The 461,373-nt window shown below is 40.1% G+C and carries 414 protein-coding genes, 6 tRNA genes, 1 pseudogene and 1 riboswitch (2 of these 422 running past the window's edge); of the genes and pseudogenes, 150 read left to right on the top strand and 271 right to left on the bottom strand.

Features of this window, described 5'->3' with window-relative positions:
- Positions 1 to 763 carry the 5' portion of a flagellin N-terminal helical domain-containing protein gene (locus OM33_RS07210; RefSeq protein WP_038640417.1) on the bottom strand. Its footprint begins 23 nt before the window's first position, so 763 of the gene's 786 nt are visible here — the first part of the coding sequence; the start codon lies at positions 761 to 763; the stop codon falls past the left edge of the window.
- Between the two features lie 198 nt (positions 764 to 961).
- Between OM33_RS07210 and pseB the strand changes: the two genes are divergently transcribed.
- Genes pseB through OM33_RS07195 form a run of 3 tightly spaced genes read left to right on the top strand, consistent with a single transcriptional unit; the run spans position 962 to position 3,965 of the window.
- Entirely contained in the window at positions 962 to 1,963 is a 1,002-nt protein-coding gene (gene pseB, locus OM33_RS07205) for a UDP-N-acetylglucosamine 4,6-dehydratase (inverting) (RefSeq protein ID WP_038640415.1), read from the top strand.
- Positions 1,960 to 3,102, top strand: a complete 1,143-nt coding sequence (gene pseC / locus OM33_RS07200) for a UDP-4-amino-4,6-dideoxy-N-acetyl-beta-L-altrosamine transaminase (RefSeq protein WP_038640413.1) — start codon at positions 1,960 to 1,962, stop codon at positions 3,100 to 3,102. The genes pseB and pseC overlap by 4 nt, the downstream gene beginning before the upstream one ends.
- The gene (locus OM33_RS07195) at positions 3,099 to 3,965 is read left to right on the top strand and encodes an aldo/keto reductase (protein WP_038640411.1); all 867 of its coding nucleotides are present in this window, start codon (positions 3,099 to 3,101) and stop codon (positions 3,963 to 3,965) included. The genes pseC and OM33_RS07195 overlap by 4 nt, the downstream gene beginning before the upstream one ends.
- A 22-nt stretch (positions 3,966 to 3,987) precedes the next feature.
- Here the strand turns inward: OM33_RS07195 and OM33_RS07190 are convergent, their stop codons facing one another.
- From OM33_RS07190 to OM33_RS07150, 9 genes are read right to left on the bottom strand one after another with little or no spacing between them, the layout of a single operon-like run.
- Positions 3,988 to 4,719 (bottom strand): WbqC family protein, encoded by a 732-nt coding sequence (locus OM33_RS07190; protein WP_234402727.1) that lies wholly within the window; start codon positions 4,717 to 4,719, stop codon positions 3,988 to 3,990.
- Positions 4,720 to 4,730: 11 nt separating this feature from the next.
- A complete protein-coding gene (locus tag OM33_RS07185) occupies positions 4,731 to 5,363 on the bottom strand; it encodes a class I SAM-dependent methyltransferase (protein WP_199922522.1) in 633 nt (210 codons plus the stop codon).
- Entirely contained in the window at positions 5,360 to 6,295 is a 936-nt protein-coding gene (locus OM33_RS07180; RefSeq protein WP_038640409.1) for a DegT/DnrJ/EryC1/StrS family aminotransferase, read from the bottom strand. Before OM33_RS07180 ends, OM33_RS07185 begins: the two co-directional genes overlap by 4 nt.
- Entirely contained in the window at positions 6,286 to 6,954 is a 669-nt protein-coding gene (locus OM33_RS07175; RefSeq protein WP_038640408.1) for a class I SAM-dependent methyltransferase, read from the bottom strand. Before OM33_RS07175 ends, OM33_RS07180 begins: the two co-directional genes overlap by 10 nt.
- Entirely contained in the window at positions 6,947 to 7,906 is a 960-nt protein-coding gene (locus OM33_RS07170; RefSeq protein WP_038640406.1) for a glycosyltransferase, read from the bottom strand. The genes OM33_RS07175 and OM33_RS07170 overlap by 8 nt, the downstream gene beginning before the upstream one ends.
- Positions 7,896 to 9,269 (bottom strand): NAD(P)-binding protein, encoded by a 1,374-nt coding sequence (locus tag OM33_RS07165; RefSeq protein ID WP_038640403.1) that lies wholly within the window; start codon positions 9,267 to 9,269, stop codon positions 7,896 to 7,898. The genes OM33_RS07170 and OM33_RS07165 overlap by 11 nt, the downstream gene beginning before the upstream one ends.
- 1 nt (position 9,270) lies before the next feature.
- Positions 9,271 to 10,338, bottom strand: coding sequence for a pseudaminic acid synthase (gene pseI / locus OM33_RS07160; protein WP_038640401.1), 1,068 nt, complete (start codon positions 10,336 to 10,338; stop codon positions 9,271 to 9,273).
- The gene (locus tag OM33_RS07155; RefSeq protein ID WP_038640400.1) at positions 10,331 to 11,095 is read right to left on the bottom strand and encodes a cytidylyltransferase domain-containing protein; all 765 of its coding nucleotides are present in this window, start codon (positions 11,093 to 11,095) and stop codon (positions 10,331 to 10,333) included. Before OM33_RS07155 ends, pseI begins: the two co-directional genes overlap by 8 nt.
- A 1-nt stretch (position 11,096) precedes the next feature.
- A complete protein-coding gene (locus OM33_RS07150) occupies positions 11,097 to 12,422 on the bottom strand; it encodes an aminotransferase class III-fold pyridoxal phosphate-dependent enzyme (protein ID WP_038640398.1) in 1,326 nt (441 codons plus the stop codon).
- 83 nt (positions 12,423 to 12,505) lie between these two features.
- Between OM33_RS07150 and OM33_RS07145 the strand changes: the two genes are divergently transcribed.
- The gene (locus OM33_RS07145) at positions 12,506 to 13,504 is read left to right on the top strand and encodes a hypothetical protein (RefSeq protein WP_038640397.1); all 999 of its coding nucleotides are present in this window, start codon (positions 12,506 to 12,508) and stop codon (positions 13,502 to 13,504) included.
- Here the strand turns inward: OM33_RS07145 and OM33_RS07140 are convergent.
- The 22 genes from OM33_RS07140 to OM33_RS07035 all read right to left on the bottom strand — a co-directional run bounded on the left by OM33_RS07140 (position 13,501) and on the right by OM33_RS07035 (position 35,299).
- Positions 13,501 to 13,989, bottom strand: a complete 489-nt coding sequence (locus OM33_RS07140; RefSeq protein WP_038640395.1) for a GNAT family N-acetyltransferase — start codon at positions 13,987 to 13,989, stop codon at positions 13,501 to 13,503. The two genes, OM33_RS07145 and OM33_RS07140, sit on opposite strands and share 4 nt — an antisense overlap.
- On the bottom strand, positions 13,979 to 16,096 hold the full coding sequence (locus OM33_RS07135) for a motility associated factor glycosyltransferase family protein (protein WP_038640394.1): 2,118 nt from the start codon (positions 16,094 to 16,096) through the stop codon (positions 13,979 to 13,981). Before OM33_RS07135 ends, OM33_RS07140 begins: the two co-directional genes overlap by 11 nt.
- 9 nt (positions 16,097 to 16,105) lie before the next feature.
- Positions 16,106 to 16,390 (bottom strand): hypothetical protein, encoded by a 285-nt coding sequence (locus tag OM33_RS22500; RefSeq protein WP_038640392.1) that lies wholly within the window; start codon positions 16,388 to 16,390, stop codon positions 16,106 to 16,108.
- Entirely contained in the window at positions 16,380 to 16,805 is a 426-nt protein-coding gene (gene fliS, locus OM33_RS07125) for a flagellar export chaperone FliS (protein WP_038640390.1), read from the bottom strand. Before fliS ends, OM33_RS22500 begins: the two co-directional genes overlap by 11 nt.
- 11 nt (positions 16,806 to 16,816) lie before the next feature.
- Positions 16,817 to 18,211 carry a flagellar filament capping protein FliD gene (fliD, locus tag OM33_RS07120; protein WP_038640389.1) on the bottom strand — a complete coding sequence of 465 codons (1,395 nt, stop codon included), beginning with the start codon at positions 18,209 to 18,211 and terminating at the stop codon, positions 16,817 to 16,819.
- 34 nt (positions 18,212 to 18,245) lie between these two features.
- Positions 18,246 to 18,659 (bottom strand): flagellar protein FlaG, encoded by a 414-nt coding sequence (locus tag OM33_RS07115; RefSeq protein WP_052140930.1) that lies wholly within the window; start codon positions 18,657 to 18,659, stop codon positions 18,246 to 18,248.
- A gap of 82 nt (positions 18,660 to 18,741) precedes the next feature.
- Positions 18,742 to 19,710, bottom strand: a complete 969-nt coding sequence (locus tag OM33_RS07110) for a flagellin N-terminal helical domain-containing protein (RefSeq protein WP_038640387.1) — start codon at positions 19,708 to 19,710, stop codon at positions 18,742 to 18,744.
- Positions 19,711 to 19,907: 197 nt separating this feature from the next.
- A complete protein-coding gene (locus OM33_RS07105; RefSeq protein WP_038640385.1) occupies positions 19,908 to 20,879 on the bottom strand; it encodes a flagellin N-terminal helical domain-containing protein in 972 nt (323 codons plus the stop codon).
- A 450-nt stretch (positions 20,880 to 21,329) separates the two neighbouring features.
- Positions 21,330 to 22,298 (bottom strand): flagellin N-terminal helical domain-containing protein, encoded by a 969-nt coding sequence (locus OM33_RS07100; protein WP_038640382.1) that lies wholly within the window; start codon positions 22,296 to 22,298, stop codon positions 21,330 to 21,332.
- Between the two features lie 302 nt (positions 22,299 to 22,600).
- Entirely contained in the window at positions 22,601 to 23,827 is a 1,227-nt protein-coding gene (gene flgL, locus OM33_RS07095) for a flagellar hook-associated protein FlgL (protein ID WP_038640380.1), read from the bottom strand.
- Between the two features lie 5 nt (positions 23,828 to 23,832).
- Entirely contained in the window at positions 23,833 to 25,845 is a 2,013-nt protein-coding gene (locus OM33_RS07090; RefSeq protein ID WP_038640377.1) for a FlgK family flagellar hook-associated protein, read from the bottom strand.
- The gene (gene flgJ, locus OM33_RS07085) at positions 25,845 to 26,831 is read right to left on the bottom strand and encodes a flagellar assembly peptidoglycan hydrolase FlgJ (RefSeq protein ID WP_038640375.1); all 987 of its coding nucleotides are present in this window, start codon (positions 26,829 to 26,831) and stop codon (positions 25,845 to 25,847) included. Before flgJ ends, OM33_RS07090 begins: the two co-directional genes overlap by 1 nt.
- A 193-nt stretch (positions 26,832 to 27,024) precedes the next feature.
- Entirely contained in the window at positions 27,025 to 28,116 is a 1,092-nt protein-coding gene (locus OM33_RS07080; protein ID WP_038640373.1) for a flagellar basal body P-ring protein FlgI, read from the bottom strand.
- A gap of 8 nt (positions 28,117 to 28,124) precedes the next feature.
- Positions 28,125 to 28,808 carry a flagellar basal body L-ring protein FlgH gene (gene flgH / locus OM33_RS07075; RefSeq protein ID WP_038640371.1) on the bottom strand — a complete coding sequence of 228 codons (684 nt, stop codon included), beginning with the start codon at positions 28,806 to 28,808 and terminating at the stop codon, positions 28,125 to 28,127.
- A 12-nt stretch (positions 28,809 to 28,820) separates the two neighbouring features.
- Positions 28,821 to 29,609 carry a flagellar basal-body rod protein FlgG gene (gene flgG / locus OM33_RS07070; RefSeq protein WP_038640369.1) on the bottom strand — a complete coding sequence of 263 codons (789 nt, stop codon included), beginning with the start codon at positions 29,607 to 29,609 and terminating at the stop codon, positions 28,821 to 28,823.
- Between the two features lie 18 nt (positions 29,610 to 29,627).
- On the bottom strand, positions 29,628 to 30,374 hold the full coding sequence (locus OM33_RS07065; RefSeq protein WP_038640366.1) for a flagellar basal body rod protein FlgF: 747 nt from the start codon (positions 30,372 to 30,374) through the stop codon (positions 29,628 to 29,630).
- Positions 30,375 to 30,526: 152 nt separating this feature from the next.
- Positions 30,527 to 31,849 (bottom strand): flagellar hook protein FlgE, encoded by a 1,323-nt coding sequence (gene flgE, locus OM33_RS07060; protein WP_038640364.1) that lies wholly within the window; start codon positions 31,847 to 31,849, stop codon positions 30,527 to 30,529.
- Positions 31,850 to 31,930: 81 nt separating this feature from the next.
- Positions 31,931 to 32,617, bottom strand: a complete 687-nt coding sequence (locus OM33_RS07055; RefSeq protein WP_038640362.1) for a flagellar hook assembly protein FlgD — start codon at positions 32,615 to 32,617, stop codon at positions 31,931 to 31,933.
- Between the two features lie 12 nt (positions 32,618 to 32,629).
- Entirely contained in the window at positions 32,630 to 33,052 is a 423-nt protein-coding gene (gene flgC / locus OM33_RS07050; RefSeq protein WP_038640360.1) for a flagellar basal body rod protein FlgC, read from the bottom strand.
- A gap of 2 nt (positions 33,053 to 33,054) precedes the next feature.
- Complete coding sequence (gene flgB / locus OM33_RS07045) at positions 33,055 to 33,459, bottom strand: flagellar basal body rod protein FlgB (protein ID WP_038640358.1); 405 nt, start codon at positions 33,457 to 33,459, stop codon at positions 33,055 to 33,057.
- A 65-nt stretch (positions 33,460 to 33,524) separates the two neighbouring features.
- Positions 33,525 to 34,349, bottom strand: coding sequence for a CheR family methyltransferase (locus OM33_RS07040; RefSeq protein ID WP_407681046.1), 825 nt, complete (start codon positions 34,347 to 34,349; stop codon positions 33,525 to 33,527).
- A 17-nt stretch (positions 34,350 to 34,366) separates the two neighbouring features.
- Complete coding sequence (locus OM33_RS07035; RefSeq protein ID WP_038640353.1) at positions 34,367 to 35,299, bottom strand: chemotaxis protein CheV; 933 nt, start codon at positions 35,297 to 35,299, stop codon at positions 34,367 to 34,369.
- A gap of 141 nt (positions 35,300 to 35,440) precedes the next feature.
- Here OM33_RS07035 and flgA point away from each other — a divergent pair, with 141 nt between their 5' ends.
- The 3 genes from flgA to flgN all read left to right on the top strand — a co-directional run bounded on the left by flgA (position 35,441) and on the right by flgN (position 37,023).
- On the top strand, positions 35,441 to 36,157 hold the full coding sequence (gene flgA / locus OM33_RS07030; RefSeq protein WP_038640350.1) for a flagellar basal body P-ring formation chaperone FlgA: 717 nt from the start codon (positions 35,441 to 35,443) through the stop codon (positions 36,155 to 36,157).
- Between the two features lie 131 nt (positions 36,158 to 36,288).
- Complete coding sequence (flgM, locus tag OM33_RS07025; protein WP_038640348.1) at positions 36,289 to 36,606, top strand: flagellar biosynthesis anti-sigma factor FlgM; 318 nt, start codon at positions 36,289 to 36,291, stop codon at positions 36,604 to 36,606.
- A gap of 3 nt (positions 36,607 to 36,609) precedes the next feature.
- A complete protein-coding gene (flgN, locus tag OM33_RS07020; protein ID WP_038640346.1) occupies positions 36,610 to 37,023 on the top strand; it encodes a flagellar protein FlgN in 414 nt (137 codons plus the stop codon).
- Between the two features lie 23 nt (positions 37,024 to 37,046).
- On the opposite strand, the gene OM33_RS07015 is transcribed toward flgN, so the two are convergent.
- Entirely contained in the window at positions 37,047 to 37,511 is a 465-nt protein-coding gene (locus OM33_RS07015) for an LPP20 family lipoprotein (protein WP_081991025.1), read from the bottom strand.
- A 112-nt stretch (positions 37,512 to 37,623) separates the two neighbouring features.
- On the opposite strand from OM33_RS07015, the gene OM33_RS07010 reads away from it, so the two are divergent.
- Positions 37,624 to 38,769 (top strand): flagellar assembly protein T N-terminal domain-containing protein, encoded by a 1,146-nt coding sequence (locus tag OM33_RS07010; RefSeq protein WP_038640344.1) that lies wholly within the window; start codon positions 37,624 to 37,626, stop codon positions 38,767 to 38,769.
- A 255-nt stretch (positions 38,770 to 39,024) separates the two neighbouring features.
- Here OM33_RS07010 and OM33_RS07005 read toward each other — a convergent pair.
- From OM33_RS07005 to rppH, 10 genes are all read right to left on the bottom strand, one after another.
- A tRNA-Arg gene (locus OM33_RS07005) sits at positions 39,025 to 39,101 on the bottom strand.
- An 80-nt stretch (positions 39,102 to 39,181) separates the two neighbouring features.
- On the bottom strand, positions 39,182 to 39,748 hold the full coding sequence (locus OM33_RS07000) for a FlgO family outer membrane protein (protein WP_052140928.1): 567 nt from the start codon (positions 39,746 to 39,748) through the stop codon (positions 39,182 to 39,184).
- Between the two features lie 10 nt (positions 39,749 to 39,758).
- Positions 39,759 to 40,415: a FlgO family outer membrane protein gene (locus OM33_RS06995; protein WP_038640342.1), complete on the bottom strand. Its 657-nt coding sequence runs from the start codon at positions 40,413 to 40,415 to the stop codon at positions 39,759 to 39,761.
- A complete protein-coding gene (locus OM33_RS06990) occupies positions 40,415 to 41,014 on the bottom strand; it encodes a FlgO family outer membrane protein (protein WP_038640340.1) in 600 nt (199 codons plus the stop codon). The genes OM33_RS06995 and OM33_RS06990 overlap by 1 nt, the downstream gene beginning before the upstream one ends.
- Positions 41,015 to 41,105: 91 nt before the next feature.
- Positions 41,106 to 41,984, bottom strand: coding sequence for a UTP--glucose-1-phosphate uridylyltransferase GalU (gene galU / locus OM33_RS06985; protein WP_038640338.1), 879 nt, complete (start codon positions 41,982 to 41,984; stop codon positions 41,106 to 41,108).
- Positions 41,985 to 42,005: 21 nt separating this feature from the next.
- A complete protein-coding gene (locus OM33_RS06980; protein WP_038640336.1) occupies positions 42,006 to 42,857 on the bottom strand; it encodes a thymidylate synthase in 852 nt (283 codons plus the stop codon).
- Positions 42,854 to 43,645, bottom strand: a complete 792-nt coding sequence (gene lgt / locus OM33_RS06975) for a prolipoprotein diacylglyceryl transferase (protein ID WP_038640334.1) — start codon at positions 43,643 to 43,645, stop codon at positions 42,854 to 42,856. Before lgt ends, OM33_RS06980 begins: the two co-directional genes overlap by 4 nt.
- A gap of 18 nt (positions 43,646 to 43,663) precedes the next feature.
- The gene (locus OM33_RS06970) at positions 43,664 to 44,467 is read right to left on the bottom strand and encodes a sulfite exporter TauE/SafE family protein (RefSeq protein ID WP_038640324.1); all 804 of its coding nucleotides are present in this window, start codon (positions 44,465 to 44,467) and stop codon (positions 43,664 to 43,666) included.
- Positions 44,468 to 44,481: 14 nt separating this feature from the next.
- Complete coding sequence (gene ptsP, locus OM33_RS06965) at positions 44,482 to 46,758, bottom strand: phosphoenolpyruvate--protein phosphotransferase (protein WP_038640323.1); 2,277 nt, start codon at positions 46,756 to 46,758, stop codon at positions 44,482 to 44,484.
- A gap of 14 nt (positions 46,759 to 46,772) precedes the next feature.
- Positions 46,773 to 47,282 (bottom strand): RNA pyrophosphohydrolase, encoded by a 510-nt coding sequence (rppH, locus tag OM33_RS06960; RefSeq protein ID WP_038643126.1) that lies wholly within the window; start codon positions 47,280 to 47,282, stop codon positions 46,773 to 46,775.
- A 418-nt stretch (positions 47,283 to 47,700) separates the two neighbouring features.
- Here rppH and mutH point away from each other — a divergent pair, with 418 nt between their 5' ends.
- Positions 47,701 to 48,372, top strand: a complete 672-nt coding sequence (mutH, locus tag OM33_RS06955) for a DNA mismatch repair endonuclease MutH (protein ID WP_038640322.1) — start codon at positions 47,701 to 47,703, stop codon at positions 48,370 to 48,372.
- Between the two features lie 186 nt (positions 48,373 to 48,558).
- On the opposite strand, the gene OM33_RS06950 is transcribed toward mutH, so the two are convergent.
- From OM33_RS06950 to rlmD, 6 genes are all read right to left on the bottom strand, one after another.
- Positions 48,559 to 50,598 (bottom strand): hypothetical protein, encoded by a 2,040-nt coding sequence (locus tag OM33_RS06950; protein ID WP_038640321.1) that lies wholly within the window; start codon positions 50,596 to 50,598, stop codon positions 48,559 to 48,561.
- A 139-nt stretch (positions 50,599 to 50,737) separates the two neighbouring features.
- Positions 50,738 to 52,030: a phosphopyruvate hydratase gene (gene eno, locus OM33_RS06945; RefSeq protein ID WP_038640320.1), complete on the bottom strand. Its 1,293-nt coding sequence runs from the start codon at positions 52,028 to 52,030 to the stop codon at positions 50,738 to 50,740.
- 105 nt (positions 52,031 to 52,135) lie between these two features.
- A complete protein-coding gene (locus OM33_RS06940) occupies positions 52,136 to 53,770 on the bottom strand; it encodes a CTP synthase (protein WP_038640318.1) in 1,635 nt (544 codons plus the stop codon).
- Positions 53,771 to 53,875: 105 nt separating this feature from the next.
- The gene (mazG, locus tag OM33_RS06935) at positions 53,876 to 54,667 is read right to left on the bottom strand and encodes a nucleoside triphosphate pyrophosphohydrolase (RefSeq protein WP_038640316.1); all 792 of its coding nucleotides are present in this window, start codon (positions 54,665 to 54,667) and stop codon (positions 53,876 to 53,878) included.
- Positions 54,667 to 56,853: a GTP diphosphokinase gene (gene relA, locus OM33_RS06930; RefSeq protein WP_038640314.1), complete on the bottom strand. Its 2,187-nt coding sequence runs from the start codon at positions 56,851 to 56,853 to the stop codon at positions 54,667 to 54,669. The genes mazG and relA overlap by 1 nt, the downstream gene beginning before the upstream one ends.
- Before the next feature lie 5 nt (positions 56,854 to 56,858).
- Complete coding sequence (rlmD, locus tag OM33_RS06925; RefSeq protein WP_324607047.1) at positions 56,859 to 58,247, bottom strand: 23S rRNA (uracil(1939)-C(5))-methyltransferase RlmD; 1,389 nt, start codon at positions 58,245 to 58,247, stop codon at positions 56,859 to 56,861.
- 27 nt (positions 58,248 to 58,274) lie between these two features.
- On the opposite strand from rlmD, the gene barA reads away from it, so the two are divergent.
- Positions 58,275 to 61,046: a two-component sensor histidine kinase BarA gene (barA, locus tag OM33_RS06920; RefSeq protein ID WP_038640313.1), complete on the top strand. Its 2,772-nt coding sequence runs from the start codon at positions 58,275 to 58,277 to the stop codon at positions 61,044 to 61,046.
- Positions 61,047 to 61,199: 153 nt separating this feature from the next.
- Here barA and pdxJ read toward each other — a convergent pair whose 3' ends face one another.
- The 10 genes from pdxJ to rpoE form a co-directional block, all read right to left on the bottom strand.
- A complete protein-coding gene (gene pdxJ, locus OM33_RS06915) occupies positions 61,200 to 61,931 on the bottom strand; it encodes a pyridoxine 5'-phosphate synthase (RefSeq protein ID WP_038640310.1) in 732 nt (243 codons plus the stop codon).
- A 3-nt stretch (positions 61,932 to 61,934) separates the two neighbouring features.
- The gene (recO, locus tag OM33_RS06910) at positions 61,935 to 62,615 is read right to left on the bottom strand and encodes a DNA repair protein RecO (RefSeq protein ID WP_038640308.1); all 681 of its coding nucleotides are present in this window, start codon (positions 62,613 to 62,615) and stop codon (positions 61,935 to 61,937) included.
- A 10-nt stretch (positions 62,616 to 62,625) separates the two neighbouring features.
- Positions 62,626 to 63,552: a GTPase Era gene (gene era / locus OM33_RS06905; RefSeq protein ID WP_038640307.1), complete on the bottom strand. Its 927-nt coding sequence runs from the start codon at positions 63,550 to 63,552 to the stop codon at positions 62,626 to 62,628.
- Complete coding sequence (gene rnc / locus OM33_RS06900) at positions 63,542 to 64,219, bottom strand: ribonuclease III (protein WP_038640305.1); 678 nt, start codon at positions 64,217 to 64,219, stop codon at positions 63,542 to 63,544. Before rnc ends, era begins: the two co-directional genes overlap by 11 nt.
- Positions 64,220 to 64,236: 17 nt before the next feature.
- Positions 64,237 to 65,172, bottom strand: a complete 936-nt coding sequence (gene lepB, locus OM33_RS06895; RefSeq protein ID WP_038640303.1) for a signal peptidase I — start codon at positions 65,170 to 65,172, stop codon at positions 64,237 to 64,239.
- A gap of 12 nt (positions 65,173 to 65,184) precedes the next feature.
- Positions 65,185 to 66,975, bottom strand: a complete 1,791-nt coding sequence (gene lepA / locus OM33_RS06890; protein ID WP_038640301.1) for a translation elongation factor 4 — start codon at positions 66,973 to 66,975, stop codon at positions 65,185 to 65,187.
- A gap of 69 nt (positions 66,976 to 67,044) precedes the next feature.
- Positions 67,045 to 67,494, bottom strand: a complete 450-nt coding sequence (locus tag OM33_RS06885; RefSeq protein ID WP_038640299.1) for a SoxR reducing system RseC family protein — start codon at positions 67,492 to 67,494, stop codon at positions 67,045 to 67,047.
- Between the two features lie 52 nt (positions 67,495 to 67,546).
- Complete coding sequence (locus OM33_RS06880) at positions 67,547 to 68,491, bottom strand: MucB/RseB C-terminal domain-containing protein (protein ID WP_038640297.1); 945 nt, start codon at positions 68,489 to 68,491, stop codon at positions 67,547 to 67,549.
- Between the two features lie 3 nt (positions 68,492 to 68,494).
- Positions 68,495 to 69,085 (bottom strand): sigma-E factor negative regulatory protein, encoded by a 591-nt coding sequence (locus tag OM33_RS06875; protein ID WP_038640296.1) that lies wholly within the window; start codon positions 69,083 to 69,085, stop codon positions 68,495 to 68,497.
- A gap of 9 nt (positions 69,086 to 69,094) precedes the next feature.
- Positions 69,095 to 69,676: an RNA polymerase sigma factor RpoE gene (gene rpoE, locus OM33_RS06870; protein WP_038640294.1), complete on the bottom strand. Its 582-nt coding sequence runs from the start codon at positions 69,674 to 69,676 to the stop codon at positions 69,095 to 69,097.
- Positions 69,677 to 69,965: 289 nt separating this feature from the next.
- On the opposite strand from rpoE, the gene nadB reads away from it, so the two are divergent.
- Positions 69,966 to 71,567 carry an L-aspartate oxidase gene (gene nadB / locus OM33_RS06865; protein ID WP_038640292.1) on the top strand — a complete coding sequence of 534 codons (1,602 nt, stop codon included), beginning with the start codon at positions 69,966 to 69,968 and terminating at the stop codon, positions 71,565 to 71,567.
- Between the two features lie 4 nt (positions 71,568 to 71,571).
- Here nadB and OM33_RS06860 read toward each other — a convergent pair whose 3' ends face one another.
- Positions 71,572 to 71,799 (bottom strand): hypothetical protein, encoded by a 228-nt coding sequence (locus OM33_RS06860; protein WP_038640290.1) that lies wholly within the window; start codon positions 71,797 to 71,799, stop codon positions 71,572 to 71,574.
- A gap of 163 nt (positions 71,800 to 71,962) precedes the next feature.
- On the bottom strand, positions 71,963 to 72,214 hold the full coding sequence (locus tag OM33_RS06855) for an FAD assembly factor SdhE (RefSeq protein WP_038640288.1): 252 nt from the start codon (positions 72,212 to 72,214) through the stop codon (positions 71,963 to 71,965).
- Between the two features lie 107 nt (positions 72,215 to 72,321).
- Here OM33_RS06855 and ygfZ point away from each other — a divergent pair, with 107 nt between their 5' ends.
- Entirely contained in the window at positions 72,322 to 73,224 is a 903-nt protein-coding gene (ygfZ, locus tag OM33_RS06850; protein WP_052141057.1) for a tRNA-modifying protein YgfZ, read from the top strand.
- A 7-nt stretch (positions 73,225 to 73,231) separates the two neighbouring features.
- Complete coding sequence (locus OM33_RS06845; RefSeq protein ID WP_038640284.1) at positions 73,232 to 73,744, top strand: FKBP-type peptidyl-prolyl cis-trans isomerase; 513 nt, start codon at positions 73,232 to 73,234, stop codon at positions 73,742 to 73,744.
- Between the two features lie 25 nt (positions 73,745 to 73,769).
- Here OM33_RS06845 and OM33_RS06840 read toward each other — a convergent pair whose 3' ends face one another.
- From OM33_RS06840 to OM33_RS06820, 5 genes are all read right to left on the bottom strand, one after another.
- The gene (locus tag OM33_RS06840; RefSeq protein WP_038640282.1) at positions 73,770 to 74,204 is read right to left on the bottom strand and encodes a hypothetical protein; all 435 of its coding nucleotides are present in this window, start codon (positions 74,202 to 74,204) and stop codon (positions 73,770 to 73,772) included.
- A 15-nt stretch (positions 74,205 to 74,219) separates the two neighbouring features.
- Positions 74,220 to 75,011: a DUF481 domain-containing protein gene (locus tag OM33_RS06835; RefSeq protein WP_038640281.1), complete on the bottom strand. Its 792-nt coding sequence runs from the start codon at positions 75,009 to 75,011 to the stop codon at positions 74,220 to 74,222.
- A 121-nt stretch (positions 75,012 to 75,132) separates the two neighbouring features.
- Positions 75,133 to 75,447 carry an HI1450 family dsDNA-mimic protein gene (locus tag OM33_RS06830; protein ID WP_038640279.1) on the bottom strand — a complete coding sequence of 105 codons (315 nt, stop codon included), beginning with the start codon at positions 75,445 to 75,447 and terminating at the stop codon, positions 75,133 to 75,135.
- A 95-nt stretch (positions 75,448 to 75,542) separates the two neighbouring features.
- Positions 75,543 to 78,656 carry an efflux RND transporter permease subunit gene (locus tag OM33_RS06825; RefSeq protein WP_038640277.1) on the bottom strand — a complete coding sequence of 1,038 codons (3,114 nt, stop codon included), beginning with the start codon at positions 78,654 to 78,656 and terminating at the stop codon, positions 75,543 to 75,545.
- A 9-nt stretch (positions 78,657 to 78,665) separates the two neighbouring features.
- Positions 78,666 to 79,853, bottom strand: a complete 1,188-nt coding sequence (locus OM33_RS06820; RefSeq protein WP_038640274.1) for an efflux RND transporter periplasmic adaptor subunit — start codon at positions 79,851 to 79,853, stop codon at positions 78,666 to 78,668.
- A gap of 281 nt (positions 79,854 to 80,134) precedes the next feature.
- Between OM33_RS06820 and OM33_RS06815 the strand changes: the two genes are divergently transcribed.
- From OM33_RS06815 to OM33_RS06780, 8 genes are all read left to right on the top strand, one after another.
- Positions 80,135 to 80,935, top strand: a complete 801-nt coding sequence (locus tag OM33_RS06815; RefSeq protein ID WP_038640273.1) for a crotonase/enoyl-CoA hydratase family protein — start codon at positions 80,135 to 80,137, stop codon at positions 80,933 to 80,935.
- Positions 80,936 to 80,983: 48 nt separating this feature from the next.
- Complete coding sequence (locus tag OM33_RS06810) at positions 80,984 to 81,337, top strand: CidA/LrgA family protein (protein WP_052140927.1); 354 nt, start codon at positions 80,984 to 80,986, stop codon at positions 81,335 to 81,337.
- Between the two features lie 2 nt (positions 81,338 to 81,339).
- Positions 81,340 to 82,032 carry an LrgB family protein gene (locus tag OM33_RS06805; RefSeq protein WP_052140926.1) on the top strand — a complete coding sequence of 231 codons (693 nt, stop codon included), beginning with the start codon at positions 81,340 to 81,342 and terminating at the stop codon, positions 82,030 to 82,032.
- Between the two features lie 57 nt (positions 82,033 to 82,089).
- On the top strand, positions 82,090 to 83,568 hold the full coding sequence (locus OM33_RS06800) for a phospholipase D family protein (protein ID WP_052140925.1): 1,479 nt from the start codon (positions 82,090 to 82,092) through the stop codon (positions 83,566 to 83,568).
- 76 nt (positions 83,569 to 83,644) lie between these two features.
- The gene (locus tag OM33_RS22010; protein ID WP_010560788.1) at positions 83,645 to 84,229 is read left to right on the top strand and encodes a TetR/AcrR family transcriptional regulator; all 585 of its coding nucleotides are present in this window, start codon (positions 83,645 to 83,647) and stop codon (positions 84,227 to 84,229) included.
- 197 nt (positions 84,230 to 84,426) lie between these two features.
- Positions 84,427 to 85,551 carry an efflux RND transporter periplasmic adaptor subunit gene (locus tag OM33_RS06790; RefSeq protein ID WP_038640271.1) on the top strand — a complete coding sequence of 375 codons (1,125 nt, stop codon included), beginning with the start codon at positions 84,427 to 84,429 and terminating at the stop codon, positions 85,549 to 85,551.
- 7 nt (positions 85,552 to 85,558) lie between these two features.
- Positions 85,559 to 88,888 (top strand): efflux RND transporter permease subunit, encoded by a 3,330-nt coding sequence (locus OM33_RS06785; RefSeq protein WP_038640269.1) that lies wholly within the window; start codon positions 85,559 to 85,561, stop codon positions 88,886 to 88,888.
- Positions 88,889 to 89,028: 140 nt separating this feature from the next.
- A complete protein-coding gene (locus OM33_RS06780) occupies positions 89,029 to 89,877 on the top strand; it encodes an HDOD domain-containing protein (RefSeq protein ID WP_038640266.1) in 849 nt (282 codons plus the stop codon).
- An 82-nt stretch (positions 89,878 to 89,959) separates the two neighbouring features.
- Here the strand turns inward: OM33_RS06780 and lysS are convergent, their stop codons facing one another.
- The 5 genes from lysS to xerD form a co-directional block, all read right to left on the bottom strand.
- Positions 89,960 to 91,501, bottom strand: coding sequence for a lysine--tRNA ligase (lysS, locus tag OM33_RS06775; RefSeq protein WP_038640263.1), 1,542 nt, complete (start codon positions 91,499 to 91,501; stop codon positions 89,960 to 89,962).
- A 28-nt stretch (positions 91,502 to 91,529) separates the two neighbouring features.
- A protein-coding gene (gene prfB / locus OM33_RS06770; protein ID WP_199922521.1) for a peptide chain release factor 2 occupies positions 91,530 to 92,628 on the bottom strand; the annotation gives its coding sequence in 2 pieces (ribosomal slippage) (positions 91,530 to 92,552 and positions 92,554 to 92,628; 1,098 coding nt in all).
- Between the two features lie 120 nt (positions 92,629 to 92,748).
- Positions 92,749 to 94,473, bottom strand: a complete 1,725-nt coding sequence (gene recJ / locus OM33_RS06765) for a single-stranded-DNA-specific exonuclease RecJ (RefSeq protein ID WP_038640260.1) — start codon at positions 94,471 to 94,473, stop codon at positions 92,749 to 92,751.
- Between the two features lie 65 nt (positions 94,474 to 94,538).
- Positions 94,539 to 95,273: a bifunctional protein-disulfide isomerase/oxidoreductase DsbC gene (dsbC, locus tag OM33_RS06760; protein WP_038640258.1), complete on the bottom strand. Its 735-nt coding sequence runs from the start codon at positions 95,271 to 95,273 to the stop codon at positions 94,539 to 94,541.
- 78 nt (positions 95,274 to 95,351) lie between these two features.
- Positions 95,352 to 96,266, bottom strand: coding sequence for a site-specific tyrosine recombinase XerD (gene xerD, locus OM33_RS06755; RefSeq protein WP_407681049.1), 915 nt, complete (start codon positions 96,264 to 96,266; stop codon positions 95,352 to 95,354).
- A 64-nt stretch (positions 96,267 to 96,330) separates the two neighbouring features.
- Here xerD and fldB point away from each other — a divergent pair, with 64 nt between their 5' ends.
- Entirely contained in the window at positions 96,331 to 96,852 is a 522-nt protein-coding gene (gene fldB / locus OM33_RS06750) for a flavodoxin FldB (RefSeq protein WP_038640255.1), read from the top strand.
- Between the two features lie 9 nt (positions 96,853 to 96,861).
- Here fldB and OM33_RS06745 read toward each other — a convergent pair whose 3' ends face one another.
- Complete coding sequence (locus OM33_RS06745) at positions 96,862 to 97,566, bottom strand: tRNA1(Val) (adenine(37)-N6)-methyltransferase (RefSeq protein WP_038640253.1); 705 nt, start codon at positions 97,564 to 97,566, stop codon at positions 96,862 to 96,864.
- A gap of 76 nt (positions 97,567 to 97,642) precedes the next feature.
- Here OM33_RS06745 and srmB point away from each other — a divergent pair, with 76 nt between their 5' ends.
- Both srmB and OM33_RS22005 read left to right on the top strand, forming a co-directional pair.
- Entirely contained in the window at positions 97,643 to 98,872 is a 1,230-nt protein-coding gene (gene srmB / locus OM33_RS06740; protein WP_038640251.1) for an ATP-dependent RNA helicase SrmB, read from the top strand.
- Between the two features lie 53 nt (positions 98,873 to 98,925).
- On the top strand, positions 98,926 to 99,861 hold the full coding sequence (locus OM33_RS22005) for a tetratricopeptide repeat protein (protein WP_052140924.1): 936 nt from the start codon (positions 98,926 to 98,928) through the stop codon (positions 99,859 to 99,861).
- Positions 99,862 to 99,863: 2 nt separating this feature from the next.
- Here OM33_RS22005 and OM33_RS06730 read toward each other — a convergent pair whose 3' ends face one another.
- Complete coding sequence (locus tag OM33_RS06730) at positions 99,864 to 100,919, bottom strand: bifunctional transcriptional activator/DNA repair enzyme AdaA (RefSeq protein ID WP_038643113.1); 1,056 nt, start codon at positions 100,917 to 100,919, stop codon at positions 99,864 to 99,866.
- Positions 100,920 to 100,999: 80 nt separating this feature from the next.
- Entirely contained in the window at positions 101,000 to 103,393 is a 2,394-nt protein-coding gene (gene ygjK, locus OM33_RS06725; protein ID WP_052140923.1) for an alpha-glucosidase, read from the bottom strand.
- Positions 103,394 to 103,559: 166 nt separating this feature from the next.
- Here ygjK and OM33_RS06720 point away from each other — a divergent pair, with 166 nt between their 5' ends.
- Positions 103,560 to 104,489 (top strand): tetratricopeptide repeat protein, encoded by a 930-nt coding sequence (locus OM33_RS06720; protein WP_038640248.1) that lies wholly within the window; start codon positions 103,560 to 103,562, stop codon positions 104,487 to 104,489.
- A gap of 179 nt (positions 104,490 to 104,668) precedes the next feature.
- Complete coding sequence (locus OM33_RS06715; RefSeq protein ID WP_199922520.1) at positions 104,669 to 105,412, top strand: GGDEF domain-containing protein; 744 nt, start codon at positions 104,669 to 104,671, stop codon at positions 105,410 to 105,412.
- 34 nt (positions 105,413 to 105,446) lie between these two features.
- Here OM33_RS06715 and yaaA read toward each other — a convergent pair whose 3' ends face one another.
- The gene (gene yaaA, locus OM33_RS06710) at positions 105,447 to 106,226 is read right to left on the bottom strand and encodes a peroxide stress protein YaaA (RefSeq protein ID WP_038640246.1); all 780 of its coding nucleotides are present in this window, start codon (positions 106,224 to 106,226) and stop codon (positions 105,447 to 105,449) included.
- A 285-nt stretch (positions 106,227 to 106,511) separates the two neighbouring features.
- Between yaaA and tal the strand changes: the two genes are divergently transcribed.
- The 3 genes from tal (at position 106,512) to OM33_RS06695 (ending at position 109,434) form a co-directional block, all read left to right on the top strand.
- On the top strand, positions 106,512 to 107,462 hold the full coding sequence (tal, locus tag OM33_RS06705; protein WP_038640244.1) for a transaldolase: 951 nt from the start codon (positions 106,512 to 106,514) through the stop codon (positions 107,460 to 107,462).
- Between the two features lie 14 nt (positions 107,463 to 107,476).
- The gene (gene pgi / locus OM33_RS06700) at positions 107,477 to 109,090 is read left to right on the top strand and encodes a glucose-6-phosphate isomerase (RefSeq protein WP_038640242.1); all 1,614 of its coding nucleotides are present in this window, start codon (positions 107,477 to 107,479) and stop codon (positions 109,088 to 109,090) included.
- A 158-nt stretch (positions 109,091 to 109,248) separates the two neighbouring features.
- Positions 109,249 to 109,434 (top strand): DUF3545 family protein, encoded by a 186-nt coding sequence (locus OM33_RS06695; protein ID WP_010560807.1) that lies wholly within the window; start codon positions 109,249 to 109,251, stop codon positions 109,432 to 109,434.
- Positions 109,435 to 109,478: 44 nt separating this feature from the next.
- Here the strand turns inward: OM33_RS06695 and OM33_RS06690 are convergent, their stop codons facing one another.
- The 6 genes from OM33_RS06690 to OM33_RS06665 all read right to left on the bottom strand — a co-directional run bounded on the left by OM33_RS06690 (position 109,479) and on the right by OM33_RS06665 (position 116,558).
- Positions 109,479 to 110,546 carry a DUF481 domain-containing protein gene (locus OM33_RS06690; protein WP_052140921.1) on the bottom strand — a complete coding sequence of 356 codons (1,068 nt, stop codon included), beginning with the start codon at positions 110,544 to 110,546 and terminating at the stop codon, positions 109,479 to 109,481.
- A gap of 2 nt (positions 110,547 to 110,548) precedes the next feature.
- Positions 110,549 to 111,217, bottom strand: coding sequence for a uracil-DNA glycosylase (gene ung, locus OM33_RS06685; RefSeq protein WP_038640239.1), 669 nt, complete (start codon positions 111,215 to 111,217; stop codon positions 110,549 to 110,551).
- Positions 111,218 to 111,311: 94 nt separating this feature from the next.
- On the bottom strand, positions 111,312 to 112,595 hold the full coding sequence (gene thrC, locus OM33_RS06680) for a threonine synthase (RefSeq protein WP_038640237.1): 1,284 nt from the start codon (positions 112,593 to 112,595) through the stop codon (positions 111,312 to 111,314).
- Positions 112,582 to 113,541: a homoserine kinase gene (thrB, locus tag OM33_RS06675; RefSeq protein ID WP_038640235.1), complete on the bottom strand. Its 960-nt coding sequence runs from the start codon at positions 113,539 to 113,541 to the stop codon at positions 112,582 to 112,584. The genes thrC and thrB overlap by 14 nt, the downstream gene beginning before the upstream one ends.
- Before the next feature lie 9 nt (positions 113,542 to 113,550).
- Entirely contained in the window at positions 113,551 to 115,965 is a 2,415-nt protein-coding gene (thrA, locus tag OM33_RS06670) for a bifunctional aspartate kinase/homoserine dehydrogenase I (RefSeq protein WP_038640233.1), read from the bottom strand.
- Positions 115,966 to 116,186: 221 nt separating this feature from the next.
- Positions 116,187 to 116,558, bottom strand: coding sequence for a response regulator (locus OM33_RS06665; protein ID WP_038640231.1), 372 nt, complete (start codon positions 116,556 to 116,558; stop codon positions 116,187 to 116,189).
- Positions 116,559 to 116,818: 260 nt separating this feature from the next.
- Between OM33_RS06665 and OM33_RS06660 the strand changes: the two genes are divergently transcribed.
- Both OM33_RS06660 and rdgC read left to right on the top strand, forming a co-directional pair.
- Positions 116,819 to 118,585 carry an ATP-binding protein gene (locus tag OM33_RS06660; protein ID WP_038640229.1) on the top strand — a complete coding sequence of 589 codons (1,767 nt, stop codon included), beginning with the start codon at positions 116,819 to 116,821 and terminating at the stop codon, positions 118,583 to 118,585.
- Positions 118,586 to 118,702: 117 nt separating this feature from the next.
- Positions 118,703 to 119,614, top strand: a complete 912-nt coding sequence (gene rdgC / locus OM33_RS06655; protein ID WP_038640227.1) for a recombination-associated protein RdgC — start codon at positions 118,703 to 118,705, stop codon at positions 119,612 to 119,614.
- A gap of 74 nt (positions 119,615 to 119,688) precedes the next feature.
- Here the strand turns inward: rdgC and rpoH are convergent, their stop codons facing one another.
- The 4 genes from rpoH to ftsY form a co-directional block, all read right to left on the bottom strand.
- Positions 119,689 to 120,552, bottom strand: coding sequence for an RNA polymerase sigma factor RpoH (gene rpoH, locus OM33_RS06650; RefSeq protein ID WP_038640225.1), 864 nt, complete (start codon positions 120,550 to 120,552; stop codon positions 119,689 to 119,691).
- A 188-nt stretch (positions 120,553 to 120,740) separates the two neighbouring features.
- Positions 120,741 to 121,727 (bottom strand): permease-like cell division protein FtsX, encoded by a 987-nt coding sequence (gene ftsX, locus OM33_RS06645; protein WP_038640224.1) that lies wholly within the window; start codon positions 121,725 to 121,727, stop codon positions 120,741 to 120,743.
- Positions 121,724 to 122,401, bottom strand: coding sequence for a cell division ATP-binding protein FtsE (gene ftsE, locus OM33_RS06640; protein WP_038640221.1), 678 nt, complete (start codon positions 122,399 to 122,401; stop codon positions 121,724 to 121,726). The genes ftsX and ftsE overlap by 4 nt, the downstream gene beginning before the upstream one ends.
- Before the next feature lie 20 nt (positions 122,402 to 122,421).
- Positions 122,422 to 124,299, bottom strand: a complete 1,878-nt coding sequence (ftsY, locus tag OM33_RS06635) for a signal recognition particle-docking protein FtsY (protein ID WP_038640219.1) — start codon at positions 124,297 to 124,299, stop codon at positions 122,422 to 122,424.
- A gap of 121 nt (positions 124,300 to 124,420) precedes the next feature.
- Between ftsY and rsmD the strand changes: the two genes are divergently transcribed.
- Entirely contained in the window at positions 124,421 to 125,005 is a 585-nt protein-coding gene (gene rsmD, locus OM33_RS06630) for a 16S rRNA (guanine(966)-N(2))-methyltransferase RsmD (RefSeq protein ID WP_038640217.1), read from the top strand.
- Positions 125,006 to 125,019: 14 nt separating this feature from the next.
- On the opposite strand, the gene OM33_RS06625 is transcribed toward rsmD, so the two are convergent.
- Together OM33_RS06625 and OM33_RS06620 are read right to left on the bottom strand one after the other, a co-directional pair.
- A complete protein-coding gene (locus OM33_RS06625; protein WP_038640215.1) occupies positions 125,020 to 125,610 on the bottom strand; it encodes a YjaG family protein in 591 nt (196 codons plus the stop codon).
- 105 nt (positions 125,611 to 125,715) lie between these two features.
- Positions 125,716 to 127,107, bottom strand: coding sequence for a coiled-coil domain-containing protein (locus OM33_RS06620; RefSeq protein ID WP_038640213.1), 1,392 nt, complete (start codon positions 127,105 to 127,107; stop codon positions 125,716 to 125,718).
- Between the two features lie 266 nt (positions 127,108 to 127,373).
- On the opposite strand from OM33_RS06620, the gene OM33_RS06615 reads away from it, so the two are divergent.
- The 4 genes from OM33_RS06615 to OM33_RS06600 all read left to right on the top strand — a co-directional run bounded on the left by OM33_RS06615 (position 127,374) and on the right by OM33_RS06600 (position 131,157).
- On the top strand, positions 127,374 to 127,799 hold the full coding sequence (locus OM33_RS06615) for a DUF2721 domain-containing protein (protein WP_038640211.1): 426 nt from the start codon (positions 127,374 to 127,376) through the stop codon (positions 127,797 to 127,799).
- Positions 127,800 to 127,920: 121 nt separating this feature from the next.
- A complete protein-coding gene (locus tag OM33_RS06610) occupies positions 127,921 to 129,438 on the top strand; it encodes a DUF3369 domain-containing protein (RefSeq protein ID WP_038640210.1) in 1,518 nt (505 codons plus the stop codon).
- A gap of 123 nt (positions 129,439 to 129,561) precedes the next feature.
- Positions 129,562 to 130,473: a LysR family transcriptional regulator gene (locus OM33_RS06605; protein WP_052140920.1), complete on the top strand. Its 912-nt coding sequence runs from the start codon at positions 129,562 to 129,564 to the stop codon at positions 130,471 to 130,473.
- Positions 130,474 to 130,524: 51 nt separating this feature from the next.
- Complete coding sequence (locus OM33_RS06600; RefSeq protein WP_038640208.1) at positions 130,525 to 131,157, top strand: 2OG-Fe(II) oxygenase; 633 nt, start codon at positions 130,525 to 130,527, stop codon at positions 131,155 to 131,157.
- A gap of 145 nt (positions 131,158 to 131,302) precedes the next feature.
- Here the strand turns inward: OM33_RS06600 and ubiA are convergent, their stop codons facing one another.
- Together ubiA and OM33_RS06590 are read right to left on the bottom strand one after the other, a co-directional pair.
- Positions 131,303 to 132,175, bottom strand: coding sequence for a 4-hydroxybenzoate octaprenyltransferase (gene ubiA, locus OM33_RS06595; RefSeq protein WP_038640206.1), 873 nt, complete (start codon positions 132,173 to 132,175; stop codon positions 131,303 to 131,305).
- 1 nt (position 132,176) lies between these two features.
- Positions 132,177 to 132,710, bottom strand: coding sequence for a chorismate--pyruvate lyase family protein (locus OM33_RS06590; RefSeq protein ID WP_038640204.1), 534 nt, complete (start codon positions 132,708 to 132,710; stop codon positions 132,177 to 132,179).
- A 168-nt stretch (positions 132,711 to 132,878) separates the two neighbouring features.
- On the opposite strand from OM33_RS06590, the gene OM33_RS06585 reads away from it, so the two are divergent.
- Entirely contained in the window at positions 132,879 to 133,274 is a 396-nt protein-coding gene (locus OM33_RS06585; protein ID WP_038640202.1) for a flagellar basal body-associated protein FliL, read from the top strand.
- Between the two features lie 27 nt (positions 133,275 to 133,301).
- Here OM33_RS06585 and glpG read toward each other — a convergent pair whose 3' ends face one another.
- The 6 genes from glpG to OM33_RS06555 form a co-directional block, all read right to left on the bottom strand.
- Positions 133,302 to 134,129: a rhomboid family intramembrane serine protease GlpG gene (glpG, locus tag OM33_RS06580; RefSeq protein WP_038640200.1), complete on the bottom strand. Its 828-nt coding sequence runs from the start codon at positions 134,127 to 134,129 to the stop codon at positions 133,302 to 133,304.
- Between the two features lie 5 nt (positions 134,130 to 134,134).
- Complete coding sequence (glpE, locus tag OM33_RS06575) at positions 134,135 to 134,458, bottom strand: thiosulfate sulfurtransferase GlpE (RefSeq protein WP_038640198.1); 324 nt, start codon at positions 134,456 to 134,458, stop codon at positions 134,135 to 134,137.
- Between the two features lie 58 nt (positions 134,459 to 134,516).
- Complete coding sequence (gene tdh / locus OM33_RS06570) at positions 134,517 to 135,542, bottom strand: L-threonine 3-dehydrogenase (protein ID WP_038640196.1); 1,026 nt, start codon at positions 135,540 to 135,542, stop codon at positions 134,517 to 134,519.
- Positions 135,543 to 135,589: 47 nt separating this feature from the next.
- Entirely contained in the window at positions 135,590 to 136,786 is a 1,197-nt protein-coding gene (locus tag OM33_RS06565; RefSeq protein ID WP_038640195.1) for a glycine C-acetyltransferase, read from the bottom strand.
- Between the two features lie 234 nt (positions 136,787 to 137,020).
- On the bottom strand, positions 137,021 to 137,578 hold the full coding sequence (gmhB, locus tag OM33_RS06560) for a D-glycero-beta-D-manno-heptose 1,7-bisphosphate 7-phosphatase (protein WP_038640193.1): 558 nt from the start codon (positions 137,576 to 137,578) through the stop codon (positions 137,021 to 137,023).
- On the bottom strand, positions 137,578 to 138,630 hold the full coding sequence (locus OM33_RS06555; protein ID WP_038640191.1) for a glycosyltransferase family 9 protein: 1,053 nt from the start codon (positions 138,628 to 138,630) through the stop codon (positions 137,578 to 137,580). The genes gmhB and OM33_RS06555 overlap by 1 nt, the downstream gene beginning before the upstream one ends.
- A gap of 100 nt (positions 138,631 to 138,730) precedes the next feature.
- Here OM33_RS06555 and OM33_RS06550 point away from each other — a divergent pair, with 100 nt between their 5' ends.
- Complete coding sequence (locus OM33_RS06550; protein WP_038640190.1) at positions 138,731 to 139,453, top strand: 3-deoxy-D-manno-octulosonic acid kinase; 723 nt, start codon at positions 138,731 to 138,733, stop codon at positions 139,451 to 139,453.
- Between the two features lie 22 nt (positions 139,454 to 139,475).
- On the opposite strand, the gene hldE is transcribed toward OM33_RS06550, so the two are convergent.
- Positions 139,476 to 140,921 (bottom strand): bifunctional D-glycero-beta-D-manno-heptose-7-phosphate kinase/D-glycero-beta-D-manno-heptose 1-phosphate adenylyltransferase HldE, encoded by a 1,446-nt coding sequence (hldE, locus tag OM33_RS06545; protein ID WP_038640188.1) that lies wholly within the window; start codon positions 140,919 to 140,921, stop codon positions 139,476 to 139,478.
- Positions 140,922 to 140,930: 9 nt separating this feature from the next.
- The gene (locus OM33_RS06540) at positions 140,931 to 141,512 is read right to left on the bottom strand and encodes an SIS domain-containing protein (RefSeq protein WP_038640186.1); all 582 of its coding nucleotides are present in this window, start codon (positions 141,510 to 141,512) and stop codon (positions 140,931 to 140,933) included.
- Positions 141,513 to 141,696: 184 nt separating this feature from the next.
- Between OM33_RS06540 and OM33_RS06535 the strand changes: the two genes are divergently transcribed.
- Complete coding sequence (locus tag OM33_RS06535) at positions 141,697 to 142,827, top strand: glycosyltransferase family 9 protein (RefSeq protein ID WP_038640184.1); 1,131 nt, start codon at positions 141,697 to 141,699, stop codon at positions 142,825 to 142,827.
- A 13-nt stretch (positions 142,828 to 142,840) separates the two neighbouring features.
- Here OM33_RS06535 and OM33_RS06530 read toward each other — a convergent pair whose 3' ends face one another.
- Positions 142,841 to 144,253, bottom strand: a complete 1,413-nt coding sequence (locus OM33_RS06530) for a capsule assembly Wzi family protein (protein ID WP_038643103.1) — start codon at positions 144,251 to 144,253, stop codon at positions 142,841 to 142,843.
- 111 nt (positions 144,254 to 144,364) lie between these two features.
- Between OM33_RS06530 and waaA the strand changes: the two genes are divergently transcribed.
- Both waaA and OM33_RS06520 read left to right on the top strand, forming a co-directional pair.
- On the top strand, positions 144,365 to 145,633 hold the full coding sequence (waaA, locus tag OM33_RS06525; protein ID WP_038640183.1) for a lipid IV(A) 3-deoxy-D-manno-octulosonic acid transferase: 1,269 nt from the start codon (positions 144,365 to 144,367) through the stop codon (positions 145,631 to 145,633).
- The gene (locus tag OM33_RS06520; protein WP_038640180.1) at positions 145,614 to 146,165 is read left to right on the top strand and encodes a DUF1415 domain-containing protein; all 552 of its coding nucleotides are present in this window, start codon (positions 145,614 to 145,616) and stop codon (positions 146,163 to 146,165) included. The genes waaA and OM33_RS06520 overlap by 20 nt, the downstream gene beginning before the upstream one ends.
- Here the strand turns inward: OM33_RS06520 and OM33_RS06515 are convergent.
- A complete protein-coding gene (locus OM33_RS06515) occupies positions 146,162 to 146,818 on the bottom strand; it encodes a TetR/AcrR family transcriptional regulator (RefSeq protein WP_038640178.1) in 657 nt (218 codons plus the stop codon). The genes OM33_RS06520 and OM33_RS06515 overlap by 4 nt on opposite strands.
- A gap of 146 nt (positions 146,819 to 146,964) precedes the next feature.
- Here OM33_RS06515 and coaD point away from each other — a divergent pair, with 146 nt between their 5' ends.
- Both coaD and OM33_RS06505 read left to right on the top strand, forming a co-directional pair.
- Positions 146,965 to 147,447 carry a pantetheine-phosphate adenylyltransferase gene (gene coaD, locus OM33_RS06510; protein WP_038640177.1) on the top strand — a complete coding sequence of 161 codons (483 nt, stop codon included), beginning with the start codon at positions 146,965 to 146,967 and terminating at the stop codon, positions 147,445 to 147,447.
- Positions 147,444 to 148,874, top strand: a complete 1,431-nt coding sequence (locus tag OM33_RS06505; protein WP_038640175.1) for a capsule assembly Wzi family protein — start codon at positions 147,444 to 147,446, stop codon at positions 148,872 to 148,874. Before coaD ends, OM33_RS06505 begins: the two co-directional genes overlap by 4 nt.
- 44 nt (positions 148,875 to 148,918) lie before the next feature.
- Here the strand turns inward: OM33_RS06505 and OM33_RS06500 are convergent, their stop codons facing one another.
- From OM33_RS06500 to argC, 7 genes are all read right to left on the bottom strand, one after another.
- Entirely contained in the window at positions 148,919 to 149,503 is a 585-nt protein-coding gene (locus OM33_RS06500) for a hypothetical protein (protein WP_052140919.1), read from the bottom strand.
- Between the two features lie 17 nt (positions 149,504 to 149,520).
- A complete protein-coding gene (locus OM33_RS06495) occupies positions 149,521 to 149,721 on the bottom strand; it encodes a hypothetical protein (protein WP_038640173.1) in 201 nt (66 codons plus the stop codon).
- A 373-nt stretch (positions 149,722 to 150,094) separates the two neighbouring features.
- Entirely contained in the window at positions 150,095 to 151,960 is a 1,866-nt protein-coding gene (gene argH, locus OM33_RS06490) for an argininosuccinate lyase (protein WP_038640171.1), read from the bottom strand.
- 31 nt (positions 151,961 to 151,991) lie between these two features.
- Positions 151,992 to 153,194, bottom strand: coding sequence for an argininosuccinate synthase (locus tag OM33_RS06485; protein WP_038640169.1), 1,203 nt, complete (start codon positions 153,192 to 153,194; stop codon positions 151,992 to 151,994).
- A 12-nt stretch (positions 153,195 to 153,206) separates the two neighbouring features.
- Complete coding sequence (locus OM33_RS06480) at positions 153,207 to 154,127, bottom strand: ornithine carbamoyltransferase (RefSeq protein ID WP_038640167.1); 921 nt, start codon at positions 154,125 to 154,127, stop codon at positions 153,207 to 153,209.
- Positions 154,128 to 154,135: 8 nt separating this feature from the next.
- Positions 154,136 to 154,897: an acetylglutamate kinase gene (argB, locus tag OM33_RS06475; RefSeq protein ID WP_038640165.1), complete on the bottom strand. Its 762-nt coding sequence runs from the start codon at positions 154,895 to 154,897 to the stop codon at positions 154,136 to 154,138.
- Positions 154,890 to 155,906, bottom strand: coding sequence for an N-acetyl-gamma-glutamyl-phosphate reductase (argC, locus tag OM33_RS06470; RefSeq protein ID WP_038640163.1), 1,017 nt, complete (start codon positions 155,904 to 155,906; stop codon positions 154,890 to 154,892). The genes argB and argC overlap by 8 nt, the downstream gene beginning before the upstream one ends.
- A 195-nt stretch (positions 155,907 to 156,101) precedes the next feature.
- On the opposite strand from argC, the gene argE reads away from it, so the two are divergent.
- Positions 156,102 to 157,262: an acetylornithine deacetylase gene (gene argE, locus OM33_RS06465; protein ID WP_038640161.1), complete on the top strand. Its 1,161-nt coding sequence runs from the start codon at positions 156,102 to 156,104 to the stop codon at positions 157,260 to 157,262.
- A gap of 8 nt (positions 157,263 to 157,270) precedes the next feature.
- Here the strand turns inward: argE and OM33_RS06460 are convergent, their stop codons facing one another.
- Positions 157,271 to 158,209 carry a GAF domain-containing protein gene (locus tag OM33_RS06460; RefSeq protein ID WP_038640159.1) on the bottom strand — a complete coding sequence of 313 codons (939 nt, stop codon included), beginning with the start codon at positions 158,207 to 158,209 and terminating at the stop codon, positions 157,271 to 157,273.
- Between the two features lie 127 nt (positions 158,210 to 158,336).
- On the opposite strand from OM33_RS06460, the gene OM33_RS06455 reads away from it, so the two are divergent.
- Both OM33_RS06455 and OM33_RS06450 read left to right on the top strand, forming a co-directional pair.
- The gene (locus OM33_RS06455; protein WP_038640156.1) at positions 158,337 to 158,921 is read left to right on the top strand and encodes a TetR/AcrR family transcriptional regulator; all 585 of its coding nucleotides are present in this window, start codon (positions 158,337 to 158,339) and stop codon (positions 158,919 to 158,921) included.
- Positions 158,922 to 158,928: 7 nt separating this feature from the next.
- Positions 158,929 to 159,780 (top strand): alpha/beta fold hydrolase, encoded by an 852-nt coding sequence (locus OM33_RS06450; protein WP_038640155.1) that lies wholly within the window; start codon positions 158,929 to 158,931, stop codon positions 159,778 to 159,780.
- Here OM33_RS06450 and OM33_RS06445 read toward each other — a convergent pair.
- From OM33_RS06445 to ndk, 10 genes are all read right to left on the bottom strand, one after another.
- Positions 159,760 to 160,137, bottom strand: a complete 378-nt coding sequence (locus tag OM33_RS06445; protein ID WP_038640153.1) for a VOC family protein — start codon at positions 160,135 to 160,137, stop codon at positions 159,760 to 159,762. The genes OM33_RS06450 and OM33_RS06445 overlap by 21 nt on opposite strands.
- 129 nt (positions 160,138 to 160,266) lie before the next feature.
- Positions 160,267 to 161,745 carry a ribosome biogenesis GTPase Der gene (gene der / locus OM33_RS06440; protein WP_038640151.1) on the bottom strand — a complete coding sequence of 493 codons (1,479 nt, stop codon included), beginning with the start codon at positions 161,743 to 161,745 and terminating at the stop codon, positions 160,267 to 160,269.
- 92 nt (positions 161,746 to 161,837) lie between these two features.
- Positions 161,838 to 163,025, bottom strand: a complete 1,188-nt coding sequence (gene bamB, locus OM33_RS06435; protein WP_038640149.1) for an outer membrane protein assembly factor BamB — start codon at positions 163,023 to 163,025, stop codon at positions 161,838 to 161,840.
- A gap of 7 nt (positions 163,026 to 163,032) precedes the next feature.
- Positions 163,033 to 163,665 carry a YfgM family protein gene (locus OM33_RS06430; protein WP_038640147.1) on the bottom strand — a complete coding sequence of 211 codons (633 nt, stop codon included), beginning with the start codon at positions 163,663 to 163,665 and terminating at the stop codon, positions 163,033 to 163,035.
- 9 nt (positions 163,666 to 163,674) lie between these two features.
- Positions 163,675 to 164,949 (bottom strand): histidine--tRNA ligase, encoded by a 1,275-nt coding sequence (gene hisS / locus OM33_RS06425; RefSeq protein WP_038640146.1) that lies wholly within the window; start codon positions 164,947 to 164,949, stop codon positions 163,675 to 163,677.
- An 85-nt stretch (positions 164,950 to 165,034) separates the two neighbouring features.
- Positions 165,035 to 166,153, bottom strand: coding sequence for a flavodoxin-dependent (E)-4-hydroxy-3-methylbut-2-enyl-diphosphate synthase (ispG, locus tag OM33_RS06420; protein ID WP_038640144.1), 1,119 nt, complete (start codon positions 166,151 to 166,153; stop codon positions 165,035 to 165,037).
- Positions 166,154 to 166,157: 4 nt separating this feature from the next.
- Entirely contained in the window at positions 166,158 to 167,051 is an 894-nt protein-coding gene (locus OM33_RS06415; RefSeq protein WP_038640142.1) for a RodZ domain-containing protein, read from the bottom strand.
- The gene (gene pilW, locus OM33_RS06410; protein WP_038640140.1) at positions 167,048 to 168,457 is read right to left on the bottom strand and encodes a type IV pilus biogenesis/stability protein PilW; all 1,410 of its coding nucleotides are present in this window, start codon (positions 168,455 to 168,457) and stop codon (positions 167,048 to 167,050) included. The genes OM33_RS06415 and pilW overlap by 4 nt, the downstream gene beginning before the upstream one ends.
- Before the next feature lie 78 nt (positions 168,458 to 168,535).
- Positions 168,536 to 169,669, bottom strand: a complete 1,134-nt coding sequence (locus OM33_RS06405; protein WP_038640137.1) for a bifunctional tRNA (adenosine(37)-C2)-methyltransferase TrmG/ribosomal RNA large subunit methyltransferase RlmN — start codon at positions 169,667 to 169,669, stop codon at positions 168,536 to 168,538.
- A gap of 235 nt (positions 169,670 to 169,904) precedes the next feature.
- A complete protein-coding gene (gene ndk / locus OM33_RS06400; protein ID WP_010560883.1) occupies positions 169,905 to 170,336 on the bottom strand; it encodes a nucleoside-diphosphate kinase in 432 nt (143 codons plus the stop codon).
- Between the two features lie 271 nt (positions 170,337 to 170,607).
- On the opposite strand from ndk, the gene trhP reads away from it, so the two are divergent.
- Complete coding sequence (gene trhP, locus OM33_RS06395) at positions 170,608 to 171,975, top strand: prephenate-dependent tRNA uridine(34) hydroxylase TrhP (RefSeq protein ID WP_038640135.1); 1,368 nt, start codon at positions 170,608 to 170,610, stop codon at positions 171,973 to 171,975.
- Between the two features lie 4 nt (positions 171,976 to 171,979).
- Positions 171,980 to 172,228, top strand: a complete 249-nt coding sequence (locus OM33_RS06390; RefSeq protein ID WP_038640133.1) for a YfhL family 4Fe-4S dicluster ferredoxin — start codon at positions 171,980 to 171,982, stop codon at positions 172,226 to 172,228.
- Between the two features lie 67 nt (positions 172,229 to 172,295).
- On the opposite strand, the gene OM33_RS06385 is transcribed toward OM33_RS06390, so the two are convergent.
- The gene (locus OM33_RS06385; protein ID WP_038640131.1) at positions 172,296 to 172,946 is read right to left on the bottom strand and encodes a response regulator transcription factor; all 651 of its coding nucleotides are present in this window, start codon (positions 172,944 to 172,946) and stop codon (positions 172,296 to 172,298) included.
- 80 nt (positions 172,947 to 173,026) lie between these two features.
- Complete coding sequence (gene acs / locus OM33_RS06380) at positions 173,027 to 174,967, bottom strand: acetate--CoA ligase (protein ID WP_038640130.1); 1,941 nt, start codon at positions 174,965 to 174,967, stop codon at positions 173,027 to 173,029.
- A gap of 417 nt (positions 174,968 to 175,384) precedes the next feature.
- Between acs and OM33_RS06375 the strand changes: the two genes are divergently transcribed.
- Entirely contained in the window at positions 175,385 to 176,542 is a 1,158-nt protein-coding gene (locus OM33_RS06375) for a DcaP family trimeric outer membrane transporter (protein WP_038640129.1), read from the top strand.
- 90 nt (positions 176,543 to 176,632) lie between these two features.
- Here OM33_RS06375 and OM33_RS06370 read toward each other — a convergent pair whose 3' ends face one another.
- The 3 genes from OM33_RS06370 to OM33_RS06360 all read right to left on the bottom strand — a co-directional run bounded on the left by OM33_RS06370 (position 176,633) and on the right by OM33_RS06360 (position 179,781).
- Positions 176,633 to 178,024: a DUF3943 domain-containing protein gene (locus OM33_RS06370; protein WP_038640127.1), complete on the bottom strand. Its 1,392-nt coding sequence runs from the start codon at positions 178,022 to 178,024 to the stop codon at positions 176,633 to 176,635.
- A gap of 150 nt (positions 178,025 to 178,174) precedes the next feature.
- Positions 178,175 to 179,224, bottom strand: coding sequence for a recombinase RecA (gene recA, locus OM33_RS06365; protein ID WP_038640125.1), 1,050 nt, complete (start codon positions 179,222 to 179,224; stop codon positions 178,175 to 178,177).
- A 65-nt stretch (positions 179,225 to 179,289) separates the two neighbouring features.
- Entirely contained in the window at positions 179,290 to 179,781 is a 492-nt protein-coding gene (locus tag OM33_RS06360) for a CinA family protein (RefSeq protein WP_038640124.1), read from the bottom strand.
- A gap of 35 nt (positions 179,782 to 179,816) precedes the next feature.
- Between OM33_RS06360 and mutS the strand changes: the two genes are divergently transcribed.
- Positions 179,817 to 182,417 carry a DNA mismatch repair protein MutS gene (mutS, locus tag OM33_RS06355; protein WP_038640123.1) on the top strand — a complete coding sequence of 867 codons (2,601 nt, stop codon included), beginning with the start codon at positions 179,817 to 179,819 and terminating at the stop codon, positions 182,415 to 182,417.
- A gap of 84 nt (positions 182,418 to 182,501) precedes the next feature.
- Here mutS and OM33_RS06350 read toward each other — a convergent pair whose 3' ends face one another.
- From OM33_RS06350 to OM33_RS06340, 3 genes are all read right to left on the bottom strand, one after another.
- Positions 182,502 to 183,335, bottom strand: coding sequence for a DUF1835 domain-containing protein (locus tag OM33_RS06350; RefSeq protein WP_038640122.1), 834 nt, complete (start codon positions 183,333 to 183,335; stop codon positions 182,502 to 182,504).
- A 61-nt stretch (positions 183,336 to 183,396) separates the two neighbouring features.
- The gene (locus tag OM33_RS06345; protein ID WP_038640121.1) at positions 183,397 to 184,104 is read right to left on the bottom strand and encodes an SIMPL domain-containing protein; all 708 of its coding nucleotides are present in this window, start codon (positions 184,102 to 184,104) and stop codon (positions 183,397 to 183,399) included.
- Positions 184,097 to 184,480, bottom strand: coding sequence for a cupin domain-containing protein (locus OM33_RS06340; RefSeq protein WP_038640120.1), 384 nt, complete (start codon positions 184,478 to 184,480; stop codon positions 184,097 to 184,099). Before OM33_RS06340 ends, OM33_RS06345 begins: the two co-directional genes overlap by 8 nt.
- A 134-nt stretch (positions 184,481 to 184,614) precedes the next feature.
- On the opposite strand from OM33_RS06340, the gene OM33_RS06335 reads away from it, so the two are divergent.
- Both OM33_RS06335 and OM33_RS06330 read left to right on the top strand, forming a co-directional pair.
- A complete protein-coding gene (locus OM33_RS06335) occupies positions 184,615 to 187,284 on the top strand; it encodes a bifunctional acetate--CoA ligase family protein/GNAT family N-acetyltransferase (RefSeq protein WP_038640118.1) in 2,670 nt (889 codons plus the stop codon).
- A gap of 9 nt (positions 187,285 to 187,293) precedes the next feature.
- On the top strand, positions 187,294 to 188,241 hold the full coding sequence (locus OM33_RS06330) for an ion transporter (RefSeq protein ID WP_038640117.1): 948 nt from the start codon (positions 187,294 to 187,296) through the stop codon (positions 188,239 to 188,241).
- Between the two features lie 271 nt (positions 188,242 to 188,512).
- Here the strand turns inward: OM33_RS06330 and OM33_RS06325 are convergent, their stop codons facing one another.
- From OM33_RS06325 to OM33_RS06315, 3 genes are read right to left on the bottom strand one after another with little or no spacing between them, the layout of a single operon-like run.
- Entirely contained in the window at positions 188,513 to 191,701 is a 3,189-nt protein-coding gene (locus tag OM33_RS06325; protein ID WP_052140917.1) for a two-component regulator propeller domain-containing protein, read from the bottom strand.
- Between the two features lie 2 nt (positions 191,702 to 191,703).
- A complete protein-coding gene (locus OM33_RS06320; protein ID WP_052140916.1) occupies positions 191,704 to 192,123 on the bottom strand; it encodes a GNAT family N-acetyltransferase in 420 nt (139 codons plus the stop codon).
- The gene (locus OM33_RS06315; protein WP_038643095.1) at positions 192,120 to 192,320 is read right to left on the bottom strand and encodes a DUF3283 family protein; all 201 of its coding nucleotides are present in this window, start codon (positions 192,318 to 192,320) and stop codon (positions 192,120 to 192,122) included. The genes OM33_RS06320 and OM33_RS06315 overlap by 4 nt, the downstream gene beginning before the upstream one ends.
- 118 nt (positions 192,321 to 192,438) lie before the next feature.
- Between OM33_RS06315 and OM33_RS06310 the strand changes: the two genes are divergently transcribed.
- Complete coding sequence (locus OM33_RS06310) at positions 192,439 to 193,137, top strand: type 2 periplasmic-binding domain-containing protein (protein WP_199922519.1); 699 nt, start codon at positions 192,439 to 192,441, stop codon at positions 193,135 to 193,137.
- Positions 193,138 to 193,166: 29 nt separating this feature from the next.
- On the opposite strand, the gene OM33_RS06305 is transcribed toward OM33_RS06310, so the two are convergent.
- The 9 genes from OM33_RS06305 to zntR all read right to left on the bottom strand — a co-directional run bounded on the left by OM33_RS06305 (position 193,167) and on the right by zntR (position 203,386).
- Entirely contained in the window at positions 193,167 to 193,415 is a 249-nt protein-coding gene (locus OM33_RS06305; protein ID WP_038643093.1) for a DUF1289 domain-containing protein, read from the bottom strand.
- Between the two features lie 173 nt (positions 193,416 to 193,588).
- Positions 193,589 to 194,695 (bottom strand): 1-acyl-sn-glycerol-3-phosphate acyltransferase, encoded by a 1,107-nt coding sequence (locus OM33_RS06300; protein ID WP_038640114.1) that lies wholly within the window; start codon positions 194,693 to 194,695, stop codon positions 193,589 to 193,591.
- 81 nt (positions 194,696 to 194,776) lie between these two features.
- A complete protein-coding gene (locus OM33_RS06295) occupies positions 194,777 to 195,853 on the bottom strand; it encodes a DUF1513 domain-containing protein (RefSeq protein WP_199922518.1) in 1,077 nt (358 codons plus the stop codon).
- Between the two features lie 3 nt (positions 195,854 to 195,856).
- On the bottom strand, positions 195,857 to 196,999 hold the full coding sequence (locus OM33_RS06290) for an imelysin family protein (RefSeq protein WP_038640112.1): 1,143 nt from the start codon (positions 196,997 to 196,999) through the stop codon (positions 195,857 to 195,859).
- A gap of 10 nt (positions 197,000 to 197,009) precedes the next feature.
- Positions 197,010 to 198,416, bottom strand: a complete 1,407-nt coding sequence (locus tag OM33_RS06285; protein WP_038640111.1) for a di-heme oxidoreductase family protein — start codon at positions 198,414 to 198,416, stop codon at positions 197,010 to 197,012.
- Positions 198,413 to 200,068 (bottom strand): di-heme oxidoreductase family protein, encoded by a 1,656-nt coding sequence (locus OM33_RS06280; protein ID WP_038640110.1) that lies wholly within the window; start codon positions 200,066 to 200,068, stop codon positions 198,413 to 198,415. Before OM33_RS06280 ends, OM33_RS06285 begins: the two co-directional genes overlap by 4 nt.
- Positions 200,069 to 200,130: 62 nt before the next feature.
- Positions 200,131 to 201,549 (bottom strand): imelysin family protein, encoded by a 1,419-nt coding sequence (locus tag OM33_RS06275; protein WP_038640109.1) that lies wholly within the window; start codon positions 201,547 to 201,549, stop codon positions 200,131 to 200,133.
- A 198-nt stretch (positions 201,550 to 201,747) separates the two neighbouring features.
- Positions 201,748 to 202,986 (bottom strand): SO_0444 family Cu/Zn efflux transporter, encoded by a 1,239-nt coding sequence (locus tag OM33_RS06270; RefSeq protein ID WP_038640108.1) that lies wholly within the window; start codon positions 202,984 to 202,986, stop codon positions 201,748 to 201,750.
- Positions 202,973 to 203,386, bottom strand: coding sequence for a Zn(2+)-responsive transcriptional regulator (gene zntR, locus OM33_RS06265; RefSeq protein WP_038640107.1), 414 nt, complete (start codon positions 203,384 to 203,386; stop codon positions 202,973 to 202,975). The genes OM33_RS06270 and zntR overlap by 14 nt, the downstream gene beginning before the upstream one ends.
- 92 nt (positions 203,387 to 203,478) lie before the next feature.
- Between zntR and OM33_RS06260 the strand changes: the two genes are divergently transcribed.
- The 3 genes from OM33_RS06260 (at position 203,479) to OM33_RS06250 (ending at position 207,421) form a co-directional block, all read left to right on the top strand.
- On the top strand, positions 203,479 to 204,423 hold the full coding sequence (locus OM33_RS06260; RefSeq protein WP_038640106.1) for a D-2-hydroxyacid dehydrogenase: 945 nt from the start codon (positions 203,479 to 203,481) through the stop codon (positions 204,421 to 204,423).
- 106 nt (positions 204,424 to 204,529) lie between these two features.
- Positions 204,530 to 206,302: a DUF885 domain-containing protein gene (locus tag OM33_RS06255; protein WP_038640105.1), complete on the top strand. Its 1,773-nt coding sequence runs from the start codon at positions 204,530 to 204,532 to the stop codon at positions 206,300 to 206,302.
- Between the two features lie 165 nt (positions 206,303 to 206,467).
- Positions 206,468 to 207,421: a hypothetical protein gene (locus OM33_RS06250; RefSeq protein WP_038640104.1), complete on the top strand. Its 954-nt coding sequence runs from the start codon at positions 206,468 to 206,470 to the stop codon at positions 207,419 to 207,421.
- 77 nt (positions 207,422 to 207,498) lie between these two features.
- Here OM33_RS06250 and OM33_RS06245 read toward each other — a convergent pair whose 3' ends face one another.
- Positions 207,499 to 208,887 (bottom strand): PhoH family protein, encoded by a 1,389-nt coding sequence (locus tag OM33_RS06245; protein ID WP_038640102.1) that lies wholly within the window; start codon positions 208,885 to 208,887, stop codon positions 207,499 to 207,501.
- A gap of 207 nt (positions 208,888 to 209,094) precedes the next feature.
- Here OM33_RS06245 and rapA point away from each other — a divergent pair, with 207 nt between their 5' ends.
- Genes rapA through OM33_RS06230 form a run of 3 tightly spaced genes read left to right on the top strand, consistent with a single transcriptional unit; the run spans position 209,095 to position 213,607 of the window.
- On the top strand, positions 209,095 to 211,989 hold the full coding sequence (rapA, locus tag OM33_RS06240) for an RNA polymerase-associated protein RapA (protein ID WP_038640100.1): 2,895 nt from the start codon (positions 209,095 to 209,097) through the stop codon (positions 211,987 to 211,989).
- A 57-nt stretch (positions 211,990 to 212,046) separates the two neighbouring features.
- A complete protein-coding gene (rluA, locus tag OM33_RS06235; protein ID WP_038640098.1) occupies positions 212,047 to 212,700 on the top strand; it encodes a bifunctional tRNA pseudouridine(32) synthase/23S rRNA pseudouridine(746) synthase RluA in 654 nt (217 codons plus the stop codon).
- Between the two features lie 58 nt (positions 212,701 to 212,758).
- Entirely contained in the window at positions 212,759 to 213,607 is an 849-nt protein-coding gene (locus OM33_RS06230) for a DUF3530 family protein (protein ID WP_038640096.1), read from the top strand.
- A gap of 23 nt (positions 213,608 to 213,630) precedes the next feature.
- Here the strand turns inward: OM33_RS06230 and djlA are convergent, their stop codons facing one another.
- From djlA to OM33_RS06215, 3 genes are read right to left on the bottom strand one after another with little or no spacing between them, the layout of a single operon-like run.
- Positions 213,631 to 214,470: a co-chaperone DjlA gene (gene djlA, locus OM33_RS06225; protein ID WP_038640094.1), complete on the bottom strand. Its 840-nt coding sequence runs from the start codon at positions 214,468 to 214,470 to the stop codon at positions 213,631 to 213,633.
- Complete coding sequence (murU, locus tag OM33_RS06220; protein ID WP_038640092.1) at positions 214,471 to 215,145, bottom strand: N-acetylmuramate alpha-1-phosphate uridylyltransferase MurU; 675 nt, start codon at positions 215,143 to 215,145, stop codon at positions 214,471 to 214,473.
- Positions 215,142 to 216,149, bottom strand: a complete 1,008-nt coding sequence (locus OM33_RS06215) for an aminoglycoside phosphotransferase family protein (protein WP_234402726.1) — start codon at positions 216,147 to 216,149, stop codon at positions 215,142 to 215,144. The genes murU and OM33_RS06215 overlap by 4 nt, the downstream gene beginning before the upstream one ends.
- Before the next feature lie 319 nt (positions 216,150 to 216,468).
- Here OM33_RS06215 and lptD point away from each other — a divergent pair, with 319 nt between their 5' ends.
- From lptD to OM33_RS06180, 7 genes are all read left to right on the top strand, one after another.
- Positions 216,469 to 218,697 carry an LPS assembly protein LptD gene (gene lptD / locus OM33_RS06210; RefSeq protein WP_038640090.1) on the top strand — a complete coding sequence of 743 codons (2,229 nt, stop codon included), beginning with the start codon at positions 216,469 to 216,471 and terminating at the stop codon, positions 218,695 to 218,697.
- A 20-nt stretch (positions 218,698 to 218,717) separates the two neighbouring features.
- Positions 218,718 to 220,004 carry a peptidylprolyl isomerase SurA gene (surA, locus tag OM33_RS06205; RefSeq protein WP_038640088.1) on the top strand — a complete coding sequence of 429 codons (1,287 nt, stop codon included), beginning with the start codon at positions 218,718 to 218,720 and terminating at the stop codon, positions 220,002 to 220,004.
- A gap of 2 nt (positions 220,005 to 220,006) precedes the next feature.
- Complete coding sequence (gene pdxA / locus OM33_RS06200) at positions 220,007 to 220,993, top strand: 4-hydroxythreonine-4-phosphate dehydrogenase PdxA (RefSeq protein ID WP_038640082.1); 987 nt, start codon at positions 220,007 to 220,009, stop codon at positions 220,991 to 220,993.
- Positions 220,994 to 221,800: a 16S rRNA (adenine(1518)-N(6)/adenine(1519)-N(6))-dimethyltransferase RsmA gene (gene rsmA, locus OM33_RS06195; protein ID WP_038640075.1), complete on the top strand. Its 807-nt coding sequence runs from the start codon at positions 220,994 to 220,996 to the stop codon at positions 221,798 to 221,800.
- The gene (apaG, locus tag OM33_RS06190) at positions 221,784 to 222,167 is read left to right on the top strand and encodes a Co2+/Mg2+ efflux protein ApaG (protein WP_038640073.1); all 384 of its coding nucleotides are present in this window, start codon (positions 221,784 to 221,786) and stop codon (positions 222,165 to 222,167) included. The genes rsmA and apaG overlap by 17 nt, the downstream gene beginning before the upstream one ends.
- Positions 222,168 to 222,174: 7 nt before the next feature.
- A complete protein-coding gene (locus OM33_RS06185; protein WP_038640071.1) occupies positions 222,175 to 223,005 on the top strand; it encodes a symmetrical bis(5'-nucleosyl)-tetraphosphatase in 831 nt (276 codons plus the stop codon).
- A gap of 162 nt (positions 223,006 to 223,167) precedes the next feature.
- Entirely contained in the window at positions 223,168 to 225,183 is a 2,016-nt protein-coding gene (locus OM33_RS06180; RefSeq protein ID WP_038640070.1) for a methyl-accepting chemotaxis protein, read from the top strand.
- A 333-nt stretch (positions 225,184 to 225,516) separates the two neighbouring features.
- On the opposite strand, the gene OM33_RS06175 is transcribed toward OM33_RS06180, so the two are convergent.
- The 5 genes from OM33_RS06175 to rplU form a co-directional block, all read right to left on the bottom strand.
- Positions 225,517 to 225,891: a DUF3718 domain-containing protein gene (locus tag OM33_RS06175; protein ID WP_038640068.1), complete on the bottom strand. Its 375-nt coding sequence runs from the start codon at positions 225,889 to 225,891 to the stop codon at positions 225,517 to 225,519.
- Positions 225,892 to 225,962: 71 nt separating this feature from the next.
- Positions 225,963 to 226,463: a type 3 dihydrofolate reductase gene (gene folA, locus OM33_RS06170; protein WP_199922517.1), complete on the bottom strand. Its 501-nt coding sequence runs from the start codon at positions 226,461 to 226,463 to the stop codon at positions 225,963 to 225,965.
- A gap of 82 nt (positions 226,464 to 226,545) precedes the next feature.
- The gene (gene cgtA, locus OM33_RS06165) at positions 226,546 to 227,703 is read right to left on the bottom strand and encodes an Obg family GTPase CgtA (RefSeq protein ID WP_038640065.1); all 1,158 of its coding nucleotides are present in this window, start codon (positions 227,701 to 227,703) and stop codon (positions 226,546 to 226,548) included.
- A 115-nt stretch (positions 227,704 to 227,818) separates the two neighbouring features.
- A complete protein-coding gene (rpmA, locus tag OM33_RS06160; RefSeq protein WP_038640063.1) occupies positions 227,819 to 228,076 on the bottom strand; it encodes a 50S ribosomal protein L27 in 258 nt (85 codons plus the stop codon).
- Between the two features lie 17 nt (positions 228,077 to 228,093).
- Complete coding sequence (gene rplU, locus OM33_RS06155) at positions 228,094 to 228,405, bottom strand: 50S ribosomal protein L21 (protein ID WP_038640061.1); 312 nt, start codon at positions 228,403 to 228,405, stop codon at positions 228,094 to 228,096.
- A gap of 290 nt (positions 228,406 to 228,695) precedes the next feature.
- Between rplU and ispB the strand changes: the two genes are divergently transcribed.
- A complete protein-coding gene (gene ispB, locus OM33_RS06150) occupies positions 228,696 to 229,667 on the top strand; it encodes an octaprenyl diphosphate synthase (protein ID WP_038640058.1) in 972 nt (323 codons plus the stop codon).
- Positions 229,668 to 229,747: 80 nt separating this feature from the next.
- Here the strand turns inward: ispB and rpoS are convergent, their stop codons facing one another.
- The 10 genes from rpoS to OM33_RS06100 all read right to left on the bottom strand — a co-directional run bounded on the left by rpoS (position 229,748) and on the right by OM33_RS06100 (position 236,578).
- Positions 229,748 to 230,704: an RNA polymerase sigma factor RpoS gene (gene rpoS, locus OM33_RS06145; RefSeq protein ID WP_038640055.1), complete on the bottom strand. Its 957-nt coding sequence runs from the start codon at positions 230,702 to 230,704 to the stop codon at positions 229,748 to 229,750.
- Between the two features lie 63 nt (positions 230,705 to 230,767).
- Positions 230,768 to 231,592, bottom strand: coding sequence for a peptidoglycan DD-metalloendopeptidase family protein (locus OM33_RS06140; protein WP_038640052.1), 825 nt, complete (start codon positions 231,590 to 231,592; stop codon positions 230,768 to 230,770).
- Between the two features lie 10 nt (positions 231,593 to 231,602).
- The gene (locus tag OM33_RS06135; RefSeq protein ID WP_038640049.1) at positions 231,603 to 232,244 is read right to left on the bottom strand and encodes a protein-L-isoaspartate(D-aspartate) O-methyltransferase; all 642 of its coding nucleotides are present in this window, start codon (positions 232,242 to 232,244) and stop codon (positions 231,603 to 231,605) included.
- Positions 232,234 to 232,998 carry a 5'/3'-nucleotidase SurE gene (surE, locus tag OM33_RS06130; RefSeq protein WP_038640046.1) on the bottom strand — a complete coding sequence of 255 codons (765 nt, stop codon included), beginning with the start codon at positions 232,996 to 232,998 and terminating at the stop codon, positions 232,234 to 232,236. The genes OM33_RS06135 and surE overlap by 11 nt, the downstream gene beginning before the upstream one ends.
- Positions 232,976 to 234,016 (bottom strand): tRNA pseudouridine(13) synthase TruD, encoded by a 1,041-nt coding sequence (gene truD, locus OM33_RS06125; RefSeq protein ID WP_038640043.1) that lies wholly within the window; start codon positions 234,014 to 234,016, stop codon positions 232,976 to 232,978. Before truD ends, surE begins: the two co-directional genes overlap by 23 nt.
- Positions 234,009 to 234,482: a 2-C-methyl-D-erythritol 2,4-cyclodiphosphate synthase gene (ispF, locus tag OM33_RS06120; protein ID WP_038640040.1), complete on the bottom strand. Its 474-nt coding sequence runs from the start codon at positions 234,480 to 234,482 to the stop codon at positions 234,009 to 234,011. The genes truD and ispF overlap by 8 nt, the downstream gene beginning before the upstream one ends.
- Positions 234,473 to 235,183 (bottom strand): 2-C-methyl-D-erythritol 4-phosphate cytidylyltransferase, encoded by a 711-nt coding sequence (ispD, locus tag OM33_RS06115; RefSeq protein WP_038640037.1) that lies wholly within the window; start codon positions 235,181 to 235,183, stop codon positions 234,473 to 234,475. Before ispD ends, ispF begins: the two co-directional genes overlap by 10 nt.
- A complete protein-coding gene (gene ftsB, locus OM33_RS06110) occupies positions 235,170 to 235,454 on the bottom strand; it encodes a cell division protein FtsB (RefSeq protein WP_038640034.1) in 285 nt (94 codons plus the stop codon). Before ftsB ends, ispD begins: the two co-directional genes overlap by 14 nt.
- Before the next feature lie 8 nt (positions 235,455 to 235,462).
- Positions 235,463 to 236,095, bottom strand: a complete 633-nt coding sequence (locus OM33_RS06105) for a hypothetical protein (protein ID WP_038640031.1) — start codon at positions 236,093 to 236,095, stop codon at positions 235,463 to 235,465.
- A 117-nt stretch (positions 236,096 to 236,212) separates the two neighbouring features.
- The gene (locus OM33_RS06100; RefSeq protein WP_038640028.1) at positions 236,213 to 236,578 is read right to left on the bottom strand and encodes a GtrA family protein; all 366 of its coding nucleotides are present in this window, start codon (positions 236,576 to 236,578) and stop codon (positions 236,213 to 236,215) included.
- 121 nt (positions 236,579 to 236,699) lie between these two features.
- On the opposite strand from OM33_RS06100, the gene OM33_RS06095 reads away from it, so the two are divergent.
- The 4 genes from OM33_RS06095 to OM33_RS06080 are packed head-to-tail and all read left to right on the top strand — an operon-like array spanning position 236,700 to position 241,048.
- Complete coding sequence (locus OM33_RS06095; RefSeq protein WP_038640027.1) at positions 236,700 to 237,728, top strand: glycosyltransferase family 2 protein; 1,029 nt, start codon at positions 236,700 to 236,702, stop codon at positions 237,726 to 237,728.
- Positions 237,715 to 239,136, top strand: a complete 1,422-nt coding sequence (locus tag OM33_RS06090; protein WP_038640025.1) for an ArnT family glycosyltransferase — start codon at positions 237,715 to 237,717, stop codon at positions 239,134 to 239,136. The genes OM33_RS06095 and OM33_RS06090 overlap by 14 nt, the downstream gene beginning before the upstream one ends.
- Positions 239,137 to 239,814, top strand: a complete 678-nt coding sequence (locus tag OM33_RS06085; protein ID WP_038640023.1) for a response regulator transcription factor — start codon at positions 239,137 to 239,139, stop codon at positions 239,812 to 239,814.
- Entirely contained in the window at positions 239,804 to 241,048 is a 1,245-nt protein-coding gene (locus OM33_RS06080) for a sensor histidine kinase (RefSeq protein WP_038640021.1), read from the top strand. The genes OM33_RS06085 and OM33_RS06080 overlap by 11 nt, the downstream gene beginning before the upstream one ends.
- Before the next feature lie 51 nt (positions 241,049 to 241,099).
- Here the strand turns inward: OM33_RS06080 and OM33_RS06075 are convergent, their stop codons facing one another.
- Positions 241,100 to 241,573 carry a DUF2947 family protein gene (locus tag OM33_RS06075; protein WP_038640018.1) on the bottom strand — a complete coding sequence of 158 codons (474 nt, stop codon included), beginning with the start codon at positions 241,571 to 241,573 and terminating at the stop codon, positions 241,100 to 241,102.
- 71 nt (positions 241,574 to 241,644) lie between these two features.
- Positions 241,645 to 242,379 (bottom strand): substrate-binding periplasmic protein, encoded by a 735-nt coding sequence (locus tag OM33_RS22000; protein WP_199922516.1) that lies wholly within the window; start codon positions 242,377 to 242,379, stop codon positions 241,645 to 241,647.
- Positions 242,380 to 242,525: 146 nt separating this feature from the next.
- Here OM33_RS22000 and OM33_RS06065 point away from each other — a divergent pair, with 146 nt between their 5' ends.
- The 3 genes from OM33_RS06065 (at position 242,526) to OM33_RS06055 (ending at position 245,071) form a co-directional block, all read left to right on the top strand.
- On the top strand, positions 242,526 to 243,362 hold the full coding sequence (locus OM33_RS06065) for an AAA family ATPase (RefSeq protein WP_038640014.1): 837 nt from the start codon (positions 242,526 to 242,528) through the stop codon (positions 243,360 to 243,362).
- Between the two features lie 4 nt (positions 243,363 to 243,366).
- Positions 243,367 to 244,554, top strand: coding sequence for a vWA domain-containing protein (locus OM33_RS06060; protein WP_038640012.1), 1,188 nt, complete (start codon positions 243,367 to 243,369; stop codon positions 244,552 to 244,554).
- 124 nt (positions 244,555 to 244,678) lie between these two features.
- The gene (locus tag OM33_RS06055; RefSeq protein WP_038640009.1) at positions 244,679 to 245,071 is read left to right on the top strand and encodes an MmcQ/YjbR family DNA-binding protein; all 393 of its coding nucleotides are present in this window, start codon (positions 244,679 to 244,681) and stop codon (positions 245,069 to 245,071) included.
- 71 nt (positions 245,072 to 245,142) lie between these two features.
- On the opposite strand, the gene OM33_RS06050 is transcribed toward OM33_RS06055, so the two are convergent.
- The 6 genes from OM33_RS06050 to OM33_RS06025 form a co-directional block, all read right to left on the bottom strand.
- Positions 245,143 to 247,095 carry a DUF7305 domain-containing protein gene (locus tag OM33_RS06050; protein ID WP_038640002.1) on the bottom strand — a complete coding sequence of 651 codons (1,953 nt, stop codon included), beginning with the start codon at positions 247,093 to 247,095 and terminating at the stop codon, positions 245,143 to 245,145.
- Complete coding sequence (locus OM33_RS06045; protein ID WP_038639999.1) at positions 247,095 to 247,607, bottom strand: PilW family protein; 513 nt, start codon at positions 247,605 to 247,607, stop codon at positions 247,095 to 247,097. Before OM33_RS06045 ends, OM33_RS06050 begins: the two co-directional genes overlap by 1 nt.
- Positions 247,604 to 247,993, bottom strand: coding sequence for a type IV pilus modification PilV family protein (locus tag OM33_RS06040; protein ID WP_038639997.1), 390 nt, complete (start codon positions 247,991 to 247,993; stop codon positions 247,604 to 247,606). The genes OM33_RS06045 and OM33_RS06040 overlap by 4 nt, the downstream gene beginning before the upstream one ends.
- Positions 247,980 to 248,417: a GspH/FimT family pseudopilin gene (locus OM33_RS06035; RefSeq protein ID WP_038639994.1), complete on the bottom strand. Its 438-nt coding sequence runs from the start codon at positions 248,415 to 248,417 to the stop codon at positions 247,980 to 247,982. Before OM33_RS06035 ends, OM33_RS06040 begins: the two co-directional genes overlap by 14 nt.
- A gap of 8 nt (positions 248,418 to 248,425) precedes the next feature.
- Positions 248,426 to 248,800, bottom strand: coding sequence for a type IV pilin protein (locus OM33_RS06030; RefSeq protein WP_038639991.1), 375 nt, complete (start codon positions 248,798 to 248,800; stop codon positions 248,426 to 248,428).
- A 176-nt stretch (positions 248,801 to 248,976) separates the two neighbouring features.
- Positions 248,977 to 249,483, bottom strand: a complete 507-nt coding sequence (locus OM33_RS06025) for a DUF3087 domain-containing protein (RefSeq protein WP_038639988.1) — start codon at positions 249,481 to 249,483, stop codon at positions 248,977 to 248,979.
- Between the two features lie 142 nt (positions 249,484 to 249,625).
- Here OM33_RS06025 and azu point away from each other — a divergent pair, with 142 nt between their 5' ends.
- From azu to OM33_RS06005, 5 genes are all read left to right on the top strand, one after another.
- Positions 249,626 to 250,078, top strand: a complete 453-nt coding sequence (azu, locus tag OM33_RS06020) for an azurin (RefSeq protein ID WP_038643083.1) — start codon at positions 249,626 to 249,628, stop codon at positions 250,076 to 250,078.
- 239 nt (positions 250,079 to 250,317) lie between these two features.
- Positions 250,318 to 250,488 (top strand): hypothetical protein, encoded by a 171-nt coding sequence (locus tag OM33_RS22495; RefSeq protein ID WP_010560955.1) that lies wholly within the window; start codon positions 250,318 to 250,320, stop codon positions 250,486 to 250,488.
- A 284-nt stretch (positions 250,489 to 250,772) separates the two neighbouring features.
- The gene (locus OM33_RS06015) at positions 250,773 to 251,795 is read left to right on the top strand and encodes a phospholipase C/P1 nuclease family protein (protein WP_038639985.1); all 1,023 of its coding nucleotides are present in this window, start codon (positions 250,773 to 250,775) and stop codon (positions 251,793 to 251,795) included.
- Complete coding sequence (locus tag OM33_RS06010) at positions 251,796 to 252,893, top strand: peptidylprolyl isomerase (protein ID WP_038639984.1); 1,098 nt, start codon at positions 251,796 to 251,798, stop codon at positions 252,891 to 252,893.
- The gene (locus OM33_RS06005; RefSeq protein WP_038639981.1) at positions 252,890 to 253,402 is read left to right on the top strand and encodes a hypothetical protein; all 513 of its coding nucleotides are present in this window, start codon (positions 252,890 to 252,892) and stop codon (positions 253,400 to 253,402) included. Before OM33_RS06010 ends, OM33_RS06005 begins: the two co-directional genes overlap by 4 nt.
- Before the next feature lie 27 nt (positions 253,403 to 253,429).
- On the opposite strand, the gene OM33_RS06000 is transcribed toward OM33_RS06005, so the two are convergent.
- From OM33_RS06000 to OM33_RS05985, 4 genes are all read right to left on the bottom strand, one after another.
- A complete protein-coding gene (locus OM33_RS06000; protein WP_038639975.1) occupies positions 253,430 to 254,131 on the bottom strand; it encodes a DUF3581 family protein in 702 nt (233 codons plus the stop codon).
- Between the two features lie 88 nt (positions 254,132 to 254,219).
- Positions 254,220 to 254,861, bottom strand: a complete 642-nt coding sequence (locus OM33_RS05995) for an outer membrane protein (RefSeq protein WP_038639973.1) — start codon at positions 254,859 to 254,861, stop codon at positions 254,220 to 254,222.
- Positions 254,862 to 255,002: 141 nt separating this feature from the next.
- A complete protein-coding gene (gltX, locus tag OM33_RS05990; RefSeq protein WP_038639970.1) occupies positions 255,003 to 256,487 on the bottom strand; it encodes a glutamate--tRNA ligase in 1,485 nt (494 codons plus the stop codon).
- A 91-nt stretch (positions 256,488 to 256,578) separates the two neighbouring features.
- Positions 256,579 to 257,961: an aminotransferase-like domain-containing protein gene (locus tag OM33_RS05985; RefSeq protein ID WP_052140914.1), complete on the bottom strand. Its 1,383-nt coding sequence runs from the start codon at positions 257,959 to 257,961 to the stop codon at positions 256,579 to 256,581.
- A gap of 92 nt (positions 257,962 to 258,053) precedes the next feature.
- On the opposite strand from OM33_RS05985, the gene OM33_RS05980 reads away from it, so the two are divergent.
- Together OM33_RS05980 and OM33_RS05975 are read left to right on the top strand one after the other, a co-directional pair.
- The gene (locus tag OM33_RS05980; RefSeq protein ID WP_038639969.1) at positions 258,054 to 258,659 is read left to right on the top strand and encodes a LysE family translocator; all 606 of its coding nucleotides are present in this window, start codon (positions 258,054 to 258,056) and stop codon (positions 258,657 to 258,659) included.
- Positions 258,660 to 258,671: 12 nt separating this feature from the next.
- Positions 258,672 to 259,091, top strand: a complete 420-nt coding sequence (locus OM33_RS05975; protein WP_038639966.1) for a GNAT family N-acetyltransferase — start codon at positions 258,672 to 258,674, stop codon at positions 259,089 to 259,091.
- On the opposite strand, the gene OM33_RS05970 is transcribed toward OM33_RS05975, so the two are convergent.
- The gene (locus tag OM33_RS05970) at positions 259,088 to 259,960 is read right to left on the bottom strand and encodes a LysR family transcriptional regulator (protein WP_038639963.1); all 873 of its coding nucleotides are present in this window, start codon (positions 259,958 to 259,960) and stop codon (positions 259,088 to 259,090) included. The genes OM33_RS05975 and OM33_RS05970 overlap by 4 nt on opposite strands.
- Before the next feature lie 106 nt (positions 259,961 to 260,066).
- Here OM33_RS05970 and maoP point away from each other — a divergent pair, with 106 nt between their 5' ends.
- Positions 260,067 to 260,411, top strand: a complete 345-nt coding sequence (gene maoP / locus OM33_RS05965; RefSeq protein WP_052140913.1) for a DUF413 domain-containing protein — start codon at positions 260,067 to 260,069, stop codon at positions 260,409 to 260,411.
- On the top strand, positions 260,411 to 261,382 hold the full coding sequence (locus OM33_RS05960) for an ATP-grasp domain-containing protein (protein WP_038639960.1): 972 nt from the start codon (positions 260,411 to 260,413) through the stop codon (positions 261,380 to 261,382). Before maoP ends, OM33_RS05960 begins: the two co-directional genes overlap by 1 nt.
- Positions 261,383 to 261,407: 25 nt before the next feature.
- Here OM33_RS05960 and OM33_RS05955 read toward each other — a convergent pair whose 3' ends face one another.
- The 5 genes from OM33_RS05955 to proB form a co-directional block, all read right to left on the bottom strand.
- The gene (locus OM33_RS05955) at positions 261,408 to 261,779 is read right to left on the bottom strand and encodes a hypothetical protein (protein WP_038639957.1); all 372 of its coding nucleotides are present in this window, start codon (positions 261,777 to 261,779) and stop codon (positions 261,408 to 261,410) included.
- Between the two features lie 99 nt (positions 261,780 to 261,878).
- A complete protein-coding gene (locus OM33_RS05950; protein ID WP_038639954.1) occupies positions 261,879 to 262,247 on the bottom strand; it encodes a glutaredoxin family protein in 369 nt (122 codons plus the stop codon).
- Positions 262,248 to 262,327: 80 nt separating this feature from the next.
- On the bottom strand, positions 262,328 to 262,738 hold the full coding sequence (locus tag OM33_RS05945) for a methyltransferase family protein (protein WP_052141055.1): 411 nt from the start codon (positions 262,736 to 262,738) through the stop codon (positions 262,328 to 262,330).
- 43 nt (positions 262,739 to 262,781) lie between these two features.
- Positions 262,782 to 264,017: a glutamate-5-semialdehyde dehydrogenase gene (locus OM33_RS05940; protein WP_038639951.1), complete on the bottom strand. Its 1,236-nt coding sequence runs from the start codon at positions 264,015 to 264,017 to the stop codon at positions 262,782 to 262,784.
- Positions 264,014 to 265,135 (bottom strand): glutamate 5-kinase, encoded by a 1,122-nt coding sequence (proB, locus tag OM33_RS05935; RefSeq protein ID WP_038639948.1) that lies wholly within the window; start codon positions 265,133 to 265,135, stop codon positions 264,014 to 264,016. Before proB ends, OM33_RS05940 begins: the two co-directional genes overlap by 4 nt.
- Before the next feature lie 261 nt (positions 265,136 to 265,396).
- Here proB and OM33_RS05930 point away from each other — a divergent pair, with 261 nt between their 5' ends.
- Complete coding sequence (locus OM33_RS05930; RefSeq protein ID WP_038639945.1) at positions 265,397 to 266,314, top strand: DMT family transporter; 918 nt, start codon at positions 265,397 to 265,399, stop codon at positions 266,312 to 266,314.
- 441 nt (positions 266,315 to 266,755) lie between these two features.
- Here OM33_RS05930 and OM33_RS05925 read toward each other — a convergent pair whose 3' ends face one another.
- The 4 genes from OM33_RS05925 to pdsO all read right to left on the bottom strand — a co-directional run bounded on the left by OM33_RS05925 (position 266,756) and on the right by pdsO (position 271,601).
- Positions 266,756 to 267,763, bottom strand: coding sequence for an alpha/beta hydrolase family protein (locus OM33_RS05925; protein ID WP_038639942.1), 1,008 nt, complete (start codon positions 267,761 to 267,763; stop codon positions 266,756 to 266,758).
- 481 nt (positions 267,764 to 268,244) lie between these two features.
- Positions 268,245 to 268,805 carry a sortase domain-containing protein gene (locus OM33_RS05920; RefSeq protein ID WP_038639940.1) on the bottom strand — a complete coding sequence of 187 codons (561 nt, stop codon included), beginning with the start codon at positions 268,803 to 268,805 and terminating at the stop codon, positions 268,245 to 268,247.
- Positions 268,802 to 270,862, bottom strand: coding sequence for a VIT domain-containing protein (locus OM33_RS05915; protein WP_038639937.1), 2,061 nt, complete (start codon positions 270,860 to 270,862; stop codon positions 268,802 to 268,804). Before OM33_RS05915 ends, OM33_RS05920 begins: the two co-directional genes overlap by 4 nt.
- A gap of 13 nt (positions 270,863 to 270,875) precedes the next feature.
- Complete coding sequence (gene pdsO, locus OM33_RS05910; RefSeq protein ID WP_038639935.1) at positions 270,876 to 271,601, bottom strand: sortase-associated OmpA-like protein PdsO; 726 nt, start codon at positions 271,599 to 271,601, stop codon at positions 270,876 to 270,878.
- A gap of 229 nt (positions 271,602 to 271,830) precedes the next feature.
- On the opposite strand from pdsO, the gene pdsR reads away from it, so the two are divergent.
- The 4 genes from pdsR to OM33_RS05890 all read left to right on the top strand — a co-directional run bounded on the left by pdsR (position 271,831) and on the right by OM33_RS05890 (position 277,192).
- Positions 271,831 to 272,520 (top strand): proteobacterial dedicated sortase system response regulator, encoded by a 690-nt coding sequence (pdsR, locus tag OM33_RS05905; protein ID WP_038639932.1) that lies wholly within the window; start codon positions 271,831 to 271,833, stop codon positions 272,518 to 272,520.
- A 3-nt stretch (positions 272,521 to 272,523) separates the two neighbouring features.
- On the top strand, positions 272,524 to 274,635 hold the full coding sequence (gene pdsS / locus OM33_RS05900; RefSeq protein WP_038639929.1) for a proteobacterial dedicated sortase system histidine kinase: 2,112 nt from the start codon (positions 272,524 to 272,526) through the stop codon (positions 274,633 to 274,635).
- Between the two features lie 445 nt (positions 274,636 to 275,080).
- Positions 275,081 to 275,377 carry a hypothetical protein gene (locus tag OM33_RS05895; protein WP_038639928.1) on the top strand — a complete coding sequence of 99 codons (297 nt, stop codon included), beginning with the start codon at positions 275,081 to 275,083 and terminating at the stop codon, positions 275,375 to 275,377.
- 144 nt (positions 275,378 to 275,521) lie between these two features.
- Positions 275,522 to 277,192 carry an amidohydrolase gene (locus tag OM33_RS05890; protein ID WP_038639925.1) on the top strand — a complete coding sequence of 557 codons (1,671 nt, stop codon included), beginning with the start codon at positions 275,522 to 275,524 and terminating at the stop codon, positions 277,190 to 277,192.
- A 65-nt stretch (positions 277,193 to 277,257) separates the two neighbouring features.
- Here OM33_RS05890 and OM33_RS05885 read toward each other — a convergent pair whose 3' ends face one another.
- Positions 277,258 to 277,503, bottom strand: coding sequence for a YgjV family protein (locus tag OM33_RS05885; protein WP_038639923.1), 246 nt, complete (start codon positions 277,501 to 277,503; stop codon positions 277,258 to 277,260).
- A 119-nt stretch (positions 277,504 to 277,622) separates the two neighbouring features.
- Between OM33_RS05885 and OM33_RS05880 the strand changes: the two genes are divergently transcribed.
- A complete protein-coding gene (locus tag OM33_RS05880) occupies positions 277,623 to 278,279 on the top strand; it encodes a Crp/Fnr family transcriptional regulator (RefSeq protein ID WP_038639920.1) in 657 nt (218 codons plus the stop codon).
- A gap of 60 nt (positions 278,280 to 278,339) precedes the next feature.
- On the opposite strand, the gene OM33_RS05875 is transcribed toward OM33_RS05880, so the two are convergent.
- Complete coding sequence (locus OM33_RS05875; RefSeq protein ID WP_038639918.1) at positions 278,340 to 278,909, bottom strand: phosphoribosyltransferase; 570 nt, start codon at positions 278,907 to 278,909, stop codon at positions 278,340 to 278,342.
- A 405-nt stretch (positions 278,910 to 279,314) separates the two neighbouring features.
- Positions 279,315 to 280,610 carry an aminopeptidase PepB gene (gene pepB / locus OM33_RS05870; RefSeq protein WP_038643074.1) on the bottom strand — a complete coding sequence of 432 codons (1,296 nt, stop codon included), beginning with the start codon at positions 280,608 to 280,610 and terminating at the stop codon, positions 279,315 to 279,317.
- A gap of 83 nt (positions 280,611 to 280,693) precedes the next feature.
- On the opposite strand from pepB, the gene sfsA reads away from it, so the two are divergent.
- The 8 genes from sfsA to OM33_RS05830 all read left to right on the top strand — a co-directional run bounded on the left by sfsA (position 280,694) and on the right by OM33_RS05830 (position 286,953).
- A complete protein-coding gene (gene sfsA / locus OM33_RS05865; protein ID WP_038643072.1) occupies positions 280,694 to 281,404 on the top strand; it encodes a DNA/RNA nuclease SfsA in 711 nt (236 codons plus the stop codon).
- Between the two features lie 162 nt (positions 281,405 to 281,566).
- The gene (dksA, locus tag OM33_RS05860) at positions 281,567 to 282,007 is read left to right on the top strand and encodes an RNA polymerase-binding protein DksA (protein WP_010560988.1); all 441 of its coding nucleotides are present in this window, start codon (positions 281,567 to 281,569) and stop codon (positions 282,005 to 282,007) included.
- A 10-nt stretch (positions 282,008 to 282,017) separates the two neighbouring features.
- Positions 282,018 to 282,944 (top strand): tRNA glutamyl-Q(34) synthetase GluQRS, encoded by a 927-nt coding sequence (gluQRS, locus tag OM33_RS05855; protein ID WP_038639914.1) that lies wholly within the window; start codon positions 282,018 to 282,020, stop codon positions 282,942 to 282,944.
- Positions 282,945 to 283,108: 164 nt separating this feature from the next.
- Positions 283,109 to 284,479 (top strand): polynucleotide adenylyltransferase PcnB, encoded by a 1,371-nt coding sequence (gene pcnB / locus OM33_RS05850; RefSeq protein WP_267884431.1) that lies wholly within the window; start codon positions 283,109 to 283,111, stop codon positions 284,477 to 284,479.
- Positions 284,472 to 284,975, top strand: a complete 504-nt coding sequence (folK, locus tag OM33_RS05845) for a 2-amino-4-hydroxy-6-hydroxymethyldihydropteridine diphosphokinase (RefSeq protein ID WP_038639909.1) — start codon at positions 284,472 to 284,474, stop codon at positions 284,973 to 284,975. The genes pcnB and folK (OM33_RS05845) overlap by 8 nt, the downstream gene beginning before the upstream one ends.
- A gap of 24 nt (positions 284,976 to 284,999) precedes the next feature.
- Positions 285,000 to 285,794, top strand: coding sequence for a 3-methyl-2-oxobutanoate hydroxymethyltransferase (gene panB, locus OM33_RS05840; RefSeq protein WP_038639906.1), 795 nt, complete (start codon positions 285,000 to 285,002; stop codon positions 285,792 to 285,794).
- A 25-nt stretch (positions 285,795 to 285,819) separates the two neighbouring features.
- Positions 285,820 to 286,671, top strand: coding sequence for a pantoate--beta-alanine ligase (panC, locus tag OM33_RS05835; RefSeq protein ID WP_038639904.1), 852 nt, complete (start codon positions 285,820 to 285,822; stop codon positions 286,669 to 286,671).
- 42 nt (positions 286,672 to 286,713) lie between these two features.
- Positions 286,714 to 286,953, top strand: a complete 240-nt coding sequence (locus tag OM33_RS05830) for a hypothetical protein (protein WP_038639901.1) — start codon at positions 286,714 to 286,716, stop codon at positions 286,951 to 286,953.
- Positions 286,954 to 287,085: 132 nt separating this feature from the next.
- On the opposite strand, the gene OM33_RS05825 is transcribed toward OM33_RS05830, so the two are convergent.
- The 8 genes from OM33_RS05825 to epd form a co-directional block, all read right to left on the bottom strand.
- A complete protein-coding gene (locus OM33_RS05825) occupies positions 287,086 to 288,054 on the bottom strand; it encodes a PstS family phosphate ABC transporter substrate-binding protein (RefSeq protein WP_038639899.1) in 969 nt (322 codons plus the stop codon).
- A gap of 107 nt (positions 288,055 to 288,161) precedes the next feature.
- On the bottom strand, positions 288,162 to 289,481 hold the full coding sequence (phoR, locus tag OM33_RS05820; RefSeq protein ID WP_038639896.1) for a phosphate regulon sensor histidine kinase PhoR: 1,320 nt from the start codon (positions 289,479 to 289,481) through the stop codon (positions 288,162 to 288,164).
- Between the two features lie 16 nt (positions 289,482 to 289,497).
- A complete protein-coding gene (phoB, locus tag OM33_RS05815) occupies positions 289,498 to 290,187 on the bottom strand; it encodes a phosphate regulon transcriptional regulator PhoB (protein ID WP_010560997.1) in 690 nt (229 codons plus the stop codon).
- A 249-nt stretch (positions 290,188 to 290,436) separates the two neighbouring features.
- The gene (locus tag OM33_RS05810; protein WP_038639893.1) at positions 290,437 to 291,396 is read right to left on the bottom strand and encodes a porin; all 960 of its coding nucleotides are present in this window, start codon (positions 291,394 to 291,396) and stop codon (positions 290,437 to 290,439) included.
- Positions 291,397 to 291,761: 365 nt separating this feature from the next.
- A complete protein-coding gene (locus tag OM33_RS05805; protein ID WP_038639890.1) occupies positions 291,762 to 293,564 on the bottom strand; it encodes a choice-of-anchor I family protein in 1,803 nt (600 codons plus the stop codon).
- A gap of 162 nt (positions 293,565 to 293,726) precedes the next feature.
- Positions 293,727 to 294,791: a class II fructose-bisphosphate aldolase gene (gene fba, locus OM33_RS05800; protein ID WP_010560999.1), complete on the bottom strand. Its 1,065-nt coding sequence runs from the start codon at positions 294,789 to 294,791 to the stop codon at positions 293,727 to 293,729.
- Between the two features lie 163 nt (positions 294,792 to 294,954).
- Positions 294,955 to 296,130, bottom strand: coding sequence for a phosphoglycerate kinase (locus OM33_RS05795; protein ID WP_038639886.1), 1,176 nt, complete (start codon positions 296,128 to 296,130; stop codon positions 294,955 to 294,957).
- Between the two features lie 62 nt (positions 296,131 to 296,192).
- Positions 296,193 to 297,206: an erythrose-4-phosphate dehydrogenase gene (gene epd, locus OM33_RS05790; protein ID WP_038639883.1), complete on the bottom strand. Its 1,014-nt coding sequence runs from the start codon at positions 297,204 to 297,206 to the stop codon at positions 296,193 to 296,195.
- Between the two features lie 284 nt (positions 297,207 to 297,490).
- Between epd and OM33_RS05780 the strand changes: the two genes are divergently transcribed.
- Positions 297,491 to 298,570 carry a cytochrome-c peroxidase gene (locus OM33_RS05780; protein WP_038639878.1) on the top strand — a complete coding sequence of 360 codons (1,080 nt, stop codon included), beginning with the start codon at positions 297,491 to 297,493 and terminating at the stop codon, positions 298,568 to 298,570.
- A gap of 43 nt (positions 298,571 to 298,613) precedes the next feature.
- Here OM33_RS05780 and map read toward each other — a convergent pair whose 3' ends face one another.
- The 4 genes from map to tkt all read right to left on the bottom strand — a co-directional run bounded on the left by map (position 298,614) and on the right by tkt (position 302,503).
- The gene (gene map / locus OM33_RS05775; protein WP_038639875.1) at positions 298,614 to 299,390 is read right to left on the bottom strand and encodes a type I methionyl aminopeptidase; all 777 of its coding nucleotides are present in this window, start codon (positions 299,388 to 299,390) and stop codon (positions 298,614 to 298,616) included.
- Complete coding sequence (locus OM33_RS05770) at positions 299,383 to 299,586, bottom strand: ParD-like family protein (protein WP_038639872.1); 204 nt, start codon at positions 299,584 to 299,586, stop codon at positions 299,383 to 299,385. The genes map and OM33_RS05770 overlap by 8 nt, the downstream gene beginning before the upstream one ends.
- A 111-nt stretch (positions 299,587 to 299,697) precedes the next feature.
- A complete protein-coding gene (locus OM33_RS05765; RefSeq protein ID WP_038639868.1) occupies positions 299,698 to 300,330 on the bottom strand; it encodes a hypothetical protein in 633 nt (210 codons plus the stop codon).
- Positions 300,331 to 300,514: 184 nt separating this feature from the next.
- A complete protein-coding gene (tkt, locus tag OM33_RS05760) occupies positions 300,515 to 302,503 on the bottom strand; it encodes a transketolase (RefSeq protein ID WP_038639866.1) in 1,989 nt (662 codons plus the stop codon).
- A 338-nt stretch (positions 302,504 to 302,841) separates the two neighbouring features.
- Between tkt and metK the strand changes: the two genes are divergently transcribed.
- Positions 302,842 to 304,029 carry a methionine adenosyltransferase gene (metK, locus tag OM33_RS05755; RefSeq protein WP_038639862.1) on the top strand — a complete coding sequence of 396 codons (1,188 nt, stop codon included), beginning with the start codon at positions 302,842 to 302,844 and terminating at the stop codon, positions 304,027 to 304,029.
- A 101-nt stretch (positions 304,030 to 304,130) separates the two neighbouring features.
- Positions 304,131 to 305,075, top strand: coding sequence for a hypothetical protein (locus tag OM33_RS05750; RefSeq protein ID WP_038639860.1), 945 nt, complete (start codon positions 304,131 to 304,133; stop codon positions 305,073 to 305,075).
- Between the two features lie 68 nt (positions 305,076 to 305,143).
- On the opposite strand, the gene OM33_RS05745 is transcribed toward OM33_RS05750, so the two are convergent.
- Complete coding sequence (locus tag OM33_RS05745; RefSeq protein ID WP_038639857.1) at positions 305,144 to 305,740, bottom strand: START domain-containing protein; 597 nt, start codon at positions 305,738 to 305,740, stop codon at positions 305,144 to 305,146.
- 1 nt (position 305,741) lies between these two features.
- Positions 305,742 to 307,262, bottom strand: a complete 1,521-nt coding sequence (locus OM33_RS05740) for a CYTH and CHAD domain-containing protein (protein ID WP_038639854.1) — start codon at positions 307,260 to 307,262, stop codon at positions 305,742 to 305,744.
- Positions 307,263 to 307,478: 216 nt separating this feature from the next.
- Here OM33_RS05740 and OM33_RS05735 point away from each other — a divergent pair, with 216 nt between their 5' ends.
- Positions 307,479 to 308,123, top strand: coding sequence for a TIGR04211 family SH3 domain-containing protein (locus tag OM33_RS05735; protein WP_038639851.1), 645 nt, complete (start codon positions 307,479 to 307,481; stop codon positions 308,121 to 308,123).
- 40 nt (positions 308,124 to 308,163) lie between these two features.
- Here the strand turns inward: OM33_RS05735 and OM33_RS05730 are convergent, their stop codons facing one another.
- Positions 308,164 to 308,652, bottom strand: a complete 489-nt coding sequence (locus tag OM33_RS05730) for a winged helix-turn-helix transcriptional regulator (RefSeq protein ID WP_038639848.1) — start codon at positions 308,650 to 308,652, stop codon at positions 308,164 to 308,166.
- Positions 308,653 to 308,795: 143 nt separating this feature from the next.
- On the opposite strand from OM33_RS05730, the gene putA reads away from it, so the two are divergent.
- The 3 genes from putA (at position 308,796) to OM33_RS05715 (ending at position 315,115) form a co-directional block, all read left to right on the top strand.
- Positions 308,796 to 312,596, top strand: a complete 3,801-nt coding sequence (gene putA, locus OM33_RS05725) for a bifunctional proline dehydrogenase/L-glutamate gamma-semialdehyde dehydrogenase PutA (protein ID WP_038639845.1) — start codon at positions 308,796 to 308,798, stop codon at positions 312,594 to 312,596.
- 143 nt (positions 312,597 to 312,739) lie between these two features.
- Positions 312,740 to 313,939: an HD-GYP domain-containing protein gene (locus OM33_RS05720; protein ID WP_038639842.1), complete on the top strand. Its 1,200-nt coding sequence runs from the start codon at positions 312,740 to 312,742 to the stop codon at positions 313,937 to 313,939.
- 6 nt (positions 313,940 to 313,945) lie between these two features.
- On the top strand, positions 313,946 to 315,115 hold the full coding sequence (locus OM33_RS05715) for an HD-GYP domain-containing protein (protein WP_038639839.1): 1,170 nt from the start codon (positions 313,946 to 313,948) through the stop codon (positions 315,113 to 315,115).
- A 2-nt stretch (positions 315,116 to 315,117) separates the two neighbouring features.
- Here the strand turns inward: OM33_RS05715 and OM33_RS05710 are convergent, their stop codons facing one another.
- A complete protein-coding gene (locus tag OM33_RS05710; RefSeq protein ID WP_038639836.1) occupies positions 315,118 to 315,948 on the bottom strand; it encodes a general secretion pathway protein GspB in 831 nt (276 codons plus the stop codon).
- A 12-nt stretch (positions 315,949 to 315,960) separates the two neighbouring features.
- Positions 315,961 to 316,875, bottom strand: coding sequence for an ExeA family protein (locus tag OM33_RS05705; protein WP_038639833.1), 915 nt, complete (start codon positions 316,873 to 316,875; stop codon positions 315,961 to 315,963).
- 102 nt (positions 316,876 to 316,977) lie between these two features.
- Between OM33_RS05705 and OM33_RS05700 the strand changes: the two genes are divergently transcribed.
- The gene (locus OM33_RS05700; RefSeq protein ID WP_038639831.1) at positions 316,978 to 318,081 is read left to right on the top strand and encodes a tRNA nucleotidyltransferase; all 1,104 of its coding nucleotides are present in this window, start codon (positions 316,978 to 316,980) and stop codon (positions 318,079 to 318,081) included.
- Positions 318,082 to 318,116: 35 nt separating this feature from the next.
- Here OM33_RS05700 and OM33_RS05695 read toward each other — a convergent pair whose 3' ends face one another.
- The 4 genes from OM33_RS05695 to folB form a co-directional block, all read right to left on the bottom strand.
- Positions 318,117 to 321,374, bottom strand: a complete 3,258-nt coding sequence (locus tag OM33_RS05695; RefSeq protein WP_199922515.1) for a sensor histidine kinase — start codon at positions 321,372 to 321,374, stop codon at positions 318,117 to 318,119.
- 230 nt (positions 321,375 to 321,604) lie between these two features.
- Positions 321,605 to 322,420: an undecaprenyl-diphosphate phosphatase gene (locus tag OM33_RS05690; RefSeq protein ID WP_038639825.1), complete on the bottom strand. Its 816-nt coding sequence runs from the start codon at positions 322,418 to 322,420 to the stop codon at positions 321,605 to 321,607.
- Positions 322,421 to 322,425: 5 nt separating this feature from the next.
- Entirely contained in the window at positions 322,426 to 322,905 is a 480-nt protein-coding gene (gene folK, locus OM33_RS05685; RefSeq protein WP_038639822.1) for a 2-amino-4-hydroxy-6-hydroxymethyldihydropteridine diphosphokinase, read from the bottom strand.
- A complete protein-coding gene (gene folB / locus OM33_RS05680; RefSeq protein WP_038639819.1) occupies positions 322,905 to 323,264 on the bottom strand; it encodes a dihydroneopterin aldolase in 360 nt (119 codons plus the stop codon). Before folB ends, folK (OM33_RS05685) begins: the two co-directional genes overlap by 1 nt.
- Positions 323,265 to 323,399: 135 nt before the next feature.
- On the opposite strand from folB, the gene plsY reads away from it, so the two are divergent.
- On the top strand, positions 323,400 to 323,990 hold the full coding sequence (gene plsY / locus OM33_RS05675) for a glycerol-3-phosphate 1-O-acyltransferase PlsY (protein WP_038639816.1): 591 nt from the start codon (positions 323,400 to 323,402) through the stop codon (positions 323,988 to 323,990).
- Between the two features lie 29 nt (positions 323,991 to 324,019).
- On the opposite strand, the gene tsaD is transcribed toward plsY, so the two are convergent.
- A complete protein-coding gene (gene tsaD / locus OM33_RS05670; RefSeq protein WP_038639813.1) occupies positions 324,020 to 325,048 on the bottom strand; it encodes a tRNA (adenosine(37)-N6)-threonylcarbamoyltransferase complex transferase subunit TsaD in 1,029 nt (342 codons plus the stop codon).
- Between the two features lie 257 nt (positions 325,049 to 325,305).
- Here tsaD and rpsU point away from each other — a divergent pair, with 257 nt between their 5' ends.
- The 12 genes from rpsU to OM33_RS05610 all read left to right on the top strand — a co-directional run bounded on the left by rpsU (position 325,306) and on the right by OM33_RS05610 (position 339,932).
- Entirely contained in the window at positions 325,306 to 325,521 is a 216-nt protein-coding gene (rpsU, locus tag OM33_RS05665) for a 30S ribosomal protein S21 (protein ID WP_010362466.1), read from the top strand.
- 19 nt (positions 325,522 to 325,540) lie between these two features.
- The gene (locus OM33_RS05660) at positions 325,541 to 325,987 is read left to right on the top strand and encodes a GatB/YqeY domain-containing protein (protein WP_038639807.1); all 447 of its coding nucleotides are present in this window, start codon (positions 325,541 to 325,543) and stop codon (positions 325,985 to 325,987) included.
- A 178-nt stretch (positions 325,988 to 326,165) separates the two neighbouring features.
- Entirely contained in the window at positions 326,166 to 327,911 is a 1,746-nt protein-coding gene (gene dnaG / locus OM33_RS05655; RefSeq protein ID WP_038639803.1) for a DNA primase, read from the top strand.
- A 112-nt stretch (positions 327,912 to 328,023) separates the two neighbouring features.
- Positions 328,024 to 329,871 (top strand): RNA polymerase sigma factor RpoD, encoded by a 1,848-nt coding sequence (gene rpoD / locus OM33_RS05650; protein WP_038639800.1) that lies wholly within the window; start codon positions 328,024 to 328,026, stop codon positions 329,869 to 329,871.
- Between the two features lie 59 nt (positions 329,872 to 329,930).
- On the top strand, positions 329,931 to 330,809 hold the full coding sequence (prmA, locus tag OM33_RS05645; RefSeq protein WP_038639797.1) for a 50S ribosomal protein L11 methyltransferase: 879 nt from the start codon (positions 329,931 to 329,933) through the stop codon (positions 330,807 to 330,809).
- Positions 330,810 to 331,037: 228 nt separating this feature from the next.
- Complete coding sequence (gene dusB / locus OM33_RS05640) at positions 331,038 to 332,009, top strand: tRNA dihydrouridine synthase DusB (protein WP_038639795.1); 972 nt, start codon at positions 331,038 to 331,040, stop codon at positions 332,007 to 332,009.
- An 18-nt stretch (positions 332,010 to 332,027) separates the two neighbouring features.
- A complete protein-coding gene (gene fis / locus OM33_RS05635) occupies positions 332,028 to 332,318 on the top strand; it encodes a DNA-binding transcriptional regulator Fis (protein ID WP_010561030.1) in 291 nt (96 codons plus the stop codon).
- A gap of 250 nt (positions 332,319 to 332,568) precedes the next feature.
- Positions 332,569 to 334,155, top strand: a complete 1,587-nt coding sequence (gene purH / locus OM33_RS05630; protein WP_038643068.1) for a bifunctional phosphoribosylaminoimidazolecarboxamide formyltransferase/IMP cyclohydrolase — start codon at positions 332,569 to 332,571, stop codon at positions 334,153 to 334,155.
- A 100-nt stretch (positions 334,156 to 334,255) separates the two neighbouring features.
- Positions 334,256 to 335,074, top strand: a complete 819-nt coding sequence (locus tag OM33_RS05625; protein WP_038639790.1) for a class I SAM-dependent methyltransferase — start codon at positions 334,256 to 334,258, stop codon at positions 335,072 to 335,074.
- A gap of 14 nt (positions 335,075 to 335,088) precedes the next feature.
- Positions 335,089 to 336,378, top strand: coding sequence for a phosphoribosylamine--glycine ligase (gene purD, locus OM33_RS05620; RefSeq protein ID WP_038639787.1), 1,290 nt, complete (start codon positions 335,089 to 335,091; stop codon positions 336,376 to 336,378).
- A gap of 159 nt (positions 336,379 to 336,537) precedes the next feature.
- Positions 336,538 to 339,069, top strand: coding sequence for an EAL domain-containing protein (locus tag OM33_RS05615; protein WP_038639785.1), 2,532 nt, complete (start codon positions 336,538 to 336,540; stop codon positions 339,067 to 339,069).
- Positions 339,070 to 339,104: 35 nt separating this feature from the next.
- Positions 339,105 to 339,932, top strand: coding sequence for a DUF2797 domain-containing protein (locus OM33_RS05610; protein ID WP_038639781.1), 828 nt, complete (start codon positions 339,105 to 339,107; stop codon positions 339,930 to 339,932).
- On the opposite strand, the gene OM33_RS05605 is transcribed toward OM33_RS05610, so the two are convergent.
- The 6 genes from OM33_RS05605 to OM33_RS05580 all read right to left on the bottom strand — a co-directional run bounded on the left by OM33_RS05605 (position 339,922) and on the right by OM33_RS05580 (position 347,038).
- Positions 339,922 to 342,459 (bottom strand): EAL domain-containing protein, encoded by a 2,538-nt coding sequence (locus OM33_RS05605; RefSeq protein ID WP_038639779.1) that lies wholly within the window; start codon positions 342,457 to 342,459, stop codon positions 339,922 to 339,924. The genes OM33_RS05610 and OM33_RS05605 overlap by 11 nt on opposite strands.
- Positions 342,460 to 342,592: 133 nt before the next feature.
- Positions 342,593 to 343,510 (bottom strand): histone deacetylase family protein, encoded by a 918-nt coding sequence (locus tag OM33_RS05600; RefSeq protein ID WP_038639776.1) that lies wholly within the window; start codon positions 343,508 to 343,510, stop codon positions 342,593 to 342,595.
- A 73-nt stretch (positions 343,511 to 343,583) separates the two neighbouring features.
- Positions 343,584 to 345,143, bottom strand: a complete 1,560-nt coding sequence (locus OM33_RS05595; RefSeq protein ID WP_038639773.1) for a serine hydrolase — start codon at positions 345,141 to 345,143, stop codon at positions 343,584 to 343,586.
- 7 nt (positions 345,144 to 345,150) lie between these two features.
- Positions 345,151 to 345,642, bottom strand: coding sequence for a gamma-glutamylcyclotransferase family protein (locus tag OM33_RS05590; protein WP_038639770.1), 492 nt, complete (start codon positions 345,640 to 345,642; stop codon positions 345,151 to 345,153).
- Positions 345,639 to 346,262: a LysE family transporter gene (locus tag OM33_RS05585; RefSeq protein WP_038639767.1), complete on the bottom strand. Its 624-nt coding sequence runs from the start codon at positions 346,260 to 346,262 to the stop codon at positions 345,639 to 345,641. Before OM33_RS05585 ends, OM33_RS05590 begins: the two co-directional genes overlap by 4 nt.
- Complete coding sequence (locus OM33_RS05580; RefSeq protein ID WP_038643066.1) at positions 346,259 to 347,038, bottom strand: hypothetical protein; 780 nt, start codon at positions 347,036 to 347,038, stop codon at positions 346,259 to 346,261. Before OM33_RS05580 ends, OM33_RS05585 begins: the two co-directional genes overlap by 4 nt.
- 165 nt (positions 347,039 to 347,203) lie before the next feature.
- Between OM33_RS05580 and OM33_RS05575 the strand changes: the two genes are divergently transcribed.
- Positions 347,204 to 347,791: an outer membrane beta-barrel protein gene (locus tag OM33_RS05575; RefSeq protein ID WP_038639764.1), complete on the top strand. Its 588-nt coding sequence runs from the start codon at positions 347,204 to 347,206 to the stop codon at positions 347,789 to 347,791.
- 35 nt (positions 347,792 to 347,826) lie between these two features.
- Here OM33_RS05575 and OM33_RS05570 read toward each other — a convergent pair whose 3' ends face one another.
- Positions 347,827 to 349,884 (bottom strand): winged helix-turn-helix domain-containing protein, encoded by a 2,058-nt coding sequence (locus OM33_RS05570; RefSeq protein ID WP_052140912.1) that lies wholly within the window; start codon positions 349,882 to 349,884, stop codon positions 347,827 to 347,829.
- Positions 349,885 to 350,297: 413 nt separating this feature from the next.
- On the opposite strand from OM33_RS05570, the gene OM33_RS05560 reads away from it, so the two are divergent.
- The 3 genes from OM33_RS05560 to OM33_RS05550 all read left to right on the top strand — a co-directional run bounded on the left by OM33_RS05560 (position 350,298) and on the right by OM33_RS05550 (position 356,015).
- Positions 350,298 to 353,303, top strand: a complete 3,006-nt coding sequence (locus OM33_RS05560) for a TonB-dependent receptor domain-containing protein (RefSeq protein WP_038639758.1) — start codon at positions 350,298 to 350,300, stop codon at positions 353,301 to 353,303.
- Between the two features lie 124 nt (positions 353,304 to 353,427).
- The gene (gene rsuA, locus OM33_RS05555) at positions 353,428 to 354,135 is read left to right on the top strand and encodes a 16S rRNA pseudouridine(516) synthase RsuA (RefSeq protein WP_038643062.1); all 708 of its coding nucleotides are present in this window, start codon (positions 353,428 to 353,430) and stop codon (positions 354,133 to 354,135) included.
- Positions 354,136 to 354,386: 251 nt separating this feature from the next.
- Positions 354,387 to 356,015 carry a methyl-accepting chemotaxis protein gene (locus OM33_RS05550; protein WP_052140911.1) on the top strand — a complete coding sequence of 543 codons (1,629 nt, stop codon included), beginning with the start codon at positions 354,387 to 354,389 and terminating at the stop codon, positions 356,013 to 356,015.
- A 33-nt stretch (positions 356,016 to 356,048) separates the two neighbouring features.
- Here the strand turns inward: OM33_RS05550 and yjjG are convergent, their stop codons facing one another.
- Positions 356,049 to 356,741: a pyrimidine 5'-nucleotidase gene (gene yjjG / locus OM33_RS05545; protein WP_038639755.1), complete on the bottom strand. Its 693-nt coding sequence runs from the start codon at positions 356,739 to 356,741 to the stop codon at positions 356,049 to 356,051.
- Positions 356,742 to 356,744: 3 nt separating this feature from the next.
- Positions 356,745 to 357,296 carry an inosine/xanthosine triphosphatase gene (gene yjjX / locus OM33_RS05540; RefSeq protein WP_038639752.1) on the bottom strand — a complete coding sequence of 184 codons (552 nt, stop codon included), beginning with the start codon at positions 357,294 to 357,296 and terminating at the stop codon, positions 356,745 to 356,747.
- Positions 357,297 to 357,436: 140 nt separating this feature from the next.
- On the opposite strand from yjjX, the gene gmk reads away from it, so the two are divergent.
- From gmk to recG, 8 genes are all read left to right on the top strand, one after another.
- On the top strand, positions 357,437 to 358,060 hold the full coding sequence (gene gmk, locus OM33_RS05535; protein ID WP_038639750.1) for a guanylate kinase: 624 nt from the start codon (positions 357,437 to 357,439) through the stop codon (positions 358,058 to 358,060).
- A gap of 77 nt (positions 358,061 to 358,137) precedes the next feature.
- A complete protein-coding gene (gene rpoZ, locus OM33_RS05530) occupies positions 358,138 to 358,413 on the top strand; it encodes a DNA-directed RNA polymerase subunit omega (RefSeq protein WP_038639748.1) in 276 nt (91 codons plus the stop codon).
- A gap of 150 nt (positions 358,414 to 358,563) precedes the next feature.
- Positions 358,564 to 360,669, top strand: a complete 2,106-nt coding sequence (gene spoT / locus OM33_RS05525; RefSeq protein ID WP_038639746.1) for a bifunctional GTP diphosphokinase/guanosine-3',5'-bis pyrophosphate 3'-pyrophosphohydrolase — start codon at positions 358,564 to 358,566, stop codon at positions 360,667 to 360,669.
- A 15-nt stretch (positions 360,670 to 360,684) separates the two neighbouring features.
- Positions 360,685 to 361,077 carry a RidA family protein gene (locus OM33_RS05520; RefSeq protein ID WP_038639744.1) on the top strand — a complete coding sequence of 131 codons (393 nt, stop codon included), beginning with the start codon at positions 360,685 to 360,687 and terminating at the stop codon, positions 361,075 to 361,077.
- A 118-nt stretch (positions 361,078 to 361,195) separates the two neighbouring features.
- A complete protein-coding gene (locus OM33_RS05515; protein WP_038639742.1) occupies positions 361,196 to 362,803 on the top strand; it encodes a DUF342 domain-containing protein in 1,608 nt (535 codons plus the stop codon).
- A gap of 5 nt (positions 362,804 to 362,808) precedes the next feature.
- Positions 362,809 to 363,267 (top strand): transcriptional regulator AsnC, encoded by a 459-nt coding sequence (gene asnC, locus OM33_RS05510; protein ID WP_038639739.1) that lies wholly within the window; start codon positions 362,809 to 362,811, stop codon positions 363,265 to 363,267.
- 64 nt (positions 363,268 to 363,331) lie between these two features.
- Positions 363,332 to 364,030, top strand: coding sequence for a tRNA (guanosine(18)-2'-O)-methyltransferase TrmH (gene trmH / locus OM33_RS05505; RefSeq protein WP_038639736.1), 699 nt, complete (start codon positions 363,332 to 363,334; stop codon positions 364,028 to 364,030).
- Between the two features lie 84 nt (positions 364,031 to 364,114).
- Entirely contained in the window at positions 364,115 to 366,193 is a 2,079-nt protein-coding gene (recG, locus tag OM33_RS05500) for an ATP-dependent DNA helicase RecG (protein WP_038639733.1), read from the top strand.
- 1 nt (position 366,194) lies between these two features.
- Here the strand turns inward: recG and OM33_RS05495 are convergent, their stop codons facing one another.
- The 12 genes from OM33_RS05495 to OM33_RS05440 form a co-directional block, all read right to left on the bottom strand.
- Positions 366,195 to 366,827, bottom strand: coding sequence for a tetratricopeptide repeat protein (locus OM33_RS05495; RefSeq protein ID WP_038643058.1), 633 nt, complete (start codon positions 366,825 to 366,827; stop codon positions 366,195 to 366,197).
- 133 nt (positions 366,828 to 366,960) lie between these two features.
- Positions 366,961 to 368,277 carry an adenylosuccinate synthase gene (locus OM33_RS05490; RefSeq protein ID WP_038639730.1) on the bottom strand — a complete coding sequence of 439 codons (1,317 nt, stop codon included), beginning with the start codon at positions 368,275 to 368,277 and terminating at the stop codon, positions 366,961 to 366,963.
- 200 nt (positions 368,278 to 368,477) lie between these two features.
- Positions 368,478 to 368,669, bottom strand: a complete 192-nt coding sequence (locus tag OM33_RS05485; protein ID WP_038639728.1) for a DUF2065 domain-containing protein — start codon at positions 368,667 to 368,669, stop codon at positions 368,478 to 368,480.
- A gap of 61 nt (positions 368,670 to 368,730) precedes the next feature.
- Positions 368,731 to 369,606 (bottom strand): protease modulator HflC, encoded by an 876-nt coding sequence (gene hflC / locus OM33_RS05480; protein WP_038639725.1) that lies wholly within the window; start codon positions 369,604 to 369,606, stop codon positions 368,731 to 368,733.
- The gene (gene hflK, locus OM33_RS05475) at positions 369,603 to 370,775 is read right to left on the bottom strand and encodes an FtsH protease activity modulator HflK (protein ID WP_038639722.1); all 1,173 of its coding nucleotides are present in this window, start codon (positions 370,773 to 370,775) and stop codon (positions 369,603 to 369,605) included. Before hflK ends, hflC begins: the two co-directional genes overlap by 4 nt.
- Positions 370,776 to 370,873: 98 nt before the next feature.
- Positions 370,874 to 372,157, bottom strand: coding sequence for a ribosome rescue GTPase HflX (gene hflX / locus OM33_RS05470; RefSeq protein ID WP_038639719.1), 1,284 nt, complete (start codon positions 372,155 to 372,157; stop codon positions 370,874 to 370,876).
- Between the two features lie 18 nt (positions 372,158 to 372,175).
- Positions 372,176 to 372,427 (bottom strand): RNA chaperone Hfq, encoded by a 252-nt coding sequence (gene hfq, locus OM33_RS05465; RefSeq protein ID WP_038639716.1) that lies wholly within the window; start codon positions 372,425 to 372,427, stop codon positions 372,176 to 372,178.
- An 80-nt stretch (positions 372,428 to 372,507) separates the two neighbouring features.
- Positions 372,508 to 373,425 (bottom strand): tRNA (adenosine(37)-N6)-dimethylallyltransferase MiaA, encoded by a 918-nt coding sequence (gene miaA, locus OM33_RS05460; protein ID WP_081991015.1) that lies wholly within the window; start codon positions 373,423 to 373,425, stop codon positions 372,508 to 372,510.
- Between the two features lie 45 nt (positions 373,426 to 373,470).
- Positions 373,471 to 375,288 (bottom strand): DNA mismatch repair endonuclease MutL, encoded by a 1,818-nt coding sequence (gene mutL, locus OM33_RS05455; protein WP_038639709.1) that lies wholly within the window; start codon positions 375,286 to 375,288, stop codon positions 373,471 to 373,473.
- Positions 375,289 to 375,313: 25 nt separating this feature from the next.
- Positions 375,314 to 376,660 carry an N-acetylmuramoyl-L-alanine amidase gene (locus OM33_RS05450; protein ID WP_052140910.1) on the bottom strand — a complete coding sequence of 449 codons (1,347 nt, stop codon included), beginning with the start codon at positions 376,658 to 376,660 and terminating at the stop codon, positions 375,314 to 375,316.
- Positions 376,653 to 377,129 carry a tRNA (adenosine(37)-N6)-threonylcarbamoyltransferase complex ATPase subunit type 1 TsaE gene (tsaE, locus tag OM33_RS05445; protein ID WP_038639706.1) on the bottom strand — a complete coding sequence of 159 codons (477 nt, stop codon included), beginning with the start codon at positions 377,127 to 377,129 and terminating at the stop codon, positions 376,653 to 376,655. The genes OM33_RS05450 and tsaE overlap by 8 nt, the downstream gene beginning before the upstream one ends.
- Before the next feature lie 11 nt (positions 377,130 to 377,140).
- Entirely contained in the window at positions 377,141 to 378,619 is a 1,479-nt protein-coding gene (locus OM33_RS05440) for a bifunctional ADP-dependent NAD(P)H-hydrate dehydratase/NAD(P)H-hydrate epimerase (protein ID WP_038639703.1), read from the bottom strand.
- Positions 378,620 to 378,636: 17 nt separating this feature from the next.
- Here OM33_RS05440 and queG point away from each other — a divergent pair, with 17 nt between their 5' ends.
- A complete protein-coding gene (gene queG / locus OM33_RS05435; RefSeq protein WP_038643053.1) occupies positions 378,637 to 379,776 on the top strand; it encodes a tRNA epoxyqueuosine(34) reductase QueG in 1,140 nt (379 codons plus the stop codon).
- A gap of 22 nt (positions 379,777 to 379,798) precedes the next feature.
- Here the strand turns inward: queG and OM33_RS05430 are convergent, their stop codons facing one another.
- From OM33_RS05430 to OM33_RS05420, 3 genes are read right to left on the bottom strand one after another with little or no spacing between them, the layout of a single operon-like run.
- Positions 379,799 to 380,920, bottom strand: coding sequence for a response regulator (locus OM33_RS05430; RefSeq protein WP_038639700.1), 1,122 nt, complete (start codon positions 380,918 to 380,920; stop codon positions 379,799 to 379,801).
- 50 nt (positions 380,921 to 380,970) lie between these two features.
- On the bottom strand, positions 380,971 to 382,923 hold the full coding sequence (locus tag OM33_RS05425) for a hybrid sensor histidine kinase/response regulator (protein WP_038639697.1): 1,953 nt from the start codon (positions 382,921 to 382,923) through the stop codon (positions 380,971 to 380,973).
- A complete protein-coding gene (locus OM33_RS05420; RefSeq protein ID WP_038639695.1) occupies positions 382,895 to 383,098 on the bottom strand; it encodes a DUF1289 domain-containing protein in 204 nt (67 codons plus the stop codon). Before OM33_RS05420 ends, OM33_RS05425 begins: the two co-directional genes overlap by 29 nt.
- 92 nt (positions 383,099 to 383,190) lie before the next feature.
- Between OM33_RS05420 and OM33_RS05415 the strand changes: the two genes are divergently transcribed.
- A complete protein-coding gene (locus tag OM33_RS05415) occupies positions 383,191 to 383,697 on the top strand; it encodes a hypothetical protein (RefSeq protein ID WP_038639691.1) in 507 nt (168 codons plus the stop codon).
- A gap of 37 nt (positions 383,698 to 383,734) precedes the next feature.
- Here OM33_RS05415 and OM33_RS05410 read toward each other — a convergent pair whose 3' ends face one another.
- From OM33_RS05410 to OM33_RS05400, 3 genes are all read right to left on the bottom strand, one after another.
- A complete protein-coding gene (locus OM33_RS05410) occupies positions 383,735 to 386,344 on the bottom strand; it encodes a midas domain-containing protein (protein ID WP_199922514.1) in 2,610 nt (869 codons plus the stop codon).
- Positions 386,345 to 386,491: 147 nt separating this feature from the next.
- Positions 386,492 to 387,211, bottom strand: a complete 720-nt coding sequence (locus OM33_RS05405; RefSeq protein ID WP_199922513.1) for a substrate-binding periplasmic protein — start codon at positions 387,209 to 387,211, stop codon at positions 386,492 to 386,494.
- A 30-nt stretch (positions 387,212 to 387,241) separates the two neighbouring features.
- The gene (locus tag OM33_RS05400; RefSeq protein WP_038639683.1) at positions 387,242 to 389,062 is read right to left on the bottom strand and encodes a cation:proton antiporter; all 1,821 of its coding nucleotides are present in this window, start codon (positions 389,060 to 389,062) and stop codon (positions 387,242 to 387,244) included.
- A 196-nt stretch (positions 389,063 to 389,258) separates the two neighbouring features.
- Between OM33_RS05400 and OM33_RS05395 the strand changes: the two genes are divergently transcribed.
- Together OM33_RS05395 and OM33_RS05390 are read left to right on the top strand one after the other, a co-directional pair.
- Positions 389,259 to 389,765: a hypothetical protein gene (locus OM33_RS05395; protein ID WP_038639681.1), complete on the top strand. Its 507-nt coding sequence runs from the start codon at positions 389,259 to 389,261 to the stop codon at positions 389,763 to 389,765.
- A 68-nt stretch (positions 389,766 to 389,833) separates the two neighbouring features.
- Positions 389,834 to 390,685 (top strand): collagenase, encoded by an 852-nt coding sequence (locus tag OM33_RS05390; protein ID WP_038639677.1) that lies wholly within the window; start codon positions 389,834 to 389,836, stop codon positions 390,683 to 390,685.
- A gap of 59 nt (positions 390,686 to 390,744) precedes the next feature.
- Here OM33_RS05390 and OM33_RS05385 read toward each other — a convergent pair whose 3' ends face one another.
- Positions 390,745 to 391,239, bottom strand: a complete 495-nt coding sequence (locus OM33_RS05385; RefSeq protein ID WP_038639674.1) for a GNAT family N-acetyltransferase — start codon at positions 391,237 to 391,239, stop codon at positions 390,745 to 390,747.
- A 96-nt stretch (positions 391,240 to 391,335) separates the two neighbouring features.
- Here OM33_RS05385 and OM33_RS05380 point away from each other — a divergent pair, with 96 nt between their 5' ends.
- The 5 genes from OM33_RS05380 to OM33_RS05360 all read left to right on the top strand — a co-directional run bounded on the left by OM33_RS05380 (position 391,336) and on the right by OM33_RS05360 (position 395,261).
- Complete coding sequence (locus OM33_RS05380) at positions 391,336 to 391,914, top strand: glutathione S-transferase family protein (RefSeq protein WP_038639671.1); 579 nt, start codon at positions 391,336 to 391,338, stop codon at positions 391,912 to 391,914.
- 5 nt (positions 391,915 to 391,919) lie between these two features.
- Positions 391,920 to 392,255 carry a DUF2750 domain-containing protein gene (locus tag OM33_RS05375; RefSeq protein WP_052140909.1) on the top strand — a complete coding sequence of 112 codons (336 nt, stop codon included), beginning with the start codon at positions 391,920 to 391,922 and terminating at the stop codon, positions 392,253 to 392,255.
- Positions 392,255 to 392,812, top strand: coding sequence for a GNAT family N-acetyltransferase (locus tag OM33_RS05370; RefSeq protein ID WP_199922512.1), 558 nt, complete (start codon positions 392,255 to 392,257; stop codon positions 392,810 to 392,812). The genes OM33_RS05375 and OM33_RS05370 overlap by 1 nt, the downstream gene beginning before the upstream one ends.
- Positions 392,812 to 394,161, top strand: a complete 1,350-nt coding sequence (locus tag OM33_RS05365) for an NAD(P)/FAD-dependent oxidoreductase (RefSeq protein ID WP_038639668.1) — start codon at positions 392,812 to 392,814, stop codon at positions 394,159 to 394,161. The genes OM33_RS05370 and OM33_RS05365 overlap by 1 nt, the downstream gene beginning before the upstream one ends.
- Positions 394,162 to 394,586: 425 nt before the next feature.
- Positions 394,587 to 395,261, top strand: a complete 675-nt coding sequence (locus OM33_RS05360; RefSeq protein ID WP_038639665.1) for a site-specific integrase — start codon at positions 394,587 to 394,589, stop codon at positions 395,259 to 395,261.
- Positions 395,262 to 395,277: 16 nt separating this feature from the next.
- On the opposite strand, the gene OM33_RS05355 is transcribed toward OM33_RS05360, so the two are convergent.
- Entirely contained in the window at positions 395,278 to 396,159 is an 882-nt protein-coding gene (locus OM33_RS05355; RefSeq protein ID WP_038639663.1) for a hypothetical protein, read from the bottom strand.
- Positions 396,160 to 396,282: 123 nt separating this feature from the next.
- Between OM33_RS05355 and OM33_RS05350 the strand changes: the two genes are divergently transcribed.
- The gene (locus tag OM33_RS05350; RefSeq protein WP_038639659.1) at positions 396,283 to 397,182 is read left to right on the top strand and encodes a phosphoribulokinase; all 900 of its coding nucleotides are present in this window, start codon (positions 396,283 to 396,285) and stop codon (positions 397,180 to 397,182) included.
- Between the two features lie 229 nt (positions 397,183 to 397,411).
- Here OM33_RS05350 and OM33_RS05345 read toward each other — a convergent pair.
- From OM33_RS05345 to orn, 5 genes are all read right to left on the bottom strand, one after another.
- Positions 397,412 to 397,487, bottom strand: a tRNA-Gly gene (locus OM33_RS05345).
- Positions 397,488 to 397,538: 51 nt separating this feature from the next.
- Positions 397,539 to 397,614, bottom strand: a tRNA-Gly gene (locus OM33_RS05340).
- 25 nt (positions 397,615 to 397,639) lie between these two features.
- Positions 397,640 to 397,715: transfer RNA gene (locus OM33_RS05335), tRNA-Gly, on the bottom strand.
- A gap of 171 nt (positions 397,716 to 397,886) precedes the next feature.
- A tRNA-Gly gene (locus OM33_RS05330) sits at positions 397,887 to 397,962 on the bottom strand.
- A gap of 172 nt (positions 397,963 to 398,134) precedes the next feature.
- Complete coding sequence (gene orn, locus OM33_RS05325) at positions 398,135 to 398,680, bottom strand: oligoribonuclease (protein ID WP_038639657.1); 546 nt, start codon at positions 398,678 to 398,680, stop codon at positions 398,135 to 398,137.
- Between the two features lie 113 nt (positions 398,681 to 398,793).
- Here orn and rsgA point away from each other — a divergent pair, with 113 nt between their 5' ends.
- Entirely contained in the window at positions 398,794 to 399,849 is a 1,056-nt protein-coding gene (rsgA, locus tag OM33_RS05320; protein ID WP_038639655.1) for a small ribosomal subunit biogenesis GTPase RsgA, read from the top strand.
- Between the two features lie 54 nt (positions 399,850 to 399,903).
- Positions 399,904 to 400,812, top strand: coding sequence for an archaetidylserine decarboxylase (gene asd / locus OM33_RS05315; RefSeq protein WP_038639652.1), 909 nt, complete (start codon positions 399,904 to 399,906; stop codon positions 400,810 to 400,812).
- A gap of 41 nt (positions 400,813 to 400,853) precedes the next feature.
- Here the strand turns inward: asd and OM33_RS21995 are convergent, their stop codons facing one another.
- The 8 genes from OM33_RS21995 to OM33_RS05275 form a co-directional block, all read right to left on the bottom strand.
- On the bottom strand, positions 400,854 to 403,049 hold the full coding sequence (locus OM33_RS21995) for a M14 family zinc carboxypeptidase (RefSeq protein WP_052140908.1): 2,196 nt from the start codon (positions 403,047 to 403,049) through the stop codon (positions 400,854 to 400,856).
- Between the two features lie 270 nt (positions 403,050 to 403,319).
- A complete protein-coding gene (locus OM33_RS05305; protein ID WP_038639649.1) occupies positions 403,320 to 404,066 on the bottom strand; it encodes a HesA/MoeB/ThiF family protein in 747 nt (248 codons plus the stop codon).
- 2 nt (positions 404,067 to 404,068) lie between these two features.
- Positions 404,069 to 405,583 carry a thiamine phosphate synthase gene (gene thiE / locus OM33_RS05300; RefSeq protein WP_038639646.1) on the bottom strand — a complete coding sequence of 505 codons (1,515 nt, stop codon included), beginning with the start codon at positions 405,581 to 405,583 and terminating at the stop codon, positions 404,069 to 404,071.
- A gap of 36 nt (positions 405,584 to 405,619) precedes the next feature.
- On the bottom strand, positions 405,620 to 406,405 hold the full coding sequence (locus OM33_RS05295) for a thiazole synthase (RefSeq protein WP_038639643.1): 786 nt from the start codon (positions 406,403 to 406,405) through the stop codon (positions 405,620 to 405,622).
- The gene (gene thiS / locus OM33_RS05290) at positions 406,405 to 406,602 is read right to left on the bottom strand and encodes a sulfur carrier protein ThiS (protein WP_010561094.1); all 198 of its coding nucleotides are present in this window, start codon (positions 406,600 to 406,602) and stop codon (positions 406,405 to 406,407) included. The genes OM33_RS05295 and thiS overlap by 1 nt, the downstream gene beginning before the upstream one ends.
- A gap of 9 nt (positions 406,603 to 406,611) precedes the next feature.
- Positions 406,612 to 407,613, bottom strand: a complete 1,002-nt coding sequence (locus OM33_RS05285; RefSeq protein WP_010561095.1) for an FAD-dependent oxidoreductase — start codon at positions 407,611 to 407,613, stop codon at positions 406,612 to 406,614.
- Positions 407,614 to 407,688: 75 nt separating this feature from the next.
- A complete protein-coding gene (gene thiC, locus OM33_RS05280) occupies positions 407,689 to 409,647 on the bottom strand; it encodes a phosphomethylpyrimidine synthase ThiC (RefSeq protein ID WP_038639640.1) in 1,959 nt (652 codons plus the stop codon).
- A gap of 143 nt (positions 409,648 to 409,790) precedes the next feature.
- Positions 409,791 to 409,907, bottom strand: a riboswitch (TPP riboswitch).
- 91 nt (positions 409,908 to 409,998) lie between these two features.
- Positions 409,999 to 410,073 (bottom strand) — tRNA-Arg (locus tag OM33_RS05275).
- A gap of 437 nt (positions 410,074 to 410,510) precedes the next feature.
- Between OM33_RS05275 and OM33_RS05270 the strand changes: the two genes are divergently transcribed.
- Positions 410,511 to 410,693 carry a helix-turn-helix domain-containing protein gene (locus tag OM33_RS05270; RefSeq protein ID WP_010561097.1) on the top strand — a complete coding sequence of 61 codons (183 nt, stop codon included), beginning with the start codon at positions 410,511 to 410,513 and terminating at the stop codon, positions 410,691 to 410,693.
- On the opposite strand, the gene OM33_RS05265 is transcribed toward OM33_RS05270, so the two are convergent.
- The 4 genes from OM33_RS05265 to OM33_RS05250 form a co-directional block, all read right to left on the bottom strand.
- Entirely contained in the window at positions 410,690 to 411,496 is an 807-nt protein-coding gene (locus OM33_RS05265; protein ID WP_038639637.1) for a phosphotransferase, read from the bottom strand. The genes OM33_RS05270 and OM33_RS05265 overlap by 4 nt on opposite strands.
- Positions 411,465 to 412,079: a nicotinamide riboside transporter PnuC gene (pnuC, locus tag OM33_RS05260; protein WP_038639634.1), complete on the bottom strand. Its 615-nt coding sequence runs from the start codon at positions 412,077 to 412,079 to the stop codon at positions 411,465 to 411,467. Before pnuC ends, OM33_RS05265 begins: the two co-directional genes overlap by 32 nt.
- Positions 412,080 to 412,340 carry a hypothetical protein gene (locus tag OM33_RS05255; RefSeq protein WP_038639631.1) on the bottom strand — a complete coding sequence of 87 codons (261 nt, stop codon included), beginning with the start codon at positions 412,338 to 412,340 and terminating at the stop codon, positions 412,080 to 412,082. It lies immediately after the preceding gene.
- 76 nt (positions 412,341 to 412,416) lie between these two features.
- The gene (locus OM33_RS05250) at positions 412,417 to 414,528 is read right to left on the bottom strand and encodes a TonB-dependent receptor (RefSeq protein WP_038639626.1); all 2,112 of its coding nucleotides are present in this window, start codon (positions 414,526 to 414,528) and stop codon (positions 412,417 to 412,419) included.
- Positions 414,529 to 414,688: 160 nt separating this feature from the next.
- Here OM33_RS05250 and OM33_RS05245 point away from each other — a divergent pair, with 160 nt between their 5' ends.
- The gene (locus OM33_RS05245; protein WP_038639623.1) at positions 414,689 to 415,084 is read left to right on the top strand and encodes an acyl-CoA thioesterase; all 396 of its coding nucleotides are present in this window, start codon (positions 414,689 to 414,691) and stop codon (positions 415,082 to 415,084) included.
- Positions 415,085 to 415,153: 69 nt separating this feature from the next.
- Here the strand turns inward: OM33_RS05245 and galE are convergent, their stop codons facing one another.
- From galE to OM33_RS05215, 6 genes are all read right to left on the bottom strand, one after another.
- A complete protein-coding gene (gene galE, locus OM33_RS05240) occupies positions 415,154 to 416,173 on the bottom strand; it encodes a UDP-glucose 4-epimerase GalE (RefSeq protein WP_038639620.1) in 1,020 nt (339 codons plus the stop codon).
- Positions 416,174 to 416,188: 15 nt separating this feature from the next.
- Positions 416,189 to 417,145 carry a hypothetical protein gene (locus OM33_RS05235; protein WP_038639618.1) on the bottom strand — a complete coding sequence of 319 codons (957 nt, stop codon included), beginning with the start codon at positions 417,143 to 417,145 and terminating at the stop codon, positions 416,189 to 416,191.
- A 120-nt stretch (positions 417,146 to 417,265) separates the two neighbouring features.
- Complete coding sequence (locus tag OM33_RS05230) at positions 417,266 to 417,628, bottom strand: DUF2304 domain-containing protein (RefSeq protein WP_038639614.1); 363 nt, start codon at positions 417,626 to 417,628, stop codon at positions 417,266 to 417,268.
- Positions 417,629 to 418,327, bottom strand: a complete 699-nt coding sequence (locus tag OM33_RS05225) for a glycosyltransferase family 2 protein (protein WP_052140907.1) — start codon at positions 418,325 to 418,327, stop codon at positions 417,629 to 417,631.
- Positions 418,328 to 418,366: 39 nt separating this feature from the next.
- Positions 418,367 to 419,548 (bottom strand): glycosyltransferase, encoded by a 1,182-nt coding sequence (locus OM33_RS05220; protein ID WP_052140906.1) that lies wholly within the window; start codon positions 419,546 to 419,548, stop codon positions 418,367 to 418,369.
- 36 nt (positions 419,549 to 419,584) lie between these two features.
- Positions 419,585 to 427,333 carry an Ig-like domain-containing protein gene (locus tag OM33_RS05215; RefSeq protein WP_456107058.1) on the bottom strand — a complete coding sequence of 2,583 codons (7,749 nt, stop codon included), beginning with the start codon at positions 427,331 to 427,333 and terminating at the stop codon, positions 419,585 to 419,587.
- 40 nt (positions 427,334 to 427,373) lie between these two features.
- Between OM33_RS05215 and OM33_RS22490 the strand changes: the two genes are divergently transcribed.
- Together OM33_RS22490 and OM33_RS05210 are read left to right on the top strand one after the other, a co-directional pair.
- Positions 427,374 to 427,556 (top strand): hypothetical protein, encoded by a 183-nt coding sequence (locus OM33_RS22490; protein ID WP_199922510.1) that lies wholly within the window; start codon positions 427,374 to 427,376, stop codon positions 427,554 to 427,556.
- A 93-nt stretch (positions 427,557 to 427,649) separates the two neighbouring features.
- Entirely contained in the window at positions 427,650 to 428,594 is a 945-nt protein-coding gene (locus tag OM33_RS05210) for a hypothetical protein (RefSeq protein WP_199922509.1), read from the top strand.
- Positions 428,595 to 428,629: 35 nt separating this feature from the next.
- On the opposite strand, the gene OM33_RS05205 is transcribed toward OM33_RS05210, so the two are convergent.
- Both OM33_RS05205 and OM33_RS05200 read right to left on the bottom strand, forming a co-directional pair.
- The gene (locus OM33_RS05205; protein WP_038639606.1) at positions 428,630 to 430,861 is read right to left on the bottom strand and encodes a thioredoxin domain-containing protein; all 2,232 of its coding nucleotides are present in this window, start codon (positions 430,859 to 430,861) and stop codon (positions 428,630 to 428,632) included.
- Entirely contained in the window at positions 430,861 to 433,947 is a 3,087-nt protein-coding gene (locus OM33_RS05200; protein WP_052140905.1) for a CRTAC1 family protein, read from the bottom strand. Before OM33_RS05200 ends, OM33_RS05205 begins: the two co-directional genes overlap by 1 nt.
- 230 nt (positions 433,948 to 434,177) lie before the next feature.
- Between OM33_RS05200 and OM33_RS05195 the strand changes: the two genes are divergently transcribed.
- From OM33_RS05195 to OM33_RS05185, 3 genes are read left to right on the top strand one after another with little or no spacing between them, the layout of a single operon-like run.
- Positions 434,178 to 434,639 (top strand): hypothetical protein, encoded by a 462-nt coding sequence (locus tag OM33_RS05195; RefSeq protein WP_038639601.1) that lies wholly within the window; start codon positions 434,178 to 434,180, stop codon positions 434,637 to 434,639.
- 12 nt (positions 434,640 to 434,651) lie between these two features.
- Positions 434,652 to 435,845 (top strand): tail fiber domain-containing protein, encoded by a 1,194-nt coding sequence (locus tag OM33_RS21990; protein WP_052140904.1) that lies wholly within the window; start codon positions 434,652 to 434,654, stop codon positions 435,843 to 435,845.
- 54 nt (positions 435,846 to 435,899) lie between these two features.
- On the top strand, positions 435,900 to 437,204 hold the full coding sequence (locus OM33_RS05185; protein WP_038639599.1) for a radical SAM/SPASM domain-containing protein: 1,305 nt from the start codon (positions 435,900 to 435,902) through the stop codon (positions 437,202 to 437,204).
- A gap of 302 nt (positions 437,205 to 437,506) precedes the next feature.
- On the opposite strand, the pseudogene OM33_RS05180 reads toward OM33_RS05185, so the two are convergent.
- From OM33_RS05180 to OM33_RS05125, 12 genes and pseudogenes are all read right to left on the bottom strand, one after another.
- Positions 437,507 to 438,461, bottom strand: a pseudogene (locus tag OM33_RS05180) (helix-turn-helix domain-containing protein).
- A 487-nt stretch (positions 438,462 to 438,948) separates the two neighbouring features.
- Positions 438,949 to 440,718, bottom strand: a complete 1,770-nt coding sequence (locus OM33_RS05175) for a class I SAM-dependent methyltransferase (RefSeq protein WP_199922508.1) — start codon at positions 440,716 to 440,718, stop codon at positions 438,949 to 438,951.
- 90 nt (positions 440,719 to 440,808) lie between these two features.
- Positions 440,809 to 441,939 (bottom strand): glycosyltransferase family 4 protein, encoded by a 1,131-nt coding sequence (locus tag OM33_RS05170; RefSeq protein WP_038639596.1) that lies wholly within the window; start codon positions 441,937 to 441,939, stop codon positions 440,809 to 440,811.
- Complete coding sequence (locus OM33_RS05165; protein ID WP_038639594.1) at positions 441,939 to 442,823, bottom strand: GDP-mannose 4,6-dehydratase; 885 nt, start codon at positions 442,821 to 442,823, stop codon at positions 441,939 to 441,941. Before OM33_RS05165 ends, OM33_RS05170 begins: the two co-directional genes overlap by 1 nt.
- Positions 442,823 to 443,857 carry a GDP-mannose 4,6-dehydratase gene (gmd, locus tag OM33_RS05160; RefSeq protein WP_038639591.1) on the bottom strand — a complete coding sequence of 345 codons (1,035 nt, stop codon included), beginning with the start codon at positions 443,855 to 443,857 and terminating at the stop codon, positions 442,823 to 442,825. The genes OM33_RS05165 and gmd overlap by 1 nt, the downstream gene beginning before the upstream one ends.
- A gap of 233 nt (positions 443,858 to 444,090) precedes the next feature.
- On the bottom strand, positions 444,091 to 445,422 hold the full coding sequence (locus OM33_RS05155; RefSeq protein WP_038639589.1) for a glycosyltransferase family 4 protein: 1,332 nt from the start codon (positions 445,420 to 445,422) through the stop codon (positions 444,091 to 444,093).
- Positions 445,419 to 446,477 (bottom strand): glycosyltransferase family 4 protein, encoded by a 1,059-nt coding sequence (locus OM33_RS05150; protein ID WP_038639586.1) that lies wholly within the window; start codon positions 446,475 to 446,477, stop codon positions 445,419 to 445,421. Before OM33_RS05150 ends, OM33_RS05155 begins: the two co-directional genes overlap by 4 nt.
- Positions 446,474 to 448,204, bottom strand: a complete 1,731-nt coding sequence (locus OM33_RS21985; RefSeq protein WP_052140902.1) for a class I SAM-dependent methyltransferase — start codon at positions 448,202 to 448,204, stop codon at positions 446,474 to 446,476. Before OM33_RS21985 ends, OM33_RS05150 begins: the two co-directional genes overlap by 4 nt.
- 26 nt (positions 448,205 to 448,230) lie before the next feature.
- Positions 448,231 to 448,998, bottom strand: a complete 768-nt coding sequence (locus tag OM33_RS05140; RefSeq protein WP_038639583.1) for a sulfotransferase family 2 domain-containing protein — start codon at positions 448,996 to 448,998, stop codon at positions 448,231 to 448,233.
- Positions 448,995 to 449,660, bottom strand: coding sequence for an ABC transporter ATP-binding protein (locus OM33_RS05135; RefSeq protein WP_038639580.1), 666 nt, complete (start codon positions 449,658 to 449,660; stop codon positions 448,995 to 448,997). The genes OM33_RS05140 and OM33_RS05135 overlap by 4 nt, the downstream gene beginning before the upstream one ends.
- Positions 449,657 to 450,427, bottom strand: coding sequence for an ABC transporter permease (locus tag OM33_RS05130; protein WP_038639577.1), 771 nt, complete (start codon positions 450,425 to 450,427; stop codon positions 449,657 to 449,659). Before OM33_RS05130 ends, OM33_RS05135 begins: the two co-directional genes overlap by 4 nt.
- Positions 450,427 to 451,827, bottom strand: coding sequence for a mannose-1-phosphate guanylyltransferase/mannose-6-phosphate isomerase (locus OM33_RS05125; RefSeq protein ID WP_038639575.1), 1,401 nt, complete (start codon positions 451,825 to 451,827; stop codon positions 450,427 to 450,429). Before OM33_RS05125 ends, OM33_RS05130 begins: the two co-directional genes overlap by 1 nt.
- A 323-nt stretch (positions 451,828 to 452,150) precedes the next feature.
- On the opposite strand from OM33_RS05125, the gene OM33_RS05120 reads away from it, so the two are divergent.
- Positions 452,151 to 453,017 (top strand): glycosyltransferase family A protein, encoded by an 867-nt coding sequence (locus OM33_RS05120; protein ID WP_038639572.1) that lies wholly within the window; start codon positions 452,151 to 452,153, stop codon positions 453,015 to 453,017.
- 77 nt (positions 453,018 to 453,094) lie between these two features.
- Here the strand turns inward: OM33_RS05120 and OM33_RS21980 are convergent, their stop codons facing one another.
- Positions 453,095 to 456,952, bottom strand: a complete 3,858-nt coding sequence (locus OM33_RS21980) for a DUF4214 domain-containing protein (protein WP_081991011.1) — start codon at positions 456,950 to 456,952, stop codon at positions 453,095 to 453,097.
- Between the two features lie 315 nt (positions 456,953 to 457,267).
- Positions 457,268 to 461,373 carry the 3' portion of a DUF4214 domain-containing protein gene (locus OM33_RS21975; RefSeq protein ID WP_081991010.1) on the bottom strand. Its footprint extends 460 nt past the window's final position, so only the last 4,106 of its 4,566 coding nucleotides appear in the window; its start codon lies beyond the right edge, outside the window; the stop codon is at positions 457,268 to 457,270.

Genomic DNA, 461,373 nt, shown 5'->3' with positions numbered 1-461,373 from the left:
CTGCAGATTGATTAGCTTGCCCTCTAAGTGCGATTGAAGCCTGAGACAAAATATCATTAGCCGTTTTTTGAGACAAAATACTTGCAAAGTCAGCATCTTGTATCCGGCTTTGTGACGCTGCAACATTCACAGCATTATTCGTTAAACCCCGTATATTTTGTTCAAACGCGTTTTGACTGGCTCCTAAACTCGCACGATTAGAGTTAATATCATCACGTGCTTGTTGAGTTACACTAATTGCAGCCTGTGCACCAGCCTGAGTTGATACATCGATATTTAATACGTCATTAACAACACTGCTATCACCAGCACTTATGTTTTTCGTTTGATTTGCGTCAGCGCCAGTTTGAAAGCTGATATCATCACCCGTGAACACAGGCGAACCACCGAAAGTTGTATTTTCAAATGTATCTGTAATTCCTTCTTGCAATTGCGTTATCTCATCTTGAATTGCGCTCCTGTCAGCATCAGTTAACGCGCCATTTGCAGCCTGCAGCGATAATTCCTCAATGCGTGCAACCGACTCATTTACCCCACCAAGCGCGCCTTCTGCTACTTGCGCCAGCGAAATACCGTCATAACTATTACGAATTGCCTGGTTTTGACCGTTTTGTTGCGCTTGTAACCGGTCTATTATTTGCAGCGCTGCTGCGTCATCAGATGCTGAATTAACCCGCTTTCCGCTAGCTAATTGTTCAAGTAATGTTTTGCTTTTTTCTTCGGTGCGATTGAAAAAAGCAAAGTTCTGATTTTGGATCTTCATACCAGGTTGCCTCCTACCTGTATTTTACCCTGATTAATTCAAGATTTAATTAGTTTAATTATAGACCTAAAAGGTGCTTTTTCACCCGATATTAAAGGGTTTATTGACAAACTATTGGCATATTTAGTGCTTAATAAGCTAAAGTAATGAAAGAACTATCAATCTTTTTGTAATTCAGGTAAATCCTCGGGAAACACTATGTTCGACAACAAAACAATTTTAATAACAGGTGGAACAGGGTCTTTTGGCAAAAAATATGTCAAAACATTGTTATCACGCTACAGCCCAAAAAAGATTATTGTGTTTTCACGTGATGAATTAAAACAATTTGAGATGCAGCAGGATTTCAATCAAGACTGCATGCGTTATTTTATTGGTGATGTAAGGGACAAAGAAAGACTTAACCGTGCAATGAGAGGTGTAGATTATGTCATTCATGCTGCGGCTTTAAAACAGGTTCCAGCAGCTGAATACAACCCGATGGAATGCATTAAAACAAACATCAATGGCGCTGAAAATGTGATTGATGCAGCTCTCAACAATGACGTTGAAAAAGTCATTGCCCTATCAACCGATAAAGCCGCAAATCCTATTAACCTTTACGGTGCAACCAAACTAGCATCTGATAAATTATTTGTTGCTGCGAATAATATCGCAGGTGGTCATAAAACCACATTTTCTGTCGTGCGATACGGTAATGTTGTTTGTTCTCGAGGCTCAGTAGTACCTGTTTTCCAAAAGTTTATCGACGAAGGTAAAGATCATATTCCTATTACCCATGAAGATATGACGCGTTTTTGGATTAGCCTTCAACAGGGCGTTGACTTCGTGCTTAAGAACTTTGAACGTATGCTTGGCGGTGAAATTTTCGTGCCTAAAATTCCGTCAATCAAAATCACCGATTTAGCCAAAGCAATGGCCCCAAATTTACCACTTAAAATCATAGGCATTCGCCCAGGTGAAAAACTGCATGAAGTGATGTGCCCCGCCGATCTATGCTATGACACATTTGAATACGACGATCACTTCGTCATTGCGCCAGGCATCAAATTCAGCAGTAGAAGCAATGATTTTACAATTAATGCAATTGGTGAGAAAGGCAAGGAAGTTCAACCAGGCTTTGAATATAACTCTCTAGACAACCCTGATTATATGACGATTGAGCAAATTGCCAACTTTAATATTGAGGCGCTTAAGTGATTCCGTATGGCAAACAAGATATCAATCAAGACGATATCGATGCTGTTGTTAACGTTTTAAAATCGGATTACTTAACGCAAGGTCCGGCAATTGGTCAATTTGAACAAGCCGTTAGTGAATATTGTGGCGCTGAGTATGCAATTGCGGTTAATAGCGCAACGTCTGCATTACACATCGCCTGTTTAGCGCTCGGTGTCAGCAAAGGAGACATTGTTTGGACTTCACCAAACTCATTTGTAGCTAGTAGTAACTGCGCGATTTACTGTGATGCAACCGTCGACTTTGTTGATATTGATGTTGAAACGGGAAATATCTCGGTTGCTCTACTACGAGCGAAATTACAAGAAGCTAAAAAAAACAACACATTGCCAAAAGTCGTTATACCTGTGCATTTTGCGGGTCAATCATGTGATATGGCAGAAATTGCAAAACTAGCAAATGAATTTCACTTTAAAATTATTGAAGATGCATCTCATGCAATAGGTGCAAAATATCAAAACTCGCCAGTAGGAAATTGCCAGTTCAGCGATATTTGTGTGTTTAGTTTCCATCCTGTAAAAATCATCACGAGTGCCGAAGGCGGTATGCTAACAACCAAGTGCGGTAATATCGCAACTAAATTAAAAAGCTTGCGTAGTCATGGCATTACAAATCAGCCAAAAGATCTCGTGAAAGATGATCAAGGGCCTTGGTATTACGAGCAACAATCTCTTGGATTTAATTATCGCATCACAGATATTCAAGCAGCGCTTGGCCTTAGTCAAATGAAACGCTTGGATGAGTTTGTCACCAGACGTCACCAACTCACAGCGTTGTATACCAAGCATTTACCAATTAATCTAACGCACCTCATGCAATCACCCGATTGCTATTCTTCTTATCATTTATATGTGGTGCTTTTGGATAATGCCGCAAAGAGAAAAGAAATTGTAACCCAATTACGTGCCAGAGGTATATTTGCGCATGTTCACTATATTCCAATTCATTTACAGCCTTACTATCACAATTTAGGTTTTAGAAAAGGTGACTACCCAAATGCAGAAGAATATTATTCCAAAGCGATTACCTTGCCGCTTCACCCAAATTTAACTGAAAATGACATTATTTTTATTTCAGACACATTAAGAGAACTAATGTGAAGCTTGCAATTGGTACGGTACAGTTTGGCCTCGATTATGGAGTGAGCAATAACACTGGTCAAACATCACAAAATCAAGTAAAAGCTATTCTCAACTACGCACAACAACAAGGGATAACCCTGCTTGATACAGCCGCTGCCTACGGTGATGCTGAAAAAGTTTTAGGGTGCGCCAACGTTAAAGATTTTGAACTTGTGTCGAAACTGCCGCCAATTAAATCTGATAGTTCTAGCCGGGAAGCTCTCGCTTTTGCTGAAAACTCATTACAAGCCACGCTTAAGAATCTGCAATCAAATCATATTTATGGATACCTATACCATCATTGCGAAGATATACTTACCTATGGAAATGTCAGAAACTGGCTCACTAAGAAACAGCAACAAGGTGTAATAAATAAAATTGGCGTATCCGTCTATAGCCCAGAACAAGCCGCAATTATACTTGATCACTGCCATATCGATTTAATACAAATTCCATTGAATCTGTTTGATCAAAGGTTTATTCATTCAGGCATGCTTAAAAGGTTAAAAGAAAACGGGGTTGAAGTACATGTGCGCTCAGTCTTTTTACAAGGCCTGTTATTGATGGAGAAAGCAGTACGGCCTGACTATTTTTACAGCCTTAATAGTCATTTTGAGCAAATAGACAGATTATGTAAAGACTATGGAATGAGCAGAATCGCTATGGCACTCAACTTTGCCTTGCAACAGCCACAAGTCGATAAAGTCGTTGTAGGTGTTAATAATCAAGCACAACTCACAGCAATAGTACAATCAATTGGCGAAGAACTACCAACATATAACTGGCAGCAGTTAAGCTGTGATAATGAAGCGTTTATAAACCCTAGTTTATGGCAAATTTGACAAGGTAGTTATGTGATATCAACTAAAGCTTGCTGATCTCACGATAATGAATCGCAGGATTATGCCCTTGACGAATCAGTGTTAACGTTTGCTCGGGACCAACATTAAATAAACAATCAATCACTCCAAGGTGAGAAATAAATGGACCGAAAAGCTGCTGATAGTGCGGGTGCTCAAAGTTTTGATAAAAAACTTCGATACCGTTTTCAGCAAGCTGCCCACCGGGTTGTTGCTGCTCAATATAGGCTTTCGCGCCAAGTGGTGATAAATAGTTATTTGCCTTTAATTTTTGGCAAATACTGACCAGTCTATGATCTTTAGTCCCTGTTATGCCTGATAATTCTGATGCAGTAAAAAACTGACTCGAAATGGACAAGTAATCACATAAAAGCTTAATTAACCCAATATTAAATTGCCCAAGCAATTCATTGTGCGATGCTAGATAGTAGTTACTGAGTTTTAGAAATAATTCATCAAAAAACGGGGTTTTGCGATAACACGCTTCGATACTTTTTAAATGTTTTTTACGCCAAGGATGACCTTTTGCAAACACGGTGGAATTAATTTTTGCTTCCATACGTCCACTTGGCGTTGCTACAGGGCATGTTAACATCAATTCACCGTTTGCTCCTTTGACTCGATTGCGCACGTGCCAGTCACTCTTCTCTAATTTTACGTCGTCAAGAAAAACAAAAGCATCTGAGCTATCAATCAAGTCAAAATAACCTAGCCAAGGCAAGTAGGTAGGCTGCATTACACTCACTATCATAAATCTATTAGATCCGCTTGTTTGCTTAATTGCATGGTAAATTCATAGGGGAAACCACCTTGTTTTGTTACATAATCGTGTTTGAGTAATACATAAGGTGTTAGATGCAGCTTGCAGTGCTCAAAAACCATAAGCGGCGAAATATAATATAATTCAGGGTCTTGAAACTCTACAAAATCTGACAATGCATTAAAAATGACAGAGTGCCTACATGCACGAAAACTCATCGCAAGCGTATGGCGTAAAAAGGTAAAGTTATCTGCCATTTTATTATTGAAAATGCCGCTGATCAGAATATGTTCATAATCATTAGGAAGCGTGTCTTTAAAGATATCAAACTCAACAAATTCAGCATGTTTATCGTCACTATAAGCTTGTTTAGCATAATCGATAAATTCGGGTACAAAGTCACAACCTAAGTAGCGCCCTTTAAAACCTTTTTCTCTTAAATAACTGAGCATGTCACCTAGACCACAACCAAGGTCAATCACGCTATCACTGTTTTTTATCAAAGAATGAAATATGGCAAATCTAACCTGCTGAGATGTTTTAGATACGTGCTGTACTGCGTTATGGGTAGCGCCATGCTGTTGATATAATTTTTGATAATGCGTTTTTAAATCTGTCATCTTGCAACATACTCATTAATGCATTGCACCATAGCATCTAATTCTCTTTGTGGTGTTTGATGGCGAACAAATAAATTAATCATTTCATTACCAATACGTTCAGCATTGGGGCAACTCACCGAAGTTTGTAGTTCGCTTAAGCTTTTATAATGTGATGTAAACAATACATTTTTTTGTTCAGCATATGCTAAAAAGTGGGTTCTATTTTTCACTAAAAGTGGATAGCGCCAATAAACTAACTCATTGTTGAAGGGTATTTTTATAAAAGCGTTATGCGATATTTCACGTTCCAAAAAAGCAATATTTTCTTTACGTTTAGCCATGTAATTTGGCAAAAGTTCCAATTCGGAATTGAGTGTAGGCAAAATCGACATATCAGCGAAACGACTCATTTTATTATCAGCGATAAATTGATTCAGTGATAACTCAAATTGCGTACAATTAGCCAATACAGCGCCGCCATAACCTAAATTAATTGGTTTATCATAACCAAAGCTCAGTACAGAAAAATCTCCAAAGCTCCCCAGCGCTTTACCATTAGAATAACCACCATAAGCAAGACAGGCATCTTCAATTACAATCAAATTTTTGTTGTTCGCATACTCTACGATTGCTTCGATATCACAATAATGACCATAACCATGCACAGCAATAATTGCCGCAACCTCCTCGCTGTATACAGCATCAATATGCTCTACTTCCATAGAAAGTGAAGTCAGGGAAACATCCGCAATCACCACCTCAAAGCCAGCAAGCTGAATCGCAAACAGTACGATTGGGCAGCAACTTGCCGGAATTACAACCTTGCTATTTTGTTTTATGCCTGAGGCATTCAATGCAGCAATAATCGCCATACTGCCTGAACGTGTCAATATAGCATGTTGGCGCTGAAACATACTCGCTAGACGCTGTTGCGTATCAATTAGAGCCACAAGCGAATATCCTTACGATAACCAGAAAGCTCGAATTCACTCGGTTGAGTAAGTACTTCAAACTTATTTACTAAATGTGAGACAGCGTCTTGTAAATGCGCTAGGTCATAAAATCGCCACTGAGAGTAGCGGTGAATATAAGGAATCTTCTGTTCATACTCTAAATTGCTACCGGATTTAATCGCCATTTCAAAATCTGCATCCAGCACATCACCAATCAAGATTACACCACCAGGCTTGACCACCCGAGCCATTTCCTTGATCACATCAATTGCATAGTCTTGGCTTGGAAAGTAGTGAAAGATGCTATAACTCAACAATTTATCAAATGAATTTGAATCGAATTTGAGTGCTGCAGCTTCACCACAATAAAACGTTCCATTTGGGATTAATTGCTGAGCTTTATCAACCATTGCTTGTGCGTAATCGATACCCGCCACAGATGCACAGTGGTTAGCTAACTTAGATAATAACAACCCGCTGCCACAACCAACATCAAGCAGTGAATCTCCATCTATCAAATTCAGTTTATGTTTAACGTCTAATGCAAGCTGCTGCCAACTTGCATCGCTCTGAGGACGGCCAACCTGTGCTTTAAAATCATCTGATGAAGTTGCTTGCTGTTGCCATTCAGACTGCTTTTTAAGAAATTCACTCATCTCTTACCTCTAGTATTTTTTGTGCTAAATGGCGCGTAGAATCAATGTGAAATGCTGATTTTTGTTTTTCAAATTGATGTTTAAATTCGTCGCTTAAAAATAAACTCAAGCGATTTTCCAGCTCGGTTTGCTCTATTGCAGGAGCAAGGCCTAAATCATAGCATAGCTTAGACTCTGCCAGTATTTCTGTATCAAGTTGTTGCTCTTTAGTTTGTGAGATAGCAGCATTGGGCAATAAACAAAAACCCGCTTCGTATTTTGTTAGGCCACCACCTGAAATAACCATATCAGCTTGACGGTATAACTGAGCCATATCATCAACAAAACTAAGTTGCTTTAATTGGTTATTTTTACAATCAAACTTTAGCTGCTTACCAGCCACTAACACGATTTGTTTCGCGTTTACTAAGTTATCAAGTGCCTTCAGCAAACGTCTGGCAACTGCGTGTCTATCATGTGCGCCAATAAACAATAAAATAGTGTTAACTTTTTGACGTTTTTCAGAATTATTCAAATTCTGTGTTCGCACTGACTCCAAATCTGGGTGAAAAGGAAAGTAACTCAAGTCCAATAAGTGACGGTTCGTCGCATGACATAAAGTAGCCGCCTTATAACGAAAATTTACGATCCGTTTAATAAAATCAAAATTGTACTGATCGAAGTCGTCAATCGCGATGAGCTTTGCTCCAGCATCATGTAATAGTTTTAATTCTTTTTGTCTAAAATTATAATCATCGCAGAGAATCACCGGGTGGGAGGTAAATGAGTAATGCGAGGTAAGCACAAAACCTGACTGCGCAATTCGCGCTTTTGCAAATTCATCAAACTGACCATAAAAAGCTAAACTAGCACCCATGTCTTTTAATGCCAAAGCAATATTGAAACAGCGCGAGAAGTGCCCTAAACCGGTTTCTTTTGTGCCATGGCAATAAACAATAACATCATAATCCACAACAGAATTCCTGAATTTCTTGTTGCGCTAACTTCAGTACGTCACCTTGCAACCAACAACGGCCACTAAAGCGTCCTGACAAAATAAAGTTGTCAAATTGCTGAGTTAACTGCTGATAATGTGCTTCGGTAAGCTTTGCGAAATCATGCGTTGGTACTGGAAACGTATTATGAATCGTCTGTTTTATACTCGCTAATACCTGTGTATCCTCCGCAATAAGTCCCATCGCTTTTAAGTCCTTTAGTCCTTGCGCGAGACTAATCTTATGTGATTCTTCTTTACTGCTTAAAATTTCTGCGGTTAGTTGATAATGCTGATTCTTTCGAATGTTATGATATAAAGTGATTCTAAATATGGGTGAACATGTGTCCCAATTCCATAGATAATGTGCAATATCATTAAGGGGTTTCTTATCAAATGTATAATGTAATAAATTTGCCGTTCTAAAACTAATCGGTGCTGTTTCGATTTCTAACTGTGCCGCTTTTAACGCAAAAATGGGCGGCGCACTCCAGTATACCAATTGGCAATCTAACGATTTCCCATCGTTTAACTCGACACTAGTGATCTTCTTAGCGCTGCTATTTATACGAACCACTTGTTTCGAGGTCAGAATTTCAACGCCCGCTTTTTGTGCTTTGGCAGTCAGCTTGTCAATCCACACTACCGCACCACGTTTGCCTTTCGGGTAATAATACTCAGGTAATTCAGCCCCCTGCTCTTTTAATAGCGCGTCATACTCTGCAGCACTGTGAAAACCGAGTTTGTTATTAAAATTTGGGTGCATTTTTAACAACTGAGTTGTCATTTTATCAAGTGCTTTTATTCGGCCTGCACCAAAATAATTGACGCCAGTTCGCACTGCGAGATCTGCACAATTAACTTCACAGCCATACAATTTTTTTATTATGGGCTCAGCGAGATGATGATAAAAGGTTGGACCGAGTGTAGAGTTTAAATAGGCTTCAATGCTCGTGGAATCTGGTGCACCAACCAACTGCATAAACTCGCCAATACCTTGCTGATACAGAGGTGTAGGTAATTTTCGGGCATCAATGGTTTGTGTAGTATTATCCCAACTACCGGCGAAGTAATTTCCCGTTACTAAGGGTGATAATGCGTGCCAATTTTCGTTAAGATCATTTTCATCAAATAAAATATCATCGATTTCTTTGATACCTGTTTTCTCAGGGATGTGTGTGCCTTGGTCGTAGCAGTTACCTTGCTCGTCTGATACACTCGATAGCAAACCTCCAAGCTGATCACTTTGCTCAACTAAGTAGACATACTCAAAATTTTTTTTAAGCAAAATCGCGGCGGTTAAGCCACTGATCCCACCGCCTACAACAACACATGCTTTCATTTTACTTCTCCGTCAACCCGGTTACTGATTCAAAAGTAACACGGTCACCGTGAAAGACATCTCGGGCTACTTTTTTGCCTAAGATATCGTCATAATATTGCGTGTGTAATCCAAACCCTGGTCTGACTGACTGAATATCATTTTCCGTTATTGTCGTACCTGAGACTAGATCTCGGCAAAAATACAGTGAACGTCTGGCAAGAAGGTTTTTCTGCGCTGACTGAGTAATTGCATAAGTTACTTTGCCGAGAGCTTGTTCAGCGTCTCTCACTGCTGAAACCATTTGGGCAAATTCTTTTTCATCTAAGGAAAAAAACGCATCTACAGATTCATCTGATTTATCCAATATAAAGTGTTTTTCAATGATCTTGCCACCTAACGCTATGCTCGTAATTGGCGAGACCAACCCTAACGTATGATCTGATAAACCTGACACACAGTTAAATCGAGTCGCAATATCTGCGATAGTATTCAAATTACATTCGGAAAATGGCGTAGGGTATGCTGTTGTGCATTTCAATATCGCCAATTGTTCACAACCATGTTGTCGAAGTGTTCTCACTGCTAGTTCAATATCGCTTAATTCAGCAATGCCAGTCGATAGAATAATCGGTTTACCGGTACTTGCGACCTTCTTCAGAAGTGGTATATCGGTAATTTCTGGCGAAGCAATTTTATAAGCCGGTGCATTAAGTGATTCCAATAGATCTACTGCGCTGGCATCAAAGGGAGAAGAAAAAATATCTATACCGATTCTGTTAGCTTCTGAAAATAAGGTTTCATGCCATTGCCAAGGTGTAAAAGCTTTTTCATAAAGCGAGTACAAAGAAACATGTTCCTGCCAAGGATTATCTGAAGGCAAACAAAAATCAGGCTTAGTTGAATTGAGCGTTATAGTATCAGCACGATAAGTCTGCAATTTAACAGCGTCAGCACCTGCCGCCTTTGCCGCATGCAATATTTCTATCGCCTTGTCTAAGTGACCGCCATGATTTGCGGACATTTCAGCAATGATATAGCAAGGTTCGTCAACGCCTATATTTCTGCCATTGATGATGAATTTACTCATTTAAATTTCCGGTAAGTTCTTGCGCTAGTGATATGGCTAAGCCTTCATTTCGTACTACATGCTGGTTAATCACTTTAATCTCTGGATGTTGATCGAAGTACGTTTTAACCGCGGCATAATCCATATTGTTGATATTGCTATTTCTTTGATACACAGCTTCGACAACCTGCCAATCTTCTTGCGTGTCTAAGGTAAAGCGGTAATGACTATCATCTTGCGTATTTGGCAACTCAACACAATGAAATCGATTTTCCTTATTTTCGTAAAAATGCAAGGTTACATGTTCTTGCTCAGACGGGCGCAACTTAGCAAGATCGAGCTTTGCTAATAAGCTGGCCTTAACAACTTCACAGTCTACCCCTTCTGCAAATTGTTCGCTTAAATAAGCATAATCTGCCCCGTGCAAGTTAAAGTAATGAATTAATTGATCACAGATTTCAAAATCAAGTAACGGGCTGTCACCAGTTATTCGTAAAACAGTGTCACATTGATAGTGTTGTAATGCTGCTTGAAAGCGCGCCAGTACATTGTTTTCATCACCTTGAAAAACCGAGATACCCTCGGCAGTAAGGTAATCAACTAGCACTTTATTTTCTGGGTTCGTTGATGTAAGTACCACAATTTTATCGATGTACTTGCAAGATTCTAAGCGACTAACAATATGCCTGATCACCGGCTGCCCATTAAGTGGCTTCATCACTTTGCCAGGTAACCTTGAAGATCCCATTCGGGCCTGAATAAATGCCGTCGTCCCCATGCTAGTTAAGCCTCTGAAAACCACTATGACATACTTGATTTTCAAGCAATGTTTCAAGTGCGACACCGTTATCCATCGCTTGCTTAATAAATATAAACACCTCTTCTACTGCCACTAAATATTTATCTACCAATTCTGGTGTATGGGCAATGGATAAATAGATGACATTACTTGCTAAGAAACCTCGTTTAAGCATTTCTTGGGTGAAGAGGGTTTTGGTTGCCAGCGGGTTCTCTCCTGGGAAGATAAATATTGGCACACTGTCTATACCAATAATACTTAGTTCAAACCCAGTGTCATTAATGATGGCCTCAAGCCCTGTTTTTAGATATTGCCCTGTTTGATTAAGTTGCAGAGGAACTTTTTCTTTTTCAAATACTTCCAGCGTTTTGAGTGCAGCAACAAAACCAACACGTTCAGTCCAATATGAACTACTAATAAAAGACAATTGAGCCGCATCCATTACATCATGCTTACCAATAACCGCACCAATTGGATGACCATTACCCAAGGCTTTACCAAGTACACAAATATCTGGCTCGATATCCCATAATAGATGCGATGCGCCGGTGTTTAAACGAAAGCCAGAAGAGATTTCATCAAAAACTAAAACAATATTATGTTGATCACACAGTGCTCTAACTTCGCGAATAAATGCAAGGTCAGGTTGCCCATGACGGAACACTTCCATCATAACGACTCCTAAACGCTCACCATGTTTTTCAATAATTTGCTTAAACCCTTGAATATCACCCTCTTTAAAGGGAATAGCAGAGCCTCCAAGTTGCTGTGGCACACCTGCCGGCTGCAGACCTGGTAGCAGTTGTTCATCAAGGTTTTCATTATTGATTATATTGGTTGCTAAGTACCAATCATGCCAACCATGGTAGCCACAAAAAGCGACCATATCACGTTTAGCATAAGCCCTTGCGATACGAATCGCTAACGCACAAGATTCGCCACCGGTGCGAGTAAAGCGTGCTGCGCCTGCCCAAGTATGTATCGCTAGTAACTTTTCAGCTAATGCCACTTCTTCTGGACAGTTTAGACTTGCCATACTGCCATTATGAATCGCGTCAACCACTGCTTGCGTAACCGCTGAATGAGCATAGCCTAAAGAACTCGTTCCGATACCCATAATAGAGAAATCATAATAGTGGTTATTGTCTAAATCCCAAATTTCACACCCTTTTGCTTTGCTATAATATGCAGGCCAGGCCTCTGGCAAAAACATTTCTGCACGCTTTGACAACAACTGATTGCCACCTGGAATGATTTGTTTTGCACGCTGCCAAAGCTTAGCGCCTGAATTTTCTTTAAGAGACAAAGTAAAAGCTCCACAATACGTTGTTTTTCAAGAGAACATCTGCAATATTTACACCAGCTTGATATCATTTAAGTGTAATAATAATGACAGCAATTAAAAAGCGCTTATTTATATTCGTATGCGATATTGGTGCTGCGCAAATTATCAGAACTGTGTTTAATAAGTTATCGGCGAAATTTGCGATAAGTTTATGTGTCAGCCAAAGTGCTACAAACTATTTTCAAAATTTTGCGAATATTCCTCACAAAGTGACAAAAACAAGTGATGAGGCACTAGCACAACTCAATACATTTCAACCCGAACTTGTTTTGCTCGGCACTAGCAATCAAAATCAAATTGAGCCTAATATTATAAAAGCCGCTAGGCGACTCGATATTAAAACTGTTTCCTTTGTTGATCAGTGGCAAAATTATCAAACTCGTTTTAAACAATTTAATAAGTTTGTTCTACCAGACAAGGTAATTTTGCCTGACAACAAAGCCTTAATAGAATTTAAAAACGAAATACCTGAGTATGCTGAAATAGCCTGTGGTGGGCAACCCTATTTAAGATCACTGACATTACGGCCACCAATGAGAAAGGTCAAAACGCCATCCGGTAATACACTCTTTATTAGCGAGCCAATAAGTAACACGTTAAGCCGTCAACAAATTCAGCAAATTTACGGTTATAACGAGAAAACAACATTCTTTGCAACTTTGAAAGTTTTAAGGCAATTACGTGCTAAGCACAACCTAAGTGTCAAATTTCACCCGAAAGAAAATAAACTAAAACGTAAAATACCGGCCTATAATTGCCGCAATAAAGCGTTTAGCCATCAACAGCTCATGCAGTATGATTTAGTGATAGGAATGGCGTCCACTTTGCTTATAGAAGCCTATTTACTCGGGTTAAACGTCTGCATTTTTCAACCACAAGTTAACTCACAGCCCGATCATTGTATGCTAAGTCGTTATGGGTATTTAAGGCGATGCATATCGAGTAGAGACTTACTGTTAGCAATAGGCCACAGAACTAAAAAACACAGACGATTGGATTTCTTAACAATTCACGATGATACGTTTATCTCGTTAATAAGCTAATTAACGCTGTTGAGTTCAAGGCTCATATATAGCCCATCAGGCGTTACTTTATATTTTACAAAGCCAAGCTTATTATACGCTTGCACCGCTGCACTATTCTCCTGCTCAACTCCTAGTAATATACGGTTGATGCCATAATGCTCGCGTAAGTAAATTGACGACGCCATAATCACTTCACCGGCAACCCCTTTGCCTCGCCAATCCTTCTCCCCAATTAAAATCCCCATAGTAGCTTGAGCTTTCGAGATATCAATCGGCTCATACTTAATATTTCCGATGTGAATACCTTGATAGAAAACCCCTAAAAACAGACAATTTTTATCTGTTTTTTTTTCGAGAATATATTCCTTTAATTGTGAAATTGTTTCTGCCTTTTTAGCAATAAACTGTTGAGTTGTTGTATCTTGAAACCAACTTAAATATCGCTCACTGGCATCAGAATCAGAAAGCTCTCTTAGATGAAATCTTTCAGTATCAATTTTCAATATTTTCAACCGAGGGTTTGCTGTAATCAAAACTATAATCACTCAACTGATTCCAGCGTTCGCGATAATAAGTAGGTGCTTGCTTCAAAAAATCAATCCAAAGTACAAGTGCGTCTGAATAGTAAGGCAATGCTTCTTCTGAGGTTCCGAAATTATAAAGTGCGCTTAGAAGTATTGAACTTGTGTACAAACATTCACCTTCTAAAATCAAGTATAAATGGGCGTATCGTGCTTCCTGTTTGAAAGAATACAAGAAACGAAGGCTAGCCAGTAAATTTTCCAACGCTTGCTCACGAGAGTTCATTGGTTGCTCTAAAATTTCAACCATACTGCTGCAGATACTCTCAAAAATATCAAAATCTAAATACTCTTTTGCATCTATACTTTTATCAAACGGCTTATAACATTCTTGTTTAATAAACTGAATTACATGTTGTTTTGTTGTTGGCTGTTGGTCGAGTAGTATATCCGAAGAGTGAAGAGGTAATGCTCCCTCAATTTTAGTACCATCACTACAATTATAACAATTTAAATGCGTTCCTTTGAATGACTCAAGCAGGCGCTCCATTTGCTCTTTGCCTGTATACATAAAGTGGTCTGTGATTACTTTTTTACCAAAGTTTCCTTCAACAACCATTTCATTACCCATCTTAAGAGGGTTATGAATAGTGGAACCTTTGTCATTGTAGTAATAACTAGCTTTAGAATGATGGTGATTTGGGTCTACATACCCATTATCAACACCAAATAAATAAATTTCTTTGAACTTTTTACTCGCGAAGAAACTTAGAGCTGTATTCCCCACCAACGGATTGCAATACCCCACAGTGGTCGTAATTTTCTGCGTTTTTATATACTCAGCAATGTGGTAAATGCTTGTTCCAGGTTCATTCCCTTTAAAACCAACTCCACACCATCCAAACAACTCAGGTACTTCAGGATACATAACATTAACTGTGATCAAACCTATTTTTTTGCGCTGCTCAGGTGTTATAAATGCTGTAAGAAAGTCCGCAGTTGCTTTTGTTCTCTCTAATGCAACATGGAAATCCGGTATGATACCTTGTTTGAGTAAAGCTGTAGTGGCAGAGTTACAAGATACCAAAACCACTTCATCCTTCATTGCTCGAATTACTTCGATATCCTTATCCAGTGATGGCCCATTTGCTACAATAAAGATAGGGAACTTTTCAATTTCAGTAGGCAGTTTGTCATGCTGAACCAACAAGTTAATATCTTTCTGTGTGTTTTCCAAAGTATGAGCAATGCTCATTAACGCATCATCAAAAAACCCCCAGCCCATAAAAAACTGATGAAAATTAATTTTAATTTTTTCAATTAACTCATTTACTTCTTGAGAGGGGTAATGTTGATAAAAGAATGAATTAGAAATGCTAAAAGCTCCCAAATATTGAGCTCTTCGGTATAACTCTTCATATAACTCTTCTTCCGGCACACCAATACCGATATAAAGCGCACTTCCTTGGTCGTCAATTCTCTTTAAATAATTAGCCCAGTCGAAACAAAATAAACTACCAAAGAAATAATCCTCATTGGGCTCAAATATATTAATATATGACGCTTTTACTTGTTCATTTAAATAGCTCAAGTGATACCCAAGGCCTACCCCAAAAATAATCACACTTGGAATTACATCATCAAGTTTGTTATTTGGAGGTAGCTCACTTTTAGCTTTGTTGTAAACAACACCAATACTTTTCAGAAGGTCTACATGAACAAAGTTAGTTTCGTTAGATAAATGTTCAATGACAGACTGATCTACTCTGCAAACCTCAGGAAGTGCAATCGCATCATCAACCTGCTTTTGACTTTGCAAAATTGGATCTTCGGAATAAAAAGGGACATTTAATTTAGTGTCAGTAATATTACCAGAGCCGTTATTGTTGACGAATAAATTGAATTTGTCAGTTGGCTGATAACTTACAAATCTTTCATATATATCAGGGAAATAATGTTTGAATGCCAATAAATTTGCTTCAAACTGCTTATTTGCTTGTTCTACGAACTTAGATTCACGTTCAATTTGAGATTTTGCATTATCAATAGAGGAAGCTAGTTGATTTATTTCCTGATCAATTGAAGACATATTCGCCTGCTACTTATGTTGAATGTACTTATTTATTTTAGTGTTATTTCGCTTGAACTGAGCTATTTCTTTGCTTAAAGATTTTTTATTTTCAGATATTTTAGTAACCAATTGCTCAAATAATCCAAATTGAGAAAGTAACGCTTTTTGTTCAATATCAGTCAAGTCTTGCCGATTAATTTCAAATTCAAACTTTTTCTTGAATTCACTAAGCCTATCGATTGCTGTCTCATAGCTACTTTTTTCTATATCTGAAGTAAGCTGACTTAATATTTTTTCAACGTTATCCGACACTTGCGTTAGCTTCCCCATTCAGGGTTTGCTCTCTAACATCCACTGGAATAGCATCCCACCCAAGCTTTATTTCTTTAATTAAATTAGAAACTTCTTCTACTATTTCTGGATCATTTTTAATACTTGCATCAATTAATCGGTCAAGCATGTAACTGTAAAGAGCATATAAGTTTTCTGTAACATCACCACCCACTTCAAAGTCAATACAACCTCTAAGTGCCTCAATAATTGCGCTTGCTTTAGAAAGGTGCTCTGCTTTAGCTTCTAAGTTCTGTCTTTCTATCGATACTTTAGCCATGACTAATTTTTCAATTACACCAGCCATTAACATTTGTATCAATTCATAACGGTCAGCACCAGCAACTTGGGTTTTTAGTGCTTCTTTTTGGTAGTTTTTTACTTTGGCATTATACATTATCTTTTACCCTACTTTTTAGCTGAAGTGAAACCAGGCAAACTTGCAAGTTGCGCACTCAAATAAGACTGCGTTGATTGCATTTCCGCGAGTAGTACATCCAATGAAGAATATTGCTTTCTGAGTCGAATCTCGAGTTGCTCCATTCTATATTCATGATTTAATATATCTTCTTCCATATCATCTAGTTGCTGATTTAAAGAAGAAGAACGTTCCTTGATGATCCCTTTTGAATCAATATAATTATCAATCAAGCCTTGAAACTGTTTTGCTATGCCATTATCACCGGCAAATGCTTCACCAACCTTGTCATAATAATTATCTAATGAATCATTAACACTTCTGACGAGTGTGGATTTCTCAAGGTAACCATCTTTGTCGATACCTAAACCAATATCAAATATCGTGCCAAAAGGCTCAAGGCCAGTTAAATTTGTACCAAGAATGCTTGTCAACTGATTGTCTAATGAGCGCATTGAAGCATCACCATTTAACGGATTCCCAATGCGTGTTTGAAATCCGATATTGCCAATCAAGTTATTGTAGTTTGCTATAAATTCATCTATGAGAGTGTTAACTGAAGCTTTATCGTAATCAACATTAATACGAGCTGTTTCGTTATTTTCACTTACTTTTTTTGCTGTGATAGTCATGTCTTGGACAGCATCAGTAAATGTATTAGAATCATTGGTTACTGTTATGCCATCAACTTTGATGATTGCATCGGTCGCTTGGTCCGAAGCGGCAATTGCTAGCCCACCGGCACCACCACCATTTGCCACAGTGGAAACGGCATCTAACTCGGCTGTATTATTACTTACGACCAAGTCATTTCCTGTACCCGTTTTGTTTGAGGTTAAAACCAGTTTTGATTCAGAACCGGTGTTGATAATGTTAGCAATAACGCCAAAGTTGGAATTTTCATCATTAATAGCATTACGAACATCTTCAAGCGTTGCCCCAGCGTCTAAGACAACATCAAAACTTGAGCTGCCAGCAGAAAAGGTTAATGTTCCACCTGTCGCAGTGACAACATCGGTACTTGCAGTAAACCCAGTATTAGAAACTGCACGACTACCTTGAGCCAATTGCACGACCTCAATATTAAAATTTCCAGCGGTTGAATTTTTGGTTGTAGTTACACCAATGATATCCCCGGATGAAGGTTGAGTAATAGAGGCGGTACGTTTATTAAAGTTATCAATATCACTTAACTTTTTGACAGTGGATTCAAGTTGGGAAATTGCCGAACTGATAGTATCAATAGAGCTTAACTCTTTTTGAAGTGACTCTTCTTTTGTGGCGAAAGCTTGAAGTTTAGGAATATTCTCAGCATCGAGAGAAGCTTTAATTATGCTTTCCAAATCTAAACCAGAGCCGACTCCTGCTGATGTAATACTTGCCATGATTCAACCTCTTTAAAATTCACTTCAGTTCACTCTATACAGAATCGTTAAATAAGATCCCTGTTTGAGTATTTAATTTATCGGCCAAATTTTCAAAAGCTTTAGCAACCTCCCGTATTTCCTGTGGAGGAATTTCGCGTATCACTTCATCATTTGACTTATCAATCACTTTCACCACAGGTGGCTCACCAAGTTCATCAAACTCAAAAACTAAGTTTGTCGAACTAACAGGTATAAAGTCATTAATTTTCTTTAAGTTTTCTTTAATTTCTTCAAAGAAATTTTGTTCTTGCTCACCGACTGAGCTAGTTTCAGGTCGCACAATTACTTGTGCAGGACTTTTCTCATCATTAGCACGATCCGTACCAATAACTGGTGTCGCTTCTTGTTTTATAGGTGCGTTATTAGTGTCGAATACACTCGTCAGTGGTTCTTGAATAGTATTCATAACAATATCCTCTTTTCACAAGTATAGCTTAAGCTGATTGCAAAGCGTTTAAATGCCTGTGTAATCAGCTTAAGCGAGTCGTTTAGCCAAGTAAAGAAAGGGCCACTTGTGGTCTTTGATTCGCCTGGCTTAAGATTGACGTACTTGCCTGCTGTAAGATCTGATTACGAGTTAACGCAGCAGTTTCCGCAGCGAAATCTGTGTCACGAATACGTGAGCGAGCAGCGCTCAAGTTTTCAGAAACATTCGCTTGATTTCGAATTGACGATTGGAAACGGTTTTGAACAGCACCTAATTCTGCACGTTTTTTATCAACAACGGCTATCAAAGAGTCCATACCAGCAAGCGTTACTTGAGCGTTTACTTGGCTTGAAACACTAATTGCAGTTGCGATAAAAGACGCTGCAAAAGTATCTGTTGTCAGCGCAGCACCACCAATATCTGATGCACCTTCTGCTAGAGTTGATAAACGCTGACCAGTTACCGCACTTGCAACACCAGCGATACCTGATAATGTAAAGCCACCATTTGCACTAATACTGTTTATTGCAGCAGTACCACCAACATTCTGCATAGAGAATCCAATGGTCTGTACAGCATCAGCACCAACTTGGAAGTTTGCATCATAACTACCGTCTAGAAGATTTTGGCCACCAAATGTCGTATCTTCAGCAACACGATTCACTTCAGACGAAAGCTGGCGAATCTCTTCTTGCAGTGCTAAACGGTCTTCATCAGTGTTTGAACCATTTGATGCTTGTTGTGCCAATGTACGCATACGTTGAAACATACCCGTAATTTCATCCATCGCACCTTCAGCTGTTTGCGCTAATGAAATACCGTCATTGGCATTTCGAATACCTTGGTTTAAGCCATTAATCTGGCCAGTAAGCCGGTTTGAAATCTGCATACCAGCAGCATCATCTTTTGCACCATTAATGCGTAAACCTGATGACAATCGCTGGAACGAAGTATCAAGGTTTGTACCTGACTGACTTAATTGTCTTTGAGCGTTTAAAGAGCTCACATTTGTATTTACATATAAAGCCATAATTGCCTCCGCTTTATTAACTAAAGTGCAATTTAAATAAGTACCCCTACTTATTTAAAATGCCCAAATTAGAATCCTAAATTAGGTGTTCTAGTCGGCTTATCGACATCTTTAGAATTTGCTTTAGCAATTTTTTTAATTTTTTTTACTGGCATAAAAAAAGCCCCTGAAAAGGAGCTTCTTAATAAGAAATAATATTAGCCTTGAAGCAAACTTAATGCAGCTTGAGGCCTTTGGTTTGCCTGGCCAAGAATTGTTTGGCTAGCCTGTTGTAATATCTGTGCTCGCGTTAATTGCGCAGTTTCCATTGCAAAGTCAGCATCTTTAATTCGTGATTTTGCTGCACTTAAATTTTCTGCAATATTCGCTTGGTTACGAATGGTCGATTGGAAACGGTTTTGCACCGCACCTAGTTCTGAGCGCTTTTTGTCGACCACGGCAATTAATGAGTCAACACCAGCCATCACAATTTGAGCATTTGTTTGCGTTGATACACTAATTGCAGTAGCAATAAACGCAGCAGCAAAAGTATCTGTAGTCAGAGCTGCACCAGCTATATCCGATGCGCCTTCTGCAAGAGTTGATAAACGCTGCCCTGTAACTGCACTCGCAATACCTGCTATTCCCGACAGGGTAAAGCCGCCATTAGCACTTAAACTGTTAATCGCTGCTGTACCACCTACGTTTTGCATACTAAAACCAACTGTTTGAACAGCATCTGCACCTATTTGGAAACTAGCTGCATAACTGCCATCAAGAAGATTTCGTCCACCAAATGTCGTATCTGTTGCCACCCGGTTGATTTCTTCAGAAAGTTGACGTATTTCTTCTTGAAGTGCCAATCGGTCTTCGTCGGTATTTGAACCATTTGCTGACTGCTGAGAAAGTACGCGCATACGCTGCAACATGGTTGTCATTTCATCCATCGCACCTTCGGCAGTTTGCGCAAGTGAAATACCGTCGTTCGCGTTTCGATTACCCTGATTCAAGCCCAGAATTTGCGATTGAAGACGGTCAGAAATCTGAAGACCAGCCGCATCATCAGCTGCACTATTAATTCTTAAACCAGAAGACAAACGTTTAAAGGCCGTATCTAAATCACCGCCTGATTTATCTAGTTGGCGCTGGGCATTTAGCGAGCTTACATTTGTATTTACATATAAAGCCATAATCTTACTCTCTCTATCTCTTTTTTTATGGTTAGATATGAGTAACCCGGTAAACGCAGTACAATCGCACCACTTGCAACAATGCCATTAGGGTCTAGGAAAATATTTGCCTACTTTCATACAAAAGCGGCAATTAACCACCTAACTTTTCCTACATATCTTGTTCAAGTTAATAACAATCAATATCCATGCCAAAACAAGAAATAAAAAAGGAGCCTTATAAATAAGGCTCCTTTTTAATGAAAAGAGATCGAAAGTAAGTGGCAAACATAGCGGTGTCAAAAAACTTGTTTTATACTTGGTACTATATTTGCTTAATCATTTCAGTACGAGAGACCGACTGGTTTCTTATACTTACTTGTTTGGATATTTTCTGCAGTTGCCTCCGCTTTAAATATCCCTTTTAATGCCCTTATCTATTACCCCATCTGATAAGGGCATTTCTCTTAATTATCCTAATAGACTTAATGCAGCCTGTGGACGCTGGTTAGCCTGACTTAAAATAGTTTGGCTCGCCTGTTGAAGAATCTGATTACGTGTTAACGCCGCTGTTTCTGCAGCGAAGTCTGCATCTTTAATTCGTGATTTAGCTGCACTCAAGTTTTCAGCAATATTAGATTGGTTTCGAATTGTCGATTGGAAACGGTTTTGCACTGCACCCAATTCAGCACGCTTTTTATCAACAACAGCAATCAATGAGTCAACACCAGCAAGCGTTACTTGCGCATTAACTTGGCTAGAAACACTTATTGCAGTGGCAATAAAAGATGCTGCAAATGTATCTGTTGTCAGTGCTGCCCCGCCAATATCAGAAGCACCTTCAGCTAGTGTAGATAAACGTTGACCAGTTACGGCACTTGCAACACCAGCGATGCCTGACAATGTAAAACCGCCGTTAGCACTCAAACTGTTAATTGCTGCTGTACCGCCAACATTTTGCATTGAAAAGCCAATGGTTTGAACGGCATCAGCACCAACTTGAAAACTTGCTTCGTAGGTACCATCTAACAAATTTTGACCACCAAAGGTAGTATCAGTAGCTACACGGTTTACTTCAGAAGAAAGTTGACGAATTTCTTCTTGAATAGCTAAGCGGTCTTCATCAGTATTTGAACCATTTGATGCTTGTTGTGCCAGTGTACGAATACGCTGGAACATACCTGTAATTTCATCCATTGCACCTTCAGCTGTTTGTGCAAGTGAAATACCATCATTAGCATTACGGTTACCTTGGTTCAGGCCGTTGATTTGCGATTGAAGACGATCAGAAATTTGTAGACCTGCTGCATCGTCAGCTGCGCTGTTGATACGAAGACCTGAAGATAAACGCTGGAAAGATTGATCTAGAGCGTTACCTGAATTCATTAACTGACGTTGAGCATTTAATGAACTTACGTTTGTATTTACATAAAGTGCCATGGTTCTTTCTCCCGAAGTAAATATTACTTACTTTCAATTTCTCTTTTAAAGAGAGTTACGATGTATTCAGTATCTCTCTAAGTTAATTCTGTTATCGGGAGGAAAAAAAATTCCTTTAGATTATTTTTTATATTTTTTATTAATTTTCAATAGCTTAATTTAAATTAAATTTCTGGCTAACTAATGTATCGGCCAAAAAATAATATACTTTATGTGTTTTATCTAAATTTTAGGGACAAATTGATAAATAGGCATAAAAAAAGCGGGAAGTCCCCGCTTTAAATCATTTGAAAGTTTATTCTTTAACGAATGTAATCAAACAAGGAAAGCTGTGTTAAGCGGCCAAAAGTTGCCTGCGAAGCTTGCAAAGCTGTTTCCTCTTTCGTTAATTCTGTAATGGCTTCTGCCATATCAAGTTCAACTAGCTTCGCTTTTGATTCTTTATGGTTAATATTGATATCAGCCGTTGAACCAAGTAAACGCTCTGCAACATTAATCCGCCCGCCTAAATTCGCCTGAGTAATGGAAACTTGATTTTGGGCATTCGTAATTCCAACCATACCATCTGCCAGATACTCTTGATATGCATCATTTGACAATCCAGGGTTCGTAAGACCAGTAATTAGTTCCTCTAAAGTATTTAGCATATTTTTCTTTTCTGGTGGTGCTAATGAGAAATCTGCGGTACCTGGCGCAACACCCGCTAAGTTAATTTCCATGCCTTGAAACTTAATTGTATCATTTGTAAAGTTGCCGCCCCCTACAGGCGTACCTCCTAACGTTATTGCATAAGTATCAGGTATTCCAGCAGTAACTGTAACTTGAAGGTTATTATTCGCAGGCACTAACGGGTCATAATTAGCTTTATGAAAGGAATCAAATTGTGCTTGTTCCTTAACATATACTGACCCACCTGTAATGCCACCGCCAACGGTTGGGGTATTGGTATTAACATTTAGTCGCTCATCAACATTCTCAAATGCATCGATGCCATTATCACTTGAACGAAGAGTTACACCTACTGCAAGTTGCATCTCATGGTTACCTTGGTCACCTTGATAGTCATAAGTACCAGTAGCCCCATTAAATACATAAGTTTGATTACTATCTTGAAAACCTGAAAAGATAAATTTGCCATCTTCAGATTTTGAATTCATTAAATCATATAAAGTCGCCTGAATTGACTTCATTTCCTCAGCTATGGTTTCTCTATCTTGTTCAGATAATGCGCCATTACCTGCCTGCACCGTTAATTGATAACCTCGCTGCAGTGATGTTTTAATATTTTGCAGTACACTTTCTTCAGTCTGTAGCTTACTCGTTAAATAGCTGTTATTTTTTTGAAATTGATTATTTATATCAATTCGTTCACTTAATAACAGAGCTTGCGCAGAAGCGGCTGGATCATCAGAAGGTGTCAATATACGTGTTTGGGTTGACACTTTTTCTTGCGCAACAGCAACCTTCTGCTGATTTTCTAAAATTTTATCAAGGTTGTTTTGATACATTATGTTGTTTGATAAACGCATTCAATTTACCTCGCTGCATTCAATATGGTGTCAAAAACAGTTCTTGCTGTTGTTAAGATTTGCGCTGCGGCAGAGTATGACTGCTGAAACCTTAAAAGATTTGCAGCTTCTTCATCCAAATTAACGCCAGAAATTGACTCATACCATGCGTTTGATTGATTGGCTAGAGCTTCAAATGCAACTTGATTTGTTTTGGCTGACGAAGTTCTAATACCCACATCAGTAATTAGATTGCCATAAGCTTCATTAAGTTTTGTTAAATTATCACCCCCTGGAGATGCATCAACATTTGCTCGAACAAGCTCTTTATCTTGCAGCCCCGCAAGCATTAAGCCATTGCGATTATCATCAAAACCATTGGTATTAAATTCAATGGTAAATGTGTCGCCTGCATTCGGAGCACCTTCAAGACTAAAATCAAAGCCGTAAGCATTGTAAGGAGCTCCGGACTGATTCAACACATTGTCATAGGGCGGCGTCAGAACGACCGTAGTGGTCACTGGAGGCGTACCATCTGTGATATTAAATTCATTCGGGTTAGCGGTTTTGGTAACAGTGATTGGCCCATTAGTTAAAGAAGGGGGCGGGCCTGCTGTAAAGCCAGCAGCACTTGTGTCTGTGACCGTACTAGAAGAAATACTGCCTGTACCTTGGTTATTAATATTATTACTGGTGCGAATTGGTGAAGCGAGTGCCAAATCCTCAGGTCGATTAGTAGCTAACTTGATATTTGTAGAGGCATCCGAGTTCAATTTTAATTCAAATTGGTCACCAACATTAGCACCCGCAGTCAAATTAATTTGTAAACCAAACAACTCTCCGCCAACTGCGGTGGTTGAATCGGCTTGACCCGCTACCACATTCGCAACAATCGGCGTCCCAGTTGGGTTGCCATACTTATCAAGTGCTGAAACCGTAATTTGGTTTGCGGCTGTATATTCAATTAGAAAATCGGTTGCCGGAATTTCGCTGCCTTTGCCAGCTTCTACTGTACCTGTTACTTGAGCTGTACCAGTATTTGCAGCATACGCATAAGCACCCGCTGTTGGAATGGTGAAAAGGTCGCCACCTAACTCACCATCGGCATCTAAACCCAATCTATTTTGCTGATTAAACGCGTCAGCCATTGCAAGGCTAAGCTGACCAAGTTTATTCTGTGATGGAATTAGAATATCTTCTCGATAAGCTAAAAGACCACCAATTTTTCCTTTCAGTAAACTAGTATTTACTTCAAGAGGAATTGCTTTACCTGAATCCACATCGAGTTTTAAGTCTTTAAAATTTGGATCAGGGTCACCTGATAAAGAAAATAGATTGAATGCACCATTTTCCATCACCACGGCTTCACCTGTGCCCATAAAAACTAGCTTTTCACCATTTGGGCCATCAAGTGTTTCAATATCGATGTATTCTGCCAGTTCTTTAATTGCTAAATCGCGCTGATTAATCGTGCTATTAAGCGCACTGCCATCAGGTCCTGAAGAGCCCGATGCAATAGCAAGGTTAAGTTCGCTGATTTTATTAATAAGTCCATTTGCTTCATCGGTATAGATTTCAAGCTGATCATTAACAATGGTTTTTTGGTCAAATACAATGCCAGAAAGTCGACCTAATTGATCAATATAGCCTTGTGCATCATTAAAAAAGAGTGAGCGACTTACCATGGATGAAGGTTGATTTAAACTCTCTTGCAGTGAATTAAACAAAGAATTCATGCTAGTTGATAAACTATTAGACTCTTCAGCAAACAAACTATCGACTCGCGCAGATTCATCAACAAACTGATTGAAAAAAGCAAGATTAGATACATCACGATTCAATTGTTGCTGTGCAAAGTCATTCACCAAGCGAAAGGTCTGACCCAAACCGACTTGATTATCAAAGAGTGTTCTGTGCTCTGTACGTTCACGAACATAACCTTCAGTATTTACATTGGTGATATTTTTACTGGTCGTTTGCAGTAACTCAGAGCTAGCGCGAACTCCTGAGTTTGCAATATTAAGTAGATTAAAAGACATTAGTCACTGCCTCCTAAACCTGTTATCGAACTTTTCATCATATCCTTTACATTGATTCCTGAAGCGACTGATTTAATCGCATCATTAAATTCACTTCTGCTGAGTACATTTATTATTTTTTGTGCGTAATTAGGGTCAGTTGCATAACCAGCCTTTTGCAGCTCGTTAAGATATTCAGTTGGGTTTGCTGTTGTTTTTAATGCTGATTTATAACGAGGGTTTTGCTGTAAAAAGTTTACAAAATCATCAAAGCTTTCAGCAATGTTGTTGTAAGCTCTGAAGTTAGATTGCTTTTTCACTGCCACGCCATCTTCAAATTCGAGCGATGCTTTGGCTGCTTTGTCACCTTGCCAAGATTTATCCGCTTTGATGTTAAAGAAGTTGTTGGAACTTTGCCCATCGCTCTTGGTTATCACATATTTGCCCCACCCTGTTTCTAACGCCGATTGCGCAAGCATAACAGCAGGACTTAAACCAATTTTTTCGGCAGCTTGTTTTGCATGTTGCCAAAGTTCAGAAACAAATGATTGCTCACTTTCAATTACTTTTACATCATTTGAAGCTGTCACAGTTTCTTTGATTTCCTCTACCGGCTCAGTTGGTTTAGAAACCATAGGTGCAATTTGACTTGGTGAAAATAAACTTGCAGGAGTGTACTTGCCAGGTGTTGGCGATAACTGCTCAACAATAATGTCAGCAAGCCCTAGTGCACCACTTTGCGATAATTCCATCGATAACTGCTGATCATGCATATCGCGATAAAATTTCACACTACTGGCATTAAAAGGGCTGTCTTCATCTTCAAATGCCTCATTCGCTTTACGCATACTTTTGAACAGCATTTGCGTAAAAATAGATTCAAATTGTGCTGCAACCTGCTTTAGTGCTTTTTTATCAGGATCGCCTTGCAATGCCTCTTCTCTCAAAGAGTTTAAATTGCTTAAATCAAAGAAGCTTTGTTGATGATTTATGTTGTTGCCATCCATAAGTCAGCTCTCATTCAAAAAATTGGCTACGAAACACTCTAATATTTCAATGCAAAAATTGATCCAAACCTTTAGTCATTAATGCTAAATAAAAAAGGCCTGCTTCGAGAAAATTTCGAAATCAGGCCTTCAATAACAGATTAAATATGTCTTTTATTAAGAGACAGCATAGTGCTATCCCGTAACGATTGCGTTAGATTACAATTAACTGCCCACTAATAGCACCGGCTTCTTTAAGCGCTTCTAAAATTGCCATTAGGTCACCTGGAGCTGCACCAACCTCATTAATGGCTCGCACTAAATCATCTAAACTTGCTCCGGGATCAAATACAAAGGCACGAGTATCGTCACGAGCAACATCAATGATACTTTGCTCGGTTACAACCGTTTGACCACCAGCAAGCGGATTTGGTTGATTTACATTTTGTTGCTCTGCAATCGTTACCGTTAAACCTCCATGAGTTATCGCGGCAGGTTCTAAGGTAACGTTTTTACCAATCACAATGGTGCCAGTTCGTGAATTAACAATAATTTTCGCGCTATTATCTGCCGGTTCAAATTCGAGATTTTCTAAGGTCGCAAGATAGGCAACACGTTGCGCTGGATCACGTGGCGCGAGTACTTTTACAGAAGCTGCATCCATTGCCGTTGCCGTATTAGGACCCACAAGATCGTTAATTGTATCTGATAACGCTTTTGCGGTAGAAAAGTCTGGACGGTGTAGGTTAAATGTAATGTGATCGCCCTGATTAAAAGGAGATGCAACAGAACGCTCTACTATCGCGCCATTAGGGACCCGCCCTACAGTTGGTGTATTTACTAACACTTTACTGCCATCGGCTCCCTCTGCACCTAATCCACTTACCACCAAACTTCCCTGAGCAATCGCATACACGTTGCCGTCAACGCCTTTCAAAAAAGTTTGAATTAGCGTACCACCACGAAGGCTCAATGCACTACCAATTGACGAAACCGTTACATCAATAGTTTGTCCTGGCTTTATAAAGGGCGGTAAATCGGCATGCACAGCCACGGCTGCAACATTCTTTATTTTTGGCTTTAAATTCGCCGGTAGCGTAATACCGAAGCTGCTTAACATCGCTTTAAAGCTTTGTTCGGTAAAACTACTTTTTTCGCCTGTACCTGGTAAACCAACAACTAAGCCATAACCTACCAACTGGTTATTTCTCACGCCTTCAACGGCTGTGACATCTTTAATGCGTTCAGCTGATGCCGGAAAATGAATTGCACCAAGTAATACTATAATAAATGCAAAATATCGCATGCTGCCTCCTAAAAAGGATTTAATGGGCTTAGGAAAAATTGTGAAAGCCAACCCGCTTCCTGCGCATCTGCGAGTGCGCCTTTGCCTGAGTATTGAATACGCGCATTAGCAATGCGATTTGACATCACCATGTTATCGGCGCTGACATCTTTCGGACGCACAATGCCTTCTAAGCGAATAAATTCCTCACCCGTATTAAGCGTTAACCATTTTTCACCACGGATAACTAAATTACCATTCGGTAAAACACGCATTACATTGACCGAAATATTACCGTTTAAGCTATTGGATTGGTCCGATTTAGCATCCCCTTTGTAGGAGCCTTCAGAACCGACACCGTACTGCAGTGCATCACCATTAATGGTAATAGCATTTCCACCTAATCCAGTAACAGGAGATAATGAAAAATCGGTTTCACGATCGGTTTCCGTTTTTGCCGTTTTAGAGGCTTGTGTCGATTCACTCAACACAACGGTAATAATGTCACCTTGGCGCAATGCCTTTTGGTCAGAGTAGAGGTCATTTGAGTAGTGAGTATTAAATAGCGACCCAGTGTTTACTTGCGAAACATTGGTGTCTTCTGGATACAGTGGCGCATAATAAGGGTCATCACGTTCGACAAAACGATTCGCGGTGGTGACACACCCACTCAATAACACCCCTGAAACAATTGCTAAAACTAACTTACCCATGGCAATCACCTACTAAAGTTGCTGGTTAATGTAACTTAACATCTCATCAACAGATGAAATGACTTTCGAGTTCATTTCATATACTCGCTGCGTTTCGATTAAGTTAACTAACTCTTCTGTTACATTTACGTTTGAGGTCTCAAGTGAGCCTTGAACAATTACTCCCAAACCATCAATACTTGGATTACCTTGCACTGGTGCCCCACTGACTGCGGTTTCCGTATATAAATTTTGACCCATAGGTTCTAAACCAGACGGATTGATAAAATCCGATATGGTTAACTGACCAATTACAGCATTATCAGCTTGCCCTGCAATACGTACAGACACTTCACCATCTTGAGAAACGATAATCTGCTGCGCATCATCAGGCACATTCATTTCTGGTTGTAACGGGTAACCTGCACCTGATGTAACAATTCGCCCTTCTTCATCTGTAGTAAATTGACCATTGCGCGTATAAGCGAGGCTACCATCCGGCATAGCAACTTCAAAAAAACCTTGTCCTTGAATCATCCAATCCATTGAATTGTCGGTAGTTAACATATTCCCTTGCGAGAAGTTCTTTTGTGTTGCAACCACTTTCGAACCCGCACCAAGCATTAAGCCTGATGGCAACTGAGTATCTTGTGATGAGCGGCCACCCGGTTGGTTAATATTCTGATAGAGCAAATCTTCAAAAATTGCACGACTCTTTTTATAGCCAACTGTACTTGCGTTCGCTAAGTTATTTGAGATCACAGATGTATCGGTTTGCTGCGCATCGATACCTGTTTTACTAATCCACAATGCAGGATGCATACTAACCTCCAAAAACCATTAATAAATTCGCATTAGAGAAGATTGGCTTTCGTCAATTTTCTCAGCTGTTTTCATCATTTTGACTTGTAACTCAAATTGTCGTTGGTGTGAGATCATGCCGACCATCTCATCAACCGGGTTAACATTAGACATCTCTAACGCACCGCTCGTTACAGTCATATTAGGGTCAGTATCAAGCACTTCCCCTTCTTTATTTCTAAATAAGCCATCGAGCCCTTTTTCAAGTGGCTGCACACCATAGGCACTAACTAACTTGAGCCTATCAATATCTTCAATAAAGTTTGCAGGTGCCCCTTGTGGTCTCACTTGGATCATGCCATCTTTCGAAATCTGCACTTTCTCTATTGGCAACGGCAAAATAACCGGACCAGCTTCACCAATTACCGGTAAGCCATTAGCAGTAAAAAGCTGGCCTGTTTCGCTCATCTTTAAATTGCCTGAACGCGTGTAGGCTTCTTCACCATTAGCATCTTGCACAGCTAACCAACCATTTTCGCCAATCGCAATATCGAGTTCTCGACCTGTCATTGACATCGCGCCTGCACTTAAACGCGAACCAGGTCTTTCTTCCATGGCAAAAACACGTGTTGGTAAACCTTCGCCAAATGCTTGCATTGAACGTGCTTGTTCTAAGTCAGCCTTAAAGCCCGTTGTTTTCGCATTCGCGAGGTTATTCGCTTTAACTGCGATACCCAGCATGTTTTGTTTTGCACCTGAGGTGGCGATGTAAAGTAGTTTATCCATCAGCACAGCCCTTTAGTTATCTCTAATAGTTAACTAGAGCAAAAATAGTGCCAATAACGAGGGGTAGAAAATTGACGCTTAAAGAGGAGCATTGAGGGAATAAAAAGGGCTGATAGATCAGCCCATTGAAGAAGTGAATTAGATATTTTAGATTATCGGATCTGTAAAATATTTTGTTGTAGTGTTGAGTTAACTTCTAATGCTCGCGAGTTTGCTTGGAAGTTACGCTGAGCTGAAATCAAATCAACCAATTCGTTGGTTAGGTTAACATTTGACTGCTCAAGGGCACTTGAGTTGATTGTTCCAAGGGTGCCAGAACCTGGTTCACCTGCAATTGGCTCACCTGACGTTAAACTCTCTTTCCAAGCTGTATTACCTACTTGTGATAAACCCTGAGAGTTCGCAAAGCGTACCATAGATACTTGACTGATATAGGTAGAATCACCATTACTGTAAGAAGCAACTATTTTACCATCGGTGCCTATATCAATACCTGTTAAACGTCCTACAGTAGCACCATCTTGTTCAAGCGCTTTTACTTCAAAACGACTTGCATACTGAGTAGGTTGCTTATTTGCAGTACCGGCTTCATCACGCCAATTAATATTAACGTCATTTGGGAAAGTAGCACCATTTGATAAAAGGGCTGATAAATTTCCGGCTGTAAGAGATACTGGATCAAATGTTGTATTTGGTGCCGTTACAGGTGCATTAGGTAAACCACTTGAATCAAATGTAAATGTTGATACAGGAGCTGCAGCCGGGTTAGTACCCGTATTATCAAACTCCTGTCCATCTAAAGTTGCACGAACTTCCCATTGATTATTTGTAGCTGTCTTTAAAAAGAAAAACTGCATAATATGCGGCTCACCCAGCGAATCATAAACGGTTGTTGATGTTGAAGCATTAAATGTAGCAGAATCCGTTGGGTTAAACGGAGCTACGGTTGGTTGGCTTGCGCCCGCATCTAAGTTAAATGATGTATAAACATTATTTGTTGCACGTGGTGCGCCTGATGCATCTGGTATCTGAATCGGAGTTGCAGTACTCAAACTTACCGAAGTCGTATCACCATTTGAAGGGTCAACTGGGAAGCCACGTAAAAAGTTACCTTGTGCATCAACAACAAAGTTATCTTTATTTAGCTTAAATGCACCAGCACGCGTATAGGTATAATCTTGTGATGATAAAGAATCAGTCATTGCAAAATAGCCTTCGCCTGTAATGGCTAAATCAAGGGCATTTTGCGTAAACTGCAATGATCCTTGATTAAATTGTTGTGCAACTACAGTGGTCTGCACACCATCGCCATTTTTTGTCTTGCCTGAACTAAACACTGATGCTGCATAAACATCTGCAAACTCAGCACGTGATTCTTTAAAACCGGTTGTGTTTACGTTTGCAATATTATTTGCTGTTACATCGAGATCTTTTTGTGCTGCTGCCAATCCCGTTAATGCAATATTAAAACTCATAATTCACCTCTAAAATGTGCAGTTTAAAAATAGGTAATTAACTGCTTTACACTAAATTAATATTCAAATTTAATGCCAAGATTAGCCTTGAGCGATTTCTACAACGTCACTCAAATTAACCGAGCCCGCACCAGTATTTAGAACTAGGCCATGTGTACCTTTCAAACTAACGCTTGAAATATTTAAAAATGCACCTGTTGGAAAACTTGTGTACTCACCATCAGCAACTCTTCCTTCTGCAGTCATTGCATAATTGCCAGGTGGCAATGGATTTCCGCTTTGGTCTTTACCATCCCATTCAAACTTTGTAGCACCAGCAGCTTTAGAACCGATATCAATTGTACGAACTACTTCACCCGCATCGTTTTTAATCTTCACTGTTACATCATGTGCAGCCTGATCCAGTGCTACACTTCCTTTCGATGGTTTTCCATCAGTTAGTTCCAATACTGAAGAAGGTACAAGTGCATCTTTGCCTACTAAAGTAGATGCTTGCAGCGCTGAGTTTGATGTCATTGATGATGCAAAGCTTTCAAAATTGCTATTCAGTTGACTGATACCATCAGCCATCGAAAAGCTCGTCATCTGTGCAATCATTTGATCATTATCTGCAGGTTTTGTAGGGTCCTGATAAGAAAGCTGCTGTGTTAACAATGCAAAAAAGTCTGATTGTGTGAGTTGATCATTGTTATTCGCATCTGGCACGCCAGTAGGTTGCTGCCACTTCAATGAGTCGATATAACTATCATTTGATACATTAGTTGTCATAACCTGCTCCTATTAGTTTTGACCCATTCTCAATGTGCGAGATAACATTTGTTTTGCAGCATCAGCTACTTGCACATTAGTCTGATAATTACGAGATGCTGAAATCATATTGGCCATTTCTTCAACCACATTGACATTTGGCTTATAAATAAAGCCATCTTTGTCTGCTAACGGATGCTCTGGATTAAACTCTCGTTTAAGTGGTTTATCACTTTCTACAATACCGAGCACTTTTACACCCACAGCTTCTCCCTGTTGCGAGTTAAGGGCCTTGCTCAACTCGGCTGAGAATACAGGGTGTCTTGCTCGATATGTTTCATCGGCGCTGGAACTCACTGAGTTTGCGTTCGATAAATTACTAGCCGTAGTATTCAATCGAACCGATTGCGCACTCATGCCTGTCCCGGAAATATTAAATACGTTGTACAAACTCATAATTATGCTCCCTGACCGCCAAGTGCTTTTTTCAAGCCCTTAAATTTGCCGCCGAGAAAGTTAATACTCGCTTGATACTCCATAGCATTTTGAACATATTTACCTCGTTCAAGCTGCATATCTACAGTATTGCCATCACCTGTATCAGGCTGGTTTGGGATCCGGTAAAGCGTATTACTTTCTAAGCTATTAATTGATAGATCGAAGTGTTTTTCGTGAGTGGTTGCAAGGCGCTTTGACTGACTTGATTTTGCCTGTTCTAAGGCTTTAGAAAAATCGATATCGCGCGCTTTGTAGTTAGGCGTATCTGCATTAGCAATGTTAGTTGCTAACACCTCTGCTCTTTGTGAACGAGCCAATGTTGCTTGCGGATGTATACCTAATGCTCTGTCAAAACTGATAGCCATAACTTCTCCAAAAAAGTGACTTTGGAGAAGTTATGCAATTTGAGAGCCAAAACTAATATGTGAAGTTATTTTTTTTGATAAATAATACCAGGGTTACAGCGGATCATTTCAAAATCATCACTCAGACCGGTCATGGATTCAGACGCACCTAAAAATAAATACCCTTTTGGATTAAGCGCTTGGTGGAATTGTTTAATAATTTTCGCTTTAACTTCAGGCGAAAAGTAAATAAGGACATTACGGCAGAAAATGATTTCAAATTTGCCCATGAGTGCATATGAATCGAGCAAGTTGAGATGACGGAAACTCACCATACGTTTAATATCGTCATTTACCCTTGCCATACCGTGACCAGAATCTGTAAAAAACTTGCGGCGACGTTCTGGTGACAAGCCCCTAGCTAACGCCAAAGAATCATATTCTGCATTTTTACAGATATCTAACATAGTATTTGAAATATCCGTACCAACAATATTAACACCCGCAAGTCCACCTGGCTTTGATTGTTTATACTCTGCTGCACTCATTGCAATAGAATATGGTTCTTGACCAGATGAGCTAGCAGCTGACCAAATTTTGATAGGGCGACGTAACTCGGAAAGTTCTGGAAAAAGCTTATTCTTTAATAGCTCAAACGGATAAGTATCCCTAAACCACAAAGTTTCATTTGTTGTCATTGCATCAACAACAGCAGCTCGAAGTTGACGTTCACGAGGACTTAATGTCTTTGTGACTAATTCAGATAAAGATGCAACTTCAAAACGCGCCATTAAAGGTGCCAAACGACTTTTAACCAAGTACTGTTTGTTATCGCCTAAAACAATACCGCATTGTTGCTCTAAAAAGCTTCTAAACTGCTGGTATTCTTTATCATCTAGATTTTTGTTCAAATTTATTACTCGCTGCTCTACGCTTCATGAACCCATTTCTTAACCGCAGTTGCTAACTCATCTGGGTTAAACTTAGCGATAAAATCATCGGCACCTACCTTCTCAACCATGGCTTGGTTAAATACACCACTGAGAGATGTGTGTAAAATAATGTGCAAAGGTGCCATTCGCGGATCTGCTTTTAATTCAGCAGTCAAGGTGTAGCCATCCATCTCAGGCATTTCTACGTCAGAAATTAATAATGCAACTCGTTCAGTAATAACGTTTTGACAATCTTGATCGGCAATTTCTTTCAGTCTGATAAGTGCTTCACGGCCATTTTTTGCAACTTCCGTTTGCACACCTAATGGTTCCAATGCCCTTTTCACTTGATTACGCGCAACGGTCGAATCATCAGCAATAAAGACAATTCGCTCACCGAGATCTTTTTGCATTTCGCCGTCAGAAAGAAGGTCAGCACTTACTTCTGTATTTACAGGACAAATTTCATTAAGGATTTTTTCAACGTCGAGAATTTCAACCAATTCTTTTTCGATTTCGGTCACTGCGGTTAAATAAGAATAGCGGCCAGAACCAGAAGGCGGTGGCATAATCGATTCCCAGTTGATATTGACAATACGCTCAACCGAGTCAACTAAGAAACCCTGCACTGAACGGTTATATTCAGTGATAATGATAAAGCAATCTTTGGTGTTTTGAATGCCTGGACCACCGATAGCCAAAGATAAGTCGATAACTGAAATAGTTTGCCCACGAATATGTGCAACGCCTTTAACAAAATGATTAGATTTAGGCATTGCAGTTAAGTTAGGACACTGTAAAACCTCTCGTACTTTAAACACGTTTATACCAAAGCGCTGTCTGCCTTTTAATTTAAACAGTAATAGCTCTAATCTGTTTTGGCCTACGAGCTGCGTTCGTTGGTTAACCGAATCTAAAATGCCTGCCATTTCAATCTCCTAACTTGAAGCAATGAAAAGGTATGCTTCTTGCTTCTTTGTTATTGTACTACCGTATAACGACCTCTGTGCCATAATTTTGACACTACTTAGTTATACCTTGTTTTACCCATAAAGCATAGTCGAAACATTATGAGTTTGTTTAAAAAAAACCTGTATTTATTCATTTTAATACAAATTACATCTCTTGCTATGACTTCACTCAAAGCTAAAGAGTATAATAAATTAGAGTTGCAGCAACTTGCGATTGACTTTGTCTCTCAACAAAGAGACAAAATGAATGCTCAACAAACTAATTCAGAGCTTTCAATCACAGCCTTACCGCTAGATTCACGCATTAAATCACGTTCTTGCAAAACGCCATTACAACTTAGCGCTGCAAATCCACTTAATAATAATCGGCAATCTACTATAAAAATTAAGTGTTTAGATCAAAATAGTTGGCAAGTTTTCGTGCATACACGCCAACAAGAGTTAATTGAAGTAATTACTGCAGCTAAAGGAATTAGCAAAGGTCAAAAAATTACAGCCAAACATTTAACAACTAAAAAGGTTGCCAAACACCTTACTCGCTCAAATCAATTTAAATCCAAAGAGTTTTTGATTGGTGGCCGCTCAAAGCGTAATGTTCGCGCGGGTCAATCTATCAACTACAATTACATTTGTAACGTGTGCAAAGGTGATAAAGTGACGATTCTTGCAAGTTTTAAGGGCATGACAATAAAAACACAAGGAGAGGCACTCGAAGATGGCAGAGTTGGTGACAATATTGCCATCCGAAATGTTAAATCTGGAAAAAAGATTCAGGCCCAAGTAACCAATGCACTTCAAGTTGAAGTAAACATTTAACGCTGTACTAAAAGATGAAATTCAGGTTAAATAACAAGTTAGAAATTTTTAAAAATTATCTACTTTTTTACTAAAGGTTGTACCTTAAATGCCGATAACTAGGATGAGAAATCTTAGTAGAGAGAATTGTCATGGTTAATCAAATAAATCAGGGTTCAAACAGCCAGGCTAATGTCAGGCTTGAGAATACCAAACAGCAAGCAACTGACTCAGCAAAACAAGTGCAAGTAAATACTGCGACAGCTAAAGCAACAAGTGATTCTGTAAGCATTACACCTCAGGCTCAACAGCTTAAAAAGCTAAATGAAAAAGCTGAGCAATCTTCTGGTATTGACCACAAGAAAGTGAATGAGCTTAAAAAAGCCATTGCAAATGGTGAATACAAAATTGATGCTGAAAAGCTTGCTGAAAACATCAACAAATTAGAATTTAAACTTTTTGGTCGATAAACAATGAGCTTAGAACAGATATTATCGCAACAACTCGATGAGCTAAATAACATGTCTCAGCTTTTAGAAAAAGAGCTAGATGCTATTGTCTCACGCGATCATGAAAATCTAATATCTGTTGTAGAAAGCAAAGTTGAATCACTTCGTTCAATTCAACAGCGCGATCAACATATCGCTAAGCTTTTTGACCAAGGAGACACTGATATCTCATCTTTTAAAGATGAAATCAGTCAAATTAATCAGCTACTTGCTGATTGTAAAAAGCAAAACGATGTAAACCAGGTGGCAGCAAACCAAAGTCAACTAGCGTCACAAAAATTAAAAGACATTTTATTTGGCAAGAATCAATCTGGATACGATAAAACGGGTAAATCAATCTCTCTACCTAACCCGATCGCCAGAGGGTTGAAGGCGTAATAGTTTTGAAAAAGTGACTCATGCTAAAAGTAAGTCACTTTTTTTACGCTTCTCGGTCTAGTTTGACCTACATACAGATCGTGCACCAGCTTCATATCCAGCTCAACTTCTGTAGCATAAGTATCACCAACCGCATAACTTTTAACAACCTTAGCCCCTCTTACAACCCCTTGAACTCGTACCTTTAACGAGTCGTTGTTTGCAACCATGCCTTGTACACTTGTTTGCGCGTCAACTTTTTGTCCATACACTTGTTCAGCCAGTTCGCGATATGCCTCTAACTTAGATGCTTTCATCGCCATAATCGCCTTCTGCTGTTCGGTACTGCCGGGCTGCAAACTAATTGGAGCATAGCCAACTGCATATAATACCGGGAAATTTTCTGGCGTTTGATACTCATACTCAACATGTTTATCAAACATTTGGCTACAACCACCCAATAATATACACCCTGCAATAACGGTTGTTTGAAAAAAAGAATGTGACATATCACTCACCATAGAAAAATAATCTATGTTATTAAAAGCAATTTTTGAGCCAGTCTAAGCTTGGTATAGAAATTGAATAAACAAGGTATCATTAAAATGAGAGAGTAAAACCATGCGCTTAATCGCACTGATGATGTTTGCAAGCTTTTCAAGTCAAGCAGTTTGGTACGAATCAACTGGTGAAGCCAAAATAAGAAACGGCAACATTGAACAAGCAAGATTAATGGCCACTGAAGATGCAATCCAACAAGCATTACTCTTCTCTGGTGCGCAAGTTTCAAGTTTACAACAAGTGGTAAACGGTATTTGGCAAGCACCAACAACACAAATTTACTCACATGGCGCGATTAATCAAATTGAAGTAATTGATGAACTGCAATCTTCTGACACATTATCTATTTCAGTGAGAATTGATATTCTTGATGACAGTGAAACTTGTCAAAACTCATCATTAAAGAAAAATATTGCTATTACACGCGCTGGTTTTAAGTTTCCAGAACAAGCAACTTATGGACAAATATTTGAACTTCCAAAAGCTTACAGTGACAAATTGATAACCCATTTATCTCAATTCAATCATTTATTTAATACAAAATCTGATATTAATCGCAAGCTAAATACAAAGTCATTATTCACCGCACACCATGATGCGAATACCAGTAAATTAATTCAACAAATTGCCGACCAAAATAACAGTCAATTTGTGTGGGTGTCTCAGATTGATGATGTTTCATTAGGTGAGCAACAAAACTCATCGTTATCTTTTTGGCAAAATAAAGCATTTGAGCGCTTCTTTACCTTAAACACAGCCTTGTATAACGGACTGACTGGCGAGTTAATAACGCAAAAGCACTATGACACTTTTGCAACGTGGCAAACAAAAAAGTCAGCTCGAATCGATGTGAATAGCGAAAGATTTTGGACCATGCCTTATGGCCAAGCTATTACAGACATCAACTTAAAGTTAGGACAAGATTTAGCAAGTGATTTAGCGTGTACCCCCGCACAAGCACGAATTTTAAGCATCGACCATGACACAATCATCATTAGTCTTGGCTCTGAAAACAACTTGGTTAAAGGTCAAAAGTTACATGTCGCATTGCGCAAAGGGTTTAATCAGAAGCAATTGATCATAAATACTGATTATCAGCTTCGAGTTACACAAGTTAATCAAAATACTGCGATTGCCAAAGTCATTGGTGATAAATTACTAGCAAATGTGCAATTGGGTGATTTGGTTACACTCGCTAGTTTTTAACGCGTGTATGAAGAATCATCTTACTCAGTGGATGCAAAACTACCAACAACGTAAACAGTTATATTAACGGTATCAAACTGAGTTTAAATGCACTCACTTTAAGAGCCATTAAATAGTAATTGAACATTTGATCAACCTACCCGGCTTTAAAGTAATTACCTACTTTTTTGCACACTAATATCCAGTAGTAACTACCAATAAAAGTAAAATGATGAAAGTAAACCATAGCGTTTAAGGTTTTTTAGAGTTGAGTCTTGGCGTTCCCGGCAGGAGTTGAACCTGCGACCCTTCGCTTAGGAGGCGAATGCTCTATCCAACTGAGCTACGGGAACTTTAAAGATTAAAAATTGGACGCCCGGAATGAAAGTTACGTTTAAGTTCTGAATTAGCTCAAACAAGTTCTTTTTATTATTTAGTTATCAAATGCAACACTGTATGGAATAACGTATTTTGCGCTCGCTAGGATACTCTGGTTTTCTAAACTAGTAATCCTCGAGTTTATAACAACGCCATTTTCTTTATACAATAATGTCCCACTTAAAACAGCATTAATATGCCCTTTGGTATTTAATTGTAAAACATCCCTTGAATAACTGTAATCTCCGCCACTATCAATGCGCATCATGGGCATAACTTTATGATCAACAACATTCAGACCAAACGCTTGTATTTCCGTAAGCATCGATTCTGCTAACTGATTACCAAGTCGACTTGCGGTTTGCAATGAACCGTCTAAGTCAACAAATGAAGACACCGCTAACCTAACTGCATCTGGCTCAGCATTTAGATTCTCTATTAGCTTCATAGCCAACTGTTCAACATATTCATCTAATAAATAATCATTAATTGGATAAATACGATAAGAAGGGTGATAAATTTCGACTTCGCTCACCACAGGTGCTTCTACAGGGGGAGTTTGTTGAGTATTACTGATGCAGCCGGAAAGAAAAGCTGCAGTCAAAATGCACAAATATTTCATAGCGGCCTCATTACCCTTTTCGAAGCGGGATACCATCATTACTTTTTGTATTCTGCAATGACTTAATTGCGTAATCAGGAACAAGCCCTTGAGCTGAAGCAACTACAGCCTTTGACTTTATACCAATTATTCTGGCGTTAACCAGATACCCTTTTTGATGCTTTGTTAAGGTACCCGATAAAACGTAATCAATTGGGAGATCTGCTCTAAGTTCCATATAATCTCGGCTAAAAATAAAATCACCCTCTTCGCTTATTCTGAAAAAATCTGTGGTTTTATAATCTAAGACTGGCAATCCAAATTTATGAATTTCGTGCACAAAACTCTCTGCTATTTGATTCCCCACTAACGTTGTTTTTTGCAGGTCGCTATCCAATAAAACGAAGCTCATTACTGCTATAGGTGTCTTTTGGTTAACGTATTTAATATTATCTGCCAGTTGATGCATCAAACCACGAACATAGTGATTAATATTTTTTATTTCTTTCACCGAGCCTTTATTAGCCATGAAGGATTCAGCACTATAAGCTTGAAATCGGCTATCAATTTGCATTGCCGTTTTGTCCGTCGCTGCAACGGTTTCCTTAGGAGCGTCAAAAATTGAACAACCAACAACTAAAGAAGCCATTGATACGAGGCTAACTGTTTTTAAAAATGAAACTTTCATTAATAGGTGCTCCTATAAAGCTTTCCATTTCTGAGTAATACTTTATTTTTTTGCCAATTAAGGTTCGCTGGAAATATCTCAGTTGCAGCTGAAACAACACGTTTATCAGCTAAATCGATCAACCGTGCATTCACAATAAATCCATTCTCAACTTGACTGATTGTTCCTGTTAAAAAATAATTGATGGCTAATTTATTTGCTAAATCACTCTGCTTTCGAGAAAGCATAATATCTTGGTTATCGGCAATATTAATGTGTTCTGAAGCTTTAAATTCAATAACACTCGCACCGACTTGAGTGTAGAGTGTTTGCAAACTTGATTGAACTTGATTACCGAGTGTGACTAATTGATAATTTTGCTGATCGATTAAATCACCTTCCGGTAAAAAAGATCCTACAGCAATTCGATTATCAGCGTTTAGCTTTGGCATTGTGTCAAACATCGAGACAGCGAGTTGTTTCGCAAAGCTATGAAGATTTCGCTCTGATACGGTCGTTTTATTGAAAACCTTCGCCTCTGATGATTGGGTATACATGGGCTCTCCCGCGCAACCAGCAAGCAACACTGTTAATAAAACGATAAATACTGGCTGTTTCATTTCATCCGCCTCAAATATGCTTTAATGCTAAAAACCAAGCAAAAAAAATGCCACTTTGAAGTGGCATTTTCTTTTTATTCAATAACGTTAACTAAAGCAGCGTTTTGATATGGGCTTTTAGTTCGCCCTTTAAATCATCTCTGCGTAGCGCGTATTCTATATTAGCTTTCATATAGCCTGATTTCGAGCCGCAATCATGGCTTTTGCCTTTCATATAATAGGCATCAACTTGTTGCTCTTTCATTAACATAGCGATTGCATCAGTCAGCTGAATTTCATTGCCTGCACCTAGCGGTGTTTGTTTCAATAAAGGCCAAATTGACTTATCCAGTACATAACGCCCTACAACCGCTAAATTAGAAGGAGCATCTTCACGGTTTGGCTTTTCCACAATATTTTTGATTGCTGTACTACCGCCGGGTAAAAGATCATTGCCATTGATATTCACAATACCGAACTTATCGACATCCTCATCTGCCACTTTTTCAACCATAATTTGGCTATTTCCGGTTTCATTAAAACGCGACAGCATATCCGCCAAATTATCTTTGCTTAGATTACAGCTGGCATTGTCCAAAATTACATCAGGTAATACTACAGCAAAAGGCGCATCTCCCACGATAGGTCTTGCACATTCAACAGCATGACCCAACCCTTTAGCTTCACCCTGACGAACATGAATAATGGTGACATCTTTCGGACAGATTGCTTGTACTTCTTCAAGTAGTTGACGTTTTACACGACGCTCTAACGTTGCTTCAAGTTCAAAACTGGTATCAAAATGGTTTTCTATTGAATTTTTACTTGAATGGGTAACTAATACAATTTCTTTAATACCAGCAGCCGCAACTTCTTCAACAATATATTGAATCAATGGCCTATCAACAATCGGCAGCATTTCTTTCGGTATTGCTTTTGTTGCTGGCAACATACGGGTTCCTAAGCCAGCTACAGGAATAACAGCTTTCATGGTTTAATTTTCCTTATTATATTACACGGCAAATGGATACTTTATTGCCTCATGATATTGATAACCTTCCACTTTAAAATCATCGGTCGTTACCCAAGTTTCAATATCTTCCAATGTTTTAATCTCAGGGTTAATGATAAGTTTAGGTGACTCAAAAGGCTCACGCTTTAACTGTACATCGCGCATTAATTCGAGTTGATTTTCATAAATGTGTGCGTTCACAATTTTATGATATGCCTTCCCCGGTTTTAGGCCGCAAATTTGCGCCATTAATGCAAGCAATACAAAACACTGAATTTGGTTAAAGTTAAGGCCAAGCGGCACATCGCAGCTACGCTGGTAAGATGTTAAATAAAGCGTATCGCCCAAAAGTGAAAAGGTATGCGTATGCATACACGGACGTAAACACCCCATTTCAAACTCGCCAGGGTTATAAAAAGTGAGGATTTCGGCGCGATCATCGATGCCTTGTTTGAGGTTTTCAACAATCTTTTTAAGTTGATCAAGCGTCGTACCATCTGGCTTTTGCCATGAGCGCCCTTGTACCCCATAAACACGCCCCATATCATCCTCACCTTTACGATGAGGATTATTTAACCAAGCCGTATTTTCATTAGCATTGGCATTCCAGGTATTACAACCAATCGCTCTAAATTGCGCAGCATTATCATAACCACGTAAGTAACCCAGTAACTCTGCAATAGCAGCTTTGTAAAAACTTTTACGGGTGGTAATTAATGGAAACTTATTATTTGCCACATCATATTCTAAATCAGCATTCACAACAGTTAAGCAGCGAATTCCTGTGCGCTTATTTTCAACCCAGTGACCTTCATCAACAATGCGTTGACATAACTCTAAATACTGTTTCATGCATTACACTCTTTTTGTTGGCGCTTTGAAGCCCATAACATTAAACCAAGGCCGGCTAAAATCATTGGAAGTGATAGAATTTGTCCCTGCGAGATGATACCGCCATACAGACCAATATGCGCATCTGGCTCACGGAAGTATTCAACGATAAATCTGAAGAAACCATAACCAAATAAGAATAAGCCACCAATAACCCCTTCTGGGCGCGGTTTTCTATTTACAAACTGAATTATCGCAAAGAGTACAAGCCCTTCTAAAATTGCTTCATAAAGTTGCGATGGGTGACGCGCCACAGGGCCCCCTGTTGGAAATACCATAGCCCATGGCACATCAGACACCCTACCCCAGAGTTCGCCATTTATAAAGTTGCCTATACGACCAAAGAACAATCCTAAAGGCACCAGCGGTGCGACAAAATCTCCCACACCCAATAATGTTTTATTTTGTTTTTTGGCAAACCAAGCGATTGCTGAGACAACACCAATTACACCGCCATGGAAAGACATGCCACCTTCCCAAATTTTAAATAAATACAATGGATTTTCTAAAAAGTAGCTAAATTGGTAAAACAAGACGTAGCCAAAGCGTCCGCCTAAAATCACACCTAACATGCCATAAAATAACAAGTCACTGGTTTGCTCTTTTGTCCAGCCACTGTTAGGTTTACTGGCAGCACGCGATGCTAAATACGATGCAGTTACAAAAGCAATCAAATACATCATGCCGTACCAGTGTACTTTTATTGGTCCTAACTCAATAAATACTGGATCAATATTTGGAAAATCCACTTATTTCCACCTTTCCTTTTAACTACTTAACATTCTAATTGCAACAATTACTAATAGTGCCGCAAAAATTCGTTTTATTATTTTAACAGGTAAATATTGCACAGCTTTTGCGCCTAACTGAGCAAAAAGCGCTGACGTTAGCACTATGCCAATCAATGCAGGCAAATAAACATAGCCAATAAACCCTTCATTAATATCGTGGTATTGTAAGCCCAAACTAATGTAACCTACCACCCCAAACGTTGCGATTAAAATACCACTCAACGCGGCGCAGCCAATTGCTTTGCGCATGTCTAATTTAAAATAAGTTAAAAACGGCACCAATAATGCGCCGCCACCGATCCCAACCATACCAGAAATGGCGCCAATTACACTGGTGCCCAGTGTCAAAATACTGCCATGGGGCAATGCTGATTGTTCTTTTGGTTGGTGAGGCAAAATCATGCGAATTGCAATAAAGATGACACAGCTCGCAAAAATTAACTGTAAGGTATCATTGCTAATACCGGTCGCAATGACACCACTTAAAAGTGCGCCAACAGAAACGCCTACTAAAACCCAAGGCGCAATATGCCAAGGAATATTTTGATTGCGATGATGGGCAAAAGCAGAGCTAGAAGAAGTAAAGATAATGGACGCTAAGGAGGTTGCAATTGCCACTAGCATAGCTTGTTCATTTGGCACTAAATCAAGTGCTAATAATAAGTAACTGAGCACTGGTACAATTATTAACCCGCCTCCAATGCCGAGTAATCCAGCTAAAAAGCCAACTAGACAACCGAGTGCTAAACAGCTAAAAAAAACAATCGAAATATCAGACATGAATAACCTAAGTGTTAGTGGACTGAGCTAGTATACAAAATTTGGCTTAACTTGTGGTGAATAATGAATTCCCGTAATAGCCTGTGTACTTGTTTGGCATTTCTAGCCGCTAAACAGGTTTTTAGTAAGGCTTCCATATCACTTACATGTAAACGCCTTAAGACATATTTTACTTTATTAATTGCACTTGGGCTCATACTTAAATTACGATAGCCCATTGCTACTAATAATAATGCTCCTTCAGGGTCCGCTGCTAATTCGCCACACAAACTAAAAGGCAGTTCATAATCAAGACACTGAATGGCGATATCATTCAACACACGTAAAATTGCGGGATGATAACTGTCAAATAAATTAGCAACACGGGAGTTTGTTCTATCAACGGCAAGCATGTATTGTGTTAAGTCGTTGCTACCTACCGAACAAAAATCAACACTATTAGCCCACTCAGGCAGTAAATACACACTAGAAGGCACCTCAAGCATTATTCCTATTTCTGGCATATCGAGCGTACCGTGTGCTGGCACCCATTCTTCTTGTAATTCAAAAAATGCTTGTTGAATAAGCCGTTTTGCCGACTCAACCTCATTCACATCGGCCACCATTGGCAACATGATTTTTAGATTACCTAAGCCCATATTCGCTTTTAGCATTGCTTTGACTTGCTCTAAAAAGAGTTCTGGGTGATCTAAACTAATACGGATCCCACGCCAACCGAGAAATGGATTTTCTTCAGTAAAATTAAAGTAACTGAGAGATTTATCGCCGCCAATATCCAGTGTTCTCATGGTAACAGGTGCTGGATGATAGGCCGTTAATATGTCTCGGTACCACACTTCTTGCTCTGCCTGACTAGGGAAAGAGTCTTGTTGCATAAACCATGCTTCTGTGCGGTATAAACCGATACCATCAAGGTATTTCGCATTGATTAAGTCATTTGACACTTCAAGGCCGGTGTTGGCGTATAACTTAATCTCCTCACCGTCTAATGTAGCTGCTTCAAGATTATACTCTGCATCAAAAGTATCGTGTAAACGGGCGTCTTCACGCTGCAATCTCGAGTATTCATTAATCAATGCCTTACTTGGCGAAATATAAATTCGTCCGGCATACGCATCTAGAATCAATTCTTTGTCTGCGACATGTGAAATAGGTAAGCCAGAAAGGCCCCAAATAGCAGGAAGTCCCATAGCACGGGTGAGAATTGATGCATGGGAATTTGCCGCGCCACTAATACTCACAACACCTGCCAGCATCTCTCTGGGTATATCTGCAAGCATGGTTGGTGTAATCATGTCTGCGACTAAAATAATTGGAGAATCAAAGCTGTGCTTTTTTATTTCACTGTTTAGTAAATGGTGTAATACACGTAAGCCAATATCTTGAATATCAATGGCCCGTTCGCGTATGTAGGTATCTTGCATTGACATAAATTGCGCAACAAGGCCTTCAATTACGAGTTTTAAAGCGCTTTTCGCACACCAACCTTGGTTGATCTTATCCTCCACTTGATCTCCAAGGCTTTTTGCTTCAAGTAACTGCTCATAGACAGTAAAAACAGCCAAGGTTTCTTGCCCGAGATCTGAATCAAGCTGTGCGGCCATACGCCGAAACTCCTTGCGAGTGGTAATCACTGCATGGTGAAATAGCCTGATTTGCTCTGCAGGGGCATCGGATTTCATTAATTCTAACTGGCTAAAGTCTATACTGGGCGCGACGACATAAGCTTTGCCAAGGGCAATACCCGGCGCTGAGCTTAAGCCCTTTAAGCAGGTTGTTTTTTGTTCTGATTGATCAAACTCTAGCAGATGCTGAATTTCTGCATTGGCTAGCTGAGCCGCAAGTTGTGCTGACAAAGTAACTAAAAACGATTCTTCATCTTGGTTAAACACACGTGCCGCTATTTGCTGAACAACAATAACGCCTAATATTTTACCTTGATGAACAATTGGCACTGCTAAAAATGCATTAAAAATTTCTTCATCAACTTCTGGAGCAAGTTTAAAGCGAGGGTGAGATTTGGCAAACGCTAGGTTAATGGCTTCTTCACGTTGTGCAACAAGACCGACAAGGCCCTCGGTAAATCCAATTCTGAAATTACCAACCGCATCAGGGTTTAACCCTTCAGTAGCCATTAAAACAAACGAATCTTGTGCATAATCAGCGAAATAAACGGAGCAACAATCTGTTTTCATTGTGCTTTTAACACTTAAAACAAAACACTCTAATGCCGCTTTTAAACTAGTTTGTTGCGACACTTTCTGTGCAATTTCTCTCAATGCTGTAAGCACAATGACCTCATTAATTAGCGCCTATGCCGCCATTGTGAATCTTTTTTGTGAAATGGCATTGCGTGAGGAGCAAATTCTTTCATCACTCGGCGGTATACATCCCGTTTAAATGAAACAACTTGCCGTACAGGGTACCAATAACTTACCCATCGCCAATCATCAAACTCAGGATGATTTGTTTTTGATAAATCCACATCCTCATCTGGACAACGCAGTTTGAGTAAAAACCACTTCTGTTTCTGACCGATGCAAACCGGACTAGAATCTCGACGAATTAAACGTTTCGGCAGCTTATAACGTAACCAATGTTTGGAGCTTGCTATAATTTCAACATCTTCAGGCTTCAAACCGACTTCTTCATTTAATTCACGGTACATGGTTTGTTCGGCCGTTTCACCTTGATCAACACCACCTTGTGGAAATTGCCAAGAATGCTGACCATAGCGTCTTGCCCAAAAAACCTGTCCTTGGTTGTTACAAATAACTATTCCAACGTTGGCACGGAACCCTTCGGCATCTATCACCCGCATGTGCCTCTTTTAATTCTTAATATAGCTCGATTGTTCCATAATCCTTAGTTAACAGCAAATGAAAAACCAGCATATACTCAGCTTACCCACAAGTTGTGAATAAAATCATAAATATTCGCACATTTCTCAAACAAATCCACAATAGAGCTATAATTTAACGTAGTTCTCCACAGTTTCTGTGGATAACACTGTTCATATTTGTGTATTTAGTGCATAAATACATCATAATACTTTTACCTCCATAGATAACAAAAACAAAAACCCAATATATTTCAGCAACTTAAAACAATAAAACACTTGAAAAACACTCCCATTAAAAAGCAGTGCATTTTCTGTACAAGCCATTCAATTTTAAGGTTATTCAAACAGACTATATTTGATAAACTTAACTTTTACTTCACAATGCATTTTTATGAACAAGCCAAACGCCCCGAGAGATATTCCAGAGTTAATGATGCGAGTTAATGCTATTGCAGGATTAACACTTGGCGAAATTGCAACACAATATGCATTTAAAACACCTGACAACCTACTGAGAGAGAAAGGTTGGATTGGTCAACTGATTGAGTATGTACTAGGCGCAACTGCGGCATCAAAACCTGAACCTGATTTTCCACATCTAGGTGTTGAGCTTAAAACACTGCCTATTTCTTATACCGGAAAACCCTTAGAAACAACCTATGTGTCGATTACCCCCTTAACAAATCTTCATGGTGTGACCTGGCAAAACTCTGTCGTGAAAAAGAAGCTTTCTCACGTTTTATGGTTACCCATTCTATCAGAACGCGATCTTGCACCGACTGATCGCATTATTGGAAGTGGCTTTTTATGGCAGCCAAGTCAACAAGAGGAAGCATTATTAAAAAAAGATTGGGAGGAGCTCACTGAAATGATTGCGCTTGGTAATATTGAGCAATTGAATGGGCATTTTGGCCAAGTTCTACAGCTTCGCCCCAAAGCGGCAAACAGTAAAGCACTTACCCAAGCTATTGGTCCAAATGGCTGTGAAATTATGACATTGCCACGCGGTTACTACCTTAAAACAGAATTCACACGGCAAATTTTAGCCAAGCAGTTTAGTTAACTGTAACAGGAGTTTTAAAATATGCTTAACTGCACCTTTCCCAAACATCTCGTGCAAAAAAGTAATATCAAATGCAATAAAACCCTGCAGATACAGGGTTTCTTATCCGTAAACCTAAAATAAATGAGAAGTGACTTTCAATATATGCAGCTTATATACGTTTAACTTCTCATTACGAGCTTAGTCCTAAAACTTCAGCATTCGAACATAATTGCCACGGTAAAAAACTAGCTCTAACTCCCCATCGTTATCCACATCATAACTAGTAAGCTGAAACCCATACGGTAGAACATCTTTTACTTTTAACCTAGTTAAAAGTTCAAAGTTATTTGTTGTGTCGTTTTGCCCATAAATATATATATGCTCTTTGTCGTCATTTGAAAATGGAGAGTATAAATATTCGGTAGACTTACGATTAGAAAGTTTAGCAACTATACTTGTTCGCGCCCCCATACCTGGGAAAAAGCCAGCCCTATTAAAGTAATTGGCCTCAAGAGTGTTGTCAGGCAGAGTAGAGTTATAATTGCGACCACCCACCAAACCTGAATAAATAGCATCCTTAATAGAGTCACCATTGATGTCTATTAAATGTTCTAGGCTATAAGTCCAACTATCCAGCAGTAAATAATCTCCGTAGAAGGATGTAGGTATAATACCATTCCCCTCTGCTCGCCCCTTAACCCAATAAGTCACACCATCATAACTATATTCACTAGTGTGATAAGAGTCATCCAATACAAGATCTACAATACCATCACCGTCAACATCTGTTACATCTTTGAGAGTATAACTAGCTAACGCTCTACGCTCAGATAAACTTCCTAAAAACTTTCTGTTTTGTCGTGTATAATCTTGATGGTAACTTATTTTTCCCGCATTTTTAAGTTCACCAATGCTGCCATCCTCTCGGGACAATGCAACCTGTATGAGGCCGTTTTCAATATCAATCTGATCACCAATACCATCATTATTAATATCAAAGATAGTAGATTTCGCCAAGTCAGTTAGTATTTCATCTACAGTATCAGAAGGTAATACAACTACAGAAAACGCTGTATCTTTAATAATATCTAGTTCTTGTTCAATTATCTGTTTATTGCCGTTTGATAGGGTAACCGTCGCCTTAACGACTACGGGCTCGTCAGAATATTGCGTCGGAATAATCGTTAGCTCTTCACTCTTACTCTCAATAATAGTAAACGGAACACCAGATATTTGCTCCCATTTTGTTTCTACAATTCCTATATTATCTGGAGCATTTACTAGTTTAAGGTAAACAGTTCCCTGCTCATGTAAATAATAATACTCAGGCCAAGGGTTCAACACTATTTGCTCAACTAATGTATTGCTATAATTAAACACTTTTGATAAAGAATTAGATTGACCAAATCTATCCGTAGCTATCATTACTAACTCGAATGTTTCTAATGAATCAATATTAACTTTAAATTGGCTACCAGCAATTTGAGTAATTGTGGCTGACTCATCATCTGTATGCAACTCATAAGAAGCAATTTCATCTTCGTCTGTAAACGGCCAATCAATGTAAAACTCGTATGAATCATCAACTTTTATTGGTGTGATTTCATGAGGGTATACAACAGGCTTTGGACGGAGGTTAATATCAACATCAATATTTTGCTCAACTGAAAATTCTTCTCCTTTATCGTTATTTGCAACTAACGTAAAATTAAGTAACTCTTGTTCATAGACCTTAGGGAAGAGTACTTCATAAAAAGTAGGGGTGATTTGATTTATAATTGGTTCTAAATAAGTATCAAATGCGATCGAACTAGAAATTATTTCTTCACCTTGTTCTACGAGAGTGATTTCCAAAGGTTCACCGGCTTTAATTTTTTCGTTATATTGTACTACAAAAGAAAAAGGTCGCTCCGTTACAAAAACTTCAAATTGTGTATCAACTGAGCTCTTACCATCTGAAACTGTTAGTTTTACAATATAGTTTGTATTTTCTAAGACGTCTTCAGCTAACAACTCTACAGATTTCCCACTCCCAGATATAAGTAATCCATTAGGAACTTGCCAGTCAAAACTTAGAATATCCCCTTCCGCATCCTTAGCATCAACACTGATCTGTTTGCTCTCACCTTCTACAAGTGTAATATTATCAATAGCTAAAATTTCGGGTGCTTGATTTTTATCTTTGTCAGTCGAACAAGATATCAAAAACACCGATAAAAATAAGACAATATAGGATTTAACCACAATTCCATCTCCTTATGTTAAAAATACACTATGCTATTGATATTAAATTATTATTTCAATTATTTTCAGTTTACTTTGTTCAGAAAAACAAAAAACCGCTGCAAAACAGCGGTTTTTTCAGCTACAAATTAAGTGTCAATTACTGACCTTTAATTTCGCTACGGCCATTGTAAATCGCTTTTTCAGCTAGCTTCTCTTCGATGCGAAGAAGTTGGTTGTACTTAGCAACACGGTCAGAACGACACAGTGAACCAGTCTTAATTTGACCTGCCGCAGTACCTACCGCTAAATCAGCAATTGTTGCATCTTCAGTTTCACCTGAACGGTGCGAGATAACCGCTGTAAAGCCAGCGTCATGCGCCATTTGAATTGCTTCAAGTGTTTCTGTAAGTGAGCCAATTTGGTTGAACTTGATTAAGATTGAGTTACCAATCTTTTCATCAATACCACGCTTTAAGATCTTAGTATTGGTTACGAATAAATCGTCACCAACTAGCTGTACTTTGTCGCCGATCTTATCGGTTAGTACTTTCCAACCTGCCCAGTCGCTTTCGTCTAAGCCGTCTTCAATTGACACAATTGGGTAACGTGCAGAAAGATCCGCTAGGAAGTCAGCAAAACCTTCTGAATCGAATACTTTACCTTCACCTTTCAGGTCATACTTACCATCTGTGTAGAATTCAGATGAAGCACAATCTAGTGCAAGTGTTACATCTTCATTCATCTTGTAGCCAGCAGCTTCAACCGCTTCAACGATTACAGCAAGCGCTTCTTCGTTAGATGATAAGTTAGGTGCAAAACCACCTTCATCACCAACAGCCGTGTTTAGGCCACGTGCACTAAGTACTTTCTTCAGGCTGTGGAAGATTTCTGCACCCATGCGAAGTGCTTCTTTAAAGTTAGGTGCGCCTACTGGCTGAACCATAAACTCTTGAATGTCTACGTTGTTATCCGCGTGCTCACCACCGTTGATGATGTTCATCATAGGTACTGGCATTGAGAATTTACCCGGCGTACCGTTTAATTCTGCAATGTGCTCGAATAACTCTTGGCCTTTGTCTTGTGCTGCTGCTTTAGCGTTTGCTAATGAAACAGCTAGAATCGCGTTCGCGCCCAGTTTTTCTTTGTTTTCTGTGCCATCAAGATCAATCATGATGCCATCAATGTCTTTTTGCTGGTGAGAGTTTTTGCCGATTAAAGCGTCAGCGATTGGACCATTGATGAAATTCACCGCATTTAAAACACCTTTACCTAAGTAACGGCTCTTGTCACCATCACGAAGTTCTAATGCTTCGCGGGTACCCGTTGATGCGCCAGATGGTGCACATGCACGACCCCAAATGCCGTTTGCTAAATGTACTTCAGCTTCAACAGTTGGGTTACCACGTGAATCCATTACTTCACGACCAATGACTTTTACGATTTCAGACATCTTATATCCTCTTTCCCATAAAGGTTGTTGTGCTAAGCCTGTGAAGGGTTCAAAATCACAGGCAGTTAAAATAAAAAAGCCGCGACACAAGTCACGGCTTAATAATTAATTTTCGTCTTTTTGTTGCGCGTATGCTGCACCCACGAAGCCTTCGAATAAACGGTGGCCATCACGAGGTCCTGAGGTAAACTCAGGGTGGAACTGAGCCGCTACAAACCACGGGTGGTTTGGATGCTCAATCATTTCAACTAGCTTTTTATCTTCTGATAAGCCAGAGAACACCAAGCCTGCTTTCTCAAGTTGCTCAACATAGTGATTGTTCACTTCATATCTGTGGCGGTGACGTTCGAAAATTTCTGCTGCGCCATATACTTCACGCGCTTTCGTACCTTCAACTAAGTGACACTTTTGCGAACCTAAACGCATTGTACCGCCAAGATCAGACTCTTCAGAGCGCTGCTCAACGTTACCTTCTTTGTCTAACCACTCAGTAATTAAACCAATTACTTTGTGCTCAGCGTCAGCGTCAAACTCTGATGAGTTAGCACCTTCAAGACCTGCAACATTTCGTGCAAACTCAATTAAAGCAACCTGCATACCTAAACAAATACCTAAGTATGGTACTTTGTTTTCACGAGCGTATTGTGCCGTTAAAATTTTACCTTCAACACCACGACCACCGAAACCACCTGGTACTAAAATACCGTCAAGGTCTGCCAGTATCTCAACACCTTTTGTTTCAACATCCTGTGAATCAACATACTTGATATTTACCGTTACACGGTTTTTAAGGCCTGCGTGCTTTAATGCTTCGTTTACTGATTTATAGGCATCTGGTAGTTCGATATACTTACCGACCATACCAATTGTCACTTCACCTGTTGGGTTTGACTCTTGATAAAGTACTTGTTCCCACTCAGAAAGATCCGCTTCTGGCGGCTCAATGTAAAAGCGACGACAAACTAGTTCGTCTAAACCTTGCGATTTAAGAAGCGCAGGGATTTTATAAATACTGTCTACATCTTTTAATGAGATTACGGCTTTTTCTTCTACGTTTGTAAATAACGCAATCTTTGCTCGTTCATTTGCAGGAATTTGGCGATCTGAACGACAAATAAGAATGTCAGGCTGAATACCAATTGAACGTAACTCTTTTACAGAGTGTTGTGTTGGTTTTGTTTTTACTTCACCCGCAGCACCTAAGAACGGCACTAATGTAAGGTGCATGTAAAGTGCAGCTTCACGGCCAAGCTCAGTACCAAGTTGACGTAATGCTTCAAGGAAAGGCTGTGATTCAATATCACCTACCGTGCCGCCAACTTCAACGATAGCAACATCATAACCTTCTGCACCATCCAGTACGCGGCGCTTGATATCGTTAGTAATATGAGGAATAACTTGGATCGTCGCGCCAAGGAACTCACCACGACGCTCACGACGTAATACGTCTTCAAAAACACGACCTTGCGTAAAGTTATTACGTTTAGTCATTTTGGTGCGAATAAAACGCTCGTAGTGACCTAAATCTAGGTCAGTCTCAGCACCGTCTTCGGTAACAAATACTTCACCGTGCTGGATAGGGCTCATAGTGCCAGGATCAACATTAATGTAAGGATCAAGCTTTAGAATCGTTACGTTTAAACCGCGCGCTTCTAAAATTGCAGCCAGTGATGCTGCAGCAATACCTTTACCCAAGGAGGAAACGACCCCGCCTGTAACGAAGATAAATTTTGTATTCATGTGAACCCTAAGATGTCAGGAATTAATAGACAATATTGCCGTTAAAGGCAATCAACAAGACGGGAAAACATTATACTAAAAGTTGCCATTTTGCTCAAATGAAATTTACGCTTTCTCAAGCTTTTTAACACGCTGCCAAACCGCTTCCATTTCTTCAAGGCTTGCTTCTTTCATTGGTTTTGACTTGGTAATGGTTAATTCAACGGAATTAAAACGCCTTACAAACTTATTATTAGCGTTACGCAACACCTGCTCAGCGTTAAACCCTGAATGGCGAATTACATTGACTAAAGCAAACAGTAAATCGCCTAGCTCTTCAGCCAATTTTTCATCTGGTCCGTTTGATTCTAGCTCTTCACGAACTTCTTGAAACTCTTCTTCGACTTTATCAAGCGCCCCTTTAACTGATGGCCAATCAAAGCCAACACTGGCAACACGTTTTTGAATTTTCTGCGCACGCGTCAGTGCTGGTAAGCCATGAGGAATATCATCAAGAGTATTCGTTTTTGATTTTTGTTTACGCTCTGTAGCCTTTTGCTCTTCCCAATTCGCTTTTAGCTGTTCTTCAGAAAACACTTCTGAATTGGCAAATACATGCGGGTGACGGCGCACTAATTTATCGCAAATAGCCGCAACAATATCGTCAAAGTTAAATAGCTGCTGTTCTTTCCCAAGTTGCGCATAAAAGATAATTTGGAACAGTAAATCACCCAACTCATCTTTAAGCTCAAGCAAGTCCGCTCGTTCGATACAATCGGCTACTTCATAAGCCTCTTCAAGGGTGTGCGGCACAATTGAGGCAAAATCTTGCTGCAAGTCCCAAGGGCAACCACCGTCGGGATCACGTAATTTGCTCATTATATTAAGCAGAATTTCAATATTGTGGCTTTGGCTCATTAGGTTCTTACCGCTGAAAATACGCCGTCGACTTGCGATAGCTTAACTAACAATTTATTCATCTGCTCGATATTGTTGATTTCGATCTTCATTTCAAAAATTGCTGTTTGACGGGCATTATTAGTTTGCAGATTCATATTCAGCACATTGGTTTTCTCATTAGCAAGCACTGACGAGATATCACGCATCAACCCTTGGCGATCGTTTGCTTCAATGCGAATCGTTACTGCGTAGTGTTCACACACTTCATCGGCCCAGCTCACATCAATAAAACGCTCTGGAAATTGGCTTCGTAAATGTTCTAACTGCTCACAGTCACTTCGGTGCACCGCAATGCCACGCCCTTGAGTTATAAACCCTTGTACGCTATCGCCTGGCACCGGTTCACAACACTTGGCAACATGGCTTAATAAACTGCCTACACCATCAACAACAATACCGTTCTTATCACCTTTGCGCGGTTTTGCTGATTTACGGAATTTAGGTAACTCGTCATCTTGCGGCAGATGTTTATTTTGTAAAAAGTTAATTAGCTGGTTTATGCGCACATCCGCTGCACCAACCGCAACTTGTAAATCTTCTATTGAGTTCAAGTTAAAACGCGTTAATGCTGGTTTTAAATCTTTGGTTTGCAAGTTCAGCTTAGCAAGTTCCGCATCCAGAATTTCTTTACCAGCGGCAAGGTTTTTATCGCGGTCTTGTTGTTTAAACCAATGATGAATTTTAGAGCGCGCGCGTGAGGATTTGACATAGCCCAATGATGGGTTTAGCCAGTCTCGACTTGGGTTAGGTTCTTTCTGCGTAAGAATTTCAACTTGGTCGCCAGTGTGAAGCTCATGGGTAAACGGCACAATTTTGCCGAACACTTTTGCTCCAATACAGCGGTGTCCAACATTTGAGTGAATGTAATAAGCAAAATCAAGTGGTGTCGCGCCTTTTGGTAAGTCGAGAATATCACCGCGCGGCGTAAATACGTATACACGATCTTCAACTACTTGGTTTTTAAGCTCTTCAGCAAACTCTTCATCGTCAACAACTTCTTCTTGCCACTGTAGTAACTTTCTTAGCCAACTAATTTTTTGCTCGTAACCTGAGTTCTTACCCGGCAATGAACCTTCTTTATAAAGCCAGTGTGCGGCAACACCAAGCTCAGCATCTTGGTGCATTGCTTCGGTTCGAATTTGTATTTCAACAGTTTTGCCTTCTGGGCCAAACACTACAGTGTGAATAGATTGGTAGCCATTGGCTTTTGGCGTGGCAATGTAATCATCGAATTCTTTATTTAGATGACGCCAGTTAGTATGCACAATACCAAGTGCTGCATAGCAATCTTGCAATTCACTAACGACTACACGCATAGCGCGAATATCAAATAACTGATCAAACTCGTAATTTTTATTCTGCATCTTTTTATAGATGCTATAAATGTGTTTTGGTCGACCGTAGACTTCGGCTTCAATGCCTGACTCAGCAAGCTTGGCTTTTACCAATGCCACCATATTACTCATGTAACTTTCACGAGCGATGCGTTTATCATCGAGTAATTTAGCAATCTCTTTGTACTTTGCGGGGTGAAGGTAACGCAGTGAAAGGTCTTCTAGCTCCCACTTTAATTGGCCAATACCTAAGCGGTTCGCCAGTGGTGCAAAAATGTTGTCTGTTTCTTTGGCAGCAATTACCCGCTCTTCTTCTGAAGCGTTTTTTAGCTCGCGTAGTAAACACACTTGCTGTGCTAATTTAATCACCACCGCGCGCACATCTTCCACCATTGCCAATAGCATACGACGAATATTGTCGATTTGCGTGCTGCCTTTACCTTGGAAGCTAAGTGCACCAAGTGCCGCCATTTGTTCAACACCTTTTAACAGCTCAACGACCGATCTTGAAAAGTGTTTGCTTAAATGTTCTTTATCGAGCTTACCGTTTAAATAAAGCGGCGTTAAAAAAGCAGTTAACAAGGTCTCGGCATCCATATTAAGCTCTGCGAGAATTTCGACAATTTCTTTGCTAGCAGGCAAGCTGGTTTCAAATTCATCGTCTAATTTTTTTTGCTCGCAATATGCTAGGCAATAATCATAAGCTCGCTCAAGCTGCTGTTGCTTATCGTCGCTTAAGGCCAACATCTCTAACCAAGCTTGAAAGCTCTCTAGATTAGCAAGTAAGTGCGATTGCCTAATGGATACCATGTTTATTAATTCTCCTTTTCAAACAACGCCATCGTTTCAATATGGGACGTATTAGGAAACATATTCATTAATGAAATTTTACTCACCTTAAAACCGGCATTAATTAAAAGCTTGCTGTCACGTGCCATGGTTACAGGGTCACATGCAACGTAAAGTATACGAGAAAAACGCTTTAATTTAAGTTGAGTTAGAATATCAAACGCCCCCATACGCGATGGGTCTAGCAATAGTACCGAATACTCACGATTAAACCAGTCTTGCGACTTAATATTTTCAGTTAAATCCTGACAATAAAACTCGGCATTGGGCAATTGATTTTCTTTTGCATTTAGTTTTGCCAGTTCAATCGCAGAGGCAACACCTTCAACACCTACAACGTCTTTACACTGTGTCGCAAGTGGCAAGGTAAAATTACCAATGCCACAAAAGAGGTCTAACACTTTGTCCTCTCGTGTTAAGTTTAACCAGTTGAGTGCTTGATTAATCATTGCTTTATTGACGTCAGCATTTACTTGAATAAAGTTATCAAAACCAAAAAAGAGCTTTAGCTGATAATCATCAAGTAAGTAATACGGTGTCTCTTGACTATCAAATACACCTTTCTCACTGTTGAGTACCAACTGCCAATTATTTGCATGACAAACTTGCTGCAATTGAGCAACATCTTTGCTCTTTAGCGGTTTAGTGTGACGCACAATTAGATAGTCACCACTTTCGACAGAGCACAGTTGTAAATGCGAAATCGTATTACCTGCATTTAAGTCAAGTAGTAAGTTACGTATTTTGGTAAAGAGCGCTTGCCAAGGTCTAACGAGCACATCGCAGCTTTCAATATTAATGATTTTCTTTGATTGCTTTTGACGATAACCAACTAAGAATGTATCTTTTTTCTTGTCATAGATGACCGCAACCCTGCCGCTGCGACGATAGTGAGTAGGCTTGCTGCTTAATGGTAATTGCCATGGTAAGTCTGATACATTAGCAAACTTTTCAAACAATTTATCAACTGCAGCTTGTTTTTCAGTTATTTGCTGCTGTGTATCTAAGTGTTGTAATTGGCAACCACCACATGCTTGATAGTGTTGGCAAAAAGGTGTGACCCTAAACGGACTTTGCTCAATAACTTTAACCGTTTGATACTTTTCAAATTTACTTTTATTTGTAAGCTGTTTTGCTTGTACTGTTTCCCCACTGAGCGCACCTTCAACAAATACTACTTTGTTGTTTACACGCGTTACTCCGAGCCCCTCATGATTCATCGAATTTATGGTAAATGTTTGTTTCTCTGAAGTAAGTTGCTTTTTCTGTGGTTTAAAAAACCTTGCCACTATTATTAACCCTATAAATTGTTTGCCTAATACCGCTTTAGTCTTTACCCTTAACTCAAGTGTCATAATAATTCATTATAACAATTGCACCCGATGAGTAGATTTGGCTTAAGAGACTGGATAATACTATTAACCTTAGTACCCACCTTAGCGGTTGGTATTATTCTTGGCAGTTATTTTACCTTAACTCGCTATCAAGAACTTAACGATTTTCTCGTTGAACAAGGCCGAACAATAGCAACCCCTTTGGCAAATGCCGTTGAACATGCACTCAATGAAAACAACGTCGCCGAGCTAAAGCGCGTTATCAGTGATACTCACAATCAACATGCCCCACTGATCAAATCCATCGTTTTATATAATGCACAACATCAACTCATTCTAACGAGTAATTATTATCCCGAAATAGAGCTTTTAAAATTCGATAATGGCAATGCCTTGCCAAAACAACTTTATATTAAACAACTAAAACACAGCATTTTATTTTCACTTCCGATTTTCGATAAAAGCACCCTTTCTCAAGAAAGCTTATTAATTTCGCAAGACTTGCCTATAAAAGCTTACATTAATCTTGAAATAAGTACTGACAGAGCAATCATTGCAAGACAAAGTGCAATGTTGTTTAGCATCATTATGATAAGCCTCGCTATTGCAATTGGGTTAGTCATTGCATTTCGTTTCACAAATAAATTAAGCGATCCAATTAAAAAACTAGTGTTTGCCGTCGATCAACTAAAAAGTGGTGAACTTGATACCAATTTGCCGCAACGCATGACCGGTGAATTTGAGATTTTAAGACGTGGTCTAAATGATATAGCTGAAAATATGGTGACGCAAAAAGATGAGATGCAAAAACATATTGATCAAGCCATTAGCGACTACCGTGAAACACTGGAACAATACGAAACACAAAATATAAAACTAAACTTTGCCAAACGCGAAGCGCAACGAGCAAACCAGGTAAAATCAGACTTCCTTGCGAAAATGAGTCATGAGCTCAGAACGCCGCTTAACGGGGTGATTGGGTTTACTCGCCAATTATCTAAAACACCGCTCAATAAACATCAAAAAGACTATCTAGATACCATCGAATTTTCAGCTAAAAGTTTACTCACCATTATCAGTGATATTTTGGATTTCTCTAAACTTGAAGCGGGTGCGATGGAGCTTGAGCACATTCATTTTCAGTTGCGAGATACCATCAATGAAGCCCTGACTCTGCTAGCTCCCAATGCGCATGATAAGAAAATAGAACTCTCACTATATATTGCTAAGGACATTTCAGATCATGTAATTGGTGACCCGACTCGCTTTAAACAAATATTAATTAACCTTATTAGTAATGCCATAAAATTCACCGAAAATGGCAGTGTGACAATTGATGTTACAGGTCGCATGCTTAGTGATTACAAACAAACCCTATTAATTTCTGTCAAAGATACAGGTATTGGTATTGATGCCAATAAGCAAGACTCGCTCTTTTTAGCCTTTGGGCAGGCAGATTCAAGCATTACCCGTAAGTTTGGAGGCACAGGCCTTGGTTTAATTATTACTAAGCATTTAGTGGAAGCTATGGGCGGTAAGATTTCGTTAAATTCGGCTATTGGAAAAGGCAGCTGCTTTACCTTTAATGCAGAACTTGAGATTCCGAAGCACCAATATGCTGTAGACTTACCACTTGCGCCACTTGAGCAAAAACGTATTCTATTTTTCGAACCTTTCGAGCATAGTTTTGAAGCAGCTGTTGAGTTGCTCGAAAGCTGGCAATTAAATGTCACCCCGTGTACTTCACTCGGTGAACTTGAAGACGCTTTTAGCCAACCGTTTAACTTTGATATTGGCTTACTTGCGATTGACATAGACCCCAATGATTTACAAGCATGTCGCGATTTAATCAAACGATGTCGAGAAAAATGCGATTATCTATATGTGCTGGTTAATACCATTTCTCATAGCTATCGTGAAGTCGTGGTTAACGCAGGTGCCGATGCGTGTTTGTCGAAGCCAATGAATCATCGCAAATTATGCCACACTCTCGCTGCGCCTTACCGGTTAGATCACCCCACAATCAGTACACCAACGAACACCGACGAAAAGCTACCACTTAAAGCCCTTGTAGTAGATGACAATGACGCGAATCTGCGTTTAATGTGTGCCCTTTTACAAGATAAGATCGAAAGTTTTGACACTGCGCATAATGGTGCTCAAGCAGTAAGCCTTGCGAAAAGTCGTAAATACGATGTGATATTACTCGATATTCAAATGCCGATTATGGATGGTGTCACTGCATGTAAATTGATTTTAGAGTCATCTCTCAATGAGCAAACGCCGATAATCGCGGTGACCGCTCATGCACTGTCCAGCGAAAAAGAATCTTTGTTAAGTAGCGGTTTTACCAGCTATTTAACTAAGCCTATCGATGAAGAAATATTAATGAAGACCATTGCCGAGTTCGGTTCAAAAGATTACCAACCCAAAGTGCAACCCGCGAAACTAATCAGTAGCGAACCACCATTTGAAAGTATGATGATCGACTGGCAACTAGCCCTTCAACGTGCTGGGGGTAAGGAAGATCTTGCCAATGAAATGCTCAGCATGCTGCTGTTGAGTATTCCTGAAACACAAAAGTTAATTAGTGAAGCATTTGCCGAAAATAACAATAATGAGCTACTCAGTATTATTCATAAATTCCATGGCGCTTGCTGCTATACAGGTGTTCCTAAGATTAAAGCTTTAGCAGAAACTATTGAAACCGCATTAAAGCAATCGCAAACAGTAAAAGACATTGAGCCTGAAATATTTGAGCTACAAGATTGTTTATCGGGACTAATGCAAGATGCAGGGGCAATACAGAATGTGGAATAAGGTCTTTATCTTTAACCAATGCCGAAGATAAAAGCGAGAACGTCTGTCTTAAATCTTTTCTTATAACTCCAGTACTGTCGCTGCTTCTAAGAGCAGCGACAAAGAAATTTTAGCTTTACACTAGGCTTAGCTAAAACTCCTCACTGAAATAACTTACATTCTTGCTTCGAGCATCAAGCGCTTCATGTCTGAAACGGCTTTTGCTAAACCATCAATCGCTGCACGGGCAATGATTGCATGGCCAATATTAAGTTCGTAAATTTCTGGAATAGCAGCGATTGGTTTTACATTGTGATAATGCAATCCATGACCTGCGTTTACTGTTAAACCTAGGCCCGCTGCGTATTTACAACCCGCCGCAATACGAGCTAACTCTTCATCACGCTCTTTATCAGTTTCAGCGTCTGCATAAGCACCCGTGTGAATTTCAACAAACGGGGCTTTTACGCGTGCACAGGCATCAAGTTGCGCGTCAATTGCATCAACAAATAATGAGACCTTAATACCCGCCGCACTTAACTTTGCAACAGCATCAGCTATTTTTGCTTCATTGCCAATCACGTCTAAGCCGCCTTCAGTCGTTAGCTCTTCACGTTTTTCTGGCACTAAACACACATATTCTGGGTTTACTTCTAACGCAATGCCAATCATTTCATCAGTAACGGCCATTTCTAAATTCATACGTGTTTGAATGGTTTTTGCCATAACATAAACATCGCGGTCTTGAATATGACGGCGGTCTTCACGTAAGTGAATGGTAATACCATCAGCACCTGCATGCTCTGCAACCGTTGCAGCGTGAGCCGGATCAGGAAACTGCGTGCCACGGGCTTGTCTTAATGTGGCGATATGGTCAACATTGACCCCTAATAAAATATCTTTCATAAATTAAGATCCAAATAATTCTCTGCTTTTCAGTTTTTTATACCCTAAAAGCGGATTAAGTAAGTAGCGTGCCAGTTGCTTTGCTAATGTGCGCGTTAGCTTATCAGAAAAATCTAACTGTGCAATTTGTTGAATTTGCTTGCCGCTTAAGCCACGTTTGCTGCCACGCAAAGATAGCCAACCAAGTTCATTTTGATACTGGTAATACGTATCATCTTTTAATTCGGAGCCATGAGCATCAAAAGAAAAATCAAGCCCCACCCCTAACGCTTCCAACAATTGAAACTCAAATGAACGTAAGATGGGTTCGTAGTCTTCATCATTAACTAACTGTGTTAAATGTTGATGATATAACTCATATATTTCATCAAGAGGTTCATTGACTGGCGTTAACCGTGCGGTTAATTCATTTAGATAAAATCCACAATACAAGGCTTTGTTTTTGAGTGAAACAAGGCCTTCTAACTCGTATTGGTTTAAGTATTTGATATCGCCATTACCAGCGTATTGAACGGTAAGTCGGCTAAATGGTTGAAGATTAGCTTTTTGTTTGACGCTATTACGGCCCTTCACACGAGCCAGCAAGCGGATATGACCAACACCTTGTACCAACAAGTCCAACATTAACTGCGAGTCGCTAAAAGGACGTGAATGCAGTAAATAAGCTGGCACAAAGTGTTGCATTGATTAGGCCTTAGTCTTCACCATAGCCTAAGCTGCGAAGCGCGCGTTCATCATCAGCCCAACCTGACTTAACTTTAACCCAAAGTTCTAAAAATACTTTGTTATCAAGCATATCTTCAAGATCTTTTCGGGCTTCACGACCGATCACTTTAAGCTTTTCGCCTTTGTTGCCAATAACCATGCGCTTTTGCGTTTGACGTTCAACTAAGATTAGGCCGTTAATTTGCCAAACGCCATTGTCCATCCATTTAAACTGTTCAATCTCAACGGTTACAGAATACGGAAGTTCATCACCCATAAAACGCATTAGCTTTTCACGAATAATTTCTGCCGCTAAAAAGCGCATTGAACGATCGGTTACATAGTCTTCAGGGAAGTAAAACTCACATTGTGGCAAAGTATTGTGTACATGCTGTTTTATTTGCTCAACACGTTTGCCGTGTTTCGCTGAAATAGGGATCATATCAAGGAAATTACCTTTGGTTGCCAGCCACTGCAAATGTGGTAGTAACTCTTCTTTTTCCTTAACATTATCCTCTTTGTTGATTGCAAGAATCACAGGCACGCCGCTGCCCATTACTTTAGTCAACACCATTTCATCGTCGTCAGTCCAACGTGTACCTTCAACGACAAAAATAATCAGTTCTACATCACCAATTGAGCTTGATGCTGCACGGTTCATTAAACGGTTGATCGCACGTTTTTCTTCACTGTGAAGGCCTGGAGTATCAACATACACGGCTTGGTATTTACCTTCAGTGTGAATACCCATAATACGGTGTCGAGTAGTTTGTGGCTTACGTGAGGTAATACTCACTTTTTGCTCAACCAAGCGGTTTAACAAGGTTGATTTACCCACATTTGGGCGACCTACAATTGCCACCATACCACAGTGAGTGTCAATTGGTGTATCTAGTGCTTCTTTATCAAGCGTCATCTTTAATCATCTTCAATGCAAGTTCAGCTGCCTTTTGTTCTGCTTTACGACGCGAACTTCCTTTAGCTACTACTTGAGGTTTATTCTCAATTAAGCACTCAACAGTAAAGACTTGGTTATGTGCTTGGCCTTTGGTATCTATTACATTATAGCTAGGCAGAGGTGTTTTGCGGGCCTGCAAATACTCTTGTAGCAAAGTTTTAGGATCTTTCTGGTTGTGACCTGGAGTAATCGCTTGTAATCGTGATTGATACCAATTGAGTACTAATTCACGACATGTTTCAATGTCTGAATCTAAAAATACAGCACCTATAATTGCTTCCACGGCATCAGCAAGCGTCGACTCACGGCGATAACCACCGCTTTTCAACTCACCAGGACCTAAACGAAGAAAATCGCCTAGTTCAAATTCCACACCAAACTCCGCCAATGTCTGACCGCGTACAAGCGTCGAACGCATGCGGCTTAAGTCACCCTCACGGGCTTTTGGAAATTGATGATACAAAGCATCAGCTATAACGAAGCTCAAAATCGAGTCACCTAAAAACTCAAGGCGCTCATTATGAGCACCTCGGTAACTTCTATGGGTCATTGCTTGCTCTAGCAAGCGAACGTCGTTAAAGCTGTAACCTATCTTCTTAAATAATAAGTTTACGTCTTTAGTCATTATTAACTTTCAAAAAATTATTGAATTTTGCCAAGGCGCTCAAAACGCACACCGGTTGGCACCCAAGACGGTAATAAACTGTCTTCGTCTTCTGAAAAAGTAAAGCTCATCCAAATAAACACAGCTTTACCCACTAAATTTTCTTTTGGCACAAATCCCCAGACACGGCTATCTTGGCTGTTATCACGGTTATCACCCATTGCAAAATAATGACCTTCAGGTACACGCCATTCATCCTGCGCGGTCCCCGCTTGTTGGTAGTAACGACCAGATAACTCAGGCATTGCCGGGTTAATTAAAATATCGTGTGTTAAACCCGAAAGCTGCTCGGTTGCGCGAATTTGTGGAATACCCGCTAAGCTAAACTCACCTTGATTTATTAACTCGCGTTCCATTTTATTAAACTGGCCACAAGTTAAACCTTGGCTATCAGTTTGCCCAGCGTCGCACTTTGGTTTGATATAAACTTCTTTATTGCGGTAAATAATGGTATCACCCGGTAAACCAATTACGCGTTTAATAAAATCGATTTTATCGTCTTCTGGGTACTTAAATACAAATGGGTCACCACGTTCAGGCGTACCTACATCCATCAATTGCGAACGCCAAACAGGGTCTTTTACACCATAAGAATATTTTTCCACCAGAATAAAATCGCCTTTTAACAAGGTTGGCATCATTGAACCTGATGGAATTTGAAACGGTTCATACAAAAACGAACGGAAAATGGTGATGGCGGCAACCATAGGAAAAATCGATTGCGCTGTTTCTGCAATAGAATGCTGCGGCGCAATTTGTTCGATCACTTCTTCGGTTAACGGCACTTGGCTTGAGCCCTGCGCGATTGCAATACGCTCTTTACGCTTTGGCGCGTAAACTAAGTGGTCGATTAACCAAATCAGGCCTGAACCTAAGGTCAACAATACTAGGAATATTGAAAAATAACCCGCCATGTAATTAACTCCTTACTTACCCACTTTCAAAATGGCTAGGAAGGCGTCTTGAGGTACTTCAACATTACCGAGTTGTTTCATACGCTTTTTACCTTCTTTTTGTTTTTGTAATAGCTTTTTCTTACGTGATACGTCACCACCGTAACACTTCGCGATTACGTTTTTACGAAGCTGTTTAACAGTTGTACGTGCAATTACGTGACCTCCGATAGTTGCTTGAATCGCAATATCGAACATCTGACGTGGAATCAGCTCTTTTAATGCTTCCGCTAATTGACGACCACGAGACTGAGAAGCATCGCGGTGACAAATGATTGCCAGTGCATCAACGCGATCACCGTTAATAAGAATATCAACGCGCACCATGTCGGCTGGTTGGAAATGCTTGAAGTTGTAATCAAGTGACGCAAAACCACGGCTGGTTGACTTCAACTTATCAAAGAAGTCCATCACCACTTCACCCATAGGTAATTCGTAAGTCACTGCCACTTGGTTACCGTGGTAAGCCATTTTCGTTTGTACACCGCGTTTTTCAATACACAAGGTAATTACGTTACCAAGGTATTCTTGTGGTACAAGGATGTTTGCTTCAACAATTGGCTCACGAATTTCGTCAATATTACCAACCGGTGGTAATGCAGACGGGTTATCGATATGAATAACATTACCGCCCTTTTCAACAATCTCATACACTACCGTTGGTGCAGTAGTGATTAGATCCATGTCGTATTCACGTTCTAGACGCTCTTGAATAATTTCCATGTGAAGCATACCCAAGAAGCCACAACGGAAACCAAAACCAAGTGCTGTTGAGTTTTCTGGCTCATAGAATAATGAAGCATCGTTCAGGCTTAGTTTAGAAAGCGCATCACGGAAGTTCTCATATTCATCCGAAGAGATTGGGTACATACCCGCATAAACTTGCGGTTTCACCTTTTTAAAACCTGGTAGTGGACCTTCTGCCGGCTCGCGCTGTAGGGTAATGGTATCACCTACAGGTGCACCATGGATCTCTTTGATACCTGCAATAACAAAACCTACTTCACCTGTTTTTAAAATACCGGTGTCAGTTTGTTTTGGTGTAAAAATACCCACTTTATCAACAATATGAACCTGACCATTTGACATGATCTGGATTTTGTCGCCTTTTTTCAGTTCACCGTGTTTGATGCGCACAAGTGATACAACACCCTGGTATGGGTCAAACCATGAATCGATAATTAGTGCTTGTAGAGGCTTTTCTGGTTCACCTTCTGGTGGTGGAATATTTTTAACAATGTCTTCTAAAACCGCGTCAATACCGATACCTGTTTTTGCACTACATTGAGTTGCACCAGTAGCATCAATACCTACGATATCTTCAATTTCTTCTGAAACGCGGTCAGGATCAGCTTGTGGTAAATCAATCTTGTTTAGAATTGGTAAAACTTCTAAATCCATTTCAATCGCAGTGTAACAGTTTGCAACTGTTTGCGCTTCTACACCTTGACCAGCATCAACTACTAATAGTGCACCTTCACATGCAGCCAAAGAACGCGATACTTCATAGGTAAAGTCCACGTGTCCTGGTGTGTCGATAAAGTTTAATTGGTAAGTTTCACCATCGTTAGCTGTATAGTTAAGCGTTACACTTTGCGCCTTAATGGTAATACCACGTTCACGCTCAAGCTCCATTGAATCCAATACCTGCTGTTGCATTTCGCGATCAGATAAACCACCACAGACTTGGATTAAACGATCCGATAACGTTGATTTACCGTGATCAATGTGGGCAATAATAGAAAAGTTACGAATGTGCTTCATATGTTGGATTCAATACTTCTAAATAATTAGGGTTCAAAATCAAAACGCCGATTTTACCCTTAATTTGGGTTAATCACCATTAATTTGCGTGATTGGTAAGCTGATTGGGTGGATTTTTTTTATTTTAATACGATTTTTTAACCCTTTTTGCTTTTCTTTTGCCAATATAAAACCAACATACCCGCCAATTATGGCAAACAAAACTTGCCATAGTTCAGCCAATACAAATACGTTTGTAGACACAATTGTAAAGATCAGAGCAAGTAACAATGGCACCATATAGGTCAAAAGCGACATTTTAATGACATGCGAGTCATCCAAAGCTAGATCAACTTTTTGACCTACTTCCAGCCGCTCTTTGCTTTCAATTGTGAGTTCTGAGCGCTTATTAGCAAACAGTTTTGCAAAAGTTAGCGACCCACACTTTCCATCACAGCCGCTACATGCCTGAGGTTTGGGTAATGCAAAAGTGACCAAAGTGTTCTCCACTTTGGCCACTGTAAACGTTTTTTCAATCATATAAGGTGATATTTTGTTTATCTGTTAATTCAGTTGAACTGAATGCAATGCTTTAATGGGCTCGCTTTACCGATTCTGCCACTAGTTTAGCAGTCATTGGTGGTAGTTGACCAATCACAGACACCTCATAACCTGCGGCTTGATGAATAAATACTGTAGTAGCTCCAGCAGAAAGCGCTTTGCTACGGCCATTACTGGCAAGAGGTCTTTGTATAAAAACGGATACTTCGATCAAACCGTCACTATAAAGATAATAATCTGCCAATTCGCCATTTAAGTTTAACGTTTGGCGTTCAGATTTGATCAGCGCGAAACCTGCTGGCATCGCCTCAATCTGCCATGTTTCAATGCTGTTATCATCTGATGCTGCTGCCACTGGCGCTGGTAAATTTTGCTGACTCATTTCGATAAGTTCAACACTCGGCTGCTCACTGAAACTCACGTTGGTCATTTGTAATTGTTCAACAATTTCGCCTGTTGCTGACACATACGCAGTTTTTAACGGCAATTTTGACTGACCATCTAACCAAAGCCAGTAGTTAAACTTACTTTGGTCTTTTGACTCAATTCTTACTAATTGCGCAACTCGGCCAGAAATACGTGACTTCCCACCCAAAGCAAAATGATAATGTGGTTCTAAATCTGAAATGTCATTAAAGATAACACTCGGGATTGGCCCTGCCAGCGATGAGCTGTATAAAGAGTAAGGCGTATTTTGAGGCTCGAAATAGGTAACCACATTACCCACACGGAGCATTTCAACACCTGCTCCATCAAGCAAACTTAAGTGCTCTAATTCAGTGCCATTGTAATTTGCATGGCGCCATGCATAAGGCTCGATATTATTGCGCCCCTTAACAACAACAAATGAGGCGGTAAAGTTACTTTTTTTGACCGTTTCGGCCATATCTAATAATAGCTGCTTGGCTTCATTAGGTTCAGAAGCAAAGCTTGGCAACGCAACTACAAGCCAAGCTAAGACAACGAATAGTCGCATTGATTAGTTGTTCTCCGAATCGTCTTCTTTCACTTTTTCTGCTTGGGCAATACGCGACTGCCTTTGGTGCTCAATTAAAAGCGCACCTAAGCGTTTTTCTTCTAGTTCCTTTAAACCTTTTTGTGCGGTTTCAAGCGCAGGTTCAGTAGAATAGCTAACAGGCGTTGCTGTACCACCGAAAGGAATCGTTTCTAAATTTTGAATTTGTGGCTCTGCATTAATGGAATCGGTACTTTGTGGTACGGTTTGCACACCAATTACCGCAACTGCTGCAACACTTGCTGCGATAGCAAGTTGTGCAAACGGTTTTTTCCAATTCGAGATGGCTACTGTGTTTTGTTGCGTTGTAACATTGGCATCTTCAGCGAACGGTTCTTGGTTATATGTTTCTTCTTGTTCTAATGCTAACGCGACCTGATCTGCGATATCGATTTGAATTAGCGATTGACCCTCACCACGCATAACATCACCAATCAGTGAATAACGCGATGCTGCGTGTTCTAATTCATCACCCAAATGCCGGCTTTCAAGACTCTGTTCATCGTCAAACAAAGCCGATATTTGTTCTTTTCGTTTCTCATTCAAATTAGTCATATAAGCGACCTATGCATTATTTAATATTGGGTCAAGTCGATTGTCGATTGCCTCGCGAGCTCGGAAAATCCGAGATCTGACAGTCCCTACAGGACAGTCCATAATCATGGCAATATCTTCGTAACTTAACCCCTCTAATTCGCGTAATGTAATTGCTGTTTTAAGATCATCTGGTAAACCATCAATAGTCTTAAAAATTACCTGTTTAATTTCATCACTTAGTAACAAGTTTTCGGGTGTAGAATTACTTCTCAATGCATCTGCACCATCGTAAAACTCTGCATCATCCGCATCTACGTCATTCGCAGGTGGACGGCGTCCCATTGACACTAAGTGGTTTTTAGCACAGTTAACCGCAATACGATAAAGCCATGTGTAAAACGCACTCTCACCTCGAAAACCAGGTAATGCGCGATATGCTTTTATAAACGCTTCTTGTGCTATATCCGCAACATCTCCATGGTTAGAGACATAACGTCCAATTAAGTTCGCAACTTTATTCTGATATTTTTTAACAAGCACATTAAATGCGTTTTTATCACCTTGCTGAACTTTTCTTACTAGCGCTAAATCCAAATCCTGCTCGCTCATTCGAGCCGGTACTCCTCTTGTTTATAGTCTTTCTCTTGTTCCCGAGAATAAATTCACAATATAGGACTCTAGGGTTATGAAAAAGTTCGATTCATTTTATAAAAAACTTAATTAACTGACTTTAACACCTTTTCTAATGCAAAATTAGCACAAAATAAGCTTATCGCTATAAATCGAAGTTATTTCCTCATTTCCTTACTATTAAGTGCAATTTTTGTCTTTTTATCATTGTGCTAATTGGTGTTAATATAGCGCTTATAACTCAATAGCATTGTAAAGTGATACTTGTATGACAAATACACCACAATTAACAACCGATGTTGTTATCGTAGGCAGTGGTGCAGCAGGCTTAACTTTGGCCCTCACGTTAGCAAATTACTGCAACGTAACTGTATTAAGTAAAGGTCCATTAACCGAAGGTTCAACCATGTATGCCCAAGGTGGCATTGCAGCAGTGTTTGATAAAGAAGACAGTGTTGAATCTCATGTTGAAGACACCCTCGCCGCTGGCGGCGGATTATGTGACCGAGATGCAGTTCACTATACAGCAAGCAATGCAAAAACCTGTATGAAATGGCTTATTGAGCAAGGCGTGCCATTTGATATGGATAAAAATGCACTTGGTAAAGAACGTTACCACTTAACGCGTGAAGGTGGCCACAGCCACCGCCGCATTTTACATGCCGCCGATGCAACAGGGAAAGCAGTTCAAACCACACTTATCGATCGTGTTAAAGAGCACAAAAATATTCAATTGCTTGAAAGATATAACGCTATCGATTTAATTACCGATGAAAAACTAGGTCACTCGGGTAAACGCTGCCATGGCTTATATGTTTGGAACCGCTTATCGGAACAAGTTGAAATCATTAATGCTCGTTTTGTGGCTCTTGCAACGGGTGGTGCAAGTAAGGTTTATCTTTACACTTCAAATCCAGATGTTTCCAGTGGCGATGGCATTGCAATGGCATGGCGTGCAGGTTGTCGCGTAGCCAACATGGAGTTTAATCAGTTCCACCCAACCAGTTTGTATCACCCTGAACTACAGAACTTTCTGATCACCGAAGCTATGCGCGGAGAAGGCGCATATTTAAGACGCCCTGACGGCACACGTTTTATGCCAGATTTTGATGAGCGCGCCGAACTAGCGCCGCGAGACGTCGTAGCCCGTGCAATCGACTATGAAATGAAACGCCTTGGCGCGAATTGTGTTTATCTGGATATTAGTCATAAAGATAAAAACTTTATTATCGATCACTTCCCGACTATCTATGCAAAGTGCCTAAGTGTTGGTCTCGACATTACTAAAGAAGCGATTCCAGTTGTGCCAGCAGCACATTATACCTGTGGTGGTGTAATGACCAATTTTAATGGTAAGACTGATTTAGATAACTTATATGCCATCGGTGAAGTTGCTTATACAGGCTTGCATGGCGCTAATCGCATGGCCAGTAACTCCTTACTGGAATGCATTGTATTTGCCCAAGCAGCGGCAAAAGATATTATTTCACAACTAGAACAACCCAATAGCCCTGTTACTATCCCGAACTGGGATGAAAGCCGCGTGACAAATTCTGACGAGGAAATTGTCATTACCCATAACTGGCACGAGTTACGCTTATTTATGTGGGACTATGTGGGTATTGTTCGCACCACCAAACGTTTAGAGCGTGCATTGCGTCGAGTTGAATTATTACAACAAGAAATTGATGAGTATTACACTAATTTCCGCGTTAGTAATAACTTACTCGAACTACGCAATTTAGTTCAGGTTTCTGAATTAATTATCCGCAGTGCACTAGAGCGAAAAGAAAGCCGCGGGCTTCATTACACGCTCGACTATCCTGAGCCAAAAGCAAATCCGGAACCTACAGTGCTTTTCAAAAACTAACGTTTTACTGTTGGTGATATACGGCTCTTAGGAGCCGTTTTTTATCCTGTTGAGATAATGCATTGAATAAAATTAACTGACTATTTTTAGCCGGTTTACGTTTAAACTTGATAATAACAAACCATTGCGTCACGATACTAAACGGACTGATATCACCAATTTTCTTTCCATCTTGGTAGCTTATAATAAATTGCTTCTCATCCACTAACAAATAACGTTCACTAACCAGCATTTTATTTAGCTGATAATAACAATAGCAACTGATACAGAGCAGAAAGGCTGTAACACAACAAATCGAAATCAGGTTGTTTGCGGGTAATAGTGCAATGGCGAAAATTGGAAGGTTAATGCCGATGTAAATACTCGGCATTAATTTGGATTGATTAACGTATATTCTAAACTCTGACACGATTAAGAATGACATTAACCATGTAATTTAACTCAGCGTCTTTGCACTCTTCGTGACCCATGAACCATGCAAACAGATCCGGATCGTCGGCTGTCAGTAAACGCTGAAAAATCGCTTTATCCTTATCACTTAACGCATCAAAGGCTTCATCAACAAATGGTCTCAGTAAAACATCCAGTTCCAACATACCACGGCGACATGCCCAACGTAATTTAGCCTTACTATCTAAATTGCTCATTTCATACCTCGTTAATTAGCGCTTGCTAATAGTAGCAAAAGCTAAGCATGCAATCATCAGGAATCTAAGTTAAAATCAATGCATTAATTTATAATGATATGGCAATTATGGTATTAGCAAATCGTATAGCTGAAAAAGTGATTGAAATTAGCGGTCAAGATAGAAAGTCTTACCTCCATGGACAAGTAACGCAAGACTTAAATTCGCTTAATGACAGTACATTTTTATGGTCTGGTCATTGTAATGCGAAAGGTAAATTATGGTCAGTACATAAGCTTATCGCCACACCGGAAAGCTTTTTACTACTTGCAAGTGAAAGTGAAGCAAATCAAAGTTTTGCTGAGCTTAAAAAATACGGTGTATTTTCAAAAGCTGAATTTGAATTGAGTGAATCATTAAATACTATCGGCCTGATTGCTGAAAACACACACGATATTGAATCACTATTATCAATCTCTTTTGCTGAAGCTAACTTAGTTAAATTCGAATTAGGCTATGCACTACATTTAGCAAATGGACTAGTAGAGCTGGTTGTTGAAACTGACAAACTTGCCACTCTTGAAAGTAAACTAACCATTGAAGATCACGAGAATGATTGGCTTGCTGCTACAATCAAAGCGGGTTTACCACGTTTAAGTTCAGACACATTAGATGAATTTGTGCCGCAAATGGTAAATCTACAAGCGATTGGTGGCATTAGCTTTAACAAAGGCTGTTACACCGGACAAGAAACGGTGGCACGCATGAAATATCTCGGTAAAAACAAACGTGCCATGTACAGTTTATTTGCAAAAGAGCAAACTATTGAAAATGCCAGCGAGCTAGAAATACAACTCGGTGAAAACTGGCGCCGCGCAGGTAAAATTACCAATATTGCAGTAACAGCAGAAGGCACGTATGTGCAAGCTGTATTGCCAAACGATACATCTGAGCAAGCTCAGTTTCGCATCAAAGATAATGAAGAGTCTCACCTTTGTGTGACACCTCTTCCATACACACTTGAAGATTAGGTTAGATATGAAAATTGCACAGCAAAAAGTGGTAAAACTGCATTATTCAGTAATGGATAAAGACAAAAATGCAATCGATAGCTCATTCGACAATGAACCGCTTGAGTTCATTATCGGTTCTGGTTTTTTGATCCCAGGCCTTGAAAATGCACTCATTGACAAGCAAGCAGGTGATACATTTACCGTAGACGTTGCGGCGAAAGATGGTTATGGCGAACGTCATGATGGCCTAATGCAAGCAGTGCCGAAATCAATGTTTGAAGGCATGGAAATTGAGGTCGGCATGCAATTTCGTGCAACGACTGATGATGGTGAGCAAACAGTGGTTATTATCGATATTCAAGACGAAGATGTCGTTGTCGATGGCAACCACCCTCTGTCAGGTATTGATTTAACATTTGATGTTGAAATACTGGATGTTCGAGATGCAACTGAAGACGAACTAGCCCATGGCCACGTCCACGGTGCAGGCGGTTGTGGCTCAGAGCACAAACACGACGAAAACGGTGGTTGTTGTTAATATAAGCAACCAAACAAAAATAGCGCTATTGAGCGCTATTTTTTTGTTTATCCAAGGCAGCAATTAATCCTTCTTGATCGTTCGTGCCAAGACGTATTTTCGTGTCATCTTGTAATACTAACTCTACCGCTTTAAAACCGTGCGCTGAATACACAAAACCATCATGACTTATACGTAAACCAATGCCATGACGCCACGAGTTTGTCACCGCCTGATACGAAACAATCTCTGACAATGACAGTGTTTGACCAAACCAACCAAACGCAAACCCCCACTTAATGGTATTGTCTTTCACAATCACCGTCATGCCATGAAACAAAAACGCGACTAAAAGCACAAATCCAGCAAATAAAAGTAAACCCGTAATTGGCCCAAGCAAATACACTGCGAGCAATGTGAATGAGAAAATCCACGTCATCAAAAATAAAATAGCCCAAGCTATTTGCTTATGTGAATACATTAAAATTGTTCCAAATTAGTTAAAACTAAATACAAAGGTAGCGCTTGTTTCAGCATCGTAATGCCGCTTACCCACCTCAGGCATTGTATTGTAACGATAAAGGTATGAAAACTTGAGACTCAAAGCACCGCTAATTTGGCTGACCAATGAGGTTTCAGATTTAATTCTTGAATTTAAACCACTTAAGGAATGTTCGGCACTGATATCTTGGTTAAAACGAGTACGCTTACTGACAATACGCTCCCATTGCAGCGCTAACCTCACTAAGTAACCAAGGTTTGACTGCTTCGACTCTGTTTCTTGGTAATTCAAACCCGGTCCAATATCTAAATCAATGGTATTTTTCTTACCTTCTAAAAAACGCCAACCATAACCAGTTGCAAAACTCGCCTGCTTTTCAATACCGCTAAATTTATCATATTCATAATCGCCGTATAAAAATAAAGACGAGTTACTTTCGTTAAGTAAATAGTTACTTTGTAAAGAGGTAAAATAACGCGCAGCCGATAAACTGCTTTCGTTCTCATTTTCTTTTTTTACTAGCGAGTCAAATTTCAGCTGATTTCGCCAATTACTGACATCTTGCATCAAATTAGATTTAAGTTTAGCACTCGAGGTATTGGTATTACCCGTAGTGACAATAAAACCTAGCTCAACATCGCCAAAAAATAGCCGTCCCTTATTTTCTTCATATCTATCATCAACAGGTGTTTCACCATAAATGGCAAAATCCTCGAACGGATCAGGATCACCAGCAAAAAGCTTACCGCAAAAGAATAAACAAATTAATACAACTGCCGAGCGCATGAATAACTCTTAAAACCTTTATCCACTTCTAAAATTGTTACGTTAACTAAATAAGATAAAAAAGTCCGCGTAGAAAATGTAATTTTACTTACCAAATTTATTTCTTACCGAGTAACTCTTCTTATTTCCAAAGAACGTGTACAAATGGGGCTGCTTTGTCACGACTAATCAATATTCTGGCAAATAATATATCTTGGTTTTCAAATTCCAAACCAACTAATACTTGAATATAAAGCTCTGGCTCAATTTCAAATTCAGTAAACTCTTGCCACGATTCATCAGGCTCACTTTCTTCAATAAAACCAAGATCTTCTCGATACTTGTTAAATTCAATAATGTCTTGTTCAGATAGGTTGTCAGGTGCCAGTTCTAAAAACACCTCGTACGCATGGTTGGTGGCTTCTTCAATGGTCCACAAATGATCTGCTTGTGTCATAAATTTGCTCAGGAATTTTTTTATTGATTATATCAAAACAAAAAAGGCAAAGAAGTGCTTCTTTGCCTTATATTTTTGTTAAATTATCGAGTTAATCATTCACTCGCGAGCTTTCCTTTCACTTTTTCTCGCATTGTTTGAATTAATGCATAGAAAATTGGAATAAGTAGCGTACCGAGAATTGTCGCGGCTAACATCCCTGCAAGTACAGTTAAACCTAAACTAACTCGGCTTCCGGCACCCGCACCTGTTGCAAATACGAGTGGCAATACGCCTAGTACAAATGAGAATGCCGTCATTAATACCGCTCTAAAACGCAACCTTGCAGCATTCAGTGCAGATTCAAATATACTGTGGCCGGCAGCGCGTTGCTCCATAGCAAATTCGACAATCAAAATAGCGGTTTTGGTAGAGAGACCAATCAACAATATTAAGCCAACTTGCGCATAAATATTATTGGCCATTCCCACAGCATAAAGCGCACTCATTGCCCCAAAAATAGCAAGTGGTACGGCAGCAATTACCGAGAATGGAATTGTCCAACTTTCATATTGCGCGACTAGGAATAAGTAAACGAAGATAATCGCTAAACCAAATAACAGTGGTGCTAAATTACCTGCCTGAATTTCTTGTCTCGTTTGTCCAGCCCAATCATAAATATAACCTGTCGGTAACTGTGCTGACAGCTCTTGCATCACCTGAATAGCCTCACCGCTTGAATAACCTGGTGCAGGCTGCCCTGTAATACTTGCACTGCGATACAAGTTAAAGTGATTTATGCTGGTTGGGCCTAAAATTGGTTCAAGGCTAGCAAGTGTTGTTAATGGCACCATCTCACCATTACTTGCGCGTACATAGTAATTATTTAAATCCGACGGATCTTTACGGTACTCGGTTTCTGCCTGAATTACTACCTGATAAGTACGGCCAAATTGGTTGAAGTCATTAATATATAACGAACCTAACTGTGCTTGCAGTGTGACAAAAACATCACTTAATGCTACACCTTGTGCCTTAGCTTTATCTCGGTCAATTTCAAGGAAGTATTGCGGTACATTCGCACGGAAAGTACTGAATACACGGCTCAATTCTGGACGTTGGTTCGCCTCATAAATAAGGCCATTCATTACCTGAGCAAGTTCAGATGGATCGCGACCTTCACTGTCCAGTAATCTGAATTCAAAACCCGAACTCGTTCCAAGTCCTGGAATTGGTGGAGGGTTAAAGACAAATATTTGCGCATCTGGCATCGCAAAAAGCTGCCCCATTAAGCGCGGAATTATTTGCTGTAAACCAAGTTCTGGCGCTGTGCGTTCTTCCCAATCTTTCAGGATAATAATACCTAATCCATTGTTAGAACCTGGGCCACCTAATAGCGAGCTACCTGCAACAGAAATAAAGTCTGTCACCGCAGGATCTGCCAAAATCACATCTGTAATTTTCGCCATCACTTCCGCGGTTCTACCACTTGCCGCTGCATCAGGCAGTTGCACATCAACAAATAAATAACCTTGGTCTTCAGCTGGAACAAACGCTGTGGGAACTGTTTTTGTTAACCAACCGGTTGCAGCAAAAAGCAACACAGTAACAACACCCACACGAGCAGAGCGCTTTAACAACCAGCTTACGCTTGAAGAGTACTTTTTGGTTGACGTTTCAATACCACGCTCAACAGGTGCAAGCCATTTTACTGGCTTCATCGCCTTTTCACTCAGTAATAAAGTACACAGCGCAGGGCTCAGCGTTAACGCATTTATCGACGAAATAAGTACAGCAAATGAAATTGTTACTGAGAACTGCTTATAAAGCTCACCGGTAATGCCCGGCATAAAACCAACCGGTACAAATACTGCCAACAGTACCAAGGTAGTTGCCACAATGGGCCCTGACACTTGTTCCATGGCTTTGGTTACCGCTTCTTTTATTGGCAGCTTTTCTTCTTTTAAGATGCGTTCCACGTTTTCAATTACAACTATCGCATCATCTACCACAATACCAATTGCCAGCACTAAGCCAAATAACGTAATGGTATTAATCGAATAACCCATTAGCATCATAAAAGCAAAAGTACCGACAAGCGAAACAGGGATAGCTACTGATGGAATAAGCGTCGCGCGCCAGTTTTGCAAGAATAAAAATACAACTAAAATAACCAAAGCAACCGCTTGGTAAAGCGTAACCACAACTTCATCAATTGAGCGATTAATAAACTCTGTGGTGTCATAAGGAATGCTGTAATGAAGGCCATCTGGGAAACGTTCCGCAAGAATTTCCATTTCTTTTTTAACATTTGCCGCCACTTCAGTCGCGTTTGCATCAGGTAATTGGTAGATAACTAAAAACGCGGTATCGTCACCGTTTAATTTAGCAGTAAAGCCATAAATTTTAGAACCTAGCTCAATACGACCAATATCTGATAAACGAACAAAATTGCCTTCATTAGTGGCACGAATAATCGTATCACCAAATTCATCAGGGGTTTTTAAACGGCCACGCGCTTGAATAGAGTACTCAAACTGTTGATTTTTAGGTGCTGGACTTGCGCCTAACTTACCCGCTGCAACAATTAAGTTTTGCTCTCTTAGTGCATTTTGTACATCTGCGACGGTCACTCCAAGCGATGCCATTTTATTTGGATTTAACCAAATACGCATCGAATACGTTTTTTCACCCATTACCTCAGCATTGGCAACACCCGGAATACGGCCCAATGGTTCAGTTAAATAGTTAGTAGCGTAGTTACTTAAGAAAATATCATCGAGGTTCTCTTGATCACTGTAAAGCGTGACACCCAAAAGCATATTGCTGGATTGCTTTCGCACCACAACACCTTGACGTTTCACTTCTTCCGGCAGTCCCGCCTCTGCTAATGCCACCCGGTTTTGAACATTAACTTGTGCCATATCATCGTCGGTGCCGACTTTAAAGTACACAGTAATCGTCGCTGTACCGTTATTCGCAGCTGTAGATTCAATGTAGAGCATATCCTCCACCCCATTGATTTGCTCTTCAATGGGCCGGATAACGGACTCTTCTACTACCTGAGCACTCGCACCAGGGTAAACGGCAGTCACTTGGATTTGTGGAGGCGTAATCTCTGGGTACATATTCACTGGTAACAGGTATAACGATATTAAACCAGCCAGTGTGATAACAATTGAAATAACCAGCGCAAATTTAGGCCGATTAATAAAGGTTTTACTAATCATCTAAATCACCTATTCAGCACTATTTGTGATAACACCGGTTATCGCATCAACATTTTTATCGATTGGATTAACTTCAACTCCTGGGCGTACCTTTTGCAGCCCTTCAATAATGATTTTCTCACCAGCTTTAATGCCCGAATTAACTACCCACATGGCATTAACACGACGGCCTAAATCAACATGTCGCGTACTTACTTTATTCGTTTCATCAACAACGAGTACAAATTTACCTTGTTGATTTTCTTGTACCGCTGCTTGAGGTACTAGCGCCATTTGCGATTTATTTTTACTCTCTGCAATCAACTTAACAAAAAGGCCTGGTAGAACAATCCCATTAGGGTTAGGGAACGTCGCTCTAAGCTCTACTGTACCTGTGTTACTGTCAATTTTAGTGTCTGCAAAATCGAGCATGCCCGCTTCTGCGTATTCGGTGTTGTTTGGCAGGCGAATTTTTAAATCGATTGGAACCTGATCAGGGCTTTGAATATTATGGTGCTCTTGTAAATAAGTGGTGTAAAGCGCTTCCTCAACTGAGAAATTAACGTAAATTGGATCAATCGACGTTATCGTTGCTAATACGCCACTTTGCGGGCTGATAATATTGCCTACATCAATATTTACGCGACCAATTTGGCCATCGAATGGTGCGCTAATTTCAGTGTAACTTAAATCTAACTTTGCTTTTGTCAGAGCCGCTTCACCGGCCTTAACAGCTGCTTGCGTTTGCGCAGCATTTGTAATTAGTTTGTCTAAATCTGACTGTGAGATAAATCCTTGTTCAGCCACTTCTTTACCACGCTTCAAGTCACGCGATGCACCTGCCGCACCGGCTATTTTTGACTTTAGATCGGCGTCATATTGTGCCACTAACGCTTGATATTCACTGGGGTCGATTTTCAACAAAAGATCATCTTTTTTAACTTTCGAACCTTCCACAAACTTACGCTCAATCAACTCACCTTGTACACGAGTGGTGATTTCAGCTTCTTTAGATGCTTGCGTGCGTGCTGTAAACTCTCGGTAAGTGCCTACTAAATCGCTGTTTACGGTGTAAACAGAAACGGCCGGAGCTGGCGCTTTTTGCACTACTTGTTCTTTACCACACCCAGTTAAAGCTATTGGCCCTAACAAGATACAACTAACAAACAGAGCCGATTTAGTCGGGCAACTAACCTTCTTAACTGTGGTTTTAAACATGTAACTCTCCCTTATCACAAATAGAGCAAATTTTTGGTTTCAGCTCGAAAGCCGAGTTTTTAGATAAATTCTTTTGATAATCAATCATAATACGACTGGAAATTAATTGTAATTTAATATTTTAATTTTAGTTAACTGACACTTAACTTGTTAAAAATTGAACACGAAGAAAGCCTGTTATTTTGCCTAAATAAAATGAACAGAGCGTGAAGTAACGCGCTTTACAGCAACTATATTCCACGTTAATCTCAGAACCACCAACAGGTCGGATGAGAACAACAATGAAGCACCTAATCACCCTAAACATTGAAAATGGCGTTGCCACTGTGGTTTTTGACCGCGCGGAAAAGTTAAATGCACTCACTTTTGACAGCTTTATTCAACTCGACAGCATTATTAAACGGCTTAAAAAAGAAAAGTCATTGAGACTGGTGGTTATTGAAGCCAATGGTAATGATTTTTGTACTGGCTTAGATGTAAAAAACATCAGCCGATCCCCCTTACAAATGCTAAAACTGCTATTTAAATGGTTGCCAGGTAATGCGAATTTAGCCCAACGCGTAACGATCGGCTGGCAAACAATAAAAGCACCTGTGATTTGTAAAATTCATGGTCGTTGTTTTGGCGGGGGCATGCAGATTGCACTCGGTGCCGACTTTCGCCTAGTAAGTAAAGATGCGCAGTTTTCAATCATGGAAACGCGCTGGGGACTCACTCCAGATATGGCTGGCAGTGTGATGCTACAAGGCTTAATGCCTTATGATCAAGCATTGATGCTTACTCACCTGGCTGAGCCAATTGATGCCAAAACAGCACGTTCACTGAACCTAGTTACGCAAGTATGTGATGATTTAGACAGTGCTTGCGAGCAACTAAAGGCATCATTACTTGCTAAATCTCCAGATGCTTTAGCCGCTAACAAACGCACCTATCAAAAACACATGATGCTTAATAAACGTAAGCTACTTGCCGCGGAAACGCTCAATCAAATTAAAATTTTACGCGGTAAAAACGTAAAACGAGCAATCAATAACCGCTTGAAAGATGAGTCAAAGCCTTTTTATAACTCTGCCAATTGGTAACGACTAAAGACCAGTATACAAAGCGAAAGGCTATGGTAGGCTAGTGGTATGAAATACGTTTATAGTCTCATCATTTTAGTGTTGGCCTTAGTTATTGGTCACGGGTTTTTGCAGCTAGTAAATTTTAAATTTCCCCCTGCTGTTATTGGTATGGGGGTACTGCTTATCGCACTCAAACTAAATATTGTTACACTTAAGCAATGTGAAGTGCTTGGAAACCTGCTGCTTAAGTATTTCCCACTTTTTTTTATACCCGCGGGTGTCGGCATTATTCAGCACCTTGATCTAATAAAAGAAAACGTCTTGTTAATTATAATCTCAGTACTTGCAGCTACTGTTAGCACCTTATTTATCGTTGGAAAAGTGGCAACTTATTTATTTTCAGATCATAAAAAGGAATAGTTATGAGTTTACTTTTAATTATTCTGTCACCTCTGTGCTTTTTTACGTTTAAGTGGCTGCAAACACATTATCTAAAGTACAGTGTATGCAACCCAATTCTGTTGAGTATTGCATTCATCAGTATTGTATTGATTTGGTTGGATATTGATTATCAAAAGTTTGCAGAAATCAACACGCCATTTTTTTGGTTATTAGATCTCGCTATCGTTGCATTGGCAATTCCTCTTTATAAAGAGTCACGCACTATTAAAAAAGAGACATGGCGCTATATTTTGTGTAGCGCTATTGGTGTCACCTGTTCGTCGGTGATTGCTATGATTACAGCACGTAGTTTAGGAGCGAGCGAGCAACTTGTTGTCAGCCTGGCTGCCAATGCAGTTACAACGCCCATCGCAATTGAAGTCACTGAACAACTTGCAGGTATTAGTGCATTATCAGCTGTGGTGGTTATTTGTGTCGGAATTTTTGGCGCCGTGCTCGGCATCCCATTACTCAAGTTATTTGGTATAACTCAACAACAAAGCCAAGGGCTAGCACTCGGATCGGCTTGTCATGCGGTTGGCACAGCGAGAGCTATTGAAGTAAATGAACGTATGGGTGCGTTTGCATCTGTCAGCTTAATCTTAAGTGCTATCTTGACGCCTCTAATGTTACCTGTAATCTATACTGTGTTTGATGTCATATTTTCAACATGATTAAACGGTAAACAAATGTTACTAAAGCGGATTTTAATCATAGGAGTCGTGCTTTTTATGGTCGGGTGTGCAACACATATAAAGCCTACCCCAAGTGTCAAAAGCTATGCGAAAGCACCAGCCAAAACGGGTCGCTTAGCTAACTTTGTTTCTAATGCCACTGACCAAAAAGATAATCAAACAGGTGTGTATGCGCTTGGCAAAGGGGTTGATGCATTTGTCTCACGAGTCAGTTTAATTAACGCGGCAAGTAGTAGTATCGATTTACAGTACTATATCTACAATAAAGACGTCACCGGCAACCAAATAAACTATTCGCTCTATCAAGCTGCTGAACGCGGCGTGCAAATCAGATTATTGCTCGATGACTTGAAAGCACCTGATTCAAACCCACAATTACAAATTTTAAATCAGCATAAAAATGTTGAGATTCGTCTATTTAATCCCTCACCTAACCGCCGCTTCAAAGCACTTGGCATTCTTACTGATTTCGATCGCTTAAATAGCCGGATGCATAATAAATCGCTCACAGTCGATAGCTTAACCTCAGTGATTGGTGGACGAAATATTGGTGATGAATACTTTAGTGCAAGTCACGAAGTTGAGTTTGGTGATTTTGATTTATTACTAATTGGCGCTGCAGTAAATGACATTAATACGCAATTTGATAGTTACTGGAATAGTGAGTTTAGTTACCCCTTAGAAGTATTCCACAATAAACTCTATTCTGACGCTGAAGTAATTAATATTCTTAGTAATTGGGACCTTGAAGTCAGTAATACCGAAGAGAGCAAACAGGATTATGTTCAAGCATTATTAAACTCAGAATTTATTGAACATTTAACCGAAGGTAAATTACCTTGGTCGTGGGGTAATGCCCAAGTGTTATATGACCCACCGAGTAAAATCAATGAGAAAGGACTCGCTAGCCCACTACTTGATGATTTAGAAGAGGCCTTTGCTAATACCACAGAAAGCTTATTTATTATTTCCCCCTACTTTGTGCCAGGTGAAAATGGAACTGAGTATTTAAGAAAAATGGTAGAGCGTGGTGTTGAAGTCAGCATATTGACTAACTCACTTGCCGCAACCGATGTTGTCGCTGTGCACTCGGGCTATGCTCCCTATCGAAAGCCCCTTTTAGCAGCAGGTATCACCCTTTACGAAACAAAAGTTACCCCCAACTTTAAACCAAGCGCATGGCGCGGCTCTACCCAAGCAAGCCTTCACGCTAAGTCTATTATTTTTGACAACAAGCACACGTTTGTAGGCTCTTTAAACCTCGACCCACGTTCAATTTTTATCAACACCGAAATCGGTGTGCTGTTTGAAAACGCCCCCTTAAGTGAGAAAATTCATAATGCACTGTCCGATGCCATCAGTGACTCTGCCTATCAGGTTAAGCTCAATGATAATCAGCTTGAATGGATTGATTTAAAGACAAAAAATACATTTACAAGTGAACCCGATGCAAGCATTTGGCGTAAAATCGGGGCATGCTTTTTTGGTATTCTACCCATTGAAGATCAGCTTTAAACACGTTGTTCAAGTTGACTTTAGAGACGACTGGTCTAATAATACCCACTAGGTGTAAAAAAGTATTAACCCAAATATGACTAAGCCAGATACCAAAGAAGCGATTTTGGCAGCAGGCCATGCGCTAATTATCGAAAAAAGTTACAACGGATGTGGCTTAAAAGAAATCCTAGATAAGGCTGGAGTGCCTAAAGGATCATTTTATCATTACTTTAAGTCTAAGGAAGATTTTGGCTTAGCGTTAATTGAGCGCGCCCAAGATCAAACTCATGACTTTATGCGTGAATTCTTACGCGACCGAAAGTATTCACCACTACAACGAATAAACAATTGGTTTAAGCGTATTCAGCAATTTCATGAGGAAGAAGGTATTGATTGTGAATGTTTGGTGCCAAAATTGATTTTGGAACAATCACAACTCAGTGAAAATATGCGTGGTGGAATAAAATGTGCACAAGATTTAATGCACAGTATGATGGCGCAAACCATTCGTGAAGCCCAGCAAGAAGGTGAAGTGAACGAAAAGCTCGACCCACATAAAATTGCTGCTTTTTTATTTAATGCCAGCCATGGTGCTGCAATCCAAATGCAAGTAGAACGCTCAACAGAACCCTACGATAACTTTGTCGACATTATTTTTGAGTCCATCCTAGTGCCTTAATTGGCACTAAACTCATATAAAACGCCTCAACTAGACCAATTGGTCTAAAAAATAAAAATTAAATATATAAAAAAATTTCAAAGAGTTAAGCAAAAAAGCCAGCAAAAAAACACTATTCAGTTAAAATTCATCTTGCAACAATTGCCATTATCAAAGACAATCTACTAGACGACTGGTCTACTAAATTGGAAATTACAATGACTTCTCCACGCTCATTCAAACAAATTGTACTTTTATTAAGTCTGTTGTTTTTAGTGTTTCAAGCCAATGCACAAGTAGTGCGTTTTTCTGAAGCAAGTGAACAACAATTACAACCACGCAAACGTGTAGTCGGTACTTTAAAAGCCTTTAATCAAGCAAATGTTGCTTCTGTGGAATCAGGAAAGGTTGTCGAAGTGCTAGTTAATGAAGGCGATACTGTCACTCAAGGTGCCATTTTAGCTAATTTAGATACGCGTCGTCTTGATGCTGAAAAACAGCGTTTACAAGCAGAGAAAATGCTTGCCGAAGCAAACCTATCATTAGCTAAAGCGGAATTTACCCAAGCCGAGGCAGATTATCTAGCTTATAAACAGTCAGCACAAAAAAGCGCTGTATCAAAACAGCGCCTAAATCAAAGCAAAACACAAACAATCGCTAATCAAGCCCGAGTGATTGCGGCAACGCAAGCTATTGAAGCATTAAACGCACAGCTTGATGCATTACAAGTGCGCATTGATGATATGTCAATCCGTGCTCCGTTTGATGGTCAAGTGACGAGTCGGCTTGCAGAGTTAGGCCAATGGTTAGGAAGTGGCGATCATGCTTTCACACTCACCTCACTTAATAAATTAGAAGCTTGGTTAGATGTTCCAGAGCGATTCGCATTTTTAGCAAGCAAAGCCCCCTCTGAAATAGCACTGCAAATCGGTGATGAGTTGGTGCAAGCCCACAATATAAAAATACTTAACAGCGTTGATGAGCGTGCGCGTACTTTTCGCGTTATTGGTCAAGTAAATGGCAAAGGATTAATGCCAGGCATGTCAGTGAGTGCATGGTTACCTGAGGGTGATGCTCGCACAACGCTTACAGTTCCAAAAGATGCATTAGTGAACCGAGGTGGCAATTACTTGGTTTATAAAGTGGTAGTGCAAGGTGATAAACAAATTGCTCAACCAGTTTCGGTTAACGTGCAATTTCATCAAGGAAATAAGGTTGCCGTTTTCGCACCTCAGTTAGCACCTAATGACAAAGTAATTACGGAAGGTAATGAACGATTAATGCCTGGACCTGTAGTTGCAGTAGCAGACGCCTCAAATGGCAATAAACAACATTTAAAGTAGGCACGATATGAAGATTGTAGAAAGCGCGGTTAAACAACCCATAAGTGTTATCGTTGCTGTAATATTATCGGTACTTGCAGGCGTATTAGCCTTCACTCAAGTACCGGTTCAAATGACGCCATCGGTTGACTCAGTGGTTGTTAGCGTAAGAACATTTTGGGAGAACGCAAGCCCTGAAGAAATTGAATCTGACGTTGTTATTGAACAAGAAAAGGTACTGTCAGATGTAAATGGCTTGGTTTCATTAACCAGTATCAGTCAAACCTCAGCAGCGCAGTTGCGTTTAGAATTTGAAACTGGCACTGATATTAAACAAGCTCAGGCAGAAGTTGTACAAAAACTCAATGAAGTACCAGCCTACCCTATGGGCGTTTCGGAACCAACCGTTGAAGGCGTTGACCCAATGTCGGTTGATTACATTGCCTGGGTAGGCCTTGCGGCTAGCGATCCGAGTTTTGATAACACTACCTTGTATGATTTTATGGAACGTCGTTTACGTCCTCGCCTTGAAAACATCAAAGGTATTTCAAAAGTCGGCATTTTAGGTGCACGTGAACAAGAACTGCAAATTCAGATTGACCCTATCAAACTTGCCAACTTTGGCATTACCTACAGCCAATTAGTAGATGCAATTCAAATTACCAACACCAATTACTCAGGTGGTCGCTTACCTGACGGCAAAAACGATATTCGTGTGCGTGCCATGGGACGCTTTACGGATGTTGCCACCATTGAAAACATTGTGATCCGAAAAGACAGCCGCGGTCCTGTGTATGTTAAAGACATTGCGACGGTAAAACTCGATTACAAAGATATGCGTGATTGGGTACGTGCTCGCGGTGTGAAAATGCCATTTTTTAATTTCCAACTTGCCCATGGCGCTAACCTGCTTGAAACCATGAATGCGCTAAAAGCCGAAATTGCAGAGTTGAATAAGCCGAATGGTATGCTAGAACAACATGCTAAAAAGCTTGGGGTGAATGGTACTTTTGAGCTGGTTACTACCTGGGACTCATCCAGTTATGTAGAAAACGCCATTGATTTAGTGCAAAGCAATATCATGGTAGGTGGTTTACTTGCTGTAATTACGCTTCTGCTATTTTTACGCTCGCTGCGCACCATTGGCGTAATTGCTATCGCAATTCCAATTTCAGTGATTGCATCAGTAGTGATTTTAGTCGCCCTAGGGCGCTCAATTAACATTGTCTCTCTCGCTGGTATGGCATTCGCGGTAGGCATGGTCGTTGATAATGCCATTGTGGTTATCGAGAACATTTTCCGCCATTTAGAAATGGGTAAAAAACCGCTTAAAGCCAGTGTTGAAGGTACGCAAGAAGTTGCCGGTGCTGTATTTGCATCAACCATGACTACGCTCGTTGTATTTGTGCCGATTTTGACCATTGCCGACAGTGCAGGTCAGCTTTTTCGCGATATATCACTTGCCATCATGGCAGCTGTCTTTATTAGTTTTGTCGTATCTGTCTTAGTTATTCCGGTTGCCGGCGCTTATTTTTTGCGTGCTCGCAGTGACTCTAAACAAGTAAAATTAAAAACGGGTAAATTGGCTGAGCTTGAAAAGAAAGCTGCAAAGCTGCCGAGCCACATTGGCGCCTTGTTTATCGCAATTACCAGTACTACCAAGCGTAAACTAACGGTAGTGACAAGTTTTGCGGTTGTGACACTTGTGGGGATTGCATTACTCATCCCACCGCTTGATTATTTACCAAAAGGTAACCGTAATTTTGCCTTTGGCTTTATGGTGCCACCGCCTGGTTACAACCTTGATCAAGTCTCAGAAATTGGTGACCGTATTGAAAAAGTGCTTCGCCCTGCATGGGAAGTGACTGGCGATAAATATCAAGCAGAGACGATTATTCGAGGAGGAGAGCCTGATTTAACGCAAAGTGTTCCTGACATTCAATTAATGGATGGCAGCACCATTAAAGCACCAGAAATCGATCACTATTTCTTAGTCGCAATGGATGGTCAAATTCTCCATGGCATGATCCCAAAAGAAGCAGATAAAACCATTGATGCGGTCGACTTCTTAAACCAAACATTAATGGGCGTAAACGCACCAGATGTGATTGGCTTTGCTTTCCAGTTTCCACTTTTTAATACCGGTGGTACAACGGGTAGCGCGATTCAAATCGATTTGGTAGGTGATGACCTAGAGCAAATCACTAATGGTGCAACAGCCTTGCTATTTAAATTAATCGGTAATTATGGGCCTTATGCAACCATTCCTGAGCCAGCTAACTTTTTACTGCCAACGCCAGAGCTATCAATTAAGCCGCTAGATGAGCGTCTTGCCGAACTCAACATGACACGTCGTGATTTAGGCTTAGCAGTGCAAGCTAATGGTGATGGCATCATTATGATGAATAGTTTTGCAGTTGGTGGCGAATTAAAAGACCTTAAAATCGTAACGAGTGCACAACAGGATGATTTCCCTATTGATGCACTGATGCAAACACCGCTAGCAACACCACAAAGTCAGGTAGTTGATCTTCAATCGCTGGCACTGGTTGAGCGTACACAAACCGTCGATCAAATTAAGCACGTTTCGCGTCAACGTGCGGTAACTTTGCAATTTACACCACCAGCTGGCATGCCACTTGAACAGGCCATTGCATCAGTCAATACTATGGTCGACGAACTGCGCGGCGCGGGTGCTATCTCTCCTGCCGTTGAAGTGAATCTTGCTGGTAGTGCCGGTAAGCTTGCAGATCTTAAAAAGTCCTTACTCGGCGACGGTAGTTTATTTGGCACCTTAAGTTCAAGCATGTTTCTAGCTATGTTTGTAGTTTATCTGGTTATGGTTATTTTATTCCAGAACTGGAAATACCCACTTGTTATTATGGTGAGCGTACCACTTGCAACCCTTGGTGGCTTTATGGGTCTTGCAGCAGTGCATTGGGCAAGTGTATTTGATCGCTACACACCAATTCAAAACCTTGATGTTTTAACTTTACTTGGTTTTGTTATCTTGGCAGGTGTGGTTGTTAATAACGCCATTTTGATCGTGCATCAAGCACTTAACAATCTTAAGTACAAAGGACTTACTGCCCAATTGGCAATTAAAGAATCTGTTGAAAGTCGTGTTCGCCCAATTATGATGTCTACACTTACTTCTGTGGGCGGCATGTTACCACTGGTACTCATGCCTGGTGCAGGTAGTGAGCTTTATCGCGGTTTAGGCGGCGTCGTGGTTGGCGGATTAGTGGTTTCAACAATATTCACTTTGATTTTAGTGCCAGTCATATTAAGCTTCTTACTTAAGGATTCTGATATAAAGCAAAATTCAGAAGACACCGATTTAAGGACAGCCGCTTAGATATGGAAATCTAAATTGATGACTGACCAAAAATCCCAGCACGTGCTGGGATTTTTTATTTTAAAATCACACCCTCAATTTCAATTGTGTGCCAATCTTTGTCTATAGTAATTAGATGGTTTGTTAAATTAAGCGAACGCATGATTGAAATCGATAATAAAATACTCAACGATGTTGCAAACGGTTTTTCCATTCCTGCAAAGCCGGATATCTTACAAGCATTGCAAGATGAGTTGAGCAAAGAACCTGAATTATTCCGTGTAGCCGATATTATTGCGGCCGATGTAGCAACTTCTGCTGCAGTGCTAAAAATAATTAATAGCCCCTTCTATGGTCTTGCCAGAACAATTAGTGATATTCGTCAGGCTGTGATGTTTTTGGGACTAGAAAACATTACAAATCTCGTTACCGGCTACCTTCTCAAACAAGCATATGATCAAAGTAAATGTTCACTCTCCCTCAATCGGTTTTGGGATAATGCCAATGACATCGCCAATGTTTCGTGCATTATTGCAAGGCATTTAAAAACACCGTTACCACCTGAAAATCTTCACTTAATTGGATTATTCCATGATGCAGGCATACCCGCGATGGCGATCCGATTCGAGAATTACGCCAGTCTTTTACAAGAACACAGAGAAAATGATACTAACCCGTTATTTAACAAAGAAGAAAACCGCTTTAAAACAAATCATGCTGTGGTAGGTTACTATCTTGCGACCAGCTGGAATTTACCTAAACAAATTTGCCAAATAATTTTGCAGCATCACAGTGATGATTTTTTTAGTGCGTGTTCAGATGATTTTGAGCGCAGCTGTTTTGCCTGTTTAAGACTTGCGGAAAACTTTGTTCATGTTGCTCGTCAGTTTCGCCCAGAGCCACAGTGGCAAACGATTGAACAAGACGTATTAGATATTCTTCAACTTGATGAGTACGAGTTTCAAGATCTAAAAGAAGATGTTGAAGAGTATTTAATTTCATCCCACTAATACCAGCTCACAAAACTCAGTTTTATTCACAGCCCCTTGAAAAAAAACCCAGCATATAGCTGGGTTTTTTATCAGACGGTACTTAGTCCGCTTGCGGGCGCATATGCGGGAATAAGATAACATCTTTAATCGTTGGCGAGTCAGTAAATAACATCACTAGACGATCGATACCAATACCCTCACCTGCTGTTGGTGGTAAACCAAATTCAAGTGCTTGGATATAGTCATCATCAAAGTGCATTGCTTCATCGTCACCAGCATCTTTTTCTTCAACCTGACGCGCAAAGCGCGCTGCTTGGTCTTCTGCATCATTAAGCTCAGAGAAACCATTTGCTAATTCACGGCCACCTACGAAGAATTCGAAACGGTCAGTGATAAATGGATTTTCATCGTTACGACGTGCAAGTGGTGACACTTCCCACGGGTACTCAGTGATGAAAGTCGGTTGAATTAGCTTATGTTCAGCTGTTTCTTCGAAGATCTCACATAAGAACTTACCTGCACCCCATACGCATTTTTCTGGGATCTTAACGTGTACTTTCTTCGCGTAAGCGACTAACTCATCGAAGTGGTTTTCAGGATCTTTGAAGATATGCGCAATTTCTTCAGCATCAGGACCATACTTGATGATGGCATCAGCCATTGATAAACGCTCGAACTTGCTACCAAAATCATATTCGATTGTTTCAACAACTTCACCTTCAGCGTTCTTAACTGTGTTAACAACCGTTGTTGTACCAAGTACATCTTGTGCAACGGTACGTAACATGTCTTCCGTTAAGTTCATCAGATCGTTGTAGTCAGCGTACGCTTGGTAGAATTCAATCATCGTAAATTCTGGGTTGTGACGCGTTGAAAGACCTTCGTTACGGAAGTTACGGTTAATTTCAAATACGCGGTCAAAACCACCCACAACTAAACGCTTAAGGTAAAGCTCTGGTGCGATACGTAAGTACATGTCGATATCTAACGCGTTGTGGTGAGTCACAAATGGGCGCGCCGTTGCACCACCAGGAATAACCTGAAGCATTGGCGTTTCAACTTCCATAAAGTCACGTTCAGCTAAGAAACGACGAATACCTTCAATCACTTTTGAACGAATACGGAACGTCTCACGGGTGTCCATATTTGTAATAAGGTCAACATAACGCTGACGATACTTTGCTTCTTGGTCTGTTAAACCGTGGAATTTCTCTGGTAATGGGCGAAGTGATTTAGTCAGTAACTCGTACTTAACCATATCTACGTAAAGGTCACCTTTACCTGATTTATGAAGCGGACCAGACACACCGATGATGTCACCGATATCAAGTTGGCCATACTTCTCTTTTAGCGCTTTTTGCACGTCTTTAGACGCATACGCCTGAATACGACCTTTCATATCTTGAAGTACAAGGAAAGGACCACGTTTTGCTAAAATACGGCCTGCTACTGAAACTTGGTGGTCTAACTCGACTAACTCTTCCTTCGATTTATCACCAAACTTAGCTTGTAGATCTGCTGTGTAATCTTCACGGCGGAAAGTATTCGGGTGACCATTAGCTGAGCAATTCTCACGAATCGCATCTAGCTTGGCACGACGTTCTGCAATCAATTTATTTTCGTCTTGAATTTGATCTGTCATGTTATAGCTCTAAGTTGCTTGGTTTAAATTAAAGGCCAGATTTCAGGCTGGCTTCGATAAACTTATCTAAATCGCCGTCTAATACGGCTTGAGTATTACGGTTTTCAACCCCTGTACGTAAATCTTTGATACGAGAATCATCAAGTACGTAAGAACGAATTTGGCTACCCCAACCAATATCCGATTTTGCATCTTCTTGAGACTGCTTTTCAGCATTCTGTTTATGCATTTCAAGCTCAAACAATTTTGCTTTTAACTGCTTCATCGCCTGTGCTTTGTTTTTGTGTTGCGAACGGTCATTTTGACACTGCACTACCGTGTTGGTTGGTAAGTGAGTAATACGTACCGCAGATTCTGTACGGTTAACGTGCTGACCACCAGCACCCGATGCACGATATACGTCAATACGTAAATCGGCTGGGTTAATATCAATTTCAATATTGTCATCCACTTCAGGATAAACAAACGCCGAAGCAAATGATGTATGACGGCGACCTGTTGAGTCAAACGGGCTTTTACGTACTAAGCGGTGTACACCTGTTTCGGTGCGTAACCAACCATAAGCATACTCACCTGAAACACGAACCGTTGCACCTTTAATACCTGCAACATCACCATCAGTTGCTTCAACGATTTCCGCTTTAAAGCCTTTTGCTTCTGCCCAACGTAAATACATACGCAGCAGCATATTACACCAGTCTTGTGCTTCAGTGCCGCCTGAACCTGACTGCAGGTCGATATAGGCATCGTTACCATCTTGCTCACCAGAGAACATTCGACGGAATTCAAGCTTATCAAGCTGCTTCATTAATTCTTCGAGTTCAGCTTCAGCTTCTGCAAAGGTGTCTTCATCTTCTGCTTCAACAGCAAGCTCGACTAAGCCTTCAACATCTTCTGCACCTTGGTCTAAGGTATCAATCGTGTCAACAATCGCTTCTAAGCTCGATTTTTCACGACCTAACGCCTGCGCTTTTTCTGGTTCATTCCAAACCGCAGAATCTTCTAATTCGGCATTAACTTCTTCTAACCGCTCTTTCTTTAGAGGGTAGTCAAAGATACCCCCTAAGTTGGTCGGTGCGCTCGCGAATTTCCTTGATTTGATTAATCACAGGATTCACTTCAAACATTACATCACTCCAACTGGTGTTTTGCCTTAATTCTTGGCAATAATCAAAGGCGGGAATTTTAGCAAAAAAAAATGGTTTTGATTAGATTCAAAACCATTTTTTCGCATAAATATTTCTTATCTATGCTAATTGTATTTCACTGACCAATAATTGCAGCGAAAACTTACCTCTAAACTCATTAATATCAAGCTGATAGGCTAAACGTACTTTTTCAGCTGCGGTATTTGGCCACGCTCTTAAATCAACATTAAAAGCAATCGCGTCAACATCTAAACCTGAAGCATGGCGCAATACTAATTTTAAATGCTTCTCACCCACCATACGCTGTTGAATAACATAAAAAACATCGTCGAATAATGGCTCAGCAAAGCTCTGTCCAAACGGGCCAGCTTGCTTAAGTTGGTTAGCAAAATTCAAGTTAAAACAATCAGCTGGCAAATTACCATCGGTTAATATCACAGCGTGCTTATCTTCTTCTGCCAGCGTGTTTGCTACCGCGTCTGTGTAAACTTGCTTAAAGCGTGCAAAGTCACTTTCTAAAATCGATAACCCTGCCGCCATTGCGTGACCACCAAATTTTAAAATTAAATCGGGGTATTTTGTTGAAATTGACTCTAACAAATCACGCATATGCAGTCCTGGAATAGAGCGGCAACTGCCTTTTATTTCACCATTTTCACCCTGTGCAAAAATCACAGTGGGACGGTGATATTGCTCTTTTAAACGTCCCGCTAGAATACCAATAACACCTTGGTGCCAATCGTCTTGATATAGACACACTGCATCTGGAATTTCTTGTGATTGTGACACTAAGCGTTCTAGCACCGCGTTAGCTTCAACTTGCATACTTTGCTCGATTTCACGGCGTTCTTGGTTTAATCCATCAAGTTCCGCGGCAATGCGTCTTGCCTGATTGCCATCCTGACTCAGTAAACAAGCAATACCTAAACTCATATCATCTAAGCGCCCTGCCGCATTAAGCCTTGGCGCAATAGCAAAGCCAAAGTCGCTGGCTTGCAGGCGATAGCTATTACGGTTGGCAACCTCAATCAAAGCTAAAATTCCGGGGCGAGTACGACCTGCACGAATACGCGCCAAACCTTGGTAAACCAAAGTACGGTTATTAGCATCGAGCGGCACCACATCGGCCACCGTACCCAGCGCAACAATATCCAAAAGACTCGCTAAATTAGGTTGCGCTAAGCAGGAGTTTTCAAAATAATTTTGCTCGCGCAACGTGTGACGAAGTGCCACCAGCAAGTAAAACGCAACACCGCATCCCGCCAATGCTTTTGATGGAAACTGACAATCAAAGCGGTTTGGATTAACAATTGCGTCGGCGTTGGGAAGCTTTTCACCTTGTAAATGGTGATCGGTTACAATCACTTGAATACCCGCCTGCTTACAAATCTCAACACCCTGCAAACAGGAAATGCCGTTATCAACTGTGATAAGAATATCCGGCTTAATTTGCACTACTTGTTCTGCAAGTTGCGGGCTTAGGCCATAACCTAAATTAAAACGGTTTGGCACTAAGTAATCAACATGTTGAAAGCCAAACATCGGCAGGCCTTCCATTAACACCGCAGTACTGGTTGCACCATCAGCATCAAAGTCACCGACGATTAAAATTTTGGCTTGTTTTTGCAGCCCATTAATCAGAATATTTGCGGCAACATCAATATCTTTCAATAAACGAAAATCAAGTAATGACGCAGCGCCATTATCGAGTTCAGTATTGTTTTTGATGCCACGAGAGGCATAAATTTGTTTAATAACAGGGTGAAGCGATGCGTCTAGATAACTGTCATCAACGCGGGCACGTGTTTGAATTGTTTTTTGCATGAACCGTTTTTAATAATCTCAGACTAAAAAGGGCCTTAACGGCCCTATTTCACAAACTGGTTAGGTTACCCTTTTGTACTACTTTCAAGAATTTGCTTTAACTGAGCCGCTGGCTGGTAACCAGGAATAAGCGTGCCATCTTCTAAAATGATAGCTGGCGTGCCCGTAATACCAAAACTTTGACCCATTTCAAATTGTTCTTTCACTGGTGCATCACATGCAGCTACATCCACTACATCATCACCCGCTTTTGCATCAGTAAGTGCTTTAGCAGCATCTTTTGCACACCAAATGTCTTGTAAGTCATCAAATCCTTTACTTGGTATACCTGCACGTGGATAAGCAAGATATTGCACCGTAATGCCTGCATCAAGATAATCATCTAACTCACGGTGTAGTTTACGACAATAACCACAGGTAATATCAGTAAAAATCGTTACTTTATGTTTTTCGTTTTTAGCTGGGTAAACGATCATCGAGTCTGCAAATTGCTTAACGCCTTCTTTACGCAAATTACCCAGTGCAACTTCCGTTAGGTTTTCTTTATTTTCTAAATCAAGTAACGTACCTTGCAGTAAATACTTACCATCAGCCGTGCTATATAACACGCCGCGATTGGTTAATACTTCATACAAACCTTTTACAGGTGTTTCTGCTACACCACTTGCTTGTAGACCGATTTTTTCAAATTCCGCTATGATTTTCGCTTCGATTGGATCAACACTCGCTGCTGCGACACCATTTGCTGAAATATTAAATGCCGCACTCAACAAAGCAGCTGCGATTGCTAGTTTTTTCATTTGCTATCTCTTTTTTAAATACTGGGGCTTATAAATATTTAGACCGTATTAAGCCACATAAAATTCCGTATTTTGTCATCAAGCTCTTGGATGATGCGTCTGATGAATGGATTTTAACCTTTCTTTTGCTACATGAGTATAAATCTGTGTGGTCGATAAGTCACTATGGCCTAACATCATTTGTACAACACGTAAATCAGCACCATGATTGATCAAATGTGTGGCAAATGCATGACGCAAAGTATGCGGTGATAATTCACTCTGAATATTCGCGACGATAGCATAGTGCTTAATGCGATGCCAAAAGGTCTGTCGTGTCATGCCAATGCCGCGTTTTGACGGAAAAACAAAATCAGTCGCGTGTTTAATTAATTGCGGACGTGCTAACTTGATAAACACTTCAATATACTCAAGCGCCACTTCCCCCATTGGAACTAAACGTTCTTTATTTCCTTTACCTTTAACAAATACCACAGCTTGGCGCAGATTAATTTGTTCCATACGCAGGCCAACCAATTCACTTACGCGAAGCCCTGTTGCGTATAACAGTTCAAGCATGGCTTTATCTCTTAGCTCTATGGGCTCTTCAAGATTAGGCGCATCAAGCAAGGCTTCAACTTCTTGTTCTGTTAGGGTTTTAGGTAATGACTGGCCTAGCTTAGGCTGTTCAATATGGGCAAGCGGTGAGCTGGAGAGTTTTTTCAAACCAATAAAATACAAATAAAAGCGTTTTAACGCGCTTTGCGCCCGAGCCGTACTTCGTGCTGTAAAACCATTTTCTCGGCGATATGCTAAATATTCAAGAATAATGCCTTCATCAACCTCAAAAAGCGGTGTTTTCGCAATATAAATTGCAAATTTGTTTAAGTCGTTACGATATGCTGCCAAGGTATTTTCACTTAAACCTTGCTCTAACCAAAGGGCATCTAAAAATTGTTCTATATGTTGGCTATTTTCAACGCTTGGGGTTTGTTTTTCTGTCAATGTATTAATAACACATAGGTTAAGGTAAACTAGCGACTATCATATCAAGCTCACGGCAACGCACAAATTTAATATGAAAATTGGTTTATTTTTTGGTTCTACAACTTGTTACACCGAGATGGCTGCAGAAAAAATTCAGCAAATTATCGGTGAAGACATCATTTCACTTCACAATATTAAAGACGAGCCACTGAAAAACGCAGAACAATTCGATTTCTTAATGTTTGGTATTTCTACTTGGGACTTTGGCGAGTTACAAGAAGATTGGGAATCAATTTGGGATGATATTGAGTCAGTTAACCTAAGCGGTAAAACCATTGCACTTTTTGGTATGGGCGACCAACAAGGCTATGGTCAATGGTTTCAAGATGCATTAGGCATGCTGCACGACAAAATTAAACCACAAGGCGTGACTTTTTTAGGCTACTGGCCAAACTCTGAAGAGTACGAGTTTGAAGCCTCAAAAGCATTAACCAAAGATGGCACACAGTTTGTTGGCTTGGCACTGGATGAAGACAGTCAGTACGAGAAAAGTGATGAACGCATTGCTACTTGGGTTGAACAAGTAATGACCGAATACGCTGAAACGCTTTAACTTCTTTTCTCAAAAGTTCAAATAGAAATCACGGCACAGTTGTTTATACGCTGTGCTGTACTCCCCACTCTCAGCATGAATAACCAATTCTTCTTCAACCAAGGCTTGCAACTCATTTTTATGCGCCAAACACATTAATACCCGTTTTGCTGCTTTCTTTTTGCTAGTGAATACCCACTGCTTTTTTGTAATTTTCAAATTAGCGTTATCTGCGGCACTTTCAAATCGGCTTAACTCGGTTGTAGGCAATACCACACAAAACCGACCCTTTTCGCTTAATAAACTTGCCGCTTTAGCACATAAACTGTCAAACGATAAACCATCCGTATGACGTGCCGTCATGCGCTGTGCATTGTCGCTTTTAAGTGAGTCATTAAAAAATGGCGGGTTTGAAACTATCAGATCAAATGCTGTATCTTTATGAAATTCTTTGATATTCCCTTGCCACACGCCTATATCTTGCCAAGGTGAAGCTGAAATATTCTCTTTCGCTTGTAAAAATGCATCATTATCAATTTCAACAGCTGTGATAACTAAACTAGGCGCACGCTGCTTAAGCATTAAGGCAATTAGCCCCGTACCTGTGCCAATATCTAATGCTTTATTTGCGCCTTCAAGAGGTGCCCAAGCGCCCAACAAAATGCCATCAGTGCCCACTTTCATCGCACATTTATCGTGGTTAATATGAAACTGCTTAAACGTAAAACCCGACATTGCGGTAAAATGCCCTCTGCCCTATTGCCTCATTCGGTGTATAATACAGCTAATTTTCCTTTATGTTTATTTCCTTATGCACTTTGCTGACCTAGATCTTGATCCCAAATTATTAAACGCCATTGAAAAAATGGGTTTTGATAAACCGACTAGCATTCAATCGCTCGCTATTCCTGCAGCGATGAAAGGTCGCGATATTTTAGCAAGTTCACCAACCGGTACAGGTAAAACCGCAGCGTTTTTACTTGGTGCAATGCAATATCTGATTGATTTCCCAAGACGTAATCCAGGTTTTGCGCGCGTACTCATAATGACACCAACACGTGAACTAGCCTATCAAGTGTATGAACAAGCAAATACCCTAGCCGCGCAAACTCACCTTAAAATTGGTGTAGTAACAGGTGGTATTAACTACGGTAGCCATAAAGAAATTTTTGAAAAAAATAACGATATTCTGATTGCTACACCTGGTCGTTTAATGGATTACTTAAATTCAGAAAACTTCCACGCAGAAGATGTTGAAGTGCTTATTCTTGATGAAGCAGACCGCATGTTAGACATGGGTTTTCGTAAAGAAATGCTGCGTATTTGCGACGAAGCTAAAAACCGTAAGCAATGCTTTTTATTCTCAGCCACACTAGAGGGCGACAGCGTTGAGCTATTTGCAGAGCGCATTCTAAATGATCCAGCGTTACTTGAAGCAACCCCATCGCGTCGTGAAAAAGGCAAAATCCATCAGTGGGTGCATTTATCAGATAACCGCGAACATAAAGTGGAGCAACTAGAAGCGATTTTAAAATCGGAAGACGTTGAAAAGGCCATTGTATTCGTTAAAACACGTGAACGTTTAGAGCAGCTAGTTGGTGAGCTATTCGCGAAAGACATTAAAACCACGTGGCTGCGTGGTGAAATGCCTCAGGATAAACGCCTAGCAGCACTAAAAAGCTTTGATACTGGCCGCACTAAGGTACTCATTGCGACCGACGTGGCCGCACGTGGTATTGATGTGGCTGATATTAGCCACGTAATTAACTTTGATATGCCGCGCACTGCCGACATTTACGTACACCGTATTGGTCGCACCGGTCGCGCGGGTAAAAAAGGCACAGCGATTTCATTTATCGAAGCCCATGATGTGGAAATTTTGGCAAAAGTTGAGCGCTACACAGAGCAAAAACTTAAACGCCGTACAATTAAAGGCCTAGAGCCAAAACACAAAGAAGCTAAACTACCGGCGAAGAAGAAAAAAGATCCGGAGAAAATGAAGGCGAAAAAGAAAGCCAAGAAAAAAGCGAAAAAGAAGTAACTTAATTATGCGGTGTTAATTTATTGCACCGCATTTTATTATCCAATTTTAGAATGAACTCTCGATTAAAAATCTACACCGCTCGTTTTATTTCAAGTTTAGCGCTGTTTATAAGTCCTGTTATTTTTGCAGCCGAAACTTACAGTGATCACGAGCAATTCTGTCACCTTCGCTCGTTTGAACAGTGCGATTTATATTTAAAAGACTCACTCGCAAACATAACCCCTTTGAGCACTCAGTGGTATAAAGTCAGCTCGTATCAACTCGACTTTTACTACGACCATCAGCTGTTTTTAGAGACATTGAAAATTACCACGCCTTTGCTAGCACAGACTGAGTTACCTAGCGTGTTTAAAGCGCAAATCTATTTTTACCATGCTAAAGCTTTGAACTATACCGGCCAGAAAGTGCTTGCTAAAGAAGTTGCATTTAAAACTAAGAAAATTCTAAAAGAACACTTTGATGCCTTTCAAGACCCCTACCGAATTGTGGAAATAGCAAACCTATACCATGTATTTGGTGATCCAGAAAATGCGCTTAAGCTATTGCAGAAAACCCAACGTCAATTTGCTAAACGGCAAGATCCGCATTTTAATTTTGAGCTTTACGGTAACCTTGCGCAAACCTATATCGCATTAGGCGATTTAGATAAACAAACCACGTCTTGGCAAAAGGCGCTCTATGCTGCGCATCAAACGAACGACCCACAAAAAATAAAAATAGCTTATGGTGGTTTGGCTTTTAGTCAAAAAGCAAATAAAGACTATCAAGCTGCCTACAACAGTTACCAAAAAGCTCTTGCTACAAAAGCCCCTAAGCAAAATCAAGCAAGCTTTGCTAGGTTGCAAATAAACCTAGCTGAAATGGGTCTGGCATTAGAAAATAAAAAGCTCGCAACGGAACATTTTAATAAAATCTTACCGAACAGTGTGCCTAGACTGCACAAAGAGCGATATTTACAATTACAAACTCAGCTGCTAATTAAATAAAATTAGCAGCTTATTACGCCTTCATGCTCGAGTAACCAGGCTTTTCGCGCTAAACCACCACCATAACCAGTAAGTGACCCATCCTTACCAATCACACGATGACACGGTACAATAATCGCAACGCGGTTCATACCATTTGCAGTTGCCACAGCACGCACCGCTTTGGCGTTGTTTAGTGCAGAAGCTTGTTCTGAATAACTACGTGTTTCACCAAATGGAATAGTTTGCAGGCCTTGCCAAACCCCTTGCTGGAATTCAGTGCCTGGCAGTTCGAGTGCCACATTAAACTCTTTTCGCGTGCCTGCAAAATATTCATTCAACTCAAACTTACACTGTTTAATATGTTCATTTTCACCTTGTAAAATCACTGCATTCAAGCGCTTTTGTAACTCGTTAAATTCTGTCTCCAGCATGCGTCTATCAACAAACTCAACCAAACAAACGCCATTATTAGTTGCGCATATAAACATTGGTCCAATCGGTGTAGTGTGGCGCGCAATTAAGATAACTTGCTTATCTTTACTTTTGCTCGGATTAAGGCCTGTGGCTTTTTTAAATGTATAGGCAAAGCCACTTAACGAGTTAAAACCTGAATCAAGCGCTGAATCAATCAGCTGTTTGCCATTTTGAATTTCTTGATAAGCGGTATTTATACGCACCATGCGCTGATAGGCTTGAAACGTCATGCCATAGTGTTTTTTAAACCAACGTCTTACCAGTTCAGGCTGAATTCCAGCCTCTTTCAAATGGTAGTCTGAAAGCTTTTCTTGGCCTTTTTGCGCTAGCAATTTTAATGCTGTAGCCACTGGCTCTGGCATTGAATGGGCATTTTGTGTTGGCTTACATACTTTGCACGGGCGAAAGCCCGCATCAAGGGCATCTTTTACCTCTGAGCAAAACTCAACATTTTCTTTTTTTGGTTTGCGCGCACTGCAAGTTGCGATACAAAAAATCTGCGTGCTGGTCACACAGGCATAAAAACAGCCAAGATATTGACTGTTTTTATCTACCAATGCTTGGTAGTACTCGTTAATTTTTTCAGGTTGCGTGATTTTCATAAAGCCAATCATTTGGTGATTTTAGCCAAGCGTAACCAAGGCTAACATTTCACTCAACCGAAAACTGAACAAGTATATTTTTAGTGTTGACTCAACGAACTTTCAGGCAAACCAATTTCATCCAACATCATCATTAAATGTGCGGCGCTCCAACTAAAGTTAGTTGCGCCTTGTTGCTCACCAGTAAAAGGATGATAGTTTTCACGAATACTGTCTTTTTCGTTAAGGCCTTTACTATTACGAATGAGCTTTTGTAAAAGCTGCTGCGCGTCCTTTTTATAGCCGTAATGACTTAGTGCACTTAGTGCGAAATACACTTGATCAAGCCATACTCTGCCACGCCAATAAACATCTGCGCCAAATGCGGGGTTTGTGATAGCTGCGGTAGGAAATGGCACATAGGTATTAAACTCATACTCACTCAGCATGTTAATGATCACCTTTTCCGCATTTTCAGTACTTGCAACCTGGCTAAATAACGGCGCCCAACCTTCAGGGCCTTTACCGCGATGCACCAACAACTTGCCTTTACATTCACTCGTTGACTGCGGGGTATTATCAATGGCTAAGTCATAATAAAAGCCAGTTGTGCTATCGTAAAAACACGCATCAATACGTGCTTTTAAGGTTTGGTATTCTGCTTGGTATTTTTGTGCATCTTGGTTGTTACCTAATCGTTTTGCCATTTGCGCAAGTTGGCGTTTTTCCATCGCAAGGTAACTGTTAAGCTCTACAGATTCTTGATTGATAGAATAGCCAACCAGTTGACCATTACGCACGTTTTCAAAAATCTTAACCTGCCAATCTGCCTTGGCTTTTGCCATATCGCCTTGATAAGTTTGATTGGCATACTCTTTAAACTGCTCATTTGAAATAAAACCAAAACGCGCAGCATTATCCATACCTGATTCCCAACCTGCAGCATGTTGCACAGGGATATCAAACGCATTTACTCTAGCTTCTTCAAGCAAATCTAAATAAAGTGAATTACCGCTGCATGCATACCAGTTATTTTTATCTTTTTTACATGTTTTCAACGCAGGTAACTTTGAACTTGTTTGCACAGAAAAGCGCATCTCACTTTCTTTGTTTGTGTGTATGTCATCAACTGTGCCACCATATTCAATCAAACCATTGCCATTATGGTCGCGATTTAAATACCACCAATTATGATACGCTTTTAGTTTCGGATACATTTCAGCCAAAAACGCATTATCATTGGTTTTTGACACTATGTGCCATACTACCCAAGATGCCAGTGGCGGTTTAGTATTACGTTCATTCCAGTTGCCGCCATCACCCCCGCGCGCGTTTGAGAAGTTGTAAAACACGGCATCAATTACCATGCACGCGTCTTGCGGACGAAGTGAATCACTTTCCGTAATTTGATAATCAAACATGGCGCGCACATTGTCTTTAGCAAGTTCAGGCATCACCTCTGCAAGTGCGTAGGCATGCTTCCAGCTATCCCAAGCCCATACGCCATTAAACCAACGTGCTGTCACAGACGGTGTGATGCCATTATGTTTAATCGAACCCGCAGGGCTTCGCCAATTACCAACTAAGGTTTCAAGGGACTTTATTGCTAATTTTTCGACTTGCTCATGGTGCTCATTTGATACCGTCTTCGCAAGTAGTTGCCATCTATTTTTAGCATTCAAATAGGCCTCTTTGTCTGCTTTTAACAAAGCGCTTAATTTTAAATCTTCACTATCGCTTTCTTGCTGATTATGGGTATAACTCAACACCGAAGTAATTAATTGTGTGTTATTAGGTAAAACCACCGTTTTGCCAACACTGCTGTAGCTTTGTTGAAGCGAATTAAACACAGATTGAGACGGTATTGAGCGCGCAATTTGGAAACGTGCGTTATTTTGATTAAGTTTATGCCACGTATCTCGCGATTGACTGAAATGCCAAGAAATCGCACTATTTGAAATTTCCGGCTTAACTTGCCATACGTAAGAATCTGTCTCACTCTCCCAATGCTGTGTTAGCTGCCCTTGCCATTTTAAAGAGAGCTCAAGTGGCTTGTTAGATAAATTAACAATACGGGTATCAATAACACTACTTCGATCCGATGCAAAGCTTAAATAGATATCGATTGTAAAAGCGTTAGACCTAAACGTTTGCTTAAAATAGCCCAATTCACTGCTCATGGTGTTTGGCAAACTTGAGAGTGTTTGGTATGCCCCACCGTCAACTGAAACCGATAACTTTTCGATGTATTCACCGAAATAAAGCGTGTACTCTTCAAATATAATAGCGGGACCTGCAAAGCCACTTGAGTTTGACTTGTTAGGTAATGAAAAACCATGCCAACTGCCCAAGTCGAATAAAGGGTTACCTTGCTGGTTGCCATACTCATCGTAAAACTTAGCCATATTAGGTTCGTTTACGCGTTCGAGTTGTGAAGAAGCAACCCCTTGAAAACTAATAAAAAGAAAAAAAATAGGTGCAAATAAGAATTTCATAGAGACTGGTTTTAGTTATTTTTGTATACATTATCCATAAAACTCTAGGGAAAACAATTTTCCACCAATATGCTTGCAAATAAAAATCAATTGAAGAGCAAGGCAGGAATTTCTAGAATAGCACTGATGCCAAAGTAGTTGGCCTAGAAATGAAATAATAAAAATAATGAAAATACTAAACTGCCTCATTGCAAGCTTACTGCTTTTAAGTAACACCATTCAATCAGCCGATAACATGCATAACTTTGAAGATATGTGTGTTGAACTTCCCGTTTCTAAATGCAGTGAGAAAATTTTAACCTTGCAAAGTGAATACGCTCAATTCAGTACAGATTGGTATTTTATCACTGCGCACTATCTTGATTTTCTCTATGAAACAACCAGTTTATTACCGCTAAAAAAAATCACAGAAGAGTATATTAATGTTGAGCACACACACCCGATTACTTTCCAAACTCAACTTTATTTCTATGCCTCAAAAGCGTTAGGTATTTACGGCGAAAAAGATAAAGCGCAACAATACGCAAAAAAAGCCATTGCGCTTGTTACAGCAACCTCTGACAGTTTTCCTAACCCACTGAGAAAAGTTGAATTAGCTAATTTAGAAATGGTCTTTGGCAACAAAGACAAAGCTGTACAAATGTTTAGCCGCCTTGCGCAACAATATAAAAAAAGCAAAGATGCAAAACTACAGCATGAGATTTATGGTAACTTAGCCAACGCACTATACTCACAAAGCCAATTATTAGAATCCATACCTCATCGTAAGAGTGCTATTTTTTGGGCTAAGCAGCTTGGTTATTCTGAAGACATCACCATGGCAATTGGCAATTTAGCACGCACCTATCAATTAGTTGGCCAACTTCAATTAGCAAATGACACATACCGTGATGCAGTGACCCACTTTACAAGTGAAGATAGTCCGAATTATTCTATTTTTCAGCTACGTTTAGCAGAAATCAACGCTGCGCAAAGTAATCCAAAACAGGCAAAACAACATTTAGAAAAAGTTAAATTCACAAAGCTATTACCAGGTCATTTCACCGTATACAACCAACTTGCACAAACGCTTGAATTTAGCAAGGACACTATTTAGAGAAAGTTCCTAACTTGTTAATGTAAGGCAAAAGGTCAATACTTATACAAACACATTAATCCACTCTAATAATGTTAATTTTGGTGTTAGCTTTATTTTTTTTGCTTCCATTGATTTCTTTTTGGTTATTTCCCACTGTAACCAACATTGATGTCATCAGCTTTGTCTCTGAATTTATAATGGCAGGGACAGTGCTAACCTGTATTGTTAATTTAAAAAAATTTAAACAAGGTGAACGCTCGAATCAGATTCTATTTGTTGGCTTTTCAATACTGTTTACCGCTATTTATATTGATGCGCTTGATGAGCTATTTGAGTTTCCAAAAATCATCACGATTGTAATTGAAGATATCTTTCAAATTATCGGGCTGCTAATGATTGTTTACGGCATCACTCTGTGGCTTAAAAAACAAGAAACGCAAAAGAATGCCCTAGTAAAACTTGCTACAACAGATCCCCTCACCGGCGCTTATACACGCCGCTACTTCACGGATAAGGTGAAAGAAATACTGCAAAGCGAAAAACCACGATTTTGTATTTTATTATTCGATATCGATCACTTTAAAAAAATTAACGATCAATACGGGCACAATGTAGGTGATTTAGCTTTAGTTGAGTTCAGTTCACTGATGGAAAAAAGCTCGCGTGAGTCTGACTTATTTGCCCGTTGGGGTGGTGAAGAATTTATATTACTCTTGCCCCATATTGCCCTGTCATCGGCAACCGAAAAAGCAGAGCAACTGCGACAAAAACTCGCAGATACAGTCATTCAATTACCCGAAGTATCATTTACAATGACAGTTTCGATCGGCGTTGTTGAGTTCAACCCAGTTACCCCAAAGCTTGAGACGTTGATTGATATTGCTGATCAACGTCTATACAAAGCCAAACAACAGGGAAGAAACCAAGTTGTATCAAGTTAGCGTCTGTCGCTATTTTTCAGCAACAGAATAGCTTTTACACTTGCTCTGCTCTTAAAAATACCGGTTCATTGGCTTTTTTAGTGTGCTCTTCACTGAAGTAATAACCGGCACTGTCAAACGCTAATAGCTTATCCATTGTCGTTACTTGCTGTTCCATAATATAACGCGCCATTAAGCCTCGCGCTTTTTTGGCATAAAAGCTAATCACTTTATATTGGCCATTTTTGCAATCTTTGAATACTGGCGTAATTATCTCACCTTTAAGCGCTTTTTTATCCACCGCTTTAAAATATTCATTGGATGCTAAATTGACTAATGTAGAGGTATTTTGCTCTGCAAAAACTTGGTTTAGTTTTTCAGCAATAACGGTTCCCCAAAACTGATATAAATTTGAACCACGCGGATTAGCCAGCTTGGTGCCCATTTCTAAACGATACGCCATCATTAAATCAAGCGGTTTCAAAATACCATACAACCCTGACAGTATGCGTAAATGCGATTGCGCATACTCAAGCGCACTATCACTCAAGGTTGCTGCATCTAAACCAACATAAACATCGCCATTAAACGCAAAAATAGCTTGTTTTGCATTGTCGGTATTGAACGGTGTTTGCCACTCGGTAAATCGTGCCACATTTAAGCCTGCCAGCTTATCGCTGATTTTCATCAAACTTGATAAGTCTTGCGCAGAAAGCGTTCGGCATACTTCAATCAACTCTTGGCTATGACTTAATAACTCTGGTTGAGTATGGTTTTTGTTCGGTGCAGGTGTTTCGTAGTCTAAATTTTTAGCGGGTGATATTACAGTGATCATAATTACTATTGACTTGTCGTTGTATTAAGGTAATTTCAACATTTCTTGTAATAAAAATCACCTGTTAGTTAGTTTTCGATGGATTTTTCTTCGCTAGGAGTAGCGTAAACTCGATGTTACGGACATTTGACCTTTCCCAAATACTTGTCATCTAGCTTTAATGATTCATCTTTAAGCTAAACTGAAAGCTCTAGTAATCTTTTAAGCGTTTTTCGCATAAAAAGACAAACAGCCTTTAGCTAACGCGCTATTTTTATTACCTTGAAATTAGGAATGAGGTAAACCATGACACAAATTTTAGCGGCTTTAAAAGCCCAATCGACCATTGTTGCTGATACTGGTGATATCGCAGCAATCAAAGCACACCAACCTGAAGATGCAACAACCAATCCTTCGCTACTTTTAAAAGCCAGTGAGATTGAAGCATATCAGCCACTTCTTCAACAAGCACTTGCTTATGCAAAAGCAAATGAATCAAATAGCGAACTACAAGTAGCGTTAGCGTGTGACTACTTTTCTGTATTATTAGGTAAAGAAATTAGCGAAGTTGTACCTGGTTACATTTCGACTGAGGTTGATGCTCGCCTATCGTTTAACACAGAAGCCACCATTGCAAAAGCAAAAGCCTTGCTTACGCTTTACCGAGAAGTTGGTGTTGATACAAATAAAATTCTAATCAAAATTGCTTCTACGTGGGAAGGTATTAAGGCGGCTGAGCAATTAGAAAAAGAAGGTATTAAGTGTAACTTAACACTACTTTTCTCTGAAGCCCAAGCCAAAGCGTGTGCAGATGCTAATGTCTTCTTAATTTCACCATTCGTTGGCCGTATTTTAGATTGGCATGTTAAAAATGGTATGCCAAAGCCAGAATCAGCACTTGACGATCCAGGTGTACAATCAGTTCGTAGCATTTATAATTTCTATAAAACACATGGTTACGAGACAATCGTAATGGGTGCGAGCTTCCGCAATACTGGTGAGATTTTAGCACTAACTGGCTGTGACCGTTTAACCATTAGCCCAGCGTTGTTAACTGAACTTGCAGAACTTACAGATGCTGAGGTTCATCCGTTAGAGAAACCAACGGAAGTATTACCAAAACCAGCACCATTAACAGAAAATGAGTTCCGCTGGCAGCACAACCAAGATGCGATGGCAACGGAAAAACTTGCTGAAGGCATTCGCTCGTTTGCCGAAGCACAAATCGAACTTGAAACACGTTTTGCAAACCTATAAGGAATAAACGGTTTATGACCACCTTAGCGCAGTTGCATACGCAACTAACCCATGCTGCTGAGAATATTAAAAAGAGCCAAATTATGGCTCTTTTTGATTCGCAGCCTAACCGTGCAAGTGAATTTACGCTGAGTGCGGCAGGTTTAACTCTCGACTTTGCCAAGCAAGCAATCGATCAATCCATCCTGAATGATTTAATTGAAGTTTCTAAGCTTAAGCAATTAAAAAAGCAACGAGACGCGCAATTTAGTGGTGAGTTGGTTAACACAACGGAACAACGTGCAGTGCTGCATACAGCGCTACGTGATACTACTCAGCTAGCCAAAAATTTGCCTAAGGTGGCACAAGAAATCGAATCAACAAAAGCAAGGTTGCTTGACTTTGTTTCGCGTTTCGAACAAAATAAAATCACTGGTGCAACTGAAAAAGCCATTACTGATGTAATCAGCATTGGTATTGGCGGATCTTTTTTTGGTCCAAAAATGTTAGAAGCCGCATTAGTTGATAGCCATGTGAATGACATCAATGTGCACTACCTTGCCAACATTGATGGCCAACAAATTAAGCATACGCTGGCAAAGCTCAATGCGGAAACCACTTTGATTGTAGTAGCGTCAAAATCGTGGACTACAGCCGAAACCCAGCTTAACATGCAAGCCGTTATGGACTGGTTTAAAAAAACCATGTCAGATACAGCGATTGCCAAACAGTGGATTGCGCTAACTGCTAAACCTGAACTGGCAAAGCAAGCAGGATTTAGTGACGAGATGATCTTCCCGCTATGGGATTTTATTGGTGGCCGATACTCAGTTTGGTCAACCATAGCGCTACCGCTTGCATTGAAAATTGGTAAAGCCAATTTTGAAGCCTTACTTGAAGGTGCTGCAAATCTTGATCAACACTTTCTAACAGCTCCAGAATCGCAAAACTTACCAATCATTGCCGCCATCATTGGCTACTGGCAACAACAGTATTTAGGTGAAAATAACCTACTAGTGCTACCTTATGGCCACGCATTAAAAACATTACCAGCGTATTTACAACAGCTTGATATGGAAAGTAATGGTAAGAGCGTGAACCTTGCGGGTGAATCGATTGAACTATCAGGCCCAATATTGTGGGGTGCTGAGGGCACAAACTGCCAACATTCATTTATGCAATTGCTGCATCAAGGAAAGCAAAGTGCGATGATTGATTTTATTTTGCCTCGTATTGGTGAAAGTAGTTATCAACAACACCATAAAGCAATGATTGCTAATTGCCTTGGTCAAAGCCAAGCGCTACTGCAAGGTAAAAGCCTAGCGCAAGCTGAATCCGAATTAGCTGCACAAGGATTAAGTAAAGAAGAAGTCAATGCGCTTGCGCCTCATAAAGTGATGCCGGGCAATAAAGGCTCAAATACATTACTAATTGATGATTTATCACCTCGTTCACTTGGCGCACTTTTAGCTTTTTATGAACACAAAGTATTTGTGCAAGGCGTGTTATTTGGCATTAATAGTTATGACCAATGGGGTGTTGAACTTGGCAAACAGCTTGGCAACCAAGTACTTGATGCGATGGCGTCCCAAAATTATGAACAGCTCGACCCTTCAACAGCTCATCTACTAAAAACACTTACAAATTAATACCCTAACAGCTACCTGTTTGGTAGCTGTTTCCTCCTTGTTTGATCAAGTCGAAAAACCTTCATTATTTTTTAACAAAAGCTAAACATATTAGTTTTATTTTTAGACGAGTTATGATATTTCTTATGCCGAGGTTAAAAAATCCACAGGAGGATACCATGGATAGCATCGAAGATATTTTTGCAATATTAGAACGTCCTGAACCAACAACAAAAACCTCTTCTAAAGGGAAAAAGCGCAAATGGCGTGAAATTGAAGCGTTAAAGGAAAGACATAGACTGAAAAAAGAACTGGAAGAATACGGTTCGCTAGATGACATTGATTTAGATGACTTAGTTATCTAACAAATATCTTAATAAAGGCTCTTTTGAGCCTTTATTTTTGCTAGTTAAAACTCATAGCCTACACTGACAATGATTTGATAGTCATTCTTATCTGCTGTTAACCCATTACTCGATGTTGGATTATCATTACGCTCAACGTAAAAGAGTAAATCCATTTCGAAATTTTTTGTGAGCTCGACATCAAAGCCTGTTTTCAGCGTATGTTGGCGCCCGCCCACTTCTTCTCGCAAAAACTGAACCTGATAATCAAACTTAAAATCTAGGCGCTTAGACAACTCCCAATCAAGTAGCATACCGAGAGTTAATGCGCCTGAAGTTTCACGGCGGTTATCCGATGAAAATAAAGTATTTTGATAACTTGGACCACCACTGATACTCCAGTCTAAGGTGTTAGTATCATACAAGTGATAACCCAAACCAACACCATAAGTGGCACGCTCTTCGATATTACTAAACGGGTCAGAAAAGTATTCATACTCAAAAGCACGCACAAACACATTGTTAGCAAAGAACCAATCTAAACTCAGGTTGAGTCGCTGATTATCAACGGTTGTTTCTTTATCCCCCTGCGAATTAGTGCGTTCGCTTCGGTTAACTAAATAGTCAAGCCTTAAACGGTTTAAATTGCTGCGCCTTTTTAACTGCACTCTTAAGTTAGTATCGTTTTGCTTTATATTTCCGCGGCGAAAATTTGCTCCTAAATTGACCGAGCCTGACCATAAACTTATCCTGCTCTCCCCAAAGGGCACCATAGTAAGTACATTACTAAAATAGACACGCTCACTTTTTAATCCTTGATGGATCTGTAAAACATCATTGCTAAGCTCTAAGCGCCCAGTATAAATACGACCTGCATTGAGCCTCACACTAAACGCATACTGTGAGCGTATTTCACTGACATCATCAGCATCAATCAATTGAAGACCAAACTCATCTGAATCAAACTCTACTTTGCCATCATAAAATGAAATGATCTCGCCATTTACCCACTCACCTGATTGCGTTTTAAGCCAATCTCGATCGATAAACAATTCCGGCTCAGCAGCAAAACAACTTCCTGTAAAAAAAAGCAACCATAAGCCAAGGTGCTTGATAAGGTGTTTTTTTAGCATATTTAGATGTTATTTAAGTGCCAATTAATCGGAGTTTTACCCATACCAATCAATGCATCATTGGCCTTAGAGAAGTGCTTACATCCAAAAAAACCGCGATAAGCGGAAAGCGGTGATGGGTGTGGCCCATTAAATACAACATGCTTTGTGGTGTCGATGCGTCGTCCTTTCTTTTGCGCATGGGCTCCCCATAACAAAAATACAACACCTTCAGCATGTTCATTTAATGCTGCAATTACGCGATCAGTAAAGGTCTCCCAACCAAGCATTTTGTGGGAGTGTGCTTGACCCTGTTCAACGGTTAATACTGTATTAAGCAACAATACTCCTTGTTCCGCCCACGACTGCAAATAACCATGATTTGGTGTAACAAAGCCATCAATATCAGTTTCTAATTCTTTATACATGTTAGCCAAAGATGGGGGGGCTTTAACACCCGGCTTTACTGAAAATGCCAAGCCATGTGCTTGATTTGGGCCATGATATGGATCTTGCCCCAAAATCACTACTTTCACATCATCAAACGCGGTGATTGAAAACGCATTAAACACCTCATCCGCAGGCGGAAATACACTAACTCCCTCTGCGCGCCTTTTGGCAACATGATCAAGCGTTTCTTTAAAGTAGTCTTGTTGTTTTTCAACAGCGAGTACATCTGTCCAAGTAGTCATAAATTTCTTTGTCGGTTATTTTTGTTTTCAGTATGCCATAAAAAAGCCGCTAACTTGTAGCGGCTGGGTATTTCAATCAACAGATTAAAAAGGTTTAAGCAAGTTTTGCCAAAATGTTTTCACGAAGCACTTGATAGTCGTTAACTAGGTCTTCTGCTAAACACTGTTTTGCTAATGCATCAGCAAGTGGTTTTGGCATATCTAATTCAATCGAAAGAATGTTTTCAACTGACTCTTTAAATTTAGCTGGGTGAGCGGTTGATAAAAAGATGCCAACACCATCGGCAGCTAAATCTTGTTTTAAGCCTTGGTAAGCAATCGCTGTATGCGGCTCAGCTAAGTAACCTTTAGCATAAACATCATGCATTACCGCTTTCGTTTCTGCTTCATCAACACTGTGTGAATAAAAGTTATCGTAACTAAACCAGTTGTTATCTAGCATAAACTGCACGCGCGGCCAGTTATTTGGCTTACTCACGTCCATCGCATTTGATAACGATTCTAGCGTAGCATTTGGCGTCCATTCTTTTGATACCAAATAGCGCGGCACAGTATCATTTTGGTTTGTCGTTGCAGAAAGCTTAGCCACTGGTAAACCTAAACTTGCGGCAATCATTGCAGCACACACATTACCAAAGTTACCACTTGGCACCGAAATATGCGCTTTTGCGCGCTCGGCTTTAGGTAATTTCGCCACCGCTTCAAAGTAGTAACATACTTGCGCAAGTAAACGGCTAATATTGATTGAGTTTGCTGAGTTTAAGCCCAAGCGCTGTTTTACTTCATCATCTAGAAACGCTTGTTTTACCATTGCTTGGCAATCATCAAAGCTGCCATCTACTGCATAACAATGAATGTTTTTGCCGAGCGTTGTGAACTGTTTTTGCTGTGCCAATGAAATTTTACCTTTCGGGTATAAAATCACCACATCAATGTCTTTTTTGCCGTAAAACGCATGTGCCACAGCAGCACCTGTGTCGCCACTTGTTGCCGTTAAAATTGTGGTTTTGTTACCTTCATTAAATACCGACAAGCACTCCGCCATAAAACGGCCTCCAAAGTCTTTAAATGCGAGCGTTGGACCATGAAACAGCTCAAGGCAGTAAACATTATCTTCAACTTTTACCAGTTCAGCTGGAAAGTTAAAGGCATTTTGTACCATTTGCTGTACGGTACTTTCTGGTAGTTCATCACCAATAAAATGCGATAAAACTTTGCTACTTCGTGCGACAAAATCAAGCTCAAGTAACTCATCAACATTATTTAGCGGCACTAGGCTATTTGGGAAAAAGACACCTTGATTGTTGCCTAATCCTACTTTTACCGCCTCTACAAACGATACCTTCTGCTCGGCGTCTTTTAGATTATGCAATAACATCACTTTCTCCTTTTTCTAGTACACGTGTGCCACGGTTATCTATTTTACAAATGTGGCTAAAACCGTTTTCATTCAAATAATTTTCTTTTAACCAAGCGTCTATCGCTTGTGCTTGTGTTTCACTTTTTGTTAAAGCTAAAAGCGTTGGACCTGCGCCAGAAATAGCCACCACTTCTGCACCTAATTCTGGTAATGCAACTTTGGCGTCGCTAAACCCTGCAATCAGAGATTGGCGATATGGCTCAGCAAGTTCGTCTTTCATCAAGGCTATTGCGCTATCAAATTGCCCGCTAAAACATAACGCGGTAAACGCGCTTAAACGCTGACCATAATTAATGCTAGTATGCATACTGACTTCTTTTGGTAGCACTGCGCGTGCTTTTGCGGTATTCAGGGCAAAGCCTGGGTAGGCAACAACTAACTGCCAGTTTTCATCGGTTGGTAACGCCAGTGAATTATTTGGTACTAAATCACCGCACAATTGCAAACCACCTAAATAACAAGGTGCAATGTTATCGTAGTGGCGACCACCACTGACTTTTTCTTCAAAATCAGCCATTAATGCCAATAACTGTTTTTGTGAAAGATTAGTATTAGCAAACTTATCAAGTGCCGCAAATGCAGCAACCACAGAGCACGCACTTGAGCCTAAGCCCGAACCAACTGGCAAGTTTTTCTTTAATTCCAGTTTACAGGCCGGCATATCGCTTGAAACATGTTCACGAAAATGCACTAAACACTGATATGCAAGGTTATCCTCTTTGGGACCTGCCAGTTTCTCAGCGTATTTTCCACTACATATAAATTCGTCTTGGCCAGAGTTACTCGATTCAATTGCTACAATATCGCCAAGTAGTGCGCCACTTACTGGCGCAAGTGCTGCACCAAGTAAGTCAAAACCAACGGCAAAGTTGCCACTGGATGCGGGTGCATAAACTTCAATCATCACCCTCTCCTATGGCAGTGTTTTTAAAATATCAGCAAATACACCTGCCGCAGTAACTTCTGCGCCAGCGCCATAACCACGTATGACAAATGGTTTTGGCTGATAATATTGGCTTAAAATTGCCAGTGCATTTTCACCGTCACGCACAGAGTTAAGTGCATCTTCTTTAGTAACCGCTTGAATACCTACTTTACATTTACCATCTTTGATTGAACCGACATAACGCAACACTTTGCCTTCAGCTTTTGCTGACTCAACACGCGCTGTAAATTCAGTATCCAGCTCAGGCAGTCGTGCCATAAACTCGTCAACACTTGACCCCTCAGCAAAATTTGGTGATACCACAGGTTCAACATCAATATCATCGAGCTCTAGCTCTAAGCCTGAGTCTCTAGCAATAATAAGTAACTTACGCGCCACATCCATGCCTGATAAATCATCTCGCGGATCTGGCTCGGTAAAGCCATTCTCTTTTGCTTGTTTGGTTGCGGCGCTCAAGCTTAAGCCATCTTCTACTACACCAAACATATACGACAACGAACCACTTAAAATACCGTTAAAGCTAAGTAATTTATCACCTGCGCCAAACAGCAACTGTAAGTTATCAAGCACAGGTAAGCCTGCACCTACGTTTGTTTCGTATAAGAATTTACGACCTGTTTTTTGTGTTGCTGCAACTAAAGATTGGTAATATGACTGCGAGCTTGTATTTGCTTTTTTGTTTGCAGCTACCACGTGGAAACCTGCATTAATAAAATCTAAATACTGATCTGCTAACAACTGTGATGATGAACAATCAACCAACACTGGGTTAATTAAATGGTTTTCTTTTACAAATTGCTCAACTACTTTTAAATCAAAGCTCTGCTGTGAATCGGCAAGTTGCATTTGCCAGTTATTAAAATCTACGCCGTCGTTATCAAGTAGCATTTGACGCGAGTTTGCAACGCCATACAGATTTAGTTTGATATTACGTTTTTGCAGCCAGGCTTGTTGGCGCTGCAGTTGGCTAACTAGTTCTTTACCTACTAAACCACAGCCGAGTAAAAATACATCGATAGAAGGCACATGGGTAAAGAAGTTTTCATGACATACTTTCACCGCATCATTACATGACTGCCCATCAATTACCGCTGAAATCGCGCTTTCAGTCGAGTCTTGCGCAATCGCAACAATGTTTACTTGTGCTTGTGCAAGTGATGCAAAGAATTTAGCTGCAAGGCCTTTATGGGCTTTCATGTTATCACCCACTAAAGTCACAATTGCTAAGTTCTGTTCGATTTGGAATGGCTCTATTAGCCCAGCTTGCGCTTCTAACGAGAATGCCTGCTCAAGTGCGTTTGTGGCTTTTGCCAAATCAGCTTGATATACACAAAAACTAATGCTGAATTCGCACGATGACTGCGTAATTAATACAATTGAGATTTCATCTTGTGCTAATGCGCTAAATACGCGCGATGCCATGCCCACTTTGCCTTTCATACCCGGACCAGATACCGTGATCATTGCAAGTTCTTGTAAACTAGAAAGTGCTTTTACTGGTTCACCATTTGAACTTGACTGTGCACTGATAAGCGAGCCTGGCACATCAGGATCATGTGTATTTTTAATTTCGCACGGCACACCATATTTAGCACAAGGTAAAATTGTTTTCGGATGAAGGACTTTCGCGCCAAAGTATGAAAGCTCCATTGCTTCTTTATAGCTTAAGCTCTGAATTTTCATAGCTGATTTGATATAACGCGGATCAGCGCTATAAACACCGTCTACATCAGTCCAGATTTGGCAGATCTTGGCATCAACACAGGCTGCGGCAATCGCCGCAGAGTAATCCGAACCATTACGGCCTAGCGTTGTTAATTCGCCTTGCTCACTTGCGGCAGTAAAGCCCGGCATAATGTAAACAGTGCTTGGGTGCTCTGCTAATTGCTTAGCAAATTGCTGTTTTGATTGTGCTAAATCAACTTCTGCATCTAAGTAATTGTTGTTTGATGCAATGCACTTAGTGGCTTCAAGGTAGACAGGCGAAAGCTCATTTAACAATGCTTGCATCAGTGACACACTAACGCGCTCACCAAAGCTAATGACATAGGCTTTCACTTGCGAAGGACAATGGCCAAGAAGCGAAACCCCATCGAGTTTTTGTTTTAGCTCATCAAAATTAGGCCAATTTGTTACTACTGCAACATCTGAAACCTGTGCTTTCAGGCCCTCACTACGTGCTACAAGTGCTTGCCATGCGGTCGAATAATCTTGCCCTTTTTCAGCTAGCTCTGATAATTCCACAAGGCTGTCAGTCATACCGCCTGGTGCAGATAACACTAACAACATTTTGTCTTCAAGCTGACCTTTGGCAAGTTCTGCTACCTGCTTTAAACAAGCAAAGTCGGCGAGTGACGAGCCACCAAACTTTAATACTTTCATTCTTTTTCCCCATTCCAAAAACGAAAAAGGCCTGTGCTCGTAGTGAGCACAGGCCTTTAAATTTTGCGTACAGACCTATGCCACTATCCAGTTAGGATAATGGTTGTAATAATGGTGGTGTGTACTAAATTAATTTGTTTCATGGCCATTAGGGTGCCGAATAGTCAAAGATATGTCAACTATAAAAAAAGATAATTTATTCCATTTAGCACTATAATAAATCAACGAATGCCAAATTTATGCAAAACCGCCGAGAAGTCTTCATCATTAAACGGTTTTTCAATAAAACCTAATACGCCATAGTCGGCAACACGCTGTTTCATTTCAGGTTGGATGTCGGCAGATATAACCACCGTATGCAGATGAATTTGTTCTGCTTTCAAGTTTGCTAATACGGCTAAACCGTCCATCACTGGCATCGTGAGATCAAGACACAACAAACCAAACTCTTGTTGACGTAATAAATCCATCGCCTCTTGGCCATTTTGGGCTTGGCTGATAACAAAATCGTCGTGTTTTTTAAAAAAGCGCACAACCTGTTTTCGCGCAATAAGCGAGTCATCACACACAAGTACCGGAAATGTACTAGTCAAAACAATAAAAACCTAAATAAACTGCAATAGAGTCATAATATGAGTAAACACTATAATTGCAACATTTATGCGAGCGAGTTGTTAGTTATTCCTGTTTAAGTCAAATAATTCTTAAATTTTTAAGAGCAGATAGCAAAAATGAACTAAGCTTTTATTTATTCAATTTATTTAAACACTTTCATATTTATTTTTGAGTTAAAATTAGCTAACTTTAATGACGTACATTAAAAAATTACAATAATGAGGTTCTGGTTAATTCAATGTTGAGCAAAAGTCTTTCTAAACGCCTGTTAACCAGCGTACTCTCAGTTTATTTTGTACTTACGTTTATTGTGACATGCGGCCAAGTCATCGCCGAATATCATAACTCGAAAGATCACATTCAAAACGAACTCTCCACTCTACAAAAAACCTTTTCAGGCAGCTTAACCCGCGCCATATGGGAGCTAAACACCCAACAAACGCGCACTATTGCCGAAGGTTTATTAGCAATTCCCTCTATCGAAGGGGTAATTGTGCGTGATGATAACGGTGAAATCATTTCGCAAATCGGCCAATCTATCGATATTGTAGAGCGCTATGAATCTCAACTAGTACAAGAAGCAAAATTAGTTCAACACAATACATCAGGTTTATTTGGTTATACCTTTCCACTGGTATTTGAATTTTCAGGGCGTGCAACTCAAGTTGGTGATGTAACCCTATTTTCAAGTCGTGAGGTAGTATTTAGCCGCATAATGGTATCGCTTTATTTTTTAGTTGGTAATGCACTGATTAAAACCACCTTCCTGATTATTTTATTCTTAATGGCCTTTAGACGATTACTTACCGAGCCATTAACCGATTTAACTCAGCAAATAGAAGAGCTGGAGCTCGATAACCTCGAAGGTGCTCGCGTTAGCATTGAAACCACAGAGCACAACGAATTAAAAATCATGGAGCATTCGTTCAATAAGCTCATTGATAAAGTCGTAAGTTATAAAGACCAACTTGAATCCACACAAAAACAACTTGTACAAACCAATGAAAAACTCGACCAACAAAACCTTCTTTTAGAGCAAGAAGTTGCACGTAAAACCTCTAATTTAAGCCAAGCGATGATGGATTTACAGCAACAAAAGTACGAACTTGAAAAACAAAAGTTAGTACTTACCGAAGAAGTCGACCGCCGAAAAATGACTGAAGATGAGTTACTGTCTAAACAAGATGAACTTACCAAGTACGTTGATGAGCTTAATATGGCACAAGAACGGTTGGTTGGCTCTGAAAAGATGGCGGCATTAGGTGGTTTAGTTGCCGGTATTACTCACGATATCAATACACCTGTTGGTATCGGTGTAACGGCAACCTCTTTTCTGCAAGAACGCCTTACACAAGTTGAAGCGGCGTATAATGAAAAAACCCTCTCTCCGAAAGCACTGGAAGAATTTATTGCTGATGCAAAGCAAAGTACGGCATTACTCACCACTAACCTCGAGCGTGCATCTGAGTTAGTCGCTAGCTTTAAGCAAATTGCAGTAGACCAAGCAAGTGAAGCTGTTCGTCAAATTAACTTAAAAGAATACTTGAACGAAATTATTCGCTCACTCCATCCTAAGCTCAAAAAGACAATGCATAAAATAAACATACATTGTCCTGACGATTTATTACTTAACCTACCAGCTGGTGCAGTTAGCCAAATATTTACTAACCTAATTATGAATTCTCTTATTCACGGCTTTGAGGGCATTAACGCAGGCACTATTGATATCAACATTCAAGAGCAAGATGGTGAAGTCGCTATTACTTTTAAAGACAATGGCCGTGGTGTTGAAGCTGAGCAATTAGAAAATCTATTTGACCCATTCTATACCACACGTCGCGAGCAAGGCGGCAGCGGTCTTGGCACACATATTACCTTTAACTTAGTAAAACAAACCTTAGCGGGTGATATCACGGCAACCAGTGAACCAGGCAAAGGACTTTGCTATAAAATCACCTTCCCAAAGGATATGCCAAGCCCTGAGTCATCGCCTTTGGTGGATTAATTGTTCAATTGACAAAGAAGCGCCGAAAGGCGCTTTTTTATTGTTTGTAACCCTGTTAGGCTTAGCTGAATTTATAAGAGAAATTGGTACTACCAATTCAGTTTCAAGGATCCTTTCATGTGGTTTAGTAACCTAATTTGTTATCGCTTTAAACAAGAAGTTGATTACAACCAAGACGAATTTGAAAAAGCACTCGAACAAGATAAGTTTCGCCCATGTGGCAGCCAAGATTTAAGTACATTTGGTTGGACTAAAGCGCTTGGTAAACACGGTCAAATGCTCTCGCACTTTAGCAAAAAGAGCATTCTACTGTGCGCAAAACGCGAAGAAAAAGTACTTCCGCCAGCAGTGATTAACGACCTACTTGCTGAAAAGATAGAGCAAATCGAAAACAGTGAAAACCGTCCCGTTAAGAAAAAAGAAAAAGACGAGTTAAAAGAAAACTTAATTCACTCGTTATTGCCTCAAGCATTCAAAAAGTCGAGCTTACAATTTGCCTTTATTGACTTAGAAAAAGGCTGGATGGTAGTTAACAGTGCGAGCTTTAATAAAGCAGAAGAATTACTAGCACTACTGCGTAAGTCACTCGGTTCATTGCCTGTAGTACCAGCATTTGTTAATTACGATTTAGGTTTATTTTTAACAAATTGGCTAGCAAAAGATGCAGCCCCGGAGCAGTTTACTATTGGCCTAGATGCAGAGCTTGTTGAACCCGAAGAAAATGGCGCGAAGGTAGTGCTGAAACAACACGATCTAGCCTCAGACGAAGTTAAGAGCCACTTAGACAACGGTAAAGTCGTTACTAAGCTCGCGCTTGACTGGATGGAGCGTATTCGCTTTGTGCTGCAAGAAGATGGCTCAATTAAACGTGTAAACTACGCAGAGCTGTTAAAAGAAGAAAATGCTGACATTCCAAAAGAAGATATGGCAGTTAAACTAGACGCTGATTTTATGCTTTCAAGCGATGAAATTAAGCAAATGCTAGAAGCACTGATTATTGCACTAGGTGAACCAGAAGATACAATTTAAGGTTATCTGTGTAAGCCAATGCTAAATATTAAAAAAGCCGCAAAAGCGGCTTTTTTTGTGGTTGTAATTAGCTATTACGCCATTAAGTTTTGTAGCTTTTTCATAGCTGATTTTTCTAGCTGGCGAACACGCTCTGCTGATACTTGGTATTTAGCAGCGAGATCTTGCAGTGTTTCTTTCTCTTCTGCTAACCAACGGGCGCGGATAATATCTTGTGAACGCTCATCTAGCGTGTTTAACGCTGAGAATAGACGTTGGTTAGAGTTATCTTGCCATTGTTCTTCTTCAACCGTCTCAGCTAAGTCTGACGATTGATCTGTTAAGTATTGAACAGGTGAGAACTGAGACTGTGGCGCACTGTCGTCTTCGTCCGCATTTAAGTCAAAGCCCATATCTTGACTGCTCATACGCGATTCCATTTCACGTACGTCTTTTTCAGATACACCTAACTCGTTCGCAACTGTTTGCACTTCTTCGTGGTTAAACCAACCTAAACGCTTTTTGTTTTTACGTAGGTTAAAGAATAATTTACGTTGCGCTTTGGTTGTTGCAACTTTAACGATGCGCCAGTTTTTCAGCACATACTCATGAATTTCTGCTTTAATCCAGTGAACAGCAAATGATACTAAGCGTACACCTACAGTTGGGTCAAAACGTTTAACAGCCTTCATTAGGCCAACGTTTCCTTCCTGAATAAGATCTGCCTGCGGTAAACCATAACCCGAATAGCTCTTCGCGATATGTGCAACAAATCTAAGGTGTGACATGATTAACGCTCGTGCTGCATTAAGGTCGCCACTGTCCTGTAGCTTCTCTGCCAATGCCTTTTCCTCGTCCGCACTTAGCATAGGGATAGTACTTACAGCTTGTAGATAGCTCTCAATGCTACCTGCGTTTTGCGGCATACTAAGTGTTAGGGCATTCATCTCTTTTGTCATATTTCACCTCAGGTGGAGTAACAAATTTTCTCAATTTTAGCACTCTCTTAACTAGAGTGCTAATCTGAATTTACAGGTTTTGAGCAGGAATTCAAGTTAAAGTTCCATGAAACTTGTAAGAAAAAACTAATCTCATGAAATATAGACAATTTTAAATAAAAGTATTCTTTGCAACAGACCAAATAAGGCTAAACCTCGTTGGGCTCTATGGCATCAATATAACGTTTAACTGATAAAAACGAGCCAAACAAACCTAGGCTAATTGCTAACCCTAGCAGTACTAAAAACTCGCTAAAGTTTAGCCCCTGCAAATTAAAACTGGCATTATAAACCCCCACTACATGGGTCACTGCATTATCAAGCCAGAGTAACATGGTTAATACTGCTAAAAAGGCAATAAAACCACCGACAATGCCATACCAAATTCCCGTCCATAAAAATGGTGTTTGAATAAAGTGGTTGGTTGCGCCAACCAACTTCATTAGCTGAATTTCTTGTTTTTTATCCATAATGGATAAACGAATCGTGTTACCAACAATCAATACCACTGAGGTTAAAAGCAAAAAAGCAATGGTAAGCACACTTTCTCTCAGCAAACTCAATAATGCATTCAGTCTTTCTAGCCATTCAATATCGAGCTTGCCAAAATCAACATCTCTCTCGCGTTCTAATTTGTCGAGTAACTCTCTAGCTGCTTCAGGTTTGGTAAACTGGCCATTTGGCGTCACCAACACAACACTTGGCAAAGGGTTCTCATCTAAATAGTTGAGTGCTTCTCCAAAACCAGATGCGACTTTAAATTCTTCTAACGCATCTTGTTTCGATATAAAGCGCACCTCTTTTATTTCTTTATAGAGCGATAACCGTTTAACCAATGCTGTTGATTCTTTCTCTGAAATATTCTGCTTTAAGAAAAGTGAAATTTCCGCCGCGTTATCGAAGCCACTACTGACTTTTTGCACATTTTTGACCACCACATAAAGAGTGGTTGGTAAGGTTAAACTAAGGCCAAGTACGGCAATGGTCATCAATGATGCAACCGGCGTACGCCACAGTTCACCAAGGCTTTGTACGCCCTGACGAATAGTATTCATAAAGCCAAAATACAAACCCATGATAGATGAATGCTTTACTTGTTCGCCCTGACTTTTTCGTCCTTTGAATAATAAACTCACAGCGTATCTCCCATTAATGGATCAACAACTAATTTACCTGCTTTTAAAGTTAAACTGCGATATTTCATGCGGGCAATCAGGCCAAGATCGTGCGTTGCGATTAGCACTGTGGTGCCGTGTTGATTGAAGTCTTCAAATAACTTTAAAATTTCAACAGAAAGTTCAGGGTCTAAGTTACCCGTGGGTTCATCGGCCAGTAGAATAGGAGGGGAGTTTACAATGGCACGTGCAATACCAACACGTTGCTGTTCACCACCCGATAGCGTCTCTGGTGCACAGCGGGCTTTATTTAAAAGCCCTACCTTATCAAGTGCACCATGAACGCGCTTTTCAATATCACGGCGATGGCTACCAGCAATAATAAGCGGCAGAGCCACATTATCAAATACTGAATAACGGTCTAGCAAACGGTGGTTTTGAAAGATCACGCCAATATCTCGCCTAACATAAGGCACTTGCTTGGCCGTTACTTTATTCAAGCACACACCATTAATATAGACTTCTCCTGCTGATGGTCGTTCCATCAGACTGATTAGCTTTAACAGTGTGCTTTTCCCTGCCCCACTGTGGCCAGTTAAAAAAGCAAGTTCGCCTTGTTGTAAGTGAAAGCTTACTTTTTCAATTGCTTTATGGCCACCAGGGTATGTTTTACTTACCTGTTCAAATTTTATCATTATTATAATTATGTCTTGTTTTATTCTTCGCTAAACAGAGCCTCAATAAAATCAGCACTGTTAAAGGTACGTAAATCATCAATACCTTCACCTACACCAATGTAGCGAATTGGAATATTAAACTGGTCTGCCACCGCAAAAATAACACCACCTTTTGCAGTACCATCAAGTTTCGTTAAGCTGATACCTGTTAAGCCAACCGCTTGATCAAATAGCTTCACCTGACTAATTGCATTTTGGCCTGTACCTGCGTCAATGGTAAGCATTACTTCATGCGGAGCATTAACATCGAGTTTTTTCATCACACGAGCGATTTTTTCAAGCTCTTGCATTAGGTGATCTTTATTTTGTAATCGCCCTGCTGTATCGGCAATTAATACATCTACATTACGTGCTTTTGCAGCTTGCAGCGCATCAAACACTACAGAGGCACTGTCAGCGCCGGTATGCTGTGCAATTACAGGAATATCGTTACGCTCACCCCAAACTTGTAATTGCTCAACAGCAGCCGCACGGAAAGTATCACCTGCAGCCAACATTACTGATTTACCTTCAGCTTGGAACTGTTTAGCGAGTTTACCAATGGTGGTTGTTTTACCAACACCATTAACCCCCACCATTAAAATAACAAATGGGCCATCGCTGTTTTCAATAACAAGTGGTTTATCGGCACTTGCCAACATTGACGACATTTCTTCTTTTAACAAACCGTAAAGTGCATCACCATCTTTCAGCTGCTTGCGATCAGCTGCATCGGTTAGACTATCGATTAATTTTAAGGTTGTATCAACACCGACATCAGCTGTCAGTAATTGAGTTTCAAGTTCTTCAAATAACTCATCATCGATTTTTTTACCGCTAAAGATATTAGCGAAGCCAGCACCGATATTTTGTTTTGTTTTAAGTAAGCCTTTCTTTAAGCGTCCAAAGAAGCCTAATTTAGGCTCTTTTTGCTTTGCTGCTTCTTCAGCTTGGCGTTTTTCTTCTGCTTCAGCTGCTAAACGCGCTGCTTCTTCGGCCTGACGTTTCTCTTCCTCTTCAGCGGCTAATCGCGCGGCTTCTTCCGCTTCAGCGGCTAATCGTGCGGCTTCTTCGGCCTGACGTTTTTCTTCCGCTTCAACGGCTAATCGCGCGGCTTCTTCGGCCTGACGTTTTTCTTCTGCTTCAGCTGCTAAACGCGCTTCTTCTTCGGCCTGACGTTTCTCTTCCTCTTCAGCGGCTAATCGCGCGGCTTCTTCAGCTTGGCGCTTTGCTTCCGCTTCAGCTGCTAATCGGTCAGCTTCCTCAGCTTGGCGCTTTGCTTCCGCTTCAGCTGCTAATCGCGCTGCTTCCTCAGCTTGGCGCTTTGCTTCCGCCTCAGCCGCTATACGTTCAGCTTCCTCAGCTTGACGCTTTGCTTCCGCCTCAGCCGCTAATCGTGCGGCTTCCTCAGCTTGACGCTTTGCTTCCGCCTCAGCCGCTATACGTTCAGCTTCCTCAGCTTGACGCTTTGCTTCCGCCTCAGCTGCTAATCGCGCTGCTTCCTCGGCCTGACGTTTTGCTTCAGCTTCAGCGGCTAATCGCGCTGCTTCTTCGGCCTGACGTTTCTCTTCCGCCTCAGCAGCTAAACGCGCTTCTTCTTCGGCCTGACGTTTCTCTTCCGCCTCAGCTGCTATACGTTCAGCTTCCTCAGCTTGACGTTTTTCTTCCGCCTCAGCGGCTAATCGCGCTGCTTCTTCAGCTTGGCGTTTTTCTTCAGCTTCAGCAGCTAATCGTTCAGCCTCTTCAGCTTCGACTTTTGCTTTTTCTTCCGCTTCTAAGCGTGCTTGTTCTTCTGCCGCTAGGCGGGCTTCTTCTTGCTGCTGTTGCTCGTCTTTTTTGCCGAAACCTAGCCAAGATAAAAATTTATTTTTTGCCATTTAAGTTAAATACCAATCACAAAATTCTGATAAACTACAATTCCCGATATGGTATCACTTTCACCGATGAATGAAAAAAATCATATTGGTTTTTTAGTCTAATTCTGTAAGTAAATTTGTAATGAGATCACATAAGCCTAAATCCAAACCAACCACCAGTTCTGGTCAAATTCGAATTATTGGTGGCAAATTCCGCTCACGAAAGCTAAAAGTATTAGATGTAGAAGGTTTAAGACCCACTACGGATAGAGTGAAGGAAACGGTTTTTAACTGGCTAATGCCTTATACCAGTAATGCGCGAGTGCTAGATTGTTATTCAGGTTCAGGCGCTCTTGGTTTTGAAGCATTATCACGTTATGCCGAAAACGTAACCTTTATTGAACTCGATAAACTTGCGCACAAACAGATTGCAGAAAATATAAAACTACTAAACGCTGATAATACACAGTTATTTAATGGTAATTGTTTAGAACTATTACCAAAAATGACAGGCCCCTTTGATTTAGTGTTTATCGACCCACCGTTTAGAAAAGATCTCGCGTCAAGCACATGCAAGTTGTTAGAGATGCATGATTTACTGACAGATGATGCAGTAATTTATCTTGAAGTTGAAAAAGAATTAACCAACCTCGAATTACCTTCAAACTGGCAAATTTTAAAAGAAAAGAATTTTGGGCAAGTCACGAGCTACCTACTGCAAAGGTAAGTAGCTCAGTATTTTTAGCATTCAATACCAATATTGCTTTGACCGTCTGCTAACGCAAGCTTCTTAAGCTCTTTAACAGAGTCTTTATCAATACGTTGAAACGATTCAACTTTATCTATTAATTCAGCCAAAACATCCATTTCATAATTCATTAATGGGTGTTCTCTTAGCGCTGAATTGTCAGCAAGCTCACCTTCTGTGGTGAGCTGATATTCGATAAATTTTGCGACACTAGCTTGCGAAATTTTACACACATCAACAAAGTTAGCTTCTTCTTTTTGCTGCATGCCATTAATTAGGGTAATCAGCGCTGTACAAGTATCAATTGCAGGATAAACACCAAACATATCAAAATCATTCAAATCGGGGGTGTTTAATTCAACCTTTTCATTCAACTTTTCAAGACTAATTTTTGCTTTTGGTAAAAGTAGCTTTTCCCAAAGTGAATTCAGCACATTACGTAACTCGGTGGCGTTGCCAAATTCCAGCGCTTCACTAAACAAAACATAGTTAGGTAACATGCGCTCTATCATAGCTGCTGCGAGTGACGCTTGCTGTAAATAGTTTAGTTCGCGAATACGTTGAAAGTTATTAGGTTTTTTCATTTTTGATAGGTCTAATCTGCAATTAGTGGAATTGTAGCAAGTTTCTCTATAAAACACATAAAAAAGGCGCACTAAACAGTACGCCTTCTATACGAATAACTAAAATTACTGATTTAATTGCTTTTGTGCATATTCAAACTTTAATTTAAATTCAGTCACTTTTGCTTCAAGCTCTTCAACACGATCGTTTAAGCTGATATTTTCACTTCGAATTGATTCGTAAGCGCCGCGTGCTTGCTGTGTGTCTTTTTCAATACGACTTAACAAACTTGAGTTACGGCCTTGTTCTCTATTCAACGCAGTGTCTTGTGCTTCTAGTTGACGACGCAGCTGCGAAATCAAATCTTGGTCGTCTTGTTTCGCATTTTCAAGTAATGAAAGCTTTTCAAGTAACTCTTGGTTTTTAGCAGTTTCTTCTGAAAGTGCATCAGCTTGTGCTTTTACTTTCTCTTTTAAAGCACTACTTTCTTGCGTTAAATCTTTCTTAAGATCATTAAAGCGACCTTCGCTTTCTTTGCTAATATCAGCAAGCTTTTCTGAAAGCTCACTCACTTGCTCTTTATGCTCTTCTATATCAGAAGAAAGCAGCTTGTTTTGCTCTTCGAGCTTACCAACAATTTCATTTTGATCTTTAACTTGGCTTTCTAATTCAGCTTTTTCTTTTTCAAACTGTTGTAGCGACTTTTCTTTGTCTTCTAGCATTGAGCGCAGTGTTTCGCTGTCTTTGTTTGCTTCTTGTGAGAACGACTCATGCTGCTGATGAATAGAGTTTAATTCACCATTTACTTTATCAAGTTGTTGCTTGAGTTCAGCGATAACATCATCTTTGTTAACCGACTCTTGCTTTAACATCTCAATCTCATCAGTAAATACTTTTTTAACCTCTACTAATTTTTGATCTTGATTTTGATGCTCAGCTCTACGCTCTTCAATTAACTGTTTAAGCTTATTTGACTGCGCTTCATTTTGCTCTTTTTGCTTACTTAAGTGCAATTCAGCGGTTTCTAAACTTTCAGTTAATTGTGTGATTTTTTCACTGAATTCACCATGCTGCTCTTCAGATTGGCGGTTTAACTCTTCCGTTACCTTTTCAAGTGCCGCTTCTTTTTCAGAAATTGTGTCTTCGAGAGACTGATTGTCTAACTCAAGCTGACTCGCTTTCTTTTTTACTTCAGCTAGTTGAGTCTCAAGCTGCTGAATGTGCTCATCTTCATCATTTTGATGTTGCACCATTGCTGCTTGATGACCTTTTTCAAGGGCTTGTTGACTCGCACTTAGCAATAACGATTGCAATATTGGTGCGATATTTGTAGTGAATTTTTGACTTAATTCAGAAATGTATGGATGTTCAAACTCAATTGCATCTGCAACTTGTTGTTCAATACTTTCTTGGCTTGCATCAACTTTATCTGCTGCAAGATTAAACACATCACTAGGCGATAAACTATTTAAAGCACTCAGCACTTCATTTAACTGCTTGCTCTTATTTTCACCCATGTATCCCCCTTTGAGCTCTTTTATTATTATTGCTCTGTGTAATCCAATTTATTGAATAACTTACTTCAACTTCATTAATTTGTATGATTTTAAATGCCAAAGATAAGTGTAGACAAAAAATCTTGCCATGCTTAATCTTGCGGCAAGAATTAATTGTGTTATTTTTTGCGCATTAGTCTAGCTTACAATATAGTTTGATGGAATAACCTGATTATAAAATTAAAAAAATAAGTATTTATTACTAATACAAAAAATATCATAACACGATGACAATTGAACTTAACTTAACAACTCCAGCGCTGCTTTTTCCAGCAATATCATTGCTATTGTTAGCTTACACCAACCGATTTTTAGTGCTTGCACAACTAATAAGACAGTTAAATGCACGTGAAAATGGCAATGAAATTCGCGCAATGGTAAAAGCACAAATATCTAACCTACGTAACCGCCTAAACTTAATTCGTCGTATGCAGTTTTTTGGCGTTTTATCTTTTCTACTTTGTACTGCGGCAATGTTTGCGGTTTTTCTTAACCAAAATATTATTGGTACTTCACTATTTGGTTTGAGCTTAGCTTGCTTACTTTATTCATTGATTCTCTCCCTCTATGAAATTCACATTTCATGCCAAGCAATCGAAATTGAATTAACAAACATCGAAAACAAACCCGTTATCGATAGCCAAGAGTCATAATTCCCTTATTCAAGGCTAAAACTTTATTGTTTTTAGCCTTGAATATTTAGTGCAATATTTCACTTCTCTAAAGTTTTACTTCTATACTTTATTTCAATAACAAACAACAAGAGCTGTAACTGTGACAGATTTTCTGTTTGCTGAAGATCACAACGATGATATTAGCATTGCTTCAAATGATGATAGTTGGAATATTCTTGTCGTTGATGATGAAGAAGATATACACCAAGTCACAAAGTTGGTGCTGAACGGTTTTACATTCGAAGATAAGCGTCTCATTTTTCATCATGCTTATACCGCAGCAGAAGCTATGGAAATGCTAAAGGGCTTGCCTGAAGTTGCTGTGGCATTAGTAGACGTAGTTATGGAAACAAATCACGCAGGCTTAGATTTAATCCGATACATACGCGAAGATGCTGAGAATCATGATATTCGATTAATATTACGGACTGGCCAACCTGGTGAGGCACCTGAAGAATCGGTTATACGCGATTACGATATTAATGATTACAAGAACAAAACAGAGTTAACTGCTATAAAACTGAAAACCCTGCTTTATTCCGCGCTTCGCTCATACCGAGATATTTGTTTAATAGAGCAACATAAGTTAGGGCTTGAAAACATTATCAATGCCTCTGCAAACTTTTTAGAATGTGAAACAGTTAATGAATTTGCTTCATCTATTTTAGAGCATGTCTCAGGCGTAATGGGACACAGTGACAAAGAAATTTATTGTGCCGCCGCAATAAACTCGCAAACCGATAACGCAACTGATTTTAAACTCTTAGCATGTTCTGGCGCTGATAAGAATAACCAAGCGGTTCCAAACGAAGTCGGTGATTTATTTGAACAAGCACACAACACGAAATCATCTTTCAAAAATCAAAAAGAATACGTTGGTTACTTTCCCACAAAAGGCGGCTTAGAAACCATGCTGTATGTCAGCAAATCTTCAGATTTAAACGATTCAGACCATCAACTTTTAGAGTTTTTTGCTAATAATATTGCCCTTGCATACGATAACTTAAGGCTTCGCGAACTTATTCGTGAATCGCAAAAAGAGCTTTCCTACATTTTGGGGGAAGCCGTTGAAAAACGCAGTAAAGAGACAGGAAGCCATGTTAAACGGGTTGCCCACTATAGCCATTTGCTCGCCATAAAATATGGCTTAACGCCGTACCATGCTGAAATTATTAAACTTGCTTCTCCTTTACATGACATTGGTAAAATTTCAATTCCTGATCACATTCTTAATAAGCCTGGGAAACACGACGCTGAAGAATGGGAAATCATGAAATCGCATGCTGAGATTGGTTATGATATTTTAAAAAATTCGACTAATGAAATATTGAAGCAAGGTGCAACTATTGCTTATGAGCACCACGAAAGATGGGATGGCAATGGTTATCCACAAAAACTCAGCGGCGAAAAAATTGATATTTCAGGCCGAATTACCGCTTTAGCTGATGTATTTGATGCCCTTGGCAGTGAACGCTGTTATAAGCCTGCATGGCCACTTGAAAAAATAATGGCATTATTAGAAGAAGAAAAAGGCAAACAATTTGATCCTAAGCTAATCGATATCTTCATTGAAAATCTTGATGAATTCTTAGCTATTAGAGATCAATTTCCTGATTAAATTCAACTGAGTTGCTGGTTTTTTATATGCAGTAAAATCATAATTAATTACACTTTTTCAATGGTATTTGTACCCCATTTATGTTCTTATAAGTGGACAAAGGACTAGTTTACAGGAGTAACCATGCGTATAGAGCAATTTGAACAGTTTATTGCGCTTGCCCATCATCAACATTTTCGTAAAGCAGCTGAAGCTTGTGGTTTAAGTACCTCTGCATTAACTCGCAGCATTCAAACATTAGAGCTCGATTTAGGCTGTAATCTTCTGACACGCTCCACTCGCTCAGTGAAACTGACATCTGCTGGCGATGTATTTTTACAATACTGTCTGCAAGCACTAGACAATCATGCGTTACTGCAACAAAAACTTGCCAAGTTTGGTTCAAATAAACATGAAAAAATTGTAATTGGCTATAGCCCAGAAGCGATTGGTTTAGTACCACAAGCATGCGGCAAATTTATGCAACAGTTTCCAAATATATCCATTGAAATGCAGTTGCAAGATGCAGATACCTTATCTGAAAATGTGCGTAATGGCATGCTGGATTTAGCAATAAACTCTCCTGTAACACCAAATACTGGCGACTTTATTAACCTACCTGAGCAAGTTGTTTTGTTTTGTCACAAAGATCACCCAATATTACAAAACAACAAGATAGTATTATCACAACTCATTGAGCTACCAATATTAGCCACTGTGAGTACCAATCAAGCGCTTAGTAAGCTAATCAATCAAGCCGCCTGTAACTTAAACAAGTTAGACTCGTTACGTCTTGGAACCTTTGAGCAAATTGTTAATAAACTCTCTGACTGTCATCATGTTGCTTTAACAACGCTCGACCTAGTGCAACAAATTGCTAGTGATGATGCATTAGTTAACCTCAGTACCTCAATGGAACAAAACAACACACTGTCTTTAGAGTTACAAGTTGCTAAAAATAACCTTAGCTCACCCAATGTTTCTGAATTATTAAATTTCATTACATCCGAGGCCAATACCCGTCCAGAAATAGCGCTTGCAAAAGCAACTTTCTAATCGCCAAATTGTCCATTAAAATAACGCCAATTTATCTTATTGGCGTTATTTATGACTACCCCATCACAGTTCTCTTTTTCTTTCGATACCTTGTTAGATGATATTGCCGAACAAGGGTATAGTGTTATTGAGAATGCCCTCCCCCAAGAACTTATCGCTGACCTAGAAAAACAATGCGAAACTCAAGCAGAGCAATTTCAACTCGCTAAGATTGGGCGTCATCAAGATTTACAACAAGTAAGCACCATACGTAATGACAAGACAAAGTGGTTTGATGGTGCGACAACCGCTGAACAAGCATATTTGGCGATTATGGAAGAAGTTCGAGTCGCAATTAACCAGAGCTTTTTCCTTGGTTTATTTGATTACGAATGCCACTTTGCCATTTATCAACAAGGCGATTTTTATAAAAAGCATTTAGATGCCTTTAAAGGTAAGTCTAACCGCGTATTTACCACTGTGTGTTATTTGAATACACCTCAAGTTGGTGGCGAGTTAGTTATTTACCCTGAAAAAGGAAAACTGCCCCTTGCGCACATATCACCAAAAGCGGGAACGTTAATTTGCTTTGAAAGCGAGCGTTTTCCTCATGAGGTATTACCTGCTGGAAGCGCCCGTTATTCAATAGCAGGATGGTTTAGAAAGAATAATTCAAGCGCGAATTTTGTCGACCCTAGCCAATAATAGCAATTCTGTTAAGTATGTGATCAAGAATAGCACTAAATAAATGAAATGATCACAAGGCGGAGTTTTTCTTATATCGCTGTTCTACATTGATAAATTCTAACGCAGTTAGCATGGGATTTAGCCTGCTAGAATAATCAGCTAGTTAAGTAATTGGAATAAAGCTGGCTGCTATTCCCATAAACACAAACAAGCCAACGTAGTTGTTATTTAGAAAAGCCCAAAAACACGCGTCGCGGTCACGGTGTTTAATCTTGGCCTGCTGATGTGCTAATAAAAAAGCTGATAACAACACGCCAATATCAAATGGCCAAGGCAAATTGCGATTAAAGCCAATAAATACTAGGGTAAGTAAAAACGCGACTTGCAATAGCAGTATAGCGGCTTTGTCAAAACGGCCAAATAATATCGCTGTCGATTTCACCCCTATTTTCAGATCATCATCTCTATCGACCATGCCATACATAGTGTCATAGGCCACAGTCCAAACAAGGTTAGCAAAATACAACCACCATGCTTCCTCAGGCACGTCACCTAATACCGCCATATAAGCCATCGGAATCGACCAACTAAATGCAGCACCAAGTACCACCTGCGGCAAATGGGTATACCGTTTCATAAAGGGGTAGCAAAACGCCAATGCCAAAGCGCCAAATGACAGCATAATAGTTTGCCAATTTAGAAACAGTACCAAAATAAATGCGATTAAAATTAGTAGAGCAAAAAGTTGTATTGCCTCTGTTGGAGTTGCTTTACCTGAAGCAAGTGGGCGCATATGGGTACGTTTGACCAAACCATCAACTTTACGATCTGCAAAATCATTAATGACGCAACCAGCACTGCGCATAACAAACACACCCGCAGTAAAAATAAATAAGATATCGAGTTCAGGTACCCCAGAACTGGCAAGCCACAGCGCCCAATAGGTTGGCCATAATAATAACAAGGTACCAATTGGTTTATCTGTTCGCATTAGTGCTTTATAAGCATCACGATTTTGCCATGTAAGTTGAATCATACTATTCAAATGCTCCAGGCAAAAAAGCCTCACATACCATCAGTTTTAAATCTGCTAAATGAAATACACTTCGCCTTGCAGCAATTGCACTCTCGTCTATTGATAAACTCGTCAACAACGATTGCAAGGCAGCATGTTGAGAGAAATCAGTAATCATTAAATTTTCTCTCACCAAATCTGGATGTTGAAAAATAAACTCACCGAGAGGGCGCTCTCCAAGGCTTAAAAATAAGCTATTCTCTGACAATGGCGCAAGTGGAATCCAACTTTGTGCATAGACACGCGGTTTGCTATCGCCATATAAAATAACTTCTCTGCAAAGTACTTCTTGTTGCTCAATCCCCATCACATCAGCTTGATTTGCATTAAGCTTAATATGTTTTTCACTTAAAACCTGAACAGAAAACTCAGTAAAAGTGTGTTTTAGTTTTGCTGTTAGCGAGCCGGTTTCTAATAACCATTCACTATGGGTAGCATCTAAATGTGTAAAATTTTGATGCCAATGTGATGAAATATCTAAAGGGAAAGTTAACACAATAATCTGCTTTGAAAAAATAACGCTTTATTTTAACACCGCAAAGGAAGGAGCTAAACGGTAAATTATTTTTTCCATTAATTTACCTTAAGATGACTAGTAAAAACCCCATAATCAAGTATTATTATTGATTAGTTACCAAGGGAAAAACAAGGTGTTAGTCACGCAATGCGTAGCCTATCGATATTTCTAATTACACTTATATTATCACTCTCAACGCCTAAAGTTTTAGCAGCGTCAAATTTTGGCTACTTTGGCTTTGAGCCCGACATAATCACAAATTACATTGCGACATCGAATAAAAAGCTCGGATACGTGCGCGTGACCGTTGAGCTAATGATCAAAGATATGGGTAACTTAGAAGTGGTTGAACACCACTCTCCATTACTCCGTGATGCGATAGTTGAAATTATAAGTAAAGAACAAGAAGAGCGTGTAAAGTCGTTAACTGGTCGAGAAGAAATCCGTAAAAAATGCAGTGACCGCATTAAGGAATTATTAAAAGAAGAGACTGGTCAAGAAGTTGTTCACGATGTGTTGTTTACCAAATATTTATATTATTAAGTACAAACAAACTGAGGAAAAGCAAAGTTAATTAACTTTGCTTTTTTTATGCCTTCTAGCAATGAACACACCAAGCATCGCACCAGCAATAAGCCCACCTAAGTGTGCCCAGTTTGCCATATTAATAAACAAGAGATCTGCAAAACCCAGTACTAACCACACCAACATAAAGCCAACAATTGATGGGCTTATAGCTAACTGAGTATTGCCTGAAGTATGGCCATACAACCAGCAAAACCCAAGTAGACCATACACCACGCCTGATAAGCCACCAAAATTTGCATCAACAAACGTAAACTGCAGCCAATTACTTGCAAGCGCAGTAACCATAAATACAAGTACTAAAAACCGCTTACCTAATTGCTCAGTGATTTTATCTCCTAAATACATCCACCACATCAAGTTAAAGACCAAATGCATTGCTGAAAAATGCATAATAGTCGGCGTAAGCCAAGTGTGCGGTGCTGTAGGAGAAAACTGAAGATATGGAAAAAGCCATTCGAAGCCACCTAAAACAAACGCCCCATATACCACAATTGATAACAGTGACACGCTTTGAATAAGTAATGAAAGCTTCAAAAAACGCGGTACCAAGTTAAGCGGGTTGCCACCGTAACTTAACCCACTGTTGGTTGAGCCAACCTGCCAAGATGCATCAAGATACTTGGCTTGGTGAGGGTTTGCTTGAAATTCGGTAAGTTCTTTTTCAGCGCTCTCAAACTGCTCTTCTGTTACAAGCAAAGAAACGCTTTCACGGCTAATTGGCTTTAATACACAGCGAATATTAATGCTGTTTAAGTAATCACAAAAGCCTTGTGCAGCTCTTACATTATTTAGCGTAGTAAGTTGCTTCACAATGATTATGCACCTGATTCAACGTTATCCGCTTGTTCAGTGCCCCATGCTGCAAAACCACCATCCATACTGTAGACGTCTTCAAATCCTTGCTCTACCAAATAGCTTGCCGCTGTTTGAGAGCTTATGCCATGATAGCAAACAACTACAATAGGTTGTTCGTAATCTTTTTCATTTAAAAATTGTCCCAAGTTTTCATTAGATAAACGCTCTGACCCAGGAATACGCGCAGATTGGAAACTATTTGGATCACGAATATCGGCAATAACAACATCGTCATTAGATAATAATGCCGCTGTTTGCGACACAGAAATATGTTTATATGACATATATACCTCAATAAAAAAGGGAGCGAATGCTCCCTTTATAATATCATCAAGCGATGGCTTAATCCCAATTTAAAATAACTTTGCCTGACAGGCCTGAAATCATCGTATCAAAGCCTTGTTGGAAGTCATCAATGTGGAATTCGTGAGTAATAATTGGCGATAAATCTAAGCCAGATTGAATCAAACTTGCCATTTTGTACCAAGTTTCAAACATTTCACGACCATAAATACCTTTAATGATTAACCCTTTAAAAATAACCTGATTCCAGTCAACCGCCATATCTGATGGCGGAATACCTAGCATGGCAATTTTACCGCCATGATTCATGTTATTTAACATGCTATTAAACGCGCTCGGCACACCTGACATTTCAAGGCCTATATCAAAGCCTTCTGTCATGCCAAGTTCATTCATCACATCTTCTAATTTCTCGTTCGCCACGTTTACGGCACGTGTTGCACCCATTTTACGAGCTAGGTCTAAACGGTATTCATTCACATCAGTAATTACCACATGGCGTGCACCCACGTGTTTAGCAACCGCTGCAGCCATAATACCAATAGGGCCTGCGCCAGTAATCAGTACATCTTCACCCACTAAGTCAAACGACAGCGCTGTGTGCACTGCATTACCAAATGGGTCAAAGATTGATGCTAATTCATCCGGGATATTATCTGGGATTTTAAACGCATTGTAGGCTGGAATAACTAAGTATTCGGCAAATGCACCTTCGCGGTTTACACCTACACCCGTCGTGTTACGACATAAGTGAACTCGGCCTGCACGACAGTTACGACAGTGACCACAGGTAATATGGCCTTCACCCGATACGCGATCACCAACTTTAAAACCACGTACTTCTTGGCCCATATCCACTACTTCGCCAACGTATTCGTGACCAACAACCATAGGTACTGGAATAGTATTTTGTGACCACTCATCCCACTTGTAAATGTGTACATCGGTACCACAAATTGCTGTTTTACGGATTTTAATTAATAAGTCATTGTGGCCAACTTCCGGTTTAGCCGTTTCTGTCATCCAGATCCCTGGTTCAGCTTTAAGTTTTGATAATGCTTTCATTTTTTTACTCACAAAAAAGGCCTGTTATCAAACAGGCCAATATCAAATTAAATGATACCTAATTCTTTACCAATACGGGTAAATGCCGCAATTGCTTTATCTAATTGCTCACGGGTATGTGCAGCAGAGATCTGTGTACGAATACGCGCTTGTCCTTTTGGTACTACAGGGAATGAGAAACCTGTTACGTAAATACCTTCAGCAAGTAATTTATCAGCCATCTCTGCAGCTAATTTAGCATCGCCTAACATAACTGGAATAATTGCGTGATCTTTACCTGCACAAGTAAAGCCAGCCGCTTCCATTTGCTCACGGAAGTAAGCCGCATTTTGCCAAAGTGTATCACGCAGCTCTTTACCATCAGCTAGCATATCAAGTACTTTGATTGACGCTGTAACGATTGAAGGCGCGAGAGAATTTGAGAATAAGTAAGGACGAGAACGCTGACGTAACCATTCTACAATTTCAGCTTTACCTGAAGTATAACCACCTGAAGCGCCACCTAGTGCTTTGCCTAATGTACCCGTGATGATATCTACGCGGTCCATTACATTGCAGTATTCAGGCGTACCACGACCGTTTTCGCCAACAAAACCCACAGCGTGAGAATCATCAACCATAACCAGTGCATCGTATTTGTCAGCAAGGTCACACAATGCTTCTAAGTTACAAATAACGCCGTCCATTGAGAACACGCCATCTGTAGCAATAAGTTTAGTTTTAACACCCGCTTCATCAGCAGCGATTAATTGCTGCTCTAAATCAGCCATGTCGTTATTGGCATAACGGAAGCGTTTTGCTTTACATAAACGCACACCATCAATAATTGAAGCATGGTTTAACGAGTCTGAAATAATGGCATCTTCAGGACCTAAAATCGTTTCAAACAGACCTGCGTTAGCATCAAAACAAGATGAGTAAAGAATGGTATCTTCTGTTTGTAAAAAGTTACTGATCTTGGTTTCTAATGTTTTATGAATATCTTGCGTACCACAGATAAAACGAACTGACGCAACGCCAAAGCCATGATCATCCAAACCGGCCTTTGCTGCATTAATTAACTCTGGGTGATTTGCTAAACCTAAGTAGTTATTTGCACAAAAGTTAATTACTGAGTCGCCTGATGCAACTTGAATTTCAGCTTGCTGTTGTGACGTGATCACTCGCTCGCTTTTATATAATCCATCTTCTTTTACTTGGTCAATCTGTTGCTTAAGCTGATCAAAAAATGCAGATGCTCTCATCCAAAGTCTCCAATGCCTAATAGAACGGGTTGCAGAATGTGTTTGCGCACGACCTGTGCAAAAAACATACATTAAGCTTTAAAATTGTAGCTTATATTAAGGAAGGTAATTGTAAAAGGTTAGGTAGATAAATGCACTTAATACTAGTAAATGCGGTTAGAAAAGTCGATTTAACTTATTTGCATTTAAAATCCAGTACAAAAAACTGCATTTTAAATATTGCATCGATTAATCTCAGTTGTTTTCACTAAACTTTTCACGCGCACAATCGAGTGAGTCCCATACTTCATCAGCAAGTAAAAGTTCTTGCTCACTTAAGCTTTGGCCTGATTTAACTAAAATTTTCTTTTTAAAGCCTGCAGCCTTAGCCGCTAACATATCCGATCCTTTATCGCCAAACATAATGCACTCAGATGCATCAAGCGCAAGCTCTTCAACTCCTCGCAACAACATACCGGGTTTTGGCTTACGACAATCACAATCTTGCTGGTAGCCTGCAACACCTTTTGTTGGGTGATGCGGGCAAAAGTAGACTTTACTTACTTCTATATCGTGTGCGCTAAATTGCGCAACCATCCATTTTGTCAGTAAATGAAAGTCTTGCTCTGAGTAGTAGCCACGACCAATACCCGATTGGTTGGTTACAATCACAATCTTGTAGCCGGCAGCTTGAAATAACTGACACGCTTCAAATACGCCATCAATAAACTCAAAATCTTCGATTTTATATACATAAGCGTGGTCTACGTTAACAACACCATCTCGATCAAGGAAAACTGCTTTATTAGCCATTACAATGCCTTTTCTTTTACTACACGGTCAAACATCTGCTTTACACTCTCTACACTAATTTGCTGCATGAGCTCTTTACCTTTAACACGTGTGCCCCAGGGCAATTGAGCCGCAGTCTTTCCTGTTTGCTGTTTTAAGTTGTGATGATATACCTCAACCACATAATCTTGGTATAAATAAGGGCCGGTACGTGCCGGATTTGAGTGTGCATACAGTCCAATCACAGGAGTCGCCATTGTGACCGCCATATGCGCAGGCCCCGTATCAGGCGCTATAACCAGCGACGCTTTTTCTAATACGCATAACAGTTGCTTTAGATTTGTTTTACCTACAAGGTTAAGTGCTTTCGATGACATCGCATTTTCAATTTTCTTTGCAAGGGTAATTTCAAGCTCTGTAGGGCCACCGGTTATCACAATACTAAAACCTTGTTCTTGAGCATAATCCGCTATTTCAGCATAACGCTCAGGTAACCAATTACGCTCGGCTTTACTTGCAGCAGGTGAAAGCACCAGTATTTTTTCGCCAAGTGGCGATAATATTTGTTCAGCAAAGTCTCGATCTTCTTGGTTTACTGGCATCTGCCACGATGGCTCATAATGTGGCACACCAATGGCTTTTGCGAAACCACGAAAACCCTCGAGTACATGCGCTTCTTTTTCAGCCTCAATACGATGATTAGTAAATAAGAAGTGCCCTTCTTTTGCACGATGCCAATCAAAGCCGACTTTTACTTTTGCAGGAATCACTCGCGCCGCTAAATTGGCACGCAGTGCAACCTGCATATGAAGCAGTACATCAAACTTACGGCCTTTAAAATGCTGTTTAAGAGTCTGATAAGCCGCTTTACCTTGCTTTTTGTCAAAAACAACGAGTTCTACACCTGGTAAATCTGCCAGTAACATCGCCTCGATTTTGCCTACCACCCAAGTGATTTTAGCGTTTGGGTAGTGCCTTTGAATCGCCTGAACGGCCGAAACGGCATGACACACATCGCCAATTGCCGAAAGACGCAAAATACAAATATCGTTGAATGGGCCCTGTAAACTCACAATTTACCTAAAAACATATAAATAGATGCGTGCAGTTTAACGTAAATTAAAACTTGGTATAATCCCTTTTTGCACGCAATCACTTTTAAACACATTAGCTATGCTTTCAATTCAACGTTTGGGTTCAACCTCAATTATTACGCCAAAATCATTTAACGGTGAGTTTGATACGTCCCTATTTGATGTGAACTTTCTTGCCACAAACGATTTAATTCGTGCAGAAAAAAAAGGTCGAGCTTCAACGTATTTTTTTGATTGTGGCGAAAAAACTGGCGTGTTGCGTCATTACTGGCGTGGCGGCTTAATCGGCAAATTATTGAGCGATCAATACCTTTTCTTAGGACTAAACAATACTCGCACTTTTCAAGAGTTTGAATTGCTCGTAGAAATGCAACAAAAAGGCTTGCCTGTGCCCTCTCCGATTGCAGCAAAAGTAACTCGCTCAGGTTTTATTTATCGTGGTGATATTATTACCGAAGCGTTACCAAACGCACAAAGCGTTCTCGATATTCTAAAAACCCGCGCGCTTTCAGAACAAGAGTTCAGCCAAATTGCAGCCACTATCGCAAATTTTCATAATCATGGCGTGGGGCATGCCGACCTTAATATCAACAATATTCTTATCAGTAATAGCCAAGTATATTTAATTGATTTTGACAGAGGCACATTAGGTACGTTTAATGCGAAACGAAATCAAAGCAATATTGACCGACTTGCACGATCATTTACCAAAGAGTCAAATCGCAACAGTCCGTTTTATTGGCAAGAAAGTAATTGGCAGGTGTTTATAAAGGCATATAAGAGCGCACTAAAGCCAATTTAGTGCGCTTAACAATTTGTAGTTATTAGCCATCGCTTTGGATTTTTTTAATCACGTTTGACGTAGAGCACCCATTCACAAATTCGAGTACTTCTACTTTGCCACCACTCGCTAACACAAAATCTGCACCAGCAATTTCTGACACTTTATAATCGCCGCCTTTTACTAATACATCGGGTTTAACACGTTCAATTAGTTTTGCTGGCGTATCATTTTCGGCTTCTAAACCAAATGGGATTACCCAGTCTACAGATGCCAAGGCACTGATAACGGTAGCACGCTCATCCAACGGGTTTACTGGTCGCGTAGCACCTTTCAAACGACTAATTGATTCATCATTATTTAAACCAACCACCAGCTTATCACCGCGGGCTTTAGCTTGTGCTAAATAACGAACATGACCCGCATGTAAAATATCAAAGCAACCATTAGTAAATACGATTGTTTCACCGCGTTGGCGCGCTAACTCAATATGGTGCAGCACCTCTTCTGCTGGCGCTTGATATTGCTCGCCGGTATCGCGAAGATACTGAGTTAATTTAGCACTTAACTCTTCTGGCGACACGGTAGCCGCGCCTAGTTTCGCAACCACAAGACCCGCGGCAATATTTGCTATTTCAACCGCTTGCGAAGCTGGCATGCCTGTACTTAACATTACCGCTAGTGTCGCAATAACGGTGTCACCTGCCCCCGTTACATCTGACACTTCATGAACTTGCGCAGCAAAATCATGTTTTTCGTTAGGCGTAATAAGTGACATGCCCTGTTCAGAGCGAGTAAGCAACATCGCGCCTAAGCCACATTCAGCCACAATGGTGCGGGCACTTTGTGTAATGATTTCTTCATCACCAATCACGCCACCAGCAGCTTTAAACTCGGTAAGGTTTGGTGTGATAAAGTCTGCACCACGATAATCCGCCAATTGCTTTGATTTTGGGTCTACCAATACCGTTTTACCAGCGTTTTTAGCCACGGCGATCATTTCTGAAATTAAGTGCAATGAGCCTTTGTTGTAATCAGAGAACACAACTAAATCAAATTCACTCACAATTGCTTTAAGCTGATTAAGCAGCAATGTGGAATGTGCTTCGCTAAAACGCTCTTCTAAATCCAATCGCACCACTTGCTGATGGCGACTAATAACACGCATTTTTGCAATTGTTGGCGCTTCTTGTTGGCGAATTAGTCTCGAATCAATATTTTCTGATTTAAGTAACGCTTCTAAGCTTTGCCCGTTATCATCATCACCAATAATGCCAAGCAAACTTACTTTGCCATCAAGATGTGCAATGTTTTTCGCAACATTTGCTGCACCACCAGCTTTATCTTCAAGACCACTCACCTTTACAACAGGGACTGGTGCTTCAGGTGAAATACGGCCGGTATCACCATGCCAGTAACGGTCGAGCATAACGTCGCCAACAACTAAAATTTTGCTGCTGGCTAATCGATTAAAATATGATAAATCCATAATCAGTGCTTAGCTCTTTTGTGCAACTAACATATCAATTGCTTCACATAGCCAATGGCCAATAAACATATGCGCTTCTTGAATACGTGCTGTTTCATCATTAGCGATAATGATTGGTAACTTAGCAATATCTTTTACTTTGCCACCATCACGACCCGTTAACGCCACAGTGTAAGCACCAATATTATTGGCTGCTTCTAATGCAAGGTTAATGTTAGGGCTAGTACCCGATGTTGTTAAACCAATCACTAAATCTTCAGGCTTACATAGCGCTAAAACTTGACGTTCAAACACAGTATCAAAATGATAATCGTTTGAGTGAGCGGTAAGAATTGACGTATCGGTTGTCAAGGCAATCGATGCAAGAGGACCACGTTCGTTTTTATAACGCACTACAAATTCAGCCGCTAAATGTTGCGAGTCAGCAGCACTGCCACCATTACCAAACCAAATAACTTTACCACCTTTTGCCAACGTATCTTGGCAAGCATTTAATAGTGACAATGATTGCTGTTGATATTGCTCCATAATGGCGAACACATTACGGTGACGCTCTAAGCTTGCTAAATATGAGTTTGTTATCGCTTCCATAGGCCTTTCGATAATTGCTTTTTTAAAATAATTGGCATCATTTTATACCTAATCAACGCAAAATGGCGAGGTTTGTTCGTGTTTCTTACCAGCTTGATTGTTAAATTTTTAAGAATTGTTCGAATCTCTTAACTTGCCTCTAGGTTGTTTGGTACAATTTCGGCTCATGCGCAGGGAGAATTAAGTGCATTACACAGAGCAAAGTGACAAATTGAACACACACACGCCAGAGTTAACACTCACCAATAAAAGTAAGATCTTGTATATGACACACCTTGCGTTAGGTGACTATGTCTACCAAGGCGCATTTTTAAAAGCGCTTGCTGATGCTTATTCTGGCTTGCAAATTGATGTATGGATTGATGATTGTCGCAGCAACCAAAAATCTTGGCATTCTGGAAGAAATTCAACGTTGCAGCAGTGGCTTACAAAAGAAAGCCATCTCAATACAATTTATCCGATTGCCGATTCTGAAAAGCACCGTAACGCACTTATCCTACAAGCTCAAAAAGAGCAATACGATGCCATTGTTTTTGTCGCTACAACCCGCGCGCCAGCTTATTTGAAAGTAGCTCAAGCAATTAATCCAAATGCCCAAATTGCTGGCACAAAACCAAAAGATTTCTTATCTCGTTTTCTTTATCGTGAGCAACTTAAATCCCTTGATGTTGCCATCGATACTCAGACACTCAATAAATGTCAGCATATTAGTGATTTCTATAATCAGATATTTTCTCGCTTGTTTTCTGTCTCACTTGATGAACAAACCCGGTCTCGAGAAATTATTCTTACAAATGCACAAAATGAGAACTGTAAGCGACAAATTGCTTTGTGGCGCAAACAATTTGGTTTAAATCAGGGGAAAACGGTTTTTATTAATCATATTTCTACTAGTGAAAAACGAGATTGGCAAAATTCTCAACTGTTAGAATTGACTCAACAACTAATAAAGCAAGCGCCGAACACAATGTTTGTTATTAATACGCCACCTCATAAACTAGAGGATATGGTAGCTTGGTGTGAGCAACATAAAGACGTTCCTGCAATTGCTTTTTCAGCAACGGACGACTTTTTTGAACTACCTAGCACAATGCTAGCATGTGATTTAGTGATCTCAGTAGAAACAGCTATTATGCACTTGGCTAGCAGCTTATCCTTGCCACAAATTGCACTTATTAGAAAATCGGCTTCAAGTTGGCGCCCATTAAAGGCAAGTAAGATTTTAACAGGGAAAAAGCGAGTAGATAACATTGCCGCTTCTAAAGTTGTTGAAGCGGCAAATCAGGTCTTATCATTAGGCCTAGTAAGAACTTAAGCCTAAAACACTTTTACCAGAACATGGTTACGGATAAATACCCATAATCCTCGTCATACACATTTTTACCACCGGTTAAGCTAGTTTCAACACGGTAGTCACCCACTTTTCGGCTGTTAGTTAACGATAATGAGTAAGCGCGTTGATACTCTTCACTATCGTTACTTTGTGTACTAGCTTTAAACTGCCATGAACTTAAAACTGATTCAAAATAATCGAAGTTAAGAGTGTGAACATCCGCAGGGACACCATCGCCGAAATTACGATTATCAGCACCAAAATGACCAAATGAGAACCCCTCATTGGTATTGCCATTTCGATATAAGTGATGCACATACCACTGTGTATTCCACTTGTTGTACTCATATCTTAATGATGAATTACGCGTTAACTTTGGTAAGTAAGTACCAAATGATATGGTTTGGTTTCCAAATTTGAAGTTACTTTTATGCAAAGTATCTTCTGCACCATACTCAGCATAAATTTCCATTGGCATACCCCAATCAAAATAAACACTCGAGGTAAATGAAATCATTTGATCGCCAAATTCGTCATCTGTCGATAAATCACCATCCGCATTATCGTTACCTGATGGGTCAAAAAATGCTTTAAAGATATCGCTTAAATCAGTTTTGCGTGGCCCACCACCAAATTGCATAACGCGATTGAAACCGAGTTTCCAACCTTGCAGTGGCTCGATTGAGCCATGCATGCCGACAAGTTCAGGGCTACCATCATGCCATTCACCTTGATATTGAATGCCCTCTTTGACTTCATCTAATCTGGTGTAAAACAAATCAAAGTCCAAATTCCACCAGTTATTCATTGGCACAACCGTGCTCAATGAAACACTCATTGGCATTTGCGCATTATTGGACATGATTTGCGCAGAGTTTTTAAATGGTGAATACCAATGATCCTTATAACCTAAATCAAGCTGAAGGTTTGCAGCTGCCATACTCAAGGTTGAATTATATGCAACTAAATCTTGCTCTTTTACGCGATAGTCAACACCTACCTGTGCAAGCATAAAATCATTTGGTCGCCATATGCCTTCAAAGAAACCTTGTGCATATTCATCGCTGGTTAAACCGCGCTGATTGGCAATTGGCATTTCATCACCTGTGCTCACTGTGGTACGCAGACCATAACGGCTAATTTTATCATCGCCTCGGTAACGCTTTAGCTCAGATACTAAATAACGATATAACTGACTATCTTTACTCTTCACCTGTTTAAGCGCGATATCAACTTCACTTAACGCATAAGGTTTATGCATCGGCGTACCACGTGTTAGCACAAACATACGGTCAAGCTGACTTTCAAGGTGAGCGTCAATGCCTAAAGGCAAATATACAGTGGGTTTTGCAATGCTTTGTGTCGCAACAAAAGCACTGGCAATTAACAATAAATTACTAAGTTTCATAGGCGCAATAGTGATAAAAATATCCAATCATAATAACAAAAGGCCAACACTTATCGCAGCAAAAATTGTATAAATATGTTATAACTCGCGGCGTTATTGATTGAGGGTGTTATGGCGCATTTAATTTACAGCTTAGTTTTATATATTCTTTCGCCTCTGGTGTTTTTACACCTGTGGTTGCGTGGAAAAAAAGCGCCTGACTATCGTAAACGTTGGGCTGAACGATTAGCTTTTTACCACTCGCCAATAAAACGCAATACTGTTGTTATTCACTGTGCATCAGTTGGCGAATTAATGGCAGCAAGCAAATTAATTCACAAACTAAAAGAGCAGTATGACATTACTGTTACATGCAATACACCGACAGGCTCTGCCGAAATCAAAAAGCAATTTGGAGAAAGTGTACAGCATCTATATTTACCGCTTGATTTCTCCGGTGCCATCACTCGCTTTTTAGCAGCATTAAAGCCCAAAGCTATTATTATTTTAGAAACAGAGCTATGGCCAAACTTAATTATTAAAGCGCAGCAACAACATATACCTGTATGTGTTATTAATGCCCGCTTATCTGAAAAATCATTGAAAGGCTACCAGCGTATTTTACCTTTGAGTAAAAATATAATGCGTTCTATTAATTTACTTGCTGTGCATAATCAACAAGATGCAGAACGTTTTTTACAATTGGGCATCGCTGATAACAATACCAAGGTGACTGGTTCGATAAAGTTTGATATTGACGTAAGTGACACCATCGAAGATAAAATCACAGCTCTTAAGCCGCAACTTGCCAATCATGAATTTATTTGGATTGCAGGCTCAACTCACCCAGGTGAATATGAACAAGTAATTAGTGCTCACTTAGCGCTATTAGCCCAAAAGCCAAACGCACTTTTAATTATTGCCCCTCGTCACCCAGAACAATTTAACAAAGTTGCAGACTACTTGAGACAAAACAACATTTCATTTAGTCAACGTAGTAAAGAGGCACATACTGGACAAAGTGTTTTGCTGGCAGATACCATGGGAGAAATGCTAGTACTGTTTGGCGCGTCCCAATGCGCGTTTATTGGTGGCAGTTTAATTGAGCGAGGCGGTCACAACCCTTTGGAAGCCGCCGCATTTAATATTCCAATTATTACAGGCCCTAGTTATACCAACTTTCTCCATGTGTACCCGCAATTAATCAGCAGTAATGCCTGCATTTGTGTTGATTCATCCAATGCGCTTTTTGACAATTTAATAAGTCTGTCTAATGACCCTGAAAAGCGAAAGATGTTGGGTGAAAATGCGTATCAGATTTTAAACGCCAATCGTGGTGCGCTCAAACGAACACTCACGCTTATTGAAAACGAGATTACCCATGACACTGTCACCCACTGAGCAAACAAAGAACTGGGTTAGCCAAGTAATTGTTGGCTACAACTTTTGCCCTTTTGCTAAAAAAGAAGTAGTTAATAACACCATTAACTATGTAGATAGTCAGACTACGACTCATGAAGATGCAGTGATAGAGATGCTATCACTGATACAAGCTATGCGCGAAAATGATGACATAGAAACCTGTTTACAAATTTTCAGCAAAGGCTTTCAAGATTTTGACGCTTTTTTAGATTTAGTTGATCTAGCCAATGCCATGCTGGTTTCAAGTGGTTTTGAAGGATTTATTCAGATCGCTAACTTCCACCCAAACTATGTCTTTGCCGACAGCGATGAAATGGATGCAGCCAATTACACTAACCGCGCTCCCTTTCCCACATTGCATTTGATACGAGAGGCGTCAATGGCTCGCGTACTTGATATTCACCCTGACCCAGAAGGGATCCCAGAAACAAACATCAATCTTGCGAGAGAAAAAGGCATTGAATATTGGCAGCAATTACTCAATCACTGCCAAACAGGAAAGAAGGATTAAGCGACAGCTTGCGCCACTTCGAGTTGTTTATTTGAATATTCTTGTTGAAGTTGTTTCAGCTGTTCAAGTCCCGCGCCATGTGAATACGGTTTGAACAGCAAGATCACTTTCACAATCCCACCAAAAATATCTTGCTTAGTTAACGTACTCTCTTCACTGTGTGCTTTCACATAAGGAGTCCAAAAACTGACAGTCAGTTTAACCATATGCGCAAGCTCAACAATATCGCTTTCATCAATTACAATGACTTCAGCATATTTTAAGCCATTAATCACCGCAACAACTTGCTCGACTAATTGAGTTTGTTGTTCCAGATACTGAGCTTTAAGCTCTTTATCACGGCTTAGGATATCCGTTAAGTTGTTATAAAAGAAGTTAAAACGCCACATTAACTCCACTAGCGAATCAAGGTAGCCCGCCAGTTGCGGCATTACGTCTAAATTTTTATCCATCGGGGTAAAATTGTCTTGTAGATGGGTTTTGTACAAACCAAAAATATGACGCAAAATATCTTCTTTATTTTTGAAGTGATAATACAGGTTGCCCGGGCTAATGCCCATTTCCGAAGCAATATGGTTAGTGGTAATTGCACGTTCACCGTACTGGTTAAATAATGCAATGCTGGTTTGAATAATCTTATCCTTAGTACTCATATCTATCCTAATTTCGCCTGTATATTATCGCCGCAGTATAAACAATCTTGTCATGAATACCAATTGACAAAATAGTCTAACCTGTTAATTGGTATTCCAATTAAAGCTTGATAAAATGCCTGAATCATCACTCAGTTACAGTTATCATGAAAGTAAAAGCAATTTATCCTGGCACCTTTGATCCTATCACCAATGGTCACACTGATTTAGTTAAGCGCGCAGCTAAACTCTTCGATGAAGTTATTTTAGCTATCGCTTACAATCCAAATAAAAAACCATTTTTCGAGTTAGAACAACGTGTTGAAATTGCAAAATCTGTATTAGCAGAACACAAAAATGTCACTGTACTGGGATTTTCGGGCTTGCTGGCCGACTTAGCAAAAGAACATAATGCACAAGTACTTGTTCGTGGAGTTCGCGCTGTATCTGACTTTGAATTTGAATTTCAATTAGCCAGCATGAACCGTCGTTTAAACAAAGATCTTGAAACGGTATTTCTAACACCTGCAGAAAACAATTCGTTTATCTCCTCAAGCTTAGTAAAAGATGTAGCAATTCACGGCGGTGATGTCAGTGAATTTGTTGACCCAATTGTTGTAACTGCCCTTAAGGAAAAACTGGCAAAATGAAGTTAACTCACCTTGCTGCTTCATGTAGTTTAGTATTTGCAGCAAACGTATTTGCAGAGCCTTGGATTGGCACCGACGACCCTTTTTTGCGCGCAGCCATTGAGCAACTAGTTAGCGAAGGTGCGATTAATCGCCCTGTAAATAGTTACCCATTAATGTGGCAAGGTATTGCTCAAGACTTATCACAGATTAATAAAAGCGCGTTGTCAGATGATGGCCTTTTTGCGCTGCGCAGAGTACAACATGCCCTTCATGTTGCTAAATCTGGTAGTTACTCCTCTGTAAAAGTGAGTGGTAACAGCGAAGCTAACTCACTTCAGAGTTTTGGCGAGCGAAATAAGCATAAAGCGAATATTCAAGGCACGTCAGTGTTAATGGGTGATCGTGTAACAGCGAAAGTATCAATTGGGTATAACAAAGACGCCACCAGCCAAAAAGAGCTTAATTATGACGGGTCATACTTAGCGGTACTTTATGGTAACTGGAGTGTGAGCCTTGAGCAGGTCAATAGATGGTTTGGCCCAAGTAATGATAATGCATTGCTACTTTCCAACAATGCCGATCCAATGCCAGGTATTCGTTTTAGCCGTTTAAATACCGATTACTACGGTCCAAGTTTTCTTTCATTTATTGGCCCATGGAATTTTTCAGCCTTTGTCGGCCAAGATAAATACCCAAAAAACGATGGTAAAGATAACCTCTTCTGGGCGATGCGTTTTTCATCAACGCCAATTAGTGGCTTAGAGATTGGTATTAACCAAACCGCACAGTTTGACAGCCCTAATGCCGATCACGGTTTTGGCGCCTTATCAGATGTGATTCTCACCAAAAATAAACTCGACAATCTAGGTGTGAATGAATATAACCAACTCACTAGCCTCGATATCAAATATAGTACTCGCCTCTTAAATCAATCAATGGCGTTTTATGGCGAATACGCAGGTACAAATGAGCTGAGTTTTTTACCTGAAGACACCATGTTTAGTATTGGCGCCGAGCATTTTTTTGGTGCTAAAGATTACTTAGTCAAAAGCTATATTGAGTACTCCGATACCGTATCGAATTGCAGCTTTGCCAATGAAGTCAGTCACTGTCAGTATCAACACCAATACTACGAGCAAGGCTATGCCCATTTAGGTGATAATATTGCAGCGAGTATTGGGGCAAATGTCGAAAGTATTACGCTTGCAACAAGCTATCAAACAACAAAAGGTTACGCTGGGTTTATAAAATTACGCCAGCTTGATTTTACAAATGCCAATAGCACTGATAGTCACATATCAAAACGCTTGCAGTTAGAGGTGGGTTATCAACAAGGGTTGTTAAACGGTTTATTAAAACTTAAAGCCACATCTTGGCGAGATAAGCTGGAAACTACTTCAGACACTGAGTTTGCGATAAGTGGAAGCTGGGAGTATCGCTTTTAATTAATCTACATAGATTAGATGGGACTTTAAAGAATGAAAAACAATTATGCTTGTAGCATATTATGAGGTATTTGCTTTTCGTTCTGATGTTCTTTTGCTTTAAACTTTAAGCGGCTCTTTCTGACCAAAATACTATCTCGAATAAAGCGCCCTAAACGCACTAAGCCTAGCCAGTCTCTGCCTACAATTAATGTAATGATCATTGCATAATCAATAATGTTTATACCAAATGAGTAAACACTCCAGAACCACCAAGGATCTTGATTAGCTAATACCTGAATATCCACCCACATCAAATAAAACATCAAACCATTTAATGTGAGTCCTAGGTAAACATAGTATGAAGCGCGATGGTGTTGTATTCTGAAAAGCTTATGAATAAAAAAGATTGTTGTTATTGTAAGGATATCTTGTGTCATCCATTGCAGGTAAACGCGAGTTGTGGTGTCGAACTCAAAGATATGATCGCTGATAAAATAGGACATGAATACAACTAGCGCTGAGATAATTACTGAATAACTATCTTTAAAACCTAAAACCTTACCAAACACATTAAACAAAAAGCCAATTAAAAAGCCCCATGTCATAAATGCGCCAAAAAATGGAGCAAGGTTCATATCAAAAAACATTCATGTCCTTTAACGGATTAGTCTTCCTCGCGTTTAGTGATTACATTACCACCACCGCGACGTAGTTCAGGAGTCATACCTAATGCCTCCGCCGATAAAGTTACCTTATCACTTTGTAGGGTGTTTTGTGAAGACTCTGATTTAACAGTATTTGTTTGAGTGTTTTGCATTTGCGCATATTGCATAGCATTTAAGCTGTTTGTACCGTTAATTTGCATTTTTCTATTCCTTATAAAACTAATTTTTAAAGATGACCCTAAGTGTCCTTATTATTTTTGTTTGTACTCCTCACCTACTTAGGGGCCTTAAATTGTCATTTTTCTGACAACTTAACATCAGGTGCACGAATAAAAGCAATTAGCGATCCAGAAATGCGAATGAAACTCAATATACGAACAAAGGATTAATTTTAATTAACTGATTTATATGACCATTTAACAAAAATGCATATTAACTTAGCCATTAATTTTATTTATTTCACTCTCGCCAACATGTACCTAATTATAGTACAAAACTTAAATTACAATAAAAAAGCACAGCAGAAAACTGCTGTGCTTTTTATGGCGTTAAACAATAAAGTTTGAAAACGTATTAGGCGACGTTACGGCACTCGATGCGCAGTTCATTCGGCCTAGCGATGCGGTAATCCATTGCCACCTCATCGCAATTATCTTTGCGTAAACAAAGTTCGCAGTCTTTCATCACCTTTTCGGGTAACTGAGATTTATGACTATCGGCAAAGCCTAACTTAGTGAAGAAGCCTGGTACACGTGTTAATACAATAATGCGTCCTAAGGCAAGCTTAGCGCCTTTTTCAATGAGGTGATTTACCAGCGCTCGTCCCTGTCCTTTAACACTTGACTCAGGATTTACCCCAAGCGAGCGAATTTCTGCAAGACCGGTATCGTAAATATACAGTGATGCACACCCTGTCACTTTGCCATTCACTTCGGTTACTGCAAATTCATTAATACTGTGGATCATATCGCTTTTTGCGCGCGGTAGGTTTTCACCTTCGCGCGCCCAATACTGAATTAACTCAGCGATTGCTTCCACATCATTCAGCGTGGCATCCCTTACCGTAAATTCAGCGTTTTTTTTTGCGTTGCTAATGGCTAATTGAACCTGTGTAGGCGATGTACCCCCCAATGCTAAACGGGCATCTAAACATGCTTGCAGTTCAAGCACAGGGTACACATCCTCATCAATCACATCACACACAGCTTTAAACTGTGCGATTGATAAATCTTCAAGGTTTTTCCCCTCAGAGATTGCCACTTGTACGAGCTCTCCCACAATGTGATGTCCTTCACGGAAAGGAATGCCTTTGGCAACCAGATAATCCGCTAGTTCAGTAGCATTCGCATGACCGCCTTGTGCTGCCGCTTTGGTTTTCTCTGCGTTAACTTTCACACCTTTAATGCAGGCTTCAGCCATATGAATACAGGCAAGCCACGTTGGCATTGCATCAAATAGGCCTTCTTTGTCTTCTTGCATATCTTTGTTATAGGCAAGTGGTAATGCTTTTAACGTCATCATCATGGCGCTAAACGCGCCAAAAACACGGCCCGTTTTACCACGAATGAGCTCTAACGCATCAGGGTTTTTCTTTTGTGGCATCAAGCTTGAGCCCGATGTCACGCTATCAGCCAGTTCAATAAATCCGGCTTCGCCAGAGTTATAGAAAATCATATCTTCTGCAAGGCGTGATAAATGCATCATTGAAATAGATGCACAACTTAACAGTTCAACCACAAAATCACGATCAGATACTGCATCAAGGCTATTGCGACTTGCTCTATCAAAGCCTAAATTGACCGCGAGCTGTTCACGATCAATGGCATACGCGGTACCTGCTAGTGCGCCTGAACCAAGTGGGCATACATTAATGCGGCTTAGCGCGCTTTCTAAACGTGCTTCATCACGTTCTAGCATTTCAAAATATGCCATACACCAATGACTAAATAGTACAGGCTGTGCGCGTTGCAAATGGGTATAACCTGGTAACACAGTACCAAACTCTTTTTCTGCCAGTGTCACCAGTGCATCTTTTAAAGAGGCGATAGCTGCTAGCAACTGTTTGACCGTTTTTCGACTCCACAAACGAAAATCTGTAGCGACTTGGTCATTTCGACTGCGCCCTGTGTGCAGTTTTTTACCAAGATCCCCAACCTTTTCAATTAGTTTTGCTTCCACATACGAGTGAATATCCTCATCCCCAGCCGTAGCAATTGCATTCGGGTTTTGCTGAACTTCAAGTAAAAGTTCATTTAACCCCGTCACTAATTGTTGATGTTCTTGTGCTGTTAGCACATCAACTTGCTGTAATGCACCAGCCCAAGCAATTGAACCAATAATGTCTTCTTCTGCCATTTGATAATCAAATGGCAATGAGTCATTAAATTGTTTAAATGCGTGATCTGGTCCCGAAGAAAAACGTCCGCCCCACAGTGCCATAGCTCAATCCTCTAAAAAATACGCGGCAAGATTACTTGTTATTCATTGCAGAAATTCTACTGCTTAATGAAAATAGACGAATAAACCCTTCAGCATGTGATTGATCGTAAACATCATCTTCACCGAAAGTTGCAAAGTCTTCGCTGTACAAAGAGTTTTCCGATTGCTTTTGTACTGCCGTCACTTGACCTTTATAGAGCTTCAATACCACTTCACCCGTTGCCAGTGTCGAAAATGCTTCTGCCGCAGCTAAGATTGAATCTTTCAGTGGCGTAAACCAACGACCATCATAAACAAGGTGCGAAAATTCATTCGCTAGAGTGTCTTTCCACTTACGGCTGGTTTTATCAAGCACGAGCTCATCAATCGCTTGCAGTGCCGCCATAATTACTGTGCCACCTGGAGTTTCATAACAACCACGTGACTTCATACCAACTAGGCGATTTTCAACAATATCAACACGACCAATACCATGGGGTGCTGCAATTTCATTTAGCGTAGTAAGCACTTGAAACGGCGACATTTGCTCGCCATTTACCGCAACCACTTCACCATTTTTAATGCTCAATTGTACAAGCAGAGATTCATTTGGCGCTTGCTCTGGTGAATTAGTCCATGTCCATACTTGGTCACTTGGTTGACACCATGGATCTTCAAGCTCGCCACCTTCGTGTGAAATATGCCATGCGTTAGCATCGCGGCTATAAATTTTAGTAGCAGATGCCGAGCACGGAATATTTCGCTCAGCAAGGTAATCAAGCAGTGATTCACGACTTGATAAATCCCACTCACGCCAAGGTGCAATTACTTTTAAATCAGGTGCAAGAGCTGCGAAACAACTTTCAAAACGCACTTGGTCATTGCCTTTACCGGTACAACCGTGAGAAAGTGCATCAGCACCTACTTTACGTGCCACTTCAACTTGTGCTTTAGCAATAATAGGACGTGCCATTGACGTACCGAGTAGATAAGTCCCCTCATAGATTGCACCCGTTTTAAGCGTTGGGTAAATATAATCGGCAACTAGCTCGTCTTTTAAATCAACGATATGGCATTCAGACGCACCTGATGCTATCGCTTTTGCTTCTACGCCTTCTAACTCTTCAGCGCCTTGACCAACATCGGCAACAAATGCCACTACTTCACAGTTATAATTTTCTTTTAACCATGGCACGATAGCCGAGGTATCAAGACCACCTGAGTATGCTAGTACAACTTTTTTAATAGAACTCATGTTACCGATTCCTTACACAAAATTTGGATTTAATAAACTTACAAGCAATGCATTTTGCGCATGCATACGGTTTTCAGCTTGTTGTATTATGAATGATTTTTCACCGTCCATTACCTCTGAGGTAATTTCAAATTCACGGTGTGCAGGCTGACAATGCAGTACGCTTGAGGCGCCTGTCATATCAACCAGTTTTTGATTAATTTGATACGGCATGTACTTTTCTTTTACCAATTCTAATGGTGTGTTATCACCCATTGACACCCAAGTATCTGCGTAGAGTGCGTTTGAGCCAACGGCCGCTTCAATGCGGTCACTCACCAATACTGACGCACCATTTTGTGCTGCGATTGCTTCAGCCTGCTTTAAAATTTGCGCATCAGGAGAGGCACCTTTCGGGCAGACTGCAACAAAGTCGGTACCGAGACTTGCAGCTAATAACATTAGAGAATGCGTAACATTATTACCTTCACCTAAATAGGCCAGTTTTAATTGACTTACATCGCCGTAGATTTCTGTTAGTGTCAGAAAATCGGCAAGTGCTTGGCATGGGTGATATAAGTCACACAAGCTATTCACTACAGGCACAGATGAAAACTCACCGAGAGTTTCCAGCGTACTGTGCGACATAACCCGTGCAACAATGCCATCCGCCCAAGTAGAAATATTCAGGGCAAAATCTTTTACTGATTCACGCTGCCCCATGGCACCATTTTGCTGATCAAGGTAAACCGCGTGCCCGCCGAGCTTGTTAATACCGATATCGAATGACAAACGCGTACGTAAACTTGGTTTTTCAAATAACGTTACTACAGATTTACCTTTTAGCGATTCAGTGAAATCCGTTGGGTTGTTTTTAATCTGTAATGCTAAATTAAGTAATTTTAAGTTGGCTTCTTTGTTTAGTTCTAAGCCTGTAATAAATTGTTGAGTCATTATTTTTCCTATGGCGTAATCTTGGTTCCAACATGCTCACCATTGAGCAATGCGATTAAGTTTTCTGGCTTTTGCCAGCTCGAGATATAAACGCCACGTCGTAAATGTTGAGCAGCTTGCAAGCTGGTATTTACTTTTACCTGCATGCCACCTTTAATGACTCCTTCTTCAATCAGTTTAGAAATTTCATCACTTGATAACTGATGTAATGGATTGAGCTTGTTATCTAACACCGCTTCCACATCTGTCATAAAAATAAGTTCTGCGTCAAGTAACTGCGCGATACTTGCCGCCGCTTCATCGGCATTTACGTTGTACCAATTGCCTTCAAGGTCAAAACCAATTGAACTCACAATTGGAAAACACCCTGCATCAAGTAGTGACTTAAGAATGCTGGCATCGTTTTCAATGCAGGTGCCAACTTGTCCAAGGGCTTTTAGCTTTTGTTCGCTAACAAGACCTGCTTCAAAAAGACTTAAACCAACAGGTTTAAAACCATTGCTAATTGCAGCGCCCATTAATTGTTTATTTGCGCAGCCTGCTAACGCACCCACAATATAAGGCATTTGTTCACGCGGGCTAATACGCAGACCGAGATGTTTTGAAGTGACAAACCCTGCATCACTTAACCAACTATCAACAAGCGACCCACCGCCATGCACTAAAATAAACTTGTCTTCTGGCTTTTGATGCAAGACATCAATAAGTGCTTTTGCAGCTTCAATATTATTTAATACGGCACCACCTAGCTTAATTACCCAATTAGCCATGTTTCACTCCTTGAAAACCGGTATGTGCCGGCAAACCTAAAGTTAAATTAATACATTGGAGCGCTTGGCCAGAGGCGCCTTTTAATAAATTATCAATTGCAGAAATCACAATGAGTTGGTCGCCTTGTAACTGCCAACCGATATCAACAAAAGGTGAATTTTCAACACCTTTAATTGACGGAATTGCATCGCCAAGTAAACGAATTAATGGTTCATCAGCAAGTACTTGATATGATGCTGCGATTTGCTTGGCAGTAGTGCCTGGTTTTACTTTGACGTAAATGGTTTCAAGAATACCGCGCTTAAAATTGCCTAAGTGCGGTGTAAACAACACCTTGTGGCCAAGGTATTTTTCAATTTCTGGGCCATGTCTGTGGTTAAATAAACCGTAAGGTTTTAAGCTTACTTCGCAAAAATGGGTTGCGACATTGGCTTTACGGCCAGCCCCCGTAACCCCAGAAACAGCATTAATAATGACAGTATCGTCAGTAAGCAACCCTGCTTGCTTTAATGGTTTTAAAGCATTGAGTGCAGCCGTTGGATAACAACCAGGAACAGCCACTAACTGAGCGTTTTTGATTTGCTCTTTTTGCCACTCAACAAGACCATAAACAGCTTGCTCAAGTAATTCAGGGCTGGTGTGTTTAAAGCCATAATAATTCTCATAGTCTTCATTTGATGACAGACGAAAACCACCCGATAAATCAAACACTTTTTTGCCCATAGCTAAAAACTTAGGCGCAAGCTCCACGCTCACCGAATGTTCAGTGCATAAGCAAACTGCATCGGCATTTTGACTAATAACATTGAGTGCATCTTGCGTCAGCGGTGAAAGAATTCCGTCCACTAAACCATTTAATTCTGGGTAAAGGCTGGCAAGTGCCTTATCTTTATCAAGGCTATTTTCAGAGACATACATACCCACTAAATTAAGCGAATCATGCAGAGATATTAATTTGGCAAGTTCAGCACCTGAGTAACCACTTGCACCAACGATAACGATATTCATATTTATTCCTAAAAGCTAAAAAAGGGTTATTAAAACAAGTTTTAAAAAGGTGCTATCGTCGTAACATTGATTTATACATGCTGTTAGTCTCGGTACTAAATATTTCAAAATAATGAATTGAATCGCAGAATAAACCAATGTAAATTTATATTCAACTTTTTTGCATAATTATTTATAACTTTTTTTGAGTCTACAATGCCACAATTAAAATTTCTTGAAATGTATGGTGCCTTAATTGCCGCACCATCAATCAGTGCAACAGTGCCATCACTTGATATGAGTAACCGCGAAGTCATCAATTTATTAGCAAATTGGTGTCAGTCAATTGGCTTTAATGTTGAAATTACAGAACTTGAGACAAGTCCCGGAAAGTACAATTTAGCGGCAAAACTAGGGACCGGTGATGGTGGTTTAATGCTTGCAGGTCACACTGATACAGTGCCATTTGATGACAGCCGCTGGCAATTCGACCCGTTTAAACTTAGTGAGCAGGACAACAAACTATTTGGACTTGGCAGCATTGACATGAAAGGCTTTTTTGCATTTGTTATTAATGCATTGCAAGAAATCGATGCTGACGTTGGATTAGAAAACATTAAGCAACCAATAACTATATTAGCAACCGCCGACGAAGAAACGACTATGGCAGGAGCGATTGAAATCGCCAAACAAAACTCATTAAAACCTGCGCGATGTGTTATTGGCGAACCCACTGATATGGTACCTGTCTATACCCACAAAGGGCATATGTCGACAGCGATTCGTATTACGGGGAAAGCTGGCCATAGTTCAGATCCTGAGGCGGGCTTGAATGCCATAGAAGTGATGAATCTTGTTATTTCACAGCTATTAAAATTAAAAGAAGAAATAAAGAATAAATATTCATTTCCAGATTTTAAGATTCCTTACCCAACTTTAAACCTTGGACATATTCATGGTGGCGACAATGCTAACCGTATTTGTGGTTGTTGCGAACTACACATTGATATGCGCCCAATCCCAGGCATTAGCATAGCTGAATTACAAGCGATGTTGTTACAAGCAGTAGCGCCTATCAATAACAAATACCCAAATGCAGTTGCCGTAATTGATTTGCATGATCCTATCCCTGCATTCTCAGGCAGCACGGATAGTAGTTTAGTAAAATTAGCAGAACAACTTTCTGGTGAAAAAGCTCAGGCCGTTAATTATTGCACCGAAGCCCCTTTTTTACAGCAACTGGGATGTGAAACGATTGTAATGGGACCTGGTTCGATTCAACATGCGCATCAGCCCGATGAATATTTAGCTATGGAAAAAATAAAACCAAGCCAAGAGATTATTAAGCAACTGATTTTTAAATCGTGTTTTATCTAACTGTTTGGTTAACTCAGCTGCTCATGAAGTTTTAAAAAGGCATTAAAAATAAGCTCATCAATATCACAAAATGGTGAGCTATCAATCACCCCAGTAATAAACTCGACCTGCAGCTCATTTCCCTTGGTATAACTGAGTTGATTTAACTGTTTTACTAAACTATCAATTTTCACTTGAGTGTTTGCTTTATTTGCATTACTTACAAGCGCAACAAAGCCATTTTCATCATAATGCGCAATTAAATCTGTCGCTCTGAAATTAGTTTTAAATACTTTGGCTGCAGAGCGTAAAAAGTCATTATATTTTTCTGTATCATGCTGAATGCTCAGCAACCCTTTCATAAAAAGGTAAACCACAGACACTTTCAGATTCAGTTTTTGACAGACCTTTAAACTCACTGGTGCCAACAATTTAAAGCCAGCTTTATTTGACAAACCCGTCACCTCATCCATGGTGTAATTTATTTTGTGAACAAGCTCAAGCTCAACCAATACAGCAAGCTCTCGCAATAATGCGATATCATCAGTGCTGAAATCGCGAGGTTTAGTGTCGATAATACATAAAGTACCTAACCGTTCACCATTTTCATGCGCGAGTGGAATACCAGCGTAAAAACGAATAAACGGTTCACCCGTCACTAAAGGATTGTCAGCAAAGCGGCTGTCATCTAGCGTGTTATTTACGACAAATGCCTTGTCACTTAAAATCGCATGGCCGCAAAAAGAGATATCTCTTGCCGTTTCACTTACCTCTAAGCCGATACATGATTTGAACCATTGCCGCTCGCTATCGACTAATGATACTAACGCGATGGGTACATCAAACATATTAGCTGCAATTTGGGTAATTCTGTCTAAACGTTCTTCTGCTGGAGTATCAAGCACGTTCAAACTTTGTAATGTTTTAATTCTTATATTTTCATTGGCCGAAGAATCGGGTGGCAGCATCGAAATAATCCTCTTTTTAATACTCCTAGTATAGTCAGTGTAAGCAAAAGGCAAAGATCCAAAGTTTCATCATTTACTTTAAGTACGATCGTGCTATTATCACAAAAAATAGAACGAGCGTGCTTTTATGGGTAAAGGTCAAGAAACGAAGCAACAAATCCTTGCAACCGCATTAAATATTGCTACGCAATCAAGCTTAGATAATCTCACTATAGGTGGCCTTGCGGTTGCCACAGGAATGTCTAAATCAGGTTTGTTTGCACACTTTAAATCAAAAGAAGCTTTGCAGTTAAATGTACTTACATTTGCCAATGAGTTATTTCAAAGCATTGTCGTTAAGCCAATCAATCGTGAATTAGATCCATTAGGCCAGTTACTTTCACTGTGTGATAACTGGTTAGACTGGTACGAAAATCAAGCCAAGACCTGTATTTTTATTTCTGCCGCGGTTGAATTTGACGATCAACCGGGCGCTGTTCATGACCAGGTAAAACAGGATCTCGCTAATTGGTTAAGTTATTTAAACCACAAAGTTAGCCTGGTAATAAAAAGCGGCCAGTTCAAACAAGATGTTAACGCTGAACAATTTGTATTTGAGTTATATGCTCTTTATTTAGGTAGTCAGAGCATGTCATGGCTTGGCGTAGAGGATAACCAGCATAGCCGTTTTAAATATGCTTTGAATCAATTAATCGCGCGTCATAGCGCATAGGAAATTTATGAGCAGTAAAATTTACTTTTCATCATCAGCTAAGCGCAAACCACTTAGTTACTACCTTATAAAAGCGGCTTCAACTAGCGCGCTAAAAGTTGCGCCAAAGTTTGCATTTAAACAGACCAGAAAGTTATTGTTAACCCCCGCCAAAAACCGCAAAAGAAATGCATTATCACCACAATTTAGTTCGCAAAAACTTGCAACACCTGATGGCGAATTGCACCTTTTATCAATTGGAAGCGGACCCGAAGTGATTTTTACACACGGCTGGTCTGGTAGCAGCCAACAGTTTTTACCCTTAATGGAAAAAGTAGCAACAAGTGGCTATCGTGCAATTGCATTTGATCATTATGCACATGGCGATAGCGACGGTAAGTTTGCAAACTTACCCTTGTTTATAAAAGGGTTAAAATCGGTTATCGCAAGTTTTGACAAACCGAAAGCACTGATCAGCCATTCAATGGGCACAATTGCAGCACTGAACGTTAGCAAGGATATTCCTCACTTTTTAATCGCCCCTACATTTGGTTTTTATGATTCTTTTGAAGCGCGTATTTTAAATACAGGTATTCATAAAAGCCTGTTTAGTGGCGTGCTTAAAAGCGTTGAAAGTGAGCACAAGATGCGTTTTGGAGAGATTTTACCTGAACAACATATCACAGGGCACACACACCCTATTCATATTATTCACGACCAAAAAGATCGATTTGCACAATTTGATTTAACTCGTGAACAGGCTCTAAAACATTCACATATCAAGCTTAAAGCGGTCAACAACTTAGGCCATGGACGCATTATAAACTCCGACGAGACATGGCAATTCATCAAAGAGAGTTTACTCGCAAAGCGCGATTAACGTGCCTTCAATAGAGCGCACATAAGCAAGGTTTTTACCTTCCATTTCATTCGGTGCAGAAAGAGGTTCTGCACCTGCCTCAACTGCTTTGGTAAACGCAAGATTAATATCTTCTACATGCAACACTAACTCAAATCCCAGCGCTGGTTGCTTGGGTTGCGCACGAATATAGCTTTGTTTGAAATGAGATTGTGCCAATGGGTGAGATGCAAAAGCGATTCTAGCGCCTTGAAAGTCTAATTCGCCGTACTGACCATCTTCGTCGAGCTGCGCAGTGTTGATAGCAAATGCTTGAAAATAGAAATCGAGTGTCTCTTCAACATTATCGACATAGATGACTGTTTTTAAGTAGTCCATGTATAAAAGGTGATGATTAATTATTCTTATTGTCTAATTATTAGCACACAACTGCCGTAAATTGCAGCTATTTCCTTCATCACATACGAAAAAAGCACCTGTTAGGTGCTTTTTTAAACAAATCTAAAATTAAGGCTTTTTGCTATACATTTTAGCAATACGCTTGCGCTGCCTTTGCTGTGAAAGCGTCATTTTATTAGTACGACCAGCGTATGGGTTATCGCCTTCTCTAAATTCAATTTTGATTGGCGTGCCCATTACTTTAAGCGCTTTACGATAGTAATTCATCATGTAGCGCTTATAAGAGTCTGGCAGGTCTTTCACTTGGTTACCGTGAATAACGATAATTGGTGGGTTATATCCCCCCGCGTGCGCATATTTAAGCTTAACACGACGACCGCGTACTAAAGGCGGTTGGTGATCAGCTTGCGCCATATCCATAATACGACGTAGCATCGCTGTACTAATGCGCTTAGTTGCTGACTCATATGCTTCATCAACTGATTCAAATAAGTGGCCTACACCAGTGCCATGAAGCGCAGAGATAAAATGAATACGGGCAAAATCAATAAAGCCTAATCGACGATCAAGCTCTGATTTAATGCGATCTTTTACATCAGTATCCAAACCATCCCATTTGTTAACCGCAATCACCAATGAACGACCTGCGTTAAGCGTATAACCTAATAAGCTTAAGTCTTGGTCACTAATACCTTCGCGTGCATCAATTACCAATAACACAACGTTTGCATCTTCAATGGCTTTCAATGTTTTGATTACCGAGAACTTTTCAACAACGTCCGATACTTTTTTACGTTTTCGTACTCCTGCGGTATCAATCAGTACGTATTCTTTCTCATTACGTGTCATTGGAATATACACTGAGTCACGCGTGGTGCCAGGCATATCATAAACAATTACACGTTCTTCACCTAAAATACGGTTAGTAAGGGTAGACTTACCCACATTAGGGCGACCGATAATCGCAAGCTTTACAGGCTTATCTGGGCGCTCACCATCAACGTCTTCGCCATCATTTTCATCATCATAAAGTGAATCAACTAATTCATCTTCAAATTCTTCAGGATTTGCTGCACGATACGCTTCAGCATATTCTGCAATCACTGGCTGCAGTGCAGTATCAAGTAATGACGTAATACCACGACCGTGAGCTGCCGCAATTTGGTACACTTCACCTAGTGCAAGCTGATAAAATTCAGCACAGTTAGAATCCGCATCAATACCGTCAATTTTATTTGCAACAACAAATACTTTCTTTTGCTGTTTACGTAAGTGGTCAGCAATGCCAATATCAGACGCTGTTAAGCCCGCTCTGGCATCTACTAAAAACATCACGATGTCAGCTTCTTCAATCGCTAATAACGACTGCTCTGCCATTTCTGACTCAATGCCCTGCTCAGAACCATCAATACCGCCAGTATCGACTAGAATGAATTCATAATCTTCATAACTTGCTTGGCCATATTTACGATCACGTGTTAGACCTGGGAAGTCCGCTACAAGGGCATCACGCGTACGCGTTAACCGATTAAATAATGTTGATTTCCCAACATTAGGACGACCCACAAGGGCAATCACAGGAAGCATATTCAACCTCTTAAATAAACAACAAAAGGCTTCGTCCAGTGCAAGCCGTAACGAAGCCTTCAATTTGCCAAGTCACACTTGGCAGTAAATTATTAATTCGCTAGTGGTAAGTTAACTAAGCTAACTTCACCGTCACGGGTAATAACAATTAATTTGTCACCCGCAGTGACTGGTTCAACATAAAAACCAGAACTATCGAATTCACTACGTGAAACAAGATCACCTGTTTCTTTATCTAACCAGTGCAGATTTCCTTCTTGATCACCAGTTACTAAGTAGTTACCAAATACCGTTGGACCAGTTAAAAACCAACCATTTAATGCTGGCTGACTCCAACGTTCAATACCTGAGCTTGCATCTAAAGCATAGATAGAACCTTCACTATCTACCAAATAGATATTTCGGCCATCAAGGGTAAAGTCGCGGTAACCACTGTACTCACGCTTCCAAAGTACGTTTCCACTGCGCACATCAACAGCAACCAAATTGCCGTTGTAAGCCAGAGAATAGACTGTTGAACCTTGAATAATTGGTTGCGTGTCTACATCTGCTAAACGCTCAAATTCAGATGTCCCCTGCGGCACAGCAACATCCGCTTGCCATGCTAAAAAGCCATTTTCAGAAATCACGACAGATAACTTGCCATTTTCTTCACCGAAAATAACGCCGCCATTTGCTGACTGTGGTGAACTAATACCACGTAACGTTAAGGCTGGTACTTCATGCTCATAAACCCAGCGCTGCTCACCTTCATCAGGATGAAGTGCTACAAGTTTGCCTGAGCCAAGGTTTACATAAATTAAACCATCGCCTGCAGCAGGTGCTGAAAGTGCTTCACCAGGTACCTTTTTACGCCAAGCAAGTTCACCGGTTTCACGATCAAGTGCAATCACTTCACCACGTTCAGTACCAACATATACTTTGCCATAAGCTTCACTCAAACCACCTGATAATTTGGCGCTGTCATCATCAGCCCACGGCCAAAATGCAGGGTTTTCACGCACATCTGTACGCCAAAGCTCTTTACCAGTATTGATATCAATTGCTTTTATTTCGCCGCGACGCGATGCAACATACACAGTGTCTTTGTAAACAACAGGCGAAAGACGTGAGAAATAATGCTCTACGCCTGAGCCAACACTGGTTTGCCAAACGCTTTTGGCTTCAAATTGATTAACAATTTCAGGCAGCTTTAATTCGTCCTCGTCATCTTCACTCGACGAACAGCCAGCCAACCCTAAGGTCAGTAATAGCAAGCTTGCTAAGGTAATTTTTTTCATAAATCACCTATAGCGACTGTGCAACGGCAAGATTATCCAATTTAACTTGAAGCAATTGACTTGGCGCGTCACCAGCGGCATCAATTGCAGCTTGATACGCTAGACGTGCATTGTCTTTGTCTTCTTTAGCTAAGTAAATATCACCTTTCAACTCTTCAACTTGTGATTTGAATGCTGCTGGAAAAGCACCATTTAATTTTGCTAATGCTGCGTCATAGTTTGCTTCAGCAAGCTCGATACGTGCAATACGCGTTGCAGCAACCGCTTTTAATTCAGCTTGAGATGAGTTAGCAACAATCCATTCTAATTTTTCTTTTGCTACAGCGTAATTTTTTGCATCAACAGCTTCACGCGCTGTAACAAACGCTGCTAATACGGCATAGCTTGAATCTTTATACTCTGCTAAAAACGCATCCGATTTCGCTAATACTTCTGAATTATCTTGGCCAGCAGTTGAAATTAGCTGTGTGTAAGCATCAGATGCTGCTTCTGCACTGTCAATTTGCGATTGGTTGTATGCTTTCCAACCATATAGACCACCTAAACCAATCACTACACCGGCAATTAATGATGCGCCATTTTCACGGAAAAATCGTTTTATTGCTTCTGCTTGTTGTTCTTCTGTTGAATAAATTTCCATTCTAACCTCTTATACCAAGCCTTTTAGCAACTCGGCTGCTTGATCTAAATCTAGTGTTTGTTGTTCTTGATGCTCACGCAAATGTTTTACAGTGACTTGATTATTTTCAAGTTCACTTTCTCCAATAATCAGTGCGTAAACAGCATCACTTTTATCTGCTCGTTTTAATTGCTTTTTAAAGTTACCACCACCGGCATGGACGATAATACGAATGCCCGGTACGAGTGCACGCAGTTTTTCGGCAATGACTGGCGCTTGAATACTTGCCGCATCACCCATTGCTGCAATATACACGTCACTGGTACGACGAATTTCACCAACGCAGTTAAGCTCTTGCAACAAGAGCACTAAGCGCTCCATTCCCATTGCAAAACCAACCGCTGGCGTTGCTTTGCCACCTAATTGCTCAACCAGGCCGTCGTAACGTCCGCCAGCACATACTGTGCCTTGAGCACCTAGACTTTCAGTTACCCATTCAAACACAGTGCGGTTATAGTAATCTAAACCACGTACCAGCTTCTCATTAACTTGGTATTCGATACCAGCAGCATCTAAACGTTCACATAAATTTGCAAAATGTTGTTGTGACTCTTCATCAAGGTGTTCAGATAGCTTAGGCGCATTAACTAAAATGGCTTGTACATCTGGGTTTTTGCTATCGAGCACACGCAATGGGTTGGTGTGCATACGGCGCTTAGAATCTTCGTCTAACGCATCGATATTCTGCTCTAGGAACGCAACTAAAGCATCACGGTACTGCGCACGCGCTTCATTCGAACCAAGTGAATTCAGCTCTAAACGAACATGTTCGCTAATACCAAATGCTTGCCATAAACGAGCAGTCAGAATAATCACTTCCGCATCAATATCTGCAGTTTCAAAACCAAATACCTCTAGGCCAAATTGGTGAAACTGACGATAACGGCCTTTTTGTGGTCTTTCATGGCGGAACATCGGTCCCATGTACCATAGACGCTGTTCTTGGTTATAAAGTAGGCCATTTTGATTACCTGCACGAACACAAACTGCAGTGCCTTCAGGACGCAACGTTAAGCTATCACCATTACGGTCTTCAAAGGTATACATTTCTTTTTCTACGATATCGGTAACTTCACCAATCGAGCGCTTAAACAAATCAGTTGATTCAACAATTGGGAAACGTATTTCTTGATAACCATATGATGCAACCGTTTCACGTAAAATGCTTTCAACTTTCTGCCATACCTGAGTATCACCCGGTACACAGTCATTCATTCCGCGAACTGCTTGGATTTGTTTTGCCACGCTGCCTTACCTTAATGCTAATTAAATGCATGGGGCGAAAACGCCCCAGAAAAAGAAGATTGTCAATTATACTCAACGAGCTTACTTACTCAACTAACTTAACGTCTATTTGTTGTTCAGTGCTCTTTTTTGCGATGTAATCACGAATTTGCGTTTCTAATTGGTCAACAATTTGATTGTTATCAATACGTGTTTTTTGGCGCTCACCATTGATGTATAAACCAGATCGTTTATTGGCACCCGCCAAACCTAAATCACTGACAAGCGCTTCACCTGGACCATTTACCACACAGCCAATAACTGAAACAGTAACAGGCTCGATCACATCTTCTAAACGCTCTTCAAGTTGGTTCATTGTATTTACCACATCAAACTCTTGACGTGAACAACTTGGACAGGCAATAAAATTAATGCCACGTGAGCGAATACGCAGTGATTTTAAGATATCAAAACCGACTTTGATCTCTTGTACAGGATCCGCAGCCAATGAAACACGTAAGGTATCACCTATGCCCTCGGCAAGTAGCATGCCTAGACCAACTGCTGATTTAACAGAACCTGCTCTAAAACCACCCGCTTCAGTAATACCTAGATGCAGTGGTTGATCAATTTCTTTTGCTAATAAACGGTATGCACCCACCGCTAAGAATACATCTGACGCTTTTACAGATACTTTAAAGTTATCAAAGTTTAATCGCTTAAGAATGTTGACATGACGCATTGCTGATTCAAGCAGTGCTTCAGGAGTCGGTTCACCGTACTTTTCTTGAATGTCACGTTCTAACGAGCCACCATTGACACCAATACGAATAGGGATATTCTTTTCTCGAGCCGCATCAACAACTGCTTGAATACGCTCTTCACTACCAATATTGCCTGGATTAATGCGCAGACAGTCGGCACCATATTCCGCTACTTTTAATGCAATACGGTAATCAAAATGAATATCTGCAACGAGTGGAATATCCACTTGCTGTTTAATTTGTTTAAATGCTTCTGCGGCATCCATTGTTGGTACTGATACACGTACGATATCTGCACCAGCATCTTGGATTGCTTTAATCTGTGCAACCGTTGCTGCCACATCGGTGGTTTCAGTGTTAGTCATTGATTGCACTGCAATTGGTGCACCATCACCAATCGGCACATTACCAACATAAATACGTTTTGATTTACGACGTTTTATTGGAGATTCTGAAAACATATAATTACTCACTCAACGGCAGGCTAAACTTGGCTAAACGATTCGTTGGGAAATGTGAAATATCCACAAGTTGCCCATTAAACTCAACATCAACGATATAATGTTTACCAAGTACTACATTAAATGGCGCTTTACCTTCCAGCGTCATTACATAGCCCTTTTTCTTTACACCAAATGCGACACGCTCGCCTTCAGCATCAAATATCTCAACCCAGCTATCGTCTTTAAACGTCATAATAATGGTATCAGCACTACTAATTCGCTGAGCGGTTTCTGGTTCGTTAACTATCGCCTGATTGCTAGGCGTGAGCTCAGCTTGTGTCAACACTGAGTTGTTTACACTCGTATTAGCGTCATTAACTGCTTCGCTTTCATCCTGCAATGCAATGTTTTCTGCAGCAGTAACCTGCGGGGTCTGTTCTGTGTCTTGAGAGGTTATGTTCGCAACATCACTGTTGATAGGTTGTTCAACTACCGGGGTGTCAATCGTCGATGATGTATCTCTATTTTGCCACCAAATAAATAATGATGAGCCGATAATTAACGCGATAATCGCATAACTAAATAGCATTAATCGATTATCTTTGGCTTCGCGTTCTGTGCGTCTCGAAAAGCTTTGCATACGCTTTTCAGCTTCTTCGCGTTGATGCGAAAATTGTGACATTAGCTCTGTTTCATTGAGCGTAAATTCACGACAATAGCTGCGAATATACCCTTTAACAAAGGTGACAGGCCCTAACTGACTGTAGTCTTCACGCTCTAATGCTTCAATTTGCGACGCTGTTAATTTTAACTTTTGCGCCATTTCAACAATTGAAATCTTATGCTGCTCTCGAGCCTTTGAGAGTTGCTGGCCTAAATTGAAACTTGGTTGTTGCTCTAATACTTCTTCGGTCATAGTGCGTAAGTTTTCGGATTCACTAATAAAATTTTATCACCGGGGCTTAAAGTTGCAGATTCACCAATATCATTCCACTCAGCAATTGACTTCATACGCAAATTGTATTTCACAGAAATACTAAATAGTGTGTCACCGTCTTTTACTAAGTGATAAACATTTGGATTATTTAAATAAATTTTGGTACCTGCAAAAACGGGATCATTTTCAGTTAAGCCATTCCATTCTAGTAATTTGGCAAGCTTCACATTGTATTTAACAGACACCGAGAACAAGTTCTCACCACCTTTCATTATGTGGAATGGTGTTTCAACCAGTTTTAACGGTGAGCTAGCCTGTTCTTGTGTTTGACCACTTTCTTGTGCTTTTTGCGCTTGTGCAATGACAACCTCATTTTTAGCGACTTGATCAATGGGCTTAGCAACTATCACTTTAGCTGTTGAATCTGTTTTCGGTTCCACTGCCGTTTGTTCTATCACCTTAGGTTGAGACTGCTCAGTTTGCGCTTTGCGCTTCACAACCTTAACTTTAGGTTTTTTAACGACTGATTTACCATCGGGGTTCAGTTCTTTCTTAAGCTTGCTTAACTCATTCTTGCGGTATTTCTCACGCAATCTTTCAAATTCGCTGTCAGCAGTGTTTTTTTGTTTGATCTGCTTTGCTTCTATTGAGTTGCCATAGGTTTGCTGTAATGTCAGCGCTAAAGTTGAGGCCTTTTCAATGTGCCCCATTCTGCTTTCAATTAAGTAAGACAACATCAATGAGCGAGATGAAATACGCCCTGATTTTTCATAGCGATTCATATAAGTTTGAGCGCGATGTAAATCACTTTTTGCATAATAAATAGCAGATAGGTTTACCAGCGATGAACCACGAGTTGGATTGTGTTTTACCGAAGCCTCTAAATATTCTTCAGCCTCATCAAATTCGTTATTTTCGATGGCACATAAAGCTAAATTTTCATAACTTTGTGATACGCGCAGGTAGCTTGGTACCTCTATTGCGCGAAGGATGTACTCTGATGCTTCATCGTATTCACCTAAGCCACATAAAAATACACCATAGTTATTGAGTGTATTTGGATCATCAGGTGCAATGTCAATCGCACGTAAGTAAGACTCTTTCGCAAGCTCGTTCTCACCTACTTGCTGAAAGTAATATGCTGTTGTGTAGTGTACTTCAGGCAGCTTTGGTGAAAACTTAGCAGCACGTTCAAGGTTATACTTTGCTTGTGTGCTATCACCTGACGCTAAATATTTTAATGCCAGAGAGATACGTGTTCTTGCCGCTTCATCGTTATCAATACGATTTTCAACAACGGGTTTATCACTGCCTACATACACACTTTCGGTGACACATCCTGTTGTTGCAAGTACTGCAACACCTACTAATATTGAACGACGCATAGTTATACTCATTTTCTGACAATTATCTCAATTCTACCCGAATTAACGTTGGGATCACCTAATTTTTTACAATGCTAATTATGGGTTTACCGTATTAACTGCGATTTTATTATCATCAAGCTGTTTTTTCTTCATTACACGTTTAGTACGGTCAACTACATCACCCACTAACTGACCACACGCGGCATCAATATCATCGCCACGGGTACGACGCACAATACAGGTTAAGCCTGCAGCTTGCAGTACCTTAGAGAAACGGTCAATGCGGCTATTGCTTGAACGGCCATACTCATTCCCTGGGAATGGGTTAAATGGGATTAGGTTAATTTTTGACGGTGTGCCTTTTAATACCTTAACTAATTCATGCGCATGGTCAGTGCTATCATTCACTCCTTGCAACATAACGTATTCAATGGTGATATCTTTGTTTGCTTTAGACCCATCAATATAACGACGACAAGCCGCTAAGAATTCTTCGATTGGGTATTTTTTATTGATAGGCACGAGTACATCACGCAGCTCGTTGTTCGGTGCATGAAGCGAAATTGCTAAAGCCACATCAATTTTTTCTTTCAAGATATCAAGAGCTGGTACAACGCCAGAGGTACTTAAGGTAACGCGACGCTTAGATAAACCAAATGCCCAATCATCCATCATCAGTTCCATCGCTGGAACAACATTGTTGAGATTAAGTAATGGCTCACCCATACCCATCATTACCACGTTGGTAATAGGACGTTTGGTAGAATCACCGTGTAAACCGATGTCTTTTGCTACGCGCCAAACCTGACCAATAATTTCAGATACTTTTAAATTGCGGTTAAAGCCCTGCTGCGCTGTTGAGCAGAATGTACATTCAAGGGCACACCCAACCTGTGATGAAACACACAAGGTTGCACGATCTTTTTCTGGGATCCACACAGTTTCAACTTCCTGACCGCCTTCAAGCACTAATGCGTACTTAATGGTGCCATCTGAAGCAACTTGCTTTACTGAGATTTCAGGCGCTTTAATTTCACATTCAGCGTGCAATTTCGCTTTCAATTTTTTGTTGATGTTTGACATTTCGTCGAAGTTATCGATGCCAAAATGGTACATCCACTTCATTACCTGATCGCCACGGAACGGTTTTTCACCCCATGAAACAAATAACTCTCGCATTCCTTCACGGGTTAAATCCAGTAAATTAATTTTCTTTTCCGCAGCACTCATAACTCAGACCCCAGTACGTAACACAACTCAATATTAGTCGATATATCAACTTTGCTTTACTTTTATACACACTCAAGTGGAATGTGATGCCAGTAAAGAGCATTAACAAATTTAAAGCAAAGGTGACAATTTGAATGAAATTCTTGGCTTTAGTTCAAAATGACAAGAAAAGGGCTAAAGAGCCCTTTTCTCCTGCATCACAATAATTGATGCAGCTTGTCTACGTCGTTAAGAATTAACGAGTACGTGGACAGATTTCTTCGTCAGAGAAGAAGTACGCGATTTCACGTGCAGCTGATTCAACAGCGTCTGAACCGTGAACAGCGTTTTCGTCGATGCTGTCTGCGTAGTCAGCACGTAACGTACCAGCTAGTGCTTCAGCAGGGTTAGTAGCACCCATGATTTCACGGTTTTTAAGTACTGCGTTCTCACCTTCAAGAACAGTAACCATTACTGGACCAGATGTCATGAACTCAACTAAAGCACCGAAGAAAGGACGCTCGCTGTGCTCAGCGTAGAAGCCTTCAGCTTTTTCTTTTGAAAGGTGAACCATTTTAGCTGCAACGATTTTAAGACCAGCAGTTTCGAAACGGTTGTAGATAGCACCGATGTGGTTTTTAGCAACTGCATCAGGTTTTACGATAGAAAAAGTACGCTCTAAAGCCATCTTTTATGCTCCATAAATAATTAATGATTTTAACGGCCGCGAATTATACGCATATTTGTGTGAAAATCCTATTAAAACCGAAAAAATTCTGTTCACTTTTCCATCAAAAGCTAAAAATTACTGAGTATTGGTTATTTTATTGAGGTTCTAACGAGGCTCTTTGAAAAATTGATCTACATCAACACCGAGAGGTTGTCACTAAGATAGAATTGCGCGCTTTTTTAAATCATGCAACTGGCCAGCACCCAGTTCGATGTATGAGGACATTTCAATGAACAAACCTTTTGTGCCTGAATTATTATCACCTGCAGGCAGTCTTAAAAACATGCGATATGCATTCGCTTATGGTTCTGATGCAGTATACGCAGGTCAACCACGTTACAGTTTACGCGTTCGCAATAACGAGTTCGATCTTGATAATTTAGCGCTCGGCATTAATGAAGCACATGATTTAGGTAAAAAATTGTATGTGGTATCAAATATTGCGCCACACAACGCCAAGGTAAATACCTACCTACGTGATATTGAACCGGTTATTGAAATGGGCCCTGATGCCTTGATTATGTCTGATCCTGGTTTAATTATGTTGGTACGTGAAAAGTGGCCAGATATGCCGATTCACCTTTCTGTTCAAGCTAATGCGGTAAACTATGCAACGGTTAAATTCTGGGCGCAGCAAGGAATTGAACGCGTTATTTTATCTCGCGAATTATCACTAGAAGAAATTGGTCAAATTCGTGAGTTATGTCCTGAAACCGAATTAGAAGTGTTTGTTCACGGTGCATTATGCATGGCGTACTCTGGCCGCTGTTTGCTTTCTGGCTACATTAATAAACGTGACCCAAATCAAGGCACCTGCACCAATGCATGTCGTTGGGAATACGATGTAAAACCGGGCAAGGAAACCGAAACAGGTGATGTAGTCCATAAAATTGATCCAAGTAAAGTGATTCCAACATTAGGTGAAGGCGCGCCAACAAACGAAGTATTTATGCTGGAAGAACAAGGTCGACCAGGTGAATATATGCCTGCATTTGAAGATGAGCATGGCACATACATAATGAACTCAAAAGATTTGCGTGCGGTACAGTACGTTGATCAACTGATTAAAATGGGCGTTCATAGCTTAAAAATAGAAGGTCGGACTAAGTCGTTCTACTACGTTGCACGAACGGCGCAGGTTTATCGTAAAGCCATTGATGATGCTATAGCAGGCAAACCGTTTGATGCAAACTTAATGCGCACTTTAGAAAACTTGGCACACCGAGGTTACACTGAAGGCTTCTTAAAGCGCCATGTACACCAAGAGTATCAAAACTACGAATACGGCCACTCAGTTTCAGATAAACAACAATTCGTGGGTGAAGTGTTGGGCCGTCACAATAATGGCTTGGTTGAAATTGATGTGAAAAATAAGTTCTGTACAGGCCATTCAATGGAACTGATGACACCACAGGGCAATATTCAGTTTACCTTAGATCATATGGAAAATAAGAAAGGTGAACGTATTGACGATGCAAAAGGCTCAGGTCATATTGTAAAAATTCCATTGCCGGAAGATATTGACCTTGATAAAGCGATTCTTTTGCGAAATTTAGATTCAGACCAAGATACACGCAACCCTTTTAAAAAGGCGTAATATCATGGCATTGATGATAAATTCGAAATGTATCAATTGTGATATGTGCGACCCAGAATGCCCTAATCAGGCAATTTACATGGGTGATAAAATTTATCAAATTGACCCAAATAAATGCACCGAGTGTGTTGGTCACTATGACCAACCAACCTGTGTCAGCGTTTGTCCGATTGACTGCATTAAAAAAGATCCTGAACACAATGAAACGCTTGATGAGTTAGCTGAAAAGTTTATTCGCCTAACATCAAGCTAATAACTTCATTTCTATCCATTTAAAAATAAAAAACCGAGCATCTGCTCGGTTTTTTATTTTAAGCATCTTAGTTGGATTCAACAGGCTCCAACTGCAGCTTACTGGCAATTAATACTGCTTGAGTACGATTGTAAACGCCAAGCTTTCTAAAAATTGCAGTGATATGTGCTTTGACTGTCGCTTCGGAAATACTCAGTTCATACGCAATTTGCTTATTGAGTAAACCTTCATGCAAATAACTTAAAACTTTGTACTGTTGAGGTGTAAGAGAGGCAACTTGTTGCGCAAGTTCTGCATCTTGCTCTATCACTTCTTCCACTTTATCGGCCATTGAAGCTGGCAACCAAGTTTCACCTTCTAAAATTTCTTCAATAGCTTCAGCAATTTGTGCCGAAGAGGATGATTTAGGAATAAAACCAAGTGCACCGTAACTCATCACTTTCGAAACCACTTGAATATCTTCAGTGCCAGATACAACGGCAATGGGTAAATCGGGGTAATCTTCACGAATGCGAATTAAACCGTACAAATCGCCACTTCCTGGCATGTGTAGGTCTAGTAATAATAAATCGAGCTCTTGTTGTTGTTCTAGTACATTGAGCGTTGTATCAAAGTTCTCTGATTCAAATATTTCTAAATCATCGAAACTGCCATTTAAAGCCCCTTTTAACGCTTCACGAAATAAAGGGTGATCATCCGCTATCAAAAACTTGCTCATATATAACTCCTAATAAAAAGGCTGTTATCACTGATAACAGCCTTCATGTTACTGCGAGTTTAGTCGATTCTCAAACCTAATTAACGGTTTAAGCGATTTTCGATTAACTCCTCAACAACACTCGGATCTGCCAGCGTTGATGTATCGCCTAACTGTTGATATTCATTTGCAGCGATCTTACGTAAAATACGGCGCATAATTTTACCTGAGCGTGTTTTTGGAAGACCCGGAGACCATTGGATCATATCAGGTGTTGCAATTGGGCTAAGTTCTTTACGTACCCAGTTGCGTACTTCCTTGGTTAAATCATCGCTCACTGCAACACCATCATTTGGTGTGATATAAACGTAAATACCCTGGCCTTTAATATCATGTGGGAAGCCAACAACCGCAGCTTCTGCAACCGCTTCATGTGCAACCAGCGCACTTTCAATTTCCGCAGTGCCTAGGCGGTGACCTGATACGTTTAGTACGTCATCAACGCGACCGGTGATCCAGTAGTAACCATCTTCATCACGACGACAGCCGTCACCTGTGAAATACACGCCCGGATATGCTGAAAAATACGTTTGTTCAAAACGTTCATGGTCGCCATAAACAGTTCTCGCTTGTGAAGGCCAACTGTCAAGGATAACCAAGTTACCATCAGTTGCACCTTGAAGTGTTTCACCTTCTGCATCAAATAATGCAGGTAAAATACCAAAGAATGGACGTGTTGCTGAGCCTGGTTTTAAGTCTGTTGCGCCAGGTAGTGGCGTAATCATCACACCACCAGTTTCAGTTTGCCACCATGTATCAACAATTGGACACTTACTATTACCGATGTTTTCGTAATACCAAGCCCATGCCTCAGGGTTAATTGGCTCGCCCACAGAACCTAAGATACGTAATGAGTCACGTTTTGATGAGGCCGTTGGTTCATCACCTTTTGCCATCAGCGCACGAATTGCTGTCGGTGCTGTATAAAGAATTGTAACATTGTGCTTATCAACCACTTCGCCCATGCGGCCTGATGACGGATAGGTTGGTACACCTTCAAAAATAACTTGCGTACAACCGTTTGCAAGTGGACCATAAGCAATATAACTGTGACCTGTAATCCAACCCACATCAGCACTACACCAATAGACATCGTCTTCTTGTAAATCAAATACATATTGATGCGTTAATGAGGTATACACCAAGTAGCCTGCAGAGCTGTGCACGACACCTTTAGGTTGACCCGTTGAACCTGATGTATAAAGAATAAAGAGTGGGTCTTCTGCATCCATCACTTCAGGTTCACACGTTGTAGCTTGATCGGCCACTAGCTCATGCCACCATACATCAACATCATTCCACGCAACATCACCTGCTGTTAATTGGTGTACAATAACCGCTTCAACAGAATTAACGCCCGGTTGTGCTAACGCTTCATCAACATTTGCCTTTAACGGCACCGCATTACCACCACGACGGCCTTGGTCTGACGTGATTACAACTTTTGCACCAGAATCTTTAATACGATCTGCGATTGCCGATGGTGAGAAACCACCAAATACCACAGAATGAACAGCACCAATACGCGCACATGCCTGCATCGCGTAAATCGCTTGAGGAGTCATTGGCATATAAATCGCTACGCGGTCACCCTTTTTAACACCAAGCTTTTTCAAACCATTCGCTAATTTACACACTTCATCATGCAGCTGTTGGTAGGTAATATTTTCAGATTGTTCTGGGTTATCGCCTTCCCAAATTAACGCGACTTTGTCTGCTTTATCTTTAAGGTGGCGATCAATACAGTTATAAGAGACATTTAGTTGGCCATCTTCATACCAACGAATATCAACATGTCCTTTATCAAATGAGGTATTTTTTACTTTAGTAAATGGCTTTATCCAATCAAGACGCTTACCTTGCTCACCCCAAAATGCCTCGGGGTCGTCAATCGACCATTGATATAGTTCATTATATTTTGCTTCATCGATTAACGCAGCCTCTTTCACAGAGGCTGGTACTGGATAGATTTCTTGTGACATGTGGTGTCCCCTTTTAACTTTGTTGCTAGTTGCTTGAATGCAACCTAGACCAATACCCTCAAGCATTACTCAGCTAAGTAGTATAAAGAATTAGACCTTAGTAGCATCTTAATTTAAATATAAGAAACACTTAATCAAGATCATATTTTTAACAACGAGTTATAGTACATAAAAATAAATTGTCTTTAGTATTCATATTATTAAATTTTTAATTTGATAAATTTTGGTTTCCTGTAAAAGACACACTATATTTTATTAACAAAATATTCACAAATTCAGTCACTTCCATCACTTTTAATGGAATAAGCGCTCTCTAACAGCAAATTAGCTATACCTTAGTCGTATAGACCAATGGGTAATTGAGCAAAATCTGAACATAGCCAACAGTGAAGATGTTAACTTAATCGGGATACAGTTATGAAAAACAATAAACTAACAACAACAGCGCTGAGCGTTTTAGCAGTATTATTCGGTGCATCTGCACAAGCTGGGGTATTAGAGTCTACAGATGTCAAATATGGCGGTTACGTAAAACTCGATGCTATGTGGAGTGATTGGTCTGCAGGCTCTGTAAGTGGTACCAGTATTGGCCGTGATTTTTACGTACCAAGCACAACACCAGTAGGCGCTGATGCGGATACCGATGTAGTATTTGATATGCATGCTCGTCAATCACGATTCAACTTAGCAACATCGACTAAACTAGACAACGGCCAGTCGATTAATACTAAAATTGAGCTCGATTTTATTGCATCACCAGGCGGTAACGAGCGAGTGTCAAACTCTTACGCTCCGCGTATTCGTCAAGCGTTTGTCACCTATAATGGTTTTTTATTCGGTCAGGCATGGTCAAACTTCCAAAATGTCAGTGCATTACCTGAGACCCTGGATTTCGTAGGTCCTGCTGAAGGTACAGTGTTCGTTCGTCAAGCAATGATCAAGTACACTTCTGGCGGTTTCTCAGTATCAGCGGAAAACCCTGAGAGTACAATCACTACAACAGGCGGTGTACGGAACGAAACCGACGATGCAAGCCTTCCTGACATTACTGCCCGTTATACCTTTAAAGGCGATTGGGGTCACTTCACTGTTGCCGGTCTTGCAAGACAGCTTACCTACAAATCAGGTGGTGCTGATGCGTCAACCTCGTCTTTTGGTGTAAGTGCATCAGGTCGCATGAACTTTGGTAAAAACAATTTAAAATACATGGTAACTACGGGTAAAGGTTTAGGGCGCTATGTCGGCCTTAATGTTGCTCACGGTGCCGTATTAGATGGTAATGACCTTGATGCAATTGATTCTGTATCAGGTTTTATTGGCTACCAGCATCACTGGAACGACCAACTACGCTCTACTTTTTTAGCCTCTTATTTCAGTGCGGATAATAATACGGACTTACTCGCAATCACTGGAGATCCTACTAAAAATTCAATGAGTTACAGTGCTAATTTACTCTATTCACCTGTTAAAAAGATGACCTTTGGTGTTGAGTACAAAGTGGGTGAACGTGAAACTGAAAGCGGTGCGGATGGCGATATTAATCGACTACAATTTTCTGCTAAGTATGTATTCTAAAGCATGCTTGCAAACCAGTTAACTTAGATTGCTTCCTAAGTTGTTGTCAGTAATAAGCGACCTATTGGTCGCTTATTTTTTGCTAGCTTGTTATTTTTGACCTTCGCCAAAAAAGTAAATTAGCGATAAATTGTACACATCATCTTGATTGCTATATTTACTATTAAAAAAGCGTTTTGCGTCTAATTGCAAAGCAAAATTGTTATTAATTTTATAATGTAATCCCAATCCTGCATTCAGTGCAAAGGTACTGCTTCCTTTTTCTTCCTTGTCCTCAGCATAGAGCATCTCACCAGCACCGGCCGAGACGAACGGTCGCCAATCACTATCAACATTAAAGTAATAGTTTGCAGCCACATTAAACTGCTCGAATGTTTCTTTCGAATTACTATTTTGTCGTTCTAGCTTACCTTTAAGATAATCGAGCTTAAGTGAAAATGTTGGCGAAAAATATAAACCTAAGTTCCAGCCATTGGCAGAACCTCGTTCTAGACCCCAGTGATTACCCGGGCTAAAACTACCGTAGTTCAATCCTAAACCAATAATTCCAATATCTACCGGATCTTTAATACTTACATAGCCAGTTTGGTCAATTGGTGCTTGATAAGCCTTTCCAGAGCCTAGTTGGTAATTAACACTTAATTGAACCTGATCCTCAAAATCACCATTTGGCAGTGGTATTTTCGCAAAATTAATTCCACCTGTGCCCGCTTTTACTACTTCAGTACCAAATAAGTTGTTAATACCTTTACCTGCAGAGTCAATTGGATCAAGCATAAAGAGTGATATGTTACCGAGTGTTCGTGATCCCCACACTTCACCACCCGTTCTGCGAATTTCCATCTCTTTTTGATATGCCCATTCACCATAGGCCCAGCCCAGTACGGGTGTAATTACCAAATCTTGCATCGACGGCACTTCAGCAAATGCTTCAATACCATATTCCCAATAGAAGGTACTCATAGTAAAGGAGTAGAGAAACGCATCCCATTGACGATAGCCCGACTTTCTCGCCACTTGATAATAAACGCCACCAAAATATGGGTGCCCTACCCAATTCAACCACCATACATCGCGGTCCCATGTGGGGCCTTCTTTAACGTTTTCAGTCCACTTAGAAAATACGCCATTTTCCTTATCCCATTTTGAGATATCTTCTGGCAACATAAGAATAAAGCCTGCAACACCAAAACCATATGCCATTACGGACTTGGTTTGAGACCATAAACGTTGGTTATCTTGGCCATGTTCGGCAGAAAACAAATTTATTTGGTACGGTGATCGGTAGAAGTCTTCGGGTACCGCATGTAAATTCCAATCACTGTTACTAGGCAAGTTATAACTAGGTACTTCAATTGCCTTAATAGCATTATTTGTTGTGCTAGTTTGGTTGGGGTTTTGCTCTTCCTGTTGAGCGAGTAAAGGTTGTGTTAGCGCGCTAGAAATTAGCGCTAACTTAATCATTCGTGTGAGCAGTTTCATTGACAGTAAGTGCGTCCGTTCTTTGGCAAGCCACAAAAAACGCCTATTTTAGCCGTTTTTGAATATCATGACACTTAAACTTAGCAAAAAATTGTAAACATATACGCAAAAAAGGCCACATAGTGTGGCCTTTTTTAAATAGCGCTAAGCTTAAAGCTCCGCGTCACCTTCAGCTAAGCTTTTAGCTTCGCCTTCTTCTGGTTGAATCGTCGCTTGCAGTAATAGCATTTCACGTAGCTTTTGCTCAATTTCGTTTGCAATCTCAACATTCTCTTTTAAGAATTTAATCGAGTTAGCCTTACCTTGACCAATCTTACTACCTTTATAGCTAAACCATGCACCCGCTTTATCAACTAGATTATGCTTCACACCTAAATCAATTAGCTCGCCTTCTTTTGAGATACCTTGGCCGTACATGATAATAAATTCAGCTTGCTTAAACGGTGGTGCTACTTTGTTTTTAACAACTTTAACACGTGTTTCGTTACCAACAACTTCATCACCTTCTTTTACAGAACCCGTACGACGAATGTCTAGACGAACTGAAGAGTAGAATTTAAGCGCATTACCACCTGTTGTAGTTTCAGGGTTACCAAACATTACACCAATTTTCATACGAATCTGGTTAATGAAAATACATAATGTATTTGAACGCTTAATGTTACCAGTGAGTTTACGCAATGCCTGTGACATTAAACGAGCTTGTAAGCCAACGTGGCTGTCGCCCATATCACCTTCAATCTCAGCTTTTGGTGTCAGTGCAGCAACCGAGTCAACAATTACTACATCAACCGCACCTGAACGTACTAACATATCGCAGATTTCTAACGCTTGTTCACCCGTGTCAGGTTGAGAAACTAGAAGATCATCAACATTAACACCCAATCTTTCTGCATATACAGGATCTAGTGCGTGTTCCGCATCAACAAAGGCACATGTTTTGCCTTCTCTTTGAGCTGATGCAATTACTTGTAATGTTAACGTTGTTTTACCAGATGACTCTGGACCATAAATTTCAACAATACGGCCTGTTGGCAAACCACCAATACCCAATGCGATATCAATACCTAATGAACCAGTTGAAATAGCTTCAATATCCAGTGCTTGGCTATCGCCTAGCTTCATAATTGAGCCTTTACCAAATTGGCGTTCAATTTGTGATAGCGCAGCTGTTAGGGCCTTTTGTTTATTATCGTCCATTTGACTCTCCAAATCTCTGTTATGCAGCAAAGTATACTGTATAGATTACCAGTATCAAGTGTTTTTTATGAGTTTATTAATTCAATTGTTTTTTCTAGTGAATATTCAATAACTTGCAACCTAACCTCATCACGTTCACCGGCAAATAAACAGTGGTTAACTGATAGTTTATCCAGTACTTTTATGGCAACCCATACAGTACCAACAGGTTTTTCAACACTGCCACCACCTGGACCTGCAATGCCTGACACAGCAATTCCCACATCGGCATTCGCAGCTTGCATTGCACCTGTCACCATTTGTTCAACTGTTTCTTTGCTCACTGCACCAAACTGCTTAAGTACGTCAGTATTTACACCAAGTAACTCATGCTTTGCCTCATTGCTATAAGTAACAAAACAACGATCAATGTAAGCTGAACTACCAGCCGTATCAGTAAGCGCATAGCTAATGCCGCCACCAGTACATGATTCAGCAGTAGTGATCCAAAGCTTTTTATTGGTTAAACTAGCACCCAACTTTGCCGCTAGCTCAGTAATATGAGCGGGTAATATCATTTTTTTACCTTTTACATAACAACTATTAGTCAATTATGCCGTTAGATTTATATTCAGACCATACTATCAGCCAACAAACGCCAATGATGCAGCAATATTTAAAAATTAAGGCTGAGCATCGAGATATTCTCGTTTTCTATCGCATGGGCGACTTTTACGAACTGTTTTTCGATGATGCCAAACGCGCTGCAGAGCTACTCGATATTTCGCAAACTCATCGCGGCAAAGCAGGCGGTGATCCTATCCCTATGGCGGGAGTGCCTTATCACGCTGTTGAGAACTACCTTGCTCGCTTAGTGCAAATGGGCGAATCAGTTGCGATATGTGAACAAGTTGGCGATCCAGCCACCAGTAAAGGACCCGTTGAGCGCAAAGTGGTGCGTATTATCACACCAGGTACCATTTCTGACGAAGCCTTATTAAAAGAACGTCAAGACAACCTACTGTGCGCTATTTCACACAACGATAAAGGCGCCTATGGTATAGCTTATTTAGATATAAACTCTGGCCGTTTTCGTATTTTAGAAGTCGATAATGACGAAGCGCTAACCTCAAGCTTACAGCGCATTTCGCCAGCCGAACTGTTATACCCAGAAACTCTGGAACACACCAGTATTATTGAACAGTACAATGGACTGCGCCGTCGCCCTATTTGGGAATTCGATTTAGACAGCGCGAAAACCGCATTAAACAAACAGTTTGGCACCAAGGATTTAGTGGGTTTTGGTGTTGAAAATGCAGCGCTTGCGCTACAAGCTGCAGGCTGCTTGATGCAATATGTAAAAGATACCCAGCGCACGACACTACCGCACCTAAATGCGATTGGTCTTGAGCAAAATGAACAAAATGTCATTCTTGATGCCGCAACCCGTAAAAATTTAGAGCTTACTGTAAATCTATCGGGTGGCTTTGATAACACTTTAGCGCAAGTGCTTGATAAAACTGCGACACCAATGGGCTCTCGTTTGTTAAAGCGTCGCCTTCATAGCCCAATTCGCGATCAACAAGAATTAAACAACCGCCTTGATGCATTGGGTGAAATCCACGACTTAGCTATTAACCTTGAACTGCACGACACACTTAAACAAGTGGGTGACTTAGAGCGTATTATTGCCCGCTTAGCACTGCGCTCGGCAAGGCCGCGTGATTTATCTCGATTACGTTTAGCGCTTCAAACACTGCATCCAATTCATGATTTAATAAATGACGCTAGTAGCACGCGCTTGACGCAAATAAAGCAAGCTACGCCTATTTTATCCGAGTTACAGGAGTTACTTGAGCAAGCCATTATCGATAACCCACCGGTATTGATTCGCGATGGTGGTGTGATTGCCCCAGGCTACAATCAAGAGCTCGATCAATGGCGCAATTTAAGTAAAGGCGCCACTGATATTCTTGAGCAAATGGAAATTCGCGAGCGTGAACGTACCGGCATTGCCACTTTAAAAATCAGTTATAACAAGGTGCATGGTTATTATATTGAAGTGAGCAAAGCAAACGCTAATTTGGTGCCTGCAGATTACGTACGCCGCCAAACATTAAAAAATAACGAACGTTATATAATTCCTGAGCTAAAAGAGCATGAAGATAAGGTGCTGAGCAGTCAATCGAACGCGCTTGCACTTGAAAAACGCCTCTACGAAGAACTGTTTGATATTATTTTGCCACAAATTGATGTGCTGCAAAAAATGGCTGCAGCATTGAGCGAGTTAGACGTTATCAATAATCTAGCTGAACGTGCTGAGTCACTTGAATATGTTAGGCCTCTTTTAAGTGATAGCAACGCCATTGATATTAAAGGCGGCCGCCATCCTGTCGTTGAGTTTGTTATGCAACAGCCGTTCATTGCCAACCCAACTTACCTCGATGATAAACGCAAAATGTTGATTATTACTGGGCCAAATATGGGTGGTAAATCAACTTATATGCGTCAAACAGCCCTAATCGTATTAATGGCACATATTGGTTCTTATATTCCGGCTGAATCTGCCACCATTGGCATTACAGATCGTATTTTCACGCGAATTGGGGCAAGCGATGACCTTGCTTCAGGTCGTTCTACTTTTATGGTTGAAATGACCGAAACCGCCAACATTCTTAATAACGCCACCGAAAACTCGCTGGTATTAATGGATGAAATTGGTCGCGGTACAAGTACCTATGATGGCTTGTCATTAGCGTGGGCCACCGCGGAATATTTAGCAAAAAATATTGCCGCAAAAACCCTGTTTGCAACGCACTATTTTGAATTGACCGAACTGGTTGAGCAACTCGATATGCTCGCCAATGTGCACCTTGATGCAATTGAGTACCAAGATACCATTGCCTTTAAACATACAGTGTTAGATGGCGCGGCTAGTAAAAGCTTTGGCTTACAAGTAGCAAGCCTTGCGGGGGTGCCTAAAGCGGTGATTAATCGCGCTAAACAAAAGTTGTCATTACTAGAACAGCATCAAAGTGTTAGTGAAATGCCATTAACAAATGTCTCGAGCTCGCCACTTTCGCAACAAGCGAGTTTGTTTGACACACCAAACCCTGTATTAGAAGAGCTTGAATCAATCGACCCGAATGAGTTAACGCCTCGTCAGGCGCTTGATTTAATCTACCAACTTAAGCAACTTGCGAAAAATAGTTAGGGTTTGTTGCCCCTTGGTTCTATTGGCCTATTGAAATATAGGCCAACTTAGATACGAATGGATAATTAAGCTGAATTTGCATAATTAGAGCAATGCTTGTCCTTTTTCCGACAAGCTGACTTTTACACCGTGATAAAATTCAATTTCTTGGTGTAATAAACTCTCTTGTGTGGATATGGTGAGATAATCACGTATTTCCTCTATTTGACACCAAAAACTTAAATCGCCCATAAATGGTACTTCTTCTAAGTCTTGGTTTGCACCAAATAGTTGTGCGAGTGACAAGGTGTGGCCATTTAAACAATCTAAAATTTGCCACTGGGTACGGTTTAAGCCGATATTATCGGGTTGTTCTTGTAAAAAGCGCTGAACAGATGTTTTAAGGTTTGGCCAGTGTTTAAAATCAAATGATAAACATGACTCTAGGTCAGCTATATTAGTTGTTAATACTTGCCAAACTTCTGATGTTAATTCGAAAAAAGGCTCACTTGGACTAAAGCGTGTTTTATAATACTGAGCAACTTGCGCCGCATCTAACTCTCGTGGGGGCAGGTGTTCAGGCAGAAGCACCACAAATAAGTTACGTGTAGATTCAAATTGTGCGCGATACCATGCAATAAACTGCAAGCCAATTAAGCTATCAAACAATTCGGGGGTGAGCCATAAGGTCACTTCAGATGTATCTTCAATGCTAGCTAATAAAGCATTACGCTGAGCAAACTTGGTTTGTACATCTTTTAGCGGCAAACAAAAATAATCCGCTAAAAATGCCGCACGATAATCACTCATTGCGGGCAGTGATACTTCAGGGCTAATAGGCCCGTGATGTAACACATCTTGCCACGCAATAAATTGGCCCTGAATGCCAATTCGCTTTAAAAATAAGTTTGCGCAATCACCATTAGTGATATGAAACATAAAGAAACCTCATCAGAAAAGGTACGGCAAGTTAAAAAACAGCACATACCGTTTCTTAAAACTAATCAACTAAATAATACTCAAGACTTGAAACAACACGCACTCGTTTAATGTGTGGTGAGTTGGAATCACGATCTGCAATAGTAAACTGGCCCTGCCGCGCTGATTTGATTTTACCAAGGGTTGAATTTGAATCACTGGCAAATTTTTGTGCTACTTCACGAGCTTTCTCTGTTGCTTGTTGGATCATCTCAGGCTTAATGTCGTTCAAGCCGGTAAAAATATACTGCACTTTTGCGTCATAGCGATCACTGGAAATAGCAATACCTTGTTTTGCTAGCTGCGTTACCTTAGTGAGTGCATGGCGTACTTTTTCTGGCTCATGGCTGTACACAGTAATACTCGACATAACAAAGTAACGCATTTGGCCTTTTTCCAGTTGCGCATAAGGTTGCGCTAACTTGTCAGCAACATTAGGAGGCGCCACCGACACTTCGTCATCAGCAAAGCCATGCAATGCTAAAAACGCGCGCACCGCTTGATTTTTTGTTTCAAGCTCACCAATCAATGCCGTTAAATCGTTACCCGCTAGCGAGTAATTTATAGGCCAAATAACGGTATTCGCCATGACCTCTTTTTCAGCCAAACCTTTTACTGAGACACTGCGATCTAGGGTTTTAAATTCAACAATGCCTTGTTTTAAAATTACACTGGCAAGAATTATTGCCGCAGCAAAAATTAACGACATCGTAATGGATTGTTTAGTCATGGTCTGTCACAGGATGTTTATCTTTACCAAAATACTCCGGTGTTTGGGTTGATAAAACTTTCAGAGGTTGTGGAGATGTCACCGTAACACCATGCGGCGTATTTTCATCTATTTTGACAAAATCACCTTTTTTAATCGTAAATGACTTATCTCCTAATTGCATTTTCCCTTCACCATCAACAATGTAAACCATTTCACTGTGCTCTTTATGCAAGTGGAGGGGCACTGATTTTTTTATGAAAATAAGGAATTGGCTGGCATCTTGGTTGCTAGCAAGCTGCACAACTTTCACATTGTCTAAATCTGTCGGTGCAACCATGTTCTCAAGATTTATAGGGGCGCTGCTTATTGCAGCACTAAGCAATAGTAGGGTCATAATTCACAGTCGATATTGATTCTCAATCAAGCATAACAAGACCCTGTTTTATATCAAGTATCTCGTTTGATAATTACTTTATACTTGTAAATGAATTTTATACTATAAACACAACTTAACTCTGGTGAAAAGCTATGACGGTAAAAAGGATAAGCCAATTTTTCAACCCTAAGTCAGTTGCTGTGATTGGTGCATCGAATCGCACAAATCGAGCAGGTTATGTGGTAATGCGTAACTTATTACAAGGGGGGTTTAATGGCCCAATAATGCCTGTAACACCTAAATATAAAGCAGTACATGGCGTACTAGCCTACCCAACCATAGACGTTTTACCACAAATACCCGACCTCGCTGTTATCTGCACTAATAAAGAGCACTGTTGCAAAATCATTGAGCAACTAGGTGAAAAAGGGTGTAAGAATGCCATCATTATTGCCTCAGGGTTTGATAAAGCTTTAAAAGAAGCGTTAATCAATACCGCTAAAAAAGCCGAGGTAAATATTCTTGGACCAAATAGTCTAGGTCTTCTCATTCCACGCATTGGTCTGAATGCCAGCTTTTCACATATGGTTGCTAAACCCGGTAAAATTGCATTCGTATCACAATCTGCCGCTGTTTGTTCAACTATTTTAGATTGGGCAAAAACCAAAGATATAGGCTTCTCATACTTTGTTTCTGTAGGTGATTGTGGTGATATCGACTTTGATGAATTAGTCGACTTTTTGGGACGTGACGCCAACACCCAAGCGATTCTGTTGTACATCGATAATATCGAGCACACCCGAAGGTTTATTTCCGCAGCAAGGGCTGCCGCATTTAGTAAACCAGTGATAGCGATTAAAACAGGCAAAACGGCAGCGGGAGCGGATGCTGCCATCGCCCATACTGGGGGAAATCAGGGCTCAGACGCGGTTTATGATGCTATGTTTCAACGCGCAGGTATGTTACGAGTAAATGATTTACGCGAATTATTTGCCGCGACGCAAACACTTGCTCTTCATCCCAAGTTATTAAAGCAAGAAGCTCTTACCATTCTTACCAATGGCGGTGGACCGGGTGTCATGTCAGTCGATACACTCATTCAAAGCTCAGGCAAACTTGCTGAATTATCGAAAGAAACGATAGCCAAACTTAATCAAGTGTTACCTCAACATACTTCGTTTGCTAACCCTGTCGACATTTATGGTGACTCAGATCCAAGACGCTATCAAAAAGCGCTTGAGATTTTAGTAAAAGCGCCAGAAGTTGATAATTTATTGATTTTACACAGCCCATCCGCGCTTGCTCCGAGTGAGGATTTCGCCACAATTATTGCTGAAACGGTAAATAAAATACCTAAAATGCAACGGCCATATGTCATGACGAACTTTATGGGTGAAACCGCTGCATATGAAGCACGTAAAGTGTGTCAAGCAGCTGGAATTCCAACCTATCGGACGCCAGAAGGTGCTGTAGCCGCATATATGCACTTAATTCAGTATCGACGTAATCAGAAACACTTAACGCAAACCCCTGAGTCATTACTCGACTCAGATAATATTCATACCGATGCTGCTGCCGCAATTATAGAAAACCATCTGCAAGAAAAAATGCATTACTTGCCTACTCATGATGCTGCACCACTTTTAAATTGCTACCAAATAAACTGCATCGCCACTCAACATGCCTATACCCCAACTGAGGCACGTGAGTACGCTGAAAAAATGGGTTTTCCAGTAGCACTTAAATTAGTAAGCCCTAACATTCCATCAAAATCAGATGTTGGCGGTGTGGTACTGAATCTTAATGACGGTGATGAAGTCGAGCAGACAGCCTTCAATATGCTTTTGAGAATTAATGAAACCTATCCGGATGCACAAATTGATGGTTTTGCTTTGCAGCGCATGGCGACACGAGCTGGCGGTCAAGAACTTCGTATTGCAGTAAAAACAGATCCTAATTTTGGCCCTGTAATTTTACTCGGCGAAGCCGGTACCGCGCTTAACTTTGATTTAGCAGCTGTTGCTCTTCCGCCGCTTAATATGAACTTAGCGAAGTATTTGATTGCTGCAGCAAGCGATAAAGGATTTATTAAAGAGAAACATCTACCAACTAAAATTGATAAATATACACTTTGCGCCATGCTTACACGGGTGTCTCAAATGGTGGTTGAAAACCCAGATATTAAATCTCTCGAGCTTAACCCTGTGCTCGCTTTGCAAGGAAAGTTTCAGGTTTTAGATGCTTGTATTGAGCTTGAAAAATACCAAGCTGGCAGCCGTATTAAGCGCTTAGCAATTAGGCCGTACCCAAAAGAGTTGGAGCAAGAAATAACCTTAAAAGATGGCTCAATGGCACTGCTTCGCCCTATTCGTCCAGAAGATGAAGAAGCCCATCGTGAGTTTGATAATAAACTTACTAAGGAAGATAGATATAAACGCTTCTTTGGTGAAATGCCGCAGTTTAGTCATGAACAACTTGCCAAGATGACGCAAATTGATTATGACCGAGAAATGGCTTTTATTGTCACTCAGCGTCGTGACGACGTATGGCAAACTCTTGGGGTATCTCGCGTATTGATGGATCCAGACAACCTCGTTGCGGAGTTTGCTGTTGTGGTGCGCTCTGACATTAAAGGACTTGGCTTAGGGCGAATTTTAATGCAGTCGGTAATTGACCACTGTAAACGCCAAAAAGTCGAAAAAATCGAAGGGCTCACCTTGCCAGAAAATGCCGGAATGATCGGCCTTGCGAAAAAGCTTGGGTTTAAAGTTACCCGTGATTTTGAAGAAGGCACAATTGTCATGACAATGCCATTAGCTTAAGAGGTCAATGTGAATCAATTACGCTACAACCTAGCACAAGTACTTGAAAGCTCAGGTGAAGGTTTACGAGTCGGACGGATCATTGACGTTTTATTAATTCTGTTGATTGTCGGTAATGTGATTGCCATCGTATTGGAGTCGGTTGAAGAAATAGCTTCAGCCCATCGTCAACTTTTTATTGCGATTGAAGTTATCTCAGTGGGTATCTTTACGATTGAATACCTACTCAGGTTCTGGGTGTGTGTTGATAAAGAACAATATCGTGATTTGCCCATTGCTAATTGGCGCAAACGGTTACGTTATCTACGTTCACCTCTGGCAGTAGTTGATTTGCTTGCTATTTTACCAACTTACCTGATGTTATTTGTTAATTTTGATCTGCGCTTCTTACGCGTATTCAGGTTATTAAGAGTATTAAAATTAACTCGCTACTCACGTGCCATGCAATTGCTTTTGCAAAGCATTCGCGAAGAAAAAGGGCCATTGCTAGCAGCTTTCTTTATTATGGGTGTAGCGCTAATAACCGCATCATGCGGCATTTATCTAATTGAACACGACGAACAACCCGATAAGTTCGGTTCCATTCCTGATGCAATGTGGTGGGCAATGGCCACACTTACAACCGTTGGTTATGGTGACGTTGTACCGATTACTCCATTAGGTCGTTTTTTTGGTGGTGTCATTACCGTTCTTAGCATGGGCATGGTCGCGATACCCACAGGCCTGCTTGCATCGAGCTTTTCAGATCAACTTCGACGACGCCGCGTTAAGTTTGCCCAATTCGTTGCGCTTTGCTCACGCGATGGGGAAATTTGTGAACAAGATAAAGCACAAATTGAAGAAATGCGCATTGAGTTAGGATTAAGTAAAAAAGAAGCGCAATTAGCTATTCGCAAGAAAATGGAAGAAATAAAGCATATTCGCTACTGCACAAACTGCGGCCATAAAATCCCCTAGCATACTAGCTAGTTTTTCTTAAGTTTGGAAAGTATTAAAGAGTACCATTAAACGCAATAGCGCTAATAATGGTGCTCGCTTTGTTTAACTAATCTGAACTCGGAAAAACAAATTGCTTTCTAGCAGCTACTTGTACTTATTTCTGCATTAATCTTGTTTGCAGTAGGTTCACTATTGACGCACAAATTTTGCCTTTTACTAAGAACACAACCAAGTTCGAAAGTTAATACATATCAAAAATAGCTGGTTAACTTCTTAACTCGCGTTTAAGTCAACAAGTGAAGTGAGCACTGGCCTCTTTTAAACTGCTGACATCAGTAATTACCACCACATAATTTTCGACATCACCACGCTCCCCAGCCACAGCGGTGACCTTAATTAAGCAATTAAATTCATTACCTTGCGGGTTCGTGATAATTTCTTCAGATTGATACAATTGACCGGCACTTAGCTTATTTAGTTCACGTAAATAATGAACTCGACGTTCTGGTTTTAAGCCTAATGAAAGCTTTCGTGAGCTGTCTTTCTCCACATCGAATTGGTGACTTTCCCTAAGGGCTTTATTAATCGCCACAATGTTAAACTCCCTATCCATCACGAACACCCAATCTCGGGTGTGTTCAAACGCCGCGCTAAATAATCGAGCACTGTATTCAAATTGACGTTCACGGGTAAAGTTTGTGTAAGTGCCGGTGACGCGTTGCGGCAATTCACCATCCCACTCAATTACACGGCCTACATCTTTATACCAACGCCAATGACCTTGGTTATGGCGCACACGATAAGTTAAGTTAAAGTCTCCCTTTTGCGTACTGACAAACTCCAACCACTCAATGCGATATTTCGCCCTGTCTTCTGGGTGTATTTTGGACAAATAATCTTCTAGCGTGACATTTGATTTTTCAAAACCTAACTCGTTGCATAAACGTGGTTGATAAATATCGCCCACACCACTTTGCCACTCCCAGACACCGGATTTACTGCTTTCGAGTGCCAACATTAAGCGAGTTTCATTTTCACTACTTTCTTTATGGGCAGACAATAAGCGTTGTTGATAACGATGGCGACGCAGCATCCAAACTGAAATCAAACTCGCTAGCAACACAAAATAACTGGCAAACGCTGCTGGGGAACGCCATGGTGGGTAATGCACTTGGATTGTGAAACTTTTGAATTCGGTATAATTACCATTAAGAGGGTCACGTGCACGTACATAAAATGTATGCTTGCCAGGGGCAATACGGGCAAACGCGACTTTATTATTATCTGTTCTCACCAGTGGTAAATCATCTAACCGATATTCGTACTCTACGCGATCTTGGTATTTAAATAGCATTGCTGAAAAACCGATTTCTAAACCAATATCATCGTAATCAAGTTCAAGTAGATTACGCTGGATCACCGATTCAGCTTCTAATTTACGCGACATCAAAGTGATTGATGTAATGTTTACTCGCTCTGAAATCTGCTCATTTTTATCATTCCGTTCAGGGTAAAAGCTAGTAACCCCTTTAATCGAACCGAAAATAATACGGCCATCTGAGTAAGTAAGTTTTGCCCCTGAATTAAATTCGTTTACCGTTATACCGTCATCTACGGTGTATTGTCTAAAGTGCAGCGTATTTGGATTAAAACGCCAAATACCGCTGTGACTTGCCATCCAAATCATGCCGCGCTGATCTTTGGTTAGGCTATAAAACAATGAACCACGAGTATCAAACTTATCTTCAATACGATATTTTTCTTCAAATGTTTTACTATCGAGCCCAACCAGTCCATAACCAAAATAGGAAAGCCACAAAATCCCATTGTCATCGATAACATATGAAGACATCTCTAGGTATTCAACATCGTCTCGTACAGGTGCTTTATACAACAGCTGAACACTATTATCTGGTTGCAGTTGATAAAGTGATTTGCTGTGATAAAACATTGGCATTTGTTGATCTGTTAATGGCGGTAAAAAGTAGCCCGAAATGGTGTCATCAATCACGTCTATTTCAGGTGAAATTTTTACTAATTCTTTTGTTTTTAAGTTGTATTTAAAATATCCATGTTTAAAGCTTTTAAAAAACATTTCCCCAACAGGGCTGACATAACCAACAATAATTTGTTTTTCAAAAATATCCGAGTACAACTCTGACTTGACCTCGATGGCAGAAATCGTCAGCGTTTCTAAATCAAATTTGAATAATCCGCGAAGGGTAGAAAGAAATAACGCGTTATCGAATAAATTCATCTGATACACGTGAAATTCATGATTGAGTCGGTCGGCGAGGTAACCCTCTAGGTAAGTTTGGCTTTGGTAAGTATTTGGATTAATTTTAGTAATACCATCACTGGTAGCCAGCCAAATATCTTTATTGTGCTCTACAATTGACCAAATGTTGTTATGAGACAAACCGCCATACAAGGTATCGCGATTATAGTTTTGAAATAGGTAATTATTTTTAGATACAAAATAAGCACCATCAGATTTACTCGCCAACCACATAGAGCCATCGTCGGATAATAGCATATCAACAATACTGTTATCGCTCAGTTCGTAGTCTGAATTATCTAATTCAGTACTTTTAATCAGTTGATCATCATCAGCAAAATAATTGTAAACGCCTTGGTTTGTTGCGAGCTTAAGCCCTGACTTAAACGGCATTATTTTCCAAATATTGAGATCGGAAATACGCACTTCGCTGGGCAGTTTTTCTAACTCTCGTGCAACTAAACGTTCAATATCATCTAATTCTACTGTATGTAAACCTTGCACGGTTCCAAGCCATAGTGTTGAGCCAGATATATGAAATGACTTTACATTATGTTGATCGTAATGTTCTGCTGGCTGATTGAGGTATTTAAGTTCAACAACTTGCTCTGTTTTAGTATCCATTACATACATACCTACAGACGTACCAATCAACAAGTAATGCTTGTAATATTTTAATGCTCTAACATAGGCATACTTAAACTTATCTGGAATCTCAAAAACTTGCTTAACTTGACCGGTTTGACTGTTAAGTAGAGCTAAATTTCGCATTCGCCCTAACCAATAAAATCCTGGCTGGTGAGTTTCGAGCATAACCATTGGTGAATGGCTGCGATCAGTTTTATATTCGAGTACTCTTTCTAACTGAAACGTATCAGTGTCGTAGCGGTAAAGCCCTGCATAGGTCGTAGAAATCCAAATATCATTTTGTTTGTCTTCATAAAGAAAGTCGATGGATTTATCACGAAGCCTGCCTTCAGGGCCTGTCATGGTAGAGAGCTGATAACCATCATAACGATTAACACCCGCCTCGGTACCTATCCACAAATAGCCATTTTTATCGACTAATAACCCTGTAACATAAGATTGCGCCAAGCCTTCATTTGGTGAAAATCGGCGTACATTGGGGCTATCGATAGCAAAGGCGCTGATTGATAAAAAGCTAATACAACACAATAAGTAGACAAAACGGGTAAGCATAGTTATGACTCCTGATGACTTACCATACACTGTATATCACGCCCTTGACGAATATACGCTTGAAACAACATCGCAAGCGCGGTAGGTGGCTCGACTGATTTAAATTTATTGCGGTTATACCAAGTTACAAGATGCGAGTAGGCAAATGTAAAAATAGGCTGTGAGTAGAAGCTGTGGAGGTGAGCAATTAGGTGAGACGCAAGGCGTTGACTACGATAAGCAGGTAAAGTGAAAACCCCTGTCAGCAATAAGTGCCCTTGTTTAGGGCTCACTTTTGCAGTGGCCACAATTTGCTTCTCAATTTTGATAACCCACACATCGTCGTGACTTTTAGCGCGACCTCTAACCTTATGTTGTTGATAAAATTTATTGATTAAAGGATGCATGATTGGGTCAAGTAACTCGCAGTTTAACTGGCTCAAGACATTGTCGCTAAATACCGTTCAAAACGCTGTTTTAGCTCTCCTTGTTCTGACTGCGGACGTTGCAGAATTTCAGAATATATCTGGTCTCGCGTACTTTTGCCTCGCTTTACTTTAAACGCCCAAAATGAGGCTTCATAATCGAGTTGTATTAAATATTTTTCCTGACGCGGTAAATGACATAAATTAAAAGACATGTTCTTTTTATACAGCAAATTAAATAGTATGTTATGGTAGCAATGTACCATATAGGTGATGCCGATCAACATTAAAATGAATTCTGCAATGTCTCTAATTTCAATAAGAACAAACGCTATGAAGAGGTTAACTGCCTCCGTTGTATTTATCATAGCCGTGTTTTTATTTTTAAAACCTGTTATGGCTGAGCAACCTACCACAACCTTAGTATTCAATAAGCCTCTTGATACCAAAATTTCTCGCACCCTAATAAAACGTTTACAAAGTGCATATCAAGCCATAGGTATTGAAATTAAAGTAGTTGATTTTGATCACAAAAGCTCACTTTCAGCAGCCAATGCAGGTGAATTAGATGGGCAAATTGGCAGAGTTATCGGCATTAGCAAAGAGTATCCAAATTTAATTGCAAGCGTCACACCTCTGATGAATCTAAATCTGGTGCTTATTACCAATAAAAATTCATGCACTAATTGCCAATTAAGCGACTTAAAAACCATCAGCCATAATGCCAGTTACCCCTTTGCACAAAAATACATTGAGCAAGAAAACTATCAGGGCGAAGTAATTACTAACAGTAACCTCACCAGTCAATTGCACATGCTAAGAAACCAAACAATTGATGGTATTTTGGTTTTAGAATACTTGTTAGAACATCAAATTGAGCAACGTACATTCGATTTTTTTGAAAGAAAGATCGTTTCACAAAAGCCTATTCACCACTATTTGCATAGAAAGCACCAAGCGATATTAATCAAACTGGATCAGCAATTAATGCAAAACACATGGGCACAATTAGATCACAAAAAGCCAAAGTAGAACATTTAACTCACTGTTTTAACGGTATGCTAAAAGTCTAAATTAGTTTGCTCAGAACCATTACTGTTACTATCTTGTTGTTGTGCCTGATGTTGCCGTATGCGCTTTTCTCGCTGGGCACACAAGCGAATGATATGTTTTTTTTGTGCGTTTGAAAGTTGATTCCAATGGAAACGCTCTTCACGAGAACGAAAACATCCTAAGCAATAACCCCGGTTATTCACCTGACATACCCCTTTACATGGACTGGGTATTTCAAAAATTTCAATTTGCTCAATAATCTGTTTTTGCTCAGTCATTTAATTGGTTAACTCTGTCACAAAACTAACAGAGAGTTAGGTCTTTTTTACGCACTCATAATCACAGTTTAACTATTTTTTGCACAAAAAAAACCAGAGTCTGCACTCTGGTTTGTTAAAAGCGTCAATTTGTATCAAAGCAAACGGTTTAACTACTTTTGATTTAGCACCGGCTTGGCATAAATTTGCTTAATAAATTCATGTAATTCTGGAGCGACACCGTCAAAGCGACTTTGATAAACACGTTTCGCGTCATCGCTGATTTGCTCAGCAGCTTTGTCAGCCGCTAAGTAATTGTTTGGATGTAAGAAATAATTAGCATGAATGTGATTATCGATAGTTTGTGCTAATTGCTCTGGCGTTTCACAGTTATCGCTAATTGGCTCACCAAACGATAAATGCACATGCCCTTTATTGGTAGCAAACCCTTCAATAATGCTGGCAATATCTTCGCCCTGCGCTTTCTTATATTCACCAAATGTGGCTTTATGATATTGCTCTTTTGCCTTTGCTTTTTCACACGGCTCAAACTCATACGAAATCGCTACAGGCACAACATTTATCGATTTAACATAGTCTGCAAAGTCCATTTTTAATTTGCGACCATGCAATTGCAGCATTTTAATTAGTGCCGGATCGGTTACATCATTACCATCTTTCGCACGGCCTTCTTTTTGCGCAATCCATACTGAATTACCCGTGTCGAGTGAATCATAAATATAGTGCGAAAGGGTCGTCAGCGTTTTAAGCATTTCTTTGGGTGACTTTACTGAACGCTTAACAATAAAACTTTTATTTAAGCGCATTAACTCAGTCATATAAGGTACTTGCAACAGATTATCGCCAATTGCAATACGCACTGTTTTCATATCGCTTTGGAACAAGCCATAATTTACAAATGCCGGATCTAGGGCGATATCGCGGTGATTTGAAATAAATAAATACGCTTTATTTTTATCGAGTTTATCCAACCCAGAAAATGTCACTTTAGATGTGGTGCGCTTTACTAAAATCTCAAGGTAACGGGCAACCGCTTGCTGCACTTCATCAACCGTTTTAAGTTTTCCATATTTATTGCGCAGCTTAGATTTTACTAAGTAATTGCCAAGAAATGGGATAGCACGCAACCAAGACGGCAAGTTATGCTCTGCGATTACAGAGATAAATGCATCATCATTTAGAAGTCGCGAAACAGATGCGGCTACTTCGTCATCATTGTATGGGCGAATATCTGCAAATTTATCGTTTGAAATAGTCATAACTTGGTTTACTGCATATGAAAAGGGCGAACATTTTACCTGTCATTATCGTTTTTGGCTAAAATTAACATCTCTTACCAGTTAAGAGTAAATTAAATGATTGTCGAACCGCAATGCTTGTAACTGAAAAAGTGGTGATTTTGAATTATTTGTCACTACTTGCCCTTTGCCATTGGTAACAAAAATTGAATCCTTTGAACTTGCAACGCCCGCACAATCAACAAAACGTTGATGATTTAACAACTGATGATTGTCGAGCTGCCAAAACGACACAACGCCGCCACGCGGCGAGGTGACTGCAATGCGATTCTCTTTATCATTTATCGCGATGCTTGCAATGTATTGATTAAATGCCAACCAAAAATCGGGCTTAGCATCAAGTGGCTTAAGCTCACCACCCCGCTTATGACTGAATACCAGCGGCCAGGTATCGCGATAGTGACCTTGATACTGGGCACCAACAATCACTTCACCACTTTTAGCAACAGCCAAATGGCGTAAACTTAATTGAAAATGCGGCGGAATAACTGTTTCCACAACTTTTCCTGAACTCAAATGCACATAACTTAGGTTGGGTGCCATCGTATCGAGATTAAGTTTCTCGCGCCCTTTTTTTGGATGAGTTTTAATCCCGCCATTGGCAACCACAATATGATCACCATCAGGCATTAATGCCAGCTGATGTGGGCCGACTCCGCCACTCTCGATACGCTTTACCACTTCAAACGACGTTGCATCACGAAACACTAAGTAACCTTTTGCACTTTCAATTTGGTTTTCTGTGGTTATTAATTGATTACGTTTTGTATCAAATACACCATGGCCATAAAAGTGAAAGCCAGCTTCCGAAGTGACAGTCCTTTGAAGCATATTGTGTTTAAGATCGACAATAAATAACTTAGTAAACGGACGCCTTGAAAACGCAGCAACACGTTCATCATCAAGCATCACCAAATCATGGCCACGATTGGCAATTTTTACCTGATTTAATAAGTTTCCAGCATCATCAAATGCCACAACAAAATGCTCGCCTTGGTGATTTGATGCCGCACTAACAAAACGTGATTGTTTGGCAGTAGAACATGCCACCAAATTAGCCCCCACCGACAAACTTAAGCCACACAGTGCTAAACTTTTTATGAAAGTCCTGCGCTTCACAGCTTAATCCCCATCATTAGAATTAAAATTAGGGTTTAACTGCGTTAATTGAATAAAGTCAGTTGAAAGATAAAGCCTAAACTCTTCAATTTTAGTGATAAGAGGTGATAATGCATTACGGTTTTCTTGAATTGTTACTGCTTGAGATAAAGGTTTATCAATTGTATTTGTAAGTGTTTCAAGCTCATTAAAGTAAGCCAAGATTTTTTCATTTACGCTGGTATTTTGATGAATATCGTTTAAGTACTCATCAAAACCGTAGCCATCACCTGCAAGATAAGCTGCCTTTAAGGCTGCTAGATTCACCTTAATATTTTCAAGCGATGATAAACTATAATGAGCCTCAGCCTTTTCCGGATAGCCAGGAAGAAGCGTGCCTTTCACATCGTTTAATTTATTGTCTTTGATCACTTCAATTAACTCAAACCAATTGGTCACGAAGTCTTCAAGTACCGCTTGTTTAGAATCATAATCGCCCGTACCGTTTTTAAAATCATTCACAAACCCAGTGGTTTGTTGTTGCCACCCCGTCAGAATTTCCATTGCGATAGTTTTAACATTGGCAGCAATCGCCATTACTGCTAAACAACGGTCTTCTTTATTTTGAGCGGTTAGTAATGCGTTTTCTTCATCGGTGTTAAAAATTAATAACTCAAGCGCAGGCAACCCTTGCGCACCATCTTGTAAGCTTGCTACCGCATTAGCATCAATAACTTGTGCAGCTAATAGAGAGGCCACACCACGACTCACTGCGTTATTATTATCCGGCCAAAATTGCATGCGGTAATGGCGAAACGCCTCTGACTCTGGACCCATTTTAACGGCTTTAGCAAACTGCCACGCTTTACTTGCATCAAGCCAAGCTGATTTAAGTACCGCCAATTCGTCTTGACTCGGTGACCCGTAAGCGCAAAACGAAATACTTGCAGCATCCAGTTTGTCAGCTTCATCCACCAGCGCTGAATAAGCAGGTAAAATATAATGGTCTGCTTGCGCTGCTAGTAATTGTGTCATCGCCTGATCTTTTGTCAGTGTGACAACAGGTGGCGTGACCGGCGGTGTTTCTTTTGAGGTTTCACTGCCACCACCGCCACATGCGGTTAATAGCGATGCGGTTATCAATACTGTTAGTGCCTTAAATTTCATTTGGTTACCCTTAAATTTGTTGTAAAAAGTAAATCAACGCATCGCGCTGTTGTTGATTAAAATTCACAAATGCCGACTTTGCTTGTTCAGCTTCACCGCCATGCCATAGAATGGCTTCAGCGATTGTTTTCGCTCTACCATCATGAAGAAATGCTTGGTAGCCTTGTACTTTTTGCTGCAAACCTATGCCCCAAAGAGGGGGGGTACGCCACTCGCGGCCATTCGCTAATCCCTCGGCTTTGTTATCTGCCAAACCTTCCCCCATATCGTGCAAGGCTAAATTGGTGTAAGGCCAAATAGTTTGATTAGCGAGCTTTTTAATCGGATAGTCGCTTTGTGTGGTGTAACTTGGTGTATGACAACTATGACAATTCGCTAAATAAAAAAGCGCTCTACCCTGTTGTGCTTTTTCTGAGGTTAATTTACGTGTTGGCTGCACTGCGACATGTGCCCCCATAAACACCGTGAGCTTGTGCAATTTTTCAGGGATCTCAAGTGCTGTATCATGGCCACCCATATTTGAAGCTTGTTGACAGACGAGTTGCGAATGAGTGCAGGTATCCCGAATGAAAAATGGGTTGGTAATGCCAATATCGTTAACAAACGCGGCTGCTGTTTGAGAGGCTAAACTGACCTGACTTGCTTTAAAACCAAACCGCCCTAGTTCGCGCTGCTGCGTTTTTGGATTCACAACACGGTTGTATTTAGCCGAGATGCCATCCTGGTTCTGGTCGTTAATATCTTGCTGTGCAAGTAAATCAATTTCACTTATCGCATCTAACAAGCCCATACCATAAAGTGCCGGGGCATAACGGGGGGAGATTACAGTCGTTGGTTGTAAATTACCATAAGCTAAATCTACCAGTTGGTAGTTCGGCTTAGTGAGTTGGTAGGTCGTACCGTCTGCATATTGACCTGTGATCGTTTCATACTGAATTTTCACTTTACCTTCTGCAGCTAAGCTTGCCGGTTTAGCTAACTTAATAGCAAAAGGCTGGAACTGCCCACCATAATGCTTATCAACCGCATCACCATTTTGTAAATCTCCCAAGCGAAACAACAACGCCATAGGTGAATGTGTGCCTTCACCGACTAACTTACCGCGACCACCACGGATATGACATGCTTTGCAAGAGCGCGCATTATAAAGCGGCCCTAAACCATCACGATCTGTGGTTGCTGCAGGGGCTGCGACCCATGGATCGCGGAAAAACGAAAATCCATCCCAAAAGTCCAATTGCTGATCTAAATCGAGATTTTCCGATGGGTGAATAAAAGTGCGTGTATTAATGCGTTTAAGCGTGGTGTCACCGCCAGGACGTAACTCGCTTTTTGAAAACTCAGGTGTCTTTTGCTCAGTACAACCACAAAGCAAAACCGCTAAACTAAATACGCTAAGAAATATATGTTTGGTCATAGCGAATTTAAAAATGCGAGCAGTAATTCACGGTCACTTTTTGCCATCGCTAAATAAGCTTGTTTGGCTTGTTCGGCTTCACCGCCGTGCCATAAAATAGCTTCGCTAATATTGCGGGCGCGACCATCATGTAAAAATGTTGCACGCGCATTCACTTGCTTCACCAACCCTAAGCCCCAAAGCGGCGCTGTTCGCCATTCAGTGCCAGAAGCACTGCCTTCTGGGCGGTTATCGGCAAGCCCTTCGCAGCGCTGTACATAAATGCAGTTATCTCCTATTTGGCAACTGCCTCCTTGGGTATTTTCTTTGCTAATTGGCGCACATTCACCACCCATATCATGAAGCAGTAAATCTGTGTAAGGGTAAATAACTTGCTCACTCAATGCCGCAATAGGAGTGCTCGAATCTTTAAAGCCAAGAATATCCACATCACCTAATAAGCTTGCTGGTGCTTCACCTGTTTTATGGCGTGGCACATGACAACCATTACAATTGGCTGCAAAAAATAGCGCGCGCCCCTTCACAATATCATCCTGCCAAGTGTTTGTTTGGCTATCAAAACCACGGCGTTTCGGCACCGCCAGCAAGCGGTTATAAAATTCCACTTGCGCAAGATCGATATCACTGAGATCTAAACCTAACGCTTCGCTATCTTGCTCAAGTTCAGCTTGTGCAATGCAGGCTAACTGATTGGTAGTACAGGGTTCATCTTGATTAATACGGTTTGTTACGCCCATATCACCTCGATACGCACCGGCGATTTGTTGCAGTACTGATGCGGCCCCAAGTTTATAACCAAAGCGTGCTAGTTTTGTTTGCTCTGAGATCGGTTCAGTCACATAAACTGCGCGACCTGAAATGCCATTGTTATCAACATCATCTGGGTCGGCATAGCTGGTGATAAACGCTTCTGGAATGGCATGTAATAAGCCAGAGCCAAAAATCGACGGCGAAACACGGGCAGAAAATCGCACCGTATCGTTAAAGGGACCATAAGATAAATCGGTTACTTTATAAATTGGGTTGCGTAACTCATAGCTTTCACCATCTGCGAATTGCCCTGTCAGCGTTTCATACTCAACAAAGGCATACGCTTCACCATAAGCAAGCCCTTCATCTAACGCGCCATTAAATTTCGGCAATGCGCCTGTTGGATGACCTGTCACGGTGCCGAAGGTTTGTAATTGATTGCCATAAATTGCATCCGGTTGGCCATTTTCATCGCTAATGCGCAGGAACATGCTGGTCATTGCGATATCTTTGTTACTGGGCACTTCACCGCGCCCATCTTTAATATGGCATCCCTGACACGTTGGATTGTTGAAAACCGGTCCCAACCCTTTGTGCGTCCCTCTAAATAAGTGATCGCCCGACTTAAAAACGGCATCTAATTCAAACTCGTTACGAATGGTGGGAGCTGATTGACTGAATGCATCCTCGTTAAACACATTGCTCGTTACTTCACCACCGGATAAATGCTCGCTCGCATCCGGCTCGCTTTGGCTGATTGGCGCTAATCCATCATTCGGTTGTCCTGGCAATGTTACTGTTGGTGGTGAAGGTTTATCAGGAACTAGATCTGAAGTCGTTGATGAGCCACCGCAACCAACAACAGCAAAAACTAAACTTGAAAGAAAAATGTGTCTCTTCATAAATGCCCCTAGAAACGAAAATAGCGCTGAAAAATACAGCGCTATTTAGGTGTTAACGATGATTAGCCTTCAAACTCTTCAGTATCTTGCTCAAGATCGCCTGTAGTTACTTCCAGCGCTTCAATCGCTTTTTTGATCACTTGAGTTTGTAACTTCAATGCTTCGATTGTATTGGTCACTGGTTGCTTTAAATCAGCATGTTGAATTTGCACATCAAACGAATAACCCAGTTTTGCATTGGTATCGATAACGGCAGCTTGTGCCATGGTATTTTCAATTGCTGCACGTAATTCATTGGCAAGTTGGTGGGAACCATCAACAACTAACAAGTCATAAATACTTGCACCTTTTAGGGTCTCACCATCCATGCGTTGATAAGCACCTGTGAATGCATTTTGAATACCTTTCGCATTTAAGAAAATATCGCGGTGCGTATTATCTGAAAAACATGAATGCTCATCTTCTTGTGAGTCGGTACGAAGTGCAATACTCATTCGCTCTCCGGCTAATTCACCGAAACTTAAACGACCCATGCCCTCAAGAATTTTTGCTAAAGACATCTTTACATTGTCATCTTTAGTAAACTCAACATAGTGGAAACCAGAACCCGGAGTCCATGCATCTACCACACCTTGTAGATCATCAATCAATAAATCTGCCGCTGCAATTAGGTAGTCACCGCGACGCTCACAAATTGATGAATCAACAATATTATCAACACCAGAGGTACATTCCCCCATACCACTCGCTGCAGTGTAGTAATCATTTACTTTACGGTAACCTGCGCTGTAATCACGGTTTGGTGTATAAGAACCGTCTGCATTTAAGTCTTGCCCCCATAATAAGAACTCAATAGCGTGATAGCCCGATGTCACATTAGCTTCATCGTCACCGCGTTCAAATTGCGCTGCAAGCAAGTCTTTGGTAATTTCAGGAAATTCAGCAATATCAGCAATAATATTACCCGCAACTGGCAACGTCGCTGGGTTTTCAGGCAGTTGCGCACCATCCATATCGACCGTGTAATCAATCAATGCTTCCGCGAGTGGCCAGGCGTTAATTGCACCTTCAGGCCCTTCTTCAGCAACTAACACAGGGTCACCATTGTCATCGGTTGTTAAGTTATCAATTGGCCCTTCGCGAAAACGATATACTTCCGATTGACCGTAAGGTTCACGGGCATCCAGCCATGCATTTTTTGCAGCAGTGAAGTTTTCATCAGTTGGATTTACTACAAATTGCTCAAGTATATTTTTAAGCTGCTTTGCAGCAATAAGAGAATCAGCATAAACAGCATAAGCATGCTGAGCATTCGTGATAACAACATCTTTTTCAGTTACAAAAGTAGAAACACCATTTGTACCGTCAGTACCTGCAGCACCGGTTGCGCCATCAGTACCATCTTTGCCATCGTCACCACTACATGCTGCAAGCATCGCAACACATAAAGAAGAAAGCGCAAAATTAGCTATTTTTTTCATTATGTTAATTCCTGATTATGAGTAAAGTAAATCTGCGCTGCATTCTAAAGACCAAAGCAAATTAGATCAATAACGGAAATCATTATCATTTAAATTTATTTATGAAAAATTTATATTTTGCTTCTTTTATTTTTAAACATTGATTTAGATCAATAAAAAAGGAGCTCGTAAGCTCCTTTTTTAAATAGAGATTAGCAGCTATCTCGCTGCCACTTTTAACCAAATTAGGCGTAACAATAATAGTGCCAACAGCCCACCCGCAAAATACTCCAGCCACATTGGTAGTACATGATGTGAAGCCTGTAATGATGGCGCGATTTCAAACCCATAGCGCGCAACTAGATAATCAGTAATAAAACCGAAGATTAATGCAACACCAATAACGCCAATCAAATAAGCTGCAACAGCGCGTTTACCTAATTCACTGGCCACAACACCAAGGGTCGCCACATTGGTTGCCGGACCCGCCAACATAAATACTAATGCTGCTCCTGGACTCACTCCTGACATTAATAATCCAGCTGCAATAGGCGTTGATGCAGTTGCGCACACATACATTGGAATACTAATTAGTATCACCACTAGCATCGCCCAAATACCACTGCCATATTGTTGAAGATAATCTTGTGGTACATAGGTCTGCACCAGTGCCGCAAAGAACAAACCAATCATAAGCCACTTTGCTGTATCACTTAGGAGTTTATTCGCGCTAAAAGCAAAGGCACGTTTTAGCTTTTGCATAGAACTTTCTGTTGCTTGTTTTTTGCTGGCACAACAAGACGACTCTTTCACTTGCTCCACAACTTTTTCATCGGATGCGCAACATGATGTCTGGCCTTTTTCCTCGTCGTTAACCACTTTATTTGCACTATCACAGCATGCTGATTCTTTAGAGACAGTAGTCTGTTTTGTATTACAACAAGAAGCTGCCTCCCGAGTTTCAGTGTTACTTACTTCGACAGAATCTTTCGACTTGCTACAGCAAGCTTCGGTTAATGCTTCTGAGCTTTCAGTTGATGAAACACTTACTTTCTCTTTAATTTTCTCACCACCGACCAATAAGCCTGCGGTGATTGCACTACTCACTGCTGCAATAGGGCGAATAATAGCCATAAATGGACCAAGCAATACATAGGATACTGAAATAGAATCAAGCCCTGTTTCAGGTGTTGATACTAGAAATGCGGTTGTGGCACTTTTTGATGCCCCTGCCCGTCTTAAGCCAAGAGCTGCAGGAATAACACCACAAGAACACAGTGGCATTGGCGCACCAATTAATGCCGCTTTGATGGTGGTGGCAAAACCTTCTTTACCTAAATGACGATTTAAGAAATTCGTTGGTAAGTACACATTAATGAGTGCAGCAATAAATAAACCTAATAACAGCCAAGGGGCAGAAATGATAAAGAGCTCGATAAAATTATTAATTAGCAGCATTGTTTACCTCGAGAGCTGATAAAATCGAACAATGAATGGCGGGTTCATCACCACCACAACATGATTTATGAAGCAGTTTTAGTGAATTTAGAATGGCATTCATTTCAGTGATTTTGCGCTCAACTTGGCTAATTTTCTCGCTAGTGAACTGCTTTACTTGTTCACAACTGTGACTTTGCTTGTCCACTTTAATTGCCAATAACTCTTTGATTTCATTTAACGTAAAACCAACATCTTTTGCGCGAATAACAAATGCCAATTGGGCAATATCTTGCTCAGTATACAAACGGTATCCTGAAACACTTCGACTTGATGATGTTAAAATACCTTGTTTTTCATAGTAGCGCAGCGTATCAGTTGATACCCCTAGCCGCTTTGCGATTTCACCTATTTTTACCATTAGTTCACCTAATTAAGATACACTAAAATCAACTTCCACTATGAGTATAAACCTTAGAGTTAACTCCAAAGTCAAATCGATTATTAAAAAATATGAAAATTGTTATTCTTGACTACGCAACCATTGAAAATGGTGATTTATTACCATTGAATGAGATCAGCTCCCATATCACCACATTTGATAACACTCACCAATCGCAAGTAGTAGAGCGATGTGACGGTTTTGATGTAGTTATTACCAATAAAGTCGTAATAAACCAAGATGCTTTATCAAAGTTAAATACGGTAAAACTTATTTGTATCGCTGCAACTGGCACTAATAATGTGGATTTAGTTGCCGCAAAGCAACAAGATATAGCGGTTACCAACGTTGCAGGTTATTCAACTGCGAGTGTAGTGCAACACACCTTTGCGCTACTGTTTAATTTACTCGGCAATACCCACAAATACATTGCTGATTGCAAAAATGGCCAGTGGCAACAAGCACAGCATTTTTGCTTTTTAGGTCACCCGATAAATGAAGTTGCAGGCTTAAAAATGGCACTCATTGGCTATGGCGATTTAGGCAGCGCAGTTGCAAAAGCCGCAAGCGCATTCGGCATTGAGGTACTTATTAGCGAGCGAAAAAACAGCCCTGTACGTGAAGGCCGTGTAGCATTTGAAGAGGCATTAAAGCATGGCGATATCATTTCAATCCACTGCCCGCTAAATGACGATACCAAAAACTTAATCAGTACCAACGAATTTACTTTAATGAAACCAAATGCAGTACTTATCAACACAGCGCGTGGCGGCATTGTAAACGAAAGTGCTTTAGCAAATGCGCTTATTCACAAAAAAATTGCGGGGGCTGCGATCGATGTACTCAGTAAAGAACCGGCAGAAGCCAGTAACCCGTTAATCCAATATAAAGGGAACAATTTATTACTAACACCGCACATTGCATGGGCAAGTCGCCAGTCAATATCTCGTTTAATCCAGCAAATCGCGCTTAATATTGAGGCATTTCAAGTGGGGCAAATACGTAATCGCGTATAGTTGACTAACTATCGAAAAAACTTCGATTTTGAAACAAAGTTGTTACACTGTTTTTAATGCGGTTTGCTCCATTTATGCCGCTTCATATTCACTTTAGGGAGACACAATGAAAAAAACCGCATTAAGTTTAGCGTTAATAGCTGCGCTTGGCCTGACAGCTTGCCAAAGTACTAACACAAACACTAATTCAACAGTTAGCCAGCAACAATCACAAGCGGCTGCATTTGAAGCTTTTTCAGCGCAATTTATTGAAGATTTATGGCGTTATAGCCCTGAGTGGTCTCAATACGCAGGGTATGGGAAATATGACCACATACTTACCGTTCCAGATGAACAAAGCCGTAAAAACGATATAAAATTTGCCAATACCCATCTTGCAAATCTAAAGCAGTTTGAACTTGAAAAATTACCTGCAAATTTAAAGACTGATTACTATTTAATTGAGAACTTATTAAACGAGATTATTTGGTCAGTAGAAACATTCAAACCATGGCAATGGAATCCATCGAACTACAATGTTGCGGGTGGGTTTGCGATGATCATGAATAGTCGTTTTGATGATGACAACAGTAAAATTGCCAAAGTGCTTAAACGCCTTGAAAATGTACCTGCATATTATGCCGCTGCAAAAGCAAACATCGATACACCCACTCTTGAGTACACTCAGTTAGCTATTAGTCAAAATAAAGGTGCATTCAGTGTTTTAAATAAGGATTTATATACTAAAGCAAAAACATCAGACCTTTCAGATACTGATAAAGAACTGTTTGAAACTCGCTTTAAAGCGGCAACAACGGCCATTAATGACTATATTGATTTTTTAACCAAGCTTGAAGCCGAACTCGTTGCAAACAACAGTGCGCGCTCATTTAGAATTGGCGAGGAACTCTACGAGCAAAAGTTTGCCTTTGATATTCAATCTGGCTATACCGCCAAACAGGTCTATCAAAAAGCGCTTGATGATAAAGCCCGTGTTACAGCTGAAATGCTCAAAATTACCGAGCAGCTTTGGCCTAAATATTTCGCCAATCAAACCATGCCTAGTGAGCCACAAAAGGCCATTGCAACATTAATTAATCACCTTGCCGTTAAACACGTAAAGCGTGAAGATTTTGTCGCAGAAATTAAAAAACAAATCCCTGAGCTCGAAGCGTTTATAAAAGAAAAAGACTTAATTACGCTTGACCCTGAAAAACCGCTTGTAGTGCGTGAAACACCGGATTACATGCGCGGTTTTGCTGGCGCATCAATCAGTGCGCCAGGCCCTTATGCGAAAAAAGAAAACACGTATTACAATGTCACCCCACTGGACAATATGACTGATGAACAGGCTGAATCGTATTTAAGAGAATATAACCATTGGATTTTGCAAATCTTAAATATTCATGAAGCGATTCCTGGGCATTACACACAACTAGTATATTCAAATGAGTCGCCATCGTTAATTAAAAGTATTTTAGGCAACGGTGCCATGATTGAAGGTTGGGCTGTTTACACAGAACGTATGATGCTTGAAGAAGGCTATGGCAACTTTGAACCTGAAATGTGGCTGATGTATTACAAATGGAATTTACGTGTAATTTGCAACACAATTCTCGATTACCAAATTCAAGTAGAAGGTATAAGTAAAGAGCAAGGTCTTGATTTACTAATGAGTGGCGCATTCCAAGAACGCGCGGAAGCTGAAGGTAAATGGCGCCGTGCAACACTCAGTCAAGTTCAGCTAACAAGCTATTACACTGGTTATCGTGAAATCTATGATTTCCGCGAAGCACAAAAAGCAAAACAAGGTAATCAGTTTGACTTGAAAGCCTTCCACGAAGAATTTTTAAGTTACGGTAGTGCACCTGTAAAATACATTCGTGAGCTAATGGAATAATAATATCAAACTAAAAAAGGAAGCGTTTGCTTCCTTTTTCATACCAAACTCAGTTGCTGAGCCAACCCCTTAGAAATATTTCTTTCTATCACAACATCTTGACTAAGCTTATAAATATTTAACACAATCTTTAATAAAGATAACCACCCAAAAATGGAAAAGGCAATGGATAGACTTTTACGCGCCTTAGTCGTAACAACTCTTTTTAGCTTAAGCTCACTCGTTGCAACTTGTTTTGCAGCCGATAGACAAGTAACACAAGAAAAAGAACAGCAAACGTTTTATTACTCATGGCGTGATTATCAAGGCAATCAGCAAAAACTCAATTTTACTTACTCAAACGATCAATTGTTTAACCATTACCGCCGCTTTAAAGGTTTTAACGACCAAGAATATCTCGACAAAATTAACGTTAAGGTCATGAATACTATTAAAGAGTTTGACCGTCGTAAATATCGCCTCGAAACCACGCGTAAGGAGCGCAGTATTGAGTACAAAGTTTTCAGCGATGAAAAAGCCTTATTAAATGAAGTAGAAACCCGTGTTGAAAACGCCAAACAAAGTGCGCGTAAAAGCTATTTAAAGAGGCACTATTACGCTGATTTAGAAGCAATTTGGGCAACCGATGCGGTAAGGCCTGACTTACCTCGATTTGTAAAAGAATCATACAATTACATCACCCCTATCCGGGAGGCAGTGATTGAAAAATATGGGCTCAATGTAAGGCCGCAAACGATTATTAATTTCGTTTTAGGTTGGGTACAATCTATGCCTACTTCCGAATTACCAGATCGCTTCCACCATAGCGGCGAGAACTTTAAACCACCTTTAAAGCTGATCCGCCAAGAGTACGGCGATGTTGATAGTAAACTAGTTCTGACCAGTGCGATTTTAAAAGCAATTTACCCGCGTTTAACAATAGCCATGATAACTACACCAAAACACGCGCTAATAGGTTTAAACCTACCCATTCGCAAAGAAGATAAACACATCGAAATTAATGGCTTAAAGTACCTAGTAGGTGAAGTAACTGGTCCAAAACAAATGCCGATTGCTGAAGTAAGTCCAAGCTCTTGGAGTATGCTTAATAGCAAACAATATATTGTTGATGTAATTTAATCTAAACACGGATTATTTAACTATTCGCTAAAAAAGGGCTGGTCGTTACCAGCCCTTTTATATATTTGTTTAAAAAATTATAAGTTTTCTTCTGCAAAACTAGCTAATCGGCTTCGCACCACGCCATTTAAATTAACCGTACTACTACCTTGGAAGTCTTTAAAACGTTCAACAATATAAGTTAAGCCTGAAGTGACTGGTGTTAAATAATTACTGTCTATTTGAGCTAAATTACCCGAACAAATGAGTTTGGTTCCTTCACCGCAACGCGTAATGATGGTTTTAAGTTGTGACGCTGTTAAGTTTTGGCTTTCATCCAAAATTACTATGGCATTTTGAATACTGCGACCGCGCATAAAGTTAATCGACTTAAACTGTATATTGGCCTTTTCCATAATATAATTTCGGCTAGAAATAGGGTTTTCATCGTTTTTATGCAGTACCTCTAGTGAATCGGTTATTGCGGCAAGCCATGGCAACATCTTTTCTTCCTCGGTGCCTGGTAAAAAGCCTATCGACTCTGCAATTTCAGGGGTATTTCGTGTAACAATTATTTTGTCATACATACCGCGTTCAATCACAAGCTCTAGCGCACATGCTAAGGCTAATAAGGTTTTACCGCATCCTGCAGGCCCGGTTAAAATGACTAAATCTAGATTTGGGTCTAATAATGAATTAATCGCCATAGCTTGATACACATTCTTAGGCACAATCCCCCACGCACTTCGTCCCATTATGCGTTCAAAGCCTAAATCAAGTAGCTTGATATGCTCTTCGTCATAATCAACTACACGCGCAGCAAAGTGACCCGTTTCATCAAGCAAGTATTCGTTAATAAACACTTCGTTCAGTAAACTGCGTGGTACAGTATGATAAGTATCGCGACCATTTTGCTCACTGTCGCACTCTTTTACATGAGCCCAAAAGTCACCATCGAGTTTTTTGTAGCCGCTTGTTAAGAGGCTAATATCATCAATCAATTGGTCGGTTCGATAATCTTCGACAAATTCAAGCCCTGCACCTTTTGCTTTAAGGCGCATATTAATATCTTTAGTTACTAACACCACTTTCACTTCTACACGTAACTGTTGTAAGTGAAGCGCAGTATTAATAATACGGTGATCATTTTCATCGCCAGGAAGACCAGACACCGCATCTTCAAAAATATGGTCATTAACAATGGTTAGCTTACCAGTACAATTTTTGGTGACTCCTGATAAATCGACCCCAGCCAACATTTCTTCCGGCGAAGCATCACGTAACACATCGTCTAATGCTCGAATGGCAATACGCGCATCACGACTCACATCTTTTTTGCGATCTTTAATGTGGTCGAGCTCTTCGAGTACTGTCATTGGGATAACGACTTGATGTTCTTGGAAAGATAAAAAGGCGAAAGGTTCGTGAAGTAATACGTTGGTATCTAATACATAGAGTTTATTATCGTTATTGCGCACTTTTCCCATAAGCTGTTCCTTCTCTTAGCTGGCGGGTTTATGGTTTTTGCTTTACTTTTAAGTTTAGTCTATTTCACGAATTTGGCTTTTTTATGACAAAAAAAGTTCATAATTCTTGATAAAATACAAACATTAAAGTGGCTAAAAATTAACAGGTGAATCCAACGAGAAATCTAGGTAACATAGCCGCCTTTTTTCGATAGTAGCGAGTTAAAAATGAGCTTTTCTTTAGGTCAACGCTGGATCAGCGACACCGAATCAGATTTAGGCTTAGGTACGGTAGTAGCCTGTGAAGGACGCCAAGTCACCATTTTATTCCCAGCCAGTGGTGAAAACCGTGTGTACAGTATTTCTGAAGCACCTGTAACCCGAGTTGCATTCAATGTGGGTGACAAAGTGCGTAGTGTTGACGAGTGGGAACTCATTGTTGAACAAGTTGAAGAAGAAAATGGATTATTTACTTACCTTGGTACACGTGAAGATAACCAAGAACAAGTAGTACTAAAAGAAACCTTTCTTGACCATTTTATTAAATTTAATAAACCACAAGATAAATTATTCTCAGGCCAAATCGACCGTTTCGACCGTTTTACACTTCGCCATAACACGCTTAGTCATATCCATGAAAACCAACAATCTAGCTTAAAAGGCTTAGTGGGGGCACGTGCTAGTTTAATTCCACACCAGCTTTATATTGCCGAAGAAGTTGGTAAACGTTTTGCACCACGCGTATTACTATCTGATGAGGTAGGTTTAGGTAAAACCATCGAAGCCGGTATGATTATTCATCAGCAAGTTCAGACTGGTCGCGCTTCTCGTGTGCTGATTGTGGTTCCGGAAAACTTACAGCACCAATGGCTGGTAGAAATGCTACGTCGTTTCAACTTACAGTTCTCAATTTTTGATGATGAGCGCTGTACTGAAGCTTACGCAGATGCTGCAAACCCTTTTGAAACAGAACAGTTTATTTTAACTAGCCTTGAGTTTCTCACGAAAAAGAAAACGTGGTTTGAACAAGCAACACTAGCTGACTGGGATTTATTAGTTGTTGATGAAGCGCACCACTTGAAGTGGAGCGAAAAGAAATCGAGCACCGAATACAACCGCATTGCAGAGTTAAGCCAAGATATTCCGGGATTAATTCTACTCACAGCGACGCCGGATCAACTCGGTCATGAAAGTCATTTCGCCCGTTTAAAGCTACTTGATGAAAATCGTTTTTACGATTACCAAGCATTTGTAGAAGAAGAGAGTCATTATCAGGAAGTCGCCGACGCTGCGAACCAATTACTTGCTGATGAGCTACTTAGTGATAACGCTAAAGCTACATTAACAACGCTTTTAAAAGAAAGTGATATTTCTACCTTGCTTAGCCAAGTTGAACAAGGCGAGCAAGCAGCTAAAAATGAAGTACTCTCGATGCTACTTGATAGACACGGTACAGGCCGTATTCTGTTTAGAAATAGTCGCAGTAGTATTCAAGGCTTCCCATCTCGTGAGCTTCACGCTTACCCTGCAGCCATGCCAAAGCAATACACTACAGCAATGAATGTGATGGGTAATATTGCGGGCTTAAAAGATGCTGAAATGCGTGCTAAACGCGCCCTATTCCCAGAGAAAATTTTCCAGGAGTTTGAGGGTGAATCAGCTAGCTGGACACAATTTGATCCTCGTGTTGAATGGCTTGCAGAAAAACTGCTTGAACTAAAACGCGAAAAAGTACTGGTTATTTGTAGCGAAGCACAAACCGCTCTCAGCCTCGAACAAGCCATTCGTGAAAGCGAAGGTATTAAAGCGGCCGTATTCCATGAAGGCATGAGCATTATCGAGCGTGACCGAGCAGCGGCCTATTTTGCCGAGCAAGAAGATGCAGCACAGGTATTAATTTGTTCTGAAATTGGTTCTGAGGGGCGAAACTTCCAGTTTGCTCACCATATGATTTTATTTGATCTACCACTTAACCCAGATTTACTTGAGCAACGCATTGGTCGCTTAGACCGTATCGGTCAGAGTGAAGATATTAAAATTCATGTTCCTTACTTTGAGAATACCGCGCAAGAAGTCCTCTTCCGCTGGTACCATGAGGCACTCGAAGCATTTGAACACACCTTAACAACAGGTCAATTACTGTATTCAGAGTTCAAAGAGGAACTCTTAGAACTAATTGCAAATCACAATACAGATGAAGAAGAACTCGACCCGTTACTCGAGTCAGTAAATAAACAAAATCAAGCGCTAAAACAAAAAATGGAGCAAGGCCGCGACCGATTGCTTGAGCTTCACTCAAAAGGACAAGGGCGCTCAGAACAATTAGTTAAAGATATTGAATCATTGGATAATCAAACTGCACTGCCAATGTTTATGATTAAGGTGTTTGATATTTTTGGTATTTCGCAAGAAGACCGCGGTGAAAACTCGATTGTATTAAAACCAACAGAGCATATGTTAACCCCTTCGTTCCCATGCTTACGAGATGAAGGCCTGACTGTTACCTTTGACCGTGATACAGCGCTTGCACAAGAAGATGTGCACTTTTTAAGTTGGGATCACCCAATGGTACAAGGGGCGATGGAACTGATTATTGATGATGACTTAGGTACAACCTCAGTTGCACTTTTGAAAAACAAACAATTGCCGGCTGGTAGTTTCTTTGTTGAGCTTATTTACCTTGCAGAAACCAGTGCACCTAAAGCGCTGCAGATGGGCCGTTTCTTACCGACTACGCCAGTGCGATTGCTGCTTGATAAAAACGGCAATGATTTAGCAGCCAATGTAGCATTTGATACGTTTAACCAACAGCTTAATGCAGTAGGTAAACAAACAGCGAGTAAGCTTGCTTCCGCGCTTCAATCAAGTGTTCACCCACTAATTGAAAAAGCGAACAATTCAGCTAAAGAGCAATTAACAGCGCTAAAAGAAAACGCTAAATGCAGTGTAAATACCAATCTTGATGATGAGCTCGCGCGCTTGAAGTCATTAAAACAACTCAATCCTAATGTGCGCGAAGATGAGTTGTTTTACCTTGAAAAGCAAAAAGCACAATTGCTTGAGCATGTTGAAAAAGCAGAACTTAAGCTTGATGCTATCCGCTTAATAGTGGTTTCTCACTAACCAGAATTGCTTTAAAATAGGGCTTGAATTAAGCCCTATTTTTTTGCTGGAATCACTGTGCTGTTAAACTACAACCCACCAACCTCGCCCTATATTAATATTCTTTATCAAGATAATGACCTGATTATCTTGAATAAACCAAGTGGGTTACTAACAGTGCCAGGTAAAGCGCCTGAACATAAAGACAGCCTAATCAATCGTGTTAATGTTGTTTTTCCAACAGCTACCATAGTGCACCGATTGGATATGGCAACTTCAGGTATTATTTGCTTAGCACTTAACAAGTCCGCACACCGTGAAATCAGTCGCCAATTTCAAGATAGAGAAACTAAAAAACGTTATATCGCACGTGTTTTCGGAAAGTTGGAACCCCAAACTGGTTCGGTTGACCTACCACTAATTTGTGATTGGCCAAATCGTCCAAAACAAATGGTAGATCATGAACGCGGCAAACCATCACTGACTCACTACGAAGTCTTATCTTATGAAGAAAATGCAACACGTGTCGCCTTGACCCCAGTTACCGGTCGTTCACATCAGTTACGAGTGCATATGTTATCACTTGGCCATGTTATCTTAGGTGATCGTCTTTATGCTCACTCTGAAGCATTGGCAATGGCACCACGCTTACAATTGCATGCAGAGTATTTAAGCTTTACTCATCCAATCACACAAGAACAATTAAGTTTTTATTGCGATCCCGATTTTTAAACTAAAATAATTGTTTGATAAGTCGATAAACAACTAAATCAAACAATTATTTACGCGTGTGAATTTTAAAACAACTTTTACCTTTGTTGCCTTCATAACAGCCTCATTTTTTATAAATGCGAATGAGGTTGAATGGATCACCCCCATAAATAAAGAGCTACAAGCAAACCAAGACATTAACCAATATTACGATAAATCGGAAGTGGTTAAAGTGCTTGCGGGTGACAATGAACTCACCGCATTGTATCGCGATCATACTGCAGAGTTTGACAAAGGTGTGGCGATTTTGATTGCTGACTGGCATTTAACTCAAGCAAATGACCGTGGTATCGATTTTTTGCGTAAGTCATTGAATGATTATGGCTGGGTGACTTATAGCATTAGTGCCGGCAGCTCCCCACGCATTAACACGGAAGAGCTACCAGAAAATGACAATATAAGCCTTGCTCCAAATATTGCTCAATATACCAAGCCCGATTTTGACGCTTATGCGTTAAGCCTAACTAGCCGTTTTAAAGCAATGTATCAGCAAGCGCTTAATCACCCAGGTTTTGTTATTGTAATTACTCAAGGACAAAGCGGCGCGATCCTCAATAGTTACTTAAACCAACAAACTTCAGAGCCGATTGATGCCTTAGTACTATTGAATAATTTTTATAATGACCCACAAAAAAATAAAGCATTAAACCAAACGGTTACCACTTCCACTTGGCCAACACTCGATATTTTTTACCAAAGTCATAATCACTGGTTAAGCGAACAAATGGCTTTAAGAAAAAAACTAGCCCGTCGTAATCATAAACTTAATTATCGCCAGCGAACTTTATTTGGCAGCCAATCGAGTGAGCAACAACACCAGCGGTTGTCGAAAGAAATTTACGGCTTTCTAACTTGGCTAGGACTCTAGTATCAATCGCTATTAACCTATCTTTACTTTCGTTTGAGATACTCGTAAGCCGATTGAATGTCTTGGCTTTTTTGCTTCGCAAGCTGCATCATTTCTGGGGGTAAACCTTGTGACACTAATTTATCTGGATGGTGTTGTGCCATTAGCTTTCGGTAAGCCTTTTTAATTGCTTTTTGATCGGCACTGTCATCTAAGCCTAATACCTGCAGTGCTTTAGTGCGCGATAACTCACTTGTTTGTGCTGTATTACTTGATGAACGATGTGATTGTTGCTGATTTTGTTTAGTATGTTGGTAGCGATGAAATTCAAATTCCGCAATATAACGCTTTAAAATAAAGGTAAAATGCGCACTGTTGATGCCAATTAATTTACTGACCTGTTTCAGTAATTCACGTTCTTTGTTACTTAATTCGCCATCACTGAATGCCATTTGGATTTGAATTTCAAGAAACAGTTGAATGAGGTCGTAACGACCAGAAAAACGGTCGCGAAAATCTTTTAGCACGGATTTAAATGGGAAGTCCGCTTCTTTTCCACTGCGAAAGGCATTTTGCGCGTCTCGGCGAGCATCACCTGTGAGACCCATCTCATCCATAAAGCGCGATGCGGCAGAGATATGTTGCTCGTTTACACGACCATTTGATTTGGCAATATGCCCCATTACCGCAAAGCAAGTATAGGAAAATAGCGCCTGCTTTTCAGACACGGAGCTATTATCAAAAAAACCTTGAAAACCACCGGCCTTGTTAAAGTCTTGTTTTAGTCCACGGTCAAACAAGTGCCCAAGGTAAAGGCCTAAAATCGCCCCTAACCATTTGCCAAATAAAAATCCAAATCCAGCACCTAGTAACTTTCCCCACATTTAACTAATTAACTCCTGTCGATTTATTTCAGCCAACCGCTCTGGCGTGCCAATATCATACCAATTACCAATATAAAGCTCTGCGGTGACTAATTTTTCAACCATTTTTTCACGTAACATCGGCGCTAAAGGTAAAAATGCAGTTTTTCGTTCTGCAAAAAATGATTTGTGATAAAGCGCAATTCCGGCAAAAGTATAATTATCTTCTCTACTGGCATCGCTAACAGCAAATCCGTGAACAATTGAAAAGTCACCTCTAGGGTTATGTTCAGGATTTTCGACCAAAACTAAATGCGCTTGATGAGGTAACATTGCGATGTGTGTCAAACTAGATACATCATAATCAGTGTAAATATCACCGTTAATAACAATAAACGTATCTGATAATAAGTGCAGTGCATTAAGAATACCGCCTGCGGTTTCTAACCCTTCACCACCTTCATCACTGTAGATAAGGTTAACACCAAACTCACTGCCATCGCCAAGTGTGTTACGAATAACATCACCACACCAAGCAAGATTGATTACGATTTCTGTAATGCCTGCATTTGCCAAACGTTCAATATGATATTGGATCAGAGGCTTACCATTTACAGTTAACATTGGCTTGGGCATATGCTCAGTAAGTGGCATCATTCGCTTTCCGCGACCAGCTGCCAAAATCATTGCTTTCACAGTTTCGCCTCCAGTTGTGGTTGTACAGTTGTTTGTAACCACTCGGCAAAATAACCAAGCACAGGAAATGCATTAGCCACTTCTTCACAAGCTACAATTACATAGTGAAGAGTATCAAGCACATGCGGTAAATAACCTTGCTTTCCATCACGTAAACTTAAACGGCAAAATATGCCTGCAGCTTTCAAATGACGTTGAATGCCTGTTAAGGTGTAAAGCATTTCAAAGTCAGTAAAAGTAAGCCCGCCTGTTAAGCCTGCTTTTTCATACTGTGCAAAACCATATTTTATCAGCGAGCCTCTCAGCGCCTGAGGTAATACTTGGTAGCAATCTTTGGTGAGTGAAACTAAATCATAAGTAAGCGGGCCTTGCACTGCATCTTGGTAGTCGATAATCGCCCATTGCTCATTAGATAACATTAAATTGCGGCTGTGGTAATCGCGATGCATGGTTACTTTAGGCTGCATTTCGAGCGCATTAATCAGCTGTTGTTTTACTTGTTGCCAATTCTTTTCTGCACCAACATCCATTTCAATTTTGCAAAAACTTTGCACTAACCATTCATTGAAAATCTCGAGTTCAAGGTCGATAAATTTGGCATCATAAGGCTTCATTGCTGGGCTTGGAGGTAAAATGGCAATTTGAGGCAATAGGTCAATTGCTTGTTGGTACAATTCACACTCGTTACCTTTCCCAAGACAATCCGCAAAGTGAGTACTTCCTAAGTCTTCAATTAATAAATAGCCTTGTTCTGAATTCACAGCTAAAATTTTTGGTACTTTAAAGTTAGCTTGGTTAAACAAGGTGTTGAGTTCAATAAAAGGCTCATTATTAATAAGTTCCGGTGGCGACACCATTAAAATGTAGCTCTGCTTGTTAGCAGTTACGCGATAGTATTTGCGAAAGCTCGCGTCGCCAGTTATTAATTCAATGTGGAAAGAATGCGGGTTATTAATATTAGGTAAATTCTGCGTCAAAAACGCATCAAACAATTGGTTATGCAAGGCTTAACCCCAACTACAATTAATTACAAATTGTGCATTGTCCTTTGCCATTTGCTACCTGAGTATAAATGACGCTTAATTGCACAAGTATTTTTCTCTTTTCAATGGTATATTATCAGCTCAAGAAATGAGAGAAATCATTTAAATTAAATTATTCTAGAGCGTATTGATACTACACGTTTAAATTTTGTTCAGAGAATACAAATTGGACGTAACAAAATTGATATTATTAGGTTTATAAATACGAAAAAGCTTCGTATTGACAAAAACGTACAAAAACCGATTTTAATATGCTCTTATTCACAAGGTTATCTGATTGATGAAAAGCCCTTTTGGCATATTTGCAACACTTATATTTATGTCACCCCTAACAAGTGCTTCAGATATGTTTTCCCTGTGTGAAACAGATCCTAACCTACGCTGGCAGTCAAGCTCTGCACTTGCCCAAGGACAATTAGCAATAAACGCAGATCAAGTATCCTTGGCTGGAAAAAATAAAGCATTGTTTAGTGGCAATGTATTTATGGACTCTCCCCAAATGAGCTTAACGGCATCAAGTGCTGAACTTGATAAAACCAACGGAATGCTAAATGCCATTGGGCCAATAATTTACCAAGATCCCAACAGCTATATTTCCTCTAAACACTTTTTTGCTAATTTTAATTCATCTGAATTATCACTGGGTGATGCAAAGTATCAATTCACTCAACAAGCAGGCCGCGGGGAAGCTAAATTGCTCGAAGTAAACGAGCAAGCCTTATTGCTTCAAGATGCAAGCTTTACAACCTGTCCGAGTGAGAATCCTGTTTGGGCTTTAGATGCGCGTAAAATTAAACTTTCACAAGAAGAAGGTTGGGGCGAAACCTATGGTGCTGTTCTAAAAGTTTACGACACACCAGTATTCTATTTACCCTATTTTACCTTTCCCATCTCTGATAAACGTAAATCAGGGTTTATTGAGCCAACATTCAGCAGCTCAAATCGCTATGGTTTGGAAATTGAAACACCTTTTTATTGGAATATTGCGCCAAATTATGACGCAACTATTACGCCTAGGTATATGGCAAACAAAGGGTTTCAACTACAAACTGAATTTCGCTATTTAACTGAACAACATCAAGGTATGGCTGCAATTGAGTACCTTAGTAGTGACGATTCAGCCCCTGAACTTAATAGCCGCTACCTACTCCATTTAAGTCAGTACAGTAAAATTAATGATAACTGGCGCGGCCAAATTGATATTACAAATATCAGTGACGACAACTACATCAATGATATGGGTTCTAGTTACGCAAACCGCACCGATACCCAGCTAAATCATTTAATTCAATTAACCCATTTAGGTGAAAACTGGCACACTGACATTAAGCTGCAAGGTTTTGAAGTACTGGGGGATCACCTAGAATCTTATCGAGCATTGCCACAAATTACGTTTAATCAAATCAATGCTTTTGATTTCTATGGTTTTGATTTTACCTTCAACGGTGAATTTGCTCACTTCCAAAATGATGAAGCAACCGTTGAAGAAGCTACGCGACTGCATTTAGAACCAAAATTAAGTTATGGCATTAATGATTATGCATGGAGCTTTCTATCTGAGTTGAGTGTTTTACAAACCAACTATCATCAACAGGGCGACTTTACTAACTCGCAATTTGAAGAAAACGTCAACCGAACGTTGCCAAAACTACGCCTTTACGGACAGATAAATTTTGAACGTGATACCCACTGGTTAGTTGATAACGGCCTGCAAACTTTGGAACCCAAAGCGCAGTATTTATATATACCGGAAAAAGACCAATCAAATATTGGCCTCTATGATACCGTTAAACTACAAGATGACTTTTATGGTTTATTTCGCGAACAGCGTTTTTCTGGTGTAGATAGAATTGCAACTGCAAACCAGTTTACTTTAGGTGCGACAACACGCATATTTAACCAGCAAAATAACGAAGTATTTAATTTTAGTATTGGTCAAATTTTCTATGTTTCTGATAAAGCAAAACCATCAGAAACAGAAATAGACGATAACACTAGCTATAATTCTTTATTTGCCAGTGAAGCAATGTTGCACTGGCACAAAAATTGGTACTTATCTGCTGGCCTGCAATACGATACAGATAGCAGTGAATTAGTTAACTCACATTTAACGCTTGATTATAAGGGTGATAATAATGAGCTAATTCAATTGAACCATCGCTATGCAGATAATGTCTCAGGAAATACCATTGAACAAGTTGGTATTTTCGCAAGCTATCCAATAGGCGAACAATGGCAGCTTGTTTCAAGCTATCAACGTGATCTAGAAAGTGATCGCAGCGTAGAATTTTTAACTGGTGTACAATACCAGTCATGTTGTTGGGCGATTCAACTTTCGGGTAGCCGACAAATTGAAACTGACTTAAATAAACCGGTTGGCCAATTTGAAAATGAGTCAGCCAAATTTGACTCGAGTATTCAAATTAAATTTATAATGGGTCTTGATGCGCAAAAACTACTCAACCAAAGCATCTTTAGTTATCGCAGACCTTATTTTCTAACAAATTAAATGTGTAAGTAGAAAAATCAATGAAGTTAAAACGATTAATGACCGCGGGCGTAGCCCTACTTGCGTTTTGCCAAAGCGCTTACAGTCTAACCACGCTCGATAGTGTTGCTGTTAAGGTAAACGATGGTGTAATTCTAACAAGTGAAGTTGATGCGTTAGTTAACCGAGTAACAAATCGCTCAAAAGAGTCTGGCCAAGAGTTACCTTCAGAAACGGCTTTACGACGTCAGGCAATTGATAAACTAATTGATCAGACTCTTCTTTTACAAATGGCTGAACGTATTGGTTTACGTATTTCTGATGCACAACTTGACCAAACATTAACTCAAATGGCTGGTGAGCAAGGTGCAACACTGGATGACATGCGCCGTTCTTTAGAAGCATCTGGCGACAACTTCCAAACATACCGTGAAGAAATTCGTAACGAAATGATTGCTAGCCGTACCATGCGTGCAAGCGTTGAACGTCGAGTTTATGTTAGCTTACAAGAAGTACAAAACCTCCTGCGCATACTAGAACAACAAGGACAAACCAATGAAGAATATAATGTTGGTCATATCCTAATTGAAATTCCTGAAGGCTCCACGGCTGAGGAAATAAAAGCGCAAAAAGATCGTGCAGAAGCCGTTATTAGACTTTTAAACGAAGGGCGTGAATTTAGACAAATTGCAATTGCTTCATCAGGTGGTGCGAAAGCTCTTGAAGGTGGTCAGCTTGGTTGGATGAACATTAACGAGATGCCAACACTGTTTGCAGAAGCCGTTAAAGGCCATAAAAAAGGCGATATCGTAGGCCCTCTTCGCTCGGGTGCGGGTTTCCATATTGTAAAATTACAAGACGTACGTGGTGTTGAAGTTGTTGAAGCAGTAGAACTAAAAGTGCGTCATATCTTAGTTAAGCCATCAATTATCGTATCAGAAGAAAAAGCACGCTCAATGCTTGCAGGTTTTGTTACTGATTTAAAAGCTGGAACAGCTGATTTCGGCGAGCTTGCGAAAGAGCATTCTGAAGATCCTGGTTCAGCGTTAAACGGTGGCGCTTATGACTGGACTGATCCTAATTCTTGGGTAGGTGAATTTAAAGAAACCGCGCTAGGCTTAGAAAAAGGTCAAATTAGCGAACCGTTCAGAACTCAATATGGCTGGCATATTATGGAGCTTATGGACCGCCGCATCTCAGATAAAACTGAACTAGTGAAACAAAACCGCGCGCATCAAATGATATTTAATCGCCGCTTTAAAGAAGAAAGTTTCACTTTCCAACGCGAGCTTCGTGAACAAGCTTATATCGAAGTAATAGAAGAATAACTATGACGCTACGTATTGCAATTACACCTGGTGAACCGGCTGGTATTGGCCCAGACCTTATTTTACAACTGGCGCAACAAAACTGGCCTGCTGAGCTAGTTGTAATTGCTGATAAATCGGTTTTAAAAAAACGTGCAAAACAACTTGGCATCAACATTTCTTTTATTGATTACGATGCGCAAAGTGCCCCTAAAATGCATGTACCTGGCTCACTAACAGTAAAACATATTGCGATTAGTGAAGAGGTCGTTGAGGGTGAACTTAATGACGCCAACGGTCAATATGTTTTAGATACCTTGAAATATGCCTCTGACGGTAATATGCAGGGAGAGTTCGCGGCTGTTGTAACAGGCCCAGTTCACAAAGGCATAATTAACCAAGCAGGCATCTCTTTTAGCGGTCATACTGAATTTTTCGCACAGCAGTCAAACACCCCTGATGTAGTAATGATGCTTGCAACCGAAGGGTTACGTGTTGCCTTAGTAACAACACATATTCCACTGGCTTATGTATCTAAAGCAATTACCGAAGATCGCTTAAGCAAAGTAACACGTATTCTTCATCATGATTTAACAACCAAGTTCGGCATCAAATCTCCTAAGATTTACGTGTGTGGTCTGAATCCTCATGCAGGTGAAAATGGCCATTTAGGTAGAGAAGAAATTGAAGTCATTTCACCGACTTTAGAGTTACTGAGAAATGAAGGTATCAACCTAGTCGGTCCATTACCTGCCGATACGTTATTTCAAGATAAATACCTAAAAGATGCGGATGCAGTGCTTGCTATGTATCACGATCAAGGATTACCTGTGTTAAAATACAAAGGATTTGGTAATTCAGTGAATATTACTCTAGGCCTTCCGTTTATTCGCACTTCAGTAGATCACGGCACAGCCCTTGATTTAGCAGCAAAAGGCGAAGCGGAAGTGGGTAGTTTTGAATTAGCAATTTCTAAAGCAATTGAAATGGCAAGTAAAAGCGCACAATAGATGAATGATAAAGTACACTTAGGGCACCGCGCCCGTAAACGTTTTGGACAAAACTTTTTACACGATACCAGCATTATCGATAAAATTGTTACAGCAATCGATCCAAAACCTGGCGACAACTTAGTTGAAATTGGTCCTGGCCTTGGTGCAATCACTGAGCCTGTTGCTGATTTGACAGACCACCTAACGGTTGTAGAACTTGATAAAGATCTCGCTCATCGCTTAATTCACCATCCTTTTCTTGCAAGTAAACTGACTGTTCACCAAGGTGATGCAATGCAGTTTGATTTTGCTTCTCTAATAACAGATGAGCGTAAGCTAAAAGTATTTGGTAACTTACCTTATAACGTTTCAACACCGCTGCTCTTTCATCTATTCGAGTTTTATCAAAATATCGAACACATGCATTTTATGCTTCAAAAAGAAGTTGTTAAGCGTATGGTTGCAAGCCCAGGCACAAAAGCCTTTGGCCGTTTAAGCGTTATGACTCAATATTACTGTCATGCTATGCCAGTAATTGACGTGCCACCCGAGTGTTTTAAGCCTGCCCCTAAAGTAGACTCTGCTGTCATTCGACTAATTCCGAAGACGCCAGATCAACTCAAAGCGAAAAGCACTAAGTTACTAAACACAGTATGTTTAGAAGCGTTTAATCAACGTCGTAAAACAATTCGCAATAGTTTATCAAACTTATTAACACCTGAAGAAATTGAAAACTTAGGGTTAGATTTAAAACTTCGTGCTGAAAATCTCTCTCTAGATACCTTTGTAAAAATCGCAAACTGGATTTATGACAACAAGCAGTAATTCTCCAATTAAGGTCTCTGTTGAGACTTTTTATGTCGATGGGCAATCTGAACCTGAAAAAGATAAATTTGTTTTTGCCTATACGATTACAATCAAAAACCACAGCTTATGTGCGACCAAACTTCTTAGCCGATATTGGTTGATTACAGATGCTAATGGCAAAGAAACTGAAGTTGAAGGCGAAGGTGTTGTGGGTGAAACTCCAACTATCGGCCCAGGTGAAAGTTATACTTACACTTCAGGTGCAGTTTTAGATACCCCAATAGGTACTATGCAAGGTTATTACAACATGCGTAACGAGTTTGGCAATGAATTTCAAGCGCCTATAAACGTATTTCGCCTTGCGAGTAACGTAGCGCTCCACTAATTCAACTATGGCCGACTATGTTGTAGGGGATCTTCAAGGCTGTTATAACGAGTTTATAACACTGCTTGAACTCGTCGACTTTAACCCTAGCCAAGATCATCTATATTTAGTCGGTGACATTGTGGCAAGAGGGCCTGATTCGCTTTCTTGCTTACATTATTTGTATCAGTTACAAGGTAGTACCTGTATTACCTTAGGTAATCATGATCTTCATTTAATTGCGACTTACCTAACCCATAAAACACCAAATCCAAACGATAAACTGCAAGACTTATTCGCATCTGAAAAGTTACCTGAGTACATTAACTTTTTAAGGCAGCAACCTCTTGCGATCTGGCTAGAAAACTATAACACTTTGATTTCTCATGCAGGTCTAAATCCACAGTTAAATCTGCAGCAAGCGTTAAATTTTGCGCACCAAGCTCAAGCATGCTACCAAAGCAAGGATGCATCTTATTTTCTTGCAAAGATGTATGGCAATAACATTAATTGTTTGTCTCAGGCTACCGATGAGCTAACTCAGTTTACTTTTACCATAAATGCCTTTTCTCGTATGCGATTTGTCGACTGTAACGGAAAAATGAATTACAAATTAAAAGGTGCTGCAAACCAAGCCACAGATGGGTTATTGCCTTGGTTTAACCATAAGCCACAAAATCATCAAAACATTAATATTTGTTTTGGCCATTGGGCGGCATTAGAGGGCGAAACACCGTATCAAAACCTCTTTGCTTTAGATACTGGCTGTGTATGGGGAAAGCAGATGACACTACTTGAACTTAAAACGCAAAAAAAGCACTCCTGCAATAACTTCAAAGAACAACAAACTAATAGTTAAGTTGTATTTTCATTGGTGAATATAAACTAATCAACTAGAATTACTGAAATAAACTCGTGACTTTGCTAGATTAAACTAAAGTTGTATCCATATATGTCGATACAGGATAAAAGTCCAAAGAGACTTATTCACTTTGCCGGCATTTTGTAAACAGGAATAATTATGAAGTTGACTGTAAGCCAACGAATTTGGGGTGGATTCATTCTAATTACCCTACTTTTGATAACTATTGGTGTTAATTCCCTTGTTAGAATCAACAGTATTAGTGATTCTTCTAATCACGTAAATACTCTCTCAATTCCTGCACTTAGAGCGACTAATGAGTTGCAGGTATCATTTAATAAGATGCAAGCTCTCGCTCTACAGGTTTACTACAGTGATAACAGCAACGAATTGCAGAGTTTAATTAGTAAATACCAAGCAGCAGCACAAGATTTTGATAAGTCTAACGAGAGACTTAAACAAGTTGTTAGCTCTAATCCGCAGTTATCTAACGCGGCATCGGCTGTTGATAAAACGTACTCAAGCTTTATCAACCTTGTGCAAAACTTAATTAACAACAAAACCGATGCGCTAAATCTTGATAAAACAATAAAATCACAACTTGAAACCCTTGAAATAGCTTCTGAAGATGCCAGTACGGTAATTTTAGACTTAAGCGATAGTGCTGAACTCGAAGATAACTCTCAGCGTTTATATCAAGCTGTATCAAATATTGAAAATGCACTGCTTAGCCTTGTAAGTAACAGCACAGATTTATCAAACATTCGCAATTCAGCCACCGTAGAAACACTTTCAAATGAAGTGAATTTTAGTATTAGTGATATTGAACGTAATATCGAACTATTAAATTCGACTTTTGAGCAAACTGACGCTGATTTATTCCAAGACTTCAATGATTACTTCCAAACAGTTAAAGAAAACAGCCAAGGTAGTAATGCTCTTGCGAACCTTAAACAAAACCACATTCGCTTACTAGAGGGTGCAAAAAACAATTTGCTACTTGCTGAAAAAGACACGGAGACAGCTAGCAAACAACTCGAAAAGCTTGCCTCACTTTCGGATAATTTAGTAACAGAATTAAGAGCGGAAGTGGAAAGCAGTGTTTCTAAGGCTGAATTATGGACCTGGTTAGGCATGATTATCGCGACTGTGATTGCGATTGTTATTGCATTCTTAACTGTACAGCGTATTACAAAACCACTTAGTGAAATTAACAGTGTGCTTGATAACGTTGCTCAGGGCGATATGACGAAACGTCTTGATGATAGTAATCAAGATGAATTCGGCGAGTTAGCAAAAAGTCTAAACAGAGTAACAGATAACTTACGTAACTTAATCCAAGGCATTATTTCTCGCTCAACCCAACTTGCTGCAGCATCTGAAGAAACCTCAGCAGTTACCGTTGAGTCTAGCCAAGCGATAGAAAGTCAACGCGCGCAAGTTGAACAAGCTGCCACTGCAACTACTGAAATGAGCAGTACTTCTCAATCTGTAACACAAAGTGCTGAAGACGCTCTACATGAAATTAAGCAAGCTGATAGCGAAGCTGAACGCGTTAAAACAATATCAAACAATAACAAGTTAACCATTGAACAATTAGCAAGTGAAGTTGCAGGTGCATCTCAGGTAATTAATAAATTACATCAAGACAGTGCATCAATCGGTGGCATTTTAGATGTAATCCGTGGCATTGCTGAGCAAACTAACTTGCTCGCACTAAACGCTGCCATTGAAGCTGCGCGTGCAGGTGAGCAAGGTCGTGGCTTTGCGGTTGTTGCTGATGAAGTTCGTTCATTAGCAAGTAAGACACAAGAATCAACTCAAGAAATTCAAGCGATGATTGAATCACTGCAAAGTGGTGCTGAAGAAGCCGTAGCTGTAATGGCAAAAGGCCAGCAGCAAGCTGACTCATGTGTAGAGCAATCTGAGCAAGCTGCATCTGCTCTTGAGCAAATTACACAGGCCGTATCTCAAGCACATGATGCCAGTGAGCAAATCGCTACAGCTGCGGGCGAACAACACCAAGTATCACAAGAGATTAGCGAAAGCCTAGAGTCAATTGTTGCTATAGCTGAGCAGACCGCAGAAGGTGCAAATCAAACTTCAGCCTCTGCAAGTGAAGTAGCTAAGCTGGCCGAGGAACTACGCTTATCTGTTGAAGAGTTTAAAGTCTAAACCTTAGCGGACACCTGTATTTAATAAGCCCACTCAATGTGGGCTTATTTGTGCCTAAAACGAAATAAATAAGTGTTTCACTAAATCGTAATTAACAAGTATTTAAAACCAAAAGTGATGCCACGTTATTTAGTGAACTGTTTACTTAAAATGTAACTAAGTGGTTTATTCTGAACTTTATTTCTTTTGATTTCTGCCCACTGAGAATATAGGCCTTATTCCAAATCAAGCAGTTACTTTAGTAAGTTTTAGGTATTTTATAGATTTGCATAGCACAGACACAAAAAAGCCAGCTGCTATAGCTGGCTTTTGAAGTCAAAGGGAAAACGTTTATTAAATGCCTGCTCGGCTTTTAAGTGCTGCAATAACAGCTGAGCCAGAATGACCATTAGCATCAGCCCATGCAACATCACCACCGGCAGCCAAATCACTCTTTGGGATCTGTTTAACGATGTACTCCCCTGTACCATTTGCACCGCTAACAATTGCATGACGAATTAAGTTGTTACCATTACAACTTATACCAGCATAAATGTTACGAAGCTTTACGCGTGAATCCTTCAGCGTTTTACGAATACGGCTTTTATCATCTGCTGCAACATAGTCACATAAACTAGCAGCTAACTGCTCGTTTGCATTTACTGTGTGAGAGCTCAGTAATGCAGCTGAAGATAAAGACAGAGTTATTAAAAATGTTGATAATTTCATGGTACAGCAACCTTAGTAGCACTTTATACTTAACTTGTTGACGACAATTCTAACAACAAGTTAAATCCTCTTCAAGAAATTAAGCCTAATTTATTATAAATAACAAATTGGTAATGATATTGATTGAGCTCATCCGGTAAAAAACTAGTACTATCTACTACCTGCCAGTCAGCCACAGCCTGATAATCAGGAAACTGCGTATCACCCTCAACATCTAAATCAATATGTGTTAAGTATAGACGATCTGCACGAGTTAAAAAGTCTAGGTAAATTTTACCTCCACCAATGATCATCACCTCATCTACATCTCCCGCAAGCGACAAAGCATGTTCAGGGCTTTCAGCCATTATTGCGCCTTCTACCTTATAGTCAGCATTACGGGTGATGATAATATTAACTCGTCCTGGTAACAGGCGACCTATCGATTCGAATGTGCGACGCCCCATGATGACAGGTTTGCCCAAAGTAACCGCTTTAAAGTGTTTTAGATCTGCAGGTAAGTGCCAAGGCATATCATTATCTTTACCAATAATGCGATTATTAGCCATCGCTGCTATCATTGAAATAATCATAAAAATTTAATACTTTTGACCTAGTTATTTATTATTAGTACTTTTTCATTAAAAATAAAAAAAGGTGCGTGAGCACCTTTAATTATCGTTGATACACTACTTCTACATCGTAGTCATCATCATCCCAATCTTCGTCATCATCGTCGTCATCAATATCTGACATCTGATCTTCATGGTATGTATCCCATTTAAACTCAACTTCAGCAGGTTCTTCTTCAACAACAAATTTTTCTTTTGGCATTGTTTCAAGTAACTGCATAATATCGAAACAAAGCTGCTCTGTTCCAATTTTATTAAACGCTGAGATTTTATATGTCTTTTCTGCTTCAAGTTCATCAGCAATCTCAGCACATAGTGCGTCAGCTTCTTCATCTAACAGAAGGTCGATTTTGTTGAATACTAACCAACGAGGTTTCGCAGCAAGCTCAGGACTGTAGCGCTCAAGTTCACCTAAAATCGTGTATGCATTTTCGACAGGATCTGAACCATCTACTGGCATAATATCGATAATGTGTAAAAGTACGCGGCAACGTTCCAGATGTTTTAAGAAACGAATACCCAAACCTGCACCTTCTGCTGCACCTTCAATCAAGCCAGGTATATCTGCAATCACAAATGACTGATTTTGGCTTGGTCTTACAACACCTAAGTTAGGAACAAGTGTAGTAAATGGGTAATCAGCTACCTTAGGCTTTGCTGCTGAAACACTGCGAATAAATGTCGACTTTCCTGCATTGGGTAGGCCTAATAAGCCCACATCAGCAAGTAGTAATAATTCTAAACGCAGATTTCTAATTTCACCTGGAGTACCTAGCGTTTTCTTACGAGGTGCACGGTTTGTACTTGATTTAAAACGAGTATTACCTAAACCGTGAAAGCCACCTTTAGCAACAATAATTTTATGCCCGTGTTGGGTTAAGTCACCCAAGACTTCCGCAGTATCAACATCGACAATGCGTGTTCCAACGGGAACCTTCAAGGTAAGGTCTTCACCTTTTTTTCCGGTCATATTACGACCAGCACCATTTGTTCCGCGCTCAGCTTTGTGAAAACGTTCAAATTGGTAGTCAATGAGGGTGTTTAGGTTTTCGTCAGCTTCGATGAAAACACTCCCGCCATCACCACCGTCACCACCATCAGGGCCACCATCGGGAACAAATTTTTCTCGGCGAAATGAAACTACACCGCTTCCGCCATCACCAGCTTCAACGCGAATTTCAACTTCATCTACAAATTTCATATATTTAGCCTTACACAGCCTTGAATGCCTATATTATACAAGACAAACGAGTTGTGCGTAATCAAGAAACAAAAAAAGCCCCGCATTTGCGGGGCTTTTTAGAATTTTTTAGGGATTACTCAGCAATAATGCTTACGTATTTACGACCTAAAGGACCTTTTTGCTCAAACTGAACTTTACCGTTTGAAGTTGCAAATAAAGTGTGGTCTTTACCCATACCAACGTTGTTACCAGCGTGGAACTTAGTACCACGTTGACGAACGATGATGTTACCCGCTAAAACTGATTCACCACCGTAGCGCTTAACACCAAGGCGTTTACTTTCTGAATCACGACCGTTACGAGTACTACCAGCTGCTTTCTTATGTGCCATCTTTCTGTACCTCTAAATTAAGCGTTAATGCCAGTGATTTTAACTTCAGTGAACCACTGACGGTGCCCCATTTGCTTGCGAGAATGCTTACGACGTCTAAACTTAACGATCTTAACTTTCTCACCACGACCATGAGATACAACTTCAGCTGTAACCTTACCGCCATTTACGAAAGGTGCACCAATTTCGATTTTCTCACCGTTTGCAACAAGTAATACTTTGTCAAATTCTACTGCTGCACCTGTTTCAGCGTCTAACTTCTCTAGACGAATAGTCTGACCTTCAGTCACACGGTGCTGTTTACCACCACTTTGGAAAACCGCGTACATAATTAACTCCGTTCTGCGCCCTCAAATCGACGCAACTTAATAATCTTCGATAGGGCGCGAAGTCTACGTGAAATTGGACAATTGCGCAAGCCTATTTTTACAAAAAAGACTAATAATGTTGCGTTTCGATGGACGCTCATAAAAATTTGATATTATTGTCGCCAATTCTACCCAATATTATCCACTTAGAAAACTATTATTTTTAGATAAAATATTGATTCTACTAAAAGCCAAAAATAGTGTACAATCCCGGCAAATATGCGGCTCGTACCCCTATTACTTGGAGACTCATGGATATTAAAGCAATTCAAGCCTTAACAGAACAAGATATGTTAGCGGTCAATCAATTGATTGAGCAGCAGCTGCAATCAAATGTTGCACTTGTAAATCAGTTAGGCCTGTATATTGTCAATAGCGGTGGCAAACGAATTCGTCCAATATTATCTATCCTTGCAGCAAAAGCACTTGGACACCAAGGGCAAGACCACATTCGTTTAGCTGCAATTGTTGAATTTATCCACACCGCGACATTACTTCACGATGATGTTGTAGATGAGTCTTTATTAAGACGTGGCAACCCTACTGCTAATGCTGAGTTTGGTAATGCCGCAAGTGTATTAGTTGGTGACTTTATCTATACACGCGCTTTCCAACTTATGGTTGGCTTTAACAAAATGCAAGTAATGGATATTTTTGCTCATGCGACAAATGTGATTGCTGAAGGTGAAGTATTACAGTTAATGAACTGTAATGATCCCGACACAACTGAGGATAGCTATATGCAAGTTATCTACAGTAAAACAGCCAAACTATTTGAAGCCGCAACTGAGTTAGCTGCTATCATCACAGAGAAAGATGATAAAACAATTGAGGCATTTAAGTACTACGGCATGCATTTAGGCACAGCGTTCCAGCTAGTTGACGATGTTCTCGACTACAGTGCCAATCAAGCTGAACTAGGTAAATCAATTGGTGATGATCTCGCTGAAGGTAAACCAACTTTACCTTTGATTATAGCGATGAAAAATGGCTCTAAAGAACAATCCGAATTAATCCGAGGCGCAATCGAAAATGCCGACGGCAAAGAGTATTTAGATAAAGTACTTTCAATTCTAGACGAAACAAATGCACTCGCTCTGACAATGGCGAAAGCTCAAGAAGAAGCTGAAAAAGCAATTTCATACCTGAGCGATATTCCTAATTCAGAATATAAAGAAGCATTGATTGCGCTGGCTAAGCTTTCGGTAGATAGAACTTACTAATCACCTTCAAACTGGGTGTATTAGAACTTTGAGATCAAAAAAACCGCTAAAGTAAGCGGTTTTTTATGTAGTGCTTGTGACTAAGCTCTAAATAGAGACTCTATGCTCAAACCTTGATGCGTCAGTACTTCTTTTAATCTGCGCAGTGCTTCTACCTGGATTTGTCTCACTCGCTCACGAGTCAAACCAATTTCTTTACCAACATCTTCTAATGTAGAAGGTTCGTATCCAAGTAAACCAAAACGTCTAGCAAGTACTTCTCGCTGTTTTGCGTTTAACTCTTCAAGCCAATGAACAATGTTGTTGTGTATGTCTTGATCTTGGATCTCACCTTCTGGGCCAAGACCTTTTTCGTCAGCAATAATGTCGAGTAAAGCCTTGTCAGAGTCACCGCCAATCGGCGTATCAACTGAACTGATTTTTTCATTCAAGCGAAGCATCTTACTCACGTCTTCGACTGGACGATCAAGCTTTTCTGCAATTTCCTCGGCAGTTGGTTCGTGGTCTAACTTTTGTGTTAATTCACGAGCAGTGCGTAAGTAAACATTGAGCTCTTTAACAACATGGATGGGTAATCGAATCGTGCGAGTTTGGTTCATAATTGCACGCTCTATGGTTTGTCTGATCCACCAAGTTGCATAAGTAGAGAATCTAAACCCACGTTCAGGATCAAATTTCTCAACCGCTCGGATCAAACCTAAATTGCCTTCTTCAATTAGATCTAGAAGGGCAAGACCTCTGTTGTTGTAGCGTCGCGCTATTTTAACAACTAATCGTAAATTACTTTCGATCATTCGTTTGCGTGAAGCTTCACATCCGCGTAAGGCTTTACGTGCAAAAAAGACTTCTTCTTCTGCACTGAGTAGTGGAGAAAAACCAATTTCGCCTAGATAAAGCTGGGTTGCGTCTAAATTCTTAACAACCTCTTCTTTGGCGAAAACTTCGTCTTCAGTCTCGTCGATTTGTTGTAGATCCTCATCTTTTACGTCCATTTCGATGGTTAGATCTTCAGTATTTTCTTTCTTTGTGCGTCCCATAAGCATCCTCCCGAGTCATTCAGTGACCTATAAACACTAAAACACGTTCGCGCCTCAACTAACTTAGCGTGGCAAGTACCTTAATGGGTCCACTGATTTTCCGCGAAATCTCACTTCAAATCTAAGTCCAACAGACTTAGCTTCAGAGTTACCCATCGAGGCAATTTTTTGCCTAGCTGTAACTTTTTGCTTTTCTTTAACCAAAATATTTTGGTTGTGAGCATAAGCAGTAAGATAATCATCATTATGTTTCACAATGATTAAATTACCATATCCTCTTAACGCACTTCCCGCATAAACAACAATCCCATCTGCTGCTGCAAGAACGTTGGTCCCTAACTTATTTTTTATTAGTATTCCTTTGTAGCCATTTTCTTTTCCTGAAAATTTCCTTGCTACCTGACCCTTAGCGGGCCAATACCATCGCAACTTTCCAGTATTTTTATTTACTTTTTGCTGCTTTTTTATACTGGCTTGATTTTCAACATACTCTTGTTGTTTTTTTGGATCAAGTGGTTTTTTTAATGATTTGTTATTTTTTTGTATATTTTTAGTGGACTTGCTGCTCTTAGATGTGTATTTTTTAGGCTTTTTTGTTGTTTTACTAGCTTGACTAAGGTGTAAAATTTGACCTGGGAAGATCGTGTAAGGGTCTTTAATTCCATTGATCCTAGCCAGATCTCGGAAGTCTTTGTTTGATCTAAAGGCAATTGAGTATAAGGTTTCACCTTTCTTAACTTTGTAACTATTTCCTTTAATTTTAATTTTTTGTTGCGAAGTTGTCTTACCAGATGTAAGGCTGGTTACTGGTGCAGGTGCAGTTCTGCTACTACAAGCTAAAAGCTGCAAACATATTAAGCACACAAAAAGCTGACAAGCAAAACGCATCCATTATCTCCTAGTCAATCGCACCTGCGACCAAGGGCACAAACTTAACTGCTTCTAATTTTTCAGAAATAAACGAATCACCTTGACGTTTTACTGCCACTAAGTGCTGCTCTCTATCACCTATTGGGGATAATAGAATCCCGTCCTCATCGAGTTGCGCCAATAATGCTTGCGGAATTTCAGCTGCAGCGGCTGTTACAATAATCCCACCGAAAGGAGCATTGGCCTGCCAACCTTGCCACCCATCAGCATGTTTCATAGTGACATTAAACAAATCGAGTTTTTGTAACCTGCTTTTAGCTTGCCACTGCAATGCTTTGATTCTTTCAACTGAATAAATATGCTCAAAACACTGCGCTAAAATAGCTGATTGATAACCCGAGCCTGTGCCTATTTCTAGAATTTTTGCGCTTGGACTTGTCAGTTGCAGCAAAAGTTCTGTCATTCTCGCTACCATAAATGGTTGAGAAATGGTTTGACCTAAGCCAATTGGCAGTGCTGTATTTTGATAGGACTTATGTTGTAAAACATCATCAACAAAAAGGTGACGAGGTGTTAACGCAATCGCGTCTAACACCTTTTGAGAGCGGATACCTTGCTCATATAATAGTTGTGCTAATTGATGCGCACTTCGACGATAATTAGTTAACACCTGATATCTTTAACCCTTGAACCCAACTTTCCATTTTTTTCAGACTTGATTTCGCAGTCATATCAACTGTTAATGGCGTAACAGAAGCATAGCCACTTGCAACGGCATGAAAGTCTGTTCCCTCACCCGCATCTAATGCTTCGCCTAAATGCCCATACCAGTAGATTTTGCGACCCCAAGGATCATTTTGTTCTTGCATGGTTTCTGCTTTGTGGCGAGAGCCTAAACGCGTAACTTGAATACCTTTTAACTCCGTAAGGGGTATATCAGGCACATTTAAGTTAATGATTTGGTCTGACGCTAAAGGATGCTCTTTAATTTCATTAATAATAGCAACAGCAACTGATGCAGCTGTTTCGTAGTGTTTTTCCTGTTTAGAGCAAAGTGAAACAGCAATCGCAGGTAAACCTAAGAAGCGCCCTTCAGTTGCAGCAGCAACGGTACCGGAGTAAAGCGTATCATCACCGAGATTAGCACCATTATTAATACCTGCAACAACAAGATCAGGAGTGAAGTCTAACAGTTTATTCATCGCCAGTTGCACGCAATCACTTGGTGTACCATTTACAGAGATAAAGCCATTTTCATGAGTATGCGTTCTTAACGGGTTTAGCAAAGTAAGTGAATTACTTGCACCACTGCAATTTCTATCCGGCGCAACGACTGTCACATCTGCAATTTTAGAAAGCGCTAGATAAAGTGCTTCAATGCCTTTAGCTGTTACACCATCATCATTGCTCAACAAGATTTTCATGATTTTCCTTATTCTTTAATGATACATCTCGGCATAGCGCGAGTTCACGTAATACCGCTGTTGCAAAACACCCTTTTGGCAGTGCAAAGCTAAACTCTATCATATCTTTATCTACATGATGTACTTCAAATTTTTCAGGGTAAAGGCGCATATTTCTACGTTCAGATTTTAATCCTAGTTGTGCAAGGCTGTCACACCAAGAGGAAAAAGGTGCTAACCAATGTTGCTCCTGCTCTGTAATCCCTTGTTCCCCTTTACCAACCAAAGGTGCAGATAAATGAATATCGCCACTTGCCAAACGATTAACCGTTTCAAGGCTAATCGGTTCTTTGAAAAATGCATTGCTGCCATTTAGCAGAAATACTTCTTCAGTCATTGTTTTTGCAATGCCGTATTGTGCAATTCGTTGACTAACAATTTGGTTAAAAATATGCGAACGAGCAGCCGATATAACAATACCACGCAACTTTCTGTCATGGATCTCTCTACCAGCAAAGAGTTGTTCCGCAAGTGTTAAATTATGCCCATCATGACCAAACCGTTGTACACCAAAATAATTTGGTACGCCTTGTCGAACTGCATTAATTCGCGTCAAGATATCCTCAACCATGCTGCAATTTCGAAGTGTGATCGTAAAACGATTTGCCTTATGACATCCTGTTTTTAGCTTTCGATTATGGCGCACTTGTTGAAGTACTTTTACACTCTCACTATTAAGCTTAGAGAAATCAATTTGCTTTTTAATCGGCACAGGTACACTAAACCATTGCGAAGTGACTGCATTGCGATCTTTTAAACCTGGATAACTAACATTACGAACCTGTGTGCCCGCTATTTTTGCAATTTGCTTAGCAATATATTGTGTGTTTTCACCTTTTTTAAGCACCAATAAACAGACATGCTCGCCACTTCCCGTCAGCTCAAAGCCGAGCTCTTCATCTACTCGAAAGTCTTCAGCAAAGCTTTTAAACTCAGCCGTCGAACTTGGTTTACCGTATAAATAACATAAGTTATCCATTTAACAGTAGCACCACAGCATGGCTTTCAATGCCTTCTTTGCGACCTGCAAAACCGAGTTTTTCTGTTGTTGTTGCTTTCACATTAACTTGATCGATACCTATATTTAAGTTTTTCGCGATTGTTTCACGCATAGTATTAATGTGTGGAGCCATTTTAGGCGCTTGCGCAACAATCGTAATATCGGTATTGCCAACGGTGTAACCGCGCTCTGTCATTAGCGATACCACATGGCGCAATAAAATTCGGCTATCAATGTTTTCAAATTCGGCTGCAGTATCAGGAAAGTGTTTGCCAATGTCACCAAGCGCTAATGCTCCTAAAATAGCATCGCACAATGCATGAATTGCCACATCACCGTCTGAGTGAGCTAAAAAACCAAATTCATAATCAATTTTTACACCTGCAATTGTCAGTGGCCCTTCACCACCAAACTTATGCACATCATAGCCATGACCTATTCGCATGTGTTGTTCTCCAAAGTTTGCTTCGCAATCAAAAACTCTGCGATTGCAATATCATCAGGGGTCGTCAATTTTATATTATCAGCACGACTTTCAATTAATTGCACTTTGCCACCAGCCCATTCAATCGCCGAGGCTTCATCCGTTATCGCAACATGAGCGTTTAACGCATTAGTCAATGCGCTAGTTAATTCGTTCAGTAAGAACATCTGCGGCGTTTGCGCTTGCCAAAGAGTCTCTCTTGGCACGGTAGCATCGACAAAGTGACTTCCCTGTTTAATGGTATCTCTGACTTTGCTTGCCAAAATGCCACCACACTGATTTGATTGACACGTGCTAATTAGTTTTAAAATATCATTGGGTAATACCAATGGCCGGGCAGCGTCATGAACAAGTACCCAGTCAACAACATGATTGATGGTGAGGTAGTTAAGCGCATTTAGCACAGAATCAGCACGTTCCTTACCCCCTAACACAGTAATTACATTACTCGGTAAGTCTAGTTCCGGGAAGTAAGCATCGTCTTCGCTAATAGCAACAATAATAAGTGCATTTGGAATGGTTGTATTGAGCTTATCAATGGTGTGTTCTAAAACTGTTTTATTGCCAAGTTGAATATATTGCTTGGGCTTATTGGCTTGCATTCGAGCACCAACGCCTGCAGCGGGCACAACAAATGCTATTGAAGCGTTAAAATCTGTCATTTTTGTGTGTTACGCGAAAAAATGTTTCGCCTTGTTTGATCATCCCTAACTCATTTCTAGCACGCTCTTCAATACCTTCTAAGCCCAGCTTTAAGTCTTCAACATCCGCTTTCAACAACTTGTTACGTCTTTCGAGACGTGTATTAACTTCGGTATGTTGTTCCACTGCTGATTTAAGCCTTTTAAAATCTTTAACACCATGATGGCCAAACCATAATTGGTACTGTAGGCTCGCGAACAAGCACAATAAGGCTAATTGAAATAATCGCATGGTTAATTCTATTTTTGAGTTATAAATGGGTGTTTAAAATCTTGCCAATTAATTCGTGCTGCTAATAACATTTCACGTAGTGTTAATACTCTGGGCGTTGTAGCACGTCCTAATAGCCATACATGACCACAGCATGCTGCTGAGAAAGCTGCTTTACTGGGCTTTAATACCTGAATATCGTTATTATCTTGATACTGCCCATTCATTGCGACCCAACCAAATTGATTACAATGAAAACGCGAATCTGTTACTTCATCAACACTATCGATTCTAACAGTTGAATACTCACCGTCATATACTAAAACCGGAATTATTAATCCAACAAAGGCATTTTTACTAAAAAACTGCGTATTTTTTTCTAAATCACATTTAGGTACAGCACGAGATTGTTTAGCTATCCAACTACCATTTTGGGTATCCAATGTCAGTGGACTATTACCGTCTAGAATATGATTGGCCGCTTTTTCAATATAATAAGGAAGGCTTGCAAAACGTCGTTGCAATCGCTCAACATTGTTAAATGATTCTTTACTCAAACGATGAATTTCACGAACATAAAACGTATTACACAACGCATTGTATGCATTGCTTTTTGACGAACTTCGCCATAGTTCTGTTTGCTCTTTACACCCAGTTTGCACTTATAAAAAACCCAACAAATACACTTAAGTAACCATAGTACATGATTCTATATTTGGATGTAATATAAGCAGTTACTTAAATATACAGTTTATTTATCCCCTCATAATCTCAATCACTTATGTGTTATGCACCCAATATGCAGCAAGCATAAAATTAACTAAAGTAGTACACAATACAGCAACAATAAACGCCAAATTTTGGCTATCAGAAAAGTAGAAAATCACACTGAATAGGGTGAAGTTAATAAAAGCCCCAAGCCCAGAAGCTAATTGATGTCGCAGCAAAGCAATACGCAAATTCAAGCCATTTGCCACATTTAAAGCAAACACTCTATGTCCAATAAAAGTAAGCTGTACAGCAATAATTAAAGCAAACGCACGCGCAAACTCGATTTTCAAACCCAAAAAGGCTAAGCCGTAAAATATTACGCCATCACACAGAAAAACAACCCCACCAACCCATAAAAAGCGCACTTTACTCATATAACATACCTCCTCATACATTGTGCGCATGGCAGCGTCTAAAAAATGTCATTTTGCAAAAGACATTTATTAGACATCGCAACACATACACTGCCACCTGTTTTAAATTGAGAGTCTTAATATGCGAGTTATTTCCGATAATTATCATGCCCCTCTAGTAAGGCAAACGTCTCTAAGCATTGTTGTTGCTGTTTACAACGAACAAGAAGTGCTAGCACACTTTCACAATCAGTTAGCCGCTGTATTAAATACTTTAAGCAATATTAAAAGTGAAATTATTTACATCAACGATGGCAGTTCTGATGATACATGGGATATTTTAAAGACATTACCCGCCAGTGGCTTTGCAATTAAGCTATTCAATTTAAGTCGAAACTTTGGTAAAGAAGCAGCGATGACCGCGGGGCTCGATCACGCAAATAGTGATGCTATTATTTTACTCGACGCTGACCTTCAAGATCCCCCTGAACTGATCCCGAAGATGATCGCATCATGGCAACAAGGTTATGACGTAGTCAATATGCGTCGCAGCCAGCGACACGGAGAGTCCAAACTCAAAAAGTGGACCGCTCATGCTTTTTATCGCTTATTAGCTTTTATGTCTGATGATGTTGTCATAGAAAAAGATGTGGGTGACTTTCGCCTTTTATCACATAACGTAGTGCAACAAATCAATAAACTCCCTGAACGTAATCGGTATATGAAAGGGCTTATGGCGTGGCCAGGGTTTAAACAGATCACATTAGAATTTGAGCGCCCAAAAAGGGCTGCGGGTAAGACCAAATGGAACTTCATTGAATTAGTTGCACTGGGATTATCAGGCATTACGTCATTTAGTATTAAACCTCTGAAAATTGCCACATGGCTTGGCGTATCCATCTCACTTGCAGCATTTTTTTACAGTGCATTCTTATTTCTTGAAACACTTATTTTTGGCAACCAAGTACAAGGTTACCCATCACTGATGCTGGCACAATTATGGCTCGGTGGCGTGCAGTTATTAGCAATTGGCGTACTGGGTGAATATATCGGGCGGATTTATAAAGAAAGTAAAGGCCGCCCTATTTATATTATTGAAGAATCTCTGCAATTATCACAAGAGCAAATTAACGAAAATAAATCAAAGCGGGTGACTTATGCTAGTAAGTAATCGCTTGATTCAACTATCACTCTTACTTATAGCAATACTTATTGGCAGCCGGTTAATAAGTTTAGGCATGTATCCACTTTTCGATACAACAGAAGCTCGCTATGCCGAAATCGCACGCATTATGTTTGAAACGCGAGATTGGATCACACCACAATTTGATTACAACATTCCTTTTTGGGGTAAACCACCGCTCCATACATGGTTTTCGGCAATCAGCTTCGCCCTATTTGGCGTCAATGAATTTAGCGCGCGTATTCCTCACTTTTTAACTGGTATCGCCACGTTAATAACGCTTTACTACTTCGCAAAAACACATTTCTCGAAATTAGTTGCTATTAGAAGCACTCTGATTTTGACAACATCATTGGGATTTATAGTAGCTATCGGAATGGTAATGACTGATAGCCAACTGTTATTTTCGATTACACTGGCGATGGTTAGTTTTTATCATTGCTACTTTAACGCCAGTAAATTTGCAGGTATCTGCTTTTTTGTCGCACTCGCCATTGGCATGCTCGCTAAAGGGCCTGTTGCCATAATCTTAATCGGTATTCCGCTAACGCTTTGGAGCATCCATCACAAAAAATTATGGCACGCACTGAGTTCGCTACCTTGGCTCGCTGGTAGTGCAATATTGCTCACCTTAACACTACCTTGGTATCTGCTTGCTGAACTTAAAACCCCCGGCTTCTTAGACTACTTTTTATGGGGTGAACATGTTCAACGGTTCTTAGTTTCCGGTTGGCAAGGAGATCTTTATGGCAGCGCACATAAAGAAACAAAAGGTACTATTTGGCTATTTTGGTTGGCCGTTGCATTTCCATGGTCATTTATTGCAATTTGGCAAAGCGGACGCTCGTTAATCTCATCGCAAAAAAAACGTTCTGGCAATGAAGAACACTCGGCCTTAATAAAGCAATATTTTATCTATTGGGCACTCTCTCCCATGCTGTTGTTCACATTCGCAGGCAATATTTTACCTGCATATGTATTGCCAAGCTTACCAGCATTGGCTTTACTACTCGCATTATCAAAAATAACGTTTAGAAAACTTGTTTTATATGCATTACTTTCAGCAACGCTAATTCTTACGGCATTGAGTTACTTTATTTCGGGCTATTCATCAAAAGTTTCTCATCGCGATGTTTTACAGAACTTAACACAAAGCCAACTGTCTCAGCCTATATATTATTGGCATAAACGCCCTTTCTCAGCTCAGTTTTACTCTAACGGCGCTGCACAAAAGCTGACAACAATAAAAGAGTTAATTTTGTTAGATGAAAATGGTGCGCCATTTATACTTGTCTCTAATGAAAAACAGCTCTTTGAAATAGCTGTCTATGCACAAAGCCAATGTATACAAATTAATAAAACTAAAGGCTTTGTTCTTTATCAATGTGGAAACTAAATGCTTAAAATACTTTTAGTCGAAGACAATAAACAAGTTGCAGACATTATTTTTGATTATTTCGAAGCGCTCGATTATGACTTAGATTACGCGGCAACTGGCACGCTTGGTTTGAAGCTAGCTGAGCAACACGCATTCGATGTTATTATTTTAGATGTGATGCTTCCAGGAATTGACGGTATTGGTATTTGTCAAAGGTTACGAGCAAATGGGAATAACACGCCAATAATCATGCTCACAGCTCGAGATACCCATCAAGACGAATTACTCGGATTCTCAACAGGTGCCGACGATTACATTATAAAGCCGTTTGACCTCGCGCTCCTCGAAGCAAGAATAAATGCACTACATCGAAGAGCACAGCAACGTGTACATTTAAGTGATGAACTTGTTGTAGGCCCATTGCGACTGAAACGCGATCAACACCTTGTTTACAGAGAAGATAGGCTGATAAAACTGAATCCAAGCTGTTATAAAATTCTATTGTGCTTAATGAGCAATCACCCCAATGTAGTTGCCAAATCAACAATTGAAGACGTTTTGTGGCTAGATGATTTACCTGATCAAGACATTTTACGAAAACATATTTACCTGTTGCGCAGTAAGTTAAATCAACACTTTACAAGTGAGATGATAACTACAATTCCTAAAGTGGGGTATAAATTAAATGTCGAATAGCCCTCTGCCCATTGCTAAAAAAATTAGCCGCATTTATCAAATCGTTGCATTGATAATTTTAGTGCTCTACGGCTTTATTTTTAAATTAACGATTCTCGCAACCGAAAACCAAAATAGCATGCACTTGCTAAGCATTACTGCGCCCTATCACTTCCAACGTTATGAACATGGCGAGCAAGGTATCATCAAAATTGATCCACTGCTGACGATATACGATGAGTACGCCAAGCTTCCACATCAAGTTAAACGCCGTTTGGCACCTGAAAGAATGGGGTTAGAGTCTTTTCATTTTGAAGACGACTCTGAACTTGCCGTATTCTCACAAATTATTAATTCGCCTCACGGTGAAAAAACCGTCTGGGCAGTACTCAATATTGATGCAACTGAATGGAGTGATACCTCCTTTATTCTCATTGAGATCGCATTATTATTAATTGGCGTTGTTGTTTTTTTAATTGCGGGCGTCGCCATCCAAAAAATTGCAAAGCGTTTAGCGCAGCCATTTTCTGATTGCGCCAACTTACTCAGAAAGTCGAGTAACGAAGATTTTTCACCAGTATCAATCGATGGCGAAGTGTCACAAGAACTGGCCAACATGATCACCGCAATAAATACTTATCGAAGTCGCATCAAACACGCGATTAAACGCGAAAAGAGTTTTACTCGCTACATCAGCCATGAAATTCGCACTCCCATGACAGTGATAAAAGGCAGTGTGAGCTTGTTGCAACGTTCTGAAACAGCCAACCAAAAACAGCTTTCACGCATTACAAATGCTGTTGCTGATATGGAACAGTTGACAAATGTATTGCTATTGCTAGCCCGAAAACAAGACTCTATTGAGAAACCAATTCAACTTACACACGCACTATTATCCAAGATAACTAGCCAACATACCCATTTGTTAGAAGCAAATAACTGTCAAGTGAACACCCGTATTACAGAGCCTGTCGAGCTTTTTGTTGAACCTTTGCTGTTTGAATCACTGTTAAATAATCTTTTAATAAACGCCATTAACTGCTCTGAAAGTAGCGACATTGTTATTGAGCTAACACCACGTCATTTAAACATTATTGATTGTGGCATTGGACTTAACGAAAAGCCGAGGGGCTATGAGGGGTTTGGTATTGGTTTAACCTTAGTGCAAGATATTTGTCAGCGCTATAACTGGCGTTTTGAATTAATTGAGAACAAAGATACCGCAGGATGCACTGCAACGGTTTATTTTGATTAAACCTTAATCTTACATTTAGATAAACTTTACGACTAATAATAAACAAGCGCGTTAATCAACGCGCTTGCCTAACTTGGCATACCCTGTTTCCAAAAACTGAATAACCTGATGACGTTTTTTACCAATTAGCAAACTGCCATCACTCATAAACAAAAAGTTTAACCATGTTGCTTTAAAGGTGCGCCAATCCGTTTCAATAACGTGTTTACGAGACAAACAAAAATACACGGTTGTGTTTTCATCCCAATCAAGATGATGAATAATCTCTTCAGGCAAAGCTTCATCGTTATCCCAAGCTGATTCCCATTTCACAGAGTTAACCCAGGTTTTCCCATTCCCTGGCCAATCTTTATTATCGAAAAAATCTGGATGATCTTTCTCACGACTAACATAAGTACACCACAAGTTAGTTGCGCGGCTTTCTGACATTGGCTTTATTTTTGAAAGTAAGTCTTCTTCGATAGGTAATTGTTGATGACGAAATGCCCATGCATATTTAAAGTCATCTAGGGATATGTAATTCATACTCAGTCAAATCAGTAAAAAGTAGTTAAACTATACCACAGCAGACCTAGTTTCAGAATCAATCAATACCACTAAAACTGTTGTTGATTTGGCTGTTCAAGATCATACTTAGCATAAATCTCTTGAAGCTTACCTGAAGCAGTCAATTGGCTAAACCGTTGGTCAAATAGTGCAGCCACTTTTCTTCCCCTTTCATCATTTGAAAAAGCCATATAAAGATTAAGGTGACTGATATCAATTAACGTAAAGTCTTCGCGATCAGCTTGTTTTGCCAGGTGTGTTGATAATATCGTGCGCACATCAATAAAGTAGTCAACTCGCTTGTGACGCACTAAATTAAAACCACTGTCAGCATTTTCAGTTGCCACACCTTTTACGTGTTTTTTCAACTCATCATCAAGTAGCTCATTGTAGTAACCAGAGCGCCAAACGCCCGCAAAACTGCTTAAATGACGTTGAGATATAAGCTGTTTTTGATCTTTCCCAACTAAAATTGATATCGGCTGACTTAAAACAACATGCTGAGACATAATATAAGCTGCGTTTAATGGCATCGCTCCTGTTAAATCTGCAGCGCCTGATTTAACAAGTTCTAATGAGCGTAACCAAGGTGCATATTGCACATTAAACTCTTTGTTCTTATGAAAAATAGCTCGCATCAAATCATGATATAAACCAGAGCCATCTTGCTCAGTGTAATTTGGCCAAGTATCGGTTACCCATCGGATTGGTTTCTCAAATACGTGATCATTTGAAACACATTGAGAAGCAAATAATAAGCAGCTAATTAAGCAAATATATTTCATTTTTAACACACTCATCCCTAAATGATTTACCAAAACTAACGTAATTTAACTTGCGTTACTATGTTAGAGATCAAAATGCTCTTTACTTCATCATTTGATATGACACACTTACACATCTTACCAGTTCGATTATTAGAAGGTGCCCCGTGCAATTTAATGGTACACAAAATTACATCGCATCAGAGTCATTAAAGTTAGCAGTTAATGCCGCTATTACATTAGAAAAGCCACTTCTCATTAAAGGTGAACCTGGCACAGGTAAAACCATGCTTGCAGAAGAATTAGCGCAAGCCCTAGATACGGAATTAATTCAGTGGCATATAAAATCAACAACCAAAGCACAGCAAGGTTTGTATGAGTATGATGCTGTATCACGTTTACGTGATAGCCAGCTAGGCGATGAAAAAGTACACGACATTAGCAACTACATTGTTAAAGGTAAGCTTTGGCAAGCCTTCGAAGCCAATAAACGTCCCATTTTGCTGATTGATGAAATTGATAAAGCCGACATTGAATTTCCAAATGACTTATTGCTCGAGCTCGATAAGATGGAGTTTTATGTTTATGAAACACAAGAGCGTGTAAAAGCCACTGAACGCCCAATCGTTATCATTACTTCCAACAATGAAAAAGAGCTACCGGATGCATTTTTGCGCCGCTGTTTTTTCCATTACATCAATTTCCCAACACCAGAAGAAATGGCGCAAATCATTGAAGTACATCATCCGAATGTAAAACAGGACTTGTTAGCGCAAGCACTACAAGTATTTTTCGATTTACGAGACGTAAATGGGCTTAAAAAGAAGCCATCTACCAGCGAATTAATTGATTGGCTAAAACTATTACTTGCTGAGGACATTGACGCGAGAACCTTACATGACAAAACGCAAAAAGGTGGGTTAATGCCACTTTTTGGCGCACTGCTTAAAAATGAACAAGACGTGAGCCTAATCGAAAAACTCGCATTTCTTGCTAAGCGATAACACCATGTTAATTGCGTTTTTTTTCACATTAAAAAAACACCGTGTCAATGTAAGCGTTCGCGAGCTGTTGGATTTAATCAATGCGCTAAAAAAACAAGTGATTTTTGCAAGCGTTGATGACTTTTATCACTTAGCAAAGCTGTGTTTAGTTAAAGACGAAACCCAGTTTGATAAGTTTGACCGAGCCTTTGCCGAGTATTTTGAGGGTGTGGAATCAGTCGATATTTTTTCAAAACTGCAAACACAACATCAATTGCCAGAAGAGTGGTTAAAAAAGGAATTTGAAAAGCAGCTAAGCCAAGAGGAAAAAGATAAAATTGAGGCCTTAGGGGGCCTTGAGCAACTAATGAAAACCTTGGCTGAACGTTTAAAAGAGCAGCAAAAACGCCATGCGGGTGGTAATAAGTGGGTCGGCACTGGCGGTACATCGCCATTTGGCGCATACGGTTATAACCCTGAAGGAATTCGCATTGGACAAGATGGCAATAACCATCGCCGTGCAGTAAAAGTATGGGATAAACGCCAATTTAAAAATCTCGACCAAGACGCAGATATCAGCTCTCGCACCATGAAACTGGCACTCAAAAAGCTAAGAAAATTTGCTCGCAGCGGTGAAAGTGATGAACTCGATTTGAATAACACCATCAGTGCAACCGCAAAACAAGGCGGTATGCTAGATGTAAAAATGAAGCCGGAACGTCATAACGCTGTGAAGGTGCTTATGTTTTTTGATATCGGAGGGTCAATGGATGACTATATACACACTTGTGAGGAGTTATTCAGCGCAGCCCATTCAGAGTTTAAGCACTTAGAATTCTTTTATTTTCACAATTGCTTATATGAAAACGTATGGCAAGACAATAAACGACGTTACAATGACGTGCTTGATACCTTAACCATTATCAATCGGTTTGCCAGTGACTATAAAGTAATTTTTGTGGGTGATGCAACCATGGGTCCCTATGAAATAGATTACCCTGGTGGCAGTGTAGAGCATTGGAACGAAGAACCTGGTCGCGCTTGGCTACAAAGAATTACCCAGCACTTCAAAAATGTGGTTTGGCTTAACCCTCAACCAAAACAACATTGGCACTACTACCCCTCTATTGGAATTATCGAACACTTAATGGAAAAACGCATGTTTCCACTCACCTTAGAAGGTATAAGCAACGCAATCAAGCACTTAAACTAGTAGCTTATCAGTAGCCACATAAAGCTATTTCTGCTCATAGACTAAAATATTTGTATGGATTGAGTTCACTTTCTTACTAAGGTGAGTAGGATAAAAGTCACACAATAAAACTAAGCTTACAGCAATGAATAAACATACTGTTACCGAGTACCTTCTAAAGAAACCTTATACCAGTGTTAGCCAACCCTTTGGTGAAGGAGTAGACGTTTTTAAGGTGAAAGATAAAATGTTTGCCACTTTTTCCCTTGGTTCAGGCAAAGAAAAAGGCACAAATGGAAAAATGGCAGGACACTACTGCATAAATTTAAAATGTGAACCGAATGAAGCGCTTGCGCTGAGAGATATTTTTGATGCTGTAATCCCTGGCTACCATATGAATAAGAAGCTTTGGAATACCGTTATTTTAGATGGGTCAATGCCACAAGGTGAAATTGAGCGTATGATTGATAATTCATATCTACTCGTTGTTAGTAAAATGACAAAAAAAGACAGAGAAATAATTTCAATACAATTGTAAATTAATTAGTGACATAGGGTAATTTCAAATTAGGTTAAAGTATTCAGGTGACTATAAACCTAATTTGATCGCTATAAATATTGAAATCCCAAAAACTGAAATTTACCCTCAGAAGAATTATTGGGATCAGGCCCCACAACTGACTCACCTAAATAGGCATCATAATGAAATGCGCCACTACCTGTAACTGACACCGTTTTACCTAAGATAGCTCCCATAAAGTCAGCAGATGATGTCACTGTCACATCCGTTTTGGGCGCATAAACTGCAGCATAAATATCTTCAGATCCCCCTTGGATAGCAATGCCATCACCAACATAATCACTAAAGATACTTAAAACAGGTAATTTATCAGGATCGGTTAAGCCCACATCAGGTGTGTAAACTTCGCCACCAGCTCCGACCGTAAAACTGCCCTGAATAATGATCATTAAACTACTGCCATCTGGAATAGTTAGGGTTGATTGGCCTCCCATTTCAAAATCACCTTTGATAAACCATACAACATCAGAGTTATCGGCAATTTTGATATGCCCCTTAACGGCAACACTATCAACCATAATAACGTCACGCTCTAGGCTAAGAAAAGTAGCTTTAACACTTTCGAGTGAAGCGACACTTCCTTGACTAGTTGAATTTTGGTCACGCGTAAATTCAGCACTGGTTTCACCGATAACAAATACATCTCCACTGCCAGAACCACTAACAAATAAGTCCCCATTAGAAACATAATCATCATTGATATCAGACATCTGACTATCAATATTTAGTGGGTCACACTGTACATCACCTGCACCGCTGCCATCATCGAACGGAATTTCTTCAAGCGGTTCAATAACATCAAACAAAGCCAATAAGTTGGCTTCAGTTTCATGGTAGATACCGAGTCCAAAATTGGTGTGTTCTATAAAGCTCCCGGTACCTGCATACAATAAGTTATCGCCTGAGATAGTCGTGCCCCATTTCGGCAAGCTCACATCACCAATTACGCGAACACCACCATCTACTCGCCCATAAGTTTGAATATAATTACCATATGTTTGAACACCAAAAGACAAATCTGACGTATCAAAATCAATAATGGTATTATTCAAAAACACATTTCCTTTACTAAAAACACCGCCATAGATAGTTTCACCAGTGATGCTTACATTTGAAGGATCGGAAGACGAGCCAACTACTGGTGATGAAATAACATCTCCACCAACGACTACTTGCGATAACGTGATGTAGCTATTGCTTTGGATAGTGCCGCCAACTATCGTGTTTTTGATATCAACATAATCCAACGCTGAAATATTACCACCAATAAAACTGGAGGCACTTGTAATATCAACATAGCCATTGGTGCTTAAATTCCCCGAAATAGAGGCCGAACCACCAAAAATGACATTACTTGTTGCTTTCACATCCCCTTGTATATCTGCGCCACCTTTAATGGTAATTACGCCAATATCTGATACAGTACTGACAGTCACCGCATCACCGACATTTGTGCCGCCATAAGCTCCATCAGCTGAATTATAACTATCGGCTTCGCCACTGCCACCAAGCACCACACCATCGCAGCCTGTTAATCCAGTAGCAAATGGCGAAGGGTAGGTGACTAAATTGCCAGGCACAAATTTGAATACTGCACTAAGTGTATCACGCCCTTCAAATTGGCTACCTTGTGTCTTAAATGTAAATATATCACCTGAAACTGAAGCTATTTCACTGCTATATTTGCTGTGGTCGGTAAGACCTGTATCTGACATCATCTCAGGGTTTGCTGCTATTGCTTCAACAAAATCGTCTAATTCCATATATGGATTAGCGCTTATCATGTTCTCAACTTCTTCTCGAATACTGAGCACCCCCATTTCAGCAGTATGCCTTGAGTTCATCTTCTTGTGAAAATTACCCGACAGCCTTTCCTGAATGAAATTATCTTTCAATGAACCAGCAACTAATACACTTGCCATCATCACTAATAACATAACACTCAAGATGGCAAAGCCTTTGTTTGGATGAGAATACGGCATTAATTTGTCTCCTCCATTAATATTTTACTACTCAGCGCAATATCAATTCTTACGCCATTAGGTAAATCTGCTATTGGGAAATCATCGGGCAAAACTGTGATCTGCACTAAGTCATCATTTATCACAATCGACATTGCATCGATGCCTTGCAAAATAACCACTTCACCGTTGCCCGCATCGCAAAATAAATTAGGTGATTCAAAACGGTAAGATTCAGTGTAAGGAGCTGCAACAGGTGTAGTACCATCACATGCCACTGCGCCGACTTTATCTTGCACAACACGGATATTTTCAGGTGCCGTCGATGTAGGCGAAACCATAGTTTGTTTTAAACTGCGACTAAAAACATCCGTTGTATAACGCAGAACTTCTTGGGTATTTTCGATATTTTTTGAAAGATTAATTGAGTCTGATATACCAATATACGCAAATCCAGTACCTGCAATTAACGACATAGAAACAGCCATTGCCACCATAAGCTCAACAAGCGAGAAACCTTTTGTACTTTTCATAAGCACACCCCAGGTAATTTGACGTGTAAAGCGGCACTATTGGCCAAATTATCAGTCATTCGCTCATCACTCCAACTAACAACAACTTCAAAATCATCAATATCAAAACCATTAGGAAACTCAATGGTGTATTTATCTGTTTGTGTTGCAACATTAAGATCAGCAAGCGTCACTGTACCGTTTTGTAATTCACACAAATTAGCCCATGATTGTTCAATTGCGTTATTTGCTTGAATCAAAGAAAGGGTATAATCAAGACTACTAGCAGCATATTGCAGAGACTTTACTTGCCCGACCCCTAAGCTCAATAAAGCTATCGCCGATACCACAGTAGCCACCATGGCTTCAACAAGTGAAAAACCAGATTGTTTATTATTGCGTTTCACTTACACACCCTCCTTTGGTTAACTGACTTTGTCCACTAACCAAAACAGAAAAACACCTATCTTGAGTATCAGCATCATCATCTTCAATACTTAGGTTAATACTTGTTGTTTCGCCTGACGCACGTATCGTCATGTTTGCCAAGCCCTTAACAGAAATCGAGTCATAGTTGCTGCTAAACACCATTATGGTGTCTCCATCCAATTGCACTAACCACTCACCACGGGAAGCAACAAGCTGAACATCAGTCTCCCTTTTTACAGCTTCACTGCGTGCGAATTTGAATGTGCTAGTCAGTTGGTTAGCGGTTGTTACTAATCTGTCGGATTTAATAGTCGTGATCATTGAGGGAATGGCGATAGTACTCATAATACCGATGATGCTTGAAACGACTGCGAGCTCAATTAGGGTGTAACCATTTTTCATACCCCCCCCTAACGCCAACATGAGTCTAGCGATGCAGTTGTAGCTCCTTGCTGATTAACAGATAAATCGCCGCATTTATCATCGGCTTGAGCACCTTTTGGGCTGGCACTCAGGGTAAAAGCAGTGTCACTGTCACGTGAATATGTGTATGCATAATAATCAGATATCTCGACGGTAATTGCATCGACAGCAGGGTATTCCCCTAGGCGGGTATAATTTCTTTCCAGGGTCCCAGAAAGTTGCAGTAAATATTGTTGCGCATCAACTCTTCGACTTTCTTTTACGTACTCAGAGTAAGCAGGTAAAGCAACAGCTGTGAGAATACCAATGATTGCAACCACAATCATAATCTCGACTAAAGTAAAACCATTTCGATTATGCATTTCTTCCCCCTTGAATAATGCGCCAGAAATGCAAATCCATTTGGTTCTGGTATATTATAAGTATAGAAAAGCATAAAAAATAGACAAAATAAAAAGTCGTTTATTTTGTCCATTCAAATCTTTTTTAGAAAGGTGTCAACACTGCATAAAGAGTGGTTATTCGGTGATAATTAACATTAATAATTAGTGAGGCTTTGGGGATCAAATTTATTGGCATCAAGGGTTACATTAACCTCACGTGCTTTTGCATCAAGTTCAGCCTGCCAAACGCTCAACTCTTCCATCGTAATGGTGTTGTCATCCAATTGCCAAAGCTGGCGAGAACCGGCATATGAGTAGTTAATAATTTGCATTGCAACAACATCGCCTTGGTCTACCGCTGCTTTTAGCTTACGCATTTTACGCGTAATGTAATTAAGCTGCTTTTTTAATTCCCACACATACGTTACTTCAGTCATAAAGTCATGATGCTTATATTTTTTTAATACGCTCGCAATGAGTAAACACGTCACCACAACACCAGCAAGGTTCCAATGAAAATGACTGCCCTGCTCACTAGGGAAGACAGCAATAAGCGCTTGCGCAATACCCAAACTACCCATTACTAACGCTGCAATACAACCTGCAATCACTTTGTTTAAATGGTTGCGATAACGGGTTTTATTGATCTCTTGTAATTTCATTAACGTAATTACCTAATAATTTATCGAACATTAAATTTAGGGAAATCATTTTACCACTTATCGAATGAAACAAAACCTTGCAACTACACTCCCAAAAGATAAAATACAAATAATTCTCAATAACATTTAGATTATGAAATATATGAAAAATTTAATCAAATTAGGTTTACTTACTCTTACAGCATCTTTTTTCTCAGCAAATGCTTCAGCATCATGCTCCGCTAAGCTTGAAGCAAACGACATGATGCAGTTTAATCAAAACACCTTAAGTTTCTCTAAAGACTGTAAAGAAATCAGCATTGAACTTAAACACACTGGCAAACTTCCGGCCAAAACCATGGGACACAATGTTGTGGTGGTTGATAGCGCAAACATTCAAGCAGTCGCTACCGATGGTATGGCAGCAGGAATTGAAAACCAGTACGTAAAACAAGGCGATGAACGGGTTTATGGTTTTTCAAAGGTGATCGGTGGTGGTGAGTCAACGACATTAACCTTTGCAACGAACAAACTAAAAGTGGGTGGGGACTATTCATTTTTCTGTTCATTCCCTGGTCACTGGGCAATTATGAAAGGTAAGCTAGAGTTTAAATAAGCTAATTTCACTGGGCGATTTATTAATCGCCCAATTACGGACATTTGTCCTTATTGGTACTACCTTTATCACACTATAGTGGTGAATCACTTCAAAAATACAGTGTCAATTAATGAACTTTACCGTCATTAAAACGTCATAACTCTGTATTAAGTTAATGGAAATCGCAGCCACCCTGATCCAGTGACTGCACCTGTTAAACCTGTGTTTATGCAAACACATTGATAAGAGAGTCGAAAATGGACTATTTATATCAAGGATCCAAAATCCATGTGGCACTGCCTGTGGACTTTGCATCCATAAATAAAAGCAAGGTGACTTTCGAAGATAAGTCAGGCAACCAACGCGTTGATTTCGAAAATAAAAGCGACGCACGCCAATTCCTTAGCTGGCTAACAAGCCAAAAATAAAAAAACCGCGAGATTCGCGGTTTTTTTATATCTTTTTCTTAAATTTTTAGCTTATAAAAAGCACACCACTATTTGCCGTTACATATTAAATATAATCATTAAAGCGCTTTTTAAGCCCCTCTTGTTATACCCATCTAATAGCAAATTAACAGAAACACTATGCATACACTTATTAACGATTAAATACAAAAGTGTTAGAGTAAATACTTCATATAAATGTAAATTAGCTGTAAAAATAAACACTTAACTTAGTACCCCTATTGACAACAAAAATAAGGGTACACATGAAAACCAACGTTATTTCACTGCTTGTTGCAGGTACAATTGCCTGTGCTAGCCAGCAAGCTAATGCCTTCTCACAAGAAACTCACAAGCGAATCGTCATTGACGCCGTAAATTATATGCAGCAAAACCCAAGCTCTACCGAGTATGCCAAGCTGTCAGCATGGGCGTCTCAACTTAATCTATCGGTTGCACAATTAGCTAACCTGCTTGGTCAAGCTGCTTACGATGTTGATGATTTTGAAGACACATTTTTCTGTGGTGCGATTACCGGCTCTTGTGTACAGGCACCAATTTGGGGCGCAGCTGAAAGCATTGTAAAGTACACGAGCTACTGGCACTTTCAAAACCATACTCAAGGCCCCGACCAACACGGCAATGATTTTGGCGGTTACAATTACCAAAAACTTACAGTGTGGGGCGATATTGATAACTTAGCGGCAACTTGGTTAAAAGGTGATTACTTAGACGATGGCCGCGGTGGTGAAACTGGCTGGTTTGGCTCTGATTCATCAAAATATAATAGCTATGGCATTACAGAAGCAAACTACCGTATCGATGGTCACTCACACTACAATATGTATGATGACTTTGAAGAGATGCCCTTCCAACCAATTGATCACCTCGGTCAATATTGGTATCAAAAATTCATTGAAAGCAAAAACCCACAAATTCTTGGTTTTGTTTTTCATACCACCGATTTACTTCAACCGCATCATACTTGGGTAACTTCAGCATTAAACCATTCGGGTTGGGAATCATGGGTTAAAGATTACTATGATAAAGAACAACTCAATGATTTTAGTAAAGTTACTCAAGCACTGGAGTATTACTCTGCACTTGATGCTAATCAGCAAGACATTCGCCCGATTCTTACTCAAGGGGGTGCGCTTTCTTATTCACAAGGCGGTATTGTGCTTAATTCGAAAGACCATTATGACCGAGTAAATACAGGCCAAGTTGTTATTCCACATGCCATTGCCATGGTCGTACATTTACTTAACCATGCTGTGGTACAACTATAAATGAAGTATTTTGTTATATTAAGCACGCTTATAGCGTGCTTTGCACAGGCCAATGTGCAGTTAAAACAAGAAGAAATCGCCTTTATGAATCAGTTTTATTTAAAACAAGGCGAACAATTATCGAATCAACAAACGCAAAGCAGGCTCGAAACCCTGTCTTTTCACCTTGACCTTGCAAAACAAAAAGCGCCCACACTGCTTGACCGCGTATCCAATGTTGGCTTTAGTACGCGCTATCATAAAAAGCGCTATATGCTGAGTTTACTCAACGCAAACATTAACGCAGCAGCAAACATTAAACTCGCAATAACGAAAGAAGAGTTAATGCAATTACTCGGCGATTACCCAGCAGATGGCAATGCAGATTTGGCGTTTATAAATACCTTATCAATGCCATTAAGTGGAAAGTATACCTTAGCTGATGCCTACCAAGATGCGTCGATGCAAGCTCGCTTTAATCTTCATCAAGGTGATATCAATCAGTTAACTGAATTAACAAACATTGACGTTCAATATCAATCAATTAAACAGCACTACACAAATAAGCATGTACGATGGCAAGTATTAGAAGATTTAAGTATTAGCCAAGCCATTACCCCTGCCCTGCTATCGTACCTTGGCGTAAAAGCCAGTTTGCATAACGAAAGCCCTTATCTTGATAAGCTAAAAACGCAAGTAACGCCAAGAGCCATCAAACAGTATTACAATCAAAACAAGCAACAATTTCGCTACAGTGCTCAAGTGACAGCCGCATCTGTCTCATTTAAAAGCCATGAGGCTGCTCAAAGTAAAATTAAAAATGAGAAAGCGTTGCAGCAGATACTCGCCAATAAAAAGCGATTAATCCCACGTGAAGCGCTCAATAGTAATTTTATTAATCAAGCCGCATTTAATTTATCAACAAAACAAGGTCCGACGCTGTTACGCACACCTATAAACGAGTGGGTAATAATCCAAGTATTTGATAAAAAATATGATTACTATTCTGAAAAAAGCGAAACCGTAAAATACCAAGCAACAAGTGCGCTCGCACAAGCTAAGGCTAAAGAAAACTATGCCACAGCTAAGAAGCGCTGGCAGCAAGGGGCGAGCTTATGAAAAGAAAACCCTTATTAATGGTAACGTTTATTGCATTAATAGCTTGGCTAATTTGGTTTAGCAATCAACCAAGCGATAATACCTATGCTCAATCATTTATGGCAGCCCCAGCCCCGGTAAAAGTGTTAACGCCATCATTGCCTAAGATGCATAATACTTCTCAAAACATGGCAGTCACCCCAATCAAAGTGTCAGCGCCAAAAGCCATTTATAATACCCATGTCAAAGTCGACATACCGCCAATAACTCCTTCTACTCCCCGTCAGGCGTTTAACGGTGATTTGGACGATCACGATGCCTATTTGAATTATGAGTCTGCGCAAGACGTTGCTCTTAAAACCGCTTATATTCAAGCCGCCAAAGAAAAAGTAAAATTACTAAACAGCTGGCTGGCTAAAGGTATTGAAGCAGAGTTAGATCAATCACAACTTGAGTTTGCTAGAGAAAAAATACGCGCCTTAGAGCAGCTTGCTAAAGCATTAGAAGAAGAATTAAAAAAGGCGAGCTAACTGCTCGCCTGTTTCAAATATTGTGCGTTACGCTGGCTTTAAATCAACTTTACGCTGATTGTAATAAGCAATTAATTCATCAACTGTTTTTTGACAGTATTCACGAATACCCGAGACCAGCATATTCTTTTCGCCTTTACCAATTACTTTATCACCATCTTTAAATACAAATGGTAACGTGATCTTGCCACGCTTACCTGAAAGTTCAAATTCAGGGGTTACAAACTCTAATACAGGCTGTTTAACGTCAAGGTTTGAAAACTCAATCGACATTGACTCATACATCACCATTGGACGTGCAGGGTTAATCATCACCTCTTGCTCACCCATTAATGGAATAATCACATGAGGAAACGCCTTACCAGAAAACTCTACATAGTTTTTAATTAGGCTATTAGTTAACTCTTCACAGGTCGACGTATCACCTTCACGGTTTACCGATAAGTACACTTTTTCATCTTGTGTTAATGCAATATCACTGTCAGCATCAGGAAAAGTAAGCGATACTTTTTCATCAACCATACCTGCAAAAGTAAAGTGCATTTTTTCACTTACACCGTACTTGTTTAACACCATTGAGAAAAGTAAATCACCTGGCACACAAAAACGCTTTGCATCAATGTCATGAAGTGGGTTGTAATCGTCAGCAATCAGTTTTGCAAAACGGCTTGCCTGATCACGGGTAAACGATACTTTTCCTTCAGACTCTTGATAGAAACCAGATAACATAAAATAACCTCAATTTTAACTTGGCCGCGCATTTTATCAGCGTTTTTCTTAATAATTGGTCATACCTGTTGAGGGTAATAGAGCGTACCTAAAAACGCCATTCCATATTCAAGTAATATTTATCCATTGATAAGAAGGTGTGGTGGCTATAACCCGCTTTTAGAGCCCAATTGCGAGCGAAGTCATACTGTAAACCTAGGCCTAAATTAGCCCCTAAATTGGTTGAATTATCGCGCGCTATTACTTCGCGTTGATCATCTCGCCAATAAGAGAGCTTAGTAGAAACGCGTGTAAGAGCTAGTCCAGCAATACCATAAAATGATAATTGTTCATTAATATGATAAAAATGATAAATACCATCTAGGGTCAAAATGCTTGCATCGCTGTCATGATACACATTGTTTGAACAATCAAAAAAGCACCAATCTAGCCAATCCAACTCGATGCCATAGGTATAATTAGCACGTACAGCAAAATCGTTAGTCAGATAGTAACCCAAACCGACACTTGCATTAACAATATCAGCATCGTCACTGCTTAAGTCATACTCATCTAACAACTCTTCCAGGTTTTGGTCGAGCTCGTCTCTAGCATCCTTACTGTTGTAATTGTAATAGTTAGAAGCAACCCCAAAATTGACAAAATATTGCCCCTGTTTCTGATTGTTAGCCATTGTTATATTAGGTAGTAACAATGCCCCAACTAGCGCTAAAAACGAAACACATTTCATAACATATCCCTATGTATTTAAGCGGAAAATTAAATTGGCTATATCGTACCTAAATTAAGGAAAAGACCTAGAAAACAAAAGTAATAAAATGTAAAAAGCCAGCATTACGCTGGCTTTTAAAAACAATAAATTTAAACGTTGTTATTGCGCTTGGTACGCCTTATAGGCTTTTTCTAGCTTCTTCGCTTGCTTCTTAGAAACACCAATATGGTTTAACGCTACACGTAAACGTGCACGCGACATATCTGAACCTAAAATCTCCATTGCATCAACAACTGATGTAGACGATGTTTTACCTGTGATAGCAACAAAAATTGGCTCTAAGAAGTCTTTAATCTTAAGCTCAAAGTGTGTAGCAACCGCTTTTGCAATGGCAAAAATCTCTGACTTTTCCCAAGTACGTAGCGCTTCTAGTTCCCAGATGAAAATTTGTAACGCTTCACGCACCACATCTTCTTCAGCTTTACCTGCTGTAAGAAGTGCTGGGTCATATTCTGGTGTACCTGCAACAAAATGACCTGCTAAATCAACTAAATCTGATAACGTATTAATACGCGTTTTTGCCTGCGGCAATACTTTAGCAAGTAACTCAGGGTTAAATTTCCAGTCAAAGAAACGCGCCATTAACTCTTCGTCTGATAAGTTTTCGCGGATCCATAAACCGTTTAACCAGTTAAGCTTGTCGATATCGAAAATTGGACCACCGAGTGATACACGCTTCATATCAAAGTGTTCAATCATTTCATCAAGCGTGAACTTTTCACGCTCATCTGGCATTGACCAACCCATACGGCCAAGGTAGTTAAGCAGTGCTTCTGGTAAAAAGCCCATCTCTTTATAATAGTTAATAGATGTTGGGTTTTTACGCTTAGATAGTTTTGACTTATCAGGGTTACGTAGTAGTGGTAAGTGACCCAATACCGGCGGCTGCCAACCAAAGTCTTCGTAAAGTTTTAATAGCTTAGGCGCTGAGTTAATCCACTCTTCACCGCGGAAAATATGGCTAATTTCCATATGGTGATCATCTACCACATTTGCTAAGAAATAAGTTGGGAAACCATCCGCTTTTAAAAGCACCTGCATGTCTACGTTTTCCCACGGGATCTCAATCTCACCACGTAGATAATCGTTAAACTTGAAAGAACCCTCAGCAGGAATTTTCATACGGATAACGTAAGGCTTACCCGCTTCAAGGTTTGCTTTAATTTCGTCTTCAGACAAGTTTAAACCACGGCCGTCATACTTAGGACGAAGACCTTCTGCCATTTGCTCTTCACGCATTTGGTCAAGCTCTTCAGCTGTGGCAAAACAGTAAAACGCTTTACCTTCATAAACCAATTGCTGAGCAAACTTTTTGTACATATCAGAACGCTCAGACTGACGGTAAGGGCCAAACTCACCACCCACATCAGGACCGTGATCCCAGTTAAGGCCTAACCACTTAAGGCTATCCATAATTGCTTGTTCTGATTCACGCGTGCTACGCACTTGGTCTGTATCTTCAATACGCAGTACAAATTCACCACCTTGCTGTTTCGCAAAGCAGTAGTTAAATAGTGCAATATAGGCCGTTCCTAAATGCGGATCACCGGTTGGTGACGGTGCAACACGTGTACGAATTGTCATCAAATTTCTCTTATAAATCGATAGCGATAAAATTGGCGAAAAGATAGCACACCACGGCTATTTTTCGAAGTCATTCCCTCATTTTTTTAAGCTAAATGACCACTTCAATACCACCATCACGATGCCGTAGCACTTGATCAACACGGGCAAGGCCAAGTTCAAATGCTTGTCGTGAGCTGGGGCCGCCCAAAGTAAATCTAAGTGCGTTACAATTCGCGTTGCCATTGCGTGTGAATACATCAACGGTTCGCACAATCACGCGATTTGCTTTTAATTGATTTGCCAGTGAGAACATATTGATATGCTCCGGCAGTGGTAAATACACATTCAAGCCCGAAAAAATGGCCTCTAAGCCATGTTTTTCAAAAAGCGATCGCAGTAATTTGATGCGCGCGCTTACTTCATCTGCAAGCTGCGATTGGTTGCGTTTAAATTCATCATCGTGTAATGCAAGTGCTAACAACTCAAAATTCATCATAGATACCGACCAACACTGACTATGAATTTGCTTAAGCACTGCTTGTTGCCACAAAAATGGCGCAATTAAGTATCCCGCCCGCAAGCCACCAGCAAAGTATTTTGAAAAGCTACCAATATAGAACACCCTGTCGTTGGCAGTTTGCCAAAGTGGTAAACGCCAGTTTTCAGGTAAGCAATAATTAACGTCATCTTCAAGAATAAAAAAATTATAACGCTGACTGAGCGCAAGCAGTCCATCTAACGTTGCTTGGTCATAACGAATATTGGTGGGGTTTTGGCAGTTTGGCGTTATGTAAATTGCTTTGACTGAATTCGACTTAAAGTAGGCCTCAAGCACGTTTAAATCGATGCCTTGAGGTGTAAGCTCAATCGATTTTGTATTTAAACCAAGTGAATCACACGCTTGATAAAAACCGGGATAACACATTTCCTCGTGAAGCACCGTATCGCCAGCTTGGCACAATGCAGCAAGCACACTGTAAATCGCTTGCTGGGCACCTTGGCAAAAAATCAGTTCCTGCTTGCCAATTTGCAATCCTTTATCGTTTAACCAAGCTTTAAACGTACTTTGTAGTTCATCGCTGCCATTGAGTTTGTAGCGCAAAATATCTGTCAGCGCAGATTCGTTATTTGCGAGCTTACGCATTTGCTCGGCCAATACATTTTGCTGCCCCATAAGCGGCATCATGCTCGATGAAAAATCGGTATCGTCTAACTCATCCAGATGTACCGACTGCGCTTTTATAAACGTACCAGCCCCCAGTTTTGCCGTAGCAATGCCGCGTTTAACGAGTAAATCATAGGCGCGCGTAACCGTGCCATGAGTCACACCAAGGTGGTCGGCTAAAATTCGCTGCGCTGGCAACTTTTGCTCGGAAGAAATTACCCCAGATTGAGCGACACGCTCAATTAAATCCGCAAGCGCTTGATATTTTGAGTTTAATTTACAGAGTTTTTGGTACTCCGTAACATCTGGCAACCAAATTGTATTCATAACAATATTTAAATTGATCCTTTTTAAACAATATGCCATTGCTAACAATATAAATAAACATGAAATTGTATTGATACAATTAGAGGATCAAAATGGAAACCAGCACAGTATTATCATTATTGCCTGCACTTATATTATTTAGCATTAGTGCCACACTCACACCTGGGCCAAATAATATTCTGCTCGCCTATTCAGGGGCGAATTTTGGTTTTCGTAAAACACTACCGCATATTGTGGGCATTCGTATCGGCATGACGTGTATGCATTTAGCTATGTTGCTTGGCCTCGGCAAGCTGTTTGAGCAGTATCCAATGCTGCATCAAGTATTAAGTGTATTTGCTGCCAGCTACATTATTTATTTAGCGATTAAAATTGCGCGTGGTAAGCCAAATAGCAGTAACAGTAGCGCCTCCCCCATGACCTTTAGCCAAGCAGCGCTATTTCAATTGGTGAACCCTAAATCATGGGCCATGTTACTCACTTTAGTTACCGCACTGACGTTACCTAATGAACAGTACTGGCCTTCAGCTTTGCTAGGCGTAATCGTGTTTAACTTGGCCACCTTGCCCTGCTCGTTTTTTTGGGTTGCTGTTGGTCGATACTTAAAGGGATTTCTACAAAATCCACAAAAGCTAAAACGTTTTAATTTGGTTATGGCGAGTTTGCTGCTACTGACATTGCCACTTATCTTTTATTAAGGAGTAAACAATATGAAGGTGTGCCACACAATTGATGACCATGATTTTGAACACATTCATCAGTTTTTATCGCTTCATGCATATTGGTGTTTAAATATTCCAAAATACACATTAAAAACGGCGTTAAGCAACTCATTATGCTTTGTTATAAAAAATGAAGACGGCGAACTACTCGCATTTGCACGGGTAGTGAGTGACTATGCCACATTTGCAAATCTACTCGATGTCTTTGTGTTACCTGACAACCGAGGTTTGGGAGTTGGTAAAGCGCTCATTAAAGCCATTGTCGAACACCCAAATTTACAAGGTTTAAGACGTTTTACCCTTGCTACTAAAGATGCGCATGGGCTTTATCAGCAGTTTGGTTTTAAAGCGCCTAAATTCCCAGACGCAAATATGGAAATCTATTTACCCAATATTTATCAAGATTAAGGCACAATTATAGTGGGTGCTTCAGGTTCTTCTTTACCTAACATACGACGAATAGCATGCAGTTTTTGTGCATGCTCATTCTCTTTATGGTACGCAATATACACATCACGCTTAAACTCAGGTAATGCATCTAATCGATGCAACGACCCTTGCTCAATAAAGGGCTCTACTAATACATCAGGTAAATAGGCTGTGCCGCCACATTGCAACATTAAATCTAGTGCGATACGTGCCGTACTGGTTCGCATTAATGGTGTTGCCATGCCCTTAAGCTCTTTACCGTGCCATGCGGTGAAATTAGTGCCCCAATCAACACGAATATAACGGGTTACATCACTTGGGCTGGCAATTGGCTCGCTTGACGTTGATACTGGGATTAATGCGAATGTATGCAACAGTTCAATTTTCAATTCCTCTGCTTTGGGAGGATCAAAAATGATTGCAATATCAAGTGAACGTTCCAGTAACTGCCGGGTTATTTGCTCTCGCGCTAATATTTCAGCGACTAGGCTAACATCCGGTTGAGACGCATAAATCTTTGAGATTGCGTCATGAATATAGGTGTCCCACGTATTTGGCGTACCTGCAATTGAAATTTGCGTAACCTGTTCAACTGATAACGCCACATCTTGTTTTGCCATGCGCAGTGTTTGCATCATCACTTCAGCGTGTGAAACAAAACGCTCTCCTGCAGCGGTTAATTGAATATTGTTGCGATTGCGTACAAACAATTCAACGCCAAAATACTGCTCAAGTTGGCGAATTCTAGAACTTACAGCAGCTTGCGTTAAATATAAATTTTCAGCAGCCTTACCAAAATGGCGACAATCCTTTACTTCAATGAAGGTTTTAATTAATTCAATATCCAAAACAGTATCTCTTATCGTGACGATAAAATTTTATTGTTGTACTTAGCAAACACAATTCACGCATACTCCGCCAAAATGGGCAAAGTTGTCAACATGAGAATATCACATGGATTTATTACATGGTTTTGTAAAAACAAGCAATTTCTATGATGACCTGAATTTTCCACAAGGATTTAACCGTAGCGGTCACTTTACAATTCAAGAAGCAGAATTGTTAACAGCCATTGGTAAGCGATTATTTCAACTCGAGCATCAGCTTGCAGAGCCTCAAAATCATACTGAGCAAAACTTTTTAACTATGTGCCAAACTAAACGCGAGGCAGAAACGCGTATCGAAAGTCTGTGGCACAAATATAAGTCAGTAACCCAAGGAAGAAAAATTCATACGCTTACAGGCAATATGCCTAAACATGTTGATAACGCATTAAATGAATTAGAAGGTAATTACTAATGCGTGGTTGGATAATTTACAAACACAATGACTTACTACTACGACAAGAAGCATATGAAGTTAATCGCTTAGTTGAAGTCGCAAAAGAAGAAAACATCGATCTTCAAGTTTTCTCGCCTGATCAGTTTGATCTTACGGTTACCCGTGATGATGAAAAAAGTATATTAATCGATGGTGAGCGTCAGAAGCTGCCTGACTTTGTAATGCCGCGTATGGGTGCTGGTACAACGTACTTTACCCTTGCTGTTGTTCGTCACTTAGAGCGACTAGGTGTGTATTGCGTAAACAGCTCTCATTCTATTGAAGTGGTAAAAGACAAATTATTTGCTCAACAAATTTTAGCTGAGAAAAACTTACCAACACCCGATACCATGCTAGTTAAGTTCCCGGTAAACGTGGCACTAGTTGAAAAACAAATTGGCTTTCCTGTGGTAGTTAAAACCCTTTCGGGTTCACAAGGTAGCGGGGTATTTTTATCAAAATCACCCGGTGAATTTGATGACTTAATGCAACTGATCGAAGCAACAAGTCCAAAAGCAAACATTATTCTTCAGCAGTTTGTAAAAGCCAGCCATGGTCGAGATTTACGCGTATTTACCATAGGTGGACGCGCAATTGCGTGTATGGAACGAAATTCAAATGGCGAAAACTTTAAAGCCAATGTAAGTGCCGGCGGCGTGGGCAAGCTTTACCCAATCACTCCAGAGATTGAGTGGCTAGCAACACAAACAGCTAATGTATTAGGCTTAGATGTTGCCGGTATCGATTTATTATTCGATCAAGAACACTTTAAAATTTGCGAAGCCAACTCATCGCCAGGTTTTGAAGGGTTAGAAAGCGCTGTTGATATTGATGTACCGCGTGAAATATTCCACTTTATTCGTATTCGCTTAGGAATTTTTGATAAAGCGGCAGCGAAAAAAACAATAAAAGCACCTACTGCTAAATCAGCTAAAGAAAGTAACGACTAACTTTCAGCTTAATAATAAAACGCAGCTACGGCTGCGTTTTTTGTTTGTTCGAAAAGTATTTTTGAAATTGTGTTGGTAACTTGCAATTTTTACTCGAGTTACGTTCGCTATCACAGTCGAGCACAGCAATTTTCATTACCTTGCTATCAGCCATTGGCACTATGTACTTTTCGCATCGCGCTGCTTTTTTTACATAACCTTCAATACAGCGCCAGCTACCTTTACCATCATCTATGGCAAACTCAGGTAGCCCATTGCTCACACATTTTCCATAGCGCCAATCTTTACCAATTGGACATACACAACCACCACCAACTAACGATGTATCCATGGTTTTGCCACATTGTTTAGCGAACACGCTAACAGGCAATACTAACAGTAAGAGCAACCACTTCATTTATCTCTCCATGATAAAAACAAACACTGTATATCACATACACAAAAAAACAAAAAACGCAGCCGAAGCTGCGTTTATATCATTTTGATTTTTAGTAATTTAAGCAGCTTTGGCTACTTCATTTTCTAAAAAAGCAATAATATCGTTAGACTCGTAAAGCCATGTTACTTTGTCGTCTTGCTCAATACGCAAGCACGGCACTTTTACTTTACCGCCCTCTGCTGCAAGTGTTTCACGATGAATACCTTCGGTTTTTGCATCACGTAACTCAATATTTAAGCTGTTGCGCTTCATTGCACGGCGTACTTTTACGCAAAACGGGCACGCTTTAAATTGATACAAGCTTAGGTTTTGGGTTTTTGCGTCAATTTCAGCCTGTAACTGTGCATCGCGCTTAACACCGCGTGGTGTTGTAATAAAATCAAAAAATAAAATAATGCGGCCTAATAGCCAACGAACAAACTTCATACAACCTCCAATCAATTTGGCGGCATTCTACTGTAAATATTGGAACGAATAAAGATTAGCCCTAAGCTTGTTTTGCTTATTTATAACCAACGGCGGACGTTTGTTTTGTATTGAGTAAACTGCCCACCAAAGCACTCTGTTAACGCGGCTTCTTCTGGTTTAATTTGAAAGCGGTCAATAAAGAGCATAAATGCCACAACACCTAAAAGGCTTACCCAACTGCCAAGTAAAATTGCAAAGCCTAAAATCGCTACAGCCATACCCAAATACATAGGATTACGCGTATATTGAAAAATACCACTAGTAACTAAGCTTGAGGCAGTTTCGGGTTTAAGTGGGTTTACCGTGGTACTCGCTTTACGAAATGAAATAACACCAGCAAGAGCAATCGCTACCCCAAGCAAAACGGCAAGTACAAACAGTATAAAATTAAGTGTGCGAGTAATCTCAAATGTGGATTCAGCATCTGACACTAAATACATGCACACCATACAAGATAATCCCACCACAGGGGGTGGGATTTTATTATTTAGTTTATTGGCGAATGAGGTAATCACCCTCACCTACCCATTTATATGTAGTTAATGCCTCTAAGCCCATAGGCCCACGGGCATGCAGTTTTTGTGTTGATACGGCAACTTCAGCACCTAAACCAAACTGCGAGCCATCAGTAAAGCGCGTGCTCGCGTTAACATATACTGCCGCAGAATTTACTGCTGCTACAAACTTATTAGTGTTGCTTAAGCTCTCAGACAAAATACCATCTGAGTGACCTGATGAATGCTCACGAATATGCATTATCGCTTGGTTAATATCATCCACTACTTTTATACCAAGCGTTAGGCTTAACCATTCTTTGCTGTACTCACCATCAGCAATTTGGCTAACACGCTCACTAAGCGCAGCTGCTCGTTCGCAGCCTTTAAGTGTCACTTGCTCTAAACGCTTTGCTAATAGTGGCACTAACTGCTTTGCAATTGATTCATCCATAAGCACAGTATCCAGTGCATTACACACACTTGGGCGCTGTACCTTAGCGTTTTCAATAACATCCAATGCTTTTTGTAAATCAGCTGAAGCATCAACGTATAAATGACAAATACCAATACCGCCTGTGATCACCGGTATTGTGCTATTTTCAACGCATACTTTTTGCAACGTATCGCCACCGCGCGGAATAATCATATCGATGTACTTATCTTGCTTTAAAAGCTCAAGCACTAAGGCGCGATCTGGGTTGGTAATTAATTGCACTGCGTCTTTATTAATGCCGGCATCAATAAGCGCTTTACCAATTAATTCAACTAAGTAAGTGTTAGTATTAAGTGTTTCTTTACCGCCGCGTAAAATACTGGCGTTACCGGTTTTTAAACATAAACAGGCGATATCTAAGGTAACATTGGGGCGCGCTTCATAAATAACGCCTACCACACCTAATGGCACAATTTGTTTTTTTAAGCGCAGGCCATTTTCAAGCGCTCTGCCATCATATTCACCGCCAACCGGATCATCCATTGCGATTAAGCTTTGAATATCATTGGCTATGCCTAAAATGCGTTCTTTATTTAATAACAAACGATCAAGCAAGGCTTCGGTTAATCCATTTTCTTTCCCTGCGTTAATATCACGCTGGTTTACTTGTTCGATTTGTTCCGCATTTTCTAAAATGATGGAACGAATATTTTCTAATGCTGTATTTTTCTGTGCTGTTGTCGCCACAGCGAGATCAAAACTTGCTAACTTTGCCTGCTGTGCTAATTGCGTAATCACGTTAATCCTCCAAAAAGTACTAAATCATCGCGGTGGATCACCACCGCCCCATAATCGTAACCAAGCAATTGATTAATTTGCTCGGAATGTTGCCCTTTTATCTGGGCCAGATCGCTTGATGAATATCGACAAATGCCACGAGCTATTTGCGCCCCATTTTGGTCGCATAATTTCACCATGGCACCGCGTTCAAATTCACCAAGCACATCACTCAAGCCTTTTGCTAACAAACTTGAGCCTGAGTGTTTCATTGCGCGAACAGCGCCTTCATCTAATATTAGCTCACCGCTTGCTGGCGGCCCTGCCATTAGCCATTGTTTGCGACTTTCAGTCACCGATGCCGTTGCTAAAAAACGTGTGCCCACGTCTTTTTCAAGGGCAGCATCCACAATCACATTCTCTTTATGACCTGCGGCAATAATCACCTCAACGCCTGCTCGGCATGCAATATCGGCTGCTTGCAGCTTAGTTGCCATGCCGCCAGTGCCCAAATGTGTGCTCGAGCCACCTGCTAATGCTTTTAAATTAGCGTCAATTTTATCGACCAAGCTAATCAACTTGGCATCTGGGTTAGCGCGAGGATCGGCAGTAAATAAACCTGGTTGATCGGTTAGTAACAACAATTTATCGGCCTTAGCGAGAATGGCAGCCAAAGCCGATAAATTATCATTATCCCCAACTTTAATTTCTTGTGTTGCTACCGCATCATTTTCATTAATGATCGGCACAATATCGTGCTTAATGAGTGCTTTTAGCGTATCGCGTGCATTTAAATAGCGCTCGCGGTCGTCTAAGTCTGCACGTGTTAACAGCATTTGCCCAACATGCATACCATACAAGTTGAACAAGGTTTGCCATGTATGAATTAAATGGCTTTGGCCAACGGCAGCAAGCATTTGTTTGTTGTTCACATTACTTAAGTCACAACTTAAATGTAAATGCTCTTTGCCCGCAGCAACTGCACCGCTCGATACCAAAATAATTTTATGCCCTTTCTTTTTTAATTGGGCACACTGGCGCACTAATTCAACCATATGCGCTTTATCTAACGTAAAACTGCCACCGGTTAATACACTTGTACCCAGCTTTACGACAATTGTTTTTTTCCCGTCACTCATTCCCAGCACCAAATACCTCAGGCAACAACCTTTGTTATATCAAAGCTGAGAAAATCAACAAGGGGAAAATGGCCTCACACAAAAAAATATCATGTAAAAAATCAATTCAACCAAATATAAATAAGAATTTCTAATGATAAGCAGCATAAAATTTGGCATTTAAATTATCATCTATTCTTTGGTCGATACTTATCGCTTGATGCTTATTGCGCCAATAAAAGTTTGTTAAAATTCACCGCCCCTTTAATTCGAGTAGTCACTATGCCCGCTAGTTTATGTTTGCTTATCGCCACTTTTTTGTGGGGAAGCTCGTTTATTGCCTTAAAGTACGCCATTGATTTGTACCACCCTGCGGTAGTCATTTTTTTACGCATGCTCACTACATTCACTTTGTGCTTAATGCTTTGGCGCTATGTGAAAAAGTTTAATTACCAACAAGGTGATTGGAAGTACCTACTCGGCATGTCACTTGCCGAACCCTGTTTGTACTTTTTATTTGAAGGCTACGCCTTAGAATATACCTCTGCGAGCCAAGCTGGTGTCATTGTGAGTTGCTTTCCACTTATCGTAGCGATTTTGGCGTTCTTTATGCTGAAAGAGTATTTATCTAAATCCATCATAACCGGATTTGTTTTTTGTATTGTCGGGGGCATTGCGCTTACCCTTGTATCGCCCGATACCAGCGCCGCCCCCAACCCAATTTTAGGTAACTTTTTAGAGTTTTTAGCCATGGTATGCGCCGCTATTTATGCGGTGTGCGTAAAACATTTGGCTCATCGTTACTCGCCACTTAGTTTAATCGCTTTGCAAGGCATTAGCGGCACCTTATTCTTTGCGCCCTTTTTGTTTTTTGTTGAATTACCAAGTGAAATGTCGATTGAAGGCATCGCTGCCATTATCTATTTAGGCTCGTTTGTAACCTTGGGTGGCTACGGTATGTATAACTATGCCATTTCAAAAGTATCGGTATTAACTGCAGCGGCATTTTCAAACCTTATTCCCGTATTCACCTTGTTACTTGCGTCATTACTTCTTCATGAGTTCTTAACGTGGCAACAGTGGCTCGCCATTGGCTGTGTATTTATTGGCGTAGTTATTGCCCAGCGCCATAAGCCAAAACCACAAGAGGATACAGAACCACAAATGGATACCATGCCAGTAGAGGTTGGTAACAAGTAGGAACTTTCAAAGTTAATCGCAGCGTTCAATAATTTTCGATACGCTATTTGTCGCGCTGGCGACAGCAGCCAAAGGGAGGCTATCGCCGGTCTCCCTTTGGAATCCCTCGGCGCCCCAAAATCAAACTTATCTTCAACATGTCTTAAATATGAACATAAACGCCATGAATCGGCTTCCCTGCCTCAGCATGGCTTGCTCGACCGCTACGCTCCCTGTCTCGCATTATTCATTTAAGCCACTTTTTCAGGTTTGATTAATGGGGTGACGAAAGACCGACAAAAATAAATGGAATATTTTTGAACAGCGTAGCTGGCCCGAAGGGTGAAAGGCAGGAAGCCCAGAGTCATCTGAGCTTCGCAGCTTGAGGAAGTGAGATCATGGATGACCGATGGAACCAAACTTAATGAATGAATTTTAAACGTAAAGACATTGCCCTTTTTATCACAAATGCTGTTTAAACCATCGAACAATCTCTTTATTGGCTGCCGCTTTATTTTTTACAAGTCCATGATTGTCGTTAGCATACAAAATTAGCTTGTGAGGAACATTATGTTTAGCAAGTGCATTAGCAAAGTCTTTAGAATGCTTCACAGATACCCGCTTATCATTTGTCCCATGAAGAAGCAGAATTGGAATATCAGAAGAAAGTTTATCAACCCATTTTAATACCGACCTTTTATCCAGTTCTATTTGCTTATTAGTTTGGTAATTGGGAATTCGTTTTTTATACACTTTCTCCATCGCTGGTCGATACGTTAAACCTTTCGTTAAGTCTGTGCTTCCTGCAATAGTTGCGATAGCTTTGAGATTGTTAACTTGTTTAGCAACTAAATGAGTCTGCATGCCACCTCGACTTGCTCCATACATTCCAACTCTATTGAAATCGGCCCCTTTTATTGAGGGGATAAAATCGAATAAAGCTGCAACGTCTTCGATATCCTTTCCACCAAACTCATCTAACGTGTCTGATTGCGTAAGCGTGCCTCTATATTGACTGCCAATGATAATGAAACCTTCATTGGCAATAGGAAATAAATTTTGCATCATCGAACCGAAGACAACTCTTCCGTAATTGCCATTTCCACCACGGTTGTAGACAAGAACAGGTAAATCTTTTTTTGCTTGCTTAGGCTTAATCACATAACCTTTCACAAGAATCGAGTCAACTTCATAGTCAAAAGTGCTGCAATCTAAGTCTCGTTTGAATTGTTCATATTTTTCTTTTCCAAAATTAGAGTCAAACCATGCTAGTTTTCTGTTAACGGTAATTTCTAATTTTGATTTTTTCTTAAACTTCTTTTCCATTTGATTACGCCATAAGTCGTAATCTGAGAATACCCAACTAAAACAATTTCTTTCATTAACTACTCTTCCATGCTCAATCAGAGTAGATGCACAAGAAGAAAAAGCAATAATCGAGATTGAGAAGAAAAAAATGAATTCTTTCATTTTAAAAATCCTTTTATTTTAACAAGCTATTTAAGTCTATTATAAAATTTAAAGTAAACGAGTGAGTAACGAATGGCACAATATATCGTTATAAAACTGAGGTCGTGTACAACTCTTGCGACTTGCAAAGTATTCCTTAAACCTAATTATGGTTTTCGAGATTCACTCCTTCCCCCCTTAATCAAACCTGAAAATACAATTTAAATGAATAATGCGAGACAGGGAGCGAAGCGGTCGAGCAAGCCATGCTGAGGCATGGATGCCGATTTATGGCGTTTATGTTCACATTTAAAGTGTTTTTGAAGAATCAGTTTGATTTTTGGGGGCACGTTTTTTGGTTCGTTTTTGTCGTGTAACAAAAATGAACAAGAGTGCGCCATGGATAGCGAAAGATAACTGCATAGAAGCAAATATCACCATACCAACAAATACTCTTTCAAATACTAAACAATGCTTCAAATCATCACTTAAACTTTAAAAACTAAACGCGCTCTGCCACTACCACCACCCTTCCCTCTGGCACTAAATCCAAACGACTGCGTCGCTCGCAAGTGATCAGTACTAAATACCCATTTAATCCTAACAACCAATTAGAATCTCGGTAATCCACATACATTTTATTAATTACTTTAAAGTGTTGCTGCGCTTTACCCTGTGCTTGGTAGCTAATTTGCTCGCCGAGCTTTAACTCTTTAACAAAGCTAAAGTGAGTGTCGTTGTGTGCGGCAACTAAAATGTTATTGCTTGGGTGATGCCAAATCCCAGGGGCAAATGCGAGGTTGCGGTTACTTGCCTCATTAAGCACAATTTGCGAAATATCTCTGCTTTCAACAAAAAGTTCACCAACCGGATAACCATCGGCGTAGTACCATGCTTTTTGCTGGCGATTGGCATCCGTTTTATTTTCTTGCCACGCTTGCCGCAATAAAAACTGAGCAAGTTGCGCTTTGCCATAGACATAGCTTGATTTAAACACTAAGACTAAACCTAATATCACAATACAAAACGCCAAAAGGCGTAATAATTTACGCCTACTCTTCATTTTTCAGCGTCCTCTTTTTGCCCCCAAAGGGCTAATAAAAAACCGCCAACTAGCAATAAAATACCTAACCAAAATAAACGGTCGTTATTGCCTGATGTTTGAGGCATCGCACTTCCTTGCGGCAGCATATTTGGCGCTTCGAAAGATTTATTGGCAACATCACCAAAGTATTCTTCTACCGCGATAAAGGCAGTGTATGGTGTTAATAATCCATGACGAATACCAAGCTTGGTTATTTCAGCTTTATCTTGTATTAAATCTAACGTGTTTATATGTTCTTTGGCGTAAGCGCGAGCGATGCCTTTTGCATCAATCGCATTTTCAAGCGAAACCCGTTTTAAGAACTTACCATTTACACCGTCACCTGCGATCTGCACCGCTTGAGCCGGTTGTGCTAATTTAAAATACGCCACCAGCGGCGATGAAAAATAAAGATCTGCCGTGGGTAAGCTATCAACAAGTGGTAAACCCAAATCATTTAACACGCGAATATTCTGAAGTGCCGGATTGCTCAGCTTGTCACTTAACAAAGCCACTTCATCAGCGATATTTTCAAGGTTACTAATAAACAAGGTTTCACCTTTGCCATGCTTGGCTAATAAGCGCATTAAATGGCTATTGGGAGCACTGCCAATCCCCACGGTAAAAAGCTTGCTATCGGCTCGGCGATTTTTTACTAAGCCCTTAACAGATTCGGCATCGGCTACTGCGCCATCGGTTAATAACACCACTTGGCGCACGCGTGTTTCATCAAATTGACCATCAAAACTGGCTGCTAATGCGCTATTTATTTCGGTGCCACCGTCAGCTTCCAGCCCTGCAATAAAGCGTTTTGCCGCTTGCAATTGCGAGTAGGTTGCAGCGACGCTTTCTGATTTAAACAGTTCTACTTGATGATCAAATGCCACAATATTAAACAAGTCATCTGTACCGAGTTTTTCCAACGCTAAAATCAGCGCCTGTTTTGCTTGTTCTATTGATGTGCCCGCCATCGACCCTGAGGTATCAATCACAAACACTAATTCACGGGGTAAACTGTGCGATACAAAATCCGATTTAGGCGGCATCATCATCACTTTGTAATATGACTCACCATTAATATTTTCATGGAACACTTGCGTGGTAATTTGCGCATTTAAAAGGGGCACAAATTTAATATCAAAGTCGCGATTTGCCACTAAGCTTTGTGGCGCAGGAATCAGTTGATACTGTGTATTTCCGGTTTGCACTACCGACAACATATGACTTGGGCTGGAAATGCTATCGAGTTCAAAGCCTAAGTTCACATCAAAATTGATAGTAATCTTGTTTTTTGCATTGAAACTGGTTAACACAGTGTTTGGCAAAAAATCGAGAGTTGGCGCCTCCTCAGCCATTAATGTATTAGGTTGAAAACTGCTTTGCGAACGCGTTTGAAAATGGCTATTCGGGTCATTTTCATCAAGATCAAGGTTATTAAAATAGCGTGGTGCAACCACTGTCGGTAAGCGCAAGCTAAACACTTCATCTTGATAGGTTAATGGAAATTGAAAACTCAGCTTAACAGCAACTTCTTGCCCTGGCTCAATATTAGCCACCTTGGTTTTAAATACATTGGCGCTTTGGTTTTTAACTAATGCGGCTTTATGGCCTTGTTGCTGGGCTTTTTTATAAATCACCTCAGCCTGCTGTTTTTCTTTAATTTCACCAATAATTTTGCGGTTATCAAGCATCATTTCCATGGCAAATACCGCGCTATTTTCAGGCAGTGGAAACTGGTAACTACCATTGAGCGTTTCTAATGCTGGATTTTGATAGACCTGTTTTAATTCAACAAATGCCAGCATGCCTTTTACTTGAATATCAAGCTGGGTCGATTTAAGCACACTTTGCTCAACTTCTTGCCCCGCCTGATTAGTTAAAATAAGCCCTTGCGCCGACACTTTCGCACTGAACAAAATGGCCGAGGCAAGCCACGCTAAAAAAAGAATGGCAAGGTTGATGAAAAGGCGCAGATGCGCGCCTTTTCGTTTACCTTGTTGTTCTTTTTCACCTCCTGTTGTGTGTTTTGGTAACATTACTAGCCCCTCTCTAGTATTGGTTGTTAGCGGTTTGAGATTGTTCTTGCATGCGTGCATGCACGGTTACGCGGCGGTCAAACACATTACTTTCAAAGCTGTCTTCTGCATTTTGTTTGGCAATACTTTGACTTTCACCAAAGCCATGAGTGCTTAAGCGGTTATGGTCAACACCTTGTTTTATTAAGAATGCGGCTACATTGTCGGCACGTTTATTTGAGAGTGCTAAATTGTTTTCATCATCACCGCGTTGGTCAGCAAAGCCGTTTAGGTCGAGGTAAATTTCTGGTTGCTGTTTCATCACTTCAGCAAGTTCAATCAATTGCTCGGCAAAATGCGGTTCAATTTCCGCAGAACCCGAGCGGAACTGCACCGACATTGCGAGTAAGTTATCGATACGCTGCTGTGCAATGCGTTCAAGCTGAGATTCTAGCTGCTGCTTAGACGCAACTAACTCTTGGTAATCTGATGTTTTATGTTGTAGTGCAACTATGGTTTGTTGCTGTTTTGAGATTTCAGCTTGCTGTTCTTTAATATCAACTTTATCCCCTTCAATTTTGCCGATAAAAATCCCCACAATACCACCAGCAACCGCACCAACTGGACCACCGATAATTGCCCCCATGGTTGCGCCAGCGCCAAAGCCAATTAATGGCTCTTTTTCAAATTCTTTTTCTGTTGCCATTGCTGGGTTGCTAAGTGCTAATGCGATTACTGAAACTAAAAGTGCTTTTTTCATAATATTCTCCAAGAATGTGTTTTAATTTTTTTACTGCGTTTATGTGTTGATGCTGCTGCACCGTTTGCGTTGGAGTAATTAAAACAAGCTGTTCTGGCAATTTTTGGGGTGAAAAAAGGCAATGCGATGAGCAATTGTGGCAAAAAAATGGCAATTGACCTCAGTCCCTATTTTTTGCGCAATTTTTCGGTATAGTGGCGGCTATTGAGTAGGTAATTATCAGTAATCCATGAAAAAAATCGCCATCATTGAAGACCAAGACGCTATTCGCGAAAACTATATTGATATGCTGCAAGGCCAAGGTTATTTAGTTAAAGGCTATGCTGATCGCATCAGCGCACAAGACGAGTTATTAGCTAACCTGCCCGATCTAGCGATTATTGATATTGGTTTAGGTGATGAGATAGATGGTGGTTTTATGTTATGCCAAGCATTACGTGCCAAAAGCCAAACCTTACCGATTATTTTCTTAACTGCCCGCGATAACGAAATCGATACCGTATCGGGTTTACGTATGGGTGCAGATGACTACTTAACAAAAGACATCAGCCTTGCTCATTTAGCTGCGCGTATTTCAGCAATTTTTCGTCGCCAACTGGCGCTCAATACCCCACAGCAGCAAGCACAGCTGATTGAACGCGGTGAGTTAGTAATTGATCCAGAGCGCATGCAAGTCACTTGGCAAGGCGTTACCATTGATTTAACCGTGACGGAATATTGGTTAGTGCATGCGTTGGCTATTCGTCCAGGTCATGTAAAACAACGTAATGACTTAATGAATGAAGCAAAAATTTACGTAGATGACAGCACCATCACCTCTCATATTAAGCGTATTCGTAAAAAGTTTTTAAAAGTTGATGACGCATTTAACCATATCGATACCGTGTATGGCATGGGTTATCGCTGGGAGGCAAAATAAGCCATGAGAATTGGTCTGCGTACTAAAGTTGTTGTTCTTTCTAGCTTTTTGCTATTACTGCCATGGCTTGGTCACCAATACGTGGCTGAAATGGAAAACTTTTTACGCTTAGGCCAAGAAAAGAACCTCGTTGCTACTAGTCGCGCTTTAGCAACAGCACTGCACGACAGACCTAAATTATTCGACAGCCAAGCAAGCTTTTTAGACTCAGTTGAAAAAGGCCGCGATCTCTACGCCTACAATATTGTGGGACCCATTCAGCTCGATGGTAAATTACAGGAATGGCAGCCCTATTTACCGCTCGTTTGGCATTATGGCGACGCCTATTTAACACAAGATAAGAATGCCCATAGCGATGCCGATATATCGTTTAAACATATGGTTGGTAAGTATAATAACTACTTGTATGCACAATTCAGTGTTACCGATGACGATGTGGTGCTGCGCGGTAAAAACACCATTAGTTTAGAGCGCAATGATCACTTAAAAATCGCCTTTACCAATGCCGAAGGGGTGGTGAAAACCTATTTAATATCAACCACGCAAGCTGGTTGGGTAAACGCGTTCGACGCTGAAACAAAAATCCCCTTTAACCAAATTCAGGGATACTTCCGTTTAACCGAGCAAGGCTACAATATCGAACTGCGCTTGCCGTTAAGCCTTCTTGGTAACAAATTAGGTTTTGCTATTTTAGATAAAGACCAAGGGGAAGACGAGTTAACCGAAATCGCCACGTCAAACCTCAGTGAGTTACAAAGCTTAGGCTCAATTTTAGTGCCTTCTCCTGAAATTGAAGAAATTATTAAAGGCATGGCACGCGCTGGTAGCCGTGTGTTTGTTGTCGACCAACACCGCCGTGTATTAGCCGATGCTGGCAACATTAAAAACGCCGATGGCGGCTGGGGTGATACCATTAAAAAGCGCAAATCATCGCGTTGGGAGCAGTTTGAAGAAGAGTACCTACATCCAATTTACTACAAGATTCTTACTCGCCCTGCGACAGAATTTACCGATATTACCCGTGATGTCGCAGCACTTGATGGCAGCCATATTAATGCTGCACTTGATGGGCATGCAAAATCAACATGGCGCTTAACACCCGATCAAAAAGCCGTCATTTTATCTGCCGCCTACCCAATTTGGATTGATGATAAAGTAATGGGTGCCGTAATTGCCGAAGAAACCACAAATGGCATTCGCGAAATCCGCAATAAAGCGTTTGAAAAGCTGTTTAATGTGATCTTGGCGATTATGCTGATTGGTACGTTGAGCTTATTCTTATTTGCTTCCATTATCTCAACACGTATCAGGCGTTTACGTGATGCTGCAGAAAAAGCCATTGATGCGCAAGGCCGTGTTACGGGTAAAATTGAAAAACAATTTTCCAGTGATGAAATTGGCGACCTGTCACGCAGCTTTGCCAATATAGTTAATCGCCTTGGTGGCTATACCCATTATTTAGAAAATATGAGCTCACGTTTATCGCACGAGTTGCGCACCCCTGTTGCTGTAGTACGCTCATCCCTTGAAAGCTTAGAATTACAAAACACCGATGAACCCAGCCAAAAATACATCGCACGAGCAAAAGAAGGGGTAGCGCGTTTAAACAAAATCCTCACAACCATGAGTGAGGCAACACGCCTAGAGCACGCCATAGAAAACAGCCAAAAAGAGTTATTTGATTTAAGCGAAGTAATAAACGGGTGTTTACAAGGCTACACCCTTGCCTACCCAAATAAACAGTTTAAGTTAGCCTTAAGTGAAGAAACATTTAAATTAAATGGTGTGCCTGAGTTTATTGCTCAGCTACTCGATAAGCTTATCAGCAATGCAGTTGATTTTGCTGAACCTGAAACCGCTATTGAAGTGAACTACACAACCCAAAATAACAAAGCGCAATTTAGTATTTTTAACGCAGGTCCAGCACTTCCGAGCGATATGGCAAATCATATATTTGACTCTATGGTGTCCGTGCGCGAATCGAGCAAGCAAAAAGAACCCCACTTAGGCCTTGGCCTGTATATGGCACGTTTAATCTGTGAGTTTCATGGTGCGAGCATAACAGCCAACAACAAAGATGGCGGCGTTGAATTTTTAGTTAGTTTTGAACATTAGGGTCTGTTGATCTTTGCTCTTCTATTTTTGTTCTGTTTGAGCATGCTTTTATCGCGACGCTCGACATGTGGCCTAGCAATCTAAGCGAATATCGAGCAAAGCTTCCGCGTCCTGCTAACGCCCCTTACCTGCATCCATGCAGGCAACAATGAGAAAAACGCGCTCAAAAGAACCGTTCGGCAGCGCTTGATTGGGTTTTCTACTGTGTTATCGGCTGACTCACATAGAATAACTATGCCACGCAGCCTCTTCCTTGTATAAAACCCAACCAAACTGCTGCAAAAACGAACTTTAAAGGTCAACAGCCCCTAATTTTTAAGTGCACTAACACACTGAAATTAAAAACCTTAAACCGCTTTAAATTGAATGCAGGAAAATTATTTCTCAAGTTTTGATTATTCTAAGCGATATAAAGCTATTGTATTAGTTGAGAAGTAGAGATGTAATGCAAACGAACCAATTTAATGAAGTTAATTTCGCATCTTTAAATAGCGCAATTATTGTTGAACAAGAGTTATGGCAAGCAGTTTGTATCAATTGTTATGACTTAGTTTCACGCGGTGTATCAACGTGTGCCAGCTCGCTAAATTACGTGATTGAAACAGCTCTCACACTTGCTAAGCAACTTAATTTGCCCGCTGTACTTTGGACAACAAACTGCGAAAACGAACAAAAGCTAGCGGCATTATTAGTTGCAATCAATAGACAAATTCAAACACCTCAGCAGTTACTTAACAAATAACCCTCGACTATGTGATAACGCACTATCACATTTTATTTAACGCCAATTTGCTTAATGCTTGGCGTTAAATACTTTTTCATCAACCACTTATTTTTTATTTTGATTTTGCTATTCTCAATACACACGCATCGCGAGAGAATAACAATGACAACAAAAAAACAACTAAAACGCGCATTCATCGCTCTTACCAGTTTAGGCTTAAGTGCAATTGCACCTAGTGCCCTTGCTGATTACACCATTTTACACAACGCAAACGGTTACACCTTGAAAAAGGGAACTGGCACCCACCAGTTTTCGACCTTAGTGATCAAAGACGGCAAAGTCGTTGCAACAGGTGATAAATCGATTATTTCAACCTACAGCCCAGCCGAAAAAATTGATGTGCAAGGCAAAACCTTACTACCAGGCCTTATAGACGCACACGGCCACATAATTGGTCTCGGTAAAAATCAAAGCCAGCTTGATTTGCGCAATAGCAAATCCCTTAAAGATGCACTTGAAGCAATTGCGCAATACGCAAAAAACACCGATGGCTGGGTGATAGGTCGTGGCTGGAACCAAGAAAATTGGCCGAGCAAAACATTTCCGAGCGCTAAAGATCTCGATGCTATTGTTAGCGACCGACCTGTAGCGCTTACACGTGTTGATGGTCATGCCCTTTGGGTCAATTCGAAAGCGCTTGAAATTGCAGGCATTACCAAAGACACCAAAGCACCTGAAGGCGGTGAGATTATTCGCCTCGAAAATGGTGAGCCATCAGGTATTTTAATTGATAATGCTGAGCCATTGGTTTATCAACATATGCCTAAGATTGATAAAACAGAGGTGAATAAGCGCTTAGATGCTGCCGGTGAGCATTTACTGAGCCTAGGTATTACCTCAGCTCATGATGCAGGTATTGATGACTTAACTTACCAAGTTTATTTAGAGCGCGCAGCTAAAAACACCTTACCAATTCGCATTTATGCCATGCTAAGCGCAACAGATAGCCAACTTAGCAAACAACTGGCAGCAGGCAAAAAGTTTGATAATAACGATATGCTGGCAATTCGCAGTGTTAAAGTGTATTCCGACGGCGCATTAGGCAGCCGAGGCGCCGCACTACTTGAAGACTATCAAGATCGAATTGGCCATAAAGGCTTAATGTTAATGTCTAATCAAGAGCTTGAAGATGTGTTTACGCAAGCATTTAAAGCAGGCTTTACCGTTAATACACATGCCATAGGTGATAAAGCCAACCGCGTAGTACTCGACACCTACGAAAAAGTCTACGCAAAAACTGGTGGTAAACTCCTTAGAAACCGTATGGAACATGCACAAATTGTTGAGCCAAGTGATATTAAACGCTTTAAGCAACTTGCGATTATTCCATCGATGCAACCAGTACATGCCACATCCGATATGCATATGGCGGAAGATAGATTAGGCAAACACCGTTTAACAGGCGCCTATGCATGGCAAACCTTTTTAAAACAAGGCTCACGCGTAGCGGCTGGCTCTGACTTTCCTGTTGAATTAGCCAATGCCTTTCACGGCCTGTATGCCGCCGTATCTCGCCAAGATAAACATGGCGCGCCAAAAAATGGTTGGCTTACAGAAGAAAAACTAACGCGTGAACAAGCGCTTCGTGCATTTACTTTAGATGCAGCCTATGCCGCCCACCAAGAGTTTAAAATTGGCAGCCTAGAAAAAGGTAAATGGGCTGATTTTATTATTGTTGATACTAACTATTTCGAAGCGCCACTGACTTATATTTACCACACACAAGTTGAACAAACCTGGCTTGCAGGTAAATTGAAATACCAACAAAAGTAAACGTAAAGTGAGTTTAGAATTCAGAGTCTTGATACTGCGCTCTGAATTCTAAATATTAAAACTTTTTAGCTGTCAGCTTTAGCATCAGCTGTCGTTGATTTCTTCTTTGCTAATTTAATTAAGTGATAAATATTTACCAGTGAAAGTAAGCCATTAGTAAATGCAACTGGCCACGCTGAAATTGCAAAACCGTATAACGTAAAACAGATACATCCCGCTAGATTAAACCAACGAAGTTTTGCGACATCTTCCATCATTAACGAAGCAACAAGCAATGCTGACGCAAAATAACCTAAATATTCCCAAACCATGTGTCGCCCCGATTCTAATTATTTCCAATTTGCTGTAAGCTAAACGGTCCGATAGAATAGCTGAAGGACAATTGTCCAACAGCAAACGCTAAAAATATGTTCTCAACAAGCGAGACTTTATGTTCGATTACCACTTTTCAAAAACTCTAGTTGATGAGTTACTGTCTTATGCTGGCAATAGCTACACCCTAAAAAAGGGAAAGTTACTGGCAGAGCAAGGCAAACCACTAAGTAAACTAATTTTAGTACGTAGTGGCACAATTTCATTTAGTTATGATGTAGGTAATGGCAGGCGTTTATTACTGGGTCAGTTAGACTGTAATAACACCCTTGTTGGGGAAGTTGAAGCACTTAACGACAGACCCTGTATCTATTCAATGACTTGCCAAAGCGAAGTAACGTACAACCTGATTGAGTTGAAATATTGGCGTGAGTTATTACAAGAAAAGCCAGAGCTGGCAATGTACACGGCTAAAAGCATTGCTGAAAAGTTTATTGAGAATCAGCAGATTAACTTAAACAAGTTGTTATTACCGCTTAGTTTCAACATTGCAAAAGACTGCTTAGCGCGCTACCAAGATGAAACCGTGACAATGTTAAAACCTTACCCAAAAGTAAGTGCCGAAGCAGAACGCTTTGCAACAACTGAGCGCGCTTATCGTCGCGTGGTAAGTGATTTGGTAGAACAAGGTTTAGTTCAGCGCACTGAGCAAGGCTTAAAGCCGCTAGATGAAGATAAACTTGAAGAGTTTATCGAAAGCTTTGCCAGCCGTTAATTAAAGCATACTATTAAAAAAGGTCGCGATTGCGACCTTTTTTGTTTTCTAAAGCGATGATTATTCTTTTTCAATGAACAAGTGACTGATTTCTTTTAAATCTGTTTTGCCATTTGCAATTTCATCTGGTGTTAAACCTGAAAGCTCATGTGGGAACACTAACCATTCGTCAGAATCATGAATGTAATAGTCAGGTTCAATCGGTGTTTTGTTATTCTTTGGCTTGTAATAAGGGCATGCTACGCGAATATCTTGCGGTAAATTTAAACGCATTAACTCTTTTAACTTTTCTTTAAGAGCAAAAATACTGCGGCCCGAGTCAAATACATCATCGACGATTAATAAACTATCCGACGCATTCGCGTTTTCGATAATGTAATGTAAGCCATGTACTTTGATATCCTTCGATTGTTTACCAATACCGTAATATGACGAAGTACGTACCGCAATGTGATCTGTGTCTACACCTTTAAAGTCGTAGTATTCTTGTACCGCAATACCAATTGGTGCACCACCACGCCAAATACCCACTATGTAGTCAGGACGAAAACCATCATCAAAAACTTGTGCTGCGAGTTTAAACGAATCTTGCAAAAGCTGCTCTGCGGTAATAAAAACCTTATCTGACATGAAGTGCTCCTGATTTTTTTGGGTATAAAAAAGGGTGTGCATAATAGCTCAAATTAAACTAAATAGCTTGTTTTATATCAAAAAGGCATGACTTAAACCTTTTAAATACGGTTGCAACCTGATAGTTTAAATACTAGGCTATTTTTGTGGCCTTACACACATTGACAACATATGGATACATTTTTGGTAATGTTTACCAAAAACACATTTATGGATGAAGCAAATAAATAGAGGTGCCCTATATGTGGTGGATATTTGCTTTCATGCTACTTGGCTTATTTATAGCGCTAAAACTAGTAAGTTTTAACGATACCACGCCAAGCGAAGAAGAGTTAGAGCGTCTAAACTTTAACAAACATTAATAAAAAGCCTGCACACAGCAGGCTTTTTAATGCTTATTTTTTATTATGCTTTTTCTAGCAAGGTACGCGCGACCGTTCTCATACCCCATGTCGTTGCGCCAGCTGCCCACTGACTGCCCGCAGAGTTTTGGAAGCTAGCTGCTAAGTCAATATGCACCCAACCTTTACCTTCATTTGGCACGAAACGAGATAGGAAACCAGCAGCATTTGAAGCACCACCAAAGCCGCCACCTTTTTGTGCACGACTGTTTGCCGTATCAGCGTAAGGAGATGGACAGTTAAACTGGTGGAACTTTTCAAGTGGTAATGCCCATGCAGCTTCAAACTCATCGCTTGCGAAGTTTTCAACTTCACGTACAAGCGCTTTATCTAAACCAAATAACGCGTTGTACTCTTGGCCTACTGCCATTAATGCAGCACCCGTTAATGTCGCAGCATCAATAATTAATGGTGCACCAGTTTCACCTGCAGCCATTAGACCGTCAGCAAGCACTAAGCGACCTTCTGCATCGGTATTTACAATTTCAACTGTTGTGCCGTTTTTATAAGTAAGAATATCACCTAGCTTGTATGCATTTCCTGAAATAAGGTTCTCTGCACAACATAGGAATAGCTTAACACGCACATCTAAACCACGGCTGATAGCAAGCGCTAAACCTGCAGTCACAGTTGCCGCACCACCCATATCGCATTTCATAGTTAACATGCCTTCGCTCGGTTTGATTGAGTAACCGCCCGAATCGAATGTAATGCCTTTACCAACAAGCGCTGCTGCAACAGGTGCATTTGCATCACCAGTAGGGTTGTAATCGAGTGTTAGTAACACTGGCGGGCGTTCACTACCACGGCCTACAGAGTGAATACCAATCCACTCTTGCTCAAGTAATGCATCACCTTTAATAATGTCATAGCTAACGTGTTCTGGCGCTAACGAACCGATAAATTCAGCCGCTTTTTCGGCAAGACTTTCTGGATAAACATCTTCAGCGGTGCCATTGATCATTTGGCGCTGCCAAATAGCAGAACGTTTAAGCGCTGCAAGTTCTTCTAATGATGATTGGCCATTTTCGACAAAGGTAACTGCGTCTAGGTTTTTAGCTGTCACAAAACCCTGGTAAAGCGCCCACTGACTTTCAGTGCACCACACATCGCCCTCTAGAGCGATTGCCTTGATACCTTGATTTGCAAGTGCACGCCCTGCTTTTTGTACATTTTTAAGTGTTTCATCTTGCTTTAAATGCACTGTTGCGCCGTCATTTGAAAAAGAAAGAAGTGCGTTTTCACCCCAATGCGCTGCAGCGGCATCTTGCGATAACTGAACTTTAAACAGATCTGACATATTTTTCTCTTGTGTGTTCACATAATTGCGTGCCATCAGTGTACACTAGTGGCATTAATAGCCCAATAATTTGCGACCAAGCGATGCAATTTCAATCTGAATTAAAACAAGCCAAATTACTCAAACGCTACAAACGATTTTTAGTCGATATTGACACTGCGCAAGGCGAACTCACCATTCATTGTGCTAATACAGGTAGAATGACAGGCTGCGCTGATTCAGGCTTTACTGCATATTACTCAACATCGAGTAATGCCAAGCGTAAATACCCTCATTCTCTCGAACTAACGCAAAACCAAGCGGGTGATCTAATCTGCGTTAATACCAGCATGGCGAATCACGTGGTTGCTGAGGCGATCGCTAAGCAACAAATACCAGAGCTAATAAATTACGAAACCCTAACACAAGAAGTAAAGTATGGTGACGAAAACAGTCGCATTGATATTTTATTGAGTGATGCTGAAAAGCCAGCGTGTTATATCGAAGTAAAATCAGTCACCTTGTTAGAGGAAAACGGGCAAGGTTATTTTCCTGATGCCGTCACCGCTCGTGGTAGCAAACATTTGCGCGAATTAGTGACAATGAAGCAACAAGGCCATCGCGCAGTATTATTCTTTTTAATTCAACATACTGGCATAAAGTCTGTGGCACCCGCTGCACATATTGACGCAAATTATGCAATTGAAATTAAAAAAGCATTAGCCGCAGGGGTTGAAATTTTGTGTTACCGTACCAACATAAGCTCGGAACAAATAGTAATAGATACAACCATTCCCTTTGTCGCACCACAGTGAATAGTTAACGAGTTCAAACATTTTACCGCATAAATTATTGTTAATTAGGCTTGTCTAAATATTTTAATTGGTAAAAATTAATTGCACTTAATTTTTTATTCTGCTATTTATAGCCGCCGACTTTTATTGGGACTCTATTCATAGAAGAATTAGGAGACAGTTATGCCATCACAAAATAATTTGAGTTTACTGGCTCAAGCAGGCCTAGCGCCGTATACAGAAAAACCTGGCGAAGAATACATGAGTGACGCACAATTAGCGCACTTTAAAACCATTCTTGAGACATGGCGTAACAACTTACGTGAAGAAGTAGATCGCACAAAAAACCATATGCAGGATGAAGCAGCAAACTTCCCTGATCCAGTTGATCGTGCAGCACAAGAAGAAGAGTTTGCATTAGAATTACGTACGCGTGACCGTGAGCGTAAACTAATTAAAAAAATCGAGAAAACACTGCAACTAATCGAAGATGAAGATTTTGGTTACTGTGTTACATGCGGCATCGAAATCGGCATTCGTCGTTTAGAAGCTCGCCCAACAGCAGATCAATGCATCGATTGTAAAACACTTTCTGAAATAAAAGAAAAACAGTCAGGCCGTTAATTTGGCTTAAATGTTGGCAAACATATCAGATTTTGGGGCATATCGTGGTCGGTTTGCCCCCTCTCCTTCTGGGCCACTACATTTTGGCTCGCTCGTAGCCGCGCTCGGCAGTTATCTTGACGCCAAAGCCCATAACGGTAGTTGGCTTGTTCGTATTGAAGACATCGATACCCCCCGCGTTGTTTCGGGTAGTGACACCCTAATCTTAAAAACGCTCGAAAACTACGGCCTTTATTGGGACGAATCAGTTCGTTACCAAAGTGAATGCTTAGACCATTACCAAACTGTGCTCAACACACTTGCGGATGCAAATCATGTCTACGCGTGTAAATGTACCCGCAAAGAAATTAAACAGCATGGTGGGTTTTACACAGGTCATTGTCGAGCGCTAAACCTAGCTTTTGAGCAACAAGCATTACGACTAAAACAATCGAATCCCTCATATCAATTCAATGACTTATTCAAGGGTACTATTTCAGTTGATAGTAAATTTGCCGAAGAAGATTATATTATCAAACGCCGTGATGGTTTGTTCGCCTACCAACTGGTAGTGGTGTTAGATGATATAGCGCAGCAAATTTCACATATTGTGCGCGGTGCTGATTTATTGTTTCCAACAGTACGCCAAATAAGCTTGTATAAATTACTTGGGGCAGATGTACCACAATTTGGTCATTTACCTCTCGCAGTTGCAGAGCCTGGATTTAAACTGTCTAAGCAGAACTATGCTGCAGCCATTGATATGAATAACCCGCAAAAAACATTGCTTGCTGGGCTTAATTTTCTTGGTTATAGCCCTGAAAAACAACTTTATAATGCAACTGTAGACGATATTATCAACTGGGCTGTATCAGCATGGCGACGTGAAATCGTGCCAGCGAATGATGAAATTCAGCTGATACAAAACGAAAACAGTTTCACTTTTAGAGCACTCTAATTTTGCCTAATATTCAGGCTGACCATTGATTAAATAACGCCCCATTCCACCTTGCTAGCGATAGCATTAACACTGTGATTAGTATATTATTACGCGGTTAATTTTCCCTGTATGAATTCTGGAGCTGTCCCATTATTTCTAAGCTTGTAAAAATCTGCCGAGATATCTTATCTGGGTCAGAACAAAGTCAAGAGCCACACACTGCTGCGAGTTTTTCAAAGCCGCTAGTTGTTACCAGAGAACATCATGTGGTTTCACGTAAACAACTCAGCCCAAATGCCCTCAAGGTACTGTATCGTTTAAAGGATGCTGGCTATGACGCTTATCTTGTTGGTGGTTGCATTCGTGATATTTTACTTGGCCTAGAACCTAAAGACTTTGACGTTGTAACTAATGCCACTCCAGAACAAATCAAAAAACAGTTTCGCAACTGCCGCCTGATAGGACGACGCTTTCGCTTAGCGCATATTATGTTTGGCCGCGAAATAATCGAAGTTGCGACCATGCGCGGTCACCATAGCGTTGAACAAGAAGAAAAAAATAAAAGCCAAGCAAGCGATCAAGGCCAGCTACTTCGCGATAACGTGTATGGCACAATTGATGAAGACGCAGAACGCCGTGATTTCTCAATTAATGCGCTTTATTATTCAATTAACGATTTTAGTATTCATGATTTTGCTGGCGGTATCGAAGCAATCAAAAACCGCCGCATCGAACTGATTGGCGATCCTGAAACGCGCTATCGTGAAGATCCTGTTCGTATGCTGCGTGCAGTGCGTTTTGCAACTAAGCTCGATATGACCATTGCGCCGGCAACCGAAAAGCCGATGTTCAAGTTAGCATCGTTACTGGGAAATATCCCGGCAGCCCGTTTGTTTGAAGAAATGCTGAAGCTGTTCTTAAATGGCAAAGCCGAAGCTAATTTTGACCTATTGCGCCATTATGGGCTTTTCACTTACCTCTTCCCTGCCCTTGACTCCTTATTAAATAAGCAACCAGATGGGCCTGAATTAGCACTAATAAAACAAGTACTAAGCAATACCGACAAACGCATCAATGCAGGTAAAAAAGTAACGCCAGCTTACCTTATTGCGGCATTCCTTTGGTACCCACTGCAAGCACAAGCTAAGCGTATCACAGCTCAGGGTGAGACACCGTTTAATGCATTTAACATTGCAATGAATCAAATCTTATCTGATAGCGCAAAAGCCATTGCTGTACCAAAACGCTTTACCATTGGTGCGCGTGAAATTTGGCAATTGCAGCACCGTTTTGATAAACGAGGCGGTCAACGTGCATTTCGTTTAACACAACAGCCTCGTTTTCGTGCTGCAAAAGACTTCTTCTGTCTGCGTGCTCAATTTGAACCTGAGTTAACAGAACTTGCTACATGGTGGGATAACTACACAGAACAAGATGCTGGCAGTCAGAAACGCATGGTAAGTGAACTCAACAAAGGCTCAAAGAGTGGCGGTAATTATCGTCGACGCAGACCAAGAAAACCTAAAAATAGTAGTAACAAGCGCCATGACTAAACAACACTCTGAGTTGGCATTTTTGGGTTTAGGCGCAAATTTAAATGCGCCTTTAGAACAAATTCGAAAGGCCACAAACGCGCTATCAGAGCATGCTGAAATTAATTTAGTTGCAAGTTCCTCGCTCTACGGCAGTAAACCGATGGGACCGCAAGATCAGCCTGACTATGTAAATTCAGTTGTGGCTATTGAAACAAATTTATCGCCTTTGGCACTTTTAGATATTACGCAAAAAATAGAACTAGACTTTGGCCGTGTTCGTAAAGAAAATCGCTGGGGACCGCGCACACTCGACATAGACATTATTCTGTTTAAAGATCAGAAAATTGATAATGAGCGGCTTACTGTACCGCATTATGGAATGAAAACACGTGAGTTTGTGCTCTATCCATTACACGAAGTGGCGCCCGAATTATGCCTGCCGTGTGGCACAGAGTTAACTGAATTACTTAAAACCATTGATAAGAATGGCTTAACCATTTTGGCGACAAGCTAATAACAACAAATAATCGAGAGACATATGGCTAAGATAACTGTTTCAAAATTAAAGAAGATGAAACAAGAAGGCGAAAAGATAACATCACTGACCGCTTATGATGCGAGCTTTTCTAGCCTTTTTGAACAGCAAGGTATCCACGCTTTATTGGTAGGCGATTCTATGGGCATGGTTTTACAAGGTGGTAGTGATACTCTGGCAGTAACCAATCAAGATATTGCATACCACACTCGCTGTGTACGCGCTGGTGCAAAAGACACTTTTGTCATTGCCGATATGCCATTTATGACGTACTCAAACCCAGCTGATGCCTGTCATAATGCCGCAGAGCTTATGCGTGCAGGTGCCAACATGGTGAAATTAGAAGGTGGAGAATGGCTTTATCCTGCGATTGAATCACTTACTCAGCAAGGCATTCCTGTGTGTGGCCATTTAGGGTTAACACCTCAGTCAGTTCATGTCTTTGGCGGTTTTAAAATTCAAGGTCGTACAAATGAGGCGGCTGAGAAAATGATTCATGATGCGAAAGCGCTTGAAGCCGCTGGCGCGCAATTATTAGTGCTTGAATGTATTCCATCTGAGCTTGCTAAAGCGATTACTGAAGCTGTGTCTATTCCAACTATTGGTATTGGTGCCGGTAAAGATACTGACGGCCAAATCTTAGTAATGCACGATTTAGTTGGCATTTCTGCTGGTTATATTCCTAAATTTTCAAAGAACTTTTTACTTGAAGCTGGCAGCATGCCAGAAGCAGTTAAAAAATATATCGATGATGTGCAAAGTGGTCAGTTCCCTGCCCCTGAGCATGAATTCAATTAATTTTACGTATTAAGTAGTTACTTTTATGCAAACGGTTTCTAACGTTTCTCAATTACGCAGCAAAATTAAAAGCTGGAAGCAACAAGGTTTAACAGTGGCTTTTGTGCCTACCATGGGCAACTTACATGCGGGTCACTTTTCTTTAGTAGATAAAGCTAAACAGATAGCCGATAAAGTGGTTGTGAGTATTTTTGTTAATCCTATGCAATTTGGCAAAAATGAAGATTTAGATAAGTACCCAAGAACCCTAGTTGATGACCAAAATGGTCTTATCGAGCACGGTGCTGATTTACTCTTTACACCAACGGTAGAAACTATCTATCCGAAAGGCTTAGAAGCGCAAAGTTACATTGATGTACCTGGAGTTTCAGAAGGTCACTGTGGTGCAAGTCGTCCCGGTCATTTCCGTGGTGTTGCAACTATTGTTAATAAGCTTTTCAATTTAGTACAGCCTGATATTGCCTGTTTTGGTGAAAAAGATTTTCAACAACTTGCCGTTATTAAAACCATGGTTGAAGACTTATCAATGCCAATAGAAATCATTGGTGTAGCAACTAAACGTGAAGAATCAGGTTTAGCGATGAGCTCGCGTAATGGTTATTTATCAGATGAAGAAAAACAGCAAGCTTGTGCGCTTTATCAGATTATGAAAAATGCTGAAAGTGCGCTAAAAGACGGTGAATTGAGTATTGCTGAAATCACCGAGCAAGCACATTTAGCGATTGTACAACACGGTTTTAAACTCGACTATTTTAATATTTGTAACGCCAACACCTTACAACCGGCGACAAATGATGATACAAATTTAGTGATTCTGGTTGCTGCATTTTTGGCAAATGTGCGTTTAATTGATAACTTACAAGTTACAACAGCCTAACCTCGCTCGCTACTCAATTAAAAATTATAAGGATTAAGGATAATGAAAAAGTTAATCACCATCGCCTTAGTAGCTTTATTGGCTGCATGTAGCGCAAATAAAGACTTAACTCCTGCGCAAAAAGAAGTACTCAATAGTTGTGCGCAGCAAAACTTCCAGTGTGAGTCTTCATGTGAAAACACCAATATGCGCGATAACATGGCAAATGGCGTATGTATGCGTCAGTGTATTGATCAACATAATGCGTGCAAGGCACAGCTAGGCCCAGAATTTATTAACTAACCTAAATTCAGATTAGTTAATACCATTTCATTTAAGTAGTTGATTACCGACTTATTAAAATTGGTATAAACGTTCTTTTAAACACAAAAAAGCCGCTATATAGCGGCTTTTTTAATGACTTAAGCGTTTAACTTATAGAAGACCTAGCTTCTTAAGTTCTTTGCTAGCCATACCTGAAGTAAGTGGTACATAACCGTCTTTCTCAACAATCTTTTGACCGTCTTTAGAAAGAACCATCTTAAGGAACTCAGCTTCAATTGGTGAAAGTGGTTTGTTAGGGTGCTTGTTCACGTAAACATATAGGAAACGAGACAGTGGGTATTTACCAGTTGCTACGTTTTCTAGAGTTGCGTCTACAAACTTAGTACCTTTCTTCGCTAGAGGAACTGTACGAACACCTGATGTCTTATAACCAATACCTGAGTAACCGATTGCATTAAGTGAAGATGAAATAGACTGTACTACAGATGCAGAACCTGGTTGCTCATTTACGTTGTTTTTAAAGTCACCTTTACAAAGTGCTTTTTTCTTAAAGTAACCGTAAGTACCTGATACTGAGTTACGACCGTATAACTGGATGTCTTTACCAGCCCAAGTACCTTCTAAACCAATATCGCTCCAGCGAGTTGCTTCTTTATCAGCACCACATTTACGTGTTGATGAGAATACTGAATCTACTTCTTTGATTGTTAGACCTTCAATTGGGTTATCTTTGTGAACAAATACTGCAAGGGCATCAATTGCTACACGAACTTCAGTTGGCTTATAACCGTACTTTTTCTCAAAAGCTTCAATTTCTTTTGACTTCATTTTACGGCTCATAGGACCAAAGTTTGAAGTACCTTCTGTTAGTGCCGGTGGCGCAGTAGATGAACCAGCTGCTTGAATTTGAATATTCACGTTAGGGTATTGACGCTTATATTCTTCAGCCCAGAAAGTCATCATGTTTGCTAATGTGTCAGAGCCAGTTGATGAGAAATTACCAGAAATACCAGTTGTTTTTTCGTAATCTGCTAATTTGTTATCTACAGCAATCGCGTTACCAGCAAACATTGCTGTAACAGTTAGGCCCATTGTAGCCACTAAGTTTTTAAGTTTCATTGGGTAACTCCAATTGATTATCCCGTTTTGATGATGCGACTATTTTTAGCCTTTTCCATGACAGTAACATGACTAAAATATGACAAATTTATTAACACCGAAAATTATTAAAATTCCGTTTCTAACTTCTTGTTTTTTATACGTTCGTTAGAGAAAGAAAAACTAAACACTGAACCTTCACCAACTTTTGATGAAATATTTAAGTGAGAATCATGACGACTTAACACATGTTTGGTGATGGCCAGACCCAAGCCTGAGCCACCAGTGTCTCTTGAGCGCGCTTGATCAACACGATAAAAGCGCTCAGTTAAACGATGAATATGTTCCGGCGCAATGCCATCACCATTGTCTTCCACACTAAACTCAACACCTCGGCCATTTTTTTGCCAAGTAATAATGATCTCACCACCCTCTGGTGTATAACGAATTGCATTAAAAACAAGGTTTGAAAATGCACTACGCAGTTCTTGTTCTTTACCAATAATGTTAATGCTTTCATCAACATTGAGCTCAATAGAATGGTGCTTTTCTTGGTTAAGTTGCTCAGCCTCACGATAGATATTCATTAACATATCACTGATATCAACTTCTTCTTCAAAGTCCGGCTTGTCGGAATTTTCAATCCGCGCGAGTGCTAATAATTGCTCTACTAAGCTCGCCATGCGTTTACATTGCTCAAGCATAGTTTGCTGTGCTTTGCCCCACATTGCCGGTGGTGGCGCCATATCAGGATCAAACATTTCAAGATAACCCGACATCACAGTCAACGGCGTACGTAATTCATGGGATACGTTAGCAATAAAATCTCGTCGCATTTCTTCAAGTTGCTTAATTAAGGTCACATCGCGCACCACCATCATCAATTGTGATGCTGCGTAAGGGGTGACCCTCACCTCTAACACACTATGCGCGTCAATTGGCGATTGCAGTTCAAGCGGCTCAAGATACTCTTTAGAACGCATATAATTTATAAAATCAGGACGACGAATTAAATTATCTAAGCGTTGTCCATGATCGAGCGGCCACTGTAAACCAAGCAACGCGATCGATTCTTTGTTACACCAAACGATCGCTAGATCATCTTGAAGTACTAAAACGCCATCTGGCACTGCTTCAGCACCCTCACGAAAACGACGTATTACATCAGCTAATTCGTTGCGCTTGCGACGATTGCGTTGCTGAAGACGGTAGATCCCTTCAAAAACCTGCTCCCAGACTCCTTCCCCTTCTGGTGGGTAGTACTTTCGCTGCTCTGTAAGCCAATCACTTAAGCGGAATAATTGACGATAGTTCCACACTAAAAGCGATAACGTACCTAGCCATAAAAGTAAAAAAGGAGCCCCTAACAGGACTCCTATTAATGTAAGTGGAATAAAGTAACCAAAAAGGCGTTTTACTAATTCCTGCTTACTCACAATTCGTAGCATAGAATTCTCTTAGTTATTAGATTTTGCTCGAAAAACGATAGCCTGCACCACGTACTGTTTGCACTAGTTTATCGTGCCCCATCGGTGCGATTGCTTTGCGTAAGCGACGAATATGAACGTCAACAGTACGGTCTTCTACATACACATTTGTACCCCAAACATTATCAAGTAGTTGTTCACGGCTGTAAACACGTTCAGGGTGAGTCATAAAGAAATGAAGCAATTTAAATTCTGTCGGACCCATATCAAGTTCATTACCCGCTGAGGTAACACGGTGAGAGATTGGATCTAAGCGAAGACCATGTACTTCAATGGCTTCTTCAAGAGAAGTCGGTGAAACACGACGAAAGACTGCTTTGATACGTGCCATAAGCTCTTTTGGTGAAAATGGCTTAGTCACATAATCATCTGCGCCGACTTCAAGACCCTTAATTTTGTCTTCTTCTTCACCGCGGGCAGTCAACATAATTATTGGAATATGGCGAGTGTAATCGCTATTTTTAATTTTCTTAGCAATTTGAACACCGCTTGTGCCAGGCAGCATCCAGTCTAATAAAATCATATCTGGATAAGGCTCAACTAGGGCATCCATTGCTGAATCATAGTCCTGAGCTTCAATAGCCTGAAATCCATTTTGTTCAAGTACGAACACCAACATTTCACGAATTGGTGCTTCGTCATCAACCACTAGTATCTTACGCGACATGAAATAATTCTCTTAGTTATCAACTGGCTTCATTATCAAAGTAAAGTGTGACACTTTTATGAATATAAACATAAAAATATCATAAATAAACTGTTGTTAATGTGTAGTGATAACTTAACCAACCTTTAATATATTCAAAAACCAATTATCTATCATAAAGATAAACTGTTTTTATTAGCCTAAATTTATAATAAAAAGCCCCTAAAAGGGGCTTTAAAAATTAACCAAAATGTCACGATTTTATTTCATTTAAAAATCATAACGCAATGTAACTGCTAAATGCCCTTCATCATCACTGTTATCTAACTCTCGCTGGGTATACCAAATATAGGCTTTCGCTTGTTTACCCAACTTTCGTTCAACACCTACCGAACTGGCTGTTCCACTGTCTTTTAATTTACCAAATCCCGTTTCATCGTCTTGGTACTGCAGTAAGATTTTATAGTTTTCAATTTTGTATGATGCACTTACAACAAAGGTGTCACCATCATCGCCCGATGACACTTTTTCGCTGTTTTGGTACATACCATTGATGGTAAAGTCACCTAGTTTACCTTGCGCTGATACGCGGTCAATATTGTATCCAGCAACGTCTTCATCATGAGCATAAGAAACATAAAAAGGGGTTTTCTTAAGGGCTTTATCACCATAGCCTATCGCCGCAGAAACTCCCGCCCCATCGCTTTGCTTTGTATTTTCTTCCGCTACATAAGTAAGCTCAAATTGCAATTGGCCAAATTTAGGGGATTTATAGTTAACCATATCACCTAAACGATTTTCACCTGTTGCGAGGTATTTTATATCACCAATAAAATCATTCATCATATCGATTTTATTTTGTGATTTTTTTAAGGCTGTATCTTTTCGTCCAATTAAGATCTGGCCAAACGTTTTACTCTTTAACCCAAGGTATTGATCACGTGATTTGATGTTGTCATCACTGCCATTCCCGCCATCTTGCTCAGAGATGTTTACTTCCCATTCAAGTTTAGTAAGTACCGAAAGATCATCTGAAATACCATGACTCGCTTTAATTCCAAAACGAGAAGCATAAGAATCGACTTCTGTAGAGCTATCTTGATTATCAATATCAACATAGCGCAAGCCAAGATGAGCACGACCGTAAACCTTGGCCTCAGTGTCTGCGATCACCTCCATAGGTAACAGCATCAAACCTATACTGCTTGCTAGTAACAGTTGTTTTATCATGATGAATTCCTTAAGCAGAGAGTATAAAAAACAATGAGTTTCGCTTTATTTACTTATTTGTTAATTCGTATTATCACTATTTACTCTAGTACATTTTATGATGATGGCAATGTAGCGAGATCAATATTTTACTAATTGGATCAGATTTATACTTAGTTAACTTGCAAACCCGCTAGTTGAGATCAAAAACTTACTAAGATCGAGGCGTAAATAGATCCAATTTCAAGAAGTTAGCTCTCAATTTTAAGAAAAATGGTGGGAAAAATGTGGTTAGGTTAGTAGGATCGTGATCCCTGAAGGTGAAAACGGGATCTTGTTAGTAAGAAAGTGATCCCAAACATGTATTTGAGATCACTTTCTATTAGTTAGTTCGTTTTTTGCTCAGCAATCTGCCACACACTCACCGAACCAGAGATTTCATTACCGATAACCAATAATGGTTTACCTGTTGGGCTATTTTCAGAGGAAATAAACGACATTCCTTCAGGCGCTAAATCACCACTGATTTCAGCTCCTTCTTCAACACCACGATTAATAAAGTAGTCAACAAATTCAACGTTATATGGGTTAGTAATATTAAAGACCATTATTCCGCCCATGCGCTCTAAACCTAAAAAGGCATAGCTTTGCTCGCCGATTTGGCCAATGGCTAACGCTTCAGGTTCAGCCCCTTTAGCATCCGATCGCGTATCGCCTTCATTTGCATCTTCGTCATTATTAAATGCTTCACCATGAATAGACGCTGTAATTCGGTCAACCTGATCACCTGAGTCAAACACCAACAAGCCATTTTGATCCCAAATCGAGAATGATCGCGCACCATAGGTATACAACTTCTCATATAGCCCGTCTTGATCTGCATCGCCGTACTCAGTGGTTACTTTTAAACGACCAATATCATCATTATCATTATTTAAATGGCTGAAGTTTGCCGCTAAATTGAGATCCTTTACACGAGATTCATCGGTATAAGCTAAGCAACCATCATCTTCGTCATAATCAAGGCCACCGTTTGCAATACATTCAGCTTCATTTGCAGCATCAAAGAAATATTCTCGGCCATCACCTTCATTGGCAGAAACAATAAATGAGGCACCTTGCCAGGTATAAGAAGCAATGGTATCAGGTTGATACATACCAAATAAATCATTGTAATGTTTAAAGTTAATACCACCGTCTTTATCGGATGCATCAAAATCGAGGTTTGACCAATCTTTAAAACCTAGCCCTTTTACTTCAATGCTATTGCTTGTTAAATCTAAAAATGCAATTGCGTTATTCTCTTGCAGGCTAATATAAGCCATCTTGCTATCTGCACTTACTGTAATGTATTCAGGCTCTAAATCTACAGCTACTGTGGTGTTAATTAATTTGCCTTTAATGGTTTGTCCTTTAGGATTAGCAAATACAACGCCGTCAGCTTCAAGCTCAGCTTGCTTACCATTATATGCCGTCAGTGAAATTTCAGTTGCCGTGTTTGCCACTTCACCATTTGAAACACTAATGATTGAGATGCTGCCTTCACCATCAAATGAATAATCACTTAGAGGTTCACCTTCATTGGCCACCAGTATTTTTGTGCCATCTGGGGTAAACGTAAGCATGTCAGGTAAATAACCCACTGGTACGTTTTTAACAAAGCTTGGTGTAGCGCCAGTTAAGCTATAAATAGCAACATTACCCTTTTCAGCTTTGCTCGGAGCGGCCATTGCTACCGCAAGCAAACTTTGATCGGGCGAAATCGCAATACTATTTGCATCACCGCTGGTGTGTTCATTTAATTTAATTTGGCTAAATGAAGTCAGGTTTGTATTGGTAACGACACCTTCATTGTTTTGAAGTAAACCACTCGCATCTATGGCTTCAATTTTGATTAAATCAACAACAGCTTCAGCACCTGAGCTATTTATTGCAAAAATAGTTTGTGACGCTTTATGAAAAGCGACAATCTCTGCTGCACCTTCAGGCGATTGTGCATTAAGTACTGCGCGTCCAACTAACTTTATGTCGAGTAAGTTTGTTGCATTTAAACCATCAACGCCATTGCTGCCATCTGCGCCATTTGTTCCTTGGGCACCTGTAGCTCCGTCTTTTCCGTCATCGCCATCCAATGAACAACCAGATAATGCAGCCAATACTGTAATCGCTAGCAACGATCGTTTAATCATTTTTATTTTCCTAAAATAGTTGTGATACAAATTAACCAATTATTAGGCAAGAGAAAGATGAATAAGCTGTGACAGCTGTTTGATGTTTTTATTGCACAAAAAAAGCGTTTATATGAGTTATATAAACGCTTTGCTTGTTAAAGGAAGTTGTATAACTTGATGTTATTTAACTTGTTGGTTTAACTCACCAGCAAGGTATTTTTCATGCATTGCATCAAGTGAAATTGGTTTGATTTTAGCTGCTTGACCAGCTGTACCAAATGCTTCGTAACGCGCAACACAAATTTCAGTCATTGCTTTTGTTGCTTCAGCTAAGAACTTACGCGGGTCAAAGTTTGCAGGGTTGTGTGCAAGGTGACGACGAATTGCACCGGTTGATGCTAAACGTAAGTCAGTGTCGATATTTACTTTACGAACGCCGTGCTTAATACCTTCAACGATCTGCTCAACTGGCACACCGTAAGTTTCAGGGATCTCACCACCAAACTCGTTGATCACAGCTAGCCACTCTTGCGGTACTGATGACGAACCGTGCATTACTAAGTGAGTATTTGGAATACGTGCGTGAATTTCTTTGATGCGGTTAATTGCAAGGATGTCGCCCGTTGGTGGACGTGTAAACTTATACGCACCGTGTGAAGTACCACATGCAATCGCAAGTGCATCTACACCTGTTTGCTTAACAAAGTCAGCTGCTTCTTCAGGATCAGTTAATAGTTGATCTTCAGTTAGCTTACCTTCTGCACCAATACCGTCTTCTTCGCCTGCTTCACCCGTTTCTAATGAACCAAGTACACCTAGCTCACCCTCAACTGAAACACCACACGCGTGCGCCATTTCAACGGTGCGACGTGTTACATCAACGTTATACTCGTAGCTTGAAGGGGTTTTACCATCTTCAAGTAATGAGCCATCCATCATTACTGATGAAAAGCCTAATTGGATTGAGCGTTGGCAAACTGCTGGTGATGTACCGTGATCTTGGTGCATAACTACTGGAATGTGAGGCCATTCTTCAATTGCCGCTAAAATCATATGGCGTATAAACGGCGCACCGGCGTATGCACGCGCACCTGCTGAACCTTGAACGATAACAGGACTGTTTGTCTTGTCTGCTGCTTCCATAATTGCACGCATTTGCTCTTGGTTATTCACATTAAACGCTGGAACACCATAACCATTTTCTGCCGCATGGTCTAATAGCTGACGCATACTGATTAAAGCCATTTTGCTTTCTCCAATTTTTGATGGCACCTAACGCCATCGAGTTTGAACGGATAGATTTGTTTATTGCCAAGTAACCACAGATTTTGAGAGAGATGATGGTTACTTGGCTTTTTATTCAGTTACTTAGATTTAATTCAATTAACCTAAGTATAGCGTGCACAAATTATTTCGCGCGCGCTTCTAACATTGCTACAGCCGGTAACTGTTTGCCTTCTAAGAATTCTAAGAAAGCACCACCACCGGTTGAAATGTATGAAATTTTGTCTGCTACTTCATATTTATCAATCGCCGCAAGGGTGTCACCGCCACCAGCAATTGAGAATGCATTTGAGTCTGCAATCGCATGTGCAAGTGCTTTGGTACCTTCACCAAATTGGTCAAATTCAAATACACCTACCGGGCCATTCCAAACAACCGTACCGGCATTTTTAATAATTTCTGCAAGTGCCTCTGCTGAATTTGGACCGATATCAAAAATCATGTCGTCTGAGTCAACATCTGCAACTGATTTTAATGTTGCTACAGCTGTTTCAGAGAATTCTTTACCAACGACTACATCAGTTGGTACAGGAATATCACCACCCGCTGCTTTTGCTGCGTTAGTTAACTTGTTTGCTTCATCAATTAAATCAGCTTCATAAAGTGATTTACCTACGTTATTACCCGCAGCTGCGATAAAGGTATTTGCAATACCACCACCACATACTAGCTGATCAACAACACTTGAAAGCGACTCAAGTACAGTCAATTTAGTTGATACTTTTGAACCACCTACAATCGCTACAAGCGGGCGTGCTGGGTTATCAAGTGCTTTACCAAGTGCATCAAGTTCAGCCGCAAGTAATGGACCTGCACAAGCAACATCAGCATATAAACCAACACCGTGAGTAGACGCTTGTGCGCGGTGCGCAGTGCCAAATGCATCCATTACATATACATCACACAGTGCAGCCAATTTTTTAGCTAAAGCTTCTTCGTCTTTTTTCTCGCCTTTGTTGAAGCGTACGTTTTCAAACACAACCACTTCGTTGTCCGCAACCTCAACACCATCAAGGTAATCTTTTTCTAGGCGAACAGTTTGCTCTAATACGTCATTTAAATAGTTAACAACAGGCTGCATTGAGAATGCTTCATCGTATTCACCTTCTGTAGGGCGACCTAAATGCGACATAACCATTACTTTTGCGCCTTTTTCTAAGGCTAATTTAATGGTTGGTAACGATGCACGAATACGCGCATCACTGGTTACTTTACCGTCTTTTACTGGAACGTTTAGGTCTTCACGAATAAGCACGCGCTTACCTTGTAAATCTAAATCAGCCATTTTAATGACAGACATTTGAGCTCTCCTTTAACATAAAAAAACCGCAAACTTGTTGGCAAACTCACGGTTATCTAAATCTAACTTTTTAGTGCCATCGCCTCGGCAGTATCTAGCATACGGTTTGCAAAACCCCATTCGTTATCGCACCAAGCTAAGATTTTTACTAAACGCTTGTGGCTTACACGGGTTTGCGTACCATCGATAATCGACGAATGGCTATCGTGATTAAAATCAACCGATACCAGTGGTTCTTCTGTATAACTAATAATACCGGCTAAGTGTTGATGTTCGGCATCTGAAAGTACTTTATTAACCGTTTCAATTGTTACATCAGTATTAAGGGTGACACTTAAGTCCATTGCCGTCACATTGATGGTAGGTACACGTACCGCAATGGCTTCAAAACGGCTTTTAAATTTAGGCAAAATACGTTCGATACCACGCGCTAATTTAGTATCAACCGGAATAATCGATTGGCTTGCAGCACGGGTACGACGAAGATCACTGTGATAGGCGTCAATTACTTGCTGGTCATGCATTGATGCGTGAATGGTCGTAATTGCACCTGACTCAATGCCAAAGGCATCGTCCAGTACCTTAATCACAGGCACGATACAGTTAGTGGTACATGAACCATTCGAAACTATGGTGTGATCAAGGTTTAATTCACTGTCGTTTATACCAAAAACAATGGTGGCATCCATATCCGCATCGGCAGGTTGCGAGAATAGGACTTTTTTCGCGCCGGCATTCAAATGCAGTTCTGCATGTTCACGAGAGTGATAAACACCTGTGCATTCAAGCACCACGTCGACATCTAATAATCCCCAAGGTAATTCACTTGGGTTTTCTTCTGCAAATAATTGGATTAAGTCACCATTTACGGTGATGGCATCTTGCTGTAATTGCACAGGAAACTTAAAACGACCATGAGAGGTGTCGTATTTTAATAAATGCGCGATGCCTTTAGCGTCTGCTAATTCGTTGATTGCGACAATTTGAATGTCGTTAGTACGACCAGCTTCATATAAAGCTCTTACGATATTTCGTCCGATTCGGCCAAAACCATTAATTGCAATTTTGATTGCCATTAAGTTGTTTTTCCTAACAGTGCGATGCACTTTTCACAAATGGTGAGAGGGTTATGGGCGAGTATTCTAAAGCAAAGAATTTCATTTCGATAGTGAAAAAATTTTATTCTTGGATTAGCAAATATAATGACACCGGTTACTTCCTAGGTATATCAAGGGATCCAGTAATTTCAATTGTTTCGCAAAGATTTAGATTACAATTTAAAATCGGGATTAGACCTTTTTTTGACACCGGTTTCCTTACACTTATTTATGCAAATTAACTGTTTAATTGAGTTGTACAAATGCGTAAATACATATCCATTTTATTGATAACTTGTTCTTTATTTTCCTTAACAGGCTGTGAAGAAAATCAGCAAACTTCAACAGATAACCAAACGCGCGACTATACAAATTTATTTTCCGCTTTACCTGAACAAATTATCTACCCTACTGATAATCCATATTCAAAAGAAAAAGAAATACTTGGAGAGTTACTGTTCTGGGATCCTGTTCTATCAGGCGCACAAAATGTTGCTTGCGCATCTTGCCACCACCCAAATTTTGGTTGGGCTGATGGGCGCGCTTTTTCCATTGGCTCTGATGGCGTTGGGCTTGGACCTCAGCGTTACGGTAATGAAACAACACCAATACACTCTCCATCGATCGTTAATATGGCGTTTACAGGACTCACAATGGATACACAATTGAATGAGTTTGTTTCTGGTCCTTATTTTTGGGATTTGCGTGCAACTACGTTAGAAGAACAAGCTATTGGCCCCATAAAAAATCCCGTTGAAATGTTAGGTTATCATTATTCTGAGGCTGAAATTTTTGATGAAATCAAATATAGGTTAACAACTATTCCGGAGTACATTGATTTGTTTAGTGCTGCTTTTGAGGGAGATGACGTTATTACTGAAACCAATATTGCAAAAGCACTCGCGACTTTTCAAAGAAAAGTAATCGCTAATAACTCACGGTTTGATCTATTTTTAAGAGGTGATATTAGCGCGCTTTCTGAAGGTGAGCTCATTGGCTTAAACAAATTTATTGATGTCGGCTGTGCTGACTGTCATAACGGTCCCTTACTTTCAGATAATCAAATAAGACAAGATGAAAAGGTAATTGAAACGCTTGACGCTGTTCGTACACCAAGCTTACGTAACATCAGTCAGACTGCACCTTATATGCAGGATGGCTCGCAAGCGACCTTAAACGATGCAATCTCACTCTATGAAGACCGAGAAGATTTAGGTGTGAATATTAACGAAGGTGATTTTAATGATATTGAAGTGTTTTTACGTACCTTAAGTTCACCTGTATACAATCATATTCCAGAGCGTGTTCCTAGCGGGCTGCCTGTTGGTGGTAATATAAATTAAGCCTTTAAACCATGGCAGTAACAAACGTTTACTGCCCTCGCCTTCAAGAAAGTCTTTCTTCCTGTCTTAAAGTCAGCACCTCATAGCCATCTTTGGTTACCAGTACTGTATGCTCCCATTGCGCTGAAAGTTTTTTATCGCGCGTAACCACTGTCCAGCCATCCGGTTTCATTTTTGTTTTAGCTGTGCCCTGGTTAATCATTGGTTCAATGGTAAAAATCATACCTTCTTGCAGCGTTGCACCCGTATTTTTCGTACCATAATGCAAGACCTCTGGTGATTCATGCATTTGTTTACCAATTCCATGACCACAATACTCCCTCACAACGGTATAACCTTGCTTTTCAGAAAATTGTTGGATTGCAAAACCTATATCACCTAATTTAGCGCCGGGTTTAACTTCTTTAATACCGAGCCAAAGTGCCTGATAAGTTTTATCTACCAAACGTTTGGCTAGTGGGGATACATCACCGATACAATACATTTTGCTGCTATCTGCGATATAGCCATTTTTTTCTAATGTAATATCGATATTGATGATATCGCCATTTTTAAGTTTTTGCGTGCTACTTGGCACACCATGACAAACAACGTCATTTATTGAAGGGTTAAGCACATAGGCAAAACCATATTGCCCTTTACTTGCGGGACGCGCATTTAGCGTATTGGTAATATAGTCTTCAACAAAGTTATTGATCTCTAAGGTCGATTGACCAACAGCAATATAGTCGTCAAGCGCATTGAATACCTGAGCAAGTAATTGCCCAGACGTTCTCATTAGTGCAATTTCATCAGGGGATTTAATGATTATATCAGTCACTCACAGCTCCTTGTATCTGCTTTTCTCGCAGCAACTCTTTTTCCATAATATCAGCAAAGGTGAGGTTAGGATTTCGTTCCGCAAGACGGCCTACTTTTATCCAAAATTCAGCTTGTGAGTTGATAGAACGCTCCATAACGCGGCTTGCATGGCGGATTTCATCATGTAATTGATCGGAAATTTTCACGATACCCATAACGTTGAGACACTTTAAATATATAGTTTATATATAATACGTATATAAACTATATAAAAGCAATAAAAAATGGCGCCAAAGGCGCCATTTTGGGCTGGGTAACAAATGAAATTATCTTGGCAGATTTTTGCTTAACTTTTTGTGTTTATTCATTACATCACTGTAGTAACCATGAAGCGCTTCGGTTAGCTGCCCTTCTTGGCGTTTTAGTTTTTCAGCTTGTGAGATATTTTGCTGTTTTAAAGCCACATTCTCAGCACGTAGTTGATTAATGACATCCGCTTGCTGCTGTGCTTTGTTTTTTAAATCTTCCACACTATGAAGTGAATCTTTAATTAGCGCGTTTAGTTCTTCATTACGCTCATTGAGCTCTCGACAATGATGTTTCATTACCGATTTGCTCATATTGGCTTCTTCAACCTGTTGCTGTAAATCATGTAGCTGAGCTGTCAGTTCATCGCTTGGTTTTTTCTTAGCGTCAGCTAACTGTTCCATTAATGTTTCTAGCATCGCATTTGAGTTTTCCCACTCACGTTCAATAATTTGAACATGTTTAATGATCATTTCATGATCATTTTGTAATTGCTCAAATTGCTGCTGCTTTTCTAACAACAACTTTTTCTGCTGAATAAGCTGTTCTGTCAGTGCTTTTTCATGTGCACGCTGCGCAAAAGAGGTAATATTTGCTTGTACGGGATCTGCACCACAAACAAGTTCAGGTGCATTTTGTTCAGAGGTAACCATCTCCCTTTCCTCGTTTTTTACCTATCAAAAGTTGCTCAAATTTTAGCAAGAGGATTGCTTTGGGGAGTTTGATCTAAATCAGTTTTTATAATTAAGAATTGTTATCAAAGAGGAATCTATTGCGCTAGATCAAAAAAGCGATGCCTAGACATCGCTTTTGATTAATATAGCTTTTTTGCAATTATTACAGTTGATTTGCTTTCGCTACGATATTTTCAACTGTGAAGCCAAAGTGCTCAAATAGCTCATTTGCAGGCGCTGACTCACCAAATGTTGTCATACCAACAACAGCACCATTTAGGCCAACGTACTTGTACCAGTAATCTTCAATACCTGCTTCAACAGCAACACGTTTAGTTACTGCGCTTGGCAGTACTGACTCTTTATAAGCTGCATCTTGAGCATCAAATAAATCAGTTGATGGCATTGAAACAACACGTACTTTTTTACCTTGAGCGCGAAGTTCAGCTGCTGCTTGCATTGAAAGCTCAACTTCAGAACCCGTTGCGATAAGAATAATCTCTGGCACGCCATCACAGCTTAATACGTAACCACCTTTACGCACATTTGCTAATTGCTCAGCAGTACGTGCTTGCTGTTGTAAGCCTTGGCGAGTAAATACCAGTGATGTTGGACCGTCTTTACGCTCAATCGCATCTTGCCATGCAATTGCAGACTCAACTTGGTCACACGGGCGCCAGTTAACTAGGTTAGGCGTTAAACGCATGCTTGCTAGCTGCTCAACTGGTTGGTGCGTAGGACCATCTTCGCCTAGACCGATTGAATCGTGGGTGTACACAAAGATTGAAGGCTGCTTCATAAGCGCCGCCATACGAACTGCGTTACGCGCATATTCCATAAACATCAAGAACGTCGCACCGTAAGGAATAAAACCTTTATGCAGCGCAATACCATTCATAATTGCTGACATACCAAATTCACGTACACCATAGAAGATGTAGTTACCTGATGCGTCATTAGCTGTTAAGCCTTTTGAACCTTCCCAAAGTGTAAGGTTTGAACCTGCAAGGTCAGCAGAACCGCCCATAAACTCAGGTAACAATGGACCAAATGCGTTTAGTGCATTTTGTGATGCTTTACGGGTTGCTGGGTTTTCAGGGTTTGCCTGTAAGCTTTCAATATAGGCTTGTGACTTTTCAGCCCAATCTGCTGGTAATTCACCTTTTTGACGACGTTCAAATTCTGCCGCTAGTTCAGGGAAAGCCGCTTTGTACGCATCAAACTTTTCAGCCCAAGATGCTTCTTTTGCTGTACCCGCTTCAACTGCATTCCAATCAGCATAAATATCAGCTGGAATATCAAAAGCACCGTGTTCCCAGTTCAAGAATTCACGTGCAGCTTGAATTTCAGCATCACCTAATGGTGCACCGTGACAGTCGTGACTGCCTGATTTATTTGGTGAACCGTAACCAATCACTGTTTTACAACAGATTAGTGTTGGCTTACCCGTTTCAGCACGTGCTTCATCGATTGCCGCACGAATGGCTTCGCTATCGTGACCATCTACGTTACGAACTACATGCCAACCGTAAGACTCAAAGCGTGCAGCTGTATCATCAGTGAACCAACCCTCTACTTCACCGTCGATTGAAATACCATTGTCATCCCAAAACGCAACAAGTTTACCTAGGCCTAATGTACCTGCCAATGAACACGCTTCGTGTGAGATACCTTCCATTAAGCAGCCATCGCCTAAGAAACAGTAGGTGAAGTGATCAACAATATCGTGACCTTCGCGGTTAAACTGGTGCGCAAGTGCTTTTTCAGCAACAGCCATACCAACCGCGTTAGTAATACCTTGCCCTAGCGGGCCTGTCGTTGTTTCAACACCCGGTGCATAACCGTATTCAGGGTGACCCGGTGTTTTAGAGTGCATTTGACGGAAGTTTTTAATTTCCTCAATTGGAAGATCATAGCCAGATAAATGCAGTAAAGAATAAATTAGCATTGAGCCGTGACCATTTGACAGAATAAATCGGTCGCGATCAGCCCAATCAGGGTTTGCTGGATTGTGGTTTAAATAGTCGCGCCATAGCACTTCAGCAATGTCTGCCATACCCATAGGGGCACCAGGGTGGCCAGACTTGGCCTGTTGCACAGCGTCCATAGATAGAACGCGAATAGCATTTGCTAGTTCTTTACGTGACGGCATGGATTTTCCTACCTCATTATTTGTTTGCTGTCATAATTTGGATACATTGGCCAATAAGCACTCACCAAAAGGAGCTACTTATTGGTCAATGTACCCACGCAGCCCTATTCTTACCTATAAGCACACGCGGAGCAATGGAAAACCGACTATAATCTAGCTTCTTTATGCACAAAACAGCCTAGTAACAGTGAAGAAATTTCACTTTTAATTTTTTTTAGACGTCTAGGCGTAAAGTTATTGTTTGCAGCGTCGATATTCGATAGAATACGCGACCATTTAATTGAACCTGCGCAAATCCATGTGGCAACGCGCATTTTTTGTGAGTGAGTAGAAATACCATGGCAAGAACTTTATTTACTTCTGAGTCAGTATCTGAGGGTCATCCGGATAAAATCGCTGACCAAATTTCTGATGCGGTTTTAGACGCAATTATCACACAAGATAAGCATGCGCGTGTTGCCTGTGAAACAATGGTTAAAACAGGTGTTGCAATTATCTCTGGTGAAATTTCAACAGATGCGTGGGTAGACCTAGAGTCAATCACACGTAAAGTAATCACAGATATCGGTTACACATCATCTGACGTAGGTTTTGACGGTGACACATGTGGCATCATGAACTTAATTGGTCAACAATCACCTGAAATTGCGCAAGGTGTTGACCGTACTAAGCCTGAAGAACAAGGCGCAGGTGACCAAGGTTTAATGTTCGGTTACGCAACGAACGAAACACCAACTTTAATGCCTGCACCACTTTATTACTCGCACCTACTTGTTGAGCGTCAAGCACAAGCACGTAAGTCTGGTATTCTTCCTTGGTTACGTCCTGATGCAAAATCTCAGGTAACGTTTGTATATGAAGATGGTAAGCCTGTTGCAATTGATGCTGTTGTACTTTCAACTCAGCACAATCCAGACATCGAGCAAGATGCACTTGTTGATGCTGTAATGGAAAACATTATCAAGCACACGCTACCTGCAGAGCTATTAACTGAAGATACTAAATACTTCATTAACCCAACTGGCCGCTTCGTAATCGGTGGCCCTGTTGGTGACTGTGGTCTTACAGGTCGTAAAATCATCGTAGATACTTACGGTGGTATGGCACGTCACGGTGGTGGTGCTTTCTCTGGTAAAGATCCATCAAAAGTTGACCGCTCTGCTGCATACGCGGGTCGTTATGTTGCTAAGAACATTGTTGCAGCTGGCCTTGCTGATAAGTGTGAAATCCAAGTTTCTTACGCTATTGGTGTTGCTGAGCCAACGTCAATCACAGTTGATACATTCGGCACAGGTAAAATCTCTGAAGAGAAATTAGTAGAGCTAGTACGTGAGCACTTCGACTTACGTCCTTACGGTATCACTAAGATGCTTGACCTACTTCACCCAATGTACCAAATGACTGCTGCATATGGTCACTTCGGTCGTGAACCGTTCGAAATGACGGTAGGTGAAGATACATTCACAGCATTCAGCTGGGAAAAAACAGACAAAGCAGACGCACTTCGCGCCGCTGCTGGTTTATAATAACCGTCTGATTGAGAAAAAGCGCCATTGGCGCTTTTTTTTATGCCTGAAATTCAGTTGCTTGGTAAGATAATCGCTCTAAGAAACAACACGGTGACGTTATGTACCTTTCAATCAATCATTACCCTGAAATAACCAAGCATAGTGACCCACAAAGAATAACGCGCCTTGCCAAACCTTACCTTACAACTCCAGCAATTGTTTACGTTATCCATAGTGTCGTCTTGGTAGCCCTTATCATGATAGACACAACCAGTGTGCAACAGCTGCATCCTTTTATTTTAAAAGCCGGTTTATTGATTACGTATTTGATAGCGATGCATTTGGTGGGCATTAATACATGGCAGCGCAAGCAGTTTTTATCACACCTTGATGATATAAAGGCAAAGTCAGAACAATCTGATATTGCGCTAGCACAATCGTCTTTATTTAATTATTGGCAAGATTATCAAGTGGCAAAAACCTTTATCATAACAGCCCCTAATTACTCACGAATGCATACTTTTGAGTTTGGTTACTTAAGCCTTTGTGAAAACGGTGAAAAAGCGATGATCCGTGTATTAGAAGACGAAAATTTAGCGTCTAACCAACTTAAAATAGCCATTTTAAATGAGCAAGTAATCCCTGCGGTAATTACAGAAAACACAAATGTAGTCTTAACCCTAGCAGAGCACCCAATAAATGGCTCCATTTGTAAAATTAACCAAGTAGCAAAACGTAAATTCACTGCAAATCAATTGTCGATTAATTTCACTGAAAAGTTAGTGGTGGTAGAGTTTGAGCAGTTGCCACAAGAGCTCTCACTGATATCAAACGTCATAAACCCGCAAACCAACCTGACCTATCAACTAAAACTCGTTGCCGTTGATAATCAAAATTATGTGGTATATAAAATCCTCGATGATAATATCTCGCGTCCGCTAATGAGTGCGGATTTAATCGTTTTTGACAACGATAAAAAACAACGGGCACATGTGCTTGGTTTTTCAGAGCTTGCATCACACTTTGGTAACCACTATCCACTCAGTGGTGGTGAAATTCGCTAATAAAACTAATCTATTTAAGGGCAGCAAACACACTTATAAACCAATTAAGTTACCTAACCTCGACGGGATTAATTGCAAGTATATAGTTTCAGCCGCGCTCTCATTTTTTTGAAGGTATTAAAGACATTCGATTTTGCGACTGAATTTCCTAACCAAAGTGGAATTTTACCCGCGGGATCTGCAATCGCTTGGTACTCAATCGAAATCTTATTTTGACTAAGTTGATTAATCACCCAGCTCGCTTCCACATGCTCAATACGAATATAATTACTTTGCTTTGGATACACATTGGGTGCCGCTTGAATGCCTATTTGCGTCTGTGACTTGGACGTTCGATAAATACGTGAGTAAGTCACCATATCGCGATTTTTAATCGGCCAAGGCGCATTAAATTGGGTATACACAATATGCTCATTTGGTGATGGCGACTTTAATACCGTCACCTTTTCAACATTACTAAGCCATTTATTTGCGTTTTGTGTATCAAATAGAAGGGATTCGAAGGATGCTAAACACCCTTCGGTTACTGTGATGGCTTTAAGTTTTAGCAGCCCATTACCAAGTGCTTGCTGGTAAACTTCAATCCCTTGTTTGTTTTTATCTTGTTGCCACTCGAATGCATGACTCGATGCACAAACAAGTGTCAACAACAGCAAAAGGCGCATATTATTGCCAGTATGGCTCCAATTTTTGACTAGCAAGACGGCTGTGCTCCATCGCCGCAAGCAAGCCATCATTTTTTTGCCCTAACCAAAGTAAAATACTCTTAAATCGGTCAGGCTCTTGTTGTGATTCGCACAATTGTTTTAAATAATCGTAAGTCGCAAGTTCGTCCATTCCATGGATAATATCGAGCCAAGGACCTCTAAACTCATCGCGTAATGCGCCTTCAAACAATTGACCTAAACAACAGCCACTCAATAAATTGCGGTGCAGTTTTTGCCGTTTTGCAATGTAACTTTCAGCGCTAACCACATCATGTGGTAGCAAATGTTGCATTTCTTGCCAATCATTTTCAAATAGCTTTGCAGCTATTTCTTTAACTGGCTTACTGGCTGCAACAACCTGCTCTTGGTCCCAGCTTTCTCGCCATCGCTTTTCAATTAAAAAGCGTGTTAAGTCCAAAATTAATTGGTTGTATCGAGAACTGTGGAAAATGGCCAATAAACTCTCACGAGAAGGTTGTTCCGATTTAAGCTTGTCAATAACCTGCTCAAGCTCTGGTGCGGCAGAAATACGCTTATGAAAAGCATGTTTTTTTGACGTAAACATGCGTAATTGAATGGCTGTTTCTACCCACGAAAACGTTTCTAATAGCCATTTCAACTCTTTACGAAGCGATTTCGTAACTTGTTTGTCAGCCACTTGTTCAAACAGCCAAAAACTATGGCGAATTAAACTCACACCATCAACAATGCGTTTTAAGGTCTTTAGTTTTGGCGCATCGATGTAACACTGCTCATGCTTTTGCACAAACTCAATACCATACTGCAAACATTTCTCGAGTGCTCGTTCTTGCGTTGCCGTTTCATCAAGCTGAACATAGCCTAAGAATGCGTCTGCCACTAATGGCATATCATCCGCTAAACGATAACCGCGCGCAGCTTTGCTGTATAAACCTAAGCGCACTTCGCTGCAACTAATTAGCTTGTTTGCAAGCTCAAACAATTCGCTTCTGTCGCCGCTAATTAATTCCATTTCAACTTCGCAAATAGGCACACTCTGACCTGAAACTGAAATATCACCTTTATCTAATACTAACTCAATTTCAGTACCCGATTCAGTTTCAAGGAGCCAAGTGCGACGAATAAAATTGGTATTAAATATTGAAAAAAGATTGCTACTAATTGCGTTAGGTTCAATACCAGCAGGCCAAATTGTACTGTCGAATAACGCAATATTGGGACGCGAGCTACTAATTGGCATATTGTATTCAGGACGTTGGTGAAAGCCACCCACTACTTTACCCGCAAGTTTAACGGTTTGCTCACATTCACCATCCACACAACGCGTACGCAAACCAATATCAAGCGCTCTTAGTTCGCGACTAGGCGTATCAAAGTAGGCATTTTGTAAATTACGTGAAGCTTTATTACTGACTTTTTTTGAAAACTGAGTAATCAGTGCTGGCAGTTGAGAAATAACGTGTTCTGAAACTAAAAATTTCAGCTCTATTTCAGTATCCATTAGCTGGAGGGTTGACCTATTTTATATGCAAAACCTAAGTAAAACGAAATCTGTGTTTGAATGCAACCTTTTTAGTCACTCATTGTAAACCGCACAACACTATTTAATCGTCTAGTCGCCCACTGTAATTACTGCTCTCGACTTGCTATTAGTGTGTTAAATCCATACTATGAAGCCTCACAAACTGGACAATAACAATTAAAACAGGATCTTCCCATGTTTAAATCGATTGCTGGGTTTCTTTTATTAGCAAGTTTAAGCACAGCCATCCATGCCGAAACGCAAACTAATAGCGAGCAGGCAGCTGAAATACTCGAAGTACAAACAACAGAATCAACAGTTTCGTCGACTGCCTATATCACCGATAACTTATTTGTTTACATGCATTCAGGTCCAGGTAAAAACTATCGTATTTTAGGTTCAATACAAGCGGGAACTGAATTACAACTGCTTGATGAGAATAAAGAGTCAGGCTACAGCCAAGTAAAAGATAACCGTGGTCGTACTGGTTGGATTGATAAACGTAATATCAGTAAACGCCCTGGATTGGCACAACAAAATTCGCAGTTAAAAAGCCAATTAGCCGATTTACAATCTGAGCTTAATGCTGCACAACGCGATATGCCTGTGTTACGTCAATCAACCAGCGAGCTCGAAATTAAGAACCGTGAGTTAAGTGCCGAAATAGAAAACTTAAACGCGCAAATTGCCCAATCTCGCAATCAAAAACAACAATCATCTGAAAAGCAACAAAAGCAGTTATTAATCTATGGTGGTGGTATTGCATTTATCGGTATTTTAATGGGTATTATCATTACCTTAGTGTTGTCTCGTCGCAAACGTTACGACGGTTGGGCATAACCCCTTATTTAATAAAAAAAGCGCTTTATAAGCGCTTTTTTTATTCGTCTATTTTGACGGTTAATCCTTTATCTTGTTTTACATGTTCTATCACCATGTAAGTACGGTTGGTGCCTACTCCGGGAATATCGACAATTTTACCCAGCACTTCACGATATTCAATCATGTCGCCTACACGTATTTTTAATAGGTAATCATAGCCACCAGCCACCATGTCACAGGAAACTACTTGCCCAATCAGGAGAATATGCTGTTTGAAGATTTCAAATGCCGCTTCAGTTGACTCTTTTAATGTCACTTCAACATGAGCCACTACATTTTGTTTTAATTTGGTGGCATTTAAACGCGCACCATACCCCTCTATATAGCCTTCTTCTTCTAACTTTTTAACACGCTCCAAGCAAGGGCTTGGACTTAAGTTAACTTGTTTTGCTAAATTTACATTCGAAATTCGGCCATTTTTTTGTAAAGCATCTAAAATTGCTAAATCGATTCGATCGAGTACGCGAGTCTTTATTGAGGTGGTCATACAGAATAATATTTGGCATCTTTTACACTATACCCTGTAAATTACCGGATATAGCCAAAATACGCCAGCACATTCTGCTGAAAAGATTTTACACTACCCCTCTATTTTATAAATTTAACCTATTTTATTTTGAGGGTTTCTTTATGCTTTACAATGGTGACTTAACAACCAAATGTCCGATCCGTCAGCAGATCCGTGACTTTTACCGTATTGATGAAGACCAAGTTATAGACCATATTCTGCCACTTGCAGAAGTGGGCGTAAGTGCACGTAGCCGCGCATGGGAACGTGCGCGTCAAATGGTTTTAAATATTCGTAATGACCAAGAAGGTCAAGGTGGCGTTGATGCACTGCTTAACGAATATTCACTGTCTTCGGAAGAAGGTGTGGTATTAATGTGCCTAGCCGAAGCTCTTCTTCGCGTGCCAGATAAAGAAACCCAAGAAAGCCTAATTCGCGACAAGCTAGCAAACGGCGACTGGAGCGCTCACTTAGGAAACAGTGATTCACTCTTTGTAAACGCATCAAGCTGGGGTCTTCTTTTAACCGGTAAAATGGTTAACTATGCTGACAAAAATAAAGAAGAGCAGTTTGGTTTATTAAAGCGCACTATGGGTCGTATTGGTGAACCAGCGATTCGTAAATCAGTGCAATATGCCATGAAGATCATGGGTAAGCAGTTTGTAATGGGTACTACCATTGAAGAAGCTGTTGAGCGTGCAAAAGATAAAGAAGCCAAAGGCTATGCATATTCTTACGATATGTTAGGTGAAGGCGCGCGCACCATGGAAGATGCTGAACGTTATTTCAATAGCTACAAAATGGCAATTCATGTTATTGGTAAAGCTGCTAATGGCCGTGGTCCTATTAAGAGCCCGGGTATTTCAGTAAAACTTTCAGCTATTCACCCTCGTTACGAGTTCACACACCGCGAGCGCGTAATGGAAGAGCTAGTACCAAAACTAAAAGAGCTAGCGCTAACAGCAAAGCAGTACGACATTAACTTTACAGTTGATGCGGAAGAAGCTGACCGTTTAGATATCTCACTCGATATTATTGAAGCCGTATTCTCAGATGACGCTTTAGGTAACTGGGCTGGTTTCGGTCTGGCGGTTCAGGCATACCAAAAGCGCGCTATCTTTGTAATTGATTGGTTAGAAGCGCTTTGTCGTCGTGTAAACCGTAAGATGATGGTTCGCCTTGTAAAAGGTGCTTACTGGGATACCGAAGTAAAACTTTCACAAGCAGATGGCTTAGAAGACTACCCAGTATTTACTCGTAAAGCGACAACTGACGTTTCTTACAAAGCGTGTGCGATTAAATTAATGAAAGCACGTGATGTAATTTTCCCACAGTTCGCAACACACAACGCATACTCTGCTGCCACAATTTTAGAGCTAGCTGATGGCAACTACTCTAACTTCGAATTCCAGCGTCTACACGGTATGGGTGAGTCGCTTTATGACCAAGTTGTAACTGAAGATCGTGTACAGTGCCGTGTTTATGCGCCAGTTGGTCACCATGAAGACTTACTTGCTTACCTAGTGCGTCGTTTACTTGAAAACGGTGCTAACTCGTCATTCGTAAACGCGATTGTAGATGAGTCGCAACCAGTAGAATCACTGCTTGAAGATCCCGTTGAAAAAATTCAGCGCGTACGCAACAAGCGTAACCCGCAAATTGTATTACCAAAAGATTTATACGGTAGCGAGCGTCAAAACTCGAAAGGGCTAGATTTAACCAACATCAACCATATCACGCCATTTAAGGCAAACTTAGATAAGTGGGTTGCTGAAAACCTAATGACCCATGCGGATGTGCCTGCAGGTCATGAAGCGGTTATTAACCCAGCTAATCACGCTGAAGTGCTTGGTTCTATTCGTCACCAAGACGAAGCAGAAATGAAAGCGTTAGTAGATACAGCAGAAGCCGCTTTCCAATCTTGGTCACAAACACCGGTTGCTGAGCGCGCTGATATTTTACGTCGCACCGCAGACATTTTAGAGCGTCACCGCGATGAACTAATCGCGCTGTGTATTAAAGAAGCAGGTAAAGTTGCACAAGACGGCGTAGATGAAGTACGTGAAGCAGTAGATTTTTGTCGTTACTACGCAGCACGCGCCGAAGAACTTGCAGCTGATAGCCGTTTCTCTCCTCGTGGTGTGATTTTATGTATCAGTCCGTGGAACTTCCCGCTTGCGATTTTCCTAGGTCAAGTAGCAGCGGCTATCGCTACGGGTAACTCAGTAATTGCAAAACCAGCAGAGCAAACATCACTTGTTGCACTTCGTACCATTGAATTAATGCGTGAAGTTGGTTTACCTGAAAATGTGGTACAGCCGGTGATTGCGCGCGGTAGCAAAGTAGGTCAGGTGATCATTCCAGACCAGCGTGTACAAGCGGTAATGTTTACAGGTTCAACTGAAACAGGTACGCGTATTGCGCAAACGCTTGCTGAACGTGGTGGCGACCAAGTACCTCTGATTGCAGAAACTGGCGGTCAAAACTGTATGATCGTTGACTCAACTGCACTACCAGAGCAAGTGGTTGACGATGTTGTTTCTTCAGGTTTCCAATCGGCAGGTCAACGCTGCTCGGCACTTCGTGTGCTTTTTGTACAAGAAGAAATCGCAGACAAAGTAATAAAGATGATCAAAGGTGCAATGAAGGAATTGCATGTCGGTGATCCTGCTTACTTATCAACAGATGTTGGTCCTGTAATTGACCAAAAAGCGCTTGATGCGCTGAACGAGCACGTTGAGTACTTAAAAGACAAAGCGACACTTCATTTTGAATGCCCTATTCCGGCTGACAATGAAGATGGTCACTTCTTCTTTGCACCACGCTTATATGAAATCAGTGACTTATCAGTACTTACCAAAGAAGTATTTGGTCCATGTGTTCACGTGATCCGCTTTAAAGGTACTGAAATTGATAATGTTATCAACCAAGTAAACAGCACTGGTTTCGGTTTAACTATGGGTATTCATACCCGTATCGAAGAGCGCGCTGAGTACCTAGCGAAACAATCTCGTGCAGGTAACATTTACGTAAACCGTAATATGATTGGTGCTGTAGTAGGTGTGCAACCATTTGGTGGACGCGGTCTTTCGGGTACTGGCCCTAAAGCAGGTGGCCCAACATATTTAACACGTCTAGTAAAAGAAAATGCCGCACCTGAAAATGTTCAAGCAACCAATATCAACCTTGACGGTGAAGTAATTGCAGATGACAGCCATGCAGTTGAGCGCGTTAATCAACTTATGGTTAACTCAATTCGTGATGAAAAAACATGGCGTGCGACCAGCTTAAATGACCGTATTTCAGTATGCCGTCAAATGCTTGCGAAAATCGCACAAGTTGAAATCATGGATAAACTTGCTGATGACTTAACGCAAACAATTGCCGACGCGAGAAGCCAGTTAGACCGTATTGAAAAACGTTTAGCGAAAGGCACTGTACTGCCGGGTCCTACAGGCGAATCAAATACAATTTACCTAGAGCCACGTGGTTGTGTCGTTTGTTATGCAGACAAAGATACCTCGTTTAACTTCTGGGTATTATCAATCGTAACGGCGATTGCAGCGGGCAATACAGTAATCACTGTTGTTTCTGATTTATTCCACGAAGAAGCGTTAGCATTCCGTGAAAAACTAATTGCATGTGGTGTTGCAGAAGGTGTATTACAAGTAGCGAAGCTATCTGAACTAAACGCTGCCCTCGCTCACCCACATGTAGCTGGTGCTGTAATTGGCAGTGGTTGTGAGCGTAAAGCGCATGTCAATGAGAAGTTAGCTGCACGCTCTGGTGCTATTTTACCAGTGATTAGTGCACAGTATTACGACACGCTAATCAACCGTCTTGTCACTGAAAAAACAGTAAGTATTGATACGACTGCATCCGGCGGTAACACGTCGCTTATGACGCTAACTGACGAAGATTAATCTAAAGCTCGGGAAACCGGCTTGTTAAGCAAAAATAAAAGGGCTAAGTGTAAACTTCAGCCCTTTTCTTTTGTCTTCTGCTTAATTTTCAGCATAATGTTTGCTAATTTTAAAGATAAGCAAAATTCAAAATCTTACTGCCTATGTTAAAAACCATTTTAATATCTGACCTTAAACCCGGCATGTATGTGCAAGGGGTTGTAAAACAACAAGGTAGTGTAAAAGTAAAGTCAGAAGGCTGGGTAAGGACACAAGCTGCCATCAATAAATTAGCTACCTCTGGCATTTTAGAAGTATCTATTGATCCAGATAAGTTTATTGATGTGAATCCAGATAAAAAGAATGATTCCGACAAGAAAGAAAGCGAAGCGCCAAAGTTTGATCCTACCAAAGCGACCGCGAGTTTTTCCAGCGAAGCAACAAAAGCTAAAAAGCTTTACAGCGAAGCAAAGCAATTACAATCAAAAGCATTTGACGATATTCGCGCAGGTCGAAAAATTGACGTTGACCCTTTTAAACAAGTTGCTAACGGCTTTATCGACTCGGTTTTTCGTAACCAGGACGCCCTCGCATGCATGACTCGCATCCGCGACAAAGACGCCTATTTACTCGAGCATTCTATTAATGTTTCTGTGCTAATGAGTATCTTTGCCAAACATATGGGATTTGAGCGCGAAGTTATTGAAGAATTAGCAACCGGTGCATTGTTACATGATATTGGCAAAGTCAAAGTGCCCGATCAAATCCTCAATAAGCCAGGTAAACTTACGGATGCTGAATTTGACGAAATTAAACGTCATGCACTTTACAGCAAAGAAATACTAGAAGAGTCAGGACTCAGTGACATCGCCGTTCAAGTGGCCGGTTTTCATCATGAACGCTTAGATGGCAAAGGCTATCCATTTGGATTAAAAGGGGATGAAATCAATCAGTACATCCGTATGATATCCATCGTTGATGTGTATGATGCCCTAACCGCTAAACGCGTTTATAAAGATGGGATGAACCCAATTCAAGCATTTAAAATTTTACGCAGTGATTGCCCCAATAGTTTTGATAGTGATTTAGTGGCGCGATTTATTCAATGTATTGGTATTCACCCTGTTGGCACACTCGTTAAATTAAAAAGCCAAAAGTTAGGCATAGTGTCACAAAGTAATTTTGAACAACCTTTACAGCCAATGGTGAAAGTATTTTACAGCGCAAAACATCAACACTACACCGAAGTTCAGGATTTAAATTTAGCCAGTAAACGTGTTGACGATGAACTTGAGTCGTCAATAAAACCTGAAGACTTTGGCATTGATTTGATGAAATTTTTCCGCAATGCATTTTTTGACTAACGCCACATGACTCCAGATAAAAACGGTAAAATACGTGTTCCTATAACCAAGCTTGAGGTGGGTGATTTTGTTGAAGAAGTCACAAAACAGCTTGGCGATGTCAAAGTTGTGCAAACTGGTATTGTTCGAAATTACTTTGCGCTGCAAGCGCTCAAGAAAAAAGGGGTGATTGAAGTTCTTGTCGATACAAACCGTTCAAACAAATCAATCACAATCGAACAGGTATCGCACAGTAAAAGCGTAAAATTAGAACGCCTTATTGAAGCATCATTACACTGGCAAGATAGAGCCCATATTTTGCTTGAAGAAACGCTCTCTCGTGCTAAATCTCATTTACCAATTGACCTTTTTAGCCTTGAAAAGCTCGTTATTGATGCACTTGAGTTAACTAAACAAAATAAAGATGCATTAGCTCTGATTGTAAGGTGTAAAATGGCGAACAATTTGCTTATTAGCCATTTAGTAAGAGTAGCGCTGAGCCTAGCGCAATTTTGCCACACACAGCAATACCAAGCGCAAGCGAGCCAAAATTTAGTACTCTCAGGGTTATTATCCCGATTAGGCTACCAATTACTGCCTGATAATCTACGCTTACCGAATGAAAAGTTAGCCGCTATATTACAACAAAAAAAGCAGCACCATATCACTCTGCTTCTAAAACTATTGGATTTAAGTGGCCAACCCAGTCCACAAGTTTTACGTTTACTAACTGAGCAAAATGAATTGCTCGATGGTTCTGGTTATCCAAATCAATTAGACATTGATAAGCTTAACTCTGCACAACGTATTTTAAGTATTGCTATTGCTTTTGATGGCTTAATGTTTGGCTTTGATCATAGCAAATCCATTGGCAGTACCGCGGCATTTCGCGAATTAATGGAACACTCACCATCACATTATGACCCTGATCTGTTACAGGCATTTATACAGGCTATTGGGCTTTACCCAGCAGGCACCTTAGTAAAGCTTGCGTCTGGACGCATCGCTATGGTCATTGAAAATCAATCTCAACTCACAAAACCACGTGTTAAAGTATTTTATAACGGAGACTTTAATCACCACATAGCCGTACGAATTATTAATCTAGCAGAGTCCGACGACAGTATCGAAGGCAGTGCCAAAGCACAGCGCTACGATCTCGATATCGCAGATTTAGTCACAGAGGACGGCATTTAGCATTAGAACTGCCAGTCTTCCATTGAAGCTAAACTAAACTCCACCCCTTCAAACTGCATTAATGTTTGTTCTGCGGCAATTTCAATAATGTATACGCCATTGATGTTGTCGCCTACTTTCAGTTCGCGATCATTAATTTTAATCCAGCTACGGCTTGGCTCTGAAGCGAAAACATGCGCTTGATAGCGCATTGCAGGAATACGTACACGAAACGCCTCAGGTAAATTTTCAATGGGGGGCACTTTCGCTGAAGAAGAGGAAGCAGTAATCACATCTTGCTCAAGGGGCTCATTTTGCGCTTTTTCGAATGCTTCACTAAACGCATCAATGAGGGCATTGGTCTCTTCTCTTTGATTGTTCTGATAGCCAACGACTTTATAGTCTGATAAATCGACTTCATCACTTTCAGTAGCCACCTCGGCTACAGGTTGAGGTGGGTTATTAGTATCTGACTGTTGAATAGTTACATTTGGTTGAGCAGGAATTGACGAAACTGGCTGCGTATAGACAGGAACAGGAACCAACTGATACTGAATTTGCGGGTGTGTTTGGTTTGCAACAACAGTTTGAGGGACGGCTTGCTTCACAGACTGATTATCAGTTGCTGGCACAACTTGTTCTTGAGCTATATTTTCTTGTTTTTCAGGTTGCAGGCCTTTGCCAATAAAGAAGCCAACTGTAAGCGCTAATAAAACGCCCAGAAACAGCGCTAAGTTACGATAAAAACGTAGTTTCTGGTTTAGTACATACTCTTGTTGGTAATCACCTTGCATCGTGATCGCACCTTTACTTGCAGATTCGTTTTGCTTTAACGCATCGAGAATATAAGACATAAACACTTCTATTTATAAAATAAATGACAAACCAATGCCGATAAACAAGGCTAAAATTGCAAAGCAAGCATACATCCACATTGTATAATGGGCATTGTTTGTTGATGTTGCATTTGCTTCTAACGGTAAAATTTCTGTTGCAGCACTCGCAATCATGGTTTTATTGACCAAATTGCGACTATTTGCGAAAGCGCCCATCAAAGAACGCTCACATAGTAAATTGATTAGTCGCGGGATACCACCAGTAAGTTGGTGGATACGTTTTATCGCCGTATTTTCGAATAACATCTGATCACAACCAGCCACATGCAAACGGTGCTTAATGTAGGCAAACACCTCTGATTCGTTGAGTGGCATTAAGTGATAGCGCGCTGTAATGCGTTGTGCTAATTGCCTTAAATCATTTCGCTTTAAAAGCGTTTGTAATTCAGGCTGACCGACTAAAATAATTTGCAAAAGCTTGCGTTGATTGGTTTCTAAGTTGGTTAACAAGCGCAACTGCTCAAGTACAGCGCCACTTAAATGCTGTGCTTCGTCAATAATCAACATAGTGCGTTTATTTTGACTGTGATTCTTAAGCAGGCGATTTTTAATTTTATCCGTTAAGTTTTTCAGTGTGGCATCGGATTTTTTGTAACGAATACGCAGTTCATCACAAATGCTGGCTAATAACTCCAGTTCTGACAATGATGGATTAAGTACAAATGCTACTTGCGTATCGTCACCTAAACTTTCCAGCATACAGCGAGTCACGGTCGTTTTCCCTGTCCCCACTTCCCCCGTGAGAAGTACAAAGCCCCCAGCATCACCTAAACCATAGGTCAAATGCGCAAGTGCTTCTTTATGACGCTCACTAAGAAATAAATAATCTGGATTTGGAGCAATAGAGAACGGCTGATCTGTTAAACCAAAATAGTCTAAATACACGTGCTTACATAAACTGAATAAAAACTGAGCCTATCATACCAATTCACCACCGAATTCCAAATTATGATAACCTTTATCCATGATTCGTTTCGATTTATCCCGATGAAAGTATATTTAGTAGGTGGTGCTGTTCGCGATAAGCTACTTAAGCGCACCATCAAAGAATGTGATTATGTTGTTGTAGGAAGCACTCCTTCTGAGCTAATTTCTCTTGGTTACCAACAAGTTGGGAATGACTTCCCTGTTTTTTTACACCCGATAACAAAAGATGAATATGCCCTCGCCAGAACAGAACGCAAATCAGGGCAAGGTTACACTGGTTTTATTTGTGACTTTACGCCTACGGTTACACTAGAAGAAGACTTAGTGCGCCGCGACTTAACTGTCAACGCCATGGCTGAAGATGAAAACGGCAACATCATTGATCCCTTTAACGGTAAAGCCGACTTAGACAATAAGTTATTACGTCATGTTAGCGACGCTTTTTCTGAAGATCCGCTGCGTATTTTAAGAGTCGCACGTTTTGCCGCTCGCTACCATTATCTAGGATTCAGTATTGCAGCTGAAACCATGTTATTAATGCAAGAAATGGTTGCCCAAGGGGAAATAAACACTCTCACTAAAGAACGTATATGGCTGGAGATTGAAAAATCTTTAGAGGATGGTGCGATTAATGTATTCACCGATGTACTTGCTGAGATTAACGCGTTACCAATTATTTTGCCGCCACTGACAAATCATTGGTCAGCTCAACACAGCCAACAGCTAGCAATGCTTTTGACTAACCTAGATGGCGAAAACCAACAACTTATAGCCTTTTGTTTGTGGTTAAAAGAAATTAAGCCTACGGAAATAAAAGCATTGTCAGAAAGTTTACGTTTACCCAATAACTATATTGATGCACTCAATTTATTTACGACCTTTTACCCTACCTTTAAGCGTAATCTGGCAACCGAAGAACAGGTTCTTGCACTATTCAATCAAGCCGATGTTTGGCGCCGACCAGAGCGCCTAAACTTATTTATCGAAACTTTTTCAGTATTAAGTAAAGAGCATGCAGCTTTTGCAAAAAAACTGAAAAATGCGGCAAAGAAAGCCACAATGGTTGATGTGCAAGTCATCATAAAACAAGGTTTTAAAGGTGCGGAAATAAAACAACAGCTCGATATTGCAAGGCACACAGCAATAGCAGAAGAGTTTGCCTAACCGCATATTATAAAGGTAAGTGAAGCGAAAGCCGCTTACTCACTTGCCTTTAATTTAATCGTCACTGTCACGCCACCGAGTTCACTGTGCTCAGCAAAAATGTGCCCTTGATGACGCGTTATTAGATCTTTGCAAATTGCTAACCCCAAACCGGTGCCACCTTTATATAAGCCTTTATTATCTTCACTTTGATACATGCGCTGAAATATCGTTTCCAGTTCACAATTTGAAACTCCAGGCGAACTGTCTGACAAAGAAATAATACACATCCCTTCTTCTACATAAGCGGCTAATTCAATACGTGCTGGGGCTTTTGTATATCGAATACTGTTAGATAACAGGTTTGTAAGTACTTGCGTCAACCTTTTCTTATCCGCTTCAAGTGTTAAGTTTTCAGGTATGTCGATGCGAAAAGAAAAATGTCTCGCTTCACTTTGTCCGATACGAGTTTGCGCATCGTTGCACCATATTTCAAGCCAAGGTTTTACAAGCAGTGTTGTCAGATTCAGCGACAACTCCTGTAATTCAGCATTTGCCAACTGATCAATATCGGCAATTAAGGTATTAATATCAGCGATGCGGCGATGTAATACTTCATATGTTTTTTCATTATTATCAACAATGTTGTATTCAAGCCCTTCAACTTGCATTTTAAGTACACTCAGCGGTGTTCTTATTTCATGAGAGACTTCTGCTAGTAACTGTTTCTTTCGTGCCAACAAGGCTTCTGAAAACTCAGCGCGATCTTTAATTCGTTGCTGCTTTCTCATTGCTTCAAACTGCCACTTTATAATCAAATAAATACTCATGATTAATAAACACAAAAATAGCGTATATGCCCACCAGGTTTGCCACCATGGTGGTAATAAATCAAAGCGGTAGCTAATTGGCTGACCTATTTGATCACCATTGATTGCTCTTATTTGAAATTCATAACTTGCAGGGCGCAAATTATTGTAGGTCACTTGATCTAATATTGTAGGCTCACTCCAAGTTTCGCTACTCCCTTTTAAGCGCGTTTGATACATAATGCGCTCAGGTGAAGCCCAATCACTGTGTGCATATTTCAAGGTAATTTGAACCGTATCTGGTGAAAACTCTGCTGCGGCATCCTGGTCTTCGATATCCGACAAGTAATAGTATTTACCATCCTCGCCAAGTGAATATACTTCAAGAATACGACTTGCCAAACGTGACTTTAAATTGATTTTATCTGGGTTGAAATAAGTTAAACCGTTGGCCGAACCCCAATAGATATTTTCTGCTGTGATAACAGCGCTATTTAAGGTTGAATCTACAGCCAGATACCCATTATCGTAGGTAAATGGTATTGCAATGGGCGTTTTTGCATTATTAAACAATGACTCAATTGCAACACGGTTTAACCCCCCTTCAGTACCAACCCAAAGATAGTCTTTATGGGCTTTCAATGCCATAACAATACTACTTGCAAGGCCATTTTCAGTACCAATTAACTGGCCTTGCCAGGTCTTATTTTGCTCATTAAGCACGAAAATCCCATTTCGTGTACCAATATATAGGTAAGTGCCATCATCTTCTAAACTGTATGCCCAATTACTTGAAAGGCCGTCTTTTTCTGTAAAGCGATAGACGTGCTGTTCAGTTAAATAATATGTACCTCCCCCATTAGTAACAAACCAAATACGGTTTTTAGTATCAGTAATTACACTGATAACGTACTGTTCATTTTCTAGGTTTAGCTTTTCAAGGTGATTCTGGCAGCTGCGATATACCCCGTTGGACGACGCAAAATAAATACAGCCATTTGGTGCCTCAATTACTTTATGAATAATATTGGCCGTTAAACCTTGTTCTTTACCGATATGAGTAACGCCACTTGCACCAAAAACCACTATTCCTTGGCGTGTACCCACCCAAATACGGCCTGTTTTATCTTGTAAAATCGAATGGATATAAGGGTTATTAAGAGACTCTTCTAATTCATACCACTGTCCACCGGCGCGTATTTGAATTCCCCCGCCGTATTCGCCAAGCCATAACTGATTATTGATGCTAGATAACGCACTGACACGTTCATTTTTAATCCCGCTGCGCTTGTTTAATAATGAGAAACCATGTTCTTTAACCCGATTTATCCCATTACTATAGGATGACACCCATATATGCCCTTGGTCATCTTTCATCAACCCACGAATGTGGTCTGCACTCATACCATTACTTTTATTAAAGCGGTATGCTGACTCACTTTGAATTTTAAAAACACCTTTACTATCATCACCAACCCACAATGCGCTATTTTCTTCGTCAAACAATAATGCTGTTATATTCGGCGCTTTAATACCAACAAGTTTAGCCACAGTGTCATTATCTAAGTTTACGCGGCATACCCCCTTGCCTTTTACTGCAAAGGTGACTTTTTGCTTTTCACTTGTAAGTGAGGTAACCGCTCCTTGACACGCTTGGTCGCGTATTGAGAATTGCGTAATACGGTTGTTAGCTAATGAAAATAACCCATTATTTGATGCTAGCCACAACGATTGCGAAAATGCCATAAGGCGGTTTAATTGGCTATTCGAAAAAACACTAACAACTGAGACCTCGCCGTTTTCATAGCGATACATATCTTTATCAGTAATGAAAAATATCGCCTGATTAAAAACAGCAATATCATTTATCTTATCTGAAAATGGTTGACCATTAATGTGAAGAGTACGAAATACCTTGCCATCAAAACTATTTACCCCCTTATCAGTCGCAAACAACAACTCTCCCTTTAGTCCTGCGGCTATTCGCCAAACTCGGTTATTACTCAGCCCATGTGTTTTTTTAAAGCACCGAAATGAATTAGCCGTATATTGGCAAGCGCCTTCGCCATTTGTCGCCAACCATAGTACCCCTTTCGCATCCTGAAAGGTTTGATAAACCGTACCTGTTGGTAAACCTTGTCGCATGGAGAAGTGTCGAATATCAGATAGCGTATCTAGCTCATATTGTAATGGCTTAACAGTTTGCCATTTCGGCATTACGCTTTGCTTTTCAACAACCTTAAAATGCGCTTTAGATACATTTTTTTGCGCAAAACTTTTTTGTTCTACAACCGCATCATTTAATAATTGCCATTTAATAGGGAGAGCAGCATCCAAGTTTACATGGTGTGATTTTTTAAGTTTGGGATGGCCTGTTGGCAAATTCAACATAGCGATATCTTGCCAAACAATTGGTTGTACTTGTTTCGCTGTTAATTGCGAAAATTGATTTTTCTTAATCTCTGGCGTTGCGCTTAAATAATAAGAGACAACAAGAAACAGCATAGTGCTTAGCAGACGCAAATTAATTGTACCCATAGTTAAAACAAATCTAAATTATCAAGTTATGTTAACCAAATGAAGTAGTTATATAGATAAAAGCTGACTAACTTAGATAAAATTTTTTTGATTTGAAGGCATAGTTCGAATCACAGATTGGCATATTACTAATTGTAAAAAAAAGGCTAAGAATCGCTTCTTAGCCTAGTGTTAATATCAAATTCAATGTGAGCAATTTAAGCGCTGATATAGCCAAATCCAATAAGGGCAAATAAACCAACACCTAAAATTAGTCGGTAAATAACAAATGGCAACATGCCCATACGCTCAATAAACTTTAAGAATAAGAAAATGCAGGTATAAGCTGAAACAAACGACAATACAGTACCTAAAATCAATGCATTCCAGTCAACCGCTGTGTTATCTAAAATCAGCTTAATGATCATCACCAAGCCTAAGCCACCAATTACTGGAATAGACATCAAAAACGAAAAACGCGCAGCACTTTTTTTATCAAGCCCCAATAATAAACCGGCAGTAATGGTTATGCCTGAACGAGATGTCCCTGGAATTAATGCAACCGCTTGAGCAAGACCAATAAGTAACGCTGCTTTCCATTTAATATCGAATATATTCTTGTTTTCTTTTGCTTTGATATCGGCATACCAAAGCGCTAAACCAAACACTATGGTCGTAGTAGCAATCACCGCTGCACCACGTGTGTTAGCCTCAATAAAATCTTTCGCAAGACCTGCAACTAACCCCGCAGGGATCGTAGCTAAAATAATGTACCAGCCTAGCTTGCTTTCCGCTGTATGACCTTTGCCAGCACATGACTTAAACCATGCAGATAAAATTTCTACGACATCTTTACGAAAATAAATAAGTACAGCAAACAAGGTACCCACATGCACTGCAATATCAAACGCTTGTCCCTGATCTTCCCAACCTAGTAGCTGGCTTGGTAAAATAAGATGGCCTGAACTGGAAATAGGCAAAAATTCTGTCAGTCCCTGGATTACTGCCAGTACGATAATTTCAATCAGTCCCATTTAAGTTATATCTCCACTTTCCATAATTTTTGTTTGGTTTTATCGTATTCGTGCCAAAGCTGGCCTACTGTTTTATTTTCTTCGGGGTGTGCAAACTCACTGGCAACTTCTGCTAAAGGCCATAGTACAAAGGCATTCTTGGTAATTTCATCACGCGGTAATTGTGCTGGAGTGTCACAAATAACATCATCGAAAAATAGTAGATCTAGATCGAGCGTGCGCGGACTAAATTTTTTATCAGAAGGTGTTCGACCATGCTCTTGCTCAATTCTTTTTAGCAAGGCACACACTTCAGCAAGAGGGAGTTCTGTAGTCGCTGCGGCAACTAAGTTATAAAAGTTATTACCTTCAAAGCCAACGGATTCACTCTCAAAAATACTCGAATAAATTACGTTATCAAAATGCATTGGTATTATTGCCAATGCGGCTTTGATGTAGTGCTCTTTATCAACATTAGAGCCAATACTAATAAATATTTGAGCCATCAGCTTTGCTTTTTGCGCATAATTTCAATGCCCACTGTTTGTGCTTCAAGCACAGCCTGTGGTTTTGATATTCTCAATATGACTTGCGAAACGGCAAATTCACTTAAAATAATCGTCGCTAATTGCTCAGCCAGCGTCTCTAATAGCTCAACTTGTGTTGCTTCACAATGAGCAATAATACGCGCAGATACTTTAGCGTAATCAACCACATCATCAACATTATCTGATTGCGCAGCCTTGGCAAAGTCGGTCAACATGTCCACATCAAAAAACAATGGCTGCTTCGCTTGTTTTTCAAAATCAAACACACCAATAATCGTATTGACCTGTAATTGACGGATAAAAACCTTATCTTGCACCCGTATTCACCCCGAATATACTGTGGTCGGATACCAATCAGAGAAAAAAATAGGTACTCTTATGGGTAAATCCGCTAAAACTTAATTAGCGGCAGATGATAGCCTATATTTGCTAAAGAAAAAATAAGGAACACTGTGTTAGCAAGCTTAATGATTGTCTTTGCCTATCTGTTTGGCTCTATTTCTTCTGCAGTGCTCATAAGCAAACTGTTTCGCTTACCCGATCCTAGAACCGCTGGTTCTAATAATCCTGGCGCAACCAATGTGTATCGTATTGGTGGAAAAACGCCAGCGGTACTGGTACTCGTTTTTGACATTTTTAAAGGCACAATCCCAGTTTATGGTGCTTATTTCTTAAAAATTGAGCCCTTGTACCTTGGCTTTATTGCAATCGCAGCTTGTCTTGGCCACATCTACCCAATCTTTTTTGGCTTTAAAGGTGGTAAAGCCGTTGCTACAGCCTTTGGCAGTTTACTGCCAATTGGATTTACCCTTGCAGGTTTATTAATTGTGACTTGGGCGGGGTTAATTTGGTTAACAGGCTACTCTTCGCTAGCTGCCATTATTACAGTGAGCCTCGCTCCCCTTTTCACGTGGTTTATTAAACCTTTATATGTACTACCCGTAACCATGCTCGCAGCACTGATTGTATTTCGCCATCGTGCCAATATTGTGCGCTTGCTGCAAGGCACTGAACCAAAAGTAAAACAAAAAAAAGCCGAATAAATTCGGCTTTTTTGATGCTTAAGTCGTTTTTAAATCGCTTCAAGCTCATCCAATGGCCAACGCGGTTTAGCGCGCATATCCATTGGTGCATATTGTTTTGCTTTTAAACGCTGCATTCCAGCATAGGCAATCATTGCACCATTATCAGTACAAAACTCAGTGCGCGGGTAATAAACACGCCCTTGCATACCTGTCATCACTTTTTGCAAAGTCTCGCGTAAATACACGTTCGCACTTACACCGCCAGCAATCACTAAACGCTTAATATTATGTTCTTTTAATGCTCTCTTGCACTTGATTACTAAGGTATCAATAACCGCTGTTTGAAACGCATGGGCAATATTAGCTTTCACCTGTTCTGAAATTTCACCATTTTCATCTTTTTCACTATTAATGGTATTGGCAGCAAATGTTTTTAACCCACTAAAGCTCATATCAAGACCTGGTCTGTCAGTCATTGGGCGCGGGAAACGATACACTTCTGGCTCACCTTTTTCTGCAAGTTTTGCAAGTAGAGGGCCACCTGGGTAATCAAGACCTAGCAATTTAGCTGTTTTATCAAACGCTTCGCCTGCTGCATCATCAATTGATTCGCCTAAGATTGTGTATTGCCCAATACCATCAACCTTAACGATCATACTGTGGCCACCTGAAACCAATAACGCGATAAATGGAAATTCAGGTACATCCTCATCAAGCATAGGTGCAAGTAAGTGCCCTTCCATGTGATGAACAGCAACAGCGGGAACATTCCAGCCATAGGCGAGTGAGCGACCAATAGATGAACCTACTAGTAGGGCTCCTACCAAACCAGGCCCTGCCGTATAAGCAACACCATCTAAATCTTCTGGTCCACAATCAGCTTGTTTAAATGCATCTTCTATTAAAGGAATCGTTTTGCGTACATGGTCACGCGATGCCAGCTCGGGGACGACACCACCATAATCAGCATGTACTTTAACTTGAGAATACAACTGATGCGCCAATAAACCTTGTTCATCGTCATAAATAGCGATCCCCGTCTCATCACATGACGATTCAATACCCAAAATACGCAACTTTCTCTCCTAAAATGATAATTAAAGCTCGTTCAATTAAGCCAAGATGCCGATTTTACAAGCTTTAAGATTTTTTGTCAGCTTTTTACCATCTTTGGTATAATTATTCTTTACATTGCGTGGTGCTTCAGATTACAATGCCGCACCATTTTTGAACTAGTCGGTTAAATCTTAACCGAGGTGAGTGGCACTAGCTAAAGTTTTAGCTAATAAAACTCATTTAAGTAGAAACATATTACTAAGTAGGTGATTTTTTAATGCCAGTTATTAAAGTTAGAGAAAACGAGCCGTTTGACGTTGCTCTTCGCCGTTTTAAGCGTTCATGTGAAAAAGCAGGTATCCTTTCAGAAGTTCGTCGTCGCGAGCACTATGAAAAGCCAACAGCTGAGCGTAAGCGCAAAAAAGCAGCTGCGGTAAAGCGTCACATGAAGAAGCTTTCTCGCGAAAACGCTCGTCGCGTAAAACTTTACTAATCTAGATTAGGTCTTGTAAATGAGCCTTTTAGCACAACTTAAAGATGCACAAAAAGATGCAATGCGCGCTAAAGACAAACTACGTCTTGGTGCAATTCGTATGGTTTTGGCAGCGATTAAGCAAAAAGAAATCGACGAACAAGTAACTTTAGGCGACGCGGAAATCACGTCAATTCTAGTTAAACTTGTCAAGCAACGTAAAGATTCTGAATCTCAGTATCGCGATGCTGGCCGCGAGGACTTAGCTGAAGTTGAAGCTAACGAAATTAAAGAATTGGAAGCGTTTTTACCAAAACCGCTTACAGAAGAAGAGATTCTAACTTTAATCGATGAATGTATCGCTGCAAGTGGTGCATCAGGCATGCAAGATATGGGTAAAGTGATGGGCTTGCTTAAAGCGAAAGCTGAAGGTCGCGCAGATATGGGCAAACTTTCAGGTTTAATTAAGCAAAAACTGAGTGCTTAACTCAAAGTTTTAAAGGCTGACTTTCTCAAGTCAATAACTGCTGGCCTTAACAGCTTTAGAAACCGAGCTTATGCTCGGTTTCTTCATTTCTGAGCCATTATAACGTCTAGCATAAGCATGCATTTTTGGGTATGCTACGTCTCTACCTCACACCACAAGAAACATTTTACAACTGACCATGGCCGGAAAAATCCCTCGTAGCTTTATAGACGATCTATTAGCCAGAACCGATATTGTTGATCTTATCGATGGTAAAGTAGGATTAAAAAAAGCAGGCAAGGACTATCAGGCATGTTGTCCTTTCCACAATGAGAAATCACCGTCTTTTACGGTCTCACAAGATAAGCAGTTTTATCACTGTTTTGGTTGTGGTGCACATGGCAATGCAATTTCATTTATGATGGAATTTGAAAAACTCGAGTTTGTTGATGCCATTGAAGAACTTGCTGGCATGCTCAACCTTGATGTTCCTCGCGAAAATGCTTCTAATCAAGGGCCACAAGTCAGTACTGAGCAAAAACGTTCAGATTATGAATTAATGATGCATGTAGCCAAGTTCTATCAGCATCAATTAAAACACCATGCTAAATCATCTCAAGTAATCGAATACTTAAAAGGCCGCGGTCTTTCTGGTGAAACGGCAAAACAGTTTATGATTGGCTACGCCCCCAGTGAATGGGATAGCGTTTGTAAAACCTTCGCTAAAAACCAAGACAGCAAAAAGCAATTACTCGAACTAAAACTCGCCAGTGAGAAAACAGCAGGACGCCAATTTGACTTTTTCCGCGACCGTTTAATGTTTCCAATTCGTGATAAACGTGGACGCGTTATCGCCTTTGGTGGACGAGTGATGAATAGCGATGACAATGGCCCAAAATATCTGAACTCGCCTGAAACTCGCATTTTTCATAAGGGCTTTGAACTTTATGGTTTGTATGAAGCAAAACAAGCCAACAAAAAGCTTGATCAAATCCTAGTAGTTGAAGGCTATATGGATGTAGTGGCATTAGCTGAAAAAGGCATTAACTACGCTGTTGCAGCGCTTGGTACAGCAACTACACCAGAACATATTCATACTTTATTTAGAACAACAGACCGCATAATTTGTTGTTACGATGGCGATCGTGCCGGTCGAGATGCTGCGTGGCGCGCACTGGAAAACGCACTGCCCTATTTAAATCACGGAAAGGCGCTAGAATTTGTCTTTTTACCTGACGGTGAAGACCCAGACTCATTAGTGCAAAAAGAAGGCCGTGAAGCATTTGAATTGCGTTATGATGATGCAACTGATTTTTCTGCGTATTTATTTGATCGCCTCGCTCAAGAAATTAACCTCACTACCGATGCTGGCAAATCAAAATTACTACAACAAGCGCTGCCCTTAATTGAAAAAGTGCCCAGTGACTTTTATCAAGAGAACTTATTAGAAAAATTAGCACGTTTAATTGGTCGCACCCGAGCGCAGTTACAGAAAAAAATAAACACCCCCAAACAGCAACAGGGTCTTGCTAAGAAGTTCAAAGTTACCCCTATGCGTAGAGCCATTGGCCTACTTTTACAGCATCCAGAACTTGCCACTGAAGTGCCTTTTCAACCGGAGCTTGGCCAAATGGATGTGCCTGGCATTAAGCTCTTTATTCAGCTGCAACAAAGCGCATTAAACAAACAAATAACAACCGCACAACTTTTAGAGCAATTTAGAGAAACGCCTGAATATGCCCCATTAGCTAAGCTCGCAACTTGGCAGCATCAAGTTAATAGTGAGTCATTAGTCGGTGAATTTAAAAGTACTTTTAATTTTATTGAAGATCAGTGTTTAAATTTGCGTCTTGAATCCCTATTAATTAAGGAGAAAACGCAAGGATTAAGCAAAGCTGAAAAACAAGAATATTCATTGCTAACACTTGCGTTAAAAGGCAAATAACTGCTAGCGAGATTCAACCTTTAGTGTTATAATCGCCTATTCACTGCGTCTTGTATCAAGTTGTTTAAGGCGCCCGTTGTATCAACTTATCAGAGTGGAAGAGAATACCTCTATGGAGCAAACTCCTCAGTCACAGCTAAAACTCCTCATTCAAAAAGGTAAAGAGCAAGGTTACCTTACATTTGCCGAAGTTAACGACCACCTTCCACAAGACATCATAGATTCGGAACAAGTTGAAGACATTATCGGCATGATCAACGACATGGGTATTCAGGTTGTAGAAAATGCACCTGATGCCGATGAGCTTATGATGCAAGAAACAACTACCGATGAAGATGCTGCAGAAGCAGCAGCGGCAGCACTTGCAACGGTAGAAAAAGAAATCGGTCGCACTACAGACCCGGTGCGCATGTATATGCGTGAAATGGGTACTGTTGAACTACTTACGCGTGAAGGCGAAATCGACATCGCTAAGCGTATTGAAGACGGTATCAACCAAGTACAAGTATCTGTTGCTGAATATCCAGAAGCAATCAACTATTTACTTGAGCAGTGGGACAACTATCTTGCTGAAGATGTTCGCCTCAGTGACATTATTAGCGGCTTCTACGATCCAGACGCAGATGAAACCATGATCTCTGCAACGCACATCGGTTCTGAGCTATCAGAAGATCAACTGGATGATGAAGATTCAGATCTTGAAAGCGATGATGACGATGAGGACGAGGAAGAAGCAGATACAGGTCCTTGCCCAGAAGAAGCTGCAGAAAATTTTGAAAAATTGCGTGATCTATACAATAAAGCGCGTGCAATTTTTGAAGAAAAAGGCCGCTCTCACCCAGATGCAGTCGCAATTATTGCTGAAATCGGTGAGCACTTCCGCACATTCAAACTAATGCCCAAGCAATTTGACCGCATGGTTAAAAATATGCGTGACATGATGGATCGTATCCGTGTTCAGGAACGCATCATCATGAAGCAAGTTGTTCAAATTGCGAAAATGCCAAAGAAAACCTTTGTTAAAAACTTTGCAAACAACGAAACCGATGCTGCTTGGTTAGACAAAGAAATCGCTGCAGGCGAGCTTTACTCGAATAAACTTGCAGAAGTTAAACCTGAAGTTGAACGTTGTATCAACAAGCTTCGTCTTATGGAAGAAAGCACAGGCCTTAACCTAGAACGCATTAAAGATATCAACCGTCGTATGTCAATCGGTGAAGCAAAAGCTCGCCGCGCGAAAAAAGAGATGGTTGAAGCAAACTTACGTCTTGTAATTTCAATTGCGAAGAAATACACCAACCGTGGTTTACAATTCTTGGACTTAATCCAAGAAGGTAACATTGGTCTTATGAAAGCAGTTGATAAGTTTGAATACCGCCGCGGTTATAAGTTCTCAACTTATGCTACATGGTGGATCCGTCAGGCAATTACACGTTCAATTGCTGACCAAGCGCGTACAATCCGTATTCCTGTGCACATGATTGAAACGATTAACAAACTAAATCGTATTTCACGTCAAATGTTACAAGAAATGGGTCGTGAGCCATCGCCTGAAGAACTCGCAGAGCGCATGGTAATGCCGGAAGATAAAATCCGTAAAGTACTGAAAATTGCAAAAGAGCCAATTTCAATGGAGACGCCAATCGGTGACGATGAAGATTCGCACTTAGGTGATTTCATTGAGGATAGCACCATTGAATCGCCGGTTGATTCGGCAACAATGGAAAGCCTCAAAAATGCAACGCATGATGTACTTGCAGGTCTTACAGCGCGTGAAGCAAAAGTACTTCGTATGCGTTTCGGTATCGACATGAATACTGACCATACACTAGAAGAAGTAGGTAAACAGTTTGACGTAACCCGTGAGCGTATTCGTCAAATCGAAGCAAAAGCACTTCGCAAGCTTCGTCACCCTTCTCGTTCAGACTTACTGAAAAGCTTCTTAGACTTTAAAGGCTAAGTAAACAGTTACACTAAAAGGCCGCACATTGCGGCCTTTTTTCTTATAGGATAAATACTATGGCGTGGGTACAAATCCGCATAAATAGCACCAAAGAAAATGCTGAACTCATTAGCGATGAGCTGATGGAGCTAGGCTGCCCTTCAGTTACTTTCGTTGATGCAAAAGACACCCCAATTTACGAACCTAAACTGGGTGAGGTAACCCTTTGGGCAGACACGACCGTGATCGGTTTATTTGATGCCAGCGTTGATATGCAAGCTATTACTGATCAACTTGCGACATTACCCGCTCTGCAAGAACAATTCGTTTTTAAAGTTGAGCAACTTGAAGACAAAGACTGGGAACGCGAGTGGATGGATAATTTCCACCCGATTCAATTTGGTGAGAGATTGTGGATTTGCCCGAGTTGGCGTGACATTCCCGATCCTAATGCAGTAAATGTATTACTTGATCCAGGCCTTGCATTTGGTACCGGTACTCACAACACCACAGCATTATGCTTACGTTGGTTAGACAGCTTAGATCTAACAGGTAAAACAGTGGTCGATTTTGGTTGTGGCTCAGGCATTTTAGGTATTGCTGCACTAAAACTGGGGGCAGAACGTGTAATTGGTATCGATATTGATCCACAAGCATTAGAAGCCAGTCGTGATAATGCAGAGCGTAACGGTGTGGCCGATTTACTTGAAGTATACCTACCTGAAGATCAACCGGAATTTGAAGCCGATATCTTGGTTGCTAATATTTTGGCTCAGCCTCTTAGAGAGTTACACCAAGTTATTCTGGGTTTACTTAAATCAGGTGGTCAATTTGCACTGTCAGGAATTCTTGAAGAGCAAGTTGCTTCGGTAGAAGATATCTACAGCCAATACGCTAACCTTGAAACCAGTCTGCAAGATGGTGAATGGATGCGTGTTGCAGGTCAAAAACACTAAGAAGTCTTTGACACGTCTTCCTTTAAAATCCTTAGCTCAAGCCCTCTTGAGTTAAGGATTTGTTATTTTTGCTAACAAAAATCTTCCATTTTTTTCCTTCTATAGCCAGTTACAAAAAGTCAATATCAAAAGTTTAAAAAAAAACCACTTTTGTATAAATAATAGGCTTTGATTTTTGCAAAAAAAACCGTAAACTTAGCGCCCCTTGATTGGTGACCCAGATTTATTGTGCAGATAGGCCCTTATCAGTTAGAAAATAACTTAATGGTTGCTCCTATGGCTGGAGTAACAGATAGACCGTTTAGACAGCTATGCCGTCGACTCGGTGCAGGTCTTGCTGTATCTGAAATGTTGTCATCCAATCCTAAGGTTTGGAAAACCGAAAAATCAATGTCTCGTATGGATCACTCCGGCGAGTCTGGTATTCGCAGTGTGCAAATTGCAGGTGCTGACCCACAACTGATGGCGGAAGCAGCCCAATTTAATGTCAAAAATGGCGCACAAATTGTGGATATCAATATGGGTTGTCCAGCAAAAAAAGTGAATAAAAAGCTCGCAGGCTCTGCCCTTTTGCAGTACCCCGAACTCGTTACTGACATCGTTAAAGCTGTAGTAAATGCAGTTGATGTGCCAGTGACGTTAAAAATCCGTACAGGGTGGGATACTGATAATCGAAATGGTGTAGAGATTGCGCGCATCGCTGAACAAAATGGGATTCAGTCGCTGGCGGTTCATGGCCGTACACGTTCTTGTATGTACAAGGGTGAAGCTGAATACCAAACAATTAAGGACATTAAGAGTTCAGTCTCCATTCCTGTCGTAGCGAACGGTGATATTACATCGCCACAAAAAGCAAAACAGGTTTTGGAATATACGGGCGCAGATGCTTTGATGATAGGCCGTGCAGCACAAGGTCGCCCTTGGATTTTTAGGGAGATAAACCATTATCTCACCACTGGAGAATTACTACCGGAGCCAGCTTTGGACGAGGTACAGAGTATTCTTATGGAACACTTGGTAAATCTTCACGCATTTTATGGTGATGTAATGGGTGTGCGAATAGCGCGTAAGCATGTCTCATGGTATTTGCAGGCTCATGACCGTGAAGGTCAATTTAGGCGAGTATTTAACGCTATCGACGCTCAGCAAGAGCAAATTGATACGTTAGAAAAGTACTTTGAAACACTAGCAGATAATTAACAAAGAGTAAGAAAGACGATGTTCGAACAAAACGTGACTTCTCCATTTATTACTAACGCACACGTTCAGTCTCAAGAGAAACCACAGCCATTACGCGATGCTTGTAAAAAAGCAGTTCACAACTACTTAAAGCAACTTAATGGTCAAGATGTACAAGATGTTTACGAGCTAGTTCTTTCAGAACTTGAAGCGCCGTTACTTGAAGAAGTAATGACCTACACTCGCGGTAACCAAACTCGCGCAGCAATCTTACTAGGTATCAACCGCGGTACACTTCGTAAGAAGCTTAAAAAGTACGGCATGAACTAATTAGCACCTAACGGTGCAATAAAAAGCACCCTTGGGAATCCTCGGGTGCTTTTTTGTTTTTCTAACCCCGAAAAACACACTAAATTAAATTCACGTTCAAATTTAATTTAGGTAAAGACCAGCGCTACAGATCTTGTTTATAAAAGCGACAAATGGTCGTCGAGTTATAAGCAAAAGTAAGTTAAAATATTCGTTTAAATTAAGTGTTTTCTCGCACTATCAATCAAATTTTGAGGTAATCAAAACTACCATGGATACATTACGTCCAATTCGTCGCGCGTTATTAAGCGTTTCAGACAAAACCGGTATTGTAGAATTTGCTCGCGCGCTTTCTGAGAAAGGCGTTGAACTGCTTTCAACTGGAGGTACATGTAAGCTGCTTGCAGACAACGGCATCGCAGTAACAGAAGTATCTGACCACACAGGTCACCCTGAGATCATGGATGGTCGTGTAAAGACATTACACCCAAAAATCCACGGTGGTATTTTAGCGCGCCGCGGTACAGACGAAGGTGTAATGGAAGCAAACAACATTTCTGCAATCGACATGGTAGTTGTTAATCTATACCCATTTGCACAAACTGTTGCAAAAGAAGGTTGCTCACTGGAAGACGCGATTGAAAACATCGATATCGGTGGTCCAACAATGGTGCGTGCTGCTGCTAAAAACAACAAAGACGTAACCATTATTGTAAACGCAGGCGACTACGACCGTGTTATTGCTGAAATGAATGCAAACGATGGCGCAACAACGTATGAAACGCGTTTTGACCTAGCAATTGCTGCATTTGAGCATACTGCACAGTACGATGGTATGATTGCTAGCTACTTCGGTAAAATGGTTCCTGATTACACTGAAGAAGCTGCTGTTGAAACTAAATTCCCACGCACAATCAATTTCCAATTCACTAAAAAGCAAGATATGCGCTACGGTGAAAACTCACACCAAGATGCCGCATTCTATGTTGAAAACAACATTGAAGAAGCGTCTGTTGCAACGGCAAAACAGTTACAAGGCAAAGCCCTTTCGTACAATAACATTGCAGACACCGACGCAGCGCTTGAGTGTGTAAAAGAATTCGACGCACCTGCATGTGTAATCGTTAAACACGCAAACCCATGTGGCGTGTCAATTGGTGACAACATTCTTGACGCATACGACCGCGCCTTCAAAACTGACCCTACATCAGCGTTTGGCGGCATCATTGCATTTAACCGCGAACTCGATGCAGACACAGCTGAAGCAATTGTTTCACGTCAATTTGTTGAAGTAATTATTGCGCCAAGCGTATCTGACGCAGCAGCACAAATTGTATCAGCGAAACAAAATGTACGTTTACTTGAGTGTGGTCAGTGGAATACCCAAACTACTGGCGTTGACATCAAGCGTGTTAACGGTGGCATCTTAGTGCAAGACCGTGACCAAGGCATGGTTGATATGGGCGACCTACGCGTAGTATCTAAAAAACAACCAACTGAACAAGAATTAAAAGACTTAATGTTCTGCTGGAAAGTAGCTAAGTTTGTTAAATCAAACGCAATTGTTTATGCAAAAGACGGCATGACAATTGGTGTAGGCGCAGGTCAAATGAGCCGCGTTTACTCAGCAAAAATCGCTGGTATTAAAGCCGCTGATGAAAACCTAGAAGTAGCTGGCTCAGTCATGGCATCAGATGCTTTCTTCCCATTCCGTGATGGCATCGATGCAGCAGCAGAAGCCGGTATTACTGCAGTGATTCAACCGGGTGGCTCAATGCGCGATGAAGAAGTTATCGCTGCCGCAGACGAGCACGGCATGGCAATGGTATTTACTGGCATGCGTCATTTCCGCCATTAATATTTGCTTGCAAACTTGTTAGTGCGAGCTCTTTGTTCGCTCGCACTAAACTGTTAACTTTGCTATATGTTGCTTAATAAAAATAAAAACTAGGAAGAAAATGAAACTCACAGTAAAAGCCATCGTAACTGCCCTGTCGCTTACTTTAGCTGGATGTGCATCGACCGATATCGATACATTGCTTACCAAAACTGCAACTGCTGATAACCGCTCAAGCGAAAATAAAGCACGTGATCAGTACCGTCACCCGAAAGAAACTTTGGCATTTTTTGGCCTTCAGCCAAATATGACAGTTGTTGAAATTTGGCCTGGCGGCGGTTGGTATACTGAAATTTTGGCACCTGTGTTAAAACGTGACGGCCAATATTTTGCAGCTCATTTTCCTTCTGACTCAGAAGTAAAATATTACCAACGTTCTCTTAACCAATTTCAAGATAAATTGGCTAACGATAGTTTATACGAGAATGTCACACTTTCTGAGTTTTACCCAGGCACACACCATAATATCGCGCCAGCAGGCAGTGCTGATATGGTGCTCACATTCCGCAATTTACATAACTGGTATATGCAAAAAGACATTGAGGGTATCAATGAAGCCTTTAAAGCGTTTTTTACTGCTCTTAAGCCTGGCGGCGTGCTAGGTGTAGTAGATCACCGTCTACCAGAAAACCGTGATAGCGCCAAAGCGAAACGCTCTGGTTATGTAAAGCAAAGCTGGGTGATTGAACACGCGGAAAAAGCAGGATTTATTTTAGAAGCTGTTAGCGAAGTTAACGCCAATCCATTAGACACAGCCGATCATGAAAAAGGTGTTTGGACCTTACCTCCGCGTTTAGCACTTGGTGAAAAAGATATCACCAAATATAAAGCGATTGGTGAAAGTGATCGTATGACATTAAAGTTTAGAAAACCTGAATAGGTAAAGGAATTCCAATGAATGTATTAGTAATTGGTAGTGGTGGTCGCGAGCACGCATTGGCGTTTAAAGCGGCACAATCAGCAAAAGTTGAAAAAGTATTTGTTGCTCCAGGCAATGCAGGCACAGCCCTTGAGCCTAAGCTTGAAAATGTAGCAATTGGCGTTGAAGACATTGCAGCACTTGTTAGCTTCGCAAAAGAAAATAATGTTGAGTTAACGATTGTTGGTCCTGAAGCCCCGCTTGTTATTGGTGTCGTTGATAAATTCCGTGAAGAAGGTTTAGCGATTTTTGGCCCAACAGCGGCTGCGGCGCAACTTGAAGGTTCAAAGTCATTCACTAAAGATTTCTTAGCACGTCATAAAATCCCAACAGCGGATTATCAAACGTTTGAACAAATCGACCCAGCACTTGCATACCTTAAAGAAAAAGGCGCGCCAATTGTTGTTAAAGCTGATGGCTTAGCAGCAGGTAAAGGTGTGATTGTTGCTATGACAGAGCAAGAAGCAGAAGACGCTATTCGCGACATGCTTGCTGGCAATGCGTTTGGCGACGCAGGTAGCCGTGTTGTTATTGAAGAGTTCTTAGAAGGTGAAGAAGCGTCATTTATCGTAATGGTAGATGGTGAAAACGTACTTCCGTTTGCTACTTCTCAAGATCATAAACGTGCTTATAACGAAGATAAAGGACCGAATACAGGTGGTATGGGTGCATATTCACCAGCTCCAGTGGTTACCGCTGAAATCCACCAGCGCATAATGGACGAAGTAATCTACCCAACTGTAAAAGGCATGAGTGATGAAGGTCACCCTTACACAGGTTTCTTATACGCAGGTTTAATGATTACTGCTGATGGCACACCGAAAGTAATTGAATATAACTGCCGTTTTGGCGATCCTGAAACACAACCAATTATGCTTCGCTTGCAGTCAGGTTTAGTTGAGTTAATTGAAGCGGCTAACCGTGTTGAACTTGATAAAACTGATATTCAGTTTGATTCACGAGCAGCTGTAGGTGTTGTACTAGCGGCAGCAGGCTACCCAGGTTCTTACCCTAAGGGTGATGCTATCTCAGGTTTACGCGTTGATTATGCTGAAGGTACAAAAGTATTCCATGCAGGCACCAAGCAAGATGGTGACAATGTTGTAACCGCAGGTGGTCGCGTATTATGTGCAACAGCACTTGGAAACACAGTAACTGAAGCACAGCAAAACGCTTATAAACTGGTTGATGAAATCAATTGGCAAGGTGTTGAGTTCCGCACCGATATCGCTTATCGCGCTATTGCGCGCGAAAATAATAGCTAAGCGTTATTATTAATCACTTTTAAAATCAACCTACCTCATGTAGGTTGATTTTTTTTGCCTCTTAATAAATATAAAACCAGTGCTAAATTAGTATTATAGGCTACCTATTTCGTCGTTTTTCATCTAACCTTTAGAAGCCGCTAAATATCAAGGAAGTTCATGAACCAGTTAAAGTCTGTCTATTTATTTATTGCTTGCATGCTGTTTGCGGCCCTAGCTTTAATAATAGCGTCTTTAGTTTTCAATATTGGCGATCCAACTACTAACTCTATCGAACGTACCCACGCCATTTATTTAAAACCATCCTATTGGGTTGATGAACAAAGTACCGCGAGTTTAACTGACGCGTTGGAGCAAGATTTCCAAAATGCTGAAATAACCAAAATCCCATGGCAATTTGGCAACCAAACCTACTGGCTTAAAGTAAGCGTTACCAATCGTACAGAGTTTATCGAGAATCTGACTGCGCATTTTGATAATCCGATGCTTGATCAGCTTGAAGTATGGCTACTCGATGCAGAAAATAATATTGTTAAACATAAACAACTTGGCGATACCTTGCCGAACCTTAATATCCATGAGCAGGCATTTCCACACTTTAGTTTTCAACTCAATGCAAAGGACAGCAATGTTTTAGTTGCACGCATCAAAACCACGGGGATTTCTAAAACACCGTTAACCATTTATCAAAGCGACAACTTTAATGATGTGAAAAAGTTTAGTTTCTTAATATGGGGACTTTTCATTGGCGTCACCGTGATGATTGCTCTCTACAATATGATCTTATTCATCAGTATTCGAGAAACTGTTTATTTAGCGTATATTGGTTATATCCTTTCAACCTTGATGATGATGGGCTCAGTACTTGGCTTTGGTTATTATATTTGGCCAACACCAATGCAAAATTGGTTACAAGTTTATGTTGTGTCTACTAATTTTAGTGTCGCAATCTGCGCGCTTATTTTTGGCTCGTTATTTTTACGCTATGCCTCAATTAAAACAAAACTAAATACCCTTATAAAAGCCACCTTAGCAATTTTACTAATAGGTGCATTTAGCAGCTTTTTATTACCCGAATACTACGCAGCTCCGGTCTTTTTCGTGTGTATGGTGCCTCTTTATATAACAATTTTACTGATTGTATTTAATCGCTTACTCACCGACTTTGTTTGGGCTAAATATTACTTTTTTTCGTGGTTACCACTGATTATTAGTGGAGCAATACAACCCCTTGTGCTCGTGGGTGTATTTGAACACACCTTCCTCACGCGCCATGCCTTTTTAATTGGTGTTCTACTCGAAGTATTGCTTATGGCAATGGCTCTTGCGGATAAGTTTTCGCACCAGCAACGAGAGAGCTATTTCAAAGCAACCCATGACTCGAGTTCTCAGCTACCAAATGAAACCTTATATAAGTACAAAATTACTCAACTGCTTGAGCAACAACATAACTTTATCGCCTGCTTTATTGAATTGAAAAACTTTGGGCAATTCATACCTTATATGCCTCCAAAAGCTAAAAAAGATTTAGTTAACCAGGTCTATGCGTCACTGCAGCCTGTTTTAATGAATCAATCACAAATCATTATGATTGAGGAGCAAGGTCTAAATACGGTTAAACTTGCCTACTTAAGAGATGGAGTATTTGCGCTGCTGGTGAATCATGGTACCAATCGCGAATCACTTAATAAGTTATTACTTAACTTGCAAGCTCATATTCCTACCTCATTATTAATTGATGGCATTTTACTTAACCTATCAAGTCATATTGCCACCTGCTCGAGTATTTATTGCAATCAGCGAAGCGGTTTATTGCTGCGAAAAACTTGGCAAACCTTATTTCAAGCAAAGCAAGAAGGCGTTTCACTACTGCATTATAAAAAAGAAAGCGGTGATGATATTGGTCAACAATTTAATCTTGCTTCTGAGCTACACAGTGCAATCGAACAAAAGCAATTAGTGCTTAGCTATACTCCGGTTTATCACGTTAAGAATAAAAAACTAATTTCAATTACTTGCCAATTCTCATGGCCACATCCAGAGTTTGGCGAGATTACACAGCAAGAAATAATTAAGCTTGCGATTGATACAGGACTCAATGTACAACTTAATCGCTGGTTATTCTCTGAGTTATTTAAAACTATCAACACATTAAAAGAGAACCACTTCAACGGTCAGTTTTCACTGACCTTGTCACTTAATCAATTAAATCATAGTGGTTTTATTAGCTGGCTATCAGAGCAAGTAACCCATTTTGACACCGATAATATCACCCTTTATACCCAACATCCGGCACTTGATGAGCAAAACCAAATGCAAGAAACATTGCAAAAGCTGCTCGACCTTGGTTTTAATTTTGGTTTAGATAATTTCCATGGCGACCTCGACCGGTTATTTGAAGCCCGAGAATGCGGTTTTAGTGATGTGCGCATCGGCCATTTATTTACTAAAAGTAATATTCAAGGCCATAAGCTAACGCTTCTATTAAGCGCCATGGTCGATGTGGCTAAAGGACTTGATTTAACGGTTACCGCCATCAGTGTAGATAACCAAGAGTTCGCAGATATTGTAAATCAATGTCAGTGTGACTTTATGCAAGGTGAACTGCTTGCACCTACCATGAACTATCGAATTCTTAACTCATTTTTACTAGCACAACAATCTCGCATTGGTAATCTCAGCGAGCTTTGATAGGATAGCCTTTTTTGCTTGATTAGGGGCTCAAAATGCAAGCAACACAACACACTGGTACTTTGCGAAAAATGCAAGCAAGCCACACATCACCAATTAGCTACCAGTTACCTGTCGGTGAAAGTCTTGTCGCTTTAAATGAGTTGATTGGCAAGCAACTTACTCTGACTTTTAATGGTAATATCTTTTGTAGTAGCTGTGGTAAAAAAACCAAAAAGAGCTATTCGCAAGGGCATTGTTTTGTCTGTATGCGCAAACTTGCAAGCTGCGATATGTGCATTATGAAACCTGAAACTTGTCACTTTGAGCAAGGTACCTGCCGTGAACCTCAGTGGGGCGAAGAAAATTGCATGATCCCACACTACGTGTACCTCGCAAATACCACCGCCATTAAAGTTGGGATCACTCGCCATACACAAATCCCAACCCGTTGGATTGACCAAGGTGCAACTCAGGCATTGCCTATTTTTAAAGTTGCTACACGCCATCAATCTGGATTGTTAGAAGTTGCTTTAGCAGAATTTATCGCCGATAAAACAAACTGGCGCAACATGCTTAAAGGTAATGGCGAAACAATCGATTTAAAACGTCACGGTGCCGAGTTAATTGAACAAATTCGCCCTAAATTGACCGAGCTAAGTGAGTTATTTGGTGCTACAGCGATTACTGAATTAGATGAAGAAGTTGTCGAATTAGATTTCCCTGTTTCAGAATTTCCAACCAAAATAAGCTCCTTTAATTTCGATAAAAACCCTGAGGTTTCTGGCGTTTTACAAGGTATAAAAGGCCAATATCTTATTTTTGATAGTGGTGTGATTAATATTCGTAAATTCACCTCCTACGAAGTGACAGTTAGCTACTAACCGATAGCGCTATTTTTGCGGGGCGATGTGCCTCGCAAAATAACTCAAACTGTTCAACACTCAAGGGTTTACTAAAAAAGTAACCTTGGATGGCATGGCAATCTAGTTCTTGTAAAAAAGCCAACTGATGCGCCTGCTCAACACCTTCAGCCACTAAATTTAATTCAAGGCTATGGGCCATCGCTGCAATTGCTTTTACTATTTGGCTATTGCCATATTCATCGGGCACTTTGGCTACAAAACTGGCATCAATTTTCAGTGTGTCAATCGGAAGCCGTGCAAGGTAACTTAACGCTGAATAACCTGTACCAAAGTCATCTAACGATAAACTAACACCTAATTGTTTAAGCGCCTTAAGTACTTTCTTTGCATCTTCGAGTGATCGAATGAAACTACTTTCAGTAATTTCAATTTCAAGAAGTCGGCCGTCAACTTGCCAAATATTTAACGCATTCTCTACGCTTTGAGCCAAGTTTCCTTGGGTAAAATGAAGCGCTGACACATTGGCTGAAATGCGTCTATCAAATATCCCCTTGTTTTGCCATTGCTGAATTTGCTTACATACCGCATTAATTACCCAAATATCAATATCAACAATTAATCCAAGTTCTTCTGCAAGCGGAATAAAGTTAGCAGGTGAGATAAAACCTAATTCACTATCATGCCAACGCAGTAGCGCTTCTGCACCGACAATTTGATGTGTGAAGCTATCAATTTTGGGCTGGTAATAAAGGCTAAACTCATTATTTTTTAACGCTTGTTTAAGCTTATTTTCAATCGCCATACGCTCCAGAGAACGCGCATTCATAGCTGGTTTATATAATTGAAATGAATTGCGTCCAATCTCTTTCGAACGATACATCGCAATGTCGGCATGTTTTAATAACGTTTCAGCATCTTCGCCATCATCAGGGTAAATTGCACCACCAATCGAAGTTGTTATGACGATTTCTGTGTTGCCGATTTTAATTGGCTCACGCAGCGCCTCAATTAAACTTGTTGCGTAACGGTGGATATTTTTAACCTCATCAATTTCGGTCAATAACAGCGTAAACTCATCGCCCCCTAAGCGCGCTAATGTATCCCCTTCATGCATGCAGTGCTGCAAACGCTTTGCGACTTGCTTTAAAAGTGCATCTCCCGCGCTATGACCTAAGGTATCGTTGACTTGTTTAAAGTGATCTAAGTCGAGAAACATGACCGCAATTTTTGTTTTGTCGCGATGCGCTGTTGCTAACGCCATTTCTAAGCGATCATTAAATAAACGACGATTCGGTAAATGGGTTAATTCATCAAAATAAGCAAGCGTTTTAATGCGCTTTTCATTACGCTTTCGTTCAGTGATATCACTAAAGATTGCGGCATACAGCGCTTCTTCTTCAGCACTTTCACGAATACATATAATGGTCAGCCACTCAAGAAAAATCTCACCATTGCGTTTGCGGTTATATATTTCTCCCTGCCATACCCCTTTATGCCTAAGCTCGGTCCACATTTTGTCATAGAAGTGTTTATCATGACGACCCGAGCTCAGCATTGACGGCTTCTGGCCAAGCACTTCTTGTTCGCCATAACCGGTTAGCTGAGTAAATGCCGGATTAACTTGCATAATTGTATTACGTGAATCCGTTATCATAATCCCGTCTGGCGACGCATTGATAATTTGCTCTGCTAAATATAAGTTCTTTTGGGATTTCTTTAACGCGCGATCTCGCTGATGCAAAACCGTTTCAAGCTCTTGCATGTAAGCAGACTCAATTTCACTGAGAATATTTCTAAGTGCTAATACGCCAAGGATTTCACCGTCATCACCTTCAACGATTAAATGACGGATCTGCTTTAACTTGAGAATTTGATATGCCTTAAACAAGCTAGTTGTATAGTGCACAGTTAAAAGTGGCCAGCTGGCATATTGCCATGCCGGTTTATCGACTTTCTGGCGACTTAACATCGTCAGTAAATCACGCTCCGTGATAATACCCGTTTGACCAACATCTGGATTATCGATTAGGACAAAATTCGATCGCCTTTGACGCATTATTTCACTGATACTGGCTACAGAAATATTACCTTGAGTAATGGGTACTTCGGCAACATAGCTACTTTCAATCGTTTTAAAATGCAAATAATGCTCAAGCCCCTGACTGCGAACTACATCACTTAAACTAATAACACCAGCAGGTTCGCCATCATCCCCTTTTGTCACCAATAAATGGCGAAAACCATAACTATGGAACAATACGGTGACTTCAGATAACTGGGTAAGATGATCAACGGTTTTGACAGGTGATGTCATGTAGTTCACCACAGGCTGATGAAATACTTCAGGATCTGCAAAATCAACTTTGGCGCAATCCCCCTCAGTCCAGACCCCAATGATCTGGCCATCTCGCTTGATAAAGATAGAGCTCACGTTTTCATTACGCATAAGGCACGCACAATCAGCTAAACTTTGCTCAGGTGAGCAGACTAAAAGCTCGGTAGACATAACATCTTCAACACGCAGCTTTTTACTTGATTGAGCCATATGAGTAACCTTTTAAAGACCGTCGGGTAAAAGAATTCTACGTATAATTGCAATAGTGAAAATTGATGCAGAACAATTAATCTTGGAATTCAAATTAAAGTTAACAACTTTACCTAAAGTGATAACAAATAAATTAAAGGCCAGTTAACGCTTTTAAATGTGTTGCAACAGAACGGCCAAGTGCGGAGTTATTGTAGCCACCTTCAAGCATCGAGATAATGCCTTTACAGTCTACTTGTTCGCAGAGTGAAACAACTTGCTCGGTAAACCATAAATAATCTGCTTCAACTAACTGTAAGCCTCCCATATCATCTTCATAGTGAGCATCAAAACCCGCACTAATAAAGATCAACTCTGGTTGAAACTGCTTTAGTTTAGGAAACCAAGTGTCGAGTAAGGCTCGTTCAAAGTCATCACCAGCCATGCCTGCGGTCATCGGCGTATTAATGATATGCTCATTGCTCTCAATGGCTGTATTAGGATAGAAAGGGTGCTGGAAGATAGAACAAAATAATACATCAAGGTCATCAACAAAAATGTCTTGTGTACCATTTCCATGATGTACATCGATATCCAATATAGCGATGCGCTTGATACCTTGCTGCTGCGCATAGCGTGCCGCAATGGCAACATTGTTAAAGATACAAAAACCAGAAGAAGTGTCTTTGTTGGCATGATGCCCGGGCGGACGCACGGCACAAAAAGCGGCATCAAGCTCCCCCGCTAAAATTTTATCAACTGCCAACAAACCAGATCCCGCTGCACGTTTGGCCGCAGTTAAACTGTCAGGACACAGCCAAGTGTCACCATCTAAATCAGTGAGTCCTTCGTGGGGTATGTTGCTTTCAACCTTCTTAACTAAGCTTTCAGAGTGAGCTAATAATAATTGTTCACGCTCTGCTAACGGTGCGTCAAGGTGAGTCAGTGCGATATCGAGACCTGCGGCAAGCATGCGGTCATTAATTGCATCAAGGCGCGAAGGACATTCAGGGTGATCTGGGATCATTCTGTGCTTTCGACAGTCCGTGTGTGAAATAATCGCTGTTCGCATACCGCTCTCCAATCGCTGAATTAAACACCAGTCTAGCAAAGTCAGTAAGTACCGACTTTGCTACTTTGGTCGGTTAAGGTGCGTCAGATTTGATTGGGATCAAATTAAGGTTATGAAAATCAAAACTAAAGTCAGTCACACTTGGGGCAACCGCTCGCATTTTTGCCGCGCGAACTTGATTGTTTGGACTCATTTCAAATTCAATAAAGGCATCAGCTTCAAGCAACTTTTCGTGCCAACGAACAATAAAGGTGTTGCCATTAAAATGCTCTAAGGTGCCTTTTAAACGTGCAGAATGTGTGAAATCGATAGTTAGTTTGCTATCTTTTTCAGCAATTACAATATCGCCATACCAAGCGTCATTGTAACGCGCTGCGTAGGTTGATAAGGGTAATGCTTTCTGTAGGTGTTTTGGCTTTTCAACTACCGCTTTTTCATACGCTTTATTTTTACGTTCGAAATGTTTCTTTGCCAGCATTTCTACCCAATCTTTATTTGGTAATTCAAGCGCATCTTCGAGTACTTCATGAGTAATTGCACTCAGCGCACTAAATGCCTGCTGATTAGATAACACGACAATACCTAGCTGTTTTTCAGGAACAAGGGTGACTTGCGATACCATGCCAAGAATACCACCACCATGACCCAATTTTTTATACCCTTGATAATCTTCTATCGACCACCCAAGGCCATAACCACGAAACTGCTGACGATAATCATTAAAGGCACTTTTAGATGTCATACTGGTAATATGTGGATGCCACATCTGTGCTTGTTGCTTTTCACTAAACAGCACTTCACCACTGGGTAATTTGCCACCCGCAAGCTGTGTTTTGAGCCAGTTAGCCATTTCATCTACATTTGATGCAATAGCCCCTGCGCCGCGGAAATCTTCAAGGTAATTAACAAAGAAAGGATGTAACTTACCATCCATTGGAATGTGGCCTGTCGCCCAGTTGTTATTGCTTTTTGGAATACGTGAAAAGCCCGCTTTTGACAAAGTCATACCTAGCGGCTTTAACATATCTTGTTCGATAAATTCCTGCCAAGATTTCCCTGATACGCGAGCAACCACTTCACCGGCAGTAACAAACATTAAATTATTATAAGTATATTGACTACGAAAGCTTGATACTGGTTTTAAATAGCGGATGCCATGAATCACTTCTTCAACCGATTTATCCGTATCCGGCCAAATTGTTAAATCACCAGCGCCTAAACCAAGGCCGGCACGATGACTAAGTAAGTCGCGAATTGTCACTTCACGCGTAGCATAAGCATCAAACATGCGAAATTCAGGTAAGTGATCAATTACTTTGTCATTCCAATTAAGCTTGCCTTGATCAACCAGCATCGCAAGTGCTGCTGCAGTAAATGCTTTGGAATTTGACGCAATACCAAATAAGGTATGTTTGTTTACCTTTTCACCCGTCTCTAAGTGCCTAACACCGAAGCCTTTTGAAAAGACCACTTCACCATTTTCCACAACCGCAACAGCCATCCCCGGTACATCAAAGCGTGACATTGAATGTTCAATGGTTTGTTCTAGCTGTTTAGTGTCAATTGAGGCATACAGTTGGCTTGACGCCAAAACGCCAAGTGCGAGAGTAATTTTACTGACTAATTTCTTCATAATTTACTTACTTATAAATTGAAAACTCACGCTCAGCACGGGCACTATCGTGATCGACTTGTGTTTGTTGCGAGCGAATTTGATGAATATAGTGATGAGGTAAATTGGCCTCTAAGGCACCTGTGAGTACATGTTTTATGTACCAATCAAAAGGGAGTTGCTGTTGGCATAGAGTATTTGCAACATAACAGTAGGCAGCAAACTGATTACCACATTCATTGGTAACCATTATTTCTTGGTTATCGTAGCGCGGCCCTTCAATTTCATCCAAAATGTGTTTTTCATCTTGAGTTATTTTATAGAGCACACCATACAACAAGTCATCTTGATTATGTGTTGCAAGCGCATTGCACTTACCTGAGTTATCAAATCCTTGCTTATCAAAGGTTAATCTAAACCCTGGCACGGTCGCAACACCAATACGCTTTGCATTGGGTAAGCGCGCAAGTAATCGATTTAATGACATATTTGACCCATATGCTAAGTTGTAATAAATCATACCAATACCACCCTCACAGCAAGAGCAATCAGCACTACACCAATCCCCCTATCAAACCAATGCCCTGCCTTCAAAAAGAATGCACGTACCTTTTCTCGACTTAATACAAGCGATAGAAAGCTAAACCACACAAGCGTTGCTACTGCCATATACATACCATAACCAGCTTGGATCAAAATTGGCGTATCAACACTGATCACTAAGGTGAATAAACTCAAAAAGAACAGTGTTGCTTTCGGGTTAAGCGCATTGACCAAAAACCCTCGGCTAAACGCTTTTACCATAGATTCAGACTCTGTTTGTGCTAATACCTGTTCACTTTGATGCGAAGCGGGTTTTGATCGCAATGCCATAACACCAATATAAGCGAGATAGGCTGCTGCAAGGTATTTTAAAACAGCAAATAAGGTAGGTGACTGCGAAATAACGATCGCTACTCCAAGTACACAATAGCTCACATGCACCAAGATACCTGTAGCAATACCAGCACTGGTTACTAGAGCGTTATTGCGTCCTTTTTGAATGCTTTGTTTTAGTACTAACGCAAAGTCAGGCCCTGGACTGGCAACTGCAAAAAAATGACTAATTGCGATTAATAAAAACTCATCAAGATAACTCACTTCGCCTCCGTTAATGCGATTAGCATAGGATTAGCTGATTGCGATATGGTGTTTTCAAGTTGCTTATTCGCGCGCTTTAACAACGAACGTAAATGTGGTTTTAAGTGCGATGAAATATGCGATAGTGGTAAATTTTTCGCCTTAAGTAATAACGCAAGAATGTATATTAATTCCGGCTCAGCTAATGTTGCACTGCGGTTTGCGTAAGGGTTGTAACACGAACCACAACCACCGCGAAACTGATACGCTGTATTTGCCATCATCACACCGAATCCCATAAAACATGCCAGCAGATCGACTGCCTGTGGCACCAGCTCTTGTCCACCCGGTGGTAAGCTACGATTGTGTAACACATTGATATGCGCCAAGGATTGAGAAAATGAAGCTATTAAGTCTTGTGGTTGGTTTATTTGATTTGGGTTAAATGATATTTGCAATGAACCACTTGCAGAAACAAGCTCGGCGTTATCACCCCGCTTAACCCCTGAAAACTCTAATAATGGAAAACTTTGTTCTGAAATTTGATTTGGTGCCACCAGCTGTATTGGCCACGCTTGCATTCCCGCATAGCCTTTAACTTGCGTGAATACGTAGCTTGCCATTTGCTCTATGCTATTGACTTGTTCAGGGAAAAACTCACCATTAGGCAAAATAAAGCGCATCTCGTTAAGGAGTGCATCACCATCAAATTCTTGGTATGCCCATAAAAATGTATCGAGTATCCACGCCTCAGTGCCTTCATCTAACAGTGGCTGCGTTTTAACTAAATTGAGCAAGGTGCTTTTTAATCCAGAAACCATAATCTACAAACTTATTAAACCGAATGAATCATATTAATCTAGCCCTCGGGTTAAAATAAACCTTTTCCGACAAACGGGCTGAAATTTTATTCAAAAGCGTTTACTCTTCATAATGTTAAGCATTTTTGAATAGGAAATCACATGCGCACAACACGCCTACTTACCACAGCGTTATTCGCTGTTAGCTTTTCAAGTGCCGCGGATATCGCCTTTACAGGTTATTACGGCCAATCATTAAACCAATCGTTAGTGACAGAGAATGGCACTAAGATCGATATTAAAGACGACACAAACCTCGGAGTGAGTCTTGATAAGCATGATGGTATCTCTAAATACGGCCTATACTACTCGCATATGTCGAGTACCCAGCGAAATGCGTCAGATTACGAGCTGGACCTTAATTATTTATTATTTCAAAGTGCGGTGGTACTTCCCGTATCTGATGGGCTTTCGAGCTATTTAGGTGCTCAACTCGGTGTAAACCGTATTTCTCCAAACTTCTCTGATTCTGATACTTTTTTTGCTACAGGTTTGTATGGTGGTTTGGAGTATGAAATAACTAAAGACTTTTTAGCACTTGGTGAAGTCCGTTGGCTAGCAACAATTCTTAAAAATGATTCGACGACAATCTGCGAAGGTGGGCCTGACGGCACCCAGTGCGACTGGTACTTTGATGGAGAGGTACTCAATCAATTTCAATTTAACTTGGGCGTAATGTACCGTTTTTAAATTAAAAAAGGAGCTTCAGGCTCCTTTTTTATCAATTAGTTGAAATCTTTTCGCATGCGCTTGATATCAACTTGTGGCGACTCATAGCCAGTAAATAAAAGCCATTGTTTACTTGGCACAAAGCTCATGCCCCGAGAGCGTGAAAAGGCGCGTTCAGGTACCCTCAATACGTCTTTATCTTGTTTGTTATTAAAGTCATAAAAACTCAAACGATAGTCATATCCGCGCACTTTAAAATAGTAAATGCCTTCGTTTGTTACGTGCCATCCAGTGCTATTTGCAAGTGCTAAATCTTCAATTAAGAGTGCTTCGTCTACAACTTCACCGTTAAGATTAACCTGCCAAAATCCGCTTCCTCGTTTATAAACAATCAACTGATTATGTGCTATCTCAACCGCATGCGAACCATTAGTAATGCGCCTAGTTGCTCCAGAAGCAATGTCGATTCGGTAAACGTCGCCCGAAGAAACCGAATATAATGCTTTATTGTCTTGTGACCAGCGCGCCTTACCATAGTAATTTAGCTCAGAGTTAACTTGCGTTAATTGACTGGTTAACACATCGAGCACATATAAGCGGCTTTCTTGTCCATTATTAGCCGTAAATGCGATTTTTTTGCCATCAAGTGACCAAACAGGGTTGTGTGCATGAAACTGCAATTGGGTTAACTGTCTTCGTTCGGTACCATCCAATCCAGCAACCCAAATTTCATCAAATCCTGATTCATTTGAAATAAATGCCAACTTTTCAGCAGCCTCAGAATAGTCAGGAAAACGAAAGTTAAATTCAGATTGAATAAGTGGAAACGGCGACGCTGCGACATCACTGTCTAACTCTAAACGCATTATCGATGTGTCTATTTTCCAATCGTGATAATAGAGGTTACCATTTACGTCAAATGCAGGGTAACTAAAGCCCTCGACATTTAAATTTACTTGTTCATTTGTTTGTAAATCGAGTTCATAACCATGACGGTTACCATGCATCACAGTTGAAAAAACTATTTTCTCTGAGTTTGGCTGCCACGCAAGGCCACGTATATCTGGTAGCCCAGTCACCACGCGCTGTTCAGTTTGGCTTTGTAAATCATAGATAAAAATATCTTCATTACCATGATTCAAATTACGTGAAATAGCCAAGCGACGACCTTTTGGTCCGAATGTCACCGCTTCGCTCTCACCCGGTTCACAATTATTGCAGCGAATTCGCTTAGCTGGCTGCTCGCTGTCCAGCTTTTTAAGGTAAACACCGCGTATGGGGTTTTCGGGGTCAACACCAATGTACGCCAACAATTTCCCATCAGGAGATACAGCAACATCACTCGGGGCATTACTCGCACACTCACCGACTTTGGTGATGTGGAAGTCGTTCAAATTAACCCCCACCACTTCACAACGAGAACCAATGCGTCGGTAATAAAATAATTTAGAATCATCATGAGCCCAAACAGAACGGGACTCACTACCAGGCGTATGTGTCAATTTCGTATGCTTAAGGTCTGGCTGAAATAAATCCTTGCGGTACAAATCAACTTGCCTGTCCATTTGTCGCCATGAATACACCAGGTAGCGTCCATCATTTGAAATGCTTGGAAACAATTCACGCCCAGGATACTGAGTGATAAGTTCAGGGGATTGATACACTTTTTCCTGTGGCGTTGGCCAAAAGTACCAACCCAATGTAAGCGCTAATAAAGCACAGAAAATAAGGCTAAACCACAACAGCTGGCGTGATGAAATTTGCAAAAAGATTTGAGATGACGGTTCGTTATATACTGGCTCAACTAATAATCGATAACCTGACTTACGCACAGTTTCGATATATTCCTGTTCGCTATCTAATTCTTTAAAGGCTTTACGAAGATGCCAAATCGCATTGGTAAGCGCCTTCTCACCGACATAGCTATTACCATCCCAAACATGATCAATAATTTGTTGGCGCGTTAACAGCTCTGGCTGCTGCTCTGCCAGATAACACAATAATTCAATAAATTTGGGCTGCAATGAAATGGAGACTTCATCACACACTAAAGTATGTTCTAACGGGTTAACTTCTACCCGCCCTAAATAATATGACGCAGCGCTATTCATCATTAATTGTTGATTTATTTTTCTGGCTACAAGCTTACCTAATTATGCTATTTAGTTGCAAAAATATTGCGTTGAAAACATCTATTTTTGTTTTTTACCCAAAAACAACACAACACCAACAAAAAAATAAGCAACTGATATTAAATGAAAATATAGCAATAGATGTTAAATAGATATTAAAAAGTGGAAGAATAGAGAGCTTGAGTGTTGAGCTACTTGCAACGCTACTTTAAAACCACGGAAGGCCTCCCTGGCCAACTCTATTCATTTTGTAGCGCACATGAATAGAGCTTACTAGTAACAGCGAACCATTAACTCTGTTATTGCTTCCTGTTACTAGTGAATTTTAACAATAACTAAAATCGTTGCTTTGGCAAACAAAGTAACAAAATCCTTAAAGGGAAATCAACGTGGGAATGAATACTAATAAATGTGCAATTGCTGCAGCAATTGCATTAGCCATTTCTGGTAATGCATGGGCTGATGCCGAAGTAGAACGCCAAGAAGTTGCACAATCACAAAATGTGTCAGAGCAAGCAGCAAAAAAAGAAGCGCCAGAGAAAATCACTGTAACTGGTTCTCGTATCAAACGTGACAGCTTCTCAGTTGCAACACCAATTGCAACCATGGACCGTAACGCTATTGATGACACAGGTCTTGGTTCGTTATCAGAAATTCTTGTGAATGAGTTACCTCAAGTGTCTGAGGGTTCGAGTAATACCAACTCTCAATCAAGCGTGCAAAACACAGGTCTTTCTACAATCGATTTACGTGAGCTTGGTACAAACCGTACGCTTACGTTAATTGATGGCCGTCGTGTTGTTTCAAACTCTTACTCAGGCAACTACGTCAGTTTAAACACCATTCCAACCAGCATGGTTGAACGTGTTGAAATTATCACAGGTGGTGCATCAGCCGCATACGGCTCTGACGCCATTGCAGGTGTTGTAAACATTATCACCCAACAAGACAAAGAAGGGTTTAGTATTAAAGCCCGTGGTGGTGAAAGCACAGAAGGTGGCGCCAAAGAATTCACTATTGATTCAGACTTTGGTACTACCTATGCTGATGACCGTGGTTATGCATTCCTGAGTTTAACTTATGACGAGCAAAAAGGTCTGAGCTACTGGGATCGTGATCGCGCACAGCAAATGGATTCGTGGACTTACGACGATGACAAAATGTGTAATGCCATGCTAACTGAGTCTGGCTACCAATGTATGCGTGATATTTCGCGCGCAGATTGGCGCAGTTTAAGTGACTCGATCCCAGGCGGTGTATTTGACGAGAAAAGCTCAACTCGCCCAGATGCAGGTTTTTGGTATGACGGTCAAACACTGCGTGATGATTGGCATGAAGAACGCTATGGCATCGATTTTAACCAATACACTATGCTTAAAGTGCCAGATAAAGCACTTGCGATTGCGGGTAAAACAGAATTTGAAGTAAACGACGATGTGGAAGTGTATTTCCAAGCTCAATTTAGCCGTAACACTTCTGAAAACTTAAAGTCACCAGAAAGTGAAGATGAGTGTGATGCAATCATTACCCATGATACAGCAACCGGCGTATTTGGTTCAGACTGTATTGGTCGCATTCCTTATGATAACCCTTACATGCCAGAAGAAATTCGTGATCAAGCGAGTTCGCGCGGCGTGAAATGGGACCGTAACTTTATTGAAGTTGGTCAAATCTTAAATAAAAACACTCGTGACACTTTACGTACTTGGGCTGGCGCACGCGGCACCATCTGGAATGATTGGGATTGGGATTTATCTGTAAGCTACGGTAAATTTAAGCAAGAGCAAGAACGTTCAAACGAGTTATTCGTTGCCAATGTGCGTAATGCATTAAATGCAGAAGTACTCGCTGATGGCACTATTCAGTGTAAAGACGCGGACGCGCGCGCTGAAGGTTGTGTGCCATTAAACCTATTCGGTGAAGGTTCTATTACGCCAGAAGCGGCAGATTATATTCGTGCAAATACAGAAATCACATCTAACATCGAGCAAACCACAGTAATGGGCTTTGTTGCTGGTGATTTATTCGATATGCCTGCAGGTGCAGTGTCTTCAGCGTTTGGTTTTGAGTATCGAAAAGATGAGCAAAGCGTTTCAACAAACGTACCTGAAGGTGGTGTAACCTTTAACTATGTACCTGACTTCAAAGGTGATGTAAGCGTTTATGAAGCTTTTGGTGAAGCAGCATTACCTCTTTTACGAAATGTAACTGGTGCGCAAAGCTTAGACTTAGAAGTATCAGCTCGTTTTGCTGATTACTCATGGTCATCTACTGGTTTAATCCAAAGTTATAAAACAGGCTTAATTTACGTGCCAACAGATGGTTATATGGTTCGTGCTAATTGGGCTCGCGCACAACGTGCACCAACTATCACTGACTTAATGTCACCTCCTCGCGGAGATTACGACTCATTTAATGACATTTGTGATGGTGTGACAGCAACGTCTACCGATGCCGGCCACGATAACTGTCGTCAAGAGCCAGGCATCGCAGCAACAATTGCAGCTGATGGTGAATTTGAAGATGATAACAACGGTTACTCTCCAAACGTTGGTAACAGTGAGCTGAAAGAAGAAACAGCGGATACCTTTACGTTTGGTGTATCGCTGGCGCCTTCATTTATTGAAGATTTCCGTCTAGCTGTTGATTACTACGACATTCAAATTGATGATGCAATCACTTCCCTATCAAACGAAGATATTATTGGTTTCTGTTATGACTCAGCGCTACCTTACGGTAATGACAACGAGTTCTGTAACGATATTACTCGTAATACCGAAGGTCAGATTGAAGAAGTACAACAACGTTTAATCAATACCGACGAAATCCGCACTAAGGGTTACGATGTTGCTGCAGAATACCGCTACGATTTAGGCGAATATGGGCGCTTACGCTTCAAAGCTGATTGGACCCATGTTATTGAGTACTCAGTAACTAGCACCGGCCCAGACGGTCAATTTAGTGATTCGTATGAAGGCGTGCTCGTAAATGATCTATTTGAAGATAAAGCATCAGCCTCACTCACTTGGTATAAAGATGACCTGCGTATTCGCTGGAGCACTCGTTACAAAGGCCCGGTTCGCCGTAGCCAGTCAACTTATGACTCTTGGTTAGACGATATGGCTGCTAACGATGAGCGTTGTGCAGCAGGTTCAGCTGATTGTATCGCTAACCCTGAAAATCTTTGGGGCAGCGAGCTACCTTCTGTAACAACTCACAATATTTCAGCATCTTACACCATGGATGTTGGTAGCAATAGCGAGTTACGCGTATTTGGTGGTATCAATAACCTGTTTGACGAAAATGGCCCTTATATTCTTGGTGGCCGAGGAAACTATGACAGTGCCTATGGCGGCGGCCGCGGTCGTTTCGTTTATTTAGGTGCACAATACAGCTTCTAATTTAACATTTCCCAAATGTTTGTTGCTTAAAAGCCAGTAAAGTTAAGCTTTACTGGCTTTTTTTATATCTCTGCGTATACTCCCGCTACTGAGTTTTCATCGTCAAAAAAGCATGCATATGACCATTAAATTTCCCTACCGCTTAGATAAGTTTCTTAGCCACTTTGCAGAAGTACCTCGCTCTAAAGCAAAAATTGGCATTAAAAAGAAACATGCAACGATAAATGGTGATGTTGTTATAAAAGCAGATACGCAGGTAAACGAAGGCGATAAAGTTACTTGGTATGGTGAAGATATTTTTGCTGTAGGCGATCGTTACTACATGCTAAATAAACCAGAAGACTACATTTGTGCTAATAGCGATGAAATGCACCAAACCGTTTTTGATCTACTTGATGAACCTATGATGGATTCACTGCATGTTGCTGGACGATTAGATATCGATACCACAGGACTGGTTTTAATTACTTCTGACGGTGAATGGAGCCATAAGATTACTTCACCGCGTCACCAAAAGTACAAAGTGTATTTAATCGAGACTGAACAGCCAATTACAAACGAGATGTGTGAACAACTTGAACAAGGTGTAATGTTGCATGGTGAAAAAAATGCAACTAAACCTGCTGTAGTTGAGAAAATTGCTGACTACTCAATGCGCTTGTCAATTTATGAAGGTAAATATCACCAAGTTAAGCGTATGCTTGCTGCTGTAGAAAACAGAGTCGTTGCGCTTCATCGCGAAAAGATTGGCACTGTGTCTCTTGACCCTAACTTAGCTCCAGGCGAATACCGCCAGTTAACCGCTGAAGAAGTGGCAACAATTACCGACTAAATCCCCCTTTTCGAGACATGAAATTTAACCATCGCTTAACACTTGATTAAACACCAACGAGCGGTTAGTGTTTAATCGAATGGTATCTAAGAATTGATTAAATAAGAATAAAAGATACAAACCGTATTTAATCAATTCCTCTCTCACTTGAATACCACAACAAGATGGCGTTAATGATTAATTATGCCTAGTATTTAATCACTAACAACTAACAGTGCCCCACCTTCAAAGGTAGTTGTGAGGAAAAGCCTATGCATTCAATGACCCTAAAAAGTAAAATAGTCATATTTACGGTTATTTTATTCCTTTCATTAATTTCACTCGCTGGCCTCGGTTTAAAAGCCTTAAGACAAGCAAGTGAGAGTGATAATATTGCACGTATTAACCAGTTAATGAAAAGTACAGTTAACATTGTTTCTCAATTTGAATTAGCGAGCAGAAATGGCAGCTTGAATGAAGAACAAGCTAAGCAACTTGCCACTCAAATGCTTAGAGAGAATAAATACCACGATTCTGAATACGTTTATGTAGTCGATAACCAACTCAATTTTGTTGCTACTCCCCACGATCCTCAGCTTCACGGCACCAGTTTTAACGATTTTAAAGACGCCAGCGGTGCCAGTATTGGCGCCATGGTAGAACGACTTGTCGGCAGCAAAACAGGTCAAATTATTACCTATCATTGGGATTCTGAGCGTGATGGCGAAGTTGTCGACCTCACCTCGGTAGTACAAAAAACACGAGACTGGGGTTGGTATATTGGCACAGGTATTAGCTATAAAGAGGTCGATGAGCGCTATTGGCAAACAGCTAGCTGGCTTTTAACCTTATCGATTGTTATTGCTGTTTTACTTTCTGCAGCGCTTGCTAAATTTGGCTTAGATTTAAACAAATCCTTGGGTGGCGAAATTGACCGAGTGCAGTCCGCAGTAATGCGTGCGTCACGAGGTAACTTAAAAACCATTCGAGATTTTGAAAGCGCTGACGAGAAAAGTGTTGCCGGTGCTATCAATTACATGCAACTCGGATTACAAGGTGTAGTTGGCGGAATTAAAAATGTATCTGACTCACTACAAGAAGAAGTACTCGCTTCAGAAACCCGTTCAACTGAGCTTGATAAGCTGACCAATTCGCTGAGCAGAGAAACACAAGTGGTTGCTTCAGCTATCACCCAATTAACCGCATCGGCTGCAACCGTTGCAGATCACGCTGAACAAGCAGCGTATTCGGTAAAAGAAGCGGAAGAACAAGGTCAAAGCGCTAACATTCTTACGGAAGAAGCCGCTAAAACTATCGAGTTACTTGAGCAACAAATTGAAAATGCAGGCACTAACATTCAAACACTGGATGATGAAGTTAATAACATTGAAAGTGTACTGAGTGTTATTCAAGGCATTGCTGAACAAACAAACCTATTAGCGCTTAATGCAGCAATTGAAGCTGCTCGCGCGGGTGATCAAGGTCGTGGCTTTGCAGTGGTTGCCGATGAGGTACGCCAGCTTGCACAGCGCACACAGGCAAGCACAGAAGAAATTCAACAGATGATCACCAAGTTACAATCAGCAACTAAAGATGCCAAAGCATCGGTGACGCAAAGTATTTCAACCAGTGAAGAAACCGTGACTAAGTCACAAAAAGCGGCTGAAGAGCTAGCTCGCATTGCCCAATCGCTTTCAGCTATTACCGAGATGAGCCATCAAATTTCAGTGGCAGCAAAAGAGCAATTGCAAGCTGGTGAAGACACCGCTCAGCGTGTTGTGCATATTTCAGATACTGCAGAAAACACCGCACGTTTATCATTAGATGCTCACAGTGCAACCGATCAAATCAAATCGTTTACTGAGAATCTTGAAAAAGAAATTGCTAAATTTGAAGTCTAACCACTAACTTCGATGTGATTGAAACCGAGCGCGTTAAACGTGTTCGGTTTCAAATGACTTAATCAAATTATAAAGCCCTGTTAAGCAACCAACTTGATATGTTGCCCCAACAGTGTCTTCCACTTTTTCCCCTTCATGGTTTATCCAGCATGTATCTAGGCCGGCATTTTTACCACCTAAAATATCAGAACTCAGGGTATCACCGACCATTAACACCGATGATTTATCAGGGTCGCCGAACAAACTTAGCGCATGATCAAAAATAGCAATATTTGGTTTTGCCACACCGACCTGCTCTGAAATAATCACATGTTCAAAAAAATGGGTTAAGTCAGTTCGCGCCAAACGAACTTTTTGCAGCGCAGTAAAACCATTCGTAATAATCGCAAGCTTTGCTTTGCCTTGAAGTAATTCCAGCAGTTTACGAGCACCAGGTAAGCACTGACAAATATCAGCCATCGCTTCAATAAACTGTTGATTTAGCAGCACAGGATCTACGTCTAGCTTTTCCCCCCAAGCAGTAAAGCGCCTAACTTGTAGCTCTTTCGCGCTAATAGTGCCATTTTGATAATCAATCCATAGTGGTTTATTAACGGTTTGAAATTCATCAAAATCTGACTTTTCAAACACGATATTATAATGTGAAAAAAGCTGTTTTAAGCCCGCAAACGCATCAAAATGGAACAAGGTTTCATCTGCATCAAAAACAATCCATTGGTACTTCATTAATTATTCAACCTTCATATTGAAAAGCTGTTCATTTATAAATGGCGCAAGTGCTGTCGTCAACGCCATGGTGTAAACACTCTCTCGAGTCACGAGATTATTAGTTAATAACGCCATTGCACCGCCCTTTTGTTTAATATTATCCGTATTAAACAACCTATCCATCACATGGCCTAACTCTTCACCTTCACACAGTGCTTGGTAAACGACTTGGGGCATTGGTAAGTTACTACTTCGACCGACTTGGACATGGCGATTATTATCAATCACAATATAAGCAAATGTCGCGGGGCCATAATTAAAGTTATCAACGCCACCTTCGATAGCAACATACCAATCAGCCTGAAAATACTTTTTTGCATAGGTAACGCGATTTTCTGCGCCGAGCAGGGTCTCTTCTGAAGTCATTGGCTGGTCAGCAACATCTGAAGGCGCAGATACGCCTTCACAACTAAACACAACGTCAGGGAACATCGCTGAAAATGCGTTTTTTACAGCATTGATTTTGACAGGATTTTTTGAACCGATAATAATTTTTTGGTTTTTTTCACTCATTTCGTACAATTCTTATTAAATTAAAAGTCGCCTATCACTTTCTTAATCGGATGCGAGTTTTTATAATATCGCCATTGTGCTAACTGCCCCTTCAATTAGCAAGTGGGTGAGTTTGCGAAATTTCAGATTTAGGAAACATTATGAGCCAAGCTCGTGGTAATTTATTTATTTTGTCGGCACCATCAGGTGCGGGCAAATCAAGCTTAATCAACGCCCTTTTAGAGCGTCATAGCGATATGAAGGTATCGGTATCTCACACCACTCGCACACCTCGTCCAGGTGAAGAAAACGGTGTGCACTATCATTTTGTAACACAAGATGAATTCAAACAAGTGATTGCTGACGATGGCTTTTTAGAGTGGGCTCAAGTATTTGATAACTACTACGGCACTTCAAAACAAAGTATCGAGGCACAATTAGCTAATGGCATTGATGTATTTTTAGACATCGATTGGCAAGGCGCACGCCAAATTCGTGAGCTTGTTAACGATGTACGCACTATTTTTATCGTTCCGCCATCAAAGCAAGAGCTCGAATCACGCCTTAACAATCGCGGTCAAGATAGTGCTGAAGTGATCAAAGGCCGCATGGCAAAAGCGCAATCAGAAACCTCACATTATAATGAATATGATTTTCTCATTGTGAATGATGACTTTGATACCGCACTATATCAGTTAGAAAGCATTGTCTTTGCATCTCGCCTTGCGCAAGCAAATCAGGCTCTGAAGCATCAATCATTATTACAAGACTTATTAGCGGATTAAATTAATCCAAGTATTGGCTATTTTCTTCGCATCAAGTAAACTACGCTTTTGCGAATTATAAAATTTTGGAGTGCCTTATGGCTCGAGTAACTGTTGAAGATGCAGTAGATAAGATTGGTAACCGTTTTGACCTTATTTTAGTTGCGGCTCGCCGTGCGCGCCAAATCGCAACTGGTGGTAAAGACCCTATGGTTGATGCTGAAAATGACAAGCCTACAGTTATCGCTTTACGTGAAATTGAAAAAGGCTTCATTACTAGCGATTCATTAGACTCACTAGAGCGTGAAGACCAACAAAACCAAGAAGCAGCTGAACTAGCTGCAGTTGCAGCTATTGTTGGTGGTCACCAGTAAGCTAGCAACCTTCTAACTACTCACAATCCTTTACTGAGTAGTCTTACCAGCGACTGTTCGACTTTTTATTAAGTAACAGTCGTTGGCAATCCCTCCCAATTCATCGTATATTGTTATCAATTCCCCTCTATAGCTAGTATTGGAGCATAAATGTATCTTTTTGAAGGCCTTAAAAAGAACATCTCAAATTATTTAACGCAAGAACAAGTTGAACTTGTGCAAAAAGCCTACGTGGTAGCGCGTGATGCTCACGAGGGACAAACACGTTCAAGTGGTGAGCCTTACATTACACACCCTGTTGAAGTGACTCAAATTCTAGCCAATATGCGTTTAGATCACGAAACGTTAATGGCTGCACTGATGCACGATGTCATTGAAGACACGGATTTTAGTCAACAAGACCTTGCTGAAATTTTTGGCGATACCGTCGCAGAACTTGTTGAAGGCGTATCTAAGCTCGATAAGCTCAGTTTTAAAGACCAAAAAGAGTTCCAAGCAGAAAACTATCGCAAAATGATTATGGCGATGACGCAAGACATTCGCGTTATTCTAATCAAACTAGCAGACCGTACACATAATATGCGCACGCTAGGCGCGCTTCGACCAGAAAAACGTCGTCGCATTGCACGCGAAACACTCGAAATTTTTGCACCGATCGCTAACCGCCTTGGTATTCATGATATTAAAAATGAGTTAGAAGATTTAGGTTTCCAAGCACTCTACCCTATGCGTCACCGCGCATTAAAAAATGAAGTGACCAAAGCGCGTGGTAATCGCAAAGAAATTATTCAAAATATTCAAAATGAAATTATCTCGCGTATTGAAGAGTCGGGTATCGAAGTTGAAGTTTCTGGCCGTGAAAAGCACCTTTATAGTATTTATCGAAAAATGCTAAATAAAGAGCTGATGTTCAATGAAGTTATGGATATTTACGCATTTCGCATCGTAGTAAAATCGATGGATACGTGTTATCGCGTACTGGGCGTAGTACACAACTTATTTAAGCCCATTGAAACACGTTTTAAAGACTACATTGCAGTACCTAAAACGAATGGCTATCAATCACTGCATACCTCATTAGTTGGCCCGCACGGTATTCCTGTCGAAATTCAAATTCGTACCCATGAAATGGATCAAATGGCAGATAAAGGGGTTGCAGCCCATTGGCTTTACAAGAAAGCTGGCGATAGTGCTGGCAACACAGCACAGCAGCGAGCTCGCCAATGGATGCAAAGTTTGCTTGAATTACAGCAAAGTGCTGGTTCGTCGTTTGAATTTGTTGAAAACGTTAAAACCGAGCTTTTCCCTGAAGAAATTTACGTATTTACGCCAGACGGTCGAATCATCGAACTACCTATGGGTGCAACTGCGGTAGACTTTGCCTATGCGGTTCATACCGATGTCGGTAATACTTGTGTTGGGGTAAGAGTAAACAGAAAGCCTTACCCTTTGAGCGCAGCGCTTGATACTGGTCAAACAGTTGAAGTGATTACGAGCTCTGGTGCGCACCCTAATGCCACTTGGCTTAACTTTATTGTTACCGCCAAAGCCCGTATGGGAGTGCAAAAGTATCTCAAAAAGCAAGAACATGAAGAAGCACTGCAACTTGGCCGTCGCCTTTTAGATTCAGCACTAGGTGAACACCACTTGAGCGATATAAGCGAAGAAGCGCTTGCTCGCACCGTGGAAGAACACAATGTAGATTCACTGGATAAATTATTAATTGAAATTGGTTCAGGTAACATTTTAAGCTTACTTGTCGCAAAACGTTTGTTACAAGAACAAGGTGAAGATGTTGGCGAACTAAATCACGATAAGAAAGCGGCGATAATTGGTACCGAAGGAATGCTAATTAATTACTCTAAATGCTGCCGTCCTGTTCCAGGAGATGAGATTGTTGCACACATTAGCCAAGGAAAAGGGCTTACGGTTCATCGCCAAGAGTGTAAAAATATTCGCGGCTGGCAGCAAGAGCGTTCTAAATATTTTGTTGTTAAATGGGAAGACAACCCTGAAAAAGAATATATTGCAGCACTTCGTGTTGAAATTATAAACCACCAAGGCGCACTGGCTAAACTCACTAATTTAGTCTCAACGACAGCGGCAAACATTGTTGAAATAAGTACCGAAGAAAAAGAGAGTAACTTATACCTAATTGATCTAGGTATTACAGTGAAAGACCGCATCCATGTCGCTAACATAATGCGCCGTATTAGAGTAATGCCCGATGTACAAAAAGTATATCGTCGCAAGTAATTAAGAAGATACATTATGACAAAATCAATTATTAGTACTGACAAAGCACCAGCAGCAATTGGCACTTATAGCCAAGCTGTAAAAGTAGGCACAACAGTTTATCTTTCAGGCCAAATTCCACTGGTACCAGAAACCATGCAAATGGTATCTGATGACTTCACAGAGCAGACACATCAAGTATTCAAAAACCTTGTGTCGGTTTGCCAAGCAGCTGGCGGTGAAATTCAAAACATGGTTAAGGTTAATATTTTCTTAACTGACCTTTCTAACTTCGCTACGGTAAACGAAGTAATGAGTCAGTACTTTAACGAACCTTACCCAGCACGTGCAGCAATCGGCGTTGCGCAGCTGCCGAAAGACTCACAAATTGAAATTGATGGTATCTTAGAGTTACCTTCAACTAATTAATTTTTGCTATATATTGAAAATAATAACAAAAATTAAATAGAAAGGGCTGTTAAGCCCTTTTTTTTATGCTAAAAAAACATATATAGTTTGGTTTAATCATAATGGCTTAGGAGCTTAGGTGTTTACTCTCAATAACGACAATCAAGTTGTACTAACGGTTTCTGAACAAACGCCGATGCCGCCAAGTGCAGACTTCGTTTTTCAAGCGCTTGCTAATTCAGAGTTTGCCGACTGCTATGTCTTAAGCAAAGAAGTAAAAGAAGCCTTTCGCTCTGGCGATTTTGAAGAGCTGATTGTTGCAGAAAAACATGACGCTACTTTAAGCATTGCTATTGCTGACGATAAAATGTCAGCAACCGCGACACTAACATCAGCCTACGGCGGCGAGTTGATGGCAGTATCAAGTGCTCTTGAACTAATTAATGAAGCAAACATTAGCCGTGGATTAAATGAAGCATCACTCGAATCATTATTAGGTAAACAATTTGAGTTACCGCCAGGCAAACAAGTATCATCGGTAATCGCTAAAGGCCAATTTCCCGTTGCAGGCAAAAATGGTTCCTTAGAAAAAAATGTTCAAACACTTGCCGATCGCGTACGCCAACCTAAGCGCCGTGAAGATGGCTCAGTTGATATGCGTGATTTTGGCGCACTCGCTAGCGTAAAACCCGGAGATACCCTGATGACCCATCATTTTGCGACCCTTGGTCGCGATGGGTTTAATGTGATTGGTGAAGTGCTGAAAGCAAAACCCGGTGACGAAGTAAAACTCATTGCAGGTGATGGCACCAAGCTAAGCGGTACCGATGATAAATACCTAGTAGCAACCATTGCAGGCGTGCCAGTCGATGATAAATATGGCATGCGCGTTGATGATGTATTTACCATTCCTAATGTTGATGTAAAATCTGGTCATATTGAGTTTGATGGCTCAGTAATCATTACTGAAAATATTGAACCTGGTATGAAAGTCACCGCGAAAGGTGATATCACAGTCTTTGGCAGCGTCGAGTCTGCTGAGTTAAATGCAACAGGCAGTATCGAAGTTAAAGGAGGCTGCCTAGGCCATACAAAAGATAATGATGAGCTGTCAAATAAGATCGTGTGTGATGGTAACTTAACGATTAGTTATGCCCAATATACTTACCTTTCAGGTAACCAAGTCAAAATTAAATCACAAGCCAGTCACTGCCATATTAAGGCAAAAAATGAATTAATGATTGGCAACCCTGAAAAAGGCGATGGTAAATTGATTGGTGGTAAAGTGCTAGACGCAAAAACCATGATATGTGGTGAAGTAGGCACGGATAAAGGTGCACATACAGAAGTGCATTTAGGCCATTCAGCAGTATTACTTAAAAACCGTACTGACGAGATTTTTGAACAAGTACGCCAATGTAATCAGCAACTTGAAGCATTAGAAAGTGAGTTTGATAAAGCACTTACAGTGGAAGATGCTGATAAACAACAAAGCTTATTAATTGAAATTTCTGATAAGCAAAATGTCAATGAACAGTTGATTGAGTTACTTCCAAATAAGGCCGCTAAACTGGAGCGCGCCATTCATATGTTACGAGATTACTGTTACCTTGAAGTTCAAAAGTCATTACATTCAAATGTTGAACTACGCATTTTTAATAAAGTGCTAAAAACAGCCCGTAGCTACCCGCCGCTTACAGCTCGTATCGATAAAAATAAAATTGAATTAGAATTTAAAACAACCTAACCGCCATGACGCAGTACAAAATGGATAAGCTCGATAAATCAATTCTGCATGCCTTAATGGATAATGCACGTGTACCTTATGCTGAGTTGGCTAAAAAATTTGATGTCAGTGCAGGCACCATCCATGTGCGCGTTGAAAAAATGAAGCAAGCTAATATTATTACTGGCACAAAAGTGTCGATTAATGAAAAAAAACTTGGCTATGATGTGTGCTGCTTTATTGGCATCAACTTAAAAAATGCAAAAGATTATCCAGACAGCATCAAGCGTTTACAAGCGCTAGAGGAAGTGGTTGAAGCATACTATACAACCGGTAATTACAGTATTTTCATCAAAGTCGTCACCCGTTCCATCGACCATCTCCAAGATGTACTAATTAATAAAATTCAAACAATTGACGCTATTCAATCCACAGAAACGCTGATCTCATTACAAAACCCAATAAATCGCGATGTGACTCCATAAGCACAATCATTGCGGGAGCCATCTCAGCTAGGTATAATCGCCGCGAATTTTCCGGAGACTACCCATGGCTGATAACCGATTTAAACGCGTAAAAACTGTACTTGATAAACGACAACTCGACCTTACGGTCTGTTTAGATGAAGTGCATAAACACCATAATTTATCAGCTATTGTGCGTACTGCTGACGCAGTAGGTTGCCATCATATTCATGCTGTTTGGCCAAAAGAACAACGCCGCTTAACGAATAATACCTCTGGCGGTAGTAAAAACTGGGTAGAAACTCATATGCATAATGATATTGATGAAGCCGTTAATACCATTCGTGAGCAAATCCCTGGAGTTCAAATTCTGGCAACAAATCTATCTGATAGCGCCGTTGATTTTCGTGAAATAGATTACACCAAACCAACTGCGATTATCGTCGGACAAGAACGTGATGGCATCTCTGATAAAGCATTGGCACATGCTGATCAGCATATTATTATTCCAATGGAAGGCATGGTGCAATCTCTCAATGTATCCGTTGCTGCGGCACTAATTCTGTATGAAGTACAACGTCAACGTCACAACGCCAATATGTATGAGCCAAATGACGATCTTGATAAAGACACTAAACACACCATGTTGTTTGAAGGTTGCCATCCAATTATCGCTAAGCAATGTCGCCAAAAAGGGCTAGCTTATCCTGCGCTAGATGACGAAGGCGAAATCGTTGCTGATGACACCTTTTGGAATACGCTGCGCTTTACTAAACAAGCTTAAATACTGGTTATTTTTACAGTTATCTATTGCAACTTTATATTTAACCTGTTAAAAACCAAGCAAGGTAAATAGAAAGGAATGGTTATGGCAATTGATCTTGCCTCTTACCCAGTGACTGAACTTAAAGGTGCTGGGCCTAAAATAGCAGAACGTTTAGCAAAACTGCATATTAATACCGTTCAAGATCTACTCTTTCATTTACCCCTTCGTTATGAAGATCGCACGCGTATCTATCCAATATGCGAACTGCAAGCACATTATCATGTAAGTATCGAAGCTGTCATCGAAAATACCAGTATTAGCATGGGTAAAAGACGCATGCTTAATTGCCAAGTAAATGATGGTACAGGCCGATTAACACTGCGTTTTTTCACTTTTACCGCAGCACAAAAAAATAACCTTGCAGTTGGCAGTAAAATACGATGTTTTGGGGAGATCCGTCGCGGCCGAAACGGCTTTGAAATGGCTCACCCAGAATACAAGATTATCAGTAATAGCGGGGTGACTGAAATGGAAGAGTCACTCACACCTGTCTACCCAACTACGGAAGGTTTAAAGCAGCTTTCGTTGCGTAAATTATGTGTACAAGCCGTTGATTTGCTTGAGCGCTACGATATTGAAGAGTTGCTTCCAAGGCAATATCAGCCGCAGGGCTATAGTTTAAAACAAGCATTACTTACATTACACAAACCAAGTCCAGAAGAAAGTACGCTACTGCTTGAACAGGGGCTTCACCCCGCACAACAACGTCTGGCGTTTGAGGAAATTCTTGCTCAGAATTTAAGTTTATTAAAACTTCGTGCTAAGGGGCAAGTTCATCAAGCCGTTACTCTGTTACCAACCAATGAGCTTGAGCCCCAGCTACTTGCGCAGCTACCCTTTTCACCCACCAATGCTCAACAACGCGTAGTGGCTGAAATAAAGCAAGATCTCACTAAACCCTACCCTATGATGCGACTTGTACAAGGCGATGTAGGATCAGGTAAAACACTGGTTGCCGCCATGTCAGCACTTGCAGCTATTAGCCAAGGCTATCAAGTTGCCTTGATGGCGCCTACGGAAATATTAGCTGAGCAACATGCGAATGCATTCCGTTCATGGTTTGAGCCCTTAGGCATTACCACAGCGTGGCTTGCAGGTAAAACAAAAGGGAAAGAACGCACTTTAGCGCTCGCGCAAATTGCTTCGGGTGAAGCGCAAATGGTGGTGGGTACCCATGCCCTTTTTCAAGAACAAGTAACCTTCAATAATTTGGCCCTAATCATTATTGATGAACAACATCGATTTGGCGTTCATCAGCGCCTAGAGCTGCGCGAAAAAGGTAAAAATGGGAATTGCTACCCACATCAGTTAGTAATGACAGCTACGCCTATTCCTCGTACACTTGCCATGACAGCTTATGCCGATTTAGAAACATCGATTATTGATGAATTGCCACCTGGCAGAACACCGATAACCACGGTTGCTATCCCAGATACGCGCCGCCAAGATATAATCAATCGAGTAGAACAATCAGTAATACAGGATAAACGCCAAGTTTATTGGGTGTGTACACTGATTGAAGAGTCGGAGGCATTGCAATGCCAAGCAGCTGAAGATACAGCGAAAGAACTCGCCAGTTTGCTCCCTGATGTGTCAATCGAGCTAGTACATGGCCGTATGAAGCCCGCTGAAAAACAATTCATTATGGCTGAGTTCAAAGCGGGAAAAATTGATGTACTGGTTGCCACAACTGTAATTGAAGTTGGGGTAGACGTACCCAATGCGAGCTTAATCATCATTGAAAATCCAGAACGTTTAGGTCTTGCTCAATTGCACCAACTTAGAGGTCGCGTTGGCCGTGGTGCTGTGGCATCTCATTGTGTTTTACTCTATCACCCACCACTGTCAACAACAGGACAAAAACGACTCGGTGTACTGCGCGACAGTAATGATGGGTTTGTAATTGCTGAACGCGACTTAGAGATACGTGGCCCTGGCGAAGTGTTAGGGACCAAACAAACAGGGTTAGCTGAGTTTAAAATTGCTGATTTAGTGAGGGATAAAGCAGTCGTTACGCAAGTTAGGCCTGTTGCTAAACGGTTTATATCAGATCATCAAGAACTTGCTGAAAAAATCATTACTCGCTGGCTACCAAACAAAGCTCAATTTGCTCAAGCCTAACTTATTTTTTTGCTCTGGCCAGTACACTCGGTGGCATCTTCTCGGCGAGTAAAGCCAGTTTTTTCTCCACTTCTTTGTGCTGCTGTTTATCATAAATCAACGCGCTATTAAGCCAGCGATAAGCGTCTTCAAAATCTCTTGGGCTTCCTAGACCTGCGTTGAAAATGTCTACCAACCTAATTTGGGCATTGAGATTACCCAATGATGCTGCTTCCCGTAAATAAACAATTGCCTTATCCAAATCTCGTTGAACTAGTTGGCCAATTTGATAGTAACGCCCAAGTTGCTCTAATGCTGCTGCTAATCCTTGATCAGCGGCTTCACGCATATAATACACACCCAAATCAACATCGCGCTCAACACACACTGCATACGCCAACATATCACCATATAAGAATTGATAAGCGGGTATTTTCATTTTACTAGCGCGAGCTTCAATATCTTGCACAAGCTGGCAATCATCTAATTTTACACGTGTTAAATGCTCATTTTTATTAATCAGCTTAATCAATTCATCTTGGCTATATATCTGAACAGCTTGTAAATCTGACGTTTCAGCAAATACCTCGCTGGTATTTATCAACAAGCAAGTTGTTATAACTGTTCGGCTAAGTGTTTTGAAAAATAAACTCATATTTCTACTCAAGCAATTTAAAGGGTCGTAAAGGCGATATTTGCTAGTAAATATTGATACAAAATATATACCAATCTGTAAATTACAGGCATAAAAAAAGCTGCTTAATGCAGCTTTTTTTGTAAAACGAAGATTATTCACCAAATGGGTTTCGAACAATCATTGTTTCTACGCGGTCTGGACCAGTCGAAATAATATCAATTGGTACACCTGTAATTTCTTCAAGACGTTTGATGTAGTTACGAGCAGCTTCTGGTAAACCTTCATAAGTAGTCACACCAAAAGTATTTTCACTCCAACCTGGCATCTCTTCATATACTGGTGTTACTTTCTCGTAACCTTCAGCAGCTAGTGGGGTTACGTTTGTAACAGTGCCATCTTCTTGCTTATATCCAGTACAGATTTTAATTGTTTCTAAACCATCTAAAACGTCAAGTTTAGTTAAACAGAAACCCGTAATTGAGTTGATTTGAATTGCACGGCGCATAGCCACAGCATCAAACCAACCAGTACGACGTAAACGACCAGTTGTCGCACCAAACTCATGACCTTTGTCACCTAAGTGCTTACCTACTGGGTCTTGCTTGTCTTGACCGTCGTAAAGTTCTGTTGGGAATGGACCAGAGCCAACTCGTGTTGTGTAAGCTTTAACAATACCTAGTACATAGTCTAGGTTTAACGGACCAAAACCAGCACCTGTTGCAACGCCACCCGCTGTTGTATTTGATGATGTTACATAAGGGTATGTACCATGATCAATATCAAGTAGTGTACCTTGTGCACCTTCGAATAAGATGTGCTCGCCGCTCGTACGTGCTTGATCTAGTAGCTCAGTCACGTCAACAACCATAGACTTAAGCGTCTCAGCAACTTCCATTGCAGCATCAAGTGTTTCTTGATAATCAACAGCGTCTACTTTGTAGTAGTTAACAAGTGTGAAGTTATGGTACTCAACAACTTCTTTTAGCTTTTCAGCGAATAACTCTGGGTTAAACAAATCGCCAACACGTAAACCACGACGCGCAACTTTGTCTTCGTAAGCTGGACCGATACCACGACCAGTTGTACCAATAGCCTTAGCGCCACGTGCTTTCTCACGTGCCATATCTAACGCAACATGGTATGGCAGAATTAGTGGACACGCTTCAGAAATTAACAAGCGCTCTTTAACCGGTACACCACGTTCTTCTAACATGCCGATTTCACGCATAAGTGCATCTGGTGCAAGTACCACACCATTACCGATTACACATTTTACATTGTCACGTAAAACACCTGATGGGATAAGGTGAAGAACTGTTTTTTCACCATTAATAACGAGTGTGTGACCTGCATTGTGGCCACCTTGATAGCGTACTACTAAAGACGCTTTATCTGTTAGTAAGTCTACAACCTTACCTTTACCTTCGTCACCCCATTGGGTGCCTAATACAACGACGTTTTTACCCATTGTAACTTCACTTAAAGAAAATTAGGCGCAGATTCTATCAAAAAAGAGGGGCAAAGATCACCCCGTTTAGCAGCTTTTTTCATCATTTTATCTAAATAACTGCAATTAAATTGGTATATACAAGCATGCTAAGTACTGAGGTTTTAAGATAATTGCCTAAAAATTTTTGATTTTTTATAACCAAATTATTTTTGAAAATTTTACGGTTTTAGCCACATAAAAAGCAGCCAACCAGATAGTATTAACACAATCCCAATAATCCGTAATTGCGAATCGGGTAATTGTGCCATTTCGCTTAAATATTCACGCCATTTCTGAGGAAATAATGCTGGCCCAAGTCCTTCAAAGATTAACAACAATCCAACTGCGAGAAACAACACATCAAAATTCATGATTTACTCCACAAAAAAGCCCTGCAATTGCAGGGCTTAGTTAATCATTCAACAGCTCAAGTTATTTACCAGTCTGCTTCATGTACTTAAAGAAGTCGCTGTCAGGGCTTAATACCATCACGTCTTCTTTATTTTTAAATGTTTCTTTGTAGGCGTCTAAGCTACGTAAGAAGCTATAGAATTCCGCATCTTTGTTGTAAGCATCAGCATAGATTTTAGCTGCTAGTGCATCACCTTCACCACGTACACTTCGTGCATTACGCTCAGCATCCGCAAGCATAACAGTTACACGACGATCCACATCCGCGCGAATTTCTTCTGCTTTTTCCATACCTTCTGAACGATGCTCTTTAGCTACAGCAGAGCGCTCAGCACGCATACGTTGGAAAATAGAATTACTTACTTCTGTGGGTAAATTTATTTTCTTAACGCGAACATCCAGTACCTCGATACCTAACTCTGAAGCACTTTCAGACGCTTGCGATAACGCCTCTTGCATCAATGCACTACGTTCACCAGATACAATTTCACGAATGGTGCGCGAACCAAAGTTGGTTCTTAACCCGTTATTTACTTTTTGTTTAAGCAGTGTTTCAGCGTATTGCTTATCACCACGAGCACGTAGGTAAAACTTACTAAAGTCTTTTACGCGCCACTTAACATAAGAGTCAACAATAAGGTCTTTCTTTTCGCTTGTTACAAAGCGATCTGGAGAGCCGTCAAGTGTTTGAATACGAGAATCGAGTTTACGCACCTGTGAGATAAATGGCACTTTGAACTGCAAACCTGGCTCATAAACCACTGCATTATCAGAACCATCTTTCTTTACTTTGCTGAACTCTAACACAATGGCTTTTTGGCCTTCAGGTACAACAAACACAGCTGAGAACGACAGCATTGCTATAATTACGGCAATAACTAAACCAAAGTTCTTCATTGATTGTATCTCCCTGAGTTATAACGGTCGTTTGAATAACGATCGTTTGAAGAGTTCAACTGACTGTTTTGTGTTGTACCTAGTTGTTGTCTTAGGTTGTCAACATCATTTCGTTGTTTAGCAGGTGAGTTGAATGATGACGATTGTTGAATAATTTTATCAAGAGGTAAATACATCATATTATTACCACCTTTCACATCAACAAGTACTTTAGAGGTACTGCCTAGTACTTCTTCCATCGCTTCAATATAAAGACGCTGACGCGTTACTTCTTTTGCAGCCTGGTATTCAGGTAACAAACGTTCGAAGCGTGCAATTTCACCTTGCGCTTCAAGTGTTACTCGCTCTTTATAGGCTTCAGCTTCCTGCGTCATACGTGTAACTCGACCACGTGCTGTCGGTTCAATTTCACGTTGGTATGCTTCAGCTTCACGAATAAAGCGCTCTTCATCTTCTTGAGCAGCAATTGCATCATCAAACGCGTCTTTCACCTCTGCAGGTGGACGTGCATCTTTAAAGTTAACGTCTGTTAATACAATACCTAAATTGTATGGCGTGATAATTTTCTCAAGCTCTTGCCATGTATCTTGACGTACTTGCTCACGGCCTTTGGTAAGTACATCATCCATCTTTGCATGACCAACTACATAACGAAGCGCACTATCAAGTGCTTGTTGTAAGCTGTGATCAGCGTCAGTGACACTAAAACGATACAAGTAAGCATCAGTAACACGGTATTGAACAACAAACTCTACGCTAACCACGTTTTCATCTTCTGTTAGCATAAAACCAGAAGCAGAAAGCGAGCGAACAGCTTCCACATCAACTGGGATTACACGGTCGACAAATGTCATTTTCCAACGTAGACCTGGCAAGGCAACTTCGTGAAATTGACCAAAGCGTAATACCACACCACGCTCAGCTTCTTTCACTGTGTAAAAGCCGCTAATAGCCCATACTGTCACTGCAATAATTAAAACAAAAACCAGTGCAGGGCCACTTAAGCCACCGTTGCTTGATCCTTTTTTCCCGCCAAATAGGCCACCGAAGCGGTCACCATATTTACGAAACACTTCATCTAAATCAGGTGGACCCTGATCTCGACCGCCCTTGTTATTATTCCATGGGTCTTTGTCGTTGCCATTGTTACCCGGCTCGTTCCAGGCCATAGCGCCACTCCAATATCAATAATTAAAAATAAACTTTGGTAAATTTACCAAAACCTTAGGGGATTTTCTAATTTTTACGGTAAACAAATATTATTAGATTAAACAACTAATTCTGTTATTTGTTCACCAAACTCTTTTTTCAATCGCTGCCAGTCAGACATTGGCAACCTTACATCTAACAACCAATTTCCATGTTCATCAAAACTTTCTTTTTGTACCGCATTTAAACGATACAAAGCACCTTGCAAGCGCCCAAGCTTTGGTGGAATACACATATTTTCATCGAACATTTGTTCCGCAAGGCATTCGCCAATAGCCTGAAGCAAAAGTTCGCAGCCAACACCTGTTTGCGCTGAAAGCCAAACACGAATAGGACGACCTTCATCATTACGGTCAATGCGTGGAGATATCTCTTCCACTAAGTCAATTTTGTTGTAAACCAATAATTGCGGCACGTCATCCGCGTCGATCTCTCTAAGTACATCTTGTACTTGCTCAATATTCTCCTGACGCCTCGCATCTGCAACATCAACCACATGGAGCTGTAAATCAGCTTCGCGTGTCTCGGCTAACGTCGATTTAAACGCAGCAACTAAATCGTGCGGTAAATGCCTAATAAATCCCACGGTATCAGCAAGAATTGTTGAACCCAAATCTGGCACTTCAATTTTTCTTAACGTAGGGTCAAGCGTTGCAAACAACTGATCAGCAGCATACACATCGCTGTCGGTAATGCGATTAAACAAGGTTGATTTCCCCGCATTGGTGTAACCAACTAATGATACGGTTGGAATTTCATTTCGGTTTCGTGCACGACGACCTTGTTCGCGTTGTTTTGCTACTTTTTCTAAACGTTTTAGAATATTTTTTATTTTGCCACGAATTAATCGGCGGTCGGTTTCAAGCTGGGTTTCACCCGGCCCACGTAAACCAATACCACCTTTTTGTCTTTCAAGGTGCGTCCACCCCCGGATCAATCGAGTAGAAATATGGCGCAATTGCGCAAGCTCTACTTGTAACTTACCTTCATGGGTACGCGCTCTTTGTGCAAAAATATCAAGAATTAAACTGGTTCTATCAAGCACACGACATTTACATATCGCCTCTAAGTTGCGTTCTTGTGAGGGGGATAATTCGTGATTAAAGATGATTACATCTGCATCATGGATTTTGACAATCTCAGCAATTTCTTCTGCTTTACCACTACCAACAAAAAACTTGGCATGCGGTGATTGACGACTGCCTTGCACAATCGTCAATGCATTAACACCAGCTGAAGAAACGAGCATTTCCAATTCTTGTAGATCTTCTCGATCACCTTCATTTGGAAATTCAATATGAACTAAGACTGCCTGTTCACCGGCTTCATAACGGTCAAACAAGCATTAAACTCCTATTAATTAGTAGTTACCGCTCTCGTCTTCTGAACCTTGCGTCGCTTGGAAGTTAACCGCACGAGCAGGAACAACAGTTGAAATAGCGTGTTTATAAACCATTTGGTTTACTGTGTTTTCTAATAAGATCACAAACTGGTCAAATGACTGAATTTTACCCTGAAGCTTAATACCGTTAACTAAATAGATTGCAACAGGAATACGTTCACGACGTAACGCGTTTAAAAATGGGTCTTGTAATGATTGGCCTTTTGCCATTGTTATTTTCCTTAGTTCTAGGTGTTCTTATAAAATTCGATAAATCTAACGAATTCAATTATTTTTACTGCACCACTCTACTAGCTTAGCGAACTTAACACGCGTTGCAAGTTTTCTTCATCGCCTGATTCTAGCCAAGTAATATTTTGCCAGCCACGCAACCAAGTTAACTGACGTTTGGCAAGCTGACGCGTCGCAGCAATGCCTTTAAAAATCATTTCATCATAATCACACTCACCAGCCAAATAATCCCACATCTGACGATAGCCAACACAACGTATTGAAGGTAAGTCTGGGTGTAAGTCTTTTCTTTTATATAAGGTCAATACTTCTTTTTCAAACCCCATATCCAGCATTATTTTAAATCTTTTTTCAATTCGTTGATGTAAAGTAGCACGCTCCTGCGGCGCAATGGCGAATTGTAAAACATTAAATGGCAAGGGTTCTGGCTTTACCTTTTGCAACTCACTCATTGGTTTGCCAGTCAAACGAAAAACCTCTAACGCGCGATTAATTCTTTGCGAATCATTTTCATTAATTTTGCTTGCTGCAACAGGGTCTACTGTACTCAGTTCTCTGTGCATAGCAGGCCACCCCTTTTCGTGCGCTTCAACTTCTAATTGCGCACGCACAGTTTGATCAGCATTCGGTAATGGTGATAATCCTTCAAGTAACGCTTTAAAGTACATCATGGTACCGCCAACCAAGAGAGGGATTTTTCCTTGGCTGTGTAACTCGGCAATATTATCCAACGCATCACGACGAAAGTCAGCAGCAGAATAACTATCAGCTGGATCGATTAAATCGATTAATCGATGTGGTGCCTGTGCAAGCTCTTCAGCATTCGGCTTTGCCGAGCCAATATCCATTCCTTTGTATACCAGCGCCGAGTCAACACTAATTATTTCTGTGTTTAAATGCTGACATAGCTTAATAGCTAAATCAGTCTTACCTGATGCGGTTGGACCCATTAAGCAGATAATTGGCAATTCTTGCAAGGCTGTTCCTCGGTTCGCTAAAGTGACTAGATATACTGTTTTATATTAGTCGAAAAGACTGTTTTCTAGGTCAATTTTAACAGTTTTCGATTTAAAACTGGCAATTAATTCAGGCTTTTTTACTACTAACTCGACTAATTGTTTAGTTAATGAGTAATTTAACGTCTTGGCTTCAACTATTTGCTGTAACCAAGTCAACCAAAAACCGACCTCATCTTCAGCTTTCGTAGCGGAAACCTTTTCTACAAGATTATCTAAAATATGATTAACATCGACTGAATACAGTACTTCTGGCAATTTTTTTACCAATAAAAACTGAGAGTTAATTGCAATATCAAAGCCCAAAATCCCTAGCCAAGAAAGGCTGCATTTAACTTTATCAATTAAGTCACTAGACAAATTAATTCGAACAGGCAGCAATAGATTTTTACTTTCTAGCTGACCAAACTGTTCAATTTGCTGTTGCCATAAGGTTGGCAATGCAGGAGTTAAGTCAATTAACTGTGGTTCACCATTGACTGTTCTCAAAGCTTTACCTTGGCGTAATGGCAACAACTCACAACATACAGCACGGGAATTTTCTGTTGCGGATGTATGCTCAACCCTCTCACTCGGCTCTGATAAACTTTGATCGGCAATTCCTTGGTAAAATGCATTCACTGAATGCTGTTTAGCAATATCTGAAACAGGTGACTGATAATCTAATGAAGATTTTGGGTAAGAAGAAGCCCCTCCGCCCCCTGAGAAGGATCCCCTTGATTCTCGCACTTGCCCCGATGAGACCTGTTCAAATACATTTTCAGTTTGTGGTATTGGATACTCGTGTTGTATTTCTTCCTGGACTAAGTGGTTTGATTCAGGTTCTATCAACGGTTGCTCAAAGCTAATTGCTTGCCTCACAGCCTGTACAATAAAATCATGCACCAAGCGCCCCTGATGAAAACGCACTTCATGTTTTGCAGGGTGCACATTTACATCCACCTGTCTTGGTTCAATGTCTAGGTAAAGCACAAAGCCCGGGATTTCATAACCTGGCGCATATTCTTCAAATGTTTGTCGAATTGCATGAAAAATTAGCTTATCACGCATCATGCGACCATTGACGTAGGTATATTGAGGTTCAGTTTTACTGCCCATCGGTAGCACCCAGCCATGCAGGCTGAGCCTTTCGTCACCCGAATTGACAAATACAGCTTGTTGTTCAAATACCCTACCAGCAACCTGCGCAATTCGCTTTACGTAATTCTCTTGCTGTAATTGCGAGCGATATTGCCTTACAACTTTACCATTATGTTTGAGTGTAATCGCGACATCAAAACGGGAAAGTGCAATGCGCTTTAATAGTTCATCAATATGATGGAACTCTGTTTTTTCAGTTCGTAAAAATTTGCGTCGCGCGGGGGTATTAAAAAATAGGTCAACAACTTCAATTGTAGTGCCATTTGGGTGCGATGCAGGGCTAATTTGCACTGCCATATCACGTCCTTCCGCGTACGCTTGCCAAGCTTCAGATTGGTTTTCAGGTTTTGAAGTAAGGGTTAATCGAGAAACAGAGCTAATCGATGCCAATGCCTCTCCTCGAAAACCTAAAGAGATAATTTGCTCTAAGTCATCAAGAGATTTTATTTTACTTGTAGCATGCCGCGACAGAGCTAGTGTCAGTTGTTCTTTTTCGATCCCTAAACCATTATCGCGAATACGAATTAACTTATGCCCACCTCGCTCAATATCAATTTGAATTCGTGTTGCGCCAGCATCTAAGCTGTTCTCAACAAGTTCTTTGACAACTGAAGCTGGACGCTCCACCACTTCACCAGCCGCTATTTGGTTAGCAAGACGCGCAGGTAATATTTGTATCGACATAGTAATAAGTTCTGGTTTGCCTGTATTAGCTTCTGGGGATCGTTAAATTTTGACCGATAAACAGCGTATTCGAATTTAATTTATTCGCTTTTTTTAGCGAGTTTATCGACACGCCATAACGACTGGCAAGCAAGCTTAGCGACTCGCCTGAACGAACTTTATGAAAACGTGGTTGGTCTTTTTTCAACTTTGCAAAATAAGAGTCTTCAGGCGGATTATTTTTGAAATAACCTTTCACAGACTTAAAAATCGCATTCGCTAGTTTTTCTTGATGATCTTTTGTTTTCAACAAGCGCTCTTCAGCAGGGTTTGAAATAAACCCTGTTTCCACTAATATCGAAGGGATGTCCGGCGACTTTAATACTGCTAAGCTTGCAGCCTGAGGCACTTTTTTGTGCATTCTAGTCACTTTTCGCATTTCTGCAATCACGTCTTCGGCCACTTCAAAACCCGTTTTCATGGAGTGATCCATTGACATATCAAGTAGCGCTTGCGCTAAGTAGCGTTCTTGCTGGGTATCTTTTAATACATCTGCAGCACCACCTAGAAGCTCTGAATGTTGCTCTCGATTCTCAATCCATTTACCAATTTCAGAGTTGGCGCGCCTTAATGACAACACCCAAACTGAACCCCCTCGAGGTTGTGGTGAAGTAAATGCATCGGCATGGATTGATATTAAAAAGTCTGCTTTTTTGTTACGAGCGCGATCTGTGCGGGTATTTAACTTAACGTAATAATCCCCTGTGCGAGGTAACACTGCTTTCATGCCTTTTTCAGCATTGATTTTAGCCGCCAAGCGTTTTGCAATTTGCAAGGTAATCGTCTTCTCATAGGTCCCTGATGGACCAATAGAGCCAGGGTCTTCTCCACCATGCCCAGCTACAACCGCAATAACTATGTCTCGGTCACTGCTAATATCTCGATTTTTCACTACCGCCTGTGATGTTGGTTTTTCTTTGCTATATAAATCAAATACAAGGCGATCACTATATGGACCTGTTGGTGCCAGTGAAAAAATCACAGGCTTAACCGGTGAAAGCAGCTCAAAAACTAAGCGAGTTTCTGATTTTTTTCGCGGTGTACTGTAACGAATTTTTTTAACTAACTGATGCTTTTTATCTATTTTTGGGAATGTAGCGTCTCGTCCTGGCGTCGATTTAATATCAACCACCAAACGTAATGGGTTTTTCAAGAAAAAATAGCTATATTCTGGTTTTTCTTTCATATCCAGAACAACACGTGTGCTTTCAGGTGAAGGCCATACACGTACACTATCTATTTTATTTACTGCATGTAAGCTAGTACTTACAAGCAGTAAATAAACAGTAATTAAACTGAATATATTGTATTTTCTAATCCAACTGTTAGGCATTATTGAGCTTATTTATTATTTTTTGACCATTGTCGGTATTCGCCGAAATGGTCACTTTACGCGCACTATCTATATATTCCATTGTAATCTCTAGGTCGGCTTGTGCAAGCATTCCCGCACCTTTTTCTGGCCACTCAATAAGACAAACAGAATTATTTTCGAAATAATCTCGAATCCCCATAAATTCTAATTCTTCAGGGTCAGCCAAACGGTATAAGTCAAAATGGTACACATGCTGATTAGTTAGCTCGTAGGGTTCAACCAGTGTATATGTTGGACTTTTAACATTACCAGTATGACCAAAACCTTGCACAACACCACGAGTTAAAGTAGTTTTTCCTGCGCCTAAATCACCGTGTAGAAAAATTACTGCACCTTCATTGATGGCTTGAGATAACTTTTTACCTATCGCTACTGTGGCATTTTCATCAGCCAAAAAGCATTCAAAAGCATCATTATGTTGATTCATTTACTTCTCCACTAATCAACGAGTTTTCTAATAAAAGGCAATAAATCTGAGGCTAATAAGCCCCTTTTTCCTTGCTGCTCAGCTTGCTCAGCTGCTCTGCCGTGAATATTAACAGCCAATTGTACAGCATCAAAGTTTGACATTCCCTGTGCAATCAGCGCAGCAATAATACCAGATAAACAGTCTCCCATCCCGGCACTTGCCATGCTAGCACTTCCCGACATATTAATTGCCAGCTTATTTTGCTCTGCAATCAAACTGCCGGCACCTTTTAAAACCACAGTCGCATTGAATTTACGTACTATGTTAGAGATTGATTCAAAACGATTAAGTTCAATTTCAGCACTTGAGATCCTCAATAATCTCGATGCTTCACCAGCATGAGGAGTGAGTATTGCCTTGTCTAGATGAGCAGGCTGATTTGCCAGCAAGTTGAGCGCATCAGCGTCGATAACAAGTGGCTTTGTAGTAGCAATCGCCTCTTGCCATAAACTTTTACCCCAAGGAGATTGGCCTAAACCAGGACCAATAACACAAACATCTGCTTTTTCTAACAGGGGTGAAAGTTGTTCTGGTGATTGAATACCATGTACCATTAACTCATAACGACCTTGGACTACAATTGCACGATTGTTTGGGTGAGTAGCCACACTGACAAGCCCTGCGCCCGCACGTAAACATGATTCTGCAGCAATCCTTATGGCACCTGGCATGGTCTCATCACCACCGATGAACAGCACATGACCAAGCTGCTGTTTATAACTATTCGCATGACGAGCAAGCAATTGTGTTTTAAGGTAATGAAAATCAACTAAAGATGATTTTGGCGTTACAGCTTTAGCGAATGCATCGCTGAGCCCAAGGCCTGCAAAAAATAGCTTTCCGACATACTCTTTTGCATTACCTGTCAATAAACCTTGCTTTAAAGCAATAAAGGTGACGGTATAGTCTGCTTTGATACATGTAGAAGAAACCTCAGCCGATGTGGCATTTAACCCTGAGGGTAAATCTACCGCAATAATTGGTTTGTTGAGCGAGTTGACCGACTTGATAACATCCACATACAGCTCACTGAGTTGACCATAAAAGCCTATCCCTAATAATGCATCAATATAAACATCACAGGTAGAATCAAGCTCATCAACAATATTACCACCTTGCGCCAAGTAATCGTCATGCGCACGTTTAGCATCTCCCGACAATTCACTTGGCGATTTAACACTGTAAACACTAACATCAAAATCATGTCGCAACGCATAATTGGCAATCCAATAACCATCACCAGCATTATTACCGCCACCAGCAATAATTTGGATTTTTTCGGCGTGTCGATACTTTACAAGCATTAAATCAAACACTGCTTGAGCGGCCGATTGCATTAGTGAATACATTGGTATGTTTTGTTGTGCAGCAACCAATGCCTCATTCTCTTTTACTTGTTGGGCGCTATACGCTATTTGTGGTAAATTATCGGTTAATTCTGGCGTCATTTATTTCACCTGCAGATATGTCTACTCTTAACTATCCGAATTTGGTAGCAAAAATCAAGCTCTGGGCTCAAGAGCTTGGCTTTGATCAAGTAAGTATTACGGATATTGATCTTTCGCAACATGAAGCGCAATTACAGCGTTGGCTAGATGCCGGCTACCACGGTGAAATGGAATACATGGCTGCACATGGAATGAAGCGCGCGCGTCCTGCAGAGTTAGTGCCAGGAACGCAGCGTGTTATTTCAGTTAGAATGAATTATTTACCACCAGACGCAAGCTTTGCAAAAGACTTAAAAAATAAAGAAACCGCCTATATAAGCCGTTATGCCCTCGGCCGAGATTACCATAAATTAATGCGTAACCGTTTAAAACAGCTCGGTAAAAAACTTGAACAAGAGCTTGAACAATACCAGTTAACACTGGGGTTTCGCCCTTTTGTGGATTCAGCCCCCGTACTAGAGCGACAATTAGCTGAAAAAGCAGGACTAGGTTGGACCGGCAAGCATACGCTTATTTTGAACCAAGAAGCTGGTTCATGGTTTTTTCTTGGTGAACTATTTGTCGATTTACCGCTACCAGTGAATGAAGAAATAGTTGAAGACAAATGTGGTAATTGTGTTGCATGCATTACCTCCTGTCCAACAGGGGCAATTGTTGAGCCCTATGTAGTGGATGCAAGGCGCTGTATTTCTTATTTAACCATCGAGAAACAAGGTGTTATACCTGAAGAGTTTAGGTCTCTTTTAGGCAATCGAATTTATGGTTGCGATGATTGCCAACTAGTCTGCCCATGGAATCGTTATGGTCAATTAACCAAAGAAGATGATTTTCATATTCGTAATCAACTGAAAAGCCAAGATTTACTTACACTATTTGCATGGGATGAGGCTACGTTTCTTAAAAGTACCGAAGGTAGTGCTATACGTCGCATAGGTATCGAGAGGTGGCGACGAAATATTGCTGTTGCACTTGGAAATGCTCCGTATAGTGAGGAGGTAATCACATCGCTTGAAGCTGCAAAACACGATGCTTCCGCAATGTTACTTGAACACATCGAATGGGCATTGTCACAACAACAGCAGAAAATCACCGTTAAGGATAATAAAACACAACGGCTCATTCGGATTGTCGAAAAAGGATTGCCAAGAGATGCTTAATCTATTGGCAATTAATCTGTATTTATTTCAACATCACACTTAAGTCTGTTTCAATTTCAGTAAAAGCACGAGTTACATCTTGCAGTAAATCTTCACGTGCAACAGACTTTTGAATTGTTTCATCAACTTTTTTGTAAATATAAAGCTCTTGGTCTTCATCAAGCCCCATCAAGGGGATGCGATCTTCAAACTCTTCTTGCAGCTCTCTAAAAATCGCTTCATTCATTTCATGACTTAGGTTTAGTACACCAACCAGATCTTCAAATTTATCGCGTATCATTGAAAATGCTTGTCGTAATTTAAGCTTTTGATTAGCAAGTTGTTGGCGCGTAATAATGGCGTCTAATTGATGCTCTGTCACACCGACAACAAAGCAAATATTGTCACGAATACGTCCGAGCCTTTCAGGGTCGTCACTTGGCAAGTTCATTATTAATAAGCTGACTCTTGGATAATTCACCAATATCCGAGGCATGAACTCGTACAAACGCCCTTTATTTTGTAACAGCTCAAATAATTCCACGACCATAGGGGAGCAAATCCCCTCTGAACTAAACTGAGAACGCTGACTGTTGGTGCGGAACTCAATACTCGTCTTTAAACCAAAGCTACGCATACAATTGATCAACGCCTGCGCTAGCTCTTCTTTATCGTCAATCTTACCTATTTGTTCAACGTACTGAACGATACTGCCCATCTCACTGCTATTTGCCATCGCATTAAAGGCAGTGTCTGTTGCATCTTGTAGTTGTTGCTCTAACATATTTTTGTTTTCAACAACTTTAAACAATGTATCAAGTTTACCTTTTAGTTCTTCTTGACCAAAAGGCTTAACAATATAGTCTTCTGCACCAACATTATACCCTGCAATTCGTTCTTCAACGGAACCCCTGGCTGAAACAAACATAACAGTAATATTTGAGGTTGCAGGGTTTTCTTTAAGTTGTCGGCAAACTTCATAGCCATCCATATCCGGCATACTTACATCCAGTAAAATAACACTCGGATTGATTTTGGCGACAACGTCTAAACACTCTGGTCCACTGGCAACACAATGTAAATCATAACTGTCTTCCAGTATTTCTTCGATGATTTCTAAATTAAATGGTTCATCATCAACAGCAAGCACTGTATTTGAATTCATGACCTACTCCTTGTAACACAATTCATTGTTTTATATGTACCTGTTTCAGCTTAGTCAAAGGAAGCGCAAACAGGCAAACTTACAAATACTGTTGCCCCCTTTTCGATATTATTTTGCGCCCAAATTTTGCCTTTGTGCAGTTCGATAAACTCCTTACAAATCGCCAATCCTAAGCCAGTTCCACCCGCACCTCGATTGGTTTTACTGCTTTGTTCAAATTTGTTAAAAATCGTTTCAACCTCATCTTCTGGTATACCTAAACCAGAATCAATCACGGCCAATTGCACTTCATTATTAAAATGATCTATCACCACTTCGATCTCACTTTTCTCATCACTGAATTTAATCGCATTACCAAGTAAGTTTCTGATCACTTGTGCTATTTGGTCGCAATCACAAATGACAAAGAATGGATCTAGCTCAGGTACAAAGTGAACTTTAATCGACTTTGAGAGCAAAGCACCGGACATATCATCAATGCTAGTTCGGACTAGCTGATTTAGATTGTGTTCAGTCGGATTAAAGGGAAACTTACCAGCATCGAGTTTCGACAAATCAAGTAAGTTATTCAGTAAAGATAATAACCGCTTGCCGGAACTTTCAATACGCGATAGATATTTATGCAGTTTATCCTTCGGTATAGGGTCGCTGCTCAGCTTATCCAATCCAAATTGTGAGAAGCTCAAAATTGAATGCATAGGTGTGCGCAGTTCGTGAGACATATTCGCTAAAAATTCAGATTTACTTTTATTCGCAAACTCAGCTTGGTCTTTGGCTGCTTCCAGCTCCTTAGTGCGAACATTTACCTTTTCCTCAAGTACTTGTTTTGCCTCTTCCAACAATTCCTGTTTGCGTTTTAAGTGAGCAATATTCTTCAGAATCACTGCTGTTGCAGTTTCTCCGTGAACATCTATTTCACTAAAAGAGCCTGAAAACGGAATAATATCGTCTTTCATTGTGTTAACAACAAACTCAAAGTTAAACTGCGTGTGGAAGCTATCAATATTTCGTTTAATCTCATTTGAAATATTGCTATCGAGTAACTCAAAGAAAGATAAATTCTTTAACTCATCTTCATTCCTAGAAAAGAGGTTCAAAAACGCATCATTCGCTTCTAATATCGCGCCATCATTATTAAAAATAGCAATGGCATCAGGTGTATTCTTATAAATTACTCGTAGCAAGCTATCTTTCTCAATAAGCGCATCTACAGTGTCTTGTAGTCTATCCACGAGTTCTAAATTATTTCGCTCTAACTGTTCATTGTGCCAAAGCTTATAAATAGCTTGTAACAAAACACTTTCATTTAGTGGCTTCTCAAGCACGTCATCAACCCCTAATCGCACTGCTTCAATCAACGCACTTTGGTGGGGTTTAGACGTGACTAAAATACAGCGACAATTTGGGTTTACTGATTTTATTTGTCGAAAAATATCAATACCTGAAATATCACCCATATTAAAATCACTCACCAAAATATCGATTTGATGCAGTGCAGCTCGACCAATTGCTGCATAATCGGTATCTGCAGTGATGACATCAATATGCGCTCCTTTTAAACTCGACTCCAATCCACAAAGGCGTTCTTTGTTATCATCAACTAACAATATTTTGGGCAATTTAATATCGAGATTGGCAGCACCAATAGCAAGCCCCTCTTCAAGCAACCCAATCACATCCTTGTTGTTATAAAAGGGATGAATTATTAAAGCATTGGGAAGCGCATTCGCCAGCTTAGTAAAACTGTCCCTTAATTTGTTTCCCTCAACATTTGGCGCTAATAAAAATGTATTTACCTCACCGTAAAGTTGTTGGATTTGAAGCACTAATTTCTCAGGCACCCCAGAAGCAAAAATAATTGCTTCATAATAAATGGGTTCTTCACTTGGTTCGAAGTCACTATAGTGGTGGAGATCAACATGGCAGGTTAACAGCTCTAACAATACTTTTAAGCGCATTGCCAAAACGCTAGAGTTATCTAGAATTAAAATCCTTTTTTGCATAAGGGGCTTGTTGTTTTCTTTGTTCACATAAATTAAGCGTAGTTTGCTTTTGCGATAAACTCATGCTCGACCATGATAAAATCTCATCTAAAGTGCGAAAACAGCCCAAACACACATCTTTATCATTTAAACAACAGTTTTCAACACAGGGACTTTTAATATTTGTTTCAGACATCGTGTTTAGGTTATTTTCATAACAATACTTAGATACAGTTTAGAACATTGCGATATACTCGCCTTAAAACCAACCTGGATGATGGAAAAACTATGAAAAAACGCTACTTGTTGATTTCTTCCTTGGCTATTGTGCTCAGCGCATGCGACGTTGTTGAAGACCCTAAAAAAGCACTTGAGCGCCAATATTTTTCCGAGCACCAAGCATTGCAGCAAGCAATTGAAGATATTCGAAGCGAAGGCTTATCTGCCGTAAAACAAGGTGCAGAGGCTGGCTCTGTTGCAGCATGTGTGGCAACTAAGCTAGATGCAGACCCGATGGGGGCACTAATTGAAGTGGAAGGCGCATTACAAGATTCGATTGATTTATCAGAACTTTTAGCAACGCTATCAAACTTATCGGAACAAGAACTCTCTTTAGAAAGTTTACCTAACTTAATCCGTCAAGGCACAGATGCAATTACTTACGTAAAACACATGCTTTCCCAGTATGATGCCAGTGAAATTCAACAGCAGGCCCATGAGCTTATTTCTAACGGACAAACCAAAACGAAAGATCTTGGCGAACATTTACGTTCACTTGTAGAACAGTGTGAATAGAAAGTGGCCAACATATGTTGGCTACTTTCTGAGAAGCCTAATTATTGTCTGGATCGTCTTCTGGTTTAACCTTAAAGACTTTTTCTGGCGGTGGTTTAGGAGCCCAATCAGGGTCAAGCTCTAAATTTGAGAAAATTGATGCCTTTTTAGGCGCTTCATCTTTCTCATTTTCATCTTCTTCAGGTAAATCTTGTTCAAACGAATCAACTTGTTCTTTCAAAGCTCGCCAACTTGATTTAGGGATATTATCGTCCTGATTTTCATCAGAAGGTTGGGAGTTTTCTGTTTCATCCATTTGTGCTTTAATTGCTCGCCAACCACCTCTGTTTTTATCATCATCCGTTTCATTTGGCTCGGGTGCCGACGCGGTAAATTCATCTAATCGCACATCTTGGCTGAAGGTTGTTAAATCTATATCCTGATCAGCTGACAGATTGATATCGGGTTCGTTATTATTCTCTTCTCCACTTGAAGCAAGCGTGTCATTATTATCTGGAATATCGACCTTGCCGGCTTCGTCCAAGCCTGTTAAAAAGCCTTTTCCAGCTTCCAAACTCTTAGCTAACTCATCTTCTAAACTGGTTTCTGTGTCATTGGATTGTGTTGAATCCGCCGCTTTATCATTATAATGTTCAAGGTAATCAAACATCCCCTCATCAACTGCGCGTTTCGCAGCGCGACGTTTAAATTCAGAGTGAGGGACCATGTTCTCTATAAGGGCATCATCTTGCTCAAAGCTTTGAAATTCTCTCTCAGAAAATGAACTATCGCTTTCTTTATTCTCTTCATCTGAGTTATTTTGCTCATTATCAGTTGAAGAATCGCGAGCAGTGGCTTGGATATCATCTTCTAAGTTTGCAGCATCAAGATCCTGCATGGTCGATAAATGATTATCAAAATCATCAGATGACCCCAAATTGCTTTCTGCAAAACCCTCATCGACTTGTTGGCTATGTTGTTGAATATCTGGATTATCAAACGATTGAGGGTTGTCAGTATGCGACATTTGCTCAAGTCCATCAGCAATATTCTCGCTACTCTCAGGAATACCTTCTGAAGTTTGATTAATGGCGCTGTTTGGCGTTTCATCCAATTGAGATGAAGTTAACGCTTGGAGCTTTTCAAACTCACTATCCAGTTCTGTCTGAGCTGAAAAGTCTGAGGACTCAACGGGCTGTTCGTTATCTAATTCATCGGAAGCTGAACTCGATGTTGAACTAATGTTATCAAGCTTTTCGGTGAATTCTTTTGCCTTATTTAAAATCGCATCAAGCTCAGCAATATGGTCAACTACAGGTTTTTCCTGCTCTTCAGCACGATGCACGTCTTGATTATCAGGCGCTATTTCAGATACTGAATCTTGGTAGGAGCCCGGCTCTGGGTAGGATGTTGTTTCGGCTTCTTGAGACGATTCAGCAGTATTCAGCTCAGATGGAGGGGGCATAGGTGATGCAGCTAACTGTTCTGAGTTGTTATTTCGGTTTAGGTTTTGCTGCCTTTCTTGCTCTTCTGCTAGACGTTTTTGCTCAGCTCTTGCAGCAATGTAATCATCAATTTTTGCAAGCCATTCATCAACTTGGTCATCACTATACTTAAGTTCTTTAAAGCCCAGAATATAAGTATTTACCTTCTTTTTATGCATAACCGCAATAGGAAACTGTGATTTAAATACTGCCATATCATTAAATGCAACGATCGGTTCAATCTCCGAACTCAACTCAATAATTTGGCTCACAGCATGGCAACACTGATTAACAAGATTTAAGGGACTTTCAAAAGGAACAAGCTCTTCACCGACCTGCTCTTTCCAATCAGGTAAAGTCGCACTGCCAATAATTGCTCCTCGCTGCTTCTGACCTAGTACTACAAAAATACCAAATTGCGAAGCAATAATACTATCGAGCATTACATCTTTCCCACTAGGTAAAGAAACCTCTATACGGATTCGGCGGAAGTATAAATCAGGATCAAGCTCACCTTTTGCTGGTTTAGCCTTTTTCTTTTCCGCTGCTTTTTTACCTGCTGCCACAATCTCTTTTGACATCTCTTGGGCTTTTTCTTTTATTTCATCCATGCGAGCGCGTACAAATTTCACATAAATAAAAATAGCTACAAGCACAACCAACAACATAATAATCGGCAGCATCATGGCATCAAGTAACGTAGTTTGTTCTTCAGCTGCTTGGTTCTGCCATTGAACTGGCGATGGTTTAGGTTGCTGTTTTGGCGTTACTGTTGCAACTTCAGAAGTCGCAGGTTTAGTTTCCATTTTTTCTGAAGGTTGTATAGGGTTTTGCTCTATTTTCTGAGCTTCATTAGCTGCGGCCTCAGCCTGCTGCTTCGCTTTTAATTCAGCCTCAATTTCTTCAAATTTTTGTTGCGCCAACTGTTTTTCTTGTTCTGTAAGGGTAGGCTCAGAAATCGGTGATGATTTTTGTGGATTAGATTCAACAGTAGTTTTATCAACAGTTTTAGTAGGCTCTGGTTGATTACAAAAACGCTCATAGTCTCGTTGCGCTCGGCGATAAGTCGGATGAGTTTTACTATTCTGGTACGTGCTCATCTGCTGTTTGAGCAAAATACAGGTTGCAGAATTTGCATTTGTTTCAGGTGAAATAAATGCAAATAAAAACACTAAAAAAAGCAAAAAATTGCTTACCTTTACCATTGATGTTTTAACCAAATCATAATCAAATTAACAACTTGTTATAAGCTTACGCATTTAGCGTATTATTGCCAATAACTTGTAGCGAAAAATTAACTTTTATTACACGCCTGCGAACCTGATGTAATGCTACTGCAAACCATATTTTGCGTTGTATTCTTCTAACGCCTGTTGTACTTCAGCAACGATTCTTTTGTCGGTATTTCTACTAAAGGCCATACATGCTTGACGTTCATTTAGGCTGGTAACCTCAATACTCCGTGTAACAGCTTCATAATTAAGCTTACTTGCTTTGAGTGATTCCGACATTTCCCATTCAGTTTGCACTAAAAAGTCAACTCTCCCCGCCAGAAAAGTGCGCATCTCTGCATCTGGATCAGCTGTCACATCCAAATTTACACCTTCTTTAAATCCTTGGTTAAGTAAAAACTCATGGCTTCGGGCTTGTCGTCCAACAGAGGTAGTATATTGTTTGGCATCTTCCAAGGATGCCAAGTTGATATCTGTGCGTTTTGATAAGTGAAAGAGATACACTTTAACGGGTGCAATTAAGGGGCACACCCACTGATAAGAAGCCTCTCTCTCTGGCGTTCTGAAAATAGAATAAATTAACGTATTTTCATTCCGTTTGGCTTTATCCATTGCCCTAGTCCATGGGTAACTTCGGATATGGTAATCGTAGTTGAGGCTATCAAGAATGGCTTTTACCTTTGCAGTAGAGCGGCCAACAATATCCCCCTTTTCATTGGTATAATTAAACGGTCGCCACTCTTCTGTGACAACCGAAATAACTACTTTTTCACTGGCATATAGGCTTGTAAAAAAACCTATAGCAGTGGTAAATACCAATAAACGAAAAATAGACTATCTCCTTCGTTTTTAATTAGCCGTCTGAGTAACTTGAGCTTCTTTTAAAATTGACATTTTAGCTGGTTGTAAGGCAATAACCGAATCACCTTCCTCAGGCACTTGCCCACCATCAATTTGGACAGGCACGATAAATTGTTGCTGGCGCCATATAAATAGCGGAATTGCATCTTTATTGACATCTAAATAATCTTGCCAAGTAAAGGCATCAGCAATACGTGTTGCACTCACCTTGCCGCCTTTTGCAATCATCCCCGATAACTTGGCAAAAGTAGCATCGTGTGCAAACAAGTTCTGTCTTGATAAGAAAGTAGCACTGTCTTTATTTGCTTTAGCATGTGCATCTGATGACTTAAGCGAAAATACCTTATCGACACCAATTAAATGCGAAAAATGCTGGATACCTAGTGCATTGTAATGTCGGTTTGGTGACAAACCGAGTACCTTGCTAATATCTGTAAGCGGTAAATAGCGTTCAGCATGTTCAGATTGAGGGTTGCCGTAATAACAAGATAGCCCATCCATGCGCGCCATTTTGCAGTTTTCCCAAGCAGGATCGGATAAATAAACGCTTACACCGATATCATTTAGCCCTTTTGCGACTTCACGCGCCACATGGTTAGCACCAATAATCAGTATGGTTGAAGGCTCAGGTTGACGTAACTTCAACAATTTGGTTAACGGTACTGCCGTTAAGCTTTGTAAAACAACAGTAACAATAATCACGGTAAAGATCAGTGGCACAAGTTTTTCAGAAGTGGGCACACCTGCTTTAACCATACTTAACGCGAAAACAGAGCCTACCGCAGCGGCCACAATACCGCGCGGAGCGATCCAACTTAATAATGCACGGGCTCGATAATTTAAATCAGAACCAAAAGTCGACAACAAAATAGAAAGTGGTCGTGCGACAAAGAGCACAAATGCCATAAAAATAAGTACACTGGGGCCTAATTGCTTAATGTCATCTATATGAAGACGTGCTGCCAGTAAAATAAATAAGCTTGAGATTAAGATCATCGAAAGATCTTCTTTAAATTCAAGCACTGCATCTATTTCTAGATCATCTTGGTTAGCCAGCCAAATGCCAAACACAGTTACAGCGAGTAGACCCGATTCATGGCTGAGATAATTAGACACACTAAATGTAGCCAACACTAACGCTAAGATGCCAAATTTGTGTAATTCAAAGGGCAACCATTGACGGCGGATCAGCAAACTTGTAAACCACCCAGCAAATACCCCTAGTGATAACCCAACTAACAGGGTCATAAATAATGCACCTAAGGTATGGTTAAATATGCTCTCTTGCCCCGTAAGCATTACCGCTTCAAATACTAATACGGCGAACAATGCACCAATAGGGTCAATAACAATACCCTCCCAGCGCAAAACTTTGTCGACATCTTTATCTGGTCTCATCGCGTTCAACAAAGGTGCAATCACAGTGGGACCAGTAACGACTAACACTGCCCCAAGTACGGCAGCCACTCGCCAATCTAAACCCAGTACAAAGTAGCCCGCACAGCCTATCACAATAAACGAAGCCAACATTCCGATTGAACATAAGTTACGTACTACTTTCTCGAGCCCCTTCAGCTCTCTAAAATGCAGGGTCAATGCACCTTCGAAAAGTATTACAGCAACTGCTAAAGAAATAACCGGAAATAACAAGTCACCAAATAAAGCATCAGGATCAATGACATTAAACCCAGGTCCAAGCAACAGGCCTGTAATAAGTAAAAAGAGAATTGCTGGTACTTTAAAAATCCATGCAAGCCACTGAGCAGCAACTGAAAACATTGCGATCAGTGAAATATACACTGCTGACATTAAATATTCACATAATTAAAAGATTGAATATAACCATAGTATATCTTGGATAATTAATTACATAATGTTTTAACAATAAAAATTTATTTCAAATCAAGCCATATCCTGTACTTTTTAGTTTCAATTAATTGCATTACAAAGCCGCAAAACGGTACATTGATGAAACTTATCTGTATTAGTATTTAATGTAACAACCATGGTAAATGCGAGTGAAAAAGAGAAAATAGAACTTGAGCATCAAGCGGCAAAACTTTTTTTGCGTCTTTATGAAAAACAGTTCAATTTACCCATGCGACATATTTGGCACAATCAACCGAGTAAACCAGATGTCAGTTGTTATCAAAATGACGAAAAACTCGATATTGAAATCGCTCATCTGTATGGCAGTGAAAAAGAAGCCATGGCAATCTTAGGCAGAGAACTCAGCGAAGAAACAAAAGTAAACCTCTCAGACTTGATGTTGGAACCCATTGAGATGCGATTAACCAAAGCATTGCAACGTATTTTGGCTAATAAAGCATTAAAGCACTACGATACAAAACGAGTCTGGCTGGTGATTCGAAATGCCAACCCCTTTTGGCATAATGATGATATCCAAGCCTTAAAGCACCACTTCATAATGCCTAAACCACATCCTTTTGAACAAGTTTGGATTATTGGTGATTTGAACGGCCATTCAGGATTAACCCAACTATATCCATAACCTCAGTTGACCCACTATTTAATTTTTGATGTAATCGAAATAAATTGAGAATTGAATACAATATACCAATGAAAAAATTAACCCTGCTCTCTAGTCTATTTTTTGCGGCTTATGCAAACGCAAATACCGCTAACATTGAAACTGTTTTAACCAATGTTAAACAATGTAGCGACACCATAGTGTTACGCCACCAAGCACTTAGCAAAGAGCAAGAAGATGCCGCTTGTAACATGCTATCAGCACAAGAAACGCGCTTTCATAACACCTTTAATACCCAAGGCAAACCGGTTGCCAATGATAACAACCACTTCCTTCGTGCAAATATCTACCAAGATCGTGACGCCTATGTGAAATACGTTACTGTGCATTTCGATGTGCCTAGTGATAATGGCGGTATGTATTTAGAAGGCTTGCCGCACTTACCAAATAATTCTGCTGAATTTGTTGCCTATCAAAAGAAAGGGCAAATATGGAACTTAAGCCATGAATATGTGCACTACTTAGATGGTCGCTTTAATATGTATGGTGACTTTTGCGCTAATTTACACGACTCTCACTCAGGCCCAGAGTACTGCCCAAAACCTGCACCACTGCTACCACACTTAGTTTGGTGGAGTGAAGGCATCGCTGAATACATCGCCAAAGGTGAAGACAATGAACGTGCAATCAAAGCAGCAAAAAAACAAATTATTCACTTAAGCGAGCTATTTAATACTAGTTATGAACAAAATGGTGGCTCTGAACGAGTATATGTTTGGGGTTATTTAGCATCGCGCTACATGATGGAAAAGCAACGCGACAAAGTAGAACAGATGCTAGCACTCACCCGCAAAGGTCAATACACCCGCTATCAAGCATTGGTAAAAGAATGGGGTAAATCAATGGATAGTGATTTTAGCCAGTGGCTAACTCAACTGTAATTTATCGCAAAAATTCCTAGCGAAGGCTGTAATATCTTTGATTTACAGCCTTTTTTAATTTATTTTTCACTCACTCGCTTACCTAAAATGGTTAAGCTGTATTCGTTATCATCCATCTTTGCTACATTGGGTAGCTCACCCCAAACAGCAAAACCGTATTTTTGAAACAATCGCATGCTTGGCGTATTGTGACTAAAAATGAAAGCCAAAACAGTTTCGATCCCAAGCTCAGGTGATAATGAGAGCGCAAATTTCAGTAACTGTTGACCAAGCTTCTTGCCCCGTTGTTCACTGTCAACATAAATAGCAATTTCCACTGTGCCATCGTATGCAGGGCGGCCATAAAACGATTTGAAACTCAACCACGCGATAACTTTTTCATTTTCGGTTATCACATATAAGGGGCGATTCTCTGTATGGCTTTCAAACCAGGCTTGTTTACTGTCAACGGATTGCGCTTCTGTGTCTGCGGTAACCATTCGGCTATCAATAGTTTGGTTATAAATATCAACAATTTCAGGTAAATCGGATTGTCTTGCTAAACGCGTTTTCATTATAAGTTCAAAATAAAATTGTCATTACCAAGTCATAGTAACACTTGCCAAGACCTGATATAAATAACAAAAATTTATATTAAGCGAGCGCTATTTATGCAACTTTATGGGTCGTTAACCTCCCCTTATGTACGCCGTTTACGTGCACTGGCCATTGAGCAAAACATTCAATTCGACTTTTTAAATTTAAATATTTTTGCTGAACAAGACAGAGAAACGCTAGTTAAGCTCAACCCTACCCGAAAAATCCCTATGCTAGTTGATGGCGAACAAGTGGTTTTTGACTCAAATGTTATCTATCGCTACCTCAGTCAAAAATTAGACTTTTCACCGCTTAGTTGGGATCAGGAAAATACCCTGACACTGATTAATTCAGCGAATGATTCCCTCGTTGAACTATTAATTTGTAAACGTTCCGATTTTGATACTAACGACGATAAGTTATTTTTTAATTTACAACGTGACCGCGTACAGGGTGTGTTATCAGTACTTAATGATGCAGCGGAAAAAGGCGAGTTCAACGATTACAATTATCTTGCTATCTCGCTTTATTGCTTAGTCGACTGGATTATATTTAGAGACTTAACTGATTTATCAGCTTTTACAGCGCTGTTAGACTTTCATGCCGCTCACCAACAACGAACTTCAAACACTGAAACAGCCCCGAAGGATTAATCAGTATGAGCGAACACATTGAACGTATTGACGACTTTATAAGTCAGGTAAAACAATCTAAGCAATGTTTTGTGCTTAGTAGCGAAAGCGGTTTATTGATCGCCCCTTCAGAGTTTCAAGAAGAACGTGATGTGCTCTTGCTATGGGCATCATCTGATGAAGCAAAGCAACAATGCAGTGGCGAATGGCGCAGTTTCGACGTGATTGAACTTGATCTTGATGATTTGACTGACTTACTTCCCGATTTACATGATGATGCATTATTAGTAGGGTTAGATTTAAGTGATGAACAAATAGCCATCGAAATCGAAGCAAATGCCTTACTCGAAGCCTTAAACTAATGATTAACATTATTCCTTTAACTGAAACCTATTATCAGCAAGCATTATTGCTTGCTAATAAAGTACATGGCGATAATTACCTTGATTTACCTAGCCTTATTGATATGCAAAAAAAGGCATCCAAAAATGCTATAAACGCCAACTTTATTGCATTAGAAGGCGATACTGTCGTGGGTCTTCGCTTAAGTTATGCAGCCAATCAATGGCCACTTGATGAGTGGTGTACCCCCTCTCTATGGCCTTGTGCGCAAACGGATATGGCTTATTTTAAGTGCATTGCTATTGACCCCAACCAACAAGGTAAAGGCATTGGTCCAAAGCTATTAACGGCGTCGATTAATGCATTAAAACAACAAGGCGCAAAAGCGGGTATTGGCCACTTATGGCAGCAAAGTCCAGGAAATGGTGCTGTTAAATACTTCACTAAAGCCGGTGGCAAATTGATTAAAGAGCATAAAAACCGCTGGTATGAATACAGTATTAAAGAAAACTATCAGTGCACAATTTGTGGCGTACCTTGTCATTGCAGTGCCGCAGAAATGGTAATTGAATTCTAATGACTCACGTTTATGATCCATTGCATCAACCTCATTGTCAGGGGCAAGATTTTGCACCGAGTTATTGGGCTAGCACCATTGCCTTACCAGAGAGTACTTCAAGTGTACAAAATGCCCAACATCATGATGTCGCGATTATTGGTGGCGGATATTCTGGTTTACTAACGGCTTATTATTTAGCAGCAGAACATCAACTTGATGTGTGCGTAATTGAAGCGAATCAAGTAGGTTTTGGTGCTAGTGCACGCAATGCAGGCTTTGTATTAAAAGGCTCTGGGCGCTTAAGTTACCCACAAATGACACAAAAGTGGGGACTCGATGTAACCAAAGGAATTTACTCAGAGTTCAGTGACGCTGTGCACCGTGTTGAGCAATTAATATCTGATTTTAACATTGACTGTGACAAGCAGGAAAATGGCTATTTAAAAATCGCCCACAATCAAAATGCGCTAGAAAGCCTAAATGCCCAAGCAAACTATATACAAACTCAATTACAAAGCGCTAATACCCCCCCCAGCCAATGGCTCAGCAAAGAAGAGTTAAGTGTTCACTATATGAAAAACCAACAGGCATTTGGCGCGCTACGTTATAGTGACAGCTTTGGTGTAAACCCGTTAAAACTGCTACTTGGTTATCGCTCTCTTGCGATTAAGAATGGTGTAACACTTTATGAAAATTCACTTGTTGAACATATTGTTGAGACAGCAAACGGGTTTGAACTCAGCGTTAAAGGAATTAAAGTAAGCTGTAATAAGCTGATCATGGCTGGGAATGCATATAACAACAAGCAAAGCCATCAAGCAATTAACAATCGCTACCTGCCAATTTTGAGCAGTATCTTTGTTTCAAAACCGCTTACAAAGCAGCAACTTGATGAATCAGGCTTGCAAACTAATCAAGTATGCATGGATACACGCACACTTAAATATTATTATCGCCTGCTTCCTGATAATCGATTGTTATTTGGAGGTCGTGGCGCAGTCTATGCTAAACACCAAAATAAACCTGTATATTTGACTAACCTTAAAAAAGGGTTAAGTGACTGCTTTCCTTGCCTCACCAATATTGAGCATGATTATTATTGGAATGGTTTTATTGCCGCAGCGCTTGATGATATGCCACATATTAATTTTGACGGTAAACTTGGCTTTATTTTAGGCTATTGCGGCGCTGGGGTTTCGTTTAGTGCACAAGCAGGTTTTCGTATGGCACAAATGGTAGCAGGCAAAAAAGTACCAAAATTACCGCTGTATAACACTCCTTTACCTTATTTACCCTTTGCGCGATTTAGACGGATTGGGCAGTTCGCATATTACCAATATGCACAAGTTAAGGATCGGTTTTTTTAATAAGCGCGTGTTAGCGCACTTATTAAAAATTGATTTAACGTAACAACCCAATCTAGGGTCTGTTGACCTTTCAAGTTCGTTTTTGCAGCAGTTTGATTGGGTTTTATACAAGACAGAGGCAGCGTGGCATAGTTATGCTATGTGAGTCAGCCGATAACACAGTAGAAAACCTAATCAAGCACTGCCGAATGGTTCTTTTGAGCGCACTTTTCTCATTGTTGCCTACATGGATGTAGGTAAGAGGCGTGAGCAGGACGCGGAAGCTTTGCTCGATATTCGCTTAGATTGCTAGGCCACACATCGATCGCCGCGATAAAAGTACGCTCAAAGAGAACAAAAATAGAACAGCAAAGATCAACAGACTCTAGTTATTCCACCACTTTTTGCTAAAATAGTCGCTAACTAACTAATTTAGTGGATAATCTGTGAAGTCACACCTTGGCCGCCGCCCATTTACTCATATGGAAATACATACCTTATTCAAAGGGTATATTTATGGCGACCAAAAAATGCCTCGCGAGCAAGCAAAGCATTGGCATTTTTGGCTACCGCTTTTAAGTTACTACACAGGTGCATATAGCGATGAAATTGGTCAACTCACAGTAGATTCGGTCATTAAGCAAGATGGCCACTACTTCTTTGATTTTCATACCAATAATAAAATAAAGCCCAGACGCGTGCCTGTTCATCCTATGCTTATTGAGCATGGGTTTTTAGATTACATGCACTATTTAACAAGCCAAAATCAACAACGATTAATGTTCGACTTACCAGCTAAGTCTGGCCGTTACAGCGAGAAAGTACGTATTTGGTTTTCTGGCGAAGGAGAGCGAGCGGGCTATTTGCAAAAATGCCATATACCTAACATCGACCTGGATGGCAGAAAAGCAGCCATAAGCTCTTTTAGACTTAATTTTGAATCACAGATTCGTATTTCTTCGATTCAAGCGGGAAGTAAAGACGCCTTTAATTATTTAATGGGCTTTAAAGACTTTACCGAGAGTGAGTTTTCTAACAGCAAATTACTATGGCAAATTATTCGTGGAGTAAGAGCGCTGCCAAGCAACATAACTTGGCAACGGTTTTGTGATAGACACTAGATTTAAAAAGCTGGTGCTAAGTTCGATCACACACAAAAGCAAGCATATCTGTCGAGCTTTGATATTTTAGTCGGGTGATTTTATGTGCACAGTGCTTGCTAAAATCTAGCCATTTTGATGACTCATTTTTACTACCTAACTGCCAGCGGTAAATTGTATTACCTTTACCATAAATCAGCGCATCATCCCCTTGCCATGCATAGTAATCGACACCTTCTGGCAGCTTCAACAGAGGGGTAAGTGATTCATTTTTACCATCGAACAAGGTAATCCACTGTTGGTTATTTTTATATTGGCTAAAAGAGTATAAATTGCGGGTTTTATTGAACGCCAAAGTACGCCCGATATCCTTAGCAACAGGTTTACCAGTTTGCTTTTGCGTGTTGCCAAAATAGAGTGTGTGCGGTTGACCAAGCACAAAGGTAATTAAGTCGTAATCGTTCCCCCAAGCGTGATAGCCAATTTTACCTACTTCTTTTCGCAATAATTTTGCATTCTCCGAACGATTAAAAGCATATTGCCAAAGCTCCTGACTTCCATCATGCCCCTCTAGGATCACCGAAAAGCCATCTTCATTAGGGACTTTTGTTGGCGAATATTCACTGACATCCGTATTAGTTAAGTTCGTTGTGTGTTTTGTCTTAAAGTCGTAAAGCAAAACATCAGTTTGCCATAACTCACCTTGCTGAAATCCAGCGGTATATAGCAAGCCACCATCAACAAAATTAGGTTGATTATCGTAGCCAACTCGCTTTGATACATTTTCTGCTGAGATAATGGTATTGCCTTTTAACTTAACTAAAAACACATCTGTATCAGGCAAAGTAGAAGCGGTGTTGTTGGCAAATAGAGGAAGACTGGCGATAGCGGTGAACGCAAAACCAACTGCTTTTTTCATTATTATTTTCGGTATTTAATAGTTATTTTGATCATTAATAACATAGCTATTGTCATAAAGACAGACTTGACCTATAGGTGTAGCCCAGATATAAACACATAAACAACTAAAATAGTGTGCTCTATGTCTGCCAAACACCCCATCATTGCAATTACAGGCTCGTCCGGTGCAGGAACTACCACTTCGACCAATGCAATTAAGCACATTTTCCGCAGTTTAAATATCAACGCAGCATTTGTTGAAGGGGACAGCTTTCATCGCTATACCCGCCCAGAAATGGATAAACGTATTCGTGAGGCTCATCAGGAAGGTAAACATATTAGCTATTTTGGAACTGAAGCCAATGACCTTGCTTCACTAGAACAATTATTTACTGATTATGGCAATACAGGTACCGGTAAAAGCCGTCGCTACCTTCATACCTTCGACGAAGCTGTTCCGTACAACCAATTACCGGGCACATTTACACCATGGCAAGACCTTGAGAATGATACTGACATTTTATTTTATGAAGGCTTACATGGCGGTGCTGTTGATAAAGATGTCGATGTCGCAAGACACGTTGATTTGCTAATTGGCATGGTGCCGATCATTAACCTTGAATGGATCCAAAAGCTGATCCGCGATACCCAAGATAGAGGCCACTCTCATGAGGCCGTAATGGGTTCTATAGTGCGTTCAATGGATGATTATATCAACCATATTACACCACAATTTTCTCGCACTCATATCAACTTTCAACGCGTTCCAACTGTCGATACCTCAAACCCCTTTAGCGCAAAAGACATTCCCTCGTTAGATGAAAGCTTTGTGGTTATTCGTTTTCGCGGTATTGAAGATGTCGATTTCCCATACTACTTACAAATGATTAATGGTGCATTTATGTCACGCATGAACACCATGGTAGTGCCAGGGGGAAAAATGGGTTTAGCAATGGAATTAATTCTACGCCCTCTTATTGAAGATATTATCAATAAGAAACGTGCACTGCAGGACTTAAGACAAAACTCATTACCAATTTAAAGCTGGATTTGAGATTTCTAAAGAAAGTTTCTGATTGTTTTTCTGAAATCTTTATATCTAGTTTCTACACAAACTAAAATAAGAGCTCTTGGTACTAAAATTTAGACTTTGGCATTTGATTTATCTGAATTCACTTAAAGAAGAATTGAAGCGAGTAACGAGGTTAGAAATCTTGATATCAAAAGTTTGAACTTAGCAATTAATTTATCGAAATTACTTTAGGAAGAATTGGAGCGAGTAACGAGGTTCGAACTCGTGACCTCGACCTTGGCAAGGTCGCGCTCTACCAGCTGAGCTATACTCGCGTCACGATATGCATTTTTAATGATTTGGAATGACTAACACTTTCCAAAATTTGGAGCGAGTAACGAGGTTCGAACTCGTGACCTCGACCTTGGCAAGGTCGCGCTCTACCAGCTGAGCTATACTCGCATCACATAATGCATTTTTGAATGATTGGAGCGAGTAACGAGGTTCGAACTCGTGACCTCGACCTTGGCAAGGTCGCGCTCTACCAGCTGAGCTATACTCGCATCATCATGCAGATATAAGATTAAAACGTTCTGGTTGTATTAATCTATTGTATCAAAAGACTCTTTTTTAAAATCTTTTAAAGTTTTGGAGCAAATAATGAGGTTTGAACTCTTGATATTAAAAGTTCGACCTTGGCATAACCAAGTACCTATCAACACTTTCCAAAAATTTGGAGCGAGTAACGAGGTTCGAACTCGTGACCTCGACCTTGGCAAGGTCGCGCTCTACCAGCTGAGCTATACTCGCAATCCAATCAACCGTTTTTTTTTACTTAGCATTAGCGCAACCTTAGTCGCGTTAATCACCTCGAGCAGCTGAACTGTACTCGCATACAAAATGCTTAAAGTCTTTTATCGTCTAAGCGGGGCGTGATTTTACATAAAGAAATTAGCTTTGCAAGTAACAAAGCTAATATTTTTTAAATTTTGAAGATATTTTGGCGATACACGCGTAATTCAGCAATTGATTCGCGGATATCATCAAGTGCTAGGTGCGTGCCTTGCTTCTTAACAAGGTTAAGCATATCTGGTGACCATCGTCTAACCAGCTCTTTAATTGTGCTCACATCAATATTACGATAGTGGAAGTAATCTTCCAGCTCTCGCATATACACGTTTAAAAAGCGTCTATCTTGACCGATTGAATTACCACACATAGGTGATGCACCTTTCGGTACCCACTTTTCTAAAAAAGAAATTGTTTCTCGTATAGCCATTTCTTCAGAATGTGAACTTTTTCGCACACGCTCAGTTAAACCTGAACTACCGTGTTGATTAGTACACCACTCATCCATTGCATCCAGTACTTCATCAGACTGATGAATAGCAATTACAGGCCCTTCAGCCAGAATGTTTAGCTCAGAGTCGGTCACAACTGTCGCAATTTCTAGGATGCGATCTTGGCTCGGCTCTAATCCAGTCATTTCCAAATCAAGCCAAATTAAATTAGATTCATGAAAAGCCATAACTACCTAGCGGTGCTTTCCTTTCGATTTAATGAATTTGGATATATCATATTATGCTTCTTCAATAGATAAAACGCTTTTTTTAAAAGTGTTATTTAAGTTATAGGCTAAAAGTGGCAAAACGGAAAAAACTTAGTAAAGGTCAATCTCGTAGGATCAGTGCTAATCATCAAAAAAGGTTAAAGCAAGCTAGAAGAAATTCTGACGACCTCGAGCAAACATGGCAAACTGATAATCTAGGGCCACAACAATCCGCACGCGTAATTAGTCGCTTCGGCCAACATGCCGATGTAGAAACATCTGAGGGTGAAGTTTTACGCTGCAACATTCGTCGCACAATAAAAAGCCTTGTTTGTGGTGACAACGTTGTATTTCGTCGCGCAAAAGTGAGTGAAGGCGATTTAGCTGGCGTTATCGAACTTGTCGAAGAGCGAACAAGCCAACTAACCCGACCTGACTTTTACGATGGTGTAAAAGTTGTTGCAGCCAATATTGATCAAATTTTAATGGTTTCGGCAGTTTTACCTGAATTTACCCCTAACATCATCGACCGTTATTTAGTTGCCTGCGAAGATATGGGCATCGAACCAATTTTAGTGCTTAACAAAGTAGACTTACTTGATGACGAAGGTGTTGAATACCTTGATGAAGTACTCGATATATATCGCGATATTGGTTACCAAGTTTATTTCATTAGTAATAAAACAGGCCAAGGTGTTGAGGAGCTAAAATCATTACTCAAAGATAAAAGCAGCATTTTTGTCGGCCAATCAGGCGTTGGCAAATCAACCTTAGTAAATAGTCTACTACCAGATGCCAATATTCTAACGCAAGAAGTATCAGAAGTTTCTGGTTTAGGTCAACACACAACAACAGTTTCAACACTGCATCATTTACCTTCTGGCGGTGACTTGATTGACTCCCCGGGAATTCGAGAGTTTGGCCTGTGGCATTTAGAAAATGATCGTGTCACTTGGTGTTTTAAAGAATTCCGTGAATTTATCGGTGGCTGTAAATTTAGAGACTGTAAACACCTAGACGATCCTGGATGTATCATTCGCGATGCAGTAGATGAAGGCAAAATTAGTGAGTTGCGCTTCGATAGCTACCACCGCATTTTAGAGTCGATGGAAGATGGTCGTGCAGGTGCGCGCAATCCAAGAGTATAGAGTCATTCAACAACTTGATGTAAAATACGAAAAATTTTTTAGGGATACAACCTCGTGAGTTTAGATAAATTCAAAATTGGCGCGCAGTACGCCATGCCAAAACACCTTATATCTCGCTTAGTTGGCAAGTTAGCAGCAGCACAAGCTGGCAAGCTTACCACCAGCTTAATCAAAGGTTTTATTAAGCAATATGGCATTGATATGAGCGAAGCCAAATATGAAGATCCTGCTCACTACAAAACCTTCAATGAGTTTTTCACTCGTCCTTTAAAAGAAGGTTTACGCCCAATTGCTGAAGATAAAAACATTATTGCCCACCCTGTAGATGGCAAAATTTCTCAGCTAGGTGATATTGTTGATGACCGCTTAATTCAAGCTAAAGGTCATGACTTTAGCTTACAAGAATTATTGGGTGGCGATGAAAATGTTGCTGCACCATTCCAAGGCGGTAAGTTTGCGACTATTTACTTAGCGCCAAAAGACTATCACCGTATTCATATGCCAATCGCTGGTAAACTGCGCAAAATGGTGTATGTACCGGGTGACTTATTCTCTGTAAACCCACTTACAGCAGAAAATGTACCAAACTTGTTTGCCCGCAATGAACGTGTAGTAGCAATTTTTGATACGGAAATTGGCCCACTTGCGATGGTATTAGTTGGTGCAACGATCGTAGCAAGTATTGAAACAATTTGGGCGGGTACAGTCACACCACCAGCAGGTAAAGACGTATTTACTTGGGACTACCCTGATAACGGCCACAACCAGCTAATTTTGAATAAAGGTGACGAGATGGGCCGCTTTAAGTTAGGCTCTACCGTGATTCTTGCTTGGGGCTCAGAAGTGGCTGATTTCCTTGATAGTGAAGTTGCAGGCACCGTAACACGTATGGGTACCCCTTTCGCTAAAATCAAAAATAAAGAAGAGCAGAGCGAAGCCAAAGAGACTCCAGCTGACGAATAATATAAATTTAGATTTAAAAAAGGGAGCAACAGCTCCCTTTTTTAGTTTAATGTCTTTCTTCTTATTAGTGCACCTGCTGTTAGCAATAGCAACCCAAATAATGAGCTACTACCAGAAGAATCTTTTTTAACATCACCTGGAACTTCTGGCAGAGGCACGGGTTCTGGCTCAGTTTCAACTTGCAAATCAAGTTCGTAGTTAGCTGTTTGTGCATGCTCATCAGTTACAGCTAATACCACTTTATAACTGCCCGCTTGTGAAAATGTATGTGTAAACACTTCTCCACTGCCAGCGGATTCTTCAGCTGTCCAGCTATACGTTAGTGTTTTACTATCAGCATCACTACTGTTTGATGCGTCGAATTCACACACTAAGTAGTTACAAAGGTGAGTCACAACAGCTTCTGGGGCTAAGAGCTCGCTGACCGCGAAATCCAGTACCTGGCTATTTGAAATGCCCATTGAATTAGTAACAACTAACGTTGCTGAATAGTCACCCATGGACGGTAGAATATGCGTCGGGTTCTCCCCTTCTAGTACTTCCCCATTTGAAAGTTGCCATTGATAGTTAAATCCACTGACAGAGTTTTCTACGTTAAACTGGCACTTAGCACCGCTACAATTAATATTGCCAGCAACGCTTGGCGGGTTAGTGTCTATGCTGTGGGCAGTGATAGTCCCCCAGTAACCTTCGCTGTCTTGTGCTTGTATATACACGGTCGCTTTATTGTTAATCAACTCACCTTCTCTGACCTCAATAGCAAACTGTTCACTTATACTATCGGCATTACCATCAGTAAGACTGGCAAGCTGCGCATTTTCATCAGTGACTAAATCATTAAACGCATACCTTACTTTGGTAATGTTATGCATCGGCCATGAACTATTATTTTTGAAACGAGTGTCAGTTGCAGTAGCGCTAATAACTAATTTTCCATTGCTATTACTCAAGGTAACACCTTCAATATCAGGCCCCTGAGAAAGTTGATAGGGTGCTTTTGTTACCTTTGCAGCATAAAGCAATGACTTTAAATTACTGGGCTTGATTAACGCATTGTAATGGCTACATGATTGGAAAAAAGCAGTGCCTAATTCATAAGTTATATGTGCAATACCGAGTTCACCGTATGCAAGATTATCGGAGGTCCCATCTGTTGGGTACAAACCAACCGACTGCATCGGTGTGTAGTTATTGAAATAAGCTAATTTGCGCCCTAATGACTCCAATCCTTTGGCATTTGGTGCTGCATCATAACTGCCACCCCAAGGCCATAAAATAAGTTTGCTATAGCTGTGAATGTCTAAATACAGCCCTTGAGTATTTTCAGGCGCTGCATCGCTAACGTTTGGCCCGCGTTGATCTGGGAAGATACTGCGAACATAATTTTCAACCGCAGCTACTTCTGGCTCTGAACCTGGCGCATCACCACGATACGTTGCTGCACAGGCATCCCCGCTTGAGCCGCCATCAACCGTGCCCCAGCCAAAACTAAAGTTGCGGTTTAAATCAACACCAACGCTTGATTCTACGCAGTGATTCTCGTTGACATTTTTGCGCTGTGAAACACCTGTTTCCGCGATTTTCCGGCCATCAGGATTAGTTTGAAAAAGAATATGGATTTGCTGTGTTTCTAAAATCCAGTTGATATCAGGGTTGCTCTCGCGTTCATTAAGTAACTGTTTAGCAAAATCTAATGTTAACGCGGCTGTTGCTAATTCTCGCGCATGCATGGCGCTTTGAATAAATAAAATTGGCGGATTAACTAAATCTTTTTTACCGATTTTTAAAACCTTTAAATCATAGCCTTCGCCTTTATTTTGCTTTTGCCATGAATCACCAATATCCACAAGTTCTGTATATTCAGGATGAGCCGCAACTAAGTCGTCTACTTGCTGAAAAGTTTCTTCTACCGTTGCGTAACAGCTAAAACCAGGGATCCCAGTGTTGTTGTTAATCAGCTTATCAAAAATGTTTTGTTGCTTAGTTAAAAACTGCTTTGCCAGATTATTTGCTGGTTGCAAGGTTGCACCAAAGCGCTTTAATAAAGATTGTTCATCTTTGGTTAGCGTGAACAACACTCCATTTGGACGATCGCCAATTAAGTTATGATGCAAACTTATTTTTGCTCTATTCTCAATATCCGTATTTGGAAAAGTGACTAAAAAATGCTGCGATTGCTGTGCATACGAATTAACCGCACCGAGCATTAATCCTGAAATTAGTAATGTTCTAAGCATGTTCCCTCCAATTAGCATGAATACCAATTCACTTAAGTAGCTGCTCATCCTAGCGGACTAAATATCATGCTAACTGCGTTAGAATTTATCAATGTATAACAACTACATAAGAAAAATTCCACCTTGTTACCATTTCATTTTTCCAGCGCTATCCCTGATCACACACTTAACAGAATTGGTACAAACTAAAATACCTAATTTGGGTAAAAATACAAACATCAATTACGTAGGAAAATGTAAAGTAAACGTAGTGAACTGTTATAAGCTACGTCAATTACAGGTAGAGCAACTACTTGACGTAGAAAACGAAAAAACGCTTTGTTTAAAACTTCGTGCATCAAATTGTAAAAACTGCGGTAAGTTTGTCTCACCTAATAACAGCAATATGGCTGCAATAGCCTGCTGCGCACCTATTACACCTAGCAACGGGCTGATAACCCCCAAAGTATCGCAGTTCTGGGCATGATTTTGATTGCCATTTGGAAATAAACACTCATAACAAGGGGCATCATCATCTCTATTATCTACTATACAAAGCTGCCCCTGCCAGCCCATAGCAGCACCGGAAACAAGCGGCTTAGCAAACTGCTTAGCAAGGCGGTTAATTAAATAGCGTGTTTTGAAGTTATCACTGCAATCAAGTACCAAATCACAATTTTCGATAAGCGATTTAGCATTTTGCTCATCCAACTTTTCTGAGATTGAAGATAGTGATACTTGGTTATTCAGCGCTTGCAGTGTTTTACCCGCGACTTTACTTTTACTTTGCCCTATATGACTAATTTTATAGAGAATTTGCCGCTGCAAATTAGACAGCTCAACCTCATCATGGTCGACCAAAGTCAACTGTCCGATACCAGAAGCTGCTAAATAAAACGCTGCAGGTGAACCAAGGCCACCCAAACCAATAATTAATACGCGCGCAGCTTTTAATTTAAGTTGCGCATTCTCGTCAATTTCTGGCAATAGTAACTGGCGAGAATAACGAATTAATTCTTGGTTTGATAACGATGACATGATTACTTCAATACACTCTCAAGCTCAACAATGGCCGCTTCCGGGTCAGCTGCTTCTGTAATTGCGCGCACAACCGCAATACTGCCAACGCCAGTTTTTGCAACCTCTTCAGCACGGTTTAAGTCTATGCCACCAATTGCCACTACAGGGTAATCATGCATTAATGGTACAAAGTGTTTTAACTTTTCAAGACCTTGAATTTGCCCCGTCATATCTTTAGTTGTGGTTGGATAAATTGCACCAAAAGCTAAATAACTTGGGCGATAATTATGCGCGCGCAGCATCTCATAAAAACCATGGGTAGATACGCCCAAGCGAATGCCTGCTTGCTTAATTTCAGCCAAATTAGCGACCGAAATATCTTCTTGGCCAAGGTGAATACCGTAAGCGCCATGTTTTATCGCTAATTGCCAGTAGTCATTAATAAATAAACGCGCGTCGTATTTTTTACCAAGGGTAATCGCGGTTGCAATTTTTTCTTCAAGATCAGCATCGCTGCTATCTTTGATACGCAACTGAATGGTTTTAATGCCCGCTTTTAAGCAGCGCTCAATCCAATCAACGGAATCAACCACGGGGTAAATACCTAAATTACGCGTTTCTATTTTTGCAAAATCACGGGCGCTAACTTGTTCTGAACCCATTTCTAGATCTAGTTCCTGACCTAGCCACGAATCCGCCTCAATTACTTCTGGGTAATCATTGATATCGTGGGGGAAACCACAATGAGCCACTGGGCCGATACCTTGACCAAAGCGTGTTGCATGTTTTAATCCTTGATTAATATAGGCTTTAGCAAGAATAAAGGCATCTTTCAGCGGATAGTCTTTCGCGAGATTGGCTGCAACACTGGAAGCAAAGGAACACCCTGTACCATGACTGTGCGGTGTGTTAATTGCTTTATTGCCTAGCCAATACTCTTCACCTTGATGAGCACCATAATCGATGCAATAGCCTTTTGGATAATCCCAATGCCCGCCTTTTATCAGCACAGTCGGTACACCTAATTCATTAAACGCTTTCGCTGCATCCTGCACTGCGCTTGGACCAATTAAATACACACCGGTAAGGATTTGCGTTTCTTGGGTATTAGGGGTGATCACATCTACTTGTGGTAATAAATGGGTTTTAATTGCCGGTAGAATATCTTCTTCAGTTAAACTGTCGCCGCTTGAGGCTACCGCTACTGGGTCGTAAACAACAACTGGTGGCGTTTGCCATGTGGTTTTGTAGCGTTTAAGTGTATTAGCAATAAACTCTACTTGCTGTTCATTGGCAAGCATGCCAATTTTAATCACTTTAGGTTGTACATCTTGCTCAAGGGCATCAAGTTGGGATTCAATCACCTTGATTGCAACACCATTAATCTCTTCAACGCCCATGCTATTTTGCGCTGTAAGTGCGGTAATCACGCTACATGCGTGTACACCAAAACTTTGCGCTGCTTTTATATCGGCTTGAATTCCCGCGCCGCCACCAGCGTCAGAGCCAGCAATAGTCCAAATTAAATTACCCATTAGATCCCAATTTTAAGCTGATTTATGTTATGCGATTTACTGCTGATGCCAAAAAGGCATGCCCATTGTTGGGGTTGACGGTTTTGCAACCTCTTTTTCGGGCATTGCTTTAGCTTCATAAGCGATTCTGCCTGCGTCTACCGCAAGTGAAAAAGCCTTTGCCATTGCAATTGGGTCGCCCGCTTGCGCTACCGCACTATTTAATAATACTGCATCATACCCCATTTCCATTGCCGTTGCTGCGTGTGAAGGTAAGCCCAGTCCTGCATCCACTAGCAAAGTGGTATTGGGTAAGCGCTCGCGAATGGTTTTTAACGCATACGGATTTAACAACCCTTTACCTGTACCAATTGGTGCGCCCCACGGCATCAGTACTTCACACCCTAAATCGACTAATTTTTGGCAAATAACTAAGTCATCAGTGCAATAGGGTAAAACTTCAAAACCGTCATCGATTAGTTGTTTTGTCGCTTCAAGTAAGCCAATGGGGTCTGGCTGTAAATTGTACTCATCGCCAATAAGCTCGAGCTTAACCCAATTAGTTTGAAACACTTCGCGGCACATTTTGGCAAGGGTTACGGCCTCTTGCACACTGTGGCAACCTGCGGTATTGGGTAATACTTTTAGGCCGGTATCTTTGATCAATTGCCAAAAATCATTACCTGCTTCAAGGGTACCTTGCCTACGCAATGATACCGTCACCACCTCTGCACCCGATGCCTCAATTGACTGCTGCATTACTGCAGGAGATGGATACAAGGCTGAGCCAATAAATAAACGGCTCGACAGCGTTTGCCCATAAATAGTTAACGGTTTATCCATTAGCCCCCCTGTATTGGCGAGAGAATTTCAATCTGATCGCCATCAGTCAAAGTGATGCCTTCGCATTGTTCACGCGGCACAAAGCTTTGATTTACTGCAACCGCGTAGGGTTCGCTAGCACCCAACTTCGCTAGCAGAGCAAGCAACGTCGTATTGCTTTCAACATCGCGCTTTTCGCCATTAATTATTACATTCATTTTGCACTCTTAGTTAATCTGCTCAAGCGCCATTTCAACCACTTTTGGCGCCAGTAAATAACCATGTCTATACAAGCCATTAATCACAATGCGCTTACCCTGTTTTTCAACCAATGGGCGGTTATCGGGCAGGCTTGGCCTTAGCCCTGCTTGCATCTCAAGTATTTCGGCTTCAGCAAAGCCACTGTGCACTGTGTATGCAGCTGACAACAACTCCATTGCTGAACGCAGCGTCATTGGCTTTGTTGATTGCGATTCAATTTCTGTCGCGCCAATTACAAATTCATGATTCGGCTTTGGCACAATATAGATTGGATAGCGCGGGTGCATTAATCGCACAGGGCGATTAAGCGACACTTCTGGTGCATATAAGCGCACCACCTCACCGCGTACACCGCGAAGGTTTTGAAGCGAAGGTTTAGCGCCTAAACCGCGGCAATCCAAAATCATATCAAAGTGGTTTTCGTTAATATTGCCTGAAAACGACTCAAAGAAAGTGACCTTGTCTTTTACTTGTTGGTAACTTGCCGCATAAAACGCACGGTTATCAAGCTGACCTTCGCATGGCAAGTAAATACCTTGATGAAAACGCCCTGAAAGTGCGGGTTCCAGCTCGGCAAGCTGCGCACTATTAAGGTGTTGTGCACTTTGCTCTGCAATTGGCTTTAAGCGATTAGTAAACGAGTCTAAGTCACCTTTATCTTGCAGATGTGCAACCACTAAGCTGCCATGTTGTTGGAAAAACACCGGCTCATCTAACATCTCGATAATCGACTGCCACAGTGGCATCGCCTGCATGCCAAGCTCGGCTAAATCAGCTTCACATAGAACCGATTCGGCTAACGGCGCAAGCATAGCCGCGGCGACAAAACCTGCACTTTGCTCACCGCTCACTTTACCTGACTCAAATACCGATACTTGATGCTGCTGATAAAGCTGCAATGCCGCTAAACGCCCCGTTAAACCGTAACCTAAAATCGCTATTTTTTTTCGCTGTGAACTTGCTGTCATAGTACGTCCATGCAGTTAAATATGTATCAGAATTCAGCAGTTTTACTTACTGAATTCTGAATACTTATTGCTGATTTACACTTTTTGATAAATCTCAGAACCAGCCGATTTAAACTCTTCTGATTTCGCTTTCATTTCTGCCTCAACATCAATCATTTTGATTTCAATTGCATTCGCATCTGAAATATCGACCCCCTGATTTTCTAAATCTTTCGCATAATCACGCACTTCCTGGGTGATTTTCATCGAACAGAATTTAGGACCACACATTGAACAAAAATGTGCAACTTTGCCTGACTCTTGCGGAAGGGTTTCATCGTGATACTCAAGCGCGCGCTCAGGATCTAAACCAAGATTAAACTGATCGTGCCAACGGAACTCAAAACGTGCTTTAGAAAGTGCGTTATCGCGAATTTGCGCACCTGGGTGACCTTTTGCCAAATCTGCTGCATGCGCTGCAATCTTATAGGTAATAAGGCCTTCTTTAACATCATCTTTATTCGGTAAACCTAAATGCTCTTTTGGTGTTACATAACACAACATTGCTGTGCCGTACCAAGCAATTTGCGCTGCACCAATACCCGATGTGAAGTGATCATAACCCGGTGCAATATCGGTTGTTAGTGGACCTAAGGTATAAAATGGTGCTTCATGACAATGCTTAAGCTGCTCGTCCATATTGGCTTTGATCATGTGCATTGGCACGTGACCCGGGCCTTCAATGAATACCTGTACATCGTGTTTCCAAGCAATTTGAGTTAACTCACCTAATGTACGTAACTCTGAAAATTGCGCCTCGTCGTTTGCATCAGCCACAGAGCCTGGGCGCAGGCCATCACCGAGTGAGAAACACACATCGTATTGCTTTAAAATTTCACAGATTTCTTCAAAGTGAGTGTATAAGAAGTTTTCTTTATGGTGCGCTAAACACCATTTCGCCATAATTGAACCACCACGTGACACAATACCTGTAACACGTTTTGCCGTCATTGGTACATAGCGAAGTAAAACACCGGCGTGAATAGTAAAGTAATCCACACCCTGCTCTGCTTGTTCAATGAGCGTGTCACGGAAGATTTCCCAAGTTAGGTCTTCTGCTACACCGTTTACTTTTTCAAGCGCTTGATAAATTGGTACGGTACCAATTGGTACTGGCGAGTTACGCACAATCCATTCACGTGTTTCGTGAATATAACGGCCTGTCGATAAATCCATTACCGTATCTGCGCCCCAGCGTGTTGACCATACAAGCTTCTCAACTTCTTCTTCAATTGAGCTTGATACTGACGAGTTACCAATGTTTGAATTTACTTTAACCAAGAAATTACGGCCAATAATCATCGGCTCAGACTCTGGGTGGTTAATATTATTTGGTAATACCGCACGGCCGCGTGCAATTTCATCACGAACAAATTCTGGCGTAATAAAATCAGGTAGCTCTGCACCAAACGATTCGCCTTTGTGCTGCTGCGCTAAAATTTCTTCACGAATTTTTTCACGACCCATATTTTCACGAATGGCAACGTATTCCATTTCGGGTGTGATAATGCCCTGACGCGCATAATGCATTTGCGTAACGTTTTTACCCGCTTTAGCACAGCGCACTTTTGGTAAGTTTTCAAAACGTAAATGATCTAACCCTTCATCAGCCATACGCTGCTGAGTGTATTGTGAAGTTACCGACTCTAGCTCTTCCGTATCATCACGACCTTCAATCCACGCTTGGCGGAATTTTGGTAAACCTACTTCAACATTCAGTTCAGCATTCGGATCGGTATAAGGGCCCGATGTGTCGTAAACACGTACTGGCTCGTTCTTTTCAAAAATAGGGTTTTCTTCTGTACCACCAGCAAAGGTATCACTTAACGTGATTTCACGCATACCTACGCGTACGCCTGGGTTTTCACCTTCCACATAAATTTTTTGTGAATTAGGAAATGGCTGGGTTTTAAGGTTGTATATGTAATCAGATGCCGCTTGTCGCGCTTCGCGACGGCTCATTTGATTTGCTGGCTTAGTATTACTTTGTGACATGACGCACCTTTAAATAATTAAATCGAGTGACGGTCTTGCCAAAGTTCGTGATGATTGAAGCGCACACAGCGCCTAGGAGGCAGTTCTTAATATAATTAAGACAACAGTGAAAAGGTCTTTTGCCAAATGGCAAACAAACGCTTGCCACCAAGCTGCTTGTTTCCTACGTAGATACTAATCTATTCAGGTTCACGGATCCCGCTTATGCGATCTCAGCCTTAGTTTTACTCAAAAAGTAAAAGGCACTCCGACAAGTAACGATTGAATTCTATGTGTTTATGTTAAGCGACGCAATAAAAGATTACGCTGATAAGACCAATGGAGAAGTAATTGACGCAGCCAAATAAGAATTGGCGCTCTCGCTAGGGATCGAACCTAGAACTCGGCCTCCGGAGGGCCACGTGATATCCATTTCACCACGAGAGCACGGCGACAATAATAATGGCTAAACCTTCGAATTACCAGCAAATGGAAACTCACTTGGCTAATATATCAACAAGATAGTTACAATTAAGTCGTAATTTACTCGCATTTTTTAAGAAAAAACGCTTTAATTAAAAGATTCACTTGAAGCATGCCTAGGGTCTGTTGACCTTTGCGGTTCTATTTTTGCTCTCTTTGAGCGTGCTTTTATCGCGGCGTTCGATGTGTGGCCTAGTCATCTAAGCGAATATCGAACAACAACAAGAAAAGTGCGCTCAAAAGAGCGGAGAGGCAGCGCTTGATTGGCTTTTCTACAGCGTTATCGGCTGACTCACATGGAATAACCATGCCACGCAGCCTCTGCCTTGTATAAAAGCCAATCAAGCTGCTGCAAAAACGAACTTTAAAGATCAACAGACCCTAATTACTAGGAGAACAAAATGGCATTAATGACTACAGAACAAGTTGCAGAATTTCTTGGCGTAAAAGAAGAACGCGTTCGTCGTTTAGAACGTGAGAGCTTGCTAATTGCAGCTGAAAAAGACGATGCTGGCAACGCTAAATTTAACGAAGATGACGTAAAACGCTATAAAGAATTAGCTGAGCGTATTGGTGGTATTTAATCGTTTATAAACGGTTTTAATGCTAAAGCATGGCGTGTAAAGCCATGCTTTAAATACCAAAAGTAACAAATTAAGTTATAAACTTTCTGGTAAAGATTTAGCTTTTCAAGTTGCTCTTCTGAAATATTAGATTGCTCAAAATAGACACTGAGCAACTGGCTTTTCTCCTGTTCACTCAATTTTAGCGAACTACTGAGTGCTGCCAAATCAAAATACACATCATTTAATCCCACATATTCAAAATCAATAATCCAACTATCGTTGTCTGAGAAAAGTAAATTTTCGAGTACTAAATCGTTATGACATACACCAAGTTCATATGGGTAATTTTTTAACTTCGCTAGTAATAGATTAATTGTTGCTTGATAGTTTTTATATTCTGCTAGCTCAGTGTAACTACTAAAGAGTGCACTTAGATTTATCTCTTCATAGTCATAATCACTATTCAAATTATGTAAAACAACTAGCTTTGTTACTAACGATTGAAGGTGGAGCGGTTTGTTAAATTCTACGCTTTCAATAAATTGATAAGCAATAAGCTTATGTTTTTCGCTAGTTGCTATAACATTTGGTACAACACTTTCTTTTGCTAAATATTGCTCAACTAAAGTCACTTTGAAGTTATTTTCACGATCAAAATGCTTTAATAGCAGAATTTTTCCACACTGTGTTTCAACCCGAAAACAGGTATTATTAACGCCTTGAGTAAGATAAAGCGCTTTTTTAGCTACAAACTCTAAACCAAGTTTAACTAGGTAGTCTTGGCATTGATTAAGCAAAAGCTTGCTCTTTATCTGGTTCATAATGCTGACGCCATTGCATATAACCCCAAATCACCACCCCAGTATAAATAGCAAATAACACTACTGTTGGGTAGTAACCCTTTTGAAGGTAAAGGTAGATTGACGCGGCATCAATTACAAACCAATAGAGCCAGTTCTCAAGCACTTTTTTAGCAACTAAATAAGTAGTCATCACAGCGAAACAGGTAGTAAAAGAGTCTAAGTAAGCAAAATCTGCATGCGTGTAGTTATCCATTACATAACCCAAGGCTAGTGCAATTAAACTGGTTACCGTGATAATGATAAGGTTGGTATTAAACTGCCAACTTGTGATGGGTAATTCTTTTTTTTCTTTACCATTTTTCCAGCAATAAAAGCCATAAACCGCCATTGCTAAATAATAAAAGTTGAGCAATGACTCCATCAACAGCGCACCATTCCAAAACAAAATGGTGTAAATTAAGGTGCTAATAAAAGCACACGGCCAAGCCCATAAACTTTCATTCATCACAAACACTAAGTAGGCAAGTCCTAGCACTACTGCGATATATTCCCAATAGCTCATTGCTGTAAAACCATTTAGTGCTTGCGATAGAAATTCCATTTAAGCCTCTTTATTTGGTGATAAATCGCCACCGATAAATTTGCAGACAAAAATTGCCTTACCAAATTCTTGATGTGAACGTTTAATTTCGCTTGTTACCGCCTGCATAACTTCATCATAATCGCCAAATACCTGCGTTGACATAGTGTTGGTGATTACTTCTAAATTTGGGTGCGCATTTAAACGATCAATAAACCCTTTAATAAACGGAATATAATCTTGATGCAGCGGATATTTACTAATTTCAACTGATAATTTCATAGTTTCAGGTTTCAGGTTTCAGGTTTCAGGTTTCAGAAGAGCTTAATGACTCTTCTGAACTCTAAATACACAATAATTAATACTGATAAGTGAAGCTTATACCTGCCATGCGTGGCTCAGCAAATTGCACATAAGTATGGGTTTCGTAAAAATCTCGCGGATCATTACCAAACTCAAAACCACGGGTTGCGTAATCTTGATTGAACATATTGCGAACCCAAGCACTTACTTCCCATGCATTGCGGATATAACCAATCTTAGCATTCACTAAATTCACACTTTCAGCTTTTGAATCATGGCTATCTGAGAAGAAATACTCGTCTTTACCTTCAATGCCTAAATTAACATACAGGTTATCGGTTGCATCGAAACGCGCCGAGAACGCATAGTTGTAGCGTGGCGCTTGTGCTTGTTCACGGCCATCTTTGCTCTCGCCATCAGCATTAACAAAGTCATCCATACGCGTACGTAAATAACCTAAAGCGCCGTTTAAGCTAATACGGTCAGTTAATTGATAGTTACCATCAATTTCTAAACCATAGTTACGACCACTGGCAGCATTGTCTAAGTAACCGACAAACACTGGCTCTGAGTTTTCATCAGCTTTATATTCTTTGTATGCTTTAACTTGCATATTATCGCGATACATATAAAACGCCGCCAAGCGAAGTACTAGACGCTTATCTTTCGACATGCCTTTAACGCCAAACTCACCATTCCATAAGTATTCTGGGTCAAAGTATTTAATCGCTTCAAAGAAACTTTGGTCAGTGCCTTCATCACGCGCTTTTGCTAACGCTTCACCATTAACACCACCCGCTTTGTAACCGCGTGATAAGCTGGTATAGATCATTGCTTGTGAATTAACCTGATGTTCAAGCGCCAGTTTGCCTCCAATCATAGAATCATCAACTGACTCGACAAACCCATTATTGTCACTGTAATCACCTTGATAATTTTCAGCACGTAGGCCCGTAATTAGCACTGTGCGATCATCGATACGGGTTTCTAATTGACCAAATAGAGCAAAATTATCGACTTGATAATTAGAGGTAAAGTCTTGTGCTTGCCAAGTATAAACTCGCGTTAAGTCTTCATCTTTTGTTTGATAGTAAACACCCGCAATCCAATCACCTTCTTTACCTTGCGCATTTAGCTCTAAAGAGCGGTCTTGACGATCGCGGTAATACGCATCTGTCGAGCTGTAACCCCAAGGGTGTAAACCTGCCTCACATAATGAAGGTTCATTCGCATCATTACATACCCAATCTTCATCATAACTGTAAAGTAAATCAGCATTGAGTGCTGTAACATTAAAGTTGATATCAAACGCGTCCAGCCCTGAGAAGTTATTACGCAGGCTAAATGCAAAGCTTTCTTGATTATCTTGACCTGGTTCATCAGCCACTGAATTACGTGAATTATCTAAGGTAAAGGCATCATAGCCATTTTCAATATCGATATAATGTGCATTCAGCTCACTTACAAACACATCACTGAAATCGGTTTTTGCTTTAAAACGGGCAACAAACTCATCTTGATCTTGTGTTGCTTCGTTTAGATAAATGTTATCGACATAACCGTCAGATACATTTTGGTAAATACTAGCACGCAAGCCTACAACCTCATCAATACCGCCACCTGCAGCAACACCTAGGTTGTAAGAGTTATAATTACCCACACCAAGCTGCAACTTGCCTTGCGCCTCTGTTGATGCTGCAGCTGTGTTAATATGGATCATTCCCGCCATAGCATCTGCACCAAAACGCGTGCCTTGTGGACCACGGTAAATTTCAGCTTGCTGAGTATCAAATAATAAAGCCGAGCCACCTAAACCTGAATAGTTAATACCATCCATTAGCAAACCAACGGATGGGTTAACTGGATCAACAAATTGCGAACGCAAACCAATACCGCGAATTTGAATAAAACGACCACGTGAAGCACCAGAGGTATAATTTACGTTAGCTGCGGTGTTTAAAAGCTCATCTAAATGCGCCGCATTTCTTAATGCAATATCTTCTTCACCAAGCACATGAACACTTGCGCTTAATGTTTGAACACTCTCTTGCTTAAAATCACCAGTAACGGTAATCACTTCAATATTATCGAGATCTTGATTGGCATATGTCGTTGCAGTTATAGACGCAAGAATTGCAGCTGAGACAAGTTTAAGGCTGGTTTTCACTTTGGTATCCAGTTTTATAAATTGTTAAACATAAAATTACGTCATAGTTTATAAGAAGTTAATAATGTAAGCGAGAGAAGTTCGTATTTGAGGGCATAAGTCGTACCTCTTTTTATAAAGAATTCGGTAAACTGCATTAAAATTTGAATGAGTAAATAAAATGACATTTCGTTTAGAACTAAAAGTAAGAGACTACGAGTGCGATTTACAAGGTATTGTAAATAACGGTGTGTACTTTAACTATTTAGAGCATGCTCGCCATGAGTTTTTGCACGCTAATAATATTGATTTCGCCAAACTAGCCGCTGATAAAATTAACCTAGTAGTAGTTCGCAGTGAACTTGATTTTAAAACATCATTAAAACCAGGCGATGAATTTTATGTTGAAGTGATCCCGACCCGACTTTCAAAACTAAAATTTGGTTTTCGCCAACGTGTTATTCGTAAATGCGATGAGAAAGTTGCAGTAGAGGCACTCGTTATTGGTACTTCTGTCAATGAAAAAGGCAGACCATTTTTACCAAGCGAGATAGATGCGCTATTTCCGATTGAGTAATAAAATCAATGATTAGTAATGAAAAAAGGATGCTGTTGAGCATCCTTTTACTTTTTAACTGAATCTATATTATCTATTAGCGTAACCATTTGGGTTTTGGCTTTGCCAACGCCATGCATCTGCCATCATATCGTCCAGCCCCCGTTTAGCTTCCCAATTCAACTCGCTCTTAGCTTTTTCTGGGTTCGCATAACTCATTGCAATATCGCCTGAACGGCGGCCTTTGATTTCAAACTTAACGGACTTTCCTGAAGCAACTTCAAATGCTTTTATCATTTCCAGTACAGAGTAGCCATTACCTGTACCTAAGTTAAATACTTCAGCACCATTAATAGAGGATAATTTTTCAAGCGCCTTGAGATGACCTAATGCAAGGTCGACAACATGTATATAGTCACGTACACCGGTGCCATCAGGTGTGTCGTAATCGTCGCCAAACACGCCTAAACAGGCTAACTTGCCAATAGCAACTTGAGAGATATAAGGCAGTAGATTATTTGGAATATCATTAGGATCTTCGCCAATTAACCCCGATTTATGTGCTCCTACAGGGTTGAAATATCTTAAGATCGCAAACCGCCACTTTTCATTTGAAGTAGCTAAATCTTGTAAAATACGCTCAACCATATATTTTGAAGTGCCATATGGGTTACTGGTTTCCCCAACTGGTGCGCTTTCAATAACGGGAAGAGTATCTGGTGTGCCATATACATTAGCTGATGAACTAAATACCAACTTATAAACACTTGCTCTTTCCATGGCTGCAAGTAAGTTAAGAGTGCCTTGCACATTATTATCGTAATATTTGTAAGGCAGTGATATCGACTCATTAACAGACTTTAATCCTGCAAAATGCACTACACTGTCGATTTTGTGCTCAACAAAAATAGCATCCAGTTGTGCATTATCTCGAATATCACCTTGATAAAAAATAATTGATGAATTGGTGATACTCTCGACACGTTTAAGCGCTTCCAAAGAAGAATTTGAAAGATTATCTAGAACAACAACCTGCTCTCCCGCCTGTAATAGCTCGACAACTGTATGCGAACCAATATAACCTGCACCACCTGTCACCAATACTGTCATATCTAACCCTCATATTTAAGCGTAATAATCGTCAAATACTTGATAAAATCGCGTAAGTTCATCATCACTGAGTTGATTAATCCCAGCGGCAGCGGTGCGACCACCTCCCGTTGCAAATTGGCAAACAACTTTATCAGCCCCTTGCTTATTATTCAGTGGCGCCCTAATACTGACAGTATAGCCTGACTCTTGGTGATAAGTGAGTACAGCATGGGCTTTATCTGGTGATTGATTAGCAAGGTCATTACCTAAAACACCACTAACACGCCTTGCCCAAGCAGCATCTTCAAGCAAAATAACTTTAACCGCATCAGTTTCATATAACACATCAGCCGCCTGCGCTTTTGCCATATCGGCACTGTATAGCGCCTCAAGCTGGTAAAAAATCGAATCTTTTTGGTCAATTAAGTCCAGAGGCGATGGATAGTCGAGTAGTTTTTCAAAAAGCGCAGCGGGATGGAAGTGTAAATCTTCAACATTGCTGCCATAGCCGTTGTAGTTAATATAAATGCCTAACGCTTTTAACTTTTCTTTTTGTTCTTGGGATAGGCCAAGCTTATCTGCCTCGATATCTGCAGTGGCAATCATATTATCGCCATAAGCGGCAGTAATCGCCCAAAGGTGATATTGTTTTTCGAGCAAGTCGCTGACAATTAAGCTGGTACAGGTATTTGCATCTAAATCGATATGCGCTTCTAATCTATCGCTTGTTGGAATTTCTCCTGCGCGATGATGATCAACATAAAAGACATTTGCACCGGTTTCTAAACACTTATGAAGTGCTTCAAGGTTTTTTTCCATCGAAATATCAAGCACGCGAATGTTGTCATCTGCTTTTGCATCTACCTGCTGAAGCAATTGAATATCGCGTTTTACACCGGTAATTTTTTTACTTTCAGTAGGGTTTGCAAGCTGTAATTGGAGAAGTGCGATGATGCCATCAGCATCACCGTTAAAAACGTCGTAGTTCATTTTAATAATATAAAGGCGAGTTCGTTGAGAATATTAAATACTCTCTAATACATTAAGAATATGCAAATAGTTTTTTACTTGTACTTAATCCATTTTAATTGTACTAAATATGCTGTGGAGCTAGCCTTTGTTAGTAATTTCTGATTTGAGGCCCTCTAATTCCATCTCAACCATCGCTAACTTTTGCGCTATACGATCCATCTTTACTTGAGTACGCGCGCGCTCAATATCCGCAATAAGCGCTTTTAGCATCAAGAGTAGACATGCAAGTATTACTGGTAATATAGGCGAATAAGCTATACCCACAATGCCAGCAGCTAAATCTGCCAATTGTGGAAAAATACCTAAAACAAGAATTGAAATTGCTAAAATGAGCCAACGAAATGCAGCGCCCATTAAAATTGAATCTCTTCGAATGAGAATCATCACAAAGATAAAGAAAAGAACAGCTAAAAAAGCTGTAAAATACTGATAAATTTCCATTTAAACTTCTTTAATTTTTTCAGGTAAAAGGTGTGTTTTTTTGGCTATTTTACTTAAACATAACATAGTCGTGTAACCCATATAATATAATACGGCCCACCAAGAATAAAAAATCCGAGAAATACCTGACTCTCGCCGATGCATATCTACATCAGTTTCCGCTTTTGCTATATCAAACGTTTTAAGCATTAATAAAACGCCAACATCTTGGTACTCTAATAAAGATGCTTCTTTCTTACTTAACACTTCGATCGCGAAACGGTCGTATAATCGAAACCCTGAGGTTAAATCATTGACCTTAACGCCAGATAACCCACGAAAGAGCTTCCAAGCAATGCGCCTTGATAGAGAGCCTCTAGAGGGGCACGACCCAATAACTAAATTTGATTTTGTTAATTTTTGACAATGAACTAGTTTTTTAATTTGACTCGCTAAATGCTGCTTGTCTGCATCGAATGTAATTAGACTTGTATAGTTACGTTTCCGAGCATATTGAACCCCTGCTTGAGTTGCTTTCCAAGCACCTAAATTATAAGGCAAGCTCATCACTTTAACATCAAGCTTCTTTGCAAATAATGCGGTGTTATCTGAACTTGCATCATCAACAACCAAAATATCATTATACCCATGACTTTTAAGGTCATGAATAACATCTTGTATTGTATCTTCTTCGTTATGTGCTGGAATAACTACTAGCATTTTTCTTGCGCAACTAATATAAACAATATCGTGAACCTCTTAGTCTAAATGATATTCACTATCTCGCATAGTTTTATCAGCAAGTGCCCCCTCATACAAATCAGTTATTTGTATTGTGACTTTGTCCAAACTAAAGACCTGTTCAAATCTCAGCCTTGCATTAACTCCCATAGAAATCAGGGACTCTTTATCGAAATAAATATCTTGTATCTTCTTACAGAGTGAATCGACATTATTATTTTCAAATATAACCCCTGTAATTTTATCTTGAACAACCCAAGACATACCACTACCATTAACATCGCTAACCAATGACGGTTTTGAGTGCATTGCAGCTTCTAGAAGAACAACTCCAAATGCCTCTGTCTTTTCAATAGAGGGAAGACACAATAAGTCTGCAGTTAGAAGTCGGTTTGAAATTTCACTATCGTCGACTCTTCCCAAAAACTGAACCTTGTTTTGTAACCCCAACTCCACAGCAAATGCTTGTAATTCATTACGTAACTCTCCATCACCTATTATCGATAAATACACACCGAGTTCATCTGGAAGCTTCGCAAGCGCTTTCAATATTAACGCATGTCCTTTGTAGTAAGTTAGGCGACCAATCATTAATAGTTCTAGTCGGTTGACTTCCTGTGAATGCTGGTGTTGTTGATTAATGCAAAGGTCTCTAATTCCAATAGGCACAACATCGCATTTTTCTTTAAAGTCACTCAAGGCCTCACTATTATCCAAGTAAGGAGGGGATGTCACGAATATCTTTTTCGATCGTTTTAATAAATTTCTTTCAAATATTCGGTAAAATGGGTATAGAAGTTTTATTTTAAAGTCAGGAACAGCACCCATAACATCTGAATGCCAGTGAATTATCCAAGGTACTTTTTTAGCTCTACTTGAAAAAAGACATGCAAAAGCAGATAAGTTAGGCATGTGAATGTGGATTAAATCCGGTTTAAAGTCATCAATTACCCGGTTAAGTTCTTTCAAAAATGAAATGGCTATTGGTGCGTATACTAAAACTTTTTGAATAGCGACTTTACGTACAGTGACCCCATTCACTTCTCCAGTAAATGACTCCTGCCCTACTTGATCTTGATGTGCTAATACGAAGGATTCAACTTGAGATTGATATGTTTTATCTTCAACCAAATCTTGCGTAACTTTTTCTATTCCGCCAAAAAAAGGGAAGTAATACTTCCCTATATGTAATACTTTCAAACACTAGTCTCCAAACTTTGAAGGCTAGTGTACACCTTAAGCCTTTATCTGTCTTCGTAGAATCGATAGAACAAATAATACAACCAATAGATAAAATATATTTCCTGATGACTTTTTCTTTGGTGGCTCTGGTGTTACAACTACGGCTTGTGTATCTACACTCAATTGAACCATATTATTTGAAGAATCATCATCAACTTTATCATTTGAAATAGCTGCTTGGATAAGCGCAGTTCCTAAAGTGTTAAATGATAAATTAACCGCTACGTTAACTTGTTCACTCACATCAATCGCTTCAGAGTAAGTACAAATGTAACTAGAAGTCTCTTCAATACAAGTAAACGAATCAGTCTCAATAGAACTAATTTCAGCTCCCTCTGAGAAAATCGTAAATTTTGCATTTAAAGCTGTGGCTAGACCATTATTACTAATCTGCACAAACCATTGTGCACTATCTCCCTGAGTGACCGTTAGCGCACTTGTCGATGCAGATAATGCCAAGTCTGTTGTTTGTTCTCCAAACAACCCATTACCTTGGTTATATCGGACTTCATTATCACTAGAAGAAGATATTATTAAATCCAAGTCTGCATCTTGATCTACATCGACTAACGCAATATCTGTTCCAGATTCAGTGTCAAACACAACTGGCTGCAGCTTATAAGCAGAATCTGTCGGACTAAAGAGTGAAATATTACCTTCTTGAGATAAAGCAACTATATCGAAATTATCTTCCGTCGTTAAAGGCGCAACCTCAACAGACTGATAACTCACTGATGAAATTATGCTTGATTGGGCTGTTTGAGAATCAAGAATCTCGAGACCTTGTTCAGTAATCGCGATAATATCCATAACACCATCAAAGCCAAGGTCCACCACTTTAACTTTACTAGCATCTAGTAGTTGCGTCGTAGAAGCTTCAAAAATTCCAGAAGCATTTTGATACCATATCTCTAATGGGTGCCCTTCAACGGCTAAAATAAGATCAATAATATCATCACCATTCATATCAACTGCTGCGAGGTCATTAAATTTAACTTCTGTAGCAGGCGAAATCTGTACCTGTGTGCTGTTTTCTATTTCATTCATAGAAGCATTTGAAATACTGATATCTTTGTCAGAACCATTGAATAGCTTGGTATTAAATGAGTTGTTACTAAATGGCTGTTTAAAGATACTAAGGCCTTCAGCAGAGTTGTCTAAGAAAATAATATCTACAAAAGTGTCGCCATCAACATCACCAGTAAAGACTTTCTGACTTGCAGTTGTCGTAACGACTTGAGCTTCAGAGAATACAAGGTCACCTGAATTATACAAAATGCCTGAACCCAACTCACCTTCAGAAGCAAAAGCAATATCGGCAAATCCGTTTTGATCAAAGTCAGCAACAGCGACATATTTAACATTTTCATTCTCTAAAAGATTAACTCCTAGCTCATATTCGCCAGCACCTTTATTGAGGAAGATTGCACTATTTAAGTTCGCTGCAAAAATAATATCAACTAAGCCATCATTATTGAAATCGCCAAATGTAAAGTGATTAACGCCATCTATGTTGATTACTTCACCTGTTTGATTAAACACTTCATTTACAATATTTTTTGCAAAATGATCTACTCGTTCTATTTCCTCATTAAATAATAATTCTGCAACAGATTTAAACTCTCCTGCTTCAATTGCTTGTAACTCAAATACTAGCTCAATAGAATCAGACGAGTCTAATGTTGATACCAAGGAACACATGAAGCCTTGCCCAAATGTACTACAGCGTTCATCAACTGTTAAAACGTTGGCACCTTCCAGTGTTAATGAAAAATTGTTTAATTCAATATTTTGCGTAGATGAATTAGCTATTGAAATGCTCAAGATAAAGGGTTGATCAATCAGAATAGGCGACGCGCTCACATTCTGACTAATTGTAATTAAAGACTCATCAAATTCAGTAACTTGAAGAATAAAGCTTTGCTGCGTCGAAAGTTCTCCATCACTTACCTCTAATGTAACATTAAATGTTTCACCATTTACATTTGAGGGTACAAGACCATTCAATGATAGTTCATTTAGCGACAACCACTCAGGTGCATCAACAATTACAACTGTTAAGTTTTCAGAGTCAACATCAGAAACTTCTACTAAATATTCATAGTCAGCCAAAATACCAGTGGAAACTATTGGTTCAGAAGTAAACTCAGGGGCATCATTTACACTCGTTACTTGAACTGATACTGCAGCTTCATTTGAGCGAATGCCACTATTATCTGCAATTGAGTATGTAAAACTAGCTATGCCATAAAAGTTTTCTTCAGGTGTAAACTCTACCTCACCACTACTTGTTACTTTTGCAGTACCTTTATTAAGACCCGATAATGTTATTGATGTTAAATCAAGTTCACCGTCAGAATCAGTATCATTCGCAGCAACATTAATAGTAACACTTTGATCTTCTGACGTTGACACTGAATCATCATTAGCAATTGGGGCACTATTTGAAGTCGTAAATGTCCATGTAGATAAACTTTCCGATTTATTTCCAAATTGATCCGTTACAACACCTGCGTCAACAAGTAACTTGTAGTTTGTACTAACCTTTAATGCACCAACAAACTCGAAGGTCAGTTTGTTTTCGTGTACATTTAATTGAGTCGCTACTAATTCAGAGCTATCACTAAGGTCCACTAGTTTTATTTGACCATTACCTAATTCAATAGCTTCATCATATGTTACTGAGAACGGAGTATTAACCGAGACTGTATCGCTTTTATCCTGAGGTATTCTAGATTGAAGACTTGGACCAGCATTATCAAATTGAACGGTAATCTGAGCAGAAGCTAAGTTTCCGTTGCCAAACTCATCTAATGCTACCTTCTCAGGAATTGAAAGCTCGATTTCTCCTAAGGAGCTACCTAAAACATCCACTGAGAACGAAGAACTAGAAAGCACTTTAAAATTGCTAAGCGTAGCGTTAGAAGTTTGTATATCAGAAAGCTCAAAACCTGTTACAGAGCTACTAAAGCTAATACCTAGTAAAAATGTCGAATTTGCTTTTTCTGGCGCATCTAAAACAACTGTCACCAATTCATTACTATATTCAACCTCTAATATATTGGAAGCTAAGTTGCCATTTCCTGCTTCATCACTTACTGAGTTTGCATTCAATGCAAGTGAAACTGTTCCTGATTGTGTAGGTTGAATTATTACTTTGTAAGACGTATCAGAAATTTTCTCTAAAACTTGCACAACACCATTACTCACTGTAAATGCACTGCTATTTAGAGTTGATGTTGTCTCACTAAAGGTTGAAATAACTTCAAATGATTCACTAACCATCAAGCTTGAGGTTGTTAGAGTGACTTCAGGATTCGTGTCATCGAATAGTATTAAAAATTGTGAAGGAGACTCGTTGGTATTGCCTGCAATATCGGAAACAACTGAAGCGTCAACATCTATTGTTACATTGCCATTATTTGTCGGTGTTATTATTGCTGTATAATTAGCCCCCCCCCCCTGGAGGTTAGAAACAGTTCCATTCCCTACTGTTATATCACTTAAAGTAAACCCTGCTACACTCTCACTAAAAGTAAAGTTTGCCATAAATGCAGTATTTTGAGCTGAATTGGGACCTGAAATGGCAAGAGTCGGTCGAGTTGCATCATACACTACATTTAGCCGATTAGACGATGTATTTGAATTCCCTGCTCCATCAACTACAGAAGAAGCTGCAACATTAACTGAAACTAAACCATCCGATATCGGTGTGATTAATGCAGTATAGCTACTGCCGCTTCCTTGTAAACTTGATGCACCGCCATTACCAACCGTAATGTCTGACAAATCAAAACCTGTAACATCTTCATCAAAAGTAAAAGTCACTGTAAATGATGTGTTTTGAGCTACTGCAGGTCCAGAGATAGTAATGTTCGGCTGAATCGAATCGTAGTCTAGTGAAAATTGTGGAGCAGCAATATTGCCATTACCATAAGCATCTAACACTCTTGAGGCTGGAACATCAATTGTAATATTTCCTTCACTGCTTGGCGTGATCGTTACTGTGTAAACTGCACCTGAACCTTGCAGATTTGATGCAACGCCATTACTAACGATGATATCACCTAACGCGAACCCTGATACATTCTCACTAAATGTAAACGTTGCCGTAAATGCAGTATTTTGAGAAGCACTTGGGCCGGTAATAGCCAATGTAGGATTTGTAGCATCATAGCTTGCACTAAATTGCTGAGCCGCAGCATTGCCATTATTAGCAGAATCAATAACCAAGTCTGATGCTATATCTAAGGTCACAACCCCATCGGTAATAGGCTCTACTTCAAGAGTAAATTCAGTTGACGAGACAGAAGTAAAATTAGACAAGTTGGCATTTGTAGCAGTAATATCTGTAATCGAAAAACCAGTAACGGGTTCTGTAAAGGTAACCGTAGCGGTAAAAGGTCCATTATTAAGAGAAGACACACTTGTAATGGAAACGTTAGGTTTAGTGCCATCATAGTTGATAGTAAATGTTGCAGCAGCTGTATTATCATTTCCATGATCGTCTTGTGCAGCAGCCGAATTTACATTTACGGTCACTATGCCATCATTAAGTGGTGTAATTGTTGCAGAGTAACTACCGTTACTCCCTGTAAAATTACTAATATTAGCATTGTTTAAAATAATATCGGTTACATCAAAGCCGGTAATACTAGTTTCAGTGCTTGATAAAGCTGGATTAGTAAAATCAAAGTTAGCAACAAAACTACCATTGATAGGATCAACAGCAGAGCTTGAAATAGCTAGTGTAGGCGATGTATTGTCAATGCTAAATGAATTAGCACTGTCTGCTATGGCTGCAACATTCCCGATATTATTTCGTGCCGTTTCTGAATCGATGCCTAAAGTAAGCGTACCGTCACCTGTAACATTTGAAATCAGTATTGTTGGTGTAGTGGTATTACCGTTTAAAATACTTATGTCTGGATTGGTCGTTTCATTATCAACAAAATTCACCGTGCTCGCTGTACCAGTAAACAGTAAATTTACTTTGTCATTCGTTAAAAACACCTCTGTTGTATTTGAGTAAGTTACAGTGGCGGACAATGTCTCGGAGCTCGTTTTAGAACCAGGTACCACACTAATGACAGCTGAAGGTAAAGCAGTGGTATCATAGTCTATAGAAAATACACTGGAAGCCGTGTTCACTTGAGCACCACTACCTAGTTCATTTACAACACCAGCTGGTAGCTGCGCAGTAATTGTCACTCCATCGCTATTTGGAGTGATATCAAAAGTATATTTGTCAGTACTTATTTCCAACAGATTACTTGCAACACCATTTGAAACAACCAAGTCACTAACACTGAAGTCTTCAATATCTTCCGAGAATCTAATTTCCATCGGGATTGGTGTCACGGCTGTTAAAGGTGAAACACTCGAAGTAAGAGAAAGGACACTTGGAGCAAGGTCTTCCTCTACAACTAACTTTGTAGTTATGGGATCTACCACAAAACTTGGTGTTGAAGATGAAATACTACTTGAGAGAAGAGCATAACTACCATCGTCAGTTGAAACAGGAACGAGTACATCAACGCTAAAGTTACAGCTATTGCCCGAGGTTAAATTTGCCCCTGTAAGAACCAAAAATGTTGTACCGGTAATAGTGGAACCGACTCCGCAAGGTTCTGTCGGCAAGGAAGTTGCTGCTAAACCAGTCAATTCATTCTGTAGATTTAGAGTAAGGAATATTCCACTCATATCGGTAGCTACAGACAAGTTAGTAAGCGTAAAATTCAGCTGTGTCACATCGCCAGGTTCAACCTTGGCATCAGCGACACTCACACTACCTTGTAGTTCTACAACTTGCAAATCAGCAGATGCCGCTGCACTCGAAACAGCAACACCGTCAACAGTAGCGCTCACTGATGAAGACGTAATAGTTGATGTGCCAGTTGTTGCATCAGCTGGAATGTTTAAAGTAGCTATAAAACTACAACTGCTTCCAGACGCAAGTGTAATGTTCGCTGCAGACAAAGTTGATGTTCCCGTTGGTAACTGAGAACAAGTATTTGCTGAAATAGAAGAAGCTGTCAGTCCACTCAATGCCGCATTTAAGTCTACTGTGAAGCCAATATTTGAAGCAATTTCAGAGTTGCCGTTACTAATCAAAGTAAACGTCGCATCAATAGTTTCACCTGGTATAACTGCCCCTGCCAGAGACAAGTTTAAACTAGGTGCTGTTATGACAGTAAATGTATCGCTTGTATCAGAAATTAAAGGTGTTTCACCACCTAAACTCGCAGTACCATTCTCAGTTTTAACTGTATATGTACCGGCTGGTTGTGAAGTTGGAACCGTGATAGTGACATCGAATGTACAACTCCCACCAGCAGAGATGTTACCGCCTGTTAGTTGAATCCCTTGTGTATCTACATCAGGGAAAAAGTTACTTAACAAACTACCAGAACCACAAACATCCGAAGCATTTAACGTAGGAGAAACTACTGAGATAGGAAAAGGTAGTGCTTTTGTGAGTTCTGAGTTAAATGCAATATCAGTCACTTGCTGTGCAGGATCAATATTAGTAATAGTAAAGCGAGCGACTAGATCATTACCTGCTACAATAGCTTCATCTAGTAATGTACCTGCATTCAACAATTCTAATTCAACAACTGGTGCTTGTGTTACAGCTAAATTATGTGAAACAGGGCTCCAGTTTTGCGGCGTGCTGTTTAAGTCAAACGAAAAAGTACTTGTTGTGTTTGTATAATCACCAACAGCAGCTCCAGGGGGTACAGATACTGGAACACTAAATGAACAAGTATCACCCGGTGCTATCGAACCTCCAGAAAAAGAAAGTAGAGTAGTACCTGAAATTGTACCTCCACACACACTTAGAGGTAGACCACTAGCCGCCATTCCAGAGATAACCGCATTTAAATCATCCGTAAAAGCAACATTAGTAGCAGTGTCACTACGACTGTAATTAGTTAATGCAATATTTAGCTGAGTTGTACTTCCTGGCACAGCAGGATTTGGAGCGAATGACATCAGAGCGAAAGCTGGAGTAGCAGTAATGCCAGTTGTTGCAAACCCCGCGTCTGTGAAATCAGCCAAAAGACTATTTGATTTTACTACTAATTCCCCCAACCCCGAGGATTTCACATCAACACTAAACGTACAGGTTGCCCCAGCACCTAAGACTTCAAAACCAGCAAAAAGATTTGAACCTGAAGCGTCAAGCGTTATCGAATTACTGCCTGCTTGTGCAGTTATTGTCGTGTCAGGTGATGAACCAGAAACACAATCAGTACTTGCATTGGGCACGTCAGCTACAACTAAACCTGAAGGTAAGTCTATAGAGTAATCTAAATTTCCAACTCTAGAAGCATTTTGCGTGTTATCTATAGTAAAACTTAAGGTACTTACAGCTCCTAAGTTTATAGAATTAGGAGAAGAAGATACAGTAACCCCTGGTAAAGTACTAACAACGGTTAAATCTGTAGCTGTTGTATCTGCGTTACCATTACCTGAAGTTAAATTAATTACGGGTAATTGATACACACCAGCAGTGTTTGAAGCAATTACATCAAGTGTAACTGTACAGCTACTTCCAACAGCAATATCATAATCTGTAAATGTAAGTGTAGAGCCTCCGTCTGAAGCGGACAATGTTCCATTTGAACAGTCCGTTTGTGCATTTACAGGTGTTGCATGCAGCAACCCTGAAGGTAATACAGCCGTAAAATTAGCATCATTTGCTACGGTCACATCGTTGTTTGTTATTGTATAAGTCAGCTTAGTAGCACTTCCGGGCCCAACCGTTGTTGGTGTAAAAGTGGAGCTAAAATCTGGCGCTGCAAATACAAGAGAAGAACTAAGCGCAAACCCAGTAATGGGAATATACTTTCCAAATATAGGTTTGCAGCGGTTGGCTATTTTTTCTTTGAGCAAATTTAAAGGGCTTGATGTAATCATGGCGTTGCTTTCAGAGGCATTGTTATTATTAGATGAATTGTAACAATTTTAGTAGATAGTTAATCACTTAACAATCTATTCACTTAGATTAAATTTTGTTACCCTTAATAAAAATTTCGTATACCAAATTACACTTATGAAAAAGCCTTTATCGACGCTGGCTCTAGCGATATCTTTATCTATCCTAGGGGCTTGCTCTAGCACATCTGACCAGAACAATATTGAGCCATTAGAACAAACATTTCGCATTAGCCAAGGGATGGAAGTACGTTTAGAAGTGCCTGAAGGATTTAAGTTAACTCGAGAACACTACGGATTTGTTCAGCCTGAAACCTTTTCGCGAATAAAAATAAGTGAAATCGAAGTGCCTTATAACACTTACTTAATGCAATTAAGCTCTGAAAACTTGCTAAAGAGCCAATTACAATTACTCAGTACAGAGCAAGTTGTTGTGAACGGTGCTAATTGTACACTACTCACATTAAGACAAATCATTGCAGGTACTTACTATGAAAAGCTTTGGTTAATTGCAGGGGATAAACTATCAAGTTTACGTATTGAGGCCAGCTATCCTGAAAGCTCAAGGAATGTCCATAAAAATGCAATAAAACAAAGTTTATTTAGTACTGCTGTGCAAACAAATGATAGCGCTCGTCTTTATACCGGCTTGCCGTTTTTATTTACCAACACAGATAATTTTAAACTTGTACAACGTAGCTTAAATTCAGTTGTATTGCGTTCTGAGAACTTTCCTGATGCTAACGTTGTTGTTAGCCATGGAAAATTAGCTAAAGAAGTTGATAGTGTTGAAACATTAAGTACGCACTTTATTGAAAACTCTAAAAGCTTAAATGACGTAGAAATTATAAAAAGTAGCCCTGTGAAAATTGACGGTATTCCAGCATTTTCAACAGAAGCCTACACTAACAATAATGAGCAAGCGGCTTGGGTGTACCAAGTCACCTCAACGCAAAAAGGTAAATTTTTGCTAATACAAGCGCTTAGTAAAAAGGGTGACAGACACGCTTTTGAAAAAGACTTAGAGCTATTGATAAACAATTTTAAGTTTAGAGTTAAATAGCTCTATAGGCGGTGGTCATTATCCCCGCCTAAGCTCTAAAGTCTAAAAGTAAAGGATTCCGGCAGTAAACACACTTCATCACTGCATGCTTGCAGTTTTACACTTAACCACTTCCCTGCAGCTTTGAAATCAACTTCAAGATTTTGCTCAAACAAGCTCAATTCTGCTTGATTAAAGCCTAGTTTTTTAATAACGGGCTTGGGGTATGCCTTATCATCGATTTTATGACCATCGATTAATAACTCTGTTGCAATCAAAGACTTTTCATTTGGCATGTGAGAATTAATATGCCACTTAGGTTTTAAGTTAATAACTAACTTCGCTTGATTATCCGCCCCTTTTTGTAACTTTAGTTGGCCGTTTCCTTGAGCAAATGTATGACGCTTATTCGTTTGTTGTAAACTCAGTAAACTTGTAACACTAGAAAAGGATGTTTTAGGATTTCTTAAATAAGCATTTTGTAGCATTTTTTTATGTTTTCTTGCAGCTTGCGAAATTACACTATCTGAAAACACATACTGTTTCGCTAATTGATAAAACAACGCATCAGGTGAGATTAACTCTCCATCGCTTGAGTTACGAATTTTCTGTGGCACTAAATTCCTATTTACTATTTCACGTAGCAGGCTTTTTGCTTTAGATTGCCAATTTGACTCAAACGTCGCAGTATATAAACTTTGATAGGCATTTGCTAAATAAACATAGTCTTCAAACAAGGCTTCACCACCCGCTGCATTTAAATAATAAGCACGTTTTAATTTACCGTTATCAATTAACTTCTCTTCAAGAGTTATAACTAGTGATTGCGCTTTCAATAGATAATATACGTCATCTGTTACCATATATAACTGCACAAAGGCATCGACGAGTAAAGCATTCCAAGACAGTAAGATCTTTTTATCAATATGAGGTAAGGCAAGCTTTGTTCTTTCGGATAAAAGTACTGCACGAGCCTTTTTTAAGGATTCTCCATCGCTATTTTGCTTATTTATATATGGAGCATAAAGTCCTTTACTTTTGTACTGATACCATGCGAAAGCATTAATCGTTTTTGCTTCAAACTTGGCTTTTTCATCTTTAGTAAAAAGGTAATAACGGCCTTCTTGCTTAAAATAATCAGCATCTATTGCACTATAATAGCCGCCAGTTTGTGACTTCATTACACGATCTAGGAAATCAACTGTGTCTTTTGCAACATCAATGTAATATTGATTTTTGAATAAGTAACCAGCTTTCGAAAAAGTCTTAATCAGCAAAGCTTGGTTATAGAGCATTTTTTCATAGTGTGGCACTTGCCAAATATCATCTGTAGCGTAACGATGAAAACCACCATGCACATGGTCGCGGATCCCCCGGCTAGTTAGCCGACTCAACCAAAGCGTTAACTGAGATTTAAGTGCCTCATTTGGCGATTGCTGATAGGCCTGCAAAGCTAAAATTAAAAGCGACTCACTTGGAAACTTCGGGGCCCCGACAAGCCCTCCTTGTTCAGAATCTAAACTGGATAGCAACCCATTGAGGTTACTCTTAGCTTGTTTAGTAGACCATTTAGAATCAGTTTCAAGAGATAATGATGCTACTTGATTAGAAATATTCTCTGCTACTTGCAACAAACGTTTTGGCTTCGTTTGCCAAATCTTTGCAAAGCGTTCACTGATCTTAAGCAATTGCTCTTTTGTAACGTAGGAGTCTATCCAAATAGGTTCTCCTTTTGTTGTTAGAATTGCTGTAATTGGCCAACCTGCACTGCCTTTCACCGTAGTAAGTACATCTGTAAAGTAAGCATCAATATCAGGTTGTAATTCGCGATCAACCTTAATATTAACAAAGTGCTGATTAAGCATCTTTGCTACCTCAAGGTCTACGAAGCTTTCCTTTTCCATCACATGGCACCAATGACACGTCGAATAACCAATAGAAAGGAATATTAGCTTTCCTTCATGTGCAGCCCTATTAAATGCATGATCCCCCCACTCCACCCAATTGATTGGGTTAACAGCATGACGAAGTAAATACGGTGAAGCTTGATAAATCAGCTCATTTAAATAACTAGGTGCCTGTCTATTCAAACCAGCTGAATTCAATAACTCATCGATGACATCCAATTTTTTATTAAATTCAATTTGCCACTGTTTGAAATTTGCCGGATTCACATGCGTTTTTGGCGGTACAGTTGTATCAACTGTTACAGCATTTAATATGGGTATAGTCGTTAAAATGATAGCCCAGATAACACATTTAATAACAACAGAGAGACTTCTAGCCATTACAATTTGATTACCTTAGCTTGGTTTGCACTTACTTTTTTAAATTCTGATTGTTTTCCATTGGGCCAAATAATTTTAATATCTACAAACTCTGCCTTACCAAGGCCGAAATGCTGTTGTTTTGGGTGCACTGACATGTAACCATCGGTACTACGGACTTCTCGCCATAGCTGATTACCATTAGGCAAGGTGACATAAATACGGGCGCCAATTGCATCTTTTGACACTTGTTGAGTTACATCCCCTACCAATTTTACTTTAAGCCAGTTATGGGTTGACTTCAGTTTGTTTTCAAACAACGCCGCTGGCTCGTGGTAATTATTTAACACTATATCTAAGTCGCCATCATTTTCTAAATCAAAGTAGCTAGCACTGCGAGAATTACTCAGTAAGTTAAGCCCTAATGAATCATCTTGCGCTTCTAAACGGCCATTTTTGTTTTCAAAGAAAATATTTTCCTCTTGCTCACTCACTGGTAAATAAGCTTGCTGCTTATTACCGTGTTGATCTTCAAAATAAGGATTCTTACTACTGTATAAGTTGAATTCATTCATACCATTCAGTACGTATAAGTCATCATCACCATCGAGATCATAATCGAAAAAATCAGCATCCCAAGACCAACCTGTTGATGAGTAACCGCGGCCGATTTGTTCACTGGCAGCATAACTGAATTGCTCATCTTGTTGCGAAATGAAGAGATCATTTGCTTCAACAACTCGCATATGCGCAAGTTTGTCAGCATTAAACTTCATTTGTGTATCTTCGTTAGGCAACACATAGGTTTCATCTTTGTTCATTGTGACAATGTTTGAAATATAAATATCAGGTAACTGATCTTGATTAAGATCCGTTATACCAATGCCCATGGTATAAGAAGGTTTATCGGTGCCAATTTGATTTGCGGCATCGATAAAAGTGCCATCTTTTTGGTTTAGATAATAACCATTTATACCAAAATCGTTACCAACAATTACATCCTGCCAGCCATCATTGTTTAAATCGGTATGAGCAACGGCTTGTGCCCAGCCTGTGTTATCTAAACCCGAACCTTGAGTAACATTTTTAAACTTAAACCCGCCTAGGTTTTCAAATAATTGATTTGGTTTACCATTGGTATTACGACGTTTAAGTGTGGGTAAATCGCCAGTTATGTAATTACCAAAATACGTAATATAAAGATCAAGGTCGCCGTCTTTATCATAGTCAAAAACCGTTGCTGGGCCTCCCACTAAGCCTTTACCACCTAAGTTTGCAATGTCAGTAACATCTTCAAAGTATTTACCGTCAATATTTTTAAATACACGGTGAAAGTCATTAACATAAGTCACAATTATATCTTGGTAACCATCATTGTTAATATCAGCAATAATGGGTTGCCGCGCTTCTCCAGGGTGATTATCTTCAGCTCTCTGCCAATCGAGTTTATAAGCCAGTGTAACATCTTTAAATGTGCCATCACCTTGATTTAAAAACAGTTTATTCCCTCGCCCACCTAGAATAAAAATATCTGTTAAGCCATCGTTATTAATATCTTCTGCTGCGACACCTGAACCACCAAAAGCTGGTGGGATAGTAATAATGCCCGTCGATTCATCTTTGCGTAAAAATGTTCTTAATTGACGGTTAAGCCAGTCTGCCGAACGGTGATGATAATCAAAATTTGCTTGTTGTGAGACATTTATAAACTTGGCTGATTTATTACTTTGCAAGGCTGAAGCAAATTTCTGTTCATTTGTTTTAAGAGAATCAGCTTTAGCATGGCGCTCAGTTTTACTTGTAATGAGTTGCTGGGCACTTTGCAAATGTGAGACAGATAAAACTGAAGACTCACTGGCTTTAGCAAGCGTACCTGCTTCCCGTAACAGCAGTACGCCATATTGGGCAATATTTTCAGTAAGCAACTCAGCAGCGAAAGGATCTGGTTCGATATACAATTCAAAATTCGCTTGATTAATTGCATTTTTCAAATATTGCCAATGCGCACCAGCATCTCGAAATGCATCCATATCATAAGATTCAATGTAAACTGAGCCATCTTTATATAAATTAGGAAAGAAAATTGCATCTTCATATTCGTTTATTTTATGGGGAATAAACTCATTTATAAAAGTATATACATGCTTTTCTTGCACAAGCTTTTGGTGCTCTGCCATTGCGAGCTGTTGTGCCCCCATATACAACTGGGCCGAAAACTGACTGACAAATTTTGTGTATAGATTGATAATCGCTTCACTTTCTTGTTGCTCTTTAGGCCATGAGGTACGTGCAAAATAAACTTGCAGGTTTCGTAAAAACACCTGATTAGATACATTATTATATGCCGAGTAAGAACTAAGCTTTTTATCAACCATTTGATTCAACAAAGTGGGCGTTTTTTTCTGATATTCGACTTGAGTCACAACTGATTTAGTATTGGCCGTGATTCCACCTAATTGCTGCCAAACAGAATTTATGTTTTCAACTTCAATAAAGCGTTGATTATTAAGGCGCGCACTATTGTCGGCCACTTTTAACGTAGCTAAAGTATAAAAATCCAAACTATCTTTTAACTCTTCGACCGCTTTTGAAGTTAGTGGCAAAAGCTCATGCTCAAAATCAAGTAATGCTTCTTGCTGCACAGCCAATACAGCTCGTAAAGAATAAGCAATACTTCCATATTGACGTTTATCATCTTTGTGTAAAGTGACTGATTTTTTTTCGTCAAAATTTACAACCCAATGACCAAATTTATCTTTATTTATTTCAAAAAATGCAATTTGCGCTTGTTCTATATGACTACTTAAAACAACCTCTTCTGACTCATTCAGAGCAATCTTATGTGCTGCTTGCCAAAGCGTATTTATGTATTGCTTTTGCAATAAGTTTTTAGCAAATCTTGCTTCATCACTAAGCGGCGTACCAAACATAAAGTCTTCTAAGCGGGATGCTGTTGCATAACATTTTGGTTCTGATTTTTTTTCTAGCTCATTGATAGCCTTTAAAATTGTATCAAGTGAATTAGTTTGATTTGCAAAAACGTAAAAAGATGAAGAGAGTAATAAAGACGCTGATGTTAAAGCGAGCGCTAACTTTATTTGAGTCATAATTGTAAGCATCCTACAAGGTACAAAGCACAGAAATAGCATTAGGAAAATAAGCTAACATGATACTAAAGGGTTGAACAATAACTGCTCAGACCAATAAAAACGCAATCCATTATTCCACAATTGTAAATATTTGTTAAACTAATAAATAACTATTAAAAATAATAGTCGTGTTTAATAAAGTGTATCAACACACCTTCTAGGGACCCCCAAGCGTAGAGGAACGAACAATGTCCAGCAAGCTAAGCCTTGCGATAGTATTTGCTTTTGCCAGTGGCAACGCATTTGCTAACGCAGATATAATAAAGTTACAAAAAGCGAAGTCAGAGCGCATTGCTATCACTCAATCTGCAAGCCATATTGACTTCACTCCATCTAAATCGTATGACAAGTACATTATTTCAGTCTCTGGACCAAATGGGTTTTCTCATACCTTCGAATCAGATACACCAAGCTTAGATGTTGCAAGCTTGAACTTACCTGTAGATGGCACATTTAACTATCAAATTCAGGCTGTTACTTATTTACAAGAAATAAAAGATTCGATGAATAATGGCCGTTCTGAAGATGCCCATGGTTTTATTAGCAAGGTTGACGTAACTGGCGGTAAATTTACTACTGAAAGCTTCGCCGTTAAAACCTATGAACAAACAAATGAAAAGAAGCCAGTATTAAAATTAGGTTTCAATTAAGGGGCATAGACAATGACAAATAATAAAGTTTTTAAGATGAGTGCCCTTTTTATAGCACTTGCAGCAAGTATTAACGCTCAGGCAGATCAGCAAATTCTTGATGATTTAATTGTTGACGGCAGTATTTGTGTTGGCCAAGACTGTGTAAATGGTGAGAGCTTTGGTTTCGACACTTTACGGTTAAAAGAAAACAACCTGCGTATACGCGCAGTTGATACAAGTAACTCAGCATCCTTCCCAACTCGTGATTGGCAAATCACTTTTAACGATTCAAGCAATGGTGGCGCAAACAAATTCTCAATCGACGATATTGATGGAGGTCGTACGCCATTTACACTTGAAGCTGGCGCTCCAAGCAACTCACTTTATGTTGAAGATGGAGGTCGTATTGGCTTTGGTACCTCAACACCTGCAGTAAACCTACATGTTGTTGAAGGAAACACCCCAACTCTTCGTTTAGAGCAAGATGGTTCTTCAGGTTTTACAGCTCAGACTTGGGATGTTGCTGGTAACGAAACCAACTTCTTTATTCGTGATACTACTAACAGTAGCCGTTTGCCTTTTAAAATTCGTCCTAGCGCCCCTACTAATTCTCTGTACATTGATACTGATGGTGATATTGGTGTGGGAACTGCTAGCCCAAGTGCAGCCCTTGACATCGCCAACGGTGATTTAGAAATTGCCAATGGTAGAATCAGCGTTGACGGTTCCACTGCTAGCTTTAAATTTGGTACACGTACAGGTACTGGTGACGATTTCTATTTATACAATAATGATGGTACCGCCTTGTCATTTTGGAATACAACCAACAAGCATGTGGTAAACATAGGCAGCGATGGCAACCTAGGATTAGGCGGAACAACATCAACTGCACCAACTCATCCTATTCAGCATGCTAATGGTGCTTATCTATCTTCTGGTGGAGTTTGGACTAATGCCTCAAGTAGAAGCTTAAAGCAAAACATTGCTTCACTGAGTTACAGTCAAGCGCTAGAAGCTCTCAAAGCGCTCTCCCCTGTAACATATGAGTATAAAGTAAATCCAAGTGAAAGCTACGTTGGTTTTATAGCTGAGGATGTTCCTAATCTTGTTGCAATGAATGACAAAAAGAGCCTTGCTAGCATGGATATTGTAGCTGTACTTACAACTATAATTAAGCATCAGCAACAAAGTATTGATGAACTTAAAAAAGTCATTAATAAGTAAATATATTTGATGTAAGATGACGCTATAAGTTATCTTACATCAATTTCTTTTCCTATGACAGCTAACTCAATTGAGATTGTTTCGCCAATATCCAAGCATCAGCAACAACTCATATCTCTAACTTGTAATGAGTTAAACCCAATAAAAACTTCAGACTCAATCACTACATTGAAAGTTTGTCTAGAAAACAAGTCTGAGGCTACCTTATATAACTCATCTATCAGCAAAGCTTTTCTTTCTTACAAAATAATTGAAGATAATTTTGTAACTGAAGGTTTGAGAACTCCAATCTCTCAAGATATTCCTTCAAATAGTAAGCTTGAGGCTGAAATCAGTATTAATTTAACCAACCTACATGACAAAGCCCAAGTGCAACTTTGTATTGTTCAAGAAAAAATTGCATGGCTAAATCATATACATGCACCTTTAGTAACTATTAAATTAAATCCCGCCAAAGTATCAGAAAGCGCCCCCTTAGCTCGAAATAGGCCTAAACTATCTAAACGCCCACCTATGATTTTCAACTTTGAATTGACAAATAAATGTCCTTTTAGCTGTATCATGTGTGCCAGAACCAACAATATGACAAGACCTGAGGGGTTGATGAGCTTTGAGCTTTTCAGAAAAATAATTGATCAGTTAGATTCCCACTCTGTAGATAAAACTAAGCCAATGTGGCTTCATGGTTTCGGAGAAAGCCTAGTACACCCTGAGTTTGATGTATTCATGAAATATGCTTCTCAAAAAGGGTTTAATGTTGGCTTGTCCATAAATCCTTTACTTTTGACCAAAAAAATAGCAAACAGATTACTTTTAAGCCAACCACAGCATTTATATATAGCTATCGATGGCCATGATAACGAGAGTTTTGAGAAAATAAGAGGTATAAAAAATGCCTATGATAAATCAGTTGAAAGGTTAGAAAATTTTATCTCTTTAAAAAATGACATATCTCCAAATACTAAAATTGATATCGTAATGATAGACTTTGATCTCAACCATAACAGTATAAGTAGCATGAAAGAAAAGTGGGAAAGCATTGATAAAAGAGTAAACTTTATAGCAAAGGCCTTCACTACATGGGATGGTAATGCATCAGATGTTATGGCGTTAAAGAAAAACAGACGTGTAAAGTCAAAGAGCATTACATGTATTGAACCATGGAAAGATATGACAGTTAATTGGGATGGAAAAGTAACCCCATGTTGTTTCGATTACAATAAGAAATACATTTTAGGTGATTTAAACACTCAGTCATTAAGTGAAATATGGAATGGACCTTCAATGCAAGCTTTACGTGCAGAAATGATCAGCGATAAGGTTACCAACCCATTATGCAAAAATTGCGAACACCTTTAATAATGAGAGCATCATACCTATCTGAGAATCACATTGCATAAGCAACAGGAAGCAGATTGAAAGTGAGTACTCTAAAGTTATTTCGATTACCCATTTCTCTGCTTTAGCTAAAATGAGTAAAACTCAATTTTTTCAAATTCAAAATATAGAATTCTATCTGAACAAAATTACATTGAGACTACTGTCGTGAGCTTGTACAACTAAACATTCCACATAACAGTTTTATTGGAAATTTTCCTTTATGTGTACTAACCCAGACTTTATTCTGACAGTTACCCACTTTTCAATCAGTGACTATCAGTTTAGATTTGATCTAAGTTCTTTTCTGCCCAAATGCGTTTTCCATCTTCAAACGTTGCCAATGGTGTTCTGCCACAGCACATTTTTCCTTGGTGAGTCCGGTCATTATTGTAATAAACCATCCATTCGTCCAGATCCTTTTGTAATTCTTCTAGCGAGCTATACAGCTTTTTACTAAATGTTACCTGATAAAACTCGTTTAGTATCGTCTTACGGTATGTTGTGTTCACAGATGCCGTTTTTCTGAGGTGGTATGGCTTTTTTTGTGTGATAGATATCGTTAAGCGCCAGATATAACTGGCAATAATTATGCTGACTTTACCGCAATACTCTGTACCTTTATCCGTGAGTATACTCAGCATTGGCAGCTTATGCAGCTCGAAGTAATGTAAAACTCTGTCGTTCGGTATACCCACTGCTTTAGTAGGCATTTTGGTGGTATAGAGCTTAGTGAATGCTGTTTTGCTTTATGTATCAACGAACGTTTGCTGGTAGATACGTCCAGCACCTTTAAGATTGCCTACTTAAAATGTATCTTGTGAGCCAAGGTAATCAGAATGAGCGATTTCGATTTATCCACAAGCTTTAGCATCGTTTTCTTTTTCTCAACCACTGAGATTTGGCCGTCATTGAACGAACACCGCTACCAGATACGAAAAATCTTGTTTTCTTTGCTCATTACTGGTTTGGTGTTGACCGTGAGCGGCGATAACCAACAGCGTATTTGATATTGGCTAGTTCCGTTACTTCATCAACCCTATGTCTGATGTTTGGCGTTCTGCACCTTTTATCAATTAACACATCCAAGCCACCGTCTTTGACCAACTATTGGTATCGATAAAATGTGTCTCTTGAAACCCCCATTACTTTACAGTCATTAGAAACGTTAACTAATTCCTCAGCAAGATTAAGCAGACCAGTATTGTGTTTTATGATTGGATTGTTAGTATGCAACATGAAAGTTACCACTTTTTAGGTTGTTTTGATTTAAGGTTCAGAACCTTTATCAAAACGGGTAACCTTCATCTTTTCAAATCGAAATGACAGATCCTGTCCGAACTAATTTACTTTGTGCTTTTATTGTATTTTTCGATTAATCCGAATTTTTCAGTGATTCAGAGGTCAACAGAGCCCTAGCCTTTTTCAAAATTTGCCTTTCCAATTCAATGCTTCAATTTTCTCTCAAACACACCTCTTTTAAAGTGCTCTGGTGCCATAGCCTTTACTTTAAGCACCTCCTGTTATTTACTCCACTCCACTGCCAATATTTAAATAAAAAGTACTCATTGTGATAGCTGCTTTTTCAGGCGTTAAAACATGCTAAAGTGCTAATTGTGAGTATCTAACAGAAATTTAGAATTGATATTTTTCAGGATTCATTCCCCATTTTAGTCACCTAATATTTCTATAATTTGGTTGTCCACCCATTAGATGGCCAAAATCCCTATGTCAATTCACCCACTACCACAGAGACGGTTTCATTATGACCTTCAAACCAAGCCACTTGCTCTTGTACCATAGCAATTTGCAAGGCGTACTCTCCAGGTTCATTTGGTGTGGGTATTGCCATTTTCACTTTTTTTGCCACACCTGACGGAATTGCACTAATTGCTGTTCGCTCGCCCTCAAAAAAGTACATTTCCCCATTACGCAACCAATGATAAGATAGAAATACTCCCTTATCCGCATGAGACATCACCTTCTCAGTAGAGTGATTGCTGACCTCAACTATTGCAGTTAACTTATCGCAACAGTTTACAATAGATTCATGATAATCAACTTTCAGTGCAATACTTTCTCTTTGTTCTGCACTCAATACAGTTTGCTTTAAACGTCCCTTTACCACTTCTATATCAATAGGGTTATTACTTGCAATTGCATATAAGTCTCTAGCGTATATACAGTCTGAAGGAGTAAACTTTCTATTCAAACTACCTAGTATATCCGATGGGGAAGCAAACCAGACTAAAACATACTTAAAATGTTTTTCTAATTGATTCTTTAGCACTCTCGGTGATTGCTCATTAATATGCATTAACCGCTCGTAGTGAGTCCTTGGTTCAGGACTTATAAAGCCGCCAGCTTTTCTTACTTTTCTTCTTTTTCTAGCGTGGCCATATTGATAAAACCATAAATTGGGAAATGTATGAACGATGAATTCGCCATTATTACTTAAACAAGATGAAAACCGCTGATACATTTTGTCTAACTCGTCAGGCATTAGATGCTCAACAAGATCTGCCGCAACTATTTTATCTACATTATTACCTAGTTCACAAGTTGTAATATCAGCTTGTTTAAGTGTTACTTTTTGCTGCTGTATTTCGTCTTTAAGAACCCCCGCAGCTATATCAATCGCACTTTGCGAATAATCAATCCCTGTGACTATTGCTCCAGTTTGAGCCGCAGCATATGTTAACTCGCCTCGACCACAACCTGCATCAATAACATTTTGGCCTGGTTTAATATCAGCCAATAAAAATAACGAGCCCAAACGAGGATCTAATAATTCTTTTCCGCCGGAATTTTTGAACTCTTGAAATCCGCCACAATCAGTGAGGTAATAATCAGACTCATAAAGATCAACAATATCATTACTAGAATCTACCTGTACGTGGCTAAAATCAGTTTGCTTCACTTTAATCAGTAATTCGCCTGCGTAACCTGACAAGTTTAAAGACCACTCAATAGAGTCTTTATAATCCTTTAAAAAAGAGATGCTTGATAAAGCATTTTCATCTGTCCAAAGAGCACCATCAACTAAAATATAATTAGCCTGCTTTAAGGCCTTAACCATATCTGCATAAAACCCATCACCATCTTGTTGTCCATCAACGTGAATAAGGTCATAGTGACCTCCAGGAAAGGAGCTTAAGCTTTGCGAGTCAACCTCATAAATAGTTGTATCAGCAGGTGGTAATTTTTTCTTCGCCCATTCAATAGCGCCTAATTCACCACCATACTCTGGTAGGTTTGCGTCAATACCAACATATGAAGCATGTGGGGAAGCATCTTTGAATGCAAAAGCAGAATAACCATAACGTACGCCAATCTCCAAAATTGAATCGGGTTGAATTACACGTGCTATTGCCCACTTCAATTTGTAGTAACTTACCCATTCATTGAATAGATGAGACAATGAATCTTTAGGACATGCCAGAGTCCTAAAGTCAAAATTGCAGTCAGCATATTCTCTAAGTATTTTATCAAGCACCGGTATACTCCTAGCATGCTTTGTAATTGTTAATATGAATCACTAAACCTGTGAGCTTTATTTAGAGCAACTCACTGAAAAAACTTTAATTCAACGTGAATAGGATTCAATGGTTGCCCTTACAGTATTTTCCCAGCTAAATGACATGGATTTTGGTGTAAGCTCTGAGAAAGTAAGCTCCTCGATAGCACTTCTAATAGAGTCTACATCTAATGGATCAACTAAATATGCAGACTCTCCAGAGAATTCAGACATAGAACTGTTTTCAGAGACCAGAACAGACACTCCTGATTGCATGGCTTCAGCGACAGGCAAACCAAAGCCTTCATATAGTGATGGGAAAACCACCCCTTTAGAAGCTGCATACAAAAAAGGAATATCTCTTTGCTTTACATAACCTAAATACCTGACCCAACCTTTACCCTCTAACTCTCTAATTTTATTATGCTCTTTTTCATTATTCCAACCTAACCCACCTATTAATATCAATGGTAAACCGTTTTTATTTTTTTCTCGATAAAGTTGAAATGCTTGTAACAAACGCAAAACGTTTTTGCGAGGCTCTATAGTAGAAACAAACAGTAAAAATTGCTTATAAACTAGTCCATAATCATACAAAAAAGGTGTGCACTGCTCTTCGCTTCTGGGAAAGTACTGCTCACTAACGCCTAAGTGAATTGCCGATACTTTATCTGATGATAAGGCAAAGCTTTCACATAATTGATTCTTAATAAACTTACTATCTGTAATGATATGATCAGCATATTTAACTGATTGTTCAATTGCATTGTTTACTAACTTTACACGAGAAGATGGATGAAATTCAGGGTGAACCATTGTTGAAAGATCGTGAATCGTGACAACCCTCTTACCTCCATGATTTGGGAGTAGAAAATTTGGCGAGTGAAAGATGTAATCATCTTTAGTGCGTAAAGCTCTCTTTTCAATGATTGGAATAAGTTTACTGTATAATGAGACTGCTAAAGTAGAGTTAGCCAGATTACTTCGTAAAGCAGCCCACAGAGTTCCATTTACTTTTTTAGGTTTTTCTGAATTCTCAGGCTCCATTAAAAGTTCATGCCCATAGTACTTGCCGTGAGCAAACAACTCTAATATTTCGATTCGACTACTATTTAGTAATCCAGCACCTAACTGCTGAGTATAGTTACCTATTCCGGTTAGCTGTGCTAACAGGGGGTCGCAGCCTAAAACTACCTTCATTAATTCTTAATCATCCACTCTAGTGTTTGCTCTATACCATATTTCCTATATTCACCAATAACTGAGCGAAGTTTGGAGTCATCACCATAGAGAACTTTAACTTCATTACTACGAACAAAGTCAGGATTTACAGCAACTTTCATTTTACGGCCTGACACCCTTTCGCAGAAAGCAAGTATTTGAGAAAGCGATACTGCACGCCCGCAACAAACATTAAAGGTACCTTGATGGCCTTTTTCTATTAGGGTAAGGTATGCGGAAACAACATCCCTCACATCAGAAAAGTCTCTAGAAACATCTAAGTTTCCAAGCTCTAATTCATCTTTATTTTGTTTAAATGCTTTAACAATTTTTGGGATCAAAAAGTGCTCAGCTTGTCCCAAACCTGTATAGTTGAATGGACGAACAATTGTGACTTTTGTACTTTGAGATCGAACTTTTAAGGCCATTTCCATAGCACATTTAGATGCTGCGTAATCATTCGCAGGATTAAACTCATTTTCTTCTGTGATGGGAAGCTGCTGAGTATTTCCGTAGATATTTCCTGAACTTGCTATTAAAAAATGGATAGAGTTATCTGAGATGCTATTTACAGCATCGATTAAATTTGTGGTACCAAGTAAATTTGTTGTATAAATCTCATCTATATCACCGTGAGCAACAAAGGAAATAGCAGCTAAATGAACAACAGCGTCAAACCTTTGCCCTTCTAGTACTCTTAGTAAAGATGCTTTATCAGTTAGATTTGCATAAAGAGTGAGTTCTTCATCATGAGCACTGCGCATACTATTGCTAAGAGCTACACACTCATGCCCTCTCGCTTTGGCTAGAGCAATAAAATGACGCCCGGTAAAACCGGACGCCCCTGTAACTAAAATTCGCATTAGAAAGAAAAACCAACTTCGTTGCGGCGCAGATCAGCTTCAACCATCATAGCGCATAACTCTTCTAATGTTGTTTTAGGCTCCCACCCTAAGTCTTGCTTCGCTTTTTCAGGGTTACCAATTAATAAGTCAACTTCGGCAGGACGATAGAATTTAGGGTTAACTTTCACAACTACTTTCCCCGTTGCAATATCCACCGCTGTTTCTTGTTCATCTTTACCACTCCATTCAAGTTGAATGCCTGCAGCTTTGAATGCCATTGTAACAAAGTCACGAACCGTCTCAGTACGATTTGTTGCTAGAACATAAGTATCTGGCTTATCAGCTTGAAGCATACGCCACATACCCTCAACATAGTCTTTAGCAAAACCCCAATCGCGCTTCGCATCCATGTTTCCAAGCTCTAATACATCTTGCTTACCAAGCTTGATTTTTGCTACTGAGTCCGTAATCTTTCTTGTTACAAATTCTTGCCCACGTAATGGCGACTCATGATTAAATAAAATACCGCTCGTCGCAAAAATATCATAGGATTCACGATAGTTAATTACCATCCAGTGCGCGTAAAGCTTAGCAACACCATAAGGGCTGCGTGGGTAAAAAGGTGTTGATTCACGCTGCGGAATCTCTTGAACTTTTCCAAACATTTCTGAAGTAGAAGCTTGATAAAATTTAATTTTAGGGTTAACGATGCGAATAGCTTCTAACAAATTTACAGGGCCAACACCTGTGATTTCTGCTGTCGTTAATGGTTGATCAAATGAAACACCAACAAAGCTTTGTGCCGCTAAGTTATATACCTCATCAGCACCGCTCGTTTGTAATAAACGAATGCTTGAAGACAAATCAGTTAAATCATATTCGACTAACTCTAAGTTAGCATGATTTTCAATACCTAACTCTTCGATACGCCAGAAGTTTACTGAGCTTGTTCGACGGTAAGTGCCGTAAACTTTGTAACCTTTATCTAAAAGTAACTCTGCTAAATAGGCCGCATCTTGACCTGTTATTCCTGTAATAATTGCTGTTTTCATAATAAGTTTATATCTCTATTATTTTGATTTTATATGTCTAGAACACTTTGATGCATATAAACCCTAATTGAGCTGTCCATAAAAGTGGATCTATCTATAATTTATTAGTTAATGTTCGTCATAAAAAATTAAGCGATGATGTTTCTTTATAATGTATCCCAAATTACTAAAACATTTTATGATTAATCACACTGAAATTTAGAGAACATATTTGAATTATCAGTTACATGAATCTAAAGATTTTCAGGTCCTTTGATTTCAGACAAAAATGGAGCTAGCTTGGTGTAAATCATCGTTCGTAATGGTTTATGGTTAAGCTCATCAACAAGTTCAAGATCATATAAGTATTTCGCTATAACCATATCAACATCTTCCTTTTCTGATGCTATTGTTGTATTGTGGTGGATTTGAAATAAAATATGCTTAATAAAGTCAGTAACTCTAGTAAAGTTCAGAACTTGTTCAGAGTAAACTCTGGTCTCATCGTGCTTTTCATTTAGAATATTGTTCTCTGTAAAATAGCAGCTTATTTCTTGAGCCAATGACTCTACTGCATCACTACCACATTTAATTTTATGTACAAAGTCAGGTAGTTCACTATACCAACATGTGTCAGTTACAATGAGTGGTTTATTTAACTGTAAAGCTCGCATTGCAATAGCAGAGGTTTCTCCCATACTCGGGTCTCTTAAAGCAACTACGACATCGACGCTTTTAATTTCAGCTAAAAATGCTTCTTCAGAAAGGTAACCTAATATATTTAAACTCGTAAACCCCTTTATATTTTCGAGTTTTTCTAGCAATAAATTATGGTACTTTTTATTACCTACTTCCCCCGCGACTCGAATCTCAACACGTCTACCAAAAGTATCTATTTCATTGAGTGAGTCGATAAGCTGATCTATGCATTTATTTGGTTGTACATGACCAAAAACGCCGAATGATATAGTATCGTGGGAGTGTTTTTCGGCAACTGGTTGGTCAAGCATGTTGTAAACTTGATGTACTGTGCAAACTGAAACGTTTTTATGTTTTGACGTAATTTTTTTTGCTGCATACTTAGAGTGAGTTATTACGGCATCAGATAGAGTTACAAAATCATCATTAAATGGAATATCACATATTTCTTGGCCTTCCCATATATAGCGTCCATTTTGGGCATTATCCCTGACCATATTTGCAGTATCAGCCCCATAGAAACACGCTAATCGTTCAAAATACCACTCCCACCCTTTGGTCATTTGTGCCATATCAACAACTAAGTTATGAACTACATAATCATGTAAATGAACAATACCACCAAACTTTTTTAACAAGTTTAGCATGTAGCCATGATACTGATAATTGTTACCAATATGAAAAATTCTTAAATCAAAACTTTGAAGTTCCCACTCATCAACAGAACCATTATGGATTTTAACTTTGGCGCTTGGGGTAGGGCTTTCGCATTGAGTAAAAACATCTATATAAACACCTTTATCAACTAAACCATGCAATAAGTCCCAACAATAGTCAGCTATACCAGATTTATCCCCTGGCCAGGGTGTAATTACTGCTATTCTCATAGAAACGGAGTCACCAATTTTTCAAGCACATTATTCCAAGTTACATCTTTTGCATATTTATGTGCATTTGTTACTTTGGTTTCAAGTTCTTCAATTGGCGTATTAACTACTTCATCTAGGATATTAGCGATTGCCCTACTAGTTGGCTTTGTAACCCAGCCACCATCTACCTCTGATACGATACGCGCTACTTCACCACTATCCTTAACTGTAATGACTGGCTTTTTAGCTAAGAAACCCTCTATTGTCGCATAACCATAATCTTCATCAACTGGACCATAATACACAGCTCGACAGTTAGCATATAATGACAATAAATCATCTTCACTTACAAAACCCACCAACTCGACTCTTTCATGTAAATCATATTTATCAATTAGATCTTTAAGCTTTACTTCATAACCTGCTTCGCCTTTACCCACGATCTTAACTTTTACACCTGACTTTGTGTGACGTAATGCCTCAATTAAGAGGTCTTGCCTTTTCATTGGGTTAACTCTAGCAACACATAAAATATAGTCTTTGTATTCACCAGGGTAGATTAAGTCTGCCATCATGCTAGGCGGAAAAAGCACTTCACCTTCAGTTTTATTAAACTTCATCAACCGATCTGATACAGTGTGTGCAATTGTGAATATCTTTTTTGACTCATTAATAAATTTCGTATCTAGCGATCTAACTTGATTTCGAGTTTCTATCTCAGATTTACTTAATATCGGCTTATCATATTCAGTTCCCTCTAAATCATAAAAGTAACGGTGCTGATGAACAAGCCAAGTTACTTTATTTTCATGCTTTGTCGCATAAGTTGGAAATTTAGTACCAATCACTAGATCAATTTTTTTACCATTGGTTTCCGATAAGTCTAAACATCTCCAAGCCATAAGATCTGAAATAATTTGTTCTTCTGGATACCATTTATATGGAAGCATGACTAGCTCAGCTTCGACGCCCTCCAATTTATTATTGATCGCAGAAACAAGCCCCTCTACCAAAAGCTCTGCACCTCCACGTACAAATGGTACTTGAGCGTGTAACACTAAAACTTTCTTCATAGTTTCCTTCCTATAACCGCATAATCTCTACTTCCAAATAATAAATTATTTATATATTGGGCACCATCAAAACCTTTTATCATCCCTAAATCTGAACACGGATTAAGCGGGATGGATTTTGCATTAAATCCTTGGTGTTCCACAAGAAACTCTAATAATGGACTTGGTAGAGGGTTTCGGTGTGTGGGATCAATGTAGAAATTGCAAGCGCCTACTAGTAAATTTCCGGGGTTGGGAGTTTCAAGAATAACGACACCATTTGGAACAAGTACACGATGTATCTCTATTAAGACTTGAAATAGTAGTTCAAAAGGTAAATGTTCTACAATATGGAACGCTGAAATCAATCCCACACTATTTTCCGGTTGTCTTTGTAGATATTCAAATATATCTGCTGTCTCAACATCTAGGCCTAACTCTAAACAAGCATCATTAGTAGCCTGATTTATATCAACACCCCGTGCTCTGAATCCATTCTCACGAAGTAAACCTAACCACTCACCTCTTCCACATGCAAGATCTAGAGCCCCAAACGATTTTAACTCATCAATTTCCGAAGTCTCTTCGATATAAAACTGTAAACGTTGTGTAATTTCTTCTCTACTTCCTCGAAATCTGTCTTCAAAATCTGAGTAAAATGAATGAGGAATTTTAAGGTTTTCAATTTCTTTTTTTGCCCCATAATCAGATAATAATGGCTTTAACTCTTTGCCTAAATCAGCCACCTCTTTTTTCAAGTTTTCACTAATTCCTTCTTGAGTCAAAAGTCTATCGCTTACCTTTTCTATTACTTTATGGCTCACTTGAGTGTTTTCTTGATTTTTGTAAGTTTCTTCTAGCTGTAACTTAATGTCTGAGATTTCAGCCCGGTTAGTATTTTTGTAAGCTTCTAACTCTTTTTTAATCGAGCTAACTGACTGGCTATTTGATGCCACATTACTTGAAGTTTCACTTTTCAAGGCAGTAAGCTCCTCACGGAGTTCCAAAAAACACTCATCACTCTTTTCTTGTATTTCAAATAGTTGAGCACTCAGAGCTTTAATTTCATTGGACTTACATGTTAATGCTTGGTTTAACTCTCCCAGAATGAGAACTGTGTCATTATGACATTTTTGCTCGTTACTTTTTTGAACATAATCTTCAGAGAGAGCATTGTGCGCGTCTTCTATCATCCCTGAAATATCTCTCAAGTATGATTGTAAATGTACGTTAAGAGCTATGGTATGAGCTAGATTTTCATTTATTTGTTTTTGCACATTAGGTAAAGTGACAAATGTATGAATCCATCGCAAAAGCCACCCAAAGACAGGCACTTGCTTTAATAATGAAAAGAGCAATTTGAATTTAGGAATTCTGATAATATTTGTTCTTACTCGCCTAGCCTCACTTGAAATTATTATTCTTGATAAGACACCAAGCTTGTCAAATTTTCCTGAGCGTAAGCAAGATAAGTAATAGTCCATAGCCTCTTGATCGGCAGGCCTATTTAAAATGGACATAAACGCTTCGTTTATGAATACATGGTCATGCAAACTTAGTAGATAATCGAGACTATTACTCTCAAAGTCTGAACTAACATTTTGGAAAACGAATGGAGGTAACTCTAAGTCCGCTATAATTTTTTTATCCTTAACACTTTCGTCAACTTTTATCGCAGCATGTGCATGAGTGGAAAACTCTTGTATCTCTTTTTTTACCAATTGTGAGAATTTATCCAAACTCATCATTTTCTTGCCCCCCGTCTACTTCTGTTTTAAAGGTTGTCATAAATTGCATAGTCTATGGCATACTTTCTTTTAAGTTCAGCGATAAGTTCATCATCTAAAAAGTTATGTTTAGTTAACTTAAGGCCTTCCATACTACTAGGGTATCTATCCAATAAAAGTGGGGGCTCTGAGTCTAACTTTTCAATTGCTTGAGTTGAAGCTTGATTTTTATGAGGGATACTTCTTTCTTGGCCTATATACCGGTACAAATCTAACCTAAGCTGCGCTAAATTTTTAATTGAGTATAAGTGTGTGTAATGCACCCCCCTTAAGTATGAAGACTGTGACCTCCAATGAGTATCTAAGTCTGAATCTTTTTGCCTCAAAATGTAATGTGCAAACTCTCTAAAAGTAATACTTTTTTGAATGTCTACTTCATCAACTGCAACTTTTTGAATAAATGCCATGACAGGTTTAGTGTGTACCCACTGACTTTTATCAAAACGATTAACTACAAATTTTTCGACATAAGCACTGATTAGCCGCTCTACAGGCTCCCTGAAAACGGCAAAACGAAAAGCATCTGAAGAATACAAAATGCTTCTTTGTTGCTCTTCAGAGTAAAATCGCATTTGCAACTTTGCTTCTCCACTATCAAGCAAACTATGCACACAATTATTCTCAATATCGTAACCAGAAAGCTCTAACATTAAACCTTTAAGACTGGTACAAGCATTTTTAGCTATAGGACAGTATAAGATTTTATACTTTGGCAAATATAAATTCGCATTTTCTGGCCATGTTAGTCTTGTCATTCTGCTCTCTCTTCCACTTTATGCAATTTACAATCTTTAATCGTTATAATCCTGTCACTTAAAGCCTCAAGTGTAGCTCTTGAGTGCGAAACTATAACAACGGTCATATCAGACATGGTTTTTTGCTTAATTATTCTTTCGGCTTTTCTTCTGAACGCAGCATCACCAACCCCCAGCACCTCATCAATTAATAATACATCAGTATTCATTGTAATTGCGGTAGCAAACCCAAGACGTGCACGCATGCCAGCACTATAAGTTTTTACAGGTTCAAAGAACTTATCACCAAGCTCTGAGAGTTCTTGAATTTCATGACGCTTGACTTTGGCTTCTTTCCTGGAGTGCCCCAGAAGCATTGCACCAATTAGGGCATTATCTTCACCACTGAGCTCAACATCAAAGCCTGCGGATAGTGTCTGCAACGAAACATGATTACCGAATCGTTCTATACTTCCTTTTTCCGGTTCATAAATACCCGCTAGCAGCTTAAGCAGTGTGGATTTACCACTACCATTTCGCCCCTCAATACCTAAGGTCTCACCTTTGTAAATATCTAGATTTACGTTCTCCAATGCTTTATAAGTCGTTTTACGCATCCACTTTCGTTGTGAATACAGATAATCAACATTTTTAAGCTGAATTGCTAATTTGAGCTCACTCATTGGACAAGGATCCTTGGATAATGCGCATCTAGTTTTTTAAGTACAGCAAAGCACATTAGTAAAATAGAGATCGAAAACAGTAAAATAGCTCCTAGAGCACTAAAATCGGGAAACACTCCATGCATCAGGACCTGGCGATATTGCTCAATTAAGCTTGCCATTGGGTTCATCAAAAAAAGTGAATGGTGCTGCTCTAAAACTACAAGCTTGTAATTGTAGAAAATACCTGATGCAAACATAGCTAACTGTATGCCAGTAGCAACCAAAAACTTCAAATCAGGTATAAAAGGTACAATCATTGCGACAAATATCGCCAAGCAACTTACAAACATTAACTGCACAAAGATGATTATTGGTAGTGTATACCACGCTTCATTTGCAGTATGTCCAAAGCTTAAAACCACAGCAAACAATAGCAAGAAAATACATAACGCTTTAAAGAAATCTTGAAAAATAGTAACCAAAGGAAAAAACACTTTGGGGATTTTTATTTGTTGCATCAATCCTCGCCCATTTTCTATGGATGACGCACCATTGGTAATAGTTCGAGCAAACCACAAAAAAGGTACCTGACCACACAATAGAAAAACCAAAAAATCCGAAGTCCCCCTGGCTAAAAAAACACCAAAAACAAGATAAAAAACACCAACAAATAACGCGGGTTCAAATAGCCACCACAAATAACTCAGGTAACTTTTCTTTGCTTCGGACTTTAGATTTAGCTGAACTTTGGTTAATGTTAGTTGGGTAAAATGCTTAAATGTCACTAGCTACGCCCATATACATCATTAAAACGCACGATATCATCTTCACCTAAATAACTACCGCTCTGAACCTCTATCAGCTCTAAATTAACTTTTCCAGGATTCGTTAATCTATGAACGGAACCTAATGGGATGTATATAGATTGATTTTCACTAAGCAAAGTCTCTTTTTCATCGACTTCAACAATTGCAGTTCCAGAAACGACAATCCAGTGCTCTGCACGGTGGTGGTGCATTTGTTTACTTAATGAGGCACCAGGTTTTACAGTGATACGTTTTACTTGGTACCTTTCTCCATTATCAACCGAGTCATATTTCCCCCAAGGGCGATGAACCTCTCGATGAAGTAAGTGTTCACATCGCTCAGTATCACTCATATATTGAACAACTTTTTTAACGTCTTGAACTCTGTCCTTATGTGCAACTAAGATAGAGTCTTTAGTGCCAATAACTACGAGATCTTTTACACCTATCGTCGCGACAAATTGGTTTTCTGATTGCACCAAACAATTTTCCGAATCGATATTCTTAACATCACCAAGGTTGGCGTTACCATTATTATCTTTGTTTAGTACTTCCCAAAGTGCAGAAAAAGAACCGACATCATTCCAACCAACGCTAATTGGTAACACCATTCCCTTTTGTGTTTTTTCCATTACAGCATAATCAATTGAGTTATCCGGACATAACGCAAACTCTTCTTTAGGGATTCGAGTAAAATCTAAATCGCATGATGCTTGTTCGAATGCTCTTTTAACGGTCTGATACATATCGGGATCATGTTCACTAAGCTCCTCAAGGAAACTTTTAGCCTTAAACACAAACATACCGCTATTCCAGTAGTAATCACCACTTTCTACGTATTGTTTGGCTGTTTCTAAATCTGGCTTTTCGACGAAGCGTTTAATAGCACTCAATTGTCCTTCGACCTGTGCTTGAATATAACCAAACCCTGCTTCTGGTTTTTCAGGCACGACACCAAAGGTGACCAATGAATCATTTTCTGCTTCTTTTATTGCGGCTTCAACAGCTTTTTGAAAACCGACAGTATCATTAATCACGTGATCAGCAGCTAAGATAACTAAAACTGCATTTTCATTAAGTTCTGATGCCTTTAGCGCAGCTAAGGCAATTGCTGGGGCTGTATTGCGTGCTACTGGTTCTAAAATAACAGCTGAAGGTGATTGACCTATTTCGTTTAATTGCTCTGCAATTATAAATCGATGCGCCTCATTACAAACAGCTATTGGATTATTAAGCCCTTTTAGCCTTAAAGCAGTTTCTTGGACCATAGTATAATCACTAGTTAACTTTAAAAACTGTTTCGGATAATGCTTGCGAGAAAGAGGCCAAAGTCGAGTACCTGAACCACCAGATAAAATAACAGGGTAAACGTTTTTCATGATATTAGTATTTTATTTCCATATACATTTATGCGCATAATTCTACAGACAAGGCAATTAAATGCAATGATATAAGCAACTTCATGACGACGACGAATTATCCACTTTTAACTAAAGTCAATCATCAGTGAAACTAAAACTGTGATTTAATCTAAACAACTTTTATGAACTGTTAAATAAATAATTAGAATGGATATAATACGGTTTTAAAAACCCTTTTAAAGTCATTTAAATCATCAGCAATAAAAAAGATTTCGCCCTGTAATTATCATTATAAATTTGTTTTTACACACTATTTTCAACCTCCACTTACTGTATTTTTTATGAAAATCTCTATCATTATTCCAACAATTGATTTAAGCCCTCGACAGAAAAACTCAATACACTCCATAATAAAGCAAACCAAGAATAGAGATGATGTTGAGGTATTGTTGCTCAGCGGTAAATACCCTCTTGATTTACCTTGCTCTTATAGTAACCATATAAAAGCGATCCATTTCAAAAATAAGTCGGTTATTGAGTTAAGGGCGATTGCCTTAAAGCTAGCCATAGGTAAATACATTTTTTTCACAGAAGATCATTGCATTGTTAATCCACATTGGGTTGAAAATATCGAGACTTTCTTTGATGACAACACAAACATCGGTATTATTGGCGGAAATGTTATTAATGGAAGTCAATTCACAACTTGGGACAGAGCCAACTATTGGATGACCTTCAATAATTACTTAACGACATCTAGAGCTAAAAAATTCTCACCATGCATTGCCAACTTAGCCATTCGAGAATCTATGATTTCCAATCAATATCTTGCTGCTGGCGAACTAGAAGCATTAATTGGACAATTAGATTTTACTGCTATCAATATAGGTAACCCAGTCACACATGTACAAAGTCATGGTACATACAAGACTTTATTAATCCACTTTCATAATGGCCGAGCTTGCGTCGGACTAGTTAGATATAAATACAAAGGGTTGAAGTTACCGCTTAAGATAGCCAAGATACTTATGTTACCCTGTTGGTTAACATTCCAAGTTACTTCCAATATTGCCGTATCGAGGAGCAGCAATAAATTCACTTTCCTCCCTGACACTATAATTATTTTAATGCTAATTATTTGCCATACTTTGGGAGAGCTAACTGGACTATTATTTGGTCCAGGGGAAAGCCCTCAAAATTTAAATTAAAAATAACACTGTATATAAACTAAAAAGCCGACTAACTTAATCAATTAGTCGGCTATATCGCATGTACTAATAGGTTATTAGAACCTGTTACTATAATCGCTTGAGTTCAAGAGCGTATTCAATAATGTCGCCTCATTATTACTCTCTAATAACGCGGCACCATCAGTTAATTCTTGCGCTGTAATCGTTCGCTCAAGTAGATAATGATACAACACCACCGTTTCAACCTTCGACGCGATCCGCGCTTTACCTTCAGACGATTCACTAAAACCCGACAACATAACACCTCTCGATGTCCCTGAATCTAACTTCCCTACCCAAAACGCCTTACCACCAGCATCAGCAGAGCGGCCAAGTACATTCAAGTAAACTTGCTCAACAAAGTCTTCGTTATTCAAGCTCCCGTAACGCGTTGCAAACTCACCACTGCCTGCAAATGCATTCGCTATCGTACTTAAGCTTGTGCCTGACTCAAAGCGCCCTTGCCAGTAGCTTAAGCCATTATAATCCGGGTTTCTTAAAAACGCTGAGAAATACAAACGCACTACTGGCTGTTTTATATTTATAAATACATCTGATGAAAGTAGCCCTTCTGCTACAACCCAATCACCTCGGCTTGCTGCGCTGCCTACTGCACTTACCTTCGTTACTAAGCCATCTACCGACCAATACTCTGATGATAAATCGCGGTAAGCTTGCCTTACAAACTCACTGTCATTATTCACTGGGTTATTGTTCGAAACCTCACTATCACTGCCTTCAACAAATTCCACAATATCAGGAATTTCATCACCGTCAGTATCAACTTTCATATCGATACTATTTTGATGGCGTAAGTAGTACGCACTATTACCTAACAGAGTTTTAACATACGACATTAAACCGTTTGCATCATTTTTATACCAAGTGGTATAGGTTGTCGCTTCACTGTCTGTTAATGCACGTTTATTCAAAATTAAGCTGAGTACTCTGACACGTTGCTCTGAGTCCTTTTCCGTCGCCGCATTCGTGCTATATTCTGCTGAGTTTATAAAGTTTAACATCAATTGTGCACGGCTTATCGTGTCTGCATCCAGGCGTCCCGACCAATAACTTAACCCATTTGCATCTGGTGCTCTACCAAGCACATTTTGATAAACCAAGGTCACAAATGCCTCACTGCTTAAATCATTACCATATCGATTTGTGAACTCCGTTGAGTTAACAAACCCCTCAACCATTTGTAGTTGACTTATACGGCTTGTACTTAAGCGTTCACGATAAAACACAACCCCTGTAAAATCTGCCTGTCTACCCAATACAGCTTTATAAGTACGACCTATAAAACCCATTAGTGCAAAATCTGAATTAGAATCGAGCAATAAATCATGATAAAGCTGAGCCGCTGTTGCATTGCCACCATTAACATCTGCTACCTTGAGGTCAATCTCAGTACTGCCCGCGCCTAAATCCTTTAAATAAGCAGTGGAAAAATAACGTTTGGACATCGTGTCTACATAAGCCTGCAACACTAAGTCTCGCTCTACATTTATAATATCATTATCTTTTATTTCTCTGTCTTTAGACTCCAACAATTCCAGTACCAATGGGCGTCCATCATTATCTGAATCTATCCAAGCATCATTTGGATTTGTCTCATCAAGCGCAATATTGCTTCTCTCTACTGCATTGTCCCAACCATCACCATCGCTATCCGCTGCTACTAATGGGTCGTTGTCTTGGCCATCAATTATGCCGTCATTGTCTTGGTCGTTATTACTTGGGTTTAAACCATTATTGACCTCATAACCATCAAGCAAGCCATCATTATCACTGTCGTTAGATAAAGGATCTAAATTGTTATCAACTTCATAACCATCTGTCAGCCCATCATTATCTGAATCAGTGTTAGTAATATCTGTTCCAAGACTTTTCTCAGTAATATTATTTACACCGTCACCATCTGAATCTAACGTACCACTTATTTTGTAAGTAACAGATGTGGATACACCAGCAAAGTCATTATAGGCGTACAACATATAATGCAACTCTGCATTTGCAGTTTGATTTGAGCAGGCCTCATTATTACCGTTATTCCAAGAGCGGCAATCAAAGCTCGCTCTAGTAGGAGCTTGACCTGAACGCGTATATAAATCCGCATCACCTGTTCCGCCAAAAGATGAAACTGTTACGTCAGAAGCACCTTCGGGAATAATAATACTGTGTTGAATTTCATTACCGGCACTCGCAGCTAAATTAGCTTCAGTATGGGTAATCAAAATTTCATCATCAAATGAGATTGAAACTTGGTACTCACCACCGTTACCGTAGTCATCAAATCCTGTAGTCCAATTTGCATCTGGTGTTTGCGCTTCCACATGAATAGAGTACGCACCAGGCGCAAAATCATTTGTATAGGTAAAATAATCTGTCAGTGGTGATACACTTCCTACACTTGCTGAATTATGAACAGCTAGCTCATCTCCCTGAGCATTTCGTAATGTAACTTTCAAAGTTAAGTTAGCCGCTCTTGCTTCATTCTCTATACCTAGAACAGACTTAACTTGCACGTTCGCAATTGTTTGCGATGTAATATTAAACTGAAATACATCTATGTCAGATACATTATCAATTCCTTGAGGTCTTATTTGTGCAATTACCCCTGTTTCAGGAACCGAGATAGTTGTAGCAGTATCAACCTCATCAGATATATCATCAGTTAATTGTCCTAAAACACCTTTTAAAATAGTTAAATCATTCTGGCTTGAATTGTTAGCATTGGGGTAGTCACCTTTACTCCATTGAACATATGGCTTACTAAATGGGGCTCCCATAATTGGTCCCCACACACCATGACCACCGTAATAGCCTGAACTGGTTGTGCCATGATGTGACAGACCCATTTGATGTCCGGCTTCATGAGAGTGAGTCATTCCCATTGTTCCTGCCGACAAGTTCCACGTCCACCCAGTTTTATAGTAGTCACTGTTGAAACCAAAAATCCCGACATAAGCAACTCCACCGGCCGAGTTAGGATAGAATGAATTCCTTGTCGCCGTTGTTGTAGCAATAATCTGACTACGATTTTTAACTGGTGTAGCATTATAAACTGTTTGACTTGTCGTTATATTCACATCAAATGGCGCATAGTCTTCAGCCATTTCTTTCCAAGCCAACCACATCAAGTAGCGTTCATTATCAGAAAAGCTTGCTGTATTTCCGTCATTATCAAAAGGATCATAGGTGATAGCATTACCACTATTGTAGGCATCATTCCATCGAGTCCCCGTTAAAGTCCCCCCCCAATTATTGATATAAATGGTGTTAGTCGCTCCAGGGCGGCTCTGAAGGTTCTGCAAGGTCGTTAAATCAGGTATTAACTCTGAAGCTTCAGGGGTCAATTCAGCAAATTCAGGGATATGCTGATGACTCGCGTGACTCTGAGATTCGGGATACTCTGAACATTGATAACTGGCAAAGTCTTGCTCGACAACTTTACCTTCACCCGAACTATCAAGCGTTACTTGATAGATTTTATTACGTTTGGCATCAGTGATGAACATACTTTGGATGCTGCCATTTTCAAGCTTCATCTCAATACTTCCAGCACCATTTTCTAAGCTTCCAACTAAAATTTCCGAGCTTGGAATTTCTTTTTTATTATCAATACCATGATGGAGCTTAGTCGTCACCCTTGCGTTGTAAACTACCGAATGATCCGGCAATAATAATGAAAATTTAGAATCAACTGTAAGGCTTTTTTCAAGTGATTCGTTAACTTTTATTGTTGTTATTTTCCCTGCGCTTGCTATTTCTGAATCCTGCTCTAGATTGCCAACATTATAAGAAAATAATTGATTATCATTTTGAACATTTGCATTACTGCCAAATGCAATTAGTACAGCACCCAATAAACCGAACTGCTTCATCCCTTCTAACCTTTGTTCATACTTCATTGATGCTATAATAATCAAATTAGAACCAAACTACACCATGATTAATGAAATATTTTCAACACCATCCATTTGAGTTATTAACTTATAATTTTACTATGCGATGTATCTAGTAAATGTCATAAATCGCATATAAGAGAATTAGAAATGAGTGACTTTATGCCCACAATTGACCACTTTATACTTGCATCTAACATTGTTTGAATCGTGGCGACGATGTTCAGAAGTTTTGTACTAAATGTTGTGTTATCGATTTATGTATAAAGAGCCGACTAACTTAATCAATTAGTCGGCTATATCGCATGTACTAATAGGTTATTAGAACCTGTTACTATAATCGCTTGAGTTCAAGAGCGTATTCAATAATGTCGCCTCATTATTACTCTCTAATAACGCGGCACCATCAGTTAATTCTTGCGCTGTAATCGTTCGCTCAAGTAGATAATGATACAACACCACCGTTTCAACCTTCGACGCGATCCGCGCTTTACCTTCAGACGATTCACTAAAACCCGACAACATAACACCTCTCGATGTCCCTGAATCTAACTTCCCTACCCAAAACGCCTTACCACCAGCATCAGCAGAGCGGCCAAGTACATTCAAGTAAACTTGCTCAACAAAGTCTTCGTTATTCAAGCTCCCGTAACGCGTTGCAAACTCACCACTGCCTGCAAATGCATTCGCTATCGTACTTAAGCTTGTGCCTGCATCATATCTTCCCTGCCAATAACTTAAGCCATTAAAATCCGGATTTCGTAAGAAGACTGAAAAATACAAACGTACTACTGGCTGTTTTATATTTATAAATTCATCTGATGAAAGTAACGCTTCTGCTACAACCCAATCACCTCGACTTGCTGCGCTGCCTACTGCACTTGCCTTCGTTACTAAGCCATCTACCGACCAATACTCTGATGATAAATCGCGGTAAGCTTGCCTTACAAACTCACTGTCATTATTCACTGGGTTATTGTTCGAAACCTCACTATCACTGCCTTCAACAAATTCCACAATATCAGGAATTTCATCACCGTCAGTATCAACTTTCATATCGATACTATTTTGATGGCGTAAGTAGTACGCACTATTACCTAACAGAGTTTTAACATACGACATTAAACCGTTTGCATCATTTTTATACCAAGTGGTATAGGTTGTCGCTTCACTGTCTGTTAATGCACGTTTATTCAAAATTAAGCTGAGTACTCTGACACGTTGCTCTGAGTCCTTTTCCGTCGCCGCATTCGTGCTATATTCTGCTGAGTTTATAAAGTTTAACATCAATTGTGCACGGCTTATCGTGTCTGCATCCAGGCGTCCCGACCAATAACTTAACCCATTTGCATCTGGTGCTCTACCAAGCACATTTTGATAAACCAAGGTCACAAATGCCTCACTGCTTAAATCATTACCATATCGATTTGTGAACTCCGTTGAGTTAACAAACCCCTCAACCATTTGTAGTTGACTTATACGGCTTGTACTTAAGCGTTCACGATAAAACACAACCCCTGTAAAATCTGCCTGTCTACCCAATACAGCTTTATAAGTACGACCTATAAAACCCATTAGTGCAAAATCTGAATTAGAATCGAGCAATAAATCATGATAAAGCTGAGCCGCTGTTGCATTGCCACCATTAACATCTGCTACCTTGAGGTCAATCTCAGTACTGCCCGCGCCTAAATCCTTTAAATAAGCAGTGGAAAAATAACGTTTGGACATCGTGTCTACATAAGCCTGCAACACTAAGTCTCGCTCTACATTTATAATATCATTATCTTTTATTTCTCTGTCTTTAGACTCCAACAATTCCAGTACCAATGGGCGTCCATCATTATCTGAATCTATCCAAGCATCATTTGGATTTGTCTCATCAAGCGCAATATTGCTTCTCTCTACTGCATTGTCCCAACCATCACCATCGCTATCCGCTGCTACTAATGGGTCGTTGTCTTGGCCATCAATTATGCCATCGTTGTCGGTATCTGAACTTCGCGCTAAAGTGCCCAAAATATATTCTTGGTAATTCGTTAACCCATCGTTATCAACATCATTGCTTGCATTTGAAACGAGAAGTGCAAAGTTATTTTCGTATTCCCATCCATCGGGCATACCATCACCATCGCTATCAGATGATTGCGGATTACTGCCTAATTGATACTCTAATACATTGGTTAAGCCATCATTGTCGGTATCAATATCGGCATCATTAACAAGCGGGTTTAAACCATGTAAAAGTTCAAATTCATCGGGCATACCATCATTATCATCATCTAAATCATACCTGTTGAAGATACCGTCACCATCAGTGTCAACATCACGGCTAAACAAGTATGCTTGACCATAATCGAGCGTTGACTCTGCTGTTAAACTTTCTTGACTAACAAACAGAATATGCTCACCCGAATATGATATTTTAGGGGCTAGCAACCTAGGCTTAGTAAACGCCCAATTAGAGTTGAACTCAATAACACTACTATTTTCTACTAGTGCCAAATCTCTTGAAATAATGGCATACTTGAATCTATCTTCGGGTGCATCAGAGCGTTGTGCTACAAAAACAACTTGAGAACCATCCGCAGAGATAGATGCTCTATTTGCTCTGTGGTATCGTTGGTTACTTTGACTTTTGCTAATTAATGAAAACTTAGTACCTGATGCACCTTTGGTGTAAAGTAAGATAGCTTCATTACCACTCTCATTATTATCGGTTAACAATAATGTGGCATTATTGCGTGTTTCAAATGTAATCAGACTGCCATCGGCTGTAATACTGGGCAGATAGGCATGATCATTTACATCCGAAAGGAATTGTCCTTGTGAATTTTTAGTTATTAGCGCTAACTGCTCATTCGTTACATCATAGACGAAGAGGTTGGTGCCAATGGCGCTATTTCCGTCAATCAAAGCCGCATCATTTGATGCAAACACCACAAATTTGCCATCAGCACTGATTCTAGGGGTACCTGAACCACCAATACTATTGTCTGCGTTTTCGGCCGGCGTAATAATTTTTATCGATTGATTGTGCACATCATATAGCAATATCTGACCGCCCTCAGCTGGCATATCGCAGTCGGTACAAGCTTGACTAGACGCAGCAAAAACAATGTATTTGCCATCAGGTGTAATATCTGGATTGTTTTGATAATTTAATTGCAATGAACCTGAATAATAATTAGTTAGTGTTTGAGTAGTTTTCAATAAGCGGTTGTAAAGCTGAATTTTTCTCTCGTTTGCATTTTCAAATACAATCAAATTACCATCATTTGAAATATCTAAATTAGTCAATACCGATGAGTTCCCGCGCTCAATAGGCAAAGCCGTCAAAGTGTCAGTGTCTTTATCATAAACAGCAAGCTGAATGTAGGGAGCTTGCTTATTGTTTATTCGGGTGTTTCTTAAATTTCTCGCACGATTTTCAACAAGAGAAAAACGCCCATTGTCGGAAAAAGCAAGGGTGTTTGTATCCGCTAGCAAGACTTTACTAAATGGCTGACTTACACGTTCATAACCCGGATTGAGTGTATCCTTTAGATAAATATCAAACGAAAAGTCATTATCCTTCTCGCCATAATGCATGCCATTGGTTTTTATCGACAAAAAACGACCATCACCTGACACCCCCGCTAAATAAGCATAAGCCTTAACCTGTTCTGACGAACTAACTAACTTTGTTGTGCCATTTATCAAGTCACGAACATAGATACTCGCTAATGTTTCGTACGGTGTGTCTTGAGTCATATAAATATAGTTTGAGTGGAAATACACTTTATTTCCATCATCCGATACTATTGGCAAATAACTTTCACCACCGTATTGGAGTTCAAGTGTATTTCTACTTGTTAGCCCCACAGTTTGCGTGGTTCCAACGTTTGTATCTCGCAGATAAACCGTTGTTTTATCGTTTGTTGTGACCCTGCTATCAAGTTTTGCGGTACTTTGAAATGCTATTTTGTCTCCTGTTCTTGAAATGCTCGGGTTATAGCTATGACCAGGTTGTCTATTTTCAAAACTGTCAATACTGATTAATTCGTGCGTTTTGTCTTTTACACTGTAGCGAAAAATATCAGAATAATGTTCTGTATCATTCAAGAAATAATTATTTGCGTTTGACTCATATACTATGTACTGCCCATTACCACTTAACATGTGGGCATAAATAGAATCCCAGTCTTCGGTTTCACTGTTTAAATTGATGAATTTACCAGGTATATTTTCGCTGTTTTTACTCACCATCTCTGTGGTAGTGTCTGTTCGGTTTCTTAAAAATACATTGCGAGCTGGAATGTTTTTATTTTGGTAGGACTCATCGACTGAGGGATCTAAATTTGTCGCATTTGATATAAACGAAATTAAGTTACCATCATCTGAGATTGATGGTGCAAAGGAGCCAGCATTACCACCACTGCCATCTG

The sequence above is a fragment of the Pseudoalteromonas piratica genome (genome assembly GCF_000788395.1).
In the GTDB taxonomy this organism is placed as follows: Bacteria; Pseudomonadota; Gammaproteobacteria; order Enterobacterales; family Alteromonadaceae; genus Pseudoalteromonas; species Pseudoalteromonas piratica.
This window is presented reverse-complemented; position numbering and strand designations above follow the sequence as displayed.

Bases quoted from the DNA above. Each gene is read 5' to 3' on its own strand.
- OM33_RS07155 (WP_038640400.1), bottom strand. From the start codon at position 11,095: ATGGGGACGACGGCATTTATTCAGGCCCGAATGGGATCTTCAAGGTTA.
- metK (WP_038639862.1), top strand. From the start codon at position 302,842: ATGGCAAGAACTTTATTTACTTCTGAGTCAGTATCTGAGGGTCATCCG.
- yjjX (WP_038639752.1), bottom strand. From the start codon at position 357,296: ATGAGTGAAAAAAACCAAAAAATTATTATCGGTTCAAAAAATCCTGTC.
- flgN (WP_038640346.1), top strand. From the start codon at position 36,610: ATGAGCTTAGAACAGATATTATCGCAACAACTCGATGAGCTAAATAAC.
- flgJ (WP_038640375.1), bottom strand. From the start codon at position 26,831: ATGGATGGCAACAACATAAATCATCAACAAAGCTTCTTTGATTTAAGC.
- OM33_RS05400 (WP_038639683.1), bottom strand. From the start codon at position 389,062: ATGTCAGCAGTGTATATTTCACTGATCGCAATGTTTTCAGTTGCTGCT.
- OM33_RS07065 (WP_038640366.1), bottom strand. From the start codon at position 30,374: ATGGATAAACTACTTTACATCGCCACCTCAGGTGCAAAACAAAACATG.
- waaA (WP_038640183.1), top strand. From the start codon at position 144,365: ATGGCGCATTTAATTTACAGCTTAGTTTTATATATTCTTTCGCCTCTG.
- OM33_RS06080 (WP_038640021.1), top strand. From the start codon at position 239,804: ATGTCGAATAGCCCTCTGCCCATTGCTAAAAAAATTAGCCGCATTTAT.
- galU (WP_038640338.1), bottom strand. From the start codon at position 41,984: ATGAAAGCTGTTATTCCTGTAGCTGGCTTAGGAACCCGTATGTTGCCA.
- OM33_RS06500 (WP_052140919.1), bottom strand. From the start codon at position 149,503: ATGTTTTTTGATATGAACCTTGCTCCATTTTTTGGCGCATTTATGACA.
- OM33_RS06995 (WP_038640342.1), bottom strand. From the start codon at position 40,415: ATGAAAGTTTCATTTTTAAAAACAGTTAGCCTCGTATCAATGGCTTCT.
- OM33_RS06250 (WP_038640104.1), top strand. From the start codon at position 206,468: ATGGATAGACTTTTACGCGCCTTAGTCGTAACAACTCTTTTTAGCTTA.
- OM33_RS06285 (WP_038640111.1), bottom strand. From the start codon at position 198,416: ATGACCAAACATATATTTCTTAGCGTATTTAGTTTAGCGGTTTTGCTT.
- pgi (WP_038640242.1), top strand. From the start codon at position 107,477: ATGACCACCTTAGCGCAGTTGCATACGCAACTAACCCATGCTGCTGAG.
- OM33_RS06025 (WP_038639988.1), bottom strand. From the start codon at position 249,483: ATGAAATTACAAGAGATCAATAAAACCCGTTATCGCAACCATTTAAAC.
- flgL (WP_038640380.1), bottom strand. From the start codon at position 23,827: ATGCGTTTATCAAACAACATAATGTATCAAAACAACCTTGATAAAATT.
- OM33_RS05730 (WP_038639848.1), bottom strand. From the start codon at position 308,652: ATGACCACCTCAATAAAGACTCGCGTACTCGATCGAATCGATTTAGCA.
- OM33_RS05720 (WP_038639842.1), top strand. From the start codon at position 312,740: ATGTTAAAAACCATTTTAATATCTGACCTTAAACCCGGCATGTATGTG.
- fliS (WP_038640390.1), bottom strand. From the start codon at position 16,805: ATGTATAATGCCAAAGTAAAAAACTACCAAAAAGAAGCACTAAAAACC.
- thrA (WP_038640233.1), bottom strand. From the start codon at position 115,965: ATGAAAGTATTAAAGTTTGGTGGCTCGTCACTCGCCGACTTTGCTTGT.
- OM33_RS06445 (WP_038640153.1), bottom strand. From the start codon at position 160,137: ATGGACTACTTAAAAACAGTCATCTATGTCGATAATGTTGAAGAGACA.
- OM33_RS06275 (WP_038640109.1), bottom strand. From the start codon at position 201,549: ATGAAAAAAATAGCTAATTTTGCGCTTTCTTCTTTATGTGTTGCGATG.
- fldB (WP_038640255.1), top strand. From the start codon at position 96,331: ATGAAAATTGGTTTATTTTTTGGTTCTACAACTTGTTACACCGAGATG.
- OM33_RS06060 (WP_038640012.1), top strand. From the start codon at position 243,367: ATGTTAATTGCGTTTTTTTTCACATTAAAAAAACACCGTGTCAATGTA.
- OM33_RS06970 (WP_038640324.1), bottom strand. From the start codon at position 44,467: ATGTCTGATATTTCGATTGTTTTTTTTAGCTGTTTAGCACTCGGTTGT.
- eno (WP_038640320.1), bottom strand. From the start codon at position 52,030: ATGTCTGAAATCGTAAAAGTCATTGGTCGTGAAGTAATGGATTCACGT.
- OM33_RS06480 (WP_038640167.1), bottom strand. From the start codon at position 154,127: ATGACTCAACAATTTATTACAGGCTTAGAACTAAACAAAGAAGCCAAC.
- OM33_RS06335 (WP_038640118.1), top strand. From the start codon at position 184,615: ATGACGGTAAAAAGGATAAGCCAATTTTTCAACCCTAAGTCAGTTGCT.
- OM33_RS06840 (WP_038640282.1), bottom strand. From the start codon at position 74,204: ATGTATTCACATAAGCAAATAGCTTGGGCTATTTTATTTTTGATGACG.
- OM33_RS06485 (WP_038640169.1), bottom strand. From the start codon at position 153,194: ATGAGTTCTATTAAAAAAGTTGTACTAGCATACTCAGGTGGTCTTGAT.
- ung (WP_038640239.1), bottom strand. From the start codon at position 111,217: ATGACTACTTGGACAGATGTACTCGCTGTTGAAAAACAACAAGACTAC.
- OM33_RS05950 (WP_038639954.1), bottom strand. From the start codon at position 262,247: ATGAAGTTTGTTCGTTGGCTATTAGGCCGCATTATTTTATTTTTTGAT.
- OM33_RS05575 (WP_038639764.1), top strand. From the start codon at position 347,204: ATGCGCACAACACGCCTACTTACCACAGCGTTATTCGCTGTTAGCTTT.
- OM33_RS05805 (WP_038639890.1), bottom strand. From the start codon at position 293,564: ATGATTAAACGATCGTTGCTAGCGATTACAGTATTGGCTGCATTATCT.
- galE (WP_038639620.1), bottom strand. From the start codon at position 416,173: ATGACAGTATTGGTGACAGGTGGTGCAGGTTATATTGGTTCGCATACA.
- OM33_RS07135 (WP_038640394.1), bottom strand. From the start codon at position 16,096: ATGTCTTCAATTGATCAGGAAATAAATCAACTAGCTTCCTCTATTGAT.
- OM33_RS05200 (WP_052140905.1), bottom strand. From the start codon at position 433,947: ATGACTCAAATAAAGTTAGCGCTCGCTTTAACATCAGCGTCTTTATTA.
- thrC (WP_038640237.1), bottom strand. From the start codon at position 112,595: ATGTTATTGCATAATCTAAAAGACGCCGAGCAGAAGGTATCGTTTGTA.
- OM33_RS05915 (WP_038639937.1), bottom strand. From the start codon at position 270,862: ATGTTACCAAAACACACAACAGGAGGTGAAAAAGAACAACAAGGTAAA.
- OM33_RS05185 (WP_038639599.1), top strand. From the start codon at position 435,900: ATGACAGCTAACTCAATTGAGATTGTTTCGCCAATATCCAAGCATCAG.
- bamB (WP_038640149.1), bottom strand. From the start codon at position 163,025: ATGAAAAAAATTACCTTAGCAAGCTTGCTATTACTGACCTTAGGGTTG.
- OM33_RS06495 (WP_038640173.1), bottom strand. From the start codon at position 149,721: ATGCAAATTAACGGTACAAACAGCTTAAATGCTATGCAATATGCGCAA.
- OM33_RS07190 (WP_234402727.1), bottom strand. From the start codon at position 4,719: ATGCAGCCTACCTACTTGCCTTGGCTAGGTTATTTTGACTTGATTGAT.
- flgH (WP_038640371.1), bottom strand. From the start codon at position 28,808: ATGGGTAAGTTAGTTTTAGCAATTGTTTCAGGGGTGTTATTGAGTGGG.
- OM33_RS06345 (WP_038640121.1), bottom strand. From the start codon at position 184,104: ATGACTAAACAATCCATTACGATGTCGTTAATTTTTGCTGCGGCAATA.
- OM33_RS05170 (WP_038639596.1), bottom strand. From the start codon at position 441,939: ATGAAGGTAGTTTTAGGCTGCGACCCCCTGTTAGCACAGCTAACCGGA.
- pseI (WP_038640401.1), bottom strand. From the start codon at position 10,338: ATGAGTAAATTCATCATCAATGGCAGAAATATAGGCGTTGACGAACCT.
- OM33_RS21990 (WP_052140904.1), top strand. From the start codon at position 434,652: ATGACAAATAATAAAGTTTTTAAGATGAGTGCCCTTTTTATAGCACTT.
- fba (WP_010560999.1), bottom strand. From the start codon at position 294,791: ATGGCTTTAATCAGTATGCGTCAGCTATTAGACCATGCGGCAGAAAAT.
- OM33_RS06100 (WP_038640028.1), bottom strand. From the start codon at position 236,578: ATGAGTAAAGTGCGCTTTTTATGGGTTGGTGGGGTTGTTTTTCTGTGT.
- dsbC (WP_038640258.1), bottom strand. From the start codon at position 95,273: ATGAAAAAACTAGCAATCGCAGCTGCTTTGTTGAGTGCGGCATTTAAT.
- OM33_RS06600 (WP_038640208.1), top strand. From the start codon at position 130,525: ATGACTACCCCATCACAGTTCTCTTTTTCTTTCGATACCTTGTTAGAT.
- OM33_RS07175 (WP_038640408.1), bottom strand. From the start codon at position 6,954: ATGAGTGAATTTCTTAAAAAGCAGTCTGAATGGCAACAGCAAGCAACT.
- OM33_RS06035 (WP_038639994.1), bottom strand. From the start codon at position 248,417: ATGAAAAATGGTTACACCCTAATTGAGCTCGCAGTCGTTTCAAGCATC.
- OM33_RS07080 (WP_038640373.1), bottom strand. From the start codon at position 28,116: ATGCGATATTTTGCATTTATTATAGTATTACTTGGTGCAATTCATTTT.
- nadB (WP_038640292.1), top strand. From the start codon at position 69,966: ATGACAAATACACCACAATTAACAACCGATGTTGTTATCGTAGGCAGT.
- OM33_RS06015 (WP_038639985.1), top strand. From the start codon at position 250,773: ATGAAAACCAACGTTATTTCACTGCTTGTTGCAGGTACAATTGCCTGT.
- spoT (WP_038639746.1), top strand. From the start codon at position 358,564: ATGTATCTTTTTGAAGGCCTTAAAAAGAACATCTCAAATTATTTAACG.
- OM33_RS05265 (WP_038639637.1), bottom strand. From the start codon at position 411,496: ATGAACCAGATAAAGAGCAAGCTTTTGCTTAATCAATGCCAAGACTAC.
- OM33_RS07010 (WP_038640344.1), top strand. From the start codon at position 37,624: ATGCGCTTAATCGCACTGATGATGTTTGCAAGCTTTTCAAGTCAAGCA.
- OM33_RS06350 (WP_038640122.1), bottom strand. From the start codon at position 183,335: ATGTTTCATATCACTAATGGTGATTGCGCAAACTTATTTTTAAAGCGA.
- maoP (WP_052140913.1), top strand. From the start codon at position 260,067: ATGGATTTATTACATGGTTTTGTAAAAACAAGCAATTTCTATGATGAC.
- folK (WP_038639822.1), bottom strand. From the start codon at position 322,905: ATGGCTCAAATATTTATTAGTATTGGCTCTAATGTTGATAAAGAGCAC.
- surE (WP_038640046.1), bottom strand. From the start codon at position 232,998: ATGAAAATCTTGTTGAGCAATGATGATGGTGTAACAGCTAAAGGCATT.
- hflC (WP_038639725.1), bottom strand. From the start codon at position 369,606: ATGAAGAACTTTGGTTTAGTTATTGCCGTAATTATAGCAATGCTGTCG.
- OM33_RS06185 (WP_038640071.1), top strand. From the start codon at position 222,175: ATGGCCGACTATGTTGTAGGGGATCTTCAAGGCTGTTATAACGAGTTT.
- OM33_RS06005 (WP_038639981.1), top strand. From the start codon at position 252,890: ATGAAAAGAAAACCCTTATTAATGGTAACGTTTATTGCATTAATAGCT.
- thiC (WP_038639640.1), bottom strand. From the start codon at position 409,647: ATGTCACAAAGTAATACTAAGCCAGCAAATCAAATGAGCCGTCGCGAA.
- ygjK (WP_052140923.1), bottom strand. From the start codon at position 103,393: ATGAAATTCTTATTTGCACCTATTTTTTTTCTTTTTATTAGTTTTCAA.
- OM33_RS05420 (WP_038639695.1), bottom strand. From the start codon at position 383,098: ATGTCTGAAACAAATATTAAAAGTCCCTGTGTTGAAAACTGTTGTTTA.
- rpoD (WP_038639800.1), top strand. From the start codon at position 328,024: ATGGAGCAAACTCCTCAGTCACAGCTAAAACTCCTCATTCAAAAAGGT.
- surA (WP_038640088.1), top strand. From the start codon at position 218,718: ATGAAGTTAAAACGATTAATGACCGCGGGCGTAGCCCTACTTGCGTTT.
- flgB (WP_038640358.1), bottom strand. From the start codon at position 33,459: ATGGCTATCAGTTTTGACAGAGCATTAGGTATACATCCGCAAGCAACA.
- proB (WP_038639948.1), bottom strand. From the start codon at position 265,135: ATGAGTGACGGGAAAAAAACAATTGTCGTAAAGCTGGGTACAAGTGTA.
- argH (WP_038640171.1), bottom strand. From the start codon at position 151,960: ATGGCACTGTGGGGCGGACGTTTTTCTTCGGGACCAGATCACGCATTT.
- OM33_RS06325 (WP_052140917.1), bottom strand. From the start codon at position 191,701: ATGCTTACCCGTTTTGTCTACTTATTGTGTTGTATTAGCTTTTTATCA.
- OM33_RS05165 (WP_038639594.1), bottom strand. From the start codon at position 442,823: ATGCGAATTTTAGTTACAGGGGCGTCCGGTTTTACCGGGCGTCATTTT.
- rlmD (WP_324607047.1), bottom strand. From the start codon at position 58,247: ATGACACTTGAGTTAAGGGTAAAGACTAAAGCGGTATTAGGCAAACAA.
- OM33_RS21995 (WP_052140908.1), bottom strand. From the start codon at position 403,049: ATGCTTAGAACATTACTAATTTCAGGATTAATGCTCGGTGCGGTTAAT.
- OM33_RS06885 (WP_038640299.1), bottom strand. From the start codon at position 67,494: ATGATTGAAAAAACGTTTACAGTGGCCAAAGTGGAGAACACTTTGGTC.
- OM33_RS05225 (WP_052140907.1), bottom strand. From the start codon at position 418,327: ATGCTAGTAGTTATTCCAGCACATAACGAAGAAGATACAATACAAGAT.
- OM33_RS05450 (WP_052140910.1), bottom strand. From the start codon at position 376,660: ATGCCTAACAGTTGGATTAGAAAATACAATATATTCAGTTTAATTACT.
- gmhB (WP_038640193.1), bottom strand. From the start codon at position 137,578: ATGGCTAATAAAGCAGTTTTCCTTGATCGAGATGGTGTTGTTAACGTA.
- OM33_RS06825 (WP_038640277.1), bottom strand. From the start codon at position 78,656: ATGATTAGTAAAACCTTTATTAATCGGCCTAAATTTGCGCTGGTTATT.
- OM33_RS05440 (WP_038639703.1), bottom strand. From the start codon at position 378,619: ATGACGCCAGAATTAACCGATAATTTACCACAAATAGCGTATAGCGCC.
- pepB (WP_038643074.1), bottom strand. From the start codon at position 280,610: ATGTCAGATCTGTTTAAAGTTCAGTTATCGCAAGATGCCGCTGCAGCG.
- orn (WP_038639657.1), bottom strand. From the start codon at position 398,680: ATGGCTTTTCATGAATCTAATTTAATTTGGCTTGATTTGGAAATGACT.
- phoR (WP_038639896.1), bottom strand. From the start codon at position 289,481: ATGCTACGAATTGTGAGTAAGCAGGAATTAGTAAAACGCCTTTTTGGT.
- OM33_RS05735 (WP_038639851.1), top strand. From the start codon at position 307,479: ATGTTTAAATCGATTGCTGGGTTTCTTTTATTAGCAAGTTTAAGCACA.
- OM33_RS05210 (WP_199922509.1), top strand. From the start codon at position 427,650: ATGAAAAAGCCTTTATCGACGCTGGCTCTAGCGATATCTTTATCTATC.
- OM33_RS05740 (WP_038639854.1), bottom strand. From the start codon at position 307,262: ATGGATACTGAAATAGAGCTGAAATTTTTAGTTTCAGAACACGTTATT.
- tkt (WP_038639866.1), bottom strand. From the start codon at position 302,503: ATGCCGTCACGTAAAGAACTAGCAAATGCTATTCGCGTTCTATCTATG.
- OM33_RS05830 (WP_038639901.1), top strand. From the start codon at position 286,714: ATGAAAAAGTTAATCACCATCGCCTTAGTAGCTTTATTGGCTGCATGT.
- rpoZ (WP_038639748.1), top strand. From the start codon at position 358,138: ATGGCTCGAGTAACTGTTGAAGATGCAGTAGATAAGATTGGTAACCGT.
- lepB (WP_038640303.1), bottom strand. From the start codon at position 65,172: ATGGCGGGTTATTTTTCAATATTCCTAGTATTGTTGACCTTAGGTTCA.
- OM33_RS22010 (WP_010560788.1), top strand. From the start codon at position 83,645: ATGACTAAGCCAGATACCAAAGAAGCGATTTTGGCAGCAGGCCATGCG.
- OM33_RS05135 (WP_038639580.1), bottom strand. From the start codon at position 449,660: ATGAGTGAGCTCAAATTAGCAATTCAGCTTAAAAATGTTGATTATCTG.
- recA (WP_038640125.1), bottom strand. From the start codon at position 179,224: ATGGACGATAATAAACAAAAGGCCCTAACAGCTGCGCTATCACAAATT.
- rpsU (WP_010362466.1), top strand. From the start codon at position 325,306: ATGCCAGTTATTAAAGTTAGAGAAAACGAGCCGTTTGACGTTGCTCTT.
- rnc (WP_038640305.1), bottom strand. From the start codon at position 64,219: ATGACTAAAGACGTAAACTTATTATTTAAGAAGATAGGTTACAGCTTT.
- OM33_RS06000 (WP_038639975.1), bottom strand. From the start codon at position 254,131: ATGTTATCTGGTTTCTATCAAGAGTCTGAAGGAAAAGTATCGTTTACC.
- OM33_RS06605 (WP_052140920.1), top strand. From the start codon at position 129,562: ATGCGTATAGAGCAATTTGAACAGTTTATTGCGCTTGCCCATCATCAA.
- OM33_RS06515 (WP_038640178.1), bottom strand. From the start codon at position 146,818: ATGAGTACTAAGGATAAGATTATTCAAACCAGCATTGCATTATTTAAC.
- OM33_RS06835 (WP_038640281.1), bottom strand. From the start codon at position 75,011: ATGCGCTCGGCAGTTGTATTAATTTGTTTATTCTTTTGCGGTAAGCTT.
- rpoH (WP_038640225.1), bottom strand. From the start codon at position 120,552: ATGACAAAAGAGATGAATGCCCTAACACTTAGTATGCCGCAAAACGCA.
- acs (WP_038640130.1), bottom strand. From the start codon at position 174,967: ATGTCACAAGAAATCTATCCAGTACCAGCCTCTGTGAAAGAGGCTGCG.
- OM33_RS05295 (WP_038639643.1), bottom strand. From the start codon at position 406,405: ATGGATAAACCGTTAACTATTTATGGGCAAACGCTGTCGAGCCGTTTA.
- OM33_RS05285 (WP_010561095.1), bottom strand. From the start codon at position 407,613: ATGACAGCAAGTTCACAGCGAAAAAAAATAGCGATTTTAGGTTACGGT.
- OM33_RS05415 (WP_038639691.1), top strand. From the start codon at position 383,191: ATGAAAAAACGCTACTTGTTGATTTCTTCCTTGGCTATTGTGCTCAGC.
- OM33_RS05690 (WP_038639825.1), bottom strand. From the start codon at position 322,420: ATGGGACTGATTGAAATTATCGTACTGGCAGTAATCCAGGGACTGACA.
- OM33_RS06720 (WP_038640248.1), top strand. From the start codon at position 103,560: ATGAAAATACTAAACTGCCTCATTGCAAGCTTACTGCTTTTAAGTAAC.
- OM33_RS06800 (WP_052140925.1), top strand. From the start codon at position 82,090: ATGGTCGGGTGTGCAACACATATAAAGCCTACCCCAAGTGTCAAAAGC.
- OM33_RS06095 (WP_038640027.1), top strand. From the start codon at position 236,700: ATGCGAGTTATTTCCGATAATTATCATGCCCCTCTAGTAAGGCAAACG.
- purH (WP_038643068.1), top strand. From the start codon at position 332,569: ATGGATACATTACGTCCAATTCGTCGCGCGTTATTAAGCGTTTCAGAC.
- OM33_RS05810 (WP_038639893.1), bottom strand. From the start codon at position 291,396: ATGATAAAACAACTGTTACTAGCAAGCAGTATAGGTTTGATGCTGTTA.
- OM33_RS05710 (WP_038639836.1), bottom strand. From the start codon at position 315,948: ATGTCTTATATTCTCGATGCGTTAAAGCAAAACGAATCTGCAAGTAAA.
- flgC (WP_038640360.1), bottom strand. From the start codon at position 33,052: ATGAGTTTGTACAACGTATTTAATATTTCCGGGACAGGCATGAGTGCG.
- dnaG (WP_038639803.1), top strand. From the start codon at position 326,166: ATGGCCGGAAAAATCCCTCGTAGCTTTATAGACGATCTATTAGCCAGA.
- pdxJ (WP_038640310.1), bottom strand. From the start codon at position 61,931: ATGAAAGATATTTTATTAGGGGTCAATGTTGACCATATCGCCACATTA.
- OM33_RS06880 (WP_038640297.1), bottom strand. From the start codon at position 68,491: ATGCGACTATTCGTTGTCTTAGCTTGGCTTGTAGTTGCGTTGCCAAGC.
- pdsO (WP_038639935.1), bottom strand. From the start codon at position 271,601: ATGAAAAAAGCACTTTTAGTTTCAGTAATCGCATTAGCACTTAGCAAC.
- OM33_RS05230 (WP_038639614.1), bottom strand. From the start codon at position 417,628: ATGGAAATTTATCAGTATTTTACAGCTTTTTTAGCTGTTCTTTTCTTT.
- OM33_RS06730 (WP_038643113.1), bottom strand. From the start codon at position 100,919: ATGAAAATCACGCAACCTGAAAAAATTAACGAGTACTACCAAGCATTG.
- folK (WP_038639909.1), top strand. From the start codon at position 284,472: ATGACTAAACAACACTCTGAGTTGGCATTTTTGGGTTTAGGCGCAAAT.
- OM33_RS06660 (WP_038640229.1), top strand. From the start codon at position 116,819: ATGTTGAGCAAAAGTCTTTCTAAACGCCTGTTAACCAGCGTACTCTCA.
- coaD (WP_038640177.1), top strand. From the start codon at position 146,965: ATGAAAGTAAAAGCAATTTATCCTGGCACCTTTGATCCTATCACCAAT.
- OM33_RS05380 (WP_038639671.1), top strand. From the start codon at position 391,336: ATGCAACTTTATGGGTCGTTAACCTCCCCTTATGTACGCCGTTTACGT.
- pnuC (WP_038639634.1), bottom strand. From the start codon at position 412,079: ATGGAATTTCTATCGCAAGCACTAAATGGTTTTACAGCAATGAGCTAT.
- OM33_RS05895 (WP_038639928.1), top strand. From the start codon at position 275,081: ATGCAAACGAACCAATTTAATGAAGTTAATTTCGCATCTTTAAATAGC.
- rpoS (WP_038640055.1), bottom strand. From the start codon at position 230,704: ATGGGACGCACAAAGAAAGAAAATACTGAAGATCTAACCATCGAAATG.
- OM33_RS22495 (WP_010560955.1), top strand. From the start codon at position 250,318: ATGGACTATTTATATCAAGGATCCAAAATCCATGTGGCACTGCCTGTG.
- OM33_RS06505 (WP_038640175.1), top strand. From the start codon at position 147,444: ATGAAGTTAACTCACCTTGCTGCTTCATGTAGTTTAGTATTTGCAGCA.
- OM33_RS06450 (WP_038640155.1), top strand. From the start codon at position 158,929: ATGAGCAGTAAAATTTACTTTTCATCATCAGCTAAGCGCAAACCACTT.
- mutL (WP_038639709.1), bottom strand. From the start codon at position 375,288: ATGTCGATACAAATATTACCTGCGCGTCTTGCTAACCAAATAGCGGCT.
- OM33_RS05695 (WP_199922515.1), bottom strand. From the start codon at position 321,374: ATGCTGTTTCTTGTTGTCTCTTATTATTTAAGCGCAACGCCAGAGATT.
- OM33_RS05495 (WP_038643058.1), bottom strand. From the start codon at position 366,827: ATGAGTTTATTTTTCAAAACACTTAGCCGAACAGTTATAACAACTTGC.
- OM33_RS05270 (WP_010561097.1), top strand. From the start codon at position 410,511: ATGGCATTAATGACTACAGAACAAGTTGCAGAATTTCTTGGCGTAAAA.
- OM33_RS06300 (WP_038640114.1), bottom strand. From the start codon at position 194,695: ATGACTATTTCAAACGATAAATTTGCAGATATTCGCCCATACAATGAT.
- argB (WP_038640165.1), bottom strand. From the start codon at position 154,897: ATGGCTAATTGGGTAATTAAGCTAGGTGGTGCCGTATTAAATAATATT.
- OM33_RS06785 (WP_038640269.1), top strand. From the start codon at position 85,559: ATGAAGATTGTAGAAAGCGCGGTTAAACAACCCATAAGTGTTATCGTT.
- pdxA (WP_038640082.1), top strand. From the start codon at position 220,007: ATGACGCTACGTATTGCAATTACACCTGGTGAACCGGCTGGTATTGGC.
- hfq (WP_038639716.1), bottom strand. From the start codon at position 372,427: ATGGCAAAAGGCCAATCATTACAAGACCCATTTTTAAACGCGTTACGT.
- trhP (WP_038640135.1), top strand. From the start codon at position 170,608: ATGAACAAACCTTTTGTGCCTGAATTATTATCACCTGCAGGCAGTCTT.
- hflK (WP_038639722.1), bottom strand. From the start codon at position 370,775: ATGGCCTGGAACGAGCCGGGTAACAATGGCAACGACAAAGACCCATGG.
- era (WP_038640307.1), bottom strand. From the start codon at position 63,552: ATGACGCTTGATAAAGAAGCACTAGATACACCAATTGACACTCACTGT.
- rpmA (WP_038640063.1), bottom strand. From the start codon at position 228,076: ATGGCACATAAGAAAGCAGCTGGTAGTACTCGTAACGGTCGTGATTCA.
- apaG (WP_038640073.1), top strand. From the start codon at position 221,784: ATGACAACAAGCAGTAATTCTCCAATTAAGGTCTCTGTTGAGACTTTT.
- OM33_RS07090 (WP_038640377.1), bottom strand. From the start codon at position 25,845: ATGTCTTTTAATCTACTTAATATTGCAAACTCAGGAGTTCGCGCTAGC.
- OM33_RS06460 (WP_038640159.1), bottom strand. From the start codon at position 158,209: ATGCTGCCACCCGATTCTTCGGCCAATGAAAATATAAGAATTAAAACA.
- ispF (WP_038640040.1), bottom strand. From the start codon at position 234,482: ATGCGAATAGGTCATGGCTATGATGTGCATAAGTTTGGTGGTGAAGGG.
- thiE (WP_038639646.1), bottom strand. From the start codon at position 405,583: ATGGGTAATTTAATTTGGACTATTGCTGGCTCTGACGCTGGTGGCGGC.
- ftsB (WP_038640034.1), bottom strand. From the start codon at position 235,454: ATGCGATTATTTCAATTAGCCTTATTGTGCTTGTTCGCGAGCCTACAG.
- OM33_RS05560 (WP_038639758.1), top strand. From the start codon at position 350,298: ATGAATACTAATAAATGTGCAATTGCTGCAGCAATTGCATTAGCCATT.
- OM33_RS06340 (WP_038640120.1), bottom strand. From the start codon at position 184,480: ATGACCCTACTATTGCTTAGTGCTGCAATAAGCAGCGCCCCTATAAAT.
- OM33_RS05795 (WP_038639886.1), bottom strand. From the start codon at position 296,130: ATGTCTGTCATTAAAATGGCTGATTTAGATTTACAAGGTAAGCGCGTG.
- OM33_RS05205 (WP_038639606.1), bottom strand. From the start codon at position 430,861: ATGGCTAGAAGTCTCTCTGTTGTTATTAAATGTGTTATCTGGGCTATC.
- OM33_RS05365 (WP_038639668.1), top strand. From the start codon at position 392,812: ATGACTCACGTTTATGATCCATTGCATCAACCTCATTGTCAGGGGCAA.
- OM33_RS06385 (WP_038640131.1), bottom strand. From the start codon at position 172,946: ATGAGCAAGTTTTTGATAGCGGATGATCACCCTTTATTTCGTGAAGCG.
- yjjG (WP_038639755.1), bottom strand. From the start codon at position 356,741: ATGAAGTACCAATGGATTGTTTTTGATGCAGATGAAACCTTGTTCCAT.
- OM33_RS06245 (WP_038640102.1), bottom strand. From the start codon at position 208,887: ATGGGAAAAGTGCGCAATAACGATAATAAACTCTATGTATTAGATACC.
- OM33_RS06815 (WP_038640273.1), top strand. From the start codon at position 80,135: ATGAAGCACCTAATCACCCTAAACATTGAAAATGGCGTTGCCACTGTG.
- OM33_RS05930 (WP_038639945.1), top strand. From the start codon at position 265,397: ATGCCCGCTAGTTTATGTTTGCTTATCGCCACTTTTTTGTGGGGAAGC.
- OM33_RS05395 (WP_038639681.1), top strand. From the start codon at position 389,259: ATGGTAAATGCGAGTGAAAAAGAGAAAATAGAACTTGAGCATCAAGCG.
- OM33_RS21980 (WP_081991011.1), bottom strand. From the start codon at position 456,952: ATGAAGTATGAACAAAGGTTAGAAGGGATGAAGCAGTTCGGTTTATTG.
- OM33_RS05550 (WP_052140911.1), top strand. From the start codon at position 354,387: ATGCATTCAATGACCCTAAAAAGTAAAATAGTCATATTTACGGTTATT.
- OM33_RS05700 (WP_038639831.1), top strand. From the start codon at position 316,978: ATGAAAGTATATTTAGTAGGTGGTGCTGTTCGCGATAAGCTACTTAAG.
- fliD (WP_038640389.1), bottom strand. From the start codon at position 18,211: ATGGCAAGTATTACATCAGCAGGAGTCGGCTCTGGTTTAGATTTGGAA.
- OM33_RS06715 (WP_199922520.1), top strand. From the start codon at position 104,669: ATGGCAGGGACAGTGCTAACCTGTATTGTTAATTTAAAAAAATTTAAA.
- gmk (WP_038639750.1), top strand. From the start codon at position 357,437: ATGAGCCAAGCTCGTGGTAATTTATTTATTTTGTCGGCACCATCAGGT.
- OM33_RS06830 (WP_038640279.1), bottom strand. From the start codon at position 75,447: ATGACACAAGCAGATCATTTGTGGACCATTGAAGAAGCCACCAACCAT.
- djlA (WP_038640094.1), bottom strand. From the start codon at position 214,470: ATGTGGGGAAAGTTACTAGGTGCTGGATTTGGATTTTTATTTGGCAAA.
- OM33_RS07165 (WP_038640403.1), bottom strand. From the start codon at position 9,269: ATGAAAGCATGTGTTGTTGTAGGCGGTGGGATCAGTGGCTTAACCGCC.
- rplU (WP_038640061.1), bottom strand. From the start codon at position 228,405: ATGTACGCGGTTTTCCAAAGTGGTGGTAAACAGCACCGTGTGACTGAA.
- sfsA (WP_038643072.1), top strand. From the start codon at position 280,694: ATGCAATTTCAATCTGAATTAAAACAAGCCAAATTACTCAAACGCTAC.
- OM33_RS05945 (WP_052141055.1), bottom strand. From the start codon at position 262,738: ATGGTGTGCATGTATTTAGTGTCAGATGCTGAATCCACATTTGAGATT.
- lepA (WP_038640301.1), bottom strand. From the start codon at position 66,975: ATGAAGCACATTCGTAACTTTTCTATTATTGCCCACATTGATCACGGT.
- OM33_RS05490 (WP_038639730.1), bottom strand. From the start codon at position 368,277: ATGGGTAAAAACGTCGTTGTATTAGGCACCCAATGGGGTGACGAAGGT.
- OM33_RS05570 (WP_052140912.1), bottom strand. From the start codon at position 349,884: ATGATGAATAGCGCTGCGTCATATTATTTAGGGCGGGTAGAAGTTAAC.
- queG (WP_038643053.1), top strand. From the start codon at position 378,637: ATGTCTACTCTTAACTATCCGAATTTGGTAGCAAAAATCAAGCTCTGG.
- OM33_RS06695 (WP_010560807.1), top strand. From the start codon at position 109,249: ATGGATAGCATCGAAGATATTTTTGCAATATTAGAACGTCCTGAACCA.
- OM33_RS05615 (WP_038639785.1), top strand. From the start codon at position 336,538: ATGAACCAGTTAAAGTCTGTCTATTTATTTATTGCTTGCATGCTGTTT.
- zntR (WP_038640107.1), bottom strand. From the start codon at position 203,386: ATGGTAAAAATAGGTGAAATCGCAAAGCGGCTAGGGGTATCAACTGAT.
- OM33_RS06860 (WP_038640290.1), bottom strand. From the start codon at position 71,799: ATGCTGGTTAGTGAACGTTATTTGTTAGTGGATGAGAAGCAATTTATT.
- OM33_RS06375 (WP_038640129.1), top strand. From the start codon at position 175,385: ATGAAAAACAATAAACTAACAACAACAGCGCTGAGCGTTTTAGCAGTA.
- OM33_RS06075 (WP_038640018.1), bottom strand. From the start codon at position 241,573: ATGAATTACATATCCCTAGATGACTTTAAATATGCATGGGCATTTCGT.
- OM33_RS06530 (WP_038643103.1), bottom strand. From the start codon at position 144,253: ATGAAACTTAGTAATTTATTGTTAATTGCCAGTGCTTTTGTTGCGACA.
- thrB (WP_038640235.1), bottom strand. From the start codon at position 113,541: ATGATTGAAGTTTATGCACCCGCATCCAGTGGCAACTTTGCCGTTGGT.
- OM33_RS05520 (WP_038639744.1), top strand. From the start codon at position 360,685: ATGACAAAATCAATTATTAGTACTGACAAAGCACCAGCAGCAATTGGC.
- OM33_RS05245 (WP_038639623.1), top strand. From the start codon at position 414,689: ATGACATTTCGTTTAGAACTAAAAGTAAGAGACTACGAGTGCGATTTA.
- OM33_RS07115 (WP_052140930.1), bottom strand. From the start codon at position 18,659: ATGAATACTATTCAAGAACCACTGACGAGTGTATTCGACACTAATAAC.
- OM33_RS07055 (WP_038640362.1), bottom strand. From the start codon at position 32,617: ATGACAACTAATGTATCAAATGATAGTTATATCGACTCATTGAAGTGG.
- lptD (WP_038640090.1), top strand. From the start codon at position 216,469: ATGAAAAGCCCTTTTGGCATATTTGCAACACTTATATTTATGTCACCC.
- OM33_RS05375 (WP_052140909.1), top strand. From the start codon at position 391,920: ATGAGCGAACACATTGAACGTATTGACGACTTTATAAGTCAGGTAAAA.
- OM33_RS05590 (WP_038639770.1), bottom strand. From the start codon at position 345,642: ATGATTTATTACAACTTAGCATATGGGTCAAATATGTCATTAAATCGA.
- truD (WP_038640043.1), bottom strand. From the start codon at position 234,016: ATGGATAACTTATGTTATTTATACGGTAAACCAAGTTCGACGGCTGAG.
- OM33_RS05995 (WP_038639973.1), bottom strand. From the start codon at position 254,861: ATGAAATGTGTTTCGTTTTTAGCGCTAGTTGGGGCATTGTTACTACCT.
- OM33_RS05350 (WP_038639659.1), top strand. From the start codon at position 396,283: ATGTCTGCCAAACACCCCATCATTGCAATTACAGGCTCGTCCGGTGCA.
- OM33_RS06790 (WP_038640271.1), top strand. From the start codon at position 84,427: ATGACTTCTCCACGCTCATTCAAACAAATTGTACTTTTATTAAGTCTG.
- OM33_RS06315 (WP_038643095.1), bottom strand. From the start codon at position 192,320: ATGTCTTTTAATTTATGTCATTTACCGCGTCAGGAAAAATATTTAATA.
- ygfZ (WP_052141057.1), top strand. From the start codon at position 72,322: ATGGTATTAGCAAATCGTATAGCTGAAAAAGTGATTGAAATTAGCGGT.
- OM33_RS05610 (WP_038639781.1), top strand. From the start codon at position 339,105: ATGCAAGCAACACAACACACTGGTACTTTGCGAAAAATGCAAGCAAGC.
- OM33_RS06550 (WP_038640190.1), top strand. From the start codon at position 138,731: ATGCTTTCAATTCAACGTTTGGGTTCAACCTCAATTATTACGCCAAAA.
- OM33_RS05625 (WP_038639790.1), top strand. From the start codon at position 334,256: ATGAAACTCACAGTAAAAGCCATCGTAACTGCCCTGTCGCTTACTTTA.
- gmd (WP_038639591.1), bottom strand. From the start codon at position 443,857: ATGAAAACAGCAATTATTACAGGAATAACAGGTCAAGATGCGGCCTAT.
- OM33_RS05120 (WP_038639572.1), top strand. From the start codon at position 452,151: ATGAAAATCTCTATCATTATTCCAACAATTGATTTAAGCCCTCGACAG.
- trmH (WP_038639736.1), top strand. From the start codon at position 363,332: ATGGCTGATAACCGATTTAAACGCGTAAAAACTGTACTTGATAAACGA.
- OM33_RS06280 (WP_038640110.1), bottom strand. From the start codon at position 200,068: ATGAAGAGACACATTTTTCTTTCAAGTTTAGTTTTTGCTGTTGTTGGT.
- OM33_RS05255 (WP_038639631.1), bottom strand. From the start codon at position 412,340: ATGAAATTATCAGTTGAAATTAGTAAATATCCGCTGCATCAAGATTAT.
- OM33_RS05780 (WP_038639878.1), top strand. From the start codon at position 297,491: ATGCGTAAATACATATCCATTTTATTGATAACTTGTTCTTTATTTTCC.
- OM33_RS07105 (WP_038640385.1), bottom strand. From the start codon at position 20,879: ATGGCTTTATATGTAAATACAAATGTAAGCTCGCTAAATGCCCAGCGC.
- OM33_RS07100 (WP_038640382.1), bottom strand. From the start codon at position 22,298: ATGGCACTTTATGTAAATACAAACGTAAGTTCATTAAATGCTCAACGT.
- OM33_RS06430 (WP_038640147.1), bottom strand. From the start codon at position 163,665: ATGGAAATTTATTCAACAGAAGAACAACAAGCAGAAGCAATAAAACGA.
- recO (WP_038640308.1), bottom strand. From the start codon at position 62,615: ATGCAACACTTTGTGCCAGCTTATTTACTGCATTCACGTCCTTTTAGC.
- OM33_RS06290 (WP_038640112.1), bottom strand. From the start codon at position 196,999: ATGAAATTTAAGGCACTAACAGTATTGATAACCGCATCGCTATTAACC.
- OM33_RS06140 (WP_038640052.1), bottom strand. From the start codon at position 231,592: ATGCGTTTTGCTTGTCAGCTTTTTGTGTGCTTAATATGTTTGCAGCTT.
- fis (WP_010561030.1), top strand. From the start codon at position 332,028: ATGTTCGAACAAAACGTGACTTCTCCATTTATTACTAACGCACACGTT.
- OM33_RS05925 (WP_038639942.1), bottom strand. From the start codon at position 267,763: ATGAAAGAATTCATTTTTTTCTTCTCAATCTCGATTATTGCTTTTTCT.
- OM33_RS06845 (WP_038640284.1), top strand. From the start codon at position 73,232: ATGAAAATTGCACAGCAAAAAGTGGTAAAACTGCATTATTCAGTAATG.
- hldE (WP_038640188.1), bottom strand. From the start codon at position 140,921: ATGGATTTATCATATTTTAATCGATTAGCCAGCAGCAAAATTTTAGTT.
- OM33_RS07110 (WP_038640387.1), bottom strand. From the start codon at position 19,710: ATGGCTTTATATGTAAATACAAATGTGAGCTCTTTAAACGCTCAAAGA.
- OM33_RS06520 (WP_038640180.1), top strand. From the start codon at position 145,614: ATGACACTGTCACCCACTGAGCAAACAAAGAACTGGGTTAGCCAAGTA.
- mutH (WP_038640322.1), top strand. From the start codon at position 47,701: ATGAACAAGCCAAACGCCCCGAGAGATATTCCAGAGTTAATGATGCGA.
- OM33_RS06030 (WP_038639991.1), bottom strand. From the start codon at position 248,800: ATGCATAATCGAAATGGTTTTACTTTAGTCGAGATTATGATTGTGGTT.
- OM33_RS05880 (WP_038639920.1), top strand. From the start codon at position 277,623: ATGTTCGATTACCACTTTTCAAAAACTCTAGTTGATGAGTTACTGTCT.
- argE (WP_038640161.1), top strand. From the start codon at position 156,102: ATGCCACAATTAAAATTTCTTGAAATGTATGGTGCCTTAATTGCCGCA.
- OM33_RS05825 (WP_038639899.1), bottom strand. From the start codon at position 288,054: ATGAAACTTAAAAACTTAGTGGCTACAATGGGCCTAACTGTTACAGCA.
- OM33_RS06585 (WP_038640202.1), top strand. From the start codon at position 132,879: ATGCGTAGCCTATCGATATTTCTAATTACACTTATATTATCACTCTCA.
- dksA (WP_010560988.1), top strand. From the start codon at position 281,567: ATGCCATCACAAAATAATTTGAGTTTACTGGCTCAAGCAGGCCTAGCG.
- OM33_RS06565 (WP_038640195.1), bottom strand. From the start codon at position 136,786: ATGAGAGCATCTGCATTTTTTGATCAGCTTAAGCAACAGATTGACCAA.
- OM33_RS07035 (WP_038640353.1), bottom strand. From the start codon at position 35,299: ATGGCAGGCATTTTAGATTCGGTTAACCAACGAACGCAGCTCGTAGGC.
- gltX (WP_038639970.1), bottom strand. From the start codon at position 256,487: ATGACAATTCGTACACGTGTTGCACCGTCACCAACCGGTGATCCGCAT.
- flgM (WP_038640348.1), top strand. From the start codon at position 36,289: ATGGTTAATCAAATAAATCAGGGTTCAAACAGCCAGGCTAATGTCAGG.
- ispD (WP_038640037.1), bottom strand. From the start codon at position 235,183: ATGACAGATTTTAACGCTTCAATAGCATTTGTTGTGCCCGCTGCAGGC.
- tsaE (WP_038639706.1), bottom strand. From the start codon at position 377,129: ATGAATCAACATAATGATGCTTTTGAATGCTTTTTGGCTGATGAAAAT.
- OM33_RS06270 (WP_038640108.1), bottom strand. From the start codon at position 202,986: ATGCTGCTAATTAATAATTTTATCGAGCTCTTTATCATTTCTGCCCCT.
- OM33_RS05745 (WP_038639857.1), bottom strand. From the start codon at position 305,740: ATGCGCCTTTTGCTGTTGTTGACACTTGTTTGTGCATCGAGTCATGCA.
- OM33_RS07145 (WP_038640397.1), top strand. From the start codon at position 12,506: ATGACAGCAATTAAAAAGCGCTTATTTATATTCGTATGCGATATTGGT.
- barA (WP_038640313.1), top strand. From the start codon at position 58,275: ATGAGTAGATTTGGCTTAAGAGACTGGATAATACTATTAACCTTAGTA.
- asnC (WP_038639739.1), top strand. From the start codon at position 362,809: ATGACGCAGTACAAAATGGATAAGCTCGATAAATCAATTCTGCATGCC.
- OM33_RS21985 (WP_052140902.1), bottom strand. From the start codon at position 448,204: ATGATGAGTTTGGATAAATTCTCACAATTGGTAAAAAAAGAGATACAA.
- OM33_RS07185 (WP_199922522.1), bottom strand. From the start codon at position 5,363: ATGACAGATTTAAAAACGCATTATCAAAAATTATATCAACAGCATGGC.
- OM33_RS05765 (WP_038639868.1), bottom strand. From the start codon at position 300,330: ATGGTTACCTCTGAACAAAATGCACCTGAACTTGTTTGTGGTGCAGAT.
- OM33_RS05770 (WP_038639872.1), bottom strand. From the start codon at position 299,586: ATGGGTATCGTGAAAATTTCCGATCAATTACATGATGAAATCCGCCAT.
- OM33_RS06690 (WP_052140921.1), bottom strand. From the start codon at position 110,546: ATGCTAAAAAAACACCTTATCAAGCACCTTGGCTTATGGTTGCTTTTT.
- OM33_RS06260 (WP_038640106.1), top strand. From the start codon at position 203,479: ATGAAAATTGTTATTCTTGACTACGCAACCATTGAAAATGGTGATTTA.
- OM33_RS06055 (WP_038640009.1), top strand. From the start codon at position 244,679: ATGAATAAACATACTGTTACCGAGTACCTTCTAAAGAAACCTTATACC.
- OM33_RS05390 (WP_038639677.1), top strand. From the start codon at position 389,834: ATGAAAAAATTAACCCTGCTCTCTAGTCTATTTTTTGCGGCTTATGCA.
- OM33_RS05355 (WP_038639663.1), bottom strand. From the start codon at position 396,159: ATGAAAAAAGCAGTTGGTTTTGCGTTCACCGCTATCGCCAGTCTTCCT.
- OM33_RS05385 (WP_038639674.1), bottom strand. From the start codon at position 391,239: ATGAAAACGCGTTTAGCAAGACAATCCGATTTACCTGAAATTGTTGAT.
- mazG (WP_038640316.1), bottom strand. From the start codon at position 54,667: ATGAGCCAAAGCCACAATATTGAAATTCTGCTTAATATAATGAGCAAA.
- yaaA (WP_038640246.1), bottom strand. From the start codon at position 106,226: ATGATCACTGTAATATCACCCGCTAAAAATTTAGACTACGAAACACCT.
- gluQRS (WP_038639914.1), top strand. From the start codon at position 282,018: ATGTTGGCAAACATATCAGATTTTGGGGCATATCGTGGTCGGTTTGCC.
- putA (WP_038639845.1), top strand. From the start codon at position 308,796: ATGCTTTACAATGGTGACTTAACAACCAAATGTCCGATCCGTCAGCAG.
- OM33_RS05985 (WP_052140914.1), bottom strand. From the start codon at position 257,961: ATGAATACAATTTGGTTGCCAGATGTTACGGAGTACCAAAAACTCTGT.
- OM33_RS05715 (WP_038639839.1), top strand. From the start codon at position 313,946: ATGACTCCAGATAAAAACGGTAAAATACGTGTTCCTATAACCAAGCTT.
- OM33_RS06780 (WP_038640266.1), top strand. From the start codon at position 89,029: ATGATTGAAATCGATAATAAAATACTCAACGATGTTGCAAACGGTTTT.
- ispG (WP_038640144.1), bottom strand. From the start codon at position 166,153: ATGTTTTCAGAATCTCCAATAAAACGTCGTAAATCAAAACGTATTTAT.
- argC (WP_038640163.1), bottom strand. From the start codon at position 155,906: ATGAATATCGTTATCGTTGGTGCAAGTGGTTACTCAGGTGCTGAACTT.
- OM33_RS06875 (WP_038640296.1), bottom strand. From the start codon at position 69,085: ATGACTAATTTGAATGAGAAACGAAAAGAACAAATATCGGCTTTGTTT.
- OM33_RS06090 (WP_038640025.1), top strand. From the start codon at position 237,715: ATGCTAGTAAGTAATCGCTTGATTCAACTATCACTCTTACTTATAGCA.
- OM33_RS06810 (WP_052140927.1), top strand. From the start codon at position 80,984: ATGAAATACGTTTATAGTCTCATCATTTTAGTGTTGGCCTTAGTTATT.
- flgG (WP_038640369.1), bottom strand. From the start codon at position 29,609: ATGCATCCTGCATTGTGGATTAGTAAAACAGGTATCGATGCGCAGCAA.
- pdsS (WP_038639929.1), top strand. From the start codon at position 272,524: ATGAGAATTGGTCTGCGTACTAAAGTTGTTGTTCTTTCTAGCTTTTTG.
- ubiA (WP_038640206.1), bottom strand. From the start codon at position 132,175: ATGATTCAACTTACATGGCAAAATCGTGATGCTTATAAAGCACTAATG.
- ftsE (WP_038640221.1), bottom strand. From the start codon at position 122,401: ATGATAAAATTTGAACAGGTAAGTAAAACATACCCTGGTGGCCATAAA.
- OM33_RS05150 (WP_038639586.1), bottom strand. From the start codon at position 446,477: ATGAAGAAAGTTTTAGTGTTACACGCTCAAGTACCATTTGTACGTGGA.
- OM33_RS07015 (WP_081991025.1), bottom strand. From the start codon at position 37,511: ATGTCACATTCTTTTTTTCAAACAACCGTTATTGCAGGGTGTATATTA.
- panC (WP_038639904.1), top strand. From the start codon at position 285,820: ATGCAAACGGTTTCTAACGTTTCTCAATTACGCAGCAAAATTAAAAGC.
- rsmD (WP_038640217.1), top strand. From the start codon at position 124,421: ATGAGATCACATAAGCCTAAATCCAAACCAACCACCAGTTCTGGTCAA.
- rdgC (WP_038640227.1), top strand. From the start codon at position 118,703: ATGTGGTTTAGTAACCTAATTTGTTATCGCTTTAAACAAGAAGTTGAT.
- mutS (WP_038640123.1), top strand. From the start codon at position 179,817: ATGCCGTTAGATTTATATTCAGACCATACTATCAGCCAACAAACGCCA.
- OM33_RS22000 (WP_199922516.1), bottom strand. From the start codon at position 242,379: ATGAAATATATTTGCTTAATTAGCTGCTTATTATTTGCTTCTCAATGT.
- folA (WP_199922517.1), bottom strand. From the start codon at position 226,463: ATGATTATTTCAATGATAGCAGCGATGGCTAATAATCGCATTATTGGT.
- OM33_RS06855 (WP_038640288.1), bottom strand. From the start codon at position 72,214: ATGAGCAATTTAGATAGTAAGGCTAAATTACGTTGGGCATGTCGCCGT.
- prmA (WP_038639797.1), top strand. From the start codon at position 329,931: ATGGCGTGGGTACAAATCCGCATAAATAGCACCAAAGAAAATGCTGAA.
- OM33_RS05425 (WP_038639697.1), bottom strand. From the start codon at position 382,923: ATGCAAAAAAGGATTTTAATTCTAGATAACTCTAGCGTTTTGGCAATG.
- OM33_RS06980 (WP_038640336.1), bottom strand. From the start codon at position 42,857: ATGAAACAGTATTTAGAGTTATGTCAACGCATTGTTGATGAAGGTCAC.
- srmB (WP_038640251.1), top strand. From the start codon at position 97,643: ATGCACTTTGCTGACCTAGATCTTGATCCCAAATTATTAAACGCCATT.
- OM33_RS05600 (WP_038639776.1), bottom strand. From the start codon at position 343,510: ATGCGAACAGCGATTATTTCACACACGGACTGTCGAAAGCACAGAATG.
- OM33_RS05430 (WP_038639700.1), bottom strand. From the start codon at position 380,920: ATGAATTCAAATACAGTGCTTGCTGTTGATGATGAACCATTTAATTTA.
- OM33_RS05155 (WP_038639589.1), bottom strand. From the start codon at position 445,422: ATGAGAATAGCAGTAATTACACCCTGGCCAGGGGATAAATCTGGTATA.
- OM33_RS06820 (WP_038640274.1), bottom strand. From the start codon at position 79,853: ATGTTTAAAACCACAGTTAAGAAGGTTAGTTGCCCGACTAAATCGGCT.
- OM33_RS05960 (WP_038639960.1), top strand. From the start codon at position 260,411: ATGCGTGGTTGGATAATTTACAAACACAATGACTTACTACTACGACAA.
- ispB (WP_038640058.1), top strand. From the start codon at position 228,696: ATGGATATTAAAGCAATTCAAGCCTTAACAGAACAAGATATGTTAGCG.
- cgtA (WP_038640065.1), bottom strand. From the start codon at position 227,703: ATGAAATTTGTAGATGAAGTTGAAATTCGCGTTGAAGCTGGTGATGGC.
- pilW (WP_038640140.1), bottom strand. From the start codon at position 168,457: ATGCGTCGTTCAATATTAGTAGGTGTTGCAGTACTTGCAACAACAGGA.
- OM33_RS06050 (WP_038640002.1), bottom strand. From the start codon at position 247,095: ATGCCGTATTCTCATCCAAACAAAGGCTTTGCCATCTTGAGTGTTATG.
- glpE (WP_038640198.1), bottom strand. From the start codon at position 134,458: ATGTCATATAAACATATTTCTGTGTCGCAAACAGCGGCATTATTATCT.
- azu (WP_038643083.1), top strand. From the start codon at position 249,626: ATGAAAAATTTAATCAAATTAGGTTTACTTACTCTTACAGCATCTTTT.
- OM33_RS06455 (WP_038640156.1), top strand. From the start codon at position 158,337: ATGGGTAAAGGTCAAGAAACGAAGCAACAAATCCTTGCAACCGCATTA.
- OM33_RS05605 (WP_038639779.1), bottom strand. From the start codon at position 342,459: ATGGCTCAATCAAGTAAAAAGCTGCGTGTTGAAGATGTTATGTCTACC.
- OM33_RS06405 (WP_038640137.1), bottom strand. From the start codon at position 169,669: ATGAGTGCTGCGGAAAAGAAAATTAATTTACTGGATTTAACCCGTGAA.
- OM33_RS06625 (WP_038640215.1), bottom strand. From the start codon at position 125,610: ATGAAAAAACCTAATAACTTTCAACGTATTCGCGAACTAAACTATTTA.
- relA (WP_038640314.1), bottom strand. From the start codon at position 56,853: ATGGTATCCATTAGGCAATCGCACTTACTTGCTAATCTAGAGAGCTTT.
- OM33_RS06360 (WP_038640124.1), bottom strand. From the start codon at position 179,781: ATGATATTACCCGCTCATATTACTGAGCTAGCGGCAAAGTTGGGTGCT.
- OM33_RS06010 (WP_038639984.1), top strand. From the start codon at position 251,796: ATGAAGTATTTTGTTATATTAAGCACGCTTATAGCGTGCTTTGCACAG.
- OM33_RS06255 (WP_038640105.1), top strand. From the start codon at position 204,530: ATGAAAAAAACCGCATTAAGTTTAGCGTTAATAGCTGCGCTTGGCCTG.
- OM33_RS06415 (WP_038640142.1), bottom strand. From the start codon at position 167,051: ATGACCGAAGAAGTATTAGAGCAACAACCAAGTTTCAATTTAGGCCAG.
- OM33_RS05660 (WP_038639807.1), top strand. From the start codon at position 325,541: ATGAGCCTTTTAGCACAACTTAAAGATGCACAAAAAGATGCAATGCGC.
- OM33_RS05975 (WP_038639966.1), top strand. From the start codon at position 258,672: ATGAAGGTGTGCCACACAATTGATGACCATGATTTTGAACACATTCAT.
- OM33_RS06370 (WP_038640127.1), bottom strand. From the start codon at position 178,024: ATGAAACTGCTCACACGAATGATTAAGTTAGCGCTAATTTCTAGCGCG.
- OM33_RS06180 (WP_038640070.1), top strand. From the start codon at position 223,168: ATGAAGTTGACTGTAAGCCAACGAATTTGGGGTGGATTCATTCTAATT.
- OM33_RS07000 (WP_052140928.1), bottom strand. From the start codon at position 39,748: ATGAAATATTTGTGCATTTTGACTGCAGCTTTTCTTTCCGGCTGCATC.
- OM33_RS05750 (WP_038639860.1), top strand. From the start codon at position 304,131: ATGTACCTTTCAATCAATCATTACCCTGAAATAACCAAGCATAGTGAC.
- OM33_RS05595 (WP_038639773.1), bottom strand. From the start codon at position 345,143: ATGAAGAAATTAGTCAGTAAAATTACTCTCGCACTTGGCGTTTTGGCG.
- lysS (WP_038640263.1), bottom strand. From the start codon at position 91,501: ATGACAGATCAAATTCAAGACGAAAATAAATTGATTGCAGAACGTCGT.
- OM33_RS05140 (WP_038639583.1), bottom strand. From the start codon at position 448,998: ATGACAAGACTAACATGGCCAGAAAATGCGAATTTATATTTGCCAAAG.
- panB (WP_038639906.1), top strand. From the start codon at position 285,000: ATGGCTAAGATAACTGTTTCAAAATTAAAGAAGATGAAACAAGAAGGC.
- OM33_RS06615 (WP_038640211.1), top strand. From the start codon at position 127,374: ATGACAATTGAACTTAACTTAACAACTCCAGCGCTGCTTTTTCCAGCA.
- ndk (WP_010560883.1), bottom strand. From the start codon at position 170,336: ATGGCTTTAGAGCGTACTTTTTCTATCGTAAAACCTGATGCAGTTGCT.
- OM33_RS05875 (WP_038639918.1), bottom strand. From the start codon at position 278,909: ATGTCAGATAAGGTTTTTATTACCGCAGAGCAGCTTTTGCAAGATTCG.
- OM33_RS06085 (WP_038640023.1), top strand. From the start codon at position 239,137: ATGCTTAAAATACTTTTAGTCGAAGACAATAAACAAGTTGCAGACATT.
- OM33_RS05235 (WP_038639618.1), bottom strand. From the start codon at position 417,145: ATGAACTACGACGTTTTTAACGGTGATGCTGATGGCATCATCGCACTT.
- thiS (WP_010561094.1), bottom strand. From the start codon at position 406,602: ATGAATGTAATAATTAATGGCGAAAAGCGCGATGTTGAAAGCAATACG.
- OM33_RS05920 (WP_038639940.1), bottom strand. From the start codon at position 268,805: ATGAAGAGTAGGCGTAAATTATTACGCCTTTTGGCGTTTTGTATTGTG.
- OM33_RS06390 (WP_038640133.1), top strand. From the start codon at position 171,980: ATGGCATTGATGATAAATTCGAAATGTATCAATTGTGATATGTGCGAC.
- flgE (WP_038640364.1), bottom strand. From the start codon at position 31,849: ATGAGTTTTAATATTGCATTAACGGGATTGGCAGCAGCACAAAAAGAT.
- phoB (WP_010560997.1), bottom strand. From the start codon at position 290,187: ATGTCGCGTAAGATACTAGTGGTTGATGACGAAGCACCAATTCGTGAA.
- OM33_RS06620 (WP_038640213.1), bottom strand. From the start codon at position 127,107: ATGGGTGAAAATAAGAGCAAGCAGTTAAATGAAGTGCTGAGTGCTTTA.
- tdh (WP_038640196.1), bottom strand. From the start codon at position 135,542: ATGAAAGCATTATCAAAACTTAAAGCTGAACCAGGGATCTGGATGACA.
- OM33_RS05885 (WP_038639923.1), bottom strand. From the start codon at position 277,503: ATGGTTTGGGAATATTTAGGTTATTTTGCGTCAGCATTGCTTGTTGCT.
- OM33_RS05890 (WP_038639925.1), top strand. From the start codon at position 275,522: ATGACAACAAAAAAACAACTAAAACGCGCATTCATCGCTCTTACCAGT.
- OM33_RS06940 (WP_038640318.1), bottom strand. From the start codon at position 53,770: ATGAATACAAAATTTATCTTCGTTACAGGCGGGGTCGTTTCCTCCTTG.
- OM33_RS06540 (WP_038640186.1), bottom strand. From the start codon at position 141,512: ATGGAAGCGATAACAAACTCATATTTAGCAAGCTTAGAGCGTCACCGT.
- OM33_RS05980 (WP_038639969.1), top strand. From the start codon at position 258,054: ATGGAAACCAGCACAGTATTATCATTATTGCCTGCACTTATATTATTT.
- OM33_RS06310 (WP_199922519.1), top strand. From the start codon at position 192,439: ATGAAGAGGTTAACTGCCTCCGTTGTATTTATCATAGCCGTGTTTTTA.
- OM33_RS06745 (WP_038640253.1), bottom strand. From the start codon at position 97,566: ATGTCGGGTTTTACGTTTAAGCAGTTTCATATTAACCACGATAAATGT.
- OM33_RS06045 (WP_038639999.1), bottom strand. From the start codon at position 247,607: ATGAAAAGTACAAAAGGTTTCTCGCTTGTTGAGCTTATGGTGGCAATG.
- recG (WP_038639733.1), top strand. From the start codon at position 364,115: ATGGCAATTGATCTTGCCTCTTACCCAGTGACTGAACTTAAAGGTGCT.
- OM33_RS06175 (WP_038640068.1), bottom strand. From the start codon at position 225,891: ATGAAATTATCAACATTTTTAATAACTCTGTCTTTATCTTCAGCTGCA.
- der (WP_038640151.1), bottom strand. From the start codon at position 161,745: ATGCTTCCTGTGATTGCCCTTGTGGGTCGTCCTAATGTTGGGAAATCA.
- OM33_RS06990 (WP_038640340.1), bottom strand. From the start codon at position 41,014: ATGAAACAGCCAGTATTTATCGTTTTATTAACAGTGTTGCTTGCTGGT.
- rpoE (WP_038640294.1), bottom strand. From the start codon at position 69,676: ATGAGCGAGCAGGATTTGGATTTAGCGCTAGTAAGAAAAGTTCAGCAA.
- pseB (WP_038640415.1), top strand. From the start codon at position 962: ATGTTCGACAACAAAACAATTTTAATAACAGGTGGAACAGGGTCTTTT.
- rapA (WP_038640100.1), top strand. From the start codon at position 209,095: ATGAGCTTTTCTTTAGGTCAACGCTGGATCAGCGACACCGAATCAGAT.
- OM33_RS05195 (WP_038639601.1), top strand. From the start codon at position 434,178: ATGTCCAGCAAGCTAAGCCTTGCGATAGTATTTGCTTTTGCCAGTGGC.
- OM33_RS06805 (WP_052140926.1), top strand. From the start codon at position 81,340: ATGAGTTTACTTTTAATTATTCTGTCACCTCTGTGCTTTTTTACGTTT.
- pdsR (WP_038639932.1), top strand. From the start codon at position 271,831: ATGAAAAAAATCGCCATCATTGAAGACCAAGACGCTATTCGCGAAAAC.
- tal (WP_038640244.1), top strand. From the start codon at position 106,512: ATGACACAAATTTTAGCGGCTTTAAAAGCCCAATCGACCATTGTTGCT.
- OM33_RS05485 (WP_038639728.1), bottom strand. From the start codon at position 368,669: ATGAATTTTGATGTGTTGTTTCTCGCAGTTGGATTGTTGTTAATCTTT.
- OM33_RS05125 (WP_038639575.1), bottom strand. From the start codon at position 451,827: ATGAAAAACGTTTACCCTGTTATTTTATCTGGTGGTTCAGGTACTCGA.
- OM33_RS22005 (WP_052140924.1), top strand. From the start codon at position 98,926: ATGAACTCTCGATTAAAAATCTACACCGCTCGTTTTATTTCAAGTTTA.
- purD (WP_038639787.1), top strand. From the start codon at position 335,089: ATGAATGTATTAGTAATTGGTAGTGGTGGTCGCGAGCACGCATTGGCG.
- OM33_RS05370 (WP_199922512.1), top strand. From the start codon at position 392,255: ATGATTAACATTATTCCTTTAACTGAAACCTATTATCAGCAAGCATTA.
- OM33_RS05955 (WP_038639957.1), bottom strand. From the start codon at position 261,779: ATGAAGTGGTTGCTCTTACTGTTAGTATTGCCTGTTAGCGTGTTCGCT.
- epd (WP_038639883.1), bottom strand. From the start codon at position 297,206: ATGGCAATCAAAATTGCAATTAATGGTTTTGGCCGAATCGGACGAAAT.
- flgA (WP_038640350.1), top strand. From the start codon at position 35,441: ATGAGTTTGTTTAAAAAAAACCTGTATTTATTCATTTTAATACAAATT.
- OM33_RS05305 (WP_038639649.1), bottom strand. From the start codon at position 404,066: ATGTCATCGTTATCAAACCAAGAATTAATTCGTTATTCTCGCCAGTTA.
- recJ (WP_038640260.1), bottom strand. From the start codon at position 94,473: ATGCAAAAAACAATTCAAACACGTGCCCGCGTTGATGACAGTTATCTA.
- rsmA (WP_038640075.1), top strand. From the start codon at position 220,994: ATGAATGATAAAGTACACTTAGGGCACCGCGCCCGTAAACGTTTTGGA.
- ftsY (WP_038640219.1), bottom strand. From the start codon at position 124,299: ATGGCAAAAAATAAATTTTTATCTTGGCTAGGTTTCGGCAAAAAAGAC.